The 457,418-nt window shown below is 69.8% G+C and carries 451 protein-coding genes, 11 tRNA genes, 1 other RNA gene and 3 pseudogenes (1 of these 466 running past the window's edge); 192 read left to right on the top strand and 274 right to left on the bottom strand.

From position 1 onward, the window contains the following. Positions 1–154 precede the first annotated feature (154 nt). The 13 genes from folP to dacB form a co-directional block, all read right to left on the bottom strand. Positions 155–1,009 carry a dihydropteroate synthase gene (gene folP / locus EV186_RS03260; protein ID WP_133847576.1) on the bottom strand — a complete coding sequence of 285 codons (855 nt, stop codon included), beginning with the start codon at positions 1,007–1,009 and terminating at the stop codon, positions 155–157. Continuing rightward, complete coding sequence (gene folE, locus EV186_RS03265; protein ID WP_133847577.1) at positions 1,006–1,617, bottom strand: GTP cyclohydrolase I FolE; 612 nt, start codon at positions 1,615–1,617, stop codon at positions 1,006–1,008. Before folE ends, folP begins: the two co-directional genes overlap by 4 nt. A gap of 46 nt (positions 1,618–1,663) precedes the next feature. Then, a complete protein-coding gene (ftsH, locus tag EV186_RS03270; protein WP_133847578.1) occupies positions 1,664–4,009 on the bottom strand; it encodes an ATP-dependent zinc metalloprotease FtsH in 2,346 nt (781 codons plus the stop codon). 181 nt (positions 4,010–4,190) lie between these two features. Continuing rightward, positions 4,191–4,955, bottom strand: coding sequence for an ESX secretion-associated protein EspG (locus tag EV186_RS03275; RefSeq protein ID WP_133847579.1), 765 nt, complete (start codon positions 4,953–4,955; stop codon positions 4,191–4,193). Then, a complete protein-coding gene (locus EV186_RS03280; protein WP_133847580.1) occupies positions 4,952–6,325 on the bottom strand; it encodes a hypothetical protein in 1,374 nt (457 codons plus the stop codon). The genes EV186_RS03275 and EV186_RS03280 overlap by 4 nt, the downstream gene beginning before the upstream one ends. 8 nt (positions 6,326–6,333) lie before the next feature. Continuing rightward, entirely contained in the window at positions 6,334–6,900 is a 567-nt protein-coding gene (locus EV186_RS03285; RefSeq protein ID WP_133847581.1) for a DUF3558 domain-containing protein, read from the bottom strand. 3 nt (positions 6,901–6,903) lie between these two features. Next, entirely contained in the window at positions 6,904–7,272 is a 369-nt protein-coding gene (locus EV186_RS03290) for a hypothetical protein (RefSeq protein WP_133847582.1), read from the bottom strand. Between the two features lie 111 nt (positions 7,273–7,383). Continuing rightward, positions 7,384–8,424: a DUF3558 family protein gene (locus EV186_RS03295; protein ID WP_133847583.1), complete on the bottom strand. Its 1,041-nt coding sequence runs from the start codon at positions 8,422–8,424 to the stop codon at positions 7,384–7,386. Positions 8,425–8,470: 46 nt separating this feature from the next. Then, positions 8,471–9,154, bottom strand: a complete 684-nt coding sequence (locus tag EV186_RS03300) for an ESX secretion-associated protein EspG (protein WP_133848730.1) — start codon at positions 9,152–9,154, stop codon at positions 8,471–8,473. Then, positions 9,151–9,699 carry a hypoxanthine phosphoribosyltransferase gene (gene hpt / locus EV186_RS03305; protein WP_133847584.1) on the bottom strand — a complete coding sequence of 183 codons (549 nt, stop codon included), beginning with the start codon at positions 9,697–9,699 and terminating at the stop codon, positions 9,151–9,153. The genes EV186_RS03300 and hpt overlap by 4 nt, the downstream gene beginning before the upstream one ends. Before the next feature lie 12 nt (positions 9,700–9,711). Further along, the gene (tilS, locus tag EV186_RS03310) at positions 9,712–10,656 is read right to left on the bottom strand and encodes a tRNA lysidine(34) synthetase TilS (RefSeq protein WP_133847585.1); all 945 of its coding nucleotides are present in this window, start codon (positions 10,654–10,656) and stop codon (positions 9,712–9,714) included. Next, positions 10,653–11,690, bottom strand: coding sequence for a zinc-dependent metalloprotease (locus EV186_RS03315; RefSeq protein WP_424981936.1), 1,038 nt, complete (start codon positions 11,688–11,690; stop codon positions 10,653–10,655). The genes tilS and EV186_RS03315 overlap by 4 nt, the downstream gene beginning before the upstream one ends. Before the next feature lie 19 nt (positions 11,691–11,709). Then, positions 11,710–14,610 carry a D-alanyl-D-alanine carboxypeptidase/D-alanyl-D-alanine endopeptidase gene (gene dacB / locus EV186_RS03320; protein WP_133847586.1) on the bottom strand — a complete coding sequence of 967 codons (2,901 nt, stop codon included), beginning with the start codon at positions 14,608–14,610 and terminating at the stop codon, positions 11,710–11,712. 127 nt (positions 14,611–14,737) lie between these two features. On the opposite strand from dacB, the gene EV186_RS03325 reads away from it, so the two are divergent. Then, positions 14,738–15,235 (top strand): inorganic diphosphatase, encoded by a 498-nt coding sequence (locus EV186_RS03325; protein WP_208115526.1) that lies wholly within the window; start codon positions 14,738–14,740, stop codon positions 15,233–15,235. A gap of 58 nt (positions 15,236–15,293) precedes the next feature. Here EV186_RS03325 and EV186_RS03330 read toward each other — a convergent pair whose 3' ends face one another. From EV186_RS03330 to EV186_RS03340, 3 genes are all read right to left on the bottom strand, one after another. Then, complete coding sequence (locus EV186_RS03330) at positions 15,294–16,889, bottom strand: MDR family MFS transporter (protein WP_133847588.1); 1,596 nt, start codon at positions 16,887–16,889, stop codon at positions 15,294–15,296. Between the two features lie 11 nt (positions 16,890–16,900). After that, positions 16,901–17,386: a MarR family winged helix-turn-helix transcriptional regulator gene (locus tag EV186_RS03335; protein WP_133847589.1), complete on the bottom strand. Its 486-nt coding sequence runs from the start codon at positions 17,384–17,386 to the stop codon at positions 16,901–16,903. Between the two features lie 652 nt (positions 17,387–18,038). After that, positions 18,039–19,358, bottom strand: a complete 1,320-nt coding sequence (locus EV186_RS03340) for a serine hydroxymethyltransferase (RefSeq protein WP_133847590.1) — start codon at positions 19,356–19,358, stop codon at positions 18,039–18,041. Between EV186_RS03340 and EV186_RS03345 the strand changes: the two genes are divergently transcribed. Further along, a complete protein-coding gene (locus EV186_RS03345) occupies positions 19,357–19,818 on the top strand; it encodes a DUF4442 domain-containing protein (RefSeq protein WP_133847591.1) in 462 nt (153 codons plus the stop codon). The two genes, EV186_RS03340 and EV186_RS03345, sit on opposite strands and share 2 nt — an antisense overlap. Here the strand turns inward: EV186_RS03345 and EV186_RS03350 are convergent. From EV186_RS03350 to EV186_RS03360, 3 genes are all read right to left on the bottom strand, one after another. Further along, complete coding sequence (locus tag EV186_RS03350) at positions 19,805–20,323, bottom strand: gamma carbonic anhydrase family protein (protein ID WP_133847592.1); 519 nt, start codon at positions 20,321–20,323, stop codon at positions 19,805–19,807. The genes EV186_RS03345 and EV186_RS03350 overlap by 14 nt on opposite strands. A gap of 22 nt (positions 20,324–20,345) precedes the next feature. Then, entirely contained in the window at positions 20,346–21,560 is a 1,215-nt protein-coding gene (locus EV186_RS03355; protein WP_133847593.1) for a glycosyltransferase 87 family protein, read from the bottom strand. 76 nt (positions 21,561–21,636) lie between these two features. Further along, positions 21,637–21,710: transfer RNA gene (locus EV186_RS03360), tRNA-Thr, on the bottom strand. A 122-nt stretch (positions 21,711–21,832) separates the two neighbouring features. On the opposite strand from EV186_RS03360, the gene EV186_RS03365 reads away from it, so the two are divergent. Then, on the top strand, positions 21,833–23,494 hold the full coding sequence (locus tag EV186_RS03365) for a hypothetical protein (protein WP_208115461.1): 1,662 nt from the start codon (positions 21,833–21,835) through the stop codon (positions 23,492–23,494). Between the two features lie 1,114 nt (positions 23,495–24,608). On the opposite strand, the gene EV186_RS03370 is transcribed toward EV186_RS03365, so the two are convergent. From EV186_RS03370 to EV186_RS03395, 6 genes are all read right to left on the bottom strand, one after another. Beyond that, positions 24,609–25,811 carry a DNA polymerase III subunit delta' gene (locus tag EV186_RS03370; protein WP_133847594.1) on the bottom strand — a complete coding sequence of 401 codons (1,203 nt, stop codon included), beginning with the start codon at positions 25,809–25,811 and terminating at the stop codon, positions 24,609–24,611. Further along, the gene (locus tag EV186_RS03375) at positions 25,808–27,826 is read right to left on the bottom strand and encodes a bifunctional MFS transporter/dTMP kinase (RefSeq protein ID WP_133847595.1); all 2,019 of its coding nucleotides are present in this window, start codon (positions 27,824–27,826) and stop codon (positions 25,808–25,810) included. The genes EV186_RS03370 and EV186_RS03375 overlap by 4 nt, the downstream gene beginning before the upstream one ends. A gap of 207 nt (positions 27,827–28,033) precedes the next feature. After that, on the bottom strand, positions 28,034–28,447 hold the full coding sequence (locus tag EV186_RS03380) for a hypothetical protein (protein ID WP_133847596.1): 414 nt from the start codon (positions 28,445–28,447) through the stop codon (positions 28,034–28,036). 19 nt (positions 28,448–28,466) lie between these two features. After that, positions 28,467–31,226, bottom strand: coding sequence for a type I DNA topoisomerase (gene topA, locus EV186_RS03385; protein WP_133847597.1), 2,760 nt, complete (start codon positions 31,224–31,226; stop codon positions 28,467–28,469). 128 nt (positions 31,227–31,354) lie between these two features. Beyond that, a complete protein-coding gene (locus tag EV186_RS03390; protein ID WP_133847598.1) occupies positions 31,355–31,954 on the bottom strand; it encodes a hypothetical protein in 600 nt (199 codons plus the stop codon). 659 nt (positions 31,955–32,613) lie between these two features. Next, positions 32,614–32,955, bottom strand: a complete 342-nt coding sequence (locus EV186_RS03395; RefSeq protein WP_133847599.1) for a hypothetical protein — start codon at positions 32,953–32,955, stop codon at positions 32,614–32,616. Between EV186_RS03395 and EV186_RS03400 the strand changes: the two genes are divergently transcribed. Further along, positions 32,954–33,160, top strand: coding sequence for a hypothetical protein (locus EV186_RS03400; protein WP_133847600.1), 207 nt, complete (start codon positions 32,954–32,956; stop codon positions 33,158–33,160). The genes EV186_RS03395 and EV186_RS03400 overlap by 2 nt on opposite strands. A gap of 152 nt (positions 33,161–33,312) precedes the next feature. Here EV186_RS03400 and EV186_RS03405 read toward each other — a convergent pair whose 3' ends face one another. Then, positions 33,313–35,661 (bottom strand): sodium-translocating pyrophosphatase, encoded by a 2,349-nt coding sequence (locus tag EV186_RS03405; protein WP_133847601.1) that lies wholly within the window; start codon positions 35,659–35,661, stop codon positions 33,313–33,315. Positions 35,662–35,930: 269 nt separating this feature from the next. Between EV186_RS03405 and EV186_RS03410 the strand changes: the two genes are divergently transcribed. Continuing rightward, complete coding sequence (locus EV186_RS03410) at positions 35,931–38,357, top strand: DEAD/DEAH box helicase (protein ID WP_424982364.1); 2,427 nt, start codon at positions 35,931–35,933, stop codon at positions 38,355–38,357. Here EV186_RS03410 and EV186_RS03415 read toward each other — a convergent pair. From EV186_RS03415 to ssd, 8 genes are all read right to left on the bottom strand, one after another. Further along, positions 38,336–38,977 (bottom strand): bifunctional DNA primase/polymerase, encoded by a 642-nt coding sequence (locus tag EV186_RS03415; RefSeq protein ID WP_133847602.1) that lies wholly within the window; start codon positions 38,975–38,977, stop codon positions 38,336–38,338. The genes EV186_RS03410 and EV186_RS03415 overlap by 22 nt on opposite strands. Positions 38,978–39,182: 205 nt before the next feature. After that, on the bottom strand, positions 39,183–39,602 hold the full coding sequence (locus EV186_RS03420) for an Rv3654c family TadE-like protein (protein ID WP_133847603.1): 420 nt from the start codon (positions 39,600–39,602) through the stop codon (positions 39,183–39,185). Then, positions 39,599–39,979: a TadE family type IV pilus minor pilin gene (locus EV186_RS03425; protein WP_133847604.1), complete on the bottom strand. Its 381-nt coding sequence runs from the start codon at positions 39,977–39,979 to the stop codon at positions 39,599–39,601. The genes EV186_RS03420 and EV186_RS03425 overlap by 4 nt, the downstream gene beginning before the upstream one ends. Then, positions 39,979–40,167, bottom strand: a complete 189-nt coding sequence (locus EV186_RS03430) for a DUF4244 domain-containing protein (protein WP_133847605.1) — start codon at positions 40,165–40,167, stop codon at positions 39,979–39,981. Before EV186_RS03430 ends, EV186_RS03425 begins: the two co-directional genes overlap by 1 nt. 21 nt (positions 40,168–40,188) lie before the next feature. Continuing rightward, complete coding sequence (locus EV186_RS03435) at positions 40,189–40,875, bottom strand: type II secretion system F family protein (RefSeq protein ID WP_133847606.1); 687 nt, start codon at positions 40,873–40,875, stop codon at positions 40,189–40,191. Between the two features lie 81 nt (positions 40,876–40,956). Next, positions 40,957–41,766, bottom strand: a complete 810-nt coding sequence (locus EV186_RS03440; protein WP_133847607.1) for a type II secretion system F family protein — start codon at positions 41,764–41,766, stop codon at positions 40,957–40,959. Between the two features lie 181 nt (positions 41,767–41,947). After that, positions 41,948–43,096: a TadA family conjugal transfer-associated ATPase gene (locus tag EV186_RS03445; protein ID WP_133847608.1), complete on the bottom strand. Its 1,149-nt coding sequence runs from the start codon at positions 43,094–43,096 to the stop codon at positions 41,948–41,950. Positions 43,097–43,110: 14 nt separating this feature from the next. Continuing rightward, positions 43,111–44,202 (bottom strand): septum site-determining protein Ssd, encoded by a 1,092-nt coding sequence (gene ssd / locus EV186_RS03450; protein WP_133847609.1) that lies wholly within the window; start codon positions 44,200–44,202, stop codon positions 43,111–43,113. Between the two features lie 376 nt (positions 44,203–44,578). On the opposite strand from ssd, the gene EV186_RS03455 reads away from it, so the two are divergent. From EV186_RS03455 to murQ, 6 genes are all read left to right on the top strand, one after another. Beyond that, on the top strand, positions 44,579–45,385 hold the full coding sequence (locus EV186_RS03455; RefSeq protein WP_133847610.1) for an HAD-IB family hydrolase: 807 nt from the start codon (positions 44,579–44,581) through the stop codon (positions 45,383–45,385). 545 nt (positions 45,386–45,930) lie between these two features. Further along, on the top strand, positions 45,931–47,754 hold the full coding sequence (locus EV186_RS03460) for a glycoside hydrolase family 3 protein (protein ID WP_133847611.1): 1,824 nt from the start codon (positions 45,931–45,933) through the stop codon (positions 47,752–47,754). A 10-nt stretch (positions 47,755–47,764) separates the two neighbouring features. Beyond that, the gene (locus EV186_RS03465; protein ID WP_133847612.1) at positions 47,765–49,027 is read left to right on the top strand and encodes an exo-beta-N-acetylmuramidase NamZ family protein; all 1,263 of its coding nucleotides are present in this window, start codon (positions 47,765–47,767) and stop codon (positions 49,025–49,027) included. Positions 49,028–49,034: 7 nt separating this feature from the next. Beyond that, the gene (locus EV186_RS03470; RefSeq protein WP_133847613.1) at positions 49,035–50,798 is read left to right on the top strand and encodes a serine hydrolase domain-containing protein; all 1,764 of its coding nucleotides are present in this window, start codon (positions 49,035–49,037) and stop codon (positions 50,796–50,798) included. Between the two features lie 151 nt (positions 50,799–50,949). Then, positions 50,950–51,888 (top strand): MurR/RpiR family transcriptional regulator, encoded by a 939-nt coding sequence (locus EV186_RS03475; protein WP_166659003.1) that lies wholly within the window; start codon positions 50,950–50,952, stop codon positions 51,886–51,888. Continuing rightward, the gene (gene murQ, locus EV186_RS03480) at positions 51,851–52,828 is read left to right on the top strand and encodes an N-acetylmuramic acid 6-phosphate etherase (protein WP_133847614.1); all 978 of its coding nucleotides are present in this window, start codon (positions 51,851–51,853) and stop codon (positions 52,826–52,828) included. The genes EV186_RS03475 and murQ overlap by 38 nt, the downstream gene beginning before the upstream one ends. Before the next feature lie 206 nt (positions 52,829–53,034). Here the strand turns inward: murQ and EV186_RS03485 are convergent, their stop codons facing one another. Next, positions 53,035–53,844, bottom strand: a complete 810-nt coding sequence (locus tag EV186_RS03485) for an AraC family transcriptional regulator (RefSeq protein ID WP_243753798.1) — start codon at positions 53,842–53,844, stop codon at positions 53,035–53,037. Positions 53,845–53,930: 86 nt separating this feature from the next. Here EV186_RS03485 and EV186_RS03490 point away from each other — a divergent pair. Beyond that, positions 53,931–54,731 (top strand): annotated as a pseudogene (locus tag EV186_RS03490) (DMT family transporter); the annotation flags it as partial. Positions 54,732–54,763: 32 nt separating this feature from the next. Here EV186_RS03490 and EV186_RS39810 read toward each other — a convergent pair. Then, positions 54,764–55,495, bottom strand: coding sequence for a Fic family protein (locus EV186_RS39810; RefSeq protein ID WP_133847616.1), 732 nt, complete (start codon positions 55,493–55,495; stop codon positions 54,764–54,766). Between the two features lie 177 nt (positions 55,496–55,672). On the opposite strand from EV186_RS39810, the gene EV186_RS03500 reads away from it, so the two are divergent. Beyond that, the gene (locus EV186_RS03500) at positions 55,673–56,308 is read left to right on the top strand and encodes an acetate uptake transporter (protein WP_133847617.1); all 636 of its coding nucleotides are present in this window, start codon (positions 55,673–55,675) and stop codon (positions 56,306–56,308) included. A gap of 115 nt (positions 56,309–56,423) precedes the next feature. Continuing rightward, positions 56,424–58,409 (top strand): acetate--CoA ligase, encoded by a 1,986-nt coding sequence (acs, locus tag EV186_RS03505; protein ID WP_133847618.1) that lies wholly within the window; start codon positions 56,424–56,426, stop codon positions 58,407–58,409. A gap of 72 nt (positions 58,410–58,481) precedes the next feature. Here acs and EV186_RS03510 read toward each other — a convergent pair whose 3' ends face one another. The 7 genes from EV186_RS03510 to EV186_RS03540 form a co-directional block, all read right to left on the bottom strand. Then, the gene (locus EV186_RS03510; RefSeq protein ID WP_166659004.1) at positions 58,482–59,885 is read right to left on the bottom strand and encodes a DUF4407 domain-containing protein; all 1,404 of its coding nucleotides are present in this window, start codon (positions 59,883–59,885) and stop codon (positions 58,482–58,484) included. Next, positions 59,866–60,798 (bottom strand): hypothetical protein, encoded by a 933-nt coding sequence (locus EV186_RS03515; protein ID WP_133847620.1) that lies wholly within the window; start codon positions 60,796–60,798, stop codon positions 59,866–59,868. The genes EV186_RS03510 and EV186_RS03515 overlap by 20 nt, the downstream gene beginning before the upstream one ends. A gap of 16 nt (positions 60,799–60,814) precedes the next feature. Then, a complete protein-coding gene (locus tag EV186_RS03520) occupies positions 60,815–63,058 on the bottom strand; it encodes an nSTAND3 domain-containing NTPase (RefSeq protein ID WP_133847621.1) in 2,244 nt (747 codons plus the stop codon). After that, positions 63,055–63,762: a hypothetical protein gene (locus EV186_RS03525; RefSeq protein WP_133847622.1), complete on the bottom strand. Its 708-nt coding sequence runs from the start codon at positions 63,760–63,762 to the stop codon at positions 63,055–63,057. The genes EV186_RS03520 and EV186_RS03525 overlap by 4 nt, the downstream gene beginning before the upstream one ends. A gap of 121 nt (positions 63,763–63,883) precedes the next feature. Continuing rightward, positions 63,884–64,582 carry a Crp/Fnr family transcriptional regulator gene (locus EV186_RS03530; protein WP_133847623.1) on the bottom strand — a complete coding sequence of 233 codons (699 nt, stop codon included), beginning with the start codon at positions 64,580–64,582 and terminating at the stop codon, positions 63,884–63,886. A 226-nt stretch (positions 64,583–64,808) separates the two neighbouring features. Continuing rightward, positions 64,809–65,513: a lysophospholipid acyltransferase family protein gene (locus EV186_RS03535; protein WP_133847624.1), complete on the bottom strand. Its 705-nt coding sequence runs from the start codon at positions 65,511–65,513 to the stop codon at positions 64,809–64,811. An 11-nt stretch (positions 65,514–65,524) separates the two neighbouring features. After that, complete coding sequence (locus EV186_RS03540; RefSeq protein ID WP_133847625.1) at positions 65,525–66,988, bottom strand: peptide MFS transporter; 1,464 nt, start codon at positions 66,986–66,988, stop codon at positions 65,525–65,527. A gap of 138 nt (positions 66,989–67,126) precedes the next feature. Between EV186_RS03540 and EV186_RS03545 the strand changes: the two genes are divergently transcribed. The 5 genes from EV186_RS03545 (at position 67,127) to EV186_RS03565 (ending at position 71,179) form a co-directional block, all read left to right on the top strand. After that, positions 67,127–67,846, top strand: coding sequence for a VIT1/CCC1 transporter family protein (locus tag EV186_RS03545; protein ID WP_133847626.1), 720 nt, complete (start codon positions 67,127–67,129; stop codon positions 67,844–67,846). An 84-nt stretch (positions 67,847–67,930) separates the two neighbouring features. Next, on the top strand, positions 67,931–69,112 hold the full coding sequence (nhaA, locus tag EV186_RS03550) for a Na+/H+ antiporter NhaA (protein WP_133848736.1): 1,182 nt from the start codon (positions 67,931–67,933) through the stop codon (positions 69,110–69,112). A gap of 12 nt (positions 69,113–69,124) precedes the next feature. After that, the gene (locus EV186_RS03555; RefSeq protein WP_424982366.1) at positions 69,125–69,655 is read left to right on the top strand and encodes a phage holin family protein; all 531 of its coding nucleotides are present in this window, start codon (positions 69,125–69,127) and stop codon (positions 69,653–69,655) included. Positions 69,656–69,659: 4 nt separating this feature from the next. Further along, entirely contained in the window at positions 69,660–70,595 is a 936-nt protein-coding gene (locus tag EV186_RS03560) for an alpha/beta fold hydrolase (RefSeq protein ID WP_133847627.1), read from the top strand. Between the two features lie 8 nt (positions 70,596–70,603). Beyond that, positions 70,604–71,179: a hypothetical protein gene (locus tag EV186_RS03565; RefSeq protein WP_133847628.1), complete on the top strand. Its 576-nt coding sequence runs from the start codon at positions 70,604–70,606 to the stop codon at positions 71,177–71,179. On the opposite strand, the gene EV186_RS03570 is transcribed toward EV186_RS03565, so the two are convergent. The 4 genes from EV186_RS03570 to nth are packed head-to-tail and all read right to left on the bottom strand — an operon-like array spanning position 71,176 to position 74,364. Further along, positions 71,176–72,360 (bottom strand): MarP family serine protease, encoded by a 1,185-nt coding sequence (locus tag EV186_RS03570; protein ID WP_133847629.1) that lies wholly within the window; start codon positions 72,358–72,360, stop codon positions 71,176–71,178. The genes EV186_RS03565 and EV186_RS03570 overlap by 4 nt on opposite strands. A gap of 2 nt (positions 72,361–72,362) precedes the next feature. Beyond that, positions 72,363–73,019 (bottom strand): NUDIX hydrolase, encoded by a 657-nt coding sequence (locus EV186_RS03575; protein WP_133848738.1) that lies wholly within the window; start codon positions 73,017–73,019, stop codon positions 72,363–72,365. 50 nt (positions 73,020–73,069) lie between these two features. After that, entirely contained in the window at positions 73,070–73,654 is a 585-nt protein-coding gene (locus EV186_RS03580) for a TlpA family protein disulfide reductase (RefSeq protein ID WP_133847630.1), read from the bottom strand. Beyond that, entirely contained in the window at positions 73,651–74,364 is a 714-nt protein-coding gene (gene nth / locus EV186_RS03585; protein ID WP_133847631.1) for an endonuclease III, read from the bottom strand. Before nth ends, EV186_RS03580 begins: the two co-directional genes overlap by 4 nt. A gap of 192 nt (positions 74,365–74,556) precedes the next feature. Here nth and EV186_RS03590 point away from each other — a divergent pair, with 192 nt between their 5' ends. From EV186_RS03590 to EV186_RS03600, 3 genes are all read left to right on the top strand, one after another. Then, positions 74,557–74,805, top strand: a complete 249-nt coding sequence (locus EV186_RS03590) for a hypothetical protein (protein WP_133847632.1) — start codon at positions 74,557–74,559, stop codon at positions 74,803–74,805. A 150-nt stretch (positions 74,806–74,955) separates the two neighbouring features. Beyond that, entirely contained in the window at positions 74,956–75,630 is a 675-nt protein-coding gene (locus EV186_RS03595) for a Crp/Fnr family transcriptional regulator (protein ID WP_133847633.1), read from the top strand. 1,117 nt (positions 75,631–76,747) lie between these two features. Beyond that, positions 76,748–78,052 (top strand): MFS transporter, encoded by a 1,305-nt coding sequence (locus EV186_RS03600; RefSeq protein ID WP_133847634.1) that lies wholly within the window; start codon positions 76,748–76,750, stop codon positions 78,050–78,052. Here EV186_RS03600 and EV186_RS03605 read toward each other — a convergent pair. Then, a complete protein-coding gene (locus tag EV186_RS03605; protein ID WP_243753799.1) occupies positions 77,947–79,434 on the bottom strand; it encodes a CehA/McbA family metallohydrolase in 1,488 nt (495 codons plus the stop codon). The two genes, EV186_RS03600 and EV186_RS03605, sit on opposite strands and share 106 nt — an antisense overlap. A gap of 88 nt (positions 79,435–79,522) precedes the next feature. Between EV186_RS03605 and dnaN the strand changes: the two genes are divergently transcribed. Beyond that, a complete protein-coding gene (dnaN, locus tag EV186_RS03610; RefSeq protein WP_133847636.1) occupies positions 79,523–80,620 on the top strand; it encodes a DNA polymerase III subunit beta in 1,098 nt (365 codons plus the stop codon). Between the two features lie 18 nt (positions 80,621–80,638). On the opposite strand, the gene EV186_RS03615 is transcribed toward dnaN, so the two are convergent. Genes EV186_RS03615 through sp36 form a run of 6 tightly spaced genes read right to left on the bottom strand, consistent with a single transcriptional unit; the run spans position 80,639 to position 84,722 of the window. After that, positions 80,639–81,415, bottom strand: a complete 777-nt coding sequence (locus EV186_RS03615; RefSeq protein WP_133847637.1) for an MBL fold metallo-hydrolase — start codon at positions 81,413–81,415, stop codon at positions 80,639–80,641. Further along, on the bottom strand, positions 81,412–82,284 hold the full coding sequence (locus EV186_RS03620) for an NUDIX hydrolase (protein ID WP_133847638.1): 873 nt from the start codon (positions 82,282–82,284) through the stop codon (positions 81,412–81,414). The genes EV186_RS03615 and EV186_RS03620 overlap by 4 nt, the downstream gene beginning before the upstream one ends. A gap of 47 nt (positions 82,285–82,331) precedes the next feature. Further along, the gene (locus EV186_RS03625) at positions 82,332–83,462 is read right to left on the bottom strand and encodes a hypothetical protein (RefSeq protein ID WP_133847639.1); all 1,131 of its coding nucleotides are present in this window, start codon (positions 83,460–83,462) and stop codon (positions 82,332–82,334) included. 15 nt (positions 83,463–83,477) lie between these two features. Further along, positions 83,478–84,089, bottom strand: a complete 612-nt coding sequence (locus EV186_RS03630; protein ID WP_133847640.1) for a hypothetical protein — start codon at positions 84,087–84,089, stop codon at positions 83,478–83,480. A 19-nt stretch (positions 84,090–84,108) separates the two neighbouring features. Next, positions 84,109–84,564 (bottom strand): RidA family protein, encoded by a 456-nt coding sequence (locus EV186_RS03635; RefSeq protein WP_133847641.1) that lies wholly within the window; start codon positions 84,562–84,564, stop codon positions 84,109–84,111. Beyond that, positions 84,561–84,722 (bottom strand): Sp36 family protein, encoded by a 162-nt coding sequence (sp36, locus tag EV186_RS03640; RefSeq protein WP_133847642.1) that lies wholly within the window; start codon positions 84,720–84,722, stop codon positions 84,561–84,563. Before sp36 ends, EV186_RS03635 begins: the two co-directional genes overlap by 4 nt. Before the next feature lie 489 nt (positions 84,723–85,211). Here sp36 and EV186_RS03645 point away from each other — a divergent pair, with 489 nt between their 5' ends. The 4 genes from EV186_RS03645 to bagB all read left to right on the top strand — a co-directional run bounded on the left by EV186_RS03645 (position 85,212) and on the right by bagB (position 90,107). Continuing rightward, positions 85,212–87,617, top strand: a complete 2,406-nt coding sequence (locus tag EV186_RS03645) for a protease pro-enzyme activation domain-containing protein (protein ID WP_166659005.1) — start codon at positions 85,212–85,214, stop codon at positions 87,615–87,617. A 69-nt stretch (positions 87,618–87,686) separates the two neighbouring features. Next, complete coding sequence (locus EV186_RS03650) at positions 87,687–87,938, top strand: hypothetical protein (RefSeq protein ID WP_133847644.1); 252 nt, start codon at positions 87,687–87,689, stop codon at positions 87,936–87,938. A 46-nt stretch (positions 87,939–87,984) separates the two neighbouring features. Next, complete coding sequence (gene bagA, locus EV186_RS03655) at positions 87,985–88,983, top strand: ATPase BagA (protein ID WP_133847645.1); 999 nt, start codon at positions 87,985–87,987, stop codon at positions 88,981–88,983. Then, complete coding sequence (gene bagB, locus EV186_RS03660) at positions 88,980–90,107, top strand: ATPase BagB (RefSeq protein WP_133847646.1); 1,128 nt, start codon at positions 88,980–88,982, stop codon at positions 90,105–90,107. The genes bagA and bagB overlap by 4 nt, the downstream gene beginning before the upstream one ends. 22 nt (positions 90,108–90,129) lie before the next feature. Here the strand turns inward: bagB and EV186_RS03665 are convergent, their stop codons facing one another. After that, positions 90,130–90,447 carry a WhiB family transcriptional regulator gene (locus EV186_RS03665; protein WP_133847647.1) on the bottom strand — a complete coding sequence of 106 codons (318 nt, stop codon included), beginning with the start codon at positions 90,445–90,447 and terminating at the stop codon, positions 90,130–90,132. A 223-nt stretch (positions 90,448–90,670) separates the two neighbouring features. Here EV186_RS03665 and EV186_RS03670 point away from each other — a divergent pair, with 223 nt between their 5' ends. Then, a complete protein-coding gene (locus tag EV186_RS03670) occupies positions 90,671–93,142 on the top strand; it encodes a transglycosylase domain-containing protein (protein ID WP_208115463.1) in 2,472 nt (823 codons plus the stop codon). 405 nt (positions 93,143–93,547) lie between these two features. Here the strand turns inward: EV186_RS03670 and EV186_RS03675 are convergent, their stop codons facing one another. Then, entirely contained in the window at positions 93,548–94,018 is a 471-nt protein-coding gene (locus tag EV186_RS03675; RefSeq protein ID WP_133847648.1) for a GatB/YqeY domain-containing protein, read from the bottom strand. A gap of 33 nt (positions 94,019–94,051) precedes the next feature. Between EV186_RS03675 and EV186_RS03680 the strand changes: the two genes are divergently transcribed. The 3 genes and pseudogenes from EV186_RS03680 (at position 94,052) to EV186_RS03690 (ending at position 96,572) form a co-directional block, all read left to right on the top strand. After that, a complete protein-coding gene (locus EV186_RS03680) occupies positions 94,052–95,014 on the top strand; it encodes a metallophosphoesterase (RefSeq protein WP_424981958.1) in 963 nt (320 codons plus the stop codon). Between the two features lie 17 nt (positions 95,015–95,031). Beyond that, positions 95,032–95,108 (top strand) — tRNA-Pro (locus EV186_RS03685). 450 nt (positions 95,109–95,558) lie between these two features. Further along, a pseudogene (locus tag EV186_RS03690) lies at positions 95,559–96,572 on the top strand (IS481 family transposase). 148 nt (positions 96,573–96,720) lie between these two features. Here the strand turns inward: EV186_RS03690 and EV186_RS40740 are convergent. The 10 genes from EV186_RS40740 to EV186_RS03740 all read right to left on the bottom strand — a co-directional run bounded on the left by EV186_RS40740 (position 96,721) and on the right by EV186_RS03740 (position 107,470). Beyond that, the gene (locus tag EV186_RS40740; RefSeq protein WP_133847649.1) at positions 96,721–97,146 is read right to left on the bottom strand and encodes a cytidine deaminase family protein; all 426 of its coding nucleotides are present in this window, start codon (positions 97,144–97,146) and stop codon (positions 96,721–96,723) included. After that, positions 97,094–99,586: an NACHT domain-containing protein gene (locus tag EV186_RS03700; RefSeq protein WP_133847650.1), complete on the bottom strand. Its 2,493-nt coding sequence runs from the start codon at positions 99,584–99,586 to the stop codon at positions 97,094–97,096. The genes EV186_RS40740 and EV186_RS03700 overlap by 53 nt, the downstream gene beginning before the upstream one ends. Before the next feature lie 307 nt (positions 99,587–99,893). Next, positions 99,894–101,411: a tyrosine-type recombinase/integrase gene (locus tag EV186_RS03705; RefSeq protein ID WP_133847651.1), complete on the bottom strand. Its 1,518-nt coding sequence runs from the start codon at positions 101,409–101,411 to the stop codon at positions 99,894–99,896. 10 nt (positions 101,412–101,421) lie between these two features. Continuing rightward, a complete protein-coding gene (locus EV186_RS03710; protein WP_133847652.1) occupies positions 101,422–101,733 on the bottom strand; it encodes a helix-turn-helix domain-containing protein in 312 nt (103 codons plus the stop codon). 109 nt (positions 101,734–101,842) lie between these two features. Further along, positions 101,843–103,252: a DUF3631 domain-containing protein gene (locus EV186_RS03715; protein ID WP_243753800.1), complete on the bottom strand. Its 1,410-nt coding sequence runs from the start codon at positions 103,250–103,252 to the stop codon at positions 101,843–101,845. Next, positions 103,249–103,758, bottom strand: a complete 510-nt coding sequence (locus EV186_RS03720) for a hypothetical protein (RefSeq protein ID WP_133847654.1) — start codon at positions 103,756–103,758, stop codon at positions 103,249–103,251. Before EV186_RS03720 ends, EV186_RS03715 begins: the two co-directional genes overlap by 4 nt. A gap of 24 nt (positions 103,759–103,782) precedes the next feature. Beyond that, positions 103,783–104,061, bottom strand: coding sequence for a hypothetical protein (locus tag EV186_RS03725; RefSeq protein WP_243753801.1), 279 nt, complete (start codon positions 104,059–104,061; stop codon positions 103,783–103,785). A 139-nt stretch (positions 104,062–104,200) separates the two neighbouring features. Continuing rightward, positions 104,201–106,384: a DUF3631 domain-containing protein gene (locus EV186_RS03730; RefSeq protein ID WP_133847655.1), complete on the bottom strand. Its 2,184-nt coding sequence runs from the start codon at positions 106,382–106,384 to the stop codon at positions 104,201–104,203. Then, positions 106,381–107,157, bottom strand: a complete 777-nt coding sequence (locus tag EV186_RS03735) for an ABC transporter permease (RefSeq protein ID WP_133847656.1) — start codon at positions 107,155–107,157, stop codon at positions 106,381–106,383. The genes EV186_RS03730 and EV186_RS03735 overlap by 4 nt, the downstream gene beginning before the upstream one ends. A gap of 91 nt (positions 107,158–107,248) precedes the next feature. Next, a complete protein-coding gene (locus EV186_RS03740; RefSeq protein ID WP_133847657.1) occupies positions 107,249–107,470 on the bottom strand; it encodes a hypothetical protein in 222 nt (73 codons plus the stop codon). Between the two features lie 126 nt (positions 107,471–107,596). On the opposite strand from EV186_RS03740, the gene EV186_RS03745 reads away from it, so the two are divergent. Continuing rightward, complete coding sequence (locus EV186_RS03745) at positions 107,597–107,968, top strand: GntR family transcriptional regulator (protein ID WP_133847658.1); 372 nt, start codon at positions 107,597–107,599, stop codon at positions 107,966–107,968. A gap of 2 nt (positions 107,969–107,970) precedes the next feature. Here the strand turns inward: EV186_RS03745 and EV186_RS03750 are convergent, their stop codons facing one another. After that, positions 107,971–108,153 carry a hypothetical protein gene (locus EV186_RS03750; protein ID WP_133847659.1) on the bottom strand — a complete coding sequence of 61 codons (183 nt, stop codon included), beginning with the start codon at positions 108,151–108,153 and terminating at the stop codon, positions 107,971–107,973. 187 nt (positions 108,154–108,340) lie between these two features. On the opposite strand from EV186_RS03750, the gene EV186_RS03755 reads away from it, so the two are divergent. The 4 genes from EV186_RS03755 (at position 108,341) to EV186_RS03770 (ending at position 110,940) form a co-directional block, all read left to right on the top strand. Beyond that, a complete protein-coding gene (locus EV186_RS03755; protein ID WP_133847660.1) occupies positions 108,341–109,120 on the top strand; it encodes an aminotransferase class IV family protein in 780 nt (259 codons plus the stop codon). A gap of 104 nt (positions 109,121–109,224) precedes the next feature. Then, entirely contained in the window at positions 109,225–109,713 is a 489-nt protein-coding gene (locus tag EV186_RS03760; RefSeq protein ID WP_133847661.1) for a hypothetical protein, read from the top strand. A gap of 104 nt (positions 109,714–109,817) precedes the next feature. Further along, a complete protein-coding gene (locus EV186_RS40670; RefSeq protein ID WP_341814170.1) occupies positions 109,818–109,970 on the top strand; it encodes a hypothetical protein in 153 nt (50 codons plus the stop codon). A gap of 166 nt (positions 109,971–110,136) precedes the next feature. Beyond that, positions 110,137–110,940, top strand: a complete 804-nt coding sequence (locus tag EV186_RS03770) for a Scr1 family TA system antitoxin-like transcriptional regulator (protein WP_133847663.1) — start codon at positions 110,137–110,139, stop codon at positions 110,938–110,940. Positions 110,941–110,950: 10 nt separating this feature from the next. Here the strand turns inward: EV186_RS03770 and EV186_RS03775 are convergent, their stop codons facing one another. Next, positions 110,951–111,844, bottom strand: coding sequence for an SUMF1/EgtB/PvdO family nonheme iron enzyme (locus tag EV186_RS03775; protein ID WP_243753802.1), 894 nt, complete (start codon positions 111,842–111,844; stop codon positions 110,951–110,953). A gap of 210 nt (positions 111,845–112,054) precedes the next feature. Here EV186_RS03775 and EV186_RS03780 point away from each other — a divergent pair, with 210 nt between their 5' ends. Together EV186_RS03780 and EV186_RS03785 are read left to right on the top strand one after the other, a co-directional pair. After that, a complete protein-coding gene (locus EV186_RS03780; protein ID WP_208115464.1) occupies positions 112,055–112,261 on the top strand; it encodes a GntR family transcriptional regulator in 207 nt (68 codons plus the stop codon). A gap of 14 nt (positions 112,262–112,275) precedes the next feature. Further along, positions 112,276–113,196 (top strand): SUMF1/EgtB/PvdO family nonheme iron enzyme, encoded by a 921-nt coding sequence (locus EV186_RS03785; protein WP_133847664.1) that lies wholly within the window; start codon positions 112,276–112,278, stop codon positions 113,194–113,196. 43 nt (positions 113,197–113,239) lie between these two features. On the opposite strand, the gene EV186_RS03790 is transcribed toward EV186_RS03785, so the two are convergent. From EV186_RS03790 to EV186_RS03800, 3 genes are all read right to left on the bottom strand, one after another. Next, positions 113,240–114,814 carry a DUF262 domain-containing protein gene (locus EV186_RS03790; RefSeq protein ID WP_133847665.1) on the bottom strand — a complete coding sequence of 525 codons (1,575 nt, stop codon included), beginning with the start codon at positions 114,812–114,814 and terminating at the stop codon, positions 113,240–113,242. Between the two features lie 505 nt (positions 114,815–115,319). Next, entirely contained in the window at positions 115,320–116,249 is a 930-nt protein-coding gene (locus tag EV186_RS03795; protein ID WP_166659007.1) for a NaeI family type II restriction endonuclease, read from the bottom strand. Positions 116,250–116,339: 90 nt separating this feature from the next. Next, complete coding sequence (locus EV186_RS03800; RefSeq protein ID WP_133847667.1) at positions 116,340–118,313, bottom strand: hypothetical protein; 1,974 nt, start codon at positions 118,311–118,313, stop codon at positions 116,340–116,342. A 1,057-nt stretch (positions 118,314–119,370) separates the two neighbouring features. Between EV186_RS03800 and EV186_RS03810 the strand changes: the two genes are divergently transcribed. Beyond that, positions 119,371–119,598 (top strand): hypothetical protein, encoded by a 228-nt coding sequence (locus tag EV186_RS03810; protein ID WP_133847668.1) that lies wholly within the window; start codon positions 119,371–119,373, stop codon positions 119,596–119,598. A gap of 9 nt (positions 119,599–119,607) precedes the next feature. On the opposite strand, the gene EV186_RS03815 is transcribed toward EV186_RS03810, so the two are convergent. The 4 genes from EV186_RS03815 to EV186_RS03830 all read right to left on the bottom strand — a co-directional run bounded on the left by EV186_RS03815 (position 119,608) and on the right by EV186_RS03830 (position 122,146). After that, the gene (locus EV186_RS03815) at positions 119,608–120,798 is read right to left on the bottom strand and encodes an RNA polymerase sigma factor (protein WP_133847669.1); all 1,191 of its coding nucleotides are present in this window, start codon (positions 120,796–120,798) and stop codon (positions 119,608–119,610) included. Further along, positions 120,798–121,145, bottom strand: a complete 348-nt coding sequence (locus EV186_RS03820) for a YciI family protein (RefSeq protein WP_133847670.1) — start codon at positions 121,143–121,145, stop codon at positions 120,798–120,800. The genes EV186_RS03815 and EV186_RS03820 overlap by 1 nt, the downstream gene beginning before the upstream one ends. An 18-nt stretch (positions 121,146–121,163) precedes the next feature. After that, positions 121,164–121,601 (bottom strand): DUF6069 family protein, encoded by a 438-nt coding sequence (locus EV186_RS03825; RefSeq protein ID WP_133847671.1) that lies wholly within the window; start codon positions 121,599–121,601, stop codon positions 121,164–121,166. Positions 121,602–121,702: 101 nt separating this feature from the next. Continuing rightward, positions 121,703–122,146: a MarR family winged helix-turn-helix transcriptional regulator gene (locus EV186_RS03830; protein WP_133847672.1), complete on the bottom strand. Its 444-nt coding sequence runs from the start codon at positions 122,144–122,146 to the stop codon at positions 121,703–121,705. A gap of 70 nt (positions 122,147–122,216) precedes the next feature. Here EV186_RS03830 and wrbA point away from each other — a divergent pair, with 70 nt between their 5' ends. The 3 genes from wrbA to rpiA are packed head-to-tail and all read left to right on the top strand — an operon-like array spanning position 122,217 to position 124,854. Then, positions 122,217–122,831 carry an NAD(P)H:quinone oxidoreductase gene (gene wrbA / locus EV186_RS03835; RefSeq protein ID WP_133847673.1) on the top strand — a complete coding sequence of 205 codons (615 nt, stop codon included), beginning with the start codon at positions 122,217–122,219 and terminating at the stop codon, positions 122,829–122,831. Further along, positions 122,828–124,117, top strand: a complete 1,290-nt coding sequence (locus tag EV186_RS03840; RefSeq protein ID WP_133847674.1) for an MFS transporter — start codon at positions 122,828–122,830, stop codon at positions 124,115–124,117. The genes wrbA and EV186_RS03840 overlap by 4 nt, the downstream gene beginning before the upstream one ends. A gap of 38 nt (positions 124,118–124,155) precedes the next feature. Then, entirely contained in the window at positions 124,156–124,854 is a 699-nt protein-coding gene (gene rpiA / locus EV186_RS03845) for a ribose 5-phosphate isomerase A (RefSeq protein ID WP_133847675.1), read from the top strand. Here rpiA and EV186_RS03850 read toward each other — a convergent pair. Continuing rightward, positions 124,765–125,682 (bottom strand): sterol desaturase family protein, encoded by a 918-nt coding sequence (locus tag EV186_RS03850; RefSeq protein ID WP_133847676.1) that lies wholly within the window; start codon positions 125,680–125,682, stop codon positions 124,765–124,767. The two genes, rpiA and EV186_RS03850, sit on opposite strands and share 90 nt — an antisense overlap. 141 nt (positions 125,683–125,823) lie before the next feature. Beyond that, positions 125,824–126,825 (bottom strand): IS481 family transposase, encoded by a 1,002-nt coding sequence (locus tag EV186_RS03855; RefSeq protein ID WP_133848744.1) that lies wholly within the window; start codon positions 126,823–126,825, stop codon positions 125,824–125,826. A gap of 130 nt (positions 126,826–126,955) precedes the next feature. On the opposite strand from EV186_RS03855, the gene EV186_RS03860 reads away from it, so the two are divergent. Next, positions 126,956–127,573 (top strand): lysoplasmalogenase, encoded by a 618-nt coding sequence (locus EV186_RS03860; RefSeq protein WP_133847677.1) that lies wholly within the window; start codon positions 126,956–126,958, stop codon positions 127,571–127,573. Here the strand turns inward: EV186_RS03860 and EV186_RS03865 are convergent. Then, entirely contained in the window at positions 127,563–128,267 is a 705-nt protein-coding gene (locus EV186_RS03865; RefSeq protein ID WP_133847678.1) for a class I SAM-dependent methyltransferase, read from the bottom strand. The two genes, EV186_RS03860 and EV186_RS03865, sit on opposite strands and share 11 nt — an antisense overlap. 53 nt (positions 128,268–128,320) lie before the next feature. Between EV186_RS03865 and EV186_RS03870 the strand changes: the two genes are divergently transcribed. Both EV186_RS03870 and EV186_RS03875 read left to right on the top strand, forming a co-directional pair. Next, on the top strand, positions 128,321–130,183 hold the full coding sequence (locus tag EV186_RS03870) for a S9 family peptidase (protein ID WP_133847679.1): 1,863 nt from the start codon (positions 128,321–128,323) through the stop codon (positions 130,181–130,183). Continuing rightward, positions 130,180–130,794, top strand: coding sequence for a class I SAM-dependent DNA methyltransferase (locus EV186_RS03875; protein WP_208115465.1), 615 nt, complete (start codon positions 130,180–130,182; stop codon positions 130,792–130,794). Before EV186_RS03870 ends, EV186_RS03875 begins: the two co-directional genes overlap by 4 nt. A 220-nt stretch (positions 130,795–131,014) precedes the next feature. Here EV186_RS03875 and EV186_RS03880 read toward each other — a convergent pair whose 3' ends face one another. Continuing rightward, positions 131,015–131,977 carry an o-succinylbenzoate synthase gene (locus EV186_RS03880; protein ID WP_133847680.1) on the bottom strand — a complete coding sequence of 321 codons (963 nt, stop codon included), beginning with the start codon at positions 131,975–131,977 and terminating at the stop codon, positions 131,015–131,017. Next, positions 131,974–132,531 carry an NADPH-dependent FMN reductase gene (locus tag EV186_RS03885; RefSeq protein WP_133847681.1) on the bottom strand — a complete coding sequence of 186 codons (558 nt, stop codon included), beginning with the start codon at positions 132,529–132,531 and terminating at the stop codon, positions 131,974–131,976. Before EV186_RS03885 ends, EV186_RS03880 begins: the two co-directional genes overlap by 4 nt. A 143-nt stretch (positions 132,532–132,674) precedes the next feature. Between EV186_RS03885 and EV186_RS03890 the strand changes: the two genes are divergently transcribed. Then, on the top strand, positions 132,675–133,826 hold the full coding sequence (locus tag EV186_RS03890) for an alpha/beta hydrolase (RefSeq protein WP_133847682.1): 1,152 nt from the start codon (positions 132,675–132,677) through the stop codon (positions 133,824–133,826). 64 nt (positions 133,827–133,890) lie between these two features. Here EV186_RS03890 and EV186_RS03895 read toward each other — a convergent pair whose 3' ends face one another. The 3 genes from EV186_RS03895 to EV186_RS03905 all read right to left on the bottom strand — a co-directional run bounded on the left by EV186_RS03895 (position 133,891) and on the right by EV186_RS03905 (position 136,720). After that, positions 133,891–134,373 carry a hypothetical protein gene (locus EV186_RS03895; protein ID WP_133847683.1) on the bottom strand — a complete coding sequence of 161 codons (483 nt, stop codon included), beginning with the start codon at positions 134,371–134,373 and terminating at the stop codon, positions 133,891–133,893. A 252-nt stretch (positions 134,374–134,625) separates the two neighbouring features. Then, on the bottom strand, positions 134,626–135,225 hold the full coding sequence (locus tag EV186_RS03900; RefSeq protein WP_133847684.1) for an acyl-CoA-like ligand-binding transcription factor: 600 nt from the start codon (positions 135,223–135,225) through the stop codon (positions 134,626–134,628). Beyond that, a complete protein-coding gene (locus EV186_RS03905) occupies positions 135,206–136,720 on the bottom strand; it encodes an MFS transporter (RefSeq protein ID WP_133847685.1) in 1,515 nt (504 codons plus the stop codon). Before EV186_RS03905 ends, EV186_RS03900 begins: the two co-directional genes overlap by 20 nt. Positions 136,721–136,852: 132 nt before the next feature. On the opposite strand from EV186_RS03905, the gene EV186_RS03910 reads away from it, so the two are divergent. Further along, on the top strand, positions 136,853–138,073 hold the full coding sequence (locus tag EV186_RS03910) for an MFS transporter (protein ID WP_133847686.1): 1,221 nt from the start codon (positions 136,853–136,855) through the stop codon (positions 138,071–138,073). Here the strand turns inward: EV186_RS03910 and EV186_RS03915 are convergent. Next, positions 137,985–138,746 carry a TerC family protein gene (locus EV186_RS03915; protein ID WP_208115466.1) on the bottom strand — a complete coding sequence of 254 codons (762 nt, stop codon included), beginning with the start codon at positions 138,744–138,746 and terminating at the stop codon, positions 137,985–137,987. The two genes, EV186_RS03910 and EV186_RS03915, sit on opposite strands and share 89 nt — an antisense overlap. A 119-nt stretch (positions 138,747–138,865) precedes the next feature. Between EV186_RS03915 and EV186_RS03920 the strand changes: the two genes are divergently transcribed. Further along, entirely contained in the window at positions 138,866–139,828 is a 963-nt protein-coding gene (locus tag EV186_RS03920; RefSeq protein ID WP_133847688.1) for a phage baseplate protein, read from the top strand. Between the two features lie 58 nt (positions 139,829–139,886). Here the strand turns inward: EV186_RS03920 and EV186_RS03925 are convergent, their stop codons facing one another. Further along, positions 139,887–140,963 (bottom strand): aspartate-semialdehyde dehydrogenase, encoded by a 1,077-nt coding sequence (locus tag EV186_RS03925; protein WP_133847689.1) that lies wholly within the window; start codon positions 140,961–140,963, stop codon positions 139,887–139,889. Beyond that, positions 140,960–142,225 carry an aspartate kinase gene (locus EV186_RS03930; RefSeq protein WP_133847690.1) on the bottom strand — a complete coding sequence of 422 codons (1,266 nt, stop codon included), beginning with the start codon at positions 142,223–142,225 and terminating at the stop codon, positions 140,960–140,962. The genes EV186_RS03925 and EV186_RS03930 overlap by 4 nt, the downstream gene beginning before the upstream one ends. A 187-nt stretch (positions 142,226–142,412) precedes the next feature. Here EV186_RS03930 and EV186_RS03935 point away from each other — a divergent pair, with 187 nt between their 5' ends. The 3 genes from EV186_RS03935 to EV186_RS03945 all read left to right on the top strand — a co-directional run bounded on the left by EV186_RS03935 (position 142,413) and on the right by EV186_RS03945 (position 145,194). Continuing rightward, positions 142,413–143,636, top strand: coding sequence for a hypothetical protein (locus EV186_RS03935; protein WP_243753803.1), 1,224 nt, complete (start codon positions 142,413–142,415; stop codon positions 143,634–143,636). Continuing rightward, entirely contained in the window at positions 143,626–144,234 is a 609-nt protein-coding gene (locus tag EV186_RS03940; protein WP_133847691.1) for a nitroreductase family protein, read from the top strand. Before EV186_RS03935 ends, EV186_RS03940 begins: the two co-directional genes overlap by 11 nt. Positions 144,235–144,495: 261 nt before the next feature. Next, positions 144,496–145,194, top strand: coding sequence for a hypothetical protein (locus tag EV186_RS03945; protein ID WP_133847692.1), 699 nt, complete (start codon positions 144,496–144,498; stop codon positions 145,192–145,194). On the opposite strand, the gene EV186_RS03950 is transcribed toward EV186_RS03945, so the two are convergent. Next, complete coding sequence (locus EV186_RS03950; protein WP_133847693.1) at positions 145,191–145,541, bottom strand: hypothetical protein; 351 nt, start codon at positions 145,539–145,541, stop codon at positions 145,191–145,193. The two genes, EV186_RS03945 and EV186_RS03950, sit on opposite strands and share 4 nt — an antisense overlap. Before the next feature lie 90 nt (positions 145,542–145,631). Beyond that, positions 145,632–145,919 (bottom strand): hypothetical protein, encoded by a 288-nt coding sequence (locus tag EV186_RS03955; protein WP_133848747.1) that lies wholly within the window; start codon positions 145,917–145,919, stop codon positions 145,632–145,634. Between the two features lie 242 nt (positions 145,920–146,161). On the opposite strand from EV186_RS03955, the gene leuA reads away from it, so the two are divergent. Both leuA and EV186_RS03965 read left to right on the top strand, forming a co-directional pair. Further along, positions 146,162–147,946 carry a 2-isopropylmalate synthase gene (gene leuA, locus EV186_RS03960; protein ID WP_133847694.1) on the top strand — a complete coding sequence of 595 codons (1,785 nt, stop codon included), beginning with the start codon at positions 146,162–146,164 and terminating at the stop codon, positions 147,944–147,946. Between the two features lie 18 nt (positions 147,947–147,964). Continuing rightward, positions 147,965–149,185: a nucleoside 2-deoxyribosyltransferase domain-containing protein gene (locus EV186_RS03965; protein ID WP_208115467.1), complete on the top strand. Its 1,221-nt coding sequence runs from the start codon at positions 147,965–147,967 to the stop codon at positions 149,183–149,185. 133 nt (positions 149,186–149,318) lie between these two features. Here the strand turns inward: EV186_RS03965 and EV186_RS03970 are convergent, their stop codons facing one another. From EV186_RS03970 to EV186_RS04010, 9 genes are all read right to left on the bottom strand, one after another. Next, complete coding sequence (locus tag EV186_RS03970; RefSeq protein ID WP_133847695.1) at positions 149,319–149,975, bottom strand: DedA family protein; 657 nt, start codon at positions 149,973–149,975, stop codon at positions 149,319–149,321. Positions 149,976–150,184: 209 nt separating this feature from the next. Beyond that, positions 150,185–151,231, bottom strand: a complete 1,047-nt coding sequence (locus EV186_RS03975; RefSeq protein ID WP_133847696.1) for an ABC transporter ATP-binding protein — start codon at positions 151,229–151,231, stop codon at positions 150,185–150,187. Next, positions 151,228–152,334: an ABC transporter ATP-binding protein gene (locus EV186_RS03980; protein WP_133847697.1), complete on the bottom strand. Its 1,107-nt coding sequence runs from the start codon at positions 152,332–152,334 to the stop codon at positions 151,228–151,230. The genes EV186_RS03975 and EV186_RS03980 overlap by 4 nt, the downstream gene beginning before the upstream one ends. After that, complete coding sequence (locus EV186_RS03985; RefSeq protein ID WP_133847698.1) at positions 152,334–153,344, bottom strand: ABC transporter permease; 1,011 nt, start codon at positions 153,342–153,344, stop codon at positions 152,334–152,336. Before EV186_RS03985 ends, EV186_RS03980 begins: the two co-directional genes overlap by 1 nt. Positions 153,345–153,463: 119 nt before the next feature. Continuing rightward, on the bottom strand, positions 153,464–155,227 hold the full coding sequence (locus EV186_RS03990; protein WP_133847699.1) for an ABC transporter substrate-binding protein: 1,764 nt from the start codon (positions 155,225–155,227) through the stop codon (positions 153,464–153,466). Between the two features lie 59 nt (positions 155,228–155,286). After that, positions 155,287–156,285 (bottom strand): ABC transporter permease, encoded by a 999-nt coding sequence (locus EV186_RS03995; protein WP_133847700.1) that lies wholly within the window; start codon positions 156,283–156,285, stop codon positions 155,287–155,289. Positions 156,286–156,517: 232 nt separating this feature from the next. After that, positions 156,518–157,009, bottom strand: coding sequence for a uridine kinase family protein (locus EV186_RS04000; RefSeq protein ID WP_133847701.1), 492 nt, complete (start codon positions 157,007–157,009; stop codon positions 156,518–156,520). A gap of 77 nt (positions 157,010–157,086) precedes the next feature. Beyond that, entirely contained in the window at positions 157,087–157,683 is a 597-nt protein-coding gene (gene recR, locus EV186_RS04005; RefSeq protein ID WP_133847702.1) for a recombination mediator RecR, read from the bottom strand. Between the two features lie 2 nt (positions 157,684–157,685). Then, entirely contained in the window at positions 157,686–158,021 is a 336-nt protein-coding gene (locus EV186_RS04010) for a YbaB/EbfC family nucleoid-associated protein (protein WP_243753918.1), read from the bottom strand. Between the two features lie 96 nt (positions 158,022–158,117). Here EV186_RS04010 and EV186_RS04015 point away from each other — a divergent pair, with 96 nt between their 5' ends. After that, on the top strand, positions 158,118–158,972 hold the full coding sequence (locus EV186_RS04015) for an N-acetylmuramoyl-L-alanine amidase (protein ID WP_133847704.1): 855 nt from the start codon (positions 158,118–158,120) through the stop codon (positions 158,970–158,972). Positions 158,973–158,996: 24 nt separating this feature from the next. Beyond that, complete coding sequence (locus EV186_RS04020; protein WP_133847705.1) at positions 158,997–159,881, top strand: TolB-like translocation protein; 885 nt, start codon at positions 158,997–158,999, stop codon at positions 159,879–159,881. A gap of 244 nt (positions 159,882–160,125) precedes the next feature. Here EV186_RS04020 and EV186_RS04025 read toward each other — a convergent pair whose 3' ends face one another. The 5 genes from EV186_RS04025 to EV186_RS04045 all read right to left on the bottom strand — a co-directional run bounded on the left by EV186_RS04025 (position 160,126) and on the right by EV186_RS04045 (position 165,436). Continuing rightward, entirely contained in the window at positions 160,126–162,195 is a 2,070-nt protein-coding gene (locus EV186_RS04025; protein WP_133847706.1) for a DNA polymerase III subunit gamma and tau, read from the bottom strand. Between the two features lie 447 nt (positions 162,196–162,642). Next, an RNA gene (gene ffs / locus EV186_RS04030) (signal recognition particle sRNA small type) lies at positions 162,643–162,737 on the bottom strand. A 25-nt stretch (positions 162,738–162,762) separates the two neighbouring features. Continuing rightward, complete coding sequence (locus EV186_RS04035; RefSeq protein WP_133847707.1) at positions 162,763–164,052, bottom strand: cell wall-binding repeat-containing protein; 1,290 nt, start codon at positions 164,050–164,052, stop codon at positions 162,763–162,765. 274 nt (positions 164,053–164,326) lie between these two features. After that, the gene (locus tag EV186_RS04040; RefSeq protein ID WP_133847708.1) at positions 164,327–164,536 is read right to left on the bottom strand and encodes a DUF397 domain-containing protein; all 210 of its coding nucleotides are present in this window, start codon (positions 164,534–164,536) and stop codon (positions 164,327–164,329) included. Between the two features lie 15 nt (positions 164,537–164,551). After that, positions 164,552–165,436 carry a helix-turn-helix domain-containing protein gene (locus EV186_RS04045; protein WP_208115468.1) on the bottom strand — a complete coding sequence of 295 codons (885 nt, stop codon included), beginning with the start codon at positions 165,434–165,436 and terminating at the stop codon, positions 164,552–164,554. 489 nt (positions 165,437–165,925) lie between these two features. On the opposite strand from EV186_RS04045, the gene EV186_RS04050 reads away from it, so the two are divergent. The 7 genes from EV186_RS04050 to EV186_RS04080 all read left to right on the top strand — a co-directional run bounded on the left by EV186_RS04050 (position 165,926) and on the right by EV186_RS04080 (position 170,990). Next, entirely contained in the window at positions 165,926–166,186 is a 261-nt protein-coding gene (locus tag EV186_RS04050) for a hypothetical protein (RefSeq protein ID WP_133847709.1), read from the top strand. A 239-nt stretch (positions 166,187–166,425) separates the two neighbouring features. Continuing rightward, complete coding sequence (locus tag EV186_RS04055; RefSeq protein ID WP_243753805.1) at positions 166,426–167,259, top strand: DNA glycosylase family protein; 834 nt, start codon at positions 166,426–166,428, stop codon at positions 167,257–167,259. Further along, the gene (locus EV186_RS04060; protein ID WP_133847710.1) at positions 167,228–168,700 is read left to right on the top strand and encodes a B12-binding domain-containing radical SAM protein; all 1,473 of its coding nucleotides are present in this window, start codon (positions 167,228–167,230) and stop codon (positions 168,698–168,700) included. Before EV186_RS04055 ends, EV186_RS04060 begins: the two co-directional genes overlap by 32 nt. Further along, the gene (locus EV186_RS04065; RefSeq protein ID WP_133847711.1) at positions 168,697–169,260 is read left to right on the top strand and encodes a dTMP kinase; all 564 of its coding nucleotides are present in this window, start codon (positions 168,697–168,699) and stop codon (positions 169,258–169,260) included. Before EV186_RS04060 ends, EV186_RS04065 begins: the two co-directional genes overlap by 4 nt. Before the next feature lie 10 nt (positions 169,261–169,270). After that, positions 169,271–169,726, top strand: coding sequence for an NUDIX hydrolase (locus EV186_RS04070; protein WP_133847712.1), 456 nt, complete (start codon positions 169,271–169,273; stop codon positions 169,724–169,726). Positions 169,727–170,290: 564 nt separating this feature from the next. Continuing rightward, positions 170,291–170,377 (top strand) — tRNA-Ser (locus EV186_RS04075). A gap of 109 nt (positions 170,378–170,486) precedes the next feature. Beyond that, positions 170,487–170,990 (top strand): VOC family protein, encoded by a 504-nt coding sequence (locus EV186_RS04080; protein WP_133847713.1) that lies wholly within the window; start codon positions 170,487–170,489, stop codon positions 170,988–170,990. A 106-nt stretch (positions 170,991–171,096) separates the two neighbouring features. Here EV186_RS04080 and EV186_RS38695 read toward each other — a convergent pair whose 3' ends face one another. The 3 genes from EV186_RS38695 to EV186_RS04090 form a co-directional block, all read right to left on the bottom strand. Beyond that, on the bottom strand, positions 171,097–171,267 hold the full coding sequence (locus tag EV186_RS38695; protein ID WP_166659009.1) for a hypothetical protein: 171 nt from the start codon (positions 171,265–171,267) through the stop codon (positions 171,097–171,099). A gap of 44 nt (positions 171,268–171,311) precedes the next feature. After that, positions 171,312–173,738 carry an endonuclease/exonuclease/phosphatase family protein gene (locus EV186_RS04085; RefSeq protein ID WP_133848751.1) on the bottom strand — a complete coding sequence of 809 codons (2,427 nt, stop codon included), beginning with the start codon at positions 173,736–173,738 and terminating at the stop codon, positions 171,312–171,314. Positions 173,739–173,861: 123 nt separating this feature from the next. Then, complete coding sequence (locus EV186_RS04090) at positions 173,862–174,272, bottom strand: VOC family protein (protein WP_133847714.1); 411 nt, start codon at positions 174,270–174,272, stop codon at positions 173,862–173,864. 40 nt (positions 174,273–174,312) lie between these two features. Between EV186_RS04090 and EV186_RS04095 the strand changes: the two genes are divergently transcribed. The 3 genes from EV186_RS04095 (at position 174,313) to EV186_RS04105 (ending at position 176,405) form a co-directional block, all read left to right on the top strand. Beyond that, a complete protein-coding gene (locus EV186_RS04095; RefSeq protein ID WP_133847715.1) occupies positions 174,313–174,732 on the top strand; it encodes a VOC family protein in 420 nt (139 codons plus the stop codon). 69 nt (positions 174,733–174,801) lie between these two features. After that, positions 174,802–175,158, top strand: coding sequence for a YciI family protein (locus EV186_RS04100; protein WP_133847716.1), 357 nt, complete (start codon positions 174,802–174,804; stop codon positions 175,156–175,158). Next, positions 175,158–176,405, top strand: coding sequence for an RNA polymerase sigma factor (locus tag EV186_RS04105; protein ID WP_133847717.1), 1,248 nt, complete (start codon positions 175,158–175,160; stop codon positions 176,403–176,405). The genes EV186_RS04100 and EV186_RS04105 overlap by 1 nt, the downstream gene beginning before the upstream one ends. An 88-nt stretch (positions 176,406–176,493) precedes the next feature. Here EV186_RS04105 and EV186_RS04110 read toward each other — a convergent pair whose 3' ends face one another. The 5 genes from EV186_RS04110 to EV186_RS04130 form a co-directional block, all read right to left on the bottom strand. Then, positions 176,494–177,018 carry a hypothetical protein gene (locus EV186_RS04110; protein WP_133847718.1) on the bottom strand — a complete coding sequence of 175 codons (525 nt, stop codon included), beginning with the start codon at positions 177,016–177,018 and terminating at the stop codon, positions 176,494–176,496. 165 nt (positions 177,019–177,183) lie between these two features. Further along, positions 177,184–177,270: transfer RNA gene (locus tag EV186_RS04115), tRNA-Ser, on the bottom strand. Positions 177,271–177,314: 44 nt separating this feature from the next. Further along, a complete protein-coding gene (locus EV186_RS04120) occupies positions 177,315–177,530 on the bottom strand; it encodes a CsbD family protein (RefSeq protein ID WP_133847719.1) in 216 nt (71 codons plus the stop codon). 27 nt (positions 177,531–177,557) lie between these two features. Further along, complete coding sequence (locus tag EV186_RS04125) at positions 177,558–177,989, bottom strand: nucleoside deaminase (RefSeq protein ID WP_133848752.1); 432 nt, start codon at positions 177,987–177,989, stop codon at positions 177,558–177,560. A gap of 26 nt (positions 177,990–178,015) precedes the next feature. After that, entirely contained in the window at positions 178,016–178,501 is a 486-nt protein-coding gene (locus EV186_RS04130) for a tRNA adenosine deaminase-associated protein (RefSeq protein ID WP_133847720.1), read from the bottom strand. Positions 178,502–178,609: 108 nt separating this feature from the next. Here EV186_RS04130 and EV186_RS04135 point away from each other — a divergent pair, with 108 nt between their 5' ends. Genes EV186_RS04135 through EV186_RS04145 form a run of 3 tightly spaced genes read left to right on the top strand, consistent with a single transcriptional unit; the run spans position 178,610 to position 182,908 of the window. Further along, on the top strand, positions 178,610–179,866 hold the full coding sequence (locus tag EV186_RS04135; RefSeq protein WP_133847721.1) for a M20 metallopeptidase family protein: 1,257 nt from the start codon (positions 178,610–178,612) through the stop codon (positions 179,864–179,866). Between the two features lie 47 nt (positions 179,867–179,913). Next, entirely contained in the window at positions 179,914–180,906 is a 993-nt protein-coding gene (locus EV186_RS04140; protein ID WP_133848753.1) for a prephenate dehydrogenase, read from the top strand. A 31-nt stretch (positions 180,907–180,937) separates the two neighbouring features. Then, positions 180,938–182,908, top strand: coding sequence for a hypothetical protein (locus EV186_RS04145; protein WP_133847722.1), 1,971 nt, complete (start codon positions 180,938–180,940; stop codon positions 182,906–182,908). Here EV186_RS04145 and EV186_RS04150 read toward each other — a convergent pair. The 4 genes from EV186_RS04150 to EV186_RS04165 form a co-directional block, all read right to left on the bottom strand. Continuing rightward, positions 182,905–183,558 carry a putative glycolipid-binding domain-containing protein gene (locus tag EV186_RS04150; RefSeq protein WP_243753806.1) on the bottom strand — a complete coding sequence of 218 codons (654 nt, stop codon included), beginning with the start codon at positions 183,556–183,558 and terminating at the stop codon, positions 182,905–182,907. The two genes, EV186_RS04145 and EV186_RS04150, sit on opposite strands and share 4 nt — an antisense overlap. After that, positions 183,555–183,761 carry an antitoxin gene (locus EV186_RS04155; protein ID WP_133847723.1) on the bottom strand — a complete coding sequence of 69 codons (207 nt, stop codon included), beginning with the start codon at positions 183,759–183,761 and terminating at the stop codon, positions 183,555–183,557. The genes EV186_RS04150 and EV186_RS04155 overlap by 4 nt, the downstream gene beginning before the upstream one ends. A gap of 95 nt (positions 183,762–183,856) precedes the next feature. Then, on the bottom strand, positions 183,857–185,809 hold the full coding sequence (locus tag EV186_RS04160) for an FUSC family protein (RefSeq protein WP_133847724.1): 1,953 nt from the start codon (positions 185,807–185,809) through the stop codon (positions 183,857–183,859). 558 nt (positions 185,810–186,367) lie between these two features. After that, a complete protein-coding gene (locus EV186_RS04165) occupies positions 186,368–187,465 on the bottom strand; it encodes a thioester domain-containing protein (RefSeq protein ID WP_166659010.1) in 1,098 nt (365 codons plus the stop codon). Positions 187,466–187,718: 253 nt separating this feature from the next. Between EV186_RS04165 and EV186_RS04170 the strand changes: the two genes are divergently transcribed. The 4 genes from EV186_RS04170 (at position 187,719) to EV186_RS04185 (ending at position 191,053) form a co-directional block, all read left to right on the top strand. Next, positions 187,719–188,600, top strand: coding sequence for a DUF8017 domain-containing protein (locus EV186_RS04170; protein ID WP_133847725.1), 882 nt, complete (start codon positions 187,719–187,721; stop codon positions 188,598–188,600). Between the two features lie 114 nt (positions 188,601–188,714). Beyond that, positions 188,715–189,263, top strand: a complete 549-nt coding sequence (locus EV186_RS04175) for a hypothetical protein (protein ID WP_133847726.1) — start codon at positions 188,715–188,717, stop codon at positions 189,261–189,263. 89 nt (positions 189,264–189,352) lie between these two features. Beyond that, a complete protein-coding gene (locus tag EV186_RS04180; protein ID WP_133847727.1) occupies positions 189,353–190,129 on the top strand; it encodes an SH3 domain-containing protein in 777 nt (258 codons plus the stop codon). Positions 190,130–190,288: 159 nt separating this feature from the next. After that, positions 190,289–191,053 (top strand): SH3 domain-containing protein, encoded by a 765-nt coding sequence (locus EV186_RS04185; RefSeq protein ID WP_133847728.1) that lies wholly within the window; start codon positions 190,289–190,291, stop codon positions 191,051–191,053. Between the two features lie 4 nt (positions 191,054–191,057). Here the strand turns inward: EV186_RS04185 and EV186_RS04190 are convergent, their stop codons facing one another. Further along, positions 191,058–192,719: a DUF885 domain-containing protein gene (locus tag EV186_RS04190; protein ID WP_133848756.1), complete on the bottom strand. Its 1,662-nt coding sequence runs from the start codon at positions 192,717–192,719 to the stop codon at positions 191,058–191,060. A 107-nt stretch (positions 192,720–192,826) separates the two neighbouring features. Between EV186_RS04190 and EV186_RS04195 the strand changes: the two genes are divergently transcribed. After that, on the top strand, positions 192,827–193,276 hold the full coding sequence (locus EV186_RS04195; RefSeq protein ID WP_133847729.1) for an SRPBCC family protein: 450 nt from the start codon (positions 192,827–192,829) through the stop codon (positions 193,274–193,276). Here EV186_RS04195 and EV186_RS04200 read toward each other — a convergent pair. Further along, entirely contained in the window at positions 193,273–193,758 is a 486-nt protein-coding gene (locus EV186_RS04200; protein WP_243753807.1) for a GbsR/MarR family transcriptional regulator, read from the bottom strand. The two genes, EV186_RS04195 and EV186_RS04200, sit on opposite strands and share 4 nt — an antisense overlap. A gap of 92 nt (positions 193,759–193,850) precedes the next feature. Between EV186_RS04200 and EV186_RS04205 the strand changes: the two genes are divergently transcribed. Next, complete coding sequence (locus EV186_RS04205; protein ID WP_133847730.1) at positions 193,851–194,774, top strand: ABC transporter ATP-binding protein; 924 nt, start codon at positions 193,851–193,853, stop codon at positions 194,772–194,774. Continuing rightward, complete coding sequence (locus EV186_RS04210; RefSeq protein WP_133847731.1) at positions 194,771–196,363, top strand: ABC transporter permease; 1,593 nt, start codon at positions 194,771–194,773, stop codon at positions 196,361–196,363. Before EV186_RS04205 ends, EV186_RS04210 begins: the two co-directional genes overlap by 4 nt. Here EV186_RS04210 and EV186_RS04215 read toward each other — a convergent pair. Beyond that, positions 196,360–196,869, bottom strand: a complete 510-nt coding sequence (locus EV186_RS04215; RefSeq protein ID WP_133847732.1) for a hypothetical protein — start codon at positions 196,867–196,869, stop codon at positions 196,360–196,362. The two genes, EV186_RS04210 and EV186_RS04215, sit on opposite strands and share 4 nt — an antisense overlap. After that, positions 196,866–197,342, bottom strand: coding sequence for a hypothetical protein (locus tag EV186_RS04220; RefSeq protein WP_133847733.1), 477 nt, complete (start codon positions 197,340–197,342; stop codon positions 196,866–196,868). The genes EV186_RS04215 and EV186_RS04220 overlap by 4 nt, the downstream gene beginning before the upstream one ends. 126 nt (positions 197,343–197,468) lie before the next feature. On the opposite strand from EV186_RS04220, the gene EV186_RS04225 reads away from it, so the two are divergent. Continuing rightward, positions 197,469–198,038, top strand: a complete 570-nt coding sequence (locus EV186_RS04225) for a hypothetical protein (protein WP_133847734.1) — start codon at positions 197,469–197,471, stop codon at positions 198,036–198,038. After that, entirely contained in the window at positions 198,031–198,915 is an 885-nt protein-coding gene (locus tag EV186_RS04230) for a hypothetical protein (RefSeq protein WP_133847735.1), read from the top strand. The genes EV186_RS04225 and EV186_RS04230 overlap by 8 nt, the downstream gene beginning before the upstream one ends. Here the strand turns inward: EV186_RS04230 and EV186_RS04235 are convergent. Beyond that, positions 198,907–199,587, bottom strand: coding sequence for an ArsR/SmtB family transcription factor (locus EV186_RS04235; RefSeq protein WP_133847736.1), 681 nt, complete (start codon positions 199,585–199,587; stop codon positions 198,907–198,909). The genes EV186_RS04230 and EV186_RS04235 overlap by 9 nt on opposite strands. Positions 199,588–199,685: 98 nt before the next feature. Here EV186_RS04235 and EV186_RS04240 point away from each other — a divergent pair, with 98 nt between their 5' ends. Further along, the gene (locus tag EV186_RS04240; protein WP_133847737.1) at positions 199,686–200,204 is read left to right on the top strand and encodes a hypothetical protein; all 519 of its coding nucleotides are present in this window, start codon (positions 199,686–199,688) and stop codon (positions 200,202–200,204) included. A 190-nt stretch (positions 200,205–200,394) separates the two neighbouring features. Here the strand turns inward: EV186_RS04240 and EV186_RS04245 are convergent, their stop codons facing one another. Beyond that, complete coding sequence (locus EV186_RS04245; RefSeq protein WP_133847738.1) at positions 200,395–201,417, bottom strand: S1 family peptidase; 1,023 nt, start codon at positions 201,415–201,417, stop codon at positions 200,395–200,397. A gap of 292 nt (positions 201,418–201,709) precedes the next feature. On the opposite strand from EV186_RS04245, the gene EV186_RS04250 reads away from it, so the two are divergent. Next, positions 201,710–202,669, top strand: a complete 960-nt coding sequence (locus tag EV186_RS04250) for an asparaginase (RefSeq protein ID WP_243753808.1) — start codon at positions 201,710–201,712, stop codon at positions 202,667–202,669. Here EV186_RS04250 and EV186_RS04255 read toward each other — a convergent pair. Both EV186_RS04255 and EV186_RS04260 read right to left on the bottom strand, forming a co-directional pair. Further along, entirely contained in the window at positions 202,666–203,535 is an 870-nt protein-coding gene (locus tag EV186_RS04255; protein ID WP_133847739.1) for a hypothetical protein, read from the bottom strand. The genes EV186_RS04250 and EV186_RS04255 overlap by 4 nt on opposite strands. A gap of 2,042 nt (positions 203,536–205,577) precedes the next feature. Further along, positions 205,578–207,269 (bottom strand): AfsR/SARP family transcriptional regulator, encoded by a 1,692-nt coding sequence (locus EV186_RS04260; protein ID WP_243753920.1) that lies wholly within the window; start codon positions 207,267–207,269, stop codon positions 205,578–205,580. 61 nt (positions 207,270–207,330) lie between these two features. On the opposite strand from EV186_RS04260, the gene lepB reads away from it, so the two are divergent. Then, complete coding sequence (gene lepB, locus EV186_RS04265; protein ID WP_133847741.1) at positions 207,331–208,611, top strand: signal peptidase I; 1,281 nt, start codon at positions 207,331–207,333, stop codon at positions 208,609–208,611. A gap of 237 nt (positions 208,612–208,848) precedes the next feature. On the opposite strand, the gene EV186_RS04270 is transcribed toward lepB, so the two are convergent. The 21 genes from EV186_RS04270 to eccCa form a co-directional block, all read right to left on the bottom strand. Beyond that, the gene (locus EV186_RS04270) at positions 208,849–210,084 is read right to left on the bottom strand and encodes a serine/threonine-protein kinase (protein ID WP_133847742.1); all 1,236 of its coding nucleotides are present in this window, start codon (positions 210,082–210,084) and stop codon (positions 208,849–208,851) included. A gap of 12 nt (positions 210,085–210,096) precedes the next feature. After that, on the bottom strand, positions 210,097–210,387 hold the full coding sequence (locus EV186_RS04275; RefSeq protein WP_133847743.1) for a hypothetical protein: 291 nt from the start codon (positions 210,385–210,387) through the stop codon (positions 210,097–210,099). Further along, complete coding sequence (locus EV186_RS04280; RefSeq protein WP_133847744.1) at positions 210,384–210,689, bottom strand: YbaB/EbfC family nucleoid-associated protein; 306 nt, start codon at positions 210,687–210,689, stop codon at positions 210,384–210,386. The genes EV186_RS04275 and EV186_RS04280 overlap by 4 nt, the downstream gene beginning before the upstream one ends. Before the next feature lie 56 nt (positions 210,690–210,745). Continuing rightward, on the bottom strand, positions 210,746–211,435 hold the full coding sequence (locus EV186_RS04285) for a VOC family protein (RefSeq protein WP_133847745.1): 690 nt from the start codon (positions 211,433–211,435) through the stop codon (positions 210,746–210,748). Positions 211,436–211,442: 7 nt separating this feature from the next. After that, on the bottom strand, positions 211,443–212,576 hold the full coding sequence (locus EV186_RS04290; protein WP_133847746.1) for a helix-turn-helix transcriptional regulator: 1,134 nt from the start codon (positions 212,574–212,576) through the stop codon (positions 211,443–211,445). Positions 212,577–212,718: 142 nt separating this feature from the next. Continuing rightward, entirely contained in the window at positions 212,719–213,246 is a 528-nt protein-coding gene (locus tag EV186_RS04295; RefSeq protein WP_133847747.1) for a M15 family metallopeptidase, read from the bottom strand. Between the two features lie 15 nt (positions 213,247–213,261). Beyond that, the gene (locus EV186_RS04300) at positions 213,262–213,936 is read right to left on the bottom strand and encodes a hypothetical protein (protein ID WP_133847748.1); all 675 of its coding nucleotides are present in this window, start codon (positions 213,934–213,936) and stop codon (positions 213,262–213,264) included. Next, entirely contained in the window at positions 213,933–214,340 is a 408-nt protein-coding gene (locus tag EV186_RS04305) for a WXG100 family type VII secretion target (protein ID WP_133847749.1), read from the bottom strand. The genes EV186_RS04300 and EV186_RS04305 overlap by 4 nt, the downstream gene beginning before the upstream one ends. A gap of 1 nt (position 214,341) precedes the next feature. Next, on the bottom strand, positions 214,342–214,644 hold the full coding sequence (locus tag EV186_RS04310) for a hypothetical protein (protein ID WP_133847750.1): 303 nt from the start codon (positions 214,642–214,644) through the stop codon (positions 214,342–214,344). Further along, positions 214,632–215,012, bottom strand: a complete 381-nt coding sequence (locus EV186_RS04315; RefSeq protein WP_133847751.1) for a YbaB/EbfC family nucleoid-associated protein — start codon at positions 215,010–215,012, stop codon at positions 214,632–214,634. The genes EV186_RS04310 and EV186_RS04315 overlap by 13 nt, the downstream gene beginning before the upstream one ends. Further along, the gene (locus EV186_RS04320) at positions 215,009–215,221 is read right to left on the bottom strand and encodes a YbaB/EbfC family nucleoid-associated protein (protein ID WP_133847752.1); all 213 of its coding nucleotides are present in this window, start codon (positions 215,219–215,221) and stop codon (positions 215,009–215,011) included. The genes EV186_RS04315 and EV186_RS04320 overlap by 4 nt, the downstream gene beginning before the upstream one ends. Before the next feature lie 4 nt (positions 215,222–215,225). Beyond that, complete coding sequence (locus tag EV186_RS04325; RefSeq protein WP_133847753.1) at positions 215,226–215,516, bottom strand: WXG100 family type VII secretion target; 291 nt, start codon at positions 215,514–215,516, stop codon at positions 215,226–215,228. Between the two features lie 34 nt (positions 215,517–215,550). Then, the gene (locus EV186_RS04330; RefSeq protein ID WP_133847754.1) at positions 215,551–215,883 is read right to left on the bottom strand and encodes a WXG100 family type VII secretion target; all 333 of its coding nucleotides are present in this window, start codon (positions 215,881–215,883) and stop codon (positions 215,551–215,553) included. A gap of 110 nt (positions 215,884–215,993) precedes the next feature. Continuing rightward, positions 215,994–217,022: a helix-turn-helix domain-containing protein gene (locus tag EV186_RS39820; RefSeq protein WP_133847755.1), complete on the bottom strand. Its 1,029-nt coding sequence runs from the start codon at positions 217,020–217,022 to the stop codon at positions 215,994–215,996. Next, complete coding sequence (locus tag EV186_RS04340) at positions 217,019–218,536, bottom strand: hypothetical protein (RefSeq protein WP_133847756.1); 1,518 nt, start codon at positions 218,534–218,536, stop codon at positions 217,019–217,021. Before EV186_RS04340 ends, EV186_RS39820 begins: the two co-directional genes overlap by 4 nt. A 20-nt stretch (positions 218,537–218,556) precedes the next feature. After that, on the bottom strand, positions 218,557–218,778 hold the full coding sequence (locus EV186_RS04345; RefSeq protein ID WP_133847757.1) for a hypothetical protein: 222 nt from the start codon (positions 218,776–218,778) through the stop codon (positions 218,557–218,559). Between the two features lie 26 nt (positions 218,779–218,804). Further along, positions 218,805–219,314 (bottom strand): hypothetical protein, encoded by a 510-nt coding sequence (locus tag EV186_RS04350; RefSeq protein WP_133847758.1) that lies wholly within the window; start codon positions 219,312–219,314, stop codon positions 218,805–218,807. Between the two features lie 9 nt (positions 219,315–219,323). Beyond that, positions 219,324–219,776 (bottom strand): hypothetical protein, encoded by a 453-nt coding sequence (locus EV186_RS04355; protein ID WP_133847759.1) that lies wholly within the window; start codon positions 219,774–219,776, stop codon positions 219,324–219,326. A gap of 133 nt (positions 219,777–219,909) precedes the next feature. Then, positions 219,910–221,412 carry a hypothetical protein gene (locus tag EV186_RS04360; RefSeq protein ID WP_133847760.1) on the bottom strand — a complete coding sequence of 501 codons (1,503 nt, stop codon included), beginning with the start codon at positions 221,410–221,412 and terminating at the stop codon, positions 219,910–219,912. Further along, a complete protein-coding gene (locus EV186_RS04365) occupies positions 221,409–221,738 on the bottom strand; it encodes a hypothetical protein (protein WP_133847761.1) in 330 nt (109 codons plus the stop codon). The genes EV186_RS04360 and EV186_RS04365 overlap by 4 nt, the downstream gene beginning before the upstream one ends. Before the next feature lie 92 nt (positions 221,739–221,830). Next, a complete protein-coding gene (gene eccCa, locus EV186_RS04370; RefSeq protein WP_133847762.1) occupies positions 221,831–225,793 on the bottom strand; it encodes a type VII secretion protein EccCa in 3,963 nt (1,320 codons plus the stop codon). A gap of 98 nt (positions 225,794–225,891) precedes the next feature. Here eccCa and eccD point away from each other — a divergent pair, with 98 nt between their 5' ends. The 4 genes from eccD to EV186_RS04390 all read left to right on the top strand — a co-directional run bounded on the left by eccD (position 225,892) and on the right by EV186_RS04390 (position 229,507). Further along, complete coding sequence (gene eccD, locus EV186_RS04375; protein ID WP_243753809.1) at positions 225,892–227,271, top strand: type VII secretion integral membrane protein EccD; 1,380 nt, start codon at positions 225,892–225,894, stop codon at positions 227,269–227,271. Next, the gene (eccB, locus tag EV186_RS04380; protein ID WP_133847763.1) at positions 227,271–228,686 is read left to right on the top strand and encodes a type VII secretion protein EccB; all 1,416 of its coding nucleotides are present in this window, start codon (positions 227,271–227,273) and stop codon (positions 228,684–228,686) included. Before eccD ends, eccB begins: the two co-directional genes overlap by 1 nt. 140 nt (positions 228,687–228,826) lie before the next feature. Beyond that, on the top strand, positions 228,827–229,186 hold the full coding sequence (locus EV186_RS04385; protein ID WP_133847764.1) for a WXG100 family type VII secretion target: 360 nt from the start codon (positions 228,827–228,829) through the stop codon (positions 229,184–229,186). A 21-nt stretch (positions 229,187–229,207) separates the two neighbouring features. Beyond that, positions 229,208–229,507 (top strand): WXG100 family type VII secretion target, encoded by a 300-nt coding sequence (locus EV186_RS04390; RefSeq protein ID WP_133847765.1) that lies wholly within the window; start codon positions 229,208–229,210, stop codon positions 229,505–229,507. 74 nt (positions 229,508–229,581) lie between these two features. Here the strand turns inward: EV186_RS04390 and mycP are convergent, their stop codons facing one another. After that, positions 229,582–230,769 carry a type VII secretion-associated serine protease mycosin gene (mycP, locus tag EV186_RS04395; protein ID WP_133847766.1) on the bottom strand — a complete coding sequence of 396 codons (1,188 nt, stop codon included), beginning with the start codon at positions 230,767–230,769 and terminating at the stop codon, positions 229,582–229,584. A 10-nt stretch (positions 230,770–230,779) separates the two neighbouring features. Further along, on the bottom strand, positions 230,780–232,780 hold the full coding sequence (locus EV186_RS04400; protein WP_166659013.1) for a peroxidase family protein: 2,001 nt from the start codon (positions 232,778–232,780) through the stop codon (positions 230,780–230,782). A 91-nt stretch (positions 232,781–232,871) separates the two neighbouring features. Between EV186_RS04400 and EV186_RS04405 the strand changes: the two genes are divergently transcribed. Beyond that, on the top strand, positions 232,872–234,416 hold the full coding sequence (locus EV186_RS04405) for a hypothetical protein (protein ID WP_133847768.1): 1,545 nt from the start codon (positions 232,872–232,874) through the stop codon (positions 234,414–234,416). Positions 234,417–234,419: 3 nt separating this feature from the next. Here EV186_RS04405 and EV186_RS04410 read toward each other — a convergent pair whose 3' ends face one another. Both EV186_RS04410 and EV186_RS04415 read right to left on the bottom strand, forming a co-directional pair. After that, positions 234,420–234,902, bottom strand: coding sequence for a YbaK/EbsC family protein (locus EV186_RS04410; protein ID WP_208115469.1), 483 nt, complete (start codon positions 234,900–234,902; stop codon positions 234,420–234,422). Next, positions 234,899–236,632 (bottom strand): non-ribosomal peptide synthetase, encoded by a 1,734-nt coding sequence (locus tag EV186_RS04415; protein WP_133847769.1) that lies wholly within the window; start codon positions 236,630–236,632, stop codon positions 234,899–234,901. Before EV186_RS04415 ends, EV186_RS04410 begins: the two co-directional genes overlap by 4 nt. 212 nt (positions 236,633–236,844) lie before the next feature. Here EV186_RS04415 and EV186_RS04420 point away from each other — a divergent pair, with 212 nt between their 5' ends. Together EV186_RS04420 and EV186_RS04425 are read left to right on the top strand one after the other, a co-directional pair. Next, positions 236,845–237,201 carry a hypothetical protein gene (locus EV186_RS04420; RefSeq protein WP_133847770.1) on the top strand — a complete coding sequence of 119 codons (357 nt, stop codon included), beginning with the start codon at positions 236,845–236,847 and terminating at the stop codon, positions 237,199–237,201. Between the two features lie 127 nt (positions 237,202–237,328). Beyond that, positions 237,329–237,892, top strand: a complete 564-nt coding sequence (locus EV186_RS04425; RefSeq protein WP_208115550.1) for a DUF3885 domain-containing protein — start codon at positions 237,329–237,331, stop codon at positions 237,890–237,892. 301 nt (positions 237,893–238,193) lie between these two features. On the opposite strand, the gene EV186_RS04430 is transcribed toward EV186_RS04425, so the two are convergent. The 10 genes from EV186_RS04430 to EV186_RS04475 form a co-directional block, all read right to left on the bottom strand. After that, entirely contained in the window at positions 238,194–238,637 is a 444-nt protein-coding gene (locus tag EV186_RS04430; RefSeq protein ID WP_133847771.1) for a hypothetical protein, read from the bottom strand. A gap of 212 nt (positions 238,638–238,849) precedes the next feature. After that, the gene (locus tag EV186_RS04435; RefSeq protein ID WP_133847772.1) at positions 238,850–239,188 is read right to left on the bottom strand and encodes a hypothetical protein; all 339 of its coding nucleotides are present in this window, start codon (positions 239,186–239,188) and stop codon (positions 238,850–238,852) included. 470 nt (positions 239,189–239,658) lie between these two features. Then, a tRNA-Arg gene (locus tag EV186_RS04440) sits at positions 239,659–239,731 on the bottom strand. A gap of 35 nt (positions 239,732–239,766) precedes the next feature. Then, a tRNA-Ser gene (locus EV186_RS04445) sits at positions 239,767–239,856 on the bottom strand. Positions 239,857–239,922: 66 nt separating this feature from the next. Further along, positions 239,923–241,659, bottom strand: a complete 1,737-nt coding sequence (locus EV186_RS04450; protein WP_133847773.1) for a phosphatidylglycerol lysyltransferase domain-containing protein — start codon at positions 241,657–241,659, stop codon at positions 239,923–239,925. After that, positions 241,656–243,632, bottom strand: coding sequence for an acetoacetate--CoA ligase (locus tag EV186_RS04455; protein ID WP_133847774.1), 1,977 nt, complete (start codon positions 243,630–243,632; stop codon positions 241,656–241,658). Before EV186_RS04455 ends, EV186_RS04450 begins: the two co-directional genes overlap by 4 nt. A gap of 71 nt (positions 243,633–243,703) precedes the next feature. Further along, a complete protein-coding gene (locus EV186_RS04460; RefSeq protein ID WP_133847775.1) occupies positions 243,704–244,468 on the bottom strand; it encodes an ESX secretion-associated protein EspG in 765 nt (254 codons plus the stop codon). After that, on the bottom strand, positions 244,461–245,420 hold the full coding sequence (locus EV186_RS04465) for a WXG100 family type VII secretion target (protein WP_133847776.1): 960 nt from the start codon (positions 245,418–245,420) through the stop codon (positions 244,461–244,463). Before EV186_RS04465 ends, EV186_RS04460 begins: the two co-directional genes overlap by 8 nt. Then, entirely contained in the window at positions 245,417–245,857 is a 441-nt protein-coding gene (locus EV186_RS04470; RefSeq protein WP_133847777.1) for a hypothetical protein, read from the bottom strand. Before EV186_RS04470 ends, EV186_RS04465 begins: the two co-directional genes overlap by 4 nt. A gap of 5 nt (positions 245,858–245,862) precedes the next feature. Next, positions 245,863–246,645, bottom strand: a complete 783-nt coding sequence (locus EV186_RS04475; protein WP_133847778.1) for an ESX secretion-associated protein EspG — start codon at positions 246,643–246,645, stop codon at positions 245,863–245,865. Between the two features lie 3,121 nt (positions 246,646–249,766). Here EV186_RS04475 and EV186_RS38700 point away from each other — a divergent pair. Both EV186_RS38700 and EV186_RS38705 read left to right on the top strand, forming a co-directional pair. After that, complete coding sequence (locus EV186_RS38700; protein WP_166659014.1) at positions 249,767–251,062, top strand: hypothetical protein; 1,296 nt, start codon at positions 249,767–249,769, stop codon at positions 251,060–251,062. Positions 251,063–251,083: 21 nt separating this feature from the next. Next, a complete protein-coding gene (locus tag EV186_RS38705; protein WP_166659015.1) occupies positions 251,084–251,239 on the top strand; it encodes a hypothetical protein in 156 nt (51 codons plus the stop codon). Positions 251,240–252,057: 818 nt separating this feature from the next. On the opposite strand, the gene EV186_RS38710 is transcribed toward EV186_RS38705, so the two are convergent. Together EV186_RS38710 and EV186_RS04485 are read right to left on the bottom strand one after the other, a co-directional pair. Then, entirely contained in the window at positions 252,058–252,354 is a 297-nt protein-coding gene (locus tag EV186_RS38710; RefSeq protein ID WP_166659016.1) for a hypothetical protein, read from the bottom strand. 68 nt (positions 252,355–252,422) lie between these two features. After that, complete coding sequence (locus EV186_RS04485) at positions 252,423–253,112, bottom strand: dienelactone hydrolase family protein (RefSeq protein WP_133847780.1); 690 nt, start codon at positions 253,110–253,112, stop codon at positions 252,423–252,425. A 122-nt stretch (positions 253,113–253,234) separates the two neighbouring features. On the opposite strand from EV186_RS04485, the gene hisC reads away from it, so the two are divergent. Next, on the top strand, positions 253,235–254,299 hold the full coding sequence (hisC, locus tag EV186_RS04490; RefSeq protein WP_133847781.1) for a histidinol-phosphate transaminase: 1,065 nt from the start codon (positions 253,235–253,237) through the stop codon (positions 254,297–254,299). 19 nt (positions 254,300–254,318) lie between these two features. Here the strand turns inward: hisC and EV186_RS04495 are convergent, their stop codons facing one another. The 3 genes from EV186_RS04495 to EV186_RS04505 are packed head-to-tail and all read right to left on the bottom strand — an operon-like array spanning position 254,319 to position 256,223. After that, on the bottom strand, positions 254,319–255,074 hold the full coding sequence (locus tag EV186_RS04495) for a sulfite exporter TauE/SafE family protein (RefSeq protein ID WP_133847782.1): 756 nt from the start codon (positions 255,072–255,074) through the stop codon (positions 254,319–254,321). Positions 255,075–255,119: 45 nt separating this feature from the next. Further along, positions 255,120–255,494 carry a VOC family protein gene (locus tag EV186_RS04500; RefSeq protein ID WP_133847783.1) on the bottom strand — a complete coding sequence of 125 codons (375 nt, stop codon included), beginning with the start codon at positions 255,492–255,494 and terminating at the stop codon, positions 255,120–255,122. 45 nt (positions 255,495–255,539) lie between these two features. Next, positions 255,540–256,223 carry a GntR family transcriptional regulator gene (locus tag EV186_RS04505; protein ID WP_133847784.1) on the bottom strand — a complete coding sequence of 228 codons (684 nt, stop codon included), beginning with the start codon at positions 256,221–256,223 and terminating at the stop codon, positions 255,540–255,542. Between the two features lie 99 nt (positions 256,224–256,322). Here EV186_RS04505 and EV186_RS04510 point away from each other — a divergent pair, with 99 nt between their 5' ends. Both EV186_RS04510 and EV186_RS38715 read left to right on the top strand, forming a co-directional pair. After that, positions 256,323–257,570: an MFS transporter gene (locus EV186_RS04510; RefSeq protein WP_133847785.1), complete on the top strand. Its 1,248-nt coding sequence runs from the start codon at positions 256,323–256,325 to the stop codon at positions 257,568–257,570. Beyond that, positions 257,567–257,725, top strand: a complete 159-nt coding sequence (locus tag EV186_RS38715; RefSeq protein WP_166659017.1) for a hypothetical protein — start codon at positions 257,567–257,569, stop codon at positions 257,723–257,725. The genes EV186_RS04510 and EV186_RS38715 overlap by 4 nt, the downstream gene beginning before the upstream one ends. A 50-nt stretch (positions 257,726–257,775) precedes the next feature. On the opposite strand, the gene EV186_RS04515 is transcribed toward EV186_RS38715, so the two are convergent. Then, positions 257,776–259,389: an SdrD B-like domain-containing protein gene (locus tag EV186_RS04515; RefSeq protein ID WP_133847786.1), complete on the bottom strand. Its 1,614-nt coding sequence runs from the start codon at positions 259,387–259,389 to the stop codon at positions 257,776–257,778. Between the two features lie 135 nt (positions 259,390–259,524). On the opposite strand from EV186_RS04515, the gene EV186_RS04520 reads away from it, so the two are divergent. Beyond that, a complete protein-coding gene (locus EV186_RS04520) occupies positions 259,525–259,806 on the top strand; it encodes a DUF2277 domain-containing protein (RefSeq protein ID WP_133847787.1) in 282 nt (93 codons plus the stop codon). A gap of 59 nt (positions 259,807–259,865) precedes the next feature. Here the strand turns inward: EV186_RS04520 and EV186_RS04525 are convergent, their stop codons facing one another. The 3 genes from EV186_RS04525 to EV186_RS04535 form a co-directional block, all read right to left on the bottom strand. After that, positions 259,866–260,825, bottom strand: coding sequence for a Kelch repeat-containing protein (locus EV186_RS04525; RefSeq protein ID WP_166659018.1), 960 nt, complete (start codon positions 260,823–260,825; stop codon positions 259,866–259,868). A 454-nt stretch (positions 260,826–261,279) separates the two neighbouring features. Then, positions 261,280–261,364: transfer RNA gene (locus tag EV186_RS04530), tRNA-Ser, on the bottom strand. Positions 261,365–261,377: 13 nt separating this feature from the next. After that, a complete protein-coding gene (locus EV186_RS04535; RefSeq protein WP_133848762.1) occupies positions 261,378–261,806 on the bottom strand; it encodes a MarR family winged helix-turn-helix transcriptional regulator in 429 nt (142 codons plus the stop codon). Between the two features lie 152 nt (positions 261,807–261,958). Between EV186_RS04535 and EV186_RS04540 the strand changes: the two genes are divergently transcribed. Beyond that, the gene (locus EV186_RS04540; protein ID WP_133847789.1) at positions 261,959–263,671 is read left to right on the top strand and encodes a bifunctional metallophosphatase/5'-nucleotidase; all 1,713 of its coding nucleotides are present in this window, start codon (positions 261,959–261,961) and stop codon (positions 263,669–263,671) included. A gap of 546 nt (positions 263,672–264,217) precedes the next feature. Then, the gene (gene ypfJ / locus EV186_RS04545) at positions 264,218–265,138 is read left to right on the top strand and encodes a KPN_02809 family neutral zinc metallopeptidase (protein WP_133847790.1); all 921 of its coding nucleotides are present in this window, start codon (positions 264,218–264,220) and stop codon (positions 265,136–265,138) included. On the opposite strand, the gene EV186_RS04550 is transcribed toward ypfJ, so the two are convergent. Both EV186_RS04550 and EV186_RS04555 read right to left on the bottom strand, forming a co-directional pair. Continuing rightward, positions 265,135–266,064, bottom strand: a complete 930-nt coding sequence (locus tag EV186_RS04550) for a prenyltransferase/squalene oxidase repeat-containing protein (RefSeq protein WP_133847791.1) — start codon at positions 266,062–266,064, stop codon at positions 265,135–265,137. The genes ypfJ and EV186_RS04550 overlap by 4 nt on opposite strands. A gap of 9 nt (positions 266,065–266,073) precedes the next feature. After that, the gene (locus EV186_RS04555) at positions 266,074–266,718 is read right to left on the bottom strand and encodes a GNAT family N-acetyltransferase (protein ID WP_133847792.1); all 645 of its coding nucleotides are present in this window, start codon (positions 266,716–266,718) and stop codon (positions 266,074–266,076) included. 65 nt (positions 266,719–266,783) lie between these two features. Between EV186_RS04555 and EV186_RS04560 the strand changes: the two genes are divergently transcribed. Together EV186_RS04560 and EV186_RS04565 are read left to right on the top strand one after the other, a co-directional pair. Next, entirely contained in the window at positions 266,784–267,755 is a 972-nt protein-coding gene (locus EV186_RS04560) for an NAD(P)H-quinone oxidoreductase (RefSeq protein ID WP_133847793.1), read from the top strand. 298 nt (positions 267,756–268,053) lie between these two features. Beyond that, the gene (locus EV186_RS04565) at positions 268,054–269,274 is read left to right on the top strand and encodes an ISAs1 family transposase (protein ID WP_279538272.1); all 1,221 of its coding nucleotides are present in this window, start codon (positions 268,054–268,056) and stop codon (positions 269,272–269,274) included. 19 nt (positions 269,275–269,293) lie between these two features. Here EV186_RS04565 and EV186_RS04570 read toward each other — a convergent pair whose 3' ends face one another. Next, positions 269,294–270,496 carry a cysteine desulfurase-like protein gene (locus tag EV186_RS04570; protein ID WP_133847794.1) on the bottom strand — a complete coding sequence of 401 codons (1,203 nt, stop codon included), beginning with the start codon at positions 270,494–270,496 and terminating at the stop codon, positions 269,294–269,296. A gap of 97 nt (positions 270,497–270,593) precedes the next feature. Here EV186_RS04570 and EV186_RS04575 point away from each other — a divergent pair, with 97 nt between their 5' ends. The 5 genes and pseudogenes from EV186_RS04575 to EV186_RS04590 all read left to right on the top strand — a co-directional run bounded on the left by EV186_RS04575 (position 270,594) and on the right by EV186_RS04590 (position 273,441). Beyond that, positions 270,594–271,154 carry a bacterial proteasome activator family protein gene (locus EV186_RS04575; protein ID WP_133847795.1) on the top strand — a complete coding sequence of 187 codons (561 nt, stop codon included), beginning with the start codon at positions 270,594–270,596 and terminating at the stop codon, positions 271,152–271,154. 116 nt (positions 271,155–271,270) lie between these two features. After that, positions 271,271–271,741 carry a hypothetical protein gene (locus tag EV186_RS04580; protein WP_341814188.1) on the top strand — a complete coding sequence of 157 codons (471 nt, stop codon included), beginning with the start codon at positions 271,271–271,273 and terminating at the stop codon, positions 271,739–271,741. A gap of 2 nt (positions 271,742–271,743) precedes the next feature. Further along, positions 271,744–272,370 carry a hypothetical protein gene (locus EV186_RS04585; RefSeq protein ID WP_133847797.1) on the top strand — a complete coding sequence of 209 codons (627 nt, stop codon included), beginning with the start codon at positions 271,744–271,746 and terminating at the stop codon, positions 272,368–272,370. A 104-nt stretch (positions 272,371–272,474) separates the two neighbouring features. Next, a pseudogene (locus tag EV186_RS40745) lies at positions 272,475–272,726 on the top strand (hypothetical protein); the annotation flags it as partial. Positions 272,727–272,745: 19 nt separating this feature from the next. Then, positions 272,746–273,441, top strand: coding sequence for a PGN_0703 family putative restriction endonuclease (locus EV186_RS04590; RefSeq protein ID WP_133847798.1), 696 nt, complete (start codon positions 272,746–272,748; stop codon positions 273,439–273,441). Here EV186_RS04590 and EV186_RS39825 read toward each other — a convergent pair. Genes EV186_RS39825 through EV186_RS04610 form a run of 4 tightly spaced genes read right to left on the bottom strand, consistent with a single transcriptional unit; the run spans position 273,431 to position 277,275 of the window. Further along, positions 273,431–274,564: a bifunctional GNAT family N-acetyltransferase/class I SAM-dependent methyltransferase gene (locus EV186_RS39825; RefSeq protein WP_133847799.1), complete on the bottom strand. Its 1,134-nt coding sequence runs from the start codon at positions 274,562–274,564 to the stop codon at positions 273,431–273,433. The two genes, EV186_RS04590 and EV186_RS39825, sit on opposite strands and share 11 nt — an antisense overlap. Continuing rightward, a complete protein-coding gene (gene pseI / locus EV186_RS04600; protein WP_208115470.1) occupies positions 274,564–275,640 on the bottom strand; it encodes a pseudaminic acid synthase in 1,077 nt (358 codons plus the stop codon). Before pseI ends, EV186_RS39825 begins: the two co-directional genes overlap by 1 nt. Before the next feature lie 13 nt (positions 275,641–275,653). Then, positions 275,654–276,541 carry a spore coat protein gene (locus EV186_RS04605; RefSeq protein ID WP_133847800.1) on the bottom strand — a complete coding sequence of 296 codons (888 nt, stop codon included), beginning with the start codon at positions 276,539–276,541 and terminating at the stop codon, positions 275,654–275,656. Continuing rightward, positions 276,538–277,275 (bottom strand): cytidylyltransferase domain-containing protein, encoded by a 738-nt coding sequence (locus tag EV186_RS04610; RefSeq protein ID WP_133847801.1) that lies wholly within the window; start codon positions 277,273–277,275, stop codon positions 276,538–276,540. Before EV186_RS04610 ends, EV186_RS04605 begins: the two co-directional genes overlap by 4 nt. Before the next feature lie 45 nt (positions 277,276–277,320). On the opposite strand from EV186_RS04610, the gene pseB reads away from it, so the two are divergent. Both pseB and EV186_RS04620 read left to right on the top strand, forming a co-directional pair. Beyond that, a complete protein-coding gene (pseB, locus tag EV186_RS04615) occupies positions 277,321–278,304 on the top strand; it encodes a UDP-N-acetylglucosamine 4,6-dehydratase (inverting) (protein WP_133847802.1) in 984 nt (327 codons plus the stop codon). Then, positions 278,297–279,430: a DegT/DnrJ/EryC1/StrS family aminotransferase gene (locus EV186_RS04620; protein WP_133847803.1), complete on the top strand. Its 1,134-nt coding sequence runs from the start codon at positions 278,297–278,299 to the stop codon at positions 279,428–279,430. The genes pseB and EV186_RS04620 overlap by 8 nt, the downstream gene beginning before the upstream one ends. 146 nt (positions 279,431–279,576) lie before the next feature. Here the strand turns inward: EV186_RS04620 and EV186_RS04625 are convergent, their stop codons facing one another. The 3 genes from EV186_RS04625 to EV186_RS04635 all read right to left on the bottom strand — a co-directional run bounded on the left by EV186_RS04625 (position 279,577) and on the right by EV186_RS04635 (position 280,960). After that, positions 279,577–280,011 carry a hypothetical protein gene (locus tag EV186_RS04625; protein WP_133847804.1) on the bottom strand — a complete coding sequence of 145 codons (435 nt, stop codon included), beginning with the start codon at positions 280,009–280,011 and terminating at the stop codon, positions 279,577–279,579. Between the two features lie 14 nt (positions 280,012–280,025). Next, positions 280,026–280,652 (bottom strand): hypothetical protein, encoded by a 627-nt coding sequence (locus EV186_RS04630; protein WP_133848765.1) that lies wholly within the window; start codon positions 280,650–280,652, stop codon positions 280,026–280,028. 77 nt (positions 280,653–280,729) lie between these two features. Further along, a complete protein-coding gene (locus EV186_RS04635) occupies positions 280,730–280,960 on the bottom strand; it encodes a hypothetical protein (RefSeq protein WP_133847805.1) in 231 nt (76 codons plus the stop codon). A gap of 163 nt (positions 280,961–281,123) precedes the next feature. Here EV186_RS04635 and wzm point away from each other — a divergent pair, with 163 nt between their 5' ends. The 4 genes from wzm to EV186_RS04655 all read left to right on the top strand — a co-directional run bounded on the left by wzm (position 281,124) and on the right by EV186_RS04655 (position 284,104). After that, entirely contained in the window at positions 281,124–282,062 is a 939-nt protein-coding gene (gene wzm, locus EV186_RS04640; RefSeq protein ID WP_243753811.1) for a galactan export ABC transporter permease subunit Wzm/RfbD, read from the top strand. Positions 282,063–282,071: 9 nt separating this feature from the next. Next, positions 282,072–282,863, top strand: coding sequence for a galactan export ABC transporter ATP-binding subunit Wzt/RfbE (gene wzt, locus EV186_RS04645; protein WP_133847806.1), 792 nt, complete (start codon positions 282,072–282,074; stop codon positions 282,861–282,863). Further along, the gene (gene glfT1 / locus EV186_RS04650) at positions 282,860–283,765 is read left to right on the top strand and encodes a galactofuranosyltransferase GlfT1 (protein WP_133847807.1); all 906 of its coding nucleotides are present in this window, start codon (positions 282,860–282,862) and stop codon (positions 283,763–283,765) included. Before wzt ends, glfT1 begins: the two co-directional genes overlap by 4 nt. Before the next feature lie 75 nt (positions 283,766–283,840). Further along, on the top strand, positions 283,841–284,104 hold the full coding sequence (locus EV186_RS04655; protein ID WP_133847808.1) for a hypothetical protein: 264 nt from the start codon (positions 283,841–283,843) through the stop codon (positions 284,102–284,104). 16 nt (positions 284,105–284,120) lie between these two features. Here the strand turns inward: EV186_RS04655 and EV186_RS04660 are convergent, their stop codons facing one another. From EV186_RS04660 to EV186_RS04675, 4 genes are all read right to left on the bottom strand, one after another. Continuing rightward, positions 284,121–284,744, bottom strand: coding sequence for a hypothetical protein (locus EV186_RS04660; protein WP_133847809.1), 624 nt, complete (start codon positions 284,742–284,744; stop codon positions 284,121–284,123). Beyond that, positions 284,741–290,005: a DUF11 domain-containing protein gene (locus EV186_RS04665; protein WP_133847810.1), complete on the bottom strand. Its 5,265-nt coding sequence runs from the start codon at positions 290,003–290,005 to the stop codon at positions 284,741–284,743. Before EV186_RS04665 ends, EV186_RS04660 begins: the two co-directional genes overlap by 4 nt. Positions 290,006–290,226: 221 nt before the next feature. Next, on the bottom strand, positions 290,227–292,128 hold the full coding sequence (locus tag EV186_RS04670; RefSeq protein ID WP_133847811.1) for a glycosyltransferase: 1,902 nt from the start codon (positions 292,126–292,128) through the stop codon (positions 290,227–290,229). Between the two features lie 99 nt (positions 292,129–292,227). Then, positions 292,228–292,659 (bottom strand): GtrA family protein, encoded by a 432-nt coding sequence (locus EV186_RS04675; RefSeq protein WP_133847812.1) that lies wholly within the window; start codon positions 292,657–292,659, stop codon positions 292,228–292,230. Between the two features lie 71 nt (positions 292,660–292,730). On the opposite strand from EV186_RS04675, the gene dprE1 reads away from it, so the two are divergent. From dprE1 to EV186_RS04690, 4 genes are read left to right on the top strand one after another with little or no spacing between them, the layout of a single operon-like run. Beyond that, complete coding sequence (gene dprE1 / locus EV186_RS04680) at positions 292,731–294,101, top strand: decaprenylphosphoryl-beta-D-ribose oxidase (RefSeq protein WP_133847813.1); 1,371 nt, start codon at positions 292,731–292,733, stop codon at positions 294,099–294,101. Further along, entirely contained in the window at positions 294,098–294,853 is a 756-nt protein-coding gene (gene dprE2 / locus EV186_RS04685; RefSeq protein WP_133847814.1) for a decaprenylphospho-beta-D-erythro-pentofuranosid-2-ulose 2-reductase, read from the top strand. The genes dprE1 and dprE2 overlap by 4 nt, the downstream gene beginning before the upstream one ends. Further along, positions 294,853–295,134, top strand: a complete 282-nt coding sequence (locus EV186_RS39360) for a putative quinol monooxygenase (RefSeq protein ID WP_208115471.1) — start codon at positions 294,853–294,855, stop codon at positions 295,132–295,134. The genes dprE2 and EV186_RS39360 overlap by 1 nt, the downstream gene beginning before the upstream one ends. Then, entirely contained in the window at positions 295,131–295,655 is a 525-nt protein-coding gene (locus EV186_RS04690; protein WP_208115472.1) for a phosphotransferase family protein, read from the top strand. The genes EV186_RS39360 and EV186_RS04690 overlap by 4 nt, the downstream gene beginning before the upstream one ends. Positions 295,656–295,695: 40 nt before the next feature. Here EV186_RS04690 and EV186_RS04695 read toward each other — a convergent pair whose 3' ends face one another. The 8 genes from EV186_RS04695 to EV186_RS04730 form a co-directional block, all read right to left on the bottom strand. Next, a complete protein-coding gene (locus EV186_RS04695; protein ID WP_208115473.1) occupies positions 295,696–296,487 on the bottom strand; it encodes a nucleotidyl transferase AbiEii/AbiGii toxin family protein in 792 nt (263 codons plus the stop codon). 67 nt (positions 296,488–296,554) lie between these two features. Beyond that, positions 296,555–297,538 (bottom strand): helix-turn-helix domain-containing protein, encoded by a 984-nt coding sequence (locus EV186_RS04700; RefSeq protein ID WP_133847817.1) that lies wholly within the window; start codon positions 297,536–297,538, stop codon positions 296,555–296,557. A gap of 234 nt (positions 297,539–297,772) precedes the next feature. Next, positions 297,773–298,684 carry a decaprenyl-phosphate phosphoribosyltransferase gene (locus tag EV186_RS04705; protein ID WP_279538273.1) on the bottom strand — a complete coding sequence of 304 codons (912 nt, stop codon included), beginning with the start codon at positions 298,682–298,684 and terminating at the stop codon, positions 297,773–297,775. Then, a complete protein-coding gene (locus EV186_RS04710; RefSeq protein ID WP_133847818.1) occupies positions 298,681–299,193 on the bottom strand; it encodes a phosphatase PAP2 family protein in 513 nt (170 codons plus the stop codon). Before EV186_RS04710 ends, EV186_RS04705 begins: the two co-directional genes overlap by 4 nt. A 1-nt stretch (position 299,194) precedes the next feature. Then, positions 299,195–300,400, bottom strand: a complete 1,206-nt coding sequence (gene glf / locus EV186_RS04715) for a UDP-galactopyranose mutase (RefSeq protein ID WP_243753812.1) — start codon at positions 300,398–300,400, stop codon at positions 299,195–299,197. 91 nt (positions 300,401–300,491) lie between these two features. After that, the gene (locus tag EV186_RS04720) at positions 300,492–301,958 is read right to left on the bottom strand and encodes a hypothetical protein (RefSeq protein WP_133847820.1); all 1,467 of its coding nucleotides are present in this window, start codon (positions 301,956–301,958) and stop codon (positions 300,492–300,494) included. A gap of 26 nt (positions 301,959–301,984) precedes the next feature. Next, a complete protein-coding gene (locus EV186_RS04725; protein ID WP_133847821.1) occupies positions 301,985–302,842 on the bottom strand; it encodes an LLM class flavin-dependent oxidoreductase in 858 nt (285 codons plus the stop codon). Between the two features lie 51 nt (positions 302,843–302,893). Beyond that, entirely contained in the window at positions 302,894–303,784 is an 891-nt protein-coding gene (locus tag EV186_RS04730; protein WP_133847822.1) for an LLM class flavin-dependent oxidoreductase, read from the bottom strand. An 82-nt stretch (positions 303,785–303,866) separates the two neighbouring features. Here EV186_RS04730 and EV186_RS04735 point away from each other — a divergent pair, with 82 nt between their 5' ends. Further along, positions 303,867–304,685, top strand: coding sequence for an HAD family hydrolase (locus EV186_RS04735; protein ID WP_133847823.1), 819 nt, complete (start codon positions 303,867–303,869; stop codon positions 304,683–304,685). Here the strand turns inward: EV186_RS04735 and EV186_RS04740 are convergent. Beyond that, the gene (locus EV186_RS04740) at positions 304,682–304,909 is read right to left on the bottom strand and encodes a hypothetical protein (RefSeq protein ID WP_133847824.1); all 228 of its coding nucleotides are present in this window, start codon (positions 304,907–304,909) and stop codon (positions 304,682–304,684) included. The genes EV186_RS04735 and EV186_RS04740 overlap by 4 nt on opposite strands. A gap of 94 nt (positions 304,910–305,003) precedes the next feature. On the opposite strand from EV186_RS04740, the gene EV186_RS04745 reads away from it, so the two are divergent. From EV186_RS04745 to EV186_RS04790, 10 genes are all read left to right on the top strand, one after another. Further along, a complete protein-coding gene (locus EV186_RS04745) occupies positions 305,004–305,879 on the top strand; it encodes a helix-turn-helix domain-containing protein (RefSeq protein WP_133847825.1) in 876 nt (291 codons plus the stop codon). Continuing rightward, positions 305,866–306,039, top strand: a complete 174-nt coding sequence (locus tag EV186_RS04750) for a DUF397 domain-containing protein (RefSeq protein ID WP_133847826.1) — start codon at positions 305,866–305,868, stop codon at positions 306,037–306,039. The genes EV186_RS04745 and EV186_RS04750 overlap by 14 nt, the downstream gene beginning before the upstream one ends. Positions 306,040–306,105: 66 nt before the next feature. Continuing rightward, the gene (locus EV186_RS04755) at positions 306,106–308,151 is read left to right on the top strand and encodes a DUF6541 family protein (protein ID WP_133847827.1); all 2,046 of its coding nucleotides are present in this window, start codon (positions 306,106–306,108) and stop codon (positions 308,149–308,151) included. Positions 308,152–308,159: 8 nt separating this feature from the next. Further along, positions 308,160–310,217, top strand: a complete 2,058-nt coding sequence (locus tag EV186_RS04760; protein ID WP_133847828.1) for a DUF6541 family protein — start codon at positions 308,160–308,162, stop codon at positions 310,215–310,217. A 53-nt stretch (positions 310,218–310,270) separates the two neighbouring features. Beyond that, positions 310,271–312,244, top strand: coding sequence for a DUF6541 family protein (locus tag EV186_RS04765; protein ID WP_133847829.1), 1,974 nt, complete (start codon positions 310,271–310,273; stop codon positions 312,242–312,244). A 55-nt stretch (positions 312,245–312,299) separates the two neighbouring features. Next, the gene (locus EV186_RS04770) at positions 312,300–312,989 is read left to right on the top strand and encodes a glycosyltransferase family 2 protein (RefSeq protein WP_133847830.1); all 690 of its coding nucleotides are present in this window, start codon (positions 312,300–312,302) and stop codon (positions 312,987–312,989) included. Between the two features lie 4 nt (positions 312,990–312,993). Further along, on the top strand, positions 312,994–313,368 hold the full coding sequence (locus EV186_RS04775) for a DUF2304 domain-containing protein (RefSeq protein WP_133847831.1): 375 nt from the start codon (positions 312,994–312,996) through the stop codon (positions 313,366–313,368). Positions 313,369–313,431: 63 nt separating this feature from the next. Further along, complete coding sequence (locus tag EV186_RS04780) at positions 313,432–313,785, top strand: STAS domain-containing protein (protein ID WP_133847832.1); 354 nt, start codon at positions 313,432–313,434, stop codon at positions 313,783–313,785. Between the two features lie 72 nt (positions 313,786–313,857). Next, entirely contained in the window at positions 313,858–314,112 is a 255-nt protein-coding gene (locus EV186_RS04785; protein ID WP_133847833.1) for a hypothetical protein, read from the top strand. A gap of 93 nt (positions 314,113–314,205) precedes the next feature. Then, positions 314,206–314,532, top strand: coding sequence for a Fic family protein (locus EV186_RS04790; RefSeq protein WP_133847834.1), 327 nt, complete (start codon positions 314,206–314,208; stop codon positions 314,530–314,532). On the opposite strand, the gene EV186_RS04795 is transcribed toward EV186_RS04790, so the two are convergent. Continuing rightward, complete coding sequence (locus EV186_RS04795; protein WP_133847835.1) at positions 314,533–315,471, bottom strand: NAD-dependent epimerase/dehydratase family protein; 939 nt, start codon at positions 315,469–315,471, stop codon at positions 314,533–314,535. It abuts the gene before it with no gap. A 46-nt stretch (positions 315,472–315,517) separates the two neighbouring features. On the opposite strand from EV186_RS04795, the gene lhgO reads away from it, so the two are divergent. From lhgO to EV186_RS04815, 4 genes are all read left to right on the top strand, one after another. After that, positions 315,518–316,696, top strand: coding sequence for an L-2-hydroxyglutarate oxidase (lhgO, locus tag EV186_RS04800; protein WP_133847836.1), 1,179 nt, complete (start codon positions 315,518–315,520; stop codon positions 316,694–316,696). A gap of 41 nt (positions 316,697–316,737) precedes the next feature. Next, the gene (locus EV186_RS04805; protein ID WP_133847837.1) at positions 316,738–317,319 is read left to right on the top strand and encodes an RNA polymerase sigma factor; all 582 of its coding nucleotides are present in this window, start codon (positions 316,738–316,740) and stop codon (positions 317,317–317,319) included. Next, entirely contained in the window at positions 317,312–318,190 is an 879-nt protein-coding gene (locus EV186_RS04810; RefSeq protein WP_133847838.1) for a CU044_5270 family protein, read from the top strand. Before EV186_RS04805 ends, EV186_RS04810 begins: the two co-directional genes overlap by 8 nt. Positions 318,191–318,254: 64 nt before the next feature. Further along, positions 318,255–318,899 (top strand): Pr6Pr family membrane protein, encoded by a 645-nt coding sequence (locus EV186_RS04815; RefSeq protein WP_133847839.1) that lies wholly within the window; start codon positions 318,255–318,257, stop codon positions 318,897–318,899. A gap of 6 nt (positions 318,900–318,905) precedes the next feature. On the opposite strand, the gene EV186_RS04820 is transcribed toward EV186_RS04815, so the two are convergent. The 7 genes from EV186_RS04820 to EV186_RS04850 form a co-directional block, all read right to left on the bottom strand. Then, positions 318,906–319,481, bottom strand: coding sequence for a hypothetical protein (locus tag EV186_RS04820; protein WP_133847840.1), 576 nt, complete (start codon positions 319,479–319,481; stop codon positions 318,906–318,908). Further along, entirely contained in the window at positions 319,478–321,265 is a 1,788-nt protein-coding gene (locus EV186_RS04825; RefSeq protein WP_133847841.1) for a hypothetical protein, read from the bottom strand. The genes EV186_RS04820 and EV186_RS04825 overlap by 4 nt, the downstream gene beginning before the upstream one ends. Before the next feature lie 80 nt (positions 321,266–321,345). Beyond that, positions 321,346–322,605: a serine--tRNA ligase gene (gene serS / locus EV186_RS04830; protein ID WP_133847842.1), complete on the bottom strand. Its 1,260-nt coding sequence runs from the start codon at positions 322,603–322,605 to the stop codon at positions 321,346–321,348. 190 nt (positions 322,606–322,795) lie between these two features. Next, a complete protein-coding gene (locus EV186_RS04835) occupies positions 322,796–323,650 on the bottom strand; it encodes a 2-dehydropantoate 2-reductase (protein ID WP_166659019.1) in 855 nt (284 codons plus the stop codon). Beyond that, positions 323,650–324,081, bottom strand: a complete 432-nt coding sequence (locus tag EV186_RS04840; protein ID WP_243753922.1) for a DUF350 domain-containing protein — start codon at positions 324,079–324,081, stop codon at positions 323,650–323,652. The genes EV186_RS04835 and EV186_RS04840 overlap by 1 nt, the downstream gene beginning before the upstream one ends. Positions 324,082–324,175: 94 nt before the next feature. After that, on the bottom strand, positions 324,176–325,342 hold the full coding sequence (locus EV186_RS04845) for a glutathionylspermidine synthase family protein (protein ID WP_133847844.1): 1,167 nt from the start codon (positions 325,340–325,342) through the stop codon (positions 324,176–324,178). After that, positions 325,343–325,981, bottom strand: coding sequence for a hypothetical protein (locus EV186_RS04850; RefSeq protein WP_243753813.1), 639 nt, complete (start codon positions 325,979–325,981; stop codon positions 325,343–325,345). Positions 325,982–326,149: 168 nt separating this feature from the next. On the opposite strand from EV186_RS04850, the gene EV186_RS04855 reads away from it, so the two are divergent. The 3 genes from EV186_RS04855 (at position 326,150) to EV186_RS38730 (ending at position 327,643) form a co-directional block, all read left to right on the top strand. After that, positions 326,150–327,061: a septum formation family protein gene (locus EV186_RS04855; RefSeq protein ID WP_243753814.1), complete on the top strand. Its 912-nt coding sequence runs from the start codon at positions 326,150–326,152 to the stop codon at positions 327,059–327,061. A gap of 1 nt (position 327,062) precedes the next feature. Then, positions 327,063–327,413, top strand: coding sequence for a metallopeptidase family protein (locus EV186_RS04860; protein WP_133847845.1), 351 nt, complete (start codon positions 327,063–327,065; stop codon positions 327,411–327,413). Positions 327,414–327,493: 80 nt separating this feature from the next. Beyond that, the gene (locus tag EV186_RS38730; RefSeq protein WP_166659020.1) at positions 327,494–327,643 is read left to right on the top strand and encodes a hypothetical protein; all 150 of its coding nucleotides are present in this window, start codon (positions 327,494–327,496) and stop codon (positions 327,641–327,643) included. On the opposite strand, the gene EV186_RS04865 is transcribed toward EV186_RS38730, so the two are convergent. After that, complete coding sequence (locus EV186_RS04865) at positions 327,640–328,464, bottom strand: class I SAM-dependent methyltransferase (RefSeq protein ID WP_243753815.1); 825 nt, start codon at positions 328,462–328,464, stop codon at positions 327,640–327,642. The two genes, EV186_RS38730 and EV186_RS04865, sit on opposite strands and share 4 nt — an antisense overlap. Positions 328,465–328,583: 119 nt before the next feature. Here EV186_RS04865 and EV186_RS04870 point away from each other — a divergent pair, with 119 nt between their 5' ends. Together EV186_RS04870 and EV186_RS04875 are read left to right on the top strand one after the other, a co-directional pair. Then, the gene (locus tag EV186_RS04870) at positions 328,584–329,762 is read left to right on the top strand and encodes an RtcB family protein (RefSeq protein WP_133847847.1); all 1,179 of its coding nucleotides are present in this window, start codon (positions 328,584–328,586) and stop codon (positions 329,760–329,762) included. 99 nt (positions 329,763–329,861) lie between these two features. After that, positions 329,862–330,203, top strand: a complete 342-nt coding sequence (locus EV186_RS04875; RefSeq protein WP_133847848.1) for a hypothetical protein — start codon at positions 329,862–329,864, stop codon at positions 330,201–330,203. Positions 330,204–330,248: 45 nt separating this feature from the next. Here EV186_RS04875 and EV186_RS04880 read toward each other — a convergent pair whose 3' ends face one another. Further along, positions 330,249–331,226 (bottom strand): ArsR/SmtB family transcription factor, encoded by a 978-nt coding sequence (locus EV186_RS04880; RefSeq protein WP_133847849.1) that lies wholly within the window; start codon positions 331,224–331,226, stop codon positions 330,249–330,251. Between the two features lie 142 nt (positions 331,227–331,368). Between EV186_RS04880 and EV186_RS04885 the strand changes: the two genes are divergently transcribed. From EV186_RS04885 to shbA, 3 genes are all read left to right on the top strand, one after another. Continuing rightward, entirely contained in the window at positions 331,369–332,091 is a 723-nt protein-coding gene (locus EV186_RS04885; protein ID WP_133847850.1) for a dienelactone hydrolase family protein, read from the top strand. A gap of 68 nt (positions 332,092–332,159) precedes the next feature. After that, the gene (locus tag EV186_RS04890; protein WP_208115474.1) at positions 332,160–333,011 is read left to right on the top strand and encodes an HTD2 family dehydratase; all 852 of its coding nucleotides are present in this window, start codon (positions 332,160–332,162) and stop codon (positions 333,009–333,011) included. An 87-nt stretch (positions 333,012–333,098) separates the two neighbouring features. Beyond that, positions 333,099–333,755: an RNA polymerase sigma factor ShbA gene (gene shbA, locus EV186_RS04895; RefSeq protein WP_133847851.1), complete on the top strand. Its 657-nt coding sequence runs from the start codon at positions 333,099–333,101 to the stop codon at positions 333,753–333,755. Positions 333,756–333,945: 190 nt separating this feature from the next. Here shbA and EV186_RS04900 read toward each other — a convergent pair whose 3' ends face one another. Next, positions 333,946–334,617, bottom strand: a complete 672-nt coding sequence (locus tag EV186_RS04900; protein ID WP_133847852.1) for a DUF4232 domain-containing protein — start codon at positions 334,615–334,617, stop codon at positions 333,946–333,948. A gap of 132 nt (positions 334,618–334,749) precedes the next feature. Then, positions 334,750–335,712: a DsbA family oxidoreductase gene (locus tag EV186_RS04905; protein WP_133847853.1), complete on the bottom strand. Its 963-nt coding sequence runs from the start codon at positions 335,710–335,712 to the stop codon at positions 334,750–334,752. A 41-nt stretch (positions 335,713–335,753) separates the two neighbouring features. Between EV186_RS04905 and EV186_RS04910 the strand changes: the two genes are divergently transcribed. Continuing rightward, positions 335,754–336,320 (top strand): TetR/AcrR family transcriptional regulator, encoded by a 567-nt coding sequence (locus EV186_RS04910; protein ID WP_133847854.1) that lies wholly within the window; start codon positions 335,754–335,756, stop codon positions 336,318–336,320. Here EV186_RS04910 and EV186_RS04915 read toward each other — a convergent pair whose 3' ends face one another. Next, a complete protein-coding gene (locus EV186_RS04915; RefSeq protein WP_133847855.1) occupies positions 336,321–337,127 on the bottom strand; it encodes an ABC transporter permease in 807 nt (268 codons plus the stop codon). Next, entirely contained in the window at positions 337,124–338,095 is a 972-nt protein-coding gene (locus tag EV186_RS04920; protein ID WP_166659021.1) for an ATP-binding cassette domain-containing protein, read from the bottom strand. The genes EV186_RS04915 and EV186_RS04920 overlap by 4 nt, the downstream gene beginning before the upstream one ends. Before the next feature lie 92 nt (positions 338,096–338,187). Here EV186_RS04920 and EV186_RS04925 point away from each other — a divergent pair, with 92 nt between their 5' ends. Beyond that, positions 338,188–338,805 (top strand): hypothetical protein, encoded by a 618-nt coding sequence (locus EV186_RS04925; protein ID WP_133847856.1) that lies wholly within the window; start codon positions 338,188–338,190, stop codon positions 338,803–338,805. Here the strand turns inward: EV186_RS04925 and EV186_RS04930 are convergent. Beyond that, positions 338,788–339,390, bottom strand: a complete 603-nt coding sequence (locus EV186_RS04930; protein ID WP_133848772.1) for a histidine phosphatase family protein — start codon at positions 339,388–339,390, stop codon at positions 338,788–338,790. The genes EV186_RS04925 and EV186_RS04930 overlap by 18 nt on opposite strands. Before the next feature lie 5 nt (positions 339,391–339,395). After that, the gene (gene pheA, locus EV186_RS04935; RefSeq protein ID WP_133847857.1) at positions 339,396–340,310 is read right to left on the bottom strand and encodes a prephenate dehydratase; all 915 of its coding nucleotides are present in this window, start codon (positions 340,308–340,310) and stop codon (positions 339,396–339,398) included. Between the two features lie 166 nt (positions 340,311–340,476). Between pheA and EV186_RS04940 the strand changes: the two genes are divergently transcribed. Beyond that, the gene (locus tag EV186_RS04940; RefSeq protein WP_133848773.1) at positions 340,477–340,983 is read left to right on the top strand and encodes a macro domain-containing protein; all 507 of its coding nucleotides are present in this window, start codon (positions 340,477–340,479) and stop codon (positions 340,981–340,983) included. Positions 340,984–341,030: 47 nt separating this feature from the next. On the opposite strand, the gene EV186_RS04945 is transcribed toward EV186_RS04940, so the two are convergent. Beyond that, on the bottom strand, positions 341,031–341,513 hold the full coding sequence (locus EV186_RS04945; protein WP_133847858.1) for an Hsp20/alpha crystallin family protein: 483 nt from the start codon (positions 341,511–341,513) through the stop codon (positions 341,031–341,033). Positions 341,514–341,653: 140 nt separating this feature from the next. Here EV186_RS04945 and coaA point away from each other — a divergent pair, with 140 nt between their 5' ends. Further along, positions 341,654–342,595 (top strand): type I pantothenate kinase, encoded by a 942-nt coding sequence (gene coaA / locus EV186_RS04950; protein WP_133847859.1) that lies wholly within the window; start codon positions 341,654–341,656, stop codon positions 342,593–342,595. A 5-nt stretch (positions 342,596–342,600) separates the two neighbouring features. Further along, positions 342,601–343,230 carry a response regulator gene (locus tag EV186_RS04955; protein WP_133848774.1) on the top strand — a complete coding sequence of 210 codons (630 nt, stop codon included), beginning with the start codon at positions 342,601–342,603 and terminating at the stop codon, positions 343,228–343,230. Here EV186_RS04955 and EV186_RS04960 read toward each other — a convergent pair. From EV186_RS04960 to EV186_RS04975, 4 genes are all read right to left on the bottom strand, one after another. Next, positions 343,216–343,740, bottom strand: a complete 525-nt coding sequence (locus tag EV186_RS04960; protein WP_133847860.1) for a hypothetical protein — start codon at positions 343,738–343,740, stop codon at positions 343,216–343,218. The genes EV186_RS04955 and EV186_RS04960 overlap by 15 nt on opposite strands. 9 nt (positions 343,741–343,749) lie before the next feature. Beyond that, positions 343,750–344,430, bottom strand: a complete 681-nt coding sequence (locus tag EV186_RS04965) for a Crp/Fnr family transcriptional regulator (RefSeq protein ID WP_166659022.1) — start codon at positions 344,428–344,430, stop codon at positions 343,750–343,752. Between the two features lie 35 nt (positions 344,431–344,465). After that, entirely contained in the window at positions 344,466–344,660 is a 195-nt protein-coding gene (locus EV186_RS04970) for a hypothetical protein (protein ID WP_133847862.1), read from the bottom strand. A 568-nt stretch (positions 344,661–345,228) separates the two neighbouring features. Next, positions 345,229–345,651: a hypothetical protein gene (locus tag EV186_RS04975; protein WP_133847863.1), complete on the bottom strand. Its 423-nt coding sequence runs from the start codon at positions 345,649–345,651 to the stop codon at positions 345,229–345,231. Between the two features lie 74 nt (positions 345,652–345,725). Between EV186_RS04975 and EV186_RS04980 the strand changes: the two genes are divergently transcribed. Beyond that, a complete protein-coding gene (locus EV186_RS04980) occupies positions 345,726–346,289 on the top strand; it encodes a TetR/AcrR family transcriptional regulator (RefSeq protein WP_133847864.1) in 564 nt (187 codons plus the stop codon). On the opposite strand, the gene EV186_RS04985 is transcribed toward EV186_RS04980, so the two are convergent. From EV186_RS04985 to EV186_RS05015, 7 genes are all read right to left on the bottom strand, one after another. Continuing rightward, complete coding sequence (locus tag EV186_RS04985; protein ID WP_133847865.1) at positions 346,286–346,858, bottom strand: TIGR03086 family metal-binding protein; 573 nt, start codon at positions 346,856–346,858, stop codon at positions 346,286–346,288. The genes EV186_RS04980 and EV186_RS04985 overlap by 4 nt on opposite strands. Next, positions 346,845–347,327, bottom strand: coding sequence for an SRPBCC family protein (locus EV186_RS04990; RefSeq protein ID WP_133847866.1), 483 nt, complete (start codon positions 347,325–347,327; stop codon positions 346,845–346,847). The genes EV186_RS04985 and EV186_RS04990 overlap by 14 nt, the downstream gene beginning before the upstream one ends. After that, positions 347,311–347,652, bottom strand: coding sequence for an ArsR/SmtB family transcription factor (locus EV186_RS04995; RefSeq protein ID WP_133847867.1), 342 nt, complete (start codon positions 347,650–347,652; stop codon positions 347,311–347,313). The genes EV186_RS04990 and EV186_RS04995 overlap by 17 nt, the downstream gene beginning before the upstream one ends. A gap of 82 nt (positions 347,653–347,734) precedes the next feature. Further along, positions 347,735–348,862: a GAF domain-containing sensor histidine kinase gene (locus EV186_RS05000; RefSeq protein WP_133847868.1), complete on the bottom strand. Its 1,128-nt coding sequence runs from the start codon at positions 348,860–348,862 to the stop codon at positions 347,735–347,737. A gap of 11 nt (positions 348,863–348,873) precedes the next feature. Further along, the gene (gene cydD, locus EV186_RS05005; RefSeq protein ID WP_133847869.1) at positions 348,874–352,068 is read right to left on the bottom strand and encodes a thiol reductant ABC exporter subunit CydD; all 3,195 of its coding nucleotides are present in this window, start codon (positions 352,066–352,068) and stop codon (positions 348,874–348,876) included. Next, positions 352,068–353,069, bottom strand: coding sequence for a cytochrome d ubiquinol oxidase subunit II (gene cydB / locus EV186_RS05010; RefSeq protein WP_133847870.1), 1,002 nt, complete (start codon positions 353,067–353,069; stop codon positions 352,068–352,070). Before cydB ends, cydD begins: the two co-directional genes overlap by 1 nt. 9 nt (positions 353,070–353,078) lie before the next feature. Then, positions 353,079–354,557 carry a cytochrome ubiquinol oxidase subunit I gene (locus EV186_RS05015; protein WP_133847871.1) on the bottom strand — a complete coding sequence of 493 codons (1,479 nt, stop codon included), beginning with the start codon at positions 354,555–354,557 and terminating at the stop codon, positions 353,079–353,081. Positions 354,558–354,868: 311 nt separating this feature from the next. On the opposite strand from EV186_RS05015, the gene EV186_RS05020 reads away from it, so the two are divergent. Continuing rightward, a complete protein-coding gene (locus EV186_RS05020; RefSeq protein WP_243753816.1) occupies positions 354,869–355,459 on the top strand; it encodes a TMEM165/GDT1 family protein in 591 nt (196 codons plus the stop codon). Between the two features lie 186 nt (positions 355,460–355,645). Here EV186_RS05020 and EV186_RS05025 read toward each other — a convergent pair whose 3' ends face one another. Next, positions 355,646–356,536, bottom strand: a complete 891-nt coding sequence (locus EV186_RS05025; protein WP_133847873.1) for an AraC family transcriptional regulator — start codon at positions 356,534–356,536, stop codon at positions 355,646–355,648. A gap of 64 nt (positions 356,537–356,600) precedes the next feature. Between EV186_RS05025 and EV186_RS05030 the strand changes: the two genes are divergently transcribed. Next, complete coding sequence (locus tag EV186_RS05030) at positions 356,601–356,921, top strand: EthD family reductase (RefSeq protein WP_133847874.1); 321 nt, start codon at positions 356,601–356,603, stop codon at positions 356,919–356,921. Between the two features lie 4 nt (positions 356,922–356,925). Here EV186_RS05030 and EV186_RS05035 read toward each other — a convergent pair whose 3' ends face one another. From EV186_RS05035 to EV186_RS05045, 3 genes are read right to left on the bottom strand one after another with little or no spacing between them, the layout of a single operon-like run. After that, positions 356,926–357,588: a helix-turn-helix domain-containing protein gene (locus EV186_RS05035; protein ID WP_133847875.1), complete on the bottom strand. Its 663-nt coding sequence runs from the start codon at positions 357,586–357,588 to the stop codon at positions 356,926–356,928. A gap of 3 nt (positions 357,589–357,591) precedes the next feature. Further along, complete coding sequence (locus tag EV186_RS05040) at positions 357,592–358,776, bottom strand: fumarylacetoacetate hydrolase family protein (protein WP_133847876.1); 1,185 nt, start codon at positions 358,774–358,776, stop codon at positions 357,592–357,594. Then, positions 358,773–359,639 (bottom strand): hypothetical protein, encoded by an 867-nt coding sequence (locus EV186_RS05045; RefSeq protein ID WP_166659023.1) that lies wholly within the window; start codon positions 359,637–359,639, stop codon positions 358,773–358,775. The genes EV186_RS05040 and EV186_RS05045 overlap by 4 nt, the downstream gene beginning before the upstream one ends. A gap of 191 nt (positions 359,640–359,830) precedes the next feature. Between EV186_RS05045 and EV186_RS05050 the strand changes: the two genes are divergently transcribed. Next, a complete protein-coding gene (locus EV186_RS05050) occupies positions 359,831–361,006 on the top strand; it encodes a homogentisate 1,2-dioxygenase (protein WP_133847877.1) in 1,176 nt (391 codons plus the stop codon). A 54-nt stretch (positions 361,007–361,060) separates the two neighbouring features. Here EV186_RS05050 and EV186_RS05055 read toward each other — a convergent pair whose 3' ends face one another. Both EV186_RS05055 and EV186_RS05060 read right to left on the bottom strand, forming a co-directional pair. After that, positions 361,061–361,603: a hypothetical protein gene (locus EV186_RS05055; RefSeq protein WP_133847878.1), complete on the bottom strand. Its 543-nt coding sequence runs from the start codon at positions 361,601–361,603 to the stop codon at positions 361,061–361,063. Between the two features lie 70 nt (positions 361,604–361,673). Then, positions 361,674–362,786, bottom strand: coding sequence for a hypothetical protein (locus EV186_RS05060; RefSeq protein WP_133847879.1), 1,113 nt, complete (start codon positions 362,784–362,786; stop codon positions 361,674–361,676). Positions 362,787–362,945: 159 nt separating this feature from the next. On the opposite strand from EV186_RS05060, the gene EV186_RS05065 reads away from it, so the two are divergent. From EV186_RS05065 to EV186_RS05090, 6 genes are all read left to right on the top strand, one after another. Continuing rightward, the gene (locus EV186_RS05065; protein ID WP_133847880.1) at positions 362,946–363,692 is read left to right on the top strand and encodes a DUF2470 domain-containing protein; all 747 of its coding nucleotides are present in this window, start codon (positions 362,946–362,948) and stop codon (positions 363,690–363,692) included. 69 nt (positions 363,693–363,761) lie between these two features. Beyond that, positions 363,762–364,169, top strand: a complete 408-nt coding sequence (locus EV186_RS05070; RefSeq protein ID WP_243753817.1) for a YciI family protein — start codon at positions 363,762–363,764, stop codon at positions 364,167–364,169. After that, positions 364,166–365,332, top strand: coding sequence for an RNA polymerase sigma factor (locus tag EV186_RS05075; RefSeq protein WP_133847881.1), 1,167 nt, complete (start codon positions 364,166–364,168; stop codon positions 365,330–365,332). Before EV186_RS05070 ends, EV186_RS05075 begins: the two co-directional genes overlap by 4 nt. Before the next feature lie 198 nt (positions 365,333–365,530). Next, positions 365,531–366,346: a CPBP family intramembrane glutamic endopeptidase gene (locus EV186_RS05080; protein ID WP_133847882.1), complete on the top strand. Its 816-nt coding sequence runs from the start codon at positions 365,531–365,533 to the stop codon at positions 366,344–366,346. Between the two features lie 56 nt (positions 366,347–366,402). Further along, complete coding sequence (locus tag EV186_RS05085) at positions 366,403–368,211, top strand: CocE/NonD family hydrolase (RefSeq protein WP_133847883.1); 1,809 nt, start codon at positions 366,403–366,405, stop codon at positions 368,209–368,211. 136 nt (positions 368,212–368,347) lie between these two features. Next, on the top strand, positions 368,348–369,559 hold the full coding sequence (locus EV186_RS05090; RefSeq protein ID WP_133847884.1) for an arginine deiminase: 1,212 nt from the start codon (positions 368,348–368,350) through the stop codon (positions 369,557–369,559). A gap of 71 nt (positions 369,560–369,630) precedes the next feature. On the opposite strand, the gene EV186_RS05095 is transcribed toward EV186_RS05090, so the two are convergent. Beyond that, complete coding sequence (locus EV186_RS05095) at positions 369,631–370,497, bottom strand: DUF2382 domain-containing protein (RefSeq protein WP_133847885.1); 867 nt, start codon at positions 370,495–370,497, stop codon at positions 369,631–369,633. A 284-nt stretch (positions 370,498–370,781) separates the two neighbouring features. Between EV186_RS05095 and EV186_RS05100 the strand changes: the two genes are divergently transcribed. Further along, entirely contained in the window at positions 370,782–371,330 is a 549-nt protein-coding gene (locus tag EV186_RS05100) for a ferritin (protein WP_133847886.1), read from the top strand. A gap of 3 nt (positions 371,331–371,333) precedes the next feature. Here the strand turns inward: EV186_RS05100 and EV186_RS05105 are convergent, their stop codons facing one another. The 4 genes from EV186_RS05105 to EV186_RS05120 all read right to left on the bottom strand — a co-directional run bounded on the left by EV186_RS05105 (position 371,334) and on the right by EV186_RS05120 (position 374,649). Then, positions 371,334–372,155 (bottom strand): hypothetical protein, encoded by an 822-nt coding sequence (locus tag EV186_RS05105; RefSeq protein ID WP_133847887.1) that lies wholly within the window; start codon positions 372,153–372,155, stop codon positions 371,334–371,336. Then, complete coding sequence (locus EV186_RS05110; RefSeq protein WP_133847888.1) at positions 372,152–372,736, bottom strand: SigE family RNA polymerase sigma factor; 585 nt, start codon at positions 372,734–372,736, stop codon at positions 372,152–372,154. The genes EV186_RS05105 and EV186_RS05110 overlap by 4 nt, the downstream gene beginning before the upstream one ends. A 118-nt stretch (positions 372,737–372,854) precedes the next feature. Continuing rightward, positions 372,855–373,805 carry a DUF5926 family protein gene (locus EV186_RS05115; protein WP_133847889.1) on the bottom strand — a complete coding sequence of 317 codons (951 nt, stop codon included), beginning with the start codon at positions 373,803–373,805 and terminating at the stop codon, positions 372,855–372,857. 46 nt (positions 373,806–373,851) lie between these two features. Further along, on the bottom strand, positions 373,852–374,649 hold the full coding sequence (locus EV186_RS05120; protein ID WP_243753818.1) for a glycerophosphodiester phosphodiesterase: 798 nt from the start codon (positions 374,647–374,649) through the stop codon (positions 373,852–373,854). Positions 374,650–374,680: 31 nt separating this feature from the next. Here EV186_RS05120 and EV186_RS05125 point away from each other — a divergent pair, with 31 nt between their 5' ends. Further along, positions 374,681–375,862 (top strand): cytochrome P450, encoded by a 1,182-nt coding sequence (locus tag EV186_RS05125; protein ID WP_133848777.1) that lies wholly within the window; start codon positions 374,681–374,683, stop codon positions 375,860–375,862. Then, entirely contained in the window at positions 375,859–376,296 is a 438-nt protein-coding gene (locus EV186_RS05130; protein WP_133847891.1) for a GNAT family N-acetyltransferase, read from the top strand. The genes EV186_RS05125 and EV186_RS05130 overlap by 4 nt, the downstream gene beginning before the upstream one ends. 199 nt (positions 376,297–376,495) lie before the next feature. Here EV186_RS05130 and EV186_RS05135 read toward each other — a convergent pair whose 3' ends face one another. From EV186_RS05135 to EV186_RS05200, 14 genes are all read right to left on the bottom strand, one after another. Further along, positions 376,496–377,368, bottom strand: a complete 873-nt coding sequence (locus tag EV186_RS05135) for a DUF4328 domain-containing protein (protein ID WP_243753819.1) — start codon at positions 377,366–377,368, stop codon at positions 376,496–376,498. Between the two features lie 83 nt (positions 377,369–377,451). Beyond that, complete coding sequence (locus EV186_RS05140; protein WP_133847892.1) at positions 377,452–377,796, bottom strand: rhodanese-like domain-containing protein; 345 nt, start codon at positions 377,794–377,796, stop codon at positions 377,452–377,454. A gap of 36 nt (positions 377,797–377,832) precedes the next feature. Further along, positions 377,833–378,687: a hypothetical protein gene (locus EV186_RS05145; protein WP_133847893.1), complete on the bottom strand. Its 855-nt coding sequence runs from the start codon at positions 378,685–378,687 to the stop codon at positions 377,833–377,835. After that, positions 378,687–379,211: a SigE family RNA polymerase sigma factor gene (locus tag EV186_RS05150; RefSeq protein WP_133847894.1), complete on the bottom strand. Its 525-nt coding sequence runs from the start codon at positions 379,209–379,211 to the stop codon at positions 378,687–378,689. The genes EV186_RS05145 and EV186_RS05150 overlap by 1 nt, the downstream gene beginning before the upstream one ends. 132 nt (positions 379,212–379,343) lie before the next feature. Next, complete coding sequence (locus EV186_RS05155) at positions 379,344–380,939, bottom strand: solute symporter family protein (protein WP_133847895.1); 1,596 nt, start codon at positions 380,937–380,939, stop codon at positions 379,344–379,346. Continuing rightward, on the bottom strand, positions 380,936–381,286 hold the full coding sequence (locus EV186_RS05160) for a DUF485 domain-containing protein (protein WP_133847896.1): 351 nt from the start codon (positions 381,284–381,286) through the stop codon (positions 380,936–380,938). The genes EV186_RS05155 and EV186_RS05160 overlap by 4 nt, the downstream gene beginning before the upstream one ends. Positions 381,287–381,472: 186 nt before the next feature. Then, complete coding sequence (locus EV186_RS05165) at positions 381,473–383,251, bottom strand: sodium/solute symporter (RefSeq protein WP_133847897.1); 1,779 nt, start codon at positions 383,249–383,251, stop codon at positions 381,473–381,475. Positions 383,252–383,262: 11 nt separating this feature from the next. Next, entirely contained in the window at positions 383,263–383,679 is a 417-nt protein-coding gene (locus EV186_RS05170; RefSeq protein ID WP_243753820.1) for a hypothetical protein, read from the bottom strand. Positions 383,680–383,686: 7 nt separating this feature from the next. Further along, entirely contained in the window at positions 383,687–384,520 is an 834-nt protein-coding gene (locus EV186_RS05175) for a LytR/AlgR family response regulator transcription factor (protein WP_133848780.1), read from the bottom strand. Between the two features lie 86 nt (positions 384,521–384,606). After that, on the bottom strand, positions 384,607–385,446 hold the full coding sequence (locus EV186_RS05180) for a S49 family peptidase (protein WP_133847898.1): 840 nt from the start codon (positions 385,444–385,446) through the stop codon (positions 384,607–384,609). 17 nt (positions 385,447–385,463) lie between these two features. Further along, a complete protein-coding gene (locus EV186_RS05185) occupies positions 385,464–386,705 on the bottom strand; it encodes a sensor histidine kinase (protein ID WP_133847899.1) in 1,242 nt (413 codons plus the stop codon). Positions 386,706–386,763: 58 nt separating this feature from the next. Continuing rightward, positions 386,764–387,627 carry an Fpg/Nei family DNA glycosylase gene (locus EV186_RS05190; protein WP_133847900.1) on the bottom strand — a complete coding sequence of 288 codons (864 nt, stop codon included), beginning with the start codon at positions 387,625–387,627 and terminating at the stop codon, positions 386,764–386,766. Between the two features lie 44 nt (positions 387,628–387,671). After that, positions 387,672–388,109: a DUF983 domain-containing protein gene (locus tag EV186_RS05195; RefSeq protein ID WP_133847901.1), complete on the bottom strand. Its 438-nt coding sequence runs from the start codon at positions 388,107–388,109 to the stop codon at positions 387,672–387,674. Positions 388,110–388,256: 147 nt separating this feature from the next. Further along, positions 388,257–389,786: a sigma-70 family RNA polymerase sigma factor gene (locus EV186_RS05200; RefSeq protein WP_243753925.1), complete on the bottom strand. Its 1,530-nt coding sequence runs from the start codon at positions 389,784–389,786 to the stop codon at positions 388,257–388,259. Between the two features lie 321 nt (positions 389,787–390,107). Here EV186_RS05200 and EV186_RS05205 point away from each other — a divergent pair. Further along, positions 390,108–390,180: transfer RNA gene (locus EV186_RS05205), tRNA-Gly, on the top strand. Positions 390,181–390,216: 36 nt separating this feature from the next. Here EV186_RS05205 and EV186_RS05210 read toward each other — a convergent pair. Next, on the bottom strand, positions 390,217–390,876 hold the full coding sequence (locus EV186_RS05210) for a hypothetical protein (RefSeq protein ID WP_133847902.1): 660 nt from the start codon (positions 390,874–390,876) through the stop codon (positions 390,217–390,219). Between the two features lie 200 nt (positions 390,877–391,076). Here EV186_RS05210 and EV186_RS05215 point away from each other — a divergent pair, with 200 nt between their 5' ends. Next, on the top strand, positions 391,077–392,177 hold the full coding sequence (locus tag EV186_RS05215) for an SHOCT domain-containing protein (protein WP_133847903.1): 1,101 nt from the start codon (positions 391,077–391,079) through the stop codon (positions 392,175–392,177). Here EV186_RS05215 and EV186_RS05220 read toward each other — a convergent pair. Continuing rightward, complete coding sequence (locus tag EV186_RS05220) at positions 392,163–393,341, bottom strand: acyltransferase family protein (RefSeq protein WP_166659024.1); 1,179 nt, start codon at positions 393,339–393,341, stop codon at positions 392,163–392,165. The genes EV186_RS05215 and EV186_RS05220 overlap by 15 nt on opposite strands. A gap of 134 nt (positions 393,342–393,475) precedes the next feature. On the opposite strand from EV186_RS05220, the gene EV186_RS05225 reads away from it, so the two are divergent. Genes EV186_RS05225 through EV186_RS05235 form a run of 3 tightly spaced genes read left to right on the top strand, consistent with a single transcriptional unit; the run spans position 393,476 to position 397,409 of the window. Beyond that, the gene (locus tag EV186_RS05225) at positions 393,476–394,708 is read left to right on the top strand and encodes a hypothetical protein (RefSeq protein WP_133847905.1); all 1,233 of its coding nucleotides are present in this window, start codon (positions 393,476–393,478) and stop codon (positions 394,706–394,708) included. Further along, on the top strand, positions 394,705–395,673 hold the full coding sequence (locus EV186_RS05230) for a glycosyltransferase family 2 protein (protein WP_133847906.1): 969 nt from the start codon (positions 394,705–394,707) through the stop codon (positions 395,671–395,673). The genes EV186_RS05225 and EV186_RS05230 overlap by 4 nt, the downstream gene beginning before the upstream one ends. A 14-nt stretch (positions 395,674–395,687) precedes the next feature. After that, a complete protein-coding gene (locus tag EV186_RS05235; protein ID WP_133847907.1) occupies positions 395,688–397,409 on the top strand; it encodes a glycosyltransferase in 1,722 nt (573 codons plus the stop codon). Here EV186_RS05235 and EV186_RS05240 read toward each other — a convergent pair. The 4 genes from EV186_RS05240 to EV186_RS05255 all read right to left on the bottom strand — a co-directional run bounded on the left by EV186_RS05240 (position 397,406) and on the right by EV186_RS05255 (position 401,491). Further along, on the bottom strand, positions 397,406–398,728 hold the full coding sequence (locus EV186_RS05240; protein ID WP_133847908.1) for an alginate O-acetyltransferase AlgX-related protein: 1,323 nt from the start codon (positions 398,726–398,728) through the stop codon (positions 397,406–397,408). The two genes, EV186_RS05235 and EV186_RS05240, sit on opposite strands and share 4 nt — an antisense overlap. A 96-nt stretch (positions 398,729–398,824) precedes the next feature. Beyond that, positions 398,825–399,490, bottom strand: a complete 666-nt coding sequence (locus EV186_RS05245; RefSeq protein WP_133847909.1) for a response regulator — start codon at positions 399,488–399,490, stop codon at positions 398,825–398,827. Between the two features lie 17 nt (positions 399,491–399,507). Beyond that, positions 399,508–400,641 carry a sensor histidine kinase gene (locus EV186_RS05250; protein WP_243753821.1) on the bottom strand — a complete coding sequence of 378 codons (1,134 nt, stop codon included), beginning with the start codon at positions 400,639–400,641 and terminating at the stop codon, positions 399,508–399,510. Positions 400,642–400,651: 10 nt separating this feature from the next. After that, positions 400,652–401,491, bottom strand: a complete 840-nt coding sequence (locus EV186_RS05255) for a hypothetical protein (RefSeq protein ID WP_133847910.1) — start codon at positions 401,489–401,491, stop codon at positions 400,652–400,654. A 371-nt stretch (positions 401,492–401,862) separates the two neighbouring features. Between EV186_RS05255 and EV186_RS05260 the strand changes: the two genes are divergently transcribed. The 4 genes from EV186_RS05260 (at position 401,863) to EV186_RS05275 (ending at position 405,666) form a co-directional block, all read left to right on the top strand. Beyond that, positions 401,863–403,617, top strand: a complete 1,755-nt coding sequence (locus tag EV186_RS05260) for a long-chain-acyl-CoA synthetase (protein ID WP_133847911.1) — start codon at positions 401,863–401,865, stop codon at positions 403,615–403,617. 3 nt (positions 403,618–403,620) lie between these two features. After that, positions 403,621–404,433 carry a helix-turn-helix transcriptional regulator gene (locus EV186_RS05265; protein ID WP_133847912.1) on the top strand — a complete coding sequence of 271 codons (813 nt, stop codon included), beginning with the start codon at positions 403,621–403,623 and terminating at the stop codon, positions 404,431–404,433. A gap of 97 nt (positions 404,434–404,530) precedes the next feature. Further along, positions 404,531–405,268: a dienelactone hydrolase family protein gene (locus tag EV186_RS05270; protein WP_133847913.1), complete on the top strand. Its 738-nt coding sequence runs from the start codon at positions 404,531–404,533 to the stop codon at positions 405,266–405,268. Beyond that, positions 405,265–405,666 carry a carboxymuconolactone decarboxylase family protein gene (locus EV186_RS05275; RefSeq protein ID WP_133847914.1) on the top strand — a complete coding sequence of 134 codons (402 nt, stop codon included), beginning with the start codon at positions 405,265–405,267 and terminating at the stop codon, positions 405,664–405,666. The genes EV186_RS05270 and EV186_RS05275 overlap by 4 nt, the downstream gene beginning before the upstream one ends. On the opposite strand, the gene EV186_RS05280 is transcribed toward EV186_RS05275, so the two are convergent. Continuing rightward, positions 405,648–407,426 (bottom strand): gamma-glutamyltransferase family protein, encoded by a 1,779-nt coding sequence (locus EV186_RS05280; RefSeq protein ID WP_133847915.1) that lies wholly within the window; start codon positions 407,424–407,426, stop codon positions 405,648–405,650. The genes EV186_RS05275 and EV186_RS05280 overlap by 19 nt on opposite strands. 111 nt (positions 407,427–407,537) lie before the next feature. Here EV186_RS05280 and EV186_RS05285 point away from each other — a divergent pair, with 111 nt between their 5' ends. The 3 genes from EV186_RS05285 to EV186_RS05290 all read left to right on the top strand — a co-directional run bounded on the left by EV186_RS05285 (position 407,538) and on the right by EV186_RS05290 (position 409,782). Next, on the top strand, positions 407,538–408,500 hold the full coding sequence (locus EV186_RS05285; protein WP_133847916.1) for an aldo/keto reductase: 963 nt from the start codon (positions 407,538–407,540) through the stop codon (positions 408,498–408,500). 297 nt (positions 408,501–408,797) lie between these two features. Continuing rightward, on the top strand, positions 408,798–408,974 hold the full coding sequence (locus EV186_RS38735; RefSeq protein WP_166659025.1) for a hypothetical protein: 177 nt from the start codon (positions 408,798–408,800) through the stop codon (positions 408,972–408,974). 52 nt (positions 408,975–409,026) lie between these two features. Continuing rightward, on the top strand, positions 409,027–409,782 hold the full coding sequence (locus EV186_RS05290) for an SDR family NAD(P)-dependent oxidoreductase (RefSeq protein ID WP_133847917.1): 756 nt from the start codon (positions 409,027–409,029) through the stop codon (positions 409,780–409,782). An 18-nt stretch (positions 409,783–409,800) separates the two neighbouring features. On the opposite strand, the gene EV186_RS05295 is transcribed toward EV186_RS05290, so the two are convergent. Then, positions 409,801–411,438, bottom strand: a complete 1,638-nt coding sequence (locus tag EV186_RS05295) for a TM0106 family RecB-like putative nuclease (protein ID WP_133847918.1) — start codon at positions 411,436–411,438, stop codon at positions 409,801–409,803. Between the two features lie 98 nt (positions 411,439–411,536). On the opposite strand from EV186_RS05295, the gene EV186_RS05300 reads away from it, so the two are divergent. The 5 genes from EV186_RS05300 (at position 411,537) to EV186_RS05320 (ending at position 414,939) form a co-directional block, all read left to right on the top strand. Continuing rightward, positions 411,537–412,007, top strand: a complete 471-nt coding sequence (locus EV186_RS05300) for a DUF6474 family protein (RefSeq protein WP_133847919.1) — start codon at positions 411,537–411,539, stop codon at positions 412,005–412,007. Between the two features lie 107 nt (positions 412,008–412,114). After that, positions 412,115–412,600: a hypothetical protein gene (locus EV186_RS05305; RefSeq protein WP_133847920.1), complete on the top strand. Its 486-nt coding sequence runs from the start codon at positions 412,115–412,117 to the stop codon at positions 412,598–412,600. A gap of 67 nt (positions 412,601–412,667) precedes the next feature. Next, positions 412,668–413,402, top strand: coding sequence for a YcnI family copper-binding membrane protein (locus EV186_RS05310; RefSeq protein WP_133847921.1), 735 nt, complete (start codon positions 412,668–412,670; stop codon positions 413,400–413,402). Beyond that, complete coding sequence (locus EV186_RS05315; protein ID WP_133847922.1) at positions 413,399–413,923, top strand: copper resistance CopC family protein; 525 nt, start codon at positions 413,399–413,401, stop codon at positions 413,921–413,923. The genes EV186_RS05310 and EV186_RS05315 overlap by 4 nt, the downstream gene beginning before the upstream one ends. Then, positions 413,920–414,939 (top strand): copper resistance D family protein, encoded by a 1,020-nt coding sequence (locus EV186_RS05320; RefSeq protein WP_133847923.1) that lies wholly within the window; start codon positions 413,920–413,922, stop codon positions 414,937–414,939. The genes EV186_RS05315 and EV186_RS05320 overlap by 4 nt, the downstream gene beginning before the upstream one ends. Positions 414,940–415,029: 90 nt before the next feature. Here EV186_RS05320 and EV186_RS05325 read toward each other — a convergent pair whose 3' ends face one another. From EV186_RS05325 to EV186_RS05335, 3 genes are all read right to left on the bottom strand, one after another. Beyond that, positions 415,030–415,296: a hypothetical protein gene (locus tag EV186_RS05325; RefSeq protein WP_243753822.1), complete on the bottom strand. Its 267-nt coding sequence runs from the start codon at positions 415,294–415,296 to the stop codon at positions 415,030–415,032. Positions 415,297–415,463: 167 nt separating this feature from the next. After that, a complete protein-coding gene (locus EV186_RS05330) occupies positions 415,464–416,300 on the bottom strand; it encodes an aminoglycoside phosphotransferase family protein (protein WP_133847925.1) in 837 nt (278 codons plus the stop codon). A 90-nt stretch (positions 416,301–416,390) separates the two neighbouring features. Further along, positions 416,391–417,761 carry an NsdA family TPR-like regulatory protein gene (locus tag EV186_RS05335; protein WP_133847926.1) on the bottom strand — a complete coding sequence of 457 codons (1,371 nt, stop codon included), beginning with the start codon at positions 417,759–417,761 and terminating at the stop codon, positions 416,391–416,393. Between the two features lie 307 nt (positions 417,762–418,068). Here EV186_RS05335 and EV186_RS05340 point away from each other — a divergent pair, with 307 nt between their 5' ends. The 6 genes from EV186_RS05340 to EV186_RS05365 all read left to right on the top strand — a co-directional run bounded on the left by EV186_RS05340 (position 418,069) and on the right by EV186_RS05365 (position 422,020). Further along, entirely contained in the window at positions 418,069–418,245 is a 177-nt protein-coding gene (locus EV186_RS05340; RefSeq protein ID WP_424982050.1) for a hypothetical protein, read from the top strand. 13 nt (positions 418,246–418,258) lie between these two features. Continuing rightward, on the top strand, positions 418,259–418,609 hold the full coding sequence (locus EV186_RS05345) for a hypothetical protein (protein WP_133847927.1): 351 nt from the start codon (positions 418,259–418,261) through the stop codon (positions 418,607–418,609). A 443-nt stretch (positions 418,610–419,052) separates the two neighbouring features. Then, positions 419,053–419,460 (top strand): hypothetical protein, encoded by a 408-nt coding sequence (locus tag EV186_RS05350; protein ID WP_133847928.1) that lies wholly within the window; start codon positions 419,053–419,055, stop codon positions 419,458–419,460. Continuing rightward, positions 419,457–420,104: a DUF3558 domain-containing protein gene (locus EV186_RS05355; RefSeq protein WP_166659026.1), complete on the top strand. Its 648-nt coding sequence runs from the start codon at positions 419,457–419,459 to the stop codon at positions 420,102–420,104. Before EV186_RS05350 ends, EV186_RS05355 begins: the two co-directional genes overlap by 4 nt. A gap of 9 nt (positions 420,105–420,113) precedes the next feature. Continuing rightward, on the top strand, positions 420,114–421,301 hold the full coding sequence (locus tag EV186_RS05360) for a hypothetical protein (protein ID WP_133847930.1): 1,188 nt from the start codon (positions 420,114–420,116) through the stop codon (positions 421,299–421,301). After that, positions 421,298–422,020, top strand: a complete 723-nt coding sequence (locus EV186_RS05365; RefSeq protein ID WP_166659027.1) for an ESX secretion-associated protein EspG — start codon at positions 421,298–421,300, stop codon at positions 422,018–422,020. The genes EV186_RS05360 and EV186_RS05365 overlap by 4 nt, the downstream gene beginning before the upstream one ends. Here EV186_RS05365 and EV186_RS05370 read toward each other — a convergent pair whose 3' ends face one another. Beyond that, positions 422,021–423,262 (bottom strand): MFS transporter, encoded by a 1,242-nt coding sequence (locus EV186_RS05370; protein WP_133847932.1) that lies wholly within the window; start codon positions 423,260–423,262, stop codon positions 422,021–422,023. Further along, positions 423,259–424,578, bottom strand: a complete 1,320-nt coding sequence (locus EV186_RS05375; RefSeq protein ID WP_133847933.1) for a GH1 family beta-glucosidase — start codon at positions 424,576–424,578, stop codon at positions 423,259–423,261. Before EV186_RS05375 ends, EV186_RS05370 begins: the two co-directional genes overlap by 4 nt. A 96-nt stretch (positions 424,579–424,674) precedes the next feature. Here EV186_RS05375 and EV186_RS05380 point away from each other — a divergent pair, with 96 nt between their 5' ends. Beyond that, a complete protein-coding gene (locus EV186_RS05380; RefSeq protein ID WP_424982055.1) occupies positions 424,675–425,313 on the top strand; it encodes a TetR/AcrR family transcriptional regulator in 639 nt (212 codons plus the stop codon). Here EV186_RS05380 and EV186_RS05385 read toward each other — a convergent pair. After that, the gene (locus EV186_RS05385; RefSeq protein WP_133847934.1) at positions 425,283–426,491 is read right to left on the bottom strand and encodes an amino acid deaminase/aldolase; all 1,209 of its coding nucleotides are present in this window, start codon (positions 426,489–426,491) and stop codon (positions 425,283–425,285) included. The genes EV186_RS05380 and EV186_RS05385 overlap by 31 nt on opposite strands. 100 nt (positions 426,492–426,591) lie before the next feature. On the opposite strand from EV186_RS05385, the gene EV186_RS05390 reads away from it, so the two are divergent. Continuing rightward, positions 426,592–427,902, top strand: a complete 1,311-nt coding sequence (locus EV186_RS05390) for a D-arabinono-1,4-lactone oxidase (RefSeq protein WP_133847935.1) — start codon at positions 426,592–426,594, stop codon at positions 427,900–427,902. Here the strand turns inward: EV186_RS05390 and EV186_RS05395 are convergent. Genes EV186_RS05395 through EV186_RS05405 form a run of 3 tightly spaced genes read right to left on the bottom strand, consistent with a single transcriptional unit; the run spans position 427,899 to position 429,789 of the window. Continuing rightward, positions 427,899–428,603, bottom strand: a complete 705-nt coding sequence (locus EV186_RS05395; RefSeq protein WP_133847936.1) for a suppressor of fused domain protein — start codon at positions 428,601–428,603, stop codon at positions 427,899–427,901. The genes EV186_RS05390 and EV186_RS05395 overlap by 4 nt on opposite strands. Next, a complete protein-coding gene (locus tag EV186_RS05400) occupies positions 428,600–429,241 on the bottom strand; it encodes an SDR family oxidoreductase (protein ID WP_133847937.1) in 642 nt (213 codons plus the stop codon). Before EV186_RS05400 ends, EV186_RS05395 begins: the two co-directional genes overlap by 4 nt. Then, entirely contained in the window at positions 429,238–429,789 is a 552-nt protein-coding gene (locus tag EV186_RS05405; protein WP_243753823.1) for a hypothetical protein, read from the bottom strand. The genes EV186_RS05400 and EV186_RS05405 overlap by 4 nt, the downstream gene beginning before the upstream one ends. A 371-nt stretch (positions 429,790–430,160) precedes the next feature. Here EV186_RS05405 and EV186_RS05410 point away from each other — a divergent pair, with 371 nt between their 5' ends. Next, positions 430,161–430,409, top strand: coding sequence for a DUF2630 family protein (locus EV186_RS05410; RefSeq protein ID WP_133847939.1), 249 nt, complete (start codon positions 430,161–430,163; stop codon positions 430,407–430,409). 462 nt (positions 430,410–430,871) lie between these two features. Here the strand turns inward: EV186_RS05410 and EV186_RS05415 are convergent. Beyond that, positions 430,872–430,954 (bottom strand) — tRNA-Leu (locus tag EV186_RS05415). Between the two features lie 129 nt (positions 430,955–431,083). Here EV186_RS05415 and EV186_RS05420 point away from each other — a divergent pair. From EV186_RS05420 to pknB, 7 genes are all read left to right on the top strand, one after another. Further along, complete coding sequence (locus EV186_RS05420; RefSeq protein WP_133847940.1) at positions 431,084–432,196, top strand: DUF3662 and FHA domain-containing protein; 1,113 nt, start codon at positions 431,084–431,086, stop codon at positions 432,194–432,196. A gap of 80 nt (positions 432,197–432,276) precedes the next feature. Further along, complete coding sequence (locus EV186_RS05425) at positions 432,277–432,735, top strand: FHA domain-containing protein FhaB/FipA (protein ID WP_133847941.1); 459 nt, start codon at positions 432,277–432,279, stop codon at positions 432,733–432,735. Beyond that, positions 432,732–434,201, top strand: a complete 1,470-nt coding sequence (locus tag EV186_RS05430) for a PP2C family protein-serine/threonine phosphatase (RefSeq protein ID WP_133847942.1) — start codon at positions 432,732–432,734, stop codon at positions 434,199–434,201. Before EV186_RS05425 ends, EV186_RS05430 begins: the two co-directional genes overlap by 4 nt. Further along, complete coding sequence (locus EV186_RS05435; RefSeq protein WP_133847943.1) at positions 434,201–435,682, top strand: FtsW/RodA/SpoVE family cell cycle protein; 1,482 nt, start codon at positions 434,201–434,203, stop codon at positions 435,680–435,682. Before EV186_RS05430 ends, EV186_RS05435 begins: the two co-directional genes overlap by 1 nt. Next, the gene (locus EV186_RS05440) at positions 435,679–437,199 is read left to right on the top strand and encodes a peptidoglycan D,D-transpeptidase FtsI family protein (RefSeq protein WP_133847944.1); all 1,521 of its coding nucleotides are present in this window, start codon (positions 435,679–435,681) and stop codon (positions 437,197–437,199) included. The genes EV186_RS05435 and EV186_RS05440 overlap by 4 nt, the downstream gene beginning before the upstream one ends. After that, positions 437,199–438,686, top strand: coding sequence for a protein kinase domain-containing protein (locus EV186_RS05445; protein ID WP_133847945.1), 1,488 nt, complete (start codon positions 437,199–437,201; stop codon positions 438,684–438,686). The genes EV186_RS05440 and EV186_RS05445 overlap by 1 nt, the downstream gene beginning before the upstream one ends. 79 nt (positions 438,687–438,765) lie before the next feature. Further along, a complete protein-coding gene (pknB, locus tag EV186_RS05450; RefSeq protein WP_133847946.1) occupies positions 438,766–440,772 on the top strand; it encodes a Stk1 family PASTA domain-containing Ser/Thr kinase in 2,007 nt (668 codons plus the stop codon). A gap of 79 nt (positions 440,773–440,851) precedes the next feature. Here pknB and EV186_RS05455 read toward each other — a convergent pair whose 3' ends face one another. From EV186_RS05455 to EV186_RS05460, 3 genes are read right to left on the bottom strand one after another with little or no spacing between them, the layout of a single operon-like run. Next, positions 440,852–441,502, bottom strand: a complete 651-nt coding sequence (locus EV186_RS05455; protein ID WP_133847947.1) for an aminodeoxychorismate/anthranilate synthase component II — start codon at positions 441,500–441,502, stop codon at positions 440,852–440,854. A gap of 17 nt (positions 441,503–441,519) precedes the next feature. Then, positions 441,520–441,675 carry a hypothetical protein gene (locus EV186_RS38740; protein ID WP_166659028.1) on the bottom strand — a complete coding sequence of 52 codons (156 nt, stop codon included), beginning with the start codon at positions 441,673–441,675 and terminating at the stop codon, positions 441,520–441,522. Continuing rightward, entirely contained in the window at positions 441,675–442,538 is an 864-nt protein-coding gene (locus EV186_RS05460; RefSeq protein WP_341814219.1) for a class E sortase, read from the bottom strand. Before EV186_RS05460 ends, EV186_RS38740 begins: the two co-directional genes overlap by 1 nt. A gap of 141 nt (positions 442,539–442,679) precedes the next feature. Between EV186_RS05460 and crgA the strand changes: the two genes are divergently transcribed. Beyond that, complete coding sequence (crgA, locus tag EV186_RS05465) at positions 442,680–442,946, top strand: cell division protein CrgA (protein ID WP_133847948.1); 267 nt, start codon at positions 442,680–442,682, stop codon at positions 442,944–442,946. A 154-nt stretch (positions 442,947–443,100) separates the two neighbouring features. Continuing rightward, entirely contained in the window at positions 443,101–443,523 is a 423-nt protein-coding gene (locus tag EV186_RS05470) for a PH domain-containing protein (protein WP_243753824.1), read from the top strand. 14 nt (positions 443,524–443,537) lie between these two features. Here EV186_RS05470 and EV186_RS05475 read toward each other — a convergent pair whose 3' ends face one another. After that, complete coding sequence (locus EV186_RS05475; protein WP_133847949.1) at positions 443,538–444,479, bottom strand: rhomboid family intramembrane serine protease; 942 nt, start codon at positions 444,477–444,479, stop codon at positions 443,538–443,540. A 9-nt stretch (positions 444,480–444,488) separates the two neighbouring features. Next, a complete protein-coding gene (locus EV186_RS05480; RefSeq protein WP_133847950.1) occupies positions 444,489–445,034 on the bottom strand; it encodes a peptidylprolyl isomerase in 546 nt (181 codons plus the stop codon). A 112-nt stretch (positions 445,035–445,146) separates the two neighbouring features. Here EV186_RS05480 and EV186_RS05485 point away from each other — a divergent pair, with 112 nt between their 5' ends. Continuing rightward, positions 445,147–445,755 (top strand): hypothetical protein, encoded by a 609-nt coding sequence (locus EV186_RS05485; protein ID WP_133847951.1) that lies wholly within the window; start codon positions 445,147–445,149, stop codon positions 445,753–445,755. A gap of 53 nt (positions 445,756–445,808) precedes the next feature. On the opposite strand, the gene EV186_RS05490 is transcribed toward EV186_RS05485, so the two are convergent. Further along, a complete protein-coding gene (locus EV186_RS05490; RefSeq protein ID WP_133847952.1) occupies positions 445,809–446,375 on the bottom strand; it encodes a DUF2020 domain-containing protein in 567 nt (188 codons plus the stop codon). A 131-nt stretch (positions 446,376–446,506) separates the two neighbouring features. Here EV186_RS05490 and EV186_RS05495 point away from each other — a divergent pair, with 131 nt between their 5' ends. Beyond that, a complete protein-coding gene (locus EV186_RS05495; protein ID WP_133847953.1) occupies positions 446,507–446,932 on the top strand; it encodes a DoxX family protein in 426 nt (141 codons plus the stop codon). A gap of 57 nt (positions 446,933–446,989) precedes the next feature. Here EV186_RS05495 and EV186_RS05500 read toward each other — a convergent pair whose 3' ends face one another. Beyond that, positions 446,990–448,102, bottom strand: coding sequence for an alpha/beta hydrolase family protein (locus tag EV186_RS05500; RefSeq protein WP_133847954.1), 1,113 nt, complete (start codon positions 448,100–448,102; stop codon positions 446,990–446,992). A gap of 65 nt (positions 448,103–448,167) precedes the next feature. Continuing rightward, the gene (locus EV186_RS05505) at positions 448,168–448,785 is read right to left on the bottom strand and encodes a TetR/AcrR family transcriptional regulator (protein ID WP_166659029.1); all 618 of its coding nucleotides are present in this window, start codon (positions 448,783–448,785) and stop codon (positions 448,168–448,170) included. Between the two features lie 103 nt (positions 448,786–448,888). Here EV186_RS05505 and EV186_RS05510 point away from each other — a divergent pair, with 103 nt between their 5' ends. Both EV186_RS05510 and EV186_RS05515 read left to right on the top strand, forming a co-directional pair. After that, a complete protein-coding gene (locus tag EV186_RS05510) occupies positions 448,889–450,073 on the top strand; it encodes a cytochrome P450 (protein WP_133847956.1) in 1,185 nt (394 codons plus the stop codon). A gap of 41 nt (positions 450,074–450,114) precedes the next feature. Further along, complete coding sequence (locus EV186_RS05515) at positions 450,115–450,264, top strand: ferredoxin (RefSeq protein ID WP_424982373.1); 150 nt, start codon at positions 450,115–450,117, stop codon at positions 450,262–450,264. 191 nt (positions 450,265–450,455) lie between these two features. Here EV186_RS05515 and EV186_RS05520 read toward each other — a convergent pair. The 6 genes from EV186_RS05520 to gyrB all read right to left on the bottom strand — a co-directional run. Then, positions 450,456–450,528 (bottom strand) — tRNA-Ala (locus tag EV186_RS05520). 52 nt (positions 450,529–450,580) lie between these two features. Next, on the bottom strand, positions 450,581–450,721 hold the full coding sequence (locus EV186_RS39830; RefSeq protein ID WP_243753926.1) for a DLW-39 family protein: 141 nt from the start codon (positions 450,719–450,721) through the stop codon (positions 450,581–450,583). Positions 450,722–450,944: 223 nt separating this feature from the next. Then, positions 450,945–451,018, bottom strand: a tRNA-Ile gene (locus tag EV186_RS05530). Positions 451,019–451,071: 53 nt separating this feature from the next. After that, entirely contained in the window at positions 451,072–451,914 is an 843-nt protein-coding gene (locus EV186_RS05535) for a DUF3566 domain-containing protein (RefSeq protein WP_424982062.1), read from the bottom strand. 34 nt (positions 451,915–451,948) lie between these two features. Further along, positions 451,949–455,737, bottom strand: a complete 3,789-nt coding sequence (gyrA, locus tag EV186_RS05540) for an intein-containing DNA gyrase subunit A (RefSeq protein WP_133847959.1) — start codon at positions 455,735–455,737, stop codon at positions 451,949–451,951. 44 nt (positions 455,738–455,781) lie between these two features. Next, positions 455,782–457,418, bottom strand: partial view of a DNA topoisomerase (ATP-hydrolyzing) subunit B gene (gene gyrB, locus EV186_RS05545; protein ID WP_133847960.1) — the 3' portion only. It continues 340 nt past the right edge of the window; only the last 1,637 of its 1,977 coding nucleotides appear in the window; its start codon lies off the right edge, out of view — the gene reads right to left on this strand; it ends in the stop codon at positions 455,782–455,784.

Below are 457,418 nucleotides of genomic sequence, written 5' to 3' on the forward strand. Positions count from 1 at the left end.
AACAAGCCCGCTGAACCCTCTTCACGTTCCCCGGCGCCAGCGAGTCCCCGTTGGGCAGGGCTCGGGTGTGAGTCGTGAATAAGCCCGCTGAACTCTGTTCGCGTTTCGCGGGGTCAGCGAGTCTCTGTTGGCAGGTCGCGGAGGGGTCGGGGAATTAGCCCGCTGAACTCGGGCGGGGTGGGGTTAGGGCGGTCACCACGGCCAGGGCGTCGAGGGTTCGTTGGACGTCGTGGACGCGGACGCCCCACGCGCCGGCCGCGGCGATCAGGGCGGACAGGACCGCGGTGGCTTCCTCGCGGCCTTCGGGTGGGCGGGCCGTGCCGTCGGGGGCGGCGAGCAAGCTGCCCAGAAAACGTTTGCGGGACGCGCCGACCAGGAGGGGGAAGCCCAGGGCGAGCAGGGCGTCGAGGCGACGGAGCAGGGCCCAGTTGTGTTCGGCGTTCTTGGCGAAGCCGAGGCCCGGGTCCAGGACGATCGCCTCGGCACGCACGCCGGCAGCCAACGCGTCGGCGACGCGCTTGCCGAGTTCGTCGCAGACCTCGGCCACCACGTCCTGGTACCTGGCGAGGGTGTTCATCTCCCGGCTGTGGCCACGCCAGTGCATCAAGATCCACGGGACGTCGGCCGCCGCGGCGACGCGGGCCATGTCCGGGTCGGCGAGGCCGCCGGACACGTCGTTGATGATCGTCGCCCCTGCGGTGAGAGCCGCTTCGGCGACCTGGGCACGGGTCGTGTCGACGCTGGTGCGGACGCCCGCCTCGGTGAGACGCGCGATCACCGGACGCACCCGCGCGGTCTCGACGTCGGCGTCGATCCGCTCGGCCCCGGGGCGAGTGGACTCGCCGCCGACGTCGATCAGGTCCGCACCGGCCTGCCACATCTCGATGCCGTGCGCGACGGCGTCGTCGACATCCAGGTAGCGGCCGCCGTCGGAGAACGAGTCGGGCGTCACGTTCAGGACGCCGACCACGGCACACCGCCCCGGCGCGGGCAGCAGCCGGTGCGTCATCGGGTCCGGCCCTTGATGAGGTCCAACGCCTCCGCCCGCGACGACGACGAATCCTTGAGCAGGCCCCGCACCGCGGACGTCGTCGTGCGGGCGCCGGGCTTGCGGATCCCCCGCATCGCCATGCACAGGTGCTCCGCCTCGATGACCACGATCGCGCCGCGTGGGGCGAGCTTGCGCATCAAGGCGTCGGCGACCTGGGAGGTCAGCCGCTCCTGTACCTGCGGTCGCTTGGCGTACAGGTCGACCAGGCGCGCGAGCTTGGACAGGCCGGTGACCTTGCCCTTCTCGTTCGGGATGTAGCCGACGTGCGCCACGCCGTGGAACGGCACCAGGTGGTGCTCGCAGCTGGAGAACATCGGGATGTCGGTGACCAGGACGAGCTCCTCGTGGCTCTCGTCGAAGGTCTTCGACAGCACTTCGTCGGGGTCGGTGTACAGCCCGGCGAACATCTCCCGGTACGCCCGCGCCACCCGCGCGGGCGTCTCCAGGAGTCCTTCGCGGTTCGGGTCCTCACCGCACGCGATGAGCAGTTCCCGGATCGCCCGTTCGGCCCGTTCCTGGTCGAAGACCCGGGCCTGTTGTGTCACGCCGTCGAGCGTTCCCGTCACGGCTCACCTCCGATTACCGGGATGGCCGTGGTCAGCGAGCACCTTCCTACTCGGTGCCGCCGGGCCGCCCCTCGTCCGATTCTGAACCGTTGGACCGGTTGCCGCGCTGCTCGGTGTGGCCTGTCTCATGGGATGGATTCCACTCGCGCGGCTGCCAGTCCTGCTGGCGCGACGGCGTCGTGGCCGGCGTCCACCCGGGCGGGGCACCGTAGTACGGCGGCCGGCCCTGACGGTTCGGACCGCCGGACTCACCGCTGGAGTAGCCGGTCTGGCCGTATCCGTTCGGGCCCGCGCCGTTGCTGCCGGGCGGCGACGGCTGGGTGTGCGGCGGACCGCCGGGCAAGTCACCCCCACCGGGCACCGCGGCGACCGGAGTCGGATCGGGCTCGAGCTGGTCGGCCGGCGGCCACGGCTCACCGTTCTCCTTGGCCACCTCGGCGCGGGTCTTGATCGGCGGCTTGTCCGACGGCGTGCGCTCACCGAAGTCGTTGAACGCGGTGATCCGCGGCCGCTTCTGGACCTTGGAGAAGATCCGCTCCAAGTCCTTGCGCTGCAACGTTTCCTTGTCCAACAGCTCCAGCACGAGGTCGTCGAGCACGTCGCGGTAGGTGTTCAGCACGTCCCACGCCTCGGTGTGCGCGGCCTCGATGAGCTTGCGCACCTCCTCGTCGATCTCGTGCGCGACCTCGAGCGAGTAGTCCGGCGCGTGGCCCATCGACCGGCCGAGGAACGGGTCGCCCTGCTCCTGGCCGTACTTGACCGCGCCGAGCCGGGCACTCATGCCGTACTCGGTCACCATCGCCTTGGCGATCTTGGTGGCCTGCTCGATGTCCGAGGACGCACCAGTGGTCGGCTCGTGGAACACCAGCTCCTCGGCCGAACGCCCGCCGAGCGCGAACACCAGGCGCGCGATCATCTCCGAGCGGGTCATGAGCTGCTTGTCGTCCTCGGGGACGACGAGCGCGTGCCCGCCGGTCCGGCCGCGCGGCAGGATCGTCAGCTTGTACACCGGCTCGATGTCCGGCATCGCCCACGCGGCGAGGGCGTGGCCGCCCTCGTGGTAGGCGGTGATCTTCTTCTCCTTCTCGGAGATGATCCGGCTGCGCCGGGCCGGGCCGCCGATCGTCCGGTCGACCGACTCCTCCAGGGCGGCGCTGTCGATCACCGTGCCGTTCTGGCGGGCGGTGAGCAGGGCGGCCTCGTTGATCACGTTGGCCAGGTCGGCACCGGACATGCCCACGGTGCGCTTGGCCAGGCCGTCGAGGTCGGCGTCGGGCGCGAGCGGCTTGCCCTTGGAGTGGACCTGCAGGATCTTCTTGCGGCCCGTCAGGTCGGGCGCGGACACCGGGATCTGCCGGTCGAAGCGGCCGGGACGCAGCAGCGCGGGGTCGAGGATGTCGGGCCGGTTCGTGGCCGCGATCAGGATGATGCCGCCGCGGGCGTCGAACCCGTCCATCTCGACGAGCAGCTGGTTCAGGGTCTGCTCGCGCTCGTCGTGGCCACCGCCGAGGCCGGCGCCGCGCTGGCGGCCGACCGCGTCGATCTCGTCGACGAAGATGATGCAGGGCGCGTTCTGCTTGGCCTGCTCGAACAGGTCGCGCACGCGGGAGGCACCGACACCGACGAACATCTCGACGAAGTCGGAACCGGAGATCGTGTAGAACGGCACGCCCGCCTCGCCCGCGACCGCACGCGCGAGCAGCGTCTTACCGGTACCGGGAGGGCCGTAGAGCAGCACGCCCTTGGGGATCTTCGCGCCGAGGGCCTGGTAGCGGCCGGGGTTCTGCAGGAAGTCCTTGATCTCGTACAGCTCTTCGACGGCCTCGTCCGCGCCCGCCACGTCGGCGAACGTCGTCTTGGGCATGTCCTTGTTGAGCTGCTTGGCCCGGGACTTGCCGAAGTTGAGGACGCGGTTCCCGCCACCCTGCGCGTTGTTCATCATCCACATCAGCAGCAGGAGCAGCAGGCCGAGCGGGATGATGTAGAACAGCGCCTGGGTGAGCACCGACTCCTGGGTGACCTTGGTGTCGAAGTCGGCGATCGCGGGCAGCGGCTTCTTGTTCGCCATGATGTACGGCGAACCGTCGGGGTTCTGGCCCAGCAGCAGCTTGTAGACGTCGTCGGTCGACTGGGCCGGGAACGACGTGATGAGCTGGCTGGTCTGGGTGCCGTCCTGGTCGATCGGCTGGGTCAGGTCCAGCTTGAGCTGCTGTTCCTTGTCCTCCAGCGTCGCCTTCTTGACGTGGCCGCCTTGGATCTGCGCGATCGCCTTCGCAGTCGGCACCTGGGTGTAGCCACGGGTGTCGTCGGTGATGAAGGTGATGCCGAGGTACAGCAGCAACACCGCCAGAATCCAGACCAGCGGGTTGCGTAGCAGGCGCTTGCGGTCCATTAACTTACGGCCTAGGGCGGCCTCGACCCTCCCTGACTTGCATGTCGGGCAACAGCGTCCCACTGCCCGGCCGGAGTACCCGGTCCGACCAGGGTACCGCCCGTCCAAGCATCGCCACTGCGCGAAGTGTCAGCGGGCGCTTCCGCAGGATCCAACGTCCTCGTGCCGGGTGGAGTTCCCGTCAGCCCGCCGCGAGCCGCTGCACATCGGCGGTCATCTCGCCGAGTTGGTGGCGGATCATGGCGGCGTCGGCGGGCGCGATGGTGCGCCAGCCGGCCCGCACGTAGCTGATGTACCGGCCGCTGGCCTTGTCGCTCCAGGTCAGCACCGGTGTCCGCACCATGGTGCCGTGCAACGGGTCACGGGCGCTGACCGCGAACTCGCCGTAGCGCACGTTGGGTTCGGCCAGTAAACGGTAAGCGATCTCACGGCTGTGCTGCTCGGACTCGGAGGCGGCACGGCGGCGCACGGCGCCGATCGTGAACTCGCCGACGGGCAGCGACACCGACGTCTCGGTACCCCGGCGCTCGGCGGGCAGCATCGCGACGAGTTCGCCGGCCATCGCGTCGGCGCGGACCTGGCGCAACTCGATGCCCTGGTCGTTCTGCACGACGACGACCGCGTTGTCGCCGATGCGCCCGGCCCAGGCGGCGACGGCCTGCTCGGTGCCGTCCTCGGGCAGGAACAGCGAGTCGATCGCCGTGTCGGGGCGGGCGAGCACCGTCAGCAGGTCCTCCAGCTCGGCGTCGAGCCGGCCGGTCATGCTGACCAGGTGACGCGCGGCGAGTGCCGTCATCGTGTCCCGGCGCAGCATCGACCGGTGGCCCTCGGTCTCGCCGTGTTGCTTGAGCGTCAGCGGGAACGGCAGGTCGGCCGCGCCCAGCGCCTCCCAGAGGAAGTCCAGCTCGATCGGGGTGAAGAACTGGGACTCGAGCACGCGGGTCATTCCCCACCAATCACGGGCGGCGCGGTCATCTGGTCGGTGTCGAAGACGGCGTCCGGGTCGGGCTCGACCAGGTACGACGGGCGCTCGTGCTCTTCGTCTTCCTCGTCCTTGGCGCCGTGGCCACCGCCGATGACGCCACGGCCACCCATGCCGGCACCGCCCGCGCCACGACCGCCGCGCCCGAAGGCCTCTTCGGCAGCCATGCCACCGGCCAGGCCACGCGCACCAGCGCCGCGGCCGCCTTCGGCTCCCATGCCACCGCGCGCACCGGCGCCACCTTCACCGGCCCCCGCGCCTCCGGCCGCGTTGCCGTTGAAGTTGCCGAAGCTGCCGCCGAACCCGCCGGAGCCGGCGCTCGGACCCGCGGGGTGCGGGGTGCCGCCGACCGGGCCGGAGCCGAGGCCGGGCGCGGTGCTGACGGGCGACGGCGAGCCGGTGAAACCCGAGGTCGAGGTGCCCGCCACCGGCGTGCCGAACGTCGGGATGTCGTTGTTGTTGTTCGGGTCGTTGGGGTCGGCGGCCCCCGCCTGCGGCGAGCCCGAGGTGGGGACGCCGGTCGACGTGCCCTGGTAGGGGTTGTGCACGTCGCCGGTCTTGCGGCTCTGCACCGACGCGCCGTCGACGCTGGAGGTGCCGCCGCCGCCCCCGCTCTTGATCGTCTCCGGCGGTTTGACGAACACCGGCATCTGCTTGTCGGCGGCCGCCATCGCGTTGGTGTATTCGGTCAGGAAGCGGACCTGCTCGGCCTTGTTGGCGTTGGCCTTGCCGGTCTCGGCGTTGATGTCGATCGGCGTGCCGCCGTTGGCGTCGACTTCTTTGTTGTGCTGCAACGCTTTCGTCGCGTCGAACTCCATCGGCGGTGGAAGCCGCTGCACTTCGGACGCGGCAACGGACTGCTGCGACAGAGAGGTGCCCATGAGCTGAGCGGACTGACCCATCTGGCCGGAGTGACTGGCGAGGGGCTGGATGGAGCCACGCGCGGTGGAAGCTGCCTTGCCTTCCCACGCGGCGTCGAGGGTCGCCAGTGCGTCGTTGAGCTCGTTGGCCGCTTTGGCCAGTGCGTTGCCGTGCTGGGTGAACGCGCGACCGAGCCCGTCGGCGATGCCGGGCTCGTTCTGCTCGGTCGCCGCCTTGTAGAGGCTGGTCTGGTCCATCCCGTTCCAGAACGGCGGGTCGACGACCGCGCGGTCGTCGATCTCCACATGGCCCTTCAGCGCGGCGGCCTGCTGCTGGGCGTACTGCGCCTGCAGCTCAGATTGGGACGCCCGAACGCGGTCCTCCTGGGGCATGTGGTTGCTTGCCCGTTTGACGTTCGTTGCCTCGTCGCCCGAGTACTGCTGCTGGTCGTCGTAGTGCTGTCCGTCCGGCACGGCTCCCCCTACTTCACCTTCGAAAGGACAATGGCGGCCATTTCCTTGGCCACCTTGCAACGGTCATATTTACCTTGGCCACCGGTGAGGACACTGACGCCGGCTATCAAGTTGGAATGGTCGTTCAGATCAAAGCCGACCTGGCAGAAGCCGCCGCTGGTCTTGTCGTCGGACTGCACTCCAGGCGTGTTGCCGATCCGGATCTGGGTTTTGGTGATCCCGGGACCGGTCTTCAGATCGGCCACGACACCGTCATCACGGAAACCGAGGATCAAGGAGTTCGCGGCCGTCCACGTGCAGATCGGTTTCTTGGTTTCCACGTTCATGCTCGGCTCACCCTCCTCCGAGCCCCCGAGTTGCGTCGCCTCGGCGCTGGACAACAGCTCGCAGAGCTCGTCCTGCGAGAAGTCCGTCTTGCCTTTCATCCCCGAATCGGTGGTGGTCGGCGGCGCGACACTGGTGGTGGTTGCGTTCGGCAGCGTGGGCGAACTGGTCGCTTGTCCAGCCGTTGACTCGCTGCACGCCGCGCACGCTGCCGCGACGGCCACCAAGGAGATCGCGATACGTAGACGCATGAGTCAGTGCTGCGGCCGGAACCGGCGAGCGCCGGTCTCGTCGGTGTAGTCGTAGTTGTCCATGGCCCGCTTCACGGCGTCATGTGCGTTCGAGGCCTGGGTGAAAAGCAACTGCACGGCTGCGTGCAACGATTCGCCGCCGCTGGCCTTGTTGGTCGATTTCTCCGACATGGCGCGGCCCACGGGATTGGCGCCGAGTTGCAGGCTGTCGCCGAAACTGCCCTGCCGCATGGTGTTGAGCAGCACCTGGAGGCTGTCCCTGACAGCCCCGAGCTTCTGCACGGCAGCTTGCGCTTCCTGCGGATCGACCCGCAGGTCGCCTGCTTCGGCGGCGCCGAGCAGGAATGCCCCGTTGTCCAACACTGTGACCATCTCCCCTTTGGACCCCAGTACCCCAGCCGCGTCGACCGAGCCGACACGTCACTGTGAGTAGGTTAGCGCACGCAGATCGCTGCTTCTCCGTGATCGGACACCTTCCTGCCCTCAGCCATGGGTCAAGTCACCCAATGGGACGACGTCGACCTCGGATGGTGACGCCGGGACCTCTCTGGGCTGTCGGGCCGCGGCCTCGAAGACCTCCTTGATCACGGTCTCCGCACTGGTCTGGTCACCCGCGACCACGGAGATCAGCTGGTACGCCGGTTCCGAGTACTTCAGCGTGACGGGCAGGAGGATCGCCGGGGCATCCGCGAAGACCACCGTCACCTCGTAACCACCGCCGTACTTGTTTTCGAGCGCACAACCCGGGTGTCCGGCCACGGTCACCACCTTGGCGGTCTTCGACCCCGGGCTGACCAGCTTCCGCGGGTCGTACCCCAACTCCAGCTCCACGGTCACGTGATCCGCGCCCACGGCGATCTCGCACTTGCTCGGCGAAACCGGGTTGGCCGTCCAGCCGAGACCCTTGTCCACATCGGCCGCGTCACACGGGTCGACATCGGCCAGCGGCAAGTGCGGGGTGGTGTGCCCCTCGCTGAACAACGGCAGGTGCGACCACGTACTCGCAACAGCTTCGAGGTACTTCCGGCCGATCTCGCATGGGTCGGACCTTCGGTCGTCGTAGGGACGAGTGACGTCCAGCGTGATCGCCGAGAGCTTGCGGAAGCGCAGGGTGTAGCTGCACGAATCATCGGTGGCCTGGACCCGGGCGAACGTGGTGCCCGCGATCCCCGTCTTGGCTGCCCGGTCGTGGATCCACGGCGCACCCACGACGGTGCGGAACTCCCAGCTGTCCATCCGCCCACGTCTGAGCATGAGCTTGCAGTCCGCCAAGCCGTCGGACGGCGCCAGCCACATCGGACTGTCACCGGCGACCTTGGCAGCGGCCTGCGGGTCCAGCAGGGCGCAGGAGTCAACTTTGCGCAGTTCGATCAGCTCTGCGTCCAAGTCCGACCGTGGCACCTTCGCCGGGGCAGCCGAAGACGACGGCGCGGCAGGCGGCACCGCCACAGGCGTGCCGGGGACGGTTGTGCCGCAGGCAGTGAGCACCAACAGCAAAGCAACGAGCAGTGAGCGTTTGACCACGCTGCGAAGTTAGCGCAGGCCACCGACACTCTCGACCCGGTGCGCTCTATCGGGTGAGGAGCTCCGTGAGGCGTTGCCGTAGGGCCAACGCATCCGAGGGCGCGACGGTCAGCCACTCGCGGCCGTCCGGGCCTGGTTTCCGGTACATCAGGTACCGCCCCGACCGGAGGTCGAACCAGGCCAGCACGCGGGCGCGGCGGCGGCCGTCGACGGCGTCGCGGTGGTTCACGCCGAACTGGCCGCCGCGCAGGCGGGGTTCGGACAGGAGCGGGACCGTGGGCTCGTCGGCGGCGAGCACGGTGAAGGACCGCTCGGTGCCGCGGGTTCCGGGCGGCAACGCGTCGACGACGGTCGAGGCCAGGCTCGACGGGTGCAGGTCCTGGACCAGCACGCCGTCCGGGCGTTGCTCCGCCAGCAACGCGCGGTCGCCCGAGGCCAGCGCCACCATCGCACGCATGGGTTCGCCGTCACCCGGGACGAACACCGAATCGATGCTCCGCTCGGCCCGCGCCAGCAGGGCGAACCACCCCGCGAGGCGGCGGTCGAGGCCGCCTTCCCGGTCCAGCAAACCCGAATCACGCAGGATCGCGAAGGTTTCGTTGCGCAGCCGCGAACGCTCGTCCATGGTCGCGCCGTGCGAGGCCACTTCCAGCGGGTACGGCAGCTCACCGCCGCCCTGGGACTCCCAGAGGAAGTCCAGGACCGGCGGGCTCAGTAACTCGGCGCTCAGGACGAGTAGACCTTCGGGTCGAGGGTGCCGATGTAGGGCAGGTCGCGATAACGCTCGGCGTAGTCGAGGCCGTACCCGACGACGAACTCGTTCGGGATCTCGAAGCCCACGTACTTCACCGGCACGTCGACCTTCACCGCGTCCGGCTTGCGCAGCAGCGTGCAGACCTCGAGCGACGCGGGGTTGCGCGACTCCAGGTTCTTCAGCAGCCACGACAGCGTGAGGCCGGAGTCGATGATGTCCTCGACGATCAGGACGTTCCGGCCGGCGATGTCCCGGTCGAGGTCCTTGAGGATGCGCACCACGCCCGACGACGACGTCGCCGAACCGTAGGAACTCACCGCCATGAACTCGAGCTGCACTGGGATCGGCAGCGCGCGCGCCAGGTCGGTCATGAACATGACCGCGCCCTTGAGCACGCCGACCAGTACGAGGTCGGAACGATCGGCTGGGTAGTCGTCGGCCACCTGTTTCGCCAGTTCGGTGACCTTCTCGTCGATCTGCTGCTCGGTGATGAGCACGGAGGCGATGTCGCCCTCGTACACGCTCGGTCCCCTCTACCGCGGCGGCTGGAACACCGTCAGCCTGCCATGCGCGCGGCCGACCTCCAAGCCGCCCGGCAACCACACGGCGCCCTGACCACGCCATTCACCGATCAACCCGTCCACAGCACGCAATTGGGCGTCTGTGAGTTCCCGCACGCCCCGCTCCAGCAGCCACCGGCGCAGCACCCGGCGGCGCACCGCGGCGGGCTGCTCGGCGAGCACCTCGATGTCCGGTTCGCCGGTGAACCGGGCGGCGATCGCGTCGAGTGCTTCGGCGTCTTCACGCAGTTGCGCGGCGGTCCGGGCCAGCGCGGCCGACACGCCGCCCGCGAGCACGTCTTCCAGCACCGGCAACACTTCCCGGCGCAGCCGCACCCGGGTGAACCGCGGGTCGGCGTTGTGCGGGTCCTGCCACGGCCGCAGGTCCAACGCCACGCAGGCCGCCACCGTCGTCTCCCGCGGGAGGTCGAGGAACGGCCGCAGCCACGGCGGGTCGACCGGGCGCATGCCCGCGATCGACCGAGGCCCCGATCCTCGGCCCAAGCCGAGCAACACCGTCTCGGCTTGGTCGTCACGGGTGTGGCCGAGCAACACCATCGCGTCGGGCACCGCCTTGCGCAGCGCCTCGTACCGGGCGCGGCGGGCCGCCGCCTCCAGACCACCCGGCCCGGACACCTCGACCGGGAGCACCTGCACCTCGGTGAAGTCCATGGCGTGCAACGCTTTCGCGGTGTCGGCGGCCACCTGCTCCGACCCGTCCTGCAAGCCGTGGTCGACGACCAGCCCGTGCACAGCGAGACCGAGCCGGGGCGCCACATGCGTTGCCGCCGCGGCCAAGGCGAGCGAGTCCGCGCCACCCGAGACCGCGACGGCGACCCGGTCCGGCGGCTCGAGGGATTCGAGCAGGCGGCGCACCGCGGACCGCACCGCGGCGACGGCCGGGTGTGGCCCGGTCATGGGTCGACGCGCCGCAACCAGGCGTCGGGATCGGCGATCTCGCTGCGCCGCGGCAACGTCTCCGGCGAGGTCCAGATGACGTTGAACCGCGCCATGCCGACCGCGTCGATCACGTGCTTGGTGAACGCGGCACCCGCCGCGTACTGCTTGACCTTGGCCTCGACGCCGAGCAGCGTGCGCAGGACCCGGTCGAGCAGGCCGCCGCCCCGGCGCCGCGCGGTGAACCGGCTGCGGATGGTTGCGACGCTGGGCACGACGGCCGGGCCGACGGCGTCCATCACGTGGTCGGCGTGCCCCTCCAGCAAGGTGGACAACGCGATCAGCCGGTCGAAGACCTCGCGCTGCTCCGGTGACTGCAGGAGCTCCATCAACCCGGTCCCGTCCTGCTGCGTGCGGTCACGCACGGACCTGATGATCTCGGGCAGCCGGCCCAGCGTCGCGGAGGCGTCGCGGTCCATGCCGCCGATGAACTCGCGGACTTGGCCGGAGAAGTAGTCGCGCAGCCAGCTGTGCGCGGTGAACTGCAGCCGATGCGTGCCCTCGTGCAAGCACACCCACATGCGGAAGTCGCTGGCCGGCACGTCGAGTGCCTGCTGCACGGTCACGACGTTGGGCGCGACCAGCAGCAACGTGCCCGAGTCGCGGCCGAACGGGTCGTACTGGCCGAGCACGCGCCCGGACAGGAACGCCAGCACCAGGCCCGCCTGCATGCCCGCGCTGCCGGAGATGACCGCACCGAACGGGCCGGACGGCGGCTGCGGCAACGCGCCGTCGGTCAGGGCGGCCAGGCCGTCCGCCGCGGCGGCCACCCAGCCGTGCCGGTCGACGACGTCGCCGGGCAGCAACGGGAGATCCTCGCCGAGCCCGGTCAGGTCGCGGACGTGCTGCTCGGCGACCGTGGTGATGTCGCGCAGCTCGCGCACCGCGCTCTGCGCGTCCTCGGGGTCGATCACCGGGCCGCGGCTGATCAGCCGTTGCGCGGTCGAGACCGCCATCGACCAGTCGACGGCGTTGCCCGGTGCGTCCGCGTTCACACGTTCGACGCTACCCGACTCAGCCGCACCCGCATTCCCGAAGACGCGCGGCGACGGCGTCCAGCGCGGGCGGGGCCTGCAGGCCGTCGCCGTTGTTGCTCATCAACGCGAACACCAGCACCCGGCCGTCCTTGTCGAGCACCACGCCCGCGAGGGTGTTGACGCCGGTCAGCGTGCCGGTCTTGGCCCGCACCCAACCCTTGCCCTCCTTGGACTTCGCGTCGTGGAAGCGCGGGTTGAGGGTGCCGCTGCCGCCGGCGACGGGGAGCCCGCCGAGCAGCGGCCGCAGCTTGGCCGTGCGCGGGTCCTTGCCGTCGGGTGCGGCGGCGACGGCGAGGACGTCGGCCAGCAGCTTGGCCGTTGCTTTGTCCTGTTTGGACAGTCCACTGCCGTCGACCATCTGGTAGCCGGAGACGTCGAAGCCGTTGTCCTGCAACACCTTGCGCACGGCGCGGACACCGCCCGCGTACGAGACCTCTTCGCCGTTCTGCTTCGCGACCTCACGCAGCACGCCCTCGGCGAGCATGTTGTCGGAGATCTGCAGCAGGTTGTCGATCAGCTCGACCAGCGGCGCCGAGCGGACCTCGCCGAGCACGGGCGCGTTGGCCTTGGCGGTGGCCGTTGCGTTCTCCGGGACGGTGGCGCCGAACGCGTCGGCGATCTTGGTGGCCACCGCGCGGGCCGGGCGCGGCGACCGCGTGGACTTCTCGTCCTCGGTCGGATCGGCGCGACCGCCGTCCATCATCACCGGCTCCATCGGCGTCTGGTAGCCGGCGGCGACATCCTTGGGGTCCCAGCCGGGCGCGAGCAGCGGGCCGGAGTAGCGGTGCACGTCGATGAGAACCTTGTTCACCTTGCCGCCGGTGGCCTTCTTGACCTGCGCGATCAGGTCGTCCACGTGGGCCGAGCCGGGGTAGACCGAGTCCTCGCCGGGCGGCAGCGAGTTCAGCGTCAGGTCGCCGCCGCCGACCAGGATCACGGTGCCCGGTTGGTCGCCCTGGACCACGCGCGTGACGAACTGCGTGGTGTGGTCGAGGCTCAGCAGCGCGGCCGCCGAGGTGAGGATCTTGCCGGTGGACGCCGGGGTGAGGCCGGTGTCCGAGTTGCGATCCCACAGCACGGTGCCGTCCGCAGGGTCGACCACGACACCGGTCAGTGTGCCGAGCGCGCCGGCGGACGCGGGCCCTTCCAGGGCTTGCGCGACGCCGGACTGCGTCGGATTGGGCGCCTGCGGGTCCGGGCCCTTGAGCTGCGGGGCGAAGGCGACGGGCGAGGGCGGCGGCGCGATGGCCACGTCGTTGCCGCCCTTGAGGCCCAGCTTGCCGGCGAGCCCCGGAACCGTGAACACGACGCCGGCCGCGACCGCGAGCACCACGACCAGGGACAGGAGCGTGATCAGCAGGCCCTTGCGCCGCCGACGCGGCGCCGGCTGGTCGTCGTCTTCGTCGTCCTCGTCGTAGAGCCGGTCGTAGAGGTCGTCGTACTCCTCCGGCTCGGCGGCCTTGCGCTGCAGCAGCTCCCGGTGCGGCGGCAGCGGCTCCGGGTCGCGGCGCTGCAACTCCTCGCGTCGTGGCGGCGGCTCGAGGTGGAACATCTCGGTGCGCTCGGCGGGCGACTCGGGTTCGCGCTCCGGCAGCCGAGGCTCGATCCGCATCGGGCGGGCGCGGGGCGGGCCGACCGGCGGGATCACCCGGCCCGGCGGCGGACCGGACGGGCGCGGCGGACCTTGGCGTTGCGGTCCTTGCGGTCCTTGCGGTCCTTGCGGGCGCTGCTGAGGCCGTTGCAGTGGGGACGAGGGCGGCGGCGGACCTTGCCGTCGGGGCGACTGGAGCGCGCGCAGGTCGATGACCTGGGTGTCCTCGACGTACCTGCGCAGCAGCGCCGGCTGCTCACCGGTGGTCGCGACGCGCTGCGTGCTCTCACTGTCGGCTTCATGCCCACGGTCGTGCTCGTGCTCGTACTCACGGTCACGTTCGCTGGCGGGCTCACGTGCGTGGCCGTACTCGCGTTCGTGCTCGCGGTCGGACGTGCGCTCCCGGTCGTCGTCATCAAGCTCGTCTTCCGGCCCACCGACCGGTTCGTCGACGGCGACCGACTGGGTGTCCTCGCCGTCGCGGTCCTCATCCTCGCTGCGGTCCTCGGGAATCCGCAGGTCAGCCGTCGCCTGAGCCTCCGGGTGCGGCTCGGGCTCGGTCGGCACCGTCTGCTCGGGATCCGGCTCGTCCACCCACCGGAAGGATTCAGCGGGCTCAATCCCCTCGAGCCGCTGACCTGCGCCTTCGGATTCAGCGGGCTTAATCCCGTCAGGCCCGTGACCTGCATCTTCGGGTTCAGCGGGCTTATTTCCCTCAGGCCGCTGACCAGCTGTTTCGGGTTCAGCGGGCTTGTTCACCTCGGCCGCGGCGGGCTCCTCGGGAGCCTCCGCGTCGGAGGCGGGTTCGACATCCTCTTCCGGCTCTTGATCGGCCGCCTTGGGCAACTCGGCCGTCGCGGGCGGCTCGGCGGGCACCCGAACCGTGTCGTCGGAACCATCGGGCTTGTTCTCCTCCGGCTCCGCAGGTGGCTCCGGCTCACGCTCGACAGGCCGCTGACCTGCTATTTCGGATTCAGCGGGCTTGTTCACCGCCGGCGTGGAAGGCGCCTTGTCCTCGGTCTCGGGGGATTCAGCGGGCTTGTTCACCTCGGCAGCGGCCGGCTCGTCCACGGCAGGCTTCGCCGGGGGCTCGTCCGGGATCTCTTCATCGTCCGTCGGCCACTGCGGCTCGCTCGACGCGGCAGGTTTTGGCTGGTCAGCGGGCTTCGTGGATTCAGCGGGCTTGTTCCCGGACGCCTTGGGGGTGCTTGCCTCGGCAGCGCCTCGGTCCTCGTCGTCGGTCGGCCACATGGGGGCGTCCTGACCCGGCTGACGTTCGTCGGGCACGCATCCTCCTGCTGACTCCCACGCGGATGAACGTCACATTGTTCCCCCGCCGTCTCGATGACGGTCCCCGCCCCGCCGTGGTCCACACTAGTGGCGTAGGACCAGGGCTATGACGAGCGAGGACTGCGTGGAGTTCGACGTCACGATCGAGATCCCCAAGGGGAACCGCAACAAGTACGAGATGGACCACGAGAGCGGTCGCATCAAACTGGACCGGACGCTGTTCACCGCCACCCAGTACCCGGCTGACTACGGCTTCGTCGACAACACCCTCGGCGAGGACGGCGACCCACTGGACGCGTTGGTGCTCGTCCAGGAGCCGACCTTCCCGGGCTGCCTGATCCGCGCCCGCGCGATCGGCATGTTCCGCATGAAGGACGAGAAGGGCGGCGACGACAAGGTCCTCTGTGTACCCGCGCAGGACCCGCGCACCGAGCACCTGCGCGACATCCACCACCTCGCGGAGTACCACCGCCTGGAGATCCAGCACTTCTTCGAGGTCTACAAGGACCTCGAACCGGGCAAGAGCGTCGAGGGCGCCAGCTGGGTCGGCCGCACCGAGGCCGAGGCCGAGATCCAGCGCTCCTACCAGCGGCTCAAGGACGCGGGCGGCAAGCTCCCCTGAGGACACGAAAGGGCCCTGCACCGGCGAACGGTGCAGGGCCCTTGTCCTCCCCCGAGGATCAGACGGTCACGGGTTCGAGGTTCTGCTGCTCGGCCCGCAGTTCGATGCCGGACTTGTCCGACAGCGGCTTCTCCTTGAGGAACCAGATCAGCACGAACGCCACCGCGACCACGATGCCGCCGACCAGGTAGACGGTGCTCAGCGAGCTGGAGAACCCGTCGAGGATCGGCGTCTTCTGGGTCGGGTCGAGCCTGGCCAGGAACGACGTGTCGTTCAGGTCGATCCCGCCACCGGCGGGCATCGCCGGCAGGCCGGCCGCGGCCCGTTCGGCGCCGATCCGGCCCGGCAGCAGGCTGAACAGGATCGACAGGAACACCGCGGTGCCCACCGTGCCGCCGATGGACCGGAAGAACGTCGCCGACGAGGTCGCCACACCCATGTCCTTCGGCGCGACGTCACCCTGGATGGCCAGGATCAGCGTCTGCATGCACAGGCCGAGGCCCGCACCGAAGAGCAGCATGACGGCCATGGTCGGGATCAGCGACGTGGTCGTCCCCACCGTGGAGAACAGGAACATCGAGACCGCGACCGTGCCGAGGCCGATGACCGGGAAGATCTTGTAACGACCGGTCTTCGACGTGATCACACCGCTGCTCATCGAGGCCACGAGGATGCCCGCGGTCATGGGCAGGGTCAGCAGCCCGGACTCGGTGGGCGACGCGCCCTTGACGATCTGCAGGTACAGCGGCACCGACATCATCGCGCCGAACATGCCGACACCCATGATGAAGTTGACACCGTTGACCAGGCTGAACGTCGCCCGGCGGAACAGCCGGACCGGAAGCAGCGCGGCATCACCCATGCGGTTCTCGACCCACACGAACGCGGCGAGCCCGAGCACACCGATCGCGTACATCGACAGCGACGCGGCGGAACCCCAGCCCCACTCGCGACCCTGCTCGGCCACGACCAGCAGCGGCACCAGGCCGGCGGTCAGCGTGACCGCGCCCCAGTAGTCGACGCGCTGCTCGACCTTGCGGTGCGGCAGGTTCAGGAACCTGGCGACCACGACGAGCGCGAGCAGGCCGATCGGCACGTTGACCATGAACACCCAGCGCCAGCCGTCGATGCCGGCGAACGTGTCGAGGCCGGCAAACAGGCCACCGACGAGCGGACCGACCACACTGGACAGTCCCCACACTGCCATGAAGTAGCCGGTGTAGCGCGAGCGTTCCCGCGGCGACACCATGTCGGCGATGATCGCGATGGCCAGCGACATCAGACCACCGGCGCCGAGCCCCTGCACCGCGCGGAACGCGGCGAGCTCGTACATCGAGGTCGAGATGCCGGACAGCACCGAGCCGACCAGGAAGAACGAGATGGCGGTCAGGTACAGCGGCTTGCGGCCGTAGAGGTCGGAAAGCTTGCCGTAGAGCGGCGTCGAGATCGTCGACGTGATCAGGTACGCCGTCGTCACCCAGGCCTGGACGGTCTGGCCGTGCAGTTGGTCGGCGATGGTCTTGGTCGCCGTCGACATGATCGTCATGTCGAGGGCGGCCAGGAGCATGCCGAGCATCAGGCCGGACAGCACCGTCATGATCTGGCGGTGGGTCAGCCTGCCCCCGTTCTCGGCGGTAGATATTGGTTCGGACATCTGAACTCCCCTCAGGAGCGCGCGAAGGCGGCGCACTCGGTGACGAACTGCGGCAAGTACTTCTCGTGATCGGCGAGGAACCGCTCGAAGAGCTCGACGAACCGCTCCTGGTCCGCGGGCGCCCAGTCGGCGAGCATCCCCGCGATGGCCTTGGTCCGACGCAGCCGATTGGTCTCGACCAGTGCCTGGCCGGCGGGCGTGACGGCCAGCACGCTGGCGCGCCCGTCCTCGGGGTCGGCCTGGCGTTCGACCAGCCCGTCACGAACCAAGGCGGCGACCTGCCTGCTGATCGTGGACGGATCGGCGAAGACCGCCTCGGCGAGCGCGCCCGCGCGCATCGGGCCCTGCACGTGCAGGGTGCCGAGCAGGACGAACGCGCTCTTGTCCACGCCGAGCTTGGCGAGCTGGGAGGCGACCGTCGCGGACTGCCTGTGCAGCGCGGTCAGCGCGGCGGCGAGCCGCTCGGCCACGTCCAGGTCGTTGACCTGCGTAGTCATGGCCACCTCCGTCTCTTTGCTTGAGTCATCCAAGTACTTGCTAGATACAAGCATGCTCGCTCCGAAGCTATTCCGGCAACCGAATTACCTGTGACCGCAGTCGCACACCACCCCGTGCCGACCCCACTACCGCCCGCACACCCCCAACACCCACCCTGACCTGCCAACCCACGATCCAGCGGGCTTAATCCGCCGGGGCGCCCGCATCCCGCAACCCCGCCCCAAAAGCGCCCCTGACCTGCGGTCCACGGATTCAGCGGGCTTAATCCCGCGAGGGCCCGGCAGGGCCTCCCCCTACGAGTCGACGGAGCGCTGGCCTGCGAGTTGCGGATTCAGCGGGCTTATTCACGCAGCAGGCCGCGAGCTGCAGAGTCAGGCGCGAAGAGGCGTTGACGTGCACACCTGTGAATCAGCGGGCTTAATCCCGCCCGGCCGAGCAAGGAGCCGCAAACCTCGCCCGAGAAGGCGCTGACCTGCGGGTGCGGGATTCAGCGGGCTTAATCCCGCGAGGGCGGGCGAGGGCCGCAGGACAGGCATCAGCGGGCGGCTGACCTGCGGGTTGGGGTTGAGCGGGCTTAATTCGGTGGGGGCGTGCGGGGGTGCAGGTCGAGCCTTGAAGGGGGCCGCGACCTGGGGGTATTGATGGGGAGGGCTAGGTGAGGGTGTAGCCGGGCATGGGGTACGCGGTGAGGAGTTCGCGGACCTCGGCGGCGATGCGGTCGATGGCCTGCTCGTCCTCGGCGGCGCCTGCCTGGATGGCCAGGTCGATCCACTCGGCGAGCTTCGGCATGTGCGACGGGGTGAGACCACGCGTGGTGATCGCCGCGGTGCCGAGGCGGACGCCGGACGGGTCGAACGGCTTGCGCGGGTCGAATGGCACCGTGTTGTAGTTCAGCTCGATGCCCGCCCGGTCCAGCGCCTTCGCGGCGGGCTTGCCCGCTACGCCCTTGCCGGTCAGGTCGATCAGGATCAGGTGGTTGTCCGTGCCGCCGGACACCAGGTCGAAGCCCCGCTCGAGCAGTGCCTCGGCCAGCGCCTTCGCGTTGGCCACGATCCCCGCCGCGTAGTCGCGGAACGACGGCTGGGCGGCCTCGTGCAGTGCCACCGCGATCGCCGCGGTCGTGTGGTTGTGCGGGCCGCCCTGCAGACCCGGGAACACGGCCTTGTCCAACGCCTTCGCGTGCGCCGCATCCGACATCAGCATCGCGCCACGCGGCCCGCGCAGCGTCTTGTGCGTCGTCGTGCTGATGATCTCCGCGTGCCCGACCGGCGACGGGTGCGCGCCACCGGCGACCAGGCCGGCGATGTGCGCGATGTCCGCCACGAGCACAGCCTCGACCTCACGTGCGATGGCCGCGAAGCCCTCGAAGTCGATCGTCCGCGGGATCGCCGTGCCGCCACAGAAGATCAGCTTCGGCCGCTCGGCCAGCGCCAGTTCACGCACCTCGTCCAGGTCCACGCGGCCGGTGTCCTTGCGCACCCCGTACTGCACGGAGTTGAACCACTTGCCGGTCGCGGACACGCTCCAGCCGTGGGTCAGGTGCCCGCCGGCGGGCAGCGCCATGCCCATGATCGTGTCGCCGGGCGAAGCGAGTGCCATGTACACGGCCAAGTTCGCGGGCGACCCCGAGTACGGCTGCACGTTGGCGTGCTCGACACCGAAGACCGCTTTGGCGCGCTCGATTGCCAGCGTCTCGACCTGGTCGATGACCTGCTGACCTTCGTAGTAGCGCTTGCCGGCGTACCCCTCGGAGTACTTGTTGGTCAGCACCGAGCCGGTCGCCTCGAGCACGGCGGCCGACACGTAGTTCTCCGACGCGATCAGCCGGATCTTGTCGTGCTGGCGCTTGGCCTCCGCCTGCACCAGTTCGGCGATCTCGGGGTCGGACTGGGTCAGATGCGGGATTGCTGGCTCATGCACGCGCTGATGATAGTGGCCGACTAAGTTACTCACGAGTAATGTGCTGAGCATGGCAGATGACTTCGGCTGGGTCGCCGACGCGATGTACAAGACCGTGCCCTGGGTGTCCACGGCCGGGGTGAAGTTCACCGAGCTCGCCGCCGACCGCGTGGTCGCGACGCTGCCCGATGTCGAGGGCCAGCGAAACCACATCGGCGGCCCGCACGCCGCCGTGATGTTCGGCCTCGCGGAGACGGCCTCCGGCGCCGTGGGCCTCGGGTCGTTCGCGCACCTGATGGACCGCGCGGTGCCGCTGGTCGTGAAGTCCGAGATCCGCTACCGCAAGGTCGCCATGGGCGAGCTCACCGCGGAGGCGGTGCTCGGCCGGCCGGCCGCGGAGGTCATCGCCGAACTCGACGAGGGCAAGCGCCCGGAGTTCCCGGTCGACTGCACGATCCGCAACGCCGAAAGCGTCACGACGGCCGAGATGACCGTGGTCTGGACGTTGCGACCGAACGCTAAGCCGGCCTGACGGAGTTCGCGTGCCTGCGGGCGAGCTCCTGGTAGATGTCCGGGTTGCCGTCGACCCACATCTTGGCCTGCCCGTCGAGCGGCACCTGGCGCTTGGCCGGTGAGCCCATCGCCACGGTCTCGGGCGGGATCTCCATGCCCGGCGTGACCGTGGCGCCCGCCGCCACCAACGCACGCGCACCGATCTTGGCGCCGTCCTGCACCGTGGCGCCGTTGCCGACCAAGGCCTGCTCCCCGACGGTGCAACCGTGCACGACGCAAAGGTGCCCGACGGTCGCGCCCGGCCCGATCTCGGTGCCCTCCGGGCCGCCGTGCAGCACGCTGTTGTCCTGGATGTTGGCGCCCGCGCGGATCACGATCGGCCCGAAGTCGGCGCGCAGCACCACGCCGTACCAGACGGAGGCGTTCTCCTCGACCGTCACGTCGCCGACCAGCGTGGCCGTCGGCGCGATCCACGCGGCCGGGTGCACCTTGGGCGCGGCACCTTCGAACTCGAACAACGGCATGGCCCGAGCATAGTGGCGGTGGTCAGACCATCACCGGAACCGACGACTCGGCCGCGACGCGCGCGTTACGCCGGAGCCACAAAACGAATCCCACAGCGCAACCGAGGTAACACAGCACCCACCAGTTGTGCAGCACCTCGCGCGGCCAGCCGGACGCGGGCAGGTACAGCCAGCCGGACAGGATGTTCGAGTCCGAATGCGACGGATACTCGTCCGGGAACCCCAGGCACACCAACCAAAACACCGCGGCCGAGCGGTAGGCACCTCGGGCGAGCAGCCACACGAGGAGCAGCACCGGCCAGACCCAGTGGTGGTTCCAGGAGTACGGCGAAACGACGCAACTCAGCATGCCTGCCATGGAGATCGCCGCGAGTGTGTGACCTTTCCGGTGCAGGACAACGGCAAGCGCCATCCCGGCGACACCTACAACCACGGCCGCGATCAGCCAGGTGATCTTCTCCGCGTGCGTCTGGCCCATCGCCCGGAGCAGCCCGCCGTTGATCGACTGGTTGCCGGGGTTGAACGGGAACGCCACGCGGTTGAGGTCCAGGAACGTGCCGTGGAACCAGTACTGCGCGGCACTGCGCGGCGCGGCCACGAAGCTGATGCCCACCGTCACCGCGAACGTCGCCGACGCGATCGCCGCCGCCCGGAACCGCCGCGTCAGCAACAAGAACGGGATGAACAGCAACGGCGTCAGCTTGATCCCAGCGGCGATGCCGGTGCCGGCGCCACGCCACTTCTCGCGGGCGCACACCAGGTCCCAGGTGACGATCGCGAGCAGCAGGACGTTGATCTGACCGAGGTAGAGCGTGATGCGCACGGGATCCAGCCAGATCGCGAGCCCCGTCGTGAACAGGCCGAGCCGGGTCAGCTCGGCGCCGCGGTGCGTGGTGAGACTGCGCCAGCACACGCGGCTGACCAGGAACAACAACGCCACGTCGGCGCCGAGGACGAGGAACCGGGCGACGAGCTCCGGCACCAGCGAGAAGGGCGCGAACAACACCCCCGCGAACGGCGGGTAGGTGAAGAGCAGCCCGCTGGTCACCGGTCCGTCGTAGAGCGGTGCGCCGTCGAGCACGCGACCGCCGCCGGCCTGGTAGACCAGCATGTCGATCTCGTAGAAGTTGGCGTTCGGCCACAACAGGATGCTGAGCACGTGCAGGCCGAGCAGCCCCGCGAACACCCACGGCCCGGCCGCGATCACACGCCGGCGCCAGTCGGTCCCCTCCCCCATGGCGGGGATTGTGCTGGACGCGGGCGTGCGCACGAGAAAGGCCCCACCGGCTGACCGGTGGGGCCTTCACACTGCGAGCCGCCTGTCGGAATCGAACCGACGACCTGTTCATTACGAGTGAACCGCTCTAGCCGACTGAGCTAAGGCGGCAGTGCGCGACATAGTCTAGCCGGAACCGATGCGTCACCAGCGGCGGGTGCCGTCGTTAGGGTGGGTGACGCAGCACACGGCTCGTGCCGGTCGGCAACGGTGCCCTAAGGAGGACCCCGCAGATGCGCAAACGCCTGCCCGTCGTGATGGCGTTGCCGCTGGCTGCCGCCATGCTGGCGCTGGCCGCCGCTCCCGCTGCCGCGGATCCGTCCACCATCGTCACGACGCCGATCCCGCAGCCGGCCAACCCGAACGACCCGCCGGCGTCCGGCACCGCCGACCCGCACCCGACCGGCCGTGCGGTCGGCGACGCGGGCACGGGGCTCGCGGTCGTGCGCCTGCTGCCGAACTCGGCCCCGACCGGGACGATCCTGCCGGGCTACTCCGACAAGCTGCCCAAGCAGCCCGCCGCCGAGCTGGGCTTCGGGCTCTCGAGCGCGCAGGCGAACTCCGAGGCGTACCTGGCGCAGGAGCGGTCGATCGCGCAGGCCTCCCCCGGCGGGTTCGCGTTCCAGGGCAACACGCCGCAGACGCCGGGCTCGCTGGCCCAGATGGCGCTGCCGGACAACAAGGAACCCATCACGGGCGGCCTGAACCCGCCGTCGACGCCGCTGGACACGCTGCTCAAGGTCGGCGCGTTGCAGGGCCAGGTGCACGCCCGGTGGAGCGAGACGCTCGGCCCGTGCGTCGGCACGATCTCGGACGCGAGCACGTCGCTGGGCAGCCTGTCCGTGCTGAACGCCATCCCGACGCTGCCGAACTTCACGGAGCTCGACAAGGCGTTCGACATGAGCAAGCTGACCGACGTGCAGCAGCAGGCGACGAAGCTGCTGTCGGGTCTGGCCGGCCCGCTGTCCAGCCTGGGCGGCGTGCTGCCGACGGGCGGCAAGGGCACGGGATCGCTGCTGAGCCTGCCGAACACGATGTCGACGCGGTCGGTCGTGCGGCTGGTCGACCTGCCCGGCTCGAAGCACAAGGCCGTGCAGTCGGTGTCGACGCTGCAGGTCGCCTCGGTAAAGCTGCTGGCCAACACGCCGATGGAGATCTCGCTGAACGTGGTCAGCCAGCCGACGCTGACCGCCACGTCCGGCGGCGACGCGAAGACGTCGACGATCACCTACAAGGCCCCGGTGATCACCGTGACCCAGGGCGGCAAGGACCTGGGCACGCTGAGCAGCTCCAAGCCGAGCCTGGACATCCCGATCGGCGTGCCGCTGCCGAAGCTCGAGAACGTGCTGCCGAGCCAGCTGAAGAACCTGCCGCTGGTCGGCAACGTGGCCGCGCTGCTCGACCCGTCGCAGCTCAGCGGGCTCGACCCGAACCAGCTGAAGATCGACATCGGCGTGCTGCGGCTGAACGTCGCCGAGTTGACCAAGAAGGAACTGCCGCTCGAGATGAACGGCCTGAAGGGTTACCAGATCGGGGCGACCGCCCGGATGCTGGACCTGCAGCTGCTGCCGACCGACGCGCTCGCGTTGCCCGACCTGCCGTCGGCGCTGGCCCAGGTGTCGCTCGGCGAGCAGGTGACCCGCGCGGCCGCACCGGAGGGTGGCGTCGTGTGCGGCAAGACGTCGGCGCCGACGCAGAACCCGCCGGCCGGGCAGGGCAGCGGACCGAAACACCTCGCGTACACGAATGCCGCGTACCAGGCCGTACCGATGTTCTGGTCGGGGACGGCGATGCTCCTGGTGGGCGTGGTCATCGTGGCCGCGATGCCGGGCCGGCGTCCGCAGCGGGTGACGGTGAAACCGTCTCCGTCGCCGAGGCCGCCCACAGAGGACTGACCGGGGTCAGTTGGCCGTCCGTGGATCTCCCCGCGCCTGAGATCCACGGACGGCCTTAGCCCCGGAATCACCCCCGCTGGCGCTTAACCCACCCTCGCGGAATCAGGCCCGCTGAGTTCCCCGCGCCTCCCCGCACCCCACCCCCCACTCACCCGCTCCGAGGTTGACCCGGAGCGGGCAGTCTGCCTTGCCCGCGGGATTAAGCCCGCTGAATCCCACACACCCACGCTGACCAGCCCAAACGCGCCGCCCCGTGAACAAGCCCGCTGAATACCGCGCGGTCTCGTGCGCCAACCCGCGGGTGGTCCTCCCACCCTCGAAGGCGCTCCCCCGCCATCTGGGAATAAGCCCGCTGAATACCGAAGCCAGCCGCTGAGCTGGGCAAACGCAAGCTCCCGGGATTAAGCCCGCTGAACTCTGAGGGGGGCTGGCGGCCGGGTCGGACCGGGTCGAGGGGATGGGACTGAGCAGGCGAGGACGAGACGCGCCGATGGGGTCGCCCGAGGCACTCCCGTCGCCGAGTCCTGAGCGAAGCGCGGGGATTAAGCCCGCTGAATGCCAAACGCAGGGGCTGAGCTGGGCAAACGCGGGACCCCCGGATTAAGCCCGCTGAACTCCGGGGTGGCGCTGGCGAGTGCGGCGAGCCTTGACCGGGCCGGGTTGAGGGGTGGGCTTAAGCACCCGAGGCCGAGACGCGCCGATGGGGTCGCCCGAGGTCCTCTGGCCGTCGAGGACCTGAGCGAAGCGCATGGGGAATAAGCCCGCTGAATGCCAGACGCAGGCGCTGAGCTGGGCAAACGCCGGACCCACGGATTAAGCCCGCTGAACCGTGGGTGGGCTGGCGGGTGGGCGAGCCGTGACAGGGCCGGGCTGGGGGCGATGGGTACTGAGCACGCGGGGGCGAGATGCTCGGGATGGGGTCGCACGGGGAGCTCTCGTCGCCGGTGCCTCTGGCGGGAGGCGAGGAAATAAGCCCGCTGAATGTCAAGTGCCGCGGGTGAGCTGGGCAAACGTGCCGTCTTGGGATTAAGCCCGCTGGATGCCAGGTACTGCGGGTGAGCGGGGTGAATGCACCGACCGGGGTGAGGGGCGGGGCGGGACGGGGTTGGGTGGGTTAGCCGCGGTATAGGGCGGTGATCATTGCTTCTACGGCGATGCGGGGCTTTACGTTGAGTTCGAGGGCTTCGCGGCAGGCCAGGACGGCTTCCAGGCGGGTGAGCGTGGATTCCGGGGTCCAGGCGGTGGCGGCCGTCGTGGATTGGCGGGCGTGGTCGGGGTGGTTCAACGCCGCTTCGGAGCCGGATGCGGTGATCAGGACGTCGCGGTAGAAGCCGGCCAGGTCGACCAAGGCCAAGTCGAGGGCATCGCGCTGGGTTCGGGTGGCGCGGGACTTCTGGCGCCGCTCCAACTCCCGTTCCGCCCCCTTGGCGCCGCGGGTCGCCGCCGCGGTGCCCTTGCCGGTGCCGCCCGCGCCCAACGCCGTGCGCAGGGCTTCCTTCTCGGCGTCGTCGCGGGTTTTGCTCACCTCGGACGCGTCGCGTTCGGCGGCCTTGACCAGTTCGTCGGCCGCGGCGAACACGTCGGAGAACCGCCGGACGCCCAGCGGGATCCGCAGGACGGCGGCACGACGGTCGCGTGCGGCCTCGTCACGTGCGAGCCGGCGCGCCCGCCCGATGTGGCCCCCGCACACCGACGCGGCCCACCGCGCCATCTCCGGCTCGATGCCGTCCCGCAGCACCAGCACCTCGGCGATCGCCGGGGCGGCCGGCGTGCGCAACGCCATCGGGCGGCAGCGCGAGCGGATCGTCACCGACACGTCGTCCGGGTGATCCGACGGCGCGCACAACAGGAACACCGTGCGCTCCGGCGGTTCTTCCACCGCCTTGAGCAACGCGTTCGCGGCGCCTTCGGTGAGCCGGTCCGCGTCGGCGATGATCACGACCTGCCAGCGCCCGCCGGTCGGCCGCCGCGCGGACGTCTGCACCAGGGCTCGCATCTCCGCGACCGAGATCGACAGACCTTCCGGCACGACCACCCGCACGTCGGCGTGCGTGCCCGACAACGTGGTGCGACAGCCGTGGCACTCCCCGCAGCCGGGGATCGGGCCACCGTCGACGCACTGCAACGCGGCCGCGAACGCCGACGCGGCTGTCGACCGCCCGGAACCAGGCGGCCCGGTGAACAACCACGCGTGCGTCATGCCGGACGCGTCGGACGTGCGCCCCTCGACCAGCGCCTTGCCTGCGGTCGCGGCCGCGACCAGCACTTCGACGGCGTGCTCCTGGCCCACGAGTTGCGACCACACACCACCGGTCACGAGGTCTCCACGGGTTCGACGGCAACGAGTTCGGGCAGCTTGCGCCCGGCCAGCGACGTCTGCACGGCCAGCCGCACGCGCTCCGCCACATCCTCCACGGCGCCGTCCGCGTCGACCACGACGTAGCGGTCGGGGTCGGCGGACGCCATCTCCGTCAGCAGGTGCTGCACCGCCCACCGCTGCTCCGTCGCCGCCCGCGGGGGGCGCGTGGAGGAGTCGCGGTCGAGCAGCACGGTCATGTCCGGGCGCAGCCGCGCGGTCGCCCAGTCGGCGAGGCCTTCGAGTTCCTTCTGGTCGAGCCCGGCGTTGGCCGAGAGCTGGGCGAGCGGGCTGTCCACGAACCGCTCCATCACCACGACCGCGCCGCGGTCCAGCGCGGGTCGGATCTGCCGCTCGACGAGGTCCGCACGCACGGCAGCGGCCACCAAGGCCCGCGCCCGGGAGCTGGTCAACGCGGCATCGGAGAGCAACGTCGACAAGCGCCGGTCGTCCAGGGCCGGGTCGCTCGCCAGCAGGATCTCCCGCTTGCCGGAGTGCCGCAGCGAGTCGGCGAGCAGCGCGGCCTGCGTGCTCGTGTCCGCCACCGTGTCGCCCTCGACGGCGATCAGCAGGCCGGTGCGCCTGCGCGGGATCTTGCGCAGCACGGCGAGCAGATCGGACATGATCGTCTCGCTGCGCCGGTCGTCCATCTGCCGGTACGCGATCACACCGAAGAGCGCGGCAAGCAAGCCGGCGAGGAGGAGCACCGGGCGGGTGCCGTCGATGGTCATCGGCCGGCCGAGGACCTCGACCCGCTTCGGCCGCACAAGCGCGACCAGCGCGGGCACCACGGCGGTCGAGCCAAACAGGATGATCTTCATCAACGACTGGTAGATCGCGTTGATGCGACCGCGGATCGAATCCTCGATCTGGGTGCCGATGATCGTCATGCCGGTCAGGAACGCGATCCCGGCGCCGGCGCCGACCACCGCGACCGCGATCAGCGACACCGCCAAGTGGGGCGACAACGCCACGATCGCCAACGCCAGACCGGCAACGACGATCGCGATGCCGAACAACCGGTTGCGCGGCATCCGCTGGGCGAGCTTCGGCGCCGAGGCCATGCCGGTGCTCAGGCCGAGGAACACCGCGAGGAAGAGCAGGCCGAACGCGGCGGGACCGGCCTGGAGGCTGTTCACGTAGGTGTTGGCCGAGCCGATCACCGCGCCGCCGGCCGCGAATGCACCGACCATGCCGATGAGCAGCCCGCGCACCAGCGGGGTCTTGCGAACGAACTTGCCCGCGTCCTTGACCATCGCCAGGAAGCCCGGCTGGTCGACCTGCTCCTCGGCCTTCTCCCTGGCCTTCTTCTCGTCCTCGGCCTTGGCGACCGCGGTGTCGCGCAGCGACAGCTCCGGGATGCGCGTGGCCACCAGCAACGCGCTGGTCAGGAACAGCGCCCCGATGAAGATGACGATGACCTTGGCGATGCCGAGGTTGTCGTGGCCGAACTGGACGTGGAAGAGCGTGCCGAAACCGTTGATGATCGCGTACAACCCCGCGGCCGTGACCACGGAGATCCCGTAGGTCATCACCAGGCCGAGCTGGTTCGCGGTCTCCACCTGCTCCTTGCGGCGCAACAGGTTCGGGATGGCGGAGTCCTTCGACGGGATCCACATCATCGCGAAGCAGCCGACCAGGAAGTTGCCGATGAACAGCCAGACCGTGCTGCCCACCAGGCCGATCGAGACGAACAGAGCACAGCGCGCGAGGTCGCAGACGACCATGATCTTGCGCCGGTCGAACCGATCGGCGAGCAGACCGCCGATCGGGGCGAACAGCAGGCCCGGCAACAGTTGCGTGAGCACGACACCGGCGAACGCGAAGCTCTTGAGGCGGTAGTCGTGCACGAGCGTCGTGACCAGGCCGGTCAACGCGAGCAACGAGAGCCAGTCGCCGATGCTGCAGAGATAGGTGACACCCCAGAGCCTGCGGAACGCGCGAATGGCCAGCACGCTGCGCGCGCGGTGCACCATGGACGCGTCGGACTCGGCCGACGCACCATCGCCGACCCGGCCCGGACTCAGTCCCCCGCTGATGCCGTCACCTCATTCCATGTCGGCGCACCCAGCGTAGTCCGCGACCCTCGTCCCCCAAGCGGACCACGGAGCGCGCGACCCGGCCGTGGTGACGTCATGCAACCACGGCGGCGAACCGCTCATCTTATCGGGTGGTTCTTGGGGTCAGTTGCCCGTGATCCCCGTGATGACCGCCCGGGCGATCAAGAACAGGATGAACAGCGTCACGATCCATGTGATGAGAACCACACGCCCGCCGCTCCTGGGCGGGCGCTGGCGCACCGCGGGGCGCGGCCGATAGCCGGCGGCGGGAACGCCCGCGGGCCGGCGGACCTGCGGCGCGGGCTGCTGGGCCCGCTGCCGCCTGCCCCTCGGCTGCTGGGGCTCCGCGAACACCGCGCTGATCCCCGGCGCCACCGCACGCGGCGAGGGTGGTGGCGGCACGGCACGGGCGGCCTGCCACGACTCGGGCGACACGCCGGGCAACGCCTCGCCCGTCAACAAGCCGGCGAGCGGGTCGGGCAACAACGGCTGCGGCGGCAGGTCCTGCGTGCCGTCGAGCCACACGGGCTCGGTCACATGGTCGAGCGTAACCGCGCTACTTGCCGGCCGTCGCCTTCTTCGTGGCGGGCTTGCGCCTGGTGGTCGTCGTGCGCTTCTTCGGCGCCGGGCCCTTCGCCCGCTTCTCCGCCAGCAGCTCGGCGGCGCGCTCGTCGGTGAACGTCTCCACGCTGTCGCTCTTGCGCAGCGAAGCGTTGGTCTCACCGTCCGTGACGTACGGGCCGAACCGGCCGTCCTTGACCACCATCGGCTTGCCGGACACCGGGTCGTTGCCCAGCTCCTTCAGCGGCGGCGCGGACGCGGCGGCCTGGCGGCCCCGCTTCTTCGGCTCGGCGTAGATCTTGAGCGCCTCGTCGAGGGTCACCGTGAAGATCTGGTCCTCGCTGGTCAGCGACCGCGAGTCGGTGCCCTTCTTCAGGTACGGGCCGTAGCGGCCGTTCTGCGCGGTGATCTCCTCGCCGGACTCCGGGTCCTTGCCGACCACCCGCGGCAGCGAGAGCAGCTTCAACGCGTCGTCCAGCGTGACCGTGGCCAGGTCCATGCTCTTGAACAGCGAGCCGGTCCGTGGCTTCGGCTTGGTCTTGCTCTTCTTGCCGTCGGTCTCCTCCGGCTCGGGCAGCACCTCGGTCACGTACGGACCGAAGCGGCCCTCCTTGGCCACGATCTCGTGCCCGGTGACCGGGTCGGCACCCAGCGAGCGACCCTCCTGCGGGGTGGAGAAGAGCTTCTCCGCGATCTCGAGGGTCAGCTCGTCCGGCGCGAGGTCCTCGGGCAGGTTCGCCCGCTGCGCCGAACCGTCGACCTCGCGCTCCAGGTACGGGCCGTAGCGGCCGACCCGCACCACGATCGACCGATCGTGGTCGTCGGTGAACATCGGGATCGAGTTCACCGCACGCGGGTCGATCTCCTCGACGCTCGACCCGACGAGCTTCTTCAGCCCACCGGAGCGGCCGATGGAGTTGTTCACGCCGATGTCGCCGCCGAAGTAGAACCCGGCGAGCCAGCTGGTGCGCTCCTGGTTGCCCGCGGCGATGCTGTCGAGCTCGTCCTCCATGGCGGCGGTGAAGTCGTAGTCGACCAGCCGCTCGAAGTGCTGCTCCAGCAGGCCGATCACCGAGAACGCGATCCACGACGGGACCAGCGCGGAACCCTTCTTCCACACGTAGCCGCGGTCCTGGATGGTGTTGATGATCGACGCGTACGTCGACGGCCGGCCGATGCCCAGCTCCTCCAGCGCCTTGACCAGGCTGGCCTCGCTGTAGCGCGGCGGCGGGCTGGTGGCGTGCCCGTCGGCGGTCAGCTCGGACGCGGTGACCTGCTGGTCCTTGACCAGCCGCGGCAGCCGGCGCTCGGCGTCGTCGGCCTCGCCACCGGCCTCGGAGTCGACGGCCTCGACGTAGGCACGCAGGAAACCCGCGAACGTGATGGTCCGGCCGGACGAGGCGAACGTGCACTCCTCGCCGCTGGACGCCGTGCCGGTGATCCGCACGCTCATCGTGGTGCCGCGTGCGTCGGCCATCTGCGAGGCGATGGTGCGCTGCCAGATCAGCTCGTAGAGGCGGAACTCGTCACTCTGCAGCTCGTTCGCGACCTGGCCGGGGGTGCGGAACACCTCGCCGGCCGGGCGGATCGCCTCGTGGGCCTCCTGGGCGTTCTTGACCTTGCGGTTGTACTGCCGGGGCTGCGGCGAGACGAACTGCGCGCCGTAGAGGTCGGTGGCCTGCGCACGAGCCGCCGCGATCGCCGTCTCCGACAGCGTCGTGGAGTCGGTACGCATGTAGGTGATGTAGCCGTTCTCGTACAGGCGCTGCGCGGTGCGCATGGTGCGGTCGGCGGAGAACCGCAGCTTGCGGCCCGCCTCCTGCTGCAGCGTCGAGGTCATGAACGGCGGGTACGGCTTGCGGGTGTACGGCTTCTCCTCGACGCTCGACACGCGCATCTGCGCGCCGGTGAGCGCCTCGGCCAGGCGGGTCGCGTCGGCCTCGGCGAGCACCGTGACGTCGGCGTTCTGCTTGAGCTTGCCGTCGGCGCCGAAGTCGCGGCCGGTGGCGACGCGGGTGCCGTCGACGGCGACCAGGCGCGAGGAGAAGATCGGCGGCTCGGCGTCCTTGCCCGCGTCCATGCTGGCGGAGATGTCCCAGTACGAGGCCGAGACGAACGCCATCCGCTCGCGTTCGCGCTGCACCACGATCCGGGTGGCCACCGACTGCACGCGGCCCGCCGAGAGCTTCGGCATGACCTTCTTCCACAGCACGGGGCTGACCTCGTAGCCGTAGAGCCGGTCGAGGATGCGGCGGGTCTCCTGCGCGTCGACCAGGTCCTGGTCGAGTTCGCGGGTGCTCTGCGCGGCGGCCCGGATGGCGGACTCGGTGATCTCGTGGAAGACCATCCGGCGCACCGGCACCTTGGGCTTGAGCGCCTCCAGCAGGTGCCAGGCGATCGCCTCGCCCTCACGGTCGCCGTCTGTCGCGAGGTAGAGCTCGTCGACGGTCTTCAGGGCTTCCTTGAGCTCGGTGACCGTGGCCTTCTTGTCCGGCGTGACGATGTAGATGGGCTCGAAGCCGTTGTCGACGTTGACGCCGAGGTTCGACCAGGACTCGCCCTTGTACTTGGCTGGGACCTCGGCCGCCTTGCGGGGCAGGTCGCGGATGTGACCGCGCGAGGACTCGACCACGAAGTTGCGCCCGAGGTAGGACGCGATCTTCTTGGCTTTGGCGGGCGACTCGACGATCACCAGCCGGCGCGGCTCAGTGCCGGCCGACCCGCCGCTGCTCTTCGTCCTCGTGGATCCTGCCACCCTTGCCCTGCTCTTTCATCGACTCCTGCGTCAGCCCGTCAGTGTGCACCAGCCACGGCTGCGCCCCGTACTCCAGGTACGGAGCACATCGCCGAACCGCAGCCGCCCTGTTACCAGCTGTAGCACGTTCAGCTCATCGCATGCACTCTCGACGAGGCCGGCCAGTGCTCCAACGCGTGGCGGTCCGGTGGTGTTCCGACGAGCTCGACCAGGCGACTCAGCCTGCGTCGGCCGGTCACCTTAATACTTGGGTTGCCTTCGGGCGGCGTGAGTACACCAACGCGGAGCCCGGCGCGGGCCAGCGCGGCGACAAGCGGCTCGTGCGTCTGCGGCGCGTCCGGGTCGAGTTCCAGCAGGTAACTGCCCTCGAGCCAACTGCCCGCAGTGAGCACCCAGAGGCGCAGCGGACCGCCGGTGAGGGTCAGTCCGGGCGGGATGGTCTTCGTCGTGTCGCGAGTCCAGGCGTCGGCGAGCGGGGTCAGGTCCGTGCGGAACGGGGTATGCAGGGCGACCGATTCGTTCTCGTCCGGCTCAAGGCGTGCGGACACGCCGCGTTCGGCGAGGGCGGCAGCCAGCGCCCGGGCTCGCCACCGGCTGTCGACGGTGATGGAGAGCCGCGCCGCGGTGCGCGCGAATCCGGCCATCCGTCCCCGGGCGCACAAGACGCCCGCCAGGTCGCCGAGGCAAGGCGCGGCAGCCTCGGCGGAGAAGAACGACAACTGCGGCACGCGATCAGGTTAGAACACCCGTTCGACCAGGGTAAAGCACCATCAGCCCCACACGTCACGCCATTCACCCGCCTCGCCTGCCGTGAACAAGCCCGCTGAACCCCATACCCCCAGGTCACCGCCCTGCCCAGGAATAAGCCCGCTGAACCCCGTCCCCACAGTTCGCCCACCCGTGCGCCAGCCCGGCCCGAGACGGCCCCACCTAAGCCGCCGCCGAGGCGCCCGTGAATAAGCCCGCTGAATCCCGGACCCGCAGGTCAACGGCACCTTGCCCATCGGCGCGGGATTAAGCCCGCTGAATCCCGAGCGGCCAGGTCAGGTGCATCTCGCGCAGGCACGCCGAGAGACGAGCCGGCGGTCGCAGGGGCGCCGGTAGGAGGTCGCGGGGGCGGCCGTGAATAAGCCCGCTCAATCCCACACCCGCAGGTCAACGGCACCTTGCCCGTGGGCCCGGGATTAAGCCCGCTGAATCCCGAGCGGCCAGGTCAGGTGCATCTCGTACAGGAACCGGGGACGGAGCCGCCGATCGCAGGGATGCCAGTGAGGGTTCGCACGGGCGTCGGTGAATAAGCCCGCTGAATCACAGGTGGGTGGGTCGGGGGCACCGTGAGGGGTGCGGATCAAGCCTGCTGGATCGGGTTGGTGCAGGTCAGGACGGGTTAGGGGGTGGCTAGGGCTTGGCAGTGGGGGGCCTGTTTGGCGGCGTTTGCCAGGTCCTTGTTGTTCTCGAGGGAGGCGAGGGGGTTGCTCGAGCCGAGGGCCTGCATCTTGGGGCCGATGTCGGCCATGGACGCGGCGAGGGCGTTGGGGTCCTTCGTGGCCTCGAGCTTCTGCTTGGTCTCGAGGAACGCCGTGCGCGTCTTGTCGTACTGCGTGGCGAGGGCCTTGGCCGCCTCGTCGCCGCCCTTGACCGGCGACGGGCCGAGGGCCTTCAGCGCGGCGGACGTCTTGCCCAACTGGTCGGCGATGTTGCCGAAGAACGTCGCCAGCGAGGTGCGCATGGCGTCGGGGTTGCTCGAATCGATCTGCGGCTGCGTGCTCGCCGACTTCACCAGGTCGTCGATCGGGCGGCAGAAGCTGTCCATCCACCGCACGGACGGGTCGTTCGGCACCGGTGCGCTGCCCGAGTCCGTCGACGGGGCGGACGCGGAGGTCGAGGCGCCGGACGAGGGCGGCGGCGTGGCCGACGACGAGCCGCTCGCCTGATCACCGCCGGAAGAGCTGCAGGACACCGCGAAGGCAGCGACGAACGCAACAACGAGCAGCCGCTTGGTCATGCGGGAAACCTACCCGCAGGCAAACACGAAACGCGCCCGGTCCGATGAACCGGACCGGGCGCGTTCGCGACTAGCGATTGATCAAGCAGCCCCGTTGGCCACGCGCTCCGCCGGGTTGTCGGCGATGGCGTTGCTGCGGCGCTTCGACACGATGACCGCGCCGACGATGATCACCACGGCGACGAGCGCGATGACGACCCGCACCGGGGTGTTCTTGTCCTCGCCGATGGAGAAGGCGACGACAGCCGGAGCGATCAGCAGCGAGACCAGGTTCATGACCTTGATCAGCGGGTTGATCGCCGGGCCGGCGGTGTCCTTGAACGGGTCACCGACGGTGTCACCGATGATGGTGGCCTCGTGGGCCGGGGAGCCCTTGCCGCCGTGGTTGCCGTCCTCGACCAGCTTCTTCGCGTTGTCCCACGCGCCACCGGAGTTGGCCAGGAACACGGCCATCAGGGTGCCGGTGGCGATCGCGCCGGCCAGGTAACCGGCCAGCGGACCGACGCCGAGGCCGAAGCCGACGGCGATCGGCGCGAACACCGCGAGCAGACCCGGCGTCGTGAGCTCACGCAGCGAGTCACGGGTGCAGAGGTCCACGACCCGGCCGTACTCCGGGCGAACGGTGCCGTCCATGATGCCGGGGTTCTCGTGGAACTGGCGGCGCACCTCGAACACGACGGCGCCCGCCGCACGGGACACGGCGTTGACCGCGAGACCCGAGAACATGAACACGACGGCCGCCCCGAGCGCGATGCCGACCAGCGTGTTCGGGCTGAACACCAGGGCGACGAAGGACTGGCCGTCCGGGTCGCTGGAGGCGAACAGGGTGCCGTTGGTCAGCGTGTTCGCCGCGTCGGCCGTGGCGTGCGCGGCGTCGAGCACGGCCTGGCGGATCGCGTTGATGTAGGAGCCGAACAGCGCGGTCGCCGCGAGCACGGCGGTCGCGATCGCGATGCCCTTGGTGATCGCCTTGGTGGTGTTGCCCACCGCGTCGAGCTCGGTCAGGATCTGCGCGGCCTCGCCGTCGACGTCACCGGACATCTCGGCGATGCCCTGCGCGTTGTCGGAGACCGGGCCGAAGGTGTCCATGGCGACGATGACGCCGACCGTGGTGAGCAGACCGCAACCGGCCAGCGCGATCGCGAACAGCGCCACGAACAGCGAACCGGACAGCAGGAACGCGCCGTACACGGCGGCACCGATGACCACCGCGGTGTACACGGCGGACTCGAAACCGACCGAGATGCCGGAGAGGATCACGGTGGCCGCACCGGTCAGCGAGGTCTCGCCGACGTGCTTGACCGGCTTGTGCTCGGTGCCGGTGAAGTAGCCGGTCAGCCAGAGGATGAAGCCGGCCAGCACGATGCCGATGATCACCGCGACGGTCGCGATGACCGCCGGGCTGCCCGCGGTGCCCGACTCCGTGGAGTTGGTCAGGTCCGCGAACGAGTTCGGCAGGAAGATGAACGCCGCGGCCGTGCAGAGCACCGCGGAGATCAGCGCCGAGATGTAGAACGACCGGTTGATCGCGGTCAGGCCGCTCTCGCCGGGCCGGGCCTTGGTGATGTAGACGCCGATGACGGCGGTGATCACACCCAGCGCCGGGACGATCAGCGGGAACAGTAGACCCTTGTCGCCGAACGCGGCGGAACCGAGGATCAGCGCGGCGACCAGGGTCACCGCGTAGGACTCGAAGAGGTCCGCGGCCATGCCGGCGCAGTCACCCACGTTGTCACCGACGTTGTCGGCGATGGTCGCGGCGTTGCGCGGGTCGTCCTCGGGGATGTTCTGCTCGACCTTGCCGACCAGGTCGGCGCCGACGTCCGCGGCCTTGGTGAAGATGCCGCCACCGACACGCATGAACATCGCGATCAGCGCGGCGCCGAAACCGAAGCCTTCCAGCACCTTCGGCGCTTCGCCCGCGTACGCGAGCACCACGACCGAGGCACCGAAGAGGCCGAGGCCGACGGTCGCCATGCCGACCACACCACCGGTGCGGAACGCGATCCGCGTGGCCTTCTCGCGGGCACCCTCCTCACGGGACGCGGCCGCCACGCGCAGGTTCGCCTGCGTGGCGAGCCACATGCCGAGGTAACCGATGCCGAAGGAGAACGCGGCGCCGACGAGGAAGAAGATCGAACGGCCGATCCGCTCACCCCAGTTGTCGGCGGGGAGCGCGAACAGCAGCAAGAACACGATCCCACCGAAGACGGTGAGGGTGTTGCGCTGCCTGTTGAGGTAAGCCGCCGCGCCTTCCTGGACCGCCTTGGCGATGTCCTGCATCTTGGTGGTGCCTTGGCCAGTGGCCAGGACCTCCTTGAGCAGGACATACCCGACGGCCAGAGCTGCGAGGGCGACCACGGCGACCACGGCGACCACGCCGTAACCCCCGCCGGAGAGAGTGCCCTCCGCTAGGTACTGCCCGGACATCTGTCCTCCTGTGACTACTGCCAATGACAAGGCCAGTGACCGGAGACTGCGTCCGGTACCGACGCCGTGTGGTTGCGACCCTGAAGACGGGACGACCGGCGGAGTCTATTGGTATGCCAATCCAAGATCGTCAGCCGTCCCGGAACGTGCACCGTCCGTTATCACCGGATTCGCCTTCATGATCGATCCAGCCGACGTCGATTCGAACACTTGGTCGGGGTGCTCGCGAACGTGTCGGTGGGGCATGCGAAGCTCGACAGGTGGCCGATCTGGACGCGACACGCCGGGGACGCGGCTTGCTCGATCGCGTGCTCGCCGGCGTGCCGGCGGGCGAGTCGCCGCTGACCTACGCGACGGACCTGCCCGAGCGCATCGCCACTCTTGGTGACTGGCCAACGTGGACACCCGACGTCGTTGTTACCGCTTTGAGATCAGCGGGGATCGAGCGTCCGTGGGCGCACCAGGCGCACGCCGCCGAGTTGGTGCGCGCGGGGTCGCATGTGGTCATCTCGACGGGCACGGCGTCGGGGAAGTCCCTTGCCTACCAACTGCCGGTGCTCTCGGCGTTGGTCGAGGACCGCAAGGCGACCGCGTTGTACTTGTCGCCGACGAAGGCGCTCGGCGCGGACCAGCTGCGGTCGGTGCAGGCCCTGGACGTGCCGGACCTGCGGGTCGCGAGTTACGACGGCGACACGCCGATGGTCGAGCGGGACTGGGTGCGGGCCCACGCCCGCTGGGTGTTCAGCAACCCCGACATGCTGCACCGCGGCGTGCTGCCGCAGCACGCGCGCTGGTCGATGTTCTTCCGCAGGCTCACCCACGTCGTGGTCGACGAGTGCCACGCGTACCGCGGGGTTTTCGGTTCGCACGTCGCGTTGCTGTTGCGGCGGATCCGCCGGGTCGCCCAGCACTACGGCGCCGACCCGGTGTTCGTGCTCGCCTCGGCGACGGTGTCGGACCCGGCGACGTCGGCGGCGCGCCTGGCCGGGGTCGAGTGCGTGCCAGTGACGGAAGACACATCGCCGCGTGGCGCGCGCACGATCGCCTTGTGGGAACCGCCGCTGCTGCCCGACTACGCCGGTGAACACGGCGCGCCCGTTCGGCGTTCGGCCGGCGCCGAGACCGCACGCATCCTGACCGATCTCGTCATCGAGGGAGCGCGGTCGTTGGCGTTCGTGCGGTCGCGGCGCGGCGCGGAGCTGACCGCACTGGCGGCCAAGCGCGCACTGTCCGAGGTGGACGAATCGCTGGCCGAGCGGGTCGCCGCGTATCGAGCGGGCTTCTTACCGGAGGACCGGCGGGCGCTGGAGAAGGCGCTGCTTCAGGGGAAACTGCTCGGGGTCGCGAGCACGAACGCGCTGGAGCTCGGGGTGGACATCGCCGGGCTGGACGCGGTGGTGGTCGCCGGGTTCCCCGGCACGCTCGCGTCGTTCTGGCAGCAGGCCGGGCGCGCGGGCCGGGCGGGTGACGGCGCGCTGGTCGTGTTCGTGGCCCGTGACGATCCGCTGGACACCTACTTGGTGCACCACCCGGCCGCGGTGCTGGACCGGCCGATCGAGTCGACCGTGCTCGACCCGACGAATCCCTACGTGCTGGCACCGCAGTTGGCGTGCGCGGCCGCCGAACTCCCGCTCACCGAGGATTGCCTGCCGGTGTTCGGCGGGGAGGCCGCCGAGGAGGTGCTGGCCGCGCTGGTCGCCGACGGCGTGCTGCGGCGCAGGCCGCGTGGCTGGTACTGGACCAGTCGCCAGCGCCCGCACGCGGATGTGGACATCCGCGGCATGGGTGGCGAGCAGATCGCCGTGGTGGAAGCGGATTCGGGCCGGATGCTCGGCACGGTCGACCCGGCGATGGCGTGCGCGACGGTGCACGAGGGCGCGGTGTACCTGCACCAGGGACAGTCCTATGTGGTCGACGAGCTCGACCTCGAGTCGTCGCTTGCCTTGGTGCACAGCGAGAATCCGGAGTGGACGACCCAGCCACGCGAGGTCGTCGACATCTCGGTGTTGCGCACCACCGAGCAGGAGCGGTTCAAGACCGACGACGGCGAGGTGACCGTGTGCGTCGGCGACGTCGCGGTGACGTCACAGGTTGTCGCGTACCTGCGGCGGTTGCCGTCAGGTGAGGTGCTGGACCAGGTGCCGCTCGACCTGCCCGAGCGGACGCTGGAGACCAGGGGTGTCTGGTACACGATCAGCCAGGAGTTGTTGTGCGGCAGCGCACCGGGGGGCGCCGGTCTGAAACCGGCGCGCATCCCCGGCGCGCTGCACGCCGCCGAGCACGCGGCGATCGGCCTGCTACCGCTGTTCGCGACCTGTGACCGTTGGGACATCGGCGGGGTGTCCACCGCGTTGCACGCTGACACCGGGGAGGCGACGGTGTTCGTGCACGATGGTCATCCCGGGGGCGCAGGTTTCGCCGATCGCGGCCATGCCGCGCTGGTCCCGTGGTTGGCCGCGACGCGGGAAGCGATCGCTTCCTGCGAGTGCCCGGCCGGCTGCCCGTCCTGTGTTCAGTCGCCGAAGTGCGGGAATGGCAACGAACCTTTGGACAAGGCCGGCGCGATGGCTGTGCTGGACGTCGTGCTCGCCGCTATCGGCGAGCCGGCGCCAGACAGCCGGCCTGATGGAGTTGTGGTCGAAGGAGCTGCCGGGTCGGTCGTTCGCGCTACGACTCAGTCGACGGCGACGAGCTGACGCTCGGCGGCCACGCGTCCGGCCAGCGCGTCCGCCAGCACGTTCTGCACCACGTCGGCGTGGGGGAACTCCCAGCCGCACACCTCGGGCTTGACCCGCCAGTGCGCGACGCCGTGCCGGAAAGAGCTTGGTGGCAACGGGATCCAGCTGCCGGCGCCGTGCAGGGTCACGTCGGCGTTGTTCGCCAGGTCCGCCCGCAGCTCACCCGCGACGGTGGTGAGGAAGAGCCACTTGCCGTCCGGCGTCGCGACGATCGGCACCGGCACGCCGAGCAGTCGCAGCGCTCGGGCCGCCTGGCGGCCGAGCTCGTCGGGCACCTCGATGGCGTCGAGCACGACGCCGGTCGCGAGCAGGAGGCTGTAGGGCTGGCCGGTCCACCAGGCGGCGACCTGCTCGGCGTCGGTGCCGATGCGCTGCTGCCAGTTCTCGTGCACCGGCATGAGGCCGTCGGCCTCGACGCCGTCCCGGCCGGCCCAACGCGCCTGCGCCGGGTTGACCGAGCCTGTCGGATAGGTGCCGGGCAGCACGGGCCACCCGCGCCACGCCAGGCCGATCGCCTCTGCGCGCAGCTCCACACGGAAGGCTCCGCGCCAGCTATCCGACCACTCCGAATCCACCATGGTGGGTACTGCCTCCTTGACCCCTTCGGACACCGTTGCGGTGTCGTACTCATGACTTAACGGCACGGTGCGTGCCTTTCGTAACTTGCAGTCGACAACTGGTCGGTTGGCGACGACGAGTGATGCGGGTCCCATCGGGCGGCCCGATCCCTGTCTGCCGGTCGTCGCGGTGGCCACGTACGCCAAAACGGCGGTGTGATGCCGTTCACCGTGCCGGGGCGACCGTTGCTCGTGCGTTCGGTGCGGTGGCCGGGTGCGCGACCGGCCGCTCGTCGGCGGTGAGTTGCACCGGCCCGGCACGCGCGTGGGCGTGCACCCGGCCGGTGAGCGGTCCGCCGGGCTCGGCCGACACCTCGACCAGCGCGTCCGCACCGTCGAACCAGCAGCGGTCGAGGTGGACGGTCATGTTGTCCGCCACCCACCTGGCGCGTGCGCAGGCGTGCTCCTCGTCCGAGCCGTCGGCGGCCGCCGCGGCCGCGGCGAGCACCGCCAGGTCGGCGGCACCGGCCGCCCGGTGCCGGGCGATCTCCGCGGTACCGACCGCCATGACCAGCGTCGCGGTCAGCACCAGCGCGGCGATCGCCACGGCGCCGAGGACGGTCGCCGAGCCGCGGTCGCCGGTCATGGCGGCCCCGGTTCCGGCGCTGGGTCCTCCGGTTCGGCGACGGCCACGGCGTGGGCGTGCGGGTGGACGCCGGGCAGCAGTGGGCTCACCGCATCGAGCACGACGTCGACGGTGATGGTGTCGCCCTGCACCTTGACGTCCAGCCGCGCACCGCTCGGCGCGATGTCGGCGACCGCTTGACGTGCTTGACCGGGATCACCGCGAGCCAGCAGGCGTGCCGCTTCGCGGGCGGCGTCGGTGCAGCGCAGCTGGTCGAGCACCGCCGTGAGCCCGGCGAGCAGCACCGCGACCACGGTGACCACGGCGGAGAGGGCGATCGCCGCCTCGACGGTGGCCATGCCCGCATCGCGGGTCGGGCCCCGGGTGCGGGCGCGCATCAGAGGTTCAGCGCCAGGGCGCGGCTGATGATGCCGGTCAAGGCCGCGAGAACGTCGTCGCCGGTGACGATGTGGTAGAGCACCAGCGCGAAGGCGGCGGCCGCGACCGTGCCCACGGCGTACTCGACCGTGGACATGCCGTCGTCGGCGGTGACCAGGTGGTTCAGCCGGGCGTGGGTGGGATTCATTTCTCTCTCCTCTGTGGACGTTCAGGGGCTGATGCCGGTGGCGAGGCTCGCGACGACGGGCACCACGCCGAGGCAGATGAAGGCGGGCAGGAAGCAGAGCCCGAGCGGCCCGCTGACCAGGACCGCGGCCCGTTGCGCGCGGGCTTCGGCGGCGGCCTCGGTGCTCGCGCGGACCTCGTCGGCCAGGGCTGCCGCGGCTGCGGCCAACGCCGTGCCGGAGCGTGCGCTGCGGCGCGCGGCCCGGGCCAGCGGAGCGGTCGACGGGCACTCCCTGGCCGGGTCCCAGGCTTGGACCGGGTCCGCACCCAGGGCCAGGAGGTCCGCGGTGGCGCGTAAGGCTTTGCCGGGTGGGCCGGCCAGATCTGTGGCCACGGACTGGATGGCGTGGGAGACCGGGAGACCGGCGCGCAAGGCGGCGGCGAGGAGTTCCCAGGTGATGGCCAGCCGGAAGCTGTCGGCCTTGGGTTGGGGCGGTTGGGTCGCGCGGCGGGCGAACCACCATGCTCCGGCGGCCGCGGGGATGGCGAGGATCGGCGTACCGAGCGCGAGGCAGAGGGCGGCGGCGCCCGGTGCGGCGACGACCGGGAGCCAGTGACGTCGTCGGGCGGGCTTCGGGTTGAGGGCAGCGAGCCGTGCGGCCGCACGTCCGTCCGGGAACGCGAGGGCGGCGGCTGCGGCGAGCGCGGCGGCTACGGGTTGGGTGTTCATGGCGTCACCGGGTCTCGATCGGTTGTCTCACCGCAACAGACGCGGCCGCGGGCGAATCCGGGCAAGAAATTTGGTGGCCGGTCATCGGTGCGTCGCCTGGGCGGTGAGTTTGGCCGTCCACACCAGTCCGGCGCTGGTCAGGAGCGCGCCGAGGACGAGCATCGCTTGACCGATGCCGGTGTGGGCCAGCACGTGGATGGGTGAGACCCCGGTCGACTCGCCGAGGGCGATGCCGATCAGGGGCAGGGCGGCGAGGATCGTTGCCGTGGTCCTGGGGCCGGCCATGCGGGCCTGGACCGTCTTGGCGTGCCGGGCCCGCAGTTGGAGGTCGCGGCGGGTGGCGTCGAGGACGTCGGCCAGCGGCAGGCCGTTGCGGGTGGAGAGCCGGACGGCCATGCCCAGTTCGGGTAGGTGTCCGGCGAGGGCGGGTAGGTCGGTCGTGGCCAGGGCTTGCTCGATGTCGCCGCCCAGCCGCGACGCGGCCGCGATCGTGAGCAGGACGGTGGCGGCGTCGGGGTGGGCGTCGTCGGCCGCTGCCTCGGCCGCGGCCACCGGGTGCGCACCCGTGCGCAGGGCGTCGGCGAAGGACCGGAGGGCTTCGGCCAGGCCGGCCACGGCGGCGATCGTCGCGTCTTGCGTTCGGCGGATCTTGTGGAGGCGCCACAGGGTTGCGGTGATCAAGGCGGCCGCTGCCGCGCCACCGGGGCCGAAGGCCAGCAAGCCGACGGCGGATGCGGCGGCGAGCAGCAGCGGGAGGCGGGGTGGCCAGAGCCAGCGCGGGCGGGTGAACGCCCCGGGTTGGCGGGTCAGGCCTCGGAGTCGTGCTCGGGCTCTCGTGTCGGGCCACGCGAGGATGCCGAGGGCGGCGAGCACGGCCGATGCGGCGGTCATGCGGTGGAGCCGTTCCGCGTTGGCGGGCCGCTCGTGCTGCTCGCCGCGCCGGCCACGGTCGGAGCCGTCGACTTTCCGCGCTGCCGGGATGGCGTGTCGGCCGGGCTCTGCGCATGGGCGGAAGCGTTGGCAGCGAGGCGAATGCGCAAGACCGCCGGCCGTGCGGCGGGCGAAGTGGTGGTCATCGGAAGGCCAGTTCCTGGAGGTCGGCCTCGGCGGCCAGCCAGGTGCCGTCGCGCCAGGCGGGGATGGGCTGGACCCGGGCACCGGGGTGGTGGAGGACCGCTATCTCGGCGAGGTGGCGGGTTCCGTCGGCCTTGCGGCGCATGTGGAGGATCACCCGCACCGCCGCCGCCAACTGGCTGTGCAGGGCCTCGCGGCTGAGCCCGCCCAAGGCGCCCAGGGCCTCCAACCGCGCCGGGATCTCCGCCGGGGAGTTGGCGTGGACCGTGCCCGCTCCCCCGTCGTGGCCGGTGTTGAGGGCGGCCAGGAGCTCGCAGACCTCGGCGCCGCGGACCTCGCCGACCACCAGGCGGTCGGGACGCATGCGGAGGGCTTCGCGGACCAGCTCGCGGACGGTCACCGCGCCCGCTCCTTCCACATTGGACGGACGGGCGACCAGGCGGACGAACTGCGGGTGGTCGGGCTGGAGCTCACCGGCGTCTTCGATGGCGACTATGCGTTCGGTCTCGGGCACCCCACCGAGCAAGGCCGCGAGCAGCGTCGTCTTGCCGCTGCCGGTGGCGCCGGAGACCAGGAAGGCCACCCGGTTGACGACCAACTGGCGGACCAGGTCGGCGATCTCGATGTCGAGGGTGCCCAGGCGCACGAGGGTCTCGAGGTCGTGGCTCGCCGGGCGGAGCACGCGCAGGGACAGGCAGGTGCCGTCGGCGGCGATGGGCGGGAGGACGGCGTGCAGGCGGATCCGGCCGTGCGGGCCACTGCCGGGCAGCCACCCGTCGACGTACGGGGACGCGTCGTCCAGGCGCCGGCCGGCGGCCATGGCCAGGCGCTGGGCGAGCCGGCGGACGGCGTCCTCGTCGGGGAAGGTGACGTCGGTGCGGCGCAGGCCGTCGGGGCCGTCGACCCAGACCTGGCCGGGGCCGGTGACCAGCACGTCCGTTGTGGACTCGTTGCGCAGCAACGGCTCCAGTGGACCCGCGCCGGTGAATTCGTGGTCGAGGCGGTGGAGGGCGTCCAGCACGTCGGCGTGGCCGACCACCCCACCGGCTTCGGCACGGACGGCTTCGGCGACCGTTGCCGGGTCCACGGCGCCACCGGCGGCGGCGAGGCGTTTCCGGACGCGTTCGACTACATCTACTGTGGACATTCGAGGGCTCCTGGTTACGCGGCGGTCTTGACGGAAGTGGTCGCCGCGGCGACGGCATCGAGCACGACAGCCGTGGCCAAGGCGAGCGGGCTCCTTGGGGGAAGGTCGAATTCGCCAATGTCCAGGGATCTGGCCAGGGCGGGTTGGTCGCGCATCTCGGTCAGCAGCGGGACCTCCAGCACCTTCGCCAGGTCGCCGCCGGTCAGCCCGGTCGGCGACAGGCCACGGGCCACCAGCTGGACGTTGTCGGTGCGGTCACGCAACTTCGCCGCCAGGCCGCGCGCCGCCGAGCACGACCGGACGTCGACCGGAACCACCAGAACCGCCATTGCGGACCTGGCCAAAACCGCCGACTCGCGCTCTCCGATGGTGCGCGGCAGATCGCAGACGACCGTGTAGCCCGCGCGGAGGCCGGCTTCGACCACGGCGGTGACGGCGGCCGCGGTGGTCGGGCCGCGTTCGTGGCTGCGGCAGGCCAACACGGTCAGCTCCGCCTTGCCGCGGCCCATCGTGGGCAGCGCACGGCGCAACGCCGCCGCGGACACCCGGCCCGCCTCGATGCGCAGGTCGGACCACCGCGCGCCGTCCAGCGAGTCGGCGCCGAGCACCAGGTCCACGCCGCTGCCGTGTGGATCGCAATCGACGAGGAACACGTTGTGGCCACGGTGAAGCGCGGCAAGGCCGAGCGCGGCGGCGAAGACCGACGCCCCCGCGCCACCCCGGCCGCCGACCACGGCGATCACGACTCCGGGACTGCGTGATCGGCCCTCCGCCGCGTCGGCGAACTCCTCGACGAGGTCGCCCTCGCCGACCGGCAGGCGGATCACGCGGGCGGCGCCGAGGTCGACCGCGCTCTTGTAGACAGTCCCTGGGTGGTCCTGTGGACACACCAGTACAACGCCGTGGTGGGCGGGCAATCGGGCCGCGTGCCACTCGGCGGCGGCCGACGGGTCGAGCACGACGAGGCGTGCGCCGTGGGCGTCGCGGCGGGCCGCGACCGCGTCGGGCGCGCGGTCCACGGTGCAACTCGCGGCCGCGGCGACGCGGAGCACGGTGTCGAGCAGGTCCGGGTCCCGGACGCAGACGACCGCGCGGTTGGTGGTCATGGAAGCTCCCCCAGTTGTTGCCGGTTGTGCTTCCACCGTCACCCCGGGACATGGGGCGCACAACGGGGGTGAGCCGATCTGTGGATAACCGGGTGCCTGTGGAAAACCCCAGTCGCGGGAAGGAAAAAGGTGCAGACATGGGACGACCCCCGCCAGGGGGGAGGGGCGGGGGCCGTCAGAGGTTCAGCCCCGGGGGGTCGGACTGAACCGGCCCGGCCATAGGCCGGACATCTCCTACTGTATCCCCTTGGCCCCACTTCGTGGCTACGAAAGGGCGCAAGTTGCGCGGCAACCTCGTTACCTGGCCGCCGACACAACTCTTGACTAGGACGTTTGGGCGCCCCAACACCCCCGCCCGCGCTCCTATGCTGGCTCCGTGAGCAGTACTCCCGGGCGCGTCGCCGCCTTCTTCGACCTCGACAAGACGGTGATCGCCAAGTCGAGTGCGCTCGCCTTCTCGGGCCCGTTCTTCCGCAACGGCCTGATCAACCGCCGGGCCGTGCTGAAGAGCACCTACGCCCAGTTCGTCTTCCTCGCGTCCGGCGCGGACGCCGACCAGGTCGACCGCATGCGCGCGCACCTGACGTCGCTCTGCACGGGCTGGGACGTCGAGCAGGTGCGGTCGGTGGTCGACGAGACCCTGCACGACATCGTCGACCCACTGGTCTACGCCGAAGCCGCGCACCTGATCGCCGAGCACAAGGAGAAGGGGCACGACGTCGTCGTGGTCTCCGCGTCCGGTGAGGAGATCGTGTCGCCGATCGCCACCATGATCGGGGCGACCCACAGCGCGGGCACGCGCATGGTCGCGGTCGACGGCCGCTACACCGGGGAGATCGACTTCTACTGCTACGGCGTGAACAAGGCGCAGGCGATCGAGCACCTGGCCAAGCAACACGACTACGACCTCGCGGCGAGCCACGCCTACAGCGACTCCGTGACCGACCTCCCGATGCTGGAGGTCGTCGGCCACCCCGCGACGGTCAACCCGGACAAGGAACTGCGCGCTATCGCGCTCGACCGCGGCTGGCCGGTGCTCTCGTTCTCCAAACCGGTGTCACTGCGGTCGCGGTTCCCGACGCCGTCGGGCACGGTCGTCGCGGCCGCGGCGATCGGTCTCGGCGCGGCGGCCGCGGCCGGCGCCACCTGGTACGGCCTGCACCGGCGTCGCAAGCGTTCTTGATCGCCGAAACCCTTACGACGCAAGAACAAATGCCGCCCGTTCGGCGGTATCCGGACATCGTCCACAAGGCGTACACCGACCGGCCAAAGTGGTCACATGGCGTGGCGATCTACCACTCGCAGACTCTGTACCGGTGCACCCGTCTGTGGACTTGAAGTGACGGCCATCACTGGGTAGAAATGGTGGTGCGGACCCCAGTTGGCCAGGGGCAACACGAAGAGAAGTGTTGACCACCCCGATCGGGCTCCGTGCGCGAACGCCGGGCACCCACGCGCAGCACGCCGCGGGAGGCACGTCGACAAGGGCTTGCGTACCGGGACGCTGGACGCCGAGGCCCTGTGAGTACGACACAGTTGCACGCCTGGTAACCCGAGTGGTTCGCGCGGAGCGGGCGGGGCCTACCCATTGGGTGGGCCCCGCCCGCATTTGCGCTGTAAACAGCGGACTGCGCCCGTTGACCCCAGGTGGTGGCGTGGGTAACTTACCAGTGCCTTGCCAATCCGGTGAGAAGCTTTCGAGCCGGTGTGTTCGATCAGGAGGCCCTGGTGCCCGTTCCGCGTGCACGTCGCCGCGTCTTAGTACCCACCCTCACCGCAGCAGCGGTGCTCGCGTCGGCCGGCGTAGCCGCCGCGGGACCGGCTCAACCCGAAGGCCAGCACGTGGACGCGCTCACCGCGCAGGCCACCGCCCTCATGCACGGCATGAGCCTCGAGGAGAAGGTCGGCCAGCTCTTCGTCGCGACGGTCTGGGGCAAGTCCGCCGACGAGGCCACCCAGGCCAACATCGACCACTACGGGGTCGCGACACCGGCCGAGGTGGTGCAGCGCTACCACGTTGGCGGCGCCATCTACTTCAACAACGCGACCACCGACAACGTCGACAACCCGACGCAGCTCGCGCACTTCTCCAACGGGTTGCAGCGGGCCGCGATCACCGCCGGCCCGCACGTGCCGCTGATGATCAGCATCGATCAGGAGGGCGGCAACGTCACCCGGATCGAGGCGCCGGCCACCGAGTACCCGTCGAACATGGCGATCGGCGCGACCCGTGACCCGGCCAACGCGACCCAGCTGGCCACGATCAACGCCCACGAGCTGCGCGCCATGGGCATCAACCAGGACTTCGCGCCGGTCTCGGACGTCAACTCGAACCCGTTGAACCCGGTCATCGCGGCCCGCTCGTTCTCCGCGCACCCGGACATCGTGAGCCAGATGGTGTCCGCCGAGGTCAAGGCCTACCAGGGCTCCGGGCGGCCGACCGAGACCGTGTCGTCGGCGGCCAAGCACTTCCCCGGCCACGGCGACGCGGCCACCGACAGCCACACGGGCCTGCCGGTGATCAGCCGCAGCGAGGCCGACTGGCGCAAGATCGACCTGCCGCCGTTCCAGGCCGCGATCGCCTCGGGCATCGACGTGATCATGACCGCGCACATCTCGATCCCGAGCCTCGACCCGTCGGGCTGGCCGGCCACGCTGTCCAAGCCGATCATGACCGGCATCCTGCGCAACGAGTTGCACTACGACGGCGTCGTGGTCACCGACTCGCTGGGCATGCAGGGTGTGCGCGACATGTTCGGCGACGCCGAGGTGCCGGTCATGGCGCTCGAGGCGGGTGTCGACCAGCTGTTGATGCCACCGGACCTCAAGCTCGCCGAGGACTCGGTGCTCAAGGCCGTGCAGAGCGGGCGGCTGACCGAGCAGCGCATCGACCAGAGCGTGCTGCGCATCCTCAAGCTCAAGCTGAAGCGCGGCGTGCTGATCTCGCCGTTCGTCAACGAGAACAAGGTCATGACGAAGGTCGGCACGCCGGAGCACCTGGCGGCAGCGCAGGCCCTGACCGACCCGTCGGTGACCGTGCTCAAGAACGACGACGGCGTGCTGCCGTTGAAGAACCCCGGCAAGGTGCTGGTCGCTGGCGTCGGTGACACCGTGAACCAGGACAAGACGCCGACCCAGCTCGCGGCCGCCCTGACCGCGCGCGGTGCCCAGGCCACGGCGCTGCCGACCGGGCTCAAGCCGACCGCGGCCAAGATCACGGCGGCGACCGAGGCGGCCGCGGCCAGCGACGTCGTGGTCGTGCTGACCAACAACCTGCCGGTCAACACCACGCAGACCGACCTGGTCAAGGCCTTGCTCGCCACCGGCAAGCCGGTTATCGCCGTCGCGTCGCAGGCGCCTTACGACGCCGGGTACGTCACCGACGCGCCGACCTGGGTGGCCACCTACTCGTGGCGCGGCGTCTCGATGACGGCGCTGGCGAAGGTGCTGACCGGCGAGATGTCGCCGCGGGGCAAGCTGCCGGTGGACGTGCCGGTCGGCAACGACGCCTCGAACATCCTGTTCCCCTTCGGCACCGGCCTCACCTGGTAAGGGCGACCACATGACCATCGGCAGGCGCGGGTTCCTCGCCGCGTCCGCACTGGGCACGGCAGTGCTCGGTGCGGGCGTGGCGAGCGCCGACCCCAGCAAGGCGTTCAACCACGGCGGCGGCTCCGTGCCCGGCGCGGACGTGCTGGCCCAGCAGGGCTGGAGTGCGCTGGCGGGCAAGCGGGTCGGCGTGGTGTCCAACCCGACCGGCATCCTCGGCGACGGCACGCACATCGTCGACTCGATGGTGGCGGCCGGGGTCAAGCCGGTCGCGGCGTTCGGGCCCGAGCACGGCTTCCGCGGCACCTCGCAGGCCGGCGGGTCCGAGGGCGACTACAACGACCCCCGCACCGGCATCCCGGTCTACGACGCGTACGGCGCGACCGCCACCAAGCTCGCCGGGATGTACACGAAGGCCGGCGTGGACACGGTCGTGTTCGACATCGCCGACGTCGGTGCCCGCTTCTACACCTACATCTGGACGCTCTACACGGCGATGAAGGCGGCGGCCGCGGTCGGTGCCGCGGTCGTCGTGCTCGACCGGGGCAACCCGATCGGCGGCGAGGCGGACGGTCCGATGCTGGATCCGGCGTTCTCTTCGGGCATCGGATTGAAGCCGATCGTGCAGAAGCACGGCATGACCGTCGGCGAGCTCGCCCGCTACTACAACGGCGAGTTCCTGCCGTCGGACGGCGGTGCCGTGACGAGCCTGTCGGTCGTGCAGGCCCGTGGCTGGCGGCGTGATCAGTTCTTCAGCGAGACCGACCGGCTGTGGGTGCCGCCGAGCCCCAACATGCCGACCGAGCGGACCGCGCTGGTCTACCCGGGCCTGTGCCTCTTCGAGGGAACGATCCTGTCGGAGGGCCGCGGTACCACCAGGCCCTTCGAGACGATCGGCGCGCCGAACATCGACTGGCGGTGGTCGGAGGCGCTCAACGCCATGCAGCTGCCTGGCGTCCGCTTCCGCGAGGCCTACTTCGCGCCCACGTTCTCGAAGTTCGTCGGCCAGGCGTGCGGTGGCGTGCAGGTGCACATCACCGACGAGCGCCGGTTCGAGGCCATCCGCTCCGCGGTGGCCATGATCGTGACCTGCAAGCAGCTCTACCCGGGCATCTTCGCCTGGCGTCCGGACAACTACATCGACAAGCTTTCCGGCTCCGCCCGGCTGCGCACGATGGTCGACGCGGGTGCGTCGGTCGACGAGGTCGTGGGCGCGTGGCAGGCCGAACTCGCCCAGTTCCGTCAGCGCAGGCGGCAGTACCTGCTGTACAGATGAGGTGACCATGATCCGACGGATGTTGCCGGTGATGGTGGCAGTGGTGAGCATGACCGTCGGAATGACGGTCAGCGCATCAGCAGCCCCGGATCGCCACGGCGGGAACCCGCACGCGGCGGGCTTCGACCACCCCTTCGCCGGCTACATGCCGGGCGGCACGAAGCTGCGCGAAGGGTCGCTGGCCAGCCAGGACCTGGACCCGGGTCCGATCGCCGAGGCCGACGCCAAGATCGACAAGTGGACCCAGAACGACCCGAAGACGGGGCACCCCCTGTTCTCCGGCGCGGTCACCATGCTGGTGCACAACGGCGTGATCGTGCACCGGCACAACGCGGGCATGGCGCTGCGCTACGCCGACGCCACCGGCACCGAGCTGCCCGCGGACCAGCAGATCCCCATGCGCGACGACACGATCTTCGACATGGCGTCGATCTCGAAGCTCTTCACCTCGATCGTGGCCATGCAGCTGGCCGAAGAGGGCAAGATCGACCTGACCAAGCCGGTCGCGCAGTACCTGCCTGGCTACGGCGTGAACGGCAAGGACGCCATCACGTCGGTCATGCTGCTGACGCACACCTCGGGCCTCAAGCCCGACCCGGTGCCCTCGCTCTGGCAGGGCTACCCGGACGTCCCGTCGCGCAAGGCGGCGATCCTGAACGAGACGCCGCAGGCCACGCCGGGCACGAAGTACATCTACTCCGACGAGAACATGCTCAGCCTGCAGCTGCTCGAGGAGCACGTCACCGGCCAGCCGCTGGACGAGCTGGTGCGTGAGCGCATCACCGGCCCGCTGCACATGGTCGACACCGGCTACAACCCGCCGGCGAGCAAGAAGAACCGGATCGCGGCCGAGGAGTACGAGATCGCCCAGGGCCGCGGGCTGGTGTGGGGGTCGGTGCACGACGAGAACGCGTGGTCGCTCGACGGCGTCGCGGGTCACGCCGGTATCTTCTCCACCGCCGACGACCTGGCGATCCTGGGGCAGATGCTGCTCAACGGCGGCATCTACAAGGGCCACCGGATCCTGCAGCAGCGCATGGTCGACCAGATGATGGTCAACTACAACACCGCGTTCCCCGGTGACGACCACGGCCTGGGCTTCGAGCTGAACCAGCGCTGGTACATGGGCGGGCTGACCGGCACGCGCACGATGGGTCACACCGGGTTCACCGGCACGACCATCGTGATCGACCCCGACTCGCGCTCCATCGCGATCGTGCTGACCAACCACGTGCACCCGAACCGCAACTGGGGTTCGGTCAACCTCGCCCGCGAGGCGGTGGCCAACGGGCTGGCCAAGGCGATGGCCGTACACCCGGTGCGGGGTCGTGACTCCTGGTACTCGGGCATCGGCGACGCGAGCACCGCGGCGTTGACGACGCCGGTGTTGCAGTCCACCGATGGCACCGTTCGGGTGAATTTCTCGGCATTCGTGGACTCCGAGGAGACCGATCCGCTGGTTCTCGAGTCCAGCACCGACGGCACGACGTGGAGCCCCGTCCAGGTGACGGCGGAGGGTCACGGAGCACCGGCTGGAGCGCAGGATTATCTGTCCGGTGGTGGACATCGTTACTGGTGGAAGGTATCGGCCTCGATTCAGACGGCCGGTCCGGTCACCCTGCGGTGGCGGTACACCACCGACCCGCGCTACACCGGGCGTGGCATCAACCTCGATGGGATCTACATCACCGACGGTAACCACATGCTGCTGGACGGTGAGAAACAACCTCACCTGTTGAGCGCTCAATCTTGGCAACTTCGATCTCGTTGATCCAAAGACGTTAACGCGACGACCACGACCAGCGATTTCCAGGCAAGCTCGCCACCAGGGCGACTGAAAGTTCGGACACGTTTGGGTAGCGTGGAGGTTGAACGCTACCCACCACCTTGTCGGCCCCCATCACAGTTAGTAAGTTTCCCACGTGAGCAGACCTGAGACTTTCGCAGCGCAGCAGAGCGAGACCAGCCCGCTGGTCCGCATCCGCTCCCTACTTCCTGGCCTCGCGCGCGCCGAGCAGCGGGTGGCCAAGGTCGTGCTCGACAACCCGGCTGGAGTCGCTCGACGGAGCATCACCGAGGTGGCCGAGGCGGCTAACACCAGCGAGACAACCGTCACGCGGTTCTGCAAGGCGATCGGCGTAGGAGGCTACCCAGAGTTGCGGATCGCGCTCGCCGCGGACACCGCGCGCAGCGCGGCCCTCGACGAGCAACGCGACCTCGGCGGCGAGATCGCACCGGACGACGACATGCGCACGGTCGTCGACAAGGTCACCTTCGCCGACGCCCGCGCGGTCGAGGAGACCGCCGGGCAACTCGACACCGTTGTCCTGCAGAAGGTGGTGGACGCCGTGTCGACGGCGGGCCGGGTCGACGTCTACGGCGTCGGCGCCAGCGCGTTCGTCGCCGCGGACCTCCAGCAGAAGCTGCACCGCATCGGCCGGATCAGCTTCGCCTGGAACGACACGCACATCATGCTGACCTCGGCCGCGGTGCTCAGCAAGGGCGACGTCGCGGTGGGCATCTCGCACACCGGGGCGACCGCGGACACCGTCGAGGCGTTGCGCACCGCGCGCAACGCGGGCGCGACCACCGTCGCACTGACCAATTTCCCGAGATCACCGATCAGCGAGGTCGCCGACTACGTGATCACGACCGCGGCCCGGGAGACCACATTCCGGTCCGGGGCCACGGCCAGCCGCATCGCGCAGCTGACGGTGATCGACTGTCTGTTCATCGGCGTCGCCCAGCGGCACCTGGACGAATCGATCGGGGCATTGGACGCCACCCGCGAAGCGGTCGGCACTCACCGGTTGGAGAGCAGGCATGACGGTCGACGCAAGTCGCGTGACAGCGGTAAGTGATTCGGGGGTTAGCCAGGTGACCGTGCCGTCCCAATCGGTGAGCGTGGATTCACCCACGGAACGGCGCAACCCCCGCAGCACGGACATCGACCAGATGTCCACCATCGAGATCCTGCGCACGATCAACGCCGAGGACCGGCGGGTGCCGTACGCGGTCGGCATGGTGTTGCCCGAGCTCGCCTCGGCCGTGGACCTCGCGGTCCACGCGCTGAGCAACGGGCACCGGGTGCACTACGTCGGCGCGGGCACCTCCGGTCGGCTGGCGTCGGTCGACGCCGCCGAGCTCCCCCCGACCTACAACGTGCCGCCGACGTGGTTCGTCGCGCACCACGCCGGTGGCACGGGTGCGTTGCGCCAGGCCGTGGAGAACGCCGAGGACGACGACGACGCCGGCGCCCGCGAGATCCGCGGCGACGCGCGCCCGGGTGACTTCGTCCTCGGCCTCACCGCGTCCGGGCGCACGCCGTACGTGCTCGGTGCGCTCGCCGCCGCCCGGCAGCTGGGTGCGCGGACCGCGCTCGTGTCCAACAACCCGGACGCGCAGCGGGTCGACGTGGACGTGCTCATCACGGCCGACACCGGGCCCGAGGTGATCGCCGGGTCCACCCGCATGAAGGCCGGGAGCTCGCAGAAGCTGATCCTGACCGCGTTCTCCACGGCGGTGATGGTCAAGCTCGGCCGCACGTACTCGAACCTGATGGTGAGCGTGCGCGCGACGAACGCGAAGCTGCGCGGGCGGACCGTGCGGATCCTGCGCGAGGCCACCGGCCTGGACCAGCAGGAGTGCGCGGACGCGCTCAGCGAGGCCAACGGTGACCTGAAGGTGGCGCTGGTGCACCTGTTGTCCGGGGTCGACGTCGAGCGCGCGGCGGACGCGTTGACCGAGACCGAGGGACACGTGCGCAAAACCCTGGAACTACTCGGCGCCTCGGTCATCTGAGGCCCGATCCTCGATCTCGCAGGCGATGGCCACCCGGCCATCGCCTGTTGGTCGTGCGGTCCGCGTACGGCACGGGCCGGCAAAATGACACGGCGGCCGCGACCCACCCCAGGCCACGACCGCCGTCGTCACCGGCTTTGTCGTGCGGGCGGACACGGGCATTAGCCACCGAATGGATCTGTCCCAGAACTGTCCTGTTCGGAGATTCAGCCCGCGCTGCGGTACGTGCCCGGCGTGATGCCGTAGCAGCGGCGGAACCACCGCGTGAGGTGGGCCTGGTCGGCGAAACCGCTCAACGAAGCGGCTTCCGCGGGCGCGACACCGTCCGCCAGCAGGTTTCGCGCCGCACGCAAGCGAAGCAGCCGCTGGTACCCACTTGGTGACATCCCGTACGCGGCACGGAACGCGCGGTAGACCGCGAAGCGGCTGGTACCGGTCAGCGACGCCAGGGTGGCGGCGCTCAAGTCCTCCAAGTACCTGTCCTGCAACGCCGATCGCACCAAGGCCGCCAGGTGCTGCCCGCCGTCCACGGCCCGGATCGTGGGTGTGCTGCGGGCTCCCCGGCCGACCATCGCGGCGACCGCGCCGGCGAGGGCCTCGTCGCGGGCGAGGGTGCTGCCGCCGCCCGAGGCGACCCGGTGGAAGCGCAGCAGTGCTTGGGCCAGAACAGGATCGTGCAGCACCGGGTCGGCGAACAACGGGAGCGTGGGCGAACCGGTCAGCTCGGTGAGCAGGTCGCCGACCAGCGAGGGTCCGATGTGGACGATCCGGTAGGTGAACCCGTCCTCGGTGGCGGCGTGGCCGTCGTGCGGGTCGTCGGGGTTGAAGGCCATGACCATGCCCGCGACGCTCGTGCGCTGCTCGCCGCGGCAGGTGAACGCCTGCGCGCCCATCTCGGTCACGCCGAACGAGTACGCGTCGTGGCTGTGCGGGGCGTAGGTGTGCGCCTCGAAGTGGGCGTGCATCACCTCGAGCGGCTGGTCAGCCGATCGCCAGTAGGACGCCCAGTCCCCCACCGGTCCATTGTGCACCCGCGCACGTGCGTTCAATACCGGCCCAGCCGGTCGCCCAGAGACTGGGACGCATGCGACTCGTCCTGGTCATGGTGGCGTGGGGCAGCGCCTTCGCGGGCTCCAAGGCAGGCGTCGACGCGGTGGCCCCGCAGGTCGCCGCGGCGATCCGGTTCCTCGGCGGCGGGCTGGTCCTGCTCGCCGTCCTGCCGTTCACCGGCCAGGCCGCCCTGCGACCCAGGGATGTGGCCGTCACCGGCGGGCTCGGCCTCGTCGGGGTCTTCGGCTACAACACGGCGTTGTTCGCGGGCCTGACCCTGGCGCCCGCCGCCGACGCCAGCGTGCTGATCCCGACGATGAGCCCGGTCTGCACCACCGTGGTCATGGCGATCGTCAGCCGTTCCCGGCTCCGGTCGCGAACCGTCGTCGGGCTGGTGTGCGCGGTGGCCGGAGCCGGGGTCTTCCTCCTGGGCATCCCGGACAGCAGCACGCGATTGCTCGGCGACCTCGTCTACGTGGCCGGTGCGGTCTGCTGGTCGGTCTACACGATGTGCGGCGCGCCGGTCCTGCGCCGGTTGCCCACCTTGACCGTCACGACCTACGCCACGGTGGCCGGTGGGCTGGTGCTCGCGGTGAGCGCGCTGCCGGTGGTCGGTGACGTCGACTGGGCGGGCCTCACGACCGGGTTCTGGCTCGATCAGGCGTACCTGGTCCTGGTGCCGACGGCGTTGGCCTACCCGCTGTTCTACCAAGGGGTTCAGCGCCTTGGCGCGGCCCGGGCGGCGAGCATGATGTTCCTCGTCCCGGTGTTCGGCGTGACCCTGTCCGTGACGTTGCTGCACGAGCGGATCACCGTCGTGCAGGTGCTCGGCTCCGGGTTGCTGCTGGCCGGTGCGTGGCTGGTACAGCGCCAAACCAGGAAGGGTCAGCCCAAGGCGGCGTCGGCGATCGAGGTCGCTTCCTTGGCCCCGGCCACGACGGACTCGCAGCAGAACACCAGCCACGAAGCCACGGCGTCCGGGTCGCCGGTGCCGAAGGCCGCCGCGGCCGACGCGTAGTTCTCCGCGCGCCGCAGGCAGAACACCTCCGGCACGGTCAGCGCCTTCGGGTCCAGGCCGGTGCTGATCATGGTCAGCCGGGTCACGGCCCGCGCCACCACGCCGTTGGCGCTGTCGAAGGGCGCCAACGTCAGCAACTCGCCGTGCACCACCGCGGTGAGCACCGGACCCGGCACCGAAGTCCCGCCGGTGACCAGTGACGCCAGCAGGGTCAGCCGGCCGGATACCCCGCGGTCGGCGCGCGGCCGGCCGAGCGCCTCGTCGTCGGTGAGGTCGCGGGCGGCGAGCATGTGCAGGCGCGCAAGCGCTTGCAGCGGCGCGCGTTGCCAGGTCGGCAGGACCGGGCCGATCGCCTCGGCCACCCGCAGCGAACCGGCCAGCACGGGATCGGACACCTCGCCCGCGGCCGGGATCTCGGCGCTGCCGCCGTCCAGCGCGGCCGACGCCCGCGCGGCCCGGACCGACGCCTCGGCGGCCGTGGCCGGCCAGCCCCTGCGGTTCGCCGGGTGGCGGTGCACGGTGTCGACGGCGTCACGCGCGGCACGCACCGCGTCCTCGACGCCGGGCAACGTCAGCAGGCGGCTGAGCGGATCGGTCACGGCGCGGACAGTACCGGGTGCCGCTCATCGCACCACCGTCACTCACATGGACCAACGGTCGTGCCGTTGGCCGATAAAGGGCAACCCCAACCTTGTACGAAACCCATGGTTGGAGTAGTTCACTAATTGTCGGATGAACATCAAGAACTCACGGCTTGGGCCAAGAGGAGCACGTTCATGTCGAGCATCAAGACCAGTGCCCACTCCACCGCTGACACCCCGACCGCGCCGGCGACGCCGGCCAACCCCACCGCCGACCCAGGCCCGCTCGGCCTCGCCGGGTTCGCGGCGACCACCCTCGTGCTCAGCTTCGTCAACGCCGGGATCGTGGGCGCGGGCGTCGCCGCCGCCGTGCTGCCCCTCGCCCTGTTCTACGGCGGGCTGGCCCAGCTGATCGCGGGCATCATGGAGTTCCGCAAGGGCACCACCTTCGGGGCGACGGCGTTCTGCACCTACGGCCCGTTCTGGATGGCCTTCGCCTTCTTCAACTGGTTCTTCGCCAAGGACGCCGGCGCCGACACGAGCAGCGCCGTCGGCATGTTCCTGCTGGTGTTCACCATCGTCACCGCGTACCTCGCGGTCGCGTCGCTGGCCACCAACGGCGCTCTCGTCGCGGTGTTCGTGCTGCTGGCGCTGACCTTCCTGTTCCTGACCATCGGCGCGTTCGGCGAGGCCGACGGCATGACCAAGATCGGCGGCTGGCTCGGCGTCATCACCGCGGTCGTCGCCTTCTACACGTCGTTCGCGGTCGTCACGAACGACACCTGGAAGCGGACCGTTCTGCCAGTTTTCCCAATGGCACCTCGTGCATGACAATCGGGGCGGGTCGCCCGCCCTCGGGTGACCCGCCACAATGCGATTCACTGGTTCAGACCACAGCGGCAACGCCGGTCCTGACTGCGGACCGGCTTTCAGGAGGTCCATCACCATGACAGAGTCGTCGGGTCAGAGCCCCGCGCTGGACAACCTGCTGACCGAGAGCAGGACGTTCCCGCCGACGGACGAGTTCGCGGCCAACGCGAACGCCAAGGCGGAGATGTACCAGCAGGCCGACGCCGACCGCGAGGCGTTCTGGGCCGAGCAGGCCCGCCGCCTGCACTGGGACACCGAGTGGGAACAGGTGCTGGACTGGCAGCCGCCCTTCGCGAAGTGGTTCGTCGGCGGCAAGCTCAACGTCGCCTACAACTGCGTCGACCGGCACGTCGAGGCGGGGCTCGGCGACCGGGTGGCGCTGCACTGGGAGGGCGAGCCCGGCGACTCCCGCACGATCACCTACGCCGACCTGCAGCGCGAGGTCAGCAAGACCGCGAACGCGCTGATCGAGCTGGGCCTCGAGACCGGCGACCGGGTGGCCATCCAGATGCCGATGGTGCCCGAGGCGATCTTCGCCATGCTCGCGTGCGCACGCCTCGGCCTGGTGCACAGCGTGGTGTTCGGCGGGTTCTCCTCCACGGCGCTGCGCCAGCGCATCGAGGACGCCGAGGCCAAGCTGCTGATCACCACCGACGGGCAGTACCGGCGCGGCAAGCCCGCGCCGATGAAGGACAACACCGACGAGGCCACCAAGGACACGCCGAGCATCGAGCACGTCGTCGTGGTCAAGCGCTGCGACATCGAGGTGCAGTGGACCGAGGGCCGCGACCTGTGGTGGCACGACCTGGTGGATCGCCAGTCCGACCAGCACACCCCGGAGGCATTCGACGCCGAGCACCCGCTCTACATCCTCTACACCTCGGGCACGACCGGTAAGCCCAAGGGCATCCTGCACACCTCCGGCGGCTACCTCACGCAGGCGTCCTACACGCACCACAACGTGTTCGACCTCAAGCCGGAGTCCGATGTGTACTGGTGCACCGCCGACATCGGCTGGGTCACCGGGCACAGCTACATCGTGTACGGGCCGCTGTCCAACGGCGCGACCCAGGTGGTCTACGAGGGCACGCCGAACACCCCGAACGAGGGCCGGCACTGGGACATCATCCAGAAGTACAAGGTGTCCATCTACTACACCGCGCCCACGCTGATCCGCACGTTCATGAAGTGGGGCGACGACATCCCGAAGGGCTACGACCTGTCGTCGCTGCGGGTGCTGGGCTCGGTCGGCGAGCCGATCAACCCCGAGGCGTGGATCTGGTACCGCGAGACCATCGGCGGTGGCCGGACGCCCGTCGTGGACACCTGGTGGCAGACCGAGACCGGCGCGATCATGATCTCGCCGTTGCCGGGCGTCACCGCGGCCAAGCCGGGTTCGGCGCAGCGCGCGCTGCCCGGCATCAGCGCCAAGGTCGTCGACGACCAGGGCAACGAGGTCCCGCACGGCGGCGGTGGGTACCTGGTGCTCGACAAGCCGTGGCCGTCGATGCTGCGTGGCATCTGGGGCGACGAGGAGCGCTACCGCGAGACGTACTGGTCGCGCTTCGCCGATCAGGGCTTCTACTTCGCCGGTGACGGCGCGAAGTACGACAAGGACGGCGACGTCTGGCTGCTCGGCCGCGTGGACGACGTGATGAACGTGTCCGGGCACCGCATCTCCACCACGGAGGTCGAGTCGGCGCTGGTGTCGCACCCGACCGTGGCCGAAGCGGCCGTCGTCGGCGCGACCGACGCGACCACCGGCCAGGGCATCGTGGCGTTCGTGATCCTGCGTGGCAACGTCGCGCAGGACGAGGCCAAGGGCGAGGAGGCGATCAAGGCGCTGCGCGACCACGTGGCCAAGGAGATCGGCCCGATCGCCAAGCCGAGGCAGATCATGGTCGTCGCGGAGCTGCCCAAGACCCGCTCCGGCAAGATCATGCGGCGCCTGCTGCGTGACGTGGCCGAGAACCGCGAGGTCGGCGACGTCACCACGCTCGCCGACTCCGCGGTGATGGACATGATCAAGACGGGCATGGCCGAGGGCAAGTCCGAGGAGTAGGGCTCGACGCGCAAGGGCGGGGCACCTCGGGGGTGCCCCGCCCTTCGCGTCTGCTGGACGTTCCTGAACAGATCACCCGCCCCGGCCGTTGATTCCATGCAGTGGCTGGAAGGGCACCCCGTTCGTGCGGCGGGCCGGCTCCCCCTGCCGGAGCAGCTCGTCCGCGAGTGCGGAGATCTCCTGGTCGAGTTCCATGCTCAGGTAGACGTCATCGACGTGCGCCTGCTGTTCGGAGCTGCGGCGCCGGGAGCGGAGATCGGACACGAGGAACGCCTCGGTCGTGGCCATGGCCTCGTCGTAGGCCTTGCCCGTCCCTTGGCCGCGCCGTTCGACGCGGCGGTCGTACTCGGTGGTGCCACCGAGGAACTTCACGAGCACGGGCATGCAATCGATGGCGATGAAGAACAACCGAATGGCCCACGTGGCCCCGTTGAGGAACCCGTTCGAGCTGGTGAGGTCGTCCAGGGCGCGGAACCGCTCGAGCAGGCCGATCGGACCCTGGCTCGCGCGCAGTTCGTCGATCTTCGCCGCGATGGCGGTGGTGCGCCGCTGCTCGTAGGTCTGCTGCGTGGTGTTGAGATCACCTTCCAGCCGGACGATGCCGGCTTGCAGTGTGGACAGTTCGGTCTCGTGCTGGGCGGTGTTGTGCGAGACGCGGTATTGCCTCGCCTCGTCCTCCCGCTGCTTGCACTCGGGTCCGCGCCCGGCCTTGCCGGTCGTGCCGGGACCACTGGTGCCCGCGCATTCGTTCGCGGCCAAGGTGTCCCTGCGTGCCTGCTCCTTGTTGTCCTGGTTGATCGTGGTTTGCAGTGTCTGCGCCGCCTTGCGCTTCTCGTTGAGGTCGATCTGGTTGGCCGCGAACGCGGCGTCGAGGTTCAGCCGGTGCTGGTCGCATCGGGCGGTCTCGGCAGCTGCCTTCGCCGCGTCGCCCGCGTTCGGCTCGGGGTTGCATTTGGTCAGCGAGCTCTCCAGGTCGCGGACCGCGTCCGACCGCTCGTTGGTGATGTGCTGCTCGATGGCCGTCTCGAACACCCGCAACACCAACGGTTCGGCGATGACGACGCCGAACATGAAGGCGAGCACGAACCGTGGCACCAGCAAGGATGCCCGGCGCCCCCACCGGCCGCCGGTGGAGCTGGACACCAGCCACCGGTCCAGGTTCGCGATGAATACGCCCCAGATCAGCACTGGCAGGAGGATCAGCGGGCTGAAACCGCCCAGCACCTCGCTGAGCGCCATCGCCATCGAGAACGCCGCGATGGTGGCCGTGCCGAGCACGATACCGCCGAGTGCCGTGTACTTGGCCCGGTCACCCGGCGCCCAGAGCAGCAGCTTCTCGTCGACCCCGGCCAGCCAGCGCAGCGCCCGGCCCGCGTTGGCCCGGCGGTTCTCCTCGGCGTCAGGCACGGCAGGCACGATCTCCAGGCCCGGCGTGTCCAGGACGTCCGGCTGGTCGTCACGCCTCGAGCTGCCCACGGTCGCCATCCCCCTCGAGCTGGTGCGAGGCCGTCGGCCGACCTCCGACCAACCGATCCATCAACGAGTCGACCACCCGCTGGGCGTCCACCGCGATCATGTCCTTTTCGGCGTCCGACAACGACTTGAGCAGCTCCATCATCTGCTCCTGCTTGCGCTCCTCGAGCTCGTAAACCCGATCGGCGGCCGCGGCCACCGTGCGTTCGCCCCGGGCGACGGTGATGCCCGCGATCGCGGTGGCGCCGCGCTCGAGGTAGGACGAGTAGCGATCGGCGTCGCGGTCCTCGCCTTGGTGCACGAGGCCCTTGTGCAACTGGTCGCGTCGCGTGTCACGCATCCGCCGCTCGTGCTCGGCGAGCTCCTTCGGCGTCGCGGTGCGCACGCCGGCGAACTCGACCACGACGCCGTCGATCATCGGACCGCGGACCCGCACGTAGGCCTCGACCCGGGCCCAGACCTTCTCCCGGACGTCGTTGATCTGCTCCACGGTGTGCTGGACCCCGAGCTTGAACAGGGTGGCATCGCGCCGCAGGTACTGGCGCAACGGCTCGACCAGGTCGCGCAGGCCGTACTGCGCGACGAGCTCGGCATCGCGGACCTGGCAACGGAAATCCACCATCACGAAGAAGTCGTCGGCCGGGCTGCTCGACGGGATCTGCAGCGAGACCGTAACCGTGCGCGGTCGCATGTCGACCGTGGTCACCGAGATCGCGTTGATGACGAGGTCGTCGCGCTTGTGCAGGTGCCTGCGCTCGGTGAATGCCACGTAGCCGGAGTCCACCTCGAAGACCGGCACCGTGCCGGGGATGTGCTGGGGCAGCTCGGACACGTCGCGGCTGCGCCGCAACCAGCCGCGGATGGCGGGACTGAGCGGCTGCTCCTTGAGAACGGGGAAGGAATCTTGCTGAGCCATCGTGATCAACTCCGATTCAGTGCTTGGTGGCCGGGCGCAAGGCGCCGAGGAAGGTGGACAGGAGCACGTGCGAGGCGTTTGACCTGGCTCGGCGACCGGTGAGTTCGCGAACCAGTTCGGCGCCGCGCAGCTCTCGGTGGCTGAGCGGCATGGCGGCGTAGATGGCGGCCCCGAGCCGCGCGACCGCGTCCTTGGCCGCGCTCTCGTCCCGCAGTGAGTCGAGGACTTCGCGCAAGGCACCGATCGCCGCCGCGCGGTGCGGAGCGCTACACAGCACATCGGCCCAGAGCACACCGATCGCGTCCACGTTGTCCGGTTGCTCCAGCAGGATCTTGCGGATCACGGGCTGCTCGTCGCCGGCTTGTTCCGCGCACAACAAGGCGACGACCATGGACCGCGCGGACCGCACCACGTGCACGGTCAGGCCGCGCTCGTACCGCTCGGTGTTCACGTCCTGCGAGCCGTCCCGATCGAGGCCATCCCGGTCGGCACGCTGGTGCTCGGCCACAAGGGCATCGGCGCTCTCCCCGGTGTCCTCGAGCTTGGCCCGCCGGGGTGTGGTCACCCCGCGCACCTCGTCGGTGACCATCGCCAGCATCCGGCCGGCGTGCTCCGGACCTGCATCAACCGACACGGCGAACAAGTTGCCGACCGCGAACTGGGCGACCATGCCGATCCGCTTGGCCCGCAACGACAAGAAGACCAACCGGCGCATCGCCTCGTCCGGGAAGCGGACGCCGAGCGGACCGCCGAGGGCGAGCGCGGATGTGACGCCGCGCTTGATCCCCTGGTCCTGCCCCCATTCCAGCGCGGTGGTCAAGGCGACCGGGGCGAGCCTGCTGTTTGCGCTCATCACCTGCAGCACCATCGCCGCGGTCGTGCGCTCGCTCACCGTCCCGTTCGCCCACGGGTCCAGGTACTTGCGCCGGATCTCGGTGAAGTTGGCCTTGGCCAGCAACGCAAGGCTGACGGCGACCTGGACCTGGACCTCGTCGCGAGGATTGCCGCCGCACAGTTCGAGTAGCCACGACTCGACCGGTCGCCAGAGATGGTGGTCATAGCGGCGGTGCATCTCGAGCAGGACGTGCTCGCGGTGGTCATGGTGGCGAAATCGCAGCCGCCGGCCGTCCAACCACGCGTCGCTGCCGTCGTCCTCGTCGAGGCCCGATGTGTACAAGGGGTGGTCGACCACCCGCTTCGGGAGGACCTCCTCGCTCGGCGCGATGTGAGGAGCCGCTTCGCGCGCCCCCTGCGCCTGCTCCACGTGCGCCATGAGGAGTCTGGTGAGCGAATCGTGCATCTGCTCGGATTGCTCGCCCGCGACGGCGAGGGCGGTGACCGCCAGCAGGTCCTTCTTGGTGACGTTCCCCTCGATCCAGCTCGTGACCTGGGCGTGCGGCTCGTCGTCCATCGTCGCGTTCGCCTTGTCCGGATCGCTGACCAGAAGCCGGGCGAGAGCCGCGACATCCCCCGGGTGCGACCGGGTCGAGATGTACTGGCGTGCCTTGTCCAACAGTTCGGCCGGGACGGCGGCACCGTTCAAGTGGCTCAGCAGCACCGCTTCCGCGTCCGGTGGTGTGACGTCCACGGCGAAGTCCGGCAGCGCCTTGCGGCTGAGTTGCCGGGACGTCGTCGTGATGACCAAGAACGCCCCCGCCTTGCGCACGCTCTTGGCCAATCGCTCCGCTTCGAACCGCAGCACCGAGCTGTTCGCGTCATCGCCGACGAGGTCGACCACCACGTAGCCGACCCCGGCCTCGTAGTCCTGATCGGCGAGCCGGGCGACCGTGTTGGCGGGCGACGCCTTGACAAACCTGCCTCCCCTGCCGATCCGGCCCAGCAGCAAGTGCAGCGCGAGCGCCTGCTTCCCGACACCATCGGCTCCGGTGAGGACCACCATCGCGGCGCGGTCGAGCCGGTCGGCCGCCGCGCCTGTGCACCCCGGCGGCACGAAACCCTGAACGAGTTCGTCGACGACCTCACCCGGGAGCTCGCCCGGCGGCGACGCGGCGAACCGCGTCTCGCCCGCGAAGCCGAACGAGGCGCCGCCCGCGTCCACGCGGCCGTGGAAGTTGTTGACCACGTAGAGGCGGCGCATCGCGCTGCGTCCGTCCTCGGCGGTGAAGTCCTCTTCGACGCGCGCCTCGTCCTTGATCCGCGCTTGCGCTTCCGGCTGCTCCAGCTTGCGGTCCTGGCCTTCGTTCGGAGGAGTGGCGGCCGGGTCGGGCCGGGGCGCCGCAGCCTCGGGATCAGCGGTCATCGACCCACTCCGAGCTCGAAACCGAAATTCGCTCGCCGTGCGTCGACCGGCCCGTGGAACTCGTTGACCACCTGGGACCGGGCGGTTCCGACCACCGGATCACCGGCCGGTGCGGCCGCCGGGGAACTCGCGGTCGCAGACTCCGGCATGGGGTCACCGGCCTCGTGGCCCGGCACCCAGAGCCAGGCGTCTGCCTCGAATCCCTTCTCCCGTACGACGACCCGCCGCAGGTGGGCCGGCCGCACGGTCGTGCTCAACGTCGCGATGAAGTCCTGGTAGACCTGGTCGGAGAACAGCACCGCGAGATCGGCGTCGCTGTCGATCAGCGCTTGCCGCAGCACGGCGGAGTCCAGCATCCGGCCGACCACGATCGGCGCCGGGCCGGCGTAACCGTTGGCCGCTTCCGCCAAACGCCCGAAGTGGACCGCCAGCCGGAGACGGAGCCGTGCGTCCGGTGCGACACGGCCGTTGTACCGGCTCAGTTCGGCTGACAGTTCCCGGACGTAGCGATCGACGACGAGGTCTTCGCGCTCGTCGACCGGCAGCACGGCGAACTCGCCGTCGCCCGCAGGCTGCTTGGCCCAGGTCGCGCGGTCCAGGCCTGCTGCTCGTGCCGCGTGGTCGCACGACGCGACCAGTACGCGCTGCAACTCGCGCTGGTCCTGATCGGAACCGCGGCTGTACCCGCGCGCATCCACTGCCACGCAGAGCTTCCGCGTTGTTAGTCCATCGGTTGTCACGTTGGGCCTTTCGAGTGGTCAACTGCGATCCGTGACCATGGTCAACTGCGATCAGTCACAGAACTCCGCACAGATGCGGGATTGCTCAGTCGAGCGCGAGACGTTCCAGCTCGGCGAGATCGAGGACGATCAGCTTGCGGTACTTGCTGCGCACCACGCCCTCGCGATTGAGGCGCGCGAGCTCCTTCTCGGCAGTTCGCAGCTTTGTCCCGGCGAGCGACGCGACCTCCGCCTGGGTCAGGGGGACACCGAGATCCCAATGACCATCGACCTGCTTGCCATAACCACACACGACTTCGTAAAGGACACGGGCGACCCGTGTGCGCGGTTCTTGCGAGTTGAAGTCCAGGCGGCGCCGGTTCGCCCACCGCAACCGCCGTGCGGTCATCCTGGCCAGCCCGAGCGCGATCTCGGGGTACTTGCGGGAAAGCGCGATCAGCTCACCCGAACCGATGGCTCGAGCCTTGACCAAACCGCTCGCGACGACGTCCGCGGACCGCAGAGTGCGCTCGAGCGCGGCCATCTCCCCGACGATGTCACCCTGCACCCGGATGCCCAGCAATGCCGTGTCCCCGTTGGCATCCCGCGCCGAGACCTTCACCTTTCCGTCAACCAGCAGGTATGCGTGTGTACCCGCCGCGCCCTGTTCCACCAACGGCCGTCCGTCGGTGAAGGTCACCGCGGTTCCGGCCCGCAACAGGGAAAGCCTTGCCGATGACCCGAGACCGCCCAACAATGTCTCCTCCGACCAGCGCCGGTCGTCAACCGCGCGCGGCTCGACCAACTTGGACCTCCTGGCGGGAACGGATCATGTCCCAGTTTGGTCAGGGCAGATCCGAATCTCGCGATGTCGGCCAACAAGTCCACCAATGCCGCCGCAGATCATCCGAATGTCGTATCCGACGGATGACAGATCGCACATCTGGGCAGAGCGTTACGCCACCGGCGTGAATCGGAAGGCACAGCCCGGCTGGAGAGGAAATCGTCCAGAAATTGTCAATGAATCGCTATCACCCGCGGATGGTGGCCAGCTGTTCGGTGATGGCGGCCATGATGCGCTTGGTCGCCTCGTCCAAAGTGGTCTTCGTGCGAGGCGAGTCGTAGAGGTCGGTGAGGTCGACCGGCGGGCCCGCGACGACCTGGATCGTCTTGCGGGGCCACAACTTCACCTTCTTCGTGTCGGCCGGCAGCAGTTCGTGCGAACCCCAGATCGCGACGGGGACGACCGGCGCCTTCGACTCCAGCGCCACGCGGGCGATGCCGTTCTTCACCTTCGGCTCCGGCCAGTGGTCGGCCTGGCGGCCGATGCCGCCCTCGGGGAACACCACGACGCACTCGCCCGCGCCGACCGCGTCCACCATGCCGTGCAACGCCTGCACCGCCCGGATCGAACCGCGTTCCACCGGGATGTGCTTGCCGCCCGCCAAGACCCACTTGACGACCGGCGCCTTCCACAGCTCGGCCATGGCCAGGTAGCGCGGGATGCGCCGGCCGGCCAGCACGAACGCCGTCACCGGGATCGGGTCCACCATGGACAGGTGGTTCGACGCCACCAGCACGCCGCCCTCGCGGGGTAAGTTCTCCTTGCCGTGCCAGCGAAGGCGGGTGGTCAGGGCGATCAGCACCCAGATCAGGTCGATGGCAACGCTGAACCAGAACCCGCGGCCGCGACGCGGCGAGCGGAACAGGACGTCGATGGTCTTCGGGGTGCGCACGCCCCCATCATCTACCGGACGCCGTGCATCAGGGCGCGCACCTTCGGCACGAACGCGAGCAGGGCCAGGCCGATCACCAGCGCGACGATGCCGAGCAGGCCGAAGTACGGCGTCTCGTTCTCGTCGGCGTGGTAGTAGTCGGCGAGCTTGCCCGCCACCGACGTGCCCAGCGCGATGGACAGGTAGAACAGCGCCACCATCTGCGCGCGGAACGCCTCCGGCGAGAGCTTCGTCGACAGCGACAGCCCGATCGGCGAGAGGTTCAGCTCGGCCAGCACGAACACGATCAGCACGCCGACCAGCAGGAACGGGTTGACCGAGTCCTTGCCGCCGATGAAGCCCATCGCGGCCATGATCAGGAACGCCACGCCCATGCCGATCGCGCCCAGCGCGAACTTCACCGGCGTGGACGGCTGCCGGTCGCCCAGCCGCGTCCACAGCCACGCGAAGACCGGCGCGAGCAGCACCACGAACAGCGGCTCGACGGAGTTGAACCACGACGGCGGGACGTTCCAGCCGAACACGTTGAGGTCCAGCCGCTCGTCGGCGTAGATCGCGAGCACGGTGAACTGCTGCTGGAACAACGCCCAGAAGGCGAAGCTGACCAGGAACAACGGGATGAACGCGACGACGCGCTGCCGTTCGACCTGGTCGACCCGGCTGCTGGACAGGATCACCACGAACAACGCGATCGCGGCCACGGCGATCACGATGGTGACCACGTCGGCGAGGTTGTCCTTGGTGATCACGCCGGTGATCAGCAGCAACGCGATCACCACCGCGAACCCCACGACCAGCCCGATCGTCCGGATCCGGGCGGCGCTGGTGATCGGGTTGGGCACGACCCGGCCCTGTTCGGGCAGGTTGCGCCGCCCGAGGGTGTACTGGACCAGCCCGGCCGCCATGCCGATCGCGGCCAGCCCGAAGCCGTAGTGGAAGCCCAGGCGGGTCTGCAGCAGGCCGGTGAGCAGCGGGCCGACCAGCGCGCCGAGGTTCACGCCCATGTAGAAGATCGAGAACCCGGCGTCGCGGCGTTCGTCGCCCTGGGCATAGAGCATCCCGACGATCGTCGTCGCGGTCGCCTTCAGACCGCCGCTGCCCAGCGCCACCAGCACGAGCCCGCAGGCGACGCCGGTCAGCCCGGGCAGCACCGCGAGGCTGAGGTGGCCGAGCAGGATGAGCACGCCGCTGTAGAACAGGGTGCGTTCGGGGCCGAACAGGCGGTCGGCGACCCAGGAGCCGGCGATGGTGGCGAGGTAGACCGACCCGCCGTACGCACCGACGATGCCGGACGCGACGCCCTCGTCCATGCCGAGGCCGCCCTGCTCGGCGGTGTAGTACAAGTAGTAGAGCAGGATCGCTTGCATCCCGTAGAACGAGAAGCGTTCCCACATCTCGGTGCCGAACAGGTTGGCGAGACCCTTCGGGTGGCCGAAGAACCGCCGGTCGGTTTGAGGCTGCGTCGAGGTCGTCACCGCATCCCATCCAGGTGGTCTAGACATGTTTGGTCCTTCTTCCGAGGGTAAGTCCGATCAGGCCGCTCAGCAGCACGAGAACCAAGGCCAGCCTTTGCTTCCTTTGCGGGACAAGGAAAAGCGTGGTTTGGTCAGCACGTGGTAGAGCCATTGCCCACCCATGAGGACGAGCCGCACACCGAAGCGCTGGGCGAGCGGCTGAACTGGTTGCGCGCGGGGGTGCTGGGCGCCAACGACGGCATCGTGTCGGTGGCCGGCCTGGTGGTCGGCGTCGCGGGCGCGACGACCTCCCGCCCGGCGATCATGCTGGCCGGGATCGCCGGGCTGGTGGCGGGCGCGCTGTCCATGGCGGGCGGCGAGTACGTCTCCGTGAGCACCCAGCGCGACACCGAGCAGGCCGCCCTGCGCAAGGAGAAGCGCGAGCTCGAGACCATGCCCGAGGAAGAGGAGCGGGAGCTCGCGGAGATCTACGAGTCCCGCGGCCTGTCCCCCGAACTCGCCGCCCGGGTGGCCCGCGAGCTGACCGAGAAGGACGCACTCGCCGCGCACGCCGAGGCCGAGCTGCAGATCGACCCGGACAACCTGACCAGCCCGTGGCACGCCGCGTGGGCCTCGTTCATCGCGTTCACGGTCGGCGGGCTGCTGCCGCTGATCGCGATCATCCTGCCCCCGGTGTCCGCGCGGGTCTGGGCGTGCGGCGCGGCGGTCGTGGCCGGGCTGGTCCTCGCCGGATGGCTCAGCGCGCGGCTGGGCGACGCCGACGCGCGCCGGGCGATCACCCGCAACGTCGGTGTCGGCGTGCTGGCCATGCTGGTCACCTACCTCGTCGGGAAGCTCTTCGGCGTCACGCTCGGTTAACACCTTCGGCTACAATCAGTGCTCGGTGCGCCGGGAAGCCTGGTCGGCAGCAAGATCGACCTGTCGCCGACCCGTGGAGCCGCCGTGGCCCGCCAGCCCGTCACCCGCCGCCCTGTCACCGAGTTCGCCCGCTACCTGCGCACCGAGACCGCCGGCGGCATCGCCCTGCTCGTCGCCACCGCCGTCGCGCTGGTGTGGGCCAACTCGCCGCTCGCCGAGCACTACGACCAGCTGCGGAACCTGCGGGTCGGCCCGCCGGCCCTGCACCTCGACCTGTCCCTCGGTTCGTGGGCGGCCGACGGGCTGCTGGCGTTGTTCTTCTTCGTCGCCGGGCTCGAGCTCAAGCGGGAACTGGTGGTCGGCGAGCTGTCGTCGGTGCGCGCGGCGCTGCTGCCCGCGATCGCCGCGCTCGGCGGCATGGTGGTCCCCGCCGTCGTGGCCGCTGGGATCGCCGGCGGCGGCAAGACGTGGGCGATCCCGGTGGCCACCGACATCGCGTTCGCCCTCGGCGTGCTCGCGGTCTGCGGGCGCCGCATGCCTTCGGGCGCCCGGTTGTTCCTGCTCAGCCTGGCCGTGGTGGACGACCTCGGGGCGATCCTGGTCATCGCCGTGCTGTTCACCACCGGCTTCTCGGTGCTCGCCGCGGCGCTCGCGGTCGTGCTGCTCGGGCTCTACGCGTTCCTGCAGCACAAGCGGGTGCGCACGCCGTGGCTGTACGTGCCGCTCGCGCTCGCCACGTGGATCACGGTGCACGAGTCCGGCATCCACGCCACCGTCGCCGGGATCGCGCTGGGCCTGCTCACCCGGGCCCGCCCGGACGCCGGCGAACCGGAATCGCCGTGCCTGCGGCTGGAACACCGGCTGCAGCCGTGGTCGGCCGGGTTCGCGGTGCCGTTGTTCGCGTTGTTCGCCGCCGGGGTGAGCATCGGCGGGCACGAACTCGGCGCGATCTTCACCAGCGGGCTCGGCCTCGCCGTCCTCATCGGACTCGTGGTGGGCAAGCTGATCGGCATCTTCGGCGCGGTGTTCGTCGCGGTGCGGTTGCGGGTCGCGGCGTTGCCCGCCGGGCTGCGGTTGCCGGACGTGCTCGCGGTCGCGGCGCTCGGCGGGGTCGGGTTCACCGTCAGCCTGCTCATCGCCGAACTGGCGCTGCCACCGGAGCTCGCGGAGTCGGCCAAGGCGGCCGTGCTGGTCGCATCCACCATCGCCGCCCTGCTCGCCGCCGGTTTGCTCGTGCGACGCGGCCGTCGCCACGAGCAGGGTTGACCGGCCGTGCTGATCGAGTCATGGCACGATGGCGCGGTGACCCGTGCGCAGGACAATGCAGGCGGCGACCGGGACGGGGCTGGACTGCCCAGGGTTCCGTCGATCCCGCTGAGCGACGAGAAGACCGTTGCGGCGGCGGAGGCTGCCGACGCGTCCATCGGCAGCCTGGTGAAGGAAGCCACCACGCACCTGTCGACGCTGGTCAGGGCCGAGGTGGAGCTGGCCAGGACCGAGATGGCCAAAGAGGTCAAGAAGGGCCTGACCGGCGGCCTGTTCTTCATGATCGCGCTGGTGGTCATCCTCTACAGCTCGTTCTTTTTCTTCTTCTTCCTCGGTGAGCTGCTGTCGAACTGGCTGCCGCGCTGGGCCGCCTTCGGCATCGTGTTCCTGCTGATGCTGCTGTTCGCCGCGTTCTGCGGGTTCCTCGGCTACCGCAAGGTGAAGAAGATCCAGGCCCCGGAGCGCACGATCAGCAGCATGAAGGACACCGCGGCCGCGCTGCGCCACCCCGGCGCCGAGCACGACGCCCCGGTGGCGCCGTAGTGCGTTGACCGCGCGGCCCGAACCGAGCACGGTGCGCATCGACGGGCCGTGGGCACACCGTGACGTCTACGCCAACGGGATCCGGCTGCACGTCGCCGAGACCGGCAACGGCCCGCTTGTCCTGCTGCTGCACGGGTTCGCCGAGTTCTGGTGGAGCTGGCGCCACCAGCTGACCGCGCTCGCCGACGCGGGGTACCGCGCGGTCGCGGTCGACCTGCGCGGCTACGGCGACTCCGACAAACCACCGCGCGGCTACGACGCCTGGACCCTCACCGGGGACGTCGCCGGGCTGGTCAAGTCCCTCGGCGAGGACAAGGCGCACCTCGTCGGGCACGCGTGGGGCGGGCTGCTGGCGTGGTCGGTCGGGGCCATGCACCCGCGTGTCGTGCACTCGGTCACCGCGATCGCCGGGCCGCACCCGATGGCGTTGCGCACCCAGATCCGGCGCAGCGCCGTGCGCCGCCGCGCGCACAACCAAGCGCGCGCGCTCGGCCACGTCTTCCGCGCGCAGGTGCCGATGCTGCCCGAGCGCTGGCTCACCCGTGACCGCGCCGCCACCGTGGGCGACCTGATGACCAGGTTCTCCGGTCCACAGTGGACCGAGAGCGCCGAGTTCGACGGCGTTGTCGCCAAGTACCGCAACGCGATGCTGGTGCCCGGCGTCGCGCACAGCGCGCTGGAGTACTACCGCTGGGCCCTGCGCGCGCAACTGCGTGGTGAGGGCCGCCGGTTCGCCGAAGCCATGCGCCGCAGGCTGAACGCGCCGGTGCTGCAACTGCGCGGCGCGCTGGACCCGTGCATCCTGCCCCGCGCGGTCGAGGCGTCCGCGCCGTGGGCGGCGCGTGGCCACCGGTTGATCACAGTGGACGGTGTCGGGCACTACCCGCACCAGGAGGCGCCGGCCGCGACGAGCAAGGCGATCGTCGACTTCCTGAGCTGAGGAGAACCGTGACCACGGACTGGGCCACGCTCTCGCACGCCTACGGCGGCGCCGGGGACGTGCCGGACATGCTAACCGCCTTGCGTAAGGGCGACGCGGAACAAGCCGCCCACGACTTGTGGACCTCGGTCCTGCACCAAGGTTCCCTCTACGACGCGACCGCGCCGGCGGTCGCCGAGATCTGCACCGTGCTGAAGAACCGGTCGACCGCACGGGTCGAACTCGCCGCGTGGTTGCTCGCGAGCGCCGTCGCCGCCGCGCTCGCGCACGAGCCGGGCGACCCGCACCTGCGCACCCCGGGTCAATCCCTTGCCGCCGCCCTGGTCCTGCGTCCGGACGCGCTGGACGAAGAGGACATGGCCCTGCGCGCGGACGCGCTGTGCCGCATGGTCACCCGGTTGCCGGACCGGTCCGAGCAGGCCTGCGCCGTACTGGCCGCCGAGCCCGACACCGTCGCCGCCCTTGCCGGCCGGCTGCGGGCGTGGCGCGACGGCGACGAACTGTTCGACGCGTTGGGCACCATGGAGTCCGCCGGCTTCACCGACGTGGCGATCAAGGCCCGGATCGCGGTGCTGCTGGGCTAGGGAACGCAGCGCCCGGTGTCGACGGCGTTGTTCAGGCCCGACGCCCGCTCGGCGTCGTCGTGGACCTGGTCCGCGGTGAGCACGAAACCGGTCTCGGAGTTGTCGACCGCGGCACCGAAGACCACGCCGAGCACGTCCCCCGAGGTGTCCACCAGCGGGCCACCGGAGTTGCCGGACAGCACCCGGGCCCGCACCGTGAACACGTCCCTGGTGACCTGGCGCGAGTCGTAGATGTCCGGGCCCTTGAGTTCGATCCGGTCACGCACCCGCGCGGGTGCCGCGGTGTACGGGCCGTCGAGCGGGTAGCCCAGCACGATGCCGTCCTGGCCGGTCTTGCCGTCCTCGTCGGCGAATGACAACGGCGACGCCGTCAGGTCGGGCACGGCGAGGATCGCGATGTCGGTCTCCGGGTCGTAGAAGACGACGGTGGCGGGCAGCCGGCCGTCCTCGGTCTCCACCTGGACCTCGTCGGTGCCCGCGACGACGTGCGCGTTGGTCATCACGCGGCGCGGCGCGACCACGAACCCGCTGCCCTCCAGCGCCCGCTCGCACGACGGCGCCTTGGCGTGGATCTTGAGCACGCTGCCGTGCACGCGTTGCACGACCGAACTGCGCTGCAGCTTCGGGTTGGGCGGGGCGACCTCGCTGATCTGCGTGTGGCTGAACGGGTCGACCGCGGCCGGGAAGCCGGAGACGTCGAGCACCTTGCGCAGGCCTTCGGGCAGCTGCTGCGCGGCCGACGGCATGATGTCGTTGACCCCGCCGAGCACCACCGACTGGTTGATCGCGGCGGTGAGCTTGGGCAGGCCGCTGACCGTGGTGAGCGCCGCGCCGATCAGCCAACACACCACGAACACCACCGCGCCCTGCACGATGGCGCCCAGCGCGTTGTCGACCGGCGCGAGCTTGGGCGAGGTGATCTTCTCGCGCAGGCTGCGCCCGATCCACACGCCGAAGGTCTCGCCGAGGGCGACCAGCAGCACGAACACCGCGAACGCGAACGCCGCCTTGGTGGCCGGGTTGTCGATCGCGCCGACGATGACCGGCGCAAGCAGGATGCCCGCGATGGCGCCGAGCAGGACCCCCGCGAACGCCGGCAGCGCGGTGATCACGCCCTGGCGCGCGCCGGAGATGGCGGCGAGCACGGCAAGCCCCACCACCAGCACGTCGACCCAGTTCACACTCACACCTCCGCATCGGCCCCGAAGGGACCGATGGAACGCCACGCTACGTCAAGATCGCGTACATCGGAGGTGTCCCACGGCCGTTCCCAGCCGCCGATGGACAACAGCACGGTCATCAAGCCGGCGGTGAACCCCCACACCAGCATGCCCGGCACGGCGAACGCGGGTCCGACGAACCCCGACGGGTGGCCGACCTGGAACCGGTTGGCCGGATCGGCCAGCATGGCGATCGGCACCCGCGCGACCGCGGCGCTCTCGGCCGGGTCGACCGCGTGCACGGGGCTCGGGGTGTCCCAGTGCGCGAGCACCGGCGTCACCCGGAACCCGGACACGGGCACCAGGAGCGGCGGCAACAAGGCGACCGGCCGCACGCCCGAGGGGATCAGACCCGTCTCCTCCTCGGCCTCGCGCAGGGCCGTGTCGATCGGCCCGTCGTCACCCGGTTCCCAAGAGCCGCCGGGGAAGGCGACCTGACCGGCGTGCGCGCCGGTGCCGTCCGCGCGCAGTTGCAGCAGCACGTCGGGGCGGCCGTCCTGCTCGCTCTCGCCGAGCAGGATCAGCACCGCGGCCTCGCGCAGTTCGACGTCCTCGGGCGGGCTGAGCCGGCGGAACATCTCCTCGTCGAGGTCGGCCGTGCCGAGCAGAAGCTTGCGCATCCAGTCGGGCACGTCCGCCGGGTCCACCAGCGGACCGCTCCTGTGTTCGCTCACGCCGCTCCCCCGTACTTCGCGACCGCGGCGCGCACGTCGTCGACCGAGCGCAACAGCCGCGGATCGCCGACGAACCGGACGGTGCCGTCGGCGGCGACCACGTAGCTCGCCGGCAACGCGTCCGGCGTGTGCAGGGCCGCGACCACCGAGCCGCCGTCGATCAGGTTCGGGTAGTGCACGTCCAGGGCGGTGAGCAGTTGCAGCGCGTCGGCCTGCTCGCTCTTCACCGCGACGCCGACCACCCGGGCCGCCCCCGGTTCGCGCGCGTACCGAGCGAGCACCGGCATCTCGCTCTTGCACGGCTCGCACCAGGTGGCCCACAAGTTGATCAACGCAGGCTTGCCGTCGCCGACCGCCTTGGCCAGGTCCAGCTCGGTGCCGGTCGCGAGGCAGGTCGCGGCGACGCCGCCCAGCCGGCCCTTCGCCGTGCCGCCCGCCGCGCACGGCTGCAACGCGGCCTTCGTGCGTTCGGCGGTCAGGTCGGGGCCTCGATCGTCGTTGCCCCCGCGTGGCCACAGCGCGATCGTCACCCCGGCCACGATGACCAAGCCGACGATCGCCCAGCGCCAGCGGTTTTTCACCCGGCGGCTCCGGGCTTCCAGCCGTTGCGGACCTTCTCGGCCAGGTCGAGCAGGTGCGGCGCCTCCTCGCCCTTGACCAGCTTCGCCGCCGGCTCGAACTCGGTCGGGCCGGTGCCGAAGCTCGGGCAGTCCTTGGCCAGCAGGCACGCGCCGCAGGCCGGCTTCTTGGCGTGGCAGACGCGTCGGCCGTGGAAGATCACCCAGTGCGACAGCATGGTCCAGTCCTTGCGCGGGACCAGCTCGCCGATCGCGTGCTCGACCTTGACCGGGTCCTCCAGCTCGGTCCAGCCGAACCGGCGGACCAGGCGGCCGAAGTGGGTGTCCACGGTGATGCCGGGGATGCCGAAGGCGTTGCCCAGGATGACGTTCGCGGTCTTGCGGCCGATGCCGGGCAGCGTCACGAGGTCCTCGAGCTTCGCGGGCACCTCCCCGCCGAACCGCTCCACGAGCGCCGAGCCGAGCCCGATCAACGACGTCGCCTTGTTCCGGTAGAAACCGGTCGGCCGGATCATCTCCTCCAGCTCGATCCGCTCGGCGCCCGCGTAGTCGGCCGCCGTGCGGTAGCGCTTGAACAGCGCGGGCGTCACCTCGTTGATCTTCTTGTCCGTGGACTGCGCGGACAGGATCGTGGCGACGGCCAGCTCGAGCGGGTTGGTGAAGTCCAGCTCGCAGTGCGCATCGGGATAGGCCAGCGCGAGCGCGCGGGTCATCCGTCGAGCCCGTCGAACGAGACCTAGCCTGGAGTCCTCCCCGGCGCGGGGTGCTTTGCGAGTGGCAGCTGGCACACCGCTAGCCTACGGGCGGCCACTGACAGCCGAACGAGACCCGACCGCTGAACCCGGACCGCAGCTACGCGTCCTAGGGATGTAGCTCCACCGCCCAGACAGCGAGGAAAGCGCGCCATGACCGCTTGGTTCGTCATCGTCATCCCGTTGCTGATCATGGGTTTCGCCTTGTTCATGGAGCGCGTGGAGACCCGGCTGCGCAACGTCGCGGTCCAGGAGAGCGAAGTCGAGGAGTTCCTCGAGCAGGCCCGGCCCGACGAGGTCCGCGAGCTCTACGGGCACGGCATCAGCCGGGCGCTGGACCTGTTCCGCCTGCGCCGCCGCGGCGGCCGCTCGCGCCTGCGTGGCGGCCGCGTCCGCGGCTGACCCCTTAACCCGAATGTCGCACCGGGGCTACTAGCAGGTAACGTTCCGCCCGGGCGCGTGCCGCGCGGTGAACTGGGGCACAAGCCCTAGACTGCATCCAGTTGCAGGCGGCGCGACCTGCGAAGGTGCGCATTCGACGGGAGGGACTAGGTGGACGAGAGCCTGGCGAGGGCCGGCATCTTCCAGGGGGTCGAGCCCGCTGCTGCGGAGGCGCTCGCGCAGACCTTGGAGACCGTCGACTTCCCACGGGGTCACGTGATCTTCGCCGAGGGCGAGCCCGGCGACCGGTTGTACATCATCATTTCCGGCAAGGTGAAGCTCGGCCGCAAGTCGCCGGACGGCCGGGAGAACCTGCTGGGGATCTACGGCCCGTCCGACATGTTCGGCGAGCTGTCGATCTTCGACCCGGGCCCCCGCACGTCCACCGCGACGACGGTGACCGACGTGCGCGCGGTGACCATGGACCGCCCGGCGCTGCGGAAGTGGATCGGCACCCGGCCCGAGATCGCCGAGCAGCTGCTGCGCGCGCTGGCGCGCAGGCTGCGCCGGACGAACTCGATGCTCGCCGACATGATCTTCACCGACGTGCCCGGCCGGGTCGCCAAGGCGCTGCTGACGCTGGCGCAGCGGTTCGGCAGCCAGGAGGCCGGGTTGCTGCGGGTCACGCACGACCTGACCCAGGAGGAGATCGCCCAGTACGTCGGCGCGTCGCGCGAGACCGTGAACAAGGCGCTCGCCGACTTCGCCCACCGCGGCTGGCTGCGACTGGAGGGCAAGAGCGTGCTGATCCTCGACCCCGAGCGGCTGGCCCGCCGCGCCCGCTAGGACCCCCGACGCGAAACGGCCGCCCATCTCCCCAGATGGGCGGCCGTTTCGCTGTCCCCGTTTGCTGACCCTGCAGTCCCCGTTCAAACATCAAGGACCGGGCGCCGCCCCCGACGCGGCGCACCGGCCCTTGACGTCGGCGTGCACCATCCCCCGACGATGCACGCTTCCCCGCCCCTCCGGACTTGAGGCCCCGAACCCGTTGACCGGAGGGAGTGCTTGGTTCTACTTCATAGACACGCGGGATGTTCCATCCGTTGCTTGGAGGTACGCCACTTTCCCCCCTTCGTTACCCAACCGTGACATCCACCACTCAACCACCCCTCCGCAACCCCCCGACGCTCAGCAGGCTCATCCCCACCCACCTCGCCACCCCACCTCCAGCGGCCTTCTTCCCGCACATCCCCCTGACCTGCGGGTTCCGAATTCAGCAGGCTTAATCCCGCCAGGCTCGTGGCCGACCCAACGTTCAGCGGACTTGTTCCCACAGACCCCTGCCCACCTGCGGGTTCAGGATCCAGCGGGCTTAATCCCGCCAGGCCGGTAGGCAACCCGACGTTCAGCAGGCTTCTTCCCGCACACCCCCGCCCACCTGCAGGTTCCGAATCCAGCGGGCTTAATCCCGCCAGGCCGGTAGCCAACCCGACATCCAGCAGGCTTGTTCCCGCACACCCCCGCCCACCTGCAGGTTCGGAATCCAGCGGGCTTAATCCCGCCAGGCGGGCAGGCAACCCGACGTTCAGCGGGCTTGTTCCCGCACAGCCCTGCCGACCTGCGGGTTCGGAGTTCAGCGAGCTTAATCCCGCCAGCCCTCCAGACGACCGGCGTTCAGCGGGCTTGTTCCCCCAGACCCCCGCCCACCTGCGGGTTCAGGATTCAGCGGGCTTAATCCCGCGAGGCGGGTGCACGGCTTGGCGTTCAGCGGGCTTGTTCGCGTAGAGCCCGTGACCTGCGGGTGCAGGGTTCAGCGGGCCTGGCGCCGGGCGGGCGCCGGGCGGGTTGGGGTTCGGCGGGCTTGGTTCGGCGCGCCCGCGCTGACCTGCGGGTTTGCGGGGAAGTGGAGGGGTGCGCCACAAATGATTGGTACGTGCGTACCAGTTTAGGCATACTGGTACGCATGTCCCACTCTGCTCGGCTTGCCGACTACCGGGCCGCGCTCACCACCCCTGGTGCGCGCGGCGCGGTGGTCGCGGCCATCTTCGCCCGGCTGCCGATCGCCATGATCGGGCTCTCGCTGCTGCTCTACGTGCAACGCGAGACCGGCGCTTTCGCCACCGCGGGCCTGGTCTCCGCCGGTGTGCTGGTCGGCGTCGCGCTCGGTTCGGTCGTGCAGGGCCGGCTCATGGACCGCCTCGGCCCGACCCGGCCGCTGCTGGTCTCCAGTTCCGCGTTCGTCGTGCTGGCCACGATCAGCGTGCTCGCCGTCGAGGCGCACGCGAAGACATGGGTGCTGGTGCTGCTCGCACTTGGCGTCGGCTTCTCCCAGCCGACAGTCGGCTCGGCGTCGCGTGCCATGTGGCCACGGCTGGTGCCGGCCGGTTCGGTCCGCCAGGCGGCCTACGCCTACGAGGCCATCAGCATGGAGGTCTTCTTCATCCTCGGCCCCGCGCTCGCGGGCGTGCTGCTCGCCGCGCCGTGGCCGGGCACCGGCGTCGTCGCCGGGTCGGCGTGCATGGCGCTGGGCAGCATCTGGTTCGCGCTGACCCCGCTGCAACGCGGCCACAAGCCCGACAACTCCGAGCGCACGCCCGACCTGCTCGGCGCGCTCGCCAGCCCTGGCATGCGCACGATCGCCATCGCGGCGCTCGGCTTCGGTGTCACCGTCGGTCTCGTCGAGGTCGCGGTGCCGGCGGCGGCGACGCACGCGGGCTCACCCAGCATGAGCGGCTTGCTGCTCGGGCTGTTCTCGGTCAGCTCGGTGCTGTTCGGCGTGTTCTACGCGTCGCACCCGTGGCCGCGCGACCTGGCCAAGCGGCTGCCCGTGCTGCTCGGCGCGTTCAGCGTGCTGATCGCGTTGCTGGCGATCCCGAGCACGCTGCTCGGGCTGGCCGGCGCGCTGTTGCTGGCCGGCACGATGATCACGCCGCAGTCCACCGCGCACTCCGCGACGATCGAAGTGGTCGCGCCGAAGGGCACGGTCACCGAGGCGTTCGCGTGGGTGATCACCTCGGTGACCTTCGGCCTCGCCGGCGGGCAGTCGCTGAGCGGTCAGCTGGTCGACCACGTCGGCGTGTGGGCCTCGTTCCTCGTTTCGGCGGGCTTCGGCGTCGTGTTCGCGGTCGTGCTCTGGCTGCGCCGCGGCACGATCCGCGAGTATCAGCGCCCTTCGAGGAACACCGGGTTGGTCAGCGCGACCATGGTGTCCGGCGTCGTCGAGGTCGGCACCGGCCTGCGCACCTCGGCCCGCACGAAGCTCGAGTAACGCGACTGCGTCGTCCAGCGCGCGGTGCCCGAGCCCGACGCGCCGACCGGCACCACGGCCTCCGGGCCGAGCTGGTCGATGATCCGGATGCTCGTCCCCGGCGCCCCGGTCACCGACACCTCGACGGTCACCGGGACGCCGGTGTCGCTGCGCAGGGTGTCGCCGATCCCGACCGTGCGGTGCCCGTCCGAGACGCTCATGGTCAGGTTCACCGCGACCGACTCGGCGATCCAGTTGCGGCCGCGGGTCAGCCCCGCCATCAGGTCGCCGGCGTTCAGGCCGTCGGCGAGGACGACGTTGTGCGGCAGGCCGACCACCTGGTCGGCGTTGTGCGCGTCGGAGTCGCCGACCGCGAACTGGCGGTGGCCCGTGCGCAGCAACCCGTGCCACGTGGTGACCGCGGCCTCGTCGTCGAGGGTCCACGGACCGTTCCAAACCTCGACGAGGTCGGCCAGCTCGTAGCCGTACTCCCAGGCGCAGCCGACGCAGTTGGCGAACGGGTGCGCGGCCACGACGACGCCACCGACCCGGTGCACCTCGTCGACGAACCGCTTGAGCCCGTGGTGGTCGTCGGCGCGGTAGCGCCAGTCGATCCAGTGCCCGACCGGCAGGTGCCAGGCGGGCCAGTGGCCGGTGCGGGTGGTGACCTCTTCGCCGTTGACGATCAGCAGGTCGTCGGTGGCGTGGTCACCCCACCGCAACGACGCGCTCGGCGTGTTGTGCTCGGTGGAGATCATGAAGTCGAGCCCGGCCGCGCGCGCTGCCGCGACGACTTCCTCCGGCAGGCGGTGGCCGTCGGAGTGCACGCTGTGCAGGTGGCCGTCGCCGCGGTACCAGGCCCGCCCGCGTTCCCGGGCCGGTGCGGTGGTGGGCGCCGGGTTCGGCTCGACCGGCTCGTCCGGCTCGCCGAACCGCAAGGTGATGTCGACCCTGTAGTTCAGGCCCTGCTGGGCGACGGTGTACGGGCCGAGGATGACGTGCCAGCGGCCCGCGTCGACGGGACCGGGCAGGTAGCCGGGCGTCGCGGCCGACGCGCTGATGGTGAACCGGTCGCGGAACCCGCCGGACCAGCCGCGGAACCCGCGCGCGTTGCCCAGCTCGTGCCCGGACGGGTCGAACACGCCGATGTCCAGCGCGTTGCTCCGTTGCCCGGCCGGCACCTGCGGGCGGTCGTAGCTGTAGACGACCTCGAGCTCCCGCACGCCGCGCGGGACGTCGACCGGCACGTAGTACCAGTCGGGGATGTCCGGCGGCAACGTCCCGGTGATCGTCTTGGTCTGTTCGCCCTGCTTCGTCGCCGGTTCCGCGAACGCCACGCCGGGGAGCACCGTCCCCATCGCCACCACGCCGCCACCGACCAGCACGCTGCGCCTGCTCACCATGCTCATGAACCTATTGCCCCGCACCGGTTTCGCGGAACCGCCACGAGGTGAACGGTTTCTGTCGGGGGTGGGGTCTACCGTGCGCGCCATGGACCTGACCGTCACCACCGCGGACCTCGCCGCGGTCGCCGCCGACGCCGTGCGCCTCGTGCCCGGCAAGCTCCTCGACCCGGTGCTCGCCGGGTTGCTGCTGGAGGCCGGGCCGCGTGGCGTGGTCGCCGCCGCCACCGACCGCGATCGGGCCGCGCGGCTGGAGTGCCCGGCGCTCGTGCACACCGAGGGGCGCGTGCTCGTGCCCGCCAAGCCGCTCGCGGAAACGTTGCGCGCCTTGGATTTACCGCAGGTGCGGCTGGTGGTCGAGGGTTCGCGGCTGGCAATTCGGGCGCCGGGCGCGCGGTTCGCGCTGCCCTTGCTCGACGCGGACTCGCACCCGGGCGTCGCTTCGCTGCCGCGCGTGGTCGGTTCGGTGGACGCGTCCGTGCTGACGTCGGCCTTGGGTGTGGTGGCGGCGACGGCGTCGCGCGACGACGCGTTGCCGATGTTCACGGGCGTGCGCATGCGTGCCGAGGGTGATCGGCTGGTGGTGCTGGCCAGCGACCGGTACCGGCTGGCGGTGGCGTCGCTGCCGTGGGAGCCGACCGGCGAGGCCTTCGACGCGATGATCCCGGCGACGTTGTTGCTGGAGGTCGCGCGCCAGGCGCCCGACGGCGCGCAGGTGACGTTGCACGCGGACGGCGACCGGGTGGGTCTCGCGTGGCACCACGCCGTGGTGACGACTTCGTTGCTGGACGCGGGTTTCCTGCACGAGTCGAAGGTCTCGGTGTCCGATGTGGACACGACGGTCGAGGTGGACGCCGACGCGATGGCCGGGGCCGTGCGGCGGGTGAGCCTGTACGCCGACACCCGCGGCACCCTGCGCCTGGAGGTCGGTGACGGGGAGGTGTGGCTGCGCGGGGCCGACCAGCAGGCGGGCGAGGCCGAGGAGTCGGTGAAGGCCGAGGTGTCCGGCGGGCGCACCAGCCCCACCTTCCAGTCGCGGTTCCTGGTGGATGCGCTGAAGGCGTTCGCCGGGCGACGGGTGCGGATCGAACTGCAGCCGGGCTTACGCGCCACCGTCTTCCGCGCCGCGGACGAGGACCCGACGGACCTGCGCTACCTGGTCGTGCCGATCATGCCCCGAACCTGACCAGGCCCGCGCTGCAGGTCATTTGCTGCGCAGGTACTCCAACTGCGCCGCCACCGACCACTCCGCCGCCGGCCACACGGACTTGTCCACGTCGGCGTACACGATCTCAACCACCTGGCGCGGGGTCGGGTCCGGGCCGAGCTGGGTCAAAGCCGCACGCACCTGGTCCAGCCGTTCCTCGCGGTGGGCCAGGTAGGACGCCGCCACCGCGGGCAGATCCGGCAGCTCCGGACCGTGCCCCGGCAACACGACCGTGCCCGGCGACGCCGAGGTCAGCGAACGCAACGAAGAGAGGTAGTCCGCCAAGGTCCCGGCGATGACGGTCGTCCCGCGACCGAGGACGCTGTCCCCGGTCAGCATCGCTTGACTGTCCGAATGGGACAGTCCGAAGCAGACCGAGTCGTCCGTGTGGCCGGGGGTGTGCCGCACGGACACCGCCACCCCACCGGCGGAGAACGACTCGCCATCCGACAACGAAGGAGCCTGCCAGCACAACGAAGGATCAAACGCACGCAATGGAGCACCGACTCGCGAAGCGAACTCGCGTGCCCCGCCCGAGTGGTCGTGGTGGTGGTGGGTCAACAACACCAGCTCGACCGGCGCCTGCTCGGCGACCAGGGCGAGGTGCGCCTCGTCCAGCTCCCCCGGGTCCACCACCACGCACGCGTCCGCACCCGGCGCCCGCACGATCCACGTGTTGGTGCCGTCGAGGGTCATCGGGCCGGGGTTGTTCTCCAGCACCACCGACGCGAACGGCAACACCGACCGAAGCCGGCCGTAGGCCGGGTGGGTCATCGGCCCTCCAAGGTGTCGCCCGGGCGCGCGTCCAGGTGTGCGGCCGCGCTGTCGTACAACGGGCTGCCCGGCAACACGACGCGCAGCGTGCTGTCCTCGCGGATCACCTTCGGCATGATCTTCTCGTAGCTGCGGGGAGCCGCCATGGCGGAGGCGACCGTCGGGTGCTCGGCCAGCTCGGCGAGCGTCATCCAGGTCGGCGGGAGCAGGCCGCACTCGCCGCGTTTCCAGTCCTCGATGGCCTCGATCGGGCGCTGCCAGTGCGCGTGCTCGGCCTCCGAGGTGCTGTCGTCGGCCAGCTGGCCGTCGGGCATGGCGGCGAAGAAGAACTTCGCGTCGTAGCGGCGGATCTCCTCCAGCGGCGTCACCCACACCGCCCACGGGCGCAGCAGGTCGGCACGCAGCACCAGCCCGGCCTCGGCGAGGAACTGGGCCAGCGAGACGCGCCGGTCGACCAGGTCCTGACGGGCCGCGGCGTACCGGCTGGACGAGGCGACCACGGTCGACGGGTCGGGCCCGGCGAGCAGCACGCCGGACTCCTCGAACGTCTCCCGCACGGCCGCGCACACCAACGCGCGCGCCATCGCGGGCGTGCAGTCGAACTGGGCCGCCCACCAGTCGGGCGAGGGGCCGTGCCAGGCCACCGACGTGTCGGCGTCGCGCTGGTCGACGCCGCCGCCGGGGAACACGGTCATGCCACCGGCGAAGGCCATCGCGGCCACGCGTCGCTGCAGGAACACCTCGATGCCGTCGGCGGTGTCGCGCGCCAGCACCACGGTCGCCGCGTCCTTCGGGGTCGCGGGCGGGTCGGGCGGCACGGGTGGCACCAAACCTTCGGGCAACACCAGTTCCCTGGGCAGCTCAAGCATGCGCCCGAGCTTATGCGGCGAAATGGCCCTGGATCAGCTCGGCGTGATCAGGCCGACGGGAACGGCGGGTGATCGCCCGCCGGCGGCATCCCGTTGACCTGGTGCGTCCCGCTCGACGGCCAGTCGAACGTGCGGTGCGGGCCGGTGTGCTGAGCCGACTGGGCGCTGGGCCACGGCGTGCCGCGCGGCGGCGTCGGCGTGCCCGGACCCTGCTCCCGCTTCGCCAGCTCCTCGTGCAGCTGACGCAGCAGGTCCCGTTCCTGGTCGTTCAACGCCGACTCGTCCTGCGCCGGGTTGTTCGGCACCGGGTTGTTCGGCACCGCGCGGATCACCGGCTTGGCCGGGGACGGCGGGGGCTCGGCCGCCTGCTGCCACGCCGGCGGCTGGTAGGACTGCTCCGCGGGCGCGGGCATCGGCGCGAGCTCCGGCTCGGCCACCGGCTCCGGGTCGGGCAGGTAGCTGAACGGCTCGCTGGACTGCGACGGCGGCTCGGCCAGCGGGGACTCGGCCAGTGGGGGCTCCGGGTCCGACTGCCACGAGGGCACCTGGTCGGCCTGGTAGCCGCCGGGCAGGTCGAGCTTCGTCGCGTGCAGCATGGCGTCCGCGTGGTAGGACTCGCGCGGCACGCCGTCGCGCAGCACCTCGACGGTGGCGTGGATGTCCGCGCGCTGCAACGCGTGCTGCATCCGGTACGCCGTGGCGGGTGCGACGCCGGTGGCGCCGAGTTCGACGAGCACCACCCGCTGCGGCACCGGGCCCGGGCTCGAGCCTGCGGGCGTGGTGCGCCACACCGCCCACACCGAGGCGATGTCGGGTAACGCGTCGAGCACGGGCACCAGCGCGTCGGCGACCCCTTCGGCGGCCGGCTGCTGCGCGGCGCGCCCGTCGGTGAACCGGTGCCGGACGCCGCCGCCACCGACCGCGAGGCCGTCGAGCATGGCCGTGTCGCAGTTCGCTGCGGCGACCAAGTCGACCAGAGCGGTCCGCTCCTTCGCCGAAACGGGGATCGCGCCCGCCACGAGGCAACCGGCCACCAGCTCGACCGCGCGGTCGAGCTCGGCGGACGCGAGCAGGGCCCGCGCCTCGGTCACCGCGTCGTCATCGAGCCTGCCGGCCAGTGCCAGCAGCGTGTCGTGCACTCGGATCGGGAGCGCGACACGGTCCGCGACCTGTGTCACAAGCGTCTCCTTCCCTCAGCTAGCGACGGGCGTTGCGCCCACGAGCAGCGGCTCGGCCGCGTCGGCGGCGGCGCGGTGGTACGCGGTCAGGTCGGCACCCGGCGCGACGACTTCGACGCTGGGCGCCCGGCCCCCGAGCGCGCGCAGCACCCGCTGCAGCTCGCCGGTCAGCTCGGCGTGCCTGCCGGACGCGGTGACCAGCACGATGCGCTGCGACTCGGTGCGCCCCGAACGCGGTGCGCGCCAGCACATGCCCGCGCTGATCACGTCCGGCCGGCCGTGCAGCACCGCGGTGAGCACGACGGCGACCGGATCGCCCAGAGTCGCCCGATCGGGTGACTCTGGGGTGAAGGTGTAGCCGAGATCGTCGATCTCGTCCACCCAGGGGATGGCGGTGAGCCGTCCGGCGTCCACGCCGGTCGCACCGAAGGCGGCCGACAGCATGCGGGATTCGGCGGCGGTGATGCCGACGCGTTCACGCAGCAGGGTCAGCGGGAGCATGCGGGCCAGCGCCTGCACCGAGCCCGCGGCGTTCCAGTCGCGGAAGCGCCACAGGTGCTCGTCCGGCAGCCGTCCGGCCAGCCGGAGCAGCAGTTCGTGACAACGCTGTTGGGTCTCGACATCCATGCGGGGCCTCCCCGACCTCTCAGCGGACCTCGACGATCAGTTCGACCTCGACCGGCACCCCGAGCGGCAGCTCGGCGACCCCGACCGCGGACCTTGCGTGGGCACCCTGCTCGCCGAAGACCTCGCCGAGCAGTTCCGACGCGCCGTTGACGACCGTGGGCTGGCCCGTGAACCCCTCGGCGGAGGCGACGAACCCGACCACCTTCACCACCCGCACCACCGAGTCGATGCCGACCAGGTCGTGCACCGCGGCGAGCGCGTTCAACGCGCACGTGCGGGCGTGGCCCTTCGCTTCCTCGGGGCTGATCTCGCCGCCGACCTTGCCGGTGGCGGCGACCGCGCCGTCGACCAGCGGGACCTGGCCCGCGGTGTAGACGAGCGAACCGGTTCGCACGGCGGGCACATACGCGCCCGCGGGCTTGGGCACGGACGGCAGCTCGATGCCCAGCTCGGCCAGCCGCCCGGACCAGGTCACGCCGATCCCTGCGGGCGCTTGAGGTACGCGACGAGTTGCTCACCGGTCGGGCCCGGCAGCACCGTCACCAGCTCCCAGCCGTCGGATCCCCACTGGTCGAGGATCTGCTTGGTCGCGTGGACCAGAAGCGGCACCGTCGCGTACTCCCACTTGGTCATGCGATGCAGCGTAGATGAGCGCGCAGGGTCATCTCATCCCCACGCCCGACGGGTCGCCACCGATCGGTCACCAGGTCGAACGGCCGCCTTGTCCGCAGGAATGCGAATACCGAAGTAAAGAGATGGAAAAGGCCGCCACAGCCTTCTCTTCACACCCGCTACTTTCCGTTGCTAATCAACCGGCTCGGCCGTCACCAGCAGTGACCCATCCTACTTTGGTCGTTAACCGGACATTTTTGGCAAGCTTTCACAGCCGTTCACACTGCGCCCAGAACTGGGAAAACAAAACACGCGGCCCGTACAGTTTCCGGTGTTAAGTTTCCGATGCCGGGCGTGCGCGCCGTCGCGCTCCGGCCCTTATTCCGTCGATCACGCAAGGTCACCGGCCCCCTGCTCGGCCGGCGATGACGCATGCCCTCCGCCGGCGCGGGAGAGCGCGCGTGCATGTCATGCCCACTACTGGCGTTTCATCGCGAGGGAGAAACAACAGTGAGATTGACCCGTGCCGCTTCGGCGGCGCTGATCTCCGCGGTGCCACTGGTCGCACTGGCCGTGGCACTTCCCGCGGACGCGGACTCACAGCCGCACGTGACCCCGTTGTCCACGAGCGCCGCACCGAACATCGCGAGCGCGAGCAAGCTCGGCCCGGCCGACGCGAACAAGCAGGTCCAGGTCGCGGTCAGCCTGAACCTGCGCGACCGGGCCGGCCTGGACGCCTTCATCGCCCAGGTCAACGACCCGCACTCCGCGCTCTACCAGCACTACCTGACGCCCCAGCAGTTCGCCGAGCGGTACGCGCCCACCCAGGCGCAGGTGGACTCGGTGCGCAAGTACCTGGCCGACCAGGGCCTGTCGGTGACCGGCGTGGCGAGCAACCGGATGGCGGTGGACGCGAAGGGCACCACCGCACAACTGGAAAACGCGTTCCACACCGCCATGTCGCGCTACCACGACGCGAAGTTGAAGCGGGACTTCACCGCCAACGACTCGGCGCCGAGCGTGTCCAGCTCCATCGCCCCGCTGATCAGCGGCGTCTCGGGCCTGAACGACCACTACGTCCGCCACCACCAGGACGTCCAGCCGGCGGCGACGCCGAAGGTCGGCTCCGGCCCGGCCGGCGGGTACACCCCCGCCGAGCTCAAGAGCGCGTACGGCATCAACACGCTCGGCCTCGACGGCTCCGGCCAGAAGGTCGCCGTGTTCGAGTTCGCGAACTACGTGCAGACCAACATCGCCCAGTACAGCTCGCACTACGGCCTGGGCTCCCCGACCCCGGTCAAGGTGAACGTCGACGGTGGCAACACCACCCTCGGTGACGCCGAGGTCGAGGTCGAGCTGGACATCGAGGTCGTCAACGCGATCGCGCCCAAGGCGAACGTCGACGTCTACATCGCGCCCAACAGCGACGCGGGCGAGATCGACATGTGGAACCAGCTGGTCAGCAACAACGTCCCGATCACGTCCTCCAGCTGGGGCCTGTGCGAGCTCGACCGCACCGCGGCGAACCTGTCCGCTGTGGACAACGCGGCCGCCCAGGCCGCCGCGCAGGGCATGACGTTCCTGTCGGCCGCCGGTGACTCCGGCGCGTACGACTGTGAGCGCGACGGCGGCTCGAACACCACCAAGCTCGCCGTCGACTTCCCCGGTTCCGACCCGAACGTGACCAGCGTCGGCGGCACCGACCTCGCCCTCTCCGGCGGCGGCTACGGCTCCGAGTCGGTGTGGAACGAGAGCGGCGGCTGGTCCGGCGGCGGCGGTGTGTCCAACACCTACGCGCGTCCGTCCTGGCAGACCGGTCCCGGCGTCGACACCGCGGCCAAGCGGCAGGTGCCGGACGTCTCCGCGGTCGCCGCGGGTGGCGAGTACTCGATCTACACGCAGGGCAGCTGGACCACGGTCGGCGGCACGAGCGCGTCCACCCCGTTGTGGGCGGGCTACCTCGCGCTGGTGAACCAGAAGGCCGCCTCGCAGAGCAAGCCGCGGGTCGGTGCCGTGAACGCGAAGCTGTACCAGATCGGTGCGGGCAGCGGCTACGGCAACGCCTTCCACGACGTCACCACCGGCAACAACCGCTACTACAACGCGGCCGCCAACTTCGACAAGGCCTCCGGGTGGGGCTCGCCGAAGGCCGCGGGCCTGACCGACGCCCTGCTGGGCGGCGGCGGCACCGGTTCGATCTCGGTCACCAACCCGGGTAGCAAGACCGGCACGGTGGGCACCGCGATCAGCACGCTGCAGCTCTCCGCGAGCGGCGGCACCGCGCCGTACACGTGGACCGCGAGCGGCCTGCCGGCCGGTCTGTCGATCTCCAGCTCCGGCGCGATCACGGGCACGCCGAGCACGGCGGGCACGTACAACGTCACGGTGACGGCGACCGACTCGTCGTCGGCCCACGCCACCGGCAACGCCTCGTTCACCTGGACGATCAGCGGTGGTGGCGGCGGCACCTGCTCCGGTCAGAAGTTCGCCAACCCGGGCTTCGAGACCACCGGCGGCTGGACCACCTCGTCCGGCGTGATCAGCACGGCCAGCGGCAGTGCGGTCCCGCACAGCGGCACGCACTTCGCGTGGCTCGACGGCTACGGCTCGACCCACACGGACACCGCCGCCCAGACGGTGAGCATCCCGGCCGGGTGCCACGCCACGCTGACGTACTACCTGTACATCAGCACGAGCGAGACGGGCTCCATCGCCTACGACAAGTTCACGGTGAAGGCCGGCAGCACGACCGTGCAGTCGTACTCCAACGTGAACCACTCGACGGGCTACGTGCAGCACTCGGTCGACCTGTCCGCGTACGCCGGGCAGTCGGTGACGATCACCTTCACGGGTAGCGAGGACTCCTCCCTCGCGACGTCGTTCCTGGTGGACGACACGGCTCTGACCCTGAGCTGAGCACCCCGAGGTGACGAAGGGGCGGTCGCGGCAACCCAGCCGCGACCGCCCCTTCAGTATGTTGACCCCGTGGAGCTGCCCAGGGTGATCGCCGCGGCCCTGCTCGCCGTCAGCGGGCTCGTGCTCGTGCTGTACGTGATGGCGAAGGCACGCGAGCGCAAGGGCAGCACCAACGGATCGGTCGCGCTCGCCGGCGTGATCACGCTGGTCGTCTTCGCGGTGCTGACCGTGCTCGTGCTCACCGTGCTGCCGATGTGGCTCACGTGGACGCTGGTCGTGGTCGCCGTGGTGACCGTCACCGTGATGGCCGTCTCGAACTGAGGCCGTCGGGGCGGCACCGGCCGAGGTGGACATTTACGCTGAACTCGTGACCACCCCCGTCGCCGGCTGGCCCGCGGCCCGTGCCCGGTTGCACGTGGTGACCGGCAAGGGCGGCACCGGCAAGACGACGGTCGCCGCGGCGCTCGCGCTCGCCCTGGCGACCGGGGGCAAGCGGGTCCTGCTCATCGAGGTCGAGGGCCGCCAGGGCATCGCCCAGCTCTTCGACACCCAGCCCCTCCCCTACGAGGAGACCCGGATCGCCTCGGCACCGGGCGGTGGCGAGGTCAAGGCGCTGCACGTCGACGCCGAGGAAGCGCTGCTCGAATACCTCTCGATGTTCTACAACCTGGGCTTCGCCGGCCGGACGCTGCGCAGGCTCGGCGCCATCGAGTTCGCCACCACGCTCGCGCCCGGCCTGCGTGACGTGTTGCTGACCGGCAAGGTCAAGGAGACCGTCGGGCGCACCGACGACAAGGGCCGCCACGTCTACGACGCCGTGATCCTCGACGCGCCGCCGACCGGGCGGATCGTGAAGTTCCTCGACGTCACCCGGGCCATGGCCGACCTGGCGAAGGTCGGCCCGATCAAGGGCCAGAGCGACGGCGTGGTCCGGCTGCTGCACTCGCAGGACACCGCGGTGCACCTGGTCACGCTCCTGGAGGAGATGCCGGTGCGCGAGACGCTCGAGGCGGTCGCCGAGCTGGACGCCGCCGACCTGCGGCCCGGCGCGTTGATCGTCAACCGGGTCCGCCCGCCGCGCCTGCCCGCGCGGTCGGTGAACCGGGCCGCGGACGGCCGCGTGGACGCCTCCCGCGTGCGCACCGGCCTGCAGACCGCCGGGCTCGACCTCGACGAGGCGACCCTGGAGGGCCTGGTCGCCGAGACCGTGGAGCACGCCGTGCGGGTGCAGGCGGAGAACTCGGCGCGGGAGATGCTCGAGGAAAGCGACCTCGCCAGCCTGGAGCTCCCCGAGCTCACCGACGGGATCGACCTCGCCGGGTTGTACGAGCTCGCCGAGGCCCTGCTCGACCAGGGGGTTCGGTGACCGCATCCGTTGAGATCGACGCGCTGCTCGACGACCCGGGCACGCGCGTGGTCGTCTGCTGCGGCTCCGGCGGCGTCGGCAAGACGACGACGGCCGCGGCGCTCGCCGTGCGGGCCGCGGAGCGCGGGCGCAAGACCGTCGTGCTGACCATCGACCCGGCGCGCCGGCTGGCGCAGGCGCTCGGGTTGCGCGAGCTCGGCAACGTGCCGCGCCAGGTCGACGTCGAAGGGTTCGAGCCGGCGGGCGAGCTCTCGGCGATGATGCTGGACATGCGCCGCACGTTCGACGACATGGTGCTGGCGCACGCGGGTGAGCAGCGGGCCAAGGAGGTGCTGGCGAACCCGTTCTACAAGACGATCTCCACCTCGTTCTCCGGCACCCAGGAGTACATGGCCATGGAGAAGCTCGGCCAGCTCGCCGCCGAGGGCCAGTGGGACCTGATCATCGTCGACACCCCGCCGAGCCGTTCGGCACTGGACTTCCTGGACGCGCCGCAACGCATGTCGACCGCGTTGGACGGCCGGATGATCCGGTTGCTGTCCGGGCCCGGGCGGGCGGGCGGCTGGGGGCTGCGCAAGATCGTCGGCGGCACGGTGTCGTTGTTCGCGAAGGCCGTCTCGACGATCGTCGGCGGTCAGTTGCTGGCCGACGCGTCGGCGTTCGTGCAGGCCTTCGACAGCATGTTCGGCGGGTTCAAGGCGCGCGCCGCCAAGACGTACGAACTGCTGCGCTCCTCGGGCACGGCGTTCCTCGTCGTGGCCGCGCCGGAGCCCGACGCGTTGCGCGAGGCCAGCTACTTCGTGGAACGGCTGAACAAGGAGTCCATGCCGGTGCGCGGGCTCGTGGTGAACCGGACCCACCCGGTGCTGGCGACGTTACCGGCGGTGCGCGCGCTCGCGGCCGCCGACGAGCTCGACAAGGCCGGCGACGCGCCCCTCGCCTCGGCCGTGCTGCGCCTGCACGCCGACCGGATGGCTGTCGCCGACCGGGAACGCAGGCTGGTCGCCCGGTTCACCAGGGCGCACCCGGGCGTGGCGGTCTGCAAGGTCCCGGCGATGCCCACCGATGTCCACGACCTGTCCGGTCTGCAGGACATCGGTGAGCGCCTGGCCGACGGCGTCTGATCTCTGCGCTCGGGGCGCGTTCCTAGCCGACCTGGGCTTCTTCGGCGCCCTCGTCCTGGTGATCGCGGCGAGCCGCGTCCAGCAGCTCCCGCCAGGACAGCACATCCGGCCTGCGGCGCAGCAAAGCGCGGCGCTCGCGTTCGGTCATACCGCCCCAGACTCCGAATTCGATCCGGTTGTCCAGGGCTTCAGCGAGACACTCCGTGCGCACTGGGCATGCCAGGCAAACAAGCTTCGCCTTGCGCTGCTCGGCCCCCCGCACGAAGAGACCGTCCGGGTCCTCGTCCCTGCAGGACGCACGGACTCGCCAGTCGGCCGACTGATCGGTTTCGAGATCCATGTCTCCCCCAACCCCTTGTCGTCGCGACTTTCTCGACCCGATACCCCCCGGCACCGGGTGCTCCGTTCCCCCTTGCGGTTCGGAGCGCCTGTCGTGAGACGTTGACGGACTCTAGAGGCTGCCGGTTCCCATTCAGTAACCGGGACTCCGACTTGTTACAGAAAGTCAACCTCTCTCGTGTAGCAATCACGTGCTCCATACGGCTCCCGCGTACGCTTGGTTCGTGCGTGTGGGAGACGGTCTTCTCAAGCTGCTCGGTCTTTGCCTGCTCGCCGGCGTGCTGGTCGCCGGCATCCTGTTCCCGCTGGTCGGGGCCATGGGCGTGGTGTCGAACCGGGCATCGGACTCGATCGACTCGATCTCGGCGGACCTCGTCGCCAAGGACCCGCCGCTGGTCACGACCATCACCGACGCGAACGGCAAGCCGATCGCGTACCTGTTCGACCAGTACCGCATCCCCACTTCGGGGGACCAGATCTCGCCGACCATGAAGGCGGCGCTGATCTCGATCGAGGACCGCCGCTTCTACGAGCACCAGGGCGTGGACTGGAAGGGCACGATCCGCGCCGCCGTGTCCAACCAGTCCGGCGGCAGCACGCAGGGTGCCTCCACGCTCACCCAGCAGTACGTGAAGAACTACCTGATCAACGTCGTCTACCGCGACAACAAGGTCGAGCAGGAGAAGGCCCAGGAGCAGACCATCGCGCGCAAGCTCCGCGAGGCCCGCATCGCACTGCAACTCGAGCAGAAGATGACCAAGGACGAGATCCTCACCGGTTATCTGAACGTCGTCGAGTTCTCCGACCGCGTCTTCGGCATCGGCGCCGCGGCCAAGGCCTACTTCGGCACCACCGCCGACAAGCTGACCGTGACGCAGTCGGCGCTGCTCGCCGGCATGGTCAACAACCCGGTCGCGCTCGACCCGTGGAAGCACCCGCAGGCCGCCCTGTCCCGGCGCAACCTGGTGATCGACCGGATGGTCGACAACCAGAAGCTCTCCCCGGACGCGGCGTTCGCGGCCAAGAAGCAGCCCCTCGGCGTGCTCAAGTCGGTGCGCAAGCCGGTCAGCACGTGCGTCGGCGCGGGTCCGCAGTACGGCTTCTACTGCCAGTACGTCGTGGACTACCTGAAGCAGATCGGCTTCACCGACGACCAGATGAAAACCGGCGGCTACACGATCAAGACCAGCTTCGACGCCAACGCCACCAAGCAGGCGTTGCAAGCCGTGACGAACCAGGTGCCCAAGGACACCAAGGGCATCGCGAACGTGCTCGCGCTGGTGAAGCCCGGCACGAAGAAGCACCAGGTGACCGCCTTGGTCGCGAACCGCGACTACGGCGTCGACGGCAGCAAGGGCGAGACGAGCTACGGCCTGCCGTCCAACATCTCCAACATGTTCGGCGCCGGGTCGGTGTACAAGATCTTCACCTCGGCGTCCGCCCTGGAAAAGGGCATGGGCATCAACAACAAGATCGACACCCCGCCCACCTACGTGTCGAAGGTGTACAAGGGCGGCGCGGACAGTTGCCCCTCCGCGGGCGACGGGTTCCACTGGTACTGCGTGAAGAACGCGGGCCGCTACCCGCCGACGATGACCTTGCAGCAGGGTCTCGCCAAGTCGCCGAACACCGGCTTCGTGTCGCTCGAGGACCGGATCGGCGTGGACGGCCCGGTCGACATGGCCACCCGGCTCGGCATGCGCCAGACCATGGCCGGCAACATGGTCGGCCGCACCCCGGACCCGAGCAACGGCCGCGAGGAGTACTCGGTACCGCAGTCGGCGTACTTCAAGTCCCACGGCGGCAAGCCCTCGTTCACCCTCGGGGTGAGCCCGATGAGCCCGCTGGAGCTGGCCAACGTCGGCGCGACGCTGATGAGCGGCGGCATGTGGTGCCCGCCGACCCCGCTGGTGCAGGTGCTCGACCGCAACGGCCGGCCGTTGCCGCTCAACGAGCAGCCCTGTGAGCAAGCGGTGGCGAAGCCGCTGGCCGACACGCTGGTGGTCGGGCTCAGCCAGGACGACGTCAACGGCGGCACGTCGGCGAACGCGGCCTCCCAGTTCCACTGGACCCGGCCGATCATGGGCAAGACCGGCACCACCCAGGACCACAAGTCGGCCGCGTTCCTCGGCGCGATGCCGCAGCTCGCCGGCGCCGCGCTGACGTTCAACGACAGCCCGCACCCCGAGGGCATCTGCGACGCGACCGGCATCGGCCCGCCGCGCCTGTGCGGCGACAACGGCAACATCTACGGCGGCAAGGTGCCGGCCCGCACCTGGTTCGAGGCCATGACCAAGATCATGGCCGGGCAGCCGGTGAAGGGTCTGCCCAAGCCGGACAAACGCTACGTCGACGGCGGTCCCGAACTGCAGGTGCCGAACGTGGTCGGCAAGAGCCAGGAGACGGCCACCAACGAGCTCAAGAAGGCCGGCTACCGGGTCTCGGTGCAGGAAGAGAACAACAAGGCGGCCCGCGGCACCGTCGTCGGCCAGACCCCGCGCGGCGCGCGGTTCAAGGGCGAGACCATCACGATCTACGTCTCGACCGGCTACGTGCCACCCGTAGAGACCGAAGACCCGACGACGACCACGACCCAGCCGCCGCCCAGCGGCGGCGGGGGCGGAGGTACCGGCGGACCGGGCCACGGCACGCCAAGCCATACGTTCATACCGATCCCGCACCCGCCAACCAGGTGACGCCAAAAGGCCTCCTCCCGTTTCTCGGGGAGGAGGCCTTTTGGCGTGCTCAGTCCACACCGCGCACGAGAGTTGTCCACAGGCTGGTAGTTGTCCACAGATCGGCTGTGGATCACCATCGGAGCAGGTCAGACCGATAGACTGGCTGTAGGGGGAGCCCCCGGGAGGGCGGGCCCTGCGCGGGGCTCGAGTTTTTGATCAGCCTGCACGGCCTGGCACTCGTGCGTGTTGTCAACCCAGCAACAGCACCGGCGAGCCCACCACGCTCGGCGCGGGACTCAGACGCATTGCCGGGCTCGGCAAACTCGGCCCACAGCACGGCAACCCGCACGGCCCGTACGCGGTTTCAGCCCTGCGGGCAGACGACGACAGGCCGCCACCGCCAGCACAGGACTCGGGCCGCCGTCAGCCCTGCAGCTTGGCCCGCACGGCGGCGGCGACCCGGCCACCCTCGGCGCGCCCGGCGACCTTCGCGTTGGCGGCCTTCATGACCTGCCCCATCTGCCGCATGCCCGGCGCCTCGCCCAGCTGCTCGGTGACCTCGGTGACCGCCTGCGCCACGAGCCCCTCGAGCTCGGCATCGTCCAGTTGGGACGGCAGGTACTCGCCGAGCACCTCAGCCTCGGCGAGTTCGGTTTCGGCACGCTCCGGGCGGTTGCCGGTGGTGAAGGCTTCGGCGGCTTCCTTGCGCTTCTTGACCTCGCGGGTCAGCACGCGCAGGACCTCGTCGTCGGAGAGCTCACGTGCGCTGCTGCCGGCCACCTCTTCGTTGGTGATGCCGGTCAGCGCCATGCGCAGCGCGGCGACCTTGGTGGTCGCACGGTCCTTCATCGCCGCGGCCAGGTCGGCCTGCAGGCGTGCCTTGAGCTCAGCCATGCCCGGAACGGTACCGGGACTACCCTCGGGCAAGTGAACGGATTGCTTCGGAGTGCGGGCAAGGTCGTCCTCGGCGCGGGTGCGCTGGGCGCGGGAGCGGTGGCGTACGCCGCGGGCATCGAGCGGCGGCGCTGGACGCTGCGCCAGGCGACGTTGCCCGTGTTGGCCGAGACGGCGCGACCGATGCGGGTGCTGCACATCTCCGACATCCACATGTTGCCGGGGCAGGCGTCCAAGCAGCGCTGGATCGCCGAGCTCGACCAGCTCGACCCGGACCTGGTGGTCAACACCGGCGACAACCTGGCGCACAAGCAGGCCGTGCCCGCGGTGCTGCGCGCGCTCGGTCCGCTGCTCGATCGCCCGGGCGTATTCGTCTTCGGCAGCAACGACTACTACGCCCCGCGCCCCAAGAACCCGGCCCGGTACCTGTTCCCGAGCGAGAAGCGCATCCACGGCATCCCGTTGCCGTGGCGCGACTTGCGCGCGGCCTTCATCGAGCGCGGTTGGCACGACCTCACCCACGTCCGCCGCCTCATCAGCGTCGGCGGCCAGCAACTGGCGGTGGCCGGCGTCGACGACCCCCACCTCCACCGCGACAAGTACGGCGAGATCGCCGGCCGCCCCGACCCCAACGCGACGCTGACCCTCGGCGTCACCCACTCGCCGGAACCCCGCGTCCTGGACGCCTTCGCCGCCGATGGCTATGACCTGGTGATGGCCGGCCACACCCATGGCGGGCAGCTGCGCGTGCCTGGCTACGGGGCGCTGGTGACCAACTGCGAGCTGGACCGCACCCGCGCTCGCGGCGCGTCCCGCTGGGGTGCGCACATGTGGCTGCACGTGTCGGCCGGCCTCGGCACCTCGCCGTACGCCCCGGTCCGGTTCGCGTGCCCGCCGGAGGCCAGCCTGCTGACACTCGTACCCCGAGGCACCGGCGAAATCCCAGCTCACAGGGGTACAGGAACCCGCTTCGGCGCCCGTGCGGACGTCCGCTAGACTCGTCTCTGCAGTCACGGGGTGTGGCGCAGTTTGGTAGCGTGCTTCGTTCGGGACGAAGAGGTCGCAGGTTCAAATCCTGTCACCCCGACCAGCAAAGTCGCAGGTCAGGCCCTGTTCGCGGTTGAGCGGACAGGGCCAGACTCGTGTCTGGGGGTGGACTGGGGAGAAATCTGGGAGAAACACCTGCGGCGTTCGGATCGATCTTGGAGGCAACGTCGGCGCATCCGAGGGCGTCAGCGCCTCAACGAGACTGGCGACGTCAAGCCGATAACGCCACAATGAAGCCGACCTACCGGATGCAGCTCACCCTCATACTCCCCAGGCCTTGCTGGCACCACTGGCGCTGGCCTGACAGGCCACACGCGATCGCCCGCCAGAATCTCGCCTCGGGTGCAGAATGGACCGCGACTCAGCAAACACATCTAGTTGTTGCGGGTCATGAGGTTGGTGTCGGCGGGTAGGGCCTGAGACGAGGGGACGGGTCTTCCGGCGGCAGGATGAGAAGTACCACCAACTCGTCCGCCGACAGGAAGACCCGTCCGTGAGTCACCGTAATGCCCCGTTGTCCATTGAGGGCCGTCGCCGTCTGATCGTCCGCTGTCAGTCCCGCCCGATCGCTCATGTCGCCGCGGAAATGGGTATCTCCCGGCAGTGCGCATCGAAGTGGGTCAACCGCTGGCGCCGCTTCGGTGAAGCTGGGTTGGCCGACCGGCCCAGCGTGCCGCACCACCAGCCCACCGCAACCCCCGCGCGGGTGGTGGCACGGATTGAGCGGCTGCGCCGGGACCGCAAGTACTCCGCCCGCCGCATCGCCCACGAACTCGCCGGCGAGGACACCCAGATCTCGGTGCGCACCGTCAGCCGGCAGCTGGCCCATCTGGGGTTGAACCGTCGTCGGTTCCTCGACCCCACCGGGGAGAACAACCGGACACCCCGCAAGATCATCGCCCGCTGGCCCGGGCACATGGTCTATCTCGATGTGAAGAAAGTCGGTGTCACTCCCGACGGCGGCGGCTGGTGGGTGCACGGCAAGGCCAGCGAACACGCCCGCCAGGTCGCACGCACCAAGATCCGCACCAAGACCAGCGGCACCCGCACCGGCTACACCTACCTGCACACCGCCATCGATGGTTTCTCCCGCCTGGCCTACACCGAAGCCCTACCCGACGAAACCGCCCGCACCGCGATCGCGTTCACCCACCGCGCCCGCGCCTTCCTTGCCGCCCACGGCATCACCCACATCCACCGGATCGTGACCGACAACGGCGCCTGCTACCGCGCCCACGACTTCGCTCACGTCCTGCACGGCGCCCGACACCAACGCATCACGCCCTACACCCCACGCCACAACGGGAAAGTCGAGCGCTACCACCGCATCCTGGCCGAGGAATTCCTCTACGCCCACACCTGAGACAGCGAACAACAACGCTCAGAAGCACTGCACATCTGGAACGTGCACTACAACTACCATCGACCCCACACTGCCGCCGGAAACCAGCCACCAGCAACCCGGCTCCACACCGCCGTCACCAACGTCATGGCCTCATACATCTAGTGAACGTCCGCCGAATCGACCACAGGGCGGCGACGGCAGCCACCGCCCTGAATCGCCGATTCCACTCCCCCTATCGTGAGCCCTGACCAGTTCCCGAGAAGTCCAAGCTCCGAAATCCGCATCAGTAGGAAGACAATCTGGCAATCTGCTAATGCGGATAGAAGGGCATCAGATCCTTCGCATATTTGCTGAGCAGGACCTCGCTCGGGGCGTTAGAAACATGGATCTCGCAAGTCGCTCCGCCGAGTTCGAATATCCAGTCCATGCAAGCGCCGCATGGCGTGAAATACTCTCGCATACTAGCCACAGCGATGGCAACGGCGACTCCCCCGTCAGCGCCCACCATAGTCGTGAGGGCGTTTACCTCTGCGTGGATATCGTGGGAGCGGAACCGGTGTTCGACATTACAACCCAGATATACCACACCATTGTCACTAAGAACTGCGGCACCGACTGGCGTCTTTCCGATTACGCGTGCGTGCTCGCGCGCCTGCCAGGCCGCGGAAACGAGTTTGGCCAGGTCAAATTCGTGCGTTGATCTGTCCTTGATCGACCCAGTCTCGAAATGCTTCAAGGCGGCCCTTCCAGCGTTCTCGGTTTATCTCATCAGTCTGCAGTTGATGGGCGCGCTCCAACAGAGGCCAAACTTGAGCGGCCCAGTGCTCTTTCCAGCCCTCTTGATCTCTATCGTATCGCGTGACCAATGCTACCTGGCCTAAGGCCTCAGGAGGAAGCTGTTCTAAGCGGGCACCTACCTCGGCAAGGATCGAGCTTGCGCGATCACTACTTGACAAGGCAGCCATTTCAAGCAGAGAGCGGACGGCCCCGTATACGACCCACGGATAGTCGTCGTGGTCGATCGCAAACAAAAGAAGATCGCTACTGTCGGTGGACGGATGGCAACCGAGAGCATGCACCGCCCGCCAGCGTACTGACCTAGAGATGTCATCTAAGCCATGACGGGCTCCGCGATAAGCTGATCGCACTAACGCAAGATCTTTCTCGTCCATCGATGACCATCGAATAACCTGAGACGCGGTCCACCCAATAAAAGGATTTGCGTCATCGAGCAGAAAGATATCGTTTTCGAACAACGGTTGATCCGAGGACCCTATTTTCGTAAAGAGCGTGACCCAGGTATTAAACCATGGTGAGCGGGCCTTCGGCGCGACCCGCTCAACCTCTTCGACCACGCCTTTGATGCCGACGGAACCGGAGAAGTTGTAGCCTCGGAGTTCATCTAGCTTGGAAGTCCACTCCACAGCGCGGGTACGAGATCCATGAACTCGATCGAACCGCTTCTCGGCGAGCATTGCAGAAAGGGTTACTAAAAGCTCGTCAGAAATTTCCAAGCCATCGCGAATGGCGCGGTCGACGCAGCGGATTGTTGCGAACCAGTTCCAGTTGTACAGTGCCGTCAGGTACGCGGTCATCATGGATTCTGATTCGATTTGATCCACAACCATAAAGATCGCCTCGTAGGTGTTCGCATCGAAGCTGAGCGAATCAAAGGTGCTCGGAACCCAAGAATCCGGACGGTTGTATACGGCTCTGCTACACAGGTAGTCATGAAGGAGTTGGTGATAGAACGATGCGGCCCCCTCCTGTGCGGGAATTAGCAGGCCGGACTCCGCCAGCTTCCTGGCCAATTCGCGTCCAGTTTTCTCAGCCAACGCACTCACATCAAAGTTCAAGCTTCGTTGAGTTTGATATACCGAAAGCGCAAACTCTGCAAGTTGAGTAAGTTCCGATTCCTCAAGTCCCAGACGGTTCTTAAACAAACTTCGGATGGCTTCCGTGCTGTTGCGCCATTCCCACTTGCCAGCCGTGACAGCGATCTCCAGGAAAAACGGGGTTCTAAGTAGCTCATACCGTGCCTCGGCCGCATTCTCAAGCGAGCCTGCGGCATGCTTTTGGACTTCGGCCCATTCAAGGTCTTGCAGCAAAACCTTAGTCCAATTCGAATCAACGTACCTAGCTTCAGACCTATCCGTAATGCAGAGAGACGAGGCTATAGACGATCTGAGGTGTTGCGTTACGACTGATAGAACATGGCCGCTAAGCTCACTCGGCAACTCATTAACTCCGTCAAGAAACCAGATTTGCCACAACGGCTGCTGATTGGAGCCTTGGACAACCTTCGCCAAAGAGTCCTCGTTAACTGGCACTATTGAGCTCTCGAGAATATCGTCGATAGCAATCGATGAATAAGAATCCGCCGCTGCCGACTTATGCTTCCAGGTCTTCAGATTTAGAAAAACGACAACGTTGTCCTGGCGTGCCAGAAGAGACATCGCCTCACGTACGACGAGCGCGCTCTTTCCTGCTCCAGCTTTGGAGCAGACGGCGAGCCAGCGGTTATCATCCAGTAGGTGGCTTAGGGCGATATTTTCTTGGCCGCCTTCTACAACATGATACTTGATCTGAAACTCATATTGGGGCTGGAGCTGTCGAAGCCTCATTGTTAGTTGCTTGCGATATTGATCTACGCCGCTTGCCCTTGTCGCGTCGATCTTGACCGCGCCTCCGCTGATGAGCTCGATCAGCTCGACCTTGTCGCGTTCTCTCGCCGCGTCCGACGCTTCGAAAGCTCTCCTCTGCATCTCCGCCATAATTTTCGCTTGCTCTGCCGCTGGCAGGATCCCAGGGAACTCAGCAACGGCTAGCGTTGCAATTTCTTCGGCCAGGCGGGGATTGAGGCTGTGTCGGCGCGGATCGAGACAAACGAGCACCTCGTCCTTGAGTTCTGCCACAACTCTCATGTCTGGCTGTATGAGCAGAGTCCATATACGTGGCTGAGCAAAAAGCGCTCTCAGTCTGACGAGTTCGCCTTTCTTAGGCCGGAGATTGGGATCAGGTGGAAGCTTGTCCACAACACGTTTCAGCAACGTATCAAAGTATGGGACCTCTGGGGCCTTCTTTCGGAGCCATTTGAAGATGCCGAACGCGAATTTTAAAGAAGATAGGTTCACGATCCCCTCCTGACTCCACGCGCCCTCGCCCCGGTTGCGCATCTGAGAGTCACGCTTTGGTCGATGAGTACTCGCTGAGGGAGGGTCGCAGCATCGCGGACTGCCGTTACACAGACGATCGTGAGTCACTCAAATGCAGATGGAAGTCTGTCTAACATCTCGGCCAAGCTTGGCGTCGCCGACCTGCCTTGCTTGGCTCGTTCGCCGTCAATCGTACTGACGGTCCTCTGTCGGACTGTCAGTACGATTGACGCGGTCGGTGGGAAGGTCGTGATCGAGTTGGACACTGACCAACGCGATGTGTACGTGTGCGCCATCTCAGACGGTGAACTACGTTACTCGATGCTGATCACCTGTCGGCACATGCGCGCAGGAGGCGGCCCAGAACGTTCACTGGCGAACTTTGGTTCATCGACCAACGGGCATGAAGACTCGCCTCCCACGCCCCTGTCAGGTCGTTTAGCAGCCGTTGCCGCATCCATCGGGTGATGTGGGTGTAGCGCGCTTGGACCGAGCCATCCTCGTGGCCCAATCGCTCATCCATGAGCTTCGGCGGTGTGCCGCGCTCGGCCATGAACGTCTTGTGTGAGTGCCGCAATCCGTGCGGAGTGAGACCCTTGGCGATAGGCAGCCAAGACCAGTTCGCCCGGGCATGTGCACCGCGGCCACGAATCGGAACACCGGGCCATGGATCGGCGAGCAACGGCACCGGACGCGGTTCGGCCGGCGCCTTGGTCGGGTACCAACCCGACACGGCAGGCTGGAACAACCAGGTAGCGAAACCAGTCCGGCGCCAATGGGCCGCTCGCTCCCCCACCGCATGACCGCGCACGTAGCCGAGATCGGCTATTGCTGCCTCGACCTTCTCCCGCGTCGCCGAGGGCACAGTCTCGGGACGGTTCAGGACGTTGGACACGGTGCCGGTCGACACGTCGGCGCGCCGGGCGACGTCAACCAACTTCGCTCCAGGGGTCGAGGCCGAACGATTCGCCGGCCGGTGCCCGCTGAACACATACGTTCGCCCGTGGCAGGGGCATGGCTTGGGCTGCGTGCGAGCGATGTGCTCGGAGAGCAGGCGCGACAGCCAATCGGGCGTGTCGACCGTGCGGTGCGAGTCGTCCTTCGGCGGGCACCGGAGCAGTTCGCCCGTGTCGAGTTCGTAGAGCTGCCACTCGACGCGGATGCTGTTCGGGCGCACGTACTCGGTCTCCAGGCCAACCAGCTCGCCCCACCGCATGCCCGTGTACCCCTTCGTCACGACGGCCACGAACTCGTCATCGCGACCCGACAGGAGCGCGGCGCGCTCGGCGATGAGGAGGATGCCGAGGGCATCAGTGACCTTCTTCTCAGGGCCGCGGTTGCGGGACCGGCCTGCCCGGCGTCCCCTCCCCCGTCGCCGCGCCGCAGGGTTGCTCGTCAGCAGGCCTTCCTCGACGGCATCCTCCAAGATCAGGTGCAGCGTCGAGCGCCAAGTCTTGATGCTGGACTCGGCGTAGCCCCGTGCGCGCTCGCCCTTCTCCCAAGCCATGATCCCCGCGGCGCTGATCTCGTGGAGATCCTTGGTTTCAAAGGAAGGCATCAGGTGTTCTTCGATGTGCCGCTTGTAGTTCTGCATGGTCGACGCGGCGAGGTCCTGCCGCGCGTACCAGTCGCTTGCGTACACACCGAACGCGACCTTGCCGCTTGACGGCACGCGCCAGATTCCGGTGCGCACCTTCGCCTCGGCGTCATCGGCCGCCTTCTTGGCATCGCGCTTGTTGCTGAACCGGATCGTCGCCCCAGTGGAGTCGGTGACCGTCCCGTAGCGGCCGGTCTCGATCTTGTAGCGCCCGCGCCAGTAGTTCCCGCGCTTCTCGGCGTATCCCATGTCGTTCCCCCTATGCGACTTCTGAGTTGTCGAGACCGGAGCGCGCTCGGCGCGGAGGCTTGGCGCGAAGTTGAGTGACGGACCCGCCTCGGCTTGCTGACCGCCGCCTCGGTGCCGGAGCAGCGGACTCCGCTGCGTGACCATCGCCAGGACGGCGCTCGAACAAGTTGACGATTTCGGCGATGTGCGACTCCGCGAACAAGTACGCGCCACCGATCCACGCGTACGGGATGCGACGCTTGCGCGCTTGTTCCTTGATCCACCACTCCGAGCAACGGAGCAGCTTCGCCACCTCGGCCGGCCGGTAGAACTTCTCGTTCACGCGATCCCCCTCGGCTCGTCGGTAACCTCGGTAACCCCGGTAACTTCGCTGGTCAGGCGGTTACCGACAGGGCTGGGGTTACCGCTGTGTCGGTAACCGGAGGTGGCTGTCACGCGACCTCCCGAGGTGCGGCGGTTACCGGTGGCTCGGTAACCGGGGCGGCGTCGGTAACCGGCTGAGCTGCAGGGTTACCGCAGTTACCGGGGTTACCGATCTCGGCGGGCAGGTAGCGGCTCCACGCGTCGGCGAGACCGACTTGGCGGTCGGTGGCGTAGGTCGTGTAGCCCTTGACGGTGGTCCCGTCGTGCTTGAACGGGACGACCCGCACGCCGTAGCGGCTCAGCTCCTTGGCCATGCGCCGCGCGTCGAGCATCCGACCGTCCAGGTCGCACCACGGCGACTCGTCCAGCTCCCGCAGCTCGCCGAGCAGCAGCGTGGTCGGGAGCCGATCGGCACCATGACGGCCGTAGATGTCGCGGAGATCGGCGAGCAGTTGCACGCCATGCGATCGGACTTGCGAGCCGCCGTTGAGCACGAAGTGCGTGCACGCGGCCCGTGCGGTGTGCGGCCAGTGGTCGCCGGCCGCGTCGGCGAGGGCCAGCAGTGGTTCCCACACCTCGGCGGATCGGTCGGTCACGCCCTCGGGCATGTCCGGTTCGGCCACGCCCACGGTGTCGGCGACGGACTTCACCCACGCGGCCAGCGCATCCCGGACCGGCCGGGACTCGCGCACGACGGTCCGGTAACGGTACGGCTGGACCTGTTGGTCGTTGCGGCGCTTGCGCATGTGGACGGTGATGGCTCGCGTTGTGATGGTGTCCGGCATGCCGCCCGCGATCCCGGCGAGTGCGGCCGGTGCGAACACGGGGAACCGCTGCACCTTCATCGCCTTGGCGTCACCGACGCACCGCGCGACGGACGCACCGTTCTTGTATCCGGCGTTGAGCAGCGCCCGGAGGTCTTCGTTGCCCGCGCCATCAGCCCGGAAGATCGCGTCGACCTCGTCGAACAGGATCGTCACCGGTCCCTGTGAGACGAGCCGGAACAACGCGGCCGGCGTCGCCGAGACGGTCATCTCCGGCGCGGCGACCAGGTGCGCGGCGACCTCCAGAACGCGGGTCTTGCCGCTGCCCGGTTCTGGGCTGTCCAGGATCAGCCGCGGGGTGATGTAGAACCGCTCGGCTGCGTGGGTGTGCGCATACCAGAGCGTCAGCACGGGCACGCAGTGCTCGTCCGGGAACACGTTGAACCGCGCCACGAACGCGGCCACGTCGTCGAGCACTTCGTGTCCCGCCTTGACGACTGCACCCTCGGGCGGCTCGCCGAGGAACGTCAACGGCACGGCCGGGCGCTGCTCCGGCAAGTCGGCATCCGGGCGGTGCCCGCCGTCGATCGGGCTCCCTTCGGTGCGCGCCGCACGCCACGCGGTCTCGCAGGTTTCAGAGCAGAAGTCGTCCGACGGCGACGCACCCAACGGACGCGCGCACTGCTGGCAGATGTGGTCGAAGTCGTCAGTCACGCTGCCACGTCCTCTCGTCGCTGATTGGGTTCCGAACATGCGTGGCAGACCGTCTGCGGATGCACGACCGGCCTGCGGCGGCACGTCACGCACGGGAATGTGTTGCGCCGCAACGCCAGTTCGGCATACGTCGGTCGGGCGGAGCGACGGCCGCGGTTCGCGTCGGCGATGGCTGCTGACAGGTCGTGCGACATCTGCCGTAGCCGAGCCACGGTGAGCCGGTCCGACTCGTCCAGCTCTCGCCGGAGCCGGGATGCGATTGCCGCGGGTGTGCTCTCGTCCAGCCGAGCGAGTGCCATTGGGATGAGCGCGGCGAGCTTGCGCGGATCGCAATCGGGCAGCGCACGCCACTCCGGGCCGCCGAGCGGAGGAATCGGGCCGTGCCGGGTGGCGGCGACGACCAGCGGTCGCGCCCACTCGCGGACGGCGGCAGGGTTGGCGTGCCGAGCGTTGAGCCACGCTCGGACAGAACTGATGTCGGTCGGGTCGGGCAACTGGTTGGACATGAGAGATTCCTTCGAGTCGTGGGATCAGTCGTCGCGGTTGGCGCGGCGGTAGTTGTCGCGGCTGGTGCGATAGCCGCGGACCACGGCGTTGTAGAACTGGCGTCCAAGTCGGAGAGTCACGCCGGAGCCCTCGCAGCGGCGGCAGAGCCGGATTGCGCCGAGGATCGACGAGCGGAACGCGCCGACTCCGTGGCACGCGCGGCACGCCCGGTACGGGAAGACCGCGCACGCCAGGCTGTAACCGAGGGTCATCACGATCACGACCAGGACGACGACGCCGTTGAGGCTGTCGGGGGTGCTCATGTGGTGTCTCCAGGCAGTTTGCGGGCGCGTTGAAGCCGCGCCTCTAGGAACTAGTGCGCTGATCAGTGAGGATTTGGCGGTCTAGGAGGGGCTCTAGGTCTAGAGGGGGCAGGCTCTAGACCTAGAGCCGCGCGGATGGTTAGCCGCGCTCCTTCTGGCGATCACGTTCGGTGATGGCTGCGGCGATCCACTCGCGTTGAACGCCCATCTTGTTGGCGCCCTTGCCGGTCGTCGGATCGGTGCCCCACACCTGTTTCGTGGCGATGCCGTAGGGCTTGAGCGCGGCGGCGAGCTGGGTCGCCTTGGCCGTGCTCGTCGGCAGTTCGGCCCATGGTCCGTACTCGGCCGGCCGCAACTCGGCGAGGCGATCCACGATGGACACCGACCACGCCTTGTCCGCGTCACCCATCGCGGCGAGCACATCGGCGAGCAGGGTGCTCGACTCGGCGGCGTCGTCCGGTTCGAGGTCCAGCCCGGCGGCGTAGCCGGTCAACCGGCCGGCCGCGATCCGTGCGGCCCGCGCACGTTGGGCGAGTCGCTTGGCGTCCGGGCCGTCGATGTAGACACCCCGCACGATGCGGGCTTCTTCCCCGTCGCCGACCAGGTAGCCGATCCCCTTGTCCCGAAAGGACAGCGTGGTTGCTCGGATGCCGTTCTTGTGGGCGGATGTGCCGAGCACCATGTCGTTCTCGGTGTGGCCACCCACCTTGAGGCAGAACCGGAGCACGGCGTTGGCGCTGATGCCGGTCGGGATGCTCTTCGCGTCCGGCCGCTGCGTGGCCAGGATGATGATCATGCCCAGCGCGGGACCGCGCTTCACCAGGTCGGTGCAGATGTCCTCGAACTCCCCGCCGTGCTCCGGGTGCTCGAACCAAACCTGGCACTCGTCCACGCCGATCACGATGGGATGCAGGCCCAGGGACCTCTTCGACGCCAGGTCGGGCGTGACCTTGTTCTCCGGGCAAAGGTCGTGCGGCAGCTCGCGGATGACCTTGGCTCGGCGGCGCAGCTCGTCACGCAGCTTGCGCAGGTCAGCAATGGCGTACTCCATGTCGTCGGAGTCGTCGCCTGCCCGGTACCGGTGGCAGATCGGCGCCAGCGGCGACAGGTCACCGGTGCCCTTGAGGTCGTACGCGTGCAGCTCCGTGCGCGGGTCCATCCCGGCGATCAGCAGCAGTTCCCGCAGCGTGAACGTCTTGCCCATGCGGGGAACCGCGCCGATCACCACGGACACGAACATCAACGTGACGTCCACCCACCGGCCGCGCTGGTCCGTGCCGAACGGCTGGGCCTTGAACAGGTCCACAGTGGAGCCGGGCTTGCGCAACGGCCATGCCGGTTGTCGCGCCTTGGACATGTCCTGGTCACCGACCCAGAGCACCAAGCGGCCAGGGTGGACCTCGGCGTTGCCGTCCGGCCACACGCAGCCCAGCGGACGACCCAGCGCCGATGCGAGCTTCGCCCGGCGTTCCATGACCTCCGTGACCGTCACGCCAGGCGGCAGGTCGACGTCCGCGCGCCAGCCCGGACCGTCACGGGTGATCGGGGCCGCGAACCCGATTGCGTTGGGGTTCTTGGCAAGGGCCTGGTTGATGCCGCCGATGCCAAGCACGGACAGCGCCCGGACCACGGCGTCACTGGAGAGCTTCTGCACCTTCGCGTCCAATACGGCCCGCGAACCGATGACCGGCTGGTCCTTCGGTGTGCCGAGCTTGCCCAGCACGCCGACGCCGGCCACCCCGATCGCGGCCAGAGCCCAGCCCGGCAACACGTGAGGCAGCACGAGCACCAGAACCATGGCGAGGATCGCAGCCACGATCAGACCTACCAACCGCATGGCAACACGCCGGTCCCGTTGCTGGGACAGCTTGAGGTACAGCTCGGCGTTGTCCGCGGTAGCCGTGCCCGATCGGGCTGGACGTCCCTCCGCATCGGACACGAACCGGCCGGTTGCGGCGGCTGCTCGCAGCACGCCGAGCGGGGCTCGGTATGCCAGCCGCAGCCCGTACAGCGGAACTCGCACGGCGTGGAAACCCACCTTGTGCGCGTAGTGCTTACCTGCCCACTTCGCCGCATCACGAGCATCCTGAACGGACTTGAGGTAGCCCGGGAGGATCGGTTGCCGCTGCTGCGACCGAACCCGGTCCAGCCAAGTCGATCCATCGGTTTCCGCCGTGTCCACCGACGTAGGAGGACCGTCCTCCTCGACGACCTCACCGTCCACAACGGTCGGTGGCTCTTCCTCGGCCTGTCGCGCAGCTGCGGGAAAGTGGATGACGTTCGAGCGGTCCGGTTCGGCGGCCGGCCTGTTGCTGGTCGTCATTGCTGGACCCCCTCGTCCGTGTTGAGCAGGTGTGCAAGTGCGGCGCCGCAACCGAGCACGCCGACCGGCAGGCACGACACGAACGTCGTGACCAACCATGGCGCCGAGACCACGCCGGCCGCGGACATGAGGTGATAGGCCACTTGACCGGCCATGCCGAGTACGAGCGCACCGAAAGCGGACCACATCGCGAACTGACGGGCTTTGCTCGAGTGTTCGCCGCTGACCAGCCAAACCCGCAGAGCGAACGCGGCGTACGCCTCGACGCCGATCGGCAACGTGATCGCCGAATTGATGACCACGTGGTCGGCGATGCCGGGTAGCAGGTTGATCGGCCCGAACCCGGTCATGCTGCCGAGTCCGACCCAGCCGCCCCACACCGCGACGAACGCGGGCAAGGCGAGCAGAACCAACGGCCACGGCTTGACCCGGTGTGGCTTGGCCGGCTGCGCTGGACCTGGGTCTGCGGCAGTCGTGACCTGCTCTTCCGGCTCGAAGGGCTGCATCATGGTGGCCGATTCGGAGTCGGTCTCCGTGTCCGGTTCCGGGACCGCGTGGAGAGTCCGGACGGGGGCCATCTCGGCTTCGCCGTTCAATGCCTCCAGGATGGCGCGCGCCTTTGGCGCACCAACCTGGAACTCGGCCATGATCCGGTTCCGAGACGGGACCGAGTCCAGGTCTGCGGCCCAGTCGCGGACTCGGGGCAGCAGCGCTTCGACCGATCGCGGGTACGCGCTGCCAGTGCTGTTCTTGGGCGTGTTCAGCCCTACCATTGGTGTTCTCCTGCCTTGCTTCGTGAGGGTTGGGAGAACCCGGTCCGGCGTCTGGTTCTTGGAGGTTCCGGTGCGCCGGGCCGGGGCGAACTCAAGCCGCGGTGTCGTCGGCATGCGACTCCGCCGGGCGGGTCAGAAACGCGGCGTCGATGGTTCGGCGGACAAGGCGCCGAACGTGTCGACTGGTCGCCACCTTGTCGGCGAGCATGCTCGGCTCTGGTGCAGCCGCGAAGTACTCGCTGATCAGTGCATCAACGTCCGCCTCGTACAGGCCGTCCGGCGCGTAGCTGAGCGGCGGCAAGTGATCGTTCACGTGGTCAACTCCAGTGCTGTGCTGGGAGGTCCTGGGGACACCAGGGACGCTAGGCAAGACTGCTAAGTCTGTCAATAAGCTTAGTTGTCTAGTTGGCTTGCACGAGTCGCCTGTAGGCTGGTTGACATGGGGAAACTCGACCCGAACAGTCCGCAAGCGCCGAAGTTCCAGATAGCTGATGACCTCGTGGCTGCGATTCGCTCGGGGGAGTACGCGCCGGGTGATCCGCTGCCGTCGTACAAGGCCTTGGCCGATGACTACGGCGTGGCGATCGGCACCGTTCAGAGCGCCATTGCCGTGCTGCGGGAGCGGGGCGTCGTCGTGACTCGGCAGGGAACGGGCTCGTCGGTCCATCCCGATCTCGACCCGAAGACGCTGCCCGATCGCGTCGCTCAGCAGGTGGCCGTGCCGGCCGCCGACCTCACCGAAATGCTGGCCCTGCTGCACGAGATGAACGAACGCCTCAAGGTTATCGAGGCAAACACCCGCGCGGACTAGCATCAAAGTTCCCGGAGAAACGTCGCGATCTGATCGATCCACCCGAAAACCGTCTTCACGAAATCGGCAGCATCGCTCGGGTGCTTCACCACGATGACCAGAACGGCCAGAACCACGGCCGTACCAACCACCTTCGACAGAACTCCGCCGCCGGTCTTGAATCCGGGAATCGCGTTCTTCGCCATCGGATTTCCTTCCGTTGTTGGGCATGCACCAACTGTGCCGCCGATCACGGAAGGCCAGAAGTGCCCCAATAGGCCCCCAGCGCTGAACTTTTACCGAACCCGGGCCTCTGAACTTTTACTGAACTTCGCCGAACTTGGACCGCACTCGGCGTGTCATCCGGGCCGTTCACCTGCGAAGGTGGTGCACATGCACCTGAACGGCGAGCTCCCGACCATGGACCAGATCAAGGCCCTGGCCTTGACCAACTACGGCCACTTCACGTCGATGCTGGTCGAGGATGGCTGCGTTCGGGGCTTGTCGCTGCACATGCAACGGCTCGCCCGGGATTGCCGGCTGCTCTTCGACGTCGACCTCGACGTCGATCGCGTGAAGCAGCTCGTCCGCCAGGCGCTGACAGACTCGGCTCCGCGCACCGTCGCCCGGGTCACGATCTATGACCCCGCGCTCGACCTCGGCACCATCGGCTCCGACGCAGCGCCACAGGTCCTCGTGACGACGCGTGCGGCGTCGGCGAGTGCGCCGGGCCCTTTGCGGCTCCAGGCCACCACCTACCGACGTGAGATGGCCGCCGTGAAGCACATCGGGCTGTTCGGTGCCCTCCAGTGCCGGCGAACCGCGCAACGCGAGGGCTTCGATGACGTGCTGTTCCTCAACCAGGACGGGACGATCTCGGAGATCGCCACGTCCAACATCGGATTCGTGCGGGCGGGCGAGGTCATCTGGCCTCGCTCAGAGTGGCTGACGGGCATCACGATGACCTTGCTGAACCAGGCTTTCGACGAGCCGATCAAGACCGAGCGGCTTACCCCCGCGGATCTGTCAGACATGGAGTTCGTGTTCGCTACGAACGCCGCGACGGGCATCCGGCCGGTCGCTTCGGTGGACGACCAGTCCTGGCCCGTCGATCACCCCATGCTGAAGGAGCTGCGCGACCTGTACGCAGACATCCCCGCCGAAGAGCTCTAACCGCTTCGGTCCGTTTGCCCAGCTCAAACGGTTGAGTCCCACGTTCGCTCACTCGAACACCGGCACCGGCGCTCTTGGCCCGTGCGCAACGTCCCGGTTGGCTGATGGCAGCACCCGGCGCCCACTGCAACGGCATCCCGAGCCGTGGCAGTCGTGCCCCAGCGCCGGCGCCGGGTGCGTCTACCGAAACGCCGGAACAGACAGGCCGAACGATGCAAATTCAGGTAGCGCAGTCGTGCTCGATCTCAGCCGAGAACACAGTCGAACATGACATGGCTAGGCGTTCCCGCGACCGAATTTACGAAACGCTCGAAGCCGCAGATGCGCTGGTCGATATTGGTGATCCAAGCGAGCACGAGATCGCGCTGACTCGACGCGTTGTCGAGGATCTGACGAGCGTGATCCACGATCTCGTGGCGTGTCATTCAGCGGCCGTCCAATTGAGCGAGATCGGCCGGCCCACCATGCGCTGCGATGCCTGTGAGTCACCGTGGCCCTGTCAGGTCTACCGGGCCATACATCAAGCCATCATCGACGAGAACCGTTGCCTCGAAGCCGCCCGCGTACTGATTTACGAGCGGCGGGACGACTAGCGATGCCCAGGCCGAACGGGAAGCAGATCCGAAAGCTGCGCCGGGAGCGCGGTCTCACGACCGCAGAACTCGCCGCGCGGGTTGGCTTCACCAACGAAGGCTCGATGCGCAACATCGAGAACCGCAACGATCCGATCGCGCTGATCAAGCTGCACAGGATCGCCCGGGAGTTGGGCGTCGTCGTCGACGAGATCATGGCGGCCGGCCCTGTTCCGTCCGCGCCGAAGACCAACCACTCAGCCGGTTTGCCCAGCTAGACCGGCTGAGTTCCACATTCGCTAAGCAGCGCCTCGCATAGACGCTCTGGGCCGCGCGCCTGTCTCTCGTTTTGCTGGTGATCACGGGTGCGCTCCGCCGGCGACGCCGAGAAAGGACGGGACGAATGGACCGCCACGACCACCACCATCGCCGTAGGCATGTCCGATGACGGCCGCACTGGCTGAGCCGACGCGCCTTGACGTTCCGAGTCCACCGGTAGCGCGCCGGCGAGCAGCCAGGAGGCTCCGTGCAATGCGCGCGCGGACCGGTCTTCGGCTGGTCGACGCCGCGGCACGGCTGGACATGAGTACCAGTGCGCTGCACCGCCTCGAAACCGGTGAGACGCTCGCCAACGTCCACGTCGTCCGATCGATGATGGACCTGTACGACCACTATTCGCCGAACCTCCTGGACCTGGTCCGCACGTCTCGAAGCCAAGGCTGGTGGCGCGCTTACGGCGTCTTCGACGACTACATCGGGTGGGAGACCGACGCTGCGCAGATGTGCGAGGTCGCCACCACGCGCATCCCAGACCTTCTCCAGGTCGACGACTACGCCCGCGCGACTGGCTCCGACGGAAGGGCCTTGTCCGTTCTCAAAGCCCGTCAGAGCAGGCTCACGGTGCTACGGCTGAACGTCGTGATCAGCGAGGCAGTGATCACGCACGACGTGCCGGGCGTCGACCTGCGTGCGCAGATCGCTCACCTGAGCAGGCAATCCGAGCTGTCTACCGTGGCTATTCGGGTCCTCCCCGCGGCCGAAACCGCACGGATGCAACCCACACCCCTTCGCCTGCTGGACTATCCGCATCCTGACCCGTGCGTCGCGTTCGTCGACTCCGCGCTAGGCCGTACACAGACCGACGAGCTGCGCGACACCGTTGCGGTTCGACGAACGTTCGAGTCCATAGCTGCGGCCGCCATGACGCCGCGCGAGACGCGAGACTTCCTCTCACGGATCAACCGCTAACGATCGGCGCTTATTCTGTTGTGACGCAACGAAAACCTGTGTCGTCGTCGCACATCTCAGCGGCGGCATCGTTGAACGACGAGGGGACAGCCCGCAGCAACGGACTGGTCCACGCACCGCCTTTCAGCTCGCGCCGCCCCGGCGTCGTCTCCGTCGAGCACCACTCCCACACGTTGCCGCACATGTCGAAGACGCCGTACGGGCTTGCGCCGCTCTGGTAGCGGCCCACCGCGGTTGTGCTGCCCACGCCGTTCTCACGAACGTTGCACTTGGCCGCCGTGGCCTGGTCGCCCCACGGGTACACGGTGCCCCTGGTGCCCCGTGCCGCCTTCTCCCACTGCTGCGCGCTCGGCAGTGCCTTGCCTGCCCACGCGGCATACGAGGCCGCGTCGTGCCACGTCACGAACACCACGGGGTGATCACCTCTGCCCGCCGGAGGACGTCCGTCTGCCCAGTGCTGCGGCGGCGCGTGGCCGGTGGCGGCGAGAAACCTCGAGTACTCGGCATCGGTCACGGGATGGACGTCGATGTGGAACGTCGGCACCCACATCGGTTCGTTGGCCTGGCCGGACAGGAACACGCTGCCCTCGACCCGAGCCATCAGCCGGCCGTCTACCGGATGCCGGCGGTGCCCTTCACCGATCGGCCGGTGGCCGATGTCCGGCTGTTCGCGGTTGGTGAGGAGTTCGGTCAGGCGGGCTGACGAGACCGCCAGAACCTTGCTCAGCTTCGGCCACAGATACGGCAATGGGCTGTGCCGACCCGCTTCCCAGTGGTGGACGGTGCTGCGGTCCACGCCCATCACTTCCGCAAGCTGCTCCTGGGACAAGCCGACGACCTTGCGCGCGTAGATCAGGTCGACCCGCCGCTCGAACGTCTTCCCGCGTGTCTGGCTCACGACCACTCCCGATGTCATGGATCGCCCTTGACGCCGACCCCCACGCGGGGGATTCCGCACCGCTACGGCCCGTGGAAGATCCGCAGGTCGGAATACGACGTCCTATGACAACAGGTGAGATCGTACAGCATCGCCGCAGGTCGGAGGACATCTACGGTCCGAATTGTGGCTTGGACATCTCGCGCCGATCAGATCGTCCGTGAAGGACCTGATCTGTTGTATCGGCAGGTCGCCGATGACATCGCGGCCATGGTCAAGTCCGGGGAGCTGGAGCAGGGCAGCCGACTGCCCGCCGAGTACGAGCTGATGGAGATCTACGCGGTCAGCCGGCCAACGATCCGATCGGCCATGGCCGAGTTGAGCAAGGCCGGCGTGGTGGCGGTTGTGCGCGGCCGCGGGACCTATGTGAAGCGGCGTTCATAGGGGGAGCTGGGACGATGGCCACCGTTCAACGTTGGTCGGGTGTCGAGGTGCGGGCGCTGCGCGAGGCCAAGCGGATGAGCATCCGGGAGTTCGCGGCCCACCTGGGCGTGAGCGAGCGCATGATCTCGAAGTGGGAGGCTGGCCGGGAGAACATCCGCCCGCGGCCGGTCAACCAAGCAGCGCTCGACACCGCGCTGGCCCGCTGCGACCCGGACACCCAAGCCCGTTTCGCCTTCCTCACCGGGGACTCGCTGGTTCCCGACGAGTCGGCTGGCGCGGTCGCCGAACCCATCGGTGCTGATCACGTTCGGCACCCGGTCGACGGGCGGCTGATGGCTCGGGTCGAGGGCAGCGTGTTCCTGTCCGGTCCCGGCAATGAGCCGGTATGGCTGCCGACCTTCTACATCGATGTGCACCCGGTGACCAACGCCGAGTACGCCCGGTTCGTCTCTGCGGCCGGCCACACCCCGCCCCAACACTGGGTCGACGGGCAACCACCAGCAGAAGCACTCGACCACCCCGTCGTCTACGTGACCTGGCACGACGCCACTGCGTACGCCGAGTGGGCAGGCAAGGCACTACCAAGTGGACAGCAGTGGGAGAAAGCTGCCCGCGGCACCCGCGGCACGGTCTATCCCTGGGGTGACCAGCCCACGCCGGCCAAGTGCAACGTCCGCGAGAACGGCGTAGGCAGCACCACCGCCGGCGACTGCTACCAGAGCGGCGTCAGCCCCTACGGCGTGTTCGACCTGTGCGGCAACGTCTGGGAATGGTGCTCCACCGAGACCAAACCCGGCCGACACGAACTCAAGGGCGGCGCCTGGACCAGCCCTCTCCTGCGAGCCACCCCCTCATCGTTCAACGACGCCGCCGCCACCATGTGCGACGACGACACCGGATTCCGGTGCGCCGTCACGACGGAGAACCTCGGGTAGTCGAGAGGTCGCGCCGAACCATGAGGCAGGAGTGATGCTCCGATTACAAACCCATCAGCTCCTTGGCCTTCTGGGCCAAGACTTGACTGCGCTTCGCCATAAACTCGTCAAAATCGTCGTCAAAGAGTGCCGCTGGACAGAAGGCGTGTTCAAGAATCTTCGGCACCGCTTGATCATCCATCCGACTTCGGTAAAGGCTTGGAGCGACGGCGCCCAGAGTCTTGTTGTCTGCACTTGAGAGGAAAACAAAGTTCGCTAGAGCGCCGATCTCCGACGTGGTTCTGCCTTGATCTTTAAGGTATTTCTGCGGATAAAGATGGTGGAACTCGTTTCGGTTGTACGCTTGTAGAACTTTCCCGAGGCTAATCGGCGACCCTGACACGAAACTCAGTGGGCCGCCTTGAGCAAGCAGGAGAACGAAGATCTTGGTATGAACAGTAGAAACATTGAATGTTTGATCGGAGAAGTACGCTGGCTCAACTTCGGCAGTAATCGCATCGAGGTTGGAGCCCTTACCTGTCCTGAGCTTCTCTGCTTCCTCTACATCCCGGTTGAGGTTACGGATAACCCCTGCGCTAAATCGACGAGAAAAGCATGAGCGCCAGAACCATGACAGGAGCACCCGACTTTGGGCTTTCGTGACCTTTACCTCTTTACCGTCCGGTGCCGCAAAGAAGACGGATAAGGGTACCAGGAGTGCCGGATATGGCAAGTTCGCCAGCGTTGCTACTCCAATATTTGCGCGAAGAAAGTCGATGGCGCCCTTGATTCCATTGACCATTTCAGTGAAACGGTCGCGAACTTCGCCGCCATTAAGTTCTACGAGGGCGCCTGGTGAAACATCTCCATTGACGATGGCTGCGCAGCAGCGCAACAAAAGGTTGGAGTCATCTCCTACCCCATGAAAGCCGAAAGGGCGGAGCTCCTCGGCGAACTCCTCGAACTTCTCTTGCAAGTCGAAGTCTTCACTCCAAGTCCAAGCGGACAGTAGCTGAAGAATGTCCAGCTCCATACCCATGCGATTTACCCGCTCAAAGACGATTGCGACCTTGGCGCGATCATCCGTTTCAACGAGTTGCACCGGTATCGATGCCTGCTGGAACACGGCTTGTACCCCACCTATGCGATCCGCAAGGGCGTCATCGAAGTCCTTAGTTGCCTGTCGATACGCGGGTACATTGAAGAACGTGCTCACGGGAAAGTGCCGTTCTGGATCTACTTTGTCCGCGGTCAGGCAGTGAAATTGCGACTCCTGCAGATCCGATTGGGCACCAAGATCGAAAAAGATCTTTGTCCAGGGCGCCACTTCTCGGGGTTCGATATCGGATTGGAAGACGCCAAATATCGACGTCAATCGCTGCTGGCCGTCGAGGACATAATCTATCGGCAGGTCTGGGTCATGCTCAGGCAGCTCGAAGGGGCCCAGCTGACGCTCCGACTTCAGTTGCTCTTTCGTTCGCCACAAGATTGCGGCGCCGAACGGATAGCCCTTATAGATACTGTCCATCAGGAAAGCTACTCGCTCGGCATCCCAAACAAAGCCTCTCTGGAAGGAAGGGATTCTTAAACGGCCGCTAGTGACGCGCTCAATGATGTTTCGAATAGAAAGATCGCTCACGTGGCCCTTCCCCGGGGATCGTCCTTTTAGCGGCTCCTGCCCACGCGGTATGTCGCCTGGCAAGCTCAAGGTGTTACGTCGCCGTCACCGGACTACTGGCGGTACACGGAGAGCGCCAGGTTGTGGCAGCCAGCATCGCTTCCTACGGCCCCGCTTGCGGGCCCCTATGCAGCGGAGCTGTTACCTATTCGGTCCCAGGCGGAACCCATCGAATAGTTGCAGTCGTGATTGCATTTGCTGATGGTCCCAGCGGCCTCGCTTGCCCGCTCGGCCGCGATAGCCTGTTCGAACACGGCCGTGTAGCGACCGGTCATTCGGCGCGCCATTCTTTGGCCAAACAATCTTGGAACACACGTGACGTGGACCGCTTTGTCACCAAGCGACCGGTCAACGGCGTCAGTACCCAGTGGTAGGAGGCCGCGAGTACGACTTCGCCTGCATCTGCGCACACCATAATCACGACTCACGAAGGCCACGCCCAGGGTGACTCGCCTGTTCCATCGTCCTAGTGTTTGAAATCTTCTGGAGTGAGGCCCAGCCCTACTATTTTGGCTCTGGGTATCGCGACCCAGGCCTCGTTGCTGAGGTCGTGACCCAGCTTGGCTGCGACGTTGAATTCTCCTCGCCAGGTACCAACTAGGACGACCAGACCGTGCTGATCTAGGAGGTACGGCTTGGCTTCACGAGCCCGCCTGAGTGGTTCACGAAGTCCGGCCCCTACCGTGGTGATGCTTTCGCGGGGAATAACTTGTTCGGGGAGGTACCCGAACAGGGCGATCAGGCGCTTGAGGAGGCTGTCTGAGCCGAAGACGACGCGGAGCTGATCGTGAGTGAGGCTGCGTAGCGGTTCAGGTGGGAGGTCAGTCCAGGGAGCAACCTCCAGTGCGTACTGCCTGACAGCGTCGGCGTACGGGCTGCGCTTGAGATCCCTGTTTCCTTGGTTGCCGCTGAGCCACGCCCGGTGTGCGCGCATTAGCAGCGCTCGGAAGCGGTGCCTGCGGGCGTCGATTTGGATCATTAAGGTGATCTCGCATTGGCCTTCGCGCGGGATCATCCAAGTCGCTCTGACCGTGCCCTTGATCTCCACGGGGATGCCCATGATCATCGTGTCGAGCGGCGGCTCTTTTACCAGTTCAAGGCTTTGGATGACATGATATTGGAGCTTAGTGCCGACCGAGGAGCGTTCATCCTTATCAACCTCCTCGCTCATGAGATCGAACCGCCATGTACGGGCGCCGTCCAACACGTAGCGCACAGCATCGTCGACCGCAGTGCGCAGAAGACTCGTGATCGGGCGCAGCGTCAGCCAGGTCAGGACCTGTTGAAGTTCTTCGTCGTTCTCCGGCGCGATGATGGTATGCAGTGGCCGCGGACCGGCCTTGCGCGGATCGGGGTGGCACAGGTCGCCCGGCGCCGGTAATGGCTTCTTGGTCATCAAGACCATTATTAGCCGGCTCGGTCAACCAGATGCCAGGTGCATAGGGGCGGCTGGCCGACAGCTGTACTGTCGGCCAGCCGACCTCAGTTACGGGGTGAGCGACTGGCCACCGGCGTCGTCGGCGTTTTTGGTGGCCTGGTGGGCGATCGGCGCGTTGTACTCGACGCCGGTTTCGTACCAATCATCGAACTTTGCGACGACGTCCCTGGCCAGCTTTCGCCACTTCTTGGCCGTCACCTTGGGGAGCCCCTGCTCCTCTACGATGCTGTTGCCATCCAGGTCTTCGACCGCCTCCAGCAGGGCGATGCCACCCAGAAGGTCTTCGAGGGCCTGCTCGATCGTGTGTTGAGCCGTAACGAACGGATCGACGTTGTCGCTGTCGTCATCGTTGTGGGTGCCGTTCTTCGGGAACAGCTCGTACCGGATGTAGGAGTTGGTGAGGGACACGGGCACCCCTTCACCGCTGAGGATTGCCTGGCCATCGTCGTCACGACGGTACGGCTGCTTGCCGCGGCGGCCGTCCTTGACGATGTCGGCCAGCACCCGAATGCCGTCGGCATCCAGAGCCATGGCCTCGAGGACTTCGGACACCTTGCGCCTGTCAGAGTTGGCGCCCTGGTCGTTTCGCGGCACCCGCAGCACGTCGTACACCGCGGCGTAGTACAAGGCCCGCACAGCAAGTTCGGCAGAGGACCGCCCCAGCTTCCCGGTTTCGGCGTCCCCAAGCGCTGCCTTGGTCAGCGCGGCGAGCGTACGGCTCGTCGGCTCCCACTCCGCCAGCATAGCGACAGGGCCACCGTTAATAAGGATCTTCGGGATGCGCTCCAATGCCACATCGCCGAACTGGTGCGTGCCCCTGAACTCCCGTGCGGTCAGCTCTACCGCGTAGGGCAGTTTCGTGGTGCGCCGAACCTGCACCCGGCGGTCGCCGTCCTTTCGCAGGACGAACGCAATGGGACGGCGGATCGCGTCGTGCACGAGCCGTTCCTGGGTGGTGAACAGCCAGATCAGCCGGGCAAAGCGGTCCTCGATGCTCTCCTCCAAGCCCGCCTCGGCTGCCTCTGCCCGAGTCAGCTCGCCACGCAACCACCGGTATTCCTCGTCGCCCCGGAGGAGGCCTGCACGGGAGGCCGCGGCCAAGCAGTCATCCGCGAGAACGGCGTCGCCGGCCTCGGTGTCCCAGTCCGCCTTCCGGTTGAGGTGCTCCTGGGCGACCTTGGCCTTGATCGCGTCCTCAAGATCGAGAGTGCCTTCCTCGTCGGGCCGGAACCCGACGATCAGGATGAAGTTCGTCGTCGCGCACCGCACCTTCGCGCGGTCCTCCTCGGAGATCGACGAGGCTGGCTGCTCGACGATCGCGTTGATCTCGTCGATGAACTCCCGGATGGGCTTCGCGCTGGACGGCATACGGAACAAGGCGTCGTCGGGTTCGTGCCCGAGAGTGTCCTGCGCCCAGCACACCCGCGAGGAGCCTTCGCGAACGCGTGGCACTGCAATGGCAGCGGTGCCGTCGTCGAACTCGAACGTCGACATGACGCCGAACGGTGCGTCCATGATCCCCTGCTCGGTGATCTTAGGGTGCGGTTCGTTCTTGGCTCGGGTCTTTTTCATCGCGCGGTCCAGCGCCCAGGTGAGCTCGTCGCGGCCGGAAACCTTAAGGGTCAGCTCGGCAACACCGGCCTGAGTGTCCATGGTGAACACCTCGGTGCCTTCGACGGCGTCGCCCGCCACGGGGTAAGTGTGCTCGTTGGCGTTGCGGGGGTTGTTAACGTCGGGCACTAGGCGCGGCGTCCACACCTCGCCCTCGATGTACCAGAGGTCACCACCCGGGATACGCATCCGACGCGGGCGCTCCAACTGCGGAAGGACCTGCTCCGGATCGACCCAGATCGTGGACATCGCGCCTGCTGCGCGATCGCTCATGCCGAAGTGCTTCTTAGCTGCCGCGCGCACGTGCCGGATCACGTCCGCTGATGGCAGCGCCGGGAGCCTGCGCAGCGGGCGCGGCATCTTGGTCTGCTCGCCGTCGACCTCAGTACCCTGCTTGTTCTTGCTGGTCACAATCGAACTCCTCGGTTCGACAACCACAGGAGTCGATCTCCCGCGGTGTGTTCACACGGGAGCCGGGCGCCGACCAGCTCACGCTCTGAGCGTCTAGTGGATCTGGCCCACCGTCCGCTCAAGCGGCACGAGATGCCGATCACAGCCATTGCGTGACCTCACGGCTACTAGCTAGCCATGTTGGGCCCTTGCGTGCCTCCTCCAGGATCTGGCGCCCTGGATTCAGCCAGCTGCGACGCAACTCACGTCGAAGACCAAACGCTAGCACAGCGTGCGGGCCGATGGAGTCCACATGGTCAGCCTCCCCTCGGCAGACGACCGGTCCTTGTGCACCAATCCGGGCGCTATCGTTGGGGAGAAAATTGGGAGAAGACCTCATCAAGTCCCCACGTATCAACCGCCGCAGACCAACGCGGAGCGACGGCCTGACCAGCTATTTTCGACGTAGTTGCTGACCGGCGAGGACGTCAGACCTAATTCGGGACGAAGAGGTCGCAGGTTCAAATCCTGTCACCCCGACGGTCGATCCGGGCGGTCCATGCTCGCGGAAAGCGCGAGCTGTGGATCGCCCGTTGTATTGCCCGGGGGCCGAGCCCCCGGACCCCCACGGTGCGAGCTCCGCCGAACCAGCGCTGGGCGCGTTCGCGTAGACCAGCAAAGCTGCATATGTCGCGTCGATTGAGATCGTGGTCATCTAGCCGGTCCGCTGAATCCGTTACCTTGCAACGAGAGCAGGCTCAGGTTCGTCCACTGTAGAGCTGGGGCCTACCTGCTTGTGAAGATGCGGGCTAGTTGGTGGTCGATGAGGGCTACGGCTTGGTCGGCCGTGTGTTGCTCCAGCAGGACGCCGGCTTGCAGGCCTTCCGCCCCGGCCACAGGAAAGCGGCTTCCGCGGCTACTCGCCTCAGGGTCACCTGTTCCAGACCGCCGCTGGTCGCCAGGCGCCAGACTGCTGGGGCGATGTGGCGACGACGCAGAGCGTGATCCACCTGTCGGGGCATGCCGTGCTTCCTCTCGGGGTACCCAACAAGGACCACAGAGTCGAGTTAGGAGCGGCATGCGAGCGCGATCTCTGGCCTACCTGATCGTTGGCATGGTCCTGCTGGTCCTCGGCGCGCAAGGCGCCATCCGGCTGCTGGCCGACCACGACAACGGCGGATTCCTCGGCTGGATCCCCGGCGGCTTCCTGGCCCAGCTGTCCTGCTACATCCTGATCGCCGTCGTCGGCTCGTACGTGGCGGCCCGGGGCAGCGGCAAGGTGAGGCCGGCTGAGCGAGACCGCTGACCAACTCGATCAGGGAGCTGCCAGGCGGGCTCGGCGGTTCTGCAGGAATTCGCGCTCGGTGTCGTTGGTGGCCAAGCTGATCGCCTCGTCGTAGGCGGCGACGGCCTCGTCCGTGCGACCCAGGCGGGTGAGCAGGTCGGCCCGGGTCGCGGGCAGCAGGTGGTAGCCCGGCAGCTCCAGGTCCTCGATGGTGGCCAGCGCCAGCAACGGGCCGTGGACCTCGGCGACGGCCACGGCTCGGTTCAGGGCCACGATCGGGGTCGGGGTGAACTGCATCAGCTGGTCGTATAGGGCCAGCACCTGGCTCCAGTCCGTCGCGGGTCCGTCGGTGTGGACGGCGTTGATCGCGGCTTGCAACTGGTACGGCCCGGGCTGGTTGCGGCGCAGGCACCTGCGCACCAGCTCGTGCCCTTCGGCGATCAGGTCCTGGTTCCACCGCGACCGGTCCTGGTCGGGCAGCAACACCAACTCACCCGACGGCCCGACCCGCGCGGGGCGGCGGGCCTCGGTGAGCAGGAGCAACGCCAGCAAGCCGATCGCCTCGGGCTCGTCGGGCATGAGCGAAGCGAGCTCCCGCGCCAGGCGGACGGCCTCTAGGCAGAGGCCCGTGCGCACCAACTCCCCCGACGTGGACGTGTAGCCCTCGTTGAACACCAGGTACAGCACGGTGAGCACCGACGCCAGCCGGTCGGGCAGGTCGGCGTCGTCAGGCACCTTGTAGGGGATGCCGGCGTCGCGGATCTTCTTCTTGGCGCGGACGATCCGCTGCGCGATGGTCGCCTCCGGCACCAGGTACGCCCGCGCGATCTCCCCCACCTCCAGCCCACCGAGCAGCCGCAGGGTGAGCGCGGTCTGCGCGAGCGGCGACAACGCCGGGTGGCAACACGTGAACATCATGCGGAGCTGGTCGTCACGCACCGGTCCCACCTCCTCCTCCGGCTCGTCGGATTGGTGCAGCAGCAAGGCTTCCGCGTGCCGGGCCTCCCTTGTGGACTCCCGGCGCAGGCGGTCGATCGCCCGGTTGCGAGCGGTGGTCACGATCCATGCGCCCGGGTTGGGCGGCAGCTCGTCCCAGTTCTGCACGGCCACCGCGAACGCGTCCTGCACCGCCTCCTCGGCGAGCCCGATGTCGCCGAGGAGGCGGGTCAGCGTGGCCACGCACCGGCCGTACTCGGCCCGGTAGACGTCGTCGATGTCCATCAACGGCGCGAGCCGTCGTCGAACGGGCGCACCTCGATCGGCTGCCCGCAGGCCTGCGCACACTTCTCGGCCCAGGCCAGCGCCTGGTCGAGGTCCTCGACCTGGATCACCCAGAACCCGCCGAGCTGCTCCTTCGTCTCGGCGAACGGGCCGTCGGTCATGGCGCCCGAAGGCTGGACCACCGTGGACGCGTGCGAGTGCTGCAGGCCGCCGACGAACACCCACGACCCGGCGGCCTTCATCTCCTCGGTGACCTTGCCGGTCCGGGCCATCTGCGCCTGGACGTCCTCTTCGGACTCCGGCGGTGCGCTCTCGTCGATCTGGACGGCGAGCAGGTACTGCTTCACGGCGAACTCCTCCGAGGGTCAAGCGGACAGGCGGCGCGCGATGGCCGGGACCACGATCGCAGCCGCGACGAGGTGCGCCACCATCAGCAGCCCCTTCGTGACCGTGGCGGCGTCCACGAGCACATCCGGCACCAGCGACAACGCGGTGAGCACGACCGTGGTCCGGACGAACGCCGTGCGCGGCCGGCGAGCCTTGCGGGCCAGCACGAGGGCGAGCACCAGGCCCACCACCGAGAAGATCGCGGTCAGCGTGGCGAACCCGGCCACCGGGATCGGCGCGCCGCCGACGTCGAGGCTGATCCCGGCGAGCTCACCCACCCCGGCGATCGTCGAGGTCGCTGCGGCGGCGACGGCCGTGGCGGTCAGGCCACCGACGATCAAGCGGCGCGTGGTCCGCGGCTTCGCGGGGGCGGTGGTGGAGACGGTGGTGGTGACGGGAGCGGTGGTGACGGACATCGTGAGCCTCCAGTGCTGGCGACCGACCCATGCCGGTCTCTCACTTGAGCTACGAACGAGCTCGACCGCATTCGACATCGCCGCCAAAACTTTTCCGTGGGCTACTTCGCGCGGCGGCGGCTGTCCACGTTCGCGGTCATCGTGTTGAGGGTGTCGGGCAGGGACGCCACGGTGTCTGGCGCCAGACCGGCGATCGTCTCCTCGGCCAGGGCGCACCACAGCTGTTTGACCTGCGTGGCCAGGGCTTTGCCGCTGTCGGTCAGTTCGACGACGCTCGCGCGTTTGTCCGACGGCACCGCCCGGAACCGAATGTGACCCGACGCTTCGAGCTTGCGGGTCATGAGGGTGACGCTGGGCGGCTCGCAGCCGAGGGCCTCGCTGAGCTGCGCCTTGATCATCGGGCCGGTGCGGGCCAGTTCCAGCAGCAGCGCTTCCTGCCCGGGGTGCAACCCCAGCGGGGCGAGGAGCGCTGACGCCCGGGCCCGGTGGCGCAGGCTCAACAGGCGGATGGCCTGGTTGATGGCGTCGGCTTGCTCGAAGTCCACGGCCGCTCCTTGACAGGTTAGTTACGCGCATAACATTATGCGCATAACTAAGTTTACCAAGGGAGCAGACATGCGCGCCAAGGTCGCCGTCATCTACTACAGCGCCACGGGCACCGTGCACGCGTTGGCCGAAGCCGTCGCCGAAGGCGCCGAGGCAGCCGGGGCCGAGGTGCGGTTGCGCCGGGTCGCCGAGCTGGCACCGGCAACCGCCATCGATCAGAATCCGTTGTGGCGCAAGCACATCGACGCCAGCGCCACCATTGCCGAGGCCGGCACGGCGGACCTGGAGTGGGCCGACTCGTTCGCCTTCGGCACGCCGACGCGGTTCGGCTCGCCCGCCGCGCAGCTCAAGCAGTTCATCGACCAGACCAGCGGTCTCTGGCGCGCCGGCAAGCTCGCCGACAAGCCGGTCACCGCCTTCACCTCGGCCTACAACCGGCACGGCGGCAGCGAGGCCACGATCCTCTCGCTCGCCAACGTCTTCTACCACTGGGGCGCCCTGATCGTCCCGACCGGCTACACCGATCCGGCCGTCCACGCCGCGGGCGGCAACCCGTACGGCACCTCGTCCTTCGGCGGCGACGGGCCTGACGCGGCGACGCTCGACGCGGCCCGGTACCAGGGCCGACGGCTCGCCGAGATCACGATGCGGCTTGGGCGCGAGTCCTTCGCGCGGACGGCATGACCAGCACCGCACGGCGCCAGGGCACGGGGCTGGTGCTGGCGCTCGTCTGCGCGAGCCAGTTCATGGTGATCCTCGACGCGTCCATCGTGAACGTCGCGCTGCCCTCGATCCAGCACGAACTCGGTTTCACCGATGCCGGGCTGGCGTGGGTGGTCAACGGCTACCTGCTCACCTTCGCCGGGTTCATGCTGCTGGGCGGGCGTGCCGCGGACCTGTTCGGCCACCGCCGGGTGCTGGTCGGCGGGCTGGCCTTGTTCGCCGCGTCGAGCCTGGTCGCCGGGCTGGCGGGCGCACCGCAGGTGCTGGTCGAGGCTCGGGTCGCGCAGGGCATCGGCGCCGCCATGCTCGCGCCCGCCACGCTCGCGGTGATCAACACGACGTTCGTCGAGGACCGGGCTCGGGCGTTTGGGGCCTGGTCCGCGGCCGGTGGCGTCGGCGGGATGGCGGGGGCGATCGTGGGCGGGGCCATGACGACGGCCTTGTCGTGGCGGTCGGTCTTCCTGATCAACGTGCCGATCGGTGCCGCGCTGATCGTGATCGCCGTGGTATCGCTCGTCGCCACCCAGCCCGGCCGGCGCCATTCACTGGACGTCGCCGGTGCGGTGACGGGCACGGCCGGCCTCGCCGCGGTGATCTACGGGGTCATGGCGAACGGCTGGTTCGTCGGCGTGGGCGTGGTGCTGCTCGTCGCGTTCGTGGTGGTGCAGGGGCGGTTCGCGACCGAGCCGATGATGCCGCTGCGGCTGTTCCGGCTGCGTGGGGTGGCCGTCGGCAGCGGCATGCTGGTGCTGTTCGGCGGCATCGCCATGGCGATGTGGTACTTCACCTCGCTGTACTTGCAGAACGTCCTGCACTACGACGCCTTCCACGCCGGGCTGGGGCAGACGCCCGCGGCGGTCACGTTCGTGCTCGTCGCGCGCTGGGCGCCCCGCATCGGCGCGAAGGCGCTGTTGTGGCTGGGCGCCGCGTGCTTCCTAGCCGGGTTCGGGTGGCTCGCACAAGCCGACGCGGCCAGTGGTTACGCCGGCGGCGTGCTCGGGCCGACGCTGCTCGTCGCGGCCGGCATCGGGCTGGTGTTCCCCACGCTCATGGCGGTCGCGACGGCCGGCGTGCCCGAAGGCGACGCGGGGGTCGCCGGCGGCATCGCCAACACCGCGTCCCAGGCCGGCGCGTCGATCGGGCTCGCGGTGCTCACGACGATCGCCGGCTACGACCACGTGTTCCTGGTGGCCGCCGGGCTGGGCCTGGCCATCGCGGTGGTCAGCCTGCTGCTGCGCCGGCAGTAGGCTGCGTGCGACACCGGCCCCGAAGGAGTAGCAGGTCAATGGAGTGGAGCGACGTTCCAGGTCACCTCGACTGGTCCGGTGAGATCACCAACCTCGAACCCAAGCTGAAGGTCGCCGAGCTGGTCGCGGAGCGGGTGCGCGACGGCGACACCATCGGCGTCGGTTCCGGGTCCACGGCGTTCCTGGCCATCCAGGCGATCGCCAAGCGGGCCAAGGAAAAGCGGCTCGAGGTCGTCGCCATCCCGACGTCGGTGGAGGTTGGCCTCGCGTGCGCGGCGCTGGGCGTGCCGACCACGTCGTTGGTGCACGCCCGGCCCGACTGGTGCTTCGACGGCGCCGACGAGGTCGACCCCGACCGCAACCTGATCAAGGGCCGCGGTGGCGCGCTGTTCCAGGAGAAGCTGGTGATGGCGGCCGCGCCGGAGACGTTCATCTGCGTCGACGACTCCAAGATGGTCACGAGCCTCGGCCAGAAGCACGCGATCCCGCTCGAGGTCGACGTCCAGGCCCTGCGTCTGGTCGAGTCCACTGTGGAACGGGAGTTCCCGGTCAAGGAAATGGCCCTGCGACTGGCCAAGGGCAAGGACGGCCCGGTGCTGACCGAACGCGGGAACCTGCTGATCGACATCCGGCTGGAATCGGTCGAGTCAGATACTCAGGCTCGGCTGATCGCCATTCCGGGAATCGTCGAGACCGGGCTCTTCATGGGCTTCGACGTGACCATTCTGAAGGCCTGAGGCCGGGCGCCAGTCCGGGCCTCGGAAGACGTACGCGACCCGGGCGCGCCAGCTCGTCGCCGACGCCAGATCCTTGGCCATGGCGGCGTATTCGTGGGTGGCGACCCGCAGCGGGTTGTACGTCGAGATGTTGTGGGTCAAGCCGTAGACCGGCCTGGTCACCTCCGGCGCGAAGGTGCCGAAAAGCCGGTCCCACACGATGAAGATGCCGCCGAAATTGCGATCCAGGTAACCACCTTGCGACGCGTGGTGCACGCGGTGGTGCGACGGCGTGTTGAACAGGAATTCGAACGGCCGCCACAGTTTGCCGATCCGCTCGGTGTGGATCCAGAACTGGTAAACCAGGTTGACCGAGCCGCAGAACGCCACCGCGGCCGGCGACACGCCGGCGATGATCAGCGGCAGGTAGAACACGCCGAAGCTCAGGTCGGTCCACGGCTGGCGCAACGCCGTCGACAGGTTGAACCGACGGCTCGAGTGGTGCACCACGTGCTGCGCCCACAGCAGCCGCACGCGGTGGTTGCTGCGGTGCGCCCAGTAGTAGCAGAAGTCCTGGCCGAGCAGCATCAGCAGCACGGTCCACCAGGTCAGCTCGATGCGCAGCGGGGTCAGCTCGTAGCCGAGGCCGAACAGCGCGACGGCCGGGATCTTCCACAGCAGACCGGTGAACAGGCTGCCCAGGCCCATGACCATGCTGGTCGCCGTGTCCTTGGCGGCGTAACCCTGCTCGTCCTCGTCGGGGTGCCAGAGGTAGGAGACCGCTTCGAGGATCGTCAACAGGATGAACGCCGGGATCGCCCACAACACCGGATCAGGCAGCGACGGCATGGCTCGACGATACGGTCCTGATCGCGGCTGCGTCGACCACGCTCGCCCCGGCCACAGCGGGATCGGACCGCCCGGCGAGTGGGGTCGACGCAGCCTTAAAGGCGATCAGGGCGGAGCGCGGAGCGCGACCATTCGGCACAGCTAGGTGTATGAGGCCGTGACGTTGGTGACGCGGGTGTGGAGCCGGGATGCTGGTGGCTGGTTTCCGGCGGCAGTGTGGGGTCGATGGTAGTTGTAGTGCACGTTCCAGACGTGCAGTGCTTCGGTGCGTTGGTGTTCGCTTTCCCAGGTGTGGGCGTAGAGGAGTTCTTCGGTCAGGATGCGGTGGTAGCGCTCGACTTTCCCGTTGTGGCGTGGGGTGTAGGGCGTGATGCGCTGGTGGCGGGCGCCGCGTAGGACGGTGGCGAAGTCGGTCGCGCGGTAGCAGGCGCCGTTGTCGGTCACGATGCGGTGGATGTGGGTGATGCCGTGGGCGGCGAGGAAGGCGCGGGCGCGGTGGGTGAACGCGATCGCGGTGGCGGCTTTCTCGTCGGGCAGGGCTTCGGTGTAGGCCAGCCGGGAGTAGCCGTCAATGGCGGTGTGCAGGTAGGTGTAGCGGGCTCGGCCGCCGCGGGTGCGGCCCCGAACTGATTGCTTGGCTTGTTCGCTGCCACGGCCGTGAGCCCGCCACCCGCCACCGTCAGGGATGACACCGACCTTCTTCACGTCGAGATGGACCATGTGACCTGGCCAGCGGGCGTGGATGCGTTGTGGTGCGCGGTTGTTCTCGCCGGTGGGGTCGAGGAACCGGCGACGGTTCAAGCCCAGGTGGACCAGGTGCCGGCTGACGGTGCGCACCGAGATGACGATGCCCTCGCTGGCCAGCTCGAGGGTGATGCGGCGAGCGGAGTACTTGCGGTCGCGGCGTAGCCGCTCGATCCGAACCACGGTCTCAGCATGGGTCGCGGTCGGTTGGTGGTGCGGTGCACTCGACCGATCCAGCAGCCCGGCCTCGCCATAGCGGCGCCAGCGGTTGACCCACTTGCTGGCACATTGCCGGGAGATACCCATCTCCGCGGCGACATGCGCGATCGGACGGGTCTGACACCGCGCGATGAGACGGCGGCGACCTTCAACAGACAACGGGGCATTACGGTGAACCACGACGGGTCTTCCTGCTCGGCGGATGGGTGACTTGGCAGTTCTCATCCTGCCGACGGAAGACCCGTCCCCTCGTCTCAGCCCCTACCCGCCGACACCAACGTCATGACCCGCAACAGCTAGGGTGCCGGTCGTGAATGATCGGCTGGTGCGCCTGCGCATGGGTGGGTACGCGCTGCTCTGCTTGCTGCAGTTGGCGTTCGTCCTGTTCGGGCCGGACGTCGCCCGCATCGTCACCAAGGTCCTGCTGATGCCCGCGCTCGCCCTGGCCGTTCTGCCGGTGGCGCCGCCGCTGCTGCTCGGCGCGCTGGCGGCGGGCTGGCTCGGCGATATCTTCCTGCTCGCCGACGGCACGTGGTTCCTGCTCGGCATGGCGGCGTTCGCGGCCGGGCACGTCTGCTACATCGCGTTGTTCGCCCGCGGCGGGCGCCCGCACGTCGCCGCGATCCTCGGTTACGTCGTCGTCTGGGCGGTCATGATCGTGCTGCTCTGGCCGGATCTCGGCGCGCTGCGCATCCCTGTCGCCGGCTACAGCCTGCTGCTGGCCACGACCGCGGTGGTGTCGACGAACGCCGGGTGGCGGGCCGGGCTGGGCGGCGCGCTCTTCCTGATCTCCGACTCGATGATCGCGATGGGCCTGGCCGACTGGTCTCGACCACCCGCGGTGGACTTCTGGATCATGCTGACTTACGTGGCCGCCCAGTACCTGCTGGCCACCGGCGCCGTGCGGCGGTGGCCGGTCAAACGCTAGGGCGGACCGCGAGCACCTCGACCCAGCGCTGCGTCGCCCGGCCGTCCGGGCCGCTCGCCCACCGCAACGCCGCCTCGCGCGCCTCGCCGGGCGGGACCCGGCCCGCGATGTAGCGGGCCAGTTGCCGGTAGCCGAGGTCGACGCGGTCGCGCAGCCGGGCCGACCGCAGGGCGAACCCGGCCGCACGCACCAGTTTCGGCAGGTTGCCGCCGGCGAACGGGTCACCGCCCGACTCCCGGCGCAGGTCGTGGTGGGCGTCGAGGGCAAGGCGGATGTCGTCGGTCATCGGGTTGATCGAGGCGCCGCTCCAGTCCGAAGAGGACAAGGCGAGCAGGCCACCGGGCCGCAGCACCCGCCTGGCCTCGGCCAACGCCCTCGGCGCGTCGCTGAGGTGTTCCACCAGGGCGTGGGCGAAGACCACGTCGATGCTCGCGGTCGCGATCGGCAGGCAGTAGGCGCTGCCGGCCACGAACCGCCCGGCGCCCGGCAGCCGATCGGCTACCACGTCCAGCCCGATGACGAAGCCCGGCAGGCCCTCGGTGATCGTCCCGGGACCGCAGCCGACGTCCAGCACGCGGGTGTCCGCACCGAGCTCAGGCAGCAGAAACGCCGCGCGCTCGGCAGCGGTGCGCGCCGTCAGCATGCCGAGGACAGCGTGCCCCCAGCCGGGCGAGTAGCCGTCCCGGTCGGTCATCGAGGGCACAATCCCGCATCGTCGCCGCCCCGGCAAGTGGCAGGATCGCGAGGGTGACGACGCACCCTGAGGCCGAGATCCCCGGCACGCTCTTCGACGACCCCGAGACCGAGGCCCGCTGGCGTGCACGCTTCGCCGCGGCCCGGGTGTCGCTGCCGAACTGGGCGCACGACGCCCCGGACCGCAACGTCTACGTCTCCAACGCCAGCGGCGTGTTCGAGGTCTACGCCTGGGACCGGGCCACCGACACCCACCGCCAGGTCACCGACCGGCCCAACGGCACCCTGCACGCCACCGTCAGCCCGGACGGCGAGCAGATCTGGTGGTTCGCCGACACCGACGGCGACGAGTTCGGCGTCTGGGTGGTCGAGCCGTTCGCCGGGCACCCGGCCGACGAACCGGCCGTCGAGGCCATCGCGGGCGTGCGCCGCGGCTACCCGGCCGGGCTGGAGATCGGCCGGGAGGTGCGTGCGATCGGCGTCTCCGAGGACGACGGCACCACGATCTACACGGCGAACTCCTCGTCCGGCGGCGAACCGACGGTGATCTACCGCCACGAGAACGACGCCGGGGTCGCGGCCCTGTCCCGCGACGAGACGCTGCTGGCGATCGCGCACTCCGAGCACGGCGACTCGCGGCACCCCGCGTTGCGCGTGCTCGCGGTGGACGGCGGCGCGACCGTCGCCGAAAAGTGGGACGGCCCGGGCAAGGGCCTCGACGCGGTCGGGTTCAGCGAGGTCCGCGGCGACCAGCGGCTGCTCGTGGTGCACGAGCGGCGCGGCCGCGAGGAGCTGCTGATCTGGGACGTCGCCGCGGACACCGAGACCGAGCTCGCCATCGACCTGCCCGGCGAGGTGGCCGCCGACTGGTACCCCGACGGGTCGGCGTTGCTGGTGATGCACACCCACCAGGGTCGCAACACGTTGCACCGCTACGACATCCGGACCGGCTCGTTGTCCACACTGGATACCCCGCCGGGCACGATCGGCGCGGCCGACGCGCGGCCGGACGGCACCGTCGAGTACACGTGGTCGAGCGCCGCGCACCCCAGCGTGGTGCGCGCGCTGTTCACCGACGGCACCGACCGCGTGCTGCTGCGCCCGCCGGGTGACCGGGCGCCGGCGTCGCAGCCGCTGACCGACGCGCTCGTTCCGACCAAGGGCGGCGAGGTGCACGCGTTGATCGCGCGCCCGGCGGGTGCCCCGGACGGCCCGTTGCCGACGCTGTTCGCCCTGCACGGCGGGCCGCACTCGGCCGACGAGGACCGGTTCTCCGCGTTCCGCGCGGTGTGGCTGGACGCCGGGTTCGCCGTGGTGCACGTGAACTACCGCGGCTCGACCGGCTACGGCTCGGCGTGGCGCGACGCCATCGAGGGCCGACCGGGCCTGACGGAGCTGGAAGACGTGGCGGCCGTGCACGCATGGGCGGTGGAGTCCGGCCTGGCCGACCCGGCGCGGTGCGTGGTGAACGGCGCCTCGTGGGGCGGGTACCTGGCGTTGCTGGCGCTGGGCACGCAGCCGGCGCTGTGGGCCGCGGGCGTCGCGACGGTGCCGGTGGCGGACTACCTGGCGGCGTACGAGGACGAGATGGAGCCGTTGCGGGCCTTCGACCGCGCGCTCTTCGGCGGGTCGCCGGAAGAGGTCCCGGACCGCTACCGCGCCTGCTCGCCGCTGACGTACGTCGAGCAGGTCCAGGCGCCGGTGCTGGTGGTGGCCGGCGAGAACGACCCGCGCTGCCCGATCCGCCAGATCGACAACTACCTGGACCGGCTGGCTTCGCTGGGCAAGGACTACCAGGTCTACCGCTTCGACGCCGGGCACGGCTCGCTCGTGGTGGCGGAAACCCTGAAGCAGACGGCGATCGAGGTCCACTTCGTCCGCTCGGCCCTGGCCCGCGTCGCCGCCACGGCGTCGTGACCTGGCTGGTCGACACCCAGCGCTCCTACGACACGGTCGCCGATTCGTACGCGGACTTCGTGCGCGCGCCGCTGAACCCGCACATGCGCGCGGCCTTGTCCCTGTTCGCGTCGGAGGTCACCGGCCCGGTGGCCGACGTCGGCTGCGGACCCGGCCAGGTCACCGCGCGGCTGCGGGAGCTGGGCGTGGACGCGTTCGGCGTCGACCTGTCGCCGGGGATGATCGCCGTGGCGCGGCGGGATTTCCCGGGCTTGCGGTTCGCGGTCGGGTCGATGACCGCGTTGCCGGTGGTCTCCGGATCGCTTGGCGGGGTGCTGGCGTGGTGGTCGTTGATCCACGTGCCGGACGCCATGGTGCCTTCGGTGTTCGCGCACTTCCACCGGGCGTTGCGTCCGGGCGGCTTGCTGCAGCTCGGCTTCCACGTCGGCGACCAGACGCGGCTGAAGACCGAGGGCTACGGCGGGCACCCGATGAAGGTGCACGTCCACCGGCGGCGGCCGGACCAGGTGGCCGCCTGGCTGCGTGCGGCCGGGTTCGAGGTGGACGCCCAGTGGCTGCTGGACCCGGACGCTGCCGTCCCCGGCGCGATCCTGTTCGCCCGCCGCCCCTGACCTCCCGCTGACTCACTTTTCCACAGGCACCCAGTTGTCCACAGATCCATCCACAAGCCGTTCCGGCCCTGGCAAACCGATAGACTGGACCTCAGGGGTGCCCCCGGTGGCGGGTGGGGGCTTGCGTTACGCGAGAGTCGCATTAGGACAGTCGAGAGCGCGGGCGGCGGTCGAAGCGGATTGCCTGGCGGCGGCCCGAAATCGGCGCAAAGGTTGGGGCTCAGGCCAAGAGCTGACGGGCGCGGTCCAGTCGAGCCGCCCACCACGCCGCCCGCTCCTCGTCCCGCATCCGGTACCGCTCCAGCAATTCCGGCGACGGGTCCACCGGCGACGTGGGCACGGCAAGCGCGCCGTCGACCGGGATCGCAGACGCCGCAACGACATCTCCCTCGAACAACCGCACGGTTCCCAGCCCGCACGCGAAGTCCAACGCGGGCAACGCCCCCGCCAGCGCCAGCTCCGCCCCCATCCCCACCGAGGTCTCCAACGCCGACGACACCACGCACGGCAACCCGGCCGCCTCCGCCACCCGCAACGCCCGCCGCACCCCGCCCAGCGGCGTGCACTTGATCACGGCCACGTCCGCCGCCCCGGCCACCGCGACGCGCATCGGGTCCTCGGCCGTCCGGATCGACTCGTCCGCCGCGATCGGCACGTCGACCTGCGCGCGAACCTCGGCCAGTTCGGCCAGCGACCGGCACGGCTGCTCCACGTACTGCAGACCACCGGCGGCCGCGTCCAGCTCACGGATCGCCGTCACGGCCTCGGGAACCGACCACGCGGCGTTGGCATCGACCCGCACAAAACCGGACGGCCCCAGCGCCGAACGCACCGCCGCCACCCGGGCCGCGTCGTCGGCCAGCGGTCCCTCGGCCACCTTCACCTTCGCGGTGGCGCAACCCGACGCGCGCACCAGGTCGAAGGCGGCAGAAGGGGAAACCACCGGAACGGTGCAGTTCACCGGCACCGAGGTCCGCACCGGCGCGGGCCACCCGACAGTGCACTGCTCCACCGCGGTGGCCAGCCACGCGGCCGCGACCGCATCCGGGTACTCCGGGAACGGGCAGAACTCGCCCCACCCGGCGTCGCCGCGCAGCAGCATCCCCTCGCGCACGGTGATCCCGCGGAACCGCGTCCGCAGCGGGATGGCGTACGGCACCGCGTCGGCGAAGTCGACCTTCATCGGTGCGCCAGCGCGAACTCCACGACCTGCACGCCGACGGTCCGCAACCGCTGGGTGACGTCGTCGTTCGTGCACCCGCCGACGCCGTCGAACTCGACCTCGGCGGAGTTCACCGCGACGCCGAGCGGGGTCGGCCAGCCGCGCAGCGAGTGCACGATCGAGCGCAGCGCCGTCAAGGTGGTCACCGCCGCCTGCCAGCCGAGCGCGGTGGCCACGCAGCCCACGGCCCGCCCGTCCAGGTACGGCCGGGGCGCGTCCCGCAGATCCTCGATGTAGTCCAGGGCGTTCTTGACCAGCCCGGACACCGTGCCGTGGTAGCCGGGTGAGACGAGCACGACGCCGTCGGCCTCGGCCAGCTCGGCGACGAGCCGGCTCGCGGCGGGCGAACGCTCCGGCACGGCTGGGTCGTAGAACGGCAGCACGAGATCGGCGCCGGTGATCAGGCTGGTCTTCGCACCGGCCTCCTGCGCGCCCTCCAACGCCAGGCGCACGGCCCGCTCGGACTGCGAGTCGCCACGCAGCGACCCACCAATACCCACCACCGTGACGGTCACGGTCTTCGATCCTTCCGCACCAGGGGCCGAAGAGTCGACCGTACGACCTCCACCGAAGTCGAGGTCCAGCCCGTTGTGATCACCCTTACGCCGTCGCCTACCGAGCAGTAACGTCACGGTGTCAAACGGAACAGGAGGCATCGATGGCCCTCAGGGCGGTGCAACTGCTCGAGCGAGTCCCGATATCCGTGCAGGCCACCATCGCGAGAGCGCTGTTCGGCCTGCCCAAACCGGTCCGCAGGCTGCTGATCGGCGCGCCGGTGCGCCTCGACGGGCAGGAACTGGCCTCCGACGCCCAACTGCTGCTCTGGCTCGACAAGCTGACCGACGCGAGCATGGTGCAGAGCCGGGACCACGTCATCGCCCGCACGGCGCTCGACGCGAAGTCCGAGATCGTCCGCAAGCGCGACGTCGAACCGGTGGACGTGCGCACGGTCGAGGTCGCCGGCGCGGAGGGCCCGTTGCAGGCGCGGCTCTACACCCCCGCCAAGGCGCCGGACGACGGTCCGCTGCTGGTCTTCTACCACGGCGGCGGGTGGGTGATCGGCAGCTTGGGCACCCACGACAACCTGTGCCGGTTCATCGCCGCGAACGGCGAGCTGCGGGTGCTCTCGGTCGACTACCGGCTCGCGCCGGAGGCGCCGTTCCCGGCCGCGGCCGACGACGCGCTCGCCGCGTTCCGGTGGGCGGTCAAGCACGCGGCCGACCTCGGCGCGAACCCGGACGCGATCGCGGTCGGCGGGGACAGCGCGGGCGGGAACCTCGCGGCCGTGACCAGCTACCTGGCCAGCAAACGGCGCGGCGCGCAGCCGGCGTTCCAGTTGCTCTTCTACCCAGGCGTCGACGCGAGCGTGCGCAGGCCGTCGCGGGAGCTGTTCGCCGAGGGCTTCTTCCTCACCTCGCGCGAGATGGACTGGTTCCTGGGGCATTACGCGCCCGACGAGGCGAGCCGGACCGACCCGAAGCTCTCGCCGCTGCTCGCGAGCAACCTGGCCGGCTTGCCGCCCGCGTACATCACGACGGCCGGGTTCGACCCGCTGCGCGACGAGGGCGAGGCTTACGCGCGCAAGCTCGGTGAGGCGGGCGTGCCGGTGGTGCTGCGCCGGCACGCGGATCTGATCCACGGATTCGCGAACTTCATCGGCCTCGGGACGCGATTCACGGAGGCCGTTTCCGAGGCGATCGGCGCGCTGCGCACGGGCCTGGCAATGGGGTCGATGGGATCACCGGGATCGTCGGCAACCACGAAACCGGCGCAACCGCGAAAACGCAGTACGCCGGCAAAGAAACAATAAGTGTCGCTCCGGCCGTGGGTCACCCGGTGCCTGGTGACCCACGGCCGGAGGCGCTCCCCCGCCTCTAGGGAGCGGGCACCGGCACTGGCAGCGGTGGCACCGGGACGGGGATGGGGACAGGCAACGCCCCCAGCAACGCCGCGAGGAGCGCCTGCACCGCGCTCAGCAGACCTTGCAGCAGGCCACCGAGCAGGGTCAGGGGATCCGGCAGCGACGGCAGGTCCCGCTGGGCCTGCGCGGCCTTCTGATCAGCGACATCGGCCATGTTCATGGTGCTGCGCTCGACCGGCAGGTTGTGCACGGCGGCCAGTTGCGGGCGCAGGTCGTCGACGGCCTTGATCACGCCGGGGAGGTCCTTGGCGTCGATCGAGGACTTCAACTGGTCGTGCAGCGCCTGCAGCGTGGCGGCCGCGGACTGGGTCGCCGAGGCACCGGTGCCGTGGCCCTCGGTGCCCGTCGGGCTCGCCGCGGCCATCGCCGCGCCGGACAGGGAAAGCACGCTGCCCGTGACGACTACCGCGACCAGCCGCATGAATCCTTTTCTCATCGGCAACTCCATCCTGGGTATTTCCTCGGCCACCTCATGGTTGACCGGAAATAGCGGATGCGCTAGCCGCGCCGAAAGTCGAAACAATGTTTGTTGCGCAATGGGTCATTACCGCACACCCATTTCCGGTCGGGCGCCCATCGAACGGGTGACGGCCGCGCACGCAACGCAGCCGGGCGGTCCGGTCGAGGCCGAGGCGTCGAGCGCGGGTAATCCGTCCGAGACCGCGACACACCCCGATCGGTGCGACTTTCAGAGCGGCAGGCCCTGCTGCAGGTGTTCGAGCGCCCGGTCCATGGTCTCGATGTAGGTCTTCATCGGCTGCTCGAGCGCCTCGGAGAACCCGGTCAGCGCGGTGCCGAGCACGACGCCCGCGAAGTTGCGCACCTCGAAGTCGGCGGGGTCCCGGCCGACCCGTTTCGCCACCTGTTCGGCGAACACCGCCACCGACTCCGAGAGCCGCAGCAGCACCGCGGCCCGCAGTTCGGGCACCGACGCAATCAGCACCTGGCGGTGGCGCTCGAGTTCCCAGTCCTCCTCGGACAGGTTGCCGAACACGTCGGTCAGCGTGGCCCGCAGCGCCTCCAGCGGGGTCATCTCCGGCGGCTGGTTCTGGAACGACTCGAAGGCCACCGGGTCGATGTCGTCGGCGAGGACGACCTCTTCCTTGGTCGGGAAGTAGCGGAAGAAGGTGCTCGGCGAGACCTCCGCGGCCTCGGCGATCTGCTCGACGGTCGTGGCCGCGTAGCCCTGCTCGGTGAACAGGCGCATCGCGTGGTCGCGGATCGCCCTGCGCGTGCGCGCCTTCTTCCGCTCCCGGAGCCCGGGGCGATCATCCGACGGCTGCGCCATCCTTCGATTCTTCCGTTCCGACCGGCTTGGGCTCAACAGCGCCACGCCCGGGCATGAAAACCGCCGCCGCGAACACGCCGAGCAGCGAGATCGCCGCGCACACCAGCAACATCGAGTCCATGCCGTGCACGAACGCCCCGCGCGCGGAATCGAGCAGTGCGGGTGCCTGCTTGGCCACCGCGACCGCCGAGTTCACGCTGTCCCGCGCCGCGTCGGCGACCGCGGGCGGGAGCCCGGCCGTGTCGAGGTGGTCGCGGTAGCCGCTGTTCAGGATGGTGCCGAGGACGGCGATGCCGATCGTGCCGCCGGCCTGGCGCAGCGCCGTGATCAGCGACGACCCCGAGCCGGACCGCGATGCGGGCAGCGCACCGAGGGCCGCGTTCATGGCCGCGGGCATGGCGAACCCGAGGCCCGCACCCATCAGCGCCGTCCAGGTCGCGATGAAGCCGAATCCGGAGTGGACGGACGAGGTGGCGCCGATCGCCAGCCCACCGGCGATCAGGAGGTAGCCGAACGCGATGATCACGCGGGGGCCGAACCGCGCGACCGCCTTCTCCCCGACCCGCGCGCCCACGAGCAGCCCGCCGATCATCGGCAGCAGCCGCAGGCCGGCGCCGAGCGCGTCGGCCCCGCCGACCGACTGGAAGAACTGCGGCACCGTGAACATCAGGCCGAACATCGAGAAGTTGACCAATGTGCTGAGCGTCGCGCCCCACGCGAAGCTGCGCGAGCGGAAGAGCCCGAGGTCGACCAGGGCGTCGGGCCGCCGCTGCGACCGGACGAACACCACCCCGGTCACCACCGCGATGGCGAGGCAGACCAGCGCCGTGGCGTCGGAGAAGTCGTGGTCGCCGACGCGGATCACGCCGTAGGTCAGGGCGAGCAGCGCGACGCTGGAGAGCAGCGTGCCGCGCACGTCGATGCGGACGGGTTCGTCGCTGCGCGACTCCGGCACGAGGAAGACGACCGCGAGGACGGCGAGCGCGATCAGCGGGACGTTGATCAGGAAGACCGAGCCCCACCAGTAGTTGTCGAGCAGCCAGCCGCCGAGGATCGGCCCGAGCGGCAAGCCCAGGGCGACCGACGTGACCCAGACCGTCAGGGCCTTGGAGAGCTCGTCCTTGGTGAACATCACCGGGAGGACGGCCATGGACAGCGGCATCATGAACGCCGCGCCAACCCCCAGCGCGGTGCGGGCGGCGATGAGCGTGCCGGCGTCCCCGGCGAACGCGCAGGCGAGCGAGGCCAGCCCGAACACCACCAGGGCGCCGACCAGCAAACGCTTGCGGCCATACCGGTCACCCAGCATCCCCGCAGGCAGGACGATCCCGGCGAGCACCAGCGTGTAGGCGTTCGCGATCCACTGCAGTTGACTGGTGGAAGCCTGCAGGTCCACCGCCATCGTCGGCACGGCGACGGTGAGCACCGTCGTGTCGAGCCCGATCGTCAGCGTGCCCAACGCCAGCGCGCCCAGCGCCAGCCACCGTGCGTTCATGACAGTCCCCTCTAGTTGGCATTGGCTCGATTTTGAGAGTAGCTGTCACTTTCTGAGATGTCACTCGGCTTTGCGTCACACCGCCCGGTAATCGACTTGCACGGCCGTACCAGTCTTTGGTGCCATCGAGGCATGCAGAGGTATCGGCGTCTGTTCGCCATCCGGGGCGTGCCGTCGACGGTGCTGCTGATGGTGCTGGCCCGCGTTCCGTCGGCCGGGGCGGGCATGGCGCTGACCCTGCACGTCGCGGTCGGCATGGGACGCGGCTACGCGGCCGCGGGCACGGTGGGCGCGGCGGCGACCGTCGGCATCGCCCTCGGCGGCCCGATGATGGGGCGAGTGGTCGACAAGTACGGCCTGCGCCGGATGCTGGTGATCACCACCATCGGCGAGGCGGCGTTCTGGTTCTCCGCCCCAGCGATGCCCTACGTGCTGCTGCTGGTGTCCGGGTTCGCCTGCGGGATCGTGGCGATGCCCGCGATGTCCATCGGCCGGCAGACCATGACCGCGCTGGTACCCGAGGCCGACCGGCGCACGGCGCTGTCGCTGGACTCCATCGGCGTCGAGCTGACGTTCATGATGGGCCCGGCGCTCGCGGTGCTCGTCTGCACGCAGTTCTCCACGGTCACAGCGTTGTACGCGGTGGGCGGCGCGACCACGGCGTCCGGTCTCGCGTTGTACCTGATCAACCCGCCGATGCGGGCCGACCACGAGCGCGAGGAGCAGTCGCCACCGCGCCGGTCGTGGCTGACCCCGCGGTTCGCCGCCGTGCTCCTCGGCGCGGTCGGCGTCGTGTTCGTGCTGGCCGGGCACGAGGTCGCGTTGGTCGCGGCGCTGCGCGGCAACGACCAGCTGGACTGGACCGGCATCGTGATCATCGCGATGTGCTTGGCGTCCGCGCTCGGCGGCGTGGTCTACGGGTCGTTGCGGCGCTCGGTCGGGTTGCTCCCGCTGCTGGTGCTGCTGGCCGCGCTGACCGTGCCGATCGGCGTGTTCGGCAGCCAGTGGTGGGTGCTCGCGCTGATGCTGGCACCGGCGAACTTCGCCTGCGCACCGGCCATCACGTCGACCGGCGAGCAGGTGTCGAGGCTCGCGCCCGCGGGTGCACGGGGCGAGGCGATGGGCCTGCAGGGTTCGGCGTTCACGTTGGGCGCGGCCATCGGCTCACCGCTGATCGGGCTCGTGGTCGACCATGCGCCCGCCGGGTGGGGCTTCGCCGTCGCCGGGCTCGGCGGGCTCGTGCTCGCCGCGCTGGCGTTCGGGCTCAGCCGGTTCGGGTCTCGGCCCCGGAGCCGGCCGCCGCTCGCGCCGCGGCCCGGCGACGCTCTCGCCGAGCCCGCGCCGTCAGGTTGAGGATCTCCACCAGCACCGAGAACGCGATCGGCCCGTACACGTAACCCTTGGGGATGTGCAGGTCGAAGCCCTCGGCGACCAGGCTGCCGCCGATCAGCAGCAGGAACGACAGCGCGAGCACCTTCACCGTCGGGTGCTTGTTGACGAACGAGCTGATCGGCCCGGCCAGCGCCAGCATGACGCCCATCGCGACGACGACCGCGCTGATCATGATCGACAGCTGTTCCACCATGCCGACCGCGGTAATCACCGAGTCCAGTGAGAACACGATGTCGACGGCCACGATCTGCGCCACCACCGCGCCGAACCCGGCGACCTTGCGCCCGGCCCCGTCTTCGTCCTCGTCGGCGCCCTCGAGGTGGTGGTGCAGTTCGTAGGTCGCCTTGCCGAGCAGGAAGAGCCCGCCCAGCAGCAGGATGAAGTCGCGTCCGGACAGCTCGTGGCCGAACAGCGTGACCCACGGCGCGGTCAACCCGATCACCCACGACAGCGACGCGAGCAGCAGCAGCCGGGTGATCAACGCGAGCGAGAGCCCGACGATGCGGGCGCGCCCTTGCTGTTCGGCGGGCAGCTTGCCCGACAGGATCGAGATGAACACGACGTTGTCGATGCCCAGCACGATCTCCAGCATCAGCAACGTGACAAAGGCCAGCCACAGCTCAGGACTGGTCATCCACCCCACGAGGGGCCTCCCGCCACTAGGACATTTCGCCGTCCACTGTGCCAGGCAAATGGCGTAACTTCCGCACGTGCCATGCCCCGATCCGGTGATTTCTTGCCAGGATCCGGGTCATGTCGACCACTCCGTCCCGCCGCACGATCCTCAAGGCCACCGGCATCGGCCTGCTCGGCCTGGGCGCCGCGGCGGCGGTGCCGTCCGCGACCGCCGCCGCCACCGTGCCCACGTCCAGCCGCTTCGACCTCAGCCAGCCCTCCTACGAGCGGTTCCGCTCGGTCAGCCTGCACGAGTCGCACCACGCGATGCAGGGCATGGCCTACGACAACGTCAACCGCAGGCTCTACATCGCCCAGATCCGCAATGGCAGCGACGGCGACGACCTGTGCATCAACCAGCTGTCCATCGAGGGCGAGCTGACCGGGCACATGCACGTGAACAACGCCGGGCACGGGGTGTCCATCGGCGTGGAGCCGGTCGGGTCGGCGTCCTGCATCTGGATGGAGAGCAACTCCAGCGAGCACAGCGACGACGGCCGGGGCACCGCGCTGGCCCGGTTCAAGTTCGTCAACGGCGGCACCCCGTCGTCGGTGAAGAAGTTCCTCACCGGCAGCAAGTCGATCACGTGCGCGACCGACCCGGTCTACAAGCGACTGCTGGTGCGGCGCAGCGAGGGCGGCCACATGCACTACCGCCTGTTCTCGCTGGCCGACGCGGCGGCGGGCCGGTTCAGCAGCCCGTTGGCGAGCTTCGACCAGCCCAAGCTCGGCGACGGTTCGGTGACGTTCCAGGGCTACACGGTGCTGGGCCGCTACCTGTACACATTGGACGGCACCGGCCACGCCGACGCGTCCGACATCAACTCCTACGTCACGGCGATCGACATGAACTCCGGCAAGGTGGTGCAGCGGTCGCTGACCAAGGCGGGCAAGACACTGGTCTTCCGGGAGCCGGAAGGGATGATGGTCTACAAGACCGTCGGCGGTCACCTGCGCCTGTGCTTCGGGTTCGCGTCGCGGCCCAGCATGTCCAGCTCCACCCGCTACGCGAGCGTGTACTACAAGGACGTGCTGATCTGACCCCCCACGGCAAAAGCCGCGCACCCGGTCATCGGGTGCGCGGCTTTTCCGTCAAGCATCAGGCGCCGAGCAGCAGCTCCGCGATCTGCACGGTGTTCAGCGCGGCGCCCTTGCGCAGGTTGTCGTTGCTGATGAACAACGCGAGACCGTTCTCGCCGTCCTGGCGGATGCGGCCGACGTAGCTCGGGTCCTGGCCGGCCGCCTGCAACGGCGTCGGGACGTCGGTCAGCTCCACGCCCGGCGCCGAACGCAGCAACTCCGTCGCGCGTGCGACGGACAGCGGCTCGGCGAACTCGGCGGTCACCGACAGCGAGTGGCCGGTGAACACCGGCACCCGCACGCAGGTCCCCGACACCCGCAGCCCGGGAATGCCCAGGATCTTGCGGCTCTCGTTGCGGAGCTTCTTCTCCTCGTCGGTCTCGAACTCGCCGTCGTCCACGATGGACCCGGCGATCGGCAGCACGTTGAACGCGATCGGCCGCACGTACTTGACCGGCGACGGGAACTGCACCGCCGTCCCGGAGTGGGTCAGGCCCTTGGCCCCGTCGACGACCGCGTGCACCTGGTCGTCCAGTTCGGACACGCCGGCCAGCCCGCTGCCGGACACCGCCTGGTAGGTGCTCGCGATCAACCGCACCAGCCCCGCCGCGTCGTGCAACGGCTTGAGCACCGGCATGGCGGCCATCGTGGTGCAGTTCGGGTTGGCGATGATCCCCTTGCGGGCGTCCTTCACCGCCTCCGGGTTCACCTCGCTGACCACGAGCGGCACGTCCGGATCCATCCGCCACGCCGACGAGTTGTCGATCACCGTGACACCCGCGGCGGCGAACCGCGGTGCCTGCGCCTTCGAGGTCGCGCCGCCCGCAGAGAAGATCGCGATGTCCAAACCGGACGGATCGGCGGTCTCGGCGTCCTCCACGACGACCTCGCCGTCCCGCCACGGCAGCTTCGAGCCGGCCGACCGGGCCGACGCGAAGAACCGGATCTCCGAAACCGGGAAGTCCCGCTCCACCAACAACTCCCGGACGACGGCACCGACCTGACCGGTCGCGCCCACGACACCCACTCGCAAGCCGCGAGCACGCCCGCTCTCGCGACGCGCCGTGTCCGATGATTCGCTCGCAAGCTCGCTCATCGGCCGGTCCCCGCGTACACAACGGCCTCCTCGTCGCCGCCGAGCTCGAACGCCCGGTGGATCGCCTGCACCGCGCCGTCGAGCTCGGTGTCCCTGATCAGCACCGAGATCCGGATCTCGGAGGTGTTGATGATCTCGATGTTGACCCCGGCCGTGGCCAGGGCCTCGCAGAACGTCGCCGTGACGCCGGGGTGCGAACGCATGCCCGCGCCGACCAGCGACACCTTGCCGACGTGGTCGTCGTAGAGCACCTGCGCGAAGCCCAGTTCCGCCTTGACCTTCTCCAGCGCGGCGACCGCGGTCGGGCCGTTGGCCTTGGACAGCGTGAACGTGATGTCCGTGCGCCCGGACTGGGTGCTGGACACGTTCTGCAGCACCATGTCGATGTCGATCTCGCTGTCCGCGATCACCCGGAAGATCCGGGCGGCGGCACCCGCCTGGTCCGGCACGCCGGTCACGGTGACCTTGGCCTCCGACCGGTCGTGCGCGACGCCGGTGATCATCGCCTGTTCCACGGTGAGGTCCTCCACTGAGCCGGACACCGTCGTGCCGGGCTTGTTGCTGTACGACGAACGGACATGGATCGGGACGCTGTAGCGCCGGGCGTACTCGACGCAGCGCAGCATCAGCACCTTCGCGCCGGTGGCCGCCATCTCGAGCATTTCCTCGTAGGTGACCCGGTCGAGCTTCTTCGCGTCCGGGACGATGCGCGGGTCGGCGGTGTAGACGCCGTCCACGTCGGTGTAGATCTCGCAGACGTCGGCGCTCAGCGCCGCGGCCAGCGCGACCGCGGTGGTGTCCGAGCCGCCGCGCCCGAGCGTGGTGATGTCCTTGGTGTCCTGGCTGACGCCCTGGAACCCGGCGACCAGCACGATGAATCCCTCGTCGAGGGCCGCCTGCACCCGGCCCGGCGTGACGTCGATGATCCGGGCCCGGCCGTGCGAGGAGTCGGTGATCACCCCGGCCTGCGACCCGGTGAACGACCGGGCCTCGGCCCCCAGCGCGGAGATCGCCATGGCGACCAGCGCGTTGGAGATCCGCTCACCCGCGGTGAGCAGCATGTCCATCTCACGCTCGGGCGGCACCGGGTTGACCTGCTGGGCCAGGTCGGTGAGCTCGTCGGTGGTGTCGCCCATGGCCGAGCACACCACGACGACGTCGTTGCCCGCTTTCTTGGTGGCGACGATCCGCTCGGCCACCCGCTTGATGCGGTCGGCGTTCTCCAGTGAAGAGCCACCGTACTTCTGGACCACGAGCGCCAACGGGACGTCCCTCCTGCGGTTGCCGGGCGGCCCGCCCCCCACGTCTCGCTACGCGCCGTCCGTGTTTTCGACAGGCTACCGGCAAGGCGCTGACCAGCCTCGTCGTCGTGTGGCCGGGACCACGTCCGGTCCACGATGCGGACTACCGGCTACTCTTGGTTGCCGTCCCCAACGGAGAGGATCGACGGTGTCCGCGACCGAGCTGACCCGGTCCGAGCCCGACCTGAGGGCGACGGATCTGGCGCAGTTGCGGACCGCGGCCGTGCGCCGTGTCCGGTTGGCCCGGTTGTTGCGGCTGACCGCACCCGCGTTGATCTTCCTCGGCATCCGCGAGTTCAGCCTGCTCGTGGTCAGCTGGATGACCAGCAAGAACCAGATGTCGATGGGCGACGCGTTGACGTCGTGGGACGGCCAGTGGTTCCTGGCGATCGCCCGCAACGGCTACGACGGCGTGCCCGGCGACCTCGTCGACGCGTTCAACCGGCGCGCGGACGACACCCCGATGGCGTTCTTCCCCGGCTACCCGACCGTCACGCGGTGGCTGGCCGGGGCGGACGGCCCGGGCGGGATCGGCTACGTGGCGGCCGCGCTGGCCGTCACCATCGTGTGCGGCGTCGTCTGCTCGTACGGGCTCGCGCGGCTGGGCACCATCGTGCCCGGCGGATCGCGCAAGGTCGGGCTGGTGTTGGTGGCGCTCTTCGCCGCGGCGCCGATGTCGATCGTGCTCGAGATGACCTACTCCGAGGCGATGTTCTGCGCGCTCGCGGTGTGGGCGGTGCTCGGGGTCCTTGAGCGCAACTGGCTGGTGGCCGGGGTCGCGTGCGGGCTCGCCGGGCTCGTCCGGCCGACGTCCGCGGCGCTGATCGCCGCCGTCGGGGTCGCCGCGATCGTCGCGGTCGTGCGCAAGCAGGACGGCTGGCGGCCGTGGGCCACGCTGGTGCTCGCGCCGTTCGGGCTGGTGGCGTACCTGCTGTGGGTGGCGTCGCGGACCGACGACCTGTTCGGCTGGTTCACGCTGCAGGACCAGGGCTGGGACTCCGGCTTCGACGGCGGCGCGGCGACGGTGAAGTACATCGCGTCGGCGCTGGCCACCGGCTCGTCCGTGCTCGAGGTGGCGACGGTCGGGCTGATCGTGGCCGCGCTGGTGCTCCTCGGCGCGATGATCCGCGGCCGGCTGCCGTGGCCGCTGATCGTCTACGGCGCCGGCGTGCTGGTGATGGACCTCGGCTCGAACGGCCTCTTCAACTCCAAGGCGCGCTTGATGGTGCCCGCGTTCGTGCTGCTGTTGCCATTGGCGATCGGGCTCGTGCGGCGCCGACCCGCGACGCTGTGGCTCACGCTCGCCGGGTTCGTCCTCGCCGGGTGCTGGTTCGGCGCCTACTCGATCACCGGCTGGCACTATGCGATCTGACTTTGGGCGATCTGACTTTGGGCCATCTGATCCTGAGCTGCATCCCTTGATCGCCCAACGCTGGAGCCCGCGCGCCCTCGTGCCGACTGCGACCGTTCCGGACGAGGCGCTGCGCTCGATGCTGGAAGCCGCGCGCTGGGCGCCTTCGTGGGGCAACACCCAGCCGGCGCGTTACCTCGTCGGGCGCCGCGGCGACGCGACCTTCGGCGCGATCTTCGAAACCCTGAGCCGCGGCAACAAGAGCTGGGCCGGCGCCGCCGCCGTGCTGCTGCTGGCGTGCGCGGTCACGGTGAACGAGAAGGGCGACCTCCCGCTACCCGAGTACGGCGTCGGGCTGGCGACGGAGAACCTGGTGCTGCAGGCGGTCGCGAAAGGCTTCGTGGCCCACCAGATGGGCGGCTTCGACCGCGACGCGGCACGCTCGGCCTTCGCATTGCCGGACGACGTGCGGCCGCTCGTCGTCGTGGCCATCGGGGTGCTCGGCTCACCGGACCTGCTGCCCGAGGAACGCCGGGAGCGCGAGACCCGACCGCGTCAGCGGCTTCCGTTGGCAGAGCTGGCTTTCACCGACACCTGGGGCAAACCCGCAAGGTTCTAGGCGAGGGTGGGGCAACTACCGACCCCCGTTTGCGGCTTCGCAGGATTTCCAAGGCACGGAGTGCATCGCGCCGCCGACTCGGCGAAGACGGCAGCACCACGCCAAGCACGACGATGACGATCGGAAGCGCGGCAACTGCCGCGAGCACTGTTACCAGAACCATCGCCTGTCTCCTCCTCGAACTTCAGAGTGAACAGTACGCAGTTCAGGCGATAGCAGGTTGGATACCACTTACCCTTCTACCGGGGTAGGCTTCCACGTGTGAGGACCTGGTTCGGCAACGCGGGTTGGATTCGGATCGAAGACAGCACGCTGAGCGGAACGCTGTACATCCGCTTCGGTATCGCCGACGACAAGCGACCCGTGATGCGCGAGATCTACTTGGACGGCAACCGGGAAGTCCTGTCTCCCGCCCTACTCCGCCAAGTGCGCTTCGACCTGATCGAAGCAATCGTGAGCAAGAACATCGACCGCCTCGAGCGCAGCATTGCAATCCCTGGCTCCGACCTGCACCGACTCGCAGCCCACTACGGGACTTCTTGGGGTTCAGGCACCTATGCCGGTGAATCGTGCGACGTGTGCGGCGGTCCGGTGAAGCACCGGACCATGGCTGATGGCACGGACTCCGTCCGAGCCGTGCGCAACTGGGCGGCGCTCAGCTGGTACGCGCAATTCGACACCTCAGGCATTCCCCAAGTGCCAATGCCCAGAGACCGCCCTGCCGAGGACCTGGACTTAGAGGAGTTCCCCGACGTTAAGCCACCATCAGGTGGGGTGATTACGGACGACTTCTTGGCCGTTGTCCGCCACGCGTACAACCTGGCCCGAGCGAAGCGTCTGCCGCCCGCCCCAACCATCGGCAAGTTGGCAAACGTCAGTCCGAGGACTGTCCACAAGTGGGTGGCGAAGGCCAGAGAGCGGGGGATCATGCCGCGCGGGTCGCAAGGCAGGATCGGTTAGGCGAGCCTGCGGATCAGGCGCGTCAGGACCGACGACACGATCAGCCAGAAGATCGCCGCGAGGCCGTAGTTGATCAGCACCCGCAGCTTCTCGTCGCTCGGCGTGAACAGGCTCTTGAAGCCCAGTGCCAAGGGATCGGCCCAGCCGGCGAAGAAGCTCGTGATGCCGTTGAGGGGGTTCGCGTTGCCGATCGTCAGCACCACGTGCACCGCCAGGATGAGGGCGAAGATCAGCCCGACCCAGCGCACGACGCCGGCCACCACCCCGACGACCTGAGCCCGGAGCTCACCTGGAGCGCGCTGGGGTTCGCCCTGTGGCTCGGTGCGCTGGTCGGCGTGCTCAGCCATGTCCCGAGCATGGCACGCCGATCAGCACTCCGCTATGACGTCCGGGCTACGACGTCCGGACCAAACCGCTCGCCCGTGCGCCGGGGCGGCTCAGGCGACGGCCCGGGCGATGAGGCCCGTCACCACGATCCAGAACACGGCGGCGAGGCCGTAGTCCAGGATCACCTGCAGTTTTGCGCCGCTCACGTCGAACAGACCGGGGAAGAACAGCGCGAGCGCCCCGGCCAGGGAGTGGATGAACCGGTAGAAGGCGTTGCCCGCGTTCGCCCCGAGGAGCACGAGGAAGATGAAGAGGATCTCGATCAGCGCGAACAGGGCACCGACCCCCAGGATGACCCTGGCAGCGGTGCCACGCGAGGAAAGTCGGCGAGTTGTCATCATGTGTGTGACGTGCCACTTCTCCGCCCGGACGAAACTGCTCCATTGGGACCAACGGGGTGCTCGTCCCAGCATGCGGACCCCCGATTCCGGTTTTCGACCCGGTCATGGCATCCTCCTGGGCGTGGCACGCGCCCTCCTGCTTCGCTGCCGCGACGGGGCCTGATCCGGACCGGCTCCCCGCCGCGGAGCGTCGACACGCCGCCGGTCGCCCGCATCCCGGCACGCAGGAGTTCTCCCGAATGACCACCGAAATCTCGCCCGTCAGCAAGCTGCGCACGCCCGCGCGGCAGGCGCCGGCCGACCAGCCCTCCTGGAACGCCCAGCGCGGCAGCTCGATGCCGGTGCACCGCTACCGGCCGTTCCACGAGCTGGTCGAGGATGTCGCGCTGCCCGATCGCACATGGCCCGGCAAGCGGATCACCAAGGCGCCGCTGTGGTGCGCGGTCGACCTGCGCGACGGCAACCAGGCGCTGATCGACCCGATGTCGCCGGCCCGCAAGCGGCGCATGTTCGACCTGCTCGTACGCATGGGCTACAAGGAGATCGAGGTCGGCTTCCCGGCGGCCAGCCAGACCGACTTCGACTTCGTGCGCGAGATCATCGAGGACGGCGCGATCCCCGACGACGTGCGCATCCAGGTGCTGTCGCAGTGCCGTCCCGAGCTGATCGAGCGGACCTTCCAGTCGCTGGAGGGTGCCCCGCACGCGATCGTCCACATCTACAACTCGACGTCGATCCTGCAGCGGCGGGTGGTGTTCCGCGAGGAGCGCGAGGGCATCAAGAAGATCGCGACGTCGGCCGCCGAGATGGTGGTCGAGCTGGCCGGCAAGTACTCCGACACCGACTTCCGGTTCGAGTACTCGCCGGAGTCCTACACCGGCACCGAGCTGTCCTACGCGGTCGAGGTGTGCAACGCGATCAGCGAGATCTGGCAGCCGACGCCCAGCCGTCCGGTGATCATGAACCTGCCCGCGACCGTCGAGATGGCCACGCCCAACGTCTACGCCGACTCGATCGAGTGGATGCACCGCAACCTGGAGCGCCGCGACTCGGTGATCCTGTCGCTGCACCCGCACAACGACCGCGGCACCGGCGTCGCGGCGGCGGAACTGGGGTACCTGGCGGGGGCCGACCGCATCGAAGGGTGCCTGTTCGGCAACGGTGAGCGCACCGGCAACGTCGACCTGGTGACGCTGGGCATGAACCTGTTCAGCCAGGGCATCGACCCGCAGATCGATTTCTCGGACATCGACGAGATCCGCCGAACCGTCGAGTACTGCAACCAGCTGCCGGTGCACGAGCGGCACCCGTGGGGCGGTGACCTGGTGTTCACGGCGTTCTCGGGCAGCCACCAGGACGCGATCAACAAGGGTTTCGACGCCCTGCGTGACGAGGCTTCGCGGGCCGGGCACCGGGTCGAGGAGCACCCGTGGGAGGTCCCGTACCTGCCGATCGACCCGAAGGACGTCGGCCGCACCTACGAGGCCGTCATCCGGGTGAACTCGCAGTCCGGCAAGGGCGGCGTGGCCTACGTGATGAAGACCGAGCACCAGCTGGAGCTGCCGCGCCGGCTGCAGATCGAGTTCTCCCAAGCGATCCAGGCCTACACCGACACCGAGGGCGGCGAGGTGTCGCCGGCGCTGATGTGGGAGACGTTCAGCAAGGAGTACCTGGAGCGCACCGCACCGGTTGTCCTGCAACGCAACCGCATCAGCGTCTCGGAATCGCCGGACGGTGACCGCCTGACCGCGGCGATCGTGGTCGAGGGCGACGAGCACGAGATCACCGGTGCCGGCAACGGCCCGATCGCGGCGTTCGTCGACGCGCTGGCCGGGGTCGGCTACGACGTGCGGGTGCTGGACTACTACGAGCACGCCCTCACGGCCGGCGACGACGCCCGGGCCGCGGCGTACGTCGAGTGCACGATCGGCGACCGGATCTACTGGGGCGTCGGCGTGGACAGCTCGATCGTGATCGCGTCCCTGCGTGCGGTGGTGTCGGCGGTGAACCGCGCCAGCAAGTGACCCGTTAGCCTTCGCCGCGTGAGCGATCTTTCCGGCCCGTTAGCCGGCGCCAACGCGGTCGGTTCGTTGGCGGGCGACGATGCGGTCGTCGTCGTGCACGCGGGTGAGGAGCCGCCGGACCGGTGGGTGGCGAGCCTGTTCCTCGCCGGTCCGACCCCGCGGTCGGCCGAGGTCGCGAGCTGGCGCCCGGACGCGCTTTCGGCGATCCGTGAGCGGTGGTCCGGGCCGGGAACCCTGGTGGTTTTCGTGCCCGAACCCCGCTCCGGCGCGCCGTGGCCCGAGTACGAGCACCAGCGCACCTGGGAGCTGCGCTGGGGCGACCGCGCGGACCAGGTCGTGTTCTGGATCCCCCGCGGCCCCGGCATGCCCGCCCTCACGACCAACGACGAATTCGGTCGCTGGAAGGACAGCGGCCGCGTCGTGCTCGGCACCCCGCCCGACGCGGAAAGCGTGCGCTACCAACGGGGTTACGCCGCCGACCAGCGCATCCCGGTCGCGTCGACGCTCACGGGCACCATCGACCTCGCCCTGGCGCGCCTCGGCTCCGGCGCGCTGCGCACCGGCGGCGAACGGCACGTGCCCCTGCTCGTCTGGCGGACGCCGTCGTTCCAGAACTGGCTGGCCCGCCAGACCGCGGCCGGCAACGAGCTGCTCGCCGGGCGTCTGGAGTGGACGTTCCGCGTCGGCGACGACCTGGAACGCGTGTTCCTGTGGGCGTTCCACGCCCACGTGCGCGTCGCCGCCGAGGACCGGGTGAAGACCAACGAGGTCGTCCTCGCCCGGCCGGACATCGCGACCGTGGTGGCCCACCGGCCCGCCGCCGAGGTCGCCGACACCGAAGTGGTGCTGGTGCGGGAGTTCCGCTCTCCCGCAGGATTCGTGCTCGAACTCCCCGGCGGTTCCAGCGAGGGCGACGAGCCGATGCGGGAGGTGGCGGCCGTCGAACTCGGCGAGGAGACCGGGCTGACCATCGCACCGGAACGGTTGCGGGCCCACCACGTGCGTCCGCTGGCGGCGACGTTCAGCGCGCACCGGCAGCACCTGTTCTCGGTGGAGCTCACCGAGGACGAACTGGCGGCCGTGCGGGCGGTGACCGGGCCGCTCGGGGAGACCGGCAGCTCCGAGCGGACCTATCCCCGGGTGATGCGATTCGGGGACCTTCTCGCCGGGGGCGAGGTCGACTGGACCACGCTGGGGGCGCTCGCCGAGGTGTTGTTGTCGGGCCGGGATTCGAGCTAGCCCTTCCCGGCGCCGCTCGGACTGGCTCATGCCTCGCCTGTCGTCAGGCTGGCCTGAGTGGCTCCCCTCCTGATCGTGCGGGGACAAATTTCCAGGTCGGTCGCCGCTTCGAGCGCTCGGCAACCTCGTGCACCTATTCGGCCGCCAAGGCCCGTTCTTCCTCGCTGGTGGCGGCGGCGTGCGCCTGGGCGGCCTTGGCGGTGCGGTGCTTGATGTACCAGCCGACGCCCAGGCCGATCACGACCGCCGCGCCCAGGGCGATCCAGGAGTAGCTGGACAGGTACTTCTCCGCCGCCTGCCCCGCGTAGTAGATGACCGCGGTCGTGCCACCGGCCCAGCAGACACCGCCCAGGGCGTTGGCGATCACGAACTTCCAGTACGGCATGCGCAGCACGCCCGACAGCGGGCCGGCGAAGATGCGCAGGAGCGCCACGAAGCGGCCGAAGAAGACAGCCAGCATGCCCCAGCGGTGGAAGACGCGCTCGGCCACGGCCACGTGCTCGGGACCGAAGTGCTTCGGGAACTTGCGGCCCAGCCACGTCAGCAGGGGCTGGCCGCCCTTGCGGCCGATCGTGTACCCGATCGAGTCGCCGATGATGGCGCCCGCGCTGCCGGCCACCGCGATCCAGACCGGGCTGATGTGGTGCTGTGACGCGCTCAACAACGCGGCGCTGACCAGCACGATCTCGCCCGGGAACGGGATGCCGAGGCTCTCGATCCCGATGACGCCACCCACCAGCAGGTAGATGGCCAAAGCCGGGATGTGCTCCAGCCACTCGGTGATGTGCACGCGATCGACGCTCCCCTGGATCCGGTTGCGGGCAGTCCCCAGTGTGCCCGAAGTGCCCGGTCTACTGGAGCGAACCCCAGGAAAACAAGGGTCGGAATCAGGGATCTCAGGGTCAGCACACGTGTGTTGACTCAGTCAACCAAAAGGATCTTGGTTGACTGAGTCAACACGCATACGTCAAGTTGAGTGGATCAACCAGGCGTCGGCTACTACCGCGGCGCGTTCTCCGGGTAGTGGCAAGCGACCTGGTGGCCGGGCTTCAGATCCACCAGCGGCGGCGTCTCCGTCGAGCACCGCTCGGTCGCCTTCCAGCACCGGGTGTGGAAGCGGCACGCCGGCGGCGGGTTCAGCGGGCTCGGCACGTCGCCGACCAGCCGGATCCGCTCTCGCTTGGTCCGCCGCGACGGGTCCGGCACCGGCACCGCCGACATCAACGCCACCGTGTACGGGTGCATGGGCCGCTCGTACAGGTCGTCGCGGTCGGCCACCTCGACGATCTTGCCCAGGTACATCACGGCGACCCGGTCCGAGACGTGGCGCACCACCGACAGGTCGTGCGCGATCATCACGTAGGTCAGGTCGAACTCGCTCTGCAGGTCCTCCAGCAGGTTGATCACCTGCGCCTGGATGGACACGTCCAGGGCGGAAACCGGCTCGTCCGCGACGATCAGCTTGGGCCGCAACGCCAGCGTGCGGGCGATGCCGATGCGCTGGCGCTGCCCGCCGGAGAACTCGTGCGGGTAGCGGTTGTAGTGCTCCGGGCTCAGGCCGACCAGGCTCAGCAGCTCCTGCACGGTCTTCTTGACGCCGCCCGGCGGGTCGATGCCCTGGATGCGGAACGGCGCGCCGACGACCGTGCCGACGGTGTGCCGCGGGTTCAGCGACCCGTACGGGTCCTGGAAGATCATCTGGATGTCTTTGCGCATCGGGCGCATCTGGCTCGCCGACACGTGGCTGATGTCGCGACCCTCGAACACCACCCGGCCCCCGGTCGGCTCGAGCAGCCGGGTCAGCAGCCGGCCCGTGGTCGTCTTGCCGCAGCCGGACTCGCCGACCAGCGACAACGTCTCGCCCTGCCGGACCTCGAAGTCGAGCCCGTCGACGGCCTTGACCGCGCCGACCTGCCGCTGGAACAAACCCTTGCGCACCGGGAAGTGCTTCTCGAGACCCGACACCTCGAGCAGGACCTCGCGGTCCCGCACGGGTGGCTTGACGGCCTCGCTCTGCGCTGTGCTCACCGTGGCGTCCTCGTTCATAGCGTCGGCTTGATGTCGTTCTCCCAGATGCGCGTCCGGTCCTGCTGGGTCAGGTGGCACGCCACCGTGTGCCCACGCGTGACCTCGACCAGCGACGGCACCTCGGTGGTGGAGAGGCCACCGGTGAGCTCGCAGTAGTCGCACCGGGGGTTGAACGCGCACCCGTCCGGCACGTTGATCAGGCTCGGCGGGCTGCCCTTGATCGGCAGCAGCCGCTCGCTGCGCACCCGGTCCAGACGCGGCATCGAGCCGAGCAGGCCCCACGTGTACGGGTGCTGCGGCTCGCGGAAGATGTGCTCGGCGGAGCCGTACTCCACCTGGCGGCCCGCGTACATGACCATGATGTTGTCGGCGAGTTCGGCGACGACACCGAGGTCGTGGGTGATGATCACGACCGCGGAGTTGAACTCCTGCTGCAGGTCGCGGATCAGGTCCAGGATCTGCGCCTGCACGGTCACGTCGAGCGCGGTGGTCGGCTCGTCGGCGATCAGCAGTTCCGGGTCGCACGAGAGCGCCATCGCGATCATGGCGCGCTGGCGCATGCCGCCGGAGAACTGGTGCGGGTAGTCGTTGACCCGGCGGTCCGGCTGCGGGATGCCCACGCGGTCGAGCATCTCGACAGCGTGCTTGCGGGCCGCGGCCTTCGTGACGTTGTGGTGGATCCGGTACGCCTCGATGATCTGCTGGCCGACGGTGTAGAACGGGTGCATCGCCGACAGCGGGTCCTGGAAGATCATCGCCATGTTCTTGCCGCGCAGCTTGCGGACCTCTTCCGCGCTGGCGCTGACGAGTTCCTTGCCGTCCAGCCAGATCTCGCCGCTGATCCGGGCGTTCCCGCCCTTGTGCAGGCCCATGATCGCGAGGCTGGTCACGCTCTTGCCCGAGCCCGACTCACCCACGATGCCCAGCGTCTTGCCCCGCTGGAGCTGGAACGACAGGCCGTCGACGGACTTGACCCGGCCGTCGTCGGTGTCGAAGTGCACCCGCAGGTCACGCACGTCGAGGAACTGGTGCTCGGCGGTCAGGATCGCGGCCGAGGTGTCCGGGTATGCCTGCGCCTCCAGCGGACTCGGCGCGGCAAGCGGGTCGGTCTGATCGGTCACTACAGGCGCACCCTCGGGTCGATGACGGTGTACAGGATGTCGACGACAAGGTTGGCGATCACGACGAAGCCGGCCACGAACAGCACCACGCCGAGCACCTTCGGCAGGTCCTGCGAGGTGACCGAGTCGATGGAGAGCTTCCCCAAGCCGTTCAACGAGAACGTGCTCTCGGTGAGCACCGCACCGCCGAGCAGCAGGCCGATGTCGAGACCGAAGATCGTGGCGATCGGGGTGAGCGCGGCCCGCAGGCCGTGCCTGGTCACCACCGTCCGTTCGGGCAGGCCCTTCGCCCGCGCCGTGCGGATGAAGTCCTCGCTCATGGTCTCCAGCATGCCCGCGCGCGTCAGCCGGGCGTATGCGGCGGCGTACAGGAACGCCAAGGTGATCCACGGCAAGATCAAGTCGTAGGCCCATCGGCCCGGGTTCTCGGTGATGGGCGTGTATTCACCGCCGTGCGCGGTCCAGCCGAGCGTGTAGCTGAAGATCAGCAGGCACAGCTGGCCGGTGAAGAAGATCGGCAGCGAGACGCCGCCGAGCGCGGTGCCCATGGCCAGCCGGTCGAAGATGCTGCCCCGCTTGAGCGCGGAGAGCACGCCGGTCGCGACACCCGACAGCAGCCAGATGATGCCGGCGCCGAAGGCGAGCGACACGGTCACCGGCAGGCGGTCCAGCACGGTCGGCAACACCGGGCGCTGGTCGATGTAGGAGTAGCCGAGACAAGGCGCCGGGCAGTGGTCCACGGTGTTGCCCAGCTGGACGTCCCGGCCGACCACGATGCCCTTGGCGAACTGCCAGTACTGCTCGTAGAGCGGTTGGTCGAAGCCGAGCCGCACGGCGATCGCGTGGATCTGCTCGGGGCTCGCCGACTTGCCCGCGTACCGGGACGCGATGTCGTCCGCCGTGGCCCCGGCAAGCCTCGGCAGCAAGAAGAAGATCGCAAAGGTGACCGCGGTGACCACGAAGAGCAGGATCACCGAGCCGATCAGCCTGCGGATGATGTATGCGACCACGTCAACCTCGGCGGTGGCGACCGGTGGGCCCACGCTGGTCTCGCGTGGGCCCACCGGCCACCGGTGCCTTCACCTACCTCTGCATCTCGTCCGCGGGCGGTGAACCCGCGTGGCCGTGACTACTTGTTCGTGGTGCCGAGCGCGAGGTAGTCGTACTCCGAGAACCCGTCCGTCACGAACACGTTGGTCACGTTCTTCGGCCGGTACAGCAGGCCCTTGGCCCAGACGCCCGGGATCGTGTAGGCGTCGCTCATGGTCTGCTTGTCGACCTCGACCCAGATGCTGTTGCGCTTGGCCGCGTCCTTCTCGTTCAGGGTCGAGTCGATCAGCTGATCGATCTTCGGGTCCTTGATGCCGAGGTTGGAGTTGCCACCACTCTGGTGAATGGTGCGGCTGTCGACGATCTGCGCCATGAAGCCGAAGCCGTCCGGCCAGTCGGCCGCCCAGCCGTACACCATGATGCCGATGTTGTTGGCCTTGGTGAACGACGGCTTGCCCGCGTACAGCTTCAGGTAGTCGCCGGTCGGGTAGTTGTGCAGCTCGGTCTTGATGCCGATCTTGGACAACGACTCGGCGATGGACTTCGCGGTGGCCTCTTCCTTGTCGCGACCCGCGCGGTAGGAGATGTTGAAGCTGAAGCCACCGTCCGGGTGACCGCAGAGCTTCAGTTCCTCCTTCGCCTTGTTCAGGTCGCCCTTGTGATCCGGCGTCGGGTACAGGTCGAACTGCTGGGCACCCGGGATGACCGGCGGCAGCATGTTGGTCGCGATGTCGCCACCGACCGAGCCACCGTAGGCGCGCTGCAGGTTCGTCTTGTCGACCGCCCACTCGATCGCCTTGCGGCAGTGGATGTTGTCCAGCGGCTTCACGTCGGCGTTGATGACGCTGTACCAGAGCCGGGTGGTGATCGCCGAGTCGGTCTGGGCGCGCAGGGCCGGGTCACGCAGGATCTGCGCCTGCGCGGCGGGCTGCACACCGGAACCGGCGATGTCCACGTCGGCGCTACCGGACATCAACCGCTGGTCGATGTCGTTGGAGTTGGTGACCTTCAGCTGGACCTCGATGCGGTCCGGCAGGGCCGGCGGCCGGGTCGGCGCGGTGGCCGGGTCGTAGTGCGGGTTGCGCTTCATGGTGAAGCTCTTGCCCGGGTTCATCTGGTCGAACATGTACGGACCGCTCGAGAGGACGTGGTCCTTGTACTTCGTCTGGGTGTCCTTGCTCGGCGGCACCGGGGCCGTCGACGGGATCGCCGCGAAGTAGTCGAAGGCCGCGAACGGCTTCTTCAGGTGGAAGATGATCGTGTAGTCGTCGGGCGTCTCGATCGCCTTCAGGCCCAGCTTGTTCGGGTCGCTGTCCTTGTAGGGACTGGTGTAACCCTGCAAGTCGAGGAAGTCGTTGAAGTACGTCGGACCGTTGGGGTACGTGTCCTTGTCGAGGGAGCGCTCGACGTCGTACTTGACGTCCTGCGCCTTGACCTCGGTGCCGTCCTCGTACTTGACACCCTTGCGGATGTGGTACGTCCACGTCTTGTTGTCCGGGCTCGCCGTGCCGAGGTCGGTGGCGAGGTCGGGCACCAGGGTGGCGCCTTCGCCGCCGGGCGCGGACTTGAACATCACCAGCTGGCGTGCGTAGTAGCGGATGAAGTTCCACGAGTAGGCGTAGTACGTGTCCGCCGGGTCCAGCGAATCCCAGTCGTCCTGGTTGACGTACCGAAGTGTCCCGCCCTTTTCGCTGGACGGGTTGGCGATCTTGCCCACCCCGGCGTTGTTGGCGGCGGGCCCGTTGCTGCCACCGGCGGGAGGCGCGTTGTCCCCGCACGCGCCCAGGGTTAGGGCAGCCACCGCGCCGAGCGCGATGACAGTGGCCAGACGTTTCCTTCTCATTGTGCTGATGCACCCCACTTTGTGTCGGAGCCAGGGACTGGCCGGGATTCCGGGAAGAACTAGCGGGTCTTCGGGTCCAACGCGTCGCGTAGGCCATCACCGAACAGGTTGAACGCCAGCACGGTGACGAAGATCGCCAGGCCGGGGAACAGCATGTAGTTCGGCATCACGGTGAACCACTTGGTTGCGTCGGCGAGCATGCCGCCCCAGCTCGGGTCCGGCGGACGGATACCTGCGCCGACGAAGGACAGGGCCGCCTCGAACAGGATGTTGGTCGGGATCAACAGGGTCGAGTAGACCAGGATCGGCGCCATCAGGTTGGGCAGGAGTTCCTTGAACAGGATCCGGCCCGGGCGGGCGCCGAGGCTGCGCGCGGCGTCGACGAACTCGCGTTCGCGCAACGACAACGTCTGGCCCCTGATGATCCGGCCGATGTAGGGCCAGTTGAAGAAGCCGATGATGAAGATCATCACCGCGATCCGGACGTTGTTGCCCTTGAGCCCGAAGGCCTCGTCCGGCAGGGCACCGGCGAGCGCGATCGCGAAGAGCAGCAACGGGAACGCGAGGAAGATGTCCATCAGCCTGCTGATGACCGTGTCGACCCAGCCGCCGAAGTAGCCCGCGACGACGCCCATGATGGTGCCGATCACCACGGACAACAGCGTCGACAGGAACGCCACCAGCATGGACACCCGGGAACCGGTGATCACCCGGGAGAAGATGTCCTCGCCGAACACCGGCTGCAGGCCGAACCAGAAGTGGGAGCTGACGCCACCGAACGCGCCGTACGGCGTCGAGGTGTTCGGGTCGACGTAGTCCGTGTGCGGTTCGTTGGGCGGGTAGCCCACGAGCGAGACGATCAGCGGGGCGAAGATCGCGACCAGCACGATGAGGATGACGATGCCGCCACCGATCAACGCGACCTTGTCACGCTTGAGGCGCATCCAGGCGATCTGGCCGAGCGAACGGCCCTGGATGGCCTTGCCCCGCATCCCCTGCAGTGCCGCCTCGGGGTGTGCCTGGGTTTCCCCGCTCGACACCTCCAGCGGTGCACTCACGCGTTTCCCTCCATTTGCGTCCGGCCCGATCGCATGCTGATCTCACCGTGTGGTCGCCGACCCTAGCCCCTGCGCCATACATCCCTCGACGACACTTGGTTACGATCCGGCCACACAGCTTCCCGTTCAGTGCCGTTCAGACCGGGAATTGTGACTGTGAGTAACGCAATGGCCGCAGATCGACTGTCGGACGCGGCCGTCCGAGTGAAGTCCAAAGTCCGATAACGGACGTTCACATTCGCCAGTCCGCGCGAGCGCGCGGACGATCGACGGCGAACCAGCCGCGCTCGAATTCCTGCCACCGGAGCAGCGGCATCCGGCACGCCTCGCCGTCGCGCGCCACCGCGCGCTCGAGCCGTTCGGCGGCACTCGGGCCGTCCAGGTGGACCAGACCGGAGAGCCGCGACGCGATGCTGCGCCGCCCGGACGAGACGCCCTCGACGATCAGCACGTCGCACACCGGCACGTCCACGAACTCGCCGCGCAGCGGGTTGCCGTCCTGCCAGCGCAGGGCCTGGTAACGGCCGGGCTCGGCCTTGGCCAGCGGGTCGAACACGCCCTCGACCAGCCGCGGCCACCAGCTCACCGGGTCGTCCCAGGTGGCGAAGTGGTCGGTGGGCACGAGCGCGGTCGACACACCCGCCGCCCGCAGGTCAGCCGCCAGTTCGGCGGCGAAGACGGTCTTGCCGGCGCCCGACGGGCCGTCCACGGCGACCAGCCGCACCGCACCGAGGCGCGGCGGCCGGGCGAGGAGGCCAGCTCCGAGGCTTGAGCTCACATCGGCCCCGGAATCCGCTCGATTCACACCGTGCGGCGGCCCGACAGCGCCCGGCCGAGGGTCAGTTCGTCGGCGAACTCGAGGTCGCCGCCCATCGGCAGGCCGGACGCGAGCCGGGTGACGGTGAGGCCCGGGAAGTCGCGCAGCATCCGCACCAGGTAGGTCGCGGTGGCCTCGCCCTCGGTGTTGGGGTCGGTGGCCAAGATGATCTCGGTGATGTCCTGCGCGCCGATCCGGGCCATCAGCTCCCGGATCCGCAGCTGGTCGGGACCGATCCCGGCCAACGGGTCCAGCGCGCCGCCGAGCACGTGGTAGCGGCCCTTGAACTCGCGCGTCCGCTCGACCGCGAGCACGTCCTTGGGCTCCTCGACCACGCACACGACGGTCGCGTCGCGGCGCAGGTCGCGGCAGATCCGGCACTGCGTCTGCTCGGAGACGTTGCCGCAGATCTCGCAGAAGACGACGCCTTCCTTGACCCGGCCCAGCGCGTCCTGCAGCCGCCCCACGTCGGCGGGGTCCGCGGCGAGCAGGTGGAAGGCGATGCGCTGCGCGCTCTTCGGGCCGACGCCGGGCAGCCGCCCGAGCTCGTCGATCAGGTCCTGGACCGGTCCCTCGTACACCGCTACATGCCCGGCAGCTGGAGACCGCCCAAGCCGCCCTCGCCCATCATCCCGCCGAGGCCGCCGGTGAGCGGGCCCATCTTGTCGGCCTGGAGCTTCTGGGCGTTGTTCGACGCGTCGCGCACCGCGGCCACGATGAGGTCTGCGAGGGTCTCGGTGTCGTCCGGGTCGACCACCTTCGGGTCGATGGACAACGACTTCAGCTCCGCGGACCCGGACACCGTCGCGGTGACCAGGCCGCCGCCCGCGGTACCCGTGACCTCGGCCTCGGCCAGCTCCTGCTGGGCCGCGAGCAGCTGCTCCTGCATCTTCTGCGCCTGCTGCAGGATCGCCTGCATGTTCGGAGCGCCACCAGGTTGCACCGTGCGGCTCCTCTCGTGGGTGGGGTGTAGCTACAGACTAGTCCGGGTCGGCGTCTGGCATGGTGTGCAGCCATGGCGGTTCGTCGGCGTGGCTTGCTGGTAGTCGCACTGGTGTGTCTGGCGAGCGGGTGCCGGCCGGCGCCGTCCTCGTCGCCGCCACCGGCACCGACCTCGACGCAGTCCCCGACCACCACGACGACGACTGTCACGACGACGCCAACGACCACCACGACGAAGGCCAAGCCGACCACGACGACGACCACCGCCAAGCCGGCGGTGACGGGCAAGGTCGTCGTGCTCGACCCCGGCCACAACGGTGGCAACGCGTCGCACCCGTCGGAGATCAACCGGCTGGTGCCCGCCGGGCGCGGGCAGACGAAAGCCTGCAACACCACGGGAACCGCGACCAACGGCGGCTACCCGGAACACGCGTTCACATGGGACGTCACCAAGCGGGTGCAGGCGATCCTGGTGGCGCACGGCGTGAAGGTCGTGCTGACCCGCAGCAACGACACCGGCGTCGGCCCGTGCGTGAACGAGCGCGCGGCCACCGGGAACGCGGCGCACGCGGACGCGGTCGTGTCCATCCACGCCGACGGGGCCACCGCGACCAGCGCGCACGGGTTCCACGTCGCGTACTCCTCGCCGCCGCTGAACGCCGAGCAAGGCGCGCCGTCGGTGCAGCTGGCCAAGGACGTGCGCGACGCGCTGGTCCACGACGGCTATGCCACGTCCACCTACATCGGCTCGGATGGACTGTCCAAGCGCAGCGACCTCGGCGGGCTGAACCTGTCGACCCGGCCGTCGGTGCTCGTCGAGTGCGGGAACATGCGCAACGCCACCGAAGCCGCGGCGATGACCAGTGCCGGCGGCCGGCAGCGCTACGCCGAGGCGATCGCCGCGGGCATCCTGTCTTACGTGGGCTGAGCCGGCGTATGGAAGGCTTGCGCCATGCGGGTCTTCGACATCGACGACGACGCCCACGTGCTGACCGGGGATAACACGACGCTTGTCGAAGTCGACCCGCGCACCGGCGCGGCGACCGAGCTGGTGCGCGTTCCCGCACTCGGCAACGCCCGGTACCTGCCGGGCGAGCACAAGATCGTCCTCGAGCACGGCCGGCCGCCGCAGCTCTCGGTGCTTCCGTTGCGCGGCAAGGGTTCTCTCAAGACCCTGGTGGCCGCGCCCGCAGCTTCGGTCGAGCTCCTGGACGCGTTGCCCGGCCGGGTCGTCTACCGGACGAACCAGCGTACGAAGCTCGAGTTCGACGTGGTCATCCGCAACGTGTTCATGGGTGAGGAGCAGGCGGTCTGGGACCGCGGCGGCGAGGTGCGCGAGGCGGCGGTGAGCCCGGACAGCCGGTTCGTGGCCGTGCGCCTGCCCGAGGAACTGGTGCTGGTGGCGACCATGCCCGAGACCGAGGACGACCACTTGTACCGGGTGGCCGAGGAATCCGGCACCGGCGGGCACCGCACCCTGCACTGGCTGGCCGACAGCACACGGCTCATCGCGACGAAGGCCGGCCCCGAGCGGACCGAGGTGCAGAGCTACAACGTCACGCAGGAGCGCTGGGTGACGCTGGTGCCCGACGCGGGGCGCGGAGCGGTGGTCACCCCGTCACCGGACGGCTCGCTGCTGGCCGTCGCCGTCGGGTCGCGGATCTCCTTGCACAGCGCGGAAAGCGGCGAACCCCTGCGCACGGTGGAACTCCCCGGCCCGGTGACCAGCGGGCCGCACTGGTCGCCGAACTCGGTCGCGATCGCACTGTCCACTCAGGACCAAGCACACCTGCTGATGGCGGCGAAGGCCGAGCTGGCCTCGTTCCCCGTCACCTGACACTTGACTTGTCGCGGAGGCAATCCCCGAGGCAATTCGCGGGCCTCCAACGCGGCCGTCGGCTCGAAGGCGCTTCGCGCCGAGCTGGTCAGCAAGCACCGCTCCAGTTGCGTCTGAGCGACCAAGGCCGAGCGGGCGCCCCAGACGACTTTCCATTCGCCGTCCGGGGCGTTCGGGCTGAACCGGTTTGGCGAGCAGCTCTCCGGCGGGCGGGCAGGACTGGCATCCTCCCCCGACGACTGGGCTACTTGCCGTCCAGGGGTTTCGCGCCGAGCTGGTTGGCGAGCAGCTCCAGCATCTCCTTCTCCGGATCCCGCGCCGGGCCCGGCTCCCCGACCGGTTCGCGGGCGGCCTGCGCCATCATCTCGTCCTCGTCCTCCGGCTCCGGAGGTGGTGGGACGTCGGGGAAATCGTCCGGCGGCTCCGGCGGCGGTGGCTGTTCGGCTTGCCGTGCCTGCTGTTCCGGCGCGGGCGCCTGCCGCTGCGACGGCCTGGTGGGCGCGGGCCGCGCCGGTTGCGGGGTGGCCGGCGGCGGTGCGGCCAGGGCGGGCCGACCGCCGGCAACGCACTGCACGGACCACTCGCCGCCGACCGCGTGCATCAGCGCCTCGCGCAGCACGCGCACCCGGCTCTCGCCGGAGAGCTGGCGGGCCAGCGGCTCGGTCGGCATCGAGAGCACCAGCGTGTTGCCCTCGACCGACTGCACGGTCGCATTCATCAGCAACGCCAGCGTCGGCTTGCTGTGCTCCCGCACATAACGTTCGATCTCCGGCCACACCCGGCGGATCGCGGCCGCGTCCATCGTCCCGGCCGGGCTGGGTTGCGACTGCGGCTCGGGTTGGGGCTCGGCCTGCTGGGGAACCGACTGCGGCTCGGCCGGCGGGCTGGCCGGCGCGGGCCTTTCGGTGGCCGCGGGCGGCGGGCTGGCCGGGCGGACCGGCTCGCGCGCGGGTGGTTCCGGCGCCTGCTCCGACCGACGGGTGTAGGTCTGCTTCGACTGAGTCGGTTGCGGCGCTTGGGTCTGCTGCGGCGCTGGGCTCTGCTGCGGCGGCGGGGCGGCCTGCGGCTGGGACGGGGGGGCTTCCTGCGGGGCCGGGGTCGGCTGCGCGGGTCGTGCGGCGGGAGCGGCTTGGCCCGGGGCCGCGGTGACCCGGCGTTCGAGCTGCTCGAGTCGTTGCAGCACAGCGGATTCGGCCGCCGGATCGACCGGAACGGCGGCGGGCAGCAACATCCGCGCGCACAGCAGTTCGAGCAGCAGCCGTGGTGCGGTGGCGCCGCGCATCTCGGTCAGCCCGGTGTTGACCACCTCGGCGTAGCGGGACAGCGTGGCCGGGCCGATCCGTTCGGACTGCGCCTGCATCCGGGCGAGCTCGTCGGCGGGCGCACTGACCAGCCCCCGGGCTCCGGCGTCCGGCACCGCACGCAGCAGGACCAGGTCACGCAGCCGGTCGAGCAGGTCGGCGGCGAAGCGGCGCGGGTCGTGCCCGGCCTCGACGAGCCGGTCGACGGTGCCGTAGACGGTGGCGTGGTCGTTCGCGGCGAGCGCGTCCACCATGTCGTCGATCAGCGCGACGTCGGTGACGCCGAGCAGCGCGACCGCGCGTTCATAGGTGACACCGTCCGGTCCGGCTCCGGCCAGCAGCTGGTCGAGCACGGACTGGGTGTCGCGGGCCGAACCGCCGCCGGCCCGGATGACCAGCGGGAACACCGACCGCTCGACCGTGACGCCCTCGGCGGCGACGTTGCGTTCGAGCAGCTCACGCATGGCGCCCGGCGGGATCAGCCGGAACGGGTAGTGGTGGGTGCGGGAGCGGATGGTGCCGAGCACCTTCTCCGGCTCGGTGGTGGCGAAGATGAAGACGAGGTGCTCCGGCGGCTCCTCGACGATCTTGAGCAGGGCGTTGAAGCCCTGCGTGGTGACCATGTGCGCCTCGTCGACGATGAACACCCGGTAGCGCGACTGGGCGGGCGCGTAGAAGGCGCGGTCACGCAGCTCGCGTGCGTCGTCGACACCACCGTGGCTGGCCGCGTCGAGTTCGACGACGTCGACGGTGCCCGGCCCTTCGGGGGCGAGCCCGATGCAGGATTCGCAGACGCCGCAGGGGTCGGGCGTCGGGCCCTGTTCGCAGTTCAGCGAGCGGGCGAGGATGCGGGCACTGGACGTCTTGCCGCAACCACGTGGCCCGGAGAAGAGGTAGGCGTGGTTGACCCGCTTGGCGGACAGGGCCACCCGAAGCGGTTCGGTGACGTGCTCCTGCCCCACCACCTCGGCGAAGGTGGCCGGACGGTATTTGCGGTAAAGGGCGAGCGCCACGACCGCGACCATACCGGTTGACACCGACAGTCCCCGAGGTCGGCGTCCTGAGCCTCGACCGAACAGACCCGAACCAACTCAACCCAGGCCAGGCAACACAACAGAACCACGACGGAAGCTATGGGCACCAGAGGCCCGAGGTCGCCGCCCCAAGGACCACCCGAAGCGGCCCGGGGCGCTCCCCATCGCAAACACAGGCAAGGCGAGCCTGGCCAACGCAACAGAACCACAACGGAAGCGGTGGCCGCTCGGGGCTCCGGGGGTCGCCCCCGGGAATCATCCGAAGCGGCCCGGGGGCGCCCTCCGCCGCAAACCCAAGCAAGTCGAGCCAGGCCAACGCAACAAAACCACGATGGAAGCCGTGCCGCTCGGGGGTCCGGGGGTCGCCCCCCGGGAATCATCCGAAGCGACCTGGGGAGCGCCCTCCGCGACCACAGGTCGCCGGAGCGAAGGGGACCCCGCGCACCCGCCAGAGCTCGCTTATCCTTGCTGCCTTCCGGCCCTGGGGAGGTTCACGAGATGGACGCCGCGCGGGGTCCACGATCAGTGTAGCTAGCGGGGTTCTCCCTACGCCGTCGGGGTGAAGGCGTCGCGGGCGGCGAGCATCACGGAGTCGGAGACGACGGCGCTGCTGCCGAAGGTCTGCACGAAGTACGGCGACGCCGTGTCGCCCGCGTGGTTGTGCAGGAACGTTGCCGACGCCGAGTTCAGCGTGGTCGCCGGGGTGAGCACCAGCGGCGCGCCGATCTCGGCGAGCAGGACCGTGCCCGCGAGCGCGTCGGGGAAGTTCAGCCCGTTGGCCAGGCCGACCGAGTTGCTGAACAGCTTGCCGGTGGACGGGACGGTGAAGTTGTCCTGGTTGATCAGGAACGCGGTGTTGTAGCGGTCCTTGCCGACATAGCGGGCCACAGGCAGGTCTGCGCCGAAGGTCGCGACGACGGCCTGGTCACCGGAGCGGCCGGCCGTGTAGAGGCCGATGTAGTCGTTGAACTGACCGGCCCGCTGGACGATGAAGTTCGACGTGGCCGCCGGCATCTTCGCGTCGTTGGTGAACAGCAGCGCGACCGGCAGAGCCGTGTCGTCGCCGCCGTACTTCGCACCGACGGTGAACATCGCCGCCGCGTTGCCCGCCGCGAGCGCGTCGGGGAAGTTCATGCCGGTGGTGACGAAGAACTGGTTCGTGGCCGGCATGGCCTTGGCGATGGCGATGGCGGTCTGGAACCGGTCGGAGCCACCGAGGCGCACGGGCGTGTAGCCCAGGGAGACGATGGCGTTCTTCACGCCGTCGGACAGCGATCCGGTGCTGCCCAGCAGGTACACCTTGCCGCCGGGGGCGAGCACGCGCTGGATCTCCGCCTGCACCTCGGGCAGCAGCGTCGTGGACTTGGTCAGCAGCAGCGGCCCCTCGACCTGCGCGGCGAGCGGGCCGCCGGCCAGCGCGTCGGGGAACATGTCACCGCGCGCGAGCACGACCGCGTCGGCGACCCAGTCCTGGTCGTCGGGGTTGGTGTCGGTGGCGTCGAACCAGGTGCCCTGCGACACGCAGACCGCGGTCTTGTAGCGGTCGGTCCCGGCGTACCGCACGGCGTTCATGCTGTTGTCGGCGTTCGGGTACACGCCCATGCAGGACGCGTCGTCCGCGGCCGCCCTGGTCGTCGCGGCGTGGGCGGCGTGCCGCTGGGCGCCCTGCGCGCCGTGGTCGCGGGCCACCTGGGCCGACGCGAGGTGCTCGGTCTTGGTGAGACCTTGTCCGGGTGCGGCCTCGGCCGCGGCGCCCAGCCCCCCGACCAGGATCCCCGACAGGACGGTGGCGGTGGCAGCGGCGATCGAGAGCGCGCGTAAACCTCTTGTGTGCATGTGTGACTAAGGGTCCTTCCCCAGATCGATTCGCCACCGCCCAGACTGATCCCCCCTAGGGACCCGGCGCGAAGACCTGCCCAGTCTGGAGTAGACGGGCCGGGTTCACCATGGGTTTAGTCCAATTGTTTCGTCACATCTCGGAGTCGGGACCGCTCCCCGGACACCGGCGCGGCTTCGCCCCGCGGGCGCGCTTGTTCAGCACTTGAGGCTGCCGCCCGGCCGGGTGTGCAGAAGGGGGCGGCTAGTTGGCCGCCCCCTTCTTACGTCCATCTCAGATCGAGTCGTCCCGACCCGCGGCGAGAGCTGCGCGGAAGGCCAGCCATTCATGCCTGGAGACGACGATCACCGGACCATCCTGATTCTTCGAGTCGCGGATCGCGGCCCAGCCATCAACCTTGGCCACCTCCACGCATTGGCCGCCGTTGTCGCTGCTGCGGCTGCTTTTCCGCCACACGGCGCGGGAGATGTCGGGGCTGATCATGTTCCCTGCTCTCAGCTACGAGTGCTCGTGCTCGTCAGCGATCCGCCGGAGCATCTCCCGCGACTCGACCTGGCCGAGCGATGCCGCCGACAAGCGATGCCACAGAGCATTGTAGGCGCGCACGGGCTCCTGGTCGTCGAGGTATACGGCGTCCGTGTAGTCCTCCAAGTACACGACGTCCGTCGCGGCATCGTGGTCGAACCTCAAGATCGTGAATATGAAGGACGCCGGGCAGAAGGTCTGGGCATTGAACGGCAGCACCTGCAGGTCGATGTTGGGACGCTCGGCGAGCCTGGCGAGGTGCCGCACCTGGCCGGCCATCAACTTGGGATTGCCGACAACCCGGCGCAGTACCGACTCGCTCAGGATGAAGCCCAGGGAGACATCGGCGCGATCGACAACCGATTGACGTTCCATCCGCACACTGATCAGGCGCTCCAACTCGTCGTCGACGCTGCGTGGTGCTCCCGTGGTGAAGACGGCGCGGATGTACGCCTCGGTCTGGAGGATGCCGGGAACCACCTCGGACTCGTACACGCGGATCTCCAAGGCATCCTCTTCGAGATCGAGGTAGTCCCGAAACCAGTTCGGCGTGACGTTCCGGTAGGCGCTCCAACGTCCACGCTTGCGGCCGGCCCTGGCGAGGTCCCGCATCGTGACCGCCGCGTCCTCGTCGACGCCGTACAGGTCGATGAGGACGTTGAGGTCGGTCAGCTTGAGTCCGCTCTGGCCCTGCTCGATGCGGCTGATCTTGCTGGATGCGGCGTCGATCGCCGCCGCGGCATCTTCTTGCGTCTTGCCTGCCTGCTCGCGCGCCCGCTTCAGGACGATGCCGAGTCGACGTCGCTGGAGAGTTGCTGATGCCAAGTCAAAGACCCCCTGTTCTTTTGCGGTGCCCATCTTGGACTTCCATTACGGAGCGTGGCAACCGTCCCTCATCGGATTCACCCAGTTGAACGGTTCTCAAAGTAGAAGTCCATCTATAAGCTCATCGCAGACCTAAGTTAGAAGTCCATTTTGAGAGCTGGTAATCGTGGTGAGCCCTCGCGACGCCGCTCGACGGGGCGAGTGTCGCCGGATCAGGCAATGCGTGCGCGATGACCTCGCGGCCTCAATCCGGGCGCGCCGCGCCAGTTGGCCGTCGAAGACGGCGGCCTCAAGCAGCCCGACGGGCGGGATCGGACCCCCGACCCAGTCCCGCCCGTCGGGTGTTCAACCAATCGGCGCCTCGTGCCGCGGCAACGTGGCATTCCGAAACCGACGACACATGGCGAGCGTTCCCGTCCGCAGCGTGAACGAGACCGGAGCGACATAGATGTCGCACAGCATGAACCGAACCAACACGGAGAAACGATGAATGAACAGGCGTCCAGCCCGAGTCCCGGGCAAATGCCGGAGCTGCTGCGCATCCTGTGGGCGGCCCGGATCGACACCACGGCCAACCGGTGGCATCTGACCAGGCGGGCCATCCCCCAGCTCAAGACGATCGCAGACGACACCGACGATTCCCGTCTGCGCAAAGCCGCCGAACACGCCGAGGCAGCCATCGCGCACCTGGACACCATGGTCGAGGAACTCCGAACATCGATCGACTTCATTCAGCCTCGCCCGCTGCCCGACAAGCAGAATCCCGACCGCCGAACCGCGTGACAATGCCACGACCCATTGGCGAACAGATCCGCCGCTGTCGACGAGATCATCGCGCCGGAATCCGATGACGAGCAAGGTGGTCCTTGCCCGTGAGCGGCGACGCGTGCCGCGATGGAATCACAGCTCGTTCCAATCTTCTGGGGGTAGTGCCCGCTCAAACTTCAAGTCGCCAGCGGGTCGATTACGTGGGCGATGGGTGATGTCGGCATGATCGAGCTACCAAGCGAGAGGACGCTGCCGTGAACTTCCCGCTGATCGCGCCGGTGATCATGACCGATCACCCAGCATGGCTCGGAGGAGCCGGAGGCAGGGCGGTTCGCGCGCTCAGGCGGAACGACGCCATCTGGCTTCTTGAAAGCCAGCTGACCAGCAAGGGCTACGTCGTGACAACCACTCGGATGTCCGGCAGCAGCAGTACCCCGGCGGTCGACGTGGTGAACCCGGACCGGCTGATCGGCCCGGCTGAGTTGGTCGGACCGCTTCGTCGAGCGGGTTCCGTTGCGCGCTGGCGGAATCCCGACCTCTGGGACGCACTCGCGACCGCGATCATCCGGCAAGTGATCCGCGCCGGGCAGGCACGCAAGTTGTACCGGGCGTTAAGCCGCGAGCACGGCGAAGCCGTTCCTGGCATGCCAAAGGCACTGCCGCTGTTCCCGAAACCGGAAACAGTGCTCGCGTTGCCGGACGTCGAGTATGCGCGTCTCGGTCTGGCATTCAAACGCAACGCATTGCGAGCCGCGGCCGATGCAGTTCTGGAGTTCAGCGGCAAGTGGACTGAGCTGCATCCGGTGGCACTGCGCGACGAGTTGCAAACCGTGCCGAGGATCGGCCCTTGGACTGCTGGCGCCGCGGTCGCCGACCTCACCAATGACTATGCCCTCTATCCGTTCGCCGACCTCGCCGTGCGCACGTGGGCGCGACGCCTCGCGCCGAACCGGGCCTGGCCTGACGCCGAGCCGGATTTCGGCCGCGCGTGGTCGCGGTTGGCGGGAACGCAGCTGTCCGACTGGACGCTGCTCACGCTCGCTTGGGGAGTTCAGCATGCGCACAACAGCGGAGGGACAGCCCTCTGATCTGATCGCAGGAGCCGACCCGCAACGGCCCTTGGACGCGCTGTTCGTCAACGCGCCATTGCGCGACTACACGCAGCGTCCGAGGGTAAACGACTTCACCTTGCCCGTGCTCGGTATGGGCTACCTCGCCACTTACGCCGCCAGCCAGGGCTTCAACGTCGGCATCCTCGACGCCGAGGCGCATGGGTTGGGGATCGAGCGGACCGTCCAGCTCATCAACACCACCGCGCCGCGCTGGGCAGGGTTCAACCTGTTGGCGCCGACCTACCGCATCAGCGCTGACATCGCGTCGCAGCTCGACCCGGACATCAAGATCATGCTCGGCGGCCACCAGGCAAAGGCCATGCCCACGGAGATCTTGAGCGACCCGCGTATGGCGCGGTGCGCAGCGCTGATCATCGGTGAAGCGGAGACGCGCGTCGCCGCGCTGCTCGCCGATCACCGCCGGCGAACCGAACTACCTGGCGTGATGTGGCTCGATCCGGTCCTCAAAGCCCCGGTGACTGGCGGCATGCCAGGCAACGGACACCACTTGACACCGGACATCGACGCCCTGCCCTTCGTCGACCGCCGATACCTCACCCAGGACCCGTACCTGGCTGATGGACTGTGGGAGGCGAACATGGTGGGCGCCCGCGGCTGCCCCTACAACTGCTCGTTCTGCGGCGCGGCCGTATCCGCCAACCCCGACGTGTCCATCCGCACGCGGAAACCTGACTCGATACTCGCCGAGATGGATCGGCTTCGCGCCGATGGCGTGACGGCTTTCCGGTTCGTCGACGACCTCTTCCTCGGCGCACGCCGCGTTATCGACCAGATGATGACGGCGTTCAGCGCCAACCAAGTTGGCGAATGGGCGGCTTGGGACGCGACCGGCCGGATCAACGTGCTCAACAGGGCCAGTGACACGACGCTAGACACGTTGGCAGCCAACGGTTTGCGCGAGGTGGCCCTTGGGATCGAGTCCGGCAGCGAGCGCATGCTTGACCTGATCGACAAACGGATCAACCCAGCCATGACCCAGTCAGTGGTCCGTCGGCTCACCGAACGCGGCATCAACGTCAAGGGCTACTTCATCCTTGGGTTTCCCACGGAGACCACCGCCGAGGTCGATGCGACTGTCCAACTTGTCCACAGCCTGTGGACAGCTACCGACCGGCAGCCTGGCTGGTTCCGCGCCTCGGTGTTCGAGTACCGCCCTTACCCGGGCACACCCGACTGGCACCGGTTGATGAAGACCGGCCGCTTCACCGCCGACCAGTTGCTCGACTACACGGCTGTCGACCTAACTGAGCACGGCGTAGACGAATCCATGCGAGAGCGCGACGAGTTCAACTTCTCGGTCAACTTGCCCTTGGCAGATGCATCAATCGACTACGTGCGGCGCAATCTCGTTGCCCTGTCCCGCGAGCAACACCACCGCAAGGCGGCTGCCGCATGAGTGGCCACGGCATCTTCGTCACGATCGATGGGCTCGCCGGTGCAGGCAAGAGCGTGACCACGGGCGGGCTCCGCTCCAAACTCGTGCGGCTTGGATACCGGGTGCACACCACCGCCGAGCCCACGCAAGGCCGACTCGGCAAGATCGCGCGCCGCAGCACGGAGATCTACTCCGGCCACGCACTTGCGTGCCTGGTCGCCGCCGACCGCTATCACCATGTGCTCCAACGAATGGACGGTGTGCCCGTCGAGTTCATCGAGGCACTCAACAGCGCTGCTCCGCCTCCAGACCTGGCAATTTTCCTGCTCGCCGATCCGAACGTCGCGGCACGCCGTATCGCTCGTCGCGGGTCCCACGACCGCTTCCAGGCAGGGCTGGCAACAAGCACCGCCGAAGCCGAATTCTATCGCGACGCCGCCGACCGACTGGCTGATCGCTGGGGCAAGCGTCCGTTGCTACTCGACACCACAACAACCCGAACGGATGAACTCGTTGCTGTGATAGCGATGCACGTCGCCGCACTGGCGGGTCCTCCACGACATCAGTCGGAGACCGCGTAACCTGCCGCGCATGCCAGACCGCCACCTCATCGATGTTCATGTCCTCCTGGTTGATGGCGAAGATCTCCTTCTAACAGAACGGCGCGACACCAACCCTGAGTTCGATGGCTGGTGGCACCTCCCGAGCGGCAAGGTCGACGCGTGGGAATCCGTCTTGGACGCCGCCGCGCGCGAGACCGAGGAAGAGGTCGGGGTACTGGTCGCACCTTCTGATCTCCGCCATGTCCACACCATGCACGTGAGCGGATCCGGTCCCGAGCCCCGGCTCGGTCTGTTCTTCGAGGCTCGACGTTGGGTGGGCGAACCCACCAACCGCGAGCCGGACAAGTGCTCCGCCGTGCGGTGGTTCCCGCTCTCCAACCTCCCGGAACGCTTGATCCCCTACCCAGCGGCAGGCATCGACGCCTACCGCCAAGGGCTCGTGTTCAGTACCAGGGGTTGGAACCGCGAGACCGCGCTCGTCTGAGCTGCGCGCTACCGGCCCCGTGATCGCACGCGGGCACTTCGCAACGCAAGACCCCGGAAGTAGGCCCTACGGGCCGACTCTGTACGCGCCGACCGATCGGCGGTCTTCGCCCACGACGCATGCGCTGCGGCTGAGGAAGGAAGCCCGGTGCTGCTGAAGCTGATCCAGCGGAACTTCTTCCCCTGCCGATGATCGGGATCCGCCGGTTCTTGAAGTCGACGTCGTCCCCGTCGATGACGTGGACCTCAGCGACCCGTGGACCGGCGTCGATCAGCAGGAGCATGATCGCCCGGTCACGCAGGGCGTAGAAGTCCTTCCCGCCCCAGGCAGCGAGCAATGCTGCGTGATCCTCGTCACTCAGCAGCGGAGTGGTGTGCCTGGACAGGTCCTTGGCCCGGATGGTCTTGCGGAACCGCTCCCGGAGCATTGGTCGACGTCGCACTCATGTAACAGACCCTCGATCGTGTCGTCACCGAGCGCTGTGCTAGTCGATCTCCAGGGCGGCACACCGTCTATGACCACCCGTTTTGGGAGGTCAGGACCACATCCGGTACCCTCTCCGGCGGAGGATTCGCATAGTGGCCTAGTGCGCACGATTGGAAATCGTGTTGGGTGTTAAAGCCCTCGCGGGTTCAAATCCCGCATCCTCCGCGCTCGAGCCGAGACGCCGGTCGCCCCCGTGGTGACCGGCGTTTCGTCGTTTTGTCGGTGGGTCGTGCGAGCCTCGGGACCAGCAGCAACACCGAGGAGAGGACCACCGATGACCGCCCCCGAGGGCTACTCGACCGTGCAACCGTGGTTGGTCAGCCGCGACACGGGCGGGTTGCTGGACTTCATCAGCGCCGCGTTCGGCGGCACCGAGCTCGCGCGGATCCCGACCGAGGACGGCGGCATCGGGCACGCCGAGATCAAGGTGGGCGACTCGATCCTGCTCGCCTTCGACGCGCGGCCCGACTGGCCGGACACCCCGAGCATGCTGCGCATCTACGTCGAGGACGCCGACCGCGCGTTCGAGCAGGCGGTGGCGGCGGGCGCCCGGGTGGTCACGCCGTTGAGCAACGCGGCGTGGGGAGATCGCGGTGGGCGGGTGCGTGACCCGTTCGGCAACATCTGGTGGCTGGTCGCCCACGTCGAGGACGTACCGCCCGAGGAGATCGGCGTGCGATTACAGGATCCGCGGTACGCCGAGTCGATGCGCCATGCGCAGGAGAGCCTCGACGCCGAGCTGGGTGGCGGCGGCTGGTCGAGCCGGCCCGTGCTCTGAACCCGGCCCGTGCGCTGAACCCGGCCATGCTCTGAACAGGGAACGGCGCCGACCACCGGGACGGTGATCGGCGCCGTTTCGACCAGCACTCCTAGTCAGGCTGAGGTCAGTCGTCGTCCTCGTCGGGCTTCGCGTGGTCGGCCTTGCCCGGGTTGGGGTCCCGGGACAGGTCGACCAGCGGGTGAGTCGGCGCGCCGTCGGGCAAGGCGTGCCCGCCGGTCTTCGGCTCCTGCTCCTGCGTGGAACGCACGTCGGCTCCCCCGAGCTGCTCAGTCATGACGTCTCCCTTCGTCGTACCGGCCCTACGGTAATTGCCGCTGGTCAATGCCCTGCGCCCGGCCACGGCACACTCGTCGGGACGAAGCGCACGACCTGCGGATCGTGGTCACTTGCCTGGTCGGCGAACTCGGCGTTGATGTGCACCACGTCGTAGCTGGGCCGCAAGACGAACGGGCTGGTCAGGATGTGGTCCAGCACCTGCGAGTTGCCCTGGAACACGTAGCTGTACTGCTCCGGCTTGGGCAGCGTCGTGATCAGGTCGGTCAAGGCGTGCCCGCTGGTCAGCGTGCCCAGCGCCGGCGAGAACGGGTAGTCGTTCATGTCACCGAGCACCACGACGTTGGCCAGCGGATCGATCTTCTCGATCTGCTTGACGAAGTTGTTCACCAGCGTCGCCTGCTTGACCCGCTGGACCTCCGAGCTGCGGGTCGGCGGCTGGTTGCGACCGGCCAGCGGCTGGTCGCCGCCCTTGGAGTTGAAGTGGTTGCCGATCACGAACACCGGGTGGTTGTGGAACAGGAACTCGCCGACCAACGGCTTGCGGCTGCTCTCCCACGCCTCGTCGGCGGGCGCGATCCGGCCGGGCGACGCCGAGAGCTTCGGGTCGAGCGGGAAGCGGCCCTGCGTGACGGTGACCGGTGTGGTCGCGTCGCCACCGGGGATGTCCACGAACGAGACGCGAGCCGGGTTGAACAGGAACGACACCCGGATGTTGCCGCCGGGCTGGCCGCCGTCCTTGTCGTTCTCCGGGTCGATCGAGCGGACCTCGTAGTGCGGGCCGCCCGCCGCGACGATCGCGTCGGTGAACTTCTTCACGGTGACGTCCGAGGCGACGGTGCCGTCGTCGGTGGCGCCGCTGTTGTCCTGGATCTCCTCGATGGACAGGATGTCCGGGCTCGCGAGGTGGGTGACCACGGCCGCCGCCAGCCGGTCGAACTTGGCCTGCGGGTCGGACGGCGCGAGGTTCTCCACGTTGTAGGTGGCCACGGCGAGCTCGCTCGGCCGCTGCGCGCGGGTGACCTCCGGCTGGAGGCCGCCGTCGACCCGGTCACCGAGCTGGGTGGCGAGGATCTCGTAGCCGCCGAACTGGCTGAAGTTCAGCGGGCCCGCGGTCACCCCGGCCAAGCGGTCACCGGTGTTGACCTTCGGGAAGGGGTGCTGGGCGAACGGGATCAGCGACTCGACGAGCATCCGGCCGCTGTTCTGCTGGTCGTAGCCGGAGTAGAGCGTGCCGCCGCGCGGGGTCGGGTTCTGCTGCGGCTTGGAGGTGATCCACAGCTCGTTGAAGCTGGTCGACGGGCCGACGACGTGGGCGTCGTCGATCTCGACGAGCATGCCTTCGCGCGACTCGTAGAAGTCGAGCGCGTACTTGCTCGGCTCGAGCGCCAGCGGCTCGATGTTGCCACCGGGCTCGGGCGTGAACGCGGTCGGAACGGTGTCCGGGCCGAGCTTCTCCGGCGCGGGCACGGGGTTGCCGTGCGACGTGACGGTCCACTTCGGACTGGTCAGCTCGGTGGTCGACTGCTGCGTCGACGAGCTCGGCGACGCGTCCGGGTAGAACTCGTCGACCGTGGCCGAGGTGATCTCGACCGCGTCGCCCACCGCGACGGCGGGCGAGGTCGAACCGGTGAACGCGAAGACGCCCTCACTGGTGGCCGGGTCGGCATCGGGGGCGGTGTCCTGCACCCAGAAGCCACGCGCCGAGCCGAAGGACCGGACCGCGGTCACGACGCCGGTGACACCGCCGACCTTCTTGCCGTCGAGCGGCGATAGCCGGGTGGTGCCCTGGATGTCGTGGACCTTGGCCTGGATCGGCGGGGTCGGGTCGCCGCCGGTGGTGTCGCCTGCCGCGTTGGTCGGCGTCGGCGCACCCGAAGTGAAGTCCACGCTGTTGTCGTCGGTGTCGACCAGCGCGCTGCGGGCCAGCGAGGTCGTGTTCGTGCCTGCCGGCGCGGGCGAGCCCTCGCGGATCGTGGCGGCGCCGAAGCCGACGACGTCCTTCACCGTCGCGTCGGCAGCGCAGTCGGCAGCGGTCTTGCAGGTCAGCGCCGTGGTGGCGTGGACGAGGGCGATCGTCCCGCCGGTGGCCGACATGGCGATCGTGCCGGTGGCGTCCGGGGTGGGCAGGTCGACCGTGCCACCCGCGCCCTTGCCCTCGGCGACCAGGAAGCGGCCACCCGCCGGGATGCTGCCGGTCAACGGCGTTACCTGCCAGCTGCTGCCGGACGCGGGCGCGTACTGCACGCTCCAGCCGTCGACCGACGCGGCACTGGCGCCCGCGTTGGCAAGCTCGACGAAGTCCGACTTCAGGGTGGCGCCGGAATTGCCGCCGCCGCCGTATACCTCGGCGATCATGGCGTCGGCACTCGCGGCGGCCGCGGGTTGAGCGGCGACTGCCAGGCCGACCCCCGCGGCGGTGGCCGCGACGGCGAGCGCGGCTAAGCCACGGCGCCGGTGCGCTGGTGAGATCAACACGTCCTCCAGGTCTGATGGTTCGCCGCATCCTCACATTGATGGGTGAACGAGAAAAGACCGGGAAGTCTCCAGTTGCTCAGCAAGTCACCGCCGTTACACCATTCGGTGGCGACATGGTCACGCCTTGCGGTCGAGCACCTCCAGATAGTGCGGGCTGTGCATGAGGCCGACAATATTGCCGAACGGGTCGACAACGGACGCAACCACGAATCCACCGAAATCGCGCACGGGTTCGTGCTCGGTGGCGCCGAGGCGCACCAGCCGCTGTGCGGTCGCGACGACGTCGTCGACGTGCCAGTAGGCGACGGCACCGGCCGGACCGTCCGCAGTGGACGTCCGCAGGCCGGCCCCGCTCGCCGCCGACGTTTCGACGATGCCCAGCTCGTGCTGGTAATCCCCCACGCGGAATTCCGCGTAGCCGGGTCTTTGGAAGTACGGTTCGACGTCGAGGACGTCGGTGTACCAACGAATCGCGGCGTCGAGGTCGGGGGTCTGGAAACGCAGGGTGCTCAGTCCACGAAGGCTCATTGGGTGGACGGTACGGGCACTCACCGACAATCCTGGCGACATGGCTGAGGTTCCCAAGCTGCGGCAGACCGTGCTGGACACGACGGACGCCCGCGGGCTCGCCGAGTTCTATCGGCAGCTGCTCGGTTACACCTACCGCGACGGCGACGAGCCGCCCGCGGCCGGCGAACCGGACGAGCGCGGCAAGGACTGGCTGGTCCTGCGCGCGCCGGAGACCGGCCACGGGCTGGCATTCCAGCAGGTCAGCGCGCTGGCCGAGGCGACGTGGCCGGAGCACACCGTCCCCCAGCAGCTGCACCTGGACATGACGGTGGACTCGGTCGAGCAGCTCGAGGCGCAGACCAAGCGCGTGCTGGAGCTCGGCGCGCGGCTGCTCCGCGACCGGATCGACGACCATGAGGAGCCGTTGCGGGTCTTCGCCGACCCCGCCGGTCACCCGTTCTGCATTTTCGTCGGCTGAGGTGTCGATGCGCGGCGAGTTCGTTTGTCGTCATCACGTACGGCAAGCGACCAACGAAGGAGACCGACCGTGAAGTACATGCTGCTGATCAACACCCCGCCCGCCGACAACCCGGCCGAGGTGGACAACGGGTGCACCTTCGAGGACTGGATCGCCTTCGACAAGGCGGTGCAGGAGGCGGGCATCTGCGTCGACTCGCACCAGCTCGCGGACTTCACCACCGCCACCCGCGTCCAGGTCGGCGCCGACGGCCGGCGCGCGATCACCACCGACGGCCCGTTCGCCGAGACCCGCGAGATCCTGGGCGGCCTCTACGTGATCGACGTGCCCGACCTGGACGAGGCGTTGGACTGGGCGGCGCGCTGCCCCGGTTCGCTGGGCGGCGGGTCGGTCGTCGTGCGGCCGGTGGCCGAGGTCCAGGGCTAGTGGAGCCGGCGATCGCGGCCGTGTTCCGCGAGGAGCACGGCCGCCTCCTCGGCGCGCTGGTGCGCCGCTTCGGCGACCTGGACCTGGCTGAAGAGGTGGCCTCGGAGGCGATCGAGGCAGCGCTGACCCATTGGCCGGTCGACGGCGTGCCGGCGAAACCGGGCGCCTGGCTCCTCACCACGGCCCGCAGGCGTGCGGTGAACCGCCTCAAGCGCGACCAGACCTACGCGGCGAAGCTCGCGGTCCTGCACGTCGACGCGCAACGCACCGAGCCGGGACCGTCCGTCGACGCCTCGTTGCCGGACGACCGGTTGCAGTTGTTCTTCACGTGCGCCCACCCGGCCTTGGCCGCGGAGGATCGGGTGGCGTTGACGTTGCGCTGCCTGGCCGGGATGACGACGGTCGAGGTGGCGCGGGCGTTCCTGGTGCCGGTGCCGACCATGGCGCAGCGCATCGTGCGGGCGAAGAAGAAGATCCGCGAGGCACGCATCCCGTTCCGCGTGCCGGGGCCCGACGAGCTGCCGTCGCGGCTGCCGGGCGTCCTGCAGGTCGTCTACTCGATCTTCACCGAGGGCTACGCGGCGAGCTCGGGCCCGGCGCTGCAACGGATCGAGGTGGCCGCCGAGGCGATCCGCCTGGCCCGAGTCCTTCGTGGACTCCTGCCGGCCGAACGCGAGGTGGCCGGCCTGCTGGCCCTGATGCTCCTGATCCACGCCCGCCGCGATGCCCGCACGGCACCGGACGGCACCCCGGTGTTGCTGGCCGACCAATCCCGCGCCGCGTGGGACCGGTCGATGATCGAGGAAGGCCGCACGCTGGTGATCGCAGCGCTGACCGGTGGATCGCCTGGCGTGTACGGCGTGCAGGCCGCGATCGCCGCGCTGCACGACGAAGCGGCGTCGGTGGAAACCACGGACTGGCCGCAGATCGTGGCGTTGTACGACGTGTTGCTGACGCTGTCGCCGTCGCCGGTGGTGTCGCTGAACCGGGCCGCCGCCGTGGCCATGCGCGACGGGCCGGAAGCGGGGTTGGTCCTGCTGGATGCGTTGGCAGAGGAGCCTTTGCTGCGTGCGTACCACCCGTACGCCTTGGCGCGCGCGGACTTGCTGGAACGCGCCGATCGCCTGTCCGAAGCAGCCGAGGCGTACCGGAAAGCGTTGACCCTGGCCGCGACCGACGCCGACCGCGCTCATGCGGAACGTCGTCTCAGCGGGGTCTCAGCAACCCTGCGGAACACTCCGATGTGATGACAACCGTTGCACCGGAACGGTGACCAAGAGGGGGCGAAGCCTCCGGCCGATGCCGAGGGCTTGCCCCCAGACAGAGCACGGGCGACTACGTGACGGCGAGCGACCGCGCCTTGTTGTCCCAGCCGCTGTAGCAAGTGGCCATGTTCGGGCAGCTGAAGGCCTTGGTGATGCTGTCTCCGCTGAAGTTGCCCTTCCAGAACGTGACGATGCAGCCGGAGTTCGGCGCGATCACGAACGAACTGATCGACAGGTCGACGGACAGGCCGTTGGAGTACTTGTCGGCGCTCAGGTAGCGCTGCGACGCCTCGTTGTAGTCGGTGCGGTCGTCACAGTAGATCCGGCCGTAGGCGCTGACGTAGTTCTTGTACCCGCCCGAACCAACGTAGTTGGTGTTGCGGAAGACGGTGAGCAGCGGAGTCAACGACAGTTCCGACTGGTAGGCGTTGAGCGCCTGCTCGGTCGTGAAGCACGACTCCGGCCCGTCGGACAGGTCCTGGACGCAGTACTTGCCGTTCGGGTCGGCCAAGCTGCTCGCATCGGCTGCCGCAGGCACGGTCAGCGCGACGATCGCCGCGGCCGCTCCACAGACCAGGGTTCGCAGCACCTTCATGGTGCACTTCCAATCCAGCAAGAGGAATGAGGCCAGGAGTACATCCCGCGCCAGGGGGACGGCTCAGACGTTGCTGGACATATCTGGAAGAACCTGGACGCAACCAGACAGCAGAACGCCGGGTGTGTCACAGTGGACGCACCCGGCGTTGTGCCTGGTCAGAAGCGGTGGCGGTGGGATTTGAACCCACGGAGGGCGTAAACCCTCACACGCTTTCGAGGCGTGCTCCTTCGGCCGCTCGGACACGCCACCGGTGGTGACGATACCGAACCCGGTCGAGGGTCACGCTGGGAGGGTCAACGGCGGTCGTCGTCGAGGCGGTCCTTGGCGTCCTTGTAGGCGCCGGCGGCCTTGTCACGCAGGTCGTGGCCGGTTTCCTTCAGTTCGCCCGCGACCTGGTCGCGCTTGCCGGCGTCCTTCAGCTCATCGTTGTCCGTGGCGCGGCCGGTCTTCTCCTTGGCCTCGCCGACAAGCTGCTCTGCCTTGTCTTTCATCTTGTCGAAGATGCTCATACCTGGAGGGTCCCCCCAGCCAAACCGTCACAAACGGTGCGTTCGGAAGAACTCCTCCAGCAAGGCCGAGCTCTCCGCGGCCAGGACGCCTGCGACCACCTCAGGCCGATGCGACGACCGGCGATCGCGCACGACGTCCCACAGCGAGCCGACCGCGCCCGTCTTGGGCTCCCAGGCGCCGAACACCAGCCTGGACACCCGGGCCAGGACCAGGGCACCGGCGCACATCGTGCACGGTTCGACCGTCACGACCAGGGTGCAGCCCGTCAGGCGCCAGCCGTCACCGTGCGCAGCCGCGGCGGCACGCAGGGCGAGGATCTCCGCGTGGGCGGTGGGGTCCCCCGATGCTTCCCGGCCGTTGCACGCACCGGCCAGCACCGAACCGGAAGGCGACAGGACGACGGCGCCGATCGGCACGTCATCTGTCGCTGCGCGCGCGTAGGCGAGCGCCGACCGCATCGCGGCGACGTCGGCGTCGGTCGGCTTCACTGCAGGACGGTGTCCAGGACCTTGCCGAACTCGCCGTCGAAGCCGCAGCGCTGGGCGATCATCTGCAGCTGCTCGTCCGGGTACAGGTCCACCTCGTCCACGATGACCTGCATCTCCGGCGCGGGCAGGCCGAGGTCGGCGACGATGTCCAACGCGCCTTCCGGCCACATCTCGTCGTCGTCCTCAGGTGGCTCGACGCGCAGCAGGTCCAGGGCGTCCGCGGCCACGTCGTAGTCCAGTGCCGCCGTCGCGTCGGACAACAGCAGGGACACGCCACCGGGGCTGGGCCGCAGCAGGATGAAGAACTCGTCGTCGACCGCCAGCATCCCCAGCACGGCGCCCGACGTGCGGATCTTGCGCAACTCGGTGATGGCGGCATCCAGCTCACGCAACGCCGAATCGTCCAAGGACTGCCAGCGCCAGCGGCCCTCTTCCCGGACCACCGCGACGGCGAAGCCCGCGACCGGCTCCTGCTCGGACATGGGCACACCGTATGCCTAGCACCGGTCGCCCGGAAGAACCAATCGCCCGGCGACAGTGCCGGAGCGCGAAGCGCGACCTTTCGAGGCCGACGATGACACTATCGACGCATGAACACCACCCGTCCCGATCACGCCGCGAGCATCCCGAACCTGGGCACCGACCCGCGGTTCATCGGCCTCGTGGAGGCCGCACGCGCACTGCAGCCCAAGACCGTCGCGCTGCGCAGGCAACTGCACAAGAACCCCGAAGAGGGCCTCCAGCTGCCCAAGACCCAGGCCGCCATCCTGCACGCCATCGAGGACCTCGACCTCGAGGTGACCACCGGCAAGACCACGACGTCGGTGGTCGCCGTGCTGCGCGGGGCGAAGCCGGGGCCGACGGTGCTGCTGCGCGGCGACATGGACGCGCTGCCGCTCACCGAGGAGACGGGCCTGCCCTTCGCGTCCGAAGTGGACGGCAAGATGCACGCGTGCGGGCACGACACGCACGTCGCCATGCTCGCCTCGGCGGCACGGGTGCTGTCCAGCCGCAAGGGCGCCTTGGCGGGCAACGTGGTGTTCATGTTCCAGCCCGGCGAGGAGGGCCAGCACGGCGCCCGCTACATGATCCACGAGGGCGTGCTCAAGGCCGCCGGTGACGATGTGGCGCGGGCGTTCGCGCTGCACATCACGTCCAAGGAACCCAGTGGGGTCGTCGTCTGCCGGCCCGGGCCCATGATGGCCGCCGCCGACACGTTCCACGTCCGGATCACCGGCAAGGGCGGGCACGGCGCGAGCCCGCACGACGCCGTCGACCCGATCCCCGCCGCCGCGGCCATGGTCGGCGCGCTGCAGACCATGCTCGGGCGCCGGGTCAGCGTGTTCGAGCCCGCGGTGATCACGGTCGGGCGGATCCAGGCGGGCACGGCGACCAACATCATCCCGGAGACCGCGGAGATGGAGGGCACGATCCGCAGCCTGTCCGAGGCGACGCGGTCGTTCGTGCACACCGAACTCGCACGCATCTGCGAGCACGTCGGTGCCGCGCACGACTGCCGCGTGCTCGTCGACATCACCCCCGGCTACCCGGTCACGGTCAACGACCACGACGTCGCGCTCGGCGCGGTGAAGCTCGCCCAGACCGTGCTCGGCCAGCGCTGCGGCAAGGTGATGGCCGACCCGATGATGGGCGCGGAGGACTTCTCCTACGTGCTGCAACGGGTTCCGGGCGCGATGGCGTTCCTCGGCGCCTGCCCGCCGGACGTCGAGCCGGACGAAGCACCGCCGAACCACTCCAACCGGGTCCACTTCGACGAGTCCGCGTTGACCAACGGGGTGGCCATGTACTCGGCGTTCGCCCTGGACGCGCTCCGGGCGACGGGCTGATCGACGGACTGATCGACACAGTCGCGGCCGTGGTGGAGGATGTGCGCGTGCTCCCTGTTTGCGTGATCGGGCTCGGTCTCATCGGCGGCTCCGTGCTGCGTGCGGCCAGAGCCGCGGGCCGCGATGTGTGGGGCTACACGGAGTCCGGGCAGGACGCCGCGGTGGCCCGCGCCGACGGCTTCCTGGTCGAGTCCGATGTGGACGCCGCGCTGACCCTTGCCGCGCAACGGGACGCGCTCGTCGTCATCGCGGTTCCGTTGCCCTCGCTGGCCAGCGTGCTGCGCCGGATCGTCGTGATGGCACCGAACTGCCCGGTCACGGACGTGATCAGCGTGAAGGGGCCGGTGCTGGACGCGGTCGAGCGGCTGGCGCCGAGCCTCACCTTCGCCGGTGGGCACCCGATGGCCGGGCGCAGCGAGTCGGGCTGGGCCGCCGGGTCGGCCGAGCTCTTCCACGGTGCGGCGTGGGTGGTCACCGCCGACGAGAAGACCGACCTGGCCGCGTGGCGGATCGCCGCCGAGCTGGCGCTGGACTGCGGCGCGCACGTGGTGCCGACGACGGCGTACGAGCACGACGACGCCGTCGCGCGGATCTCGCACCTGCCGCACGTGCTGGCCGCGGTGCTGGCCGCGGTGGGCGCCGACGTCGGCCCGCTGCCGCTGGCGCTCGCGGCGGGCTCGTTCCGCGACGGCACGCGGGTGGCCGGGTCACGCCCGGAACTCGTGCGGGCCATGTGCGAGGGCAACGCGCCCGCACTGCTGCCGGCCCTCGACGACGCGCTGGGCCGGCTCGGCGCGGCCCGCGGCGCGCTCGCGTCCACCGGGTCGCTCAAGGCCACGCTGGACGCCGGGCACCGCGGCCGGCTGGCGCTGATCGGGCAGCAGCAGAGCGAGTGGCTCGCCGTGACCGTCGACCTCACGGCGCCGGACGTGCACGACGCGCTGCAGTCGGTCGGCGCGCAGGGCGGCCGCGTCGTCCGGTTGGCCGAGAACACCGCACTGGCGGAAATCCCGAGGTCTCGGGTCGACAACGATCTGTGAGACCGAACTGACCGAGCCCTACCGTTGCGGCGTGGATCGAGGTCCCCTCTTACGCAAAGCCGGGCTCGCCGTCGCCGGACTCGCTGTGCTCGGCGGCGCGATCATCGCGTTGCGCAGCCCCGAAACGCCGGGGACCAGCCAGCCGCCCCCGCGGCCGGCGCAGACGTCGGTGTCGAAGTACGCCGCCGAAGGTGTCGTGCTGCCCGAACCCGGGCCGAAGCCACCCCGCCCCGGCCCGGTCGTGGTCACGCCCGGCCCGCACCGGCTGCTGGCCCGCTGGGATGCCTCCCCCGCACCGACGACCGTCGCCGGCTACGAGGTGCGGTGGGGACGGCCGGGCGCGCTGAACAGCACCCGGCTGGTGGCCGAGCCGCAGGTCCAGCTCGACGGGCTGGACGACGGGGTGACCTACGGCATCGAGATCCGCAACGTCGACATGTTCGGCCAGCGGTCCGCGCCCGTCGCGGTGTCGGGGACGCCGGGCACGCAGCCCGACCCGACGGCCTACACGTTCGTCGACCGGTTCGACGGGCAGGCCGTGCCCGACCCGACGAACTGGCGCTTCGCCAGTCCCGGCGCGTGCGGGCGGGCGACCAGGGGCGACGGGTCGGACACCAAACGGCTGGTGATCAGCGCGAACTGCGGCAGCGCGTCGGTGGCGTTGCGCGCCCGGGCCCCGTTCAAGCTGGCCGGCGGCGTGGGCAGCGTGGTGATCGACACGGACTCGCCGAGCGAGGCCGGGCAGCTGATGATCGACCTGGTGCCCGGGTCGGCGGACCTGATCGACGGGTCGCCGTCCGGGCCGCCGAAGCCGGACAAGCCGGGCGTCGCGCAGGCGGACCCGGCGCTGCCACCGGGCACCATCCGCGTGCTGATCACGTCGAAGCCCGACGACCGCAGCCAGCCCAAGCCCGTGACCACCGTGCAGGTGCTGACCGCGCCCAACGTGCACCGCAACGGGCACGTGGTGTCGAAGATCGCGCCGCTGCCGACGCCGCGGATCGGCGAGAACGTGCGCTGGCAGGTGTCGATCGGCAAGGACAACATCAGCGTGCTGCGCAACGGCGTGCTCGTCGGCGGCGGGGACGTGACCCCGGCGTGGCAGCAGGCGACCGCGTTGTTCGGCTTCGTGGGGCCATCGGGCGGCTTCCGCGCGGGCGTCGCGGTGATCGGGTTCACGGGCGCGCCGACCGCGCCGCCGGTCGCGCTGGCGGCGCCGACCGTGCGCACCAGCCGCACCGTGCAGCAGACCGGCATGGTGCTCGCGCCCGCCCCCGCGGGCACGATGATCCAGGACGTGCAGGCTGCCCAGCTGCGGATGTCGCTGCTGCCGCAGGCCGACCAGTCGATCAAGAGCCTGGACGGCACGCTGAGCGTGGACGTCGGCGGCAAGCGCGTGCTCGCCACCCCGGCCGTGCGCGGGCAACCGTTGAAGCGTGGCGTGCGGTACCCGGTGGTGGCGTTGATCCCCAAGGAAGCGCTGGTCCTCAGCGGTGACCCGCAGGTGCTCGACGTGGGGGTGAGCAGCAACGTGCAGCAGAAGGGGCTGGCCACCCGGGTCGAGTTCAGCGAGATCGAGCTGTACGCGGCACCGGGCGTGACACCCCCGCCGGTCGCGGCGCCGAAGGACCCGCCGCTGCCGCGCCCGCGCCCGGCCGTCGCGCGCGCGGAGGCGCAGATGCTCGGTGCGACCGGTCAGCCGATCCCCGAGGGGGCGACCGCGGTGCCGGGGCGGGTGCTCGTGGACGTGCACCTGAACGGCTCGGCCGCGCAACGGATCGCGGGCGAGGTGGCCGGGCTCGGCGGCATCGAGATCCGCCTGGACGGCCGCAAGATCGCCGCGTTCCCGACCACTGTGGACGGTCCAGGGGTGGGCGGTCAGTGGCGGCTGCCGTTGACCACCAACCAGTTCGGGGCGGGCCCGCACATCATCGAGGTGCGTGCGGTCGGCGTGGACGCGGAGACGCTCTACGCGTCGACCGTCCTCTCCTTCACCGTCTAGACCCGGCGGGAGACACCCGGGTAGTCGAGGACCATGCCGTCGGCGTCGACCGTCAGCTCGGTGACGTTGTCGCCGCGCTGCAAGGCGATGACCGACTCGCGCTCGCCGATCGAGACCGTGCGGTAGGTCTGCTCGACCACCGTGATGGCCAGGTCGGGCAGGCTGATGAAGACCACCGGCAGGGTCTGCTCACCCGGCGTGCGGTGCAGGCCGAAGCGGCGGATGGGCAGCGCGTTGAACGTCACCGCGCCCGCCACGTCCACGTCGATGGCGCCACCGAACTCGTTGCGGTTGGTGCCCCCGCCGGTGTCGCACAGCCAGAAACCGTCCTCGGAGCGGCTCAGCGAGATCTGGCGCTCCTCGGTGACGGTCGCGGTGCGCAGCAGCAGCCGTCCCGACGGGTCGGCCTTGTCGACCGACGCCTCGAAGGACGCGCTGAACGCCTCGGTGCCGCGCTCGGGGTCGGCCGCCGTGATCATCCGGCCGGAGGCGCGCATGCGGTCGGCGGCGACCAGCAGCCGCACCGACTCCATGCTCGGCGGGCTGGCCCCCTGCCAGGTGATGATCACCGGGTGGCGCGTGGTGGCCGAGCGGGCCGGGGCCCGCTCGGCCCCAGCTCGCTCGGCTGTGCCGTCGTGGGGCACGGTCACGCGGTGCCGCCCTGGTCGGTCGGCTTGTCCTTGTCCGGGATGGCGTCCTGGATCTTGTCCACGACCTTGTCCACCTGCTCGTCGTGCCCGAACCGCTTCTTGGCGAAGTCGCCGGCCTTCTCGACGCCCTGTTCGATCTGCTCGCCGTGCTTCTCGACCAGGTCGGCCGCCTTGTTCTTCAACTCGTTGAAGTCGATTCCCATGGTGCTCCTTCGCACTCCCACGTCCGGCGGCCCTGAGCAGGGTACCCAAGCCGGACTCGCGTTCCCACTGTCGATGTCGACCGGGTGCGCCCACGCTACCCAGCGGAACCGGGTTGCGCGCCACGGCGCCTCGGCAGCAATCCGCCGACGCGCCAAGTCCGTCTCGGTCGCGTCGCCGCAGGCCCGCGCAGCGTGCGCAACACCCCGTCCAGTTCCCTGGTGACGGCCTCGAGCTGGTCGGTCGCGGGCAACTCCAGCTTGGCGGGTTTGCGACCCTCACGCAGGGCGGCGGCAGCCTCGGTGACCCCGGCGGACAGCAGCGTGACGTCGGCCTGGTCGGGTGGCGGCGCGCCGCGTTCGATCTGCACCGCGACCTCGGTGACCGCGTCGGTCATGCGTTCCAGGAACACGATCAGCGGCCACCACGCCGAGGCCGTCCGCCCCGCCTTCGACGGCTCGACGATCGCGCGCTGGAACACCGTGCGCAGGTCCGAGAGCTCGCGGTATGCCTTGCGGCGCAACGCCGAACGGCCTTGCGGGGCGCCGGAGAGAGCGCGGTCGAGGTACGTGCCGACGGTGTCGCAGGTGCGGGCGAGCTGGTCGCCGACGTCGGCCTTGCGGCTGCCCGGCCAGAGCAGGTAGCCGAACACGACGACGATCAGGCAGCCGACCGCCGTGTCCACCAGACGCGCGACCACGAGGGTGAAGCTGCCCGAGTTGGCGAGGTCGAGCTGCACGATCACCAGCGGCGTGACGAACGTGGAGAACATGCCGTAGTTGCGCACCTGGCCGACCGGCAGCATCGCCGCGACCACCGCCATCACGATCACCAGCAGCCAGCCGTGCGGGGCGAGCGCGAGCAGTCCCGCGCCGAGCACCACGCCGACGGCCGTCCCGCCCGCGCGCAGCACCGCCCGGCCGAACACCGAACCGAAGTCGGGCTTGAGCACGATGGCGACGGTCAGCGCGACCCAGTTGGCGTGGTCGAGGGAGAGCACGATGCCGACGAGCTCGGCGAGCGTGACGCAGACGGTCAGCCGAAGTACGAACAACCACGTCTGTGGGCCGGTGATGGTGGTGTCCGCGAGCCGGCGCAGACGTTCGCCGACCGTCGCCTTCTCCTTGCTCGGCGTCGTGCCGCGGGCGTCGTCGTCGCGGTCGTGCACCCGGCGCAGGGCGTCGTGCAGAGCGGACGAGGCGTCGGGCAGGGGCGGGAACGGCTCGTCCTTGCGGATCGCGTCGGCCAGCGCATCGATGTGGTTGATGAGGGTGTCGTCCGGCCGGTCGCGTGCCGCGACGGTGGCCACGCTCGCCTCGATGAGCGGGGTCGTCGCGGTGAGCAGGGTGAGCAGGTTGCGGTAGGCCTGGTTCCGGCCCGAAAGGCGGGAACGGGCGTCGAGCAGCCGGTCGTAGGCGACGTTGATGGCCGCGGTCGCGCGGAGCCGAGCCGGGCGGGCGGCCGGGGTTCCGGTGCCGCGCAGCATGTCGGCGAGGGCGTCGTAGACGTTCGCGATGGCCGTGCGTTCCGGCGCGGTGGCTCGGACCGGCCAGGCGCCGATGGCGAGGAGCATCGCGAACGCGGCGCCCGCGGCGAAGCAGCCGAGCGCGGTCAGCGGCGGTGCGGTCTGCGCCGAGCCGACCACGGTGAAGACGAGGAGCTGCAGGCCCGCACGGGAGGCGATGTCGCCGTTGACGCTGATCAAGGCCGAGAGGACCGCGACCACCACGACCATCGCGCCGGAGAGCCACGCGGTGCTGCCGGTGGCCGTGCCGGTGAAGAAGCCGAGGGCACCGGCCGTGATCACGTAGCCGATGCGGCGGGTGCGGTACCAGTAGGGGCCGTCGGTGTCGGCGAGCGTGGCGCAGAGACCGCCGATGGACGCGAGCACGCCGAGGTCCAGCCGCCCGGCCGCCATCCCCGCGGCGACCGGCCCCGCGATGCCGGCGGTGGCGCGGGCGACCCGCTTCCACGGGACCGGAGCGGGCGCCGGGCGCAGCAACTGGACGAGCCAGTGCGGCGCCTGCGGTTCCGTCCGGACCGTGGTCATGTTGTGCACGGTAAGGGACTTCGGCCGCCTGTCGCACTTGCTCGCGGCGGAGCTGGGACGGGCGCGGCCGAAGTGTGGGACACGCCCAGCCGGACCGAGGGACACACCCGACGGGGACGAGGGACACACCCAGCTGGAACGAGGGACACACCCAGCTGGAACGAGGGACACACCCGGTCGGAACGAGGGACACACCCGGTCGGAACGAGGGACACACCCGGTCGGAGCGGGGGACACACCCGGCGGGAGTGTGGGACACGCCCGGTTGGAAGGTGGGCATGGGCTGGGTGGTGGGCCGGGTGGTTGGGCTGGGATTGGTGGGGAGGGCTTGGGCTACGTCTTGTTGTCTCGCGCGCGTAAGCAGACCCCACCCGTCCCGGGGGCTCCCCGAGGTCCAGTCTATCGATTTCTGGGGGGTTCAAACCGGCTGTGGGTGAATCTGTGGACAACTGGGTGCCTGTGGAAAACCTCGAAAGCACAAGGGCCGAAAGTACTGAAAACAACAAAGAGGGCCGGCTCGCATTTGCGAGCCGGCCCTCTTTGTCGGATCAGGTGTTGCTAGGCGCGACGGCGGCGCTGGAACAGCAGGGCGCCGACGCCCGCACCGACCAGGACCACGCCCACCAGGACGGGCACGAAGATCGACGCACCGGTGTTGGCCAGGCCGCCACCGTTGCTGCCCTGCGGGGCCGGCGGGGTGGTGGTCGTGGTCTTCGGCGCGACGGTCCAGCTGGCGTTGGCCGAGGCCTCGAGCTCGGTGTCCGTACCGGTGGCCACGATCAGGGTCTGGCTCGGCTTCTCCGCGTAGTTGTCACCGACGAACAGGCGGCCGGTGTCGAAGTGCGCGTTGGCCTTCACGGTCAGCGTGGCCGAACCGGCGGCGGCATCCGCGGGCACGCTCAGGTAGACCTTGCTGCCGTTCTTCAGGGTGCCGGAGGCGATCGCCTTGCCGTCGGCGTCGGTGATCTTCACGCCTTCCGGCAGCTCGCTCGTGAGCTCCTTGATCGTGCCGTTGGTCTTGATGGTGAACGGGCCGAGCTTGTCGCCCGACTTGCCCTTGATCGAGTCCGGCGTGAGGGCCAGCGAGGGGTTCTCGTTCTCCTCGATGCCGACGTTCTTCGGGCCGGTCAGGTACTGGTACAGCGCGACGATGTCGGCCTGGTCATCGGCGTCACCCTGGTTCGGGGCCACCATGTCCTTGCCGTCGCTGAAGTGCCAGATGGCGGCCTGCGTGGCGGTGATCGCCTCACGGGCGTCGAGACCGTCGTGGAACTGGATGGCGGTGTCCCCGGCGATCGCCGCGAGGTCGCCGTTGTGGGCGGCCGGGTAGCTGTTGTGCAGCACCCAGTTGATCTTGGCCCGGTTCTGGTTGAACGGCAGGTTCTTGTCCGGGTAGCTGTCCCACGGCTTCTCGGTCATCCCGTGCTGCCGGTCCAGGTTGACGTCGATCTGCACGCAGTAGGTCTGCAGGACGGTGCCGTCGTCGAGCTTCAGCTTGATCAGCGAGGTCTGCAGCGCTTCGTTCTCGCCCTGCATCTTGACGGAGTACCCGTCCTCACCACCTGGCTGGTACGTGCCGTGTGCGGGGGTGTCAGCGTAAGCCGGCAGTGCCGCGACGAGCAGCGCGACCGAGCCGGTGAGAACCGCTGCGCCCACACGGGCAATGCTGCGACGTCCCATGACTCTCCTCGGAGCTAGTGAGCGGCGTCCACAGTGACCGTCACCCTGCGGTGCACACGGGAAACCGAATTGTGGCGCGGACTCTACCGAGCGAAGCGATCACTGCCCGAACGGGGTCCACAAAAGGACAATCGTTACTCCAAATGGGCGCATTGCTTGTTGCATGGGCAATTAGAGCAACAGTTGTCAGGACGTCCGCCAGGCCGCGCGGCCTGGCTATCGTTGATCCGTGAGCGATTCCCCGGACGAGAACGACGACACCGTCGTCGGCGGCACCGGGTCGCACCCGCCCACGAGCGAGTACCCGGCCGACGTGCTGTCGCCGACCGGACACCTCCCCGCTTCCGGGCAACTGCCGGCACCGCCACCACCACGTCGATCGCGCGCCCAGACCCTCGTGGTCGGCGGGAGCATCGCGGCGATCGTGCTCGTCGTCGCCGCGGTCGTGCTCATCGTGGCGACCAACCGCGGCGGCGGCCAGGCCGGGCAACCCACCGGGGCGCCCCGGACGTCGGCCGTGCCGCCAACCACCTCGGCCAGCACCACGCCCGCGACTTCCTCGACGCCACCGCCGTCGCACACCGAGCGCTGGCACCCGGTCGCGGGCGCCTCGTCGTCCGGGCTCACCTACTCCGTGCCGCAGGACTGGGCGAACAGCTCGAAGCCCCGGTCCACCGGGCGCGGCGAGCAGTGGGGCGGGGTCGCGGAGTTCGGCACCTACCAATGCCCGCAAGGCCGCTACACCCGCGGTTTCGTGGCCAGCGGCAAGGCGCCCACCGGTGACCAGACCGACCTCGGCGCGCTGGCCGGCGACTACGCCGACGCGCTGGCCAAGCACTGGTACGGCGAACCGCGCATCGAGACCGGCACCCCGCAGCAGCGCCAGGTCGACGGGCACGAAGCCGTTCTGGTGACGGCCAAGTTGAGCATCGACCCGGAAAACCCGGACTGCGACGCCAGTTCCGCCGAAGTCCTCGTGCTGGCCGTGAAGCTCGACCGAGGGGTCGGCGTGCTCGCCGCGGTGAACGACCTCGAAGGCGGCCCTTCGGACCCGCCGTGTGCGCCGGATGGAGTCATCCAACAGATCCTCAGCACGGTGAAGGTTCGCTAAAGCGACCAATCCTGTTGGATTTTTTCTCGATGTGGTTCTTTTCTGGTGATCAATGCGGCAGGCTCCCCGGTGGATCGTCCCTGACCACGATTCAGCGGAAAGGCAGCAGCACGCATGTCCCTACCGTCCGCACGCCCCCTCCCGGTCAAGGTCGCAGCTCTGACCGCCGGCGCCGCGTTGGCCCTGGTCACCGCATTCGCCGGCACGTCTTCCGCCGCCACGGGCGCGGAGGTCACCCCACTCACCGACGCCTGCAGCATCGCCGGTACCGGCGACCCGCACACGTGCGCCCAGGCCGTGACGTGGGCCAAGAACCACATCACCACGACCTACCACGCCGAGTACTACAACGCGTGCGACCACATCGTCGGGCTCGCCTACGGGTTCCCGCACAGCGGTTCGGTCACCGCGATCGCGCACTGGCGGGCGATCCCCGGCAGCTTCAAGCACGCAGGCGACCGCTCGGTGCCCGCCGGCGGCCTCGCGTTCTTCAGCACCTCGTCCTCCGGCCACGTGATGATCTCCATCGGCAGCGGCGAGTTCGTCTCCAACGACATCCACGGCAACGGCACCTACACCAAGACGACCATCGGCGAGATCGAGAGCAAGTGGGGCGCGAGCTACCTGGGCTGGGCCCAGCCCTGGTTCCAGTACAACCACTGACTCCTCAAGCCCCACAACGGAATGCGCGCGCGAACCGAGCGCCGCACCTGGGGTCGTCTCTTGCCCAAGATCAGCGGAAAGGCAACACCATGAGGGTTCTCCCCGTCCGTCGCTTACCGGTGAAGATCGCCATCCTCGCCGCGGGCACCGCGGCCGCCTCGCTCACCTTCCTGGCCGGCAGCGCGGCCGCGGCGACCGGCACCGTGCACACCAGCTCGGGCGCGGCGGTCAACGTGCGCTCCGCCCCGCACACCAGCGCGAGCATCGTCGGCTCGAAGGCCAACGGCGCGACGGTCACCATCACCTGCCAGACCCACGGTGACACCGTGACCGGCAAGTACGGCACCAGCGACATCTGGGACAAGATCAGTTCCGGCGGTTACATCTCGGACACCTACGTCTACACCGGATCCGACGGCACGGTCGCCCCCGCGTGCGGCAGCACGTCGACCGGCTGCAGCACGTCCGGCACCGGCGACCCGCACACCTGCGCGCAGGCCGTCACGTGGGCCAAGAACCACATCACCACGAGCTACCACTCGGACTACTACCGGCGCTGCGATCACATCGTCGGCCTCGCGTACGGCTTCCCGGCCAGCGGCTCGGTCACGGCTTACGCGCACTGGCAGGCGATCCCGAGCAGCAAGAAGCACGCCGGTGACCGCTCGGTGCCCGCGGGTGGTCTCGCGTTCTTCAGCACCTCGTCCGCGGGGCACGTGATGATCTCCATCGGTGGCGGCACGTTCGTGTCCAACGACATCCACGGCAACGGCACGTACACCAAGACCACCATCGGCGAGATCGAGAGCAAGTGGGGCGCCCACTACCTCGGCTGGGCCCAGCCCTGGTTCCAGTACAACCACTGACGGTTCCACGGCTTTGCCCTGCCGGTGTCACCGGCGGGGCAGGCCGTAGGCCACTCGGTTAAATTTTTTCCCGCTTCTTGTTCTCATCGTTAGATGCCGTCACGCTGATCGCTGGATCGTCCCGGCTCACGATCAGCGAAAGGCAGCATTATGTCCATAATGTCCATTCGCGCACTGCCAACCAGGGTCGCGGTCCTGGCCTCCGGCGCCGCGCTGGCCCTGCTCACGGTCTTCACCGGGAGCGCGGCCGCGGCGACCGGCACCGTGCACACCGACTCCGGGGCGTCGGTCAACGTCCACTCCGGTCCGTACACGTCGTCGAGCGTGACCGGTTCGGTAGCCAACGGCGCCACGGTCACCATCACCTGCCAGACCCACGGCGACACCGTCACCGGCAAGTACGGCACCAGCGACATCTGGGACAAGATCAGCACCGGCTACATCACCGACACCTACGTCTACACCGGATCCGACGGCACCGTCGCGCCCGCGTGCAGCACCGGCACCACGGCGTGCAGCACGTCCGGCCTCGGCGACCCGCACACCTGCGCGCAGGCGGTGACGTGGGCGAACAACCACATCTCGACGAGCTACAACTCCGACTACTACAACCGTTGCGACCACATCGTCGGGCTCGCGTACGGCTTCCCGGCCAGCGGCTCGGTCACCGCGATCGCGCACTGGAACGCGGTGCCCAGCAGCTACAAGCACGCGGGTGACCGCTCGGTCCCGGCGGGCGGACTGGCATTCTTCAGCACCTCGTCGGCCGGCCACGTGATGATCTCCATCGGTGGCGGCACGTTCGTGTCCAACGACATCCACGGCAACGGCACCTACACCAAGACCACGATCTCGGAGATCGAGAGCAAGTGGGGTGCGCACTACCTGGGCTGGACCCAGCCCTGGTTCCAGTACAACCACTGATCGTTCAGGGCTGGGCCTTGGCCCAGCCCTGAACCACCGTCTCCAGCACGCTCAACGGGAGCGCGCCGCCGCCGAGCACGACGTCGTGGAAACCCTTGATGTCGAACCGGTCGCCCAGTTCCGCCTCGGCGGCGGCGCGGATCCGCTGCAGTTCCAGCCGTCCGACCATGTAGGACAGTGCCTGCCCCGGGTAGGACAGGTACCGGTCGACCTCGGCGACGATCTCCAGCTCCGCCATCGGCGCGTTCGCCCGCATGTAGTCGATGGCCTGCTGCCGCGACCACCGCAACGCGTGCATCCCCGTGTCCACCACGAGCCGGCACGCGCGCATCGAGTCGAGCGCGAGCATGCCGAGCCGCGCCGTGTCGTCGGTGTAGAGGCCCATCTCGTCGGCCAGGCGCTCGGAGTACAGACCCCAGCCTTCGATGAACGCGTTGACCGCCGCCGTCTTGCGGATCATCGGCAGGTCCTCGAGCTCGAGCGCGAGGCTGAGCTGGAAGTGGTGGCCCGGCACGCCTTCGTGGAACGCCATGGCCTGGCTCTGGTAGCGGAACCGCTGCTCGACGCCATGGGTGTTGGCGTAGTAGGTACCCGGGCGGCTGCCGTCCATCGCGGGCTGCATGTAGTACGCGGCCGGGGCGCCCGGCGCCTCGCTCTCCGGCACGGCGGCGACCTTGCAGCGCTGCGCGGGCAGCCGGCCGAACCAGCTCGGCGACACGCGCTCGGCCCGCTCGATCGCGGTGCGCGCCTCGCCGAGCAGTTCGTCGGCGTCGTGCCAGCGCATGGCCGGGTCCTCGCGCAGCTTCGCGAAGATCTCCCCGAGGTCGCTGGTGCCGAGCACCCGCGAGCCCAGCTCCGCGTAATCCCCGGCGAGTTCGTCGATGATCCGCAAGCCCGTCTCGTGCAGCTCCTGCGGGTCGCGGTCGGTCGTGGTGTGCACGCGCACGAGCGCGGCGTAGTCCTCCTCGCCGCCGGGCAGCCAGCAGATCCCGGCCTGGTCCTCGCTTCGGCCGTGGTCGGCGATCTCGTCGGCGAGCACCCTGCGGTACCCGGCGAGCGCGGGCCGGACGACCTCGGCGACCAGGCGCTCCCGCTCGGCGTCGAACCCCGCGGCCGCCAGCGGCGCTTCCTGGCCGCACAACGGATCCGCGGCGACGTCGACGGCGAGCAGCCGGTCGAGGTAGGCAATGGTGGCCCGCACGTGGTGCGCGATCGGCAGGCGGCCGGCGGCGACCCCGGCACGGTTGCGTTCGGCCACCGCGTCCACGTAGTCCGGGACGCGGCCCAGCCGCTGCAGGTACGCGTCCGCGCGCTCGGCGTCGGGCAGCGGGATCAGGGGCAGCACGGTGAGCAGGCCCGCGATCGGCGAGACGAAGATGTCCGCGATCGTGTACTCGGCCTGCCGGGTGCCGAGCATTTCGGCCAACGCGGTCGCCTGCTGCGCGACCACCGCCGCGGTCACGCGCTCCTCGGCGATCGCGGGTTCCAGCGCGCCCGCGCGGGTGGCGATGTCGCGCGCCCGCGCGGCGACCGCCTCCTCGGTCGCCAGCGACGGGTCGTCGAGCAGGTGGTCGCGGCCCGGCACGCCGAGCATCGTCGCCTCCAGCGGCGACGCGGTCATCTTCAGCTCGAACAGCTCGTCGGCGAGGTCGTCGACCGTCGTCATGCTCGTCATTCCATGACTCCCAAGGAACCCGGTGCGTGTGTGGTGCGCGGGAGACGTTACGCGCCGTGCCACGATGGGCGGGGAGCCGTCGATCGACTGGAGGCCAGATGCCGCGCCGGGAGTACACCGCGCACGCCACCGAGCGCAGCTCGGCCGACCCGGACACGGTGTACGAGCTGGTCAGCAACGCCGAGAAGTGGACGACGTGGGCCGGTGCGCTGGCCCCGAAGTCCGAGTGGGCGCGCAAGGGGACACCGGAACCCGCGGGCGTGGGCGCGATCCGCAAGGTCGGTCTGTGGCCGGTCTGGGTGCGTGAGGAGACCACCGCCGCCGAGCCAGGGCGGCGCCACGAATACGTGCTCCGCAGCCGCGGGCCGATCAAGTCCTACGTCGGCGAGGTGTTGCTCACCAAGCGCCCGGACGGGGGCACGGACATCGAGTGGACGGTGCGGTTCACCGAACTGGTGCCGGGCACCGGAGCCGCGCTGCACGTCGGCGTGCAGCAGTTGATCAAGGCGCTGGCCGGGAAGCTCGCCCGCGGCGCCGAACGGGCTTAACCGCGCTGTTCCTGGGCGCGCCAACGGTCCATCAGGCCGGGCAGCTCGGCGTGCACGAACGCGAAGAACCGGCGCGCCTGGCTGAGGCGCCGGCCGGCCGAGGTGTCCACACCGGCCGCCCTCGCACCCTCTTCCAGCATGCTCTGCCAGCGCACGAGTTCCTTGTCCCGGCTCATGATCGCCTCGTACCAGGGGTCGTCGAGCAGGCTGTAGTGGTCGCGCTTGTCGCCGGGTTCGCGCTTGCGCACGATCAACTGGACCTGCATGAGGTAGCGCACGGCGCCGGAGATCGCGGCCGGGCTGACGCCGAGTTGCTCGGCCAGCTGGGCCGCGGTGAGCCTGCCGCGGTCGTCGACCATGAGCGCGGCCAGCGTCCGGGCGGGCATGCGCGGTATCCCCGACTCGTTCAGCAGGAGGGCGAACTCCTCCACGAACCGGGCCACCGCGTCCGGATCCCGTGCCGCACCACCGTTCTGGCTCACCCTCACATCCTCTCCACCGATCGAGCGACCCTACCCGGTTCATGGATTTTTCTAACTTCACAACTTTGTGAAACCAGTGTAACTTCACCTCCATGACAACCGCAATATCCGTGTCCGGCCTGGTCAAGACCTTCGGCCGGACCCGCGCGCTCGACGGGCTGGACCTGACGGTGCGTACCGGGGAGGTGCACGGCTTCCTCGGCCCGAACGGCGCGGGCAAGTCGACCACCATCCGGGTGCTGCTGGGCCTGCTGCGCGCCGACTCCGGCGACGTGACGCTGCTCGACGGCAACCCCTGGCACGACGTCGCCGCGCTGCACCGCCGGCTCGCGTACGTGCCCGGCGACGTGGCCCTGTGGCCGACGCTGTCCGGCGGCGAGGTCATCGACCTGCTCGGCCGGCTGCGCGGCGGACTGGACGCCAAGCGCAGGGCCGACTTGCTCGAGCGGTTCGAACTCGACCCGACCAAGAAGGGCCGGACCTATTCCAAGGGCAACCGGCAGAAGGTCGCCCTGGTCGCCGCGCTCGCCTCGGACGTGGAACTGCTGCTGCTCGACGAGCCGACCTCCGGGCTCGACCCGGTGATGGAGGCCGTGTTCCAGGAGTGCATCAACGAGGAACGCGAGCGGGGCCGCACCGTGCTGCTGTCCAGCCACATCCTGGCCGAGGTCGAGGCGCTGTGCGATCGCGTGAGCATCATCCGCGACGGCCGGACGGTGGAGTCCGGCACGCTCTCCGAGCTGCGCCACCTCACCCGCACGAGCATCACCGCTGAGCTCGCCGGCGCCCCGAACGGGCTCGCCGACCTGCCGGGCGTGCACGACCTCAAGGCCGAGGGCGACCGGGTCAAGTTCGAAGTGGACAGTGACAAGCTCGACGCCGTGCTGCAGGCGCTGGCGCGCACCGGGGTGCGCAGCCTCACCAGCCAGCCGCCGACGCTGGAAGAGCTGTTCCTGCGCCACTACGCCGACGAGCTCGCACCCAACGGCAAGCACACGGCGGCGGTGTCGCGGTGAACTCCCTGACCGGTACCCGGACCTTGGTGCGGCTCGCGCTTCGCCGCGACCGGATCATGCTGCCGGTGTGGGTCGTCGTGCTCGGCCTGGTGCCCGCGAGCACCGCGGGTGCGTACGACCAGCTCTACCCCGAGGCCAAGGACCGCGCCTCGCTCGCCGTGGGCGGGAACAACCCGGCCGTCGCCGTGCTCTACGGCAAGGCGTACGACCTGACCACGGCGGGCGGCTTCACCGCGTGGCGCTACGGCGTGTTCCTCGGCGTGTTCATCGGCCTGATGGCCACGTTCACCGTCATGCGGCACACGAGGTCCGAAGAGGACACCGGACGGCTGGAACTGCTGTCGGCCGGCGTCCTCGGCCGCAACGCGTCGCTCACCGCGGCCGTGCTGGTGAGCGGGGGCGCGTCGATCCTCATCGGGCTGGTGCAGGTCCTGGCCATGGCGGGGTCGGGACTGTCCGCCACCGGTTCGCTCGCGCTCGGGGCCGGCGTTGCCGCGTGCGGGCTCGTGTTCACCGGTGTCGCGGCGATCGCGGCGCAGGTGTTCACCTACTCGCGCACCGCGAACGGCGTGTCCTGCGCGGTGATCGGCGTGCTGTTCCTGTTGCGCGCCGTGGGTGACTCCAGCCCGTCCGCGCAGTGGGCGTCCTGGCTCAGCCCGATCGGCTGGATCGAGCTGTCCCGCCCGTTCGCGGGCGAGCGGTTCTGGGTGCTGCTGCTGCCGTTGGTGCTCGCCGGGCTGCTGGTCGCCGTCGCGTTCCAGCTGCAGCCACGCCGCGACGTCGGCGCGGGTCTCGTCCCGCCGCGACCCGGACCGGCGACCGCGGCGGCAGGCCTGCGCTCCCCGTTCGCGCTGGCGTGGCGGCTGCACCGCGGCCCATTGATCGGTTGGACGCTGGCGATGCTGGTGATCGGCGGCGTGTTCGGCGCGATCGCCACGGGCATCGGCGACCTGGTCGGCTCGAGCGAGCAGACCCGCGTGATGTTCGAGCGGATGGGTGGCGCACAAGGGATCGTCGACGCCTACATCGGCGCGCTCGGCGGGATCTACGGGCTGACCGCGGGCGTCTACGCGGTGCAGGCGACGTTGCGGATGCGGGCCGAGGAGTCGGCCCTGCTGCTGGAACCGTTGCTGGCCACCAAGGTCACGCGTGGTCGCTGGGCGGCGAGCCACCTCGCGTTCGCCATCCTCGGCCCGGCCGTGCTGCTCGCGGCCGTGGGTCTGGGCACCGGGCTCACGTACGGTCTGCGCATCCACGACGTGGGCACGCAGGTGCCGCGCGTGCTCGGCGCGACGCTCGCGCAACTGCCCGCCGTGCTGGTGATGGCGGCGCTCGCGGCGCTGCTGTTCGGCCTGCTGCCGAACCTGACCGGGCTGTCGTGGGCCGTGCTCACCGTGTTCCTGCTGATCACGTTGTTCGGCCCGATCCTGCAGGTGAGCCAGGCCGTGCTGGACGTGTCGCCGTTCTCGCACGTGCCGAAGCTGCCCGCGGCCGCGTTCACCGCGACGCCGTTGCTGTGGCTCACCGGGATCGCGGTCGTCGTGTTCGCCGGCGCTTTTGCAGGCTTCCGGCGCCGCGACATCGGTTAACCGACCGGAGCAGCGGACACCGCGGCGGCCTTCCAGCCCTGCGGTGTCCGGCTCATGTCCAGGATCATCCGTTGCTGCCGCGGCGAGCTGTCCACCGAGGTGGTCACCTCGACCAGGACGAGCACCGTCGCCGTCCCCGCCGCCGGGTCGACCGCGCTCGGCGCGACCTCCAGCACCTCGCCTGTGGCCGTCATCCCGGACTGCCGGATCTGCGACACCCAGTGCGCGCGCTGGGTGCGCAGGTTCGCCAGCAGCGGACCGGTCGCGACCCGGGTCATCCGGTCGACGGTGCCCTCCGGGTCGGCGGCGTCCGCCGTGGTCAACGCCGGCGCCGCGGTGCTGGCCCCCGCGACCGCGCCGTCGCGCGCGGCGACCACCGGGTTCACGACCACGGCGATCGGCGTACCCGCGACCGTCTTGGCCGGGCTGACGACGGCGAGAACCACAGCGACCACCAGCAGGACCGCGGCGCCCGCCGCGAGGAGCATTGCCTTGGTACGGGTCATCGCCGCACCTGCAGATCGCTGAGCTGCCAGCCCTGGGCGCCACGCTGGGCACTGACGACGATGCTGCTGGGCGTGATCGCCGTCGACCGGCCTTGGGTGGTGGCGTTGGTGTTCAGGAACGCCAGCAGCTCCGCGTGGTCAGCGCGTTGGTCGCGCACGCCGAGGGCGACCACCGTCGTCGCCGCGGTGGCCTGCTGCTGGGTGATGGCCGGCAGCGTGGTGTCGAGCCGGCCCTGCAGCTGGCGTTTCGCGTTGCCGGTCGTGTAGGTCTGCACGGCTCGGCGCCAGGAATCCGGGTCCGACCAGGTGTAGGACAGGACGGCCTCGAGCTCGGCCTTGACCTGGCCCGTCAGCTCCTTGGTGGCCACTGGGTCGACGAAGGCCTGGTTGGCCGGGCCGTTGACGTCGGGTTCCGGGGCCGCGGCGCCGCCGGCGAGGAGCACGGCGACGAGCAGGGCCGTCCGGAGAACCATGCCAGGAGTATGTCAGGTCCACTGTGGACAGAGGGCCGAATCGGCGGGTCGAGAGGACAACTCGGCCGGATCAGGGCATGCTGACAGGTGGTGAGCTCGACTCACCGACCGTGAGGACGGCAGGTCATGGACGACGAGCAACAGGTCGAGGTCTTGTGCGAGCGCGTGCGTGAGCACCGCAGGCGGTTCGACGCGGCCGAACCCGGGCGCCCGGAATACCAGAGCGCGCTGGCCGACGTGCTGCACGCGACCAAGGAACTGGTCGACTTCGAGGAAGGCATCCCCGGCCGGCGCGACCGCGCGGCCCGGTCGGGCACCGCGTCGATCGTGCGTCGGTGCGGGCTCGCCGTCTTCGTCATCAGCCTGGGGATCTCGGCCCTCGCCCTGCCGCACATGATCGACATGTGGTGGCTGATCTTCTTGCTGCCCATGGCCGCCGTCGGTGCGTGGATGGCGCTGACCAGGGGTGAAGGCAAGGCGCCGGACGACATCGTGCGCCGGTCGCGGGCGTACGGCATGGCCGGCGCGACAGCCGCGGGCGGCGCGGGTGTGCTGCTGTCGATGGTGATGGTGAACTGGTTCGTGGGCGGCCTCGTGCTCGCCGGGACCGCCGTCGCCGTGCGGTGCGGCATCGACCTGTACCGGCGGCACCCCGCAGCGCCGTCGGCAGGAGGCCTCGATGCGTCCTATGGGTGAACCACTGCCGCCGGTCGACTCGGAGGTCCAGCAGCTCCGGGCCGACCTGGAGGACCTGGAGAGCTTCACGCTCAAGGTGCGTGCGGAGCTCAGCGACGACGTCGGCGACCTCGACGGGCAGGTCGCGGAGCTGACGAAGCTGGTCGCCCGGCTGACCGACCGGGTGGACTGGCTGGAGCGCCAGCTGCGCTCGAGCGGGTCGGTCGCCGAGTTCGACCTCGACGACGTGGGCAGCGAGGCCACGTCCCTGGCCGAAGCCGCGGAACTGGCGCGTGTGCGGTCCGGCCAACTGCTCTCCGACGGCGAACGCGGCGAACTGCACGCCGCCATCGTCGACTACGAGAAGGTCTCGGCCGAGTGCGACCAGCGCACCGCGGATGCCTTGCAGGCCAGCGCGATCCTGTCCGTGACCAGTTACGACGACAAGGAACACCAAGCCGCGGCCGAGGAGTTCCGCGAAGCCTTCGCGTTGCGCACCGACGCGGTGCACCGGCGGGAGAAACGCCAGGAACCGGCCGAGCGCGCCCGCCGGGCGCTGGCCGAGGACAAGTTGCTGCGCGCGGAGTACGAACCGGTGATCGCCGACGGGGCACGCGCGGCCGAGGCGCTGCTCGACCTGTTGCGCGAGCGCATCACCACCGCGGTCGGCAAGGGCGCGATGCTGCCGTTGTGGTTCACCACGTCGCTCGGTCCGACCGCGCCGGCCGCCGACACCGACGCGTGGATCCGCACGGCGACCCAGGTGCTCGCGTACCGGGTCACCTACCGGGTCGGCGACGCGTTGATGCCGCTCGGCGCGACGCCCGGCTCGAGCGCACCCGCACACCGGCGCGAATGGCACACCGAACTGGCTTCGGCGCTCGCCGCTTTACAGTGACCTGATATCGACCCGGAACCACTCGCCGAGCCCGTCGGCGCCCTGGTCCGTGATCCGCAGCGCCCGCCCCGTCCGGCCCGCCTCCACCCAGCCGCGGTCCTGCATGTTCTGGGTGATGGCCGCACCCAACGCGCCGGCCAGGTGCATGCGCCGCTGCGTCCAGTCCAGGCACGGCCGGGCGAACTGCCGCCGCGACTGGCGGCACGCCGCGACGTCCACCCCCAGTTCGCCCAGCCTGCGCTCGCCGACGTCGGCCAGCTTGCAGTCCTCGTCCAGCCAGCTCTGCGCCACCATGCCGTCGAACATCGCCACCCCCAGGGCACCGGCGACGTGGTCGTAGCAGGTTCGCGCCACCCGCAAGGACTTCGCACCGACCGACTCACGCAGCGAGCGCACCGGTGTGCTCGGGCAGATCCGGGCGAACGCCTCCAACGCGGCGGCCACGTCCTGGCCCGCCAGCGTGTAGTAACGGTGCCTGCCCGCGTTGACCACGGACAGCAGTCCGCCGTCGACCAGCGCCGCGAGGTGCTCACTGATGGTCGAGGGCCGCACCCCCGCGATCCGGGCCAGCTCCCCGGCGGCGAGGTGCCGGCCCGACATCAGCGCGTCGACCACGGCCGAGCGCGCGGGTGTGGCCAGCAACCTGGCCACCGCCGCGAAGTCCGTACCCATGCCTGAACGGTAGAACGCCGACGCTTCGGCGGGCGCCGAACTCTCGCCTTCCAGCGCTGTGACGAAAAGTGTCGTACCCCGCACCTACAGTCACCGGCATGGGATTTCACATCGACTACCGGGGCGAAACCAAGGCCGCCGGGATCAACTACGTGGTGACCGTCAAGGCACTGAGCAGCGAGGAGCGCCTGGCCCTGTACCTGGCCGGCGCGACCGACGACGGCAAGGTGCTCGCCGAGGGCGAGTTGTCCATGCCGCCGGGCGGCATGACGCCTGTGGCCAGATTGCTGAAACAGGCCCTCGACGCGGTCACCCGGCTCGATTCCCGGGGAGCGGCCGCACGCCCCGCGAACGCCTACCAACCATGGACAGCCGAACAGGACGAGGAGGTACGAGCGGCCTGGCTCGCGGCGTCGCCCCGATCACCGGCCACGCCGTTGATCCGCGAGCTCGCCGAGTCGCTGAAACGCAGCCCGACCGCGATCCGCGCGCGCCTGCCGCACGTCGGTTGCGATCCGGACGTGCCGGGCCGCGAACTGGGCGACTCGGCGGGCGAACTGCTGACCCGCTACCGCCAACCCCAACCCGAGGAACAACCACCCGCCACGACCAGCTGATAACCGAAAGTCCACTGTAGACGGTTCGGTGTCGCCCGCCGATCGTTCTGGCGGGTGACACCGACGTTGAACCCTTGCCCAGCAACCGAACACACACGTGCCGGTGCCGCCCGCCGATTCTCTTGGCGGGCGGCACCGGACCAACCACGAAGGAGCCGCCGTTGGCCGAACTCCTAATTGAATAGTGAGATCAGGCCAGGGAAAGACCGTAGGCCGACAGTTCCAGCGTCAGCGGGTAGAAGTAGCTCGTGACGGTGTCGCCGCCGGACAGGGTGCCCAGGCCGGTCGAGCCGTCGTAGGCCGGACCACCGGAGTCGCCGTGGTCGGTGTGCGCCGTGGTGCCGAACTCGTGGTTGAGCACGCCCACGTCGAAGTTCACCGACTGGTCGACCGAGGTGATCTCGCCGCTGCCGCCACCTGTGGTGGAGCCCTGCTTCTCCATCTGCTCACCCACAGTGGGCTCGCCGGCGCTGGTGATCGCCTGGCCGGTGTTGATCTGGCCGGGGCCGCTGCCGTTGGGCCGGGTCAGCAGGCCGGAGTCGGCGCCGGGGCAGTCGCTCTCGACGACCTGTGCGCCGGAGACGTCACCGCCGGCCCAGGTGCCACCGAGGTTGGTGCAGTGGCCCGCGGTCAGCATGAACGGCTCGCCGCCACGGGTGACGTTGAAGCCGAGCGAGCAGCGACCCTGCTCGTTCTGGATGGCGTCGCCGTCGGCGATGTACAGCTCGAGCTTGCCGGTCTTGTACTCGATGCGGGCCTTGTCGCCCAGCTTCGTCGCGGCCGCCTTCACCTTGGCCTTGGTGGCGTCGCTGGCCGAGTCGTAGATCGACACGACGACCTGGTTGCTCCGGGTGTCGATGCCCCACGCGGTCTGCGGGACGTTCTTCACGCTGTCCAGCGAGTTCTTGGCGGCGGTCAGGGTGGCGAAGCTGTACTTGACCGTCTTCGGGGTCAGCCCGGCGGCCGTCACGGCCTGCGCGTCGGCCGCGTTGGTCACGTTCACCACGGCCTTGCCGTGGTCGAGCCAGACACCGCCGGAGTCGATGCCGATGCCGGCCGACACCGTCTTGGCTTGGGCGATGGCCGTGTGCTGCAGCTGCGCCATGCTCTGTGCGTCCGGGGCGGCGCCTGCGGACGTCGACATCGTGGCGAAGGCCAGTGCCGCGGCGGAAGCGGCGCCGGCCAGCCCGATGAGGGTTTTGCGGGGAGCCATCAACATCCTCCTGATCAGAACCTGGAACCGCACTCTGCGTGCCAGGCCGTGCACCCAGTGGGACTTGTTCACCATGTAGTGGTTCAGTCCGGTGCAACACCAACGAACGTCGGGAGCTCCCCACGGATAACCCGTTCGGCCCCGCGAATACAGGTGAAATGGGTTCGAATGGGCCCGTAGCTACGCCGTTCGGTCCAGGCGGACCGGGCCCCTAGTCGACACTTCCGCCGGCTGTGAAGAGGATTGGTCTAGTTCTGTGCATCGGGCATGGACCCGTGCCAAGGTGGCTTCCGTGACCAAGGTGGCGGTGTTCGGGCTCGGCGGCACGATCGCGATGACGGCGGGCGAGCACGGCGGCGCGGTCCCCGCCCTGTCCGCCGGGCAGCTGGTCGCGGCGGTGCCGGGCCTCGCCGAGAGCGGCATCGAGCTGGCGGTCGTCGAGTTCCGGCAGTTGCCCGGTGCCTCGCTCACGTTCGCCGACCTGGCGGAGCTGGCCGACGCGATCGCGGCGCACGACGCCGACGGTGTGGTGATCACGCAGGGCACGGACACCATCGAGGAGACGGCCTACCAACTGGACCTCACCCACGCCGACGACCGGCCGCTCGTGGTCACCGGGGCCATGCGCAACCCGAGCCTCGCAGGCGCCGACGGCCCGGCGAACCTGCTCGCCGCCGTGCGGGTGGCGGCCGACCCGGCCGCCCGCGGGCTGGGCTGCGTGGTCGTCCTGGCCGACGAAGTCCACGCGGCGGCGCGGGTGCGCAAGACGCACAGCACCAGCGTGGCCACGTTCCGCTCGCCCAACGGCGGCCCGCTCGGCTACTTGGTCGAGGGCGGCTTTCACCTGGTGAACCGACCGGCGCACCGCCTGGTTCTCCCCCGGGCCACCACCCACCCCAAGGTCGCCCTCGCCACCATCACCCTCGACGACGACGGCACCCTGCTGGCCGCCGCCGACCGCTGTGACGGCCTGGTGGTCGCGGCGATGGGCGTCGGTCACGTGCCCCAGCGCTTGCTGTCCACGCTGGACCACCTCGCCGCCCGGATCCCGGTGGTCCTCGCGTCCCGCACGGGCGCGGGTCCGGTGCTCACCACGACGTACGGCTTCCCCGGCTCCGAACGCGACCTGGTGGCGCGCGGCCTGATCCCCGCCGGCTACCTGGACCTGCTGAAGGCACGCATCCTGTTGCGCCACCTGCTCGCGACCGGCGCCGGCCAAGCCGCGATCAAGGCCGCGTTCGCGCGGTCCTAACTCACCACGCCCAGCGGCAGCGAAGCCGCGACCCCTTCGGCGTGCTCACCGTCCATCCGGTCGAACCGCACGTCGTGGTCGTTGCCCAACCGCACGAGCGCCGCGGCCGCCGCTTCCAGTTGTTGAACGCTCTGGGCCGCGATCCGGACCACCGCCGTCTCGTGCCCGACTTCACCGTCCACCGAGCCCGCGCCGACGGAGACGGTCAGCACTGCCCCGGTCTGGGCCGTCAGCAATGCGCGAAGGACGCGAGCGGCCGCCTCGTCGCGCAGGTCGGTCCAGCCACCGAGCCGGAAGGTCACCTGGGCGACCGGCCCGCAGAACCAGCACCGCCACTGCTCCTCGACATCCGAGCGCCCGCCGCTGACGTGCGCAAGCGAGGCGATGGTGCTGAGCATCTTGGCGTCGCCGAGCCCCGCGACCTCGACGTCCCGCTTGCCCAGGGCCCGCAGCACCCGCTGCGCGGAATGCCGCAGCGACTGCGTGATCTGGTCCTCTTCGTACAGTTCGGGGGTGCGGATTGCTTGCACCGCAAGCCAAGCCCGCGGATAGGAGCGGTTCCCGGAGATCCCGTGGAAGATCACCTGCACCCCCACGGCATTGGCTTCGTCCCCGCTTGGCAACAACGCCGACGGCCGCGGCAACGCGACGATCGGATCGGCGTCCGCCAGCTGCGGCCGCAGGACCGCCGTAGCCCCACAAGTCCGCGAGATGACGGCGACGTCGGTGTCGCCCAGCTGGATGCCGGTGAGCGCTGCGTCCTTGGCGAACAGGTGCAACAAGGCGCGTGAGTGGCCTTCCCTGGGCAGGAAGCGCTTTCGTTCGCGAAGCTGGAACCGCAGGTAGCGTCCGGCCCACTGGAACAACCACTGATTGCGGACTCGAATCGTGGTGAGCGCGAGCAATCCCGCCGCACAAGCACCCGCAGGCGCAGCGACAACGGCGGGGCGCCCCACCGCGAGACCCACCAGGGCGATGGCGGCCTGCCAACAAGCAACCTGCCCGATCCGCAGCGTCGCAACCAACCGCCGCCGCGAATCAACCGGCAAGACCGCTGCCGCCCGCGGCCGCACAACGGTGACCTCGTCGTCGCCGGAGCTGTCGACCTTGCCGTCCTGAGGGCGCCCAACCCGAACCCCCGGCGGCGCCACCGCAACCGCAGGAACAGCAACACCATTGCCCGCTCCAACCGACCCGGCCGCTGACACCGGTGCGGGCGCAGGCATGCCGTTGGGCACCAGCACGGGCACCAATGCAGGCGCGGCCCCAAGTGCAGTTGCCGCCGGCTCGCCCGGCCCTGGCGCGAACGCTGCCCCAGGCGCCGTCGCTGGCGCAGGTGCCGACCCAGCCGCGGCTGGGTGGGGCGCCGATGTTGACCTGGCCATCGGTGCAGACCTCGGCGACCATGGCGGCACCAGCGCTGGCATTGGAGCTGAGGCTGGGCCTGCCATCGGCATCGGCATCGGCATCGGCATCGGCATCGGGGCTGATGCTGACGTTGGCTCGGTCATCGGCACCGGCGCGGGCGCCGACGGCGGTGTCCGCGCTGGTACCGGAGTTGGGGCTGGCGCCGGCATTGGCGAGCCGTTGACGACCATCGGCAAGGGCGCATCGCCGCCACTCAACATCCCGAGAACCGCGCCCGTCCGCCCGCCACCAAGCATGGCGGGTCCGGAAACAGGCCCAACACCCCGAACTGCCGGACCAGCGCTCGACAATTCGGGCAGGGGCGCAGATGGCCCGCCCGCCGCACCGACAGGTCCTGGACCTGCGCCACCCGACACCGGCGCGGGACCTCGCCACGAGTCACGACCCGTCCCCGGCATGCGGCCCGGCACCGAAGGCGGGCCTGACAGCGAGGCCGGACTCGTCACAGGCATTGAGCTCGGCGGCGGCGCTGAGCCCAGTGCTGGCCCGGGGCCGGAACCCGGCACCGACGCGGGGCTCGGTGGCGGTACGGGAGCGCACGACCACTCGGAACTCGCGACAGGCATGGAGCTCGGCCGCGAAGCAGAGCCTGGCGCCGGGTCAAGCACCGGCAGCGGGGTTGGCCCGGCCGGCCGCGCGGGACCAGGCACCGGCGTGGACTCTGGCAGCAGTGCAGGGCCGGACAGTGACGCGGGACCGGACAGCGGCGCAGAACTCGCCACAGGCACGGGACTCGGCCGCGAAGCAGAGCCCAGCACAGGGTCAGGCACCGGCATCGGAATTGGCCCAGCCAGACGCGCAGGACCAGGCACCGGCGCGGACTCCGGCAGCGGTGCATGGCCGGACAACGGGGCGGGGCCGGACAGTGCCGCCGGGCCAGGCGCCATGGGATCGACCGTCAGCGCGGGGGCCGGCGGCGACGCGGCACCGGACAACGGCGCAGAACTCGCCACAGGCACGGGACTCGGCCGCGAAGCAGAGCCCAGCACAGGGTCAGGCACCGGCATCGGAATTGGCCCAGCCAGACGCGCAGGACCAGGCACCGGCGCGGGGGCCGGCAGCGACGCGGGACCGGACAACGGCGCAGAACTCGCCACAGGCACGGGACTCGGCCGCAAAGCAGAGCCCAACACGGGGCCAGGCGCCGGTGCATGCTCCAGCAGCGGTGCTGGGCCAAGCACCGGCGCTGACTCGCGGAGCGACGTGTGGCCAGGCACCGGCGTGGAGTCGCGCACCGGCGCGGGACCGGAAGGGGGTGCGGGGTCTGGCGCTGGACTGGCGGGCGGGGCGGGGTTTGGCGCAGGCATCGGACCGGGCGGCAACGCCGGAACTGCCTGCGGTGCTCGCGGCCGCCCGTCCGGCGTGCTGGGGCCCGTTTCAGAAGAACCCTCGACCGCCGGCTGGCGGGGCCTGCGGTTGCGAAGGGCCGCCGACACCCTTGGTTTGCGGGGCGGCTGTCCCCCGGCCGGGGGCGAGGCGGTCACGACGCACCGCGCAGGGGGACCACCTCGGGCGAAACGGTGACTCGCGCCAGGTCGCGGACCAGGGGGTGCATGGTGAACCGGCCGGGTGCCGATTCGGTCAGGAGGTGTTCGTCGGCCAGGCGGTCGAGCATGCGGGCGGCCTCGGGGCGGCGGACGTGGGCCAGGGCCGCCGCGGTCGGGGCGTCGATCCGCTCCGGTGCGCTGGCCAGCAGGTCGAACAAGCGGCGGTGCGCGGGCGGCAGCCGGTGGTACGCCGGTTCGAAGCGCGCGCGGACGCTGCGGCCGTTGCGGTGCAGCTCCTCGTCACGGCCGTGGGGGTCGCGGAGGCGGTCGGCCAGGTCCGACACCGTCCACAACGGACGTTGGATCAGACGCGCTGCCGCCACCCGGATGGCCAGAGGCAGGTTGCCGCAACTGTGGACGACGTCCAGTACGGCCGACGGGTCGCGCGGGCCGGCAATAGCGGTGAACAGGTCGGTGGCGTCGCGGTCGGGCATCAGCTTCAGGGGCACGATCGCCGCCCCGTCGATGGCGACGTTGCCGGTGACCACCACACCGCAGCCCTCGCCGCCGGGCAGCAGGGGCAGGACCTCCGACTCGTCCTCGGCGTCGTCCAGGACCACCAGCACCCGGCGGCCGGACAGGGCGGCGCGCCAGCGGGCCACGCGATCGGCGAGGGCGTCCGGGACGTCACGCGGGGCCACGCCCAGGGAAACCAGCAAGCGGCGCAAGGCTTCGGCAGCTCCCACCGGAACACCGTTGTCCCGCAATGAGACGAAGAGTCGTCCGTCCGGATAGGACTCGGCTAGCCGGTGGGCCACGTGCACGGCCAGCGCCGTCTTGCCGACGCCGGCCATGCCGGTGACCAGCACCAACCGTCGGTCGGTGCAGGCCGCCAGCAACGCCGGCAGTTCGCGGTCGCGGCCGACGAAGTCCGGGAGGTCGCGGGGCAGCGTGTTCACCGCGGTGAGCACGGGCGCGCCGGTCAGTACTTGTTGTTGCGCCGCGGCCAGTTCTGCCCCGGGTTCGACGCCGAGTTCGTCCACCAGCACGGTTCTTGCCTGCTGGTAGCAGGCGAGGGCCTCCGCGCGCCGGCCGTCGGCGTGCAGGGCCAGCACGAGGCTCGCCCACGTCGACTCACGCAGGGGCTCGTCGGCGGTGAGGCCGCGCAGCAGGGTGATCGCCTCGGCGCGGCGGCCGGACGCGATCAGGGACCTGGCCAGCGATTCCTGTGCGTGCCTGCGCAGTTCGCCCAGCCGGGACGCGGCGGCGAAGGCTTCGTCGGTGGTGACCTCCTCGAACGGGGTTCCGCGCCACAACACCAGCGCCCGGGTATAGATGTCCACAGCGGACTGTCCGTGTTCGCGATCCGCTTGGGCCACCAGGTCTCGGAAGACGTCGGTGTCCAGCTCGCCCTTGGCGACCACGATCCGGTACGCACCGTGGCGGCTTTCCACGCGACCGGGCAACACCTTCCGGATGCGCCAGACATATGTCTTCAAGTTGCGGTCCGCCGACTGCGGCGCGTCCCGTTCCGGCCAAATCGCGGCGATCAGTCGTTCCGCGCTCACCCACGCGTTAGCCTGCAAAAGCAAGGTGGTCAGCAAAGCGGTCGGCTTGCGGGCGCCGAGCTCGACCCGGTCACCACCCGGCGAGTGCACCTCGAGCGGGCCGAGAACGCGAAACATCACGAGCGCTCCTCCTTGCGGTCGGCACCCACAACCATCGACGGACCAACCTGAGATTTCGATGACACGCACCGACGACTGGCGCACTCGCAGCAGGCTGGGCACCGCGGCCACCACCGGACTGCCGGCCGGCCGGTTGCTCGGCGTGCCGCTGCGCGTCTCCTCGGCCTGGATCGCGGTGATCGCGCTGGTCACGGCGCTGTACCCGGGCATCGTGGCCCGGCTCGTTCCGGGGTTGCCGGTGCCGGTCGAGTACCTGATCTCGTTCGTCCTGGGCTGGGTACTGCTCGGGTCGCTGCTGGTCCACGAGACCGGGCACGTGCTCGCTTGCCGCCTCGCACGCGTGGTCGTGCGTGCGGTGGTGTTGTCGCTGCCGGGCGGATCGGTCGAGCACGACCGCGCGTACACGCCCAGGCAGGTGGCGATCGCGGCGGTCGGCGGGCCGGCGGCGAGTCTGGTGCTGGCGATCGCCACGGGGGCGTTGGCGGTGCTCAGCGGCGGGGTGCCCGGCGTGCTGTTCGGCACGACGACCGCGGTGAACCTGGCGGTCACGGTGTTCACGCTGCTGCCCGGCCTGCCCATGGACGGCGGCGAACTGGTCCGCGCGGCCGTGTGGCAGTGGTCGGGTTCGCCGGCGACGGGACGCAAGGTCGCGCGGGTGGCCGGGCAGGTCGTCGCGATCGCGGTGGCGTTGGGGCCGTTGCTGCTCGTGCGCTCGGACGACCTGGTGGGCAGCGGCGTCGTCGTGGCCGCGGGGCTGCTGGTCGCGGGGTACGTGTGGCAGCCGGGGCCGGCGAAGGCCGTCAAGGACGAGGCCGTCACCGGGGCGGCCATCCGGACGTGGTTGGTGGTCGGCGCGGTGTCGGTGGCCGCGGTGCTGGTGCTGCGGGCGTACGTGGTGCAGAGCCTGGTGGTCGCATCGGGGTCGATGGACGACACGCTGCGGACCGGCGACCACATCGTGGTGGACAAGCTGAGCTACCTGATCGGCGGCGTGCGGCTCGGCGACGTGGTGGTGCTCGACCGGCCGCCGGGCGTGGCGTCCGAAGAGGACGAACTGGTGAAGCGCGTGATCGGGCTGGCCGGCGACCGGATCGAGGCGCGCGACGGGCGGGTGCTGCGCAACGGGGTGCCGATCGACGAGCCCTACCTGCGGCCGGGGTGCGCGGACAACGCGGCCGGGCTCAAGCCGGTGACCGTCGCCAGCGGACAGGTCTACCTGCTCGGCGACAACCGCTGCCACTCGCTGGACAGCCGCGGGTTCGGGCCGGTCGACGAGAGCTTGGTGGAGGGCCGGGCGGTCGCGATCATCTGGCCGGTGGACCACGCGGGCTCGATCTGACCTCGCCGTTGCGGTTTTCCACAGGCGGGCAGTTGTCCACAGATCGCGCCGAAACCCGTTGCGACCCTGGTAAAACGAGAGAATGGGACTCGGGGAGCCCTCGGGCCGGGTGGGGTCTGGCCTACGCGAGGCGAAAAGTCGCTGGTCAGCGGGTGGCGGAGTGGCCGTTCAGCGGATCACATCTGGGCAGCCGGTCAAACTGAGCAGCGGATCGACGGAGCCGAATCCAAGGGAGGGTTACTGGCCCTCGCTGCACACTGCCTGCCGGATGGGTTGGGGCTCGGTCTGGAACGTGTCGATGCCGTCCGTGCCCTGCACCTGGAAGCAGTACCGCCGCACCTTGTCCACCGGCACGCGCGTCGATGCCTTGCGCCCGACCCGCACCACCTTCGTCTCGATGGACTCGCCGGCGATGACGACCGCGTACTCGAGGTCGGCGTCGCTGTGCCACGTCAGGACCACCGACTTGCCCTTGTCCACCGGCGGGTCCAGCACGAAATCCAGTCGCCGGGTGGTGTGCACGGTCAAGCCGACGTTCGAACCGGCGTAGTTCGGGGGTGCGTCCAGCTCGGGCGGTGGCTGGCGACGGGCCAGCACAGGCACCGCGATCAGCACCGCCAGCGCGGCCACGATGCCCAAAGCCTTGCGGCGGGCGGGAAGCGGGACGTCCTCATCGGACGAAGCCGCCTTGGCGACGGGCTTGCCTTCCCACTCCGCGAAGAACTCGTCCTCGACCTCTTTGGTCGTGCTGTGGTCGACGTCCTCGGGGAAGTCGTCGAAGCCCGCGGCCTCCCCGGGTGCCCCGGTCAACTCGCTCAGGACGGCGCGCGCGTTCGGGGGCCTCTCGGCCGGATCGACCGCCAGCAGTCTGGTGACCAGCTCGCCCAGTGCCTCGGGGAGTTCGGCCCGCTCGCCGGGTCGCCGGCCGGTCAACGCCGTGAACAGGACCGCGCCCAGGCCGTAGAGGTCGCTGCGTTCGGTCGGTTCGGCACCGCCGGCCACCTCGGGGGCGGTCCACGGTCCGGCCGACTGGCGGTAGCGGCGGCGCAACGCGACGCCGAAGTCCGCCAGCACCGGCTCGCCGTCCTCGCGCAGCAACACGTTGTGCGGGGTCACGCCCCCGTGCACGAGACCGGCCTCGTGCGCGGCCACGAGCGCGGTCGCCACGGCCTCCCCCACCGCCGTCGTGTCCTCGACGGACAGCACGCCGCACGCGTCCAGCAGTTGCCCGAGCGACTGCTCGCACAACTCCATCACCAGCGCGGGACGCCCGTCCGGCAACTCCTGGACGTCGTCGACCTGCACGATGGCCGACACCGACGCCAGCGTCGCGAGCACCGAACGTTCGCGTTCGAACGCCGCGCTGGTGAACCGGTCCATCGGCTCCGGGAACACCTTGAGCGCCGCGTGCCCGCCGTCCGGGCGACGCGTGCTGTGCACGGTCGCGATCGGACCAGCCCCGACAACGTCCATCCCGCGCCCCGGTCAGTACTCCATGCCGGCGGCGAGCTCGTGCCGGCGCTGGTCGGCGGCGTGCTCGGCGCGCCGGATCGCGTCGGCGACGAACTCCGCCACCTGCGCGGCGTCGTAGCGCCGGCGCACCCAGGTCTCGACCTCGACCGACACGAGGTAGCCGTCGACGCCGATGACCACGGTGACGCCGTCCTCGATCCGCCCGATGGTGAGCTTCTCCGCCGCGATCCGGTCGGCGTAGCGGCGCAGCGTGTCGGTGACGGTCGCGTAGAGCACCTCGGGGCTCTCCCACCCGGTGATCACGCCGGCCAGCCCTTCGCCGCCCTGGTCACGCCCGCGCGGTCGAGCACGGTGAACACCGCGTTTCGCTTGCCCGCCAACGCCGTCTGCCGGGCGGTGCGGTGTGCGGCGACGATCGCGGCACTCAGCTCGGCGGTGTCCTTGGTCTGGTACACCGGCTCGTCGAAGGTGAGGTCGAGGAGTTCGCCGTCCACGCTCACCTCGACCGACACACCGGGGGCCTCGCCGGTGAACGGTCCCGGTGGGCGGGCGTCCTGGAATGCGGCCCGCAACTGCGTGGTCAGCTCGTTCGGGTCGATGGTCATGGTACGAAGGTAATCCGCGAAGGAGGCCGAGAACGGCGTCCGGCAGTTACCGGCCACTAGCTCGGCATCTGCATGACCGCAAGGGTTTCGCCGCTGCGCCCGGCGAGCAACGCGACCCGGCCGATGCGCGGGATGTCGAACGGCGCGACCGGCACCGCGCCCCCGGCCTCGACGGCGCGGGCGGCGATCGCGTCGGCGTCGGTGACCTCCACGTAGGGCAGCCAGTAGGACGGTTCGGCCGGGGCGAACGCCCCCTCGGCCGGGAGCACGCCGCCGACCTCGGCCTCGCCCGCCATGAACACCGCGTAGTCCACCTTGCCCGCCGGCATCTCCATCACGATGTCGATCGGGTTCCAGCCGAACAGTCCACTGTAGAACGTGCGCGCGCCGGCCAGGTCGTTCGTGCAGAGCTCCGCCCACGTCAACGCCATCGGCTTGTGCAAACACGAGGCCTGTCGGCCCGGCTCACGCACGACGAAGGCGGCACCCGCGGGGTCGGCGAGCACCGCGGTCTTGCCCATGGCCGAGTCCACCGGCCCGGCCAGGACGTCGGCGCCCGCGCAGACCCGCGCGACGTCGTCGACCTGGACGTGCAGGCTCCACCGGGGCCCCGAACCGGGGATCGCGGGCGCGCCGTGCCCGGCGACCACCGCACCGTCGAGGGTGAACGCGTCCACTGTGGACGACCAGCCGAACACGTCGCGGTAGAACATCAGGTCGCCTTCGGACAGATCCATCCAGTACATCGGTGCCTCATCGGGATTCGGTGCTCTCGCGCAACATCTGCGCGCTGATCCAGCCGCGTTCGGCGGCCAGGGCGCCGGCCTGGAACCGGCTGCGCGAGCCGAGCCGCTCCATCAGGTCGGCCACCAGCCGGCGCACGGTGCGCACCGACACGTCGAGCTTGCCCGCCGCCGACTCGTCGGTGCAGCCGGCGAGCATGAGCGCGAGCAGTTCCCGTTCACGCTCGTCCGGCGCGTCGCGCCCGCCCGCGGCCTGGTCGAGCGGGGTCGCCTCGGTCCACACGCGCTCGAACAGCTCGACCGTCGTGATCACCACGCTGGGCAGGCGCAACACGACCGCGCCGACGCGGTGCCGCGTGGTCGCGGGGGCGAGCGGGAACACGGCGACGGTGGCGTCGACGACCAGCGCCGACATCGGCACCTCGGGCGCTGTGCGCACCTCGACGCCGTCGGTCACGGAGTTGTTCAGGTGCCGCAAGGTCAGCGGGTCCTGGCGTGCGCGGTCCATGGCGACGGTGCGGAACCGGACGCCCGGCGCGGGCGAGGCGAGGTCGCCACGGCGCGGCATCGCCACCGGGTCCACGTAGCCGGACCCGGACAGCATCATCGAGACGACCTCGGTCTTGGCCTGGCTGACCAGTGCGGCGATGCGGGCGCGGACGGCTTCGGGGCCGTGCGCGACGTCCAACGCGCCGTCGATGTGCGTGCGGTTCGCGGAGTCGAAGTCCGCGGCCAGGTTGGCCGCGGCCAGCCGGCTGCGCTCCAGTTCGTGCCACGAGCTGACCATCTCCGCCTCCCGGCGGGCGATCAACGCGGTGAGCCCCAGTTGCGGGTTGACCGGGCGCAGCCGGCTGCGATCGCCGCTGGTGTGGACGAGGTCGAGCTCCGCCAGCCGGCCGACCAGTTCTTCGGTCTTCGCCAAGGACATGCCGATCCGCCGCGCGAAGTCCGCCACTGTCCACGATGGACGTTCAAGCGCGGCCCGGTACGCGCCCTCCTCCACCGGCCGCAGGCCGAGGTGGGTCAGCTGCATGTCCTCCGCGCTGGCCCGTTCGAGCGCGGGCGGCGGCACCAACCGCACCGGTGCGTCCTGCGGCGCGGGCAGGTTCTCGACATTGCCCACGTCGCCCGCCGTCAGCGCCATCACACACCCCTCTCGTCACGACGATCGTGGCGGCTCGGCATCCACGGGGGATACAGCCGAGGTCAAGCACTGCGGGCTCGCTTGGCCCGCGTTCACGGTCTGCTGCCACGGCGCCTCGGCGACGGCCATCCCACTTCCTCGGCTACTTGGGCAGGTTCGCCGCCACCCGGGCGACGGCGGCCTGGTCGGCGTTGATCTCGAAGTGCATCTCGTCGACGCGACCGTGGTAGTCCCCGCCCCAGCGCACGACGTTGCCGTGCTCGGCGAGGATCTTGTGGATCTCGTCGACCTGCTGCGGGGTGAACGTGCCGCGCTTGCCGAGCGGGTGGCGGGTCGCGTTGAGGTCGACAGCGGTCGCGCTGGCGTGGTTGGACGTGTCGGCGCTGCCCCGCACGGTGCGGTGCGCGTACCCCCAGTCGTCGAGCTGCCCGCCGTCGGGGCTCTCCACCCGCTTGGCCACCTGGGCGAGCACGCTGAGCAGGACGTCGCCTGCCGGCCCGTCGGCCACCACCACCTTCGTGGTGGTTCCAGGAATCAGCCGCGAGTGCCGCGGCGGGTCCACCGGCCAGCCGTTCTGCGACACGCCACCGGCGGCCGCCAGCTTCCGGTACTGCGCGTCCACGGTGTTCTGCCAGCCGATCACGTGCGGCCGGCCGAGCTGCTGGTCCATCTCGCGCCTCCTCGCCTACTTGGTGAAGGTCCGGTCGCCGGTGACGACGAAGTTGCGGGCGAGACCCGTGGCGTTGAGGTGCTGGATGTCGTCCTGGCTCAGCTTGCCGCCGAGGACCGGGATGTTGATGTCCGACCGCGGCGCACCGAAGATGTACGGCTTGTAGATCTCCACCTTGTACTCGGTGTGCGGCTGCCCGTCGACGACCGTCGAGGTGCCGGTCACGCGGTAACGCCAGTCGTGCAGGGCGTAGTACCAGTCGAGGCTCTGCTGGCCGGTCACGTTGCCCGCCGCGTCGGTGATGTCCGTGTTGGTGTTGATCCAGCCGGAGTCGAACGCGCCGGTGCCCGCCTTGCCGGCGACGAAGGCGTCCACATCGCGTTGGAAGCTCGGGACGTCGCGCATCAGCTGGGCGGGGTCCACGGGGAAGTCGGTGCCCTGGTTCTCCAGGAAGTGGCCGAGCAACGCGCCCGCGTGCTTCCAGTCCTTCAATGCGAAGTACTCCAGGCCCGCGGTGTTCAACGCCAAGTCCAGCCCGAAGTCCTGGGGGCCGGGGGTTTCCACGCCGTGCGGCGGCAGCGGGGGCTCGTTGCCGGGTCCGCCGCCGGCCAGGAACCGGGTCTGCTGCTGGTGGACGTGATCGACGATGCGCGTCCAGCCCAGCAGCTCGACCCGACCCGGTTCGCTCATGCTCGCAACATGTTCAGCGCGGTCGCGGTGATGCCGGTCGCCGACACCACCGTGTCCTGCCCGCTCTGGATGTTGTTCGCGACGGCGTGCACGTGTGCCGACAGGGTGTTGGCCGTCTCGGCGGTCGTGCCGACGTGGGCGACGAGCTCGTCGTGGTACGGGCCGAACGCGTCGGCGTACTGCCCCTGCGAGTTGGCCAGCACGTCGTTGCCGGTGCGGTGCATGTCCTGCTGACCCGCGGCCAGCCCAGTGGCCACAGTGGACAGATCGGTGCCGTGCTGCCGCAATGCCGCCGGGTCGGACTGCATGATCATCTGGGCTTTCTTGACGGTGTCCGAGATGTCGATGCCCAGCCGGGCCGCGTGGGCCTGGATCACCTCGAGACCCGCGAGTTCTCCTGGCATCTCAGCCCCTCCCCATGGCGGCGCCGCCCTGGGCGTCGATGGCCGTGGACCCCGTCGCGGCGTCCCGCAACATCGAACCCGCGTTCGCGGTGCGCTCGTGCGCGGTCTCGAAGTGGCCCATCAACTCCTGCACCCGGGCCTGGATGCCCGGCAACGCCGACATGCCCACGCCCTGCAGGGCGCTCGGCAGCGCCGCGGCCACCTGCTCGATCGACCGGGCGTGCCCGACCAGCATCTCCGCGTGCTGGTCGAACGCCTGCGCGCCGCTGTGCAGCTCGTCCGGGCGAAAGGTCAGCTCGCCCATGCTTGCCTCCTCGCTTCCGGGTCCCCGGCCAGCCTGCTCGCCGCGGCGACCGGGTCCTTGGTCATCAGCTCGACCATCTCGAGCACCGGGTGCCCGAGGAAGGTCACCGTGTGGCCGACCTCGGCCCGCCTGCGGGCCACCGCGTCCTCGGCCGACGCGATCGCGTCGGTGAGCAGGTCCGCGACCTCGTCGGCTTCCTCCCGCAGGGCCCGCGGGTCGACCACGACCTCGAGCAGCACGCCGTCCAGGCGCATCACCGCCGTGATCAGGCCGGTCTCGACCGTGACCCGTTCCGTGGCGAGCACCGCGCGGTAGTCCTCGACGGCCGTGGTGATCTCGCGCCGCAGCGCGGTGGCGTCCCAGGTCATCGCGGCCCGCCACCGTTCGCCGCCGCGAGCGTCGCGACCGCCTCGGCGTGCGCGGCGACCACGGCCGAGCCCAGTTGCTCGGGCCACAGCCGCCGCAGCACGTCGGGTTCCAATTCCACTGTGGACACCCGGCCGTGGTCGTCGACCGCCACCTCGACGGCACCGTCGAGGGCCGAGCCCCAGTGCTGCCCGGCATCGTCGGTGGACATCGGCTCAGCGCAGCCGGTTCGCGAGCTGGCTGTCGAACGAGGTGATGTCCTGGTAGGAATCACCGGCCACGCGGGCGAGGCCGTTGAGCGCCTCGTTGTGCGCGAGACCCGACTTCTGCCACATCTGGTGCGCCTCGTCGAACGCACCGACCGCGGCGCTCTGCGACGTGTTCGTGAAGGCGGCGACCTTCTGGTGCAGGTCGTTCATTTCCTGGTCGAGCAAACCGGCCGCACGCTGCATCGTGGACACGGCTTCCATGATTTCCGGCGGGAAGTTCAACTGGCCACCAGCCATGGTCCTACCCCTTTCAAGAATTGTCGTCGACGGCTCAGGAGTTGAGGTTGCCGGAGAGGAACTGGTTGCTCATCGCCTCGGTCTTCTGCCTGCCGGTGGTGTCCTGGCTGTCGAAGCCCTGACCACCCGCGCGGACGTGCCCCGAGACCTCGTCCAGCTTGCGGACCAGCTGGTCGAGCATGGCGCTCTGGCCCTGCATAGCCGTCCGGTAACCGTCGCCGGTCTGGCCCTGCCACGAGCTGAGCACGTAGTCGATCCCGTTCTTCAGGGTTTGCGCGTGCCCCTTGATGCTTTCCACCGAATTGGCGGCCTGCTGCGCAACCTGCAGCATGTGCTGGGTATCGAGCTGCACCTGACCGTTGGCCATGATCGCCCTCCTTGGGTTCGGGATGTTCAATGCGGAAAACGTAGCAATCCGCTATTGGCAGTCTCGCCGTTCGCGGCACTATTCGGACACCGGTTGGCCGCCTGTGGCCACTACCGGGCGGGCCAGCCGTGCAGCACCGCGCGCGCACCGGCCTCGAACCGGCTGCGGGCGTCGAGCGTTTCCATCAACCGCGCCACGATGCGGCGCACCGTGCGCACCGAAACACCCAGCTGCGCGGCCGCGGACTCATCCGTGCTGCCGGACAACAACAGGCCCAGCAGCTCGTGCTCGCGGTCGTCCAACCCGTCCGGGGTGCCGTCGCCCAACGGTGACGCGCCGGCCCAGACCCGTTCGAACAGCTCGGAAATCGCCGTCACGACCCCAGGGAGCCGCAGCAGGACGACGCCAGGGCGCTTGCCGGTCATGGACAACGCGACCGGCAGCACCACCATCTTGTCGTCCACGGCGAGCGCCGAGGTCGGCAACGCACGCGTGGTGCGCACGAACGCCCCCGCCGACACCAGTTCCCGCACGTACCCGCCGAGCCGCGGATCCGCACGCACGCGGTCGAAGTAGACCGAGCGCACGGTCACACCCCGCCGCACCGCGGCATGGGTCGCCGTGGGCGGCAACGCGACGGGATCGAGGTAGCCGCCCGAGGACAGGCTGATCGCGATCACGCTGCTGGTCGCCTCGCCGATCAGCGCGGCGACCCGGCCACGCACGGCGGCCTCGCCGTAGACGACGTCGGGTGACCCGGCGGCGGCCGGCGTGCGCTGGCGCGGGGTGTCGTGCTCGACCGCGAGCGCCGCCGCGGCGAGCCTGCTCTGCTCGAGCTCCCAGCGCCGGTCGGCCAGTTCGGCCTCCCGGCTCGCGACCAGTGCGGCCAGCCCGATCCTCGGGCTGACCGCCTGCACGTCGCCGTCACCCGTGCGGCGCACCAACCGCATCGCGGTCAGCCGCTCGACGGCGCCCGTGAACTCGGCGGGCGCGAACCCGAGCCGCTCGGCAAGCCCGTGCGCCGGCCAGGACGGCCGCCGCAGCAGCCCCCGGTACACCTGCTCGTCGAGCGGTTCGAGGCCCAGGGCGGCGAGCCCGGCCAGGCTCGCCGGGCCGGCCACGCCCGTTTCGGTGGTCATGCCACCGGCGGCCGACCGGACACCACACCGCTACCGGCGCCCGGGGTGTCGAACGCCTCGGTGTCCAGCTGCTGGTCGCTCTCGTCACGCAGCCGCAGGGTCTCCCGTTGGCGGCCCTGGGGCACGCCCGTGATCACGGTCTTGCGGTTCGCACCGGCGGTCCGGCCGGCCAGTCCACTCGGGACGGCGACCGAGCCGCTGGCCCCGGCCCGGCCGGCGATCGGCGGCGCCATCAACGGAACCGCGACCGGGACGGGATCGGTCGTGTGCCCCGGCTGCTGCTGCGGCGCGGCCGGCTGCGGGAGGTTCGACCCTATCCGCGAAGCGCTGCCCGGTGCACCCGCGGGCGTCACCGGCACGGACGTGAGCGAACCCGTGGACGCGACCGAAGGCGTCCGGGCGATGCCACCGCCACCACCGCCGCCACCCATTGGCATCGAGGTCATCGGCACGAACCCGGCTCCGGCGCCGGTGACCGTCGGGGCGGTGCCCATGGGGGCGGCCGCACCCGTTGGCACGGCGGGCATCGGCGCGAGCGTGCCGGCGCTGCTGCTGGCCAGCGTCGGGCTCGAGGCAACCTGCGCGGCCGAGTCGCCCGGCATGGTCACCTCGGTGCCCTGGCCGCCGCCCGCGCTGATCGCCACGCCCGGCGCGTGGGCCATGCCCTGGCCCGTCGCCGCGGTGACGGTGCCGGGGTCGGTGATCCCGGAGGCACCCGCGACGGTCGGCGCGTGGGCCACCGCGACCTGCTGGCCCTGGCTGACGTTGCCCGGGTCGGTGAGGCCGGAGGAGCCGGCGACGTTCGCGAACTGCTGGGTGTTGCCCGCCTGCGCGTCGGTCAGCTCGATCCCGGCCGGCGGGGTCGGCTGCGGTGCCAGGTTGTCGGTCTGGACGCTGTTCTCCAGCGCCGTGCCCGCCTTGAGCATCTGCATCGCGATGTTCAGCATGATCGGGCGGCCGCGCAGGGCGACCTGGCGGCAGGCGTTCAGGTCCTGCAGCACCTTCTGGTACTCGGCGTCCAGCGCGGTCATCGGGGCGACCGCGTCGTTGATCGTCTGGACGACGTCGTTCAGCTTCGCCGGGTTGTCCCGGATCGCGTTCGCCTTGGTGGTGATCGAGTTCTCGAGCCGGTCCAGCGACTGCGCCATCGTCTGCGCCGACGGGCCGGTCCACTCGGTGAGGTCGGCACGCATGCCGCGCACGTTCTGCAGCGACGTGTCGAACTGGCCGATCAGCGTCTGCCAGTCGGTGCTCGCCTGCTGCAGCGCGGGCACCGCGTTCTTCAACTGCTTCACCCAGTCGAACCACAGCTCCCAGCTGGGGCGCGGGTCGGCGGGCAGGTTCCAGTCGGTCCACCACTGGTTCGGGTCCCAGGTGGCCCACTGCGACTGGGCGTTGGTGCCGACCACCGGCATCGCCGAGTTGCCCGAGTTCGCGGGCGCCTGGCTCACCTTGGTGGTCTGCTCCGGTTTGAAGTCGACGTCGAGGTCGTTGGTGAAGCCGTCCTTCGCCATGTCAGTCTCCCGTCATCCGCTCAGGTCGCCGACGGACCGCTCGACGGGCCCATCGGACCGCCGGCCTTGGTGACGTTCGTGGCGCTGTTGTCGTCGGTCATGTTCGCGGTGTTCGCGGTCGACCGGAGGTGGTCGCGAAAACCGTCGATGGCGTTGTTGATGTGCTGCTGGAACTCCTTGGTCCACGTCACGGACGCACGATTCGTGAGCGCAAGGAATTGCGACTCGATCATCATGGGCATGGCGATTCACCTGGTTTCTGAATGCTTTACGGTTTGACGCTGCGAACGTCTTGCTGGGGCAGGCCGCTGCCCGCCTGGCCCAGGGGCGTGGTGCCGCCGCTCGGCAGGTCGTTGACCGTGGGGGCGTTGAGGTTGGTCTGCGTCTTCAACTGGTCGACGTCAGGGTTGTTCTGCGCGACGGCACCGGTGGCGTTGTTGGCGTTCTGCTGGCCCGCGGCCGCGCCGCCACCACCGCCACCACCACCGCCGCCGACCAGGTCCAGGACGTTGAGCCGCGTCTCAGCACCCGCGGTCGCCGCGAGGTCCGCCTTGCCACGCTGGATCGTGTTGCTGGCCGCCTCGATGTTGTCCGTCGGCAGGTTCGCGCCACGCATCTTGCTCTCGCCCTCGACCTGCGTGGCCGACGTCTTGACCAGCCCGCCGGACCCAGTGGAGCCCAGGTCCAGCGGCGCCGAGGCGGCCGCCGCGCTCGCGACGTGCACCACCTCCACCGCGCCGGAGGGGTTCGTCGCCGTTGCTGTCACGTGGTGGGACACGACCTGCTCCTAGTTGCCGAGGGTCGGCGTCTGCGGGGTGGCGTTGGCGGCGCCTTGCTGGGAGTTCTGCGAGGCCTGGTCGACGTCGGGGTTGTTCTGCGCGACGGCACCGGTGGCGTTGTTGGCGTTCTGCTGGCCCGCGGCCGCGCCGCCACCACCGCCACCACCACCGCCGCCGACCAGGTCCAGGACGTTGAGCCGCGTCTCAGCACCCGCGGTCGCCGCGAGGTCCGCCTTGCCACGCTGGATCGTGTTGCTGGCCGCCTCGATGTTGTCCGTCGGCAGGTTCGCGCCACGCATCTTGCTCTCGCCCTCGACCTGCGTGGCCGACGTCTTCACCAGCCCGCCGGACCCCGTCGAACCCAGGTCCAGCGGCGCGGCCGACGTCGCCGTGTTCGCGACGTGCACGACCTCGACGGCTCCTGACGGATTCTGCGCGGTTGCGGTCACGTGATGCGACATGGATCTCCCCACCCTGCGTTTGTATTTCCGATGGAAGTTCGCTCGATTCGACGTTAGCCAGCGTCTGCGACGGTGAGAAGGAATGGACCACAAGCGGCCACCGAATCGCTTTCACCAGTCCGCATTTGGCCAGTCAGGTCTCGCGTGGCGGCCGGCGGCGCGCCGGTTGTGGCGGTGCGGGGAGCGGCTGGGCGCCCGGTACCTGCCACAGCTCTTCGTCGAGCAGGTTCCCGTCCGTGGGCCGCTGCACCTCGGCCGGCTTCTCCTCGCGATCGCCGGACCGCCCGGCCAGTTGCGGCCGCAAGGCGGCGCGCCTGCCGTCCCGGCCACCCGCACGCAATGCCGCCCCACCACGGGATCCCGCCTCACCCGGTCGCACGCCGCCGCCACCTCCGCCACCACCACCGGCCATCGGCGGCATCATCGGCGGGATGAACCCGCCGGACGCACTGCTGCCCGAAGCACTGCCGCCCGACGGACCGTCGGACACCGGCCTGTTGTCCCGCTGACCGGTGTCCGACGAGCTGCCGGACATCGGGCCGCGGGCCAGTGACGGCGCGGGTCGGTTGGCTGCGAGACCAACACCTGAGGACGATCCCGGGCCAGGGAAAGGAGTCCCGGAGGCCATCCCCGGGGTCATCCCGAGCGGGGTGAACGACGACGGCGTGAACGTCGCGGGTGAACCCGGGCTGGGCGAGCTGAGCGCGCTCGGCGTGGTCAGGTTCGGCGACGTGAAGCTCGGCGTCGTGGTGTCCAGGGTGGACGGCGTGCTGGCGGACAACGACGGGTCCGGCAACGGGATCGAGCTCGACGGGATCGACGGATCGGGGGTCGAGGAGTCCAGCGACGGCACCGCATTCTGCGTCGACGGATCCGTCGACGTGTCGGCGCCCGGGATGCTCGGCGTCGCGCCGCCAGGGGTGTCCGCGCCGGGGGTGCCGGTCGGGGTGCTGGCCGGGGTGCCGCCGGGGGTGTCGCCGCCGGGGCTTTGGGTGCCCGGGCTTTGGGAGCTGGGGCTTTGCGAGCTGGGAGAGCCCGGGGTCTGGCCGTTCGACGAGGTCGGGCCCGGGCCGACGTCGCCGGGGCCGACCGCCGGGGCGTCGGGCAGGACCCCGCCGTTGGCGTTCAAGGTGTCCAGCGCCTGCATCTTCGCCTGAGCGGTGGTGAAGCTGCCGTTCAGCGCGGTCATCTCGGTGTTGTAGTCGTTGACCAGGTTGACGATCGTGACGATCTCGCCGCCGGCGACCAGGCCCTCGAGCACCTCGCCGACGACCGGGATCGCCAGGGCGGCCGCCGTCAGGCCGGCGCCGACCGCGGCCGCGATCAGGTCCTTGCGGATCGTGGCCAGCCTGGGGGCCGCCTGCCGCAGCGCGTCGGCGACCTCCATCGTGCCGTCGCCGAGCTTGGCCATGCCGTCGCCCAGCTGCAGGCGGTACTCGGTCATGCGCTTGGCCAGCGCACCCTCGGAGTTGAACTCCACGTCGGTGATGCCCCGCATCACCACCGGCTGCTGGCCCTGCGCCGCGGCGGCGACCTGCGCCCACCGCTGGGCGAAGTCGTTGAGGCGATCGGGGTTGCTCTGGATGATCAGGCGGACGTTGTTGATCAGGCCGCCGATGTCGTCGAGGACGGTCATCGCGGGGCCGCCTGCTGCATGGTGCGCCCGTGCTGGTCGTCGCGTTCGGCGAACCCGGTGGCACCGGTCCGGAACACCTCGGCGCCGTGGTTGAGCTTGCCCGACGCGGAGTGCACGTAGTCGGGCAGCTTGCGGGCCATGGCCGCGTAGACCTCGGCGACCTGGGTGGCCGGCCCGAAGTACTCCTTGTAGAGGTCAGCGGCAATCCACATCGCCGGGTCGCTGTTCATGCCGAGCGAGTCGTCGAGCGCCTTGCCGGCGCCGGCCAACTCGTCCGCGAGCGTGCCCAGTTGCTCGGGCGTCACCTTCGTCGGTTCCGGTGCCATGGTCCCAAGTTAGGCAGGACACGGTCCCCGGCACCGGGTCCAGGCAGCAACCGGCCACCCGCGCGCGGCCGGTGGCCGCACCCGGCAGGGCCTCATTCCGTGGGCGGTGTCCAGCCGACCTGGACCAGTTGCGCGTCCCCACGCCGGCCGACCAGGAAGCCCCGGCCGGGCGGCAGCGCCGTCGGGCGCACCGAACCGAGCAGCTGACCCTCTTCGCGGTCGCCGGACATGACCAGCCCGGGCGTGCCGATCTCGCGCAGCCGCTGGATGATCGGGTCGAACAAGGCCCGGCCCGCGCCACCCGAGCGCCGGGCGATGATCAGGTGCAGGCCGATGTCGCGGGCCTGCGGCAGGTAGTCGGCCAGCGCCACCAACGGGTTCCCGTGCGCGCCGCTCGCGACGAGGTCGTAGTCGTCGACGATCACGAACAGCTCCAGGCCCTTCCACCAGCTGCGGGCCCGCAACTGCTCCGGCGTGACGTCCGGGCCGGGCAGCCGTTCCTCCATCGACTGCGCGACCTCGCTGATCATGCTCGATGTCACCGTGTTGTTGGTGCCGTAGCCGATCAGGTTCTCCTGCGGGACCTCGCCGAGCATCGTGCGCCGGTAGTCCACGAGCAGGATGCGTGCCTTGTCCGGCGGGTACGCCTCGGTGATCCGCTTGGCCAGCAAGCGAAGCACCGCCGTCTTCCCGGATTCGGTGTCGCCGAACAGGATGAAGTGCGGGTCGGTGTTCGGCCACAGGTAGACCGGCCGCAGGTCCTGCTCGGCGATGCCCAGCGACATCGCGCGGCCGGCCTCGCCGGGCGGCAGCTCGGTGGCCTCCACCAGCTTCGGCAGCATCCGCACCGGCGGCGCGCCCCGGCGCATCGGCCACGCCCCCGCGACCGTGGCCACCAGGTGCGCGACGCCGTCGGCCAGGTCCTCGGTGCTCGCCTTGCCGTCGACGCGGGGCAGCCCGATCAGGATCTGGTGCTTGGTGTCGATGATGCCGCGGCCCGGCGCGTCCTTCGGCACGTTCTGCATGGCCTTGCGGTCGATGAACGAGTCGTTGTCGTCCCCGAGGCGCAGCTCGACCCGGGTACCGAAGAGGTCACGGATGCCCGGGCGCAGGTCGAACCAGCGCGCGCAGCTGACCACGACGTGCACGCCGTAGGACAGACCGCGGGTGGCGATGTCGGTGATCTTGTCCTCGAGGTCCTCGAACTCGTTGCGCAGCGTCATCCAGCCGTCGACGAGCAGGAACACGTCGCCGTACGGGTCGTCGCCGAACTTGCCCTCATGCCAAGCGCGCCGGTACCCGGCCATGCCGTCCACGCCGTTCTCGGCGAAGCGCACCTCGCGGTCACGCACCACCTGTTCGATGTCCGCGACCGTGCGGCGCACCGCGCTCGCGTCGCGGCGCTCGGCCACGCCGCCGACGTGCGGCAGGTTGCGCAACGTGCCGAGCGTGCCGCCGCCGAAGTCCAGGCAGTAGCACTGCACCTGCAACGGCGTGTGGGTCAGCGCGAGTCCGGCCACCAGCGTGCGCAGGAACGTGCTCTTACCGCTTTGCGGACCTCCGACCACAACAGCATGCCCGGCGCCTCCGGAGAGGTCGATCACGAACGGGTCCCGGCGCTGCTCCAGCGGCCGGTCCACCAGCCCGACGACGGCGCGAAGCGACCCGTGCAGCCCGGTTTCCTGGGCGACGGTGAAGCCGCGGCCGGGGTCGAGGCCGAGCGGCGGCAGCAACTGCGACAACGGTTGCGGGTCCTTCAGCGGCGGCAGCCACACCTGGTGCGCGGGCGTTCCCCGCCCGGCCATCCGGTCGACCAGGATGTCGAGCACGCTGTCGCCGACGGCCTCGTCGTCGGCTTCCTGCTCCTCGTCCGCGTCGGCCTCGAGGTCGGGTTGGACGTAATCGCAGGTGTAGTCGCGCAGTTCGGCGGCCACCTTCGCGGCCTGCTCGGTGGTCACCACCTCGGTGTGCCGGTACGCGCCGGAGACGTAGGCGGCGCGGAAGCGCACCATGGCGTCGGTGCCCGCCTTCAGCAGGCCGTGACCGGGCGCGCGGGGCAGTTCGTAGGCGTCGCCGACCCCGAGCACGACCCGGCTCTCCACCGCGGAGAACGTGCGCAGGCCGATGCGGAATGACAGGTGCGTGTCCAGGCCGCGCAGCCGGCCTTCCTCCAGGCGCTGGGAGGCCAGCATCAGGTGCACGCCGAGCGATCGGCCGACCCGTCCTATTTGGACGAACATGTCGATGAAGTCCGGCTTGGCCGACAGCAGCTCGGAGAACTCGTCGCAGATCACCAGCAGGGTGGGCATCTCAGCCAACGGCGCGCCCGCGGCCCGCGCGCGCTCGTAGTCGCGCAGCGAGGCGTAGTTGCCCGCGCTGCGCAGCAACTCCTGGCGCCGCAACAACTCGCCGTTGAGCGAATCGGTCATGCGGTCGACCAGCGGCAGTTCGTCAGCCAGGTTGGTGATCACCGCGCTGGTGTGCGGGAGCTTGTCCAGCTTGGTGAACGTCGCGCCCCCCTTGAAGTCGACGAGCACGAAGTTGAGCGAGCTCGGCGAGTGCCGCACGGCCAGGCCGAGCACCAGCGTGCGCAGCAGCTCCGACTTGCCGGAACCGGTCGCGCCGATCAGCAGGCCGTGCGGGCCCATGCCGTCCTGCGCGGACTCCTTGAGGTCGAGCTCGACCGGGCTGCCGTCGGGGCGCAGGCCGAAGCGGACCCGCAAGCGCTCGCGGTTGGGGCGCTGGACCCACGTCGTGGCCGGGTCGAAGTGGTAGGGGTCGCCGAGTTCGAGCAGGTCGGCCAGGGCCAGCTCGGCCGAGAGCGGCGACTCCCCCTTGCCGTCGGCCGACAGGCGCAGCGGCGCGAGCTGGCGGGCCAGCATCTCGGCCTCGACCAGCGCCATGCCGTCGGCCTGACCCAGCTCGGTCGAACCGTCCATTGTGGTCGAGAGCAGCGTGCCGAGGCGGTCGGGATCGAGGTCGAGCACGACCGAGGCGGCGTCGAGCGCCCGCGGTGGCAGGCCGCCGAGGTCGATGATCGTCACGCCCTCGATCCCGGTGCCCGCGAGCAGGTGCTCGGACCCAGCCCGCTCGCCGCCGTCGAGCACGATCACGATCTGCGGGCCCGCGTACGCGGCCTGGTGCCCGGGGTCGAACCGGGGCCGGTCGCCGATCAGGTCCTGCAGCATCTCCTCGAGCGCCGGGACGGACGCCGCGACCAGCCGCATCCGGCCGAGGGCGTCCACCGCCTCGGGGTGCAACGCGTGCGGCAGCCACTTGAGCCAGTCCCAGTCGGCGGCGCGGTCGGGGTGCACGCACGCGGCGATCAGCAGGTCGTCCGGTGCGTGGAACGCGACCAGCTGCGCGAGCACCGCACGCACCATCCCCAGCGAGCGGTCTTCGTCGCCACGCACGTAGACGCGGCTGAACCCGTTGACCGCCATCGCGGCCGGCATGTCGGGCAGTGACGTGTACGTGGTCAGGAACCGGCGCAAGGCCAAGGCGGACAACGGTTCCAGCTGGTCGAGCGACTTGGTCGCCGGTGGCACCAACGTGGTGGCCAGCGCTTGCGGGCCGAGCCCGATCCGCGCGACGCCGAAGTCCGGGTCGTCGCGGCGGCGTTCCCAGAGCCGGTAGCTGACCACGACCGACCACAGCTCATCCGGGTCGGGGTGCAGGTACCACAACGTTTCCCGCTGCTGCTGCGCCACGCGGTAGACCCGCACCCGGTGCTGGGCAAGGGTGCGCAGGTACTGCCGGCGCGCGAAACCCATCTCCTTGCGGGTGCCCTGGCCGAAGCTCATGCCGAGCATGCCCAGCGCGGACACGCCGAGCAGACCGGCCACCACCCACCGGGTCGCGCCGCTGCCCGCGCCGCCGCCGAACATCATGGCCATGGCGGCCGAACCGCCGACCATCGGCAGCACCATGAGCATCTGACCCATGTTGCGGCCCTGCGGCTTCGGGATCTCCGGCGGCGCTTCGAGCACCAGCTGACCGGCGGGCAGGGGCGGTGCCTGCCGTCGCGGCGGCCTGCTGACCAGCACAGTAGCCATGGTCGCCGAGCCTGGTGCATGGGAAAGGCGTCGATCGGGGCGTGTCCTCTTGCTGCCGCCGGACCGATCACGTGTCCGCAATAGGGCACCGTCGTGGCGTGCCTGTCCAGCTGGTTCGAGTCACCATCGCCGCGCCGAAACGCCGGATGGACCTCGCTTTGCCCGAGGACGCCGTGGTCGCCGAGATCATCCCCGGCCTGCTCGCGCGCGCGGGCGAGGAACTGGCGGACGACGGGCTCGACCACGGCGGCTGGGTGCTGCGCCGGTTCGACGGCGCACCGCTCACCCACACCAGAACCCTTGCCGCGCACCGGTTGCGTGACGGCGAGGTGCTGCGCCTCGCGCCCCGCCGACTGGAGTGGCCCGAACTGGAGTACGACGACCTCGTCGACGCCATCGCCACCGGCGCGAAGAAGCGCGCGCGCTGGGCGCCGCGCTACACCCGCACCGCGGGCCTGGCGATCGGCGCGGTCGCGCTGCTGCTCGGCCTGGTCGCGGTGGCGAACGCCGGTCCCGACTGGGCGGCGCCCGCACGCTGGGCGTTCGGCCAGGCGGTCCTGTTGCTGGTGGTGGGGATCGTGCTCGCGCGCGTCGTCGGCGACAGCGTGGCGGGCGCGTTGGCCGGGCTCGTCGCGTTGCCGTACGCGTTCGCGGGTGGCGCCTTGAGCCAGGCGGGCGCGGAGCTGGAGTTGCGGGACTTCGGTGCGCCGCAACTGCTTGTCGGGTGTGCCGCGCTCGCCGCGTTCGGGCTGGTCGGGTACATCGCGGTCGGCGACGGCACGTGGTTGTTCGCGGGCGGCGTCGCGACGGGGTTGTTCGGCATGGCCGGCGCGTGGCTCGGCACCGACCTGGGCCTGCCCGCCGACCACGTCGCCGCCGTGCTCGTCGGGTTCCTGCTGCCGCTGTCCCCGCTCTTCGGCTCGCTCGCGATCCGGCTGGGCAAGCTGCCGCTGCCGGTGCTGCCCCGCACCACCGCCGACCTCGTCCGCGACGACCCGCAGCCACCGCGTTCGCTGGTCTACCGCGCGGTGAACCGGGCCGACGCGTTGCTCACCGGCATGCTGACCGGCGCGTCCGTGGTGTGCACGATCGGCATCGTCACGTTGCTGCGCACCGGGAGCATGACGGCGCAGGTCCTCGCGCTGATCGCCTCGGCGGCGTTCCTCCTGCGTGCCCGGTTGCACCCGATCGTGCGGCAGCGGGTGCCACTGCTGGTCACCGGCCTGACCGGGCCCGCGGTCGCGTTGGTCGGGCTGGCGAGCCCCGGCAACGCCACAGGCCTCACGGTCGGCGCGTCCGGCGTGGTCGCCCTGGGCGCGGCGGCGATCGCCATCGGCATCGTCTACAGCAGGCGCGCGACGAGCCCGTACCTCGGTCGCTCGGCCGAGTTCGCCGAGGTGTTGCTGATCCTGACCGTGGTGCCCCTGGCGTGTTCGGTGCTCGGCCTCTACGGCTGGCTGCGGGGGCTGGGTGGCTGATGGGCACCAACAAGGACCAGCTGCAGGCCCACCAGTTCATGCTGCAGCGGGTGATCTCCGCGCTCGCCGTGCAGGAGACCGACCCGGAGCAGCCGCCGTTCCGCCGCCCCACGATGGCCGCGATCGCCGGCATCGTCATCGGGATCCTGTCGTGCGGTGCGGTGTGGGTGTTCGGCCTGCTCGTGCCCGGTGGCAACAAGTTCACGGCAACCGATGTCATCGCGGTCGAGGAGGAGACCGGCGCCCGGTTCGTGCTGATGGACGGCCGGCTGCACCCGGTCATGAACTACACCTCCGCGCTGCTCGCCCTCGACAAGCACGCCGACGTGCGGATGGTCTCGCACGCGACGCTCGCGGGCATCCCGGCCGGTGTGCCGATCGGCATCCCGGACGCGCCGGACTCGTTGCCCGGCAAGGACCAGCTGCTCAGCGGCGGCTGGAGCGTGTGCAGCCAGCCCGCGACGGACACGCAAGGCCAGCGCACGCAGCAGACGGTGCTGCTGGTCGGTCACACGCCCGACCACAGCTCCGCCCTCAACGGGCGTGGCGCCCTGGTCACCGCGGCCGGCCGCGAATACCTGCTCTACCAAGGTTTCAAGCACGAGATCACCGGCAACGTGACCGTGGCGCTCGGCCTGGCCGACAAGTCGGCGACCGACGTCGCGAGCCGGTGGCTGGACACGGTTCCGTCCGGGGCCCGGGTCGACCCGATCGCCGTGACCGATGCGGGCACGGCGTCGACCGCCGTGCCGGGCAAGAGCCTCGTCGCCGGGCAGCTGATCGAGGTCAACGACGCTCCGGACAACGGCCTCGACGACATCACCCAACCGCAGTTCTACCTGGTGCTGTCGGACCAGCTGATGTCGGTGAGCCCGCTGCAGGCCGCCGTGCAACACGTCCTCGACCCGCGCGCCAACCCGTACGTGCCGATGAGCAACCGGGAGCTGGCAGGCGCCGTGCGCACGCCGCCGGAGCCGTCGAAGAAGGGCGGCCTGCCCCGCAGCGTCCCGCCGGTCGCGCAGCTCGACGAGCCGGACGCGGCCGTGTGCGCGTTGTTCCAGCCGGGTGAGGACACGCCCCAGATCCTCGTCAGCGCAAGCCTTTCCGCCGCCGACCGCGGCTCGGCCACCGTCCCGCCGTCGCCCGACGGCATCGTGCGGGTGGCCGTGCCGGCGGGCAAGGCCGCGCTGGTCGAGGTCATGACCAGCCCCACCCAGGAACCGGGGCAGGGCACGATCGCGCTGGTGAACGACCAGGGCAAGCTGCACCCGCTGCTCGACCCGCAGCACGTGCAACAGGTGCTCGGCTACGACGGCGTCGTCCCGGTCCGGATCACCGAGGTGCTCACCGGCCGGGTTCCGGCGGCGAGCCCCCTGGGCCCGGACGCGGCCCGCGTGCCGGCCACCGGCGGCTGACCGGGTGGGGCCACCTCAGCCAGGACGGCCTGACCGCTAAATGCCGGTGAGCGGATTCATGCGCCGCGCCGCGCTACGTTCGTGACAACCCGCCGAAACGGGGGAAACGAATTTCGCCGAGAAAAGACATTGGAGTGACAATGGCCGGCGCAAACATGGCCCGTGCCCAGGGCGATACTTCGGCGCTGCTGAGTGCTTCGCAGATGACCGACCAGGTGGCCGAGCGGATGAAGGAGCACGCGGTCGTGCTGCAGTCCCGGCTCCAGCCGCTCGAGCAGGCGTGGGTGGGCAAGTCCTCCACGGCGTTCCAGACCTTCCACACCGACTACCAGACCTCGATGAACCGCCTGCAGCTCAAGCTCAAGGAGCTGGCCGTGCAGATCCGGCGCACCGCCGCCGCGCACGAGTCCGCGGACCAGACGAGCAACCAGAAGCTGGCCTCCGCGTCCGGTGGCGACAGCCCCGCGAGCAGCTCGCTTTCCGCCAACCTGAACGCCTGACCGGACCGAGGAGCTACCGAAATGGTTATTCGCGCGGAGTGGGAAACAATGCGGCAGGGCGCGAACGACGTCGCCAACGCCGTCAACCAGATGGACCAGGAGATGGCCACCTTCGAGCGGACGATGATGAACGTCTACGAGTCGTGGGACGGCCCGGCACGCAACGCCTTCGACGAGGCACGCCTGCAGTGGAAGGCGATCCAGCAGGACCTGCACGCCCGGCTCGCCCTGGTCGGTCAGGCGGTGACCGGCTCGGCCAGTGAGTTCGAGGCCAACGAGATGAACATGGCCCGGTCGACGCCCGGCGTCATCCAGGCCTAGTTCAACACCGAACGGGCCCGCGAGCACATCCCCTGCTCGCGGGCCCGTTCGTTTGGGTCGGGTGGCCCGAACGGTCAGGGAGTCCGCCGGGTGACCGTCCAACGGCGACGGTGACCGGCGACGACGAGACCGGCGACGACCAGCACGAGCGCGGTACCGCCGAGCAGCACGGTGGCCGTGTGCCGGGCCCGGTCGTTCTCGGCCGCGACGGCCGCGGCCTTGCGCCCCGCCACCGGATCCGGGTGCGGGGCGGGAATCGGCGTCGGCTTGGCGCCCGGCTCGCCGTCGCCCAGCGTCGTGTCCATGACGGCGCGGTACGGGTCGACGATCCCGGCGCCGTAGGCCGGGCCGCCCCGGCCGCCACGGGCCACGCTCGCCGTCTCGATCAGCCGGTCGGCCACTTGGGCCGCGGTCAGCTTCGGGTAAGCCGCACGCACGAGGGCGGCGACGCCCGCCACGTACGGCGTCGCGAAGCTGGTGCCGTTGTAGTACTTGAGGCCCTGGATGGGGTTGCAGCCGGTGACCTTGACCCCCGGCGCCACGAGCTTGACGAACGGGCCGGTCTGCGAGTCCGTCGCCTTGGCCCCGCTGATGTCGATGGACCCGACGCCCAGGACCCCGGGGTACGCGGCCGGGTACGGCGTGGGGTTGCCTTCCCCGCTGTGGTTGCCCGCGGCCGCGACGACCAGCACGTCGTGCGCCTGCGCGTACTCCACGGCGGAGCGGAGCACCGGGTCGTCGTCGAACATGGTCAGCGACAGGTTGAGCACCTTCACGCCGTTGTCCACCGTGTACCGGATGCCCTGCGCGACGATCGCCGCGCCGCCCTTGATCTCGTCGCTGTCGGTCACCCGGGCCGGCACGATCCGCACGTCCGGCGCGATCCCGTGGAAGGCCGTGCGCGCTATCGGGGCGGCCACGATGATGCTGGCGACCGCCGTGCCGTGCGCCGCGCAGTCGATCCGGGCCCCGGCCCGGTTGAGTACGAAGTCGTAGCCGGAGAACACCTTCTGGCGCAGCTGCGGGTTGTCGCTGTCCACCCCGGAGTCGACGACGCCGACCCGGATGCGCGCCCCCTTGGTCACCGGCCACACCCGGCTCGGGTCCAGGAGCTTGTCCTCCCACGGCCGGTCCGGGATGAGCGGGGTGATCGGCGTCCTGGTCAGGCAGCCGTTGGGCGGTGGTTCGGCGTGAGCCACCGCCGGTGCGCTCACCTGCACGCCCAGGCAGAACAGGGCGAGCGCCGCACACCTGACCTTCATTGCTGGGCCTTCATTGGCTCGGCGGGATCCGGAAGACGTTGTCCTGGGTCTGCGTGCCGGCGTCCATCGCGATGATCTGCGCGAGCGAGTGCCGGTAGGTCAGCCCGTACCGCTGCTCGATCAGCCGGAGCGCCGGGTCGTTGGCGAAGAAGAACCGGTCGCCGTCGCGCAGGTCGCGGAACTGCTTGGTCCACATGGCCTTCTGCAGTGCGCCGAGTTCCTGGCCGACCGGGTGGAACTCGCACATCATGCCGACGAACGCGTCCACCTTGTTCACGTTGCCGTAGATGGCTTTCAGGCGGGCGGCCGTCGTCGTCTTGCGTACCCCGGCCACGGCCGTCTCCTGCGCCTGCGGGGAGGCCGGCTCGCCGTTGACGGCGTTGCCGTTGATGTCGGTCAACTGGGTGAACTCGAGGATCTGCGGGTCGTCGATCGGCTTGCCTTGGACGTCGGAGGGGAACTCGTCGGTGTTCTCACCGGTGATGTCGGCGAACGACGTCACCGGCGCGAGCCCGTACGCCTTGCGCATCTCGTTGTAGGTCGGCATGCCGTGATCGCGACCGCGCTGCACGTCCACGGCGCCGAGGTCCATCACCGTGCCGTAGCAGTCGGGCAGCACCGTCGGCTTGCCACAGACCTTCGGGTCGCGCGCGCCCGGCTTGGGCACCTGGAACAGCACACTGCGCATCGAGTCGTCGATCAGCTCGTCGTTGCGGTACTGGTGGCCGTCGGCGAACTCCTTGGCCAAGCGCCCGATGCCGACCTGGCCGACCAGGTCCGGGTTGCCCTCGGTCGCGCTCAACGGGATCTCCAGCGTGCCGCCGCCGGTGTTGTTCGTGGTTGTGGTTCCACTGGTACCGCTTGCGTTCTTGACGATGCCGATGCCTTCCTGGCGGAACTCGGTGATCTGCGCGTCCGAGTAGTCGCCGTCGACGAACGGCGGGTCGAACTCGCCGTGCACCATGCTGTGCGCGCGGTACCCGACCGTCGCGAACTCGTTGGAGATCGACGGGTTCACACCCGGCTTGTAGCCGGTGTACTGCGGCATCTGGACGCCGACCGACGGCAGGAACTCGTTGTAGGTGATGAACTGGATCTCCGCGGCGACCAGCCGGCGGGCGACCTCGAACTTCTCCTGTTCGGGCAGCCCGAAGCTGGCCAACGAGTCGACGATCCGGTTGTGCTCGCGGGCGAAGAGGGTCTGGGCCAGGGTCAGCGGCGCGTTCTCGTTGGCCCGGAAGTCACCGGCGATCCGGATGTTCTCCGGGTGCGCCTGCAGCGGGCCGTCGGGCTCCATCACCGGCGCGGCCACCCGTGTGTCGCGGTCGCCCGCCCTGGGCAGGAACCCGTTGGGCAGCAAGAGTTTCGCCGAGTTGTTGGTCGGGTCGCCGTCGACCGGGCCCTCCCGCATCCAGTCCAGCCGGATCGGCGAGCTGCCATACACCTGCGAGGCGTCGATGAACGACGTGATCTGGTTGAGCTGCTGGCGCGGGCTGGCCGCGGTGCCGGTGCCCGGAGCGGCCGGGGTGCGCGTGAAGGCGATCTTGCCGTAGGCGTTCTTGTAGCGCTCCAGCGGATCGCCGGCGTCCCACTTGAGCGGCGCGTCCTCGCCGGGCGTGAAGTCCTCGAGGCCGATGTCGTGGTCGATGAACTGGCCCCAGATCCACACCCACTGCGACGCGTCGTTCTCGGAGAACACGTTCTGCCCGAGGTCGTTGAAGACGCGGTTGCTGATGTAGCGCGCGGACGGGCCGGTCACCATGGCGCCCTTGCCGTCGGCGTAGTTCGGCTTCGCGACGCGCAGGTACGGCGTGCCGGCCGCGCCCCACATCGGATGCTCGAGGTTGTTGCCGCGACCGTCGAGGGCCGGGCCGTTCGCGAGCAGGTCGGCGAGCTCGTCGCCGCCGCCGGGGTCGCCGGGCGCGGCACCGACCGGCAACGCGATCACGACGCCCGCGAGGACCGCGAGCACGCCCACGCCGATCAGGATCCGCCGGTGTTTGACCAACATGACGCCGAGGATCGATCGACGCGGTCCAGGGGGCATCCACCGGAGATACACGGTGTATCGGCACTGGACCGGGGCCGGGCACAGTCGTTTCGTGGAACCGTCCGCCAAGACGCCGGATCCAGCCGGGCTCGACCGCCGCGCCAAGGCGGCGATCGCGGCGTGCGTCGTGCTGCCCGTGCTGATCGGCATCGTCGTCACCGCCGGCACGTTCCGGCCACAACCGGCGCCACCGCCGCCGATGGTGGGGCACTGGGTGTACGTGCAGAGCCTCGGTGCCGCGGTGCACGTCGACGGCGGCAACAAGAAGGTGGACGCGTCCGTGCCGGTCGGCTCGGCCAGCGCCGACAGCCTGGTGGTGCAGGACCAGCACACGAACTACTTGGTGGACACCGACAAGACGATCGAGTTCACCCGGACCGGCGTGACCGACGACAAGCCGTCGGTGGGCGTCGGTGAGGCGCCGGTGCCCATGCAGGCGGGCGGGCGTGGGTACCTGGTGTATCGCGCGGCGGGCATGATCGTGCCGCTGGGCAGCCAGCAGCCGATCACCGCGGGGGTCAAGCTCGGTGCGCCGGTGATGACGCCGGCCGGCGAGCTGTGGGTCAACCGTCCCGACACCGGCGAGGTCTGCGTGGTCGAGACGACGTTGCAGTGCAAGGTGAAGATCCCGGCGCAGGGGGCGCTCACCCTGCTGGACGGCAAGCCGGTCTTCGTCGACACGGACACCTCGACGGTGCACCCCCTCACCACGAAGGACCGTCCCACGAAGCTCGGGGTCCGGCTGCCGGGCAACGCCCTGATCGGCGGGTCCTCAGTGGACGGCCGCATCCCGGTGATCGATCCGGTCGGCAACCGGCTGCTGCTCGTCGCCGTCGGCGGCGATGTGATGCGCGTGCCCTTGGCGCCCGGCAAGTACGAACGTCCTTGCACCGCGGGCGATGCGGTGGCCGTCGTCGACGAGAACACCGGCACGGTCACCAGTTACGACGCCACGGGCAACCGCCGCGCCACCCACATCCTCAGCGGCAACGCGCGCGCCACCCAGGGCGACGACGGCCGGGTGTACGTGGATTCGGCGGACGGGCTGAAAAGCGTGGTGATGGACCCCAACGGCACGCTGACGCCGGTCCCCACCAGCGACCAGATCCCACCGGTCTACAAGGAAGCGCCCTCGACCACGACCCCACCGCCGCCATCCCCGACCATCACGCCGACGACGACGGAGACCATCCCCGCCACCCCCGACACGGTGACGTTGACCCCCACCGCGCCGCCCGGCGGTACGAGCGGCGGAACGGGCGGCACGGGCAGCTCGGCGGCTGGTTCCACCACGAAGCCCAAGGGCCCGACGTCGACCAAGCCGCTGCCCGGCGCCCCCGGCCCGACCGTGGACGTGCTGAGCGCGACCCCCCTGGGCGACGGCAAAGCCCGCGTCCGCGTCTCCGTCCGCGGCGGCGGGTCGGCCTTCTGCCACGTGTTCTTCAACTCCGTGGAACGCGCGGCGGCCAAGTGCACCGGCCAAACCGATATCACCGCGACCGGCATCCCAGCGCACCAGCTCTACGACGTGCACGTGTTGGGTGTCAACGACAAGGGCACCGGAAACCCGGGCCGCCGCGTCCAAGTCGCACTGTAAGGATCACCTTGCAATGCGGGCGATGCGCGGCATGGCGACCTGCAGGTAGCTGCGGACGTCCAGTTCCAGGGAGCGGTCCAGGCGGGCGGCGTTGAAGTAGATCGTCGGGTGGTCGAGCAGCCGGACGTCGACGACGAGTTCGAGGGCGCCTTCGAAGGCGAACGGCGGGATCGAGCCGATCTTCGCGCGGCCGAACCGCTCCGCGACCTCCGCCGGGGCCAGGCTCGCGTCAGAACACCCGAAGAGCCTGCGCACCGACTTGAGGTGGACCCGCCGGTGGCCTTCGACGACCGCGAGCACGTACTTCGGTTCGGTTTCGCCCTTGAGCTCGACGATCAGGCACTTCGCCGCGTCGGTCAGGTCGTGCCCCCGCTGCGCGCTCGCCTCCGCGGTGGGGCCGGCCGGCTCGTGCTCCATGACCCGGTACGCGGTGCCGTGCGCGTCGAGGAGATGCAGGATCGCGTGGTAACCATCCTGGCCGGTCACGACTGGCCCACCAGGGACAACGCCGCGTCGCGGCCGTGGCGCCGGTAGGTGCGGATCAGCTCGGCGAAGCCGGCGACCGACGGGCGCTGCAGCCACACCGCGTCCGGCACGTCGACCTGGTAGGCACGCCCCAGCCGGGTCACCAAGCGAGCAGCCAGGGCCGAATCGCCGCCCATGGCGAAGAAACTCTCCCCGACGTCCACCGACTTGATCGCCACCAGATCACCGACGATCTCGCTCACGTCGCGTTCCAGGTCGGTGTCGGCGGTGCCGTCCAGCGACTCGAGCAACAACGTCCGGTTCACCTTTCCCTGGGTGGTCAGCGGGAACGTGTCCACCGCGTGGACCTCGGCCGGGACCATGTAGTCGGGCAACCGCTCGCGGAGCACCCGCAGCACGCCGTCGGTGTCGACACCGTCGTCGAGCTGCACGAACGCGGTGAGGGCGGCCGCACTGGTGCCAGGCGCGCGCAAGGCCACCGTCACCGCACGAACCCCCTCGATGCCGCGCATGACCGTCTCGACCTCGCCGAGTTCGATGCGGTGACCGCCGAGCTTGACCTGGTCGTCAGTACGGCCGACGTAGACGAGCATCCCGCCGCCGTCGCGGCGGACGAGGTCGCCGGTGCGGTAGACCCGGCCGCCGTCCGACCCGGGATCCGGCAGGAACGCGGCGGCCGTCATGGCGGGCCGGTGCAGGTAACCGCGACTGACCGGCGGGCCGCCGACGTACAACTCGCCGACCTCGCCGTCCGGGACCGGGCGCAGCTGCTCGTCCAGCACCCGCAAAGTGGCGCCGGCGATGGCGTGCCCGATCGGCACCGGTCCGTCGCCACCGGTCGCGGCCGGGAATTCGTTGGCACAGCAGGCAACCGTCGCCTCGGTGGGGCCGTACTCGTTGACGATCACCGTGTCCGGGCTTGCGGTGCGCCACAAGTCCAGCTGAGCGAACCGCAACGCCTCCCCGCCGATCAGCAACCTGGCCGCGCCGCCGGCCGTCGCGGGGTCGAGCGCCGCCGAGAGCAGGTCGAGGTGGGCCGGGGTGAGCTTGACGAAGCCGAGACCGCCGCGGGCCAAGGCCATGGGCAGTTCGTCGATCAGGGATTCGGCGCCGGGCAGCACATGCACCGGGCGACCGGTGAGCAGCGGCACGAACAACGAGGTGATGCCGAGGTCGGTGTTGAGCGGGCTTTGCAGGACGGCGCCACCTTCGGCGCCCCCGTAGTGCTCGGCGGCCCAGGTCAGGTAGTTGACCACGGAGGCGTGCTGGACCATGACGCCCTTGGGCGTGCCGGTCGAGCCGGAGGTGTAGATGACGTAGGCGAGGCTGTCCGGGTCGGGGTGGTGCGCAGGCGCATCGGCCGGGAAGCTGTCGATGATCGACTCGTCACAACGCAGCCGCTCCTCGGTCAACGTCAGCAGAACATGCGCGTCCTCGACGATGAACCGTTTGCGCTCCAGTGGTTCCAGCGGGTCGATCGGCAGGAAAGCGGCGCCCGACTTGAGCACCCCGAGGACCGCGACCACGAAGTCGACCGACCTCGGCAAACTGATGCCGACGACCACCTCGGCAGCGGCGCCCCGGCCCGCCAAGTAGGCGGCAACCTGGTTGCTGCGCCGGTCCAACTCGCCGAAGGTGAGGCACTCCTCCCCGGCGATCACCGCCGGCGCGTCCGCGCAGCCCAGCCGAGCGGCGAACAACTCGGGAAGGCTCAACACCCGTTCGTCCATGATCGATTCCCAACCGTGCTGGGACCCACCCGACGCGGCGGCGCCAGGGCAACCCGGAGCATGGCGGCCGAAGCCATAACGGACCAATAGTCGGCGCTGTTTGCCTGCCCGGCGAGGGCGTTGGTGGCGCAGTAACGATGTGACCCCACAGTGGGATAGCGTCTGTAATCGGGTGCTTTGGGGGGTCTGTGAAGAGTCGGTTCGAGCTGTGGATGCGCCTCACCATGGTGCTTGGTGCTGTCTTGTTTGTGGCTCTTCCCATCGGGTTCTGGCATGACAAGCACGGGGTCACGGTGTCCGCGATCCTCATCGGCCTGTTCAGTGCTTCGTGGGCACTGTCTGGCCTGCGCCGATGGCTGGATGTCGTGGTCTCGGTGGGGCACATCGCGCTTGGGGCAACCTCGGTGGGGCTCGGCGTTGCCATGTCGTTGCCGGCGCTGCTCTGGCTCGGCGTGTTCATGCTGGTCACCGGCGTCCGGGAGATAGTCAGGTCGCGCAAGGCCGGGACGAGCCCCCGCGAGCGGCGCTCGAAGACAGACACACTGAGCCACACGTTCTTGGACAACTGAACTCCGCGCCGGCGCGCCACCGCACGGAACCGGACCACCCGCGCCGCCCAACCGCGCCCTCCTGCTTCCCTGGAGGCTGCCTGCCCGGCGAGGGCATATCGTTCGACAGGCGGATTAGCGTCAGGTCGTGGCGAACGAGGACTTGCTGGCCCGCTGGGATGAGAATTGGCTGTCGTGCCAGCCGTACGGGCCTGTCCTGCGACAGGTGTATCCAGATCGCTGGGTGCGGTTTCATACTTTGCCGGGATCGAAGCGCTACCCGGACACGGTGGACGAGCTCGCCACCATACTTGGCCGCTACAACGCCATCCTCGACGAGCTGTTTTGCGGTCAGGATGTCTTCGTCGTCAGCCCGGACTGGAGCGACGAGCCACCCGCGCCCTCACGCCCTGCGGAGCATGAAGCCTGGCATCCGGGCGCACGCTACTGGACCTCGGTCGACCTGGAGAGCGGCTCGCAGTGGCACATGTACGTGAGCACCGTCCACTGGACGCCCGGGTGCCTGGATCCCCTGCTCGACGCTGCCGCCGACGACAAGACGGCCGGCGTGCTCATCATGGATGCAACGATGCGGCGAGTCTGTCATCCGTACGACGGCGGCATTGACGTCTTGCTGGTTGACCTCGCCGAGGTGGATCCGGTTCGAAGCAGGTTCACTGACTGGTTGTCGCCGAACGCGTCTGGGCTGTAGGCCCTGGTTCGCCGTCGGCTCTTCGGTGGCTGTGCCGAAGGTGGCCAAGCTGCTCCCGGTCATCGACGAGAACGCGTGATTTTGTGTGGGCGTGATCTTGGCGCCCGCAGACATGTTGCCGTCTCGACCCGTGCGCGGACGGCCTGCAAGCAGTCGGTCCATGCTTGTGGGCCTGCCTCGCACCGGGTAGGCAGTGCCGGCCGATGGGGAAGCCACCGCGCGGAACTCCAACCACCCGCCCCTGCTCGGCAGCGCTCCCCTTGCTTCCCTGGAGGCTGTCCGCCCGGCGAGGGCCATTTCTTCAGCTTGCCTCGACTGCGACGCCTAGGTCGTCTACGGCAGCGTCGTACTGCTCGCGGTCGAACATGAATGGTCCGAAGGAGCTGTAGTCCCTCGTGGGCCGGTGAGGCTGTCGGAAGTGGGACCAGATCACAAGGTCGCCTGCCAGGGTGATCCGGGCCATGAGTGGCCAGCAGCCGACGTCACCGCAGTCGCATGCGAGCAGAGGTGTGTCGACACCGAGCCCGAAGTCGGAAGTGCCGTGGAAGAGGTCGTTCATCGAGTCGTGGCGGAAGAACGATGGGACGAGGCCGCCGTACGCCCCACCAGCCGGATGCATGCCGGCGGCGAGCTCGAACCGGTCGATCAGGGTGGTAAGCGCGGTGCCGTCAATGGCCGGAACGACCTCGAACGCGTCATCCGGTCCGCGGCGCCGGTACTCGAAACGGATCGCGTGATTAGCCACGGCTCATCGTCGCAGGAGGACCAGGCTGGTTCCAAGCGTGCGGGGGCTCCGCGGCTTGCGGGTTCTACTCGAACCGACCCGCTCGGTCTGCGCCTCAGCAACCGGTCGCCTTCGGTGGCTTCCCCGCACGGAACCCGACCACCCGCCGCACCGACCAGCGCTCCCCGGCTTCCCTGGAGGCTGCCCGCCTGGCGAGGGCATGTCGTTGGAGCCTATTGCTGCATGGTCAAGGCCATTTGCCAAAGATCGTGGTCGGCCCATCGCCGCAAGTACCGGTGGCGGCGGCGCGACGGGGTCGCGAGCCATTCGTTTGCGGCGAGCAACATGACCGCGTGAGCCTGCTCGTCGGTGAGGAGTTCAGACTCCCAGCCGATCCGGACCAGGCTTTCGCTCTCGAACAGATCCGTAAGGTCAGCCCACAGCATGTAGAGCGTCCCGTCTGGATATCCCTTGACCATCCAGTCGGTGGCTAGCCCGGCGATCAGTGCGCCGGTCTCGTAGGCGTGCTGCGGGTCGGTGCTCCTGGCGACCTCGCTGATCAGTGGATCCACATCGCGGTAGAGCGCCCGATCTCGACGCCATGACACGATGGCCGTGGTCCGAAGCCTCCAGAGTGCCCGCTTCCACCACGATTCCGGGGACGACCGCCGCGACCGTCGTTGGCTCCCGTTGGCAGTCTCGGATGCGGCGTCCTGCCTGGCGCGGCGACGACGGCTGCTCACGGTGGCAGGTTAAGCCTCATGTGACGCGCGGACACACTGTTATTGACCTTGATGCCGTGGCCGCGGCGCGCCTTGAAGCATCCGGCCGCGTGTCTGCCGCTCGACAAGCATGTCCGCGCGCACACGACCTCCCGAGGAGTCGCCAACACAGCGGAACGCGCCGGTCATGCGCTCCCACACTCGACGAATGCGCCCGATTTTGTGTCGGTTTCGTGTGGGCATGATCTTGACGCCGCAGACATGAGAAAGCCCCGCTACCTGTTTGACCAGGTAGCGGGGCTTGCTGTCTCAACCAGACGCGCGCCCGAAGGGATTCGAACCCCTAACCTTCTGATCCGTAGTCAGATGCTCTATCCGTTGAGCTACGGGCGCTTGTTCAGTTGTGTGCTCGGCCGAGGCCGAGACAGCGGAGGCTCCGGGATTTGAACCCGGGAGGGGCTGTGAACCCCAACCGCATTAGCAGTGCGGCGCCATAGACCAGACTAGGCGAAGCCTCCCGGGGCCCCAGGCCGCTCGACGAGCAGAGTACACAGGCCGCTCATCGCCCTCCAAACTGGCCCCACCTACCGCCGCAGGACGCGCAGCAACGCCGGCGGGCGACCGCCGAAACCCTCGGCTTCGATGGCCGCCAACGCGATCCGCGGGAGGTCGCGCACTGCGGGAAACAGCAGGTAGCGGGGCACCCAAGCCGGGTCGAACTTGGCGTTGAAGCGGTACAGCGACTCGATCTGCCACCACCGCGAACCCAGCCGCAGCGCGCGGGCCCACAGCCGGGCGACCGGACCGGCACCGATGCGGCGGCCGCGTTCCAGGGCGGCGCGGAACACCGCGAAGTTCAGCGACACCCGCGACACGCCTAGGGCCGGGCACTGCGCCAGCAGCGAGGTGATCATCAGCTCGTTCAGCCCGTTGTCGCCCGCCAGCCGATCGCGGCGCATCAGGTCCAGGGACAGGCCGTCGCGACCCCACGGCACGAACTGCAACATGCCGCTGACCTGGTCATCCTTCTCCGCCGTCACGACCACGCATGCGGGGTCCACGCGGGCGGCGGGCCGGGACAACGCCATTGAGAAGCCTCGTTCGGTCTCGGTGCCGCGCCAGCGTTCGGCCAGCTCGGCCAGGCTTTGACGCTCCGGCTCCGCCAGCTCGGCGACGCGGCGGACCGACACCGTGTACCCGGCGCGCCGCAGCTTCGCCACGGCCTGCCGCACGCCACGCATGCACCGGCCGTCCAGTGTGAACGTCGCCACATCGACCACGGCCTCGTCGCCGAGTTCCAGCGCGTCCAGGCCATGCCGGCACCACACCGTCGCGCCCAGCTCGGAGCAACCCAGCACCGCGGGCACCCAGCCGTGCCCGCGGCACTCGGCGCGGAACGCCTCGATCGCGCCCGGCCACGCCTCCTTGTCGCCGAGCGGGTCGCCCGACGCCAGCGCGACCCCGGCCAGCACCCGGTAGCTCACCGCCGCCTTGCCGGTCGGGGACAGCACCACCGACTTGTCGCTGCGCAACGCGAAGTACGCGAGCGAGTCGCCCGTGCCGTGCCGGTCGATCAGCTCACGCAGGCGGTCCGCCTCGTCGGTGGACAGGCCCGGCTTCGGCTCCGCCGTGCGCAGCAGGAAGTACCCGCCGAGCAGCAACGCACCCATGCCGAACACCCCGCCGACCAGCGCGACGAGGTCGCCCATCCACTCCGAGCCGAACCGGACGTCGCCGCTGATCCCGGCGAACGACAGCGCCGCGTGCTCGACGCGTTGCCACCACCCGTCGGCCATGACCATGTGCTTGGGCGGCAGCGTGAGCAGCAGCATGTTGATCACGAAGCCGGCGCCGACGAGCTGGCAGAACACCAGCACGCCCCGCCCCTTGCCCACCGGATCGGGCTGCGCGGTGAACTCACTCCTGGTCCGCAGCAACGCCACACCCAGCGCCAACGCGGTCAGCGCGGACCCGACCCCGCGCCAGAGCACCAGGTGCGGCAGCGCGATCGACGCGCACATCAGCAACGCGAGCTGCCACGCCCGGCGCTTGCGCCTGCGCAGACCCGTGGCCACCATCAGCAACAACACGCCCGACGCGAGCACCAGTGCCGCCGCCGCGAGCGTGGCCTGCGGCGGGAGGTCGAGCCAGCGCTCGACGGTGCCCCGCAGCCGCACCCGACCAGCCGGCCAGACCACCGACGCCACCGCGATCAGCCCGACGATCCGGGCCGACCAGGTGATCACGCGCACGGTCTCCCGGCTCGCGACGGCGGTCCTGGCCGACGCCTGGTCGAGCGGCCTCGCGGCGGCGACGATCATGTGACCAGGTCCAGGAACGGTGCCAGCGCGTCCGGGTTGGCCAGCGCATCCCGGCTGACCGCCTTCTCCGGAGCCACACCCGCCAAGATCTTCTTCACCGGGACCTCGCACTTCTTGCCGTTCAGGGTGCGTGGCACCTCCGCGACCACCAGGAAGCGGTCCGGCACGTGCCGCGGCGACAACGTCGAGCGCAGGGCCTTGCGAAGCTGCGGCTCGACGGCCTCGAGCGACGCACCCGGCGCGAGGACCAGGAAACACAGCAGCTCGCCGTCGGTCTGCCCGGCCCCCGACGTGTCGATCACCAGGGAATCCGCCACCTCGTCGAAGCCCTCGACGACCCGGTAGAACTCGCTCGTGCCCATCCGGACACCGCCCCGGTTCAGCGTGGAGTCGCTGCGGCCGTAGATCACCGCGGAGCCGCGGGTGGTGATGCGGATCCAGTCGCCGTGGCGCCAGACGCCGGGGTAGGTCTCGAAGTACGACTCATGCAGCCTGGTGCCGTCCGGGTCGTTCCAGAAGAACACCGGCATCGACGGCATCGGCTCGGTCACGACCAGCTCGCCGACCTGTTCGACGACCGCGTGGCCAGCCTCGTCGAACGACGCGACCGCGGCGCCCAGCGCGCGGCACGACAGCTCGCCCAGCCACACCGGCACATCCGGTGCGGACCCGACGAACGCCGTGCACAGGTCGGTGCCGCCGGACACCGAACAGATCTGCACGTCCGCGCCCACCTCGTCGGCGATCCAGCGGAAGCCCTCCGGGGTCAGTGGCGCGCCGGTCGAGCCGAGCGCGCGCAGCGACGACAGGTCGAACTTCGCGGCCGGCTTGACGCCCGCCTTGAGGCACGACTGCACGTACGGCGCCGACGTGCCGAAGAAGCTGACCTCGTTGTCCTGTGCCAGCTTCCACAGCGCGTCGAGGTCGGGGTGGGCCGGGCTGCCGTCGTACAGGACGATCGTCGACCCGACGAGCAGGCCGGAGATGAGGAAGTTCCACATCATCCAGCCCGTCGTGGTGAACCAGAAGAACTTGGCGCCGGGACCGAGGTCGCAGTGCAGCGCGAGCTCCTTGAGGTGCTCGACCACGATGCCGCCGTGACCCTGCACGATGCCCTTGGGCAGGCCGGTGGTGCCCGACGAGTACAGCACCCACAGCGGGTGGTCGAACGGCACCGCCTCGAAGGCCAGTTCGCCTTGGCGGTCAAGCAGATCGCGCCACGGCAGCGTGTCGGGCAGCGTCGCCTCGCCGGTGAGGTAGTCGATCAACACCGTCGCGGTCAGCGCCGGGATCTCGGCCCGCAGCTTCTCGATCGTCGGCCGCACGTCGAAGGACCGTCCGTTGTAGACGTATCCGTCCACCGCGAACAGCACGACCGGCTCGATCTGGGCGAACCGGTCGACCACGGCCCGCACGCCGAAGTCCGGCGAGCACGACGACCACGTCGCCCCGAGGCTGGCCGCGGCGAGGAACGCCACCAGGGTCTGCGGGCAGTTCGGCGCGAGCGCGACCACCCGGTCGCCCCGGTTGACGCCGAGCTCGACCAGCGCGGACCGCACGGCGGCGACCTGCGCGCGCAGCTCCCCGTAGGTCAGCTGCTCACGGTGCCCGTCCTCGCGCTCGAACACCAGCGCCAGGTCGCCGTCGCCCTTGCCCGGCCCCTCGGCCAGCGCGTGCTCGGCGTAGTTCAGCGTGGCGCCCGGGAACCACCGCGCGCCCGGCATCTTCCGCTCCTCGAGCACCCGCTCGGGCTGGTCGTGGAAGATCACGCCGAGGAAGTCGGCGAGCGCGCCCCAGAAGTCCTCGATCGACCCCGTCGACCAGCGCCACAGCGCCTCGTAGTGGGCCAACCGCACGCCACGCTCGTCGGCGAGCCACTGCCGGAACGCGGCCATCCGGGTCCCGGCGACCTGCGCGGGATCGGGCTGCCACAACAGTTCCGGCTCGGGCGCGGTGTCGGTGCTCTGCGTCATGACCCGTTCTTATCCCACACGAACGACGGTGACCATAGGGGTGGACCACATGAGCCCTGGGACACACCGGGTCACCGCACCTCGTCGAGCAACTCCCCCGCCATCCGCACCAGCCGCGCGGCGTCCACAGGCGTGATCGTCAGCCAGCCGGCCCGCAGCTGCACCGCGTACCGGCCGTCGTCGGTGTCGAGCCAGTTCAGCACCGTGCCGGCGCGGTGCTCCCGCGGTGTGCGCCCGGAAGCGCCGAGCTGACCACCCGCCCGGCGCCTGGTAACCGCCTTGGCCAGCGTGCTCGCGTCGGTGTCGCGCAGGCCGCCGGCCTGCAACGCACGTGTGAATCCGGTGACTCCATCCCGTTCCCCCTCCTCACAGGCGGCACGGTACTCGGCGATACCGACATTCACGGGACGCCCAGGTCCGGCGGGTAGCGGGCGCAGCGAATCGAGCAGCGATCCGACGATTCGGTGCGCGGGCACCGGACCCATCCGCACCTCGTCGCCGACCCGGGCCAGCGCGGCGGCGCCCCGGCGTCCGACCGCACCGAGCCCGCGCAACGGCACGTCGTCGCCGTGCACGACGAGGTCCGCGCAGGTCGTGTACTCGGCCACGGTCCGCAGGGTCAGGGCGACGTCGCGGGCCGGGCGTGCGACCGTGCCCAGCTCGCGGCTCTCCAACGCCGCCGACACCTGGTCGGCGAGTTCCTGCGCCGACTTCGTGGTGCGGCCGAGCCGGTCGAGCTCCAGCACGGCGGGCAGGTCGCCGAGGTCGAGCGCCTGCCACAGCACGACGAACTCGGTCGACGACAGCTGCAGCCAGCCCGAACTCGGGTCACGCACCGGGCTCGCCGATCACCGGCGGCGCGACCTGGCCGGCGCTGCCCCACAGGTCGTCGTCGGCTTCGAGGTACTTGGGCGCCTTGCGCTCCTGGTCTTCCTCGCGCCGGGCACCGCCCATGCCGGGCACCATGCCCATCGACCGGCCCGGCCCGGTCGACCGTTGCTCCGGCCGGTCCTCGTGCGCGGCCGCGGCGGCGGGGACCGGCGGGCCACCCGAAGGGCCGGGCGCGGCCGGAGCCGCCTCGAGTGGTTCGGCGGGTAAGGCACGCGGCGCCACCGGAGTACGCGGCGCCGGATCCTGGGTCGAGTCCTGGGGCGGGGTGTGCGGCGGCGGCTCGGGCCGCGGTTCGGGCTTGGGCGCGATGCGCGGGCGGTGGTACGGCGAGGAGAAGGCGGGCACCGTGCCGTAGACCTCGCGGCTGCCGCCCTGGAACTCCTGCATCACGCCCGCGGCCTGCTTGTGCGCCTCCCGGCGTTCGTGCAGCACCTGGGTGTTGTCGGAGCTGATCGCGGCCACGGAGACGAAGTCGTCGCCGTTGAACGTGTCCGGCGTGATCGTGTCGACCGGGGGCGCGAACGGCGCGGGCATGGCCCGGCGGGCGTGGGCGAGGTTGTTGATCTCGCGGGTCACGCAGCCGGACGCCTCGAGCGCGCCGACGCCGGTGTCCTTGGTCCAGTTCACCAGGTGGTTGACGCTTTCCCTGGCCGAATCGGCGGCCGGCCCCTCCCACGCGTGCTCGACCTGGGCGACGGCGGCGGCAAGATCGCGGGAGAGCTGCTCGAGGTCCTCGCCGAGCGCCGCCCACCGAGCCGAGACGTCGGTCGCGCCGTCGAGGTCGACGCCCTCGTGGACCATCCGGTAGAGCTCGGCGTGCTGGTAGGTCATCCAGTCGACCGGCTGGTCGAGGTCGGTCGGGGTCGGCTCCGGACCCGGTCGCGCCGCGAACATCATTCGCCCCCTTGCACGGTGACGCCGGTGAGACCGAGGTGCCGCGCGGCCTTGCGGACCCGGTCGGCGTTCTGGTCGTCGGTGGTCTCGTAGAGCTGGGCGGCGGCGCGGACCGTGGCCTCTAGGTCGTCGATGACCTGCAGGAACTCGGCCATCACCGAGGTCATGGACAGCGAGTCGGTCGACGCGACGGCGCGCAGCCGCGCGGCGACGATGTCGCCGACCCAGTTGTCGCCGAAGCGCAGCGGTCGGTCGAGATCGGCGCAACCGGTCACCAGGTCGGCGGCCCGAGCGCGGAGCTGAGCGAGGTTCGCGAGCAGCACGCCCGCCTCCGCCTTGTCCATCCGCAGCCCGCCGAGCTCAGCGGACTCCCGGGCCTTGTGCACCTCACCGGCGACCGGGGTGAGCCGGTCCGCGGCCATGTCCGGGAAACCCGTCATGTCCTTCACTCCTCGGTCACGGCCGCGAGCAGCTCCCGCAGCCGGTGTTCGATGCGGGCCGAGTCGGCGGGCGCGAACGTCAGCCACGTCTCGCCGTCGCGCGACGTGCTCGCCTGCACCGAATAGCGGCCGGCTTCGGTGTCGATCCAGTTCAGAACGGGGGTGCGGGTGCGCCGGTTCAGCCGGTCGGTGGCGTTGGCGGCGAACTGCCCGCCCGCCTTCCGGTTCGTCTCGATCAAGGTGGCCAGCGTCCGGATGTCGCGCCCGGTGATCCCCGCGTCGGCCAGCGCCGACTCGAACGCGGTGAACCCGAGTCGCTCGTACTCCTCGACAGCCGCGGTGAAAGCGGCGTTCGGCATCCGCACCTCACCGCCCGGCCCGGCCGGCGTGTCCGGCAGGAGCTGCACCAGCGCCGCGGGCAAAGCCGTGCCACGCACGGGAATCAGCCGCAGGACGTCCTCGGTGAGCACCGCGAGGACCCCGCGATCGCCCCGCGCCGCGGCCAGCACCTGCAGGCGTTCGCGGATCATGAGCTGACCGTCGATCGTGACGGAGTTGCGCACCAGCAACAGAAGCATGTCCTCGAGGTCCTGCGCGAGGTCGTCGCCGTCGGCGAGCCCGCGGTCGGCGAGGTCGTCGAAGGTCTGCTTGCGCAACTGGTCGCGCTCGTCGAAGGTCATCCCGTGGGACCGCACGTCCAGCGGATAGGGCCGCTCGCCCACGTCGAGCCGCTCCCAGACGAAGTCGAACTCGCTGTGCGACAGGCTGAATGCGCGAGGTGCAACCACAGGGTCAGCCTCTCATCTACAGGTAGCGATCGTTCTGCCCGATCACGCTCGGGGCCACCATTTCGCCGCCGTACATGTCCTCGGACTGAACGAGGTAATCGGGTTTGGGACGTTCTTCCTCGGGCGCTGGTTTCGGTTCTTGCTGGGGCTGCTGAGTTGCGCCGTCGACGGGTTGCCACGGCGGGCGCGTAGGCGGGCTGATGGGCCCGATCGGGGCGGACGGGCCGGCCGGGCCGAACCCCGGACCGAAGTCACCCGAAGGTCCGAAGCCGTCTTGCCCAGCCCAGGGTTGCGCCGGAGTTGGGGGTGGTGCGAAGTTCGGCTGCGGTTGAGCGCCGGGTTGGCTGGGGTTGGGCTGCGGTCGAGGGCCCGCTGGGGTCGCGGGTCCTTGTGGCCCAGGCCGGAACTGCGGCGGGGCACCAGTGTTGGGCGTCGGCCCAGCGGCTGGCGGGGACGCTTGCGGCACAGGACTGAACTGCGGCGGCGTGCCGCTGCTCGGCGGCGGCCCAGCGCTTGCCGGAGACGCTTGCGGCGCAGGACTGAACTGCGGCGGAGCGCCGTGAGGCGCCTGTCGGCCCGGATTGGGCGGTGGTGCGGCACTCACCGAGTGCGGCCCCGGACTCACGGGCGCTGGCCGGCCGGGATTGGACGGCAATGCGGCACTCACCGGGTGCGGCCCCGGGCCCACAGGCCCCCGTCGGCCGGGATTGGACGGCGATGCGGCACTCACCGGGTGCGGCCCTGGGCCTACGGACGCCGGTCGGCTGGGATTGGGCAGTGGTCCGGCACCCGCCGCTTCTCGCGGCCCAGGACCGTACGCCGTCCCCGAACCGAGCGGTGACTGGACGCCGTGGGCGCCGGGGTTGGGCGGCGCTCCAGCTCCGGTTCCTTGCGGTCCACCAAAGGGCGACGGGGCGCCGTGGGGCGCCGGCTGAACGGCGTTGGGGTGTCCAGCACCCGCCCCTTGCGGCCCAGAGGAACGGGCGCCGTTGTGGCCGGGCGGGGCCGCGTTGGGCATCGGCCGGGGCCCGGTTGTCTGGGACACGGCGGCCGGCTGGGGCGGTGCCCCGCTGACTCCCGGTCCGGGGTTGGCGTTACGTGGACCGGGGTTCGGACGAGGCGGTTGAGCGGCGTTCGGCACCGGCTGCGCCGGATTGGGCCACGGCGCCGAGGTACCTGCGTTCGGCATCGGTTGTGCGCCAGTGGGTTGCGGACGTGGTCCCGGGTTGGGTGGACCGGGATTGGGCCATGGCGCCGACCGCGGTGCTCCGTTGGGTGGAAGGTTCGGCCAGGACGCCGAAGTACCGGCATTGGGCGGCGGGCCGGGGTTCGGGCGAGGCGGTTGGGTGGCGTTCGGCCCGGCCTGGAATGGCGGGCCGGGCCGGTTGAGCTGTTGACTCGGAGGCGGCTGGACGGACGGCGGTCGATTCGGTCCACCCGCGGGAAACGGCGGCTGACCACCAGGTGGCGGGCCGGGGCGCAAGGCCTGTGTTCGCGGTGCGGCCTGATCGAACGGCGTCCCGGGCTGACGAGTGGGCGGGAACTGCGTTCCCGATGGGGCGCCGAATTGGTGCGGGGCCGGCGTTTGCGGCATCAGACCAGGAGGATTTCCGGGCGGCGGCTCGCCTTGATCGGACATCGGTCCTTCGGGCACACCAGCCGCGACTTGCGGATCCGGGCTGTCCTCACCAACAGGAGTCGGCGTGCTGGGCGGCGGGACATCCGCCGAATCCGGATCTTGATCCGTCGGCGGTACCGGAACGCCGACGAACGACTCCAGATACGAAGCTTCGTCGGGGGTTACTGCTACCAGTGGCGCACCCGGTTGCGGCGCAGGATCGGCGATACCCGCTCCGGACTCTCGAACAGCTTCGACCGCGCCATCTTGACCGGAGGCCGTCGATTCCTGCGGCTCGACAGCCTTGGTCTGGCCGTCCTGACCAACTGGCGCCGGCTCCGGCCGGGATTTGTGCTGATCAGTCGATGAGGGCTCGGCCTGCACTTCTGTGCTGTCCTGCCCATTCGGCGCGAACTCAGGACGCGAATGCTGCCCCGCCCACGACTCGGATTCGACGAACTGGCCTGCTTCACCGACCGGCGCCACCTCTGATCGCGAGGCCTGCTCGCCGACCGGCGCCAGTCCCGACCCAGCGCTCAGGACGGCCTGCGGATCTTCTTCGACAGCCTCGATTTCGCGGTCCTGGCCAATGGGTGTGAACTCGGGCCGAGAATGCAGCCCAGTTCGGGAGGGTCGCGGATCCGGATTCTCTTCGAGGGTCTCACTCTCCTGGCCGACCGGCGCGAACTCGGGTCGCGAGTGCTGCCCGGCCGGAGGCCCAGGCTGGTTCTCGGTCTGCAGATCTGGAGCTTCCCCGGGGGCCGCAACCTGGCCGTCCCGATCAACCGGCGCGAACTCCGATCGCGAACGCCGCCCACCTGTCGGACCAGGCTCGATAGGCCGAGTCGCCTCGAACCGGTTCTCACCCGGCCCGGCCGGACCCAACCCCGGTCGCGAATACGGCCCAGGCTCAACTGACTGACCCGCCTCGAACCGGTGCTCCTCCCGCAGACCTGAAGGTTCCTCGGCGGACCCAACCTGGCCATCCCGAGCAACCGGCGCGAACTCCGGGCGCGAACGCCGCCCAGCTGACGACCCCGGCCCGACAACCTGGCCTGCCTCCGACCGGTTCCCCTCCCGCAGATCCGGAGCGTCCCCGGCGGACCCAACCTGACCATCCCGATCAACCGGTGCGAACTCCGGCCGCGAATGCTGCCCACCTGTCGGGCCAGGCTCGACAGACCGACTCGCCTCCGACCGGTTCTCATCAGGCCCGATCGGAATCAACCCCGGCCGCGAGTATTGCCCGGCCAACGGCCCTGGCTCGACTGACTGAGCCGCCTCGAAACGCTTGTCCTCCCGCGCACCTGAAGCTTCCCCGGCAGCCCCGCCCTGGCCGTTCCGACCAACCGGCGCGGACTCCGGTCGCGAACGCCGCCCACCTGTCGGACCAGACTCAACAGACCGACCCGCCTCGAACCGGTTCTCGTCCCGCAGATCCGGAGCTTCCCCGGCGACCTCAACCTGACCATCCCGACCAACCGGTGCGAACTCCGGTCGCGAATGTTGCGCAGCGAAGGGCTCAGGATCGACGAGCCGGCCCGCCTCAATCAAGCCCTCATCCGACCCGACCTCGGCGAAACCCGGTCGCAAATGCTGTCCGGCCAACGACCGAGGCTCGCCCGGCCGACCCGCCTCAAACTGGTTCTCCTCCTGCGGATCCGGAGCTTCCTCGGCAGCCGCAACCCGGCCAACCGGCGCCAACCCCGGCCGCGAACGCTGCCTGGTCGACCGCCCCGGCTCGGCAAGCTGATCGGCCTCGGACCGGTTCTCCTCCCGCAGCTCTGGAGCTTCCTCGGCAGCCTCAACTTGGCCGCCCTGATCAACGGCTGCGAGCTCCGGTCGCGAGTGCTGTGCGGCGAAGGGCTCGGGATCGACGACCCGGCCCGCCTCAAATTCGTTGTCGCCCCGCGGAGCTTCCCCGGCGGTCCCAGCCTGGCCGTCCCAAGCAACCGGCGCGAATTCCGGGCGCGAATGCTGCCCAGCCGACGGCCCAGGCTCAACAGACCCACCCGCCTCGAACCGGTTCTCCTCCCGCAGCTCCGGACCTTCCTCGGCGACCTCAACCTCGCCGTCCCGAGCAACCGGCGCGAACTCCGATCGCGAACGCCGCCCAGCCGACGGCCCAGGCTCAACAGACCCACCCGCCTCGAACCGGTTCTCGTCCTGCAGCTCCGGAGCTTCGTCGGCTGCCTCCACCTCGCCGTCCCGACCAACCGCCGCGAACTCCGGGCGCGAACGCCGCCCAGCCGAAGGCCCAGGCTCAGCCGCCTCGGACTGGTTCTCGTCACGCAGATCCGGAGCTTCGTCGGCAGCCGCATCCTGGCCATCCGGATCGACGGCCGCGAACTCCGGGCGCGAATGTTGTGCAGCGAACGGCTCGGAATCGCCGAACCGGCCCACCTCAATCAGGCCCTCATCCGACCCGACCGGAGCGAACCCCGGGCGCGAATGCTGCCCAGCCGACAGCCCCGCGCCGACAAGACGGCCCGCATCCGACTGGTTCTCGCCCCGCGGATCCGGAGCTTCCTCGGCTACCTCCACCTCGCCGTCCCGATCAACCGGAGCGGACTCCGGGCGCGAACGCCGCCCAGCCAACGGCTCCGGATCGACCGGCTGCTCCGCGTCGAACTCGTTGTCGGCCGGCAGGTCCGGAACTTCCCCGGCAGCCGCAGGCTGGCCATCCCGATCAACGACCGCGAACTCCGGCCGTGTGTGATGCGCAGCGAAAGGCTCTGGATCGACGACCCGGCCCGAGTCGATCAGGCTCTCATCCGACCCGACCAAGGCGAGCCCTGATCGCGAATCAGGTTCGACAGGATGACCTGCCTCCGACGGGTTCTCCCCCTGCAGATCTGGCGGTTCCTCGGCAGCAGCATCCCGATCAACCGGCGCGAACTCGGCCGGCGGCGACTGCTCGGCACGCGAACCGAACCAGGGCTCCCGCCCGTCGGCATCGGGCTCGACCGGTGGTGAAGTCGGTGGCAACTCCGGAGCCTGCGCCAGGGCGTCAGGAGAGTCTTCGGCGACGCCGTGCTGGCCGGCCGGCGAGTCGAACCAGCCGGAGGGCTCGGTGGTGGCGAACCACGACGGGTCCTGGGGCGGTTGCGGCTCGGGCATGGGTGAATCATCCGGTGCGGCCACGTCGTCGCGGGCCGTTTCGGCGATCGGGTCATCCGACCGTGGGACGGTGGGCTCCGGGTCTGGCGCTGCGTGACGGCCGCCGCCCGTCGGAGGTGCCACCAAGGTCGGCGGTTGCGTGAACTCCACCATTCCCTCCGCGTTGGCAGCCGTCGCGCGCTCGTAGTACGCCATCACTTCCGCGGCCTGGCGGTGCGCGGCCCGGGAGCGTTCGGCTTGGGGCGCGTGGTCCTGTAACGCCGCCAGCAACGATGCCGCGCCGGTCCCGAGGAAGCCGGTCACGGGATGCACCGCAGGCGGAGCCACCGGCATCTGGAAGCTCGCCACGGCCAGCGCCGCCGACTGCTCCGACACGCGACCGCCGATGTCCGACGCCGCCTGCGCCGCCTGCTCGCCCCAGTCGATCAACGGCACCAGCGCCGCATGCGCCCCGACCGCCTGCTCGCCGTGCCAGACGGAGGTGCCGATGCTGTCCATCGTCTCGTGGAGGTCGCCGGCCAGCGCACCCAGTTCGTCGGCCAGCTGCTTCCACTCGTCGGCGATCTTGGCGACGCCTTCGGGGCTGGCCTCGTCGATCATGTCCGCCAGCTCGGCGTGCTCGCGGGCGCGCCAGTTCTCGCCCCGGTCGGGGTCGGCGTCGGGCCACGCGCTGCTCATCGGTCGCTTGCCCGGTCGACGACCGCCTCCGCGGCACGCAGGGTCCGGTCGTACGCGGCGAGCGCGGACAGCGAGCCGGCGGTGCGGCGGGCCAGTTGGCGGGCGAACCGACGGCTCGCCGAGTCCGATCCGACCGGCAGCGGCCTGCGCAGCCATTCGGCCCGCCCGCGTAACACCGCGAGCCGGGCACGCGACCTTGCCAGCGCGGCACGAAGCCGCCGGGCGCCCGCCGGATCGAGCGTGACCCGGCCGTCGGCGACCAGCGCGGCGAGCTGAACGGGGTCCGGCCCCATCGGCAACGGCTCCTCACCACGGCGACTGCGGCACTATGCCACGCCCCGACGCCGGTTGTGCCGCGGTTCTAACGGAGATGCGCGTCGAACCAGTTCAGCGTGCGTTGCCACGCTTCCTGGGCCGGACCGTGATCTTCGTCGGGCTGGTCGGGAGCGAGCCGGACGACGTCGGACGCCGCTTCCGCGCTGATCGCCGCCTCGCGCAACTTCGCCACCGACTCGACCGAAATGCCCGGTTCACGTTCGCCGTAGAGCCCGAGCCACGGACACCGCAGGTCGCCTGCGACGTCGACCAACGCCGGCAGCCCGTCCGACAGCGGTTCGAGGATGCCGCGGGCGGACACGCTCACCGCCGCGCCGATGTCCCGGCCCGCGGCCACGACCAACGCGACGGAGCCGCCGAGCTCGAAGCCCACGACGCCGAGCAGGTCCTGGCGCACGCCGCGTTCGCCGAGCCAGCCGAACGCCACATCCGCGGCGGCCAGCACGGCCTCGCCGGAGAGCCCGCTGATCTGCTCGCGAGCCGTGGCTTCGTCGATGTCGCCTGCGCCTTCGTCGCCGGGGTAGAGGTGCGGCGCGACGGCCAGCCAGCCCTCCTTGGCCAGCGCGTCGACCAGCAGCCGGACCGTGCTCGTCACGCCGTGCGCACCGTGCAGGACCACGATGCCGCCGCGCACCGCCCGATCAGGCAGCGCATACGTGATGTGCAGTGCGCGGCCGTCGGTGAGCGTGGCGTGCTCGGTGCGGGTATCGGTCATGGCGTCACACAATCACGTGTGGGTGAACACCAGTCAACGTGATGATCGGGACCCACAAGGCGGTTGACAGCCCAGGTGCCCCGCCCGGCAGAGTAACCGCGACCGACGAACAAGGAGTGCCGATGACCGCCCGCACCCGCGCTGACCTGGCTGCCCTGCCGAGCTACGTGCCCGGCCGCGCCATCGAGGGCGCCATCAAGCTGGCGTCCAACGAGGTGCCCGGCGGCCCGTTGCCGAGCGTCGCGAAAGCGATCGCGGACGCGACCGCGCTCATCAACCGCTACCCGGACTCGGGCGCGACCGAGCTGATCGCCATGCTCTCGGCGCGCCTTGGCGTTCCGGCCGAGCAGATCTCCGCGGGCTGCGGCTCGGTGACGTTGTTCCAGCAGCTCGTGCAGGCCATGTGCACCGAGGCCGACACGGTGGTCTACCCGTGGCGCTCGTTCGAGGCGTACCCGATCATCGTGCAGGTCGTCGGGGCGCAGCAGGTCCAGGTGCCGCTCCACGACGACCAGTCGCTCAACCTCGACGCGCTGCTCGCCGCCATCACGCCGGAAACCCGCATGGTCGTCGTCTGCACGCCGAACAACCCGACCGGCACGGCGGTGCGCCGCGAGCCGCTGACCAGGTTCCTGGACGCGGTGCCGGACAACGTGCTCGTGGTGATCGACGAGGCGTACCGCGAGTTCGTCACCGACCCCGAGGTGCCCGACGGCGTCGAGCTGGCCAAGGAGTACTGGGCGAAGGGCCGGGACGTGGCGGTGCTGCGGACGTTCTCCAAGGCCTACGGGCTCGCCGGGCTGCGCGTGGGCTACCTGGTCGCGCCGCCCGAGGTCACCGACGCCGTGCGCAAGGTGTTCGTGCCGTTCGGCGTGAACGCGCTCGCGCAGGTCGCCGCGATCGCGTCGCTCGAGGCGGCGGACGAGCTCCTGGAGCGCTGCAAGGAGATCATCGCCGAGCGGTCGCGGGTGCACGCGGCCCTGACCGAGGCGGGCTACGACGTGCCGCCGACGCAGGCGAACTTCGTGTGGCTGCCGCTGGGTGACCGCGCGCTCGAGTTCGCCGAGCACTGCCTGACGCACAAGGTGATCGTGCGACCGTTCAAGGGTGACGGCGTGCGGGTGACGATCGGCACGCCGGCCGAGAACGACACCTTCCTCACCGCCGCAACGACTTTCGTGCGGTGACGGCTGTGCCGAGCAGGATCTAGCGCACGAGCAGTTGCACGATCGCGGCCACCCCGACCACGACGATCACGCCGCGCAGGACGGTCGGCGAGAGCTTCTTGCCGACCTTCGCGCCGATCTGCCCGCCGACCACGGAGCCGACGGCGAGCAGCAGGACGGCGAGCCACGCGACGTCCGCGGCGAAGGCGTAGATGAGCCCGGAGACCAGATTGGCAAGCGCGGCAAGGACGTTCTTGGCTGCGTTGATCCGCTGTAGACCTTCGTCCATCAGGATTGCCATGAACGCCACCAGGATCACCCCCTGGGCGGCGCCGAAGTAGCCGCCGTAGACGCCAGTCGCGAACACGGCCAGCCACAGCAGGACGCCGCCGTGCGGGTGTCGCTCGGTCTCCCGCGCGGCCAGCTTCTTGGCCAGGAACGGCTGGACGATCACCAGGACCAGCGCGATCACGATCAGGACTGGCACGACCGCCTCGAACGCGTCCGCGGGCAGCGTCAGCAGCAGGATCGCGCCGACGATCGCGCCGAGGCAGGTCGCCGAGGACAAGCGGATCAGACGCGCGCGCTGGCCGTGGAGTTCGTCCCGGTAGCCGATCGCGCCGCTGACCGAGCCGAGCACCAGCCCGAGGCCGTTGGACACGTTGGCGACGACCGGCGAGTAGCCGACCGCGAGCAGCACGGGGAAGGTGACGAGCGTGCCGGAGCCCACCACGGTGTTGATGCCACCGGCGAAAACCCCGGCTGCCACGACGGCGAGGCCTTCGAGCGGCGTCACCGGATTCGTCCCATCATCCCCGATCTAGCCCGCACGTCGCGGAGCCTAGTCGCGCGGGGCGAACACGCAGAACTCGTTGCCTTCCGGATCGGCCAGCACATCCCAGTCGATCTCGTCGTCCTTGGCCCTGACCAGCGACGCTCCTCGGTCGAGGAACTCCTGGGTGTGACCGAAAACATCGAGGTGCATCCGGTTCTTCACGGTCTTCGCCTCGGGCACCGGAACGATCCAGAACAGCGGGCCGACGCCCTCGGGGTCCACGATCGGCACGGGCCACTCGTGCGGCCGCACCCAGTCCGGGTCGTCCGACGACGGGAGCAGTTCGTCCTTGCGGCGGTAGTTGATGGCGGCGCACCACCAGTCGGCGAGCGCGTGGTGGTCCGCGGCGTCGAGGACCAGGTCTTTGAAACGTCCAGGCATGCGCCGGATCTTGCCAGCGGGAGCCGGTGGTGCCACCCGAATTTGTCAGCCGGGGTAGACGTCCAGCAGCTGGCGTTCGGCGTCGTCGAGGTACTGGGTGAGCAGCCGTTCGGCCGCGGGCGCGTCCCGCTTGACCAGCAAGGTCTCGGCGATCTCGCGGTTGCGCGGCAGGTACGGGAGGTAGAACTCGCGCGCATCGCTCATCGCGTGGAAGACCAGGCGCAGCTCGGCTAGCACCTGGCTCATCATCGTGTTGATCCGCTCGCTGCCCAGCAGTGCGCTGATCGCGCGGTGGAAGCGCATGTTCGCGGTGCCGACGCCGGCGAAGTCCAGTTCGGACTTGGCTTCCTCGCCGGCCTCGACCGCCTCGAAGACCCGGTTGGCGCCCGCGGTGTCGAACCCGGCCCGCATCGCCTGCAGCTCGATGAGCCTGCGCACGTGGAAGACGTCTCCCACGTCTTCGCGGGTAGGCATGCGGACGAAGAAGCCGCGGTTGAGCTGCTGGGTGAGCAGGCGTTCATGCACCAGCATCCGGCACGCCTCGCGCTGGGTGTTGCGGGCGACGCCCAGGTACTCCTTGCCGATGTCGTCCGGGACCTTCTCGCCCGGCTGCAGGTGCCCTTCGATGATCAGGTTCCGGAGCCGGTCGGCAGCCGGCTCGACGACGCTGTCGCGTTCCAGCGGACCGTGCAGCTTGCGCAGCTCGGCGAACCGATCAGAGGTGATCACATCCTCGCTTCTATCAATCCCACGAGAGGATTGTCAAATCGTCCCACAATCCTATACCTTGAGTCGACACACTGAGTTACGAGACGTGCGAGGTGAGTCATGGCAACCGTCCACCAGCTGCCCGCCACCGACAAGGGGCTGGGCTGGTACCGCCAGCTGCCGAAACCGGGGAAGCGTGCCTTCGTAGGCGCATTCCTGGGGTGGGGCCTGGACTCGTACGACTACTGGGTGCTGCCCCTGAGCGTGACCGCGATCGCGGCGACGTTCGGGCTGACCAACGGACAAAGCGGCTTGCTGGCCACGACCACGCTGGTGTGCTCGGCGGTCGGCGGCGTCCTCGCGGGCGCGCTCGCCGACCGGATCGGCCGGGTGCGCACGCTGATCGTGACGGTGCTGGTCTACGCCATCTGCACGGCGTTGTGCGGCCTCGCGCCGAACTACGAGACGTTGCTCGTGCTGCGTGGCCTGCAGGGCGTCGGCTTCGGCGGCGAGTGGGCGACCGGTGCGGTCCTGGTCGCGGAGTACATCGGCGCTCGCCACCGAGGTCGCGCGGTGGCCGTGGTGCAGAGCGCGTGGGCGGTCGGCTGGGCGCTCGCGGTGGGCGTCTACGTCCTGGTGTTCAGCATCGCCGACGACCGGTGGGCGTGGCGGATCCTGTTCCTGACCGGCGTGCTGCCCGCGTTGGCCGTGTTCGTGCTGCGGCGCGGCGCGTCCGACGCACCGGTCTACCAGGAGAAGCGCGAACGCGGCAACCTCATCGACATCGTGCGCCCGGACCTGGTGCGCACCACGGTGTTCGCCTCGATCCTGTCGACCGGTCTGCAAGGTGGCTACTACACGATCGCGACCTGGCTGCCCGCGTTCCTGAGCAAGGAGAAGCACCTCCCGGCCACCGGCGTCGGCGGCTTCCTCGCGTTCACCATCGCCGGCGCGTTCACCGGCTACCTGGTCGGCGGGCACCTCGCGGATCGGCTGGGCCGCAAGCCGACGTTCCAGCTGTTCGCCGTGCTGAGCGCGGTGGCGATCGTGCTGTACACGTCGCTTCCGGCCGGTGCCAACGGATACGTGATGTACCTGGGCTTCCCACTGGGCTTCTGCTCGTCGGCGATCTTCAGCGGGATGGGCGCGTACCTGGCCGAGCTGTTCCCGGTGCGCGTGCGGGCGACCGGGCAGGGCTTCACGTACAACTTCGGCCGCGGCGTGGGCGCCTTCTTCCCCACCGTGATCGGCGTGCTGTCGACGTCGTTCGGCCTGGGCGGCGCGATGTCGTTCGGGGCGGTGGCCTACGTGCTCGCGTTCGTGGCGTTGTTCTGGCTGCCGGAGACCCGCGGCCGGGAGCTCACGTGATCACGTCGGCTGCGGTCGGGGTGCTGCTCGCCTCGCTCGCCAGCGTGTGGCTGCTGAGCAGAACCAAACTGATCGGCCCGATGGCCGTGGCCGGCTTCGTCCTCGGCGCCCTCGCCACGATGTCCATGGTGGTGCTGGTGCAAGGACCCACATGAGTCCGGTGTGGACGGTCCACCTCCCGGACCGTCCACACCGGCGCCTCAGCCTAGGCGGTGCGCCACCGCCGGGTGGCCAGCACCAGGGCCGCGCCCGCGGCCAGCAGGAGCACGCCGCCGAAGAGCGGCGGGAAGACGTCGACCCCGGTGTAGGCGAGGCCGTGCGCGCCCGCCGAGCCCTGCGGCGTCGGGGTCGTGCCACCGCCGGTACCCGGGGCTGGTGCCGTGGTCGTCTGCGGATCCGGGTGGTTCGGGCCGGGCTTGATCCGCAACGGCTGCGGGTAGATGCGTGGCGGGTTCTTGATCTCCAACGTCAGGGCGCCGCTGACCGGCTGCCACCGACCGACGACCTCGACTTCGTGCCGGCCCGACGGGAGGTCGGCGAAGTTGACGAAGCCGCGCTTGTCGGACGTGGCGCGACCGATGATCTTGTGGGAGAACTGGTCGCGCAGCACCACCTTGACGCCACTCACTCCCTCGGTCTCCTGGTCCCAGGTGCCATCGCCGTTGCGGTCGTACAGCAGCTGACCTCGGCCGGAGCCGCGCTGACCGGGCACACGTGCCTGGTCGTGGGCGGTCGCGCGGCCGTCCACGTCCGCGTCCGGGCCGAAGTCGCAGCTGACCGAGACATAGCCGTCTTCGCGCGCACCGGCCGGGACCGTGTCGTACACGTCGAAGGTCCGCGTCTGGCCCGCCGCGAGCGTGACGCCGGCACCGTCGACGGCCAGCGGGCCGTGGCCCGGCTTTGACGGGTTGAGTTCGTTCTGGAAGCCGCCCCGGTCGCACACGGCCTTGACGCCGGTGAGCTCGGCGTTGCCGCTGTTGGTCAGCTTGACCGTCGCGTGCGCGACCTCGCCGACCTTGTAAGTGGACTTGGTCAGCTTCATGGTTGCGTGCAAGCGATCCGACAGCGGCCGCTTGAACGCGACGAACTGGTTCTCGCGGCCGGCCTCGTCGAGGTAGAACGAGTCCTCGCGCACGATCGGAACGTACCCGCCGTCCATCCGGTACGAGGCCGTGTAGTTGCCGATGGGGACCGTGAAGCTGAAGTGCCCCTGGGCATCCGTGACTTGTGATTCCTCGGTGTACGGCGGGCCGCCGACGATGTGGACGGTCACGCCCGGCAACGCCTGCTCGCCCGGGTCCATCGTGGCGTTGGCGTTGGCGTCGAAGTAGGCGGTGCCGGAGTAGACGCCGGTGAGGGCCGAGATGGGTGCGGTCAGCGTGACTCGCTTGTGCGGGCCGTCGGAGGAGAAGTTGTTGAACGCGTCCAGCGTCTCGGTGAAGGACGTGGTGTCACTGTGCGGGAAGGTGACGTCGGCCGTGACGTCGAGAACCTTGCGCTCCCCCGCCGCGAGCACGACCCCGATGCTGGTGCCGTCGATCAACCCGTCCCACTGGGCGGTGTCGAAGCTGAGGTCCCCGTCCACGTCGACCGCCATCGACACCGGTTCGGTGCCGGTGTTGGCCACCTCGACGTGCACCTTGATGGGCTCGCCGAAGTGGTACGCGGCCTTGTCGAGCGTGGCACTGAACGAGAAGCCGGACCCGGCAGGCGGGATGGTCGGCACCGTCGGGAAGGTCGGGTCGTCGGCGTACGCCGGAGCGCTGCCGAGAAGCAGCGCCAAGGCGGAGATGGACGCGACTATGCGCGCACGAGTCACTGGGTTCCCCCTGGTAGGAAAGGACTCAGGCGCCCCCGACGCGTCCCCCGCAACCGGCCTGATGATCGAGCGGACTCTACCGAAGCGGCTTTTCGGTGCGCAGGGTCCATCCGGGTCAATGCGTACGCTGGGCTCATGTGCCGCAACATCACCACCCTGCGCGGTCTGCAGCCGGCCGCGACCACCGAGGAAATCGAAGCCGCCGCGCGCCAGTACGTGCGCAAGGTCAGTGGCGTGCAGTCGGTGTCCGCCGCAACCCGCGACGCGTTCGAACTGGCGGTGGCCGAAGTGACCGCCGCGACGACGAAGCTGCTGGAGCAGTTGCCGGAACGCAAGCAGCCCCCGACGACGGTGCCGCCGCTGCGACGTCCTGAGGTTCAGGCCCGGATCGCGGCTAAGCAAACCGCCAGCCGGTAGACCTCCTACACCTAGGTCCAACTTGAGGTCCACGCGCGTCGTCCCGGTCTATCGGGCCGTTACTCGAACTCCGCGCCGCTGTGCTCGAGGTCCAGGGCATCGACGTCCGAGACAAACGCGCGGGAGCCGTCGGCATGCGGAGTGGTAACACCGCCGACGATGACGACCGTGCCTTCCTGCTCGACGGTGCCGTCGACTGAGCCCCGGGGTTTGGGGAGCAGCACGTCGAGCAGGCTCCACCGGTCCATGGCCGGATCGTAGATCTCCGTGGTCCTGCGGCTGCCGATGGGAACACCGTCCTTCGCCTCGGTACCGGCAACAGCGACGATCACCGGGCGATGCCCGATCTTCGTTGCCACGACGCAGGCCAGAATGCGCGACTCTTGCATGTCGTGGACCGCGGACCACTGGTCGCGCGCCGGGTCGTAACGTTCCACCGACGACATGGACTGCTCGTCCGCGGAGAACCCACCGAGCGCATACAGGTGGTCCTCCAGTGCCACGAGCCGAAACTTCTCGCGTGGCGTCGGCATCGGGCTGAGTGCGGTCCAGCCGTTTCCCGCCGGGTCGTGCACGAGGACCGAATCCGTTGTCGTGCCGCTGTCGGGACCCGAGGGGATGAAGCCTCCGACCAGGTAGAGCAGCCCGCCGAGCCCGGCCGCGCTCGCGCTGTTCCGTCGTTCGGGGAGCCGCGGCCCGTTCGTCCAATGCCCGGATACCGGGTCGTACACCTCAACCGAGTCCAGAGATTTGTCGTTACTTCGTATACCGCCGATCGCGTATATGAGACCGGCGACCACGGCCGTCGCATGATTGGCGCGTGCCTGCGGGATCTTCTTGACTTCGTGCCAATCGAGATCGCCCGTGGCGTGCCGGGCCTCGGTATCAGGCCACACTCTCTCGTCGGTGAACCCGCCGACCGCGAAGATGTCCGACCCGACCCTGGCGACGCCCAGCGCGGCGCGGGCGCGCAGCAACGGTGGTCGCGATACCCATTTGCTTGGTGTCTGGTTGCCCATCAGAACTCCTAAGTTCCCCACCTTCGACATCGGCACGTCCAGCCTGGCCGTGACATGCCTGAGCCATCCATTTGAAGAAGGGGCCAATGGGCCCGCTGGTCCCTACGAGTTCGCGTCTGGGACAAACGGTCGACTCGCAGGTGATCTCGACCTGTGGTCACCTGGAATGGACACGAAACGTCGGACGATTCAACGGTCATAAACTTTTGGATGGCGGCCCACCGCCATTTATTTTTCGACCCAAGTGGAAGACCACGATCTTGAGGCAGTGCCTAGTTCGCGTTCCGTATGCCAGCACTGCAGGGCCAGCGGTCGAGATGCACGATGAGCGAGCGGGCCGAGCGCGCGAATGTCTACCTACGTCAACGGCATGAGACTGCGAATGAGACTGTGACGCGCGAAGGGTGCCGCACCGATCCGGTGCGGCGCCCTTGTTCGTGCAGGTCAAGCCGAGCGGAGGCGGAGGGATTTGAACCCCCGGACCCTTGCGGGTCTTCCGCTTTCAAGGCGGATGCATTCGGCCGCTCTGCCACGCCTCCTCGACGCCACAGACTAGTCGGTGAGGTTGTCGAGGTGGTCGATGACTCGTTCGAACACCGCCGCCACGACTGCTTGCTCTTCCGGAGTCATGAGATCGATCAGGTGGTCGCGCACGCCGTCGACGTGGGTGGGCGCGGTGCGGCGGAGCATCTCCGCGCCCTTGTCGGTCAGTTCGGCCAGTACGCCGCGTGCGTCGTCCGGGCAGAGCCGCCGCTGGACCAGGCCCGCATCCTCCAGGCGGCTGATCTGGTGCGACAGCTTGCTCTTCGTGGCCCCGACGTCTCCGGCCAGTTCGCTCATGCGCACGCTGCCGTCGCGTTCGGACAGTTGGACCAGCACCTCGTAATCGACCAGTGACAGTTTGTGCTTCTCCGCCAGCTCCCGGTGCAACTGCCTGCGCAACAGGCTCGTACCGACCACATAGGCCCGCCACGACCGCATCTCCGCGTGGCTCAGCCACCGCGGCGGCGCTTGCGTCTCCGTCACGTTTCCAGGCTAGACGCTTCCAGCTCTGGTGTTTGTCGCTTTCGCCCGGCAGACTCCCGCTCCGTGCGCCCGCAGGCACCGACGCGGGCATCCCCCACGGAGGACACATGACCTCATCGACCCGCCATGCGCGCAGGTTAGCGGCGGCGATCGCGGCCATCGGGCTCAGCGCGACCGTGGCAGCAACCCTGCCGCCCGCCGCCGCTGCGGCCGCACCGGCGCGCACGACCGACGTGCGCATCATCGGCATCAACGACTTCCACGGCAACCTCGAGCCGCCGGCCGGCTCGTCCGGGCGCGTGACGCTCTCCGACGGCACCACCGTCGACGCGGGCGGCGCCGTCTATCTCGCGACGCACGTCAAGCAACTGCGTGCCGAGGTCCGCAACTCGCTGGTCATCAGCTCCGGTGACAACGTGGGCGCCTCGCCGCTGACCTCCGCGCTCTTCCACGACGAGCCGACCATCGACTTCCTCGACTCGCTCGGCGTCCTGTCCGGCACCGTCGGCAACCACGAGTTCGACGAGGGCTACAAGGAACTGCAGCGCATGCAGTTCGGCGGCTGCCACCCGACCGACGGCTGCCAGTTCCGGCCCACCTTCCCGGGTGCGAACTTCCCGTTCCTGGGCGCCAACGTCACCTTCGACAACGGCATGCCCGCGCTGCTGCCGTTCACCGTCACGTTCTCCGGCGGCCAGCCGATCGCGGTCATCGGCGTCACGCTGCACGACCTGCCGAGCGTCGTCACCCCGGAGGCCATCGAGGGCCTGAAGTTCGGCGACGAGGTCAAGGCGATCAACAACACCTCGAAGCTGCTCGACTTCTTCGGCATCCGCGCGCAGATCGTGTCCATGCACCAGGGCAACAACACCGAGGGTGGCGGACCGAACGACTGCAAGATCGCGCCCGGGCCGGCCGTCGACATCGCGCAGAAGGTCAGCCCGAGCGTCGACGCGATCTTCACCGGGCACAGCCACCAGCAGTACAACTGCCAGATCAACGACCCGGCCGGCCACCCGCGCACGGTCATCCAGGGCTCGTCCTTCGGCCGGCTGCTCTCCGTGGTGGACCTCAAGATCGACAACCGCACGCACGACGTGCTCCGCGACCAGACGACCGCGCACAACGAGATCGTCACCCGCACCGTCACGCCGGACCCGGCCACCCAGGCCCTGGTCGACGAGGCCAAGGCCAAGGCCGCGCCGATCGGCAACAAGACGGTCGGCACGATCACGGCGGACCTGCTCAAGGACGGCGGGACGACCGGTGAGTCGACGCTCGGCGAGGTCATCGCGGACGCGCAGCTCGAGGGCACGCAGAGCAACAACGCGGTCATCGCCATCACCAACCCGGGCGGTATCCGGGCCGACCTGAACTACGCATCGTCGTCGGCCGGTGAGGGCGACGGCGTGGTCACCTACGCCGAGGCGTTCACGGTGCAGCCGTTCAGCAACATCATGCAGACGATCACGCTGACCGGCACGAACCTGAAGAACGTCCTCGAGCAGCAGTGGCAGGCCGGCGGCATCGTCCGGGTGCTGCAGGTGTCGTCGTCGCTGCACTTCACGTACTCGCAGTCCGCGCCGATCGGCTCGAAGATCACCAGCGTCACGGTGAACGGTCAGCCGCTCGACCCGAACGCGACCTACCGGGTGTCGGTGAACAACTTCCTCGCCGCCGGCGGGGACGGGTTCACCGAGTTCACCAAGGGCACCGACCTGGCCGGTGGCCCGGTGGACCTGGACGCGTTCACCGCGTACCTGACCGCCCACCCGAACCTGGCGCCGCCCGCGCTGGACCGGGTCACGGCCACGCCGTAACGCACCGCGCAAGGGGCGCCGCTCGGGTGGAGAACTCACCGAGTGGCGCCCCTTGTTCGTCCCAACCAGACGGAGATCGACAGTTTCACCAGTTCAGGGGGCGCGTTTCGGGTTGTGTCCCCGGTCACAGCGGAGCATCATCGAGGTAACGGCCGGACACGCGAGCGGCATGCGTCAGGTCCCGCGGCGTACCGCGGCGATGCCCTGCCGGGAGAGGACAGGTGGTGCCGTGGCACTGCAGCACTCCGACAGTGGCCACTCATCGGCTGCGACCCCGCGGGCGGGACGAGCCGTCTCGATCCGATCGCGATTGTGAGCAGCAACCAGGTTCGTGGTGCGCGCCTCGGCGTTGCAGCGCAGCAAGGAAGCGCACGCTGACGAAGTTGAGCCCCACTTCGGGCGGCGTCTCTGTGGCGCCCCTGGTCGGGCTCCTCGCCCCCTGGCCCAGATGAGGACCACTCGACAACTCGCAAAACCCCGGGTGCGGCGCCGTGAGGCGCCGCATTCGGGCATGTACGGGACGATCTCCTGCCTTAGGGTGTCCCCGTGGATTTCAACGACGATGTTTCGCTGGACACCTCGCAGGTCCAGGACACCCGTGGCGCGGGCGGCGGGGTCGGCGGCCGGGTCGCGCTCGGCGGTGGCGGCCTCGGGATCGTCGGCCTGGTCATCTACTTCCTGATGTCGCAGTTCGGCGGCGGTCTCGGCGGCGCGGGCAACCTCCCGCTGACCGACGGCGGGCTCGGCGACAACCAGGCCGTGAGCAACAGCAAGATCTCGTCGGAGTGCCGCACCGGCCGCGACGCCGACACCAACCACGACTGCGCGCTGGTCGCGATCATCAACTCGATCCAGGGCTACTGGCAGGACGAGTTCGCGCGCTCCGGCAGCACGTACAAGGTCGTGCCGACGATCTTCTTCACCGGCAACGTGAACACCGGCTGCGGTGGCGCGACCGCCGACGTCGGGCCGTTCTACTGCCCCGCGGACGAGCGCGTGTACATCGACCTGTCGTTCTTCGACGAGCTCAAGCAGCGCTTCGGCGCCAAGGGCGGGACGTTCGTCGAGGCCTACGTGCTGGCGCACGAGTACGGCCACCACGTGCAGAACCAACTCGGCACGTCGAACCGGGTGGGCAAGGAGAGCGGGCCGACCTCGGGCTCGGTGCGGCTGGAGCTGCAGGCCGACTGCTACGCGGGCGTGTGGGCCAACCACGCGACCACGTCGCCCACCAAGGGCGGCGGACCGCTGATCAGCGACATCACCGACGACGACATATCGCGCGCGCTGGATGCCGCGAGCCGCATCGGTGACGACTACATCCAGACGCACCTGGGCGGCGGGTCGGTGGACGAGAGCCAGTTCACCCACGGCTCGTCGGCGCAGCGGGAGAAGTGGTTCACCACCGGCTACCAGAGCGGGGACCCGACGCGCTGCAACACCTTCGACACCAACAACCTCGGCTAACCCGCGTCCCACCACGCGAGCACGCGGGTGGCGTGGAAGGTGACCCACTTCGACGGCTCGCCCGCGGGCACGTCGACCTCGAACCACACGTCGCCCGGGTGCCGGCCCACGGTCAGCCAGGTGCCGTCGGGTCGGCGTGCGGCGCGGATGCGATCGATCGCCTCGGCCATGCGCGGGTCGGGGGCCGCGCCGTCGTGCAGGCAGGCCTCGCGAAAGTAGTCGGCGGCGTAGAGCACGCTGTACGACCAGCGGAACGGGTAGCGGAAGTCATCGAGCCACGGCCCCACCGGTTCGCCGGTGGACCGGCGGCGGACCAAGTGCCGTTCCAGCAGGTAGATCTCGCCTGCGCGACGGGCCGCGGACGTCTGCCCCGTCGAGGTGTCCCAGGCCAGCAGGGCGCGCAGCGAGTTGATCGTCGAGTGGAACGACGAGCGGGTCGAGCCTTCGACCCACTCGCAGTTCCAGCCGCCGTCGGGCAGGCGGTGCTCGACGAACCAGTCGGCGATGGCCTGGATGTCGGCGCCGAGCCACAGGCCGTTCATCAGCGTCCAGGCGTTGATGCAGCAGTCGACTTCGCCGCCCCAGTAGGGCAGGTTGTCGTACTCCCAGCGGGAGTTCGCCGCGAGCTTCTCGACCGTGCCGGCCAGGACGCCCGGGTCCAAACCCCAGTCCCGCAACAGGTTCAGCGACCACGTCGTCGCGGTCCACGGTTGTCCCTCGGACTTCGCGCCGTCCGCGGGGAAGAACGCGCCGCCCGCCCACTGGCCGTCCGGGTCCTGCAAGGCGAGCAGCCGGGCGCCGAAGCCTTCCGTCGCGACCCGGGCCCGGGTGGCCTGCCAGACCTCGGGTGGCTCGCCGACCAGGTCGCGTTCGACCTGCCAGCGCAGGGCGGGATCGCTGTCACGCAGCCACGCGGTCAAGTCCATGCGCACACCCTAACCGTGCAGAAGCGGCAGGCACCCGGCCAATCCGGACACGTCAAGCGTCCACTCAGGACGGATGAACTCCTCGGGCCGGACCACGAATTCCAGCTGCCGCACCGGTTCGCCGCGACGCGCCGCGCACGACGAGCCGTTGTCGCGGTAGCCGAGCTTGCGGCTGACCCGGATCGAGGCGACGTTGTCGGTCCAGGCATCGGACACGGCCTCGCAGGCGCCGAGGTGGTCGAAGGCGAACGCCAGCACGGCGGCGCGCATCTCCGTGCCGAGCCCCTTGCCGTGGTGGCGCAGGCCGAGCCACGAACCGGAGCGAACGGTGCGCGCGACCGGGAAGGCCGTGGCCGAGATCCCCTGGGAGCCGATGACCTCGCCGTCGAAGCGGACCAGGAAGTTCAGGGTCCACTTGTCGGTCGCGAACGTGGCGCGCTGGTTCCAGTAGAACTGCAGGACGTTGCGGCCCAGCACATCCTTGGGCTGATCGGTCCACGGGACCGTGAACGGCATCTGCTCGGGCGGGTGGACGCCGCGGTGGACCTCGTCGACGAGCTCGAGCAGGCCCGCGTCGTCGTCCGGGCGCAGCTCGAGCCGGGGCGTGCGCAACACCAGGTGGCGCAACGGCCACGGGTCGGGGATCTGCTCCATGCCTGAGGATGGTGTCGGCTGCCCGGCCGCGAGCGCCAGCGGGTTTCGAGTCATAGGGTCGGGGCATGCATGCGATCACGATCCGGGAACCGGGTGGACCCGAGGTGCTGGAGTGGACCGAGCAACCGGACCCGACGCCCGGACCCGACGAGGTGTTGATCGACGTCGCCGCGAGTGCGCTCAACCGCGCGGATCTGATGCAGCGCGAAGGGAAGTACCCGCCACCACCCGGGGTGACTGAGGTGCCGGGGCTGGAATGCAGCGGCACGATCGCGGCGGTCGGCGACAACGTGACCGGCTGGCAGGTCGGCGACCGGGTGTGCGCGCTGCTCGCCGGCGGCGGGTACGCGACCAAGGCCGTCGCCCCGGTCGGGCAGATGTTGCCCGCGCCGAACGGCGTCGACCTGATCGACGCGGCCGGGCTGCCCGAGGTGGCGTGCACGGTGTGGTCGATGGTCGTGATGAACGGGCGGCTCGGCGCCGGGGAGACGTTCCTCGTGCACGGCGGGGCCGGCGGCATCGGCACGCACGCGATCCAGGTGGCGCGCGCGCTCGGTGCGACGGTGGCCGCGACCGCCGGGTCGGGCGAGAAGCTGGCGCGCTGCGCGGAGCTGGGCGCGCAGATCACCATCAACTACCGCGACGAGGACTTCGTCCAGCGCATGAAGGAAGCCGGTGGCGCGGACGTCATCCTCGACAACATGGGCGCGGCTTACCTCGGCCGCAACGTCGACGCGCTGAACCGGTTGGGCCGCTTGGTGATCATCGGCATGCAGGGCGGGATCAAGGGCGAGCTGAACCTCGGCGCGCTGCTCGGCAAGAACTGCGCGGTGATCGCGGGTGCGTTGCGCAGCCGGCCGCGGCCGGAGAAGGCCGACATCGTGGCGCAGGTGCGCGAGCACGTGTGGCCGCTGGTCGAGTCGGGCGAGGTCAAACCGGTGATCCACGAGATCGTTCCCGCCGACCGGGCATCGGACGCCCACCGCGCGCTCGCCGGTCCGGACGTCGTCGGCAAGGTCGTGCTGCGGATGCCCTGACGCCTGGGTTTTCCACGGGCGACCAGTTGTCCACAGATCCGCTTCAGGCGCCCCACACCCCACCTGACCTCGATAGACTGGCATGAAGGGGTGCCCCCGGGACGGGTCAGGGCGTCGTCAAAGTCGATCACCTGTATGAGGGCAGGCACGGTCTCTGGTTGATCATGTGAGTGTCGAAGTCCCATGATCATGTGAGAGAGCCGTGCCTGCCGTTGTATCTTCCCCGATTCCTGCTGTGTTTGATCGCCTGGGCCGACTCCCGCTCGGGGAGGCGGTTGATCTGCGGGATTACCTGGACGTGGTGAGCGATCCGCGGGATCGCCGTGGTGTGCGTCATCGGCTGGGGGCGTTGCTGGTGATGGCCGCGGCCGCGGTGGCGGCCGGGTCGCAGTCGCTGCTGGCGATCTGGGAATGGGTGGCGGATCTGCCGCAGTGGGCGCTGGCCGCGCTGGGGGCCCGACTCGACCCACGGACCGGCCCCCGGCATGTCGCGCCGGGGGAGGCGACCCTGCGCCGCGCGCTCGCGATGATCGACGGTGACGAGCTCGACGCCGCGGTCAGCGCCTGGATCGTCGATCACACCGAACCCCACGATCTGGAGCAGTTGGGCTGGGTGCCGGTCGCGGTGGACGGCAAAACGTTGCGGGGCACGGTCGGACGCACCGGTGGCGCCGGAGTGCACCTGCTCTCCGCGCTCACCCACCAGCGACCGGTCGTGGTCGGGCAACGACTCGTGCCCATCGGCTGCAGCGAGATCAGCGAATTCGCGCCCCTGCTCGAGCGCATCAGCCAGGCCGGGATCGACCTGAGCACCGTGGTGGTGACCGCGGACGCCCTGCACACCACCCACGCCCACGCCACCTACCTACGCCAGCGCGACGCGCACTACGTGTTCGTGGTGAAGAAAAACCAGCGCCGCCTCTACCACCAACTCGCCGCGCTGCCCTGGCCCCACGCCATCCACCACACCAGCACCGGAATCGGACACGGCCGCCTGGAACAACGCACCCTCGAAGTCCTGCCCGCCCCCACCAACCTCGGATTTCCCGGTGCCGGATTTCCTGGTGTCGCGCAGGTCTGCCAGATCACCCGCTACCGCACCAACCGCACCACCGGCATCCGCCAAACCCACACCAGCTTCGCCCTCACCAGCCTCACCCCCGACCACACCACACCCGCACACCTCACCCGCCTGCTCCGCGGACACTGGAGCATCGAAAACCAACTCCACTGGATCCGCGACACCACCTACCGCGAAGACCACTCCCAGGTTCGCACCCACACCACACCCCGCGCCATGGCCACCCTGCGCAACCTCACCCTCAGCGCCCTACGCCTCACCCACCACAACACCAGCATCGCCACCGCACTACGCACCATGACCCGCAACATCACCAACCCACTCACCCTGCTCGGAATCCCCACCCCCACCAACAACCAACCAACTTTGACGACGCCCTGCCGGGACGGGTGGGGGGCTGTCTTCGCGCGCGCGAGGCGAGCGCCGGTGAGGAGCTGATCGACCTCGACAGCGGGTTCTAGGGCGCTAGTTCGGCGACCGCGGCGACGAGTTGATCGACCTCGGCCGCCGTCGTGTAGTGCGCCAGGCCGACGCGCACCGCGCCGCCGATCTCGGTCACGCCGAGCGCCGCGAACACGCCGTTCGTGGTCTCGTCGGCGAAGGCGCAGATGCCGCGCTCGGCGAGGTGGTTCACCGCGTCGGAAGCCTTCACGTCCTGGATCGCGAACGACAACGCCGGGATCCGGCGCATCGCGTCGCCGATCACCATCACGTGGCGTTGCCCGCGCAGGTCGGAGATCAGCTTCGCGAGCAGGCCCGCCTGGTACGACTTGGCCGAGCTCAACGACGTCTGCAGGCGTTCGCGGCGGGTGCCGGTGGCCGCGTCGTCCATGTCCGCGAGGTAGTCCACGGACGCGACCAGCCCGGCCAGCAGCTGGTAGGCGTGCTGACCGAGTTCGAGCCGCTCGGGGCCGGTGGCGGCCGGGTCGAGGGCGTAGGACGGCAGGCGCGCGAGCAGGCCGGGGTCGGCGAACGCGAGCGCGGCCACCGACGGCCCGCCCCACGCGCCCGCGGACACGGCGACCACGTCCGCGCCGAGCGCCTTGATGTCCAGCGGGACGAACGGCGCCGCCGACGTCGCGTCCACGATCACCTTCGCGCCGTGCTCGTGCGCGGCGGCGGCGATCTTCGGCACGTCCGGACGGCTGCCGACCAGGCCGGAGCCCGCGGTCACCGCGACCACCTTGGTGCGGTGGGACAGCAGGGTCTCGTACTGCCACGCGGGCAGCTCGCACGTCTCGATGTCGATCTCGGCCCAGCGCACGGTGCCGCCCGCACGTTGCGCGGTGCGCAGCCACGGCGCGATGTTGGCCTGGTGGTCGAGCCGGGAGACGGCCACCTCGTCGCCGATGACGAACCCGCCGCCGATGGCGTCGGCCAGGCGGTTGAGCAGGGTCGCGGCGTTCGGGCCGAGCACGACCCCGGCCGGATCGCAGCCGACGAGGTCGGCGACGGCGCGGCGGGCGGCGTCGACGATGGCGCTGGCGCGCTGGGACGCCGGGAACACCCCACCCGGGCCGGAGACCGGGGCGCGCATCGCGGTGGACACGGCGGTGGCGACCTGTTCGGGCACCTGCATACCGGCCGGCGCGTCGAGGTGCACCCAGCCATCACCCAGCGCGGGAATGAGCCCACGGATCCGAGCGACGTCGAACGCCATGCTGACACCGTACGGGTGTCCGAAGGGGCTCGTTTGCGGGGGCGGCGGGGCGGATAGTCTCGACCCCGAACACCCGCGCTACCGCAGGACGGAGCCGATGAACCAGCCCAACGACGCCGACGAAGAGCGTGAGCAGGCCCAGCACGTGATGGTGGTCGGCCCAGACGGTGCGCCCCTCGGCACCGCCAAAATCCCCGGATCGGGCGACGACGAGGACGGCACCGCCGAGTCGGTCGGTGACATGGTCGAGCAGCCCGCCAAGGTCATGCGCATCGGCACGATGATCAAGCAGCTGCTCGAGGAGGTGCGCGCCGCTCCCCTGGACGAGGCTTCCCGCAATCGTTTGCGGGAGATCCACAAGCGGTCGATCGCCGAGCTCGAGGGCGGGCTGGCGCCGGAGCTGCGTGAGGAACTCGAGCGCCTGTCGCTGCCCTTCACCGAAGAGGGCACGCCGTCGGACGCGGAGCTGCGGATCGCGCAGGCCCAGCTGGTCGGCTGGCTGGAGGGCCTGTTCCACGGCATCCAGACCGCGTTGTTCGCCCAGCAGATGGCCGCGCGCGTGCAGCTGGAGCAGATGCGCCGCGGTGCGCTGCCGCCCGGCATGGGTGGCGCCCAGCAGCAGGACGGCCCGCGGATCGGCGGCGGTCAGTACTTGTGAGGCGGCTGGTTGTCGTCGCCGTCGCTTTGCTAGCGGCGGCGTGTACCTCGTCGCCGTCGGACAGCGCGCCGCCGCCGGTGTCGACCACTCCTGCGCCGGCTACGTCGGCGCCCGCGGTGACGACGACGCAGGGCTCGCCTGCGTCCCGCCCGACCGGGCCGGTGGACAAGGCGTGCGCGTTGCTCAGCGCCGCGGAGCTGGAGCACGCCTTCGGCCCGACGGCGTTGAAGCCGGTCGAGCAGCCGCCGAAGGGCCTCGGAGTGGCGTACCGGCACGGCTGCCAGTACTCGAATCCGTCGGTGACGATCACGCTGGACGTGCTGTTCGCGCGCGACCAGGGCGGCACCGAGCGCAAAGCCATCCAGGACGCGACCAAGCACCGCGTGGACGTCGAGATGGTCCCCGGTATCGGCTCGGCGGCCGCCTACTTCCGGATGGAGACGGGTTCGACCAGCGGCTTCGCGGCGGCCAAGCCCATGGGCACGGACAGCGTGATGGTGATCCTGCTGGCCAAGGCGGCTGATCACGCCGGGTCCAAGGAGACGTTCGCACAGTTGTGCACGCTGGCGCTGCAACGGATCAAGTAGCGGTGGCGGAGCTGGCCGCCGATGCGGGCGAAGACCTGACCCGACGCGCGCAGCGATTCGTCGGGGTGCACGGCGTGGAGGTCGAGGTGCGCCCGTTCGCGGAGGACCGTCAGCATTGGCTCGCCCTCGACGTGCCCGCCGAGGTGATCGACCGCATGGCCGCCTACCACCGACGGTGGGGTGGTCTTGCCCTGCCGCCCGCCCCGCACTACGACGGTGGTCCTCGGTGGTTCGAACCCGACCTGCCTGAGCGGTCCGATCAGGGCTGGGCGTTCGAGGCGGGTCTGCCGCGGACCGCGGTCCCGTACTCGTTCGTCATCGGGCCGGATGGCGAGTTCGGCATAGCGGCCGAACGGTACGTGCCGCTGTACGCGACGATCGAAGGCTGGGTGGAATCGGTGGCCTTGGCCCACGAGGCTTTCCTGGACGCGGAGCAGGTCACGAAGTACAGCGGGGACGAGGTCGACGAGCTCCAGCTCGACGGCTTCGAGCCGATGCCCGAGGTGCGAGGCGTGGCGGACACCTGGTGGCGTGGCCCGGATTCCCTGGTGGCGATCTGCACCGGTGAAGCGGTGTGCCTGGACCACTCGCCTAGTCGAGCCGCGATCCGTTACTCCGGGATCAGGTAGTAGTAGCGATGGCCGGCTTCGACTGCTGACCGAGCCGGCCTCGAATCGCGCGCCGGGCCACCGTGGCTTGCCTGACCGGTGCAACGCATCGGGCGGTGGCGGCGATGGATCTTGTCGTGACTGCTGCAAGTGAGAGTGCCCCGGTTCGAGTTCGGTCCGACACGCCGGCGCAGGCCCGGCACCGGGCCCATCAGAGCGCCTACCGCGCCGAGGTGCTCAGGTTGCCGCCCGGACCGCCGACCGGGGCCGCGCGGCACATCTACCGGGTGCTCGGCAGCTACCTGCCGGTGCAGCACGACGGGGTCAGCGCCGCCGAGGGCGGCTGGAACCTCATGTCGTCGGCAGCGCGCAGCTACACCAAGGATCGGCTCGACGTTGGTTCGCGCGGCGAACGGGCTCGCCGAAGCGGAGCGGCTCTGGCGCAACATGTTGTCCAGCCAGCCCTTGGCCTTCAGCATCGTCGGGGAACTGCGGGCGCACGAGCGGGCGGCGCTGGCCGTGCTGGGCCGGCTGACCGGGCTCGAGCTGACGGCGTTCGACCGCTTGGGCGCGCCGGGCGACCCGTGGGCCTTGGACGGGTTGCAAGCCGAATGGGCACCGCCCAGGGACGCGCACACCGGTGACAAGTCCGGGTTCGACATGGCCGCCGTGGCGCGGACAGCCGCTGGCGAGCGGGTGCTGGTCACCGTCGAGGTCAAGTACGTCGACACGTTCTCGCCGGCGAAGCTCGACCCGGCGCGCTACCGCCTCGACGGGCTCACCGAGTCGGACGTCGCCGAACTGGTCGATCTCGGTGCCAGCCAGTTCCTGCGGTCGGTGCTGTTAACCGAGTCGGTGCGGCAGCACGGGTTGCGTGACAACGGCGGGCTCGACAAGGCGGTCGCCCTCGTGCTGTGCCGCGCCGACGACGCCCAGGCACGCAAGGTCGTCGACGCGGTCGCGACGGCCTGCCCCAACGCTGACCTCGCGGTCGCCCTGCGGACCCACGACGAGCTCTTCGACGCCGCCGACGCCCAACCGGACCTGCGGGAGTGGGCGCGGGCGATGCGACGGCGCTATCTCACGCCCTGACGGCGCGGACGAGCCAGGCGCGGGAGTCGAACCACACGCCGTCGGGCTTCGCGTGCGCGGCCATGACGTCGTACAGGCGGTCGGCTTGGGGACCGACCATGCGCAGCGCGCTCGCCGCTTCGACCGCCGCGGCCGGATCCGGGCCGTACCAGACCGGTTCGGCCACTTCGGTCACGGTCACGTCGGCGAACCCCGTCGCCGTCAGCAAACTGTCCACTGTGGAGGGCTCGGCCAGGGAGAACGCTTCGGCGCCCGCTTCGCTGGGGCCGAGCGTGCCACGGATCTCGCGCACCCATTCCTGCCGGTCGGCGGCCTGCCACACCAGTTGGACGAACTGCGCGCCCGGCCGCAGAGCACGCCCGATGTTGGTGAACGCCGCGACCGGGTCGGCGAAGAACATCGTGCCGAAGCGGCTGATCGCCAGGCTGAAGTGGTTGTCCGGAAAGGGAAAGTTCTGCGCGTCGGCCAGCTCGAAATGCACGTTTCCCAACTCGACGGCGCGGGAACGGGCAGCCGCGACCATCGCCGGGGAGATGTCCACGCCGAGCGCACTGCGGGCCAGGCTCGCCGCGGCGCGGGTCGTCTGCCCGGCACCGCAACCGATGTCCAGCACATCATCCGACGGTCCTATGTGGACAGAAGAGGTCAGCCGCGAGGCATAGCGGCGCAGCTCGGCGTCGTAGTCGAAGATCGCGAAGCGCTTCTCCCAGCGCTGCCACTCACCTTCGGCCCGCACGCGGCGGTAACCGGCACGCTCGAACAACGCCAGCGACGGCGCGTTCCCCTGGTGCACCCACGCGACCAGCGAAGCACCGCCCTCCAGCGTCGCCTCGGCGCACGCCAGCAGCGGCCCGGCGAGCCCGCGCCCCCGGCACGCGGGCGCGACGGTGATGCTGACCTCCCACGCGTCGCCCTCACGGTCGAACCGGACGGTGCCGACCGGGCCGTCAGACTCGATGATCAGCAGCCGCCGGTCGGCGTCGGCGAGCACGGCGGCCAGCCAGCGCAGGTGCTCGGGCTGCGACACCGGGTCGGGGCTGCGCGACCACGCGATCGTGTCCGGGTCGTTGCGCCAGGCCAGGAGCAGGTCGGCATCGGCGGGGGTGGCCGGGCGCGCGCGCATCAGGCGAACAGGTCCCAGGTCAGGATCTCGTCGTCCTCGATGTCGCGTTTGGGCGACCGCCCGACGACCGCGTCCAGCTCGTGCACCGGGATGCCGTAGCCGGGGCGCTTCACCGCGATCGCGTCGCGGTCCAGCGGCTCGCCGGCCTTGAGGTCGCGTCCCGCGACCAGGCTGCGCCGGCCGAGCCGGAACATCTCCGCCTCCGCCTCGGTCACCCGCTTGATCGACGTGCCTAGCGACGCCTCGGCCTCGCGGATCGCGGTGATCATGGCGGCCAGCTCGTCCGGCTCGAGGGCAAACGGGTGGTCCGGGCCTTCCTGGTCACGGCTGAGCGTGTAATGCTTCTCCACCACGCACGCGCCCAGCGTCACCGCGACCACGTCGGCGGTGTGGCCCATCGTGTGGTCGCTCCAGCCGATCGGCACGCCGAACGCCGAGGCGAGGGTGCCGATCGCGCGCAGGTTGAGGTCCTCGAACCGCGGCGGGTAGTTGATCGCGCAGTGCAGCAGCACGATCTCGGTCGCGCCCGCGCCGTTCGCGGTGTCCAGCGCGCGCTCGATGTCGGCGAGCGACGCCATGCCGGTGGAGATGATCAACGGCTTGCCGGTGCGCGCGCACTTCTCGATCAGCGGCAGGTGGTTCACCTCGTAGGAGGCGATCTTGTAGGCGGGGACGTCCAGCTTCTCCAGCAGGTCGACCGCGGCGTCCTCGAACGGCGTCGACAGGAAGTCCACGCCGACCTGCCCGGCGTGCGACGCGAGCTCGTCGTGCCAGTCCCAGGGGATCTCGATCCGCTTGATCATCTCGAAGACCGACTCCTGGTCGGCGACGAGCCCGCCGTCCTTGAGGTAGGACATGGTCGGCGTCTTGCGGCTGTAGAGGCCCTCGGCGGTGTAGGTCTGGAACTTCACCGCGTCCGCGCCCGCCTCGGCGGCCACGTCGATCAGCCGCTTCGCGGTGGCGAGGTCGCGGTTGTGGTTGGACCCGGCCTCGGCGATCACGTAGGTCGGTTCGCCCGGGCCGACGCGACGCCCGGCGATGGTCACATGGTCGTTGCCATAGCTGCGTGCTGCCACGACCGCCAGTCTGTCACCCGGTCGTGGCGTCCAGCACCCGGGCGGCGCCCCGGCCGTCCACCAGCGTCGCGGCCGACGCGGCGAGGTCGGCCCGGCGCCGGTCGTCGGCCAGCAGCCCGGCCAGCACCGCGGCGACCGCGGCCTGGTCGAGGGCGTCGGCCGCGCCGAGCCCGACGGCCGCGCCGTGCTCGATCGCGGCCCGGTAGCCCATCGCCTGGTTGTCCGCGAGCAGCACCAACGCCGTCGGCACGCCGATGCAGCACAGCTCCAGCAACGTCACCCCGGCCGCGCTGACCACCAGGCCCGCACCGGCGAGCACCGACGGCAGGTCCGTGCGTGGCGGCTCCACCTCGACGCCAGGAACCGAGATGTCGGCCGACGTGATGGCCCGGACCGGCGCCCCGGTGGACGCGGCCGCACGCATGATGGTCGTCAGCGGCCGCGTCGGGGCCGTGCCGCCGAGGACCACGACGATCTCGTTCGACGGCGTCCGCGATTCCCGTGCCCGCACAACGGATTTCCGCAACGGCGCGTACCGCGGGCCCAGCAGGACCCGGCCCGAACCGTCGTCCGGCCGCTCGACGGCGGCCAGCCCGCAGTCCACGACCACGTCCGCCCGACGCCGCCCAAACGGTCCGTCCTCAATGGACACGAGCAGGCCGTCGACGTTCAACGCGCCCAACGAGTAGTGGTCGACCAGCACGACATCGGCCGCGAGCGGTCCCGGCGCCACCTCGACGCCGAGCTCGTCGAAAGCCGCGCGCGCCCACCCGGACACCGCGCCGTCGAAGCGCACCTGCCAGCCCCGCGCCACCGCCTCCTCGGCGAAGGCCAGGCAACGCACCACGTGCCCGACGCCGATCGACGGGCCGGAGTCGGCCCGCAACAGCAGCGAGGTCACCCCTGCGCCACGGACTTCTGCCGCACCTGAGCGTTGCGCGCGGCCAGTTCGGGCCGCTCCCGCAGCACCCGGACCACGTCACGCCAGCACGGCGCCCGGTCGCCCAGCTCGGCCACGACGCCCTCGATCACGGCCGCGTCCTCCGCGGTGTCCAACGTGACCCGCAGGTCGTCGGCGGCCGGCGCGACGACGACACCCGCGCACCGGTACCGCGACGGGTCGGCGTAGATCCCGGAGGTCACGTGGATGCGGTCGGCGCCGGTCGCGGTCGCCACCTGCTCGGCCAGCACGTCGGCCCGGACCAGTTCGGCGTCCAGCCCACGCGGCAGCGTGCGGACCAGCACGTTGCTGACGTACTGCAGGCCCGGGTCGGCCCGCCAGAGCGCGATGACCTGGCCGATCACGTCGGGGTCGAGCAGCGGGCAGTCGGCGGTCAGCCGGACGATCGCGTCCGCGGGATAACGCTCGACGGCCAGCGCGAACCGGTTCAGGACGTCGTCGAGCGGCCCACGAGCCACGAGCGCGCCACACGCGCGGGCCTCCTCGGCCACGGCGTCGTCGTCGGCCGCGTCGGATGTGGCGACCACCACTTCGTTGCACCCCGGCGCCTGCCGCGCAGCCCGCACCACCCAGCTCAGCACTGAGCGTCCGCCCAGGTCACGCAGCACTTTGCCGGGCAACCGGGTCGACGACGACCGTGCCTGGATGACCGCGTTCACTCGCACGGGTGCCATGATGACCCACGGCCTGCGGGGTTGCGAAAGGTGGAGGGTCGACACATGGGGTTGCTGCAGGGGTCGGGCATCCTGCTGACCGGCGGTACGGGGTCGTTCGGCAAGGCGTTCATCGAGTACGCGCTGCGTGAGCTCAACCCGCGCCGCCTGGTGATCCTCAGCCGCGACGAGCTCAAGCAGTACGAGGTGCGCCGCCAGTTCGGCGACGACCCCCGGCTGCGCTGGTTCATCGGCGACATCCGCGACCGCCGCCGGCTCGAACGCGCCATGCACGACGTCGACTACGTCATCCACGCCGCCGCGCTCAAGCAGGTCGACACGGGTGAGTACAACCCGTTCGAGTTCGTGCAGACGAACGTGCAGGGCTCGCAGAACGTGATCGAGGCCGCCATCGACTGCGGGGTCAAGAAGGTCGTCGCGCTGTCGACGGACAAGGCGTCCAGCCCGATCAACCTCTACGGCGCGACCAAGCTGTGCGCCGACCGGATGTTCGTCTCCGCCAACCACTACGCGGCCGGGCACCCGTCCCGGTTCGCCGTCGTGCGCTACGGCAACGTCATGGGTTCGCGCGGCAGCGTCATCCCGTTCTTCCGCTCGCTGGCCGAGCGCGGTGAGCCGTTGCCGATCACCGACCTGCGGATGACCCGGTTCTGGATCACGTTGCCGCAAGCGGTGAAGTTCGTCGTCGACTCCTTCGACCAGATGTCCGGCGGCGAGCTGTACGTGCCGCGGATCCCGAGCATGCGGCTGATCGACCTGGCCAAGGCCATCGCGCCGAACAGCGAGCTCGAAGAGGTCGGCGTACGCCCCGGCGAGAAGCTGCACGAGGAGATGATCGCGCCCGACGACGCCCGGCGCACCGTGCTGCTCGGCGACCGCTACGTCGTCATGCCGCACATCGCGGGCTGGGGCTACGAGCCGCCCGCCGACGGCAAGCCGGTGCCCGAGGGGTTCGCGTACCGCTCGGACACCAACGACCTCTGGCTCACCGACGACGACCTGCGCAAGCTGGTCGAAGAGCATGGCTGAGCCGCTCCCCTACGGCCGCCAGTCGATCGCCGACGAGGACCTCGCGGCCGTCGCCGAGGTGCTGCGGTCGGACTGGCTGACCACCGGCCCGGCCGTCCAGCGGTTCGAGGCGGACCTGGCGGAGTGGACCGGCGGCACGCCCGCGGTCGCGGTCACCTCGGGCACGGCCGCCCTGCACGTGGCGTACGCGGCGGCCGGCATCGGCGCGGGCGACGAGGTCGTGTGCAGCCCGATGACGTTCGTGGCCACGGCCGCGACCGCCGCGCTGCACGGCGCGAAGGTCGTTTTCGCCGACGTCGACGCCGACACGGCGAACCTCGACCCGGCCGCCGCGCGGGCCGCCATGAGCCCGCGCACCAAGGTCGTCGCCGCGGTCGACTTCGCCGGGCACCCGGCCCCGGCTTCGTTGTACGACATTGCCCACGACGGTGGTGCCCTGCTTCTCGCGGATGCCGCGCACTCGATCGGCGGCCGGCTCGACGACCGGCCGGTCGGCTCGATGGCCGACCTGACGACGTTCTCCTTCTTCCCCACCAAGAACCTGACCACGGCCGAGGGCGGCGCGGTGGTCACCGGCGACGAGCGACTGCTGAGCCGGGCGCGGGAGTTCCGCAACCACGGGCTCGTGCGCGACCGGTCGCGCCAGCGGTTCCCGGACGAGGGCGGCTGGCACCAGGAGGTGCACGAGTTCGGCCTGAACTACCGGCTGCCGGACGTGTTGTGCGCCTTGGGTTCCAGCCAGCTGCGGCGGCTGGCGGCGTTCAAGCGGCGCCGGGCGGAGATCCACGCCCGCTACACGGCGGCGTTCGCCGACCTGGCCGGCGTGCGCACGCCGGTCACGCTGCCGGGCGCCGATCCGGCCTGGCACCTCTACCCGTTGCGGGTGCTGGAGGGGCGTCGCCGCGCGCTGTACGACCACCTTCGTGCGCAGGGGATCCTGGTGCAGGTCAACTACATCCCGGCTTACTGGCACCCGGTCTTCGCCGACCTCGGTTACCGGCGCGGGCTCTGCCCCAACGCCGAGGCGTTCTACGCCCAGGAGCTCTCGTTGCCGCTGTTCCCCGACCTGGACGACGACGGCGTCGACCGGGTGGTCGACGCCGTGCGCGCGTTCTTCGGGGCCTGACGGAGGAACACACCCAACGCGAGCGTGGGACACACCCGACGCGAGCGTGGGACACACCCGGCTTGAACGGGGGACACACCCGACGCGAGTGTGGGACACGCCCGGTCTGAACGTGGGACACGCCCGGGCGGAGGTGCTGCGTCGCGCTACTTGTCCTCAAGCTTGCGCAGCCGGTCCTCGTACTGGGCGATGCCGGTGAGCCGGACGCGGATCTGGGCGTGCTCGCGCTTGACCTCGTCGATCAGCGATCGGGCGGCGGCCAGCTCCGGCTCGTCCGCGGCGGGCACCACGGTGAGCTTCTGGCGCAACGCCTCGAGCTGCGACTCCTGCGCCGACACGTGCGGGATCAACCGCTCGACCTCGTTGGCCGTCCAGTGCAGCCGGTCGCGGGCGTCGCGCAGGGAGGCCTCGGCCTCGTCCAGCCGGCGGCGGTGGTCGTCGGTGCACGCCTCTTGGTGGTCCATGCGCCGTTCGATGGCCTGCAGGCCTTCCTTGACCCGGAAGTCCACGAAGCGGACCACGCGGTCGACGATCCGCGACCGCGCCGCGTCCGCGAGGTTCTTCAGCCCGTTGTTAGCCATGACCATCCAGTTTGTCAGCGCATGAGTGTGGTGGAGCCGGAATCGACCCAGGAGGCCAGCAGCCGCCCCTCGGCGGCGATCTGGTGTTCCGGGCCGACGATGCACGAGTCGCCGGACGCGTGTTCCCACGACGTCTGGTTGGGGTTGTCGATGAAGGAGTACCCCGTCAGCAGCAGGTGCGCGTCCGGGTACATGGTGCGCGCGATCCAGGCGGCCATGGTGCCGGTGGTGGCCCAGTGCGCCTGGGCGCCGTCGAGGCCGAGCGCGTTCGACAGGGGGATGGTGATCTCGCGGTTGGACACCGGGACCAGCCCGAGGTCCTCCGGCCACCACGCCGGGATGACGTCCGGCTCCCAGTGCAGCCGGCCCGGTTCGACCATCAGGTACAGCCGGGTGGAGTAGTCGCGGAACACCCAAGGGGTGGCACGCAGCGCGCGGTTGAAGACGACGGCGTGTACCTTGCTCCCCGTGACCGGTTCGTCACCCGGCTCGTCCATGACGAAGCCGTTGACCCGGATCACCAGGTCGCACGCGTCGACCGCGGCGGCCCGGTCGGGGTCCCGGGCGAGCGGCTGGTTGCCGACGACCGCCACCGTCCGGGGGTTCGGCCGGTCCGCGTAGGCGTCCAGCAGCGAACGCAACAGGCTCGGCGCCTGCGTGTCTGCAACCACAGCCGCAGAAGTTATCAGGAGATGAACGGTTTCCAACACGGCATGGCTCAGGCTCCCCAGGCCACGTCGATGTTCTGCCGTTCGTGCTCGTCGGCGAGCATGTCGCCCAGGATCAACACGCAGGCCACGCAGCGCGTGCCCTCGTCGGTCAAGGTGAGCAGGTCCGCGGGCACCGTGTGGTCGCACAGCGCTTCGGCGTACTTCTCCCCCGCTTGCTCGGCCAGGAACACGTGTACCCGGTCGTCGTAACCAGACCTCCACCAATGGACGTTGATCACTGGTTCCACCTCCGCGCCAGGTAACCGGCGTGCCCCGAACATTCACTAGAATGGACTAATCGAGACGGTTGCGAAACCGGCCAAAGCGATTAACTGTTGCCAACCTCCGGCGGCCACGCCCGGGGCGTAGGCCACCGGAGCCCCGCCGGTACGCTCGATACCCGTGCAAGCAGCAACCGCGACCGAACGGCTGACCACCCTGGAACCGCCACCGGAGTCGAGCAGCAAGACGTTCACGCGCGCCTTCCAGGACATCGTGGGCGGCCTCCGGGCACGTGAGCTCTGGGGTCACCTCGGCTGGCAGGACATCAAGCAGCGCTACCGCCGCTCGGTGATCGGGCCGCTGTGGATCAGCATCTCCATGGGCGTCACCGCGCTCGGCCTCGGCATCCTGTACGCGGTGCTGTTCGGCAACGACCTCAAGACGTTCCTGCCGTACGTGACCACCGGGTTCCTGGTCTGGGGCTTCATCAACGGGTGCATCACCGAGGGCATGGACGCCTTCATCTCCAACGAAGGCCTGATCAAGCACCTGCCGGCGCCGCTGACGGTCTACGCGCTGCGCACGGTGTGGCGCCAGACGTTGATGTTCCTGCACAACTTGGTCGTCTACCTGATCATCATCGGGATCTTCTTCAAGTGGCTGGCCGCCGACAACTACACGTTGACGGGCAAACCGTGCGGTACGACGGGCGCCGGGGTCTGCCACCCCGGCCTCTCGGCGATGTGGCTGACCGCCATCCCCGCGTTCCTGCTGCTCGCGGTCACGGGCGTGTGGGTGACGCTGCTGCTGGGCATCATCAGCACCCGGTTCCGCGACATCCCGCAGGTCATCAACAGCCTCATCCAGCTGTTCTTCTACATGACCCCGATCGTCTGGTCGCCGGACGTGCTGTTCGCCAACCCGGGCCACGAGTGGGCGCACGTGCTGTTCCAGTTCAACCCGCTCTACCACTACGTGCAGATCATGCGGGCGCCGATGATCGGCCAAGTCGCGTCGATGACCAGCTGGCTCGCGGTGATCGCCATGACCGTCGTCGGGAGTGCGCTCGCGGTCGTGGCGATGCGCAACTACCGCTCGCGCGTGTCCTACTGGGTCTGAGGGGAACTGATGGTCAGCATCGACGTCTGGAACGCATCCGTCGACTTCCCGATCTTCGACGCGAAGACGCGCTCCTTGAAGAAGCAGGTCCTGGGCAAGGTCGGCGGCAAGATCGGCACCGAGACCCGGGTGCCGATCGTCGAGGCGCTGCACGACATCACGCTGAGCCTGCGTGAAGGCGACCGGGTGGCGCTCGTCGGGCACAACGGCGCGGGCAAGTCCACGCTGCTGCGGCTGCTCGCGGGCATCTACGAGCCGACCCGGGGCGCGGCCAAGATCAACGGCAAGATCGCGCCCGTGTTCGACCTCGCGGTCGGCATGGACCAGGAGATCTCCGGCCTCGAGAACATCATGATCCGCGGCCTGTTCCTCGGCATGCCCCGCAAGGAGATGGAGAAGCGGGTCGACGACATCGCCGAGTTCAGCGAGCTCGGCGACTACCTGCAGATGCCGCTGCGCACGTACTCGACGGGCATGCGGGTGCGCCTGGCGCTGGGCATCGTGACGTCGATCGACCCCGAGATCCTGATCCTGGACGAGGGCATCGGCGCCGTGGACGCGGCGTTCATGGCCAAGGCGCGGGAGCGGCTGGTCGATCTGGTGAAGCGGTCCGGCATGCTGGTGTTCGCCTCGCACTCCGACGACCTATTGTTCGAGTTGTGCAACACGGCCATCTGGATGGACGAGGGGCACATGAAGATGCAGGGCACCTTGCGTGAAGTGCTCACCGCGTACAAGGGTCGCGACCCCTTCGAGCACATGAGCGCGGAGACGCTCAAGAGGATTGGCGAGTCGGTATGACAGACGAGGCTCAGCTCCCGGCCGATTCGGTGGTGGCCGTCGTGGTCACCCGCAACCGGCGTGAGTTGCTGGCCGAGTCGCTCAAGATGCTCGCCGCCCAGACCCGCCAGCCCGACCACCTGGTGGTGGTCGACAACGGCCCGGACGAGCCGGTGCGCGACATCGTCGAGTCCTGCGGCCTGCCGACGACGTACCTGGTGTCCAAGCGCAACCTCGGCGGCGCCGGTGGTTTCGCCCTCGGCATCCTGCACGCGCTGGCGCTGGGCGCCGAGTGGGTCTGGCTCGCCGACGACGACGGCCGGCCCGCGGACGACACCGTGCTCGCGGTGCTGCTGTCGGAGGCGGTCTCGCGCGGCCTGGCGGAGATCTCGCCGGTGGTGACCAACATCGACTCGCCGGACAAGCTGGCGTTCCCGCTGCGGCGCGGCCTGACCTGGAAGCGCCGCGCCGAGGAGCTGGGGACGGACTTCCTCCCGGGCATCGCCTCGCTGTTCAACGGTGCGCTGTTCCGCGCGTCGACGATCGACGTCGTCGGCGTGCCGGACTACCGGTTGTTCTTCCGCGGTGACGAGGTCGAGGTGCACCGCCGCCTGGTGCGCTCGGGGCTGCCCTTCGGCACCTCGTTGAAGGTCGCGTACCTGCACCCGGACGGCTCCGACGAGTTCAAGCCGATGCTGGGTGGGCGGTTCCACGCCCAGGACCCGGCCAACGACGTGAAGCGGTACTACACGTACCGCAACCGCGGGTACCTGTTGTCGCAGCCGGGGTTGCGCAAGATCGGCGCCCTCGAACTGATCCGGTTCGGGCTGTACTTCCTGGGGACGAAGCGGGACCCGAAGGCGTTCATGCAGTGGTTGCGGCTGGTGCGCCAGGGCCGCAAGGAACGCTTCTTCCGCGCCTGAGCCTTCGCTCTGAGCGGATCCGCTGCGGGTGAACTTCCCTTGCGGGGCAACAAGATCACTGGTGTGGTCGGGATCATGACCACACCAGCGCTCGTCCTGCACCTGACCGGCAACACCGAACCCGTGATCTTCGCGCTCTCCGAAGGCGGCGCCAAAGCCCTCGCCGGGCGCGTCGACAAGCTCATGGGCTCCGGCGCCGTCGAGAAACTGGAACTCGCCGACGGCACGACCGCCGTCGTCAACTTCGGGCACGTCGTCACCGCGCACGTCGAAGACCTGCCGCCGCACACCAAGGTCTACGGGACCAAGGCGCGGGCGGCAGGTCTCGGACACCACTGACGGCCGGCTACACGGTCTACACGGTGGCCTTCTCGCGCTCCGGCACCTCCTCCGGCGAGTGGTCAGCGCGGTGGCGCAGGCGCAGCCACCCGAAGTAGGCCGAGGCCAGCAAGACCACGACCACACCCGCCACCCAGTACGGCCAGACCGGCGAACCAGCGGGTGAGGTCACCGCGTGCACGTCCGACGCGCCCGCCAGCTGCTCGATCCGCGTCGAGCACGTCAGGCGGACGCCGTCGGCGATCACGCACGCCGATGCCGGGTAGCCCTTCATGCCGGCCGCCGGCGCGCCGGCGATGAAGTCCGCCGACACCGTGACCACGCCCTTGGCCGGGACGGTCAGCGACCACGCCGCGAACCACGGTTCGGCCGCCTTGCCACCTCCGGCCACGGAGGCCGCTCGGGCGCCGACCGGCATGGTCAGCTCCATCCGCACCCCGGTGTGCGCGTGGCCGCCGGTGTCGCGCACCGTCACGCTGTAGTGCAGCCGGTCTCCTTCGTGGACCTGCGTGGCTCCGCCGGTCAACGAGATCGCCAGGTCCCGCGACGGTGGCTGCGCGGACGCCACCGCTCCACTGGTCACCGCCCCGCTGGCCGTCACTGCCAGGGCAATCAGCAACCCACTGGCCAGGCGCTTCATCGCGTGGTCCCTTCTCGACGGATCCGGGTGACGGCCAGGAACACGAGCCCGAGCAGCACCAGCCCGGCCCCGGCCGCCAGGTAGCCGCCGACGGCGGCACCCGTGTAGGCCAGCCCGCCACCGCCTTGGGGCGCGGGCGGTTTGGGCAGGGCCTTGGTGCTCACCGAGCAGGGGCAGTTGCTGTCCAGTGCGATCACCGCGTTGGTCAGCTTGCGGTCACCACTGGCCGGGTCGTTGACCTTCACCGAGTACGTGACGGTCGCCGTGGCGCCCACCGCCACCGGACCCGACCAGCTCAGCTTCGGCTCCTCGTAGTGCGTGGTGCCGGCCGAGGCGTGGGCGTCGCCCTTGTAGGTGGCGTCGTCCAGTACTTCGGACATGTCGTCGGTGAACATGGCCGGGCCAACGCCGACCTCGTCCGCCGCCGGCTCGGTGGCCAGGTAGTCCACGGCGCCGACGTTGGTGACCTTCACCGTGTACACCACCGTGTCGCCGACCGTGACCTGCTTGGTGTTCGCGGTCTTCGCCACGTGCAGCTCGGCCACCTTCACGGTGCCCTCCGATCCGCAGGCGGGATCGGGATCGCCGGTGGGCACGCAGTTGCTGCCCGGCGCGAAGACCACATTGGACAGCACGTGGTCGCCCTTGCCCTGCTTGGCCACCGTCACCTTGTAGGTGATCGTCGCCGAAGCCCCCTGGACCAGCGCACTGCTCCAGGAAAGCGTTGGCGTGGCAAAGGTTGCCGTGCCCGCGCTGGCTTCCGGGTCACCGGTGAACTCGGCGTCGTCGAGCACCTTGCTCAGGTCGTCGGTGAACGCCGCCGGGTTGTCGTCGGTGAAGTCGACCTTGCCGGTGTTCGTGACCGTGATCGTGTACGTGACCACGTCGCCCGGCCGGGCCACCTGGACGTCCGCTGCCTTGTGCGCGGTCAGCCCGCTGATGGGCAGCTGGTCGCCACCGTGGCACTCGGGGCCGTAGTCCCCCGACGGGAGCGGGCAGTTCGCCCCGCCGATCACGGTGTTGACCAGTTCGTGGTCGCCGTGCAGGTCCGGGTCGAGCACGCGGACGGTGACCACGATGGTCGCCCCCGCCGTGGTCGCCGGATACACGACCGGCAACGGCCCGGTCCACACGATCTTCTTCGCATCCTGTTGGTAGTCAAGGGTTCCGACGTCGGCGGCGAGCTTGTCCGGCAGCAACTCCGCGTCGTCCAGGATGCCGGTGAGGTCCTCGGTGAACGTGGCCTCGCCGTCGGCGTAGGCCACGCGGCCGGTGTTGGTCACCGTGATCGTGTAGGTGACCTCCTCGCCCGGCGCGACCCCGCCGGTCTTGTCGACCGACTTGTTCAGCACGAACGCCTGCACCAGCGTCGACCCACCGTGCGTGCCGCACGGCGCGGTGGGCAGGCAGTCGTCGTCCTCGATGCTGCCGACGGCGTTGTCCAGGCTTCCGTCGCCGGCCTGCGGGTTGCGCACCAGCAGCGAGTACGTCACGTGCACGACCTGGTCGGTCGCGAGCGCACCGGTCCACGTGAGCACCGAGGCACCCGGCGCGGGCGGCGTGACCGTGCCCGCATCGGCCGACGCGGTGACGAAGTCGGCGTCGTCGAGCACCTTGGCCAGGTCGTCGGTGACGACCGCAGGATCCGCGTCGGTGAACGCGAACCCGCCGTTGTTGCGGATCTCCACGGTGTAGGTGATCGTCTCGCCGGGGTGCACAACCGGGCTGGACGCGACCTTGTCCAACTGCACGCCGCGGATCGCCACCGGTTTCGGCCCGCAGTCACCCGGACCGGTGCTGGGCGGGCAGTTCGTGCCGCCGACGACGAAGTTGACCAGCTGGTGGTCACCGCCCGCACCGGGATTCTTGACCAGAACGGTCACCGTGAGGGTCGTCGACGCGTTCGCGCCGATCGGGCCCTGCCAGCTGAATCCCTTGTCGTTGTTGGTGATCGTGCCGCCGCCGGGCTCGACGGCGTCGAGCGTGGCGTCGTCGAGCACGCCGGACATGTCGTCGGTGAACGACGCCAGGCCGCGGCCCGTGTCATAGGGCACGGTGCTCGGGTTGGTGACGACGATCGTGTACGTCACCCGCTGCCCGGCCCGGGCAGAACCGTTGCCCTGCACGGTCTTCTTCAGGGTGAAGCCGCGGATCGGCACGTCGCTCGCGGCGTGGTTGTCGGCGTCGTCGAGCTCCTTGACCGAGCCCGTCACGCTCGCGGCGTTGTGCCCGTTGCCGGCCTGCGGTGGCGCGGTGACCGGAACTTGGAGCGTGACCGGCGGGCCGTTCGCGACCAGGTCACCGACCGTCCAGGTGACGGTGGTCGTCCCGTCCGCGTTGGGTGTCGCGGTGCCGCCGCTGCTCGGCGCGCCGACCGGGAACCCGGCGGGCACGGTGTCGGTGACGACCACGTTGTGCGCCGTCGACGGGCCCTTGTTCGCCACCGTGAGCGTCCAGGTGAAGCCGGTGCCCGCGTCCGCGAACGGCGGCCCCTGGTCGGTCAGCACCAGGTCGACGGTGGGGTCGATGGTGGTGTCCACGTGGCTCTGGTTGTTGGACATGTCGGGATCCGCCGCGGAACCGGACACCCTCGCCTCGTTGGTCAGCACCGCCGGCTCCGGTGGCGCCGGTGCCTTCACCACCACGGTCAACGTCTTCGTCTGACGGACCTGGAGCGGGCCGAGCGCCCAGCTGATCGTGCCGTTCTGCAGCGCGCCACCGTTGTCCGCCGACACGAACACCGTTCGGTCCGGCAGCGGGTCGTCAACCCGCACGTCGGACGCGGTCGACGGACCGTTGTTGCCGATCAGCAGCGTGTAGGTGACCTGTCCGTTCGCGTCCACCCGCTGCGGGCCGGACTTGACGATCGTGAGGTCGGCGACCGGCTGGATGGTGGTCGAGGTCTCCGAGTGGTTGTTGTCGGTCGTGACTTCAGGGGTGACCGTGGTGATGTCCGCCTTGTTGACCACGGTGGTCGGCTCCGCGGGGGCGGTGACGACCAAGGTCAGCGGCTCCACCGGTGCGTTCGGCGCCAGGTTGCCCAGCGTCCATTGGACCTCCGAGCCCTGCAAGGTCCCGCCGTTGCCCGCCGAGACGAAGGTCGTCCCGGCCGGCAGCGGGTCGTGCACGACGACGTTGGTCGCGGTCGAGGGGCCGTAGTTGGCCGCCTGCAAGGTGTAGGTGATCGGGCTGCCAGCCTGGGCGCTGACCGGCGCGGTCTTGAGCAGGGAGACGTCCGAGAGCGGCTTGATCTCCGTGTGCACCGAGCTGAAATCGTTGGTGGGGTTGTTGTCCGGCGTGCCGCCGCCGGTCACGGCCACGGTGGCGGTGTTGTCCACTCCGGTCGGTTCGTTCGGCGCCTTGACGTGCACGCTCACCTGCACCGGCGTGCCCGGGGTGACCGCGCCCAGGGCCCAGGTCACGGTCTGCCCGTTCTGGCTGCCACCCGGCGAGACCGAGAGGATGGTCAAACCTGCGGGCACCTGGTCGGTGATCGTGGCGCCGGTCGCCGCCGTGTCGCCGTTGTTGACCACCGTCATCGTGTAGTCGAACTCGCTCCCGGCGTTCACCTCCGCCGGAGCCGACTTGGTGATCCCCAAGTCCACTGTGGGCAGTTTGGTCACGGTTACCGTGGCCTGCGCGACGTTGTTGGTCGCGTCGGTGTCCTGGTCCGCGGTGAGCGTCGCCGTGTTCACGGCCGGGCCGGGCGGCGCTGTCGTGCTGACGGCGGCCGTGATGGTGCAGTTGCTGATGCCGTTCTTGGGGAATGACGCCCCCTGCCACGACACGACCCCGCCGGCCAGCGAGCAGTCCTGGCTCGCGGCGGTCGGCGTGAAGCCGCCGGGCATGGCCTCCTGCACCGACCACGCACCCGCGCCGAACCCGGCCTTGTCGGTGACGCTGAGGTGGTAGGTGACCGAGCTGCCCTGCATCACGCTGGTGGGGTCGGCGGTCTTGGTGATCATGAGATCGGGCTTGTCGGCCGGTCTCAGGTACACCGGGGTGGGGCCGGGGTCGAACGCCGTGGTGGTCGGGTCGTGCGAGACCACCCCACCGGCCGGCAGGCCGGTCCCGGTCAGCGTGGCCCGGTTCAGCTCATCGACCTTCGGGGCATCCGGCGCCACGTTCACGTCCGCGTGGATGACCATGGTCTCCTTGGCGCCCAGCCGGTTCCCCGTGATCGTGAGCGTGCCGGGGGCGTCGCCCTGGTTCACGGTTCCCGGTGTTCCCTGCCCTTCGAACCGCACGGCCCCGCGGGTCAGGTACGGCGGGAAGGTGTCGTGCAGGTCGAAGGTCTTGGCCGCGCCGGAACCGTTGACGATGGTGAAGTCGAAGGTGGTCACGCTGCCCCCGGGGGCGCGCGATTGGTCGGTGGTGTGGCCGGCCTTCTCGAGGTCCATGGTGAACGCGCAGTTGGTGGCGTCGCCGGACTTGCCGAGGCTCGGCTGGTCGCCGAGGTGGCGGATCCTGGTGTACAAGTGGGTGGTGCTGTTGTACGGGGCCGCGAAGAAGTGGATCTGGCCGTTGCCGTCGGCTTTGCCGTCGGGCCCCTTGTAGGACTCGGCGAAGGTGAGCTGCCCGTTGCCGTCCATCCAGACGGAGCCGACCGCGTCCGGGAGGCCGCCGTCGTAGTTGGTGCCCCCGGCGCTCTTCGTCGCGCCGGTCCGCGGGTCGATCTGGACGATCGTCTTGGTCACCGTGTCGAAGGTGTAAGCCTGGTTGTCGATCGGGTTGACCGCCCAGTCCGCCGTCGTGATCTCCGGCGCGGAGGTGATCGGCCCGGTGAGGATCCGCGGCGGGCTCTGGTTGACGTCCATGACGATGATCCGGCTGCCGCCGTTGGACACCGCGAAGGTGCCGTCGGACAGGAACGCGCCGATGTTCGCGTTGAACTGGTCGAGCGGCTGCCCGGCCGCGGTGACGGGCTCGCCGAGCAGCTCGAAGGTACCTTCGGCGCCAACCCGGAACAGCTGCTCGTGGTCGTCCTTCGGGGTCACGGTGATCCCGTAGATCAGGTTGTCGCTGGGGTTGAAGCCCATCGCGTTGAACCCGAACGGCGCGTTCGAGAGGGCGGCGAACTGACCCTGGGACGAGCCCGACGGGAAGACCACCTTGCCGAGGACGGACTTCGTGGCGTCGGACGAGTTCGGTTGCATGAGGTAGTACGTGCTGTCACAGGCAAAGGGCGTGTGGGTGGCCGCCGCCGCGGTCGGCGCGGCGAGCAACCCGACCGGGACGAACCCCGTGACACCAGTTGCCACCAACAAGATCAGAGTGGTGACCAGAGCAAGGAAAGTCGTTCTTCTAGTGGGCACCTGAGCCTCCCGGGATCGCACGACATGCGGTCGTCGCCGGGGTGGACGTTATGGCTGGGGTGCATGAGCAAGATCGCCCCTGGGGGCACCGTCAGGGGCAGATTTCGGGTGCACAAAACAAGAACGCCCCCACCTGGCGGTCGGGGCGTTCTCGGTGAAACCGGAGTTCAGAGGCGGTAGAGGCGGGCCCAGTTCTCGCGGCTGGTGAGCTCGGGCATCGCGTCCTTGAACTGCTGCTGGACCGCGTTGCCGTCCTTGATGAAGCGGCGCATCAGGGCCGCCCCCTCCTTGCCCAGCCGGAACATCGTCTCGCGGTCGTAGCGGCGCACGCGCACGCCTTCCTGCGAGGCGTCCGTGACGACGGCCGTGTCGAACTGGGAGACGTGCCACCACGACGCCTCGTCCGCCGGGATGGTGCCCTGGTGGTGGACGTGGCGGCCGCGCAGCTGGTTGACCACGCGCTTGGCCAGCACGAGGCGCTTGAGCTTCGGCGTCGGGCCGGACGGGATCATCGGCAGCTCACCGGAGCGCAGGCCCGGCACGTCGGAGGCCGGGTGCCGGAACGTCTCCGGGTACTCGGCACGCAGCTTGCGGATCATGCCGACCGCGTCCGCGCCGCCGTCCTGCAGGATCTCCGGGCCGGCCAGGAAGTCCTCGACGGCCTTGAGCAGGGTCGCGGCCAGGCCGTACTGCATGGACAGCAGGTAGCGGGTCAGCTGCGCGAACAGCACCCGGGCGACGTGCTTGGTGTCGAACCGGCTGTGCAGCGCGGCGGTGATCAGCGAGTTGCGCAGGTTGAAGTACCGGTGCCAGTCGTCCCAGTCCTTCCAGCCGAAGTCGGCGTGCCACACGCCGGCACCGGGCAGGGTGACCGTGGCGAAGCCGTGGGCCTTGGCGCGGTAGCCGTACTCCGCGTCGTCCCACTGGAAGAACAGCGGCAGCGGGTAGCCGCACGCCTTGACGATCTCGGTCGGGATCAGGCACGACCACCAGCCGTTGTAGCCGGCGTCGACGCGCTTCTCCTGGCGGTTCGGCTTGCCGGTCTCCTCGTCGACGCCGGTCAGGTCGGCGGCGCTCAGCGCGTCCTTGGCCACCTGGCCGGGCGCGAGGTTCTCCAGGTCGGCCCACTCGGCGCCGACGTGGAGCTGCTTGGGGTGCAGCAGGTTCAGCATCTGCCCGCCGACGATCACCGGGTCGACGGTGCGGTTGGCGAACGAGTTCAGCCGGATCGTCATGTCCGGCTCGAGCAGGATGTCGTCGTCCATGAACAGGACGTTCGCGTGGTCGGACTGCTTGGCCGCCTCGAACAGGCCGCGGGTGAAGCCGGCCGCGCCGCCGAGGTTCGGCTGCTGGATGTAGCGGAACTTCGCCCCGAGCGCCGCGCTGACCTCGGCGAACGCCGGACGCGAGTCGACGGTGTCGTTGCCCTGGTCGGCCACGTAGACGGCGTCGAGGAACTCGAGCGCCTCCGGGTCGGCGGCGAGGGTCTTCAACGTGGTGATGGCGTCGTCGGCACGGTTGCACGTGCACATCACGACGGCGGCCGGGCGCAGCTTCTCCGGCGACTCGACGGTCCAGCGCACCTGCTCGACGGCCAGCTCCTGGCCGACGCCGGTGCGCAGGTCCAGCCACAGCGCGCCGCCGTCGTTGAAACGGTCGATCTTGGCCGAGAGGGTGACCTGCTCGTCCTTGGCGCCCCAGACGTCCTTGACGGCGACCGTGCGCGGCTCGCCCTCGGCGTCCGAGGCGAGCACCGAGAGGCGACCGGAGCCGGTGACGACCAGCTCGACGCTCACCTCGCGGACCACGGTCCAGCGCTGCCAGTACGCGGCGGGGAACCGGCCGAAGTAGGTGTTCATCGACACCTCGGCCGACGGCTCGAGCACGATCCGGCCGCGCTCGCGGCGGGCGAGCCCGACGGTCACCTCGGCGTACAGCTCCTCCGGGGCCACCGGGGACGGGCCTGCGAACAGTCCGCGCTGGGCGATGAGTCTGCGCGGCGCGGTGTGCTCTACGAGCGTGACCTCCGCGTCAGGGGCCGGGGTCGCGGGTGCAGTCCTGCCGGGCATTACGCCTCAGTCCTCCATGGGGTGCCGTGCGGGGGTATCGCGCCATTCCAAGGTACAGGCCGGGAAGTCCGGCCTGGCCTGCACCTTTGGAACGGGGCCTCAGCTGCGGAAAACCACCGTGCGCAACATGATGAAGTTGATCAGGGTCGCGGTGCCCTGGGCGATCACCCACGCCAGCGCGTACTCCCAGCGGAAGGCCGGGAGCACGGCGAGCATGAGCGCGTTCACGCCGACGTTGACGAAGAACGTCACGACGTACAGCAGGACGAACCCGCCGACCTGCGAGGCGCCGCCGGTGCGGGCGCTCGCGAACGTGAACCTGCGGTTGAGGAAGTACGCGGTCGTGGTGCCGCAGACGAAGCTGATGGCCTTGGCGATGTTCGCGTTCAGGCCGAAGTGCAGAAGAAGGGCGTAGACGCCCGCGTCGATCAGCGCGCAGAAGCCACCGATCAGGACGAACCGGACCAACTGCGCGACCAGGCCGAGCTTCTGCGCAGGCACCTCGGCTTGTTCTGCCGACACCGCAGTCACCGCAACTCCCTTTACCGCTGAGACAGCACGCAGTGTAAAGGTCACATCTTGGATCAGTACCCTTGACGTCCGTGGACGCCGAGAGTTATGAGCGCAGGACCCTCACCGGATGGGGCCGCACCGCCCCTACCACCGCTTTGGTCGGCACCCCGCGCTCCATCGACGACGTGCGCGCGGCCATCGCCGACGCGGGACGACGCGGTGTGATCGCCCGCGGCCTCGGCCGCTCCTACGGCGACCCCGCGCAGAACGCGGGCGGGCTCGTGCTCGACATGACCGGGCTGGACCGCATCCACGAGGTCGACGTCGACAGCGGCCTCGTCACCCTGGACCCGGGCGTCAGCCTGGACAAGCTGATGCGCGAGATGCTCCCGCACGGGCTCTGGGTGCCGGTGCTGCCGGGCACGCGCCAGGTGACCGTCGGCGGTGCCATCGCGTGCGACATCCACGGCAAGAACCACCACTCGGCGGGCAGCTTCGGCAACCACGTGGTGGCGATGGACCTGCTCACCGCCGACGGCCAGGTGCGCACGCTGACCCCGGACGGTCCCGAGTCGGAGCTGTTCTGGGCGACCGTCGGCGGCGTGGGGCTGACCGGCGTGATCGTGCGCGCGACCGTCCGGTTGAAGAAGGTGGAGAGCGCCTACTTCTACGTCGACAGCGACCGCACCGCGAACCTCGACGAGACCCTGGAGCTGTTCAAGAACGGCTCCGACGCCGGGTACGACTACTCGATGGCGTGGTTCGACGCGATCGCCACAGGCTCGAACTTCGGCCGCGCGGTGTTCTCCCGCGGCTCGCTCGCCACCGTCGACCAGCTGCCCGACAAGCTCAAGTCGGACCCGTTGAAGTTCGACGCGCCGCAGCTGCTGACGCTGCCCGACGTCTTCCCGAACGGCCTGGCCAACAAGCTGACGTTCGGCCTGCTCGGCGAGGCGTGGTTCCGCAAGGCGCCCAAGAAGGGCCGCGGCCTGATCCAGAACCTGACCGCGTTCTACCACCCGCTGGACATGTTCGGTGAGTGGAACCGCGGCTACGGGTCCAGGGGTTTCCTGCAGTACCAGTTCATCGTGCCGTTCGAGGCCGAGGCACAGTTGCGGGCCATCACACGGCGCATCGCCGAGTCCGGGCACGTCTCGTTCCTGAACGTGCTCAAGCGGATGGGCGAGTCGAGCCGCGCGCCGCTGTCGTTCCCCATGCCGGGCTGGACGATCACGGTGGACTTCCCGATCAAGGCCGGGCTGCACGAGTTCTGCGAGGACCTGGACCGGATGGTCCTCGAGGCCGGTGGCCGGCTGTACCTGGCGAAGGACTCGCGGACCAGCGCGGAGACCTTCCACCGGATGTACCCGCGCATCGACGAGTGGCGCAAGATCCGCAACGCAGTGGACCCGGAGGGCGTGTTCGCCTCCGATCAGTCGAGAAGGTTGGAACTCACGTGATCGACGCTGTCGGCAACCCCCAGTCGCTGCTGCTGCTCGGCGGCACCTCGGAGATCGGGCTCGCGATCGCGTCCGCTTATGCGTCGCGCCGCCCGTTGCGGGTGATCCTGGCCGGGCGCCCATCGTCCCGTTTGGACGCCGCGGCCGCGTCGTTGAAGGAGCAGGGCGCCACGGTGTCCACGCTTCCCTTCGACGCTCTCGATTTCGCTTCGCACCAGGAGGTCGTCGACAAGGCCTTCGCCGATGGCGACGTCGATGTCACCGTTGTTGCTTTTGGACTCCTGGGTGACCAGGAGCAGGCCTGGCAGGACCACGCGACCGGCGTCGAACTGGCGCAGGTGAACTACACGGCGCCGGTGTCGGTCGGCATCGCGCTGGCCGCGCGGTTGCGTGAGCAGGGCCACGGCAAGGTGATCGCGTTGTCGTCGGTGGCCGGCGAGCGCGTGCGCCGGTCGAACTTCGTGTACGGCTCGACGAAGGCCGGGTTCGACGGGTTCTACCTGGGTCTCGGCGAGGCGCTGGCATCCAGCGGCGTGCAGGTGACCGTCGTGCGGCCCGGCTTCGTGCACACGAAGATGACCGCCGGGATGAAGGCCGCCCCGCTCGCGACCACGCCGGAGAAGGTCGCCTCGATCGCGGTTGCGGCGTCGGCCGCGGGCAAGGACCTGGTGTGGGCACCCTCGCAATGGCGACTGGTGATGTCGGCGCTGCGGCACGTGCCGCGCCCGATCTTCAAGAAGCTGCCGATCTGATGGTCATCGTCGCGGGCCGGCTGTACGTCGACGACCGGGACGGCTACCTGGCCGGGTGCTCCGAAGTGGTCGCCCTGGCGCGGCAGGCGCCGGGCTGCCTGGACTTCAGCGTGTCCGCGGATCTGGTCGAGTCGGACCGGGTGAACGTGTTCGAGCGCTGGGAGTCGCGGGAGGCCGTCGAGGCCTTCCGCGGCAGCGGCCCGACCTCCGAGCAACTGGCGGCGATCCGCTCGGCGTCGGTGAGCGAGTACGACGTGACCGGCGAGCGCTCCCTGACGTGATCTCGGCGGCCCAGCAGGCGTTGCTGAACCGGTGGCTGTCGGGCGCATCGGTGGTGTGCGACCACAGCTGGGGTCTGGTCGGCACGACCGTCCTGGAGCTGGCCTGGCTGGACCAGGAGCACAACATCGCGCCCGCGATCGTCCAGCGGACGAGGCGGCTCATCGAGTCGTGGCCGACGCCACCCGCCGTGCTCGTGCCCACCCACGGGGACTGGCAGCCGCGCAACTGGCTGGTCCACGAGGGCGTGGTGACCGTGATCGACTTCGGCCGCGCCGCCCTGCGCCCGGCGTACACGGACTTCGAGCGGCTCGCGGCCCAGCAGTTCCTGGCCGACCCGTCGCTGGAGCCGGCGTTCTTGGCGGGGTACGGCACCGATCCGCGGGAGCGCGAGGCGTGGCCACGGGCCCAACTCCGCGAGGCTGTCGGCACCGCTGTCTACGCCTTCCGGGTGGGCGATGGGGAGTTCGAGCGGCAAGGCCACCGCATGGTCGCCGACGCCCTACGCGCCTTTCCTGACTAGCGGCCCGTCGATCCAGGAGCAAGCCGGCTCCGCACGCCCGTCACATTGCGGCGAGATATGCCTGCACTGCACCATGCGCGTGAAAGGCCAGGTCAGCGCGTTGGTCAAGATTCGCATCGGCACCGACGAACCGAGCATAAGAAATGGAACCGTGATGGTTTTCACTGGCGAATGCCGCAGCTAGTTGGTCGTTTAGGGCGCCGATCGCCGCCGAGTGGCGCTGTGCAGCGTCCTCAGCGATTTCCTGTGCCAGGCCGGCTGGACCTCCAGGCCAAGCGTCCAGCAACCAAACCAAGTCGTATGCGTCCTTGTCTTTGTTTCGTTCTACCAATGCCGCCACTTTGGCAGCCATGAAGCCAGCCGGACCAGTTACGGGGAACTCGAAGTCCATCAGTCCGGCCCCACCGGGAAGTGGCACTGTTCGCTTCACCAGGCGGCGCTCGGCGGTAAGCAACTCACCGGCGTTCAGCGCGAGAGCGGTCAGTCGGCTACCCATTGTCTGCCGTCCGCGCCCTGGCCGCGGGCGGTACATGCGACCGGCAACGCGACCTTTTCCAGCAGGGCAGAAGAACTCTACTTCCGTTCCCGAGGGGTGCAGCCAACGGAATGTCACGTCGCTGGGCTCGAATCCGTTCTGCCGCAGCTGGGTCTCCATGCGCTCGTAGCCTTCCGCCCCTTCCTCGAGGAGGGCGATCGACAGGCACAGGTCCACATCTCGTGTGCCGACGTGCGGCTTCGCGTAGGCCGGGTCCACGACAGGCACGAGCAGTGTCGGCACGAGACCGCCGATGATCGTCGATCCATCACCGGCGAACCCCAGAACCCGCAGCACGTGCGCGGCCTCTCCCAGGATCCGATCGAGATCATTCGGATTGAAGGCCGTAGTGTCCCGCCCGCCATTAATAGCCAAGCATCACTCTCCGGTACGTGGTGGCAACCTCAGACCCGCGGGGCAAGGACAGCAGATCCAGATACACCCTGACAGGCGCGGATACGGCTAACCCGTCGATGTCGACCGATCCTTTCCGTCCACTGCCATCCGCATCCGACCAGAGCACGACATTCGCTCCGCGCGGGGTCCGTTTCATCCCAGCACGCTGCGCTACGGTCGCGAGGTCCTGGTTCGGGTCGATCCACACGTGGACTCTGGTGAACTCTGTCGGACCAAGCTCCGACAACGTCGCAGCGGCCATCCCGGTCACGGCATAGTCGCAATGAGCTGTTTCCAAACCCTGCACCGCACGATCAAGAATTTCGCGCCCGTTACGCCCGTACACATGGGTGGCCCACTGCAAAGGTCTTGGACGAGCGGCCGGCTGCTCGGCAAGCCAGTCCAACAGAGCGCCAGGCTCGCGGACTCGGCGGTGACTGGTGGGCCCACTGCCGACGCTTGTCACCAAATCGGCTTGCTCGAGGGTCGAGAGGATCCGCTGTGCGTGTCCCACAGACAATCCGGCGTCCTCATGCAAGCGCCGCACGGTCCACGGTTTCTCTGCATCTGCAAGGATCGTCATCACCGCGCGGACGCCGCCTGGCGGCAACGGTGGAATAGCGCGCTGCGGCTTGTCGGGTTCATTGTCGGTCTGATCAACATGCGCCAGGTGCAGCACGCCGTCGGCCGCGACCAGGTGCAAGGTGTGCCGGTCACCGAAGGACTGCCCTCGACGTGCCATCTGCGACCGCAACCTGCTGCCGAGATTGGCTGCGACCAAGACCTGCTCGGGAGTTAGTTGCGTCGACCGAACTTGCGGCCACGACGCGATCGCCCAACGATGCCGCTGACCGCCCAGGTGCGCGACGACCTCATCGCCATTGACCGCTACCCGCGCCCAGGGCGCATATTCGACCCAGGCTCGTATGACGGCCGCCTCGGGACTGGCCACTTCGCGGCTCCGTTCACTCACAAGCTATCGTTCACTATACACTGAACATCAGCTTTCTAGTGAACAGTAGGAGCGCCGGACAGTCCATGCGCCTGTCCGTCCGACGTGGAACACACCCAACGCCAACGGGGGACACACCCGGTCCGAACGTGGGACACACCCGGCGCGAACGTGGGACACACCCCGCGCGAGTGTGGGACACGCCCGGTCTGAGCGTGGGACACGCCCGGAGGGTTAGAGGTAGACGGAGAGGGCGAGGGTGGCTACCCAGGCGGCGCCGAGCACCTGGAGCACTCGGTCGCGCAGGGCGATCTCTTCGGGTTCGCCCGCGTTGCCGCCGTCGACGTCGACGGCGTAGCGGAGCACGGCGATGGTGAACGGGACCATGGAGATCACCGGCCACACGGACCGCGCGTGCTGGTGGATCTCGAAGGCCCACAGGCCGTAGGTCATGATCATGATGGCGGCCGAGGTGGCCCACACGAAGCGCAGGTAGCTCGACGAGTACTTCGCCAGCGAGGCGCGGATCTTCGCGCCCGTCTTCTCGAAGAGCAGGATCTCCGCGTACCGCTTCCCGGCCACCATGAACAGCGACCCGAACGCGGTCACCAGCAGGAACCACTGCGACAACGGGATCCGCGCTGCCACGCCACCGGCGATGGAGCGCAGCAGGAACCCCGACGCCACGATGCACAGGTCGATCACCGGCTGGTGCTTCCAGCCCAGGCAGTACCCCAGCTGCACGGCCGCGTACACCGCCAGCACGACGAGCAGCGGCCACCCGGCGAGCAGGCTCACGCCGAACGACGCCAGGGCCAGGACCACGGCGGTCCCGTAGGCGACGGGCACCGGGACGATGCCCGCGGCGATCGGGCGGTTGCGCTTGGTGGGGTGGGCCCGGTCGGCTTCGACGTCGATGGCGTCGTTGACCAGGTAGACCGCGGAGGCGATCAGGCAGAAGCTGACGAAGGCGATCCCGCACTTGAGCAGCACGTCGCCGTGGTGGATCAGGTTGGCGGTGAACGGCGCGGCCAGCACCAGGACGTTCTTGACCCACTGCCTCGGCCGCGCGGTGCGGATGAGGCCGAACAGCATCCCGCCCGGGCGGCGCTCAGCCTGCTCGGCAACGCCCTCTACCGCACTCACGACCCCTTCTTCCTCCTGCGCAGCTTCCGGCCGACCAGGCCGCCGATCGCCGCGCCCAGCGCGGAGCCGGCCAGCACGTCGCTCGGGTAGTGCACGCCGAGGACCATCCTCGACACCAGCATCGGCGGCACCAGCAACGGGACCAGCTTCCGCCCGGTCAGCCGCGAGTACAACACCGCCGCCGCCGTGGTCGACGTCGCGTGCGCCGACGGGAACGACAGCTTGCTCGGCACGCCGACCAGCACGCGCACCGACGGGTCGTCCGGGCGCCGGCGCCCGACCACGCGCTTGACCACGATCGACGCGGCGTGCGCGGCGACCACGCCGCCCGCCGCGATCAGCCAGTCCTTGCGGCGCTCACGGTCGACCGCCGCGCCGAGCAGCCCCAGCGCCAACCACCCCGCGCTGTGCTCGCCGAAGAACGACAGGCGCTGCGCCGCCTTCACCACCTGCGGCGTGGCGATCGCGTTCTGGACCGACGCCAGGGCGGCGGTCTCGGCCTGCGACACGTCAGCCGTCCAGTGATCCGTCGAGCGGCGCGCCGTCGGTGAGGTGCGGTCCGACCTTGTTGTCGAACACGGACAGGGCCGAGCCGATGGCCATGTGCATGTCCAGGTACTTGTACGTGCCGAGCCGGCCGCCGAAGATCAGGTTGCGGTTCTTGGCCTCGCCCTTCGCCAGCTCGCGGTAGGCCACGAGCATCGCGCGGTTCTCCGGCGTGTCGATCGGGTAGTACGGCTCGTCGTCGTCCTTGGCGAAGCGGGAGAACTCCCGCATGATGACCGTCTTGTCCTTCGCGTTCGGGTACTCCCGCTCCGGGTGGAAGTGCCGGAACTCGTGGATGCGGGTGTAGGGGACTTCCTCGTCGTTGTAGTTCATGACCGAGGTGCCCTGGAAGTCGGCGGTCGGCACGACCTCCTGCTCGAAGTCGAGCGTGCGCCAGCCCAGGCGGCCCTCGGAGTAGTCGAAGTAGCGGTCCAACGGTCCCGTGTAGACGGTCGGGGTGCCCTCGGGGATCTGCGAACGCACGTCGAAGTAGTCGACGTTCAGGCGCACCTCGATGTTCGGGTGGTTGGCCATCTTCTCCAGCCACGCCGTGTAGCCGTCGACCGGCAGGCCCTCGTAGGTGTCCTTGAACCACTTCGCGGTGAAGTCGTAGCGGACCGGGAGCCGGGTGATGATGTCGGGCGAGAGCTCACGCGGGTCGGTCTGCCACTGCTTGGCCGTGTAGCCGCGGATGAACGCCTCGTAGAGCGGGCGCCCGATCAGCGAGATGCCCTTCTCCTCGAGGTTCTTCGCGCTGGCGCTGTCGATCTCGCTGGCCTGCTTGGCGATCAGCTCGCGGGCCTCGTCGGGCGTGTGCGAGCGGCCGAAGAACTGGTTGATCAGGCCCAGGTTCAGCGGCAGCGGGTAGACCTGGTCCTTGTACTTGCCGAACACCCGGTGCTGGTAGTTGGTGAACGCGGTGAACTGGTTCACGTACTCCCACACCCGCTTGTTGGAGGTGTGGAACAGGTGCGCGCCGTAGCGGTGCACCTCGATGCCGGTCTCCGGTTCCGCCTCCGAGTAGGCGTTGCCGCCGATGTGGTGGCGCCGCTCCAGCACGAGCACCCGCTTGTCCAGCTGGGTGGCCGTGCGCTCGGCGATCGTGAGCCCGAAGAATCCGGAACCCACGACGATGAGGTCGTAGCCGTCGTATTTGGCGTCCGCAGTCACGGGAATCGAGGGTACCGGCGCGCCTGGCCTGCTCTGCGTCAGGCCAGGTACTTGACGGCAAGACCGGCCGCAGGCGGCACCGGCCGGGCCGTCAGAAGTGCTTGGCCACCTCGGCCATCAGCGGTTCGAGTTCGGTCTGGCGGCTGGGGTCAGCCTTGCCGTCCGTGTTGCGCGGCACGCGGAACGTCGCCACCACGCACCAGTAGTAGGGCTGCGACGTCTTCGGGTCCTGCTTGCCGGGGTCGACGCACACCGAGGTCTGCGGCGGCTGGCGTTCCGCGCGTGTCTCGGCGTACACGCCGGGGTGCCCGGCCACGGCGACCTTGCGGGAGACCGACGGATCGAGGGCCGCCGACGGATTCCCCCAGACCCGGAAGTCCAGCTGAACGGCGTGATCCGGCCGCACGTAGGAGCACCCCAACTGGTCCGTGACCGGCCGCATGCCCGGGAACCGTGCGTTGACCGCGTCGAGCGTCGCCGCGCAGAGGACGTGCCCGTCGGTCCGCGCGGCCACGGTGACGTTCGCGGGCAGCGGAGTCGGCTGGTAGGGCTCGCACTCGTCCTGCGGGTAGTCCACGCAGGCGCCCGGGTTCGGCTCGTCGGGCTCGTCCGGCCGGTAGGTCAGGCGTGCCACGGTGCCCGGGACCTGCGGCTTCTCGAGTTCCTTGATCAACGCGCCCAGCACCGCGGTCATCTGCGCCTTGGTGCCCTTGCAGTCGTCGACCGACAACGTCATCAGCCGGTTGTGGTCGCCGGAGTAGGTGCCCTGGCTCCACGTCCACCGGCAATCGCCGTCGCCCTTGTAGTAGATCGTCTTGCCCGCGACGGTCGCCCACTTCGTGCCCCAGCCGCCGTCCGGCGGTCCCGGCTCGATCAGCATCGAGAAGATCGTCATGCCGCCCCCGTAGAGCCCCGACGCGTAGCAGTCGTCGATGGTGGTGCGGATGTTGGACGGGCCCTCGGCGATCTTCGTGCCGACCGTCGCCACGGCGTTCTCCAGCACCGTGCACGCCTCCTTGCTCAGGTCGGGCCGGTTGGCCGGGTGCTGCACCGTGGTCAGCTTCCGCAGGTTCCCGACGACCTTCGCCGCGTACTTGTCGATGTCGTTCGCCTTGCACCCGCGGCGGCTCGGGTAGGGCAACAGGTCGATGGTGATGGCGTAGTCGAAGCTGACCGGCACCTCGGCCCGGCAGAGGTCCGAGGTGAGCACGGAGATCCCGTCGACGGTCGCCCCGCCGATCTCCTTCTTCCCGCCCGCGAACCGCCCGGCGCGGGGATAGCGATCGGCCACGGTGACGTGGACGCTCGAATGGTCGGGCAGGTCGACGATGCACATGTGCGGGCTGCGGCGGTGGGCGTCACCGAAACCGGCCAGCAGGCACGGGTCGAGGTTGACCAACGTGCCCAGCACGGCCTTCTCATCGCGGTCGGGCACGCGGGGCGCGGGCGGGTGCGCCACCGGCGCGCTGGGTGGTGCGCTCGGCGGCGCCGGGTCGCTGGTGCACCCGGCGACCAGCGACAACAACCCCAGCACCACGATGAGAGCGCGCACGTCCAAGGGACGCAGCCGCGCCCGGTTCGGTTTCAGAGGTGGGGCAAAACGTCCGCGGCGACGCGTTCCAGGACGTCCTCGCGGCCCGCGTAGACGCCATCGGGCCGCGGCCAGTGGGTGATCACGTCGGTGAACCCGAGCTCGCGGGCCCGGCCGGCCATGTCCTCGAACACGGCCACGCTGGACAGCGAGAACACCGGCCCGTCCAGGCTCAGGAACCGGTCGATGTCGGCCCCCAGCTCGTTGAACCGCTCGACCAGCCCCGCGATGCTCCGCCACCAGCTCTCGTAGTCGTCGGCCTCGCCACCGGTGGTCACCCACGCCTGACCGAACCGCGCGGCGAGCCGCATCGCCTTCGGGCCGTTGGCCGCGATCAGGAACGGGATGCGCGGCTGCTGCACGCACCCGGGCGCGCTGCGCGCGTCGACCGCCGCGTAGAAGTCGCCGCGGTAGTTGGTGATCTCGTTGCGCAGCAAGGCATCGGTGAGTTCAACGAACTCCTCGAAGCGTGCCTGGCGCACCTTCGGCGTGGGTTCCGGGTTGCCGAGCACCACGCTGTCGTAGCCGCCGATGCCCCCGCCACCGGACCCGATGCCGAGGGTGAACCGGCCGTTCGAGACGTCGTCGAGGGTCAGCAGCTGGCGGGCCAGCGTGACCGGGTGCCGGAAGTTCGGCGACGCCACGTACGTGCCGAGCCGGATGGTCGAGGTGACCAGGGCGGCCGAGGTCAGCGTGGGGATCGCGTCGAACCACGGGCCGTCGACCAGCGTCCGCCAGCCGAGGTGGTCGTAGGTCCAGGCGTGGGCGAAGCCGTAGGACTCGGCCGCCTGCCAGCGGGGCCTGGCCTCGGACCAGCGGTGTTCGGGGAGGATCACGATTCCGGCGCGCATGTGCGCATCATGTCAACGCGGGGTGCTCCCGCGCGAACGACATCGGCCCGGTCAGCGCCCGGCCAGCTCGGGCAGGACGTCGGCGGCGATGTCCTCCAGGACCTGCTCGGCGCCGGCGAAGATCCCGTCGTCGCGGGGCCAGGGGGCGACGACGTCGGTGAAGCCGTGTTCGGCCGCGCGGCCGAGTGCGTCGCGGAAAGCCTCCACCGAGGCCAGGGGGTACTCCGGCGCCGCGTCGAGTTGGAGGAAGCGGGCCGGGCGGCGGGGCTGGCCGACCTCGATCAACGCGTCGGTGAACTTCTCCGAAGCCTCGCCGACCGAGCGCCACCAGTCGTCCATGGTCACGTCGGCGCCCCACGCGCCGCCGGTGGTGGCCCAGCCGGTGCCGAAGCGGGCGGCGATCTTCATGGTCTTCGCGCCGTTCGCGGCGACCACGAAAGGAAGGCGCGGTCGCTGCACGCAGCCGGGCGCGGACCGCGCTTCGTCCACTGTGTAGTACTCGCCGTGGAACGTCGTCCGGTCCAAAGTGAGCAGTTGGTCGAGCACCTCGACGAACTCGCCGAACCGCGCGGCGCGCTGGCCCGCCGTAAGTTCCGGCGAACCCATCACGGTGTTGTCGTAACCCGTTGCGCCACCGGCACCCACGCCGAGGATGAACCGGCCGTCGCTGATGTCGTCCAACGCGGTCAGCTCCCGCGCGAACGGCACGGGGTGGCGGAAATTGGGTGAGGCAACGAAAGTGCCGAGGTTGATCCGCTCGGTGACCATGGCGGCGGCCGTGAGCGTTGGCACGGCACCGAACCACGGACCGTCCACCAAGGACCGCCAGCCCAGGTGGTCCATGGTCCAGGCGTGGTCGAAGCCGTAAGACTCGACCGCTTGCCATTTGGGCTCAGCGGCCCACCAGCGGTGTTCCGGGAGTATCACGATGCCGACACGCACGCGTGCACGGTAGTGGGCGGTCGCACATGTGCCTACACCTTTGGGGTAAGAATCGCCGTCACCCGTCAGGGATGATGGGCACGTGCAGAGACCAAGACTCGTTGCGTCCGACGTCGACGGCACCTTGCTCGGCCCGATGGAAGCGCTTTCGGACCGGACCTTCGACGTGCTCCGGCGTGTCGAGGCCGCCGAGGTGCCGTTCGTGCTGGCCACGGGCCGGCCGCCCCGGTGGATCCCGCCGGTGGCCGTGCCCGCCCAGCTCACCGGGTACGCCGTCTGCGCGAACGGTGCGGTGCTCTACGACATCGCGGCCGACCGGGTGGTGCGGGTGCATGGTCTGGACCCCCTGCAACTGGGCGACATCGCGCACGCGCTCGAGCCGGTGCTGCCGGACATGTCGCTGGCCGCCGAGCGGATCGCGGTGGGCGACCCCGCGACCGGCGGCGACGACGTGCCGTTCGTCACGGAGTTGTCGTATTCGAACCCGTGGGGCAACCGCGAGAACCACAACGTGCCGCGCGCCGAGGTCACCGGCCGGCCCGCGGTGAAGCTGCTGGTCCGCCACCACGACATGACCAGCGACGAGATGGCCGCGATCGCCCGCGAGGTGCTGGGCGAGGCCTTCGACATCACGTTCTCGACGGGCCGGGGCCTGATCGAGGTGTCCGCGCCCGGCGTGACCAAGGCGACGGGCCTGGCGGACGCCGCTGCACGGCTCGAGGTCGATCCGGCGGACGTGATCGCGTTCGGCGACATGCCCAACGACGTGCCGATGTTGAAGTGGGCGGGCCAAGGGGTCGCGATGGCCAACGCCCACCCGGAGGCGCTGGCCGCCGCCGACGAGGTGACGGCCTCGAACGCGGAGGACGGGGTCGCCCAGGTCCTGGAGCGCTGGTTCTAGGCGACCAGGTGGGCGGCGGTGGTGAGGGTCGGGCAGGGCCAGAGCTGGCGGCACGTGCGGCAGGTGAGGCTGTCGGGGTGGTCGTGCTCGGCGACGAGGGTGCGAATGATGGAAACGAGATTCGGCACCAGCTCTCTAGCGCGCGCTACGTCGCCTGCGCGGCTTTCGAGTTCGTCGAGGGTGGCGAAGATGGCCTCGCTCATGCCATCGATTTCAATGTTCATAGGATGATGACAATGGGTGCCACGCGGGACATTCGATAGCCCAATCCGGTGGCAAACTCACATTGACAGGTGGGACAATCGGTTTACTGACCTCATGCAGGATCGCGAACCCACCATCCGCGGCAGAGTCCTCGGCGAAGGATTGCGCCGAGCCATGGCCAACGCCCGGTTGACCGGCAAGGCCGCGGCACACCAACTGGACTGGGACGAGAGCAAGATCTCCCGGATGCTCTCCGGCAAGCGGCCAGGGTCCGAAGTGGACACAGCCGCGCTGCTGGCCTTGTGCCGGGTGCATGGCGAAGAACGCAACCGCCTGCTCAGCCTCGCTCGCGACCAGAGCACCCAAGGCCTACTCCGGCAGCACGGCTCGCACCTCCCCAAGGAGGTGGCGGAACTGGTCGAGCACGAGAACCTGGCCGTCGAGCTGATCAACTATGAAGGAGTGGGAGTACCGGGGCTCCTTCAGACGGATGAGTATGCGACAGCCGTGATCACGGCCCTCCCGAACGTGCCGAGGTCGGAGATTCAAGAGCGCGTTGCCATTCGCCTGGCCCGGCAGGCCCTGCTCAGTGCTCCGGGCTCGCGAAACTTCACCTTCTATCTCCACGAGTTCGTGCTACGGCTGCCCGTGGGCGGGCCCGCGGTTATGTCCGCGCAGTTGCACAAGCTGTTGCAGCTGTCGGTTCGTCTGAACATCACGATCCGTGTGCTCCCAGCAGAGCTTGGCGCACACGCTGCATTTTGTGGCTCATTCATGTTTTTGGAGTTCGCGGATTTCCACCCTGTGATCTACCTGGAATCAGACACTTCGAGCTTGTTCTTGGAGAAGCAAGAAGAATCCACCGCTTACCGTCAGATCATTGCTTCGCTAGCAGGCAACGCGCTCGATGTGGGACAATCGCGAGAGCTCATTTCCCAGGTCGCGGTTGAGCTGTATGCGGATGGAGACGATCACTATGACCTCACCTGAGCCGCTCGTGTGGCGCACAAGCAGTTTCACCGGAACCGGCAACTGCGTCGAGGTCGGGTGGCCTGAGCGGCGCGTGGCTGTTCGCGACTCCAAGAACACCTCGGGCCCCACGATCGACTTCCCCCGCTCGACCTGGGCGGCGTTCCTGGCCCAGCGCTAGGCGCACCCGGCAACCCCCATACACTCGATCGGCCGAAACCCTCCTCCATCTCCACCTAGGGACGTCGTGATCGAGTCGCTTCAGCTGATCGCTGCTGTTCTCGTCGTCCTCGTCCCCGGCCTCGCGCTCCTCATCGCCCTCGGCATCCGGGACAAACTGTGGTGGGCGGCGCTTGCCGCTCCCATCACCTTCGGCCTCATCCTCATCACCTCGGTCCTCACCGGGCTGACGCGCATCCCGTTCACCGCCTACGCCGTCCTCGTGGTCACCGCGCTGGCCGTGGGCATCGGGTTCACCATCCGGCGCCTGTCCGTGAAACCCCCCGCCTACGACCCGCCGCCGAAGGCCACCGCCACGGTCCGGCTCGCGCAGGTCGTCGGCGCTTTGCTCATGCTCGCGGGCATCGTCACCGCCTACGTCACCTGGCGCACGAGCATGGGCGCCTGGGCCACCCCGACCCAGGAACACGACCCCATCACCCACTCGGTCCTCACCGCCTACATCCACTTCACCGGCCGCGCCGCCCCCTGGCAGCTCGCCCCCGCCAACGTCCTCACCGGCCAGCCCGTCGCGTTCTACCCACCCGGGTTCCCGCAGCTCTCGGCTGTCATCACCGACGTCACCGGCGGGCACCCGCTGGTCGGGATGAACCTGGCGACGATCGTCGTGCTGGCCATCGTCTGGCCGCTGACCGCGGGCGCCCTGGCCGCTGCCGTCGTCCGCCTGACCGACCGGGGACCGGGCTGGACGTACGTCGCCGCCGGGCTTGCCGGGCTCATCGCCGCCGTCATCTACAAGCCGACCATCTCGCTCCCGCACGACGGCGGCGTCTACCCGCAGGCCGTCGCATCCGTGCTGGTCCCCGGGTTGATCGCGGCGATGCTCACGGTCCGGCGGCGGCACTGGGCCGGCGGCGTGCTGATCGGCATCGCGCTGGCCGGGACCATCAGCGCGCACTCCAGCACGATCGTCCCGATCGGTGTCACGGTGGCCGGGGCCGCGATCGGGCTCCTGGTCACCCGCGCGGGCCGCGCCCGGTTCGCCGAGGTGGTCCTGCCGCTGCTGGTCACGCTCGGGTTCGCCGTCATCCTGCTGTTGCCGGTGATCTCCGGGTCGGCCTCGCAGGGCGGCTCGGTCTCCGACCACCCGCCGGACATCGAGGTGCAGACCCTGCGCCAGGCGCTGGACAACACCTTCGACCTGACCTACGGCGGGTTCTTCGACCCCACCGGCGCATTGCGCCAGCTGACCCTCGGGATGATCACCATCCTCGGCGCGCTGGCGGTCATCGTGCTGCGCCGCGGCTGGCCGATCCTGACCGCCTACCTCGCGTGGGTCGGCGTCGTCATGCTGTTCCAGCTCGCGCCGACCAACGTCATCTCGCGGACTCTCGGCGCGTTCTACTACCAGGGCTTCCTGCGCCTGGAAGTGAACATGTTCCTGCTGATCCCGGCCGTGATCGGGGTCGGCGGCGCGATGGTCGCGGCGGCACTGGCCGGGCTGGCGAAGTTCTGGCGGTTCGCGCCGATCGCCACGCTGGCCGCGGTGGTCGTCGCGACCGCCGTGCTGTTCTCCACCACGTTGAGCGGCTACGCCGACCGCAACACCGAGGCCCTGACCTCGCGCTACACGAAGCCGGACATCAACCGGTACGACATGTCGGACTTCGTCGCCGTCGACTGGCTGCACCAGCACGTCAAGCCCGGCGAAGTGATCATGAACAACGCCAACGACGGGTCGACGCTCGCCTACGTCGAGTTCGGGTTGCCGCTGGTCAACACGTCCTCGATGGGCCAGCAGTTCCTGGTGCCGCAGACCGTCACGCTGCTGTCCCGGTTCAACCAGTACCCGACCGACGGGGAGATCCAGCGCATCCTGCGCGACTACAACGTCACCTGGGTCTACGTCGACTCGTGGGCACCGATCATCCTGGCCGACCAGCGCAGCTGGGTCGGCGCCGAGTACTACACGCTCGCGCCCGGCCTCAACGACATCGCGGGGCTGCCGGGGATGAGCGTGGCGTTCAAGTCCGGGCACGTCACCATCTACCGGCTGGACCTGAGCGCGATGCCCGCGACCAGCCCGCAGCCCGCCGGTCATCCCCCGAGGTAAGGAACCGCATGTTGACCCAGGGATACCAGCTGTTCGCCGGGACGGTCGCCCTGTTCGTCCCGGGCCTGGCCGTGCTGCTGGTGCTGGGTGTGCGGGACAAGCTGTGGTTCGCGGGGATGGCGGCGCCGATGACGTTCGGCGTCCTCGTGCTGGCCTCGTGCGTGACCGGGGCGACCGGGCTGCGCTTCTCCGCCTACACGGTGGCCGGGGTGCTGGTCGTCCTGCTCGCCGCGACCTACGGGATCCGCCTCGTGCTGCGCAGGCGCAGGTCGCCGGCCCCGGCGGAGGACGAACCCGAGCCGCCCCACGATTCGCCCGGATCGCTGACCGGCGGCACGCTGCGCGCCACCACCACGATCGGCGTGGTGGCGATGCTCGGCGCGATCGGGCTCAGCGTGCGCACCTGGTACCGGGGTCTGGGCGGCACGTGGGCCACCCCCACCCAGGAACACGACACGATCACGCACAGCGTGCTCGCCGCGTACGTCCACTTCTCCGGCAAAGCGGCGCCGTGGCAGATCGAGCCGCTGAACGTGGTCACCGGCAAGCCCGTCTCGTTCTACCCACCCGGTTTCGCGCAGCTCTCCGCCGTCATCGCCGACCTCACCGGGGCCGCCCCGATGACCGGCATGAACGTGGCGACCGTGGTGGCGCTCGCGATCGCGTGGCCGCTGTCGGCCGCCGCGCTCGCCGCCGCCGTGTGCCGCACGGCCGGGCGCAACAAGGGCTGGACCTACCTCGCGGGCGGCATCGCGGCCGTGATCGCGGCCGTGCTGTACCGGCCCGCGATCGCCTTCGCCCACGACAGCGGCGTGCTGCCGCAGGCCATCTCGATCGTGCTCGTGCCGGGCATCGTCGCGGCGGTGCTCACCACCCGCAGGCGGCAGTGGTCGGCGGTCTTCGCCCTGTCGCTCGCGGCCGCCGGGGTGATCGCGGTGCACCCGAGCGCCATCGCGTCGCTGGCGTTCACCGGCGGAGCCGCCCTCGTCGGCCTGCTCCTCAGCCCGGCCGGACGGCAACGGCTGCGTGAGCTGGCGCCACCCCTGCTCATCCCCGCCGGCGTCGCCGCCGTGGTGGCCGCCGCCGCGGCGATCTGGTTGCTGGCCAAGGGATCCGGCATCGGACGGGGCACCGCCGACATCCCGCCGCAGTCGTTCGGGATGGCGCTGAACAAGACCGTCGCCCTGGCCTACAGCGGCTACCTCGACCCCAGCAACCAGCTGCGCCAGCTCGTCATCGGAGCGCTCGCGGTGGCCGCGGCGATCGTGGTGGCCGTGTTCCGACGCGGCTGGCCAGCGCTGGTCATGTGGGCGTTCTGGGTCGTGGTGAACGTCCTGTTCCAGCTCGCGCCCAACAGCATCGTGGGCGATGTGTTCGGCACCGCCTTCTACCGCGTGTTCAACCGGCTCAACGCGCACACCTACGTGGTGCTCCCCGCGTTGATCGGCGTCGCGGTCGTGCTCGTCACGGCCGCGGCGCTGCACCTGCTGCGGTCGTGGCGGCTCGCGCCGATCGCGGTGCTGGCCGCGGTGGTGCTGGTGGGTCTCGCGTTCGGCGGTTTCGTGCTGCGCGGCTACGCCCAGCGCAACGTCGACGCGCTGGCCAGCCGATACAGCAAGCCGGAGTTCGACCGCTACGACCAGTCCGACTACGACGCGGTGCGGTGGCTGCACGACCACGTGCGGCCCGGCGAGATGATCATGAACAACGGCAACGACGGGTCGACCCTGGCCTACGTCGAATACGGGATGCCGATCGTCAACGTCACGTCGATGGGCGCGGGCTCGACGCCGTACACGGTGGCCCTGCTGGCGAAGTTCAACACCTACCCGCAGGACCCGGGGATCCGGCAGATGCTGCACGAGCACGACATCACGTGGGTGTACGTCGACACGCACGCCCCGATGATCGCCGCGAGCCCGACCAGCTGGGTCGGCCAGTCGCGGTACACGGTGGCGCCCGGGCTGCAGAACGTGGCCGGGTTGCCGGGGATGAGCGTCGCGTACCAGTCGGGGCACGTCACGGTCTACCGGCTCGATCTCGACGCCGTGCCCGCCCGCGGCTGACCACCCACCAGGCGCGGACTACCGTTGCCTCGCCCCCGGATCGAAGGAGCACAGTGTCCTGGTTGAGCTTCGTGCCGGCCGTGCTGGTCGCCGCCGCGTGGCTGCTGCTGCCGGGGCTGGCCGTCGGCTACGCGATGGGCCTGCGCGGCGTCATCTGCTGGGGCCTCGCCCCCACGATGTCCGCCGCGGCCATCTCCGTGTCGGCGATCCTGCTGGGCGCGGCGGGGCTCGGCTTCACGCCGGTCACCGCGCTGATCCCGATCGTCGTGCTGGTCGCGGCCATCGCCGCGGTCGCCCTCACGCTGCGCAACCGGTTCAACGTGATGCGCAGGCCGGACCCGCGCGCGGTCGCCTGGTGCGCGGTCGCCGGGGTCGGCATCGCCGCCGTGCTGGGCGTCATCGGCACGGTGTCCGGGTTCGGCCGGCCCGACAACATCCAGCAGACCTACGACGCGGTGCTGCACTACAACGGCGTCGCCGCGATCCTCGACCTGCACAACGGCTCGCCGCTGGCGGTCAGCCCCAAGCTCGGCGCGGGCGCGTTCTACCCGCTCGGCTTCCACGACGTGGCCGCCCTGACGTCGATGACCACCGGCGCGGGCGTGATGGGCGCGGTGAACGCGACCGTCGTGGTGACGCTGGCGTTGATGTGGCCGCTCGGCTGCGTCGCACTGGCCCGCCAGCTCTTCGGCTGCCGGCCCATCGCCATGACGGTGACCGCGGTGCTGAGCCTCGGGTTCACCGCCTTCCCGTGGGGCTTGTTCAACTTCGGCGTGCTGTGGCCCAACGCGTTCGGCTTGGCCATGGTGCCGGCCGGGCTCGCGGCGCTGTGCGCGCTCGTCGGCATCGCCAGAGACGACGCGATCGGCCGGGTCCGGTCGATTCCCGTCCTCGTCGCCATTGGCGCGGCGGCTGTGCTCGCGCAGCCGAACACCGTCTTCAGCCTAGGTGCGCTGGCGCTGGTGCCGATCACCGCGAGCCTGTTGCGCTGGGCGTGGCGCCGCCACCGCGACCGCGGGCAGTGGTGGCTGGGTCTCCTCGCGATCGCCGGGTACCTGGTGGTGCTCTACGGCGGCTGGAAGTTCATCAACTCGCTGGCCATGGTCAAGCAGGTCAAGGACTTCAACTGGCCGGCGTTCCAGGGCCGGCTCGAGGCCGTCGAGGACGTGCTGATCAACGGCACGAACTGGTGGACGCCGCAGTACTTCCTGGGTGCGCTGGTCGTCATCGGCGCCGTGATCGCGTTGTTCACCAAGGGTTTGCGGTGGGTGCCGTTCGCGCACGCCGTGACCGCGTTCCTGTTCATCCTGGACGCGTCGCAGGACACGCCGCTCTCGGCCAAGCTGACCGGCTTCTGGTACAACGACTCGGTGCGCATCGGCGCGATGCTGCCGATCACCGGGGTGGTGCTGGCCGCGGTCGCGGTCGTGCGGATCGGCGACTGGATCTTCGGCTACGCGTCGCGGTGGGCCTCCGGGCGCCAGCTCGGGGTGGCCGGCCCGGCGTTCAAGTCCCCGGCGACGTTCCCCGCGTTGCTGCTCGTGGTGGTGCTCGCCGTGACCGGCAGCATGTACACCCGCCAGCACATCGGCGTGATCAGCAGCCCGTACAACGCGCGCGCGGCGACCTCGAACGGCAGCATCGTCGACCAGCAGGAGCTGCCGTTCTTCGCCGAGGTCGCGAAGGTCGTGCCGCCGGGCGTCGTGATCGCGAACGACCCGTGGGACGGCAGCGCGCTGCTGTACGCGTTGCACGACCGGCAGGTGCTGTTCCCGCACATGGGCACCTCGGTGAACGGGGACCGCAAGCTCCTGGCGACGTCGCTGAACGCGCTGTCGACCGACCCGGCCGTGTGCCAGGTCGTGCGGAAGCTCCACGTCGGGTACCTGGTGGTCGCCCACGACCGGTTCTGGGTCACCGACAACCGGCAGAAGCTCTACCCCGGCCTGCAGGACCCGACGCTGCCCGGGTTCGAGAAGTTGATCGACCACAACGGGTTGCGCCTGTACCGCGTGACCGGGTGTTGACCGGCGGCCGGTAGCCTGCTTCGGGTAGTTCATCCCTGTCCCAGTGGGAGGCGACGTGGCCAACCAGTCCGATGTGTGGCTGGTCGTACCCGTCTACAACGAGGCGACCGTGATCGCCGACGTGGTGCGCGAGGCACGCAAGACCTTCCCCAACATCGTCTGCGTCGACGACGGCAGCAAGGACGCCTCGGCCGACGAGGTCCGGCTGGGCGGTGCGCACCTGGTGCGGCACCCCGTGAACCTGGGCCAGGGCGCGGCCCTGCAGACCGGCATCGAATACGCGCGCGCGCAGCCCGGTGCCCAGTACTTCGCGACGTTCGACGCGGACGGCCAGCACCGGGTCGAGGACGTCGAGCGGATGGTCCAGCGGCTGCGCGACGAACCACTGGACATCATCGTCGGGACCCGATTCCACGGGGACGAGGGCGACATCCCGTGGCTGAAGCGGGTCGTGCTGAAGACCGTGGTGTTCCTGTCGCCGACGTTGCGCAAGCTGAAGCTGACCGACGCGCACAACGGGCTGCGGGTGTTCAACAAGACCGTGGCCGACGGCATGAACATCACGCTGAACGGCATGGGGCACGCGTCGCAGATCGTGGAGATGATCGCGCACAAGGGCTGGCGGGTGGCCGAGGAGCCGGTGACGATCCTCTACACCGAGTACTCGATGGCCAAGGGCCAGTCGCTGATCAACGGCGTGAACATCCTGTTCGACACGGTTCTCCGAACCAACGCTCGGCGGTGACGGCATGATTGTGATCCAGTTCCTGCTGATCCTGGCGGTTCTGCTGCTGCTGGTGTTCTTCCTGCGCCACCACGGGACCACCCGCGCGGCGGCGGGCGTCAAGATCGGGTTCGCCCTGTTCCTGATCTTCGGCGCGGTGGCCGTGCTCGCCCCCGGGGCGGTGACCGACCTGGCCAAGATCGTCGGCGTCGGCCGCGGCGCCGACCTCGTGATGTACGGCTTGGTGGTCGCCTTCGGCTTCGCCACGATCAACACGTACCTGCGGTTCAAGGAGCTCGAGCTGCGGTACGCGCGGCTGGCCCGGGCGATCGCGTTGCGGTCGGCGGAAAGCCCGTCACCAGGCGATACCGACCACGACGGCACGCTGCACCAGAGCTGATGGCCTCTCACGCCGTGCCCGGTTCCGGGCTAGCGTGGTGGTCCTGACTCGGACAGGACCACCATGGAAAGCAGCAACGCGCACGTCACCGTCACCGCATCCTCCGGCGCAGCCGTCGTGCTCACCATCGACGGCGCCTTGGACGCGGTCTCGTCGTCCGCGGCCGGGGAGAGCCTGCGGGAGGCCGTCGATTCCCTGCCGCCGCCATCGCTCGTGGTGGTGGACCTGTCGACCGTGGGGTTCTTCGCCGCTGCCGGAGTGCACTTGCTGGCCGAGGTGGCGAACGCGTGCACGCGGCGGGGATTGCGGATGAGGCTGGTCGTGGCGCCGGAGTCGGTGGTGGCGCGAGTGGTCAGAATCGCCCGCCTGGACGACTTGCCCACCTACCCCACCCTCGCCGACGCCCTCCACAACTAGCGCGCCGAGGGTCGCTACCTGCCGTTTTCCGGTATCGTGGTGATCGAACCCGGGGGGGCAGGAGGTGTAGTTGTGGCGTCCGTGGACGACGTAGCCGCTGCCCTCCTGGCGAAGACCGGGACGATCACCACGCGCAAGCTCTCGTACTACTCGAGGCAGCTCTCGGACCCGGACACCGCGGTCTCCCATGCCGCGGCCAACGCCGCGATCGAAGGCCAGGAACTCGACGACGACTGGCAGGAAACCCTGCGGAGGATTGCCACCGGTGAAGCGTCGGTCGACGACGTGATTGCGGCCGAGATCCGGCGGATCGGTCCAAGTGCCTGAACGAGGCAAAGCGCAAAGATCCTTATAGCCTCCCGAACGGCTGCTTGCGGAACAAGCTCAACATCACCGACGCGCAGGTTCTGGCGACCATCGATGCCTCCGCACTTCGTCGCGGACCAGATGTCCTCGGTGCTGGCTGAGCTGGACCGCGATCGCTGGCTCATCGGGCGGTCGCGCGCAAGCGTCCTCGAACGGCTCGCCTACTACTACGGCGAGATCAATGCCCGGCACCCGTTCCGGGAGGGCAATGGACGCACGCTGCGGGCGTTCCTCCGGCAGCTGTGTGCGTCGGCCGGCTATCGCCTCGATTGGTCAGCTCTGGATCGAGAGGCGAACATGGCCGCGTCGGAACACTGCTTCCACACCGGGAAGTACGACAGGCTCGTCGCCGTCCTGGACCCGGTGGTCCACCGGATCTAGTCAGGCGAGTTTGCGGAAGTAGTCGACCGTGCGGCGGACGCCTTCGGCGACGTCCACTTCGGGGGTCCAGCCCAGTTCGGCCCGCGCCGCCGACACGTCCAACGCCGACGCGCGCAGGTCACCGAGGCGGGCCGGGGCCATTTCCGGCTCATCGGGGGCGTTGGCCGCCGCGGCCACCAGGCTGTGGAGCTCGCGGTCCGACGTCTGGACCCCGGTCCCGATGTTGAACCGGCGGCCGTCGCCCGCCGAGCCGGAGGCCGCGATGAAAGCGGACACCACATCGCCGACGTACACGTAGTCCCGCGTGTTGCCGCCGTCGCCGAACAGCTTGGTCGGGCGGCCGGCCAGGAGGGCACCGGCGAAGATCGCCACCACGCCGGCCTCGCCGTGCGGGTCCTGGCGGGGGCCGTAGACGTTCGCCAGCGCCAGGTGCGTGCACTCGAGGCCGTACAGCTGGCGGTAGGTGTTCAGGTACACCTCGCCCGACACCTTGCTCGCGGCATAGGGCGACATCGGGTTGATCGGGACGCTTTCCGACACCGGGAGCTCGGTCGGGGTGCCGTAGATCGAACCACCCGACGAGGCGAACAACACCTTCCGCACGCCTGCCTTGCGGGCGGCCTCCGCGACGGCGATGGTGCCCAGCACGTTGCGGCGCGCGTCGTCCATGGGGTCGGCGACGCTGGCCCGCACGTCGATCTGCGCCGCCAGGTGGAAGACGACCTCGGGCGCGAACCCGGCGACCACGTCGGCCAGCGCCGGGTCGTTGATGTCGGTCTCGTTCAACACGAAGCGGGCCGACTCGCGTGCCGACGCCAGGTTGTCGGTGCGCCCACGCGAAAGATTGTCCACGCAGCAGACGTCGTGACCGTCGGCCAGCAACCGGTCGACCAGCGTCGATCCGATGAATCCGGCACCACCCGTGACCAACGCGCGCACGAGAATCCTCCAAGGTTCGACAGCGGCCCATCGTAGGCTCTGACCCGTGCAGCGTGTGGTGGTGGTTGGTGGCGGCATCCTCGGGCTCGCGGTCGCGCGCGAGCTGGTCCGGCGCGGCGATCGGGTTTCCGTGCTGGAGAAGGAGGACCGCTGGGCCGTGCACCAGACCGGCCACAACTCCAACGTCGTGCACGCCGGGCTGTACTACCCGCCCGGCTCGGCCAAGGCGACCATGTCCGTGGCCGGCAACAAGTCCATTGTGGACTACGCGGTGGCCCACGACGTCCCGGTCGAGGTGTGCGGGAAGCTGGTCGTGGCCACCACCGACGACGAGCTGCCCGCGTTGTGGGTGCTCGCCAGTCGCGCCGAGGCCAACGGGGTGCCCGCGCGGCTGATCGACCCCGTCGAGGCCCGCGAGTACGAGCCCGAGGTGTCCTGCGTAGCCGCCCTGCGGGTCGAGTCGACGGCGATCATCGACTTCCCCGCCATCTGCCAGGAGATGGCCCTCGAGCTGGCCGAACAGGGCGCCGACCTGCGGTTGAACACGGCCGCACGGGCCATCCGGACCACCGGCAACCACGTCGAGGTGGCCACCGGCGACGTCGTCCTGCAGGCCGACCTGCTGGTCAACTGCGCCGGGCTGCACAGCGACCGGGTCGCGCGCATGGCCGGCCTGGTGCCGGAAGCGTCGATCGTGCCGTTCCGCGGCGAGTACTACGAGCTGCGCGAGGACCGCCGCCACCTGGTCCGCGGGCTGATCTACCCGGTGCCGGACGCGTCGCTGCCGTTCCTCGGCGTGCACCTGACCCGCATGCTCGACGGCTCGGTGCACGCCGGCCCGAACGCCGTGCTCGCGCTGCGCCGCGAGGGGTACCGCTGGCGCGACTTCTCCGCGCACGACGTCGCCGAGGTCGCCCGCTTCCCGGGTACCTGGCGCCTGGCCAAGCGCTACCTGCGCACCGGCGTCGACGAGGTGGTGCGCTCGCTCTCCCGCAAGCGGTTCGCCGCCGACCTGGCCCGGCTGGTGCCGAAGATCGAGCCGGCCGACATCGTGCCGGCCGGCTCCGGGGTGCGCGCGCAAGCGCTTGCGGCCGACGGTTCGCTGGTGCAGGACTTCCTCATCCAGCAGGCGCCGCGCCAGGTGCACGTGCTGAACGCGCCCTCACCGGCCGCGACCTGCGCGCTGGAGATCGCCAAGCACATCGCGAACTCGATTCGGGGATAACGCGGATAACGGGTGACAGTCCGACGACGAGAGGTCACCCGATGACCGAACCCGCGCATCCACCACCGGACGATGCGTCGATCATCGCCCGGTCGCTGACCGCCCCGGAGGAGTTCGCGGCGATCTTCGACCGGCACGCACCCCACATCCACCGCTACCTGGCCCGACGCGTCGGGCCCCAGCACGCCGACGACCTGCTCGGCGAGACCTTCGCCGCAGCGTTCCGCAGGCGCGGCACCTACCGCGTCGACCGCGCCAACGCCCGGCCGTGGCTCTACGGCATGGCGACCCACGTGGTCGGCCAGCACCACCGCGACGAGGCCCGGCGGTACCGGCTGCACGCCGTCGCCCTGCCCGACCTGCCGGTCGAAGGGCCCGACGACCGGGCGATCGCCAGCAGCAGCGCCCGCCTGCTGAGGGGTCAGGTGGGTGCCGCACTGCAGGCGCTGGCCCAGGGCGACCGCGACGTGCTGCTGCTGATCGCGTGGGAGGACCTCAGCTACGACGAGGTCGCCGCCGCGCTCGACATCCCCGTCGGCACCGTCCGATCGCGCTTGCACCGGGCGCGCAAGCAAGTCCGCGACGCCCTGGCCCCAGCTTTCGAGGAGACTTCCCATGGATGAGATGACCCTGATCCGCGACCTCGCGGACGACGCCCCGCTGCCCGACGCGGCCCAGCTCGCCGACGTCCGCGCCAAGCTGATGACCGAGATCGAGCCACGCCGCAGGCGCCGGTTCCGGCTCGTCGGGGTGACTTCGGTCGGTGTGGCCGCCGCAGCCGCCGTGGCCCTGGTCGTGGGCCTGTCCGGCACGCCCCGCGGCCCGGACGCCGCGCCGACCCCGCCGCCCACGGTCCAGGCGCCCAAGGTGCTGACGGCGGCGGCAGTGCTGGACTACGCCGCCGAGGCGGCCCTCGCCGAGCCGGTCGTCGCACCGCGGCCCGACCAGTACATCTACCTGCGGCTCCAGGCGGCCAACGGCTACTGGGAAACCTGGACCGCGGCCGATGGTAAGCGCCCCGGCTACATGATCCAGACGATCCCGAACGCGATGGGCAAGACCGGGCCGACCCCCGCCTGCGGGACCAAGCCCGCCGATGGGCCCTGCGTGTTCGCCTCGCGGTACGTCGCGGCGAACCCGAAGTCCGTCGCGGAGACCATGCGGTTCGTGATCCACCGCGAGTGGCCGGGCGGCCCGGTCAACGAGGCCAACTTCATCAAGCCGGCCAGTCGTCTCGTCGCAGGCAACCTGCTGTCGCCGCAATTGAAGGCGGCCGTGTTCCGGGCGCTGAAGACCACCAGCGTTGGCGGCCGGCCGGTCACCGTGCGCCCGCACGAGCGTGACTTCGCGGGCCGGGAAGGCATCGGCCTCATCTGGGGATCCGGCCCGGGTCATGTGGAGCTGATCTTCGACGCCAAGACGTTCCAGTACCTCGGCGGCCCGGGCGGCGCGTTCACCGCGCTGAAGGTCGTGGATCACCTCAAGGAGCGCTGAATCACCCTGACGAGGCCGCTTCCGCCGCCGCGGGAGCGGCCTCGCCGCGCGTAACCTCCCGCTCGTGAGAGATCGTGCCGCGCGCGTGTGCTTCGCGTTGACCGCCCTTGCCGTGCTGATCGGGCTGGTCACCCAGCTCTTCGTCACCGCGAACACGTCCGGCGGGTTCTTCCCGGACACGACCAGCCGAACGCTGAACGTGTTCGCCTACTTCACCATCCAGTCCAACATCATCGTCGGGGTGACGTGCGCGATGCTGGCCCTGCGCCTCGATGGCGGGTCGACGGCGTTCCGCGTGTTCCGGCTGGACGGGCTGCTGTGCATCACCGTGACGTTCGTGGTGTTCCGGGTAGCGCTCGCCGGGTTGCACGACCTGCACGGCTGGACGGCGTTCGCCGATTTCATGTTGCACGGCCTCGTGCCGGTGTTGTGCGTGCTCGGCTGGCTCGCGTTCGGTCCACACAGGACACTGACGCCGGCGGTCGCCGCCTGGTCGACCGTGTTTCCCTTGGCGTGGCTGGCTTTCACGCTGATCCGCGGCGCGTTCCTGGACTGGTACCCGTACCCGTTCATCGACGTGGTCGCGAACGGGTACGGGAAGGTCAGCGTCAACTGCGTGCTGATCGCCGTGTTCTTCGTGGCGCTGGCCGCCGGGGCGACCGCGTTGGACCGCCTGCTCAGCCGCCGGAGCGAACCGAGCAGGCGGTGACCACCGCTACGTCATCCGGGTGCCACGCGGGCTCGCCGCGAAGCCGGTCCGGTAGATCGACGTGTAGTCCACATCGGACCGCGCACCCGAGCCGTCGACGCTCCACGTGCTCAGCGTCTGGGCGTAGTCGACGTCGGCCGGCATCGTCAGCGTGATCGTCGCCGTGCGGTCCGAGCCCATCGGCAACGCCTGCTCCGGGCCGTCACCCCACTGGTACAGGTAGGACTGCGCGCCGACCTGCACGGGCGCGAGCGTGCAGGTGAACTCGCCACCAGCCGGCACCTCGGACGGGGTGCACTCCACCTGCGGCCCGTTGCCGTTGACCATGAACGACCAGAACAGTTCCTCCGAGGTGGTGCCGTCGGTGAACGTGGTCTGCACGGTGAGGTAGTTGGTGTCGCGGTGCGGTGGCGTGTACCGCACCGACGCCGTGCCGTCCGCGCCGGCGGGCACGGTCACCGGGTCGTCGTCGTTGAAGTGGTAGGTGTACGACGCCGCACCCGGCACCGGCGAGGAGAACACGAACGTGCCCTCGACGCCGGTTGCGCCGCCGTACTCACCGGGGTACGTCGTGCTGGTCACCGTCGGCCGGTTCTCGCCACCTGCACCTGCGCGGTGGCCGTCCACGACTGCAGCCCGGACCCGTCGGTGGTGTGCACGAAGAGGTAGAAGTAGCCGGATCCGTTGGGCTGCACCGTGATCGTGGCCGTGCCGTCCGGGCCGACGGGGATGGTGTGCTCGCCTTCGTAGTTCCACTCGTAGGTGAACGTCCGCGAGTCCGGCAGCTTCGCGTGCATCGTGATCTGCACGGGCGCGCCGAACGCCACCGGTGGCGGGGGCACGTCGACGGTGGGCTCGCCGCCGTCGGTGTCGAGCACGACCTCGGCCGGGTCGGACCGCCTGCCGTCGTCGAGCGTGGCGCGCACGTACACGTGGGTGTGACCGTCGCTGGTCGACCTCGGGGTGAACGTGAACGCCGCCGTGCCGTCCGGGTTCGCGGGCACCGGCACGTCGGGGTTGCCGTAGTCGAGCGTGTAGACGTAGCCGGTGACGCCGGACGACCCGGGCGTCACGGTGCACTGCCTCGGCTGCCCGACGAAGGCCGACTGCGGGCTGCACGACACCGTCGGGCTGTTGTCGGTGACCCAGAAGCGGTAGTCGGCCGCAGGCGACCGTTGACCCGCCCGGTCGTAGCTGTACACGAGGAGCTGGGTCGGGCCGGACGCGTTGGGCGTGAGCTGGAGCGTGACCGGGGCGCCCGGTTGTGGCGCGTCCACGAACCCGCTCATCTGGTCGAACTGCCACCCGTAGCCGACCACATCCGGGACGCCGTTGGCGGTGAACGTGAAGGTGCCGGGGATGCCGCTGCCGCCGTGGCCCGGGCCGGTCGACTCCCTCGGGTAGTCGGTCGAGCTGACCACCGGCGCGACCGATGGTCGGGTCACGTCGGGGATGAAGGAGCAGTTCGCGCTCCACTGGCCGGCGTTGTAGGCGTCGCTGACGCGCATGTGCCACGTGTACTGGGTGTTCTCGACGAGATCCGCCGGGAAGTACGTCTCGGTCTCGCCGCCGGCGGAGACACCGGTCAGGTCGAGGTGCTGCTTCTGGGCGGGGTGCGCGGTCGGCCACCACTCGAACCGCACGGCGAGCGTGTCGTACTCCGGGTCCGTGGTGTTGCCGCTCATCGGCGGGTTGAGCGTGTCCACGTAGACGGGGTCGGGGCCGCAGTGCCGGCCGCCGACCGACAGGTAGGTCGCCGTGTCCGGCGGCTGGTCGGTGTCGACGTCGAGGCTCACCTGGCTGTAGGAGCGCGCGAAGGCCGGGTCGGCCTGCTGCGTGTCGGGCAGCCGCAGCACGAACGTCACCGACGTGCGGCCGTCCCGGATCGCCTGGCGCAGCGCCGTCGTCGCGTTCCACGCCAGCGACCCGCGCGTGCAGGTGTCGTACACGACGGGCGTCGGCAGTTTCACCAGCTCGGCGGGCTGGGTGTCCCAGGTCGGCGCCGTCGCGGTGCCGGTGAGCCACGCCTGCGTGCTCGCGCGGTTCTTCTTGCAGTTCGCGACCGACTGCTCGGCGGCGGTGAGCCGGGCCGACGCGATCGGCACGCCGGTCACACCGGAGAGGTCGAACGTGACGTAGGACTTCGACAGGTGGGTCATGCCGTCGATCACCCGGGCACCGACGGGCAGGTCTGTGTCCCAGTCCGGTTCGAGCGCGCTGCTCGGCGCCGCGGAATCCACGTAGGACTCGGCCGTGGTCGACAGGTGCTCGCTGGTGGCACTCGCGGCGGGCGCGACGAGCACGGACGCCGAGCCCGCGAGCACCACCCCGGATAATGCCGCGCCAACGATTCTTCGCAGGTTCACGCATGCCCCCCTTCTCCAGGGCGGCATTGTTTGCCACCCGGTCGCTCGGCCTATCACTGCCGGCGACCGGGTCGTTACCGCTACCGCGGCTGCAGCACGTCCATGCCGAGGAACGGGCGCATGGCCTCGGGGACGCGCACGGAACCGTCGGCCTGCTGGTGGTTCTCCAGGAGGGCGACGATCCAGCGGGTGGTCGCGAGCGTGCCGTTGAGCGTGGCCGCGGTCTGCGGGCGGCCCTGCTCGTCGCGGTAGCGGACGCCGAGGCGGCGCGCCTGGAACGTGGTGCAGTTCGACGTCGAGGTCAGCTCGCGATAGGCCTGCTGCGTCGGCACCCAGGCCTCGCAGTCGAACTTGCGGGCCGCGCTGGAGCCGAGGTCGCCGGCCGCTGTGTCGATGACGCGGTAGGGCACCTCGATCTTGTCGAGCATCTCGCGTTCCCAGGCGAGCAGGCGCTGGTGCTCGGCGTCGGCGTCCTCCGGCTTGCAGAAGACGAACATCTCGATCTTGTCGAACTGGTGGACGCGGATGATGCCGCGGGTGTCCTTGCCGTAGGAACCGGCTTCGCGGCGGAAGCACGTCGACCAGCCCGCGTAGCGCTTCGGGCCGCGCTCCAGGTCGAGGATCTCGTCGGCGTGGTAGCCGGCGAGCGGCACCTCCGACGTGCCGACCAGGTAGAGGTCGTCCTCAGCCAGCCGGTAGACCTCGGCCGCGTGCGCGCCGAGGAAGCCGGTGCCGCCCATGATCTCCGGGCGCACGAGGACCGGCGGGATCATCAGCTGGAACCCGGCCGCGGTCGCCTGCGCGGCGGCCATGTTCAGCAGGGCCAGCTGCAACTGCGCGCCGACGCCGGTCAGGAAGTAGAAGCGCGAGCCGGAAACCTTGGCGCCGCGCTCCATGTCGAGCGCGCCCAGCTTCACGCCGAGGTCGAGGTGGTCGGCGGGCTCGAAGTCGAACGTGGGCGGCTCGCCGTGGTGCTCGAGCACCACGTAGTCGTCCTCGCCGCCGGCGGGCGCGCCCTCCTGCACGACGTTGGGCACGGCCATGTGAGCCTCGAGCAGCTCGGCCTCCGCGGCCTGCTGCTCGGCATCCGCGGCCTTGACCTCGGCCGAGAGCTCCTTGCCCTTGGCCAGCAGCGCCTCCCGCTCCTCGCCGCGGGCCTTGCCGACCTGCTTGCCGAACTGCTTCTGCTCGGCACGCAACGTGTCGAACCTGGAAACCGCGGACCGGCGCCGCTCGTCGGCGGCCAGCAACCGGTCGACGGAACGCTCGTCCTCGCCGCGCATGCGCTGCGAACGGCGAACGGCGTCGGGGTCATCCCGCAGAGTCTTCAGGTCAATCACGGCATTGAGCCTATCCGCCGCTTCCAACCGCTTTGCATCCTGCTTTGCCACCGAGTTGTCCACACCCGGGCAGTTATCCACAGATCTGCCGTGAGCGGCTGTTACCCCAGGTCAACGCCGGTAGATTGACATCCGTGGCCACGCAGCAGGCAGGCGAGGGAGCCAAACAAGGAGGAGGCAGCTTGGCAGCTCAACGACTCTGGTCGAGGGCGCGCAGCAACGTCAGCAGGGTGCGGTTCAGCGGCGCAGGGTGGCCGTGCTTGTCCGCGTAGCGCACGACCGCGCCGGTGATGTACTCGTGCTCCATCGGCCGCCCGGCCAGGCGGTCGTACAGCATCGACGAGCCGCCGCCCGGGTCCATCTGGCTCCAGCGCTCGAGGATCCGCGCCACCTCGGCGTCCGGGTCGACCGCGGCGCCGTCGGCCACGCTGACCTCGACCGTCTCGTGCAGCACGCGGGCGGCCAGGTCACGCAGCTCGCCGGTGCGCAACCGGCCCATGCGGCTCAGCGTCAGCGCGCCGAGCGGGTTGGCGGCGGAGTTCGCGTAGAGCTTGCGCCACGCGTTGGTGCGGAAGTCGGCCGCGAGGTCGACCCGCATGCCGGATCCGGCGAGCGTGGCGAACGCCGTGCCGAGCGCCGTGTCCGGCACCTCGAGCCAGCCCGGCGTGTGCGTGCGGATCCGGTCGGGCTCGACCCGTTCCACCGCCACGTAGGCCAAGGCCGGCAGCACGGACGGCGCCTGCATGCGCTCCTCGTGGTCGATGCCGTTCTGCACCACGACGACCGTCGAGTCGTCGTCGAGCAGGCGGTCCAGCCACGGCTGGGCTCCCGCGGTGTCCTGCGCCTTGGTCGCCAGCAGCACCCACGGCACCGGCTCGACGTCGGCCGGGTCGGCCGTGATCCGCACCGGGACCTCGACGTCGTCGACGAAGAGCCGGTCGACCGGGGTCCGCACGCACAGCGCCACGTCGTGCCCGGCGTGGGCGAGCCCGGCGGCCAGCCAGCCGCCGATCGCGCCGCCGCCGACGACCGCGACACCCGCCACTAGGAGATGGCGACCGCGACGATCAGGCCCAGGGCGAGGTGCACCGCGGCGACGACGACGCTCGCCGGGGCGAAGCGCTCCTCCTCGATGGTGCGGGCGACGTCGAGCCGGGTGATCCACTCCAGCAGCCGCACCGCGAGCACCTGGGCGACGATGCCGATCAAGCCGTAGATCAACGCCGTGAGCAGGCCGGTCGCGTGCGTGTCCGCCGAGGCGATCGCCACCACGATGATGAACGCCATCGACAACATGCCGGAGGCGGTCACGATCACCGCGTTGGGCTTGCCGGTGCGCACGAGCTCGGACAGCTTGCCCGGTGTGGTGAAGTCGATCGCGTAGAACCCGATGAACATCAGCACCAGGCCGACGATCGCGAACAGCACGATGGCGACGATGCCGTCCACGACATCCCCGCCGAAACCGGTGGGGATGCTGAAGAAGCTGTCGTCCTGCGCGAGCGTCAACGACGTGGCGAGGTGGCCGATCACGAATCCTCCAGGGCTGGCGTGTGGTGCGGGCGTTTTATCACGATTCGGGGATGCGGTGCGGGACGAACGCGGCGCCGTCGTCGGTGACGAGACCGGCCGTCTCCCGGATGCCGAGGCCGGCCGACGCGTCGCCGACGATCCAGGCGCCGAGTGCGGGCCGGAAGCCGTCGAACTCCGGCAGGGGGTCGAACGCCTGGTAGACGAAGCCCTCCTCGCCGTAGACGCCGCCGGTCTGGGTCTCGTAGCCCGGCGCGACGATCTGCACGTTCGCGCCCTCGCGGCCCAGCCGCGGCTTGCGCACGTACTCGGTCAGGATGTTGGGCTCGTCGAGGAACGCGGGCAGCAGGTTCGGGTGACCCGGGTACATCTCCCACATCACCGCGAGCAGCGCCTTGTTGGAGAGCAGCATCTTCCACAGCGGCTCGACCCACAACGTCTTCGGCAGGCTCTCCACGGCGTGCCGGCCGAACTCCTCGTCGACCACCCATTCCCACGGGTAGAGCTTCAACACCGTGTTCATCGGCGCCTCTTCGAGGTCGACGAACCGCTCGAGCTCGGTGTCCCAGCCGACCTCCTCGATCGCGAGGCCGATGGTGTCCAGGCCCGACTCCGCCGCCGTCTCCTGCAGGTAGGCGGTGGTCATGTGGTCCTCACCGGTCGGGTCTGCGGTCGACCAGGTGAAATGCACTTCCTTGGACGGCAGCTTGTCGCCGATCTCGCCCCAGCGCTCGACCAGCTTCTCGTGGATGGAGTTCCACTGGTCGTCGTCGGGGAACACGTCGGTCTTCCAGAACCACTGGACGACCGAGGCCTCCAGCAGCGACGTGGGCGTGTCGGCGTTGTACTCCAGCAACTTCGCCGGGCCCGAGCCGTCGTAGCGCAGGTCGAACCGGCCGTAGAGGTGCGGGTCCTGGCGGCGCCAGGACTCCGCGATCTTCGGCCACACCCACTCCGGGATGCCGAAGTCGCGGTAGCGCTCGGTCAGCACCACGTTGTCCACGGCCTCGAGGCACATGGAGTGCAACAACTCCACGTCGGCCTCGATGGACAGGACCTCGTCCATGTCGAAGACGTAGTGGACCGACTCGTCCCAGTAGGGCCGGGACCTGCCCGCCGCGTCGCGGGCCGGGGTGCCGAAGATCAGGCCCTGCGACTCCACAGTGGACTGCCAGTCCTTGCGCGGCGTCGACCGTTCGCGACGCACTCAGCTGCCCCCGCTCTTGCTGCCGCCGGACACGCCGAACCCGCCGCGCTGCACCGTCTTGCCGCTGTGCGTGGTGACCTTGGTGTTGCTCGACGGCTTGGTGTAGGAACCGCCGCTGACGTAGCCGCCGGAACCGACCGAGCCGCCGTAGTTGTAGCGGTAGCTGTGGCCGCCGATGTAGTAGAAGCCGCCGGAGTAGTACCCGCCGTGCGAGCGGACGTAGTCCTCGTCGCAGTAGTCGTCGCCGCTGTTGGAGCCGGGCGCGACGTGACCGGAGTCGTCCACGCAGGTGGCGCTGACCTCGTCGGGCTGCATGGCCACGACCCAGACCGCCACCATGGCCACCAGGCCGACGGTGACGCCGCTGCCGATGAAGATGCGCCGGCGGGTGCGCGCCTTGTCCTCGGCTTCGAGTCGGGCGGCGCGCGCCTCGTCGCTCTCCCGCTTGCGCGCGCGCTGGCGGGCCCGCTGCTCGGCCAGGGTCGGCTCGCGGGGCGTCGTGGTCGCGGGGTCCTGGAACCGCACGGAACCACGTTTGGGCTGCTCAGCCTCGGGTTCCGGCGCCTGCGGGTGCTGGGCCGGGAACGCCTCGGTGGGCGCCTCGCCGGCAGCGTCCTCTGGCTTGTCGTTGTCAGTCATCACCACTCCCGCGGGCACAGTACCGACCGAGGCAGCCTCGCGTGGCGTCGTGTTCGAAATCGCAACACTCGGGCTTGCCCTCCCCCTCACCGAGCCCCTACCTGGTGGCACGGCATCATGGAATAGATGTATCGCGGCGCCGATTGGTTTCGTGGTGACTCGAGCACCATGCGGACCAGGCTGGTCATGATCGGGGCGTTCGTCGGAGCACTGGTGGTGCTGGCGACGAGCGTGGCTTTCTCATGGCCTGTCGGCGTGCAGGCCGAGCCCGTGGACGAGGCGGCGCTGGCCTTCAACTCGCCGCCCGGCACGTGCCTGGCCTGGGCTAACCCGACCGGTGCGGACATCCACCGGGTCGACTGCAAGCAGCCGCACGTGTTCGAGATGAGCGGCGTGGTGGACATCTCCGCGGACTACCCCGGCGATGCGCCGTCGCCGCCGATCGACCAGTGGCAGAAGATCAAGGCCGACAAGTGCACGCCGAGCGTGACGGCGTACCTGGGCGGCAAGCTCGACCCGTACGGCAAGTTCACCGTGGACGCCCTCAAGCCGACCGACGCGCAGTGGCGCGACGGTGACCGCAAGCTGCGGTGCGGCATCCAGCGTGCCGCCCCGTCGGGCAGCAGGCTGGCGACGAGGGGCTCGGCGACCGGTCAGGACCAGTCCAATGTGTACGACCCGGGCACGTGCCTCGCACTGGTGGACAACACCATCGGTGATCCGGTCCAGTGCGTGAACGGGCACGCGTACGAGATCGTCGGCAACGTGGACCTCAGCGAGGCCTTCGACGGTTCGTCCTACCCGGACGAGAAGAAGCAGGCGTCGAAGCTGATCGACCTGTGCGGCAAGGCCAGCAAGTCCTACACCGGCGGTCTCGACCTGTCGAAGCGGAAACTGACGCTGTACTGGGACACCCTGAAGAAGGAGAGCTGGGCGGCCGGATCGCGGCGGGTGGACTGCAAGGTCGGCGCCGTGAGCTCGGACGGGAAGTCGCTGCGGTCGGTGGTCGGGAGCGTGCGCAAGGCCCCGACCACGCCGACGACCACGCCGCCCACCACCACGACCAAGCGCGGCGGCTGACGTGCCCGTGCGGATGTCCGCGCGACGGTTCGAGGAGCTGGTCTCCGATGCGCTGGACCTGATCCCGGAGGAGTTCGCGCACGCGATGTCCAACGTGGTCGTGCTGGTGGAGCCGTCGCACCCGGACGAGCCGGGCCTGCTGGGCCTCTACCACGGCGTGGCGCTGACCGAGCGCACGTCGGACTACGGCGGGGTGCTGCCCGACCGGATCACGATCTACCGGGAGCCGATCCTGGGGATCTGCTCGTCGGAGGACGAGGTCGTGGACGAGGTCGCGGTGACCGTCGTGCACGAGATCGCCCACCACTTCGGCATCGACGACGCCCGCCTGCACGAGCTCGGCTGGGGCTGACCCGCCGTTCGGGCGGGGCGGCGTGTCGTTGGACGTGGTTCGGCGTGGGCTGTGCGACGGTGGACGCACGGAGGTGAGCGATGACCAACCTGACGGTGGTCCGCCTAGCCGACGACCTGCGGTGGTGCTCGCAGTGCCGTGCCGAGCGCACGGTGGAGCTGGTGGACCTTCCCGACGCCGAACCCGAGACCGTTCCGGTGTGCGTGGACTGCGGCTGCTCGATCGGTTAGCCGACCCCGGCCGTGGTGATCACCGAGAGCATGGCCGGTTTCAGCACGTCGGTGCGCGGCCGGTCCACGATGTCCGCCTGCGTGACCTGCTCGACCACCGTGAAGCCGTGCTCGCGCAGCAGTTCGGCCATGTCGTCCGGGCTCAGCAGGGACAACCACGGCTCGCCCCACTCGGCGGCCGTCGGCGCCACTTGCTCGACGTAGAACTGGCCCAGCTCGTCGCGTAGTTCGGCCGGCAGCATGTGGTCGAGGACGAGTTCCGTGCCCGGTGCGAGCCGGCTCAGCTCGTCGAGGACCTGGCCGATCGCCTGGCTCGTGAGGTACATGGTCACGCCGAGCCAGCTGACGACCGCCGGTCGGCCGAGATCGAATCCCGACCGCGTCAAACCATCGATTATCGAATCGGTTTCGAAGTCGAGCGGGACGAACGTGACGACCGGTTCGATACCGGCTTCGGTCAGCCGTTCCCGCTTCCATTCCTGGGTCGCGGGGTGGTCCAGCTCGTACACGTCGCGGACGCCGGGGTGCCGGTACGCGAACGTGTCCAGGCCTGCGCCGAGCAGCACGTACTGCCGTGCTTTGCTTGCCATGACACGGTTCTCGGTGTAGCGGCTGCGGCAGACGACCTGCATGCGGGCCATCGCGAGCACCGGGTGCGCGCCGGACTGCCGGTGGTAGTCGAGCAGTGGACCGGCCTCGGCACCGAGGATTTCCTCGGCCAGGTCGTCGACGAAAACAAAGGGCTCGTCGTCTACCAGGAGATGTGCGGCACGGGCGGCGGCAGCGGTTTTCGCGGTCTGACTCGTCGTTTTTTCTTGCACGCCATGCACCGTACTCGACGATTTCGCAATCATAGCACAAAATAGTTTTGTTCACAAGATATCGACGGTTTCAAGGGAGTTGCGATATTCGCTGGCGCGTACCGCTTAGCCTTGGACACATGGCAGCGACGACCCTTCACGGAACCAACGTCGACATCCGCCTGTGGACCCGGCCGGACGAGGTCGAGGACCAGGCGATGCGACAGTTGCAGAACATCGCCGCGCTGCCGTGGACCTTCAAGCACGTCGCGGTCATGCCGGACGTGCACTACGGCAAGGGCGCGACGGTCGGCTCGGTGATCGCGATGCGCGACGCCGTGTCCCCGGCCGCGGTGGGCGTGGACATCGGCTGCGGTATGACCGCGGTGCGCACCAGCCTGCGCGCCGAGGACCTGCCCGACGACCTGGGCAAGCTCCGCTCCGACATCGAGAAGGCGGTGCCGGTCGGCTTCGCCAAGCACAAGGCGACGGCGTTCAGCGGACGCGACGCCGCCGACTGGGACCAGTTCTGGCGCGGCTTCGACGACCTGACCGACGCCGTGCGCGGGCAGGCGGAGAAGGCGCTGCACCAGATGGGCACCCTCGGCGGCGGCAACCACTTCATCGAGCTGTGCCTGGACACCGAGGGCGGCGTGTGGCTGATGCTGCACTCGGGGTCGCGCGGGATCGGGAACCTGTTGGCGCAGCACCACATCGAGGTGGCGCAGCGGCTCGCGCACAACAAGGCGCTGCCGGACCCCGACCTCGCCGTGTTCCTGGCGCACACGCCGCAGATGGCCGCGTACCGGCACGACCTGTTCTGGGCGCAGGACTACGCGCGCCGGAATCGTGCCGTGATGACGCGTTTGATCTGCGATGTGCTGCGCAAGCGGTTCTGGCAGATCAAGTTCGACGAACCGATTTCCTGCCACCACAACTACGTGGCGGAGGAAACGCACTTCGACACCGACGTGCTGGTGACCCGAAAGGGCGCCATCCGCGCGGGGCGTGGCGACCTCGGGATCATTCCGGGCTCGATGGGAACCGGGTCGTACATCGTGCGCGGGCTCGGCAACCCGATGTCCTTCGAGTCGGCGTCGCACGGCGCTGGGCGGCGGATGTCGCGGAACAAGGCACGCAAGCAGTTCTCCGCGGCGGACCTGGCCGAGCAGACCGCGGGCGTGGAGTGCCGGAAGGACGCGGGCGTCGTGGACGAGATTCCGGCCGCGTACAAGGACATCGACCAGGTGATCCGGGACCAGGAGGACCTGGTCGAGGTCGTGGCGAAGCTCAAGCAGGTCGTGTGCGTGAAGGGCTGAGGGTCGCGCCGCCGCCGTAACAACCGGGGCGGCGGGCGCGACCCTTCGCCGGTGAACATATGGGAAGACCACGGCCTCGAAGACAAGGTTGTGCAGGTCTTGAAATCGGTTCCCGCGAACCCGACGGGGCACGAGTTCGGCCGTCCCTACTTGTCTTCTTATCAGCTGGCGATTGCCCTGAACCGGCAGTTCCGGGCAACGGTCGAGGCCATCGGCAAACCATTGGGCGGCGCCGGGACCGGACAGCAGGACAGCCTCGCGCAGTACCTCGCGATGGCGTTGCGGCGCGAGATCAAGAAGCGCGGGCCGAGCCACCCGGTCGAGTGCGCCTATCTGTCCAATCACCACGTGAAGGACATGATCTTCGGTGGACCGGCCGGGCCGATGCGGTCATCACTACCCGAGGGCGGCTTCGACATGACGATCTTCCGGGTGCGCTGATGGAATCCCACGACCGCTGACTCGACGATCCCGCCGGCGGCCTCGCTAGGTGGGGCCGGCGGCGGAGAGCAGGGACTCGGCGGCGGACGTCCTCGCGTACAACACGAACCTCCCCGCGCGGTGGGCGCTGACCAGGCCCGCGTCCCGCATCGCCGTCAGGTGTTGCGACACGCCGCTGCTGGACAAGCCCGTGCGGGCGGCCAGTTCCTGGGTCGACGCCGGTGCCTCCAGTTCGGCCAGCAGCTGAGCCCGCGACGGGCCCAGCACCGCCGCCAACGCCGACGACGGCGCCCGGCTTTCCTTCTCCCACAAGGTGGCCACGCGCCGCGGCGGGTAGCGCAGGGTGGGTTGCCAGCCGCTCGCGCTGATCGAGAAGACCCTCGGCCACACGAACACCGACGGCACCAGGAGCAGGCCGCGGCCGCCGAGGCCGGTTCGGCGGGACACCGTGCGGTGGGCGACCGTCAGGACTTCACCGTCCCAGCCGATGTTGGGGTCCAGGTCGGCGAAGAGGCTGGTCAGGCCGCCCTCGGTCAGCTTGCGGGCGCGTGCGTGCACATCGGACTGGTACAGCGTCGTGATCCTGGGCCAGTGCGGGCGCAGGACCAGGTCCCAGTAGGACTTGATCACGTCGGCCAGCGCCGCGAGGCCGGACGGCGGGTCGTCGGCCAGGTCGTGCAGGGCCGGGGTCGGCGGAAGGCTCTTCAGGTTCGAGCGGACCACCGCGGGCGGGGTCGAGCGCACCGCGGCCAACTCCAGCTCCAGGTCCGGCACGGGCACGGTCGGCGGCGGGCAGACGAACGCCGGGATGATCTTCGTGGGGACGGGCACCAGGTCGGCCAGAGGTGCCAGGTCCAGGCCGGCGGCGGTCAGGCGGGCTCGCGCCTGGTCGGCCCACGGCCGGTGCAGCGCGTGCTCGGCCGGGCGCTTGAGCACGCGGATGCTGGCGACCACGTCCCACAGCGGCGAGAACGCGAACCTGGTGGTGACCAGGTCCTGCGGGGTGAAGGTCAGCTCCAGCACAGATTCAGTAGACCCTGAATCGCGAGCCGATGCTCAGTACATCGGTGGGAAACCACCCACGCTGAATAGCCCGATCGTGTGAGTCCGTGCCAGGGTGTCAGCATGCGTCGCCTGCTGCTCACCGCCTAACAGGAGGACGATTTTGTGCCACAGTGACGACAGCCGGCCGCCGGGACCTCCGGATCCGGGCGGCGTCGCCGAGCACGGCCCGCTCGTGCTCACCGCCGAGGACGGCAACAAGACCGACGCCTACCTGGCAAGACCAGAGACACCCAACGGCATGAACGTGGTGCTGCTGCCCGACCGGCGGGGCAAGCACCCGTTCTACGACGCCTTGGCGCAGCGGTTCGCCGAGGCGGGGTTCACCGCGATCGCGTTCGACTACTTCGGCCGCACGGCCGGGCTCGGGGCGCGCACCGAGGACTTCGACTGGCAGGCACACCTGCGCCACGTCGAGCCCGCGCACGTGCGCGCTGACGCGGCCGCGGCCCTCGGGCAGCTCGACGGCGCACCGACGTTCAGCGTCGGGTTCTGCTTCGGCGGCAGCCATTCGTGGCGGCTCGCGGCCAGCGAGCTCGACCTGGCGGGCTGCATCGGCTTCTACGGCAAGCCGAGCATGGTCGAGGACGTGCTGCCCGAGTTCCACCGGCCGCTGTTGATGCTGGTGGCCGGGGCCGACGCGGCCACGCCGATCACCGAGTTCCACGCCATGGAGGAGCGGCTGACCGAGCAGGAGAAGCCGCACGACATGCACATCTACGAGGGGGCACCGCACTCTTTCTTCGATGTCGGGTTCGCACGGTGGCAGGACGCCTGCGCGGACGCGTGGCGGCGGATCCTCGAGTTCACCGAGCGCTACCGCTGACCAGCATCGGGTAACTCGCCGGTCTTCGGCGCCGATGACACCCAGAAGGCTTGCGCGGAGGTGTGAGTGTGGCGGTGGACGTCTTCGACCGGATAGTGGCGAGCTGGGCGCCGCCCGAGCTCACCGCTCAGGACGAGCTGGACGCCGAACCGGCCACGGCGTTCGCCGCGCTGCTCGACCAGCAGAGCCCGGTGATGGAGACCGGTGACCCGCTGCCGCCGCTCTGGCACTGGTTCCACTTCCCGGAGTGGCCCGCGCAGAGCGAACTCGGCGAGGACGGCCACCTCTCCGACGGCGCCTTCCTGCCGCCGCTGCCCCAGCGACGGCGGATGTTCGGCGGCGGCCGGCTCGTCGTGCACGCGCCGCTGCGGTGCGGGGACACCGTGCGGCGCAGCACCAGGGTGTCGGCGGTGCGCACGACGGAGGGGCGCACCGGCAAGCTGCTGCTGGTCACGACCACGGCGGAGTTCTCGGTGGACGGGGAGCCGCGGCTGCTGGAGCAGCAGGACATCGTCTACCGGATGGCCGCGGACGTGGCGTCGGTCGCGCCGCCCGCGCGGGCGGAGCCGGCGGAGGAGGAAGACGTGCCCGGGCCGTGGGTGCTGACGGTGAACCCGTCGCCGGTGCTGCTGTTCCGGTTCAGCTCGCTGACCGGCAACGCGCACCGCATCCACTACGACCGCGCGTACGCCGCTTTCGAGGGACACCCGGGGCTGGTGGTGCACGGACCGTTGCTGGCGTTGCTGATGCTCGAGCTGCCGCGGCGGTTCGACCCGGGCCGGCGCGTGGAGCGGTTCTCGTGGCGGGCCAAAAGACCTTTGTTCGACGCGACCCCGGTCGAGGCGCGTGGTGGACCGGACGGTCGCTTGGTGGCCGGTACCAGCACATATCCCGCTGCGGTGACCGGTCGTTACGAGTAGCTCTTTCCGGAGAATCCGCGCGCCGATGTATTTAGCGCGTGCCTTCGCGCTCTCTTGTACCGAGAGTCACCGCGGAGGAGGCACCACATGTGGGGCAACGCGCAACTTGCCGAGCCGAACGAGGCCGTTCCGGTCCAGGTGCGGCCGAGGCTGCATGTGCTGCCCGGCGGGCACGAGGACGAGGAACCGCAGGACGTCCTGAGTCCGATGGTCGACGCCGCGATGGCCGGGGACCAGCGGGCGCTGGACGGGCTGATCACGCAGATCCGGCCCTTGGTGATCCGGTACTGCCGCAGCAGGCTCGGCCGGGTCGAACACGCCTACGGGGCGGCGGACGACGTGGCGCAGGAGGTCTGCATCGCCGTCTGCAAGGCGCTGCCGACCTACCGCAAGCTCGGTCGGCCGTTCCTGTCGTTCGTGTACGGGATCGCGGCGCACAAGGTCGCCGACGCCCGGCGTGCCGCGGCGCGCGACCGCACGGAGCCCACGGACCAGTCGCTGGACCGGATCTGCGCGGAGGCGGGACCGGAGTTGCTGGCCGAGCGCGAGGATTCGGCGCAACAGCTGGCCGGGGTGCTGACGGTGCTGACCGACAAGCAGCGGGAGATCCTGCTGCTGCGGGTCGTGCTCGGGCAGTCGGCGGAAGAGGCGGCCGAGGTGATGGGCTCGACACCGGGCGCGGTGCGGGTGGCCCAGCACCGGGCGCTGAGCCGGTTGCGGAAGATCCTCGCGACGCAGCGCTGAGGGTCGTTTCCCGAGGGAGGCTGCGCGGGCCTGCCGGGGAAGCGCCGAGGGCGCGGTTCGGGTGAACGCCCGGGCCGCGCCCTTGGCCTGTTCATAGGCCGATTCGTCGTCGAGACCGGAAAAGGCTCGAGCGCGGTGCGGGACCATGCCCGGCACCGCGCCCGAGAGGGGTGATGCGAGTACTGGCGGCTCAGCCGCCGGTGCCCGCGACCACGGTCTTCACGGCCAACTGGTGGCCCGGCACGCTGCCCGTGCACCCGGTGCCCGACTGGGCCACGAACATCGCCGCCGTGTCGTGCGGCGGGTAGATGCGCAGGCCGCGGGTCGAGGTCGGGTGGCAGGCGGACGGGTCGAAGTTGTGCACGTTGACCTCGTCGACCGGGGCGTAGGCCGAGCCGCCCGGCTTGAGCGTCACGCGGGGGCCTTTCGTGCCCTCGCGGTACGCGGCCGCGCCCACCTGCTTGCCGTTGTCGCCCGTCACGTACGAGACGCCGGGGAAGCCCTGCATCGTGCACGTCTTGCTGCTCTTGTTGGTGAACACCACGTTCACGTACACGTGACCGGCACCGGCGTCGGCCGGCTTCAGGGTCAGCTTGAGGCCGGCGGCCTTGCAGTCGGTCGGGTCGGCACCCGGGTCGGTGGCCTTCGTGCTGGCCGCCGGGCTCGACGTGTCGGTGCCCGAGGACGTCGGCTCGTCGGTCGTCGAGCTGTCCGAGGTGTCGCTGGACGGTGACGCGACGGTCGTGAGCGTTTGCTGGTCACCTTGGCCGTTGGTCTGGGTCGGGTTGCACGCCCCCAGCACCAGCGCCACCATCGCGCCGCCCGCCAGGAGCCCCGCACGCCCGATACGGCTTCGCACCATGTCCATCGCCTCCAGGTCCCCGAATTGCTGGATGCCGCTACCCATAAAGACGCCTCAGCACCACCGAGGTTGCCCCGGCCGGTTGATCGCTAACCGACCATCACACCGACGTGTTTCTTGTCCACGGCACGATCACGCGAATCCCGGCGTCATCGCGGCGGCCATGGCCAGGTGCGGCGCCGCCTCCTGCGCGCGGCCCATCCGGTGCAGGGTCCGGCCGAGCATGAGCCGGCCGTACGCGTCGTCCGGCACCGCCGCGACCAGCGCGGTCAGCACCTCGTGGGCCCGGTGCAGCTGAGCGGAGTGGAAGTAGCCGCGGGCGGCGAGCCGGCGCACGTTCGGGTCCTCGGGGTGCTCGGCGAGCAGCGGCCGCAGCAGGCTGAGCGCACCGAGCGGATCACCTTGCGCCAGCAGGGATTCCACCCACCGCAGCCGCTGGACCTCGACCGGCAACGGACGGTCTTCGCCGCCGCCCGCGAGGAACTCCGCGATCACTTCCGGGTGCTGCGCACCGGTCAGCAGGCGATCGCCGACCACGATCGTCGGCGACGACGTGATCCCGCGCGCCTTGCCGATCAGCAGGAGCTCGCGCACCTCGCGATCACCGGCGTCGGTGTCGAGCAAGCCGGCGCCTTCGGCGAACCCGGCCTTGGCCGTGAGCTCGGCGAGGACCTTCCGGTCGCTGATGTCGGCACCGTCGAGGAAGTGCGCCTTCATCACCTGCTCGGCCAGCTCGTTCTGGACCGCCGCCCCCGCACGCTCGTGCGCGAGCAGCAAGAGGCGGTGCGCGTCGTGGCTGCTGGTCCGCCACTTCGCACCCCAGCCGGGGCCGATGCCCTCCGCCGCGGCGATCTCGGCGACCCGGACGCGGTGCTGCGCGGGTGAGACGCCGGGCGCGCACTGCTGCAGGGCCGCGTCGACCACCGGGTCGCGCAGCGCCTCGGCCAGCGGCGTCGCCTCGTCGGGCGTGGTCGGATCGATGCGGAACGGACGCCACACCACTTCGACGTCCGTGCCGGCGACGGCCCGTTCGAGCCGCCGCTTGCCGATGTAGGCCCACCCGCAGACGACATCCGCCCAGATTTCGATGTGCATGCCCGCCAGACTAAGCGACACTTGTCGGTTAAGCTACCGACATGAATCCGGACGACCCACGGGCGCAGCGCAGCCGAGCCCGGCTGCGGGAGACGGTCCTGCGGTTGGCGGCCGACGAAGACCCGGCGTCGATCACCATGGCGGCGGTCGCCAAGCACGCCGGCGTGCACCGGGCGACGATCTATCAGCACTTCCCGGACGTCGACACGCTGCTGGCCGAGGCCATGGCGGACGCCGTGGCCCACGTCGCCCGCGCCGCGGCGTTGTGCCCGCTCGAGGCACCGGCGACCACGGTCCCACCGCCGCTGACCGAGCTGTTCCAGCGGTTCGACGATGCCGCGCCGCTGTACCGGCGGATGCTCGGCCCGCAGGGCAGCGCCCAGTTCGCCGCGCACCTGCGCGAACGGCTGACCGCCGAGCTGGCGGAGGCGTTCCGTGGCGGGCGACGGCCACCCGGCTTCGACGACGTGCCGCTGCCACTGCACGCCGCATACCTGTCCGGAGCGTTGATCGGTGTGCTCGCCACCTGGGTCACCGACCCGGCGCCGGTTGCGGCGACCGAGGCGACCGAGGCGGCCGCGGCGTTCTGGCGGCTGTTCCGCGGGTAGCTACTTGCTGGCCACCTTCCGGTACTTGGCCACCGACAACGGCACGAAGATCAGCAGGATGACGGCCGCGCACAACACCGTGTAGAGCACCGCGTGGTCGACCGGCCAGCCGTGCGGCATGGGCAGGCCGGGCGGGCTCGGGTTGCCGAAGAGCTGGCGCACCGCGTTGATCACCGAGGTGAACGGGTTCCACTCGGCGAACGCACGCAGCGGACCAGGCATCCCGCCCACCGACACGAACGCCGACGAGATGAACGACACCGGGAACAGCCAGACCAGACCCGCGCTCTGCGCCACCTCGACGCTCGGCGCCGCGAGGCCGATCAACGCGCCGACCCACGACAGCGCGAAGGCGAAGAGCAGCAACAACAAGTACGCCGCGACCGCGTCCAGGAAGCTGCCCCGGATCCGCCAGCCGACGACAAGGCCGCACAACGACATGATCAGCAACGCGCCGCAGCTCACCACCAGGTCGGACACGGTCCGCCCGAGCAGCACGGCCAGCCGGGACATCGGCAGCGACCGGAACCGGTCGATGATGCCCTTCTGCAGGTCGTTGGCCAGGCCGATCACGGTGAACGCCGAGTTGAACGCGACCGTCTGCACGAAGATGCCCGCCAGCAGGAACTCGCGGTACGCCGCCGGGTTGGAGCCGATGCTGCCCGCGAACACGTAGGCGAACAGCAGCACGAACATCACCGGCTGGATCACCGCGGCGAAGAGCCAGTCGGCGTTGCGCCGCACGTTGAGCAGGTTGCGCCACGCGACGATGCTGCCGTCGCGCAACCCCTGGGTCAGCACGGTCATGAGGGGTCCTTCTCTTCCTCGGCGGAGTGGCCGGTGAGCGAAAGGAACACGTCGTCGAGGGTTGGGCGGTGCAGCGACACGTCGAGCACCGCGATGTCCTGCGCGTCGAGCCTGCGCAGCGCCTCGATCAGCGCCTTCGAGCCGGTGTCGACCGGCACGTGCGCGCGGCGGGTGTGCTCGTCGACCACCGGCTCGGCTGAGCCGACCTCGGCCAGCACCTTCGCCGTCGCGGGCAGGTCGGCGGCCTCGGCGAGCACGAGCTCGAGCCGCTCGCCGCCGATCTGGCTCTTGAGCTTGTCGGCGGTGCCGCTGGCGATGACCTTGCCGTGATCGATCACCAGGATCGTGTCGGCGAGCTGATCGGCTTCCTCGAGGTACTGGGTGGTCAGCAGCACGGTCGCGCCGTCGGCGACCAGCTCGCCGATCACCTCCCAGGTCTCCATGCGACCACGTGGGTCGAGGCCCGTGGTCGGCTCGTCGAGAACGACGACGGCGGGCTCGGCGACCAGCGCACCGGCCAGGTCGAGGCGCCTGCGCATGCCGCCGGAGTACGTCTTCGCCGGGCGTTCGGCCGCCTCGTTGAGCCGGAACCGGGTGAGCAGCTCCTTGGCCCGCGCGCCCGCACGCGCTCGGTTCATGCCGTAGAGCCGGCCGACCATGTAGAGGTTCTCGTAGCCGGTGAGGTTCTCGTCGACCGCGGCGTACTGACCGGAAAGCCCGATCGCGCGGCGCACCTTGTCCGGCTCGGCGGTCACGTCGTGCCCGGCGACCCACGCACGCCCGGAATCGGGGCGCAGCAACGTGGTGAGGATGCGGACCGTGGTGGTCTTGCCGGCCCCGTTCGGGCCGAGCATGCCCAGCACGGTGCCGGTCGGTATCTCCAGATCGACGCCGTCCAGGGCGCGGGTGTTGCCGAAGGTCTTGATCAAAGCCTCGGCGCGCACCGCAACCTGGTTTGATGCGGTCATCGCGGCCCCCTCCTGCTAGGCGTAGGGCGATGTCCGGACCTTAGCGAGGGAGTCGGACATTCTGCGCGCAATTACCCGACCGGAGGACACCCGTGGTCAGGCTCGCCGTGCTCGTCGCCGCCGCCATCCTCGTGATCGGGGCCGCGGTCGCCGTCATCGCATGGCTGAACGACGACGACGAACCCGACCGGTCGAGCGTCGCGCTGGCGTGCGGCGCGGTGCACCGGGCCGAGCCCGTGGACGTGCGTGACCCCGTCGACGTGCACCTGATGGGCGCCGCCGAGCAGTTCAGCCGGGCGGCCGCGGTCGAGGACAAGGCGCGACAGCCGCTCGCGGAGGCCATCGAGCAGCTGGCGAACCTGGTCTTCTACGAGAGCCGGCCGGCCGACAGCCCGGAGCTGCGCGCGGCCGTCGCGGCGGTGGACCAGCAGTGCGGGGCGACCGGCCAGGACCAGGAATCACTTGCGGGGCAAGCATGTGCGGTCACGCCGACGACCATCGCGACCGGCGACGTGGCCGCGCGCGACCGGTTGATCGGCGCCGCCGAACTCGTGTCGGCCGCGACCGCGGCGGAACCGAAGTACGCGCGGCTCACGGGTGCGTTGCGCGACGCGGCCGGTGAGTACGGCCTGGCCATGACGCCCGCGGCGGCCCGGCGGTGGCTCGACCCCGTGCACGCCGTGTGCCGCGACCTACAGCTTGAGCCCTGACCACTCCAGGCAGCGCCAGCCCGCGCCGTCGGCCTCCAGCACCACGTGCCCGGTGTTGTGCAGCAGGCCCTGATCGGCCAGGCGCGCGGCCAGGTCCGGCACCAGCCATTGCGTGCCGAGCCGGATGATGCCGCCGTGGCTGACCAACACGACCAGGCCGTCCTCGTGGGCGGACCGGATGCCCTCGACGCCACCGACGAAGCGCTCGCGGGTCTCGGCCCCGGACTGCGCGCCGGGCATCCGGACGTGCAACTCGCCCCTCGTCCAGCGGTGGAAGACCTGCGCGAACTCGCCCAGCGCGGCGGCGTCGGTACGTCCCTCCAGGTCACCGGCCTGCACCTCGTGCACGCCGTCGACCACGACGAGGCCCGTCCGGTGCACCTCGGCGACCGGCTGCGCGGTTTGCTGCGCACGCACCGCCTGCGAGGCGTACACGCCGTTGACCGGCTCGTCGGCCAGTCGCTCGGCCAGCGCCTTGGCTTGTGCGAGCCCCTCCTCGGTCAACGGCGGACCCGGCAACGCGGAGTCCAGCGCGCCCCGCACGTTCGACGCGGTCTGCCCGTGCCGCACCAACATCAGCCGCAAACTGCTCATGCCCTCGTCCCCTCCCGCACGCCCGCCAACCACTGTGCCGCAGCCGCGTAGCTGTCGTCGCTCGTGTCGGGGTCGGCTGCGTCACGTTCGACGCTCGGGGCGGCCTGCGGGTAGGAGCCGAGGAAGCGGACGTCGTGACAGCGCCGGTGCAGGGCGGCGAGCGCGTCGCCGACGCGCTGCTGGGTGATGTGGCCGTCGATGTCCAGGTAGAACTTGTACTCGCCGAGCCGTTCCTTGGTCGGCCGCGACTCGATGCGGGAGACGTTGATCGAGCGCAACGCCAGCTCCGTCAGGATCCCAGCCAGCTCCCCCGGCCGGTCGGCGGCGACCGCGACCACCGACGTCCGGTCCGCGCCGGTCGGCTCCGGCACCACGCCTGGCTTGTGCAGCAACAAGAAGCGGGTCACCGCGTCACGCACGTCGGCGACGTCCGTGGCCAGTTCCGCCAGCGGGTAGTGGTGCACGGCGACGGGTGCGCTGACCGCGGCGTCGAACCTGCCCTCGGCCACGCCGACGGCGGCGGCCGCGGTCGAGGTGGACGCCACGACGGCGGCGTCCGGCAGGTTCTCGTCGAGCCAGTGGCGGACCTGGGCGAGCGCGTGCGGGTGGCTCGCGACGGTCTTCACGTCGGTGGTGCCCGGTCGCACGAGGACGGAGAACCGCACGGGCAGAACGACTTCGGCGACGGCGACGAGCGGCGCATCGGCGGCGAGCGCGTCCATGGTCGCCGACACCGAGCCCTCGACGGAGTTCTCCACGGGCACGCACCCGAACTCGGCCTCGCCCGCCCGCACGGCGGCGAACACGAGCGGGATCGTCTCGGCGGGGACCAGTTCGTGGCCGTCGGCGAACGCCAGAGCTGCTTGTTCGCTGAAGGTCCCGGTCGGGCCGAAGTAGGCGATCCTCGTCACGCGGCCACCCTACGCAGTCGAATCCACCCCGGATGGACGCCTCCCGAGCGACCTTCGTCGATGACATATTGGAATCGTGAGCGCCGATCCGCGGTCCGATCCGATTGGCGCCGGGCCGTTCGCGGTCGCGGTGCCCCAGCTCGTGCTGTGTGCCGTCGACGACGCCATGACCGAAGCGTGGCAGCTGGCCGCCGCGAACCACGACAACATCACCGTGCACCGCGGCTCCGTGCTCGACGTCGGCGCGCAGGCCGTGGTGAGCCCCGCGAACTCCTACGGCTGGATGCGCGGCGGCATCGACGCGCTCTACGCCGAGCTCTTCCCGGACGTGGAAGCCACGGTGCGCAGCGCAATCCTGGCCTTGCACGGCGGCGAACTGCCGGTCGGCGAGGCCATGGTCGTGCCGACCGGCTTACCGGAACCCCGCTTCCTCATCAGTGCCCCGACGATGCGTGAACCGGGCACCTTGTTACCGCCCGACACCGTGAACCCGTACCTGGCCGCGCTCGCGGTCTTCCGGCTCTGGTCCGACGGCAGGCTCGACGACGGCACGCGGGTCCGCGAGGTCGTCACCACGATCGCGATGCCGGGGCTGGGCACCGGCGTCGGCGGGGTCGCGCCGTCGGACTGCGCCCGCCAGGTGATCGCCGCCTGGGACGCGATCTTCCCCTGAACGCACGAAAGCCCCGCCGGAGTCGGCGGGGCCTCGCACTGTGGAGATCATTCGATGGCGGTGTCTTCGGCCTGCGCGGGCGCGATGCTGCGAACCTGGATGCGGCGCGGCTCGACCTTCGGCTTGCTGACGCCACGCACGCGGATCTTGAGCAGACCGCGGTCGTAGTCGGCGTCGACGTCGTCGGCGGTCACGTGCTCGGGCAGGGCGAACTCGCGGTGGAACGACCCGAAGCGGGTCTCCCGGACCACGATGCCGTCCTTGTCGGAGCTCTTCTGCTCGCTGCGGTTGCCGCTGACGCGCAGCCGACCTTCGACGACCTCGACCTGGACGTCGTTGTCGATGTCCACGCCGGGCAGCTCGAGGGTCACGACCACGTCGGAGCCGTCACGCACGACGTCGGCCGCCGGGACGAACCCGGTCACGGTGCCGGTACCGAACGCACGGCGCACCAGCCGGTCGAACTCACCGTCGCGCTGACGGACGAGCGCACCGAACGGATCCCACACTGAACGGACTGCGATAGCCATCTGTACTGCCTCCCACCTCGGAGAACCCTGGCCGATTTAGCACTCGGCCTTCGAGAGTGCCAACGTCTTGCTCCCCGAAGGTGTTCCCGGGATGGGCTCCGTCACAGCGCAACACCAGCAACAACGCCTACGTTGGCGCCGTGCATCCCGCAACGGCGCCCGCGCAACTGAGCCCGTACGTTGAGCTGCGCCGCGAACAGTGGCGCGCGCTGCGCAAGGCCACCCCGCTCACCCTCACCCTCGACGAGCTCGTCGACCTGCGGGGTCTGCGCGACCCGGTCGACCTCGACGAGGTCGCGGAGGTCTACCTGCCGCTCTCCCGGCTGATCAGCCTGCAAGTGGCGGCGCGGCAGCGGCTCGCGGAGACCACGGCGGCATTCCTGGGCGAGGACCGGGTCGAGGCGCGGGTGCCGTTCGTGATCGGCATCGCGGGCAGCGTGGCGGTCGGCAAGTCGACCACGGCCCGGCTGCTGCGCACGTTGCTCGCCCGCTGGCCCGACCACCCGCGGGTGGACCTCGTGACCACCGACGGCTTCCTGTACGACAAGGCGTCGCTGATCAAGCGCGACCTGATGAGCCGCAAGGGTTTCCCGGAGAGCTACGACCGGCGTGCGTTGCTGCGCTTCGTCTCCGAGGTGAAGGCGGGCGCGGAGGAAGTGCGCGCGCCGGTGTACTCGCACCTGGCCTACGACATCGTGCCCGGTGAGTTCCAGGTGGTGAAGCGGCCGGACATCCTGATCATCGAGGGGCTGAACGTGCTGCAGCCGGGGCCGCGGCTCTCGGTCGCCGACCTCTTCGACTTCTCGATCTACGTGGACGCGCACGCCGAGGACATCGAACGCTGGTACATCGACCGGTTCCTGGCGTTGCGCGGCACCGCGTTCGCCGACCCGGCCTCGCACTTCCACCACTACGCGACGCTGTCGGACGAACAGGCGACCGCGGAGGCGAAGGCGTTGTGGGACCAGACGAACAAGCCGAACCTGATGTCCAACATCCTGCCGACCCGGCCGCGCGCGACGCTGGTGCTGCGCAAGGACGCCGACCACCGGATCACGCGGGTGCGGCTGCGTAAGCTCTGAACGTGATCCGCGTGCTGCTCGTCGACGACCACGAGGTGGTCCGCCGCGGGCTGCGCGACCTGTTGACCAGCGAAGACGACATCGAGGTGGTCGCCGAGGCGGGCGGCGTCGGCGAGGCGCTCGCGTTGGCCGGCCGGCACTCGATCGACGTCGCGGTCGTCGACGTGCGGCTGCCCGACGGCGACGGGGTGGCCCTGTGCCGTTCGCTGCGTTCGCTTCCCGACGGGCCGCGGTGCCTGGTGCTGACCGCCTTCGACGACGAGCGGGCCATGGTCGAGGCGATCATGGCCGGGGCGTCGGGGTACCTGTTGAAGCAGGTGCGGGGGCAGGACGTGGTGAACGCCGTGCGCGAGGTGGCGGCCGGGCGGTCGCTGCTCGACCCGTTGACCACGGCGCACGTGCTGGAACGAATGCGGCGCAGCGCCGAGGCCGACGAGCTGGACGTGCTGACCGAGCGCGAGCGGGCGGTGCTGGAGTTGATGGGCGAGGGCCTGTCGAACCGGCAGATCGCCGAGCGGTTGTTCCTGGCGGAGAAGACCGTGAAGAACTACGTGACTTCGGTGCTGGCCAAGCTGGGGATGCAGCGGCGTACGCAGGCGGTCGCGTGGGTGGCTCGCCGCTCAGCGCGCGAGTAGCGGGCGCGCGGCCGCGGCGAAGAGCGCCAGCCCGGACCCGAGCCCGGCGACGACGGCCACCGCGACCGCCGAATGCGTGGTGACGGCGAGGACGATGCCGAGCACGCCGAGCACGGTCATCACGACCCCGAGCACGGTGAACAGGGCTTCGCGCCAGACCCGCGCGAGCACCACGAAGTGCACGCCGACGACGACCGCGACCCACGCGACCGAGGCCTCCGGGTGGTGCAGCACGCGGTTGATCACCAGCACGCCGCCGAACAGCAGGACGACCTCGCCCAGCACGACCAGCCAGTAGCCGCGGCCGAACCCGAGCGCGTCCGGCGCGACGGTGACCCGCCGGCGCAACTGGATGATGCGGACCAACAGCGCGACCCCGATGGCGAGGCCGACCACGCGCACGACGATCGCGCCCGGCGTGCCGAACGGGCCCGCGTTGGCCACGAAGAACACCACACCGAAGACGACGCCGATCAGCGAACCGAAGAGCGGGCGGGCAAGGTCGGACATGGCCGAACCCTAACCCGGCGGCGAACCATTCCCGGCCGCCGAAACCCCGTCGACCGCCTTGCGCAGATCCGCCAAGACGTGCAGCGAGCGGTATCCGATGGCGATGAACCCGTTGTCCCGCAAGCTCGAGAGCACGGCCGACACCTGTGCGGGCGCGGCGCCGACCGCGGCCGCGATGTCGGGCTGGGTGAACCCGACGTCGATCAGCACGGCCCCGGTCTCGGTGTCCTCCCGGCCGTGGGCGGCGGCGAGCCAGCGCAGGAACATGATCACCCGGTTCCGCACCTTGTGCGAGGCGAGGGCCAAAGCGGCGTCACGCTCGCGGAGCTGTGTCGCGATGGTCCACACGACCGCCTGCTCGATGCGGGGGTTCTCGGCACGGAGCCGGGCGAAGTCGGCCAACGAGATCGCCCGCACGGAGGCCAGCTTGGGCCCGCAGAGGTAGGTGGCATGCGAACGGCTGCCGACGACGAGGTCCTCCAAGGCGACCAGGTCGCCGGCGCCCAAGATGTCGAGCAACATCGTCGGCCCGTTGGCGAGCGCCGCCCGGTGGACCCGCACATGGCCGCCGGTGACCAGCAACAACCGGGTGACGGCGTTGCCTTGCAGCAGCATGGCCGCGTTTGCCTGGGTCGGTGTGGGCCGCGACACCGCCAGCACCTTCGACTCGAGGTCGCCGATGCGTCCCATGAACGTGTGCTTCGGCCAGCAGGCTCGGACAACCATCACGCGGCGACCGCGGCGAGGGCGTACAAGATGGGCGGCAGGGTCGCGAGCATGGCGGCCAGCGCGGCCAGCACCCGGACCACGGGCCAGGAGGACGCCAGCATCCTGCGCGTGATCACGACGGCCAAGGCCAAGTAAGCCATGGCGATGAGACAGGCGGTGACCACCACCAACGGGTGGGTGAACTCACTCATCGTGACTATTCGTCTCCTCGTTCCAGGTCGGCGCTCGCTGGGGATCGGCCCGGGAGGCAAGGAGTTCGTTGGTAGGGACGCCGCCTCCCGAGGGGTGCTCAGAAGGCTAAGGATTCGATCTTGAGCCCGAAAGTGCCACCAAACGGGCGATTAAGTGCACTGCCACAATGACCGAGACGCCGCTTGTGACAGTGGGTACTTACCGTTAGTGGCGACTAACGCCCGATCGCCCGAGCGGCGGCCAGGTAACGATTAATCAAGCGCGACCTGCGGATACCGTGGATGTCCTGATTTCAGCGGAAGAAGGACGGACGGGTGGTACAGGGTGGCCGCGTCCTGCACCAGGTCATCGTTCCCTCGCTGGGGATCGGGCGTGGCGAAGGGCACGACGGGGGTGGGTCGGGGGTGGTAGCCCGGCCCACTCCCGTCAACCGGGCCCAGCGCGCTGGTCCGTTCTGCTCACGCCAGAAGTGTTGCCTACTCACCGTAATCGATCTCCGAAGCAGCCACAGCAGATCGAGTGATCTAGAACACTTTCGCAAACCCCTGATTTCACGTCTTGCCTGGCTCAGGCACGTGATCGGCGGAAGAGCGACGCGGACGCGACCACGCCGGCGACGGCGGGCAGCAGGGCCAGGATCCCCCACAGCGGCGGGTAGATCGTCGAGCCGTATTCGGCGGAGACGAGCAGCAGCAATGCGAGCGCCGCGGTGAGCACGGTCATGACCACAGCCAGCACCGGCGCCGAGCGGCGGTGGTTGCGGGCGGGCCTCAGCACGACCAGCCAGAGCAGCGCGCCGACCACGGCGACCGTGTAGATCAGCCCGTACAGCAGGCCGGAGCTGGGCTGTTCGCCGTGCGGTGCGTACATGGCGGTGGCGTGTTCGGCGAGGGTCCGGCCGCCGACCTGGTCGATCACGGCGGCGACGACGAGGACGACCGGCAGCGCGACGGCGACCACGATCGCCCTTTCAGAAAGTGACTGTCTCATAGCTAGCGACTGTACGAACGCTCCAATAGACAGTCAAACTCATTCAGACAGTGACTTGCTGATAGCCTGATCACATGGCTACTGGTCTGCGGGAACGCTGGCGGCGCGAAGCGCGGCGCACGATCCAGGAGCGCGCGCTGGACCTGTTCGACGAGCGCGGGTTCGACGGCGTCACCATCGAGGAGATCGCCGCGGCGGCCGAGGTGTCGGCGTCCTCGGTCTACCGGTTCTTCGGCACCAAGGAAGGGCTGATCGTCGCCGACGAGTTCGACACACTGAGCCAGGAAGGGCTCGAGGAGGTCGTCGACGCGCGCGACCCCGTCGGCAGCCTGCTGCGCGCGGTCTTCGCCTACGAGACGCCGGACGACGGACCGGGCCCGTGGCGGCGCGTGCGGTGGTTCTTCAAGGAGCCGTCGGTGCGGATGGCCGCGTGCGCCGCGTTCGACCGGGCGAGCCAGCGGATCGTGCCGTTGCTGGTCAAGGGCGGGCTGTCGGCGACGCAGGCGCGGGTGGCCGCGAACGCGTTGGCGTTCGGGTACTTCGGGGCGTTGGAGCAGTGGTACCTCGACGGTGGCGACCAGCCGATCGCCACCTACGTCGAGGAGGGTTTGGCGCCGTTGCGCCGGATCTGGGCCTAGCGGGCGGTCCAGAACGGGTCGCGGCCGATGAAGGCGATCATTCGCGTTTGGACATCCGCGTCGGCCGGGACGGCCACGCGCGGGCCGTACTGGCCCGACGCGCGCAGGACGTCGTCCATCGGTTCCATGCCGCCGAGCATCGCGGCGCAGAAGTCCTGGTCCAGGCGGTCGTCCTGGCCGGTCGCGCGGGACAGGTCCCACGTGTGCATGAAGATGTCCGACGTGTAGAACTGGTCGATCGCGGCCGGCAACGCGAGCGTGCCGATGTGGCGGTTGGTGAGCTCGCGGTTCGCCGTCTCGGGGTCGTCGAGCAGGGCCTGCACGCCATCGCTGTGCACCTGCCACGCCGCGACCGGGTCCGCGTCGACCGACGGGCCCTTGGGCAGGTCGATGCCGGCGCCCGCGGACAGGAAGCTCGGGAACCACTCGACCAGGTGGCGCACGACGTCGCGGGCCGTCCAGTCCTCGACCGGGGACGGCGCGTCCCAGTCCTTGGCACCGCGAACGCGTTCGGTGAAGGTTCCCGCGACCGCGCGGTGGCGCGCGGCCGGCTGCTCAGGCAGTGCCATCGTTCAACATCCTCTCCAGCTTGGCGTATCCCTCGTTGATGCCGACTTCCATGCCGGAGCGCAGGAGGCCGTCGCGGGCCTCGATGCTGTCCACAAGGGACTGTGTGCGCAGCCGCGTGCGGCCGTCGCCCAGGTCGTCGAACCACATCGTCTCCAGCACGACACCCTCCGGCTCGCCTTCGAAGGTGAAGGTCTGCACGATCCGGTCCGGCCGCACGTCGTGGAAGCAGCCGTGGAACGCGTACTCCACACCGTTGACCAGCGACACGTAGCGCCAGCTGCCGCCGGTGCGGGCGTCCCATGCGTCGATCCGGGTGGTGGTCGCGTCGGGACCGACCCACTTGGCGAACAACACGGGATCGGTGTGGGCGCGGAAGAGTTGCGCCGGCTCGGCCGTGAAGTCACGCACGGTCCGGATCACCGGCAGGTTCGGGTCGGCTTCTATACGGGCCTCAATGATCTTGTTCATGGTCTTCACCCATCTCCGCGAGGACGGTGTCGAGGCGGCGGTAGCGCTGCTCGAGACGCCTGCGGTAGCGCTCGATCCAGCCGTCCATCAGGTCGAGCACCTGCGCCTCGAGCCGCACCGGCCGGGGCTGCGGACCCGGCGGCCGGGTGACGAGCCCGGCGCCTTCGAGTACCCGCAGGTGCTTGTAGACCGCTTGCAACGACATCTCGTACGGCTCGGCCAGCTGGCTCACGGTCGCTTCGCCGTCGGCCAGCCGGGCCACCATGTCGCGCCGCGTCGGATCGGCGAGGGCGGCGAAGGCTTGGGACAGCGTGTCGGCGGGCATCTTCGTCTCTTTCAACTTTGTGGTTGAAACGACCTTAAGGCTTCAGGTCTCCGAGAGTCAACCCTTCGGTTTAAAGCGCTGTTCAGACCGGCACTTGCCAGACGACGGTGGTGCCGCGGGGCGACGAACGCAGCTCGAACGTGCCGCCCGCGCGTTCGGCGCGCTCCGCCAGGTTGCGCAGGCCGCGCTTGGTCACGCCGTCCGGGATGCCGCTGCCGTCGTCGGCGACCAGCAGCCGCAACTTCCCGCCGGTGATGTCCACCTGGACCGAGAGCCAGCCGGCGCCCGCATGTCTGACCACATTGGACAGTGCCTCACGCAGGGCCGCGCGGGCGTCGTCGGCGACCGAGACCGACACCGCGGACAGGTCGCCGTGCAGTTGCAGGATCGGGTCGAAGCCGAGCAGTTCCCGGGCGATGTCGACCTCGGCGCGCACGGACGCCGCCAGGTCGGTGTGGTTCTCGCCCGGGTTCGGGTCGCGCAGCGTGCGGACGACCGCGCGCACGTCGGCGATCGCCGCGTCCAGCTGGTCGACGGCGTCGGCCAGGCGGGTGGCGTCGCGGCGGGCGAGCTTGCGGGTCGGCTTGCGCGCCAACAGGTCCAGCTGCATGCCGGCGCCGTAGAGGCGCTGGACGATCACGTCGTGCAGGTCGCGCGCGATGCGTTCACGCTCCTCGTACAGGTCGACGCGCTGGCGTGCGGCCGAGCCCTCGGACAGCACGGTGACCAGGCCGGCCTGCGCGGCGAACGCCGTCAGCACGTCCACGGTGACCGGCTCGAACGACGCGCGGCCCCGACGGCGGTAGACGGTCAGCACGCCGAGGCTCCGCTCCCGCGTGCCGAACGGCGCCGCCGCGAACGCCCCGTACTGGCGCAACTCCTTCGGGACGAAGGGCGCGGTGCGCGGGTCGGTGGTCACGTCGTCGACGACGATCGGCACCCCGCTGCGCGCCACGCGGGCGGCCGAGGACCGGCTGGACAGCACCAGGCCGAGCGGGGACGTGCCCAGGACCGTGCCGCCGTGCGCGGCCTCGATCGTGACCGAGCCGTCGTCCGCCTGCGCCATGACGAGACCGAGGTCGGCCTCGGCCAGCGCGGCGGCACTGCGCACGACGAGGTCGAGCACCGCCGCCGGGTCGTCACCGGCGAGCGCGGCGGTGGCGATCTCGGTGGACGCGGTCAGCGTGCGCGCGGCCAGGGTCGGGTCCATCAGGCGCAACACTAGGTCCTCGCCAGGACGCGGCCACGGGAAAGGTCGAGCACGAGGTCGGCCGTCTCGGCTTCCTCAGGGCGGTGCGTGACGTGCAGGACGGTGCGGCCGCGGAACCGTTCCCGGAGCCCGGCGAGCAGTTCGGTCGCGGTCGGGACGTCGAGGTGGGCCGTGGGTTCGTCGAGCAGGACGAGGTCGGCGTCCTTGGCCAGCAAGGCCCGCGCCAGGGCGAGGCGCGTCGCCTCCCCGCCGGAGGTCCCGCTGCCGCCGGCGCCGAGCTCGACGTCGAGGCGATCGACCCAGGCCGGCAGGCAAGCCGAGCGGAGGGCGTCCGCGAGTTCGGCGTCGGTGGCCGTGGGGTCGGCGAGGCGCAGGTTCTCCCGGACGGTGGTGGCGACCAGGTGCGGTTCTTGCGGGCACCACGCGACGCGCTCGGGTCGGCCTGCGGTGCCGCGCTCGGGGTCCAGGAAGCCGAGGAGCAGGGCCAACAGGGTGGACTTGCCCGCGCCGGACTCGCCGACGACGGCAACGTGCGTGCCTTCGGGGATGGTGATCGTCAGGTTGCGCAGCGCGGGTTGGTCGGCGCCCGGCCACCGCACGTCGACGCCGACGAGTTCGATGTCCCGCGACGTCGGCCGCGATCTCGGTTGTGGCGTGCGGTCGGCCCGTTCCGGAAGCGTGATGCTGGTCAGGGCCGTGCGTAGCGAGCCCAGGTGCTGGGCGGCGCCGGGCAAAGGCGCCAGCGCTTCGGTCAGGGCCAGAGGCACCAAGGCCAGGACGGCTACCAGGACACCGGATCCGACGCCCAGCCACGCCCCCGTCAACGCGGCCAGCCCCATGGCCAGGACGACCAGGCCTGCTCCCGCACCGGCGCCGAAGGCCTGGCGGCGGGCTCGCCTGGTCAGGTCTTCGTCCAACGCGGCCAGCTCGGCCCGCACCTGCTCGTCGGCGCCGTAGGCGACCAGGTCAGGGGCGGCGTCCAGCAGGGTGAGCAGGCGGGTGGCCACGGCTCGGCGGTCGGCGGCGAGGGCCGCCGTGGCCTTGCGGTCCAGGCGGACGGTCAGCCAAGGCGCCACCAGACCGGCGATCAGCACCGCCGCCAAGAGCGCCAGGCCCGCCGTGGGCAGGACCGCCCACTGGACGGCGACCGCGAGGGTGGTGACGCCCAAGGCGATCAACGGCGGGGTCAGCACGCGTGGGGTCAGGTCGCGGACCGTGGTCACGTCGTCGACCAGGCGGCGGGCGGCCTCGGCGGGCTGGGGCGCGGCCGCACCGAGGCGGATCACCTTGTGCCACAAGCTTTCGCGCAGGACCGTGGCCGTCCTGAGCGCGGCGTCGTGGGTCATCAGGCGTTCGGCGTAGCGGAGGCCGGCCTTGGCCAGGCCGAAGGCCCGCACGCCGACGATGGCCACCGACAGGGTCAGGATCGGCGGACGCTGGGACGCCGTGGCGATCAGCCAGGCGGACGTCGCCGTCAGGGCCACCCCGGCGGCCAGGGCCAGGGCGCCCAGCAGGGCGGCGGTGAGCAGGCGGGCGCTGACCAGCGACCGCAGGCGGGCGCGGCCGGGCTCCCGCGCGGACCGGAGCTCGCCTGACGGCGGTCCGGTCCGCGCGGGCCCTTCCCCCGGGGCGGTGGCCCGATGGCTGGCCAGCAGCACGGCGGCCCCCGCGTCCGCCGCCCGCTGCACCTGCGCCTGCACAGCGGCGGCATGACGCGGGTCCAGGTGCGCGGTCGGCTCGTCGAGCACCAGCAGCCACGCGCCATGCCGAGCACGCAGCAACGCCCGCGCCACGGCCACGCGCTGCCGCTCCCCCGTCGACAGCTCGGCCGTGCCGCGGCCCAGCAACGCATTGATACCCAATGCCACCGACAATTCCGTGATCTCGCTGGTCAGCGCCTCGGGAACGGCCAGTTCGAGTTCGTCGCGGACGGTGGCGCCGGTGAAGGCGGGGCGCTGCGGCACCCACGCGATCGAGCGCCGCCACGCGGCCAGGTCGGCGCCGGCCAGGTCGACACCGGCCACGGTGATCCGGCCGTCGGACGGTGGCGCGAAGCCCAGCAGGGCGGCGATCGCCGTGGACTTGCCCGCGCCGCTCGGCAGGTCGAGGCGGGTGATCCCACCCGGGCGGACGGTGCAGGTCACCGGGGTCATGGCGCGGCGATCGACCCGCAGGCCCGAGATGCGGACCTCACCGCGGGGCAGGGGGTGCCCACCGGCCGGCGGGTCGACCAGCAGGTCGGCGACCCGGCGCACCGCCTCGACGCCGTCCTCGCTCGCGTGGTGGGCGGCACCCGCGGCCCGCAGCGGCAGGTAGCACTCCGGCGCCAGGACCAGCACGAACAAGCCGGTGGCCAGCCCCAGGTCGCCGCCGACGAGCCGCAGGCCGATCGCCACCGCGACCAACGCGACGGACAACGTCGAGACGAGTTCGAGCACCACCGCCGAGCTGAACGCCACGCGCAACGTCGCCATGGTCGCCGCGCGGTGCCGCTCCGACACCCGGCGCACGGCCGTGACCTGGGCGTCGGCCCGGCGGAACGCGACCAGCACCGGCAACGCCTTGATCAGCTCCAGCAACCGGCCGGACATGCGCTGTTCGGCGTCGGCCAGTTCGCCGACCCGGCCCTGGGTGTACTTGCCGACCAGGATCGCGAAGACCGGGATCAACGGGACTGTCACGGCGACCAGCACCGCGGACAGCGGGTCGGCCACCAGGATCGCGAAGCCGATCGCCACGGGTAGCACGGCCGCGGCCACCAAGGCGGGCAGGTACTGCGCGAAGTAGGCGTCCAACGCGTCCAGGCCGCGGGTGCCCAACGCGGTCAGCTCGGCGGGCCCGCGAGCGGCGATCCACTCCGGCCCGCGGCGCACCGCACTGTCCACAAGCGACGCTCGCAGCTCCGCCTTGGTGCCCGCCGCCGCGCGGGCCGCGACCACCTGGGTGGCCCAGGTCAGCACAGCTCGGACGACGACCGCGGCCGCCAGCACGGCCAGCCAGCCGCTCGGCCACGGCCGCCCGCCGACCACGGCCGCGATCAGCTGGGCCAGCGCCAACGCCTGCGCCACCGCGGAAACAGCGGTCAACGCGGAGAGCGCGGCGATGCCCGCCAGCGCTCGGCGCGCCGCACCGGACAGTGCGGGCAGCGCGCCGAGCGGGCCCCCGGACCGCACAAGGGCGGGTGGACGGCGATCCGAGGCGTTCATCAGTGACCTGCCGGGATGTTGTGGGTGGCGATGCGCTTGCGGAACACCCAGTAGGTCCAGCCTTGGTAGAGCAGCACGACGGGCAACCCGATCAGCCCGACCCAGCTCATCACCCCGAGCGTGTAGGGGCTCGACGCCGCACCGGCCACGGTCAACGAGTACCCGCTGTCCAGTGTGGACGGGAGCACGTCCGGGTAGAGCGCGCCGAACAACGTCACGACCGCGCAGGCGAGCAGCACGCCCAGCAAGGCAAACGCTTGCCCCTCCCGGGCGGCACGCAACCGAGCCAGGGCCGCGGCCCCGGCCAGCACGCCGAGACCGAGCACCGGCCACAGCCACGCCGAGCCGCGTTCGAGCTGCACGAGCAGGGCCAGCGCGACCAGCGGGAGCAGCGTGACCAGCCCGATGCGGCTGCCCAGCACGCGGGCCCGGCGGCGGATCGACCCGTCGGTCTTCAACGCGATGAACGTCGCGCCGTGCACCAGCGCGAACCCGGCGAACGCCAGCGCACCCAGAGCCGTGTCCCAGCGCAGCGCGGCGAGCGGCGAACCGTCGCGGTTGCCCGCGGCGTCCAGCGGCAGGCCGAGGAAGGTCGCCGACAGCAGCAGCCCGATGCCCAGTGACGGCACCAGCGAGCCGATCACGATGATCCGGTCCCACGTCCGCCGCCACCGCGCCGAGTCGACCTTGCCGCGATACTCGAAGGCCACGCCCCGCCCGATCAGGCCGAGCAGGATCAGCAACACCGGTAGGTAAGCGGCGCTCAGCAAGCCCGCGTACCAGGCCGGGAAGGCCGCGAACGTGGCGCCGATCGCGACGATCAGCCACACCTCGTTGCCGTCCCAGACCGGGCCGATGGTGTTGATCAGCACGCGCCGCTCGCGGTCGTCGCGGCCGAGCACCGGCAGCAGCATGCCGACGCCGAAGTCGAAGCCCTCCAGGAAGAGGTAGCCGAGCCAGAACACGGCGACGATGCAGAACCAGAGCACGGGAAGCGTCATCGTGGGCTCCTAGTAAGCGAACGCGAGGTGGTCACCCTCGGCCTCCTCCTCGGCTTCCGGTTCCGGCAGGCCGGCCAGCACGTACCGGCGGATCAGGACGACCTCGACCACCGCCAACACGCCGTAGACCGCGGTCAGCGCGATCAACGAGGTCAGCACCTCGCCGACGCTCAGCCCGGACACGGCGCGGGCGGTGAACATCCACACCCCGTCCACACCGGACGGATTGGGGGCCACGACGAACGGCTGGCGGCCCATCTCGGTGAAGATCCAGCCGAGACTGTTGGCCAGGAACGGCGCCGCGATGCCCAGCAGGGCCAGCCGCGGGAACCAGCGGCCCAGCGTGGTCCCAGCTCGAGGGAACCGGCCCTTGCGGGTCAACCACAACGCGACCAGCGCGCCGAACGCCGAGAGCGCCCCGAAGCCGATCATCAGGCGGAAGCCCCAATAGGTGACGGGCAGGTTCGGCACGTAGTCGATGGGCTTGCCGGACAGCTCGCCCAGCTGCGGGTCGACCGGGTAGTTGGTGCCGTATTTGGCTTGGTAGAGCGGGATCAGCTCCTGCACGCCCTTCACCTCGGTGGTGAGGTCGTGGTGCGCCAGCACCGACAGCAACGCGGGCAGCGTGATGGACTTGACGTTCTCGCAGTCCGGCCGGTTCACGTCGCCGATGGCGAGGATGGAGAACGATGCCGGTGCTTCGGTGTGGCACAAGGCTTCCGCCGACGCCATCTTCATCGGCTGCTGCTCGAACATGAGCTGGCCCTGCCGGTCGCCGGTGATCGCCACCGCGGCGAACGCCACGACCGCGACCACGCCGCCGAGCTTGAGCGACGCGCGCCAGACCTGCTTGTCCTCGTCGCTGTGCTTGCGGGCCAACCGGAACGCGGCGATGCCGAGCAGGAACGCGCCCGCCACCGCGAAAGCGCCGGAAATGGTGTGCGGGATCGCCGACAGCGCGGTGCTGTTGCCGAGCACCGACCAGATCGACTCCAGTCGCGGCTTGCCGTCGGTGAAGGTGACGCCGACCGGGTGCTGCATCCACGAGTTGGCCGCGAGGATGAAGTAGGCGGAGGCGAGGCTGGCCAGGGAGAACGCCCACGCGCAGGCCAGGTGGACACGCTTGGGCAGCCGGTCCCAGCCGAAGATCCACAAGCCCAGGAACGTCGACTCGATGAAGAAGGCGACGAGCCCCTCCATGGCCAACGGCGCGCCGAACACGTCGCCGACGAAGCGGGAGTAGGCGCTCCAGGTCATCCCGAACTGGAACTCCTGGACGATGCCGGTGACCACGCCCATGGCGAAGTTGACCAGCAGGAGCTTGCCCCAGAACTTGGTCATGCTCAGGTAGCGGACCTTGCCGGTGCGCACCCACGCCGTCTGCATGCCCGCGACCAGGACGGAGAGGCCGATGGTCAGCGGGACCATCAGGAAGTGGTAGACGGTGGTGATGCCGAACTGCCACCGCGCGAGGCTCAGGACATCCACGTGATCGACTCTGCCCGTGGTGAAGGTCGCACGACAGGTCCCGCGGTCCCGCTCGGCCGGGACGTAAGTCCCGGGTAGACTCGGACCTGCCAGAGGGGAGTAGTTCCCACGGCCGCCTCTTGCGGGCGGCCCGGCGAGGACATCGACATACTGATCCGGCGTGAGCGAGCTTGCGAGCGAGCCATCCGACACTTCGGATCCGGTGCCTCACCCGCTCACGCGGGCGAACGAGACCTCCGGCCGGGTTGCACGTGTGCCTGGTCGGAGACAACCTGCCTCCTTCCGTCCGGGCGAGACGGAATGGAGATGTGGTGCTGGCGGCATTCTTCGCGGCGTTCGCCGCGGTGTTCCTGTTGGAACTGCCGGACAAGACGACCGCGCTGACGTTGGTGCTGTCCACTCGGTACCGGGCGCGCGCGGTGTTCGCCGGGGCCGCGGTGGCCTTCGTGTTGCAGGCGGCGATCGCCGTCGGGTTGGGCAGCGCGATCACGTTGCTGCCGACCAGGATCGTGGCCGGCGCCGTGGCCGTGTTGTTCGCGATCGGCGCGGTGCTGTTGATCCGCGAGAGCCTCGAGGAACCCTCCCCGGAAGCGTCGAACGGCGCGGAGCTGCGTGCGGCGACGCCGGTGCTGAAGGCGGCGGGCGCGTCGTTCGTGTTGCTGTTCACCGCCGAGTGGGGCGACGCGTCCCAGGTGACCGCGATCGGCGTGGCGGCGCACTACGACCACCCGGTGATGGTGTTCCTGGGCGCGTTCCTGGCGTTGATGGTGGTGACCACTTTGGCCTTGGTGGTGGGCCGGACCATCCGCGACCGAGTCCCGGCGCACTTCATCCAGCGCGGCGCGGCGGCGGTGTTCATCGTCTTCGCGATCATCGCGGCGGTGGAGGCGATCGCCGGCTGACGTGGCGACCACCGCGGGTGGTTCTCGCTCCCCCTCGATGAACGAGAACCACCCTGCGGCTTCCCCGGCCATTCCCCTGTGTCCCGTGAGCTACGACGACGCGGGGAGGTCCACGGTTCCGGACTCCTGGAAGATTGTTCGGTGATCGACGCCACCGAGGTGTCGCGTGCCTTTGCCGTGCGGTGGTTACCGGAGCTTCGCCCGGGCGTCGCGGCGCCAGTGGGCCGGTGCGCTGCCGTGGTGGTTCTTGAAGGCGCGGCTGAAGGCCGCCTCTGAGGTGTAGCCGACGTTCTTCGCGATGAGCGCGACCGGCAGGGACGTGCCGCGCAGCAGGTCGGTGGCGGCGTCCAGCCGCACGTGCGCGAGGTAGGTGGCGGGTGGTATCCCGACGCCCGCCACGAACCGCGCGGCGAACGCCGAGCGGGACAAGGCGCACTCACGCGCGAGGTCCTCGACCGTCCACTCGCGACCGGGCGTCCGGTGCATGGCGCTCAGCGCCGGCCCGATCTGCGGGTCCAGCGCCGCGGCGAGCCAGTTCGGTTCGGCCGCGCTCGCGGCCCAGGCCCGCAGGATCTGGATGAAGAGCAGGTCGAGGATGCGCGCGACCATCACCGCCGAGCCCTGCGTGGGCGACTCCATCTCCAACACGAGCATCCGGCGGGCCACTTCGAGCCCTTCGAGGGCCGGCCCGCCCTCGCCACGCAGGACGATCACGGGCGGGAGGCTGCCCAGCAGGTGGCTCGCCCGCGGGTCGCCGATCGTGAACGTGCCGCAGAGCCACCGCGCCGCGACGGCCGGGTCGTCGGCGCTGAGGTGGTGCGTGTCGCCGCGCGGCAACAAGACGAGATCGCCTGCGCTCAGCCGCTCGTCGCGCGGGTGACCGTCGATGCGCAGCGTGAGGTCGCCCTCGTCGACGATGTGCAGGCTGCCGACCCCGGTGAACCCGACCGAGAACGGCGGCGGCGGGGCATGGGCGACGATCCGTTCGCCGCTCAGCCGCACGCTCCTGAGCAACTCCGAAAGCAGGTCGTGTGTCCGGCTTGGACGATCTGCAAGGTCTCCCGGCGGCGCGGTCATGGCCGTCCCCCGTTCCTCTGGCTACGTTTTTCCCAACGGCACCAACCAAACCAGGAGATCATCCATGACCGCGCAAGACACCGCGACCAAGATCAGCTTCATCTACTCCAACCCCACCGATCCGGACGCCTTCGAGGCCGCCTACCCGGACCAGCTCGCGCTCGCCCGCAAGCTCCCCGGCCTGGTCCGGCTGCAGGCGTCGAAGGTCTGGCCCAAGGAGGACGGCAGCCCGACCCCGGCCTACCGCCTGCTGGACCTGTACTTCACCGACTACGCGGCGGCCAGCGCGGCCGTGGCCGAGGCCGGCGACCTCGTCGGCGCCACCTTCGAGCACGCCACCGGCGGCGTGCTGATCGCCTTCGCGGAGATCGTCGAGGAGAGCTAGGAACTCAGGACAGGGCTTTCGTGACCGCGGCGGCGGCCGCCACCACCCAGGGGCCGACCTCTTCGGCGTTCAGGTCCTCGAAGGTCACCACGCCGACGCTGGCCCGCAGGCCGGCGACCCCGAGCACCGGTGCGGCAAGGCCGTTGGCCGCGGGTTGCAGTTCGCCGCTGGACAGCACCCACGACTCGCCCGGCGGCAACTCCATCGCCCGGCCGGCGGCGCCGCGCCGCAACGAATGCCTTGTCCCCGCGCGGTAAGCCATGTGGTACGCCGTCCACGACGGCTCCACGACCGCGATCGCCTGTGCCTCATCGCCATCCGCGACCGTCAGGTGTGCGGTCGCGCCGACCTGTTCGGCCAGGGCACGCAGCGCGGGCAGGGCCGCGCTGCGCAGTTGCGGGGCCACGCTCGCCGCGAGCTGCAGCAACCCGAGGCCGAGGCGGACCCGGGAGCCGTCACGGCGGACCAATCCCCTGGCCTGCAAGGGAACCAGCAACCGGTACACCGCGGCGCGGCTGGCGCCGATGGTCTCCGCGAGGTCCGAAATGGTCGGGGCGTCGGTCTCCGCGTCGGCCACGGCCTGCAGCAGCGCGAGGCCCCGGTCCAGCGTCAGCGAGCTCTCCTTGCCCGCGGGCGCCGGGGCGGACGGACCACCGCGCGGCGGCACCGGTCAGTCCTCCGCCGGGAGGATCGTTCCGGTGACCTCGGCGATGCCGACCACGGCACCGTCCGCACCCGGCGCGGTCGCGGTGATCGTCACCGTGTCGCCGTCCTCGAGGAACGTGCGCTCGACGCCGCCGGCCAGCTTGATCTTGTCCTTGCCCGCGCGGGAGAGCTCCATGAAGCTGCCCCACTCTTCGCGGTCCGGACCCGACACGGTGCCCGAGGCGAACAAGTCACCCGGCCGCACGGTCGCGCCGTTGACCGTCATGTGCGCCAGCTGCTGGGTGCACGAGTACGACATGTCGGCGAAGCTCGGCGTGGACACGACGCTGCCGTTCCACGCGACCTCCAGCCGCAGGTCCAGACCCCACGGCTGGTCGTCGACCAGGTAGTCCAGCAGCTTGTGGCCCATCGGCGGCACCGGCACGCGGGCCACGGCGAGCGCGTCCAGCGGGGTGATCCACGCCGAGATCGACGTGGCGAACGACTTGCCCAGGAACGGGCCGAGCGGCTGGTTCTCCCAGCCCTGCACGTCCCGCGCGGTCCAGTCGTTGACCAGGCCGACGCCGAAGATGTGATCGGGCGCGGACGACGTGGAGACCCGGCCGGTCACCGGGCCACCGCACACGAAACCGACCTCGGCCTCGATGTCCAGGCGCTGGGTCGGGCCGAACTCCGGGCCGTCCTCGCCGCGGCGCTGGCCGTGCGGGCGCCGGACGTCGGTGCCCGACACCACGACCGTGCCCGCGCGGCCGTGGTAGCCGACCGGCAGGTGGGTCCAGTTCGGCAGCAGCGGCTCGCCGTCGGGCCGGAACAACCGGCCCATGTTCACCGCGTGGTGGCGCGACGAATAGAAGTCCACGTAGTCGCCGACCGTGAAGGCCAGCCGGTTGCGCACCTCGGCCAGCGGCAGCAGCTTGGCGCCGGTGGGCGCCGTGCCCTGGCCGACCAGTTCGGTCAGCTTGGCCCGCAGCGTGGTCCACGCCGGGCGCCCGGCGGCCAGCAGCGGGTCGAGGGTCGGCGCGGCGACCTCCTCGCCGAGGCGGTCGGCGAGCGGGGCCAGCGGCAACGCGTGGTCGCCGACCCGGACGGCGACGCCCGTGCCGTCCTCGGTCTCGATCACGCCGTAGGGCAGCGTCTGCGGCCCGAACGGCTGGCGGGTGTCGAAAGCCGGGTCGTCGATCCAGGTCACAGCAGCCCCAGCCCGGTCAGGTCGTTCAACGGGTCGGTCAGCGAGCACGAGCCGTAGGAGGCGAACACCGCGCGCACCGCGTGGGCGTTCTGGTCGGACAGGTTCGCGGCCTCGGCGGCGAGCTTCTCGCCGTCGGTCTCCGCGAGCGCCTCCTTGACGTCACCGCCGCCCAGCGAACGGGCGGTGGCCACGAGCAGGTTGAGGAAGCCGTGGTGGGTGAAGCCGGTCTGCTCGTCGGTGTGCCGCACGGCGTTGTGCAGGCCCGCGGTCGCCTTGAACGACGCGCCACCGCTGTTGACCACGGCCAGGAAGTCGGCGATCTCGTCGATCGACGGGAACGCCTGGCTCGACAGGCCACCGCAGCGCAGCTTCGGCCAGCTGCCGTGCCCGATCACCCGGCGGATGCCCTCGAGCCACTCGGCGCCCCCGCGACGTGGCTCGATCACCCGGATCACGTCCTCGGGCACGAACTCCGAGACCCGCTCGAGCCACACGTCGTCCACATCGGACGGTGCGGGCATCTCGACCATGCGCAGCGCGAGGATCTCGGTGCGCGACTCGACGATGGACAGGGCCTTCGGCACGCCGCCGAGCCCGGTGTCGATCACCAGCGACAGACCCACCGGCTTGACCGGCTTGGCCTTGATCAGCTCGGTGATCAACTCGGGCAGCCGGGACGCGTGGCACAGGAACAGCCCCATGACGCCGGCGTGCTCACCGGCCCGTCCGTCGAGGTGCGCGCGCACCGCGTCCGGCATGGTCGCGTTCCCCGGCGGGAACAGCGCGGCGTCGTCGACGAGCCGGGCAAGCAGGGGCGGTATGCCGCGCGGGCCGGATGGGCGGAGTTCTGCTGCGCTTGACACGGTTGACACGCTAGCGTATCGCCTACTGAACAAAGACGTTCGACTATCGGACGTAGCCGCCGGCCTCTCGTCGGACGAGCGTGCCAGATCCCCCAAGCAGTGTTACAGCCCCCAGCTTGACAGTGGTGTCACCCTGGATGGGAACGAATCCGAACACATGTGTCCGATAATCGGACAGACGGAGGGGAACGGTGCCGTACTACCGGAAGGTCGGGGAAATCCCGCCGAAGCGCCACACGCAGTTCCGGTCGCCCCAGGGTGGCCTGTACGCCGAGGAGCTGATGGGCGTCGAAGGCTTCTCCTCGGACTCCGCGCTGCTGTACCACCGCTTCCTGCCGACCGCGATGGTCAACGCCGAGGTGCTCGACGACACCCGCGGCGCGTTCGCCGACAACCACCCGCTCAAGCCGCGGCACTTCAAGACCCAGGACCTCAAGTTCGGCGGGACGACCGACGCGGTCACCGGCCGGCGCACCCTCTTCGGCAACAACGACGTGGTCATCTCGTTCACCGTCGCCGACGAGCCGAGCCCGCTCTACCGCAACGCCACCGGCGACGAACTGCTCTACGTGCAGGGCGGCGCGGGCACGATCGAGACGGTCTACGGCGCGCTCACCGTCGGCGACGGCGACTACGTGGTGATCCCGACGTCCACCACCTATCGAGTGGTGCCCGACGGCGAACTGCGCCTCTTCGTCGCCGAGGCGACCGGGCACGTCGGGCCGCCCAAGCGCTACCTCTCGGCGAAGGGCCAGTTCCTGGAGCACGCGCCGTACTGCGAACGCGACCTGCGCGGCCCCGACGAGCCGCTGCTGGTCGAGGGCGAGGACGTCGACGTCGTCGTGCGCAACCGCAACGGGCTGACCAAGGTCACCTACGCCAACCACCCGTTCGACGTGGTCGGCTGGGACGGCTGCCTGTACCCGTGGGCGTTCAACATCCGCGACTTCGAGCCGATCACCGGCCGGGTGCACCAGCCGCCGCCGGTGCACCAGACGTTCGAGGGGCCGAACTTCGTGGTGTGCTCGTTCGTGCCGCGCAAGGTCGACTACCACCCGCTGTCGATCCCCGTGCCGTACAACCACGCGAACGTCGACTCCGACGAGCTGATGTTCTACGTGGGCGGGAACTACGAGGCACGCAAGGGTTCCGGCATCGGGATCGGGTCGCTCTCGCTGCACCCGTCCGGCGTGGTGCACGGACCGCAGCCCGGTGCGGCCGAGGGCTCGATCGGCGCGGACTTCTTCGACGAGACCGCCGTCATGATCGACACGTTCCGACCGTTGCAGCTCGGCGAGGGCGCCATCGACTGCGAAGATCCGCGCTACGCGTGGACATGGGCCAAGCGGGGCCCGGACTGGGACTGATCCGGTGTGCGGGTTGGCTTTGCTCCCGCTGGGGGCTTTCCGAGTCGGAAGCGGTCAGCTCGCGGAGGTGGTGAGGCGGGCCAGCAGGACCGTGGCCCGCTGGTCCACGAACACGGCCGTGCGCCCGTCCAGCGCCGGGCGCAGCATCAGCACCCGGCCGCGGTTGTCGATGGCGCGTTCGGTCGCCGGGCTCATGTCGCGGACCCACAGGCAGGCGGCGCCGTCTTCGGACAGCACCATCAGCCTGCGACCACGCACCCCGCGCCGGCCGATCCAGTGGGCCTCCGCGTACTGCCACCTCTCGCCGCCGGCCAGCCTGCGCACCGCGCGTACCAGGTGGACGCGACGAGCGGCTTCGAGCAGCATCACCAGGGCGACCGTGAAGGTCGCATCCATGAGCACCTGGCCCCAGCGGACCGGGTGGGCGCCGGCCAGCAACAACCCGGTCCAGCCGGCGACGAACAGCACGGCCAGCCCGACGAGTACCGCGGCGACCTGGCGCACGTTGTGCAGAGCCGCGTCGACCAGCGCACCACGGGCAATGCCGTACGCATGCGTCGGCTTGTCCCGGTAACGCGGGATCACCGGCTCGGTCACGACCAGAACTCCCCAGGATCGGCGGCTTACACCCGTTCTTTCGTGTCGAGGCCGCCGAGCGCTACAGAACTCAGGCAGTGAACGTCGCCACTGCCAGCAAGGGGTAACCCGGCAGTCCGGCGACCGTCCGGCGACCGGCCGCCGGCTCGCCGACGACCCAGAGCAGGCCGGTCGCGGCGACGTTCGCGGTCAGCACGAACCCCGCCTTCGGCACCGACACCGCCACCGTGCCGCCGCCGGGCAGGGTCGCGTTGCCGCGCAGCTGCGGGTTGCGTGGATCCGGCTCGCCATCGAGGTCGACCGGCACCGCCCGCCACGGCCCGGCCGCGAGCATCCGGTCGATGCGGCTGGTGCGCAGGAGCCGGGCGATCCGCCAGCCGGCGAACGCGACGAGCACGGCCAGGATGGCCAGCGCCCACCCCAGCATCTCGCCGTAGCGCGGTACCGCGTGGTTGCTGCGCAGTACCGCGACCAGCACGAAAACCGCCAGGACGAGCAGCAGCACCGGCGCGACGAGGTCGGTGCGCGACCGGCGCCGCGGCCCGGCGAGCAGGTTGGCCACCACGACGTCGTCGCGGGCCTTGGGGGCACGACGAGGCGCCCGCTGCGCGGCCTCGACGATCACGTCCGTCGGCTGCTGCGCCCCCACCTGCGCCATGGCGATCGGCACGGCGAGCCCGCTCGACCGGATGGCCGCGTTGCCCTCGGCGTCCGGGCCGACCAACCACGCGCGACCGGTGCGGGCGAGCACCTGCTGCCCGCTCCAGCCCAGGCCGACGACGCTCAGCCACACCGGCTCGCCGCTCGCGTCGAGCACGCGCAACCGGCAGCCCGGCGTCCGGCCGCGGGCCGGGCGGAACACGCTGACGTCGGCGGGGCGCCACGGCTGGGTGTCGAGCAGCGTGCGGACCGGTCCCCGCCAGTGCAGCCAGCGCAGGGTGACCGGCGCGCCCGCGCTCAGGCCGAGCACCCCGGCGAACGCGATGACCAGCACGAACACCTCGGCGACGCCCGCGAGGCCGACGGCGATCGCGACCACGATGGCGATCATGCTCAGGATGGCGGGGGCCAGCACCGACGCGCGCAGGGCGCGTAGGGCCCACTCGGTGGCCGGGTCGGCCGCCGCCGGGGCGTCCCCGGCGGGTTCGACCGCGGGGACCTCGTGCTCGGCATGCTGGTTCACGCGATACCTCGCATGCTCGGGGTGTTCGATGACTCGCTCATGAGCCCTTCCTCGCCGGGCCGCAAGCGTAACCATTTCGGGCGAGTTGTCCGGCAGGACTTTCGCTGCGAGCCGAGGCAAGTTAGGTTTGCCTAAGTTGACGCTTCCGGAGGTGACCCGATGGGCCGACCGCCCGCGCCGCACCCGGCCGAGCGCGCTCGCACGATCGCCGCACTCGGCGGCCGCGCGAACCTCGTGCCCGCCGCGGACAGGGTCACCCCGATCGTGCACCAGCTCCACGGCGACGGCTCGGCCGCCGTCGTGCTGCCCGACGACCACCCGTTGGTCGCGCAGGCTCGCAGCGGCGAGGTGAGCGCGGTCCTGGAACTCGCCGACCTGGCGCCGGTCCCGTTGCGCGAACCGGTGCGCGGGCTGTTGTGGGTGACCGGGTGGCTGCGCGCGTTGTCCGGCGCCGAGGCACGAGCCGAGGCGGTGCGGATCAGCGAATCCCGCCCCGACCCGCGGCTGCTGGACGTCGGCCACGACACGACCGTGCTCGTGCTGCGCCCGGCGTCGATGGTGCTCGCGGACGGGGCGGGCACGACTTCGGTGTCCCTCGAGCAGTTCGCCGCAGCGGACCCCGATCCGTTCTGCCACTACGAAGCGGAGTGGCTGCGGCACTTGGAACTGCGCCACGCCGACGTGGTCGGGTCGCTGTCCCGGCACGTGCCGGACGACCTGCGTGGCGGGCACATCCGCCCCCTTGGTCTGGACCGGTTGGGCCTGCGGCTGCGGGTGGAGGCGGTGAACGCCGACCACGACGTGCGGATGGCCTTCTCGCGCCCGATCGCGACACCGCAGGAGTTGTCCGGGGAGCTGCGCCGCCTGGTCGGATGCCCGTTCCTCGCCGCTCGCCGCGTCGGCTGAGGACTTGTCGAGAATCCGGCGCCTGCTCCGTCCCTGGGTCACAATCGGCCAAGACGGAGGAGAACCGAAGTGAAGTACCTGCTGCTCAAGCACTACCGCGGTGGCCCGGCCCCGGTCGTCGACTTCCTGCCGATGGACCAGTGGACCCCCGAAGAGGTCGACGCCCACGTCAAGTACATGCAGGATTTCGGCGACCGGCTGCAGGAAAGCGGCGAGTTCGTCGACATGCAGGCGCTGCTGCCGGACGGCGCGTTCGTCCGCTCCGATGACGCGGGGCGCCCGCCGGTGACCGACGGTCCGTTCGCCGAGACCAAGGACCTCATCGCCGGCTACTACGTCATCGACGTGGAGTCCTGGGACCGCGCGGTCGAGGTCGCCGCGGACCTGTCGGCCGCGCCCGGGCCCGGCGGCAAGCCGCTGCACGAGTGGCTCGAGGTGCGGCCGTTGTTCAGCGCGGCACCCGCGGACGCCGGGTGAACGAAGGGCTGCTGCGGGAGCTCGTGCCCGCGGTGATCGGGGTGCTCGTCCGGCGCGGCGCGGACTTCGCGTCGGCCGAGGACGCCGTGCAGGAAGCGTTGATCAAGGCGCTCGAGACGTGGTCGGCCGACCCGCCGCGCGACGCGAAGGCGTGGCTGATCTCCGCGGCGTGGCGCAAGTTCCTCGACGCCACCCGGTCGGAGACGGCGCGGCGCGGGCGGGAAGTGGTCGTGGACGCCCAACCGGACCTCGGTCCGGTGTCCGGTGTGGACGACACGCTGCGGCTGTACTTCCTGTGCGCGCACCCGAGCCTGCCGCCGCCGGCGGCGCTCGCGTTGACCTTGCGCGCGGTCGGCGGCCTGACCACCAAGCAGATCGCGACCGCGCACCTGGTGCCCGAGGCGACGATGGCGCAACGGATCAGCCGGGCCAAGCGGAAGATCGCCGGTGTGCCGCTCGACGAGCCGGGCGACCTGGCGACGGTGCTGCGGGTGCTCTACCTCGTGTTCAACGAGGGCTACAGCGGCGACGTCGACCTGGCGGCCGAGGCCATCCGGCTCGCGCGCCAGCTCGTGGCGTTGTCCGACGAGCCCGAGGCGGCGGGCTTGCTCGCGTTGATGTTGCTGCACCACGCGCGGCGGGCGTCGCGCACCGGCGACGGCGGGCGGCTGGTGCCACTGGCCGCCCAGGACCGCTCGCGGTGGGACACGGCGTTGATCGCCGAAGGCGTCGCGATCCTGCAGGGCGCGCTGGCCCGCGACCGGCTCGGCGAGTACCAGGCGCAGGCCGCGATCGCCGCCCTGCACGCGGACGCGCCGACGGCCGACGAGACGGACTGGGTGCAGATCGTCGAGTGGTACGACGAGCTGCTGCGGATCACGGGCAGCCCGATCGTGCGGCTCAACCGCGCCGTCGCGATCGGCGAGGCCGACGGCCCGCAGGCCGGTCTCGCGGCCCTCGCCGACGTCGACTCGTGCCTGCCCCGGTACAACGCCGTGCGCGCGTACCTGCTCGAACGCACCGGGGATCTGGAGCGGGCGGCCGAGCTGTACGCCAAGGCGGGACGGGCGGCGAGCAGCGTGCCGGAGCGCGACCATCTGACCCGCGAGGCGGCGCGCGTGCAACAAACCCTGCGCTCCGAACGTGGGACTCACCCGGCCTGAGTGTGGGACACACCCTGCCTGAACGTGGGACACACCGGGTCGGAACGGGGGACACACCCCACGCCAACGTGGGACACACCCAGTCGGAACGTGGGACACACCCGACGCGAACGGGGGACACACCCGGGCGGAAGAGGGGACGCGCGCGGTCAGGACGCGGGACACGCGCGGTGCGGCGGGGCGGATAGCCTGCGCGCCATGGCGGTGCGGGCGGTGATCGGGTCGTGGCTGGCCCCGGCGCGCCCGGCGTTGCCCGAGCCGGTCGACGCGCCTGAGCGGCGGATGCTGCGCATCGAGCTGGTCATCCTGCTGACCGTCACCTTCGGCATCCAGGGGATCCGGTCGCTGCTCGAGTTGATCGACGACCTGCTGAGCCCGGTCGCGCTCGGCGACCAGTCCGTGGCCATCAACCAGCCGCAGGCCTCGGTCAACGTGATCGACCTGTTGAGCCAGCTCACCAGCGTGGCCGTGCTGGTCGCCTGGGGCGCGCTCGCGCTGTTCCTGTTGGCGCGCACGGGAATCCGGCCGGCGATGGTCGGGATGGACCGCGGGCGGCTCGGGCGCGACACGGCGTGGGGCGCCGGGCTCGCCGCGGTGATCGGCATCCCGGGCCTGCTGCTCTACCTGGCTGCCGTCACGCTCGACCTCAGCAAGAAGGTCGCGCCGAGCACGCTCGTCGACTCGTGGTGGACCGGCGCCGTGCTGATCCTGCTGGCCATCGCCAACGCGATCGCCGAGGAGTCGGTCGTGGTCGCCTACGTGATCACGCGGCTGCGCCAGTTCGGCATGCACGAGAACGCGTCGCTGGTGAGCGCGGCCGTCCTGCGCGGGTCCTACCACCTCTACCAGGGCTGGAGCGCCTTCGTCGGCAACGCGTTGATGGGCCTGCTGCTCGGCCGGATCTGGCAGCGCACCAACCGTTTGTGGGCCCTCGTGGTCACGCACGCGCTGCTCGACGTGGTCGCGTTCGTCGGCTACCAGGTGTTGCACGGCCACGTGTCGTGGCTGCCGTGACCGCATCACCGGAAAGCAGGCGTACCGGCGAGTAGGTCACCGTCGTTGGGTATGACATGCGTCTCACCAGACTCGCCGCGATCACCGCGATCACCACCCTTGCGTCGGCGGGCCTGGCCGCCACGCCCGCCGGGGCCGACCCCGGCTACACCGTCACCACGTTGCACTTCGCGGTCACCGCCGGACCGTCGAACCAGCACTGCGACGTCATCGGCGACTTCTACACCCCGGCCGGCGCGAGCAGCACCCACCGGGTGCCCGCCGTCCTGACCACCAACGGTTTCGGCGGCTCCAAGGACGGCCAGGCCGGGATCGGCAAGTGGCTGGCGGGCACGCAGGACTACGCCGTGCTGTCCTACTCGGGCCTCGGCTTCGGCGGCTCCGGCTGCAAGATCACCCTCGACGACCCCGACTGGGACGGCAAGGCCGCGAGCCAGCTGGTGAGCTTCCTCGGCGGGCAGGACGGCATCGCGTTCACCGACGCCGCGCACACCCAGCCCGTGGCCGCACCCGACTACGTGGTGCGGGACGCGGTCGACCACGACGGCGTGGCCCGCGAGCACGACCCGCGCGTCGGCATGGTCGGCGGCTCCTACGGCGGGGAGATCCAGTTCGCCGCCGCGTCGGTGGACAAGCGGATCGACGCGTTGATCCCGCTCATCACGTGGAACGACCTGTCGTACTCGCTGACCCCGAACAACACCGCGCAGACCACGGGCGTCACGTCGTCGGTGCCCGGCTCGGCGAAGGTCTTCTGGGCCTCGCTGTTCTTCTTCGAGGGTGCCGTGCTGGAGAACCTGGAGCGCCCGCCGAACGACCCGAGCCGGCTGATCGGCTGCCCGAACTTCCCGGACGTCGTGTGCCCGGGCCTCGCGGTCACCGCGCTGCAGGGCTTCCCCACCGACGACGTCACCGCGCTCACCCGGCACGCGTCCGTGGCGAGCTACCTGCCGCAGATCAAGGTCCCGGTGCTGCTCGGCCAGGGCCAGCACGACACGTTGTTCAACCTCAACGAGGCCGCGGCCACCTACCAGGCCCTCAAGGCGCAGGGCACGCCCGTGAAGATGATCTGGCAGGCGTGGGGGCACTCCGGCAACGGCGGCGTGACCGGCGAGGTCGACCTGGGCAACCCGGACCCGGCGGCGCAGTACGAGGTCGGGCGCTTCCTGAACTGGTTCGACCACTACCTCAAGGACGAGCCGACCGACCTCGGTCCGGACTTCGCCTACTTCCGGCCGTGGGTGCCCTACACCGGCAACGCCGCGCCCGCGTACGCGTCGGCGGACGCCTTCCCGGTCGGGACGCCAAGCAAGCTGTACTTGTCCGGCAACGGCTCCCTCGTCGCCGACGCGTCGCAGGCGACGTCCGGGTCGCACTCCATGACCACCACGCTGGCCGGGCTGCCGACCAGCTTCGGCACGGTGGACGGCATCAGCACGGCGGGCCTCTTCCCGGACGCCAACCTGCCGGGCACCTACCTGCAGTGGACCTCGCCGGCGCTGACCGACGACCTCGACGTGGCGGGCAGCCCGCAGCTCAACGTCAAGATCACCTCGCCGACCGCGTGGCTGACCCAGGGCCTCGGCCCGATCGGCGATCCCGTGGTCTACGCGAAGGTCTACGACGTCGGGCCGGACGGCACGCAGACCCTGATCAACGACCTGGTCGCCCCGTCCCGGGTGGCCGACCTCGGCAAGCCGGTGAAGATCACCCTGCCCGCGTTCGTGCACCGCTTCGCGCCGGGCCACCAGGTGCGGCTGATCCTGGCCGGTGGTGACCTCAACTACCGCGGCGCGATGGTCCCGATCCCGCTCACCGTGGCGGGCGGGAGCGGGCAAACACTGACACTGCCGCTGGTGGACTGACTGACGCAACGATCCGCTCATCGATCGAGCAGATTGGTTAACGAATAGACCGTATAAAGCGCAAACACCATCAACTTGTGCGGAAAACCGGGCTCCTCAGGCAGCAAATCGCCGGTCCGGCGGTTACCCTTGCCTGGTGACCACCGCATCCGCACCCCATGTCGACAGCGAGGTCGGCCCCCTGCGCACGGTCCTGCTGCACCGGCCGGGCACCGAACTGAAGCGGCTCACCCCGCGCAACAACGACCAGTTGCTCTTCGACTCGATCCCGTGGGTCGACCGCGCACAGGACGAGCACGACGCGTTCGCCGACGTGCTGCGCGGCCGGGGCGTCGAGGTGTTGCTGCTCGCCGAGGAATTGGTGGCGGCGCTGGCCGACGCCCGCGCGCACTCGGCGGCCGTGCACACCGCGGTCGACCGGCGCCGGCTCGGCAACGAACTGGCCGACTCGCTGCGCTCGCACCTCGCGGGGGTGGACGCCAAGGAGCTCGCCGACGTCCTCATGGGCGGCATGACCTTCGAGGAGCTGCCGGCCGCCGAGGGTGCGTCACTGGTGCGGAAGATGCACCACCCCCACGACTTCGTGGTCGACCCGCTGCCGAACCTGCTCTTCACCCGCGACTCGTCGGTGTGGATGGGCGACCGGGTGGCGATCGCGTCGCTGGCCATGCCGGCGCGCGCCCGCGAGACCGCGCTGCTCGACCTGATCTACGCCTACCACCCGCGTTTCCGCACGGCCGGGCGCGCGTACGGCGCGCACTCCGCGCCGGTCGAGGGTGGCGACGTGCTGCTGCTCGCCCCCGGCGTGATCGCGATCGGCGTCGGTGAGCGGACCACCCCCGCGGGCGCGGAATCCCTTGCCCGCTCGGCATTCGCCGACGGCATCGCGCACACCGTGCTGGCGGTGCCGATCGCGCAGGACCGCGCGACCATGCACCTGGACACCGTGTGCACGATGGTCGACCGCGACGCCGTGGTCATGTACCCGGCGGTGCGGGACACGTTGACCGCGTACTCGTTGCGCCCCAACGGCAACGGCGACGGCGTGCGGGTCGACGGACCGGAGCCGTTCCTCGAGGCGGCGGCCGCGGCCATGGGCATCGACCGACTGCGAGTGATCGACACCGGCCTCGACCCCGTGACCGCCGAACGCGAGCAGTGGGACGACGGCAACAACACCCTCGCCGTGGCGCCGGGCGTCGTCGTGGCCTACGAGCGCAACGTGGAGACCAACTCCCGGCTGGAGGACGCGGGCATCGAGGTGCTGCGCATCGGAGGCTCGGAACTGGGCACGGGCCGCGGCGGCCCGCGCTGCATGTCCTGCCCGATCGAGCGCGACGCCCTGTAAGACCTCGGCGGGCGGTCCGGCTCGCGCCAGCCGGACCGCCCGTCGCGGATCAGCCCAGGATCAGGCTGAGATCAGCGCCGGTGTTCGCCACCGCGCTTGTCGCGAGTGGACTCACGGTCGTCGACCTCGATGCGTTCCTTGCGCACCTGACCCTTGACCGTCTGCTCCTCGGTGACGGTTTCCTTGCCCAGGCGCACCTTCTCCACCGCGACGGTCTCGGTGTCGACCACCGGCCGCTGCTCGTGCAGCACGATCTCCTGATCCTGCTCGTCGGAGATCTCGGCGCCGCGCGCGGCCGGGTCGCCGTCGCGGATCGGCTCCCGCTCGACGCGCAGTTCCTCGTGCACGACCGGGACGGTGACCTGCTGCTCCTCGGTCACGACGTGCTTGTGCAGCCGGACCCGGCCGGTCTCGTGGTCCTGCATGCCGACCTTGAGCTGCTCCTCCGAGCGGATCATGGTCTGCCCGTCGCCGTCGGCCGTGTTTGCCTTGCCGGCCATGCCATCGCGGCCATTCATGGCGTTCGGCTGGCGGCGCCGGTCGCCGGAGCGCTCCGGGCCGGCCTGGCCCGGCACGCCCTGGCTCTGCTGCCGGCCCTGCTGCCGGCCACGCATGTCGCCGGTGCTGGTCATGCCGTAGTAGCGGTACAACTCGCCGCCTTCGGCCTCCGACAGCCGGCCGTCGTCGTTCATCTGCGGTGCGGACTTCACCATGTCCTTGGTGGTGGCCACGTGCAGCCCGTCACCGGTCAGCTGGGCGCCGGCCAGCGGCACGAAGCTCTCCTTGTGTCCGAAGAGGCCGGTGCGCACCGTGATCCACTGCGGCTGGTGCGTGTTGTCGTCGGCCACGTAGACGTTGCCGACCTTGCCGATCTTGTCACCGTTGGTGTCGAGCACCTCGGTGCCGATCAAGTCCTGCGGGTTGTGGGTCATCGTCATGATGGCCTCCCTCGATCGCTGGGGTGTGCCTCCAGCGTCGGCACCACCCCTGACCAGCGGCAACAGCGATGTCACCCGATCGTGGCCGGACCGTCGGAACCGACCGCGGGCTTCGCTGCGCTGTGCGACCAGCGCTCTCACAAGATCGAGTGAATTAGGCCCGGCAGGTCTTGGGTAGGGCGGTCAACCCGGGGTGGCGATCCGGCCGCCGGCCGGAGGACAGGCAACCCGAACAGGCCTTTCTCGACGGATCGCGGTCGGGGCGCTGGAGTATGTTTCGGGGCATGACCAGCTCAGAATCCGGTTCCAAGTTCCACGAGATGCTGCGCGCGCAGGTGCGCAACGAATTCACGGCGGCCCAGCAGTACACCGCGCTCGGCGTGTGGTTCGACAACGAAGACCTGCCTCAGCTGGCCAAGCACTTCTACCGCCAGTCGCTCGAAGAGCGCAACCACGCGATGATGATCGTGCAGTACCTGCTGGACAACGACATCCACGTGCAGATCCCCGGCATCGACGACGTGCGCAACGAGTTCGCCGACGCCACGGAGCTGATCGAGCTGGCGCTGCAGCAGGAGCGCGACGTGACCGAGCAGATCATCACGCTGGCCAAGATCGCTCGCGACACCGACGACTACAAGGGCGAGCAGTTCATGCAGTGGTTCCTCAAGGAGCAGGTCGAGGAGGTGGCCCAGATGTCGACGCTGCTGAACGTGGTGCGCCGGGCCGCGGCCGGCGGCAACCTGTTCGACGTGGAGAACTACCTGGCCCGTGAGACGGTCGGCGCGACCAGCGACCCGCTCGCCCCGCGGGCGGCCGGCGGCACGCTCTGAGCCTCAGCTCAGGCAGCTGCCCCCCGTGAGCTCCAGGCGCATCAGGACGACCCGGCCGCCGTCGAACAGGAACTCGTACTGCGCCTGCGGGTTCCCCGGCACCGGCGCCGTCCACTCGGCATCGGAGCCGGATCCCTCGGGGTATGTCGTGTGGACCTTCTCGATGCCGACCCCGGCGTAGATCCCCTCCGGGGTCACGGCGTTGGTCAGGCTGGTCAGGCGCGTGATCCCGCCACCACCGGACAGGATCACCGAGTACTCGCCCGCCGGGCGCGGGAAGTCGGTGTAGTCGTAGCCGTGGCAGTCCGGCCCGCTGTCGGGCTGGAGGTTGGGCGTGATCGTCCCGGTCGACTCGGCCTCCTCCTGGGTCATGCCGAGGGTCAGGCCGTCGAAGCCCGCCGGCCCGAACGGCACCGGATTGCCCGGCGGCGGGGACCCGGTGCTCGTCGGCTCCGTCGTCGTGGTGCGGTGCTTGGTGTGCGGACGGGTCTGAGCGGTCCGGGTGAGCGTCCCGCTCGCCACCGTGGTGCCCCCGGCCGGTGGCACCACGACCTTGGACGGCGTCGGCCGGCTGCTGGTCGAGACGACGCTCAACGACGGGTTGGCCGGCGGCGAGCCGGTGGCACCACCGACGCCGGCGGCCGCGACGCCGACGCCGATCACCGCGGCCAGGGTGAGCGCGCCCGCACCACCGGCCGCCAGGCGGCGCCGCCTGCGGATCCGGCGGGCGCCACGTACCACCGTGTCGGCGGCGTCGTCGGCCACCGGGACGTCGAACGCCGCCTTGTCGGCGAACAGCTTCGACAGCTCGTCTTCGAGGTTCATGACCCCGCCTGCCCGAGCCGCAACCGGAGGCTGGCCATGGCCTTGCTGGCCTGGCTCTTCACCGTGCCCTGGCTGACGCCCAGCGTCGCGGCGATCTCGGCCTCGGACAGGCCGTCGTAGTACCGCAACACGATCACTGCCCGCTGCCGCGTGGGGAGCGCGCGAAGCGCCCGCCAGAGCGGCTCGTTCTCCACCGCGTACACCGGGGTGGCGGGGTCGCCGTCCGGCGGTTCGGCGACAAGGCTTTCCTTCCTGGTCCGGCGCCACCGGCTGACGTGCGCGTTGGCCATCGCCTTGCGGATATAGGCGATAGGGTCGTCGGCCTTGCGTGACAGCGTGTGCCACCGGACGCCGACCTTCTCCAGCACCGACTGGACGAGGTCGGCGGCGTCGTGCGGGTTGCCGGCGAGCGCGTGGCCGTAGCGCAGCAGCCCGGGGAGCGCGGCACGCACGAACTCGCCGAACTCGCCCGCCTCACCGAGGCAGTCCCCCACCGCACCCCGCGCCGGGTGGGTGCCCGCAACCCGCGGGGCATCCGCTCGCGGTGGTGGTACCGCAGCCAAGCCGGTCGTGTCGGTCATCCCCGTGACCACCGCGCCTCCCCCTTTGCAGGGGAAGACGTTTGCGCGTGGGTTCGGGTTGCCGCGAGTTCACCCGGTGCTCCGGGCGTGGTGCAACGCCGCCCTGGACGCGGACGGCTCAGCGCAGGGTGATCTGGCGGCCGATCAGACCGTCGCGGGCCCGGCGCTCCTCGCTGGTCAGCGGCTCGTCGTCGAGCGAGGCGACCGCTGCCTCGAGGCGTTCGCCCAGCTCTTCGGCGCCCTTGGTCCACTCACGCGCGTGCAGCTCGGGATCGAGGTCCCACACCGGGACCAGCACGCCATGCGCGCGGAACGAGCCCGCGTACCGGGAGCCCTCGCCGAGGCCGAGCTCGCCGCGTGCGGACAGGCGCGCGAGCGCGGCGAGGAGCTTCTCCTCCGGCTCGGGGCGCACCCAGCGCAGGTGTGCCTTGTCGCCCGCGTCCACCCAGTACGCGGCGGCGCCGATCCGGTCGGTCGGCATGATCGCCTCGTTGGCCCGCTCGAGGGACAGCGCCACCTCACCGGAGGCGTCGGCGTCCTCGGGCAGCCACCAGGCGAAGTCGGTGTGCAGGGTCGGCTCGAGGGCCACCTGCGGGTCGAGCAGGTCCTGCAGGCGGGTCGCCTTCGGGTCGGGGTCGGGGTCGGCGCCGACCACGGGCAGCACGTCGCCGGGCTCGGCGGTCTGCACCCACTCTATGGCCCGGGCCAGGTCGCGGCTGACGTCGCTGGAACGCGTCTGCACCTGCAGTCCTACGTAGGCGGTGCCGTCGGTGCGCACGAGGGCGGCCGCGGCCATCGGCAGGACGGTGCCCAGGGTGACCGGGCGGTCGGCCTTCACCAGCGGCAGCTCGACCGTGGCCGACGGCACGAACTCACGCAACGCGATCAGCTCGCACTCGGCGGCCAGGCCCTCGAACGGGCGGGCCACCGGCACGTCGAGGATCGCGTCGCCGGAACCGTGGCAGGCCTTGTAGCGCTTGCCGGAGCCGCACGGGCAAGGCTGGCGCGGGTTGATGCCCTCGGCGTCCTGGCTCGTCTTGCGTGCCTTGACCGCCGTCCGCTTGGCCATTGCGCCACCTTCCTCGTCGATCGCGTGACCTGGCGACGGTACCCAATCAGCCTGCTGCCAGGGTTTCTCGGGTGGCCGCTGGGCGGTTGGTGGCCACGTAGCGCACACCGAGCCTGCGGCAGAGCTCCACGTCCTCGGGCTTGTCCACGGTCCAGCAGTAGGTCGGGTGGCCGTGCGCCGCGGCCCGGGCGACGTAGCCGGGATCGTTGCGCAGCATGCGGATGCTCGGCCCGGTGTAGTCGGCACCGCTGCTCAGCGCGCCGTCGCGGGTGGTCGGGCTGAAGTCGTGCAACAGCTCCACGGTCGGCAGGCCCGGCGCGTGCTGGCGGACCCGGCGCACGGCCCGCACCGAGAACGACATCATCAGCACTTGGGAGTCTTCCTTGGACTTCGGCGTCGCGAGGCCGAAGCGGTGCAGCATCGCGACCAGCTTCGCCTCGACGAGCGCGCCGTAGCGGACCGGGTGCTTGGTCTCGATGAACAGCTTCTTGCCCGGCCGCTCGACCACGAGGCCGAGCAGCTCGTCGAGGGTCAGCACGCCGATCTCGTTGTGCGAGTTGCGGGTGGTGATCAGCTCGTCGGCGTTGTCGGGCAGACCGCCGTGCCAGCCGGCGTAGTCCAATTCGGACAGTTCGGCCAGGGTCAGGGTGCTGACCACGCCGCGCCCGTTGGACGTGCGGTCCACGGTGCGGTCGTGCACGCAGACGAGGTGCCCGTCGCGGGAGAGGCGGACATCGCACTCCAGGCCATCGGCGCCTTGGTCCAGTGCGAGTGCGTATGCGGCGAGCGTGTGCTCCGCGCGGTGGGCGGAAGCTCCCCGGTGCGCGACGACGGCGGGCTGCACGGCCGAAATAATCGCATACGGTGAGGTGGTGCTGTTCGACCCCGCCGATCCCGCGTTCATCGCCGATCCGTACCCCGCGTTCGACCGGATGCGCGAGCACCCGCTCGTCTGGCACGAAGGACTCGGCCTGACCGTGGCGGTGAGCCACGAGGCCTGTTCGGCCCTGCTGCGCAACCGCGCGCTCGGCCGCATCTGGACCGACGCGTCGCCGTTGGCGCGGTTCGAGGCGTTCAACCTGCTGCACCGCAACTCCCTGCTGGAAAGCGAGCCGCCGCGGCACACGCGGTTGCGCCGGCTGATCGCGGGCGCGTTCGGGCGCGGGCACACCGAGCGGCTGCGGCCGTGGGTGCAGGACCTCGCGTCGTCGATGGTGACCCGCCTGGCCGAGGAGATCGCGTCCGCGGGCTCGGCCGACCTGCTGCCGGTGCTGGCCCAGCCGCTGCCGGTCGAGGTGATCGGCGAGCTGCTGGGCGTGCCGGCAGCCGATCGCGCGTTGCTGGCCCCCTGGTCGAACGCGATCGTGAAGATGTACGAGTACGGGTTGCCGGACGACCAGGCCGCGGCCGCCGAGCGGGCCGCGGCGGAGTTCGTGGCGTACATGCGCTCGCTCGCCGCGTCCCGGCTCGGCGCGCCGGGCGAGGACTTGATCACCGACCTGGTCGCGGTGTCCGAGGACGGTGACCGGCTCACCGAGGACGAGCTGATCGCCACGGCGGTGTTGCTGCTGATGGCCGGGCACGAGGCGACGGTGAACGTGATCGGCAACGGCGTGCAGGCGTTGATGCGCAACCGTTCGCAGTGGGACCGGCTGCGGGCCGACCCGTCCCTGATCGACATCGCGGTCGAGGAGCTGATCCGGTTCGACGCGCCCCTGCAGCTGTTCGAGCGGACCGCGACCGAGGACGTGACGTTGTTCGGCGTGGACATCCCGGAAGGGTCGAAGGTGGCGGCATTGCTGGGTTCGGCGGCGCGGGACCCGCTGGTGTTCGACGCACCCGACGTGCTCGACGTCGGGCGAACGCCGAACCCGCACCTGGGCTTCGGCGCCGGGATCCACTACTGCGTCGGCGCTCCGCTGGCGCGGGGGGAGGTGGCGGCGGCCTTGCGCGCGTTGCTCGAACAGCTGCCCGACTTGGAGTTGGCGGCCGAGCCGCAACGACGCCCGGAGTTCGTGATCCGCGGCCTGCGGACCCTGCCGGTGACCACCCGATGATCGAGATCAGCCCGCTGCGGCCGGACGACCGGGCCCGCTGGGAAGTGCTGGCCCGCGGCTACAAAGCCTTCTACGAGACCGAACTCGCCGACGCGGAGTACGAGCGGACGTGGCAGCGGCTGCTGCAGGCAGAGGACGTGTTCGGCAGTGCCGCGCGGTTGGACGGGCAGGTGGTCGGCATCGCGCACTACCTGTTCCACGCCAACCCGTGGACGGCCGGCTCCTGCTACCTGCAGGACCTGTTCGTGGACGAGGCCGCCCGCGGCCAGGGCGCCGCGCGTGCGCTCATCGAGCACGTCGCGCAGGTGGCCCGGGAGCGCGGCGTCGAGCGGCTCTACTGGCACACCAAGCAGGACAACGCCCGCGCCCGGATCCTCTACGACAAGGTCGCGAGCTTCCGCGGCTTCATCAGCTACGTCCGCCCCCTGACCTGATCAGCTCCGCCCACCCGGGACTCCGACCAAGATCGACATCCGCGCGCGCGTGAGAGCAGCCCCCACCGCTCCCGGGGGCACCCCTGATGCCAGTCTATCGAGGTCAGGTGGGGTGTGGGGGGCGTGGAGCGGATCTGTGGACAACTACCCGCCTGTGGAAAACTCCCGCTTGCCGACCGGGCCGCGCACGAGCCTGCCGTCAGCGCTTGGCGCTCGCCGGACGGGGCGCGCGGGTGACCTCGGGGGCGCCGACGACCTTGACCACGCGCAGCCGGCGCACCTTGTCCGGGTCGATCGGGGCCAGCAGCACCGTCATCCGCCGGATCACCAGCGCGCTCAACGCCGCGACCACCGCGGCCGCCAGGTCGGTCAACGCGTGCAACACCACGCCGTCGGCCATCGCCTGGACACCGTCGCGCAGGCCCCACAGCACGGTCACGCCGAACAGCACGCCGCTGACCACCCACGCGGCCCACCAGCCCAGCACCAGCCGGCCGGGACGCGGGCGTTCCAGCAGGCCGCGGCCGAGCACCGCGTGCTCCAGTTCGGCCACCATCGAGCCGGCCACCAGCAGGTTCAAGCCTGGGATCACCAGCCACAGCAACACTTGCCAGTCCGGGCGCCCCGGCTTCTGACCCGCGTGCTCGGCCGCCGCGCCGCGCGCGACGTAGAGCCACCACAAGGTCAGCACCACGGCGACGACCGCGACGACCATGGCCATCAGGGATGCGCCGACCACCAGCGTGTCCGACAACCGCACCGTGCCGGCGTCGAGCGCGCCGTGACGGCTGCGCACCAGCAGCACGTAGCGCCACGCCTCGGCGAACCCGGCCAGGGCCGCCACGCCGGCGAGCAGCCAGAGCACGCCCTGCGCCGGGCGCGCGGTGATCCGCAGGCGCTCGACCAGTGACGGACCGGCGCCCGGCCCGCCGGGCACGGACGTCTGCCACCGCCAGATCAGCGCCGGGAAACCCCAGCGCGGTGGCGTCGCGTAGGACGGCGGGCCGTTGTAGCGGATCCGGCGCCGCACGACCGGGCGATGCCGCGGCACGCTGGGCGGCGGGGTCGCCACCCAGTCCACCCGCGGCGGCCGTTGGTACTGCTGCGGGTGGACTGGGGGCGGTGGATGCCCTGGCACCGGTCCCGGGTGCACGGCTAGATGACCTCGGGATCCCCGGCGTGGTCGCCGACGAGCGGACGCCCGGCCGCGTGCCACGACTGCATGCCGCCCGAGATGTTGACGGCGTTCCAGCCGTTGGCGTTCAGGTAGGCGGTCACGCGGGCGGACCGGCCGCCGCTGCGGCAGACCACGTACACGTCGTCATCGGCGGGCAGCTCGGCCAGCCGGCCGGCGATCTCGCCCATCGGGATGTGCACCGCGTTCGGCGCGTGCCCGGCGGCCCACTCGTCGGGCTCGCGCACGTCGAGCAGGGTGGCACCCTCGGGCAACTGCTCGGGCAGCTCGGCGATCTGGACTTCGGGCACGTTCAGCGGATTCACCCCACGATCGTGCCACGTGGACCTGTACGAAGGGGGTTAACCGAGCTTGGCCACCTCGTCGGCGACCGTCGCGAGCTGCTCCTCGGTCAGCGGCCACTGGATGTCCGGGATCAAGGTGAGCAGGTAGGTCCGGCCGCTGGGCGTGAAGACCTGCAGCAGCTGCGCCTTGCTCCCCCGTGGGTAGAGCTGCATGACGGTGCCGTCGGACAGCGTCTTGCGCCGCGGCGTCGCGCACTCGGGAGCGGGACCGAGGGAGGCGTTCGCCGCCTCTTGCGGCGTGCCACCGTGCACCGAGAGGTCGAGCACGAGTTCACCGGCCTTGTCCTCGACGACCACCCGCTGGACGGTCCCGTCCGTCCGGTCCACGGTGTCGCGCCCGGACGGCCGCACGGCGACCGGGTTGTGCCCGGTCGTCGTGTAGTACGCGTGCAGCAAGGTCTGGTCGACCGTGCTCTTGGGCAGCCCCGGAGCGTGTGCCGGGGTCAGGAACACCGCGTCGCACCTGTCGCCGACTCCGGCGCCCACCGGCAGCTTGGTCGTCGTCGTGGTGAAGGTCGTCCCGGTCGGCGGCGGCCCGATCGGGGAGGTGTGGACGTCGCCCGGTCCCGGCGCCCGGGGCACCGGGGAATACCCGGCGAGCGCGCCCGTCGAAGGCGCGGTCGGCTGGCTGGCCACCGGGACACCGCTCCCGGACCCGTCCGGGCGGAAGAGCAAGGTGCCCGCGGCGATCACCGCCACCACGGCCGCGACCCCGCCGACGGTGGCGACGCGCTGCACCCGCAGCCGGCGCTTGCCCTTGCGGATGACGTCTTCGACGCTGGTCGTCGCCATCGGGACCGGTTCGCCCGCGAGCGCGCCGAGGGCGTTGCCGGCGCTTTCGTCGTCGTGCATCACGTTCTCCCGGTGGCCGTGACCCGGTCGGAGCACGGCGGTTCGGTGTACGCGGCTCGCAGGGTGGCGAGCCCGCGTGCGGTCTGGCTCTTCACGGTGCCGGTGGAGCACTTCAGGGTTTGCGCGGTCTCCTCGATCGACAGGTCGGCGACGAACCGCAGCACGAGCACGGCCCGCTGGCGGGGTGGGACGGCCAGCAGCGCGGTGTGCAGTGCCTGGCGCTCCTCCGTGCCGAACTCGTGCGCGGTGGGTCGGTCCGGTGGCTCGGCGACCGGGTGCTCCCGCGCCCGCCCACGGCGCCGGGTGTCCAGGAAGACCCTGGTCAACACGGTGCGGAGGTAGGCGTCCACGGTCTCCATCCGAATCGAGGACCACTTGGCGTACAGGCGGACGAAGGCGTTCTGCGTGAGCTCCTCGGCCTCGCTCCAGTCGCCGCACATGGCGTGCGCGACCCGCCGGGTGCTGTCGAAGCGCCCAGCGAAGAAATCGGCGAACTCGGCGTCTCGCGCCGCCGCGCCGCGCACCCGCTCACCCCGTTCCGTGCCGCCTGCACCCCTACTACGCCGACGTCACCGGCCGGGTTGCATGACGGAGGGTATTGGCACGCCGAAGGGGCACGGCCGGTCGCCCAGCCGTGCCCCTTCGATGGTCGGCTCTTAGTGCACGACCGCCTTCTCGGCGCCCACACCGGTCAGCGCGCGCACCTCCATCTCGGCGTACTTCTCGTCGTTGCGCTCCTTGGAGAGCATGGTGCCGAGCCAGCCGAGCAGGAAACCGGCCGGGATCGAGACCAGGCCGGGGTTCGGCAGCGGGAACCAGTGGAAGTCGACGGTCTTGAACATCGACTTCGCCGTGCCGGACACCGCGGGCGAGAACACGATCAGCACGATCGTGACGAAGAGGCCGCCGTACATGCTCCACAGCGCGCCCGACGTGTTGAACCGCTTCCAGAACAGCGAGTAGAGGACCGTCGGCAGGTTCGCCGAGGCGGCGATGGCGAAGGCCAGCGCCACCAGGAAGGCGATGTTCTGGTCCTTGGCCACGATGCCGCCGGCGATCGCGAGCACGCCGATCACGCACGCGGTGATCCGGGCGACCTTCACCTCCTGCTTCTTGTCGTCGACCGTGCCCTTCTTGATCACGTTGGCGTAGACGTCGTGCGAGAACGCGGCCGACGAGGTGATCGTCAGGCCGGCCACCACCGCGAGGATGGTGGCGAACGCGACCGCCGAGATCAGCCCGAGCAGCACGGGGCCGCCGAGCGCCTGGGCCAGCAGCGGCGCGGCGGAGTTCGTGCCGCCGGCCTCGAGCGCCTTGGGTGAGACCAGCGCGGCCGCACCGAACCCGAGCACCAGGGTGAACAGGTAGAACACGCCGATGACCACGATCGCCCAGGTCACCGACTTCCGCGCCTCCTTGGCCGTCGGCACGGTGTAGAAGCGCATCAGCACGTGCGGCAACCCGGCGGTGCCGAGGACCAGCGCGAGCCCCAGCGAGACGAAGTCGAGCTGGCTGGTGCCGGTCTTGCCGTACTGCAGGCCCGGCCCGGCGATGCCGGGCTTGCCGCTGTTGGTCGCGGCGTTGCCGAGCAGCTCGGAGAGGTTGAACCCGACCTTGCCGAGCACCCACAGCGTCATAACCAGGGCACCGAGCAGCAGCAGCACCGCCTTGACGATCTGCACCCACGTGGTGCCGCGCATGCCGCCGACCAGCACGTAGGTGATCATCAGGACACCGACCACGGCGATGACCAAGCCTTGTCCGAAGTCGCTCGAGACGCCGAGGAGCAGCGACACGAGCGAGCCCGCACCGGCCATCTGGGCCAGCAGGTAGAAGAAGGACACGACCAGCGCGGAGACCGCCGCCGCGGCCCGGACCGGACGCTGCTGGAGCCGGAAGGTCAGCACGTCGCCCAGGGTGTAGCGGCCGGTGTTGCGCAGCAGCTCGGCGACCAGCAGCAGGGCGACCAGCCACGCGACCAGGAACCCGATCGAGTAGAGGAAGCCGTCGTAGCCGTTGGTCGCGATCAGGCCCGCGATGCCCAGGAAGGAAGCCGCGGACAGGTAGTCGCCGGAGATCGCGACGCCGTTCTGCGCGCCGGTGAAGCTGTGGCCGGCGGCGTAGAAGTCCGACGCCGTCTTCGTGCTGCGGCTGGCCCGGAAGACGATGACCAGCGTGATCAGCACGAAGATCGCGAAGATGATGATGTTGAGGGTCGGGTTGCCGCCCTCGACGCCCGCAGCGAGGTTCACCGCGCACCTCCCTCGAGCTCGTCACGGATCTTGTCGGCGATGGGGTCGAGCCGCCGGTTGGCGTACCGGACGTAGAGCCAGGTGATCAGGAAGGTGGAGACGAACTGCAGCAGGCCGAGCAGCAGGCCCACGTTGAAGTTGCCGATCAGCTTCGTCGCCATGAAGCCGTGGGCGTAGTCGGCGAGCAGGACGTAGAGCAGGTACCAGACGAGGAAGAGCGCGGTCATCGGGAAGACGAAGTTGCGCAACCTCCGCCTGAGCTGGGCGAAGTCATCGCTCGCCTGCACGATTTGCCAGTCGGGGGCGTTGGGGGCGCCGCCCGTCGGCTGTTCTTCGGTTGTGCTCACGTGAACTCCTGCCTCTCGGTCGCAGGGATCTTCACGAAGATTGTTTATCCGCTTAAACGGAACCTACAACGATCAAATGGGCGAAGCGTTGAAAGGTCGGATCCGTGAGACGAGGGACATACCGACCAGACCAGACACGCCAGTCCCTGATCGAGTGAACTTTGCTGACCCGATCGCTCCAATGGCCTACTTCCGGTGGCGGCCGTCCGCGAGCCGAGCCCGCTCCTCCGCCGTCCCGAAGCGGGCGACGTCCCGGTCTCGGATGAAGCCGAGCTTGTCGGGCGCGTGCATGCGCAGCCGGATGCGGTTCACGTCCGGCGGCACCTTCGCCTTCGTGGCCTTGCTGCCCAGCACGACCACGGCGAACGCGATCGGCACGGTGACCAGGGCCGGCTGCACGACGAACCACGGCGGCTGGCTCCCGGTGTAGCGGCTGACGACGTTGAGCACCAACGCGGTCAGCACCAGGCCGCCGCCCGTGAGCATGCCCAGCAACGCCCCGACCCAGGTCAGCCGCCGCCACCAGATGCCGAGCACCAGCACCGGGCAGAACGTGGACGCCGCGAGCGCGAACGACAACCCCACCGACATCGACACATCCGACGGGTGCAGCACGATCGCCAGCGCCAACGGCACCGCGCTCGCGATCGTCGTGGCGACCCGGAAGTCCCGCACCCGCCCCGGCAGCAGGTCGGTGGACAGCACCCCGGACACGCTCACGAGCAGGCCCGACGACGTGGACAGGAAGGCCGCGAACGCACCGGCCGCGGTCACCGCGCCGAGGACCTGGCCGAGCGTGCCGGACGCGATCTTGCCGGGCAGCAGCAGCACCGCCGCGTCGGTCTGGCCGGTCACCAGCAGCTCGGGCACGTAGAGCCGGGAGAGCGCGCCGAGCAGCATCGGGAAGAGGTAGAAGAGGCTGAGCAGCAACATCACGTGCAGCGTCGTGCGCCGGGCCGCGCCCCCGTCGGGGTTGGTGTAGAAGCGGACGAGCACGTGCGGCAGGCCCATGGTGCCCAGGAAGAGCGCGAACATCAGCGAGTACGTGGCCCAGACGTCCTGGCTGCCGGTCACGGGTTTGAGCCAGGTCGCGTTGTCGGCGGGCGCGCCCGCGACCACCGGCACCGGCGAATCCTTGGTGAAGCGCAGGGTGGTGCCCGCGTCGACCTTGTGCGTGCCGCCGCCCCAGAACACCGGCCCCTCGGCGGCCGCGCCGTCCAGCGTGCCGTCCGCGGACAGGTGCACGGGTTCCTGGACGGTGAGCAGGACCGGCGTCCGCACGGTGACGGTCGTGTCGGCGGTGAACCGGGGCGACTGCGGCTGGGCCAGCCCCGGCCCGTGGAACCCGCCACCGCCGAAGAACAACGCGCACATCACGAACGTCGGCACGGCGATGGCGCAGAGCTTGAGCCAGTACTGGAACGCCTGCACCAACGTGATCGCGCGCATGCCGCCGCCGAACACGTTGATCATCACGAGCACGGCCACCAGCACCGCGCCGAACCACGACGGCATCGGCAGGATGCTCGAGATCGTCAGGCCGGCGCTCTGCAACTGCGGCACCAGGTACAGGATCCCGATGAAGACGACGAAGACCGTCGCGAACCAGCGCAGCACCCGCGAGCTCAGCCGCGCCTCGACGAAGTCGGGCAGCGTGTACGCGCCGGAACGACGCAGTGGCGCGGCGACGAACAGCAACAACGCGAGGTAACCCGCGGTGAAGCCGATCGGGTACCAGAGCGCGTTGGCGCCGTCCTTGAGCACGAGCCCCGCGACGCCGAGGAACGACGCGGCGGAGAGGTACTCACCGGAGACGGCGGCGGCGTTGCGGCGCGAGCGCACCCGGCGCCGCGCGACCAGGAAGTCCTGTGTGGTGCTGGCGAGCCGGGACGCCCGGAAGCCGATGGAGAACGTCGCCACGGCCACCAGCAGAACGGCGGCCGCGGCGAACAGGTTCAGCTCCACCGGCCCATTGTCTAGTGCTCCACCATGTCGACGAACGCGCGCTCGTGGCTTTCGGCCTTGTGGTTGAACCAGTAGGCCGCGCCGAACATCAACGGGAACGGCATTACGCCGAGGAGCAGCCACGGCAGGTGCACGCCCGCGAAGGTGACGTCGTTGAGCCTCGGCAGGAAGTACAGCAGCGCCGGGATCGCGAGGAAGATCACGCTGATCGGGATGGCCACCCGCAACGCGGTCTGCAACTGCTCCCTGATCAGGCCGCGCACCAGCTGTTCGCCGTAGCTGGTCTGCTCCTCGAGTTCGACCACCGTGCGCAGCACCGTGACCGGCGCCCGTGCGTCGGCGAGCACCACCCGCTTGCGCCTCGGCTTCGGCTGCTCGACCGGCGGCTCGAAGCTCGGGGTGCCGTTGCCGGCGGCGTGCTTGCTCATGGTCGTTCTAGCTTCCGCTGCGTGGCGCCCGGACGAGTCGGTCCTTGAGTTCTCGGGTGTGCCGCCGGCTCACCGGCAGGATCTTCTCCTCCTGGCCGATCACGACGCTGTAGCCGGAGGTGCCCATGCGCAGCTCGGTGATCCGCGCGAGCGGCACCAGGTACGAGCGGTGGATGCGCACGAAGCCGGCCTTGCCCCAGCGTTCTTCCAGCTGCGCCAAGGGAATCCGCACCAGGTGCGAGCCGTCCGCGGTGAACAGGCGGGCGTAGTCGCCCTGCGCTTCGACCCAGCGCACCGACGCCCGCGAGACCAGCTTCGTGGTGCCCGCGAGCTCGACCGGGATCACCTCGTCGTCGCGCGGCTCGGGCACGACGGGCTCGGCCTCCCCCATGCCGTCGAGGCGGATCTTGGCCAGCACCCGGTCGACGGCCTTGTTCAGCCGGTCCTGCTCCGGGGGCTTGAGCAAGTAGTCCACGGCGCCCAGCTCGAACGCGTTGACCGCCTCGCCGGGGTGCGCGGTGACGAAGACCAGCACCGGCGGCGGGGAGAACTCGTTCAGCAGCGCGGCCATCTCGATGCCGGTCAGCCCGGGCATGGTGATGTCGGCGAAGACGGCGTCGACGACCGGCAGCCCGGCCCGCTTGCGCGCGACCACCAGCTGCTCGTCGTTGCCCGCGAGCGTGCGCAGCGCCTCGGTGGCGTCGAACGCCTGCAGCACGTGGCGCACGTGCGGGTTGCCTTCCAGCAGGCCGACCAGATTGGTCAGCCCGTTCGCCTCGTCATCGACGGCGAGAACGACGAGACCGGTGGTGTGCTGTGGAGTACTCACGGTGAGCTGCATCTTGCCCATCGCAGGACACCCGTGTCCATGGTCAATTCATGGTCAACTCAGCCGCCACACGACTGGGTGAAGATGACCTGCGGTGATCACAGTCCGAAACGTGACCAAAGTGCGCGATTTTCCACCGCTTCCATGAGCATCCCCGCCGCGCCGCCGAGGCCCAGGCGGGCCAGCAAAGGCTTGCGGGGCTCGGCGATCGAGATCTCCGCCTCCGGGAAGCGCTTGGCCACGACCTCGCGCAGCGTGCCGATCCCGTCGACCAGGCCCAGCCGCTTGGCCTCCTCGCCGGTCCAGACCTCGCCGGTGAACAGGTCGTCGGCGCTCGTGTCGAGCTTGTCGCCGCGGCGCTCGCGGACCCAGCCGACGAACAGGTCGTGCAGCTTGCCCTGCATGGATTCCAGCCACGCCACGTCTTCGGGCTTCTCCGGGCGGAACGGGTCGAGCCGCACCTTGTTCGCGCCCGCGGTGTGCACCCGGCGCTCGACGCCGATCCGGTCGATCAGGCCCTGCAGCCCGAAACCCGAGCTCACCACGCCGATCGAGCCGACCAGCGACGTCGAGTGCGCGTAGATCTCGTCGGCCGCGCAGGCGAGCCAGTAGCCGCCGGACGCGGCGACGTCCTCGCAGAACGCGAGCACCGGCACGTTCTTCTCCGCCGCCAGCTCACGGATCCGGTCGGCGACCAGCGCGGACTGGGTGGGCGCGCCGCCGGGCGAGTTCACCGCGAGCGCCACCGCGACCAGCCGCTCTCGACCGAATGCCCTGGTCAGGACGGATTCGACGCTGTGGGCGTTGATCGTGCCCCTGGGCAGCGGGGACGGCGTCGGGGTGATGACGCCCTGCAGCCGCACGACGGCGACCACGGGCTTGCGATCACCGCGGTCCCCGAGTCCCGGCAGGTTCGCCAATTTCTTGGACACGCTCATGACTCGACATTACGTGATCAGGTATGCGTCGGGACTTCGTCTTCGCTGGCGGTGTAATCCGGCAGATCGGCGCGCACCCCGCTGTGGAACTTCGGCACCCGCAAGGTCACCTTCATGCCCAAACCCGGCGCCGTCTCCACCATCAACGCGTACTCGTCGCCGAAGACCGAACGCATGCGCTGGTTGATGTTGCCGATGCCGACGTGCGCGCCGGTGGTGTGCGCGTCACGCAGGTCGGCGAACAGGCGGTCGGCGTCCATGCCGACGCCGTCGTCCTCGACGCTGATCAACGCCTCGTTGCCGTTGTCCTGGGCGATCACGGTGACCGTCCCGCCGCCGGTCTTGCGGCTCACGCCGTGCTTGACGGCGTTCTCCACCAACGGTTGCAGCACCAGGAACGGCACCGTCACCGACAGCACCTCGGGCGCGATCTTCAGCCGCACGTTGAGGCGGTTGTCGTAGCGGGCCCGCTCGATCATCAGGTAGCGGTCGATGTTGCGCAGTTCCTCGGCGAGCGTGGTGAACAGGCCCGACGTGCGGAACGAGTAGCGGGTGAAGTCGGCGAACTCCTGCAGCAGCTCACGCGCCTGCTCCGGGTCGGTGCGGATCAGCGAGGAGATCGTGTTGAGCGCGTTGTAGAGGAAGTGCGGTGAGATCTGCGCACGCAGCGCGCGGATCTCCGCCTGCGCCAGCTGCTGCTTGGACTCGTCGAGCTTGGCCAGCTCCAGCTGCGTGCAGAGGAAGCCGGCGATCTCGTTGGCCATCCGCATCAGCCGCTTGTTGCTGTTCACGCCGCCGACCACGATCAGCACGCCCGCGATGCTGCCCTCGACGATGAGCGGCACGACGACGGCCGAGCGCATCGGGCAGCTCCCGCGCTGCGCGCACGGCAGGTCCTCGTGGTTGACGTGCTCGCGCCGGTTGTGGTCCTTCGCGCTCTGGATGGCGTATTCCATGTCGCGGTGGTGGTGGTTGGCCTGGCCGTCCCACGACATGACGTCGCCGCTGACGTCCTCGATGCCGACCGCGACGCAGTTCAGCAGTTCGACGAGGTGCTTGGCGGCCTGGTCAGCGGCACGTTCGGTGAGCCCGCTGCGCAGTTCGGGCGCGGCCTTGGACAGCCGCTGGATGGCGTCGAGCACGGCGTCGTCGACCGTGGTGTGCACCCGGCGGAACCGGCACAGCACCACGAACAAGGCCAGCACGGCGCCGACAACGACCGCCCCGATGACGGCGTTCTCGATCACCTGCTGAGCCACTCCTCCATGCTGAGGCCGGGATATCGCCGTGACAAGGGCGGCGACGAGACTACTGAGGCTACTTGAGCAGACGCGACAGCCTCCGGTCAGCCAACGGCTTGCCTCCGGTCTGGCACGTCGGGCAGTACTGGAAGGACTTGTCGGCGAAGGACACCTCACGCACGGTGTCCCCGCAGACCGGGCACGGCATCCCGGTGCGGCCGTGAACCCGCAGGCCGGAGCGCTTCTCGCCCTTCAACGTGGCCGCGTGCTGGCCGACCGAGCGCGACACCGCGTCGGTGAGCACCTGGTGCATCGCGGTGTGCAGCGCGGTCAACGCGTCGTCGTCCAACTTGCCCGCGGTGGCGTATGGGGAAAGTTTCGCCACGTGCATGATCTCGTCGGAGTAGGCGTTGCCGACCCCGGCGATGATCTTCTGCTGGGTGAGCGCGGTCTTGAGCCGCTCGGTGCGCCCGCGCAACACGTCGGCGAGCGCGTCCCGGCTCAGGCTCATCGCGTCCGGGCCGAGCGCCGCGATGCCCGGCACCTCCTTGGGGTCCTCGACGATCCAGACCGCCAGGCCCTTCTTGGTGCCGGCTTCGGTCAGGTCGAAGCCCGGTCCCTGCCCCGGCGGGCCCAGGTGCACGCGGAACGCCAGCGGACCCTTGCCGGGCTTCGGCGGCATCGCGGACAGCGTCTCCGCCCAGCGCAGCCAGCCCGCCCGGGCCAGGTGCACGATCAGGTGCAGGCCTTCGCAGTCCATGTCGAGGAACTTGCCGTGGCGACCCGCGCCGGACACGGTCCGGCCGTGCAGCGCGGTCCACGGTGGGCTCGCGGTCTTGAGCACGCTCAGCGACGCGACGTCCACCCGGGCAACGGTGCGGCCGGCGGCGTGCTCGCGCAGGTGTTCGGCGAGCGCCTCGACCTCTGGGAGTTCGGGCACGCGACCAGTCTCACCGCAAAACGCCTGGCTGTCACTCCACCCAGTTATTCCACGGGGTGGAGCGGACCCTCGAACGTGGGCAGTGCGTCGGTCTCGATGCTCTTGGCGATCTTCGCCGTCTCCTGCCGGGCGTGGAAGACGCCGCGCACCGTGCCGACCCACTTCTCGGCCGGCTCGCCCGGGTTCTCCTCACCGGTCTCGGCGACGAGCTTCCACGGCCGGTGCAGCGCCCAGCGGACCGGGAAGAACAGCAGCAAGGCGATCAGCAGCAGCACCAGCCACCACGGGATCACCACGTCGGCCGGCGACCACACGAAGAGCACGACGATGAACGCCACCACGAGGACGATCATCGCGATGCCGGGGACGTAACCGGCGCTGAACTCGTGCTCGAAGTCGTCGGCGGTGGCCGGCGACGACCACTCGACCTGGCTGCGCAGAGTCCACATCCGGCCGTCCGCGCCGCGCACAACGCGCGTCATGTCCGCCTCCCCGGCATCGGCGTGACCTGGTTGTCACACTGCGTCACCGTATCGAACAAGAACTCTACCGTCCCGTACCTGCGCCTTGCGGGTGAAATCGTCGTCCCACCGGGGCATTGTCCCATCCCGGGCGGCGTGCGCGAAAGATCACTGAGCGACGACGGCGGACCCGCTGGGCGAAGCGGGCGTCGATGCAGGTGAGGTGGTGGATTCGGGCGGATTCGCCGGTTTGCGCGGTGCGGACGTGCCGACGGTGTCGGACTTGCCCGACAGCGTGGTCGGGGTGGCTGACTGGGTCGACGTGATCGGCGTGGTCGGGGTGCCGGTCGCCGCGTCGAGCGTGGGCTCCTCCGCCGACATCACCGTCATCATCTGGGTCGTGGTGTACGAGGTGGTCTGACCGGCCCGGTTCACCTCGGTGACCACGGTGGTCTCCTGCACCTGCGTGCCGTAGGCGTCGACGACCGTCGCGCGGTAGACGGTGGTCTCGCCGTAGACGACGTAGTTGTCGTCGCCGCGGACCGTGCCGTCGGGCACGGACGACTCGGTGAGCACGACGGTCTCGGTCGGATCCGCCGCGGCGTGCGACGAGCTCCCCGGCGCCCCCGACCCCTCCGGGTGCGACGCGGGCGCCACCAGGGCCGTGCTGAGCGCGCCCGTGGGCAGCGCCACCGACGGGAGGCTCGTCGTGGTCGCGTGCGTGGTGATCCGCAGGTTGTTGTCATCGTCGAGCTCGTGGCTCGCCACCGGCTTGCCGTGGAACAGCGCCGGGCCGACGGCGATGCCGACCGCGCCGACCACCGCCGCGGACGACGCGGCGACCAGGGTCTTGAGCTTGATCCCGCCGAGCAGTCCCTTGAGCCCGGCGGCCAGCCCGCCGCCCTTGGTCGCGGCGAGCCCGGCGCCGACCGGCACGATCAGCGCGCCGGCGTGGGCGCGGAGCCCGGAACAGACCTCGCGCAGTTCGTCGTGGGTACGGCGGCAGTCCGAGCACCCGCCGAGGTGGGTGTGGATGCGCCGGCGTTCGGAGCCCTTGATGCTCCCGGCGGTGTACGCGCCGAGCTTCTCCAGCACCGAGCGGCACCCGGTCGCGCTGCGGTCCACGGCGAGGTGCGCCTGCAGGTACGCGGCGCGCAACCCCTGGCGAGCGCGGCGGGCGAGCGCGGCCGTCGCGTTGGGACTCAACCCGAAGTTCATGGCGACCACGGCCGGGCGTTCGCCCTCGACCTCGACCTTCCAGAGCACGCTTCGCCACCGCTCGGGCAGGCTCGAGAACGCGCGGACGATGAGGTGGCGCTCGGCGGACTGGCCGACCGCGTCGTGCTGGTCGGGGCGGTTGGTGAGCTCGTCGTCGGGGACGAGCACGTCCTTGCGCCGCAGGCTCCACTCCCACGCGACCCGGCGCACGACGATCAGCAGGTAGCCGCGGACGTTGTCGACGGGGCCCGAGCCGCGGCGGATCGCTTGCAGCACCCGGAAGAACGCCTCGGCGACGAGGTCTTCGGCCTCGGCGCGATCGGCGGCGAGGCCACGCGCGAGCCTGCGCACGGCGTCGGCGTGCCGCGAGAACAACTCGCCGAAAGCGGCGTCCTCACCGGCCCGAAGGCGCGCCAGCAGTGCCCGATCGAGAGCGGCTGGGTCCTGGGTGTTCGATCCCCCTGCGGCGAGGTCGACCACACGCTCGTCGTCCCGATCGCGGGACACGCCAGAAGCAGCCCGGTCAACCCCGGTCATCCGGCCCGGTACCTCCTCCCGGCCGCCACGCGACTGTCCGGCAACATTGCCACAGCGCGCGCGGCCGCCGTGACGGTTGACCGCGAACTGCCTCGCCAACCACCGTTCGGCGTGGGCCATTCGGCGTAGCCTCTGCGACCGATTGGTCGCTTCAGTGCTCGTGTCGTCAACCCGACCCTCGCTCCCTGCCTTTGCAAGAGGGACGGCCAGATGACGGGGTCATGACGAGAGCCCGAACGGCTTCGGTATATGCTTGCTCCGCACGCGGACGTAGCGCAGCTGGTAGCGCATCACCTTGCCAAGGTGAGGGTCGCGGGTTCGAATCCCGTCGTCCGCTCGTCGACGAAGGCGGTCCTTTCCAGGGCCGCCTTTTTCATGCCCGCAGCCAGTCCCGCCACGTCGACACCGTGGCCGGAAACTCCGGGTGGTCGAGCATGTGGCCGAGGTACTGCGCCTTGACCCGGGCTTCCGGGCTCTCCTCGGTGGCCTCGATCGCCCGCAGCCGCGCCCGCAGCCCGGAGTCGTGGACGGCTCGGGCGAGCGGGACGTACCAACGGTTCTCGCACCCGCGCGTGGTCAGCACGGCGGAGACGACCAACGCGCGCAGGCGGGCGGCGAGCCACTCCGGGTGCTCGGGCAGCTGGGCGAACCCGCGCAGCACCTTGGCCTTGAGCCGCCAGTCCTTGACCCACTCCTGCGGGTAGCCCGCCTCCCATTCCAGGTAGAGCAAGGCGTAGGGCAGCAGCCGGTCCTCGCCGCCGCGCACCCACTCGGCGACCGTGTGCAGCAAGAGGTACTGACCGGCGTCGCCCACGGCCGAGAGCCGCTGGTCCATGTCCGCGGCGAGGTGCGGCTCGGCCGGCCACGGCGTGCCGGTCCGGCTGCTCAGCTCGGCGACCCGGCGCTGGGCGTCGGCGTGCCGCTCTTGCAGCGCCGCGTGCCTGCGCAACGCCGCCTCCCGCACCTGTGGATCGCCCGAGACCAGGTCGAACGCCCAGTCGAGGTCGAGCCCGGACCGCCAACCGAGGGTCACGGGTACCAGCCTGCGCCCCGTGGGGCTCACGTCAAGACCCCGCGGGCCCAACGGCGGCGCTTTCCCAACTACTGCCCCGGCCCCAAGGGAATGAGCCGGTGGGCCAGGGGGCTCACGTCGAGCGCTCGCACCTCTACGCTACGGAGCGCAGAGCGTTCGGGGGACGCGGCAGCCGGAGGACTTCAGGGGAGACTGGACTGATGGACTGGCAGGACGAGCTGCGCACCTTGGACGGCAAGCTGACCGAAGGTGAGATCTCGCAGGCCGAGTACCGCAAGCTGCGCGACCAGGTGCTCGCGGAGGCCTCGAGCGGCGGTCCCGTGCACCGGCCGGTCGGGCCCGAGCACCACGACCGGGTCCACATCCCGTCGTCCGCGGCCGAGGAAGCGCCTTCCGGCGAGATGACGCAGGTGATCAGCACCGAGGAAGCGGCCGACGAGAAGACGCTGCGCACCCAGAACCAAGCACCGGTGCAGACCGTGCAGTCCGTGCAGACCGCCCCGCCGCTGCCCGAACTCGACGCGGACAAGACCGTCGTCGTCGGCACCCAGAAGACCGGCCCGGCCTCGGCCTACCAGCCACCGGTCCGCGCGGCCGCACCGCCGCCACCGCCGCCGTGGGAGACGGGTCCGGCCACGCCCGCGCCGATGGTGCAGGGCAACGAGGTCTTCTCGGTGGCGCGCAAGGAATCCTCGGCCAAGAAGGCCGCGCTCGGCTCGCTCGCCGTGCTCCTCGTCCTGGCGCTGATCGGAGCCGGGGTCTGGTTCTTCGTGTTGCGCGACGACGACCAGCCGACCAACGCGGGCGGCCCGAACCCGGGCACCACCGTCGTGCCCAAGGACACCGATCCCGGCTCGCAGATCCCGTCGTTGCCGGGCGTCGCCAACGCCAACGACGGCACCATGTCCGCCGATCGCGCCGTCCAGTTGAAGATCATCGCGCCCGCCGAGGCCGCCCTGCTGAAGAAGCTGGGCGCCGACCAGCTGGTCTTCCGCGGCTCCACCGGCGAGTTCACCGGCTACTCGTTGATCGCCGTGCGCGGCGAAGACCCCAAGAAGACGACCGACGGGTTGAGCAACTACTTGACGCAGAACGGTTTCCAGGCGGCCGGCCCGGTGCCCGGCGGCTACCCGGTCCTCGCCGCCCACTACGGCGACGTCACCATGCTCCAGACCGTCTACACGTCCGGCGCGTTCTCGGTGAACCTCGGGGTGGCCCGCAAAGGCGGCTCGGACGCGGCGCTGCGCGACGACCTGACCAAGGCACTCGGCACGCTGGCGAAAGCGCTACCGCGGACCTGACGTCTCGACCGCGGGTTCCACGACAGGTTCGACGACGGGGATGACCACGGTCTGGGCGTTCACGAGTTCCTCCTGCTCCTTGCGCCTGCTTCGCTCGAGGGAGGCCCGGAAGATCTTCGACCGCAGGTTCATGCACGGCTTCTCGACGATGTGCCACGACAACATGCCCAGCACGAACGCGATCGGCAGGGACAGCAGCGCGACGAGCACTGTCGACCGCGCGCCGAAGTGGACCACGACCTGTTCGGTCGGGAAGCCGTAGAGGTAGATGCCGTAGCTCGCCATGCCCACCGACTGCGGGACCCACAGCCGGCGCGGCATCAGCGACGCGAGTGCGAGCGCGAGGTACGGCACGGTGACCAGCCTGGTCACCTCGGTCGTGGCCGAGGCGTACATGACCACCTCGACGCCGAGCGCGACCGCGACCCCGGCCCACGAGAACCTGACGTGTTCGCGGTAGGTGTACATGGCGACGCTGACGCCGTAGATGGCCAGGTACTGGATCAACGGGAGGGTCGGCGTCAGCAGCAGCGTGCTGGGCAGGTCGACCTGGTTGGTCAGGATCCGCTGCAACAACGCACCCAGCACGAGCACGACGACGATCGCCAGGTAGCGGCGCTTCTTCGCGACACCGAGCAGGCCCAGCAGCGCGACCCCGCCGTAGCCGAGCACCTCGACCGGGATGCTCCACAGCGACCCGTTGACCACGTTCGGGTAGGGGTTGTCGGTGAAGACGCCGGGCAGCGCGTACTGCTGCGGGAACAGTTCGAGGTTGTGCCAGATGTACTGCCAGGTCGGGCCGGCCTGGAAGTAGTCGGACACCGGCATCGTGGTGAACACCGGGCCGAGCACGGTGGCCGAGAGCAGCAGCACCACGGCCAGGCCCGGCACGATGCGCAACGCGCGGCGGACGGTGAAGCGCCACACGCTCGGGTCGCGGATCCAGCTCTGGATCACCAGGTAGCCGCTCATCGCCATGAACACCGCGACGGCGACCGCGCCGAGGTCGACCCCGAAGCGGCTGGGCAGGACCGATCCGCCGGAGCCGGTCAGTTCGGCGGCGTGGTCGACGATGACCGCGAAGGCCGCGAGAAGCCGCACGGTGCCGTACCCGTCGGTGGCCTTGGCGCGCTCGGCACGCCCACCGGCCGTCCCGCTGGTCACCCCCACGCCCCTCCAACCCCATCCTCCTGCCGGACGTAGTCCAGCGACTCCGTAGGATAACCACGGCAGCCGCGGCAGTCGGGGCCTGATGAGGCGTGCCCGCCCAATCCAGGAACAGAGGGGAGCCGGGTCAGGTGACTTGGCAGGAGGAGCTCGGCCAACTCGACCGCAAACTCGCGGCCGGGCAGATCTCCGCGGACGACTACCGCCGTCAGCGCGACCGCATCCTGGCCGCGGCATCGGGCGGACAGCAGGCCGCGGCACCAGGGGAACCCCAGACTCCGGCGCCGGGGGTCGAGCAGCCGCAGCAGGGCCAGAACCCCGCGCCGTTCGCTCCGCCGTTCCGGTGGGAGGCGGTCCCGCCGAACGAGCCGACCCAGGCGGTTTCGCACGGCGCCGCGGCGGAATCGGCCCAGTCCGGCGACGCGGCGGACAAGACGCAGATCGTGTCCAGCGACGCCACGGCCGACCGCACCCAGGTGGTGCCTCGCGCGGCGGGGGCGGGTAACACGGCCGACAGTCCGGCCGAGCGGACCCAGCACATCCCCGCGATCGGCGCCCACCAGCAGCAGCCGCCCATGCAGCAGCCGAACCAGCCGACCTGGCCGCCTGCGCCCGGCCCGGCGCCCGCGCAGGACCCGAGCAACCCGTGGGGCAACCCGGACGAGCCGCTTTCGTTGTGGGCGCCCGGTTTCCACCAGGGTCCGGAGGTCTTCGAGACCACGCCGAACAAGAAGAGCAAGAAGCTCCCCATCATCATCGCGGCCGTCGTCGTGGTCGCGCTCGCCGCCGCGGCGGTCCTGTACTTCACGGTGTTCAAGAAGGGCTCGGACCAGGCCGGGCCGACCCCGCCGCCCACCAGCACCTCCGCGCCGCCGACCACCACGGAACCACCGCAGCCGAAGGCGTTCGGCCCGCTGGCCATCCCGGTCGGGCACACCGGTGTCGGCAAGGTCTACACGCCTGCGCAGCTCGAGTCGATCAAGCCGCTCCCGACGCCGGACCTCGTGCTGCTCAAGCAGCACGGTGTGAGCCGGGCGCAGTCGGTCGTCGGCAACATGGACAGCAGCACCGTGAGCCTCTGGTCGTTCCGCAGCAAGAACGCCAAGGACCTGCTCTCGGCGATCGTCGAGGACCAGCAGCGGTTCGGCTTCCAGGAAGTGCCGGAGGCCAAGCAGGGCTCGGTTGAGGTCTACAAGTCCAAGCAGAAGACGGCGACCGGCTCCACGATCGTCGCCTACCGCGCGCACTACATCAGCGGCGGCGACGTCATCCGGGTCGAGTCGTACGACACGGACGACGACACCGCCAAGGCGAACTTCACGGCGGCGCTGACCGCGCAGGTGCAGCACAACCCACCGGCATGACCGACGTCGCCGAGCAGGACCGGGCGCACCCGAGCGCCGGCGTGACCACCCGAGCGGCCGACGACGCGACCCCGACCTCGGTCCGGGTCGCGATCGTCGCCTACGCCAACCCGCTCGACGAGCTGTGGCGGTGCGTCCGGGCCCTGCTGCGGTCGATCGACAACGCGTTCGAGACGCCCGGCGTCGAGTTGAACGCCGTGACGATCGACCTCGGCGACTGCTCACCACGGCGGTTGCTCACCAACGAGGACGCTGCGGCGTTGAGCGCTGCCTGCCCGAGCCGGGTGCGCTTCGAGTACCGGTGGTTCGGACGCAACCTCGGGCACAGCGCGGGCACGAATGCCTTGTGCGACAACGCACCCGAGGACGCATTGTTGTTGCTGAACCCGGACACCTACGCCTCCCCCACGCTGTTCCTGCGCATGCTGCGGGCACTGCGGGACGGGGACGTGGTGGCCGTGGACGCCCGGCAGATCCCGGCCGAGCACCCGAAGCACTACGACGAGGTGACGGGCACGACCAGCTGGGCGAGCGGTGCCTGCATGCTGGTCCGGACCCCGCACTTCCGCGGCGTCGGCGGCTTCGACGCGGACCACTTCCCGTCCTACGTCAACGACGTCGACCTCAGCTGGCGGCTGCGCCTGGCCGGTGGCCGCATCGTCCACGAACCGACGGCCGTGGTGTTCCACGACAAGCGGCTCACGGTCGAGGGCGGGGTGCGCCCGACCTCGTCCGAGGAGTACGCGGGCCTGCTCGGCCGGCTCGTGCTGCTCAGCAAGTACGGCAAGGACGACGACATCGCCGACCTGCTCGACTACCTCGAGGAGCACGGCACCACGACGCAGGCCTCGGCCGCCGAGGAGTTCCGGCGGCGGCGCGCGAGCGGCGCGCTGCCGGAGACCGTGGCGGGCGCCGACCACGTCGCCGAGTTCACCGAGGGCGAGTACGGCCGCCGCCGATTCTGACGGGACGACTGCTGATGTCTGGCTACCAGTTCGACTTCACCGAGCACGGCCCGTACGGCGCCGCGATGCGGTTGCTGCGCGACAGCGACCTGCGGGGCAAGGTCGTGCTCGACCTCGGCTGCGGCGCGGCCGCCGTCGCCGCGCCCCTGACCGGGCTCGGCGCGACCTACGTCGGCCTGGACGTCGATGAGGACGCCGTCACCAAGGCGACCGAACGCGGCATCGAGGCCCACGCCATCGACCTGACCGCGGACTCGCTGCTGGCCGACCTGCGCGCGGTCGTGGGTGAGCGCCCGGTGGCCGCCGTGCTGTGCCTCGACGTGCTGGAGCACGTGACCGAGCCGAGCCAGGTGCTGGCCGCGGTCACCGAACTGACCACGGTGAACCCCGAGGCCGAGCTCGTGGTCAGCATCCCGAACGTCGGGCACCTGGACATCGCGGCCCGCGTGCTGGTCGGGCACTGGGACGTCACCGAGTCGGGTTTACTCGACCGCACGCACCTGCGCTTCTTCACCGACCGCTCGTTGTCGGAGCTGATGAACGCCGCCGGGTGGTACGAGGCGGCACGCGAGGACTTCCGCCTGCCCGAGTCCGACCAGCACTGGGCCGGGCACCCGGTGTTCGAGCGCGGCACCAACATCGGCGCCCTGCTGGAGCTGGTGCGCGCCGGCGCCGACGAGCACGGCACGGTGAACCAGTTCGTGCGCCGCTACCACCGCGGTCTGCCCCGACGCCGCGAGCAGCAGCTGCCGGAGCAGCCGTTCGCGACCGTGGTCGTGCGCACCACCGGCACCCGCCCGGACACGCTCACCGACGTGCTGTGCTGCCTGGCCGCGCAGACCACGCTGGACTTCGAGGTGGTGCTGGTCGCGCACGACGTCGACTCGACCGTGCCGCTGCAGCAGCTGGTCGACCAGTTCGAAGGCAACATCGCGCGGCGGGTGCGGATCGTGCCGTGCACCGGCGGCACCCGTGCCCACGCGGCGAACGCGGGTCTCGACGCCGCGCGCGGTGACTACGTGGTCTTCCTCGACGACGACGACCTGGTCACGGCCAACTGGGTGGAGAACATCCGAGATGGCGCCCAGACCCACCCCGGCATGGTGGTGCGGTGGTTCGCCGCCGAGCAGCGCCGGGTGTGGCTGGAGCCGGGCAAGCGGGCCAAGCACGCCGCCGTCGGCCCGCTGACCGCGACCTACGCGACCGAGTTCGACTTCCTGCGCCACCTGCGCCAGAACGAGACCCCGTTCCACTGCTTCGCGTTCCCCCGCGTGCTGGCCACGCTGGGCATGCGGTTCACCGAGAACCTCACCGTCTGCGAGGACTGGGACTTCCTGGTGCGCGCCGCGTCGCTGTGCGGGGTGTTCGACACCGGCGAGATGACCTCGATCTACAACAAGTGGGGCAGCAAGAACTCGTCGGACCTCATCGCGACCGACGAGTGGCAGGCCATGCGCACGATGATCCACGTGAGCATGGACGCCAAACCGATCCTGCTGCCGCCGGGTTCGGTTCGAGGGGTCGACGTGCTGCTGGCCGAGCTCGAGGAGGCGCGGCGCACGATCTCCGCGCAGCGGGCCGAACTCGAGGCGACGCGGCAGTCGCTCAACGACTACCGCGAGGTGGCCGACAACGCGCACCGCGCGCTGGCTGAGCTGCGCTCGTCCACGTCGTGGAAGGCGAGCGCACCCATCCGGGCCGCGGGCTCGCTCGCGCGCCGCATCCGCAACCGCTAGCGGATCGGGCGCTTGGCCAGCTCTTGGCCGATCACGTCGACATTGCCCGGGTCGACCAGCGGGTTGATGCCGGCGACCAGGCTGCGCTCGACCAACTCGAGCACCACGACGTTCTGGTCGGCCATCGTCCGCCCGACCAGGTGCGGGTCGGTGCCCACCGTGTCGCTGTGCACGATGGTGATGTCCTGGAAGCCACCGGCCAGGTACGGGGTCGCGTACAAGGTGAAGGAGTCGGCGATCAAGCCGACCTTCGTCGCCACGACACCGCTGCCGGGCGCCTGCGTGAGGCGAAGCGGTGCGCGGAACTCCTTGTCGATCGTCCGGCTGCGCACGGTGGTTCCGTCGGTGGCCAGCCGGTAGGTCTGCAGTGGGTAATCCTGTTTGTGGTGCAGCAGCGGCGGCAGGTCGCCGGGCTCCTGCAGCACCCGGTCCGGGGTGGTGACCCAGCGGCTGGTGACCCCCGGCTCGATGCGTTCGGCGACCTCGCGGGTGAAGACCAGGCCGCCGCTGTGGGTCCAGTGGGTGTCGACCGACGAGTAGATCGGCGAACCCTGGCGCTTCGCCGCGCTGTTCAGTGCCGGTCGAAGGTCGACGGCACCGTCCTCGGCGACGACTCGGCGCCAGAATTCGGAGCGCACGGCCGCCGAGCAGTTCTTGCCGACGTAGTTGTCCGGCAGGTACTGCGGCACGGCCGTGGTCTTGTCGGGCGCGACGACGAGCACGAACTGCCGGCCGGAGGCCTGCACGGCGTCGCGCAGCTTGCCGAGCGCGTTGATCACGTCGTTCAACGGCCGTTCGGGAAGGCACGCGCCGAGCGTGTCGTAGCCCAGGTACAACCAGCCCTTCTTGCCTTCCAGGACCTCCGGGTAGCCGGCGCTGCGCATCTTGTCGCGCTCGGGGTCCGGATGGGACGGCTCGGGAATCGGCCCCTGCACCGGCACCGACTCGTCGGCCTGGTCGTTGGGCGGCGCCTCGCCGAACACGCTCCGGCTGATGCCGTCCTCGGCCTGGATCGCGTTCTCGCGGAACGGCAGGTAGTCGATGGCCCACGGGGACAGCGAGGTGAAGAACCGCCAGCCCTGCCCGAGGCTGGGGAACTGCGACAGCGGCCGGTTCTCGAAGGCTTCGGGCCGCACGCCCAGGATGAGCAGCAGCAGCGGCACGCAGAAGAACACGCCGGCCGAGATGAGGGCGCCGAACTGGCGTTTGCCGTGCCGCGGCCGGTACATCGTGTGCTGGTTGGGCAGCCACGCCTCGTGAACCGGTGGCAGCTTGGACGAGCGGCCACGGGACGCGAGTTGGTCTTGGCCGCTGGTCACGCGGCAAGACTAACCAACGCGGGCCGGCAGCGGCTCGCCGTTGCGGCAACCTGACCTAGCGGTTCGGTGTGAAATTCACGATTGCGGCTATTCCGGTCACTGGTTGTGCGGGGACACCAATCCGGACTCGTAAGCGAGCACCACCAGTTGGGACCGGTCGCGTGCGCCGAGCTTGGTGAGGATGCGGCTGACGTGCGTGCGCGAGGTGGCCGGGCTGATCACGAGGTGGGTCGCGATCTCGTCGTTGGACATGCCGGCGGCGACGAGCGCGAGCACCTCGCGTTCGCGGTCGGTCAGCTCACGCAGCACGCTGGTGTCGAGCCGGCGTTGCTCCGGCCGGGCAAGGAACTCGCTGATCAACCGGCGGGTCACGGTCGGGGCGAGCAGCGCCTCGCCGGTGGCCACCACGCGCAGCGCGCGCAGCAACTCGACCGGCTCGGTGTCCTTGAGCAGGAAGCCGCTGGCCCCGGCCCGCAACGCCTCGAAGACGTACTCGTCGAGGTCGAAGGTGGTCAGCACCAGCACCTTCACCTCGGCGAGGGCCGGGTCGGCCGTGATCATCTTGGTCGCGGCGAGGCCGTCCATGCCGGGCATGCGGATGTCCATCACCACGACGTCCGGCTTGTGCCGGCGGGCGAGCGCGACGGCCTCGGTGCCGTCGGCGGCCTCGCCGCACACGTCGAAGCCGTCCTCGGTCTCGAGCAGCACCCGGAACCCGGCGCGCACCAGCGCCTGGTCGTCGGCGAGCACAACCTTGATCACCTTGCTGCTCCCTCGGATCACACCGCCCCCTCGATCGGCAGGACGGCACGCACGCGGTAGCCACCGGCGCCGTCCGGCCCGGCGGACAGCGTGCCACCCAAGGCTTCGGCGCGCTCCCGCATACCGCGAACACCCTGGCCCGAACCCGGGTCGACCGAGCCCGTGCCGTTGTCGACGATCTCCAGTTCGAAGCGGGATCCGTTGCGCGCGAAGCTGATGCGCACCTCGCTGGCCTTGTCGGCGTGCCGCACGGTGTTGGTGAGCGACTCCTGCAGGATCCGGTAGGCGGCCACATCCACCGGCGCGGGCAACTCGCCGGGATCACCGTCCACATCGACCTTCAGCCCCGCCGCGGTGACCGAGGCGATCAGGTCGGCGCGGCCGGCGAGGCTCGGCGACGGCGCGCGTTCGCCGGTGCCGCGCAGAACGGCGAGCGTCGCGCGCAGGTCGGTGAGCGCGACCCGGCTGGCTTCCTTGATGGCGAGCAGCGCCTCCTTCGCCTGCTCGGGCCGGCGATCGGCGACGTGGGCGCCGACCCCGGCCTGCACGTTGATCATGGCGAGGCTGTGCGCGACGACGTCGTGCACCTCGCGCGCGATGCGCAGCCGTTCCTCCTCGGCCTCGCGGGCCTCGCGGTCGCGTGCCTGCTGTTGGGCGGCGTGGCGGGCCTCGCGCCGTTGGCGGACCACGACGCCGAGCGCGATCACCGCCGTCGTGCCGGCGAGGATGCCGAGCGTGCCCTGGAGGCTCCACGTCTGGTCCAGTGAGAAGGCCAGGATGGCGTCGGCCAGCAGCACCGCACCCGCGGTGAGCGCGGCGTGCAGGGCGCGCACGCGGCTCGCGAGCAGGAACAACGCCACCGCCGGCGCGACGGCGCTCGGCCCGTGCGGGTAGTCGGTCAGGTAGTAGCCCAGCGCGGCCGCCGCGGTCACCACGAAGACCGGCGTCGGGAGCACCCGGTTGAGCAGGAGCGGCAGGGTCGTGCCGAACAGCCAGAGGTAGCCGAGCAGGCCCAACGCCCGCATGCCGGCCTGACCGGACCACTGGCCGCTGGAGAACTCGGCGGCGTTGGCGGCCCCGGTCGTGCCGCCGACGACGATGGCGGTCACGACCACCGTCAGCAGCACGTCCTTGAAGCCGATCCTGGTCACGGGCTTGAAGTTACGGCAGGGCGGCGGCCGATGCGTACCGCGTGGTGCGCAAATCCGGGCTACGCGTCGCACCGTAGGCGAGCAGCACGGCCGCGAGCACTTTGCTCACCTCGGCGGCGATCGCGACCGGATCAGCACCGCTGGCTAAGACGGTCCCACCGACGACGTTGACCACTCCCCACGCACCCCACGAGAACATCGCGCCGGTCCCGACCCACCCGGCCACGGCGGGCGGCCAGACCAGGCCGCCCGCCCACCACCCCTCGACGATGGCCGACACCCCCAGGACGCCGGCCAGCGCCAAGAACCCGTCGAGCGCACGACCGTCGGCGAATTCCGCCCACGCGACGAAGAGCCCGAGAACCGCTCCGGCCAAGGAAGTGACCGTGCGCGCCTTTGCCCTGCGTCGTGCCCGTGCGAGCCACGGCCACCTGACCCGCACATAAAGAACGAAGGCCAGCAGCAAGGCCGCGCCCTGCCAGACAAACCCGCTGTAGACCAGCGGCTGCACCCACGACTCGAGCGGCAGGTGCGCCTGCTCGGTGAAGATCAGCGGCGCCATCAGCAGGATCGGCGTGAGGAACCCGGTGCCGATCCAGATCGGGACGAGGACCACCCAGGCGGGCAGTCGTTGTCCCCAGTTCTGGGTGAGCGCGAGAGCGACGAGGATCGCCACGGCATCCATGCCCCCGGTGGCGAGGTTGAGCGCTCGTAAGGAAGAGTCGTTCGCGAAGCCCGGATCGGTGAGTCCGACGGGGTTGCCGGTGAGCCAGAGGGTTTTGAGCGCGAGGTAGGGCAGGGCGCCGAGGATGACGGCGGCACCGGCGAGCTTGCGGACGTTGACGACCATGAGTTCAGCTTGGCCGGGTTGGGGGTCCGCGCACCTCCCGCCGGCGACGGATTCGCCTCCCTCCCAGGAGGGATATCCGCCTGGCACCTGGGTTTTCCACAGGCACCGGGTTATCCACAGATCCCGCACTCGCCCGTTTTCGCTCCCACAAACCGATAAACTGGACCTCGGGGAGCCCCCAAGGGCAGGGCGGGGCTTGTTACGCGCGCGCGAAGCGAAATTCGTTATGTCGCAAGGAAGTCTGGTCCTGCGACCAGCTCCGTGTGGTCGAGCTCGGCGGGAAAGACCCGTTGCGGGAAGTCGCGATCGCGCGAAGCACCTCCCAGCAGCTAGTCTTCACCTTATTACTGCCGAGTAGGTAAGGGAGCGGGATGGGCGACGGGACGATCGGACTGGCCGAGCTCACCATGAAGCTGCCTGCGCTCGCGCTCGACGTGCCCAAGATCGGCAAGGGGCTCTTCGGCCTCCTCCGCTACCGGCCCGGCACCACCATGTCGATCGGGCTGGTCTTCCAGCGCGCCGCGGCTCGCCACCCCGAGCGGGACTTCGTCCGCTTCGAGGGCGACGCCATGACCTACGGCGACGCGAATGCCAAGGTCAACCAGTACGCCGCCGTGCTCGCCGGGCGTGGCGTGAAGCCCGGCGGCGTGGTCGGCATCCTGCTCAAGAACCGGCCCGAAGCCCTGCTCGTCGCGCTCGCGGCGGTCAAGCTCGGCGCCGCCGCGGGCATGCTCAACCACCACCAGCGCGGCGACGTCCTGGCGCACAGCGTCGGCCTGCTCGACGCGGCCGTCCTCGTCGCCGGCCACGAGTGCCGGGAAGCGCTCGACTCCATCGACACCGACGTCCCGACGCTCGACGTCGACGAACTCGACGAGCTCACTAAGGACCAGCCCGACACCAACCCGCCGGAGTGCGCGCGGATCAAGGCCAACGCGAAGGCCTTCTACATCTTCACCTCCGGCACCACCGGACTGCCCAAGGCGAGCGTGATGAGCCACCACCGCTGGCTCGCCGCGATGTCCGGGCTGGGCGGCGTCGGCGTCCGTCTGTCCTCTTCGGACACGATGTACTGCTGCCTTCCGCTCTACCACAACAATGCGCTCACCGTCGCGCTCTCCGCGGTGCTCGGCGCGGGCGCCACCATCGCGATCGGCCGGTCCTTCTCCGCGTCCCGCTTCTGGGACGACGTGATCCGCAACAAGGCGACCGCGTTCGTCTACATCGGGGAGATCTGCGGCTACCTGCTCAGCCAACCGGCCAAGCCGACCGACCGCGAACACCGGGTCCGCGTCATCGTCGGCAACGGCATGCGCCCGCAGATCTGGCACGAGTTCACCGAACGCTTCGGCATCGCGCGGGTCGCCGAGTTCTACGGCGCGAGCGAGTGCAACGTCGCGTTCATCAACGCCTTCAACCTCGAGCAAACGGCCGGCGCCTGCCCGCTCTCGTTCGAGGTCGTCGAGTACGACCCGGACACCGGCAAACCCACGCGCGGCCCGGACGGCAAGCTGCGCAAGGTGGCCCGCGGCGACGTCGGGCTGCTGCTCTCCGAGGTCACCACCAGCGCCCCGTTCGACGGCTACACCGACAAGAAGGCCGGCGACGACAAGCTCGTCCGCGACGCCTTCAAGCGCGGCGACTGCTGGTTCGACACCGGGGACCTGGTGCGCCGCCAGGGTTTCCGGCACGTGGCGTTCGTCGACCGGCTCGGCGACACGTTCCGCTGGAAGGGCGAGAACGTCGCGACCACCGAGGTCGAGGGCGCGTTGACCGCCCATTCGAGCATCGACCAGGCCAGCGTGTTCGGCGTCGAGGTCCCCGGCACCGGCGGCCGCGCCGGGATGGCCGCGGTGGTGCTCGACGGCGACTTCGACGGCAAGGCGCTGGCCGAGCACCTCTACGCCAAGCTGCCCGCCTACGCCGTCCCGCTGTTCGTGCGGGTCGTCGACTCGCTGGAGCAGACCTCGACGTTCAAGAGCCGCAAGGTCGAGCTGCGCAACCAGGGCTACGGCGACGAGGTGACCGACCCGCTGTACGTGCTCGCCGGGCGCGCGGACGGCTACGTCGAGAGCTACCCGGACTACCCGAAGGAAGTCGCGGACGGCCGCCGGCCGGTAGCGTGAGGTGTGGACCGGCGCACCGAACTCGGCGAATTCCTCCGCTCGCGGCGCACCCGCCTGCGGCCCGAGGACTTCGGCCTGCCGGTGGGGACCCGGCGCAGGGTCGCCGGCTTGCGCCGCGAAGAGCTCGCGCAGCTGGCCGGGATCAGCGCCGACTACTACATCCGCATCGAGCAGGGCCGCGCGACGCAGCTCTCCGACAGCGTGTTCGACGCCGTCTGCACCGCGTTGCGGCTCACCGTCGACGAACGCACGCACCTGCGCAACCTGCTCGTCCCCAAGCGCCGCAAGTCCCCGGCCGGTGTGCTGCGGTCGTCGTTGGGCCAGACGGTGTCGGCCATCGAGGGCCGTCCGGCGTACCTGATCGACCGCACGATGGAAGTGCTGGCGTGGAACCGGCTCGCGGGCGTGCTGTTCGAGCCGGTCGTGGCGCAACCGTTGGGGCGGCGCAACGTTGCCCGGTTCGTGTTCCTGGATCAGGCGTCGAAGTCGGTGTTCGTGGACTGGCCGATGGTCGCGCGGTCCACGACGGCGTTCCTACGGCTGGGTGGCGGTCAGCACCCGGACGACGCCCGGCTCGCGTCGCTGGTCGGCGAGTTGGCCGACGGCAGTGAAGACTTCCGACGCCTGTGGTCGGAGCAGTTGGTCGCCGACCGGGGGCACGGCGTGAAGGAGCTGCGGCACCCGGCGGCCGGCACGCTCACGCTCGACTTCGAGACGCTGCGCGACGCCACCGGGCACGTGCTGGTGGTGTTCACGGCCAAGCCCGGCTCGGCTTCCGAGATCGCGTTGCGGGCGCTGGAGCCGGCCAAGGTCTGAGCCTGGTACTGGCGGTCCCAGGAACAGCTCGACCTGTTGGCAGCACCCGTTTCCTCCCTACGGTTCGGCTGAAACCCAGCCACCGAAAGGGAATCCGATGTGCCACAGCACGGACAGCAGGCCACCCGCGCCACCCATCGCCGGTGCCGTCGCGGACGCCGGCGGCCTCGACCTCGAATCCGCCGACGGCGCCAAGTTCTCGGCGTTCCGCGCGGTGCCCGAGCAGGCCAACGGCATGAACGTGGTGATCCTGCCCGACGTGCGGGGCGTGCACCCGTACTACCAGGAGCTGACCAGGCGCTTCGCCGAAGCCGGGTTCCACACGATCGCGATCGACTACTACGGCCGCACGGCCGGGCCGGGCGATCGCGGCGAGGACTTCGACTGGTCGTCCCGCCTGCCGCACGTGCGGCCCGAACAGGTCGAACTCGACGTGGCCACCGCGGCCGACCACCTGCGCGAGACCAACGCCGGACCGGTGTTCACCGTCGGCTTCTGCTTCGGCGGCAGCCAGTCGTGGCGGCTCGCGGCCGCTGACCTCGACCTGGCCGGCGTGATCGGCTTCTACGGTCAACCGAAGCTGGTGCGCGAAGTGCTGCCGAAGTTCGACAAGCCGGCGTTGTTGCTGATCGCGGGCGCGGACGTCGCCACGCCGCAGGAGGAGTTCATCGAGTTCACCGACGCGTTGACGGCGGCGGGCAAGACGCACGAGAAGTACGTCTACGAGGGTGCGCCGCACTCGTTCTTCGACCGCGCCTTCGGCGAGTGGCAAGCGGCGTGCGACGACGCGTGGCAGCGGATCCTGGCGTTCACCGCGCGCCACGGCCGGTCATGAGCGACCGCTTCGAACGCGGTCTCGCGGCCATTGACCGGCTGGCCGCCGACCACGCCGCGATCTTCGACCCGGTGGCGGACATCGCGCCCGACCTGAGCCGGTACGTGGCCGAGTTCGCGTTCGGCGACCTGTACACGCGACCGGGGCTCGAACCGCCGCACCGCCAACTGCTGACGATCGCCGCGCTGGCGGCCCTCGGCGACGTCCGGCCGCAGCTGAAGTTCCACGTCGCCGGCGCGCTGAACCTGGGGGTCGAGCCGGCGACGATCGTGGAGACGCTGCTGCACTGCCTTGCCTACGTCGGCTTCCCCCGCACGGTGAACGCCGTTGGCGCCGTGCGGGAGGTGTTCGCCGCGCGTGGTCTGCTGCCCGTTGGCGATCAGCGGCCGACGGCGTAACCCTGCATCCCGCGGGGGTTGGCGGCGGCGCGCAGCCAGCCGTCACCCTGGCTCACCGCGGACATGCGGCCGAGCGCCCACGGACCCGAGTCGACCACGTCGTGGCCCCATTCCCTAAGCGTGGCAAGGGTTTGCGCGCCCAACCGGGACTCGGCGACCAGTTGGCCCGGGTAGTGGTCGCGCGGGTAGAACGAGCTCGGGAACGCACCCGAGTGCCAGGCCGGCGAATCGATCGAGGCCTGCAGGTCGAGGCCGCCGACCGTGTGGGCCAGCCAGAAGCACAGCTGCCACTGGTCCTGCTGGTCACCGCCGGGGGTGCCGAAGCCGAGCACCGGCCTGCCATCGCGCAGCGCGAGCGACGGCGACAGCGTGATCCGTGGCCGCTTGCCGGGTGCGAGCGAGTTCGGCAGCCCCTCCTCCAGCCAGAACATCTGGCCACGGGTGCCGAGGCAGAAGCCGAGGCCGGGGATGGCGGGCGAGGACTGCAACCAGCCACCGGACGGGGTCACCGAGACGATGTTGCCGTGCCGGTCGACCACGTCGATGTGCACCGTGTCGCCGCGGGTGCCACCGTCGCGGGCCACCGTCGGCTCACCCGTGGTGCCGGACGGGTCGGCCACCGTGGGCCGGTGCTGGGTGATGAAGCCAGGCAGGCGCGGCTCTTTGCCTTGTGGCGCACCAGGTCGAAGCTCCAGCGACGCGGAGTCGGCGACCAGCCCCGCACGCGAACGGGCGTACTCGCGCGACAGCAACCCGGCGAGCGGCACGTCCGGCACGTCGCCGTACCAGGCCTCCCGGTCGGCGAACGCGAGCTTGGCGCACTCGATCGCCAGGTGTACGGTGCGCGCGGTCGCCACACCATCCACATAGGACAGCTCGTCGGCGAAGTTCTCCAGCAGCAGCACCTGTTGCAGCAACGCTGGCCCCTGCGACCACGCGGGCAGCTTGGCCAGCGTCCAGTCGCCCGTCGTCACAGTGGCCGGTTCGGTGTAGCTCGCCTGCCAACGCGCCATGTCCTCACCCGTCAGCACGCCGGCGTGCGCGTGCCCGGACGAGTCGTGCAACGGCGTGCGGCAGAACTTGTCGACCGCCTCGGCGACGAAGCCCTGCGACCAGGCGCGCCGGGCCGCGTCGATCTCGGCTTCGCGGGTCGCGCCGCGGGCTTCGGCGAGCAGCCGGGTCCAGGTGTCGGCCAACTCCGGGTTGCGAAGGCGGCTGCCGGTGGCGGGTGCGTCGCCGTCGACCAGCCACAACGCCGCCGAGGTCGGCCAGTGGTCGGCGAACATCCCGGCGACCGCGCGGATCGTGTCGGGGATGCGTGGGATGGCCGGGTAGCCGTCGCGGGCGTAGCCGATCGCGTACTTGAGGACGTCTTCGAGGCGCTTGGTGCCGTGGTCGCGCAGCATCGTGAGCCAGCCGTCCCATGCGCCGGGCACGGTGGCGGCCAGCAGCCCCGCGCCGGGGACGAGGTCCAGGCCGAGGTCGCGGTAGTGCTCGATCGTCGCGCCGGCCGGGGCGACGCCCTGGCCGCACAGCACGCGCGGCGTCGGGTCTTGGGCGGTGGCGAAGATCGCGGGGACCTCGCCGCCGGGGCCGTTGAGGTGCGGCTCGACCACCTGCAGCACGAATCCGGCGGCGACGGCGGCGTCGAAGGCGTTGCCGCCGTCTTCCAGGACCGCCATGCCGGCGGCCGAGGCGAGCCAGTGGGTGGACGCGACCATGCCGTGGGTGCCGATCAGTTCGGGCCTCGTGGTGAACACAGTTGGCACGTTAGCCGCCGCGGCCGAGATTGTTAACCCTGCTAACGATCACCTGGAGTATCCGCCCGATTGCTGGCTTCACTCGACCGTGGCGCCATAAGGTGATCGGTTGTGGAACACCGTCACGCTGGCGCGTCGGGGCTCGTGGTCAGCGCGGTCGGCCTCGGGTGCAACAACCTGGGCCGGCCCGGCACCGCGGCCGAGTCGTTGGCCGGTACGCGTGCGCTGGTGGGAGCGGCGCTGGACGCGGGCGTCACGCTGTTCGACGTCGCCGACGTCTACGGCGCGCCACGCGGACGCAGCGAGGAACTGCTCGGCCAGGCTCTGCACGGGCGGCGCGAGCAGGCGGTGATCGCCACGAAGTTCGGCGTGGACATGCAGGGCACGAACGGCCCGGACTTCGGCGCGCGCGGGTCGCGGCGCTACATCCGGCGCGCGGTCGAGGCGTCGCTGCGTCGGCTCGGCACCGACTGGATCGACCTCTACCAACTGCACCGCGTCGACCCGAACACGCCGATCGACGAGACCCTGTCCGCGCTCGACGACCTGGTCACCGCCGGGCACATCCGCTACGCCGGGCTGTGCAACCAGGCGGGCTGGCAGATGGCCGACACGATGTGGACCGCCCGGCACTACCGGCACCGCCCGCCGGTGACCACGCAGCACCACTACTCGCTGCTCGAACGCGACGCCGAGCGGGAGATCGTGCCCGCGTGCCAACGGTTCGGGCTCGGCATGCTGCCGTACTACCCGCTGGCCAACGGGTTGCTCACCGGCAAGTACCGCCGTGACGTCGAGCCGCCGGCAGGCAGCAGGCTCGCCGGGCGGACCCGGCTGCTCGCGGACGCGCCGTGGGACCGGATCGAGAAGCTGCGCTCGTTCGCCGAGGAGCGCGGCATCGAGATGCTGTCGGTGGCGATCGGGTGGCTCGCGCACCGCCCGTCGGTGACGTCGGTGATCGCGGGCGCGACCACCCCGGAGCAAGTGAAGGCGAACGCGGCGGCGGCGCGGTGGCAGCCCACCACCGAGGACCTGCGCCAACTCGACGACATCTGCCCGCCCGGCCGTCGCTGAGCGTGCTCGCGGGTCATCCCCCAGTCGGATGCCGGAACGCCCCTCGTGGCCGACGCGCGTTCGGCGGTCCGCGAGGGACCGTGGAACGCATGGAACTCGTCGGGATCGCCGCCCTCTTCGTGGTGCTCGCGGTGCTCGCCGCGGTGCCCCTCCTGATCTTGCTCAACGCCGGCCCGGGCCGCGGCAAACGGCCGTCCAGCTGAGTTCAGCGGGCTGTTCCCCTCGGGGTGACCCCGAGGGCACGTTCCGGGTTGTCGCCGGATGTGTAAAAGGTCCGCGCACGCGACATTCATGGGCATGCGGAACCTCAAGTACGTCTTCGCCGTGACGATCCTCGTGCTGGCTCTCCTGCCCAAGTCGTTGGAGTTGGTCGGGATCGTCCTGCTGTTCGTGGCGCTCGCCTTGCTTGCCGCGCTTCCGTTGCGGCTCATGCTCGGCGCGGGCGGCGCACGTCACAGGCGACCGGTGGGCTAGCGAGCGTTAACCTCTGCACCGGCACGTACTACCTGTGGGTGAAGGGGACCAGATGGAGATCAAGGACACCGCCGCCATCGTCACCGGCGGCGCTTCCGGGCTCGGCGGAGCGACGGCCAAGGCGCTCGCCGCGGGTGGCGCCCGGGTGTTCGCCCTCGACCTGCCGGGCGGGATCGAGAAGGCCGAGGCCGTCGACGGCATCACCTACGTTCCTGCCGACGTCACCAACCCCGAGCAGGTGCAGGCCGCCGTCGAGACCGCCGCCGAAGCCGGCCCGCTGCGCGTTGTCGTCAACTGCGCGGGCGTCGGCACCGCCGGCCGGATCCTGTCGAAGAAGGGGCCGCACGACCTCGACGTGTTCCGCCGGGTCGTGGAGATCAACCTGATCGGCTCGTTCAACGTGATGCGCCTGGCCGCCGACGCCATCACCAAGACCGACCCGCTGGACGACGACCAGCGCGGCGTCATCATCAACACCGCTTCGATCGCCGCCTTCGACGGACAGGTCGGGCAGGCGGCCTACGCCGCGTCCAAGGGCGGCATCGTCGGGCTGACCTTGCCGGCCGCACGCGACCTCTCGCAGTTCGGCATCCGGGTGGTGACGATCGCGCCCGGCATCGTGGACACCCCGATGCTCGCCGGGGTCACCGAGGAGTTCCGGGCGAAGCTCTCCGAAGGTGTGCCGTTCCCGAAGCGCCTGGCCGAGCCCGCCGAGTACGCGCGGCTCGCCACGATGATCATCGAGCACGACTACCTGAACGGCGAGGTCATCCGGATGGACGGTGCCCTGCGGATGGCGCCCCGCTGATCCCTCGCGCGAGGTCGTTCAGAGGTCGCCGACGTAGGGGATCTCGGCTACTTCGTCCGAGGACATCCAGTTGCGCAGGGCGTACGTGGCCCGCACGTCGTCCTCGTTGTACTGCAGCAGGCGGCGGCGCTGGTCCTCGTTCGGCTCGCCGGTTTCCATGCCGACGGCGTCGCGGTACCAGCGCATCGAGTTCTCGCCGCTGGCCTCCGGGTCGCGCCAGTGGAAACCGGCGACCGGCGCGATCGTCTTCAGGCCCTTGCCGTGCGCGCACAGGAAGTGGTCGCGGACGCTGCCGAACAGGTCCACCCACGAGTCGGACTCGATGAACGCCTGCACCTGCCGTCGCGGGGGCACACCCGGCGTGCCGGCGAACCGGCGGGTGGACGCGAGCAGCCAGCGGTTCTCGGCGAGCTCGTTGTAGCAGTAGGCGCGGAAGCTCAGCCCGCGGTCGGCGGCCCGGTCGCGCACTTCGGTGAGCCATTGCCAGAACTCGCCGAACGAGCGCCCCTCGTCGGGGTCGGGCAACGGGCGCCAGGTGGCGAAGGCGCGATAACCCTGCGGCACGCCGATGTCCACACCGGACAGCAGCGCTCCCCAGAGGTAGGCCCCCGCGTCGCCGAAGCTCTCCATGTCGACGTCGACCTCGACGTCGGCGCGCGGGACCTTGACGTCGACGACCTTGCGCACCACGGCGAGGTCGGCCAGCCACGCTCGCGCGAGGCCGACCGCGTCGGCCATCGGCATGCCCACCATGGGGAAGCCGAGGTCGGCGTCGGGCTCGAGGCGGGCCAGGTCGTCGACCGTGCGCACGCCCGAGCCGCGCAGCCCCAAGGCGTCCTCGCCGCGCACGACCAGGCTCACGTCGCGGCTCGCGGTCAGCTCGGCGCCGCACACCGGCCACCACGGGCAGCCGCGGCACTCCACGATCCGCGACGGCCGCGCGAGCGCCGGGGCATGGGTGTGAGCGGCCGTCGCGACCGCCAGCCGGTCGGCGAACCGAACGTCGTACTCGTCGAGCGCGGTGCGCCCGCCCGGCCACGTCGGCGCTTCGAGGTCGTGCCAGACCACCACGTCGCCGTCCATGCCGATGACGCCGCCGGTCGCCCGGCCGGTGGCGCCGTACCCGCAGGCCTGCAGCATCCGGTGCACGTGCGCGAGCCGCAGCTGATCGCGCGGCTGCGGGCGCATCTTCCGGATCGCGTCGACCGAGCTCGCGGACGGGACCGGGGCGTCCAGTGTGGACGTGCGGGCCCCCGCGCCGGGGTCGCTGACCTTGTGCCGGACCACCAGCACCGGCACGTAGCCGTCGGCGGAGCGGACCAGCAGGTCGACCGTGCCGCGACGGCCGCCTTCGAGGTCGCGGGGCAGCTGGGCGGCCCAGATCAAGGCCACACCGTCGGCCATGGCGGCGAGGGTCGCACGTTCACGCTCGCCCGTGCGCGCGTCCGGCTCGATCTCCCGCCAGCCGTCGCCGGCCAGCGCGGCCAGCGCGTCCGCGACGGCGCGCCGGTGCCGCGCGGCATCCGCCCTGCGCTGCTGGCCGGTAGGGTCCGGCGCGGCGCGTGGGGCGTCCTGCATGTCCGGATCGTGCTCGAGGTGCACCCGACGACGGCAGCGGCTGACCACGCCTGCGTCGAGTAGCACCACTTCCGTCACACACCGCAGCCTAGTTCGCCCCACCGACACGATCTCCCGCACGCTGCGGACAAGCCGGTGGATCAGTAAATTTCTCCTCATCGAGGAAGGGCGGGGCCATGGCATTGGGCAAGCGCAAGGCGGCCAAGGACGGGTCGCCGCGGATGACGCCCGCGAAGGCGAAGAACGCCGTGGCGGTGGCGAAGGTGATCGGCCCCGCGGTCATCCCGGTGGTCACGCCGTTCGTGGTGCAGGCCGCGGGCGCGGTGCGCGACCAGCTCGACCGGCGTCGGGCCCGCAAGCTCGGCGTTCCGGTCGACGACCTGGGCAAGTACACCGGCCGGGGCGGCGCGCTGCACGCCCGGATCGCCGGGGCGGCCGACGCGATCGCCGAGATGCGGGAGCGGCCGAACGCCAAGGCCGAGGACAAGGAGTTCGTCGCCAACGCCGAGACGACGTTGCGCCAGCTCACCGCGGCGGTCCGGGCCGCGGAACGGATGCCGACCGTACGGCGCAAGGCCGCGCACCGGGCCATCGCGTCGGAGCTGGACGGACTCGAAGAGCGGGTGTTGCACCGGCTCGGGGTGTGAGAGCGGGCATTCTCCCGGCTGGCCAGCCGATCCGATCCGGTGGCGCCGTACCCTGAGCGGTTGTGGGACGCGGTCACGGGAGCACACGGCGCGGGTGGCGCGCCGCCATGCTCACGTGCGGTTCGGCCGCGCTCGCGATGGTCGCGCACGGCGGCGCCGGTGGGACCGTGCCCGACACGTCGATCGCGGTGGTGCTCACCGTGCTCGTCGCGTGGGCCGGCAGTTCGATCGCGTGGACCCGCTACGGCATGCCGGCCCTGCTCGGCGTGCTCGGCGCGTCCCAGTTGGGCATGCACGGCTTGATGGCGGCGATGGCGCACGAGCCGCTGACCACCGGCGATCCCCTGCTCATGATCTTCACCCACGCGGTCGCGACGCTGGCCACGGCTATCCTGCTGCTGCGCGCGGACGCGACCCTGCAGGTGCTGGAAACGGCGGTCGCCTACCTGCGTGGACTGTTGCGGGTCGCCCACCTCGCGGGCGTGCCCGGCCCAGTACTCGCGCGGCCGGCCTCCGTCGACCACGCCCCGGTGCAGCTGGCCGTCGACCTGCGGCGAACGCACGGCCGCCGCGGTCCACCTGTCGGCTCCTGATTTCCGCATGTCATCGACCACGTCGAACGCGTGGTCACCCACACCTGCATTCAGGAGCTTTATCTTCATGTCGACAAATCGATTCCTGCTGCGTGCCGGGGCCATCGGGCTGACCGCCGGCGCACTCGCCGTTCTCGGCAGCGGCATCGCCAGCGCACACGTCACAGCCAAGGTGCTCGGCGAGCCCGCGACCCAAGGCGGCTACACCAAGATCACCTTCCGGGTACCGAACGAGCAGGAGACCGCGGGCACCATCAAGCTGCAGGTCACCATCGACCCGAAGTACGCGCTGTCGTCGGTGAGCACCAAGCCGATGCCCGGCTGGACGGCCTCGGTCACCAAGACCAAGCTGAACCCGCCGGTGCAGTCCGGCAACACCAAGGTGGACGAGGCGGTCACCGGGGTCACGTGGACCGCGGCCAAGGGCACCAAGATCGCGCCCGGCCAGTTCGACGAGTTCGAGATCTCCGCCGGCCGCCTGCCGGCCAACACCGACCAACTGGTGTTGCCCGCCAAGCAGACCTACGACAACGGCGACGTCGTCGACTGGAACGCGCCGCCGGTGGCCGATGGCGCCGAGGAGCCGGACCACCCGGCGCCGGTGGTGACCCTGACCGCGGCATCCGGCGGCGAGCACGCCGACCCGGCGGCCACGCAGCAGGCGGCCCCCGCCGCGGCGACGCCGTCGAGCTCCGACGACACGGCGCGCTGGCTCGGCGGTGCCGGGCTGGTCGTCGGCGCGCTCGGGCTCGGCGTCGGCATCGGGGCCACGGTGCGGGCGCGGAAGGTCGCGCAGGCATGAGGCGGCTCGTGGTCCTCACCGCCACCGCGCTGCTCGCGATGGTCGGGTTGACCGGAACGGCGTTGGCGCACAACGTGTTGGTGGACAGCAGTCCCAAGGCGGGGTCCAGTGTGGACGCCGGACCGCCGGTCGTGACGCTCACCTTCGACCAGCCGGTGCAGGAGGGCGAGCAGTTCAACTCCATCGTGGTCATCGGCCCGAACGGCGACCACTGGGAGGGCGGCGAGACCACTGTGGACGGTCGGACGGTGAGCGTGCCGCTGCGCACGCTCGGGCCGGCGGGCAAGTACGAGATCAGCTACCAGGTCCTGTCCGACGACGGGCACCCCGTGCGCGCGCAGGTGCCGTTCACGCTGACCAAGGCGGGCGGCGGGACGCCGACACCGGGCACGAACACGGTGTCGCAGGACAGCGGCGGTGGGCTGCCGGTCTGGGTGTGGATCGCCGGTGCCGTCGTGCTCCTCGGCGTGGGCGTCACGCTCGCGTTGCGGTCGGGTAGCCCGAAGAAGCCGGTCGAGTGACGGCGACCCGGACCACCGCGTCCCCGCGTTACCGGCTGCTCGGCCTGCTGGTGGCGGCCTCGGTGCTCGGCGTGCTGATCGGCATCGCCGTCGTCGGGTTCGCCTCGGTGCCCGGGCTCGCGGACAGCGGCGTGGTGGTCCGGGTCGGCATCCCGGTGGTGCGGGCGCTGCTCGACATGTCGGCCGTGCTGACCGTCGGGCTCGCCGTGCTGCCGGTCCTGATCGGGTTCGACCGCCCGGCGCAGGCCGAGACCGCGCTCGCCGGGACCCGCCGGCTCGCGCTCGCGGCGGCGCTGGCGTGGGTGGTGTTCGCGCTGATCACGTTGGTGCTGCAGACCGCGGAGCTGCAGCCGGGCGCGGACGTGTCGTTCGCCGCGATCAGCGACTACGTCGGCAAGGTGGCCGCGGGCAAGGCGTTGGTCGTCGTCGCGATCTTCGCATTGGTGTGCGCGTTGCTCGCCGGGCTCGCGGTCCGGTTCGGCGAGGCGGTGCCCGCCGAACTGCGGGCCGCGGTCGCGTTGTTCACGTTGCTGCCGTTGCCGGTCACGGGTCACGCCGGAAGTTGGAACCTGCACGACCTCTCGATGATCTCGATGGAGTTGCACGTGCTCGCCGCCGTCGCGTGGACCGGCGGGCTCTGCGCGGTGGTGATGACCTTGGTCGCCCACCGGACGCTGCTGGCCATCGCGCTGCCGCGGTTCTCGAAGCTCGCGACCGCCTGCGTCGCCGCGGTCGCGGTGACCGGCGTGGTGAACGCGGTCGAGGAGCTGACCATCACGCCGGACCACCCACTCCTCGGCGCGTTGTTCGGCACGAGCTACGGCGTGCTGGTGCTGCTCAAGATCACGTGCGTGATCGCCCTCGCCGCGCTCGGCGGCACCATCCGGCTGCGCCTGCTGCCGAAGGTCGCCCGCCACCAGCCCGGAGCGATCGCCACGTGGGTCGCGATGGAACTGTCCGTGATGGGAATCGCCTTCGGGTTCGCGGTCGTGCTCACCCGGGCACCCGTCGGATAGCCGGTGGTCGACCGCTCGTCGCGCAGGGTACGTCCGAATCGCCAGACGCCCTACGAACGGATACCGCCAGATGGCGCAAACGTCGAGCGGTCAGTCCTGCTCGGTGAACTGCGCCGGACGCGGCCGGTGCTTGCGGAGCTCCGCCAGCTTGTCCGCCGCGGCAAGACCCCGGCGCTCGAGCTCGCGGCGGGTGATCCAGCCGCTCGCGTGGTGGCGGTAGGCCTGCGCCAGCATGACCAGCTCGGCGAGGTAGTCGGCGGCACGTCTGCGACTGTCTTCGGGCAGCTGGGCGATCAGCGGCAGCTGGGCCTCGACCACCTGGTCCAGCACGTTCGCGGAGTGCAGCGCGCGGGTCACCCGCCTACTGTCCCGCGTAGCGGGGCGCTGCAAACCGAACACCGGACTGAATCACCTCATCGTGCGGCACCGAGATCGTGAGGTCCGCACTCAGCGTAGCGGCCGACACGGAAGGAGGACCAACCGGTCCCCTGTCGAGAATGGATTCGCTGAGGGCGGGCGCTGCGTTACCGGTACCGCTCCCACGTCGCCTCGGTGTTCCCGTCCCGGAAGTCCTGCAACCTGCGCATGAGCTCCGGGCGGACCTCGGGGTGGCTGGTCATGATGGGCAGCACGCTGGTGGTGAGCTTGAGTTCGCGCACCTCGCGCAGTACCTCGAAACCCGACCACGTCGTCACGTCGAGGCCGTAGGTGTCGACCATCTGCCGGTAGGTGTCGACCGGCTCACCGAAGCGCAGGACACCCACCGCGACCGGGACCATGTCCCACTCCGGCGGCCCGATCCCCGAGGAGTCGAAGTCGCAGAGCACCGGGCCGTTCGGTGACGGGATGACGTTGCCCAGGTGCGCGTCGCCGTGCACCACCCGCCACGGTCGCAGGAACTCCAGCTCCGCGAGCGCGCGTTCGACCTGGTCGCAGCGGTTGAGCAGGTACTCGCGGTCGTCGGGGTCGAGGGCCTCGGCCTCACCGACGCGGTTGCGCACGGCGTCCAGCGGCGCCCACGAGGGCAGGTCGAGCTCCTTCGGGATGTCGAGGGAGTGCATCTTGACCAGCAGTTCCGCCAGGTGGCGGCCGGTCGGGCGGTACTCGCCGGACGGCACGAAGTCCCACGCCGTGGCCAGGTACCCGTCCACCTGTATGGGCTGCTCGTGGCCGGCCAGCAGGCGTACGGCCGGGACGTCGTGCTCCTGCAGCCACCGCGCGATCCGGACGACCGTGTGTACGCGGTGGTCCAGCGCGCGCGACGCCACGATCCGCACCACGACCGGCTCGTGCGCCAAGCGGTAGACGGCGTTGTTGGTCAGCCGGAGCAGCTGCGCACCGCGGTGGTCCGCACCGATCACGGCGCACACTTCACGCAGCGCGACATCCAGCTTCGACCTGCTGAAGTGTCCGGCACCGGGTTCGTTCAAGTCGGCGGCCGCAGGTGCCGATCAGGCCGCGAACATGCGGGAGATGATGTCCGCCAGATCCGCCGCGTCGGAGTTGTTGCGCCGCTTGGCGGCTTCCTTGCCCAGCGGTTCGAGGCGGTCGATCGCCCGCTTCGAGCGCAGGCCCTCGGCCATGTTGACCGCCTGGCGACCGACCTTGGTGCCGTGGTCGACGTCGCCTTCGATCAGGTGGTTCGTGGCCAGCGCGCTCATGTTGAACATCTTGCTGCGGGCCATGTTGTCGCCGAAGCTGTCGATGGCCTTCTGCAGCGCCGGGATGGCGAACCGGGTGTGCTTGGGGTCGGCGGTCACCGCGAGGACGGTGTGGACGGTGCCGATCATCGCGGTCAGGTCGGTCTCGTTGAAGAACTTGACCCAGTCCTGCGCCTCGGCGAGGTTCGCGCGCTCGAACTCCGAGCGGGCCCGGCCGAGCTGCTTCATCGTCTGTTCCTTGTGGCCCATCATCGCGTAGGCCCAGGCCTGGTTCGCGCAGATGACCGAGACGGCGAGCTCGGAGCCGCAGTTCTGGGCGGCGATCTGGCCGAGCTGGAAGATCTTCAGCGCGTCGTCCGGCTCCTTCTGGTGCAGGTAGACGCGGCCCATGCGGTAGAGGATGTTGGCGACGAGCGGCTCGTTGCCGCCGGCCTTGGCCAGCTCCAGGGCGCGGCCGAAGTGGTTGCGTGCGGGGTCGTTGAGTCCGATGTCGAACGAGGTCCAGCCGGCCAGGTTGTGCAGGTCGGCGAGCGCGACGTGCAGACGGGTGCGTACGGCGTCCGAACTGGACGCGGCGAGCATCTGCTGACCCCAGGTCAGCTGGGCGACCACGGCGTCACGACACGCACCGCCGCCGTACTGGTAGTCCAGGGAGCGCAGGGCCCTGGTCGCCGCTTCCACCTGGCGGACGTCGGTCATGCCGATCCGGCCGGGCGCGGGCGTCCGGACCGGGTTGGACACCCAGTCCCCGTCATCGGCTCCCAGCACGGACGCGCCGACCGTCACGGCCGCCGCGCGCGCCAGGAACTTGCGCCGCTTCACTTCTTCGGACTCCTTGGTCTGGGAGGCCTCGTGCGCACCGGCGACCCGCACTGCCGTGAGGTCGTCGTACGCGAGGCCCATGTATCCCCTTGGGACACCCAGCCCGTCGGCGATCCGTGCGAGCACGTCATATGCCATGACCTGCCTGCCCTTGAGGATCTCCGACACCTCGGACTGCGATTGACCGGTCGCGGCGGCGATCTGACGCTGTGAGACACCGTGTTGCCTGAGCAACCGGTAGACGGAACTGATCTCCCGCGCTGCGAGCGCTTCTCGCATCTTCGGTGCTTCCCAGACCTCCGGCGGTACTGGGCTGCTCTGAGATCCGATGGAGTTCATCCCGCCCCCTCACAGTCCGCTGGGCGTCAACCGCAGAGTAAGGGCACTCCGCGAGCCCGGAGAAGTGCTGATCGGCGAGCCTGATCGGTCCTGCCGAAGTCCGGTGACCGTTCACCGTGAAACTCCGGCCGATCGGCGCTGCTCCTCGCCAAACGCAACTCCCGCACCGCAATCTTAGATGCTGTAAGCGTGCGAGTACGGAGGGAAACCGAGAGTGAACATGGCCGGAACGGCAGTGGCTCCACTTGAGCCTGTTGTGCGCGACGCCGATGGCCAAGGTTTGCCCGGGTCCGCTGAGGGTCGCAGGGTGTGGCGCATCAACTGTGGTGACGTCATCAACCGCGACAGATGCCTCACCGTGCTCGCCGAACGTGACCGGGTGGTGCTCGTCGGGCCCCCCGGAGAGACAGCGGTGTTGACGGCGGGCCAGTTGAGCCAGCTGCGCGTCGCACTACGAGAAGCCGCCGAACAGGCGGAAAGGTGACGGTGACGTTCCGGTGGACGAGATACTCGGCCAGGTCCTTCGCGATGCGGTCTGGGAGCGCCTCGACATGCTCTCCGAGCTCGCGAACCGCGCTGATGCACCGTCCTTGCTGTCGGTGGCTCGCTCCGAGCTGCCGCGGTTGACCGAAGGTTGGCGGGCGATGCTCGCCGAGCACGAGCCGGACGAGAAGGGCAACTGCCCGACCTGCTCCGGTCGCTGGCGCCAGCAGAAGGCGCCGTGCGCCGTCTGGCGGGCCGCGCACGAACACCTGGTAGTCGGGGGCTTGGCCCCGGAAAAGCCCGCGGGACGGCACGGCCGCGTGCCCGCGCAGGACCGCCGAGCCGTGCCCGCACGCGCCAGGTAACCCAGACCGGCGACCTCGATCCGCGTTTCCCCGGACGCCTGCGATCGAGAAGTCGTCTGGGCCGACGGTCCGGATCGCCCGTACCCCCGAGCGCGACGACCCGGACCGCCGGCCACCACAACTGAATCAACGCCAAAGACTCCGCGGGCCGGTGCCGTAGCACTCCCCTCCCCCGACCGGTATCGGTCCGCGGCCCCAACCCGGCGTCGGTGCTCGTACTCCCCGGTCGAGCACCGACGCCGTCCCATTTTTGTCAACTCTTGGTTTCGTCGGAGCAATCGTCGAGAACGGTCCTTTCGACAATTGCCGCTCGCCGATTAATCGACAGCAAGCGAGAGTACGCACTTTAGGTACAACGCCGGCGAGACCCTTGCGCTTAGCGCACGCGGTAGCTACTACTTGTGACTAGACGAGCACGTTGGCTACGCACAGGGGGCGGCGCCATGGCGGGTGTTACGGCTGACCAGGGCCATGTCCAGCAGCACAACAGCGCACCCCCGCCTTCCTCCGGAAACATCCAGCACCTCAAGGTGACCCCAGAGAATGTGGTGGACCTGGCCGAAGCCATTCACCAGATCATCGAAACACTCGATGCATCGACATCGCAGAACCTGGCCCTTGATCTCCTGTTGCCGAGCGACGCATTCCTGGGCGACCCCCACAGCAAGTGGGCGGTCGAGGAATTCAACGAGTACCTCGTGAATGCGGAGAATTCGTTCACCAATGTCGTCACGCGATTGATCGCCGAACACAAACGCACGTACAACGCGTTGAAAGAGATCGCGGACAGCTATGGCAAGACGGATGAATGGAACGCTCGCCAACTCAACGAAGCATACGGCCTGCCATGAGCGGCAGAGCCAAGGCAGTGGCAAGCGTCTTCGCCGCGATCCTCGTCGTGGGCGTTGTCGTGGTCGTCGTAGCGGTCGTTCGCACGCCGAAGTCGGAGGGAACGGCTCAGGCGCAGCGCACCATCACGACCACCACGCTCGCAACGACCACCACAAGCCGACTGCTGCCACCACGGCCGCGGGACGTCGACGTGAGTGGGTTGGATCCCTGCAAAGCGTTGACCGATGAACAAGAAAAAGAACTGCAGTACAACCGCGGCTGGCAGAGCCCACCCATCGCTGATGTCGACGGGATCACTGGCGCACCGAACTGCGCTTACGGCTCCGCACCACGAGAGTTCGGATCGCTGATCTCCTTCGTCACCAATGCGAATGTCGACGTTTGGCTGACAGACCCGGAGTACAAGACAGATCTACCGCCAACGAAAACGACGGTATCCGGATTTCCGGCTTTGCAGATCACAGTGCCTCGCTCGGCGCCCCTGCCGGACAAGTGCACGATCCTCGTCGACGTCCACGACGGGCAGTACATCAACGTTTTCAGCTCCAGGCTGGCCGGTGGCGGAGTGACCGGTTCGGCGGCGTACTGCCAGGAGGCGAAGAAGGTCGCCGCGATGGTGCTAGAGAATGCGGAGAACCGTTAGGGGGAGCAAATGACGGTGGAACCCGACGTCAGACTCGCGGGCGTCACCCACGAGGAGATCCTGGCCTGGGTGACGCAGGGCAAGGCGGGGGCGTCGGCCCACGTCATCGATACCCACATGAAACGCATCGTCGACGCCCTGCGCGAGGCCGCGGATGGGGTGCGCTGGTCGTTGGCGAAGATCGACGCCGGGGGTTGGGAGGGTTCCACGGCCGATTCGGTGACCTCGGTCATGGCAGCTTTGCGGGATTTCGACAGCGAGTTGCACCAGCACGGCAATGACGACCGGGATTCGACAATGGGTCAGTCCGGCGAATCGGCCGCAACGCGCCACCGGGTACCACCGATTCCCCTCGACTTGGATGGCCAGCACTCGATTCTCGGCACCACGGTCGACCCGAAGGTGCGCATCGACGCCCGTCGCAACGCCGAGGACCGGGCCCGCGAGGTGATGGCCGAGTACCAGGAAGCCACGCGAGAGCGCCTGGCCGCGCTGCCGCGGATCGCTCCGGTGCCGTCGCTCGTGTTGGACACCACGACCGATGGCCCATCCACGCAGACCACGACCCACGGTCAGGCCGGTCCGACGGCGACGCGTCCCCTGCCGGCGAGCAGCGGCAAGCCGACGACCGCTCCGTCGCAGGCCCCGGTCAAACCGGTAGCCCACGCTCCCGATTCGCCTGGTCACCACCGGGAAGAGGTCCCCGTTTCGGCAGCTCAGCGGGCGACCGGCCGGATGTCGGTCAGCCGCGGCCAAACGCCGGCCGGTACGTCGGCAGCGAGAGGTGATCCGGCCACGGCAGGCAGCGGCCCGGTGCCGACTGCGGTGATCGGAGGGATCGCGGCGGTACCGGTCGGCGGTGGCCCGGTGGTAGGTGGGTCACCGGGCGGTGATCCCGACGTGCTCGGCACTGGTGGGCCGCAGCCTGGTGAAGGGTCGAAGTCCGGCGTCGAGCGGCAGGTCGAGCGGGTGGTGGAGCGGCAACCCGCCGGGCAACGGCCGACGACGCAGCCGCGGACGAGCGGGAACGGCGGGCTGGTCGGCGGGGCGGCGGGAGCCCCGGGCAAGGAGCAAGAGGAGCACCACAACCGCTATCGCGTGCCCAGTGGGGAGCCATTCGATACCGACACCGACGACGAGTACTTACGGGATGGCGAGTTCTACGTGGTGCCGGACGTCATCGGCGGGTCGGAGTGAGGGTCGCGCTCGACGCGACGGAGTTCGACGTGGTCTGGCGGGCGGCCGGGCTCGGGGTCCCGCCCGCGGTGCTGGACATGCCGTCGCCGGGTGGGAGTCACGCCGAGCGGGCGCGGATCGAGCACGCGGTCTGGTCGGCGCTCACCGGACGCGGGCTGGCCACCGGGTTCGGCCAGGCGACCAGCCGGTTGCGGACCGCGATCGGGCTGGTCGCCTCGCGGGTGACGTCGTTCGAACTGCACACCGCGCGGTTGCGGGCGTTGCTCGGGCGGGTGAACCAACGGGCGGTCCTGGTCGAGTTCGCCGACGGGCGGTTGTTGCTGCGTACCGTGCCCGACACCGGGTTGGCGCAGACCATCGCCGGGTTGCTGCCGGAGCTGCCCGCCGGGCCGGGGCGGTCGATCACGGTCGACGTGGGCCTGCTGGCCAAGGCGGAAGCCGCGGCTTCGCGCCGGGTGGTCCTGCGCCGCGGCGGGTTGAGCCGCGACGACGCGCGCACGCTCGCCGACATGATGTGTGGCGCCGACGGCCACGGGCAGATCGTCGCCGAGGTGACGCACCACGGCGTGACCCGGCGCTCCGCGAGCGTGGTGGCGTTCTTCCACAACGACGGCGGCCGCTACCGGGTGATCCGCACCGACGACCACGTCACGATCACGCCGGTCACCACGGCGCAGCTGGCGGCGGCCGCGGACGAACTGCTCAGCGAACTGCGGTGACTAGCGGACCGACTTGATCCGGGTGACCACGACGCCGCCGCCGAGGGTCACCAGAGCGGACAACAAGAACAGCAGGCTGTACCCCGCCGACGCCTTCAGGACCAGCCCGGCCAGCACCGGGGCCGCCACCTGCGGCAGCGAGTTCGCGATGTTGATGACGCCCAGGTCCTTGGCCCGGTCGCCCGCCGACGGCAGCACCTCGGTGAGGATCGCCAGCGCCACCGCCCAGTAGATGCCGAAGCCGAACCCCAGCAGCGGCGCGGCCAGCAGCGCCGAGCCCCACGTCGGCCAGATGACCAGCAGCAACGCCGCCAGCGCCATCACGATCGCCGACAGCACCACGTACTGCTTCCGCTTGCCCGTGCGGTCCGACACGATGCCGAACACCACGGCACCGATGATCAACGCGACGCCGTAGATCGCCATCAGGATCAGCAGGCCGTCCTGCGGATCGGGCTGGTAGTGCACGACGTCGTCGAGGAAGAACAGCAGGTAGAGGGTGCCGAGCGCGTTGCCGAGGTTGACCAGGAAGTGCGTGGCCCAGCCCCAGCCGAAGTCCGGGTGCTGCCGCGGCGAGATCCACAGGTTGCGCAGGCCGGTCACCAGGCCGCCGGTCGGGCGCAGCTCCACCGGCAACCGCTCGTCGTGCGTGCGCAGGACGAACAGCAGGGCGAACGCCACCGCGACCAGGCCGCACGCGATGTAACCCGAGATCAGCCCGGTGACGAGCACCGTGACCAGCAACGCGCCGATCACCGTGCCGAGCATCTGGCTGATCCCGACGTACCCGCCGATCTCGGCCCGCTGCGCCACCGGCACCCGGTCCGGCAGCGCGGAGGTCAGCGCCGCGAGCATGCCGTTCAACCCGATCTGCGTGATCGCCCACCCGACCACCATGAGCGCGACGTTCGGCGCGAAGGCCAGCACCACGAGGCCGAGCAGGCCGACCACCGCACCCAGCAACGTCCACGGGTGGCGCCGGCCCCAGGAGGAGGTGGTGCGGTCGGACAGCATCCCGATCACCGGGTTCGCCACCAGTGCGGCGAGCGCGCCGACACCCATCACCACCGACAACACGACGGTCTTGTTCGCTTGGTCGAGCAGTTCGGCCTGACGCGGCAGCAGCACCTGGATCGGCGCGTAGACCGCGAGCCACAGCCCGAGGTTCGCCAGGAACAACAGCGAAGTCCACCCTGGACGGACGCGGACGGTCGGCTCGGCGAGCGCGGCGGGGGCGTTCATCTCGCGCTCGCGATCAGATCCCGGTACCAGCGATAGGAATCCTTGGGTGTGCGTTGCAACGTCTTGAAGTCCACGTGCACCAGTCCGAACCGCGGGGCGTAGCCCTTGCTCCACTCGAAGTTGTCCAAAATGGACCAGACGAAGTAGCCGCGCACGTCCACCCCCGCCGCCATCGCGTCCGCCAGCGCGCGCAGGTGCGCCTCGAGGAACTCGATCCGGGCACCGTCGCGCACCCGGCCGTCGGGGCCGACCTCGTCGTCGAAACTGCACCCGTTCTCGGTGATGTGGATCGGCGGCAGCGCGTCGCCGTAACGGTCGCGCATGCCGACCAGCAACTCGGTCAGCGCGCCGGGCACGATCGGCGAGTCGTTGGTGGTCATCGGGTAGCCCTCGACCGGGACCAGGTCGAACGGCAGCGGGTTGCCCGGCGACGGGGACGCGGCGGCCTGCGGCTCGTAGTAGTTGACGCCGTAGAAGTCGATCGGCGTCGCGATGGCCGGCAGGTCGTCGGCGAACCCGGCCGGCAGGTGCTCGGTGTACCGGTCGGGATAACGGCCCAGCAGCACCGGATCGGCGAAGAGCCGGTTGATCAACTCGTCCATCGCGCTCGCGGCGTCGCCGTCGTCCGGGCCCACCGGCCAGACCGGGCCGTGGTTGTTGGCCGTGCCCACCTGGTCGGCACCGGCCGCGCGCAACGCCTGGACCGCGAGCCCGTGCGCGAGGTTCTGGTGGTGGGCCGTGGGCAGCGCGTCGAGCAGCAGGAACTCGCCGGGCGCGTATTGGCCGATCGCGTAGCCGTAGATGGAGGTGACCATCGGCTCGTTGATCGGGATCCACATCGGCACCCGATCGGCGAACCGCTCGGCCGCGATCCGCGCGTACTCGCCGAAGCGCAGCGCGGTCTCGCGGTTGCGCCAACCGCCCGCGTCCTCCAGCGGCTGGGGCGTGTCCCAGTGGTACAGCGTGCCGACCGGGGTGATGCCCGCCGCGCACAACGCGTCGAGCAGCCGGTCGTAGAAGGCGATGCCCTCGGGGTTCGGCTTGCCGCTGCCGTCGGGCTGGATCCGCGGCCAGGCGAAGGACAGCCGGTAGGCGTCGACGCCGAGCCCGGCCATGAGCGCGACGTCCTCGGCGTAGCGGTGGTAGTGGTCGCACGCCACGTCGGCGGTCTCGTCGCCCGCGATCTTGCCGGGCGTCGCGCAGAACGTGTCCCAGCTGGACCGGCCGCGCCCGCCCTCGGCGACGGCGCCCTCGATCTGGAACGCGGACGCCGAAACGCCCCACAAGAAGTCGGCGGGGAACTGCGGACCGGCCATCCGAACCTCCACAGCAACGTGAAAAGTATTCAGATATTAGCCCCGGGGTCGCCCACTGGGAAGACGCGGCGAGCCCGACAGGGCACTATAGGAGACGTGGCCAGCACAACCTCGCTTCGCAGGCGCCCGGTCCAGCAGCGCAGCGCACAACGCTTCGAGCGGATGCTCGACGCGTGTGCCGAGCTGATCGACGAACTCGGCTACGACGGCGTGACCACGACGTTGATCGCCGAGCGGGCCGAGGTCGCGGTCGGTTCGCTCTACCAGTTCTTCCCGGACAAGCGGGCCGTGGTGCGCGCGCTGACCGAGCGGAACCTCGAGCGGTTCATGGCCGGGGTGCTCGCCAGGCTCGAGGAAGCCGAGCTGACCGAGTGGTGGGACGCGGCCGACGTCGTCTTCGACGTCTACGTGCAGCTCTTCCGCGAGATCCGCGGGTTCAGCCAGATCCGCTTCGGCGACATCGTCGACATGCGGCTGATGGACGACGAGCGCGACAACAACACCGTCATCGCCGACCGGCTCGCCGACCTGATCACCGACCGGTTCGGGGTCACCAGCGACGAGATCCGGCTGCCGCTCGCGGTGGCCGTCGAGTGCGCGGACGGCATCCTCAACCTGGCGTTCCGGCGCAAGCTCTACGACGTCGACACCGTGGTCGCCGAGGCACGCAAGATCGTCCGCGGCTACCTCTCCGGCAAGCTCGATCAGCCGAAGGACTTGCCCTCGCCCCGGTAGGTCGGGACGGTCGCGGTCACCTGGTCGCCCTCGATCAGGTGGTACTCGGTGAACCGCTCGGCGAGCTCGCCCGCCTTGGCGTGGCGCAGCCACACCCGGTCGCCGAGCTTCAGCTCGTCGGCGGCCTTGCCGGTCACCGGCGTCTGCACCTCGCCCGCGCCCTCGAACGGCAGCAGGCTCAACCCTTCCGGCAGGTAGGGCTGGGGCTGGCGGGTCTCGCCGACCGGACCGGACGCGATGAACCCGCCGCTGAACAACGTGACGATCTTCGGCTTCGGCCGGCGCACCACCGCGAGTGCGAACAAGACGGCCGGTTCCGGCGAGAACGCGCGATAGGCGTCGAACAGCGTCGGCCCGATCAGCCCGGACCCGGCGGCGACCTCGGTGGTGGACGGATCGGCGCTGGTCAACTCGATGCTGCCGGTGCCACCGCCGTTGACGAACTGCAGGTCGGCGACCTCGCGCACGGCCGCGACCGCCGCCTGCCTGCGGTCGACGAGCTCCGAGCCCGACCGGCGCTGCATCCAGCGCAGCACCGCGGCCTGCAGCCGGCCCTTCGGGTTGTCGCCGAGCCCGGCGATCTGCCCCTCGTAGGCCATGATCCCGACCAGCTCGAAGCCGGGACGGTCGCCGATGACCTTGGCCAGCTTCACCGCCTGGGCCGGCGAGTGCACCGGCGAGCGGCGCGGGCCGACGTGCAGGCCCGGCAGCGGCCGCCAAGAAACGTCCAGCTCCAGGCACACGCGGATGGTCGGGTGGTCGGCGCCGAGCGCCGCGTCCACCAGGTCGAGGTGTTCGGCCGAGTCGACCATGATCGACACGGCGGCGCGGGCGGCGGGGTGCTTGGCCAGCGCGCGCAACGCGGTGTCGTCGACGGTCGGGTAGGCGACCAGGATGTCGGTGCCCGCCAGGTCGGTGCCCGCCCACCCGTCGGTGAGCCACAGCGCTTCGGCCAGCGAGTAGGCCATCACACCCGCGAACCCAGGCCTCCGCAGTGCGCGCTCGATCAGGGTCCGGCAGCGCACCGACTTGCTGGCGATGCGCACGGGCTTGCCTGCCGCGCGGCGCACCAGGTCCTCGGCGTTGCGGTCGAACGCGGCCAGGTCGGCCACGGCGAACGGCGCGTCGAGGTGTTTGGTCGCGGCGTCGAGCCGGTGGCGGTCGGTGCGGGGTGGCACGCTTGTCACGGTACGACGCCGACCGTTGAAATGTGAATACCTTTCACTTATCGTTTCGGTCACCCCGAGTTCAGTCACCCGGGGGAACGGAAGGTGGCAGATGGCGAGCACCGCGTGGCGCAACTGGGCGGGCACCGAACACGCGGTCGCCGCGTCGGTGCGCACGCCGGTCAGCACCGACGAGCTGTGCGCGGCCGTGACCGAGGCCAAGACAGCCGGGCACACCGTACGCGCGCGCGGCAGCGGGCACTCGTTCACCGGCGCGGCCGCGTGCCACGGGGTCGCGCTCGACCTCTCGCGGTGGACCGGGATCGTCGACGCCGACAGCGACACCGGGCTGGTCACCGTGCGGTCCGGCACGCCCCTGCGTGAGCTGAACGCCGAACTCGACCGGCTGGGCCTGGCCATGGCCAACCTCGGCGACATCGACGCGCAAACGATTGCGGGCGCGATCAGCACCGGCACCCACGGCACCGGCGCCGGCCTCGGCGGCATCGCCACGCAGGTCACCGCGCTCGAACTGGTGCGGGCCGACGGCACGCTGGTCCGCTGCTCGCGCGACGAGCGGCCGGACCTCTTCGACGCGGCGCGGATCAGCGTCGGCGCGCTCGGCGTGCTGACCTCGGTGACGCTGCAGACCGTGCCGTCGTTCGTGCTCGAGGCGCAGGAGCGGCCCGAACCGCTGGAGCGGGTGCTCGAGACCATCGACGACGAGGCCGCGCGCAACGACCACTTCGAGTTCTACTGGTTCCCGTACGGCCCGAAGGCGCTGGTCAAGCGGAACAACCGGGTGCCGGCCGGCACACCCGCGCGGCCGATGAACAAGGCCCGGCAGTACTTCGAGTACGAGATCATGGAGAACAAGCTCTTCGGCCTGCTCTGCCGAACCGGACGAGCGGTGCCGAAACTGGTGCAGCCGCTGAACAAGATCTCCTCACAGGCCCTCTCCGCCCGGACCTACAGCGACGTCTCGCACCGCGTGTTCGTCACCAGCCGGTCGGTGCGGTTCGTGGAGTCGGAGTACGCGGTGCCGCGCGAGAAGCTGCGCGAAGTGCTCGACGAGCTGCGGGCCCGGGTCGCGAAGCTGGCCGACCCGGTGATGTTCCCGGTCGAGGTGCGCGTCGCCGCGGCCGACGACATCTGGCTTTCCACGGCGTACCAACGGGATTCGGCCTACATCGCGATCCACCAGTACGTGGGGATGCCCTACCGCGAGTACTTCGACGCCTTCGAGTCGATCGTCGGCCAGGTCGGCGGGCGGCCGCACTGGGGCAAGATGCACACGCTCGGCGCGGCCGAACTGCGCGAGCGCTACCCGCGCTTCGACGACTTCCTGAAGGTGCGCGCCGAGCTCGACCCGGAGGGCCGGTTCGCCAACCCGTACACCGATCGCGTCTTCGGCTCGGTCTAACGCACGCAGCTGGGCCGAGCCGGGTCGACGACTCCGTCCACTTCGGACTCGTTGAGCCGGTCGAGCAAGGCTTCCGTGCCCTCGGTGAGCTTCAACGCCAGCTCGTCGGCGTGCAGCGGCAGCACTTGGTAGAACGCGATCCGCTTGCCGGACGGCGTGATCAGCTCGTCGAACTCCGCCGCGGTGACCACCGGCGGGGTGATCATGGCGGCGCACAACGCCGTGTCGTCGGCGTACGGCTCGGGCGGGTCGCCATTGGGGATCGTGTGCCAGTGCCCGAGCCAGGTGCCGTACTCGTGCGGGAGCCGGCCGAGCACCTTGAGCAGCCGGATCGGCCAGTAGTGCCGCTCCTCCTGGAACGCCTCCTGGGTCAGCGGCCAGTCGACGGGCAGGTGCACCACCAGTTCGGCGAACTCGGGCACGTCGGCGTCCTCGGGCACGGTCATGGGGCGATCGCTCATCCCCGACGTGACCAGGGAGTAGAAGTCGTGGTCGGCCGACGGCGCGACGACGTGCACGTCGATGTGGACGAGGTCGGAGACGATCTCGTGCCAGACGCCGCTGACCTCGCCGAGGTACTGCGCGATGTGCCGGTCGACGGCGGCGATCGTCTCCTCGTCGCCGTGCGCCACCTCGAAGTCCGACGTGCGAGCGTGGTGGTGGTAGACCCGTGACCCGCCGGGCGTCTGCTCCTCGGTCACAGCGCCTGGTCGACCGGGGTCTCGCCGCCGACCAGTTCGAGGGTCCGACCGGCGGTGGCGGGGTGGTCGAGCAACGCGACCAGCACGGCGGCCACGTCGTCGCGGCTGATCTCGCCGTAGCCGACGCTCGGCGCGAGGGTGACCGTGCCGGTGGGCGCGTCGTTGGTCAGGCGGCCCGGGCGCAGGATCGTCCAGTCGAGGTCGCGGCCGGCGAGGTCCTGCTCGGCGGCGGCCTTGGCCCGCAGGTAGGCGGCGAACACCTCGTCCACGCCAGGGTCGTCGGCGCGGTCAAGGCCCATGCCACTGACCTGGATGAACCGGCGAACACCGGCTGATTCGGCGGCGCCGGCCATGAGCGCGGACGCGCCCCGGTCGACGGTGTCCTTGCGAGCGGCGCCGCTGCCCGGGCCCGCCCCCGCGGCGAACACGACCGCGTCGGCGCCCCGCAGCACTTCGGCGGCCGCCGCGACGGTGGCTGATTCGAGGTCGAGGAGCACCGGCTCCGCACCCGCGGCACGCACGTCATCGGCGTGGTCGGGGTTGCGGATCAGGCCGACGGGCTGATCACCGCGGTCGGCGAGCTGCCGTGCCAGGCGAAGCGCGATCTGGCCGTGCCCACCCGCGATGACGACCTTCACAGGCCGAGGAGCTGCTCGTACGCGAGTTCGCCGAGCCAGCGGTAGTTGGCGTCGAAGCCGGCGAACATCCGGTCGCCGCGGCCCGCGAGGTCGACCGACACGACGGCCTCGGGCTCGGCGCTCAGCACGGCGACGCCGTAGGCGCGGGCACGGGGCAGGCCGTTGTCGACGTAGTCGTCGGTCATCACGGCGGGGGTCGGCAGCACGACGGCGGCGTCGCAGTAGCGCAGGAACGGCACCGTGCAGGCGAGCCCGGTGCGCCAGTGCCGCTGCACCGAGATGACCCCGGTGATGCGCACGGCCTGCTCCGGCACGAGGCCGTTGAACTCGGGCCACACCCACGTGGAGACCGCGTGCCGGTCGGTGACCGGCTCGTGGCCCAGGCAGATGCGCTCGGCGTGCACGTCGGGCAGCAGCTCGGCCACGACGTTGACCTTGCGGCCGAGGAAGGTCATCTCCGGCAGGACGGTGCCCCGCCAGCCGAGCCGGTCGGCCGCCGCGACCGCGAGGTCCTGCACGGGTGCAGGAAGCGCGATCGGCGGGGTCACGCGGGCAGCGCGAACCGTCGTGCCGGTCGATTCGGCGGTTCGTCCTGGTGTGCCGCTCACGAGCGTGCCCCCTCCTGCCGCGGATGTCGCGGAGCCGGATTTCGTCGTGTACAGGTTCCGGAGTACCAGGCAGGCCAACCCGATCCCGAGAGCTGGTGCATTTCGTGCGATCGGCGGCGGTCGCCGGTCGATGACCGGTCGATAACCGGTAGCCAGACTTCGGCCCGGCAATGCTGCCGTCCGGGTGAGCCCTGAGCCAACCGGTTGGCCCCGCGCCGTCACCTACCGTCAACGGTTCGTCCACTTCAGACGCCCTGACCAGACGAGCCGAGAGATGAGAACATGGCCCCACACCGTCAGCAGGAGGCACCGTGACCACCGAGCAGGACGTCCTAGGCCGCATCAAGGCCCTGACAGAAGAGGAACACGAGCTACGCCAAAAGGCCCAGCAAGGTTCGATCGACAGCGCGGAGGAACACGAGCGCCTCAAGAACCTCGAAGTGGCCTTGGACCAGTGCTGGGACCTCCTACGCCAACGCCGCGCCCTGCGCGTGGCCGGCGGCAACCCCGACGAAGCCCAAGCACGCCCCGGCAGCGAAGTAGAGGGCTACCTCCAATAAAGAGGAAAGCAAGAGCCAAGGCCCCGAGGCCGAAGCTCACCGCAAGACGTCGTCCCCACCAGCACCCGAGACCACCCCCAACCTGGACCCACAGCTCCAGCAGTTGGGGGCTCCGGGCGCAAAAGCGCTCTACCCACTCCCTGAACCCACCGCACACCCGCACGCCGCCAGGTCGCCAGACCCACACCGCCACCCTCAAATGGCCACACCGCCGCACGGCACCACCACACGACCAACCCTCACGTGGCCCAGATCGCCACACGGCCAACCCTCACATGGCCCAGATCGCCACACATGGCCCGACCACCCGCACACGCCACATGGCGGCGATTGCGTCCAATGACGTGGGGGGTCCGGGGGGCGAAGCCCCTCCGGCCGGGGGCGTGGGGGCTTGGCCCCCACAAAAACACACCAGCCGATCCAGGTCCGCGCTCTCCGCGGACATGAATCGGCCAGATCGGGTGGGCGAGGGGGGAGTTGAACCCCCACGTCCTTTCGGACACACGGACCTGAACCGTGCGCGTCTGCCATTCCGCCACTCGCCCTGAAGTGACGGGGCAGAGACTAGCACGGCCATCCGGGGCCACTTCCGGCCGGGTTGGAAGATCCCGGTGTCGCCCCGGCCGCATCCGGATACGATCGGACGAGGGACGCATTCGTGAAGGGATGAAGCCGTGGGCCTCGTGCAGCGCTTCGAGCGCAAGCTCGAAGGCATCGTGGGCGACACCTTCGCGCGTGTGTTCGGTGGCAACGTCGTGTTCCAGGAAGTGGCGCAGGCGCTGCAGCGTGAGGGTGAAGATCACATCAGGGAGCTGGCCGGCGGCCGCTTGCTCGCCCCCAACCACTACACGGTGGTCGTGGGCCCGGCGGATCACCAGCGGCTCGCGGGTGAGGAGGATCGCATCACCGCGCTTCTCGCCGAGTGCGTGGCGGAGCATCTCGCCGAGCACGGCTGGGACACCTACGGTGACGTCGTAGTGTCATTGGAGCGCTCCGACACGCTGCACACCGGACAGTTCCGAACACGCTCGGCCGTCGACCCTGACGTGAAGCCTCACGGCAGGCGGTCAGCATCACCTCGCAACGCAGGAGACCGATCCATGAGCCAGCCTCCCGGCTACGGCCAGCCGCCCGAGGGCGACCCCTACGGACAGCAGTACGGGTACGGCCAGGGCCAGTACGGCAATGACCAGCAGAACTACGGCCAGGGTTACGGCCAGCAAGGCGGGTACGACCAGGGTTACGGCCAGCAAGGTGGTGGCGGCTACGACCAGGGCTACCAGCAGGGCGGCTATGACCAGGGCTACCAGCAAGGTGGCTACCAGCAGGGCGGGTACGACCAGGGCTACCAGCAAGGCGGGTATGACCAGGGGTACCAGCAAGGCGGGTACGACCAGGGCTACCAGCAGCAGCCGGGTGGCTACCAGCAGGGCGGCTACGACCAGGGCTACCAGCAGGGTGGCTACGCGCCTCCTGCCGTGCAGACCGGCAACCGCCCGCTGTCCGCGACGCTGCAGTTGGACGACGGCTCGAACCGCAACTACTCGCTCAAGCAGGGCGGGAACGTGGTCGGCCGTGGTCAGGACGCCGATTTCCGCCTCCCCGACACGGGCGTCTCCCGCAGGCACCTCGAGATCACCTGGGACGGTCAGAGCGCGACGCTCGCCGACCTCGGGTCGACCAACGGCACCACGGTGAACGGCACCCCCGTGCAGACGTGGCAGCTCGCTGACGGCGACGTGGTCCGCATCGGCCACTCGTCTCTGGTGTTCCGCACCCAGGGCTGACGTTTGGCGACGCTCCGCAGGCACGTACCGTGCCCTGCGGAGCTGTGATGTGTCCGAGTACAGGGGAGCGTTCACGACCGGTGCCAGAGCTGGTGATGCAACTGACCAGAGCAGGGTTCTTGGCCCTGCTCTGGTTGTTCGTGCTGGCCGCATTGCGGGTTGTCCGGTCGGACATCTATGCGGCTTCGGGCATGCGCGTGGCCATGCCCGGCTTCGGCAAGCGGGCGCAGAAGCAACGCGGCGGCAAGGCGCCGCGTCAAATGGTCGTGACGCACGGGGCGCTGGCCGGGACGAGGATCTCCCTGGACGGCCGACCGATCATGATCGGGCGGGCCGACGACTCGACCCTCGTGCTCGACGACGACTACGCCTCGACCCGCCACGCGCGCCTCGTGATGCGCGGAACCGACTGGTACGTCGAAGATCTGGGCTCGACGAATGGCACGTACCTGGACAGGGCTAAGGTCACGGCACCCCTTCGGGTGCCACTGGGTGTCCCGATCCGCATCGGCAAGACGGTGATCGAGCTGCGCTCATGACCCTCGTCCTCCGCTACGCAGCCCGCAGTGACCGGGGCCTGGTCCGTTCGAACAACCAGGATTCGGTGTACGCGGGCCCGCGCCTGCTCGCGCTCGCCGACGGCATGGGTGGCCATGCCGCGGGCGAGGTGGCGAGCAAGGTGGTCATCGCCGCACTGGCCCCGCTCGACGACGACGAGCCCAGCGACGACCTGCTCGGGCAGTTGCGTGAGGCGACGATCGCCGGCAACGGCGCGATCGCCGAGCTCGTGGCGGGCGACCCCGACCTCGACGGGATGGGCACGACGTTGTCGGCCATCTTGTTCGCGGGCAGCCGGATCGGTCTGGTGCACATCGGTGACTCGCGGGCGTACCTGCGCCGCAACGGCCAGTTCTCCCAGATCACCCACGACGACACGTTCGTGCAGTCGTTGATCGACGAAGGCCGGATCACCGAGGACGAGGCGGCGACGCACCCGCAGCGGTCGCTGCTGCTCAAGGCGTTGACCGGGCACGAGATCGAGCCGAGCCTGACCGTGCGCGAAGCACGCCCGGGTGACCGGTACCTGCTGTGCTCCGACGGTCTTTCCGGCGTGGTCAGCGACGAGACGATGGCCGAGGCCATCCAGATCCCGGACCCGCAGGCCTGCGCCGACCGGATGATCGAGCTCGCGCTCAAGGGCGGCGGTCCCGACAACGTCACGGTGATCATCGCCGATGTGGTGGACGTCGACTTCGGCGAGGACGTGCCGATCGTCGGCGGGGCCGCGGGCGACGGCCGCGACGACCCGCCGCCACCGGACTCGGCCGCTTCGCGCGCCGGTGCGCTGACCGCACCGAAGCCGCAGCCCAAGCGGCCCGAACCGGAGGCGCGCCCGGACCCGGCGGTCAAGCGCCGCAAGCGGATCCGGCTCCTGGTGATCTTGCTCGTCGTGCTGGTCCTGTTGGCCGCGGGTGCGGTCGCGGTGCGCTACTGGGTGCTGCGCCAGTACTTCGTCGGCGAGGCCGGCAACGGCGAGATCGTGGTGTACCAGGGTGTTCGCGGCAGCGTGCTCGGCCTGCCGCTGCAGCGTGAGGTCGCCGGTTCGTGCGACCCGGCACCCGCCGTGTGCACGAAGCTCTACATCGACGACCTGAACCAGACCGGCAGGCAGACCGTCAAGGACGGCGGCACCTACTACGACAAGGTCGAGGACGCGAAGTCCTTCGTCGACACCCTGCGCCGGGAGAACCGCTTCAAGCTCTCCTGCGCGGAGCTGTCCGCCCAGCAGAGCGCGACGCCGACCACCACGTCGTCCAAGGCCAAGCCGACGACGACCACGACGAAGGCGGCCGGTCAGCCCGGCGGTGGTGCGACGCAAGGCCCGACCGCGCCCCGCACCACGACAACCACCACGACCACGACGGTGGCGCCACCGCCGGCGAACCAGGCCCCGCAGCCAGGGGTGAACTGCAGGCCACCGCACGACGGCGACGGCGGCGGCTGATGGGCGCCCCGGTCTCCGAAGGGTCGCCTGCCCGCGACGCTCAGCAGGCGGGTTCGGTGGCCGGGCAGGGCCCGTCGGGCCCGCCGACGCGGCGCGGCACCGAACTGGTGATGCTGGCATTCGCGGCCGGTCTGGTGACTGCGGCCCTGATGCTGGTCGACGTCAACCAGGAGCAGGCGCTCAGCCTTCGGATTCTGTGGTACGGCCTGGCTTACCTGGCGGTCTTCGCCGTCGCGCACCTCGCGGTGCGCAAGTGGGCGCCGTACGCGGACCCGCTGATCCTGCCGTGCGTGGCCGTGCTCAACGGCCTCGGCCTGGTGATGATCTACCGCATCGACCTCGCCATGTCCGAGGTGGCGCTGACCAAGCAGGACGAGGACTTCTCCGCCGCCACGCCCAAGCAGGTCATGTGGACCGTCGTGTCCCTTGCCCTGTTCCTCGGCGTGCTCCGCTGGTTCAACGACCACCGCAAGCTGCAGAGCTACGGCTACACATGCGGGCTGGTCGGCGTCGTGCTGCTGGCCATCCCGGCCGCGCTGCCCTCCAGCCTGTCGGAGGTCAACGGCGCGAAGGTGTGGCTGAAGCTGGGCTTCGCGTCCATCCAGCCCGGTGAGTTCGCCAAGATCCTGCTGCTGATCTTCTTCGCCGCGTTCCTGGTCTCCAAGCGGGACCTGTTCATGGCGACGAACCGCAAGGTGCTCGGCATGGAGTTGCCGCGCGCCCGCGACCTCGGCCCGATCCTGCTCGCCTGGGGCGCCTCGGTGGGCGTCCTGGTGCTGGAGAAGGACCTCGGCACCTCGCTGCTGATCTTCGGCATCGTGCTGATGATGTTGTACGTGGCCACCGAACGGGTCTCGTGGGTGGTCATCGGCATGCTGCTGTTCGTCGGCGGCTGTTTCATCGCGTACAAGCTGTTCACGCACGTGCAGCAGCGCGTGGCGAACTGGCTCGACCCGCTCGCGACCTACAACGATCCGGGCGGCGGCTACCAGATCGCCCAGGGCCTGTTCGGCATCGGCACCGGCGGGATGGCGGGCACCGGCCTGGGCGCCGGCCGGCCGGACACCGTGCCCGAGGCCAACACCGACTTCATCGCCGCGGCGATCGGCGAGGAGCTCGGCTTCATCGGGCTCACCGCCGTCCTGCTCGTCTACGTCGTGCTGGCCCTGCGGGGCATGCGCAGCGCGCTCGCGGTGCGCGACAGCTTCGGCAAGCTGCTCGGCGGCGGCCTGTCGTTCGCGATCGTCATGCAGCTCTTCGTGGTGGTCGGCGGGGTCACCAAGCTGATCCCGATGACCGGTATCACCACCCCGTTCCTGTCCTACGGCGGCTCGTCGCTGCTGGCCAACTACATCCTGGTGGCGCTGTTGCTGCGAATATCCGACGCGGCGAGGCGACCGCACGCCGGCTCGAAGCCGAGAATCGTGCCGCAGGCGCCGATCGCGGAACAGCACACGGTCATGGTGGAGCGGCCGAAGTGAACACCCCACTGCGCAAGGTCGGCCTCGCCATGCTGGTCATGGTGTTGCTGCTGCTGGCCAACACGACCTACCTCGAGGTGTTCAAGGCCGACGAGTACCGCGCCGACCCGCGCAACCAGCGGGTGCTGCTCGAGGAGTACGCACGCCAGCGCGGCCAGATCGTGTCCCAGGAAAACGGCCAGGTGCTGGCGAGCGTCAAGTCGACCAACGACCGGCTCAAGTACCAGCGCGTCTACGCCAACGGCCCGCTGTACGCGCCGGTCACCGGGTTCTACTCGGTGATCTACGGCTCGAAGGGCATCGAGCGCGCTGACGACGAGATCCTCAACGGCTCGGACGACCGGCTGTTCGTGCGCCGGCTGTCGGACCTCATCACCGGCCGGGACCCGCGCGGCGGCAACGTCGTCGTGACGATCAACCCGAAGGTGCAGCAGACCGCCTACAAGGCCCTGACCGACCGCGGCTACCGCGGCGCGGTCGTGGCGCTCAACCCGAAGACCGGCGAGATCCTCGGCATGGTGACCACGCCGTCCTACGACCCGAACACGCTCGCCTCGCACACGCGCGACGACCAGGTCAAGGCGTGGACGAAGTACACCAAGGACCCGGCGAACCCGATGCTCGACCGCGCCATCCAGGGCGTCTACGCGCCGGGCTCGACGTTCAAGCTGGTCATCGCCTCGGCCGCGCTCGAGGACGGCCGGGACAAGAACACCCAGCTGATGGCCGCCAACGGCGTGGACGTGATCAGCGGGCAGCCGTGCGACCCGTCGGACGGCAGCACCCGGTGCCTGTCCAACTACGGGGGCAGCCACTGCGGGTCCGGGCAGACCGCGTCCATGGAGACCGCGATCGAGCTGTCCTGCAACACCGCGTTCGCCGACCTCTCGCACCAGCTCGGCGAGGACAAAGTGCGTGACATGGCGTCGAAGTACGGCATCGGCGACCAGGACCTCGAGATCCCGATGCCGGTGGAGACCTCGTGCATCGGGCCACGCAACGACGGCCAGTGCATGGACGTGGTCGACGCGCCCGCGCTCTACCAGACCGGCATCGGCCAGCGTGACGTCGGACTGACCCCGCTGCAGAACGCGATGATCGCCGCCACCATCGCCAACGGTGGCGACCGGATGCGCCCGCAGCTGGTGGAGAAGATCCTCGCCGCCGACCTGACCACGATCAGCGACTTCGAGCCCGAGAACCTGGGCCAGGTCATCTCGCAGGGCAACGCCGGCCAACTGCGCGACATGATGCTCAAGAGCGAGCAGCACAGCTGCGCGAACGGTTGCTACGGCGACAACAAGGTGGCCATCGCGTCCAAGACCGGTACCGCCGAGAAGGGCGTCGACCCGAAGAAGACCCCACCGTTCGCCTGGTATGTAGGCTTCGCACCAGCCGACAACCCGCAAGTCGCCGTCGCCGTGGTGGTGGAGAGCCGGGAGGTCACTGCTACCGGGGGCAAGGTCTCCGGTGACATCGGCCGCATGACCATGTACGCGGCTCTCGGGGGTAGTTGATGCTGACGTCGGGGCAGTTGCTCGCCGACCGGTACCGGCTCGTGCGCCGGATCGCGGTCGGTGGCATGGGTGAGGTCTGGAAGGCGGCCGACACCCGACTGGACCGCACCGTCGCGATCAAGGTCCTCAAGCCCGAACTGTGCGGCGACGCCGAGTTCCTGCACCGCTTCCGCACCGAGGCCCGCACGACGTCGTCGCTGAACCACCCCGGCATCGTCGCCGTCCACGACTACGGCGAGACCGCCGCGATCCCGGACGGCCCCCAGGACACCGCATACCTGGTCATGGAGATGGTCGAAGGCGACCCGCTGGCCGCGATCCTGGCCAAGGAGGGCCGGATCAGCGCCGAGCGGACGCTGGACATCCTGGAGCAGGCGGGCATCGCGCTGCAGGCCGCGCACGAACGCGGTTACGTGCACCGCGACGTCAAGCCCGGCAACATCCTGATCACGCCGACCGGCAAGGTGAAGCTGACCGACTTCGGCATCGCCAAGGCCGCGGACGCCGCGCCGGTGACCCGCTCCGGCATGGTCATGGGCACCGCGCACTACATCGCGCCGGAGCAGGCGCTCGGGCACGAGGCCTCACCGGCCAGCGACGTCTACTCGCTCGCGGTGGTCGGTTATGAGTGCCTCGCCGGGCACCGGCCGTTCCTGTCCGAGAACGCCGTGACCGTCGCGATGATGCACATCCGCGACGTGCCGCCGCCGCTGCCGCCGGACGTGCCGCCGGGGGCCCGCGCGGTGATCGACGCGACCCTGGTGAAGGACCCGAGGCAGCGCTACGCCAACGGCGCCGAGTTCGCCGCCGCCGTGGCCGCCGTGCGGGCCGGCATGCCGCTGCCCGCGCCGTCCGGGGTGACCTACGCGGCCGCGCCGATGGCCGCGGGGCACACCGGCACCCAGCCGCGGATCATGGTGCCGCCGGGGATGAGCGGGCCGCCGACCACGGGCTCGTTCCAGGTCGGCATGCCGCCGCCGCAACGGCGCGGACCGAACCGCACGGCCCTGTGGGTGCTGCTCACCGTGGGTCTCGTGCTGATCATCATCCTGCTGGTCTGGGCCATCATGCAGGCCTCGGACGACGGCGGCGGCCGAGGCGGCGGGTCCGGTGGTGACACCCCGGTAACGCAGACAACCCAGGCGGGCGCCGGCGCGTCAGACACTCAGGAACCCGGCGGGACCCCTGGTGAGACCATGCCTGGTGGCTCGGAGCCAGGCGGGAGCGGTGGACCCGGCGGTCCCGGCGGCGGCGACGTGGTGCATGTCGACGCCGACGACTACAAGGGCCGGTCCGCCTTCGAGGTCGAGCACATGCTCAGCGGCGGCGGTCTGGAGGTCGGCGTGATGCCCAAGAACGCCGACCCGGCCGATGTCGACCTGCGCAGATGCATCGTTTACGACGTCACGCCCGAGGGCGACCTGCAGCCGGGCACGCAGGTGACGATCGAGTGTGCGGTCACCAAGCACGAAGGTCCGCCGAACTGACCGGGCACGACACGCACGGTTCGGGGACCGCGCCAGGCATGATGGGACGACTGTTGACGAGGAGCGGGACGACGTACCGATGACCACACCGCGACTGCTCTCCGATCGCTATGAGCTCGGCGAGACACTCGGCTACGGCGGCATGTCCGAGGTCCACCGGGGCCGCGACGTGCGCCTGGGGCGCGACGTGGCCGTGAAGGTGCTGCGTGCCGACCTCGCGCGTGACCCGCAGTTCCAGGAGCGCTTCCGCCGCGAGGCGCAGAACGCCGCCGCCCTGAACCACCCGGCGATCGTGGCCGTGTACGACACCGGCGAGACACGCCTGGACACCGGCCCGCTGCCGTACATCGTGATGGAGTACGTCGACGGGCGGACGCTGCGCGACATCGTCAAGACCGAGGGCCCGCTGCCGGGCCAGCGCGCCATGGAGATCATGGCCGACGTCTGCGCGGCGCTGGACTTCTCGCACCGGCACGGGATCGTGCACCGGGACGTGAAGCCGGCCAACGTCATGATCACCCGGACCGGCGCGGTCAAGGTGATGGACTTCGGCATCGCGCGTGCGGTCGCCGACGGCCAGGCCGCCGTCACGCAGACCGCCGCCGTGATCGGCACCGCGCAGTACCTCTCCCCGGAGCAGGCGCGCGGTGAGGCGGTCGACGCCCGAAGCGACGTCTACGCGGCCGGGTGCGTGCTCTTCGAGCTGCTCACCGGCGAGCCGCCGTTCACCGGCGACTCCCCCGTGGCCGTGGCGTACCAGCACGTCCGGGAAGACCCGAAGCCGCCGTCGGCGCTGAACCCGAGGGTCACCCCGCAGCTGGACGCGATCGTGCTCAAGGCCATGGCCAAGGGCCAGGCCAACCGCTACCAGTCGGCCGCGGAGATGCGGGCCGACCTGGTGCGCGTGCTGTCGGGCCAGCGCCCGTCCGCGCCGATGGTGATGACCGACGCGGACCGCACCACGATCATGGGGGCCGGCCGGGCGCCGGAGACCCGGGTCACCGGGCGGCACCGCCCCGATGCCCTCGTCGACGACTACGACGATTACGACGACTACGACGAGGAAGAGGAGCGCAGGCGGCGCAGGCGGCGTGCCTGGCTCATCGCGCTCGGCGTGCTGCTCGCGGTCGTGATCATCGGCATGGTCATCTGGCTGATGACCAGCAGCAGCAACCAGCAGGCGCCGGGGGCCGACACCTACAAGGTCCCGAACCTGGTCGGGCAGACCGAGACGGCCGCGCAGAACCAGCTGGCCAAGGACGACATCAAGTACCACACCGAATACGTCGCCTGCGGGGCCACGGCGGACAACTCGCCGGGCGCCTGCGGGCCGAACGACATCGGCAAGGTGGTCAGCACCGACCCGGCCGCGGGCGCGTCGATGCCCAAGACCCAGCAGGTGTTGCTGAAGATCGGCAAGCAGCCCGACGCGGTGCCGGTGCCCAACGTGGTCGGCAAGTCGCCCGAGGACGCCACGAAACAGCTGACCGACGCCAAGCTCTCGGCCGCGCCGGACGTGCAGGAGACGGAGACCAACGACCCGGACAAGGTCGGCAAGGTCATCGCGCAGAGCCCGTCGGCCGGTACCCAGGTCAAGCCGGGCACGCCGGTCACCCTGACGGTCGGCAAGGCGCCGGAGAAGGTCACGGTCGACGACTACACCGGCCAGGACTACGACGCGGCGGCGCAGAACCTGCAGAGCGCGGGCCTGCAGGCGACCCGGCAGGACGTCGACTCCGACAAGCCGAAGGGCACGGTCGTCGACCAGGCCCCGAAGGCCGGCACGGAGGTCACCCCGGGCACGACGATCACGCTCATGGTGTCCAACGGTCAGGCGAACAAGATCACCATCGACAACATGGTCGGCATGACCGAGCAGGAGGCGCGCCAGCACCTCGCCCAGCTCGGCTTCACCGGGCAGATCCAGATCCAGAAGGCGGACACCGACGACCCGACGAAGATCGGCCAGGTCGACGACCAGAACCCGGGTCCGGGCGAGAAGGTCGACAAGGACGGCACCGTGACGCTGATCGTCCTGCAGTACCGGCCGGGTGGCGGCGGCGGAGGCGGCGGCGGGGGCGGCTGACCCGACACAGCACACCGCCCCGGGACCAACCTTGGTCCCGGGGCGGTTCTGTGTTCGGGGTTCTGTGTTCGGGGGCCGATCAGCGAGCGGCGGCCTTGGTCAGCTCGCGCATGTCCCGGGTCAGCCGGCTCACGAGCACCTCGTCGACCGGGTGCCCGGCCCCGGCCATCCAGTTGGCCAGCATCCGGTGCCCGTCGTCGGTGAGCACGGACTCGGGGTGGAACTGCACGCCCTCGACCGGCAGCTCGCGGTGCCGCATGCCCATCACGATCCCGGTCTCGGTGCGGCCGGTGACCTCGAACTCGGCGGGCACGGTGTCGGGCAGGATGGTCAGCGAGTGGTACCGGGTCGCGGTGAACGGGCTCGACAGCCCGGCGAGCACGCCCTTGCCGTCGTGGAAGACCTGGCTGGTCTTGCCGTGCAGCAACTCCGGCGCGCGATCCACGGTGGCGCCCCACGCAACGCCGATCGCCTGGTGGCCGAGGCACACGCCCAGCACCGGCAGCCGCCGCCGCGCGCACTCCTTGGCGATCTCGACGCACGCACCGGCCCGTTCGGGCGTGCCGGGCCCGGGGCTCAGCAGCACGCCGTCGTAGCCGTCGAGGGCGCCGTCGGCGGACAGTTCGGGGACGTCGTTGCGCAGCACGGTGCACTCGGCGCCGAGCTGCGCGAGGTACTGGACGAGGTTGTAGACGAAGCTGTCGTAGTTGTCGACCACCAGCACACGCATGGTCGCCACAGTAGCGGCTACTGCGTGGTCACCTCGTTGAACGGCAGCATGGGCTCGACCCACGGGAACACCACGAACATCAGCAACGCGACGACACCGAGCACCAGCACGGTCGCCGTGGCGACCCGCACCGCGAACGGTCCGGGGAGATGCCGCCAGATCCAGCCGTACATCAGCTCTCCTTCATCTCATCGGGGAGTTGGCCGGGTGCCAGGTCGTCCTTCGAGATGACGTGCACGAGCACGGCGTGCACGATCAGCCGCTGCCGGTCGGAGAACTTGGGGTTGCACGTGGTCAGCGTCATCAGCCCGACCTGCTGATCCGGCGGCGGGACGACGTCCTTGTGCGGCACGGTGGCCACCACGGATCCCTCGCTCGGCAGCACGATCTCCTGCCCGCGCACCTGCGTGTACTGCCCGCCGAGCGGCGCCACGCCCTTGCACCTGGCTCGCTTGCCCTTGCCCGCGGCCCAGCCGCTGACCTCGTCGTCCTTGGGCAGCACGCGGTAGACGAACCAGGTGTCCCGGGTCTCCACCACGATGGCGTCGCAGGATTCGAGCAGGTCGATGTCGTTGAACGGGGCGCCCTTGCCCACCCGGTGGCCCGCGACCGCGAAGTTGCCGGTCGGGCCCGGATAGGCGGTGCCCTTGTAGTGGCCGGGGCCGACCTCGAGGGTCGACTCCGTGGTGCCCTCGAGGATCGTGAAGCGGTAGTCCGCGCCGAACGCCGGCACGTACATCTTCGCGAAGCCCTCGCCTTCCTTCAGGCCCTGGAAGTGGGCCTTGCGCTGGGCCTCGGTGGTCGAGGGCGGCTGCTTCCACTCGCGGTCGAGCGCCGCGGTGGCGTCGCGCTGCTTGCCCGCGGAGATCCAGTCGGTGACGTAGACCTCGTAGGCGACGAAGAGCAGCACCACCAGACCCACGGTGATCAGCAGTTCCCCGATCGTCCGCACGGTCATGCGCACCGGGCTGCGCCGCTGCGGTGGTTCAGGCGGCTGGACGTTCTCGTCCGCCCCGATCTCTTCGACGGTGCCCACCACGCGCTCCTCTCGGGCAGGTAACCCTTGTATCGCCGCACTGGTGGTTCGACGACCCAGCCAGTTACGTTAACGTGTCGGGCCGACGGGGGTTGCGCCGTCACCCGCAACTTGACACCAGCACGTCAGACGAGGACTCCGATGCCCAAGTCCAAGGTCCGCAAGAAGTCCGCGTACGTCGCGCCGGCCGACCGGCGCACGCCGGTGAAGGTGCGCTCCGCCGGGCCGTCCCACCCGATCTACGTGGGCGTGATGCTCGCGGTCATGCTGCTGGGCCTGGCCTGGCTGGTCGTGAACTACATCGCCGGCCAGAAGATCGGGTTCATGAACGACCTCGGCAACTGGAACTTCGCGATCGGCTTCGCGCTGATGATCGGCGGGTTGCTGATGACGATGCGGTGGCGTTGAGCGGTCGCTTCCACACCCCTCTCCACCGGACAGTGCGACCGGGTAGCCCGACCGATACCCCCGTTCAGCGCAGCGTGATTGAACCACATGGCTGTAACTCATCCCCAGTGTGGATAACCGCTGTGGACAACTTCGTATTGGGACACTCGATCAGGTGACCAACCCCCGCGAACCCGCTGCGTGGGCGCCGGCGGCGGCCCTCGTGGCGCTCGGCTGGTTCCTGGCCGTCGTGGCGGCCGCCATCGCGATCCTCGGTCCCGATCCGATGGGCAAGCTGCTCTTGGGTATCGCCGCGGTCGTGCTGGCCTTCGTGTCCCTGTTCGGCACGATCGCGCGGCCGCGGCTGCGTGCGGACGCCACCGGCGTCGAGGTGCGCGGGCTGCGTGGCTCGGTGCGATGGTCGTGGGCGGAGGTCAACGTCCGGCTCACCAAGACCCGGAGGCTGGGCCGCGAGGTCCACCTGGTCGAACTCGACGCCGAGAACGCCGCCCAGCCCGGCCTGATCCTGCTCGGCAAGCTGGACCTCGGCGAGGACCCGCAGGACGTGGCCTACACGCTGCTGGCGCTGCGGACCTAGTTCGCGCAGAAGGCCTAGTTCGTGCAGAAGGCGCTGTCGAACGCCGCCTTCGTGCAGTCCAGCGTGCCGATCCGCACCACGATCAGCGCGACCACGAGCAGGAACACCAGCACGACCACCCCGCCCTGGACGAGGTTGCGCCGCTCGCGGGGCGCGTACACGATGCCCGCCGTGGCGATCGCGCCGGTGACCAGACCGCCGAGGTGGGCGGCCAGCGAGATCCCCGGCAGCGCGACGCTGAGGAAGATGTTCACGGCCAGCAGGCTGAGCACCGGGGTGAGGCTCAGCTTGAGCCGGTATGCGACCACCGCGATCCCGCCGAAGAGGCCGAAGATGGCCCCCGAGGCGCCCGCCGCGAAGGTGTACGGGCTGCTGAACAGCATCACCGCGGCGGACCCGCCCAGCAACGCCAGCAGGTAGACGGCGCTGAAGCGGGCCCAGCCGAGCAGCGGCTCGAGGTCACGCCCGAGCACGTACAACGCGAACATGTTGAAGATCAGGTGCACCGGGCCGTAGCCGCCGAGGCTGCCGAAGTGCAGGAACCCGGACGTGACGAGCCGCCACCACTCCCCGGTGTCCACCAGGGCGGGGAACAGCGCGCCCTTCTCGAACGCGTCCGACGCGGTGTTGTTGGTGATGCTCTTCGCCTGCACCGCGGTCAGCACGAACACGCCGACGTTGATCACGATCAGCACCGGCACGGCGATCATCCTGCGCCGCAGCGACCGCGAGCCGGCCACCGTCGTGGGCCGGCGCTGGGTGCGCTGGCCCTCGTTCACGCAGTCGACGCACTGGTAGCCGACCGAGGCCTCCCGCAGGCACTCCGGGCATGCTGGACGCCCGCAGCGCACGCACGTCAGCCCCGTGGGCCGGTCTGGGTGGCGGGCGCACACCGGTTGTACGGGCGCGCCGTGCTCACCCGGGTGCTGCGGAGGCTCGGCCGGGTTGGTGGTCACCCCTCAACCCTACGAAGGGTTGCGCTCGATGGTCACCCGTTCGATGACGATGTCCTCGACCGGCTTGTCCTGCGGACCGGTCTGGGTGCGCGAGATCGCGTCCACCACGGTGCGGGACTCCTGGTCGGCGACCTCACCGAAGATCGTGTGCTTGAAGTTCAGCCACGTCGTCGGCGCCACCGTGATGAAGAACTGCGAGCCGTTCATGTTCGGCCGGCCCGGGTTCGCCATGGCGAGCAGGTACGGCCGGTTGAACTGCAGTTCCGGGTGGAACTCGTCGGCGAAGTCGTAACCGGGGCCACCACGGCCGGTTCCGGTCGGGTCTCCGCCCTGGAGCATGAAGCCGTCGATCACCCGGTGGAAGATCGAGCCGTCGTAGAACGGCCCGGTCGCCCCGCCCTTGGCGTTGGTCGTCGAGTAGTTCTTCGTCCCCTCGGCGAGGTCGACGAAGTTGGCCACCGTCTTCGGTGCGTGATCGGGGAACAGGTTGAGCCGGATGTCGCCCTGCGTGGTGTGCAGGATCGCGGTCAGCTTGGATGCAGTGCTCTCTGCCACCGCGACATCCTGTCATCCCCGGCGGGATCGGCGCGGAAGGGGCAGGATGAGAGGTGCAAGAACCCTCTCGGGGAGCAAGCCACCGGGAGCAGGAGGACGAAGAGGTGACGCCATGACCCGGGCACAGACGGCGGAGAAGGCCGCGCGCAAGGGCGTCCTCGCCGTGCGCCGCGGTGTCGATCGCGCCAAGCAAGCAGGCGTGGAGGCCGCGGCGGTGGCCGAGCAGAAGCTGACCGAACGGGGCATCGCGCCCCAGCAGTTGGCCTCGGCGCTGGCCGAGGGTGCCGACGTGGCGCGCAAGGAAGCCGCGAAGACCACCCGGCGGACCCGCAAGAAGCTGGTCGCGAAGGCCAAGACGACCCGCAAGGATCTCGCCAAGGCCGCGAAGAAGGCGCGCAAGGACGCTGGCAAGGCCCGCAAGAAGGGCAAGGGCAGCGACCTGGCGAAGCAGGCCATGGCCACCGCCAAGCAGCTCAGGGCGGATGCCAAGGCGGCGGCGGTCAACGCCAAGAAGGCCAAGAAGGAGAACAAGCGGCGCAAGTGGCCGTGGATGGTCGGGCTGGCGGCGGTCGCCGCTGGTGCCGCCTACGTGCTGCGCTCGAAGCCGGAGCCCCAGGCGCCGGAGCCGAAGCCGGCTCCCAAGGCGTCCGACGCGCCCCGGCCGGCCGCGGAGCGCAACGGCCAGCACGTGCCGAGCTCGCCGGTCAGCGAGAAGAAGTAGGCCACACGCAGGAAGAGGGCGGTCCCGGCCGGGACCGCCCTCTTTCGCTTGCGCTAGAGGCCGAGTGACTCGATCGCCTGGACGGTGATCCGCTTGGCCTTGATCGTCTGCTTCTGGTTGCTGGTCGTCACGACCGCGTTGCCACCCTTGGCGACGGCGTAGATCGAGCCGTCCGGGGTCGGCATGGCGCCCCCGTTCCAGCCGTCCGGCGCGGTCGCCGGGTTGGACGTCTTGACCGGCGCGGCCCGGTCGACGATGGCCCGCGCCGTCTTCGCGTCGCCCACGTACACCTGCACGGTGACCTGCAGGCTGCCGTCCGGGCGGTAGAAGAAGCAGGCCGGGTGCGGCTTGTCGGCCGACACCTTCACGCCGGTGACGTGCTGGCCGTTGGCGTCCATCACGAACTCGGTGTCCAGGTACGGGCACGGCCCGTCGGCGGCGGGCTTGGGGGCACCCGGCATGTGCACGCCCTTGTCGGGCAGCGAGGACGACGTGTCCGCGCCCGCGGTGCTGGTGCCGGCGGTGCCGGTCGGCGGCTGGTCGGCGGTGTCCGAACTGCACGCGACCAGTGCGGCGAGCAGGACCGGCAGGGACACGGCCGTGGCGATGGCTCGGTTCATAGGAGCCTTAGTGAACCAGACTGGGAATGTCACCCTACGTGTGGCCTGGGCCACGTAGCGGTACCGTAATTTTCACCTACTTATTAGCCTTGCCTTACCTAACCTTATCCCCCGGCACGAGGAGCTCCCCGATGCGTCGGATAGACCAGGCAAGACCCCATGTCACCGCCCTGTTCCGGATCGTGGTCGGCCTGCTGTTCGCCTGCCATGGCGCGGCGACGCTGTTCGGCCTGTTCGGCGGCGGGCACGGCGCCCCGCCCTCCTTCGCCGAGTGGCCGAGCTGGTGGGCCGCGGTCATCCAGCTGGTCGGCGGCCTGCTGGTGGCTCTCGGGATCGGCACCCGGGTCGCCGCCCTGATCTGCTCGGGCTCGATGGCGTACGCGTACTTCACCGTCCACTTCCCCAAGAACTTCCTGCCCATCGAGAACGGCGGCGAGTCGGCGGCGATGTTCTGCTGGGCGTTCCTGATCATCGCGGTCACCGGGCCCGGGAAGTGGGCGCTGAGCAGCGTCTTCAGCCGCAACCAAGAACGCGTGGGGGTCCCCGTCGCGGCTTGATCGGTACCGACTGCGGGATCCGGTTCCACGTGGAACCGGATCCCGCGGTCGGGCGTGTCAGCCCTCGAATTCCACGTGCGGGTAGCTGGGCGACGGGGCGTCGAGCAGGTGGTCGTCGTGCCCGCGCAGGAACCGGTCGAGGAACGAGGCCACGTACGCCCGCTTGGCCGCGGTCGCGTCCGCCGGTCCTTGGTGCAGCAACGGTGCCGCGTCGGTGAAGGCGCCTTCGGTGGTCCCGGTCAGCAGCAGGTCGCGGTGCCAGCCGGTCGAGTGCTGCCAGAGCGAAGCCCACGACGGGCGCTTCGCGTGGCCGCCGGCTTCGGTGCCGAACAACAGGAACGGCCGGTCGACGCCGTCAATGGCCACAGTGGACAGATCCGTGCCGTTGTCGCCCAACGAGATGGCGAGCTGACCGTCCATGTCGACCGCCGCCTTGATCCGCCGGTCGTCGTGCATCGCTTGCAGCGCGGTGAATCCACCGCCGGACTGGCCGACCACCGCGATCCGGTCCGAGTCGGCGAAAGGCAGACCGTGCAGCCGGTCGAGCACGAACCTGGTGTCCGCGACCCGGGTGTCGAGGATCGTGTGCAGCAGCTGCTGGGTCGGCTCCGCGTCGAAGACGACGCTGCGAACCACGCGGCCGCCCGGGAACTCGACGCCCGACGACTCGTACGTCGGGTCGATCGTGACGACGACGTACCCGCGGCTGGCCAGATCCTCGACGAGGCTGGTGTTCCAGTCGCGCGGGTCGCCCAGGCCCGGGGAGTAGAGCACCACCGGCCACCGGCCGTGTTCGACCGGGGCGCGCCAATGGGCGTGGCTCATCGTCGCCGCCCAGTCGACCGTGCCCGGCGGCACGCCGTAGTTGACCTTGCCCGCCAGTTCCCCGAACGCCTGCGCAGCACCCGGGAGTTGTTGTGGGGCAAGGGGTTTCTGTGTGCCGCCGGACGCCGGGTACCAGACGCTGACCATCAGCTCGCGGACCGGGACGGTCGGGTCGAACGGGTCGCGCCTGCTCGCGTCGACCAGGTGGACGTCGAACCGCCCGACGTGGTGCGGGCCGGTCGGCGGGGGCAGCGTCGGCGTGGCCGCGCCGGCCACCGACGCCTGCGAGCCACCGAGCAGCGCCGCCGTGATGGCCACAGCGCTCACGAATGCCTTTGTCCTCATGGGTTTTCACGCTAGGGACGCGGCCGGGCGCGGTGAATCACGCCAACCCCCGACGTTGGGTGGGGTTATCCCCCGAATGTGCCGCGCAAGCCGTGCACGGCGGCGTCGACGGCCCGGCGCACGGCCGCGAGCGCGGTGTCGAGGTCGTCGCCGCGCTTGAGGCTGATCACCGACGCCGCCCGCAACGCGCCGAACACCATGCCCACGGCGACCGCGATGTCCACCTGGTCGCGGTCGGGGTAGCACTCGACGAGCACGTCGACCAGGGCGGCCTGGGCCCGGTCGATCCGCCGCAACGAGGCGGCTTGCAGTGCCGGCACGGACTCGACCAGGCGCAGCACGGCGGGTCCGAACTCGAACAGCTCCGCGGCGGAATCCGTTGCGCTGGAAAGCTTGTCCTCCACAACGGCGAGCAGATTGTCCACAAGAGACGTGCTCGGCGCGTTGGCCCGGACGAGTTCGGCCGCCCGTTCGAGCCCGCGGCCCTGCTCGCGGAAGACGACGTCTTCCTTGCCGTCGAAGTAGCTGAAGAACGTGCGCGTGGAGACGTCCGCGGCCGCCGCGATCTCGGCGACGGTGGTCTGTTCGTAGCCCTGTTCCTCGAAGAGCCGCAGCGCGGCCGCGGTCAACGTCGCCCTGGTGCGCAGCTTCTTGCGCTCGCGCAGGCCAAGGGCGTCGGTCATCGCCGCATGGTACGCCGTGAAGGGAAAAGTTGCATTGATTGAAAAGTGGTAGTGACTCCTGCTATTACTGGAGTTACGCGCAGTACAGGGAGGGACACACGCGATGACGACCGTCGAAGCACGCTCGCTGCCCATGACCCGGACCACGCCGTTCGACCCGCCGGCCGAGCTGGCGCAGCTGCCGCCGATCAGCAGGCTGCTGTACCCGGACGGCCACGTCGGTTGGCTGGTGACCGGTCACGCGCTGGCCAAGGAAGTGTTGGCGGACAAGCGGTTCAGCTCCCGCTTCGAGCTGCGCCGGTTCCCGATCAGCCGCGGCGGCGAGCCGTTCAAGCCGCAGGGAGCGCAGCCGGGGTTCTTCATCGGCATGGACGCGCCGGAACACACGCGGCTGCGCAAGCTGCTGACCGGCCAGTTCACCGTCCGTCGCATGCGCCAACTCGAGCCGCGGATCGAGGAGATCACCCAGGCCCGGATCGAGGCCATGCGGGCGCACGGGTCGCCGGTCGACCTGGTGCAGGAGTTCGCGCTGCCGATCCCGTCGCTGGTGATCTGCGAGCTGCTCGGCGTCGACTACGCCGACCGCGACGAGTTCCAGACGCAGACCGCGCGTCTGCTCGACCTCGAGCTGAAGCAGAGCGAGACGCTGGCCGCCCGCGACGCGGTGAACGAGTTCATGCTCGACCTCGTCGCCCAGAAGCGCCGGAAGCCGGCCGACGACATCATGAGCGGCCTGGTCCAGCACGACGACCTGACCGACGATGAGCTGGCCGGGATGGGTTTCCTGCTCCTGGTAGCCGGCCACGAGACGACGGCGAACATGCTCGGCCTGGGCACGATGGCGTTGCTGCACGACCGGACGCAGTGGGACGCGCTGCGTGCCGACCCGTCACTGGTGGAGAACGCGGTCGAGGAGCTGTTGCGCTACCTCACCATCGTCCACTTCGGCACCGTCCGAACCGCGATCGCCGATGTCCCGTTGGGTGACGTCGTCGTGCGCGCGGGCGACGCCGTGTCGATCTCCCTGCCGGCCGCCAACCGCGACCCGTCGCGGTTCGAGGAGCCGGACAAACTGGACCTGCACCGGCCGACGCAGGGCCACCTGACGTTCGGCCACGGCATCCACCAGTGCCTGGGCCAGCAGCTGGCGCGGATCGAGATGCGGATTGGCTATTGTGCGTTGATCGACGCGTTCCCGAACCTCCGCCTGGCGGTGGAGGAATCGGCCATCCCGATGCGCACCCGGATGGCGATCTACGGAGTGCACCGACTGCCCGTGGAGTGGTGATGAAAGCAGAAGCAAACCGCGAAGTCTGCATAGGCGCCGGCATGTGCGTCCTGACGGCGCCCACGTGCTACGACCAGGACGACGACGGGACCGTGGTCGTCTTGCGGGCGGAAGTGGCGCCTGGAGACGAACAAGCCGTCCGAGATGCAGCGGACTCGTGCCCCTCAGGCGCAATCACCTTCGTGGAGTGAGGCGAGGGCGCTGAATCCGCATGCGCCGCGGTGCACCGATCGCCGACCCACAGCGACCTCGACAGGCGGTATCGCCGTCGGGATTCTGGATCTTGTTGTCGCTGGTGTTCGGCGGAATGGTCACCGCGGCGTTCCGCGCCAAAGAGATGCGGCGACAATTGACACTCGGCCTGACCACGCACAGTTCGTCGTGGAGACGAGGGGAATCGAACCCCTAACCCCTGCCTTGCAAAGGCAGTGCTCTGCCAATTGAGCTACGTCCCCTGGCGGTGCGGCTCGTACGGTCGAGCGCACCGGGATCCGGAGATCCGGGAAGTCAGGCCTTCTTGGCGCCGTTGTTGCCGGCCGGAGCGGTCGCCTCGCGCCACAGGTCGGCTTCAGCCTTGGCCGAGCGGCTCCGCTTGACGAACAGCAGAACGCCGCCAGCGACAGCCGCGAGTGCGAGAAGCTTCTTCACGTCCGATGCCTCCTCTGGCATGTAACAGCTTTTCCCCAGCCACATGAGCTGTTGCCCGCCAGTCTGCCACAGCACCGTGGCCACCCGGGTGGTCACCCGGAGCAACAAGCTTGGGGGTCCGGGGGCGAAGCCCTCCGGGCGGGGCGTGGGGGTTGCACCCCCACAAGAAACCGGAAGCGACGTGGTCCGCGCGTTCCGCGGACACACGTCGCCAGAGGTTCCGTGGGCCTAAGAGGACTTGAACCTCTGACCCCTTCGTTATCAGCGAAGTGCTCTAACCGTCTGAGCTATAGGCCCTGGTACGTGGTGAAGATTAGCGTACCGAGTCCGTGCCCCGAGCGCGGGGGGTTTTATTCGCGCTCGGCGAGGGTGACCTCGATGCCGCCGGCAAGATCGGCGGACACGTTGTAGATGAACGCACCCACCGTCGCCAGCGCGCTGAACAGCACGATGTTCACCGCGCCGATGATCGCGGCGACGCCGAACACGCGCCCGGCGCTGATCAGTGGCTCCGCGGTGCCGCCATCGCTCCCGGTCTGGAAGAACTCGGTCGTGGTGCTGTTGACCTTGTCCCACACGCCCATGCCGTCGAGCACCGCGTACAGCACGCCCACCGCGACCAGCCACACGAAGAACAACGCGATGCCCAGCACCAGCGACAACTTCAGCACCGACCAGGGGTCGAACCGCTTGATCTGCAGGTTCGCCCGCCGCGGCCCACGCCCCGGCCGGCGCAGCGCGCTCGGTGGACTGGTCGGACGGACGGTGCCACCCGAGAGCCGCACCGACGACCGTTCACGCTGGTCCGCCCCCGACGGGATGGCCGGTTGCGGACCGGTGTTGAACAGGCTCCCCGCCGCGGTCCCGGACACCACCGGGCGCTCGATGTGCACCGTCTCCTCGCCGGTGTACGACGGGACCTTGGCGACCTCGTCCTCGTCCAGGCGACCGGATTCGCGCTGAGGCTCGTCGTCGTCGGAAGACGGCACGGGGACGGCGACCGTCGTCTGCGCGTCGGCCTCGTCCTCGCGCGCGTCCTCGGCGACCCGCCGCCACGGCGGCGGGTTCACGCTGGCGAGCTCCATGTCATCGGCGGACACCGGGCGCTTCTGCGGCGACGTCGCCACCGGGGAGGTGCGCTGTGTCGTGCTGTCGGCGTCGCCGTCGCTGTCCGGCGTGTGCGGTGGTGTCACGGAGCTCCCCTACCGATTCCCCTAGCGTCCTTCGTCAGCTCTCGTCGCTGTCACCGGCGGGCTGTTCGCCTTCCGTCACCTGCGGAGCTTCGGCTTCCGCTTCCACGGACTCCTCGGCGCTGCGGGCGATACCAACCAGGGTCGCGGAATCGCCGAGGTTCATCAACCTGACACCCTTGGTCTGCCTGCCCGCCTTGCGCACCTGCTCCGCCGATGTCCGGATGACACCGCCGGTCGAAGTGATGGCGTACAGCTCGTCGCGCGCATCGACGATGAGCGCACCCACCAGCCTGCCACGCTTGCTGTCGTACTGAACGGTGAGCACGCCCTTGCCACCGCGGCCCTGGACCGGGTAGTCCTCCATCGGCGTCCGCTTGGCGTACCCGCCGTCGGTCGCCACCAGCACGAACATGCCTTCGCGGACCACGCCGAGGCTGAGCAGTTCGTCGCCGTCACGGAACCGCATGCCGAGCACACCCGAGGTGGCACGGCCCATCGGGCGCAGCGCCTCGTCGCTGGCGTGGAACCGGATCGACTGACCGCCCGCCGAAACCAGCAGCAGGTCGTCCTCGGCCGAGCACAGCACGGCGCCGACGAGCTCGTCGCCCTCACGCAGGTTGATGCCGATCAGGCCACCGGAGCGGTTGGAGTCGAAGTCGGCGAGCTTGGACTTCTTGACCAGGCCCGACTTGGTCGCGAGCACCAGGTACGGCGCGACCTCGTAGTCCTTGATCTGGATGACCTGGGCGATCTGCTCGTCCGGCTGGAACGCGAGCAGGTTCGCCACGTGCTGGCCACGGGCGTTGCGGTTGGCCTCGGGCAGCTCGTACGCCTTCGCCCGGTAGACCCGGCCCTTGTTGGTGAAGAACAAGATCCAGTCGTGGGTGGAGCTCACGAAGAAGTGGTCCACCATGTCGTCCTGCTTGAGGCCGGCGCCCTGCACGCCCTTGCCACCACGCTTCTGCGCGCGGTACAGGTCGGTCTTCGTTCGCTTGGCGTAACCCGATCGGGTGATGGTCACCACGACGTCCTCGACCGCGATCAGGTCCTCGATCGAGACGTCGCCGTCGAACGGGATGATCTGCGTGCGCCGGTCGTCGCCGTACTTGTCGACGATCTCCATCATCTCGTCACGGATGATCGTGCGCTGCCGCTCCGGGCTGGCCAGGATGTCCTGCAGGTCGGCGATCTCGGCCTCGATCTTGGCCAGGTCGTCGATGATCTTCTGGCGTTCCAGGGCAGCCAGGCGACGCAGCTGCATGTCGAGGATCGCGGTCGCCTGGACCTCGTCGATGTCCAGCAACGACATCAGGGCCGGGCGGGCCTCCTCGGCCGACGGCGAGCGCCGGATCAACGCGATGACCTCGTCGAGCGCGTCGAGCGCCTTGACCAGACCACGCAGGATGTGGGCGCGGCGCTCGGCCTCGGCCAGCAGGTACTTGGTCCGCCGGACGATGACTTCGATCTGGTGCTTGACGTAGTGCCGGATGATCTGGTCGAGGCGCAGCGTGCGCGGCACGCCGTCGACCAGCGCCAGCATGTTGACGCCGAAGTTCTGCTGCAGCTGGGTGTGCTTGTAGAGGTTGTTCAGCACGACCTTCGCGACCGCGTCACGCCGCAGCGTGATCACGATGCGCATGCCGTTGCGCTTGTTGGACTCGTCGGCGATCTCGGAGATCCCGGTGATCTTGCCGTCGCGGACCAGCTGCGCGATGTTCTCGATCAGGTTGTCCGGGTTGACCTGGTAGGGCAGCTCGGTGACGACCAGGATCTGCCGGCCGCGGGCGTCTTCCTCCGCCTCGACGATGGCGCGCATGCGGATCGAACCGCGACCCGTGCGGTAGGAGTCCTCGATGCCCGAGGTGCCGAGGATCAGGCCGTAGGTCGGGAAGTCCGGGCCCTTGATCCGCTGCATGAGCGCGGCCAGCGTCTCGTCCTCGCCGGCCTCGAAGTTCTCCAGCGCCCAGACCACGCCCGCCGCGACCTCGCGCAGGTTGTGCGGCGGGATGTTGGTCGCCATGCCGACTGCGATGCCGGAACCGCCGTTGACCAGCAGGTTCGGGATGCGCGAGGGCAGGATGAGCGGTTCCTGCGTGCGACCGTCGTAGTTGTCGGCGAAGTCGACGGTGTCCTTGTCGATGTCGGCCAGCATGTGCATGGCCAACGGGGCCAGCCGCGCCTCGGTGTTGTGGCTGACGAAGCCGTCGGTGACGAACGCGTGGTCGTCGCTGTCGACTCGCAGGCTGTAGACCGGCTGGACGCCCGCGTCTTCGACGGAGGCGACCTCGGCGTAGTAGAAGCGGCCGTCCACCAACGGCTCGACGACCTCGAGCGCTTCGCGGTCGGTGATCCGCTCGACGATCTCGTCGCGACGGGTCTCCCACCGCGCGACGCGGTCGATGTTGTTGCGGCGCAACCAATCCCGCTCGGTCCACCGAGTTGCCCCGTGCGCGCGGAGGAAGTCGGCGACGAACGGCACGTGGTCGCTCGACATCGACCGGCTGTCCAGCGGGATCGCTTCGAGGATGGCGACCAGCTTGTCCTGCTTGGCGCCCAGGAACCCGACGCGCTCGGCGAAGAGCCGGGCATCACGACGGTTGGTGATGACGACCTTGATCTCGCCGTGGTCGTAGCGGACCTGCTTGCTCACCACGCCGAACTCGAGCAGCAACTGCTGGACGTCGAGCGCCAGCCGCTCGCTGCGGGTCGAGTACGAGACCTGCACGCTGTTGCGCGGCAAGGAAGATGCCGAGCCATCGCCGGTGAATAGCGACGCAAGGAACGCACGCTTGACCGCCGCACCGCTCTGCCAGACGAACTCCGGTACGTGCTTCTCAGCGCTCAAGTAGCCCAGGAGCTCAGTCAGGACGCTGCGGCGCACACCCGAAGCTGTGCCCCTGAACCTCCGCAGAACCTTGCCGGTGGATGTGATCTCCGTGCGTTCGTTTGCCGAGCTACCAACAACTTGCGCGTAAGCATCACGAACGATGTCGAAGTAGTCACTGTCCGTGTTGGCAAATTCAACGAAGGTTCGCGACAGATAGCCTTCGGAGATCAGGCCACCGGCCAAGATCGCGGCTGCGCGCTGATCGTCGGTGACAACCGATGCGTCGTCGTTCATGACGCGCTGCAGGACGACGCGGTCGCCGGGCTGGACTTCTTCCAGGAGCTTCCACAGCAGCGTCGGCACACCGAGGACGTTCACCAGGCACAGCACGGGGTGGTTGAGTGTGCCGGTCAGCTCGTAGCCCTCGCGGGTGGTGACCTTGCGCGTCGGGTGGCTGCCGGAGTGGAACAGCATGTCCGCGCGAACGAGCTCGCCACCGCGACCGATGACCTTGAGGTCGATCGGGTTGTCCGAGTTCGGCGCCGCGTCCGGCACGATCTCGTCGAGCCGGACCGAACCACCTTCGGCCAACCGCACCCGAGTGTGACCTGGGTTACAGTACCTCATCGCGGCGGCCGGATCGTTTCCGGGAGAGCCGAAGTTGCCCTGGCCGTCGACGAGCGGGTAGCGCATCGACCAGGGCTGGGCCAGGCGCACGAGAGCGTCGTAGATCGACGAGTCGCCGTGCGGGTGGTAGTTGCCCATGACGTCGCCGACGACGCGGGAGCACTTGTTGTAGCTGCGCTCCGGGCGGAAGCCCGAGTCGTACATCGAGTACAGGATTCGGCGGGCCACCGGCTTGAGGCCGTCTCGTACATCGGGCAGAGCGCGACTGACGATCACGCTCATCGCGTAGTTGATGTACGAGTTCTGCATCTCCTGCTGGATCTCGACCGGTTCGACCCGGTCGTGCTCGGGAGGCAGTGTCTCGGTCACGACAGCTTCGTCCTTTCCGCCGGGCGTTCGGTGCCCGAGGTCACTCAGATGTCCAACAAGCCGGCGTCGCGGGCGTTGCGGGTGATGAACGAACGGCGCGCCTGCACGTCCTCACCCATCAGCACGCTGAACAGTTCGTCCGCGGTTGCCGCGTCGTCGAGGGTGACCTGCAGCAGCAGGCGGTTAGCCGGGTCCATGGTGGTCTCCCACAGCTCGTCGGCGTTCATCTCACCGAGACCCTTGTACCGCTGGATGCCGTCGTCCTTGTTGAGCTTCTTGCCGTTGGCCAGGCCCTGCTCGATCAGGCCGTCGCGCTCGCGGTCGGAGTACGCGTAGTCCGGCTCGATGCGCTGCCACTTGATCTTGTAGAGCGGCGGCTGCGCCAGGTACACGTGGCCGTGCTCGACCAGCGGGCGCATGAACCGGAACAGCAGCGTCAGCAACAGCGTGCGGATGTGCTGGCCGTCGACGTCGGCGTCGGCCATCAGCACGATCTTGTGGTAGCGCAGCTTCGACAGGTCGAAGTCCTCGTGGATGCCGGTGCCCAGCGCCGTGATAAGGCTCTGGACCTCGGTGTTCTTGAGCACGCGGTCGATCCGCGCCTTCTCCACGTTGATGATCTTGCCGCGGATCGGCAGGATCGCCTGGAACCGCGACTCGCGCCCCTCCTTGGCCGAGCCACCCGCGGAGTCACCCTCCACGATGTAGAGCTCGCACTCCTCGGGGTTGGTGGAGCGGCAGTCCTTCAGCTTGCCCGGCAGGCCGCCGATGTCGAGGGCGCCCTTGCGCCGCACCAACTCCCGCGCCTTGCGCGCGGCCAGCCGGGCCTGCGCGGAGGACACCGCCTTGGTGACGATCGACCGGGCCTCGTTGGGATTGCGCTCGAACCAGTCGGCGATCCACTCGTTGCACGTGGTCTGCACGAACGTCTTCGCCTCGGTGTTGCCGAGCTTCTGCTTGGTCTGCCCTTCGAACTGGGGCTCGGCCAGCTTGATCGACACGATCGCGGCGAGGCCCTCGCGGATGTCGTCGCCGGTGAGGTTGGCGTCCTTCTCCTTGAGCAGCTTCTTGTCGCGCGCGTACACGTTCACGACGCGGGTCAGCGCGGCGCGGAAGCCTTCCTCGTGCGTGCCGCCCTCGGGCGTGTTGATCGTGTTGGCGAAGGTGTAGACCGACTCGCTGTAGCCGGTGTTCCACTGCATCGCGACCTCGACCTCGACGCCTTCACCCTTGGCCTCGAAGCCGAGGATCTTCTCGTGGATCGGCTCGCGCGTGTGGTTGATGTGCTTGACGAAGTCCTCGAGCCCGCCCGGGTAGTGGTAGGTGCGCTCCTTGACCCGCGCGGTCTGCCCCTCGGCGTCGGCCTCGGTGTCCACATCGGACACCCGCTCGTCGCGCAGCACGATGGTGAGGCCCTTGTTGAGGAAGGCCATCTCCTGCAGCCGGCGCGCGACGGTCTCGGCGTTGTACTCGGTGGTCTCGAAGATCTTCGGGTCGGCCCAGAAGGTGATGATGGTGCCGGTCTTGGACGTGGGCTCGCCCTGCTGGACGGGGGTGACGGGCTTGGAGTCCTGGTACTCCTGCGTCCACACGTGGCCATCGACGAAGATCTCGGCGGTCAGCCGGTAGGACAGCGCGTTCACCACGGAGATGCCGACGCCGTGCAGGCCACCGGACACCG

Origin of the sequence: Labedaea rhizosphaerae (assembly GCF_004362825.1) — a bacterium.
Taxonomy (GTDB): domain Bacteria; phylum Actinomycetota; class Actinomycetes; order Mycobacteriales; family Pseudonocardiaceae; genus Labedaea; species Labedaea rhizosphaerae.

Bases quoted from the DNA above. Each gene is read 5' to 3' on its own strand.
- folP (WP_133847576.1), bottom strand. From the start codon at position 1,009: ATGACGCACCGGCTGCTGCCCGCGCCGGGGCGGTGTGCCGTGGTCGGC.
- ftsH (WP_133847578.1), bottom strand. From the start codon at position 4,009: ATGGACCGCAAGCGCCTGCTACGCAACCCGCTGGTCTGGATTCTGGCG.
- EV186_RS03275 (WP_133847579.1), bottom strand. From the start codon at position 4,955: ATGACCCGCGTGCTCGAGTCCCAGTTCTTCACCCCGATCGAGCTGGAC.
- EV186_RS03285 (WP_133847581.1), bottom strand. From the start codon at position 6,900: ATGCGTCTACGTATCGCGATCTCCTTGGTGGCCGTCGCGGCAGCGTGC.
- EV186_RS03290 (WP_133847582.1), bottom strand. From the start codon at position 7,272: ATGGTCACAGTGTTGGACAACGGGGCATTCCTGCTCGGCGCCGCCGAA.
- tilS (WP_133847585.1), bottom strand. From the start codon at position 10,656: ATGACCGGGCCACACCCGGCCGTCGCCGCGGTGCGGTCCGCGGTGCGC.
- EV186_RS03330 (WP_133847588.1), bottom strand. From the start codon at position 16,889: ATGTCCGAACCAATATCTACCGCCGAGAACGGGGGCAGGCTGACCCAC.
- EV186_RS03335 (WP_133847589.1), bottom strand. From the start codon at position 17,386: ATGACTACGCAGGTCAACGACCTGGACGTGGCCGAGCGGCTCGCCGCC.
- EV186_RS03345 (WP_133847591.1), top strand. From the start codon at position 19,357: ATGGCAGATGACTTCGGCTGGGTCGCCGACGCGATGTACAAGACCGTG.
- EV186_RS03340 (WP_133847590.1), bottom strand. From the start codon at position 19,358: ATGCTCAGCACATTACTCGTGAGTAACTTAGTCGGCCACTATCATCAG.
- EV186_RS03350 (WP_133847592.1), bottom strand. From the start codon at position 20,323: ATGCCGTTGTTCGAGTTCGAAGGTGCCGCGCCCAAGGTGCACCCGGCC.
- EV186_RS03355 (WP_133847593.1), bottom strand. From the start codon at position 21,560: ATGGGGGAGGGGACCGACTGGCGCCGGCGTGTGATCGCGGCCGGGCCG.
- EV186_RS03365 (WP_208115461.1), top strand. From the start codon at position 21,833: ATGCGCAAACGCCTGCCCGTCGTGATGGCGTTGCCGCTGGCTGCCGCC.
- EV186_RS03375 (WP_133847595.1), bottom strand. From the start codon at position 27,826: ATGGTGCACCGCGCGCGCAGCGTGCTGGCCATTCGCGCGTTCCGCAGG.
- EV186_RS03400 (WP_133847600.1), top strand. From the start codon at position 32,954: ATGGCGTCGGGGTTGCTCGAATCGATCTGCGGCTGCGTGCTCGCCGAC.
- EV186_RS03395 (WP_133847599.1), bottom strand. From the start codon at position 32,955: ATGCGCACCTCGCTGGCGACGTTCTTCGGCAACATCGCCGACCAGTTG.
- EV186_RS03405 (WP_133847601.1), bottom strand. From the start codon at position 35,661: ATGTCCGGGCAGTACCTAGCGGAGGGCACTCTCTCCGGCGGGGGTTAC.
- EV186_RS03415 (WP_133847602.1), bottom strand. From the start codon at position 38,977: ATGGTGGATTCGGAGTGGTCGGATAGCTGGCGCGGAGCCTTCCGTGTG.
- EV186_RS03420 (WP_133847603.1), bottom strand. From the start codon at position 39,602: ATGACCGGCGACCGCGGCTCGGCGACCGTCCTCGGCGCCGTGGCGATC.
- EV186_RS03425 (WP_133847604.1), bottom strand. From the start codon at position 39,979: ATGCGCGCCCGCACCCGGGGCCCGACCCGCGATGCGGGCATGGCCACC.
- EV186_RS03430 (WP_133847605.1), bottom strand. From the start codon at position 40,167: ATGAATCCCACCCACGCCCGGCTGAACCACCTGGTCACCGCCGACGAC.
- EV186_RS03435 (WP_133847606.1), bottom strand. From the start codon at position 40,875: ATGAACACCCAACCCGTAGCCGCCGCGCTCGCCGCAGCCGCCGCCCTC.
- EV186_RS03440 (WP_133847607.1), bottom strand. From the start codon at position 41,766: ATGACCGCCGCATCGGCCGTGCTCGCCGCCCTCGGCATCCTCGCGTGG.
- EV186_RS03445 (WP_133847608.1), bottom strand. From the start codon at position 43,096: ATGTCCACAGTAGATGTAGTCGAACGCGTCCGGAAACGCCTCGCCGCC.
- ssd (WP_133847609.1), bottom strand. From the start codon at position 44,202: ATGACCACCAACCGCGCGGTCGTCTGCGTCCGGGACCCGGACCTGCTC.
- EV186_RS03465 (WP_133847612.1), top strand. From the start codon at position 47,765: ATGACCATCGGCAGGCGCGGGTTCCTCGCCGCGTCCGCACTGGGCACG.
- EV186_RS03470 (WP_133847613.1), top strand. From the start codon at position 49,035: ATGATCCGACGGATGTTGCCGGTGATGGTGGCAGTGGTGAGCATGACC.
- murQ (WP_133847614.1), top strand. From the start codon at position 51,851: ATGACGGTCGACGCAAGTCGCGTGACAGCGGTAAGTGATTCGGGGGTT.
- EV186_RS03500 (WP_133847617.1), top strand. From the start codon at position 55,673: ATGTCGAGCATCAAGACCAGTGCCCACTCCACCGCTGACACCCCGACC.
- acs (WP_133847618.1), top strand. From the start codon at position 56,424: ATGACAGAGTCGTCGGGTCAGAGCCCCGCGCTGGACAACCTGCTGACC.
- EV186_RS03515 (WP_133847620.1), bottom strand. From the start codon at position 60,798: ATGGCTCAGCAAGATTCCTTCCCCGTTCTCAAGGAGCAGCCGCTCAGT.
- EV186_RS03520 (WP_133847621.1), bottom strand. From the start codon at position 63,058: ATGACCGCTGATCCCGAGGCTGCGGCGCCCCGGCCCGACCCGGCCGCC.
- EV186_RS03575 (WP_133848738.1), bottom strand. From the start codon at position 73,019: ATGCGCAAGCTTCTGCTCGGCACGGCCGACCTCGACGAGGAGATGTTC.
- nth (WP_133847631.1), bottom strand. From the start codon at position 74,364: ATGACCCGCGCGCTCGCGCTGGCCTATCCCGATGCGCACTGCGAGCTG.
- EV186_RS03590 (WP_133847632.1), top strand. From the start codon at position 74,557: ATGACCGCTTGGTTCGTCATCGTCATCCCGTTGCTGATCATGGGTTTC.
- EV186_RS03600 (WP_133847634.1), top strand. From the start codon at position 76,748: ATGTCCCACTCTGCTCGGCTTGCCGACTACCGGGCCGCGCTCACCACC.
- EV186_RS03605 (WP_243753799.1), bottom strand. From the start codon at position 79,434: ATGGTGAGCAGGCGCAGCGTGCTGGTCGGTGGCGGCGTGGTGGCGATG.
- dnaN (WP_133847636.1), top strand. From the start codon at position 79,523: ATGGACCTGACCGTCACCACCGCGGACCTCGCCGCGGTCGCCGCCGAC.
- EV186_RS03615 (WP_133847637.1), bottom strand. From the start codon at position 81,415: ATGACCCACCCGGCCTACGGCCGGCTTCGGTCGGTGTTGCCGTTCGCG.
- EV186_RS03620 (WP_133847638.1), bottom strand. From the start codon at position 82,284: ATGCTTGAGCTGCCCAGGGAACTGGTGTTGCCCGAAGGTTTGGTGCCA.
- EV186_RS03630 (WP_133847640.1), bottom strand. From the start codon at position 84,089: ATGGATGTCGAGACCCAACAGCGTTGTCACGAACTGCTGCTCCGGCTG.
- sp36 (WP_133847642.1), bottom strand. From the start codon at position 84,722: ATGACCAAGTGGGAGTACGCGACGGTGCCGCTTCTGGTCCACGCGACC.
- EV186_RS03665 (WP_133847647.1), bottom strand. From the start codon at position 90,447: ATGGATCTCGAAACCGATCAGTCGGCCGACTGGCGAGTCCGTGCGTCC.
- EV186_RS03675 (WP_133847648.1), bottom strand. From the start codon at position 94,018: ATGGCTGAGCTCAAGGCACGCCTGCAGGCCGACCTGGCCGCGGCGATG.
- EV186_RS03700 (WP_133847650.1), bottom strand. From the start codon at position 99,586: ATGCGCAACCGGGGCGAGGGCGCGTGGAGTCAGGAGGGGATCGTGAAC.
- EV186_RS03705 (WP_133847651.1), bottom strand. From the start codon at position 101,411: ATGGGATACGCCGAGAAGCGCGGGAACTACTGGCGCGGGCGCTACAAG.
- EV186_RS03720 (WP_133847654.1), bottom strand. From the start codon at position 103,758: ATGTCCAACCAGTTGCCCGACCCGACCGACATCAGTTCTGTCCGAGCG.
- EV186_RS03725 (WP_243753801.1), bottom strand. From the start codon at position 104,061: ATGAGCACCCCCGACAGCCTCAACGGCGTCGTCGTCCTGGTCGTGATC.
- EV186_RS03730 (WP_133847655.1), bottom strand. From the start codon at position 106,384: ATGACGACCAGCAACAGGCCGGCCGCCGAACCGGACCGCTCGAACGTC.
- EV186_RS03735 (WP_133847656.1), bottom strand. From the start codon at position 107,157: ATGGTAGGGCTGAACACGCCCAAGAACAGCACTGGCAGCGCGTACCCG.
- EV186_RS03745 (WP_133847658.1), top strand. From the start codon at position 107,597: ATGGGGAAACTCGACCCGAACAGTCCGCAAGCGCCGAAGTTCCAGATA.
- EV186_RS03750 (WP_133847659.1), bottom strand. From the start codon at position 108,153: ATGGCGAAGAACGCGATTCCCGGATTCAAGACCGGCGGCGGAGTTCTG.
- EV186_RS03755 (WP_133847660.1), top strand. From the start codon at position 108,341: ATGCACCTGAACGGCGAGCTCCCGACCATGGACCAGATCAAGGCCCTG.
- EV186_RS03760 (WP_133847661.1), top strand. From the start codon at position 109,225: ATGGCAGCACCCGGCGCCCACTGCAACGGCATCCCGAGCCGTGGCAGT.
- EV186_RS40670 (WP_341814170.1), top strand. From the start codon at position 109,818: ATGCGCAACATCGAGAACCGCAACGATCCGATCGCGCTGATCAAGCTG.
- EV186_RS03770 (WP_133847663.1), top strand. From the start codon at position 110,137: ATGACGGCCGCACTGGCTGAGCCGACGCGCCTTGACGTTCCGAGTCCA.
- EV186_RS03785 (WP_133847664.1), top strand. From the start codon at position 112,276: ATGGCCACCGTTCAACGTTGGTCGGGTGTCGAGGTGCGGGCGCTGCGC.
- EV186_RS03795 (WP_166659007.1), bottom strand. From the start codon at position 116,249: ATGACCAAGAAGCCATTACCGGCGCCGGGCGACCTGTGCCACCCCGAT.
- EV186_RS03810 (WP_133847668.1), top strand. From the start codon at position 119,371: ATGCGAGCGCGATCTCTGGCCTACCTGATCGTTGGCATGGTCCTGCTG.
- EV186_RS03815 (WP_133847669.1), bottom strand. From the start codon at position 120,798: ATGGACATCGACGACGTCTACCGGGCCGAGTACGGCCGGTGCGTGGCC.
- EV186_RS03825 (WP_133847671.1), bottom strand. From the start codon at position 121,601: ATGTCCGTCACCACCGCTCCCGTCACCACCACCGTCTCCACCACCGCC.
- wrbA (WP_133847673.1), top strand. From the start codon at position 122,217: ATGCGCGCCAAGGTCGCCGTCATCTACTACAGCGCCACGGGCACCGTG.
- EV186_RS03840 (WP_133847674.1), top strand. From the start codon at position 122,828: ATGACCAGCACCGCACGGCGCCAGGGCACGGGGCTGGTGCTGGCGCTC.
- rpiA (WP_133847675.1), top strand. From the start codon at position 124,156: ATGGAGTGGAGCGACGTTCCAGGTCACCTCGACTGGTCCGGTGAGATC.
- EV186_RS03850 (WP_133847676.1), bottom strand. From the start codon at position 125,682: ATGCCGTCGCTGCCTGATCCGGTGTTGTGGGCGATCCCGGCGTTCATC.
- EV186_RS03865 (WP_133847678.1), bottom strand. From the start codon at position 128,267: ATGACCGACCGGGACGGCTACTCGCCCGGCTGGGGGCACGCTGTCCTC.
- EV186_RS03880 (WP_133847680.1), bottom strand. From the start codon at position 131,977: ATGAAGGTCGACTTCGCCGACGCGGTGCCGTACGCCATCCCGCTGCGG.
- EV186_RS03890 (WP_133847682.1), top strand. From the start codon at position 132,675: ATGGCCCTCAGGGCGGTGCAACTGCTCGAGCGAGTCCCGATATCCGTG.
- EV186_RS03895 (WP_133847683.1), bottom strand. From the start codon at position 134,373: ATGAGAAAAGGATTCATGCGGCTGGTCGCGGTAGTCGTCACGGGCAGC.
- EV186_RS03900 (WP_133847684.1), bottom strand. From the start codon at position 135,225: ATGGCGCAGCCGTCGGATGATCGCCCCGGGCTCCGGGAGCGGAAGAAG.
- EV186_RS03905 (WP_133847685.1), bottom strand. From the start codon at position 136,720: ATGAACGCACGGTGGCTGGCGCTGGGCGCGCTGGCGTTGGGCACGCTG.
- EV186_RS03910 (WP_133847686.1), top strand. From the start codon at position 136,853: ATGCAGAGGTATCGGCGTCTGTTCGCCATCCGGGGCGTGCCGTCGACG.
- EV186_RS03915 (WP_208115466.1), bottom strand. From the start codon at position 138,746: ATGACCAGTCCTGAGCTGTGGCTGGCCTTTGTCACGTTGCTGATGCTG.
- EV186_RS03920 (WP_133847688.1), top strand. From the start codon at position 138,866: ATGTCGACCACTCCGTCCCGCCGCACGATCCTCAAGGCCACCGGCATC.
- EV186_RS03925 (WP_133847689.1), bottom strand. From the start codon at position 140,963: ATGAGCGAGCTTGCGAGCGAATCATCGGACACGGCGCGTCGCGAGAGC.
- EV186_RS03940 (WP_133847691.1), top strand. From the start codon at position 143,626: ATGCGATCTGACTTTGGGCGATCTGACTTTGGGCCATCTGATCCTGAG.
- EV186_RS03950 (WP_133847693.1), bottom strand. From the start codon at position 145,541: ATGGCTGAGCACGCCGACCAGCGCACCGAGCCACAGGGCGAACCCCAG.
- EV186_RS03955 (WP_133848747.1), bottom strand. From the start codon at position 145,919: ATGACAACTCGCCGACTTTCCTCGCGTGGCACCGCTGCCAGGGTCATC.
- leuA (WP_133847694.1), top strand. From the start codon at position 146,162: ATGACCACCGAAATCTCGCCCGTCAGCAAGCTGCGCACGCCCGCGCGG.
- EV186_RS03975 (WP_133847696.1), bottom strand. From the start codon at position 151,231: ATGAACGAGGACGCCACGGTGAGCACAGCGCAGAGCGAGGCCGTCAAG.
- EV186_RS03990 (WP_133847699.1), bottom strand. From the start codon at position 155,227: ATGAGAAGGAAACGTCTGGCCACTGTCATCGCGCTCGGCGCGGTGGCT.
- EV186_RS04010 (WP_243753918.1), bottom strand. From the start codon at position 158,021: ATGCAGGCGATCCTGCAGCAGGCGCAGAAGATGCAGGAGCAGCTGCTC.
- EV186_RS04015 (WP_133847704.1), top strand. From the start codon at position 158,118: ATGGCGGTTCGTCGGCGTGGCTTGCTGGTAGTCGCACTGGTGTGTCTG.
- EV186_RS04020 (WP_133847705.1), top strand. From the start codon at position 158,997: ATGCGGGTCTTCGACATCGACGACGACGCCCACGTGCTGACCGGGGAT.
- EV186_RS04035 (WP_133847707.1), bottom strand. From the start codon at position 164,052: ATGCACACAAGAGGTTTACGCGCGCTCTCGATCGCCGCTGCCACCGCC.
- EV186_RS04040 (WP_133847708.1), bottom strand. From the start codon at position 164,536: ATGATCAGCCCCGACATCTCCCGCGCCGTGTGGCGGAAAAGCAGCCGC.
- EV186_RS04045 (WP_208115468.1), bottom strand. From the start codon at position 165,436: ATGGGCACCGCAAAAGAACAGGGGGTCTTTGACTTGGCATCAGCAACT.
- EV186_RS04050 (WP_133847709.1), top strand. From the start codon at position 165,926: ATGCCGGAGCTGCTGCGCATCCTGTGGGCGGCCCGGATCGACACCACG.
- EV186_RS04060 (WP_133847710.1), top strand. From the start codon at position 167,228: ATGCGCACAACAGCGGAGGGACAGCCCTCTGATCTGATCGCAGGAGCC.
- EV186_RS04065 (WP_133847711.1), top strand. From the start codon at position 168,697: ATGAGTGGCCACGGCATCTTCGTCACGATCGATGGGCTCGCCGGTGCA.
- EV186_RS04070 (WP_133847712.1), top strand. From the start codon at position 169,271: ATGCCAGACCGCCACCTCATCGATGTTCATGTCCTCCTGGTTGATGGC.
- EV186_RS04080 (WP_133847713.1), top strand. From the start codon at position 170,487: ATGACCGCCCCCGAGGGCTACTCGACCGTGCAACCGTGGTTGGTCAGC.
- EV186_RS38695 (WP_166659009.1), bottom strand. From the start codon at position 171,267: ATGACTGAGCAGCTCGGGGGAGCCGACGTGCGTTCCACGCAGGAGCAG.
- EV186_RS04090 (WP_133847714.1), bottom strand. From the start codon at position 174,272: ATGAGCCTTCGTGGACTGAGCACCCTGCGTTTCCAGACCCCCGACCTC.
- EV186_RS04095 (WP_133847715.1), top strand. From the start codon at position 174,313: ATGGCTGAGGTTCCCAAGCTGCGGCAGACCGTGCTGGACACGACGGAC.
- EV186_RS04110 (WP_133847718.1), bottom strand. From the start codon at position 177,018: ATGAAGGTGCTGCGAACCCTGGTCTGTGGAGCGGCCGCGGCGATCGTC.
- EV186_RS04120 (WP_133847719.1), bottom strand. From the start codon at position 177,530: ATGAGCATCTTCGACAAGATGAAAGACAAGGCAGAGCAGCTTGTCGGC.
- EV186_RS04125 (WP_133848752.1), bottom strand. From the start codon at position 177,989: ATGCGGTCGGCGCTCGCCTACGCGCGCGCAGCGACAGATGACGTGCCG.
- EV186_RS04130 (WP_133847720.1), bottom strand. From the start codon at position 178,501: ATGTCCGAGCAGGAGCCGGTCGCGGGCTTCGCCGTCGCGGTGGTCCGG.
- EV186_RS04135 (WP_133847721.1), top strand. From the start codon at position 178,610: ATGAACACCACCCGTCCCGATCACGCCGCGAGCATCCCGAACCTGGGC.
- EV186_RS04155 (WP_133847723.1), bottom strand. From the start codon at position 183,761: ATGGGAATCGACTTCAACGAGTTGAAGAACAAGGCGGCCGACCTGGTC.
- EV186_RS04160 (WP_133847724.1), bottom strand. From the start codon at position 185,809: ATGACCACGGTCCGGACGGAACCGCAGGCGCCGCACTGGCTCGTCCAG.
- EV186_RS04175 (WP_133847726.1), top strand. From the start codon at position 188,715: ATGTCCCTACCGTCCGCACGCCCCCTCCCGGTCAAGGTCGCAGCTCTG.
- EV186_RS04180 (WP_133847727.1), top strand. From the start codon at position 189,353: ATGAGGGTTCTCCCCGTCCGTCGCTTACCGGTGAAGATCGCCATCCTC.
- EV186_RS04185 (WP_133847728.1), top strand. From the start codon at position 190,289: ATGTCCATTCGCGCACTGCCAACCAGGGTCGCGGTCCTGGCCTCCGGC.
- EV186_RS04190 (WP_133848756.1), bottom strand. From the start codon at position 192,719: ATGACGACGGTCGACGACCTCGCCGACGAGCTGTTCGAGCTGAAGATG.
- EV186_RS04195 (WP_133847729.1), top strand. From the start codon at position 192,827: ATGCCGCGCCGGGAGTACACCGCGCACGCCACCGAGCGCAGCTCGGCC.
- EV186_RS04205 (WP_133847730.1), top strand. From the start codon at position 193,851: ATGACAACCGCAATATCCGTGTCCGGCCTGGTCAAGACCTTCGGCCGG.
- EV186_RS04215 (WP_133847732.1), bottom strand. From the start codon at position 196,869: ATGACCCGTACCAAGGCAATGCTCCTCGCGGCGGGCGCCGCGGTCCTG.
- EV186_RS04220 (WP_133847733.1), bottom strand. From the start codon at position 197,342: ATGGTTCTCCGGACGGCCCTGCTCGTCGCCGTGCTCCTCGCCGGCGGC.
- EV186_RS04225 (WP_133847734.1), top strand. From the start codon at position 197,469: ATGGACGACGAGCAACAGGTCGAGGTCTTGTGCGAGCGCGTGCGTGAG.
- EV186_RS04230 (WP_133847735.1), top strand. From the start codon at position 198,031: ATGGGTGAACCACTGCCGCCGGTCGACTCGGAGGTCCAGCAGCTCCGG.
- EV186_RS04235 (WP_133847736.1), bottom strand. From the start codon at position 199,587: ATGGGTACGGACTTCGCGGCGGTGGCCAGGTTGCTGGCCACACCCGCG.
- EV186_RS04240 (WP_133847737.1), top strand. From the start codon at position 199,686: ATGGGATTTCACATCGACTACCGGGGCGAAACCAAGGCCGCCGGGATC.
- EV186_RS04245 (WP_133847738.1), bottom strand. From the start codon at position 201,417: ATGGCTCCCCGCAAAACCCTCATCGGGCTGGCCGGCGCCGCTTCCGCC.
- EV186_RS04260 (WP_243753920.1), bottom strand. From the start codon at position 207,269: ATGTTTCGCGTTCTCGGCCCGCTCGAGGTGCACTCGCCGGGTGGTGAC.
- lepB (WP_133847741.1), top strand. From the start codon at position 207,331: ATGACACGCACCGACGACTGGCGCACTCGCAGCAGGCTGGGCACCGCG.
- EV186_RS04270 (WP_133847742.1), bottom strand. From the start codon at position 210,084: ATGGACGTTGTCGGGGCTGGTCCGATCGCGACCGTGCACAGCACGCGT.
- EV186_RS04280 (WP_133847744.1), bottom strand. From the start codon at position 210,689: ATGACCATCGACCCGAACGAGCTGACCACGCAGTTGCGGGCCGCATTC.
- EV186_RS04285 (WP_133847745.1), bottom strand. From the start codon at position 211,435: ATGTACTGGATGGATCTGTCCGAAGGCGACCTGATGTTCTACCGCGAC.
- EV186_RS04290 (WP_133847746.1), bottom strand. From the start codon at position 212,576: ATGGCGCTGACGGCGGGCGACGTGGGCAATGTCGAGAACCTGCCCGCG.
- EV186_RS04295 (WP_133847747.1), bottom strand. From the start codon at position 213,246: ATGGACCAGCAGCTCGGCCGGCCGCACGTGATCGGCTGGCAGAACACC.
- EV186_RS04300 (WP_133847748.1), bottom strand. From the start codon at position 213,936: ATGAGCGAACCGGGTCGGGTCGAGCTGCTGGGCTGGACGCGCATCGTC.
- EV186_RS04305 (WP_133847749.1), bottom strand. From the start codon at position 214,340: ATGCCAGGAGAACTCGCGGGTCTCGAGGTGATCCAGGCCCACGCGGCC.
- EV186_RS04310 (WP_133847750.1), bottom strand. From the start codon at position 214,644: ATGGGCGAGCTGACCTTTCGCCCGGACGAGCTGCACAGCGGCGCGCAG.
- EV186_RS04315 (WP_133847751.1), bottom strand. From the start codon at position 215,012: ATGACCTGGGACGCCACCGCGCTGCGGCGCGAGATCACCACGGCCGTC.
- EV186_RS04320 (WP_133847752.1), bottom strand. From the start codon at position 215,221: ATGTCCACCGACGATGCCGGGCAGCACTGGGGCTCGGCCCTCGACGGT.
- EV186_RS04325 (WP_133847753.1), bottom strand. From the start codon at position 215,516: ATGGCTGGTGGCCAGTTGAACTTCCCGCCGGAAATCATGGAAGCCGTG.
- EV186_RS04330 (WP_133847754.1), bottom strand. From the start codon at position 215,883: ATGGCCAACGGTCAGGTGCAGCTCGATACCCAGCACATGCTGCAGGTT.
- EV186_RS39820 (WP_133847755.1), bottom strand. From the start codon at position 217,022: ATGACCACCGAAACGGGCGTGGCCGGCCCGGCGAGCCTGGCCGGGCTC.
- EV186_RS04340 (WP_133847756.1), bottom strand. From the start codon at position 218,536: ATGGCGAAGGACGGCTTCACCAACGACCTCGACGTCGACTTCAAACCG.
- EV186_RS04345 (WP_133847757.1), bottom strand. From the start codon at position 218,778: ATGCCCATGATGATCGAGTCGCAATTCCTTGCGCTCACGAATCGTGCG.
- EV186_RS04355 (WP_133847759.1), bottom strand. From the start codon at position 219,776: ATGTCGCATCACGTGACCGCAACCGCGCAGAATCCGTCAGGAGCCGTC.
- EV186_RS04360 (WP_133847760.1), bottom strand. From the start codon at position 221,412: ATGACCGTCCTCGACGACATCGGCGGCCTGATCAACAACGTCCGCCTG.
- EV186_RS04365 (WP_133847761.1), bottom strand. From the start codon at position 221,738: ATGGCACCGGAACCGACGAAGGTGACGCCCGAGCAACTGGGCACGCTC.
- eccCa (WP_133847762.1), bottom strand. From the start codon at position 225,793: ATGGCTACTGTGCTGGTCAGCAGGCCGCCGCGACGGCAGGCACCGCCC.
- eccB (WP_133847763.1), top strand. From the start codon at position 227,271: ATGGGCACCAACAAGGACCAGCTGCAGGCCCACCAGTTCATGCTGCAG.
- EV186_RS04385 (WP_133847764.1), top strand. From the start codon at position 228,827: ATGGCCGGCGCAAACATGGCCCGTGCCCAGGGCGATACTTCGGCGCTG.
- EV186_RS04390 (WP_133847765.1), top strand. From the start codon at position 229,208: ATGGTTATTCGCGCGGAGTGGGAAACAATGCGGCAGGGCGCGAACGAC.
- mycP (WP_133847766.1), bottom strand. From the start codon at position 230,769: ATGAAGGTCAGGTGTGCGGCGCTCGCCCTGTTCTGCCTGGGCGTGCAG.
- EV186_RS04400 (WP_166659013.1), bottom strand. From the start codon at position 232,780: ATGTTGGTCAAACACCGGCGGATCCTGATCGGCGTGGGCGTGCTCGCG.
- EV186_RS04415 (WP_133847769.1), bottom strand. From the start codon at position 236,632: ATGGACGAACGGGTGTTGAGCCTTCCCGAGTTGTTCGCCGCTCGGCTG.
- EV186_RS04420 (WP_133847770.1), top strand. From the start codon at position 236,845: ATGCGCCTCACCATGGTGCTTGGTGCTGTCTTGTTTGTGGCTCTTCCC.
- EV186_RS04450 (WP_133847773.1), bottom strand. From the start codon at position 241,659: ATGATCGTCGCCGCCGCGAGGCCGCTCGACCAGGCGTCGGCCAGGACC.
- EV186_RS04455 (WP_133847774.1), bottom strand. From the start codon at position 243,632: ATGACGCAGAGCACCGACACCGCGCCCGAGCCGGAACTGTTGTGGCAG.
- EV186_RS04465 (WP_133847776.1), bottom strand. From the start codon at position 245,420: ATGATGTTCGCGGCGCGACCGGGTCCGGAGCCGACCCCGACCGACCTC.
- EV186_RS04470 (WP_133847777.1), bottom strand. From the start codon at position 245,857: ATGACGGGTTTCCCGGACATGGCCGCGGACCGGCTCACCCCGGTCGCC.
- EV186_RS38700 (WP_166659014.1), top strand. From the start codon at position 249,767: ATGTTGCGCAGCGAAGGGCTCAGGATCGACGAGCCGGCCCGCCTCAAT.
- EV186_RS38705 (WP_166659015.1), top strand. From the start codon at position 251,084: ATGACCTGCCTCCGACGGGTTCTCCCCCTGCAGATCTGGCGGTTCCTC.
- EV186_RS38710 (WP_166659016.1), bottom strand. From the start codon at position 252,354: ATGGGGCCGGACCCCGTTCAGCTCGCCGCGCTGGTCGCCGACGGCCGG.
- EV186_RS04485 (WP_133847780.1), bottom strand. From the start codon at position 253,112: ATGACCGATACCCGCACCGAGCACGCCACGCTCACCGACGGCCGCGCA.
- hisC (WP_133847781.1), top strand. From the start codon at position 253,235: ATGACCGCCCGCACCCGCGCTGACCTGGCTGCCCTGCCGAGCTACGTG.
- EV186_RS04500 (WP_133847783.1), bottom strand. From the start codon at position 255,494: ATGCCTGGACGTTTCAAAGACCTGGTCCTCGACGCCGCGGACCACCAC.
- EV186_RS04510 (WP_133847785.1), top strand. From the start codon at position 256,323: ATGGCAACCGTCCACCAGCTGCCCGCCACCGACAAGGGGCTGGGCTGG.
- EV186_RS04520 (WP_133847787.1), top strand. From the start codon at position 259,525: ATGTGCCGCAACATCACCACCCTGCGCGGTCTGCAGCCGGCCGCGACC.
- EV186_RS04525 (WP_166659018.1), bottom strand. From the start codon at position 260,825: ATGGGCAACCAGACACCAAGCAAATGGGTATCGCGACCACCGTTGCTG.
- EV186_RS04535 (WP_133848762.1), bottom strand. From the start codon at position 261,806: ATGCGGTCGTGGCGGGCCTATGTGGTCGGTACGAGCCTGTTGCGCAGG.
- EV186_RS04540 (WP_133847789.1), top strand. From the start codon at position 261,959: ATGACCTCATCGACCCGCCATGCGCGCAGGTTAGCGGCGGCGATCGCG.
- EV186_RS04550 (WP_133847791.1), bottom strand. From the start codon at position 266,064: ATGGACTTGACCGCGTGGCTGCGTGACAGCGATCCCGCCCTGCGCTGG.
- EV186_RS04555 (WP_133847792.1), bottom strand. From the start codon at position 266,718: ATGGAGCAGATCCCCGACCCGTGGCCGTTGCGCCACCTGGTGTTGCGC.
- EV186_RS04560 (WP_133847793.1), top strand. From the start codon at position 266,784: ATGCATGCGATCACGATCCGGGAACCGGGTGGACCCGAGGTGCTGGAG.
- EV186_RS04570 (WP_133847794.1), bottom strand. From the start codon at position 270,496: ATGGCGTTCGACGTCGCTCGGATCCGTGGGCTCATTCCCGCGCTGGGT.
- EV186_RS04575 (WP_133847795.1), top strand. From the start codon at position 270,594: ATGAACCAGCCCAACGACGCCGACGAAGAGCGTGAGCAGGCCCAGCAC.
- EV186_RS39825 (WP_133847799.1), bottom strand. From the start codon at position 274,564: ATGCGCGCGCGCCCGGCCACCCCCGCCGATGCCGACCTGCTCCTGGCC.
- EV186_RS04610 (WP_133847801.1), bottom strand. From the start codon at position 277,275: ATGGCACCCGTGCGAGTGAACGCGGTCATCCAGGCACGGTCGTCGTCG.
- pseB (WP_133847802.1), top strand. From the start codon at position 277,321: ATGGGGTTGCTGCAGGGGTCGGGCATCCTGCTGACCGGCGGTACGGGG.
- EV186_RS04620 (WP_133847803.1), top strand. From the start codon at position 278,297: ATGGCTGAGCCGCTCCCCTACGGCCGCCAGTCGATCGCCGACGAGGAC.
- EV186_RS04625 (WP_133847804.1), bottom strand. From the start codon at position 280,011: ATGGCTAACAACGGGCTGAAGAACCTCGCGGACGCGGCGCGGTCGCGG.
- wzt (WP_133847806.1), top strand. From the start codon at position 282,072: ATGGTCAGCATCGACGTCTGGAACGCATCCGTCGACTTCCCGATCTTC.
- glfT1 (WP_133847807.1), top strand. From the start codon at position 282,860: ATGACAGACGAGGCTCAGCTCCCGGCCGATTCGGTGGTGGCCGTCGTG.
- EV186_RS04655 (WP_133847808.1), top strand. From the start codon at position 283,841: ATGACCACACCAGCGCTCGTCCTGCACCTGACCGGCAACACCGAACCC.
- EV186_RS04660 (WP_133847809.1), bottom strand. From the start codon at position 284,744: ATGAAGCGCCTGGCCAGTGGGTTGCTGATTGCCCTGGCAGTGACGGCC.
- EV186_RS04670 (WP_133847811.1), bottom strand. From the start codon at position 292,128: ATGCCCGGCAGGACTGCACCCGCGACCCCGGCCCCTGACGCGGAGGTC.
- EV186_RS39360 (WP_208115471.1), top strand. From the start codon at position 294,853: ATGGTCATCGTCGCGGGCCGGCTGTACGTCGACGACCGGGACGGCTAC.
- EV186_RS04725 (WP_133847821.1), bottom strand. From the start codon at position 302,842: ATGCGCGCCGGAATCGTGATCCTCCCCGAACACCGCTGGTCCGAGGCC.
- EV186_RS04740 (WP_133847824.1), bottom strand. From the start codon at position 304,909: ATGAACATTGAAATCGATGGCATGAGCGAGGCCATCTTCGCCACCCTC.
- EV186_RS04745 (WP_133847825.1), top strand. From the start codon at position 305,004: ATGCAGGATCGCGAACCCACCATCCGCGGCAGAGTCCTCGGCGAAGGA.
- EV186_RS04750 (WP_133847826.1), top strand. From the start codon at position 305,866: ATGACCTCACCTGAGCCGCTCGTGTGGCGCACAAGCAGTTTCACCGGA.
- EV186_RS04760 (WP_133847828.1), top strand. From the start codon at position 308,160: ATGTTGACCCAGGGATACCAGCTGTTCGCCGGGACGGTCGCCCTGTTC.
- EV186_RS04775 (WP_133847831.1), top strand. From the start codon at position 312,994: ATGATTGTGATCCAGTTCCTGCTGATCCTGGCGGTTCTGCTGCTGCTG.
- EV186_RS04780 (WP_133847832.1), top strand. From the start codon at position 313,432: ATGGAAAGCAGCAACGCGCACGTCACCGTCACCGCATCCTCCGGCGCA.
- EV186_RS04790 (WP_133847834.1), top strand. From the start codon at position 314,206: ATGCCTCCGCACTTCGTCGCGGACCAGATGTCCTCGGTGCTGGCTGAG.
- EV186_RS04805 (WP_133847837.1), top strand. From the start codon at position 316,738: ATGACCGAACCCGCGCATCCACCACCGGACGATGCGTCGATCATCGCC.
- EV186_RS04810 (WP_133847838.1), top strand. From the start codon at position 317,312: ATGGATGAGATGACCCTGATCCGCGACCTCGCGGACGACGCCCCGCTG.
- EV186_RS04850 (WP_243753813.1), bottom strand. From the start codon at position 325,981: ATGACTGACAACGACAAGCCAGAGGACGCTGCCGGCGAGGCGCCCACC.
- EV186_RS04855 (WP_243753814.1), top strand. From the start codon at position 326,150: ATGCGGACCAGGCTGGTCATGATCGGGGCGTTCGTCGGAGCACTGGTG.
- EV186_RS38730 (WP_166659020.1), top strand. From the start codon at position 327,494: ATGACCAACCTGACGGTGGTCCGCCTAGCCGACGACCTGCGGTGGTGC.
- EV186_RS04870 (WP_133847847.1), top strand. From the start codon at position 328,584: ATGGCAGCGACGACCCTTCACGGAACCAACGTCGACATCCGCCTGTGG.
- shbA (WP_133847851.1), top strand. From the start codon at position 333,099: ATGTGGGGCAACGCGCAACTTGCCGAGCCGAACGAGGCCGTTCCGGTC.
- EV186_RS04900 (WP_133847852.1), bottom strand. From the start codon at position 334,617: ATGGTGCGAAGCCGTATCGGGCGTGCGGGGCTCCTGGCGGGCGGCGCG.
- EV186_RS04905 (WP_133847853.1), bottom strand. From the start codon at position 335,712: ATGCACATCGAAATCTGGGCGGATGTCGTCTGCGGGTGGGCCTACATC.
- EV186_RS04910 (WP_133847854.1), top strand. From the start codon at position 335,754: ATGAATCCGGACGACCCACGGGCGCAGCGCAGCCGAGCCCGGCTGCGG.
- EV186_RS04915 (WP_133847855.1), bottom strand. From the start codon at position 337,127: ATGACCGTGCTGACCCAGGGGTTGCGCGACGGCAGCATCGTCGCGTGG.
- EV186_RS04920 (WP_166659021.1), bottom strand. From the start codon at position 338,095: ATGACCGCATCAAACCAGGTTGCGGTGCGCGCCGAGGCTTTGATCAAG.
- EV186_RS04940 (WP_133848773.1), top strand. From the start codon at position 340,477: ATGACCGAAGCGTGGCAGCTGGCCGCCGCGAACCACGACAACATCACC.
- EV186_RS04945 (WP_133847858.1), bottom strand. From the start codon at position 341,513: ATGGCTATCGCAGTCCGTTCAGTGTGGGATCCGTTCGGTGCGCTCGTC.
- EV186_RS04960 (WP_133847860.1), bottom strand. From the start codon at position 343,740: ATGTCCGACCTTGCCCGCCCGCTCTTCGGTTCGCTGATCGGCGTCGTC.
- EV186_RS04965 (WP_166659022.1), bottom strand. From the start codon at position 344,430: ATGGGACGCATCGGCGACCTCGAGTCGAAGGTGCTGGCGGTGTCGCGG.
- EV186_RS04970 (WP_133847862.1), bottom strand. From the start codon at position 344,660: ATGAGTGAGTTCACCCACCCGTTGGTGGTGGTCACCGCCTGTCTCATC.
- EV186_RS04975 (WP_133847863.1), bottom strand. From the start codon at position 345,651: ATGAGACAGTCACTTTCTGAAAGGGCGATCGTGGTCGCCGTCGCGCTG.
- EV186_RS04980 (WP_133847864.1), top strand. From the start codon at position 345,726: ATGGCTACTGGTCTGCGGGAACGCTGGCGGCGCGAAGCGCGGCGCACG.
- EV186_RS04985 (WP_133847865.1), bottom strand. From the start codon at position 346,858: ATGGCACTGCCTGAGCAGCCGGCCGCGCGCCACCGCGCGGTCGCGGGA.
- EV186_RS04990 (WP_133847866.1), bottom strand. From the start codon at position 347,327: ATGAACAAGATCATTGAGGCCCGTATAGAAGCCGACCCGAACCTGCCG.
- EV186_RS04995 (WP_133847867.1), bottom strand. From the start codon at position 347,652: ATGCCCGCCGACACGCTGTCCCAAGCCTTCGCCGCCCTCGCCGATCCG.
- EV186_RS05000 (WP_133847868.1), bottom strand. From the start codon at position 348,862: ATGGACCCGACCCTGGCCGCGCGCACGCTGACCGCGTCCACCGAGATC.
- cydD (WP_133847869.1), bottom strand. From the start codon at position 352,068: ATGAACGCCTCGGATCGCCGTCCACCCGCCCTTGTGCGGTCCGGGGGC.
- cydB (WP_133847870.1), bottom strand. From the start codon at position 353,069: ATGACGCTTCCCGTGCTCTGGTTCTGCATCGTCGCCGTGTTCTGGCTC.
- EV186_RS05025 (WP_133847873.1), bottom strand. From the start codon at position 356,536: ATGACCGCGCCGCCGGGAGACCTTGCAGATCGTCCAAGCCGGACACAC.
- EV186_RS05030 (WP_133847874.1), top strand. From the start codon at position 356,601: ATGACCGCGCAAGACACCGCGACCAAGATCAGCTTCATCTACTCCAAC.
- EV186_RS05065 (WP_133847880.1), top strand. From the start codon at position 362,946: ATGGGCCGACCGCCCGCGCCGCACCCGGCCGAGCGCGCTCGCACGATC.
- EV186_RS05080 (WP_133847882.1), top strand. From the start codon at position 365,531: ATGGCGGTGCGGGCGGTGATCGGGTCGTGGCTGGCCCCGGCGCGCCCG.
- EV186_RS05085 (WP_133847883.1), top strand. From the start codon at position 366,403: ATGCGTCTCACCAGACTCGCCGCGATCACCGCGATCACCACCCTTGCG.
- EV186_RS05095 (WP_133847885.1), bottom strand. From the start codon at position 370,497: ATGACGATGACCCACAACCCGCAGGACTTGATCGGCACCGAGGTGCTC.
- EV186_RS05100 (WP_133847886.1), top strand. From the start codon at position 370,782: ATGACCAGCTCAGAATCCGGTTCCAAGTTCCACGAGATGCTGCGCGCG.
- EV186_RS05105 (WP_133847887.1), bottom strand. From the start codon at position 372,155: ATGAACCTCGAAGACGAGCTGTCGAAGCTGTTCGCCGACAAGGCGGCG.
- EV186_RS05110 (WP_133847888.1), bottom strand. From the start codon at position 372,736: ATGACCGACACGACCGGCTTGGCTGCGGTACCACCACCGCGAGCGGAT.
- EV186_RS05115 (WP_133847889.1), bottom strand. From the start codon at position 373,805: ATGGCCAAGCGGACGGCGGTCAAGGCACGCAAGACGAGCCAGGACGCC.
- EV186_RS05130 (WP_133847891.1), top strand. From the start codon at position 375,859: ATGATCGAGATCAGCCCGCTGCGGCCGGACGACCGGGCCCGCTGGGAA.
- EV186_RS05145 (WP_133847893.1), bottom strand. From the start codon at position 378,687: ATGCACGACGACGAAAGCGCCGGCAACGCCCTCGGCGCGCTCGCGGGC.
- EV186_RS05170 (WP_243753820.1), bottom strand. From the start codon at position 383,679: ATGAGCAAGCACGCCGCCGGCAACGGCACCCCGAGCTTCGAGCCGCCG.
- EV186_RS05175 (WP_133848780.1), bottom strand. From the start codon at position 384,520: ATGCAGCTCACCGTGAGTACTCCACAGCACACCACCGGTCTCGTCGTT.
- EV186_RS05180 (WP_133847898.1), bottom strand. From the start codon at position 385,446: ATGAGCGTGTCCAAGAAATTGGCGAACCTGCCGGGACTCGGGGACCGC.
- EV186_RS05195 (WP_133847901.1), bottom strand. From the start codon at position 388,109: ATGACGCGCGTTGTGCGCGGCGCGGACGGCCGGATGTGGACTCTGCGC.
- EV186_RS05215 (WP_133847903.1), top strand. From the start codon at position 391,077: ATGGACTGGCAGGACGAGCTGCGCACCTTGGACGGCAAGCTGACCGAA.
- EV186_RS05230 (WP_133847906.1), top strand. From the start codon at position 394,705: ATGACCGACGTCGCCGAGCAGGACCGGGCGCACCCGAGCGCCGGCGTG.
- EV186_RS05235 (WP_133847907.1), top strand. From the start codon at position 395,688: ATGTCTGGCTACCAGTTCGACTTCACCGAGCACGGCCCGTACGGCGCC.
- EV186_RS05255 (WP_133847910.1), bottom strand. From the start codon at position 401,491: ATGGTCGTCAACGTCCGCAAGCTCGCCGGTGCCGCCGTCATCCTCGGC.
- EV186_RS05260 (WP_133847911.1), top strand. From the start codon at position 401,863: ATGGGCGACGGGACGATCGGACTGGCCGAGCTCACCATGAAGCTGCCT.
- EV186_RS05270 (WP_133847913.1), top strand. From the start codon at position 404,531: ATGTGCCACAGCACGGACAGCAGGCCACCCGCGCCACCCATCGCCGGT.
- EV186_RS05275 (WP_133847914.1), top strand. From the start codon at position 405,265: ATGAGCGACCGCTTCGAACGCGGTCTCGCGGCCATTGACCGGCTGGCC.
- EV186_RS38735 (WP_166659025.1), top strand. From the start codon at position 408,798: ATGCGGAACCTCAAGTACGTCTTCGCCGTGACGATCCTCGTGCTGGCT.
- EV186_RS05290 (WP_133847917.1), top strand. From the start codon at position 409,027: ATGGAGATCAAGGACACCGCCGCCATCGTCACCGGCGGCGCTTCCGGG.
- EV186_RS05300 (WP_133847919.1), top strand. From the start codon at position 411,537: ATGGCATTGGGCAAGCGCAAGGCGGCCAAGGACGGGTCGCCGCGGATG.
- EV186_RS05305 (WP_133847920.1), top strand. From the start codon at position 412,115: ATGCTCACGTGCGGTTCGGCCGCGCTCGCGATGGTCGCGCACGGCGGC.
- EV186_RS05310 (WP_133847921.1), top strand. From the start codon at position 412,668: ATGTCGACAAATCGATTCCTGCTGCGTGCCGGGGCCATCGGGCTGACC.
- EV186_RS05315 (WP_133847922.1), top strand. From the start codon at position 413,399: ATGAGGCGGCTCGTGGTCCTCACCGCCACCGCGCTGCTCGCGATGGTC.
- EV186_RS05335 (WP_133847926.1), bottom strand. From the start codon at position 417,761: ATGAACTCCATCGGATCTCAGAGCAGCCCAGTACCGCCGGAGGTCTGG.
- EV186_RS05350 (WP_133847928.1), top strand. From the start codon at position 419,053: ATGGCGGGTGTTACGGCTGACCAGGGCCATGTCCAGCAGCACAACAGC.
- EV186_RS05355 (WP_166659026.1), top strand. From the start codon at position 419,457: ATGAGCGGCAGAGCCAAGGCAGTGGCAAGCGTCTTCGCCGCGATCCTC.
- EV186_RS05360 (WP_133847930.1), top strand. From the start codon at position 420,114: ATGACGGTGGAACCCGACGTCAGACTCGCGGGCGTCACCCACGAGGAG.
- EV186_RS05370 (WP_133847932.1), bottom strand. From the start codon at position 423,262: ATGAACGCCCCCGCCGCGCTCGCCGAGCCGACCGTCCGCGTCCGTCCA.
- EV186_RS05375 (WP_133847933.1), bottom strand. From the start codon at position 424,578: ATGGCCGGTCCGCAGTTCCCCGCCGACTTCTTGTGGGGCGTTTCGGCG.
- EV186_RS05390 (WP_133847935.1), top strand. From the start codon at position 426,592: ATGGCGAGCACCGCGTGGCGCAACTGGGCGGGCACCGAACACGCGGTC.
- EV186_RS05430 (WP_133847942.1), top strand. From the start codon at position 432,732: ATGACCCTCGTCCTCCGCTACGCAGCCCGCAGTGACCGGGGCCTGGTC.
- EV186_RS05435 (WP_133847943.1), top strand. From the start codon at position 434,201: ATGGGCGCCCCGGTCTCCGAAGGGTCGCCTGCCCGCGACGCTCAGCAG.
- EV186_RS05445 (WP_133847945.1), top strand. From the start codon at position 437,199: ATGCTGACGTCGGGGCAGTTGCTCGCCGACCGGTACCGGCTCGTGCGC.
- pknB (WP_133847946.1), top strand. From the start codon at position 438,766: ATGACCACACCGCGACTGCTCTCCGATCGCTATGAGCTCGGCGAGACA.
- EV186_RS05455 (WP_133847947.1), bottom strand. From the start codon at position 441,502: ATGCGTGTGCTGGTGGTCGACAACTACGACAGCTTCGTCTACAACCTC.
- EV186_RS38740 (WP_166659028.1), bottom strand. From the start codon at position 441,675: ATGTACGGCTGGATCTGGCGGCATCTCCCCGGACCGTTCGCGGTGCGG.
- crgA (WP_133847948.1), top strand. From the start codon at position 442,680: ATGCCCAAGTCCAAGGTCCGCAAGAAGTCCGCGTACGTCGCGCCGGCC.
- EV186_RS05485 (WP_133847951.1), top strand. From the start codon at position 445,147: ATGACCCGGGCACAGACGGCGGAGAAGGCCGCGCGCAAGGGCGTCCTC.
- EV186_RS05490 (WP_133847952.1), bottom strand. From the start codon at position 446,375: ATGAACCGAGCCATCGCCACGGCCGTGTCCCTGCCGGTCCTGCTCGCC.
- EV186_RS05495 (WP_133847953.1), top strand. From the start codon at position 446,507: ATGCGTCGGATAGACCAGGCAAGACCCCATGTCACCGCCCTGTTCCGG.
- EV186_RS05500 (WP_133847954.1), bottom strand. From the start codon at position 448,102: ATGAGGACAAAGGCATTCGTGAGCGCTGTGGCCATCACGGCGGCGCTG.
- EV186_RS05505 (WP_166659029.1), bottom strand. From the start codon at position 448,785: ATGACCGACGCCCTTGGCCTGCGCGAGCGCAAGAAGCTGCGCACCAGG.
- EV186_RS05510 (WP_133847956.1), top strand. From the start codon at position 448,889: ATGACGACCGTCGAAGCACGCTCGCTGCCCATGACCCGGACCACGCCG.
- EV186_RS05515 (WP_424982373.1), top strand. From the start codon at position 450,115: ATGTGCGTCCTGACGGCGCCCACGTGCTACGACCAGGACGACGACGGG.